The 323,584-nt window shown below is 64.4% G+C and carries 296 protein-coding genes, 1 tRNA gene and 3 pseudogenes (1 of these 300 only partly in view); 157 read left to right on the top strand and 143 right to left on the bottom strand.

The genetic code is table 11. The annotated features are described in order from the left end of the window. Both FJ957_RS13275 and FJ957_RS13280 read left to right on the top strand, forming a co-directional pair. Positions 1-459: the 3' portion of a DUF417 family protein gene (locus FJ957_RS13275; RefSeq protein WP_140831993.1), read on the top strand. Its footprint begins 30 nt before the window's first position; only the last 459 of its 489 coding nucleotides appear in the window; the start codon falls outside the window, past its left edge; it ends in the stop codon at positions 457-459. Positions 460-684: 225 nt separating this feature from the next. Next, complete coding sequence (locus FJ957_RS13280) at positions 685-2,031, top strand: FAD-binding oxidoreductase (protein ID WP_140831995.1); 1,347 nt, start codon at positions 685-687, stop codon at positions 2,029-2,031. A 47-nt stretch (positions 2,032-2,078) separates the two neighbouring features. Here FJ957_RS13280 and FJ957_RS13285 read toward each other — a convergent pair whose 3' ends face one another. The 10 genes from FJ957_RS13285 to FJ957_RS13330 form a co-directional block, all read right to left on the bottom strand. Beyond that, the gene (locus FJ957_RS13285) at positions 2,079-3,536 is read right to left on the bottom strand and encodes a S8 family serine peptidase (protein ID WP_140831997.1); all 1,458 of its coding nucleotides are present in this window, start codon (positions 3,534-3,536) and stop codon (positions 2,079-2,081) included. Next, positions 3,526-4,194 (bottom strand): anti-sigma factor, encoded by a 669-nt coding sequence (locus FJ957_RS13290; protein ID WP_140831999.1) that lies wholly within the window; start codon positions 4,192-4,194, stop codon positions 3,526-3,528. Before FJ957_RS13290 ends, FJ957_RS13285 begins: the two co-directional genes overlap by 11 nt. After that, complete coding sequence (locus FJ957_RS13295; protein ID WP_140702217.1) at positions 4,191-4,757, bottom strand: sigma-70 family RNA polymerase sigma factor; 567 nt, start codon at positions 4,755-4,757, stop codon at positions 4,191-4,193. Before FJ957_RS13295 ends, FJ957_RS13290 begins: the two co-directional genes overlap by 4 nt. A 240-nt stretch (positions 4,758-4,997) precedes the next feature. Further along, positions 4,998-5,837: an alkaline phosphatase family protein gene (locus FJ957_RS13300; RefSeq protein ID WP_140832000.1), complete on the bottom strand. Its 840-nt coding sequence runs from the start codon at positions 5,835-5,837 to the stop codon at positions 4,998-5,000. Positions 5,838-5,917: 80 nt separating this feature from the next. Next, positions 5,918-7,507, bottom strand: coding sequence for an ABC transporter substrate-binding protein (locus FJ957_RS13305; RefSeq protein ID WP_140832002.1), 1,590 nt, complete (start codon positions 7,505-7,507; stop codon positions 5,918-5,920). 115 nt (positions 7,508-7,622) lie between these two features. After that, positions 7,623-9,293 (bottom strand): ABC transporter ATP-binding protein, encoded by a 1,671-nt coding sequence (locus FJ957_RS13310; RefSeq protein WP_140832004.1) that lies wholly within the window; start codon positions 9,291-9,293, stop codon positions 7,623-7,625. After that, positions 9,293-10,114: an ABC transporter permease gene (locus FJ957_RS13315; RefSeq protein ID WP_140832006.1), complete on the bottom strand. Its 822-nt coding sequence runs from the start codon at positions 10,112-10,114 to the stop codon at positions 9,293-9,295. Before FJ957_RS13315 ends, FJ957_RS13310 begins: the two co-directional genes overlap by 1 nt. Positions 10,115-10,187: 73 nt before the next feature. Beyond that, the gene (locus FJ957_RS13320) at positions 10,188-11,147 is read right to left on the bottom strand and encodes an ABC transporter permease (RefSeq protein ID WP_140832007.1); all 960 of its coding nucleotides are present in this window, start codon (positions 11,145-11,147) and stop codon (positions 10,188-10,190) included. A gap of 100 nt (positions 11,148-11,247) precedes the next feature. Beyond that, positions 11,248-12,837, bottom strand: a complete 1,590-nt coding sequence (locus FJ957_RS13325; protein ID WP_140832009.1) for an ABC transporter substrate-binding protein — start codon at positions 12,835-12,837, stop codon at positions 11,248-11,250. A gap of 146 nt (positions 12,838-12,983) precedes the next feature. Then, a complete protein-coding gene (locus tag FJ957_RS13330; protein WP_140832011.1) occupies positions 12,984-14,969 on the bottom strand; it encodes a CocE/NonD family hydrolase in 1,986 nt (661 codons plus the stop codon). Between the two features lie 186 nt (positions 14,970-15,155). Between FJ957_RS13330 and FJ957_RS13335 the strand changes: the two genes are divergently transcribed. Continuing rightward, complete coding sequence (locus tag FJ957_RS13335) at positions 15,156-15,410, top strand: BrnT family toxin (RefSeq protein WP_140784933.1); 255 nt, start codon at positions 15,156-15,158, stop codon at positions 15,408-15,410. Beyond that, the gene (locus FJ957_RS13340) at positions 15,397-15,708 is read left to right on the top strand and encodes a BrnA antitoxin family protein (protein ID WP_140647137.1); all 312 of its coding nucleotides are present in this window, start codon (positions 15,397-15,399) and stop codon (positions 15,706-15,708) included. The genes FJ957_RS13335 and FJ957_RS13340 overlap by 14 nt, the downstream gene beginning before the upstream one ends. 10 nt (positions 15,709-15,718) lie before the next feature. On the opposite strand, the gene FJ957_RS13345 is transcribed toward FJ957_RS13340, so the two are convergent. Genes FJ957_RS13345 through puuE form a run of 4 tightly spaced genes read right to left on the bottom strand, consistent with a single transcriptional unit; the run spans position 15,719 to position 19,132 of the window. Next, complete coding sequence (locus FJ957_RS13345) at positions 15,719-16,312, bottom strand: nucleoside deaminase (RefSeq protein WP_140832012.1); 594 nt, start codon at positions 16,310-16,312, stop codon at positions 15,719-15,721. 10 nt (positions 16,313-16,322) lie between these two features. After that, complete coding sequence (locus tag FJ957_RS13350) at positions 16,323-16,814, bottom strand: ureidoglycolate lyase (RefSeq protein WP_140832014.1); 492 nt, start codon at positions 16,812-16,814, stop codon at positions 16,323-16,325. Further along, on the bottom strand, positions 16,811-17,686 hold the full coding sequence (locus tag FJ957_RS13355) for a bifunctional allantoicase/(S)-ureidoglycine aminohydrolase (RefSeq protein ID WP_140832016.1): 876 nt from the start codon (positions 17,684-17,686) through the stop codon (positions 16,811-16,813). The genes FJ957_RS13350 and FJ957_RS13355 overlap by 4 nt, the downstream gene beginning before the upstream one ends. Before the next feature lie 21 nt (positions 17,687-17,707). Further along, the gene (gene puuE / locus FJ957_RS13360; RefSeq protein WP_140832018.1) at positions 17,708-19,132 is read right to left on the bottom strand and encodes an allantoinase PuuE; all 1,425 of its coding nucleotides are present in this window, start codon (positions 19,130-19,132) and stop codon (positions 17,708-17,710) included. Between the two features lie 168 nt (positions 19,133-19,300). On the opposite strand from puuE, the gene uraH reads away from it, so the two are divergent. The 4 genes from uraH (at position 19,301) to xdhC (ending at position 24,482) form a co-directional block, all read left to right on the top strand. After that, positions 19,301-19,675: a hydroxyisourate hydrolase gene (gene uraH, locus FJ957_RS13365; RefSeq protein WP_140832020.1), complete on the top strand. Its 375-nt coding sequence runs from the start codon at positions 19,301-19,303 to the stop codon at positions 19,673-19,675. A gap of 3 nt (positions 19,676-19,678) precedes the next feature. Next, positions 19,679-21,154 carry a xanthine dehydrogenase small subunit gene (gene xdhA / locus FJ957_RS13370; protein WP_140832022.1) on the top strand — a complete coding sequence of 492 codons (1,476 nt, stop codon included), beginning with the start codon at positions 19,679-19,681 and terminating at the stop codon, positions 21,152-21,154. After that, positions 21,154-23,517, top strand: coding sequence for a xanthine dehydrogenase molybdopterin binding subunit (gene xdhB / locus FJ957_RS13375; protein ID WP_140832024.1), 2,364 nt, complete (start codon positions 21,154-21,156; stop codon positions 23,515-23,517). The genes xdhA and xdhB overlap by 1 nt, the downstream gene beginning before the upstream one ends. Before the next feature lie 62 nt (positions 23,518-23,579). Further along, positions 23,580-24,482: a xanthine dehydrogenase accessory protein XdhC gene (xdhC, locus tag FJ957_RS13380; RefSeq protein ID WP_140832026.1), complete on the top strand. Its 903-nt coding sequence runs from the start codon at positions 23,580-23,582 to the stop codon at positions 24,480-24,482. 30 nt (positions 24,483-24,512) lie between these two features. Here the strand turns inward: xdhC and dps are convergent, their stop codons facing one another. Then, positions 24,513-25,001: a DNA starvation/stationary phase protection protein Dps gene (gene dps / locus FJ957_RS13385; RefSeq protein WP_140832028.1), complete on the bottom strand. Its 489-nt coding sequence runs from the start codon at positions 24,999-25,001 to the stop codon at positions 24,513-24,515. 223 nt (positions 25,002-25,224) lie between these two features. On the opposite strand from dps, the gene FJ957_RS13390 reads away from it, so the two are divergent. Next, positions 25,225-26,055, top strand: a complete 831-nt coding sequence (locus FJ957_RS13390; protein ID WP_140832030.1) for a PhzF family phenazine biosynthesis protein — start codon at positions 25,225-25,227, stop codon at positions 26,053-26,055. 6 nt (positions 26,056-26,061) lie between these two features. On the opposite strand, the gene FJ957_RS13395 is transcribed toward FJ957_RS13390, so the two are convergent. The 3 genes from FJ957_RS13395 to FJ957_RS13405 form a co-directional block, all read right to left on the bottom strand. Beyond that, entirely contained in the window at positions 26,062-27,312 is a 1,251-nt protein-coding gene (locus tag FJ957_RS13395; RefSeq protein WP_140832032.1) for an LLM class flavin-dependent oxidoreductase, read from the bottom strand. Beyond that, entirely contained in the window at positions 27,309-28,271 is a 963-nt protein-coding gene (locus FJ957_RS13400) for an LLM class flavin-dependent oxidoreductase (RefSeq protein ID WP_140832034.1), read from the bottom strand. Before FJ957_RS13400 ends, FJ957_RS13395 begins: the two co-directional genes overlap by 4 nt. A gap of 257 nt (positions 28,272-28,528) precedes the next feature. Then, positions 28,529-29,449, bottom strand: a complete 921-nt coding sequence (locus tag FJ957_RS13405; protein WP_140832036.1) for a LysR family transcriptional regulator — start codon at positions 29,447-29,449, stop codon at positions 28,529-28,531. 155 nt (positions 29,450-29,604) lie between these two features. Between FJ957_RS13405 and FJ957_RS13410 the strand changes: the two genes are divergently transcribed. The 4 genes from FJ957_RS13410 to FJ957_RS13425 all read left to right on the top strand — a co-directional run bounded on the left by FJ957_RS13410 (position 29,605) and on the right by FJ957_RS13425 (position 33,982). After that, positions 29,605-30,831 carry a urate hydroxylase PuuD gene (locus tag FJ957_RS13410; protein WP_140832038.1) on the top strand — a complete coding sequence of 409 codons (1,227 nt, stop codon included), beginning with the start codon at positions 29,605-29,607 and terminating at the stop codon, positions 30,829-30,831. A gap of 2 nt (positions 30,832-30,833) precedes the next feature. Further along, positions 30,834-32,147: a guanine deaminase gene (gene guaD / locus FJ957_RS13415; protein ID WP_140832040.1), complete on the top strand. Its 1,314-nt coding sequence runs from the start codon at positions 30,834-30,836 to the stop codon at positions 32,145-32,147. Positions 32,148-32,222: 75 nt separating this feature from the next. Further along, positions 32,223-32,726, top strand: coding sequence for a heme-degrading domain-containing protein (locus tag FJ957_RS13420; RefSeq protein ID WP_140832042.1), 504 nt, complete (start codon positions 32,223-32,225; stop codon positions 32,724-32,726). Then, positions 32,723-33,982, top strand: a complete 1,260-nt coding sequence (locus FJ957_RS13425; protein ID WP_140832044.1) for a glycerate kinase — start codon at positions 32,723-32,725, stop codon at positions 33,980-33,982. Before FJ957_RS13420 ends, FJ957_RS13425 begins: the two co-directional genes overlap by 4 nt. 356 nt (positions 33,983-34,338) lie before the next feature. On the opposite strand, the gene FJ957_RS13430 is transcribed toward FJ957_RS13425, so the two are convergent. From FJ957_RS13430 to FJ957_RS13450, 5 genes are all read right to left on the bottom strand, one after another. Beyond that, positions 34,339-35,112: a UdgX family uracil-DNA binding protein gene (locus tag FJ957_RS13430; protein WP_181180564.1), complete on the bottom strand. Its 774-nt coding sequence runs from the start codon at positions 35,110-35,112 to the stop codon at positions 34,339-34,341. 48 nt (positions 35,113-35,160) lie between these two features. After that, positions 35,161-36,567 carry a glutamine synthetase family protein gene (locus tag FJ957_RS13435; protein ID WP_140832048.1) on the bottom strand — a complete coding sequence of 469 codons (1,407 nt, stop codon included), beginning with the start codon at positions 36,565-36,567 and terminating at the stop codon, positions 35,161-35,163. Between the two features lie 11 nt (positions 36,568-36,578). Beyond that, positions 36,579-37,961 (bottom strand): aspartate aminotransferase family protein, encoded by a 1,383-nt coding sequence (locus FJ957_RS13440; protein ID WP_140832050.1) that lies wholly within the window; start codon positions 37,959-37,961, stop codon positions 36,579-36,581. Positions 37,962-38,124: 163 nt separating this feature from the next. Further along, the gene (locus FJ957_RS13445) at positions 38,125-39,099 is read right to left on the bottom strand and encodes a WD40 repeat domain-containing protein (protein WP_140832052.1); all 975 of its coding nucleotides are present in this window, start codon (positions 39,097-39,099) and stop codon (positions 38,125-38,127) included. A 224-nt stretch (positions 39,100-39,323) separates the two neighbouring features. Continuing rightward, positions 39,324-40,352, bottom strand: coding sequence for a GTP-binding protein (locus FJ957_RS13450; RefSeq protein WP_140832054.1), 1,029 nt, complete (start codon positions 40,350-40,352; stop codon positions 39,324-39,326). Between the two features lie 387 nt (positions 40,353-40,739). Here FJ957_RS13450 and FJ957_RS13455 point away from each other — a divergent pair, with 387 nt between their 5' ends. After that, positions 40,740-41,210: a MarR family transcriptional regulator gene (locus FJ957_RS13455; RefSeq protein ID WP_140832056.1), complete on the top strand. Its 471-nt coding sequence runs from the start codon at positions 40,740-40,742 to the stop codon at positions 41,208-41,210. 205 nt (positions 41,211-41,415) lie between these two features. On the opposite strand, the gene FJ957_RS13460 is transcribed toward FJ957_RS13455, so the two are convergent. Next, complete coding sequence (locus tag FJ957_RS13460) at positions 41,416-42,273, bottom strand: AraC family transcriptional regulator (RefSeq protein WP_140832058.1); 858 nt, start codon at positions 42,271-42,273, stop codon at positions 41,416-41,418. Positions 42,274-42,318: 45 nt separating this feature from the next. Here FJ957_RS13460 and FJ957_RS13465 point away from each other — a divergent pair, with 45 nt between their 5' ends. The 5 genes from FJ957_RS13465 to FJ957_RS13485 all read left to right on the top strand — a co-directional run bounded on the left by FJ957_RS13465 (position 42,319) and on the right by FJ957_RS13485 (position 46,432). Continuing rightward, entirely contained in the window at positions 42,319-42,726 is a 408-nt protein-coding gene (locus FJ957_RS13465; protein WP_140832060.1) for a DUF2000 family protein, read from the top strand. Between the two features lie 177 nt (positions 42,727-42,903). Continuing rightward, positions 42,904-43,788: a DMT family transporter gene (locus FJ957_RS13470; RefSeq protein WP_140832471.1), complete on the top strand. Its 885-nt coding sequence runs from the start codon at positions 42,904-42,906 to the stop codon at positions 43,786-43,788. A gap of 81 nt (positions 43,789-43,869) precedes the next feature. Continuing rightward, positions 43,870-44,892 (top strand): LacI family DNA-binding transcriptional regulator, encoded by a 1,023-nt coding sequence (locus FJ957_RS13475; RefSeq protein ID WP_140832062.1) that lies wholly within the window; start codon positions 43,870-43,872, stop codon positions 44,890-44,892. Then, positions 44,889-45,872 (top strand): 2-hydroxyacid dehydrogenase, encoded by a 984-nt coding sequence (locus tag FJ957_RS13480; RefSeq protein WP_140832064.1) that lies wholly within the window; start codon positions 44,889-44,891, stop codon positions 45,870-45,872. Before FJ957_RS13475 ends, FJ957_RS13480 begins: the two co-directional genes overlap by 4 nt. 173 nt (positions 45,873-46,045) lie before the next feature. After that, positions 46,046-46,432, top strand: a complete 387-nt coding sequence (locus FJ957_RS13485; RefSeq protein WP_140832066.1) for a hypothetical protein — start codon at positions 46,046-46,048, stop codon at positions 46,430-46,432. A gap of 18 nt (positions 46,433-46,450) precedes the next feature. Here the strand turns inward: FJ957_RS13485 and FJ957_RS13490 are convergent, their stop codons facing one another. Continuing rightward, positions 46,451-47,224: a gamma-glutamyl-gamma-aminobutyrate hydrolase family protein gene (locus FJ957_RS13490; RefSeq protein WP_140832068.1), complete on the bottom strand. Its 774-nt coding sequence runs from the start codon at positions 47,222-47,224 to the stop codon at positions 46,451-46,453. Positions 47,225-47,489: 265 nt separating this feature from the next. On the opposite strand from FJ957_RS13490, the gene FJ957_RS13495 reads away from it, so the two are divergent. Next, positions 47,490-48,599 (top strand): TRAP transporter substrate-binding protein, encoded by a 1,110-nt coding sequence (locus tag FJ957_RS13495; protein ID WP_140832070.1) that lies wholly within the window; start codon positions 47,490-47,492, stop codon positions 48,597-48,599. 134 nt (positions 48,600-48,733) lie between these two features. Here FJ957_RS13495 and FJ957_RS13500 read toward each other — a convergent pair whose 3' ends face one another. From FJ957_RS13500 to FJ957_RS13515, 4 genes are all read right to left on the bottom strand, one after another. Beyond that, on the bottom strand, positions 48,734-49,762 hold the full coding sequence (locus tag FJ957_RS13500; RefSeq protein ID WP_140832072.1) for a zinc-dependent alcohol dehydrogenase family protein: 1,029 nt from the start codon (positions 49,760-49,762) through the stop codon (positions 48,734-48,736). Between the two features lie 10 nt (positions 49,763-49,772). Continuing rightward, positions 49,773-51,557 carry a TRAP transporter large permease subunit gene (locus FJ957_RS13505; protein WP_140832473.1) on the bottom strand — a complete coding sequence of 595 codons (1,785 nt, stop codon included), beginning with the start codon at positions 51,555-51,557 and terminating at the stop codon, positions 49,773-49,775. After that, positions 51,557-52,162, bottom strand: coding sequence for a TRAP transporter small permease subunit (locus FJ957_RS13510; RefSeq protein WP_140832074.1), 606 nt, complete (start codon positions 52,160-52,162; stop codon positions 51,557-51,559). The genes FJ957_RS13505 and FJ957_RS13510 overlap by 1 nt, the downstream gene beginning before the upstream one ends. Positions 52,163-52,327: 165 nt before the next feature. After that, the gene (locus tag FJ957_RS13515) at positions 52,328-53,233 is read right to left on the bottom strand and encodes a branched-chain amino acid ABC transporter permease (RefSeq protein ID WP_140832076.1); all 906 of its coding nucleotides are present in this window, start codon (positions 53,231-53,233) and stop codon (positions 52,328-52,330) included. Positions 53,234-53,327: 94 nt separating this feature from the next. Between FJ957_RS13515 and FJ957_RS13520 the strand changes: the two genes are divergently transcribed. The 10 genes and pseudogenes from FJ957_RS13520 to FJ957_RS13565 all read left to right on the top strand — a co-directional run bounded on the left by FJ957_RS13520 (position 53,328) and on the right by FJ957_RS13565 (position 65,587). Beyond that, positions 53,328-53,936, top strand: coding sequence for a CGNR zinc finger domain-containing protein (locus FJ957_RS13520; RefSeq protein WP_140832078.1), 609 nt, complete (start codon positions 53,328-53,330; stop codon positions 53,934-53,936). Then, complete coding sequence (locus tag FJ957_RS13525; RefSeq protein ID WP_140832080.1) at positions 53,929-54,459, top strand: hypothetical protein; 531 nt, start codon at positions 53,929-53,931, stop codon at positions 54,457-54,459. Before FJ957_RS13520 ends, FJ957_RS13525 begins: the two co-directional genes overlap by 8 nt. A gap of 196 nt (positions 54,460-54,655) precedes the next feature. Then, positions 54,656-58,141, top strand: a pseudogene (locus tag FJ957_RS13530) (indolepyruvate ferredoxin oxidoreductase family protein); the annotation flags it as partial. Between the two features lie 149 nt (positions 58,142-58,290). Then, entirely contained in the window at positions 58,291-60,606 is a 2,316-nt protein-coding gene (locus tag FJ957_RS13535) for an EAL domain-containing protein (RefSeq protein ID WP_140832084.1), read from the top strand. A gap of 314 nt (positions 60,607-60,920) precedes the next feature. Next, a complete protein-coding gene (locus tag FJ957_RS13540) occupies positions 60,921-61,802 on the top strand; it encodes a hypothetical protein (RefSeq protein ID WP_246685842.1) in 882 nt (293 codons plus the stop codon). A gap of 94 nt (positions 61,803-61,896) precedes the next feature. Continuing rightward, complete coding sequence (locus tag FJ957_RS13545) at positions 61,897-62,046, top strand: DUF3096 domain-containing protein (protein WP_127866594.1); 150 nt, start codon at positions 61,897-61,899, stop codon at positions 62,044-62,046. A gap of 150 nt (positions 62,047-62,196) precedes the next feature. Further along, entirely contained in the window at positions 62,197-62,421 is a 225-nt protein-coding gene (locus FJ957_RS13550) for an aa3-type cytochrome c oxidase subunit IV (protein ID WP_140545869.1), read from the top strand. 85 nt (positions 62,422-62,506) lie between these two features. Beyond that, complete coding sequence (locus FJ957_RS13555) at positions 62,507-63,760, top strand: Re/Si-specific NAD(P)(+) transhydrogenase subunit alpha (RefSeq protein WP_140832086.1); 1,254 nt, start codon at positions 62,507-62,509, stop codon at positions 63,758-63,760. Next, complete coding sequence (locus tag FJ957_RS13560) at positions 63,760-64,179, top strand: NAD(P) transhydrogenase subunit alpha (RefSeq protein ID WP_140644722.1); 420 nt, start codon at positions 63,760-63,762, stop codon at positions 64,177-64,179. Before FJ957_RS13555 ends, FJ957_RS13560 begins: the two co-directional genes overlap by 1 nt. Before the next feature lies 1 nt (position 64,180). Continuing rightward, positions 64,181-65,587 (top strand): NAD(P)(+) transhydrogenase (Re/Si-specific) subunit beta, encoded by a 1,407-nt coding sequence (locus tag FJ957_RS13565; protein ID WP_140832088.1) that lies wholly within the window; start codon positions 64,181-64,183, stop codon positions 65,585-65,587. Between the two features lie 89 nt (positions 65,588-65,676). Here the strand turns inward: FJ957_RS13565 and FJ957_RS13570 are convergent, their stop codons facing one another. Together FJ957_RS13570 and gyrB are read right to left on the bottom strand one after the other, a co-directional pair. Further along, positions 65,677-66,576, bottom strand: a complete 900-nt coding sequence (locus FJ957_RS13570) for a hypothetical protein (protein ID WP_140832090.1) — start codon at positions 66,574-66,576, stop codon at positions 65,677-65,679. Positions 66,577-66,814: 238 nt separating this feature from the next. Then, on the bottom strand, positions 66,815-69,286 hold the full coding sequence (gyrB, locus tag FJ957_RS13580; RefSeq protein WP_140832094.1) for a DNA topoisomerase (ATP-hydrolyzing) subunit B: 2,472 nt from the start codon (positions 69,284-69,286) through the stop codon (positions 66,815-66,817). A gap of 507 nt (positions 69,287-69,793) precedes the next feature. On the opposite strand from gyrB, the gene FJ957_RS13585 reads away from it, so the two are divergent. Then, positions 69,794-71,164 carry a cytochrome P450 gene (locus tag FJ957_RS13585; RefSeq protein ID WP_140832096.1) on the top strand — a complete coding sequence of 457 codons (1,371 nt, stop codon included), beginning with the start codon at positions 69,794-69,796 and terminating at the stop codon, positions 71,162-71,164. Positions 71,165-71,171: 7 nt separating this feature from the next. On the opposite strand, the gene FJ957_RS13590 is transcribed toward FJ957_RS13585, so the two are convergent. The 7 genes from FJ957_RS13590 to FJ957_RS13620 form a co-directional block, all read right to left on the bottom strand. Further along, positions 71,172-72,155: a complex I NDUFA9 subunit family protein gene (locus FJ957_RS13590; protein WP_140832098.1), complete on the bottom strand. Its 984-nt coding sequence runs from the start codon at positions 72,153-72,155 to the stop codon at positions 71,172-71,174. 160 nt (positions 72,156-72,315) lie between these two features. Beyond that, entirely contained in the window at positions 72,316-72,768 is a 453-nt protein-coding gene (locus FJ957_RS13595; RefSeq protein WP_140832101.1) for a DoxX family protein, read from the bottom strand. A gap of 383 nt (positions 72,769-73,151) precedes the next feature. Beyond that, positions 73,152-74,153, bottom strand: a complete 1,002-nt coding sequence (locus FJ957_RS13600) for an Ldh family oxidoreductase (protein WP_181180565.1) — start codon at positions 74,151-74,153, stop codon at positions 73,152-73,154. Between the two features lie 96 nt (positions 74,154-74,249). Next, positions 74,250-75,059 carry an ABC transporter permease gene (locus FJ957_RS13605; RefSeq protein ID WP_140832103.1) on the bottom strand — a complete coding sequence of 270 codons (810 nt, stop codon included), beginning with the start codon at positions 75,057-75,059 and terminating at the stop codon, positions 74,250-74,252. Further along, positions 75,059-75,769: an ABC transporter permease subunit gene (locus FJ957_RS13610; protein WP_181180572.1), complete on the bottom strand. Its 711-nt coding sequence runs from the start codon at positions 75,767-75,769 to the stop codon at positions 75,059-75,061. The genes FJ957_RS13605 and FJ957_RS13610 overlap by 1 nt, the downstream gene beginning before the upstream one ends. 148 nt (positions 75,770-75,917) lie before the next feature. Next, a complete protein-coding gene (locus FJ957_RS13615) occupies positions 75,918-76,715 on the bottom strand; it encodes a transporter substrate-binding domain-containing protein (RefSeq protein ID WP_140832107.1) in 798 nt (265 codons plus the stop codon). Positions 76,716-76,772: 57 nt separating this feature from the next. Continuing rightward, positions 76,773-77,588 (bottom strand): ABC transporter ATP-binding protein, encoded by an 816-nt coding sequence (locus tag FJ957_RS13620; RefSeq protein ID WP_140832109.1) that lies wholly within the window; start codon positions 77,586-77,588, stop codon positions 76,773-76,775. A 210-nt stretch (positions 77,589-77,798) separates the two neighbouring features. Between FJ957_RS13620 and FJ957_RS13625 the strand changes: the two genes are divergently transcribed. The 4 genes from FJ957_RS13625 (at position 77,799) to FJ957_RS13640 (ending at position 81,870) form a co-directional block, all read left to right on the top strand. Next, positions 77,799-78,671, top strand: a complete 873-nt coding sequence (locus FJ957_RS13625) for a dimethylarginine dimethylaminohydrolase family protein (RefSeq protein ID WP_140832111.1) — start codon at positions 77,799-77,801, stop codon at positions 78,669-78,671. Further along, complete coding sequence (locus FJ957_RS13630; RefSeq protein ID WP_140832113.1) at positions 78,641-79,312, top strand: TetR family transcriptional regulator C-terminal domain-containing protein; 672 nt, start codon at positions 78,641-78,643, stop codon at positions 79,310-79,312. The genes FJ957_RS13625 and FJ957_RS13630 overlap by 31 nt, the downstream gene beginning before the upstream one ends. Positions 79,313-79,386: 74 nt before the next feature. After that, positions 79,387-80,967, top strand: a complete 1,581-nt coding sequence (locus tag FJ957_RS13635; RefSeq protein ID WP_140832115.1) for a 5-guanidino-2-oxopentanoate decarboxylase — start codon at positions 79,387-79,389, stop codon at positions 80,965-80,967. A gap of 195 nt (positions 80,968-81,162) precedes the next feature. Further along, entirely contained in the window at positions 81,163-81,870 is a 708-nt protein-coding gene (locus FJ957_RS13640; RefSeq protein WP_140832117.1) for an SDR family NAD(P)-dependent oxidoreductase, read from the top strand. Positions 81,871-81,947: 77 nt separating this feature from the next. On the opposite strand, the gene rpsA is transcribed toward FJ957_RS13640, so the two are convergent. The 3 genes from rpsA to aroA all read right to left on the bottom strand — a co-directional run bounded on the left by rpsA (position 81,948) and on the right by aroA (position 85,935). Next, a complete protein-coding gene (gene rpsA / locus FJ957_RS13645) occupies positions 81,948-83,645 on the bottom strand; it encodes a 30S ribosomal protein S1 (RefSeq protein ID WP_140644738.1) in 1,698 nt (565 codons plus the stop codon). Positions 83,646-83,839: 194 nt separating this feature from the next. Beyond that, positions 83,840-84,490: a (d)CMP kinase gene (cmk, locus tag FJ957_RS13650; RefSeq protein ID WP_140832119.1), complete on the bottom strand. Its 651-nt coding sequence runs from the start codon at positions 84,488-84,490 to the stop codon at positions 83,840-83,842. An 86-nt stretch (positions 84,491-84,576) separates the two neighbouring features. Next, positions 84,577-85,935: a 3-phosphoshikimate 1-carboxyvinyltransferase gene (gene aroA, locus FJ957_RS13655; RefSeq protein WP_140832121.1), complete on the bottom strand. Its 1,359-nt coding sequence runs from the start codon at positions 85,933-85,935 to the stop codon at positions 84,577-84,579. Between the two features lie 196 nt (positions 85,936-86,131). Here aroA and FJ957_RS13660 point away from each other — a divergent pair, with 196 nt between their 5' ends. Together FJ957_RS13660 and FJ957_RS13665 are read left to right on the top strand one after the other, a co-directional pair. Then, positions 86,132-86,527, top strand: a complete 396-nt coding sequence (locus FJ957_RS13660) for a TIGR02300 family protein (protein WP_140650589.1) — start codon at positions 86,132-86,134, stop codon at positions 86,525-86,527. A gap of 161 nt (positions 86,528-86,688) precedes the next feature. Further along, a tRNA-Ala gene (locus FJ957_RS13665) sits at positions 86,689-86,764 on the top strand. A gap of 604 nt (positions 86,765-87,368) precedes the next feature. On the opposite strand, the gene FJ957_RS13675 is transcribed toward FJ957_RS13665, so the two are convergent. Together FJ957_RS13675 and FJ957_RS13680 are read right to left on the bottom strand one after the other, a co-directional pair. Then, on the bottom strand, positions 87,369-87,869 hold the full coding sequence (locus FJ957_RS13675) for a DUF6496 domain-containing protein (RefSeq protein ID WP_140832123.1): 501 nt from the start codon (positions 87,867-87,869) through the stop codon (positions 87,369-87,371). Between the two features lie 72 nt (positions 87,870-87,941). Beyond that, positions 87,942-88,400, bottom strand: a complete 459-nt coding sequence (locus FJ957_RS13680; protein ID WP_140832125.1) for a YbhB/YbcL family Raf kinase inhibitor-like protein — start codon at positions 88,398-88,400, stop codon at positions 87,942-87,944. A 497-nt stretch (positions 88,401-88,897) separates the two neighbouring features. Here FJ957_RS13680 and FJ957_RS13685 point away from each other — a divergent pair, with 497 nt between their 5' ends. Then, positions 88,898-89,254 (top strand): hypothetical protein, encoded by a 357-nt coding sequence (locus FJ957_RS13685; RefSeq protein ID WP_246674208.1) that lies wholly within the window; start codon positions 88,898-88,900, stop codon positions 89,252-89,254. A gap of 19 nt (positions 89,255-89,273) precedes the next feature. Here the strand turns inward: FJ957_RS13685 and FJ957_RS13690 are convergent, their stop codons facing one another. Then, complete coding sequence (locus FJ957_RS13690) at positions 89,274-90,380, bottom strand: lactonase family protein (RefSeq protein WP_140832127.1); 1,107 nt, start codon at positions 90,378-90,380, stop codon at positions 89,274-89,276. Positions 90,381-90,582: 202 nt separating this feature from the next. On the opposite strand from FJ957_RS13690, the gene FJ957_RS13695 reads away from it, so the two are divergent. From FJ957_RS13695 to FJ957_RS13740, 10 genes are all read left to right on the top strand, one after another. Continuing rightward, positions 90,583-91,134, top strand: a complete 552-nt coding sequence (locus FJ957_RS13695) for a MaoC family dehydratase (protein WP_140832129.1) — start codon at positions 90,583-90,585, stop codon at positions 91,132-91,134. A 3-nt stretch (positions 91,135-91,137) separates the two neighbouring features. Further along, positions 91,138-92,298: a CaiB/BaiF CoA-transferase family protein gene (locus tag FJ957_RS13700; protein ID WP_140832131.1), complete on the top strand. Its 1,161-nt coding sequence runs from the start codon at positions 91,138-91,140 to the stop codon at positions 92,296-92,298. A gap of 14 nt (positions 92,299-92,312) precedes the next feature. After that, positions 92,313-93,434 (top strand): extracellular solute-binding protein, encoded by a 1,122-nt coding sequence (locus FJ957_RS13705; protein WP_140832481.1) that lies wholly within the window; start codon positions 92,313-92,315, stop codon positions 93,432-93,434. A gap of 26 nt (positions 93,435-93,460) precedes the next feature. Then, positions 93,461-94,645: a substrate-binding domain-containing protein gene (locus tag FJ957_RS13710; protein WP_140832133.1), complete on the top strand. Its 1,185-nt coding sequence runs from the start codon at positions 93,461-93,463 to the stop codon at positions 94,643-94,645. A 156-nt stretch (positions 94,646-94,801) separates the two neighbouring features. Next, complete coding sequence (locus FJ957_RS13715) at positions 94,802-95,539, top strand: ATP-binding cassette domain-containing protein (protein WP_140832135.1); 738 nt, start codon at positions 94,802-94,804, stop codon at positions 95,537-95,539. After that, entirely contained in the window at positions 95,532-96,269 is a 738-nt protein-coding gene (locus FJ957_RS13720; protein ID WP_140832137.1) for an ATP-binding cassette domain-containing protein, read from the top strand. Before FJ957_RS13715 ends, FJ957_RS13720 begins: the two co-directional genes overlap by 8 nt. Beyond that, positions 96,266-97,207: an ABC transporter permease gene (locus tag FJ957_RS13725; protein WP_140832139.1), complete on the top strand. Its 942-nt coding sequence runs from the start codon at positions 96,266-96,268 to the stop codon at positions 97,205-97,207. The genes FJ957_RS13720 and FJ957_RS13725 overlap by 4 nt, the downstream gene beginning before the upstream one ends. A 5-nt stretch (positions 97,208-97,212) precedes the next feature. After that, positions 97,213-98,178 carry an ABC transporter permease gene (locus tag FJ957_RS13730; protein ID WP_140832141.1) on the top strand — a complete coding sequence of 322 codons (966 nt, stop codon included), beginning with the start codon at positions 97,213-97,215 and terminating at the stop codon, positions 98,176-98,178. A 183-nt stretch (positions 98,179-98,361) separates the two neighbouring features. After that, positions 98,362-98,604, top strand: coding sequence for a type II toxin-antitoxin system Phd/YefM family antitoxin (locus FJ957_RS13735; protein WP_140650566.1), 243 nt, complete (start codon positions 98,362-98,364; stop codon positions 98,602-98,604). Further along, positions 98,604-99,038, top strand: coding sequence for a type II toxin-antitoxin system VapC family toxin (locus FJ957_RS13740; protein WP_140650564.1), 435 nt, complete (start codon positions 98,604-98,606; stop codon positions 99,036-99,038). The genes FJ957_RS13735 and FJ957_RS13740 overlap by 1 nt, the downstream gene beginning before the upstream one ends. A gap of 25 nt (positions 99,039-99,063) precedes the next feature. Here FJ957_RS13740 and FJ957_RS13745 read toward each other — a convergent pair whose 3' ends face one another. Together FJ957_RS13745 and FJ957_RS13750 are read right to left on the bottom strand one after the other, a co-directional pair. Continuing rightward, positions 99,064-99,903, bottom strand: coding sequence for an amidohydrolase (locus FJ957_RS13745; RefSeq protein ID WP_140832143.1), 840 nt, complete (start codon positions 99,901-99,903; stop codon positions 99,064-99,066). A gap of 168 nt (positions 99,904-100,071) precedes the next feature. Beyond that, a complete protein-coding gene (locus FJ957_RS13750; protein WP_140650558.1) occupies positions 100,072-100,860 on the bottom strand; it encodes an IclR family transcriptional regulator in 789 nt (262 codons plus the stop codon). Between the two features lie 165 nt (positions 100,861-101,025). Here FJ957_RS13750 and FJ957_RS13755 point away from each other — a divergent pair, with 165 nt between their 5' ends. From FJ957_RS13755 to FJ957_RS13850, 20 genes are all read left to right on the top strand, one after another. Then, complete coding sequence (locus FJ957_RS13755) at positions 101,026-102,342, top strand: sugar ABC transporter substrate-binding protein (protein ID WP_140832145.1); 1,317 nt, start codon at positions 101,026-101,028, stop codon at positions 102,340-102,342. Between the two features lie 118 nt (positions 102,343-102,460). Then, positions 102,461-103,357, top strand: coding sequence for a sugar ABC transporter permease (locus FJ957_RS13760; RefSeq protein WP_140782471.1), 897 nt, complete (start codon positions 102,461-102,463; stop codon positions 103,355-103,357). Positions 103,358-103,359: 2 nt separating this feature from the next. Then, on the top strand, positions 103,360-104,226 hold the full coding sequence (locus FJ957_RS13765) for a carbohydrate ABC transporter permease (protein ID WP_140832147.1): 867 nt from the start codon (positions 103,360-103,362) through the stop codon (positions 104,224-104,226). Between the two features lie 4 nt (positions 104,227-104,230). After that, complete coding sequence (ugpC, locus tag FJ957_RS13770; RefSeq protein ID WP_140832149.1) at positions 104,231-105,328, top strand: sn-glycerol-3-phosphate ABC transporter ATP-binding protein UgpC; 1,098 nt, start codon at positions 104,231-104,233, stop codon at positions 105,326-105,328. 1 nt (position 105,329) lies between these two features. Beyond that, positions 105,330-106,442, top strand: a complete 1,113-nt coding sequence (locus FJ957_RS13775) for a mandelate racemase/muconate lactonizing enzyme family protein (RefSeq protein WP_140832151.1) — start codon at positions 105,330-105,332, stop codon at positions 106,440-106,442. 10 nt (positions 106,443-106,452) lie between these two features. Beyond that, on the top strand, positions 106,453-106,782 hold the full coding sequence (locus FJ957_RS13780) for an L-rhamnose mutarotase (RefSeq protein ID WP_140832152.1): 330 nt from the start codon (positions 106,453-106,455) through the stop codon (positions 106,780-106,782). After that, the gene (locus FJ957_RS13785; protein WP_140832154.1) at positions 106,775-107,848 is read left to right on the top strand and encodes a Gfo/Idh/MocA family oxidoreductase; all 1,074 of its coding nucleotides are present in this window, start codon (positions 106,775-106,777) and stop codon (positions 107,846-107,848) included. Before FJ957_RS13780 ends, FJ957_RS13785 begins: the two co-directional genes overlap by 8 nt. 9 nt (positions 107,849-107,857) lie before the next feature. Then, entirely contained in the window at positions 107,858-108,304 is a 447-nt protein-coding gene (locus FJ957_RS13790) for a MaoC/PaaZ C-terminal domain-containing protein (protein WP_140782475.1), read from the top strand. A gap of 18 nt (positions 108,305-108,322) precedes the next feature. Then, positions 108,323-109,054: an SDR family oxidoreductase gene (locus FJ957_RS13795; protein WP_140832156.1), complete on the top strand. Its 732-nt coding sequence runs from the start codon at positions 108,323-108,325 to the stop codon at positions 109,052-109,054. A gap of 54 nt (positions 109,055-109,108) precedes the next feature. Further along, positions 109,109-110,386, top strand: a complete 1,278-nt coding sequence (locus FJ957_RS13800; RefSeq protein WP_140832158.1) for an L-fuconate dehydratase — start codon at positions 109,109-109,111, stop codon at positions 110,384-110,386. A 346-nt stretch (positions 110,387-110,732) separates the two neighbouring features. Further along, positions 110,733-111,392: a DUF2161 family putative PD-(D/E)XK-type phosphodiesterase gene (locus FJ957_RS13805; protein WP_140832159.1), complete on the top strand. Its 660-nt coding sequence runs from the start codon at positions 110,733-110,735 to the stop codon at positions 111,390-111,392. Positions 111,393-111,552: 160 nt separating this feature from the next. Continuing rightward, positions 111,553-112,329 carry a FadR/GntR family transcriptional regulator gene (locus FJ957_RS13810; RefSeq protein ID WP_140832161.1) on the top strand — a complete coding sequence of 259 codons (777 nt, stop codon included), beginning with the start codon at positions 111,553-111,555 and terminating at the stop codon, positions 112,327-112,329. Then, the gene (locus FJ957_RS13815; RefSeq protein WP_140832163.1) at positions 112,326-113,528 is read left to right on the top strand and encodes a PLP-dependent transferase; all 1,203 of its coding nucleotides are present in this window, start codon (positions 112,326-112,328) and stop codon (positions 113,526-113,528) included. The genes FJ957_RS13810 and FJ957_RS13815 overlap by 4 nt, the downstream gene beginning before the upstream one ends. Before the next feature lie 28 nt (positions 113,529-113,556). Continuing rightward, complete coding sequence (locus tag FJ957_RS13820; protein ID WP_140832165.1) at positions 113,557-114,834, top strand: sugar ABC transporter substrate-binding protein; 1,278 nt, start codon at positions 113,557-113,559, stop codon at positions 114,832-114,834. Between the two features lie 170 nt (positions 114,835-115,004). Then, a complete protein-coding gene (locus tag FJ957_RS13825; RefSeq protein ID WP_140832166.1) occupies positions 115,005-115,928 on the top strand; it encodes a sugar ABC transporter permease in 924 nt (307 codons plus the stop codon). Further along, on the top strand, positions 115,928-116,776 hold the full coding sequence (locus FJ957_RS13830; protein ID WP_140832168.1) for a carbohydrate ABC transporter permease: 849 nt from the start codon (positions 115,928-115,930) through the stop codon (positions 116,774-116,776). Before FJ957_RS13825 ends, FJ957_RS13830 begins: the two co-directional genes overlap by 1 nt. Before the next feature lie 3 nt (positions 116,777-116,779). Then, positions 116,780-117,847 (top strand): sn-glycerol-3-phosphate ABC transporter ATP-binding protein UgpC, encoded by a 1,068-nt coding sequence (ugpC, locus tag FJ957_RS13835; RefSeq protein WP_140832170.1) that lies wholly within the window; start codon positions 116,780-116,782, stop codon positions 117,845-117,847. A gap of 203 nt (positions 117,848-118,050) precedes the next feature. Beyond that, positions 118,051-118,536, top strand: coding sequence for a hypothetical protein (locus tag FJ957_RS13840; protein ID WP_140832171.1), 486 nt, complete (start codon positions 118,051-118,053; stop codon positions 118,534-118,536). Between the two features lie 119 nt (positions 118,537-118,655). Further along, positions 118,656-120,095 carry an aldehyde dehydrogenase family protein gene (locus FJ957_RS13845; protein ID WP_140832173.1) on the top strand — a complete coding sequence of 480 codons (1,440 nt, stop codon included), beginning with the start codon at positions 118,656-118,658 and terminating at the stop codon, positions 120,093-120,095. Positions 120,096-120,109: 14 nt separating this feature from the next. Next, positions 120,110-120,691, top strand: coding sequence for a DUF1349 domain-containing protein (locus tag FJ957_RS13850; protein WP_140832175.1), 582 nt, complete (start codon positions 120,110-120,112; stop codon positions 120,689-120,691). A gap of 7 nt (positions 120,692-120,698) precedes the next feature. On the opposite strand, the gene FJ957_RS13855 is transcribed toward FJ957_RS13850, so the two are convergent. After that, complete coding sequence (locus FJ957_RS13855) at positions 120,699-121,478, bottom strand: helix-turn-helix transcriptional regulator (RefSeq protein ID WP_140832176.1); 780 nt, start codon at positions 121,476-121,478, stop codon at positions 120,699-120,701. Between the two features lie 110 nt (positions 121,479-121,588). On the opposite strand from FJ957_RS13855, the gene FJ957_RS13860 reads away from it, so the two are divergent. The 8 genes from FJ957_RS13860 to FJ957_RS13895 all read left to right on the top strand — a co-directional run bounded on the left by FJ957_RS13860 (position 121,589) and on the right by FJ957_RS13895 (position 132,402). Next, positions 121,589-123,730 carry a hydantoinase/oxoprolinase family protein gene (locus FJ957_RS13860; protein WP_140832178.1) on the top strand — a complete coding sequence of 714 codons (2,142 nt, stop codon included), beginning with the start codon at positions 121,589-121,591 and terminating at the stop codon, positions 123,728-123,730. A gap of 14 nt (positions 123,731-123,744) precedes the next feature. After that, on the top strand, positions 123,745-125,940 hold the full coding sequence (locus FJ957_RS13865; protein ID WP_140832179.1) for a hydantoinase B/oxoprolinase family protein: 2,196 nt from the start codon (positions 123,745-123,747) through the stop codon (positions 125,938-125,940). A gap of 5 nt (positions 125,941-125,945) precedes the next feature. Further along, a complete protein-coding gene (locus FJ957_RS13870) occupies positions 125,946-126,464 on the top strand; it encodes an acetone carboxylase subunit gamma (protein ID WP_140832181.1) in 519 nt (172 codons plus the stop codon). A gap of 52 nt (positions 126,465-126,516) precedes the next feature. Continuing rightward, the gene (locus tag FJ957_RS13875) at positions 126,517-127,287 is read left to right on the top strand and encodes a glucose 1-dehydrogenase (protein WP_140832182.1); all 771 of its coding nucleotides are present in this window, start codon (positions 126,517-126,519) and stop codon (positions 127,285-127,287) included. Positions 127,288-127,305: 18 nt separating this feature from the next. After that, entirely contained in the window at positions 127,306-128,133 is an 828-nt protein-coding gene (locus FJ957_RS13880) for an SDR family oxidoreductase (RefSeq protein ID WP_140832184.1), read from the top strand. 82 nt (positions 128,134-128,215) lie between these two features. After that, positions 128,216-129,154: an ABC transporter substrate-binding protein gene (locus FJ957_RS13885; protein ID WP_140832186.1), complete on the top strand. Its 939-nt coding sequence runs from the start codon at positions 128,216-128,218 to the stop codon at positions 129,152-129,154. A gap of 93 nt (positions 129,155-129,247) precedes the next feature. Next, positions 129,248-130,309: a betaine/proline/choline family ABC transporter ATP-binding protein gene (locus tag FJ957_RS13890; protein WP_140832188.1), complete on the top strand. Its 1,062-nt coding sequence runs from the start codon at positions 129,248-129,250 to the stop codon at positions 130,307-130,309. Then, positions 130,306-132,402, top strand: coding sequence for an ABC transporter permease subunit (locus FJ957_RS13895; RefSeq protein ID WP_140832189.1), 2,097 nt, complete (start codon positions 130,306-130,308; stop codon positions 132,400-132,402). Before FJ957_RS13890 ends, FJ957_RS13895 begins: the two co-directional genes overlap by 4 nt. Here FJ957_RS13895 and FJ957_RS13900 read toward each other — a convergent pair whose 3' ends face one another. The 4 genes from FJ957_RS13900 to FJ957_RS13915 all read right to left on the bottom strand — a co-directional run bounded on the left by FJ957_RS13900 (position 132,403) and on the right by FJ957_RS13915 (position 136,968). Beyond that, a complete protein-coding gene (locus FJ957_RS13900) occupies positions 132,403-133,686 on the bottom strand; it encodes an O-antigen ligase (RefSeq protein ID WP_140832191.1) in 1,284 nt (427 codons plus the stop codon). Between the two features lie 24 nt (positions 133,687-133,710). Then, a complete protein-coding gene (locus FJ957_RS13905; RefSeq protein WP_140832193.1) occupies positions 133,711-134,802 on the bottom strand; it encodes an acyltransferase in 1,092 nt (363 codons plus the stop codon). 120 nt (positions 134,803-134,922) lie between these two features. After that, a complete protein-coding gene (locus tag FJ957_RS13910) occupies positions 134,923-136,161 on the bottom strand; it encodes a polysaccharide biosynthesis/export family protein (protein WP_140832195.1) in 1,239 nt (412 codons plus the stop codon). A gap of 129 nt (positions 136,162-136,290) precedes the next feature. Continuing rightward, the gene (locus FJ957_RS13915) at positions 136,291-136,968 is read right to left on the bottom strand and encodes a sugar transferase (protein ID WP_140644800.1); all 678 of its coding nucleotides are present in this window, start codon (positions 136,966-136,968) and stop codon (positions 136,291-136,293) included. 607 nt (positions 136,969-137,575) lie between these two features. Between FJ957_RS13915 and FJ957_RS13920 the strand changes: the two genes are divergently transcribed. Next, on the top strand, positions 137,576-137,848 hold the full coding sequence (locus FJ957_RS13920; RefSeq protein ID WP_140832196.1) for an exopolysaccharide production repressor exox: 273 nt from the start codon (positions 137,576-137,578) through the stop codon (positions 137,846-137,848). On the opposite strand, the gene FJ957_RS13925 is transcribed toward FJ957_RS13920, so the two are convergent. From FJ957_RS13925 to FJ957_RS13950, 6 genes are all read right to left on the bottom strand, one after another. Beyond that, positions 137,822-139,717 carry an ABC transporter ATP-binding protein gene (locus FJ957_RS13925; RefSeq protein WP_140832198.1) on the bottom strand — a complete coding sequence of 632 codons (1,896 nt, stop codon included), beginning with the start codon at positions 139,715-139,717 and terminating at the stop codon, positions 137,822-137,824. The genes FJ957_RS13920 and FJ957_RS13925 overlap by 27 nt on opposite strands. A gap of 8 nt (positions 139,718-139,725) precedes the next feature. Beyond that, positions 139,726-140,706: a serine kinase gene (locus FJ957_RS13930; RefSeq protein ID WP_140832200.1), complete on the bottom strand. Its 981-nt coding sequence runs from the start codon at positions 140,704-140,706 to the stop codon at positions 139,726-139,728. Further along, entirely contained in the window at positions 140,703-142,613 is a 1,911-nt protein-coding gene (locus FJ957_RS13935; RefSeq protein WP_140832201.1) for a lasso peptide isopeptide bond-forming cyclase, read from the bottom strand. Before FJ957_RS13935 ends, FJ957_RS13930 begins: the two co-directional genes overlap by 4 nt. A gap of 3 nt (positions 142,614-142,616) precedes the next feature. Then, positions 142,617-143,033 carry a lasso peptide biosynthesis B2 protein gene (locus tag FJ957_RS13940; RefSeq protein ID WP_246685843.1) on the bottom strand — a complete coding sequence of 139 codons (417 nt, stop codon included), beginning with the start codon at positions 143,031-143,033 and terminating at the stop codon, positions 142,617-142,619. Further along, entirely contained in the window at positions 143,017-143,316 is a 300-nt protein-coding gene (locus tag FJ957_RS13945) for a PqqD family protein (RefSeq protein ID WP_140832203.1), read from the bottom strand. The genes FJ957_RS13940 and FJ957_RS13945 overlap by 17 nt, the downstream gene beginning before the upstream one ends. A 155-nt stretch (positions 143,317-143,471) precedes the next feature. Then, positions 143,472-143,624, bottom strand: a complete 153-nt coding sequence (locus tag FJ957_RS13950) for a lasso RiPP family leader peptide-containing protein (RefSeq protein ID WP_095769314.1) — start codon at positions 143,622-143,624, stop codon at positions 143,472-143,474. A 500-nt stretch (positions 143,625-144,124) separates the two neighbouring features. Here FJ957_RS13950 and FJ957_RS13955 point away from each other — a divergent pair, with 500 nt between their 5' ends. From FJ957_RS13955 to FJ957_RS13995, 9 genes are all read left to right on the top strand, one after another. After that, positions 144,125-145,399: a nucleotidyltransferase family protein gene (locus FJ957_RS13955; RefSeq protein WP_140832205.1), complete on the top strand. Its 1,275-nt coding sequence runs from the start codon at positions 144,125-144,127 to the stop codon at positions 145,397-145,399. 4 nt (positions 145,400-145,403) lie between these two features. Next, positions 145,404-146,444 carry a glycosyltransferase family 2 protein gene (locus tag FJ957_RS13960; RefSeq protein ID WP_246685844.1) on the top strand — a complete coding sequence of 347 codons (1,041 nt, stop codon included), beginning with the start codon at positions 145,404-145,406 and terminating at the stop codon, positions 146,442-146,444. Between the two features lie 124 nt (positions 146,445-146,568). Then, positions 146,569-146,946, top strand: a complete 378-nt coding sequence (locus FJ957_RS13965) for a hypothetical protein (RefSeq protein WP_140832208.1) — start codon at positions 146,569-146,571, stop codon at positions 146,944-146,946. Positions 146,947-147,076: 130 nt separating this feature from the next. Then, complete coding sequence (locus FJ957_RS13970) at positions 147,077-147,961, top strand: glycoside hydrolase family 16 protein (protein WP_140832211.1); 885 nt, start codon at positions 147,077-147,079, stop codon at positions 147,959-147,961. Positions 147,962-148,094: 133 nt separating this feature from the next. Continuing rightward, a complete protein-coding gene (locus FJ957_RS13975) occupies positions 148,095-149,426 on the top strand; it encodes a UDP-glucose/GDP-mannose dehydrogenase family protein (protein WP_140832212.1) in 1,332 nt (443 codons plus the stop codon). Between the two features lie 90 nt (positions 149,427-149,516). Then, complete coding sequence (locus FJ957_RS13980; protein WP_140832214.1) at positions 149,517-150,965, top strand: GMC family oxidoreductase; 1,449 nt, start codon at positions 149,517-149,519, stop codon at positions 150,963-150,965. An 11-nt stretch (positions 150,966-150,976) separates the two neighbouring features. Continuing rightward, positions 150,977-151,420 carry a hypothetical protein gene (locus tag FJ957_RS13985; RefSeq protein ID WP_140832215.1) on the top strand — a complete coding sequence of 148 codons (444 nt, stop codon included), beginning with the start codon at positions 150,977-150,979 and terminating at the stop codon, positions 151,418-151,420. A 34-nt stretch (positions 151,421-151,454) separates the two neighbouring features. Continuing rightward, a complete protein-coding gene (locus FJ957_RS13990; protein WP_181180566.1) occupies positions 151,455-152,675 on the top strand; it encodes a glycosyltransferase family A protein in 1,221 nt (406 codons plus the stop codon). A gap of 44 nt (positions 152,676-152,719) precedes the next feature. Then, positions 152,720-153,799 carry a glycosyltransferase gene (locus tag FJ957_RS13995; RefSeq protein WP_140832218.1) on the top strand — a complete coding sequence of 360 codons (1,080 nt, stop codon included), beginning with the start codon at positions 152,720-152,722 and terminating at the stop codon, positions 153,797-153,799. 4 nt (positions 153,800-153,803) lie between these two features. On the opposite strand, the gene FJ957_RS14000 is transcribed toward FJ957_RS13995, so the two are convergent. Beyond that, positions 153,804-154,826 (bottom strand): phosphoribosyltransferase, encoded by a 1,023-nt coding sequence (locus FJ957_RS14000; protein WP_140832220.1) that lies wholly within the window; start codon positions 154,824-154,826, stop codon positions 153,804-153,806. A 46-nt stretch (positions 154,827-154,872) separates the two neighbouring features. Beyond that, on the bottom strand, positions 154,873-156,369 hold the full coding sequence (locus FJ957_RS14005; RefSeq protein WP_140832222.1) for a lipopolysaccharide biosynthesis protein: 1,497 nt from the start codon (positions 156,367-156,369) through the stop codon (positions 154,873-154,875). Between the two features lie 195 nt (positions 156,370-156,564). On the opposite strand from FJ957_RS14005, the gene FJ957_RS14010 reads away from it, so the two are divergent. The 6 genes and pseudogenes from FJ957_RS14010 (at position 156,565) to FJ957_RS14035 (ending at position 164,141) form a co-directional block, all read left to right on the top strand. Next, on the top strand, positions 156,565-157,740 hold the full coding sequence (locus FJ957_RS14010; RefSeq protein WP_140832223.1) for a glycosyltransferase family 4 protein: 1,176 nt from the start codon (positions 156,565-156,567) through the stop codon (positions 157,738-157,740). A 23-nt stretch (positions 157,741-157,763) separates the two neighbouring features. Further along, positions 157,764-158,753 carry a glycosyltransferase family 2 protein gene (locus tag FJ957_RS14015; RefSeq protein WP_140832225.1) on the top strand — a complete coding sequence of 330 codons (990 nt, stop codon included), beginning with the start codon at positions 157,764-157,766 and terminating at the stop codon, positions 158,751-158,753. Continuing rightward, a complete protein-coding gene (locus FJ957_RS14020; protein ID WP_140832227.1) occupies positions 158,753-159,691 on the top strand; it encodes a glycosyltransferase in 939 nt (312 codons plus the stop codon). The genes FJ957_RS14015 and FJ957_RS14020 overlap by 1 nt, the downstream gene beginning before the upstream one ends. Then, positions 159,681-160,653, top strand: a pseudogene (locus tag FJ957_RS14025) (glycosyltransferase family 2 protein). The gene FJ957_RS14020 and the pseudogene FJ957_RS14025 overlap by 11 nt, the downstream one beginning before the upstream one ends. A 42-nt stretch (positions 160,654-160,695) precedes the next feature. Continuing rightward, complete coding sequence (galU, locus tag FJ957_RS14030; protein ID WP_140680792.1) at positions 160,696-161,592, top strand: UTP--glucose-1-phosphate uridylyltransferase GalU; 897 nt, start codon at positions 160,696-160,698, stop codon at positions 161,590-161,592. 167 nt (positions 161,593-161,759) lie between these two features. Beyond that, positions 161,760-164,141 carry a polysaccharide biosynthesis tyrosine autokinase gene (locus FJ957_RS14035; protein WP_140832228.1) on the top strand — a complete coding sequence of 794 codons (2,382 nt, stop codon included), beginning with the start codon at positions 161,760-161,762 and terminating at the stop codon, positions 164,139-164,141. Between the two features lie 10 nt (positions 164,142-164,151). On the opposite strand, the gene FJ957_RS14040 is transcribed toward FJ957_RS14035, so the two are convergent. The 3 genes from FJ957_RS14040 to FJ957_RS14050 form a co-directional block, all read right to left on the bottom strand. Then, positions 164,152-164,865 (bottom strand): metallophosphoesterase, encoded by a 714-nt coding sequence (locus tag FJ957_RS14040; protein WP_246685845.1) that lies wholly within the window; start codon positions 164,863-164,865, stop codon positions 164,152-164,154. A gap of 150 nt (positions 164,866-165,015) precedes the next feature. Continuing rightward, complete coding sequence (locus FJ957_RS14045; protein WP_140832232.1) at positions 165,016-166,095, bottom strand: acyltransferase; 1,080 nt, start codon at positions 166,093-166,095, stop codon at positions 165,016-165,018. 122 nt (positions 166,096-166,217) lie between these two features. Further along, a complete protein-coding gene (locus FJ957_RS14050) occupies positions 166,218-168,125 on the bottom strand; it encodes a propionyl-CoA synthetase (protein ID WP_140832233.1) in 1,908 nt (635 codons plus the stop codon). Between the two features lie 65 nt (positions 168,126-168,190). Between FJ957_RS14050 and FJ957_RS14055 the strand changes: the two genes are divergently transcribed. The 4 genes from FJ957_RS14055 to FJ957_RS14070 all read left to right on the top strand — a co-directional run bounded on the left by FJ957_RS14055 (position 168,191) and on the right by FJ957_RS14070 (position 170,682). Further along, positions 168,191-168,595, top strand: a complete 405-nt coding sequence (locus FJ957_RS14055) for a DUF2259 domain-containing protein (RefSeq protein ID WP_140832235.1) — start codon at positions 168,191-168,193, stop codon at positions 168,593-168,595. A 391-nt stretch (positions 168,596-168,986) separates the two neighbouring features. Further along, positions 168,987-169,274: a PqqD family protein gene (locus tag FJ957_RS14060; RefSeq protein WP_140644822.1), complete on the top strand. Its 288-nt coding sequence runs from the start codon at positions 168,987-168,989 to the stop codon at positions 169,272-169,274. After that, positions 169,274-169,705: a lasso peptide biosynthesis B2 protein gene (locus FJ957_RS14065; protein WP_140832237.1), complete on the top strand. Its 432-nt coding sequence runs from the start codon at positions 169,274-169,276 to the stop codon at positions 169,703-169,705. Before FJ957_RS14060 ends, FJ957_RS14065 begins: the two co-directional genes overlap by 1 nt. Next, positions 169,702-170,682 carry a serine kinase gene (locus tag FJ957_RS14070; protein WP_140832238.1) on the top strand — a complete coding sequence of 327 codons (981 nt, stop codon included), beginning with the start codon at positions 169,702-169,704 and terminating at the stop codon, positions 170,680-170,682. The genes FJ957_RS14065 and FJ957_RS14070 overlap by 4 nt, the downstream gene beginning before the upstream one ends. On the opposite strand, the gene FJ957_RS14075 is transcribed toward FJ957_RS14070, so the two are convergent. The 14 genes from FJ957_RS14075 to FJ957_RS14140 form a co-directional block, all read right to left on the bottom strand. Beyond that, entirely contained in the window at positions 170,679-171,728 is a 1,050-nt protein-coding gene (locus FJ957_RS14075) for a nucleotidyltransferase family protein (protein WP_140832240.1), read from the bottom strand. The genes FJ957_RS14070 and FJ957_RS14075 overlap by 4 nt on opposite strands. 267 nt (positions 171,729-171,995) lie before the next feature. Beyond that, positions 171,996-172,982 (bottom strand): dihydroxyacetone kinase subunit DhaK, encoded by a 987-nt coding sequence (gene dhaK / locus FJ957_RS14080; RefSeq protein WP_140832242.1) that lies wholly within the window; start codon positions 172,980-172,982, stop codon positions 171,996-171,998. Positions 172,983-173,061: 79 nt separating this feature from the next. Next, positions 173,062-173,493, bottom strand: a complete 432-nt coding sequence (locus FJ957_RS14085; protein WP_140832243.1) for a hypothetical protein — start codon at positions 173,491-173,493, stop codon at positions 173,062-173,064. A gap of 7 nt (positions 173,494-173,500) precedes the next feature. Next, positions 173,501-175,075, bottom strand: a complete 1,575-nt coding sequence (gene ptsP / locus FJ957_RS14090; RefSeq protein WP_140832245.1) for a phosphoenolpyruvate--protein phosphotransferase — start codon at positions 175,073-175,075, stop codon at positions 173,501-173,503. Between the two features lie 41 nt (positions 175,076-175,116). Then, positions 175,117-175,419, bottom strand: coding sequence for an HPr family phosphocarrier protein (locus FJ957_RS14095; protein WP_140832246.1), 303 nt, complete (start codon positions 175,417-175,419; stop codon positions 175,117-175,119). Positions 175,420-175,438: 19 nt separating this feature from the next. Further along, the gene (gene dhaM, locus FJ957_RS14100; RefSeq protein WP_140832247.1) at positions 175,439-175,828 is read right to left on the bottom strand and encodes a dihydroxyacetone kinase phosphoryl donor subunit DhaM; all 390 of its coding nucleotides are present in this window, start codon (positions 175,826-175,828) and stop codon (positions 175,439-175,441) included. Further along, positions 175,828-176,427, bottom strand: a complete 600-nt coding sequence (gene dhaL, locus FJ957_RS14105; RefSeq protein WP_140832250.1) for a dihydroxyacetone kinase subunit DhaL — start codon at positions 176,425-176,427, stop codon at positions 175,828-175,830. The genes dhaM and dhaL overlap by 1 nt, the downstream gene beginning before the upstream one ends. A gap of 10 nt (positions 176,428-176,437) precedes the next feature. Further along, entirely contained in the window at positions 176,438-178,078 is a 1,641-nt protein-coding gene (locus FJ957_RS14110; RefSeq protein WP_140832252.1) for a dihydroxyacetone kinase subunit DhaK, read from the bottom strand. A gap of 60 nt (positions 178,079-178,138) precedes the next feature. Next, on the bottom strand, positions 178,139-179,152 hold the full coding sequence (locus tag FJ957_RS14115; protein WP_140832254.1) for an ABC transporter ATP-binding protein: 1,014 nt from the start codon (positions 179,150-179,152) through the stop codon (positions 178,139-178,141). Next, entirely contained in the window at positions 179,145-180,251 is a 1,107-nt protein-coding gene (locus FJ957_RS14120) for an ABC transporter ATP-binding protein (RefSeq protein WP_140832256.1), read from the bottom strand. The genes FJ957_RS14115 and FJ957_RS14120 overlap by 8 nt, the downstream gene beginning before the upstream one ends. Positions 180,252-180,253: 2 nt before the next feature. Then, positions 180,254-180,457: a hypothetical protein gene (locus FJ957_RS14125; protein ID WP_140832257.1), complete on the bottom strand. Its 204-nt coding sequence runs from the start codon at positions 180,455-180,457 to the stop codon at positions 180,254-180,256. Between the two features lie 190 nt (positions 180,458-180,647). After that, positions 180,648-181,598, bottom strand: a complete 951-nt coding sequence (locus FJ957_RS14130; RefSeq protein ID WP_140832259.1) for a carbohydrate ABC transporter permease — start codon at positions 181,596-181,598, stop codon at positions 180,648-180,650. Further along, positions 181,595-182,542: a sugar ABC transporter permease gene (locus FJ957_RS14135; RefSeq protein WP_140832487.1), complete on the bottom strand. Its 948-nt coding sequence runs from the start codon at positions 182,540-182,542 to the stop codon at positions 181,595-181,597. Before FJ957_RS14135 ends, FJ957_RS14130 begins: the two co-directional genes overlap by 4 nt. 108 nt (positions 182,543-182,650) lie before the next feature. After that, positions 182,651-183,982 carry an ABC transporter substrate-binding protein gene (locus FJ957_RS14140; protein ID WP_140832260.1) on the bottom strand — a complete coding sequence of 444 codons (1,332 nt, stop codon included), beginning with the start codon at positions 183,980-183,982 and terminating at the stop codon, positions 182,651-182,653. Positions 183,983-184,206: 224 nt separating this feature from the next. Here FJ957_RS14140 and FJ957_RS14145 point away from each other — a divergent pair, with 224 nt between their 5' ends. The 3 genes from FJ957_RS14145 (at position 184,207) to FJ957_RS14155 (ending at position 186,179) form a co-directional block, all read left to right on the top strand. Further along, a complete protein-coding gene (locus FJ957_RS14145; protein WP_140832262.1) occupies positions 184,207-184,839 on the top strand; it encodes a RidA family protein in 633 nt (210 codons plus the stop codon). A gap of 10 nt (positions 184,840-184,849) precedes the next feature. Beyond that, positions 184,850-185,260 carry a hypothetical protein gene (locus tag FJ957_RS14150; protein ID WP_140832264.1) on the top strand — a complete coding sequence of 137 codons (411 nt, stop codon included), beginning with the start codon at positions 184,850-184,852 and terminating at the stop codon, positions 185,258-185,260. A 106-nt stretch (positions 185,261-185,366) separates the two neighbouring features. Then, positions 185,367-186,179, top strand: a complete 813-nt coding sequence (locus FJ957_RS14155; RefSeq protein WP_140832265.1) for an IclR family transcriptional regulator — start codon at positions 185,367-185,369, stop codon at positions 186,177-186,179. Between the two features lie 16 nt (positions 186,180-186,195). Here the strand turns inward: FJ957_RS14155 and FJ957_RS14160 are convergent, their stop codons facing one another. Then, the gene (locus tag FJ957_RS14160) at positions 186,196-186,876 is read right to left on the bottom strand and encodes a PIG-L deacetylase family protein (RefSeq protein ID WP_140832267.1); all 681 of its coding nucleotides are present in this window, start codon (positions 186,874-186,876) and stop codon (positions 186,196-186,198) included. Positions 186,877-186,897: 21 nt separating this feature from the next. Between FJ957_RS14160 and FJ957_RS14165 the strand changes: the two genes are divergently transcribed. The 5 genes from FJ957_RS14165 (at position 186,898) to nhaA (ending at position 194,368) form a co-directional block, all read left to right on the top strand. Then, positions 186,898-187,788, top strand: coding sequence for a DMT family transporter (locus FJ957_RS14165; protein WP_140832268.1), 891 nt, complete (start codon positions 186,898-186,900; stop codon positions 187,786-187,788). A 56-nt stretch (positions 187,789-187,844) separates the two neighbouring features. Next, positions 187,845-190,307 carry an ATP-dependent helicase HrpB gene (hrpB, locus tag FJ957_RS14170; RefSeq protein ID WP_140832270.1) on the top strand — a complete coding sequence of 821 codons (2,463 nt, stop codon included), beginning with the start codon at positions 187,845-187,847 and terminating at the stop codon, positions 190,305-190,307. A gap of 380 nt (positions 190,308-190,687) precedes the next feature. Next, the gene (locus FJ957_RS14175) at positions 190,688-192,013 is read left to right on the top strand and encodes an ActS/PrrB/RegB family redox-sensitive histidine kinase (protein WP_140832272.1); all 1,326 of its coding nucleotides are present in this window, start codon (positions 190,688-190,690) and stop codon (positions 192,011-192,013) included. Between the two features lie 293 nt (positions 192,014-192,306). Next, positions 192,307-192,870: an ActR/PrrA/RegA family redox response regulator transcription factor gene (locus FJ957_RS14180; RefSeq protein WP_140832274.1), complete on the top strand. Its 564-nt coding sequence runs from the start codon at positions 192,307-192,309 to the stop codon at positions 192,868-192,870. 307 nt (positions 192,871-193,177) lie between these two features. Then, positions 193,178-194,368 (top strand): Na+/H+ antiporter NhaA, encoded by a 1,191-nt coding sequence (gene nhaA / locus FJ957_RS14185; RefSeq protein WP_140832275.1) that lies wholly within the window; start codon positions 193,178-193,180, stop codon positions 194,366-194,368. A 332-nt stretch (positions 194,369-194,700) separates the two neighbouring features. On the opposite strand, the gene FJ957_RS14190 is transcribed toward nhaA, so the two are convergent. Next, positions 194,701-195,201 carry an MmcB family DNA repair protein gene (locus FJ957_RS14190; RefSeq protein ID WP_181177496.1) on the bottom strand — a complete coding sequence of 167 codons (501 nt, stop codon included), beginning with the start codon at positions 195,199-195,201 and terminating at the stop codon, positions 194,701-194,703. A gap of 115 nt (positions 195,202-195,316) precedes the next feature. Between FJ957_RS14190 and FJ957_RS14195 the strand changes: the two are divergent. The 4 genes and pseudogenes from FJ957_RS14195 (at position 195,317) to FJ957_RS14210 (ending at position 197,810) form a co-directional block, all read left to right on the top strand. Next, positions 195,317-196,257 (top strand): annotated as a pseudogene (locus tag FJ957_RS14195) (IS1595 family transposase). A gap of 8 nt (positions 196,258-196,265) precedes the next feature. Next, entirely contained in the window at positions 196,266-197,120 is an 855-nt protein-coding gene (locus tag FJ957_RS14200; protein ID WP_140832279.1) for a hypothetical protein, read from the top strand. Then, the gene (locus FJ957_RS14205; RefSeq protein ID WP_140832280.1) at positions 197,113-197,622 is read left to right on the top strand and encodes a PIN domain-containing protein; all 510 of its coding nucleotides are present in this window, start codon (positions 197,113-197,115) and stop codon (positions 197,620-197,622) included. The genes FJ957_RS14200 and FJ957_RS14205 overlap by 8 nt, the downstream gene beginning before the upstream one ends. After that, positions 197,619-197,810, top strand: a complete 192-nt coding sequence (locus FJ957_RS14210; protein ID WP_140832282.1) for a hypothetical protein — start codon at positions 197,619-197,621, stop codon at positions 197,808-197,810. Before FJ957_RS14205 ends, FJ957_RS14210 begins: the two co-directional genes overlap by 4 nt. 124 nt (positions 197,811-197,934) lie before the next feature. Here the strand turns inward: FJ957_RS14210 and FJ957_RS14215 are convergent, their stop codons facing one another. Both FJ957_RS14215 and FJ957_RS14220 read right to left on the bottom strand, forming a co-directional pair. Then, a complete protein-coding gene (locus FJ957_RS14215; RefSeq protein ID WP_140832284.1) occupies positions 197,935-198,213 on the bottom strand; it encodes a SinR in 279 nt (92 codons plus the stop codon). A gap of 88 nt (positions 198,214-198,301) precedes the next feature. Continuing rightward, positions 198,302-198,523, bottom strand: coding sequence for a hypothetical protein (locus FJ957_RS14220; RefSeq protein WP_140832285.1), 222 nt, complete (start codon positions 198,521-198,523; stop codon positions 198,302-198,304). A 144-nt stretch (positions 198,524-198,667) separates the two neighbouring features. Here FJ957_RS14220 and FJ957_RS14225 point away from each other — a divergent pair, with 144 nt between their 5' ends. Next, positions 198,668-199,138, top strand: coding sequence for a nucleoside deaminase (locus tag FJ957_RS14225; RefSeq protein ID WP_140832287.1), 471 nt, complete (start codon positions 198,668-198,670; stop codon positions 199,136-199,138). A gap of 15 nt (positions 199,139-199,153) precedes the next feature. Here the strand turns inward: FJ957_RS14225 and cueR are convergent, their stop codons facing one another. Further along, positions 199,154-199,543, bottom strand: coding sequence for a Cu(I)-responsive transcriptional regulator (cueR, locus tag FJ957_RS14230; RefSeq protein ID WP_140647351.1), 390 nt, complete (start codon positions 199,541-199,543; stop codon positions 199,154-199,156). A gap of 226 nt (positions 199,544-199,769) precedes the next feature. Here cueR and FJ957_RS14235 point away from each other — a divergent pair, with 226 nt between their 5' ends. After that, a complete protein-coding gene (locus FJ957_RS14235) occupies positions 199,770-200,387 on the top strand; it encodes a L,D-transpeptidase (RefSeq protein WP_140682918.1) in 618 nt (205 codons plus the stop codon). Between the two features lie 158 nt (positions 200,388-200,545). Here the strand turns inward: FJ957_RS14235 and FJ957_RS14240 are convergent, their stop codons facing one another. From FJ957_RS14240 to FJ957_RS14265, 5 genes are all read right to left on the bottom strand, one after another. Next, positions 200,546-201,115: a NifU family protein gene (locus FJ957_RS14240; RefSeq protein ID WP_140647349.1), complete on the bottom strand. Its 570-nt coding sequence runs from the start codon at positions 201,113-201,115 to the stop codon at positions 200,546-200,548. A gap of 183 nt (positions 201,116-201,298) precedes the next feature. Then, the gene (locus tag FJ957_RS14245) at positions 201,299-201,790 is read right to left on the bottom strand and encodes a universal stress protein (protein ID WP_140647347.1); all 492 of its coding nucleotides are present in this window, start codon (positions 201,788-201,790) and stop codon (positions 201,299-201,301) included. Positions 201,791-201,892: 102 nt separating this feature from the next. Further along, positions 201,893-202,960, bottom strand: coding sequence for a tryptophan--tRNA ligase (gene trpS, locus FJ957_RS14250; protein ID WP_140832289.1), 1,068 nt, complete (start codon positions 202,958-202,960; stop codon positions 201,893-201,895). 344 nt (positions 202,961-203,304) lie between these two features. Continuing rightward, complete coding sequence (gene murJ, locus FJ957_RS14260; RefSeq protein WP_140832290.1) at positions 203,305-204,897, bottom strand: murein biosynthesis integral membrane protein MurJ; 1,593 nt, start codon at positions 204,895-204,897, stop codon at positions 203,305-203,307. A gap of 39 nt (positions 204,898-204,936) precedes the next feature. Beyond that, complete coding sequence (locus FJ957_RS14265; protein ID WP_140832292.1) at positions 204,937-207,738, bottom strand: [protein-PII] uridylyltransferase; 2,802 nt, start codon at positions 207,736-207,738, stop codon at positions 204,937-204,939. Positions 207,739-207,923: 185 nt separating this feature from the next. Between FJ957_RS14265 and FJ957_RS14270 the strand changes: the two genes are divergently transcribed. From FJ957_RS14270 to FJ957_RS14280, 3 genes are all read left to right on the top strand, one after another. After that, positions 207,924-210,428 (top strand): heavy metal translocating P-type ATPase, encoded by a 2,505-nt coding sequence (locus FJ957_RS14270; RefSeq protein WP_140832294.1) that lies wholly within the window; start codon positions 207,924-207,926, stop codon positions 210,426-210,428. A gap of 41 nt (positions 210,429-210,469) precedes the next feature. Beyond that, complete coding sequence (locus tag FJ957_RS14275) at positions 210,470-210,859, top strand: DUF305 domain-containing protein (RefSeq protein WP_140832296.1); 390 nt, start codon at positions 210,470-210,472, stop codon at positions 210,857-210,859. A 104-nt stretch (positions 210,860-210,963) separates the two neighbouring features. Beyond that, entirely contained in the window at positions 210,964-211,824 is an 861-nt protein-coding gene (locus tag FJ957_RS14280) for an aldo/keto reductase (RefSeq protein WP_140832297.1), read from the top strand. Between the two features lie 432 nt (positions 211,825-212,256). Here FJ957_RS14280 and FJ957_RS14290 read toward each other — a convergent pair whose 3' ends face one another. From FJ957_RS14290 to mutS, 3 genes are all read right to left on the bottom strand, one after another. Further along, positions 212,257-212,826 carry a TetR/AcrR family transcriptional regulator gene (locus tag FJ957_RS14290; RefSeq protein WP_140832299.1) on the bottom strand — a complete coding sequence of 190 codons (570 nt, stop codon included), beginning with the start codon at positions 212,824-212,826 and terminating at the stop codon, positions 212,257-212,259. A gap of 122 nt (positions 212,827-212,948) precedes the next feature. Further along, complete coding sequence (locus tag FJ957_RS14295) at positions 212,949-213,413, bottom strand: nuclear transport factor 2 family protein (protein WP_140832300.1); 465 nt, start codon at positions 213,411-213,413, stop codon at positions 212,949-212,951. 90 nt (positions 213,414-213,503) lie between these two features. Then, positions 213,504-216,245: a DNA mismatch repair protein MutS gene (gene mutS, locus FJ957_RS14300; RefSeq protein WP_140832302.1), complete on the bottom strand. Its 2,742-nt coding sequence runs from the start codon at positions 216,243-216,245 to the stop codon at positions 213,504-213,506. A 149-nt stretch (positions 216,246-216,394) separates the two neighbouring features. On the opposite strand from mutS, the gene FJ957_RS14305 reads away from it, so the two are divergent. The 3 genes from FJ957_RS14305 to FJ957_RS14310 all read left to right on the top strand — a co-directional run bounded on the left by FJ957_RS14305 (position 216,395) and on the right by FJ957_RS14310 (position 219,956). After that, on the top strand, positions 216,395-217,306 hold the full coding sequence (locus FJ957_RS14305; protein WP_246685846.1) for a glycosyltransferase family 1 protein: 912 nt from the start codon (positions 216,395-216,397) through the stop codon (positions 217,304-217,306). Then, positions 217,240-217,575, top strand: coding sequence for a hypothetical protein (locus FJ957_RS32230; protein ID WP_246685847.1), 336 nt, complete (start codon positions 217,240-217,242; stop codon positions 217,573-217,575). The genes FJ957_RS14305 and FJ957_RS32230 overlap by 67 nt, the downstream gene beginning before the upstream one ends. 101 nt (positions 217,576-217,676) lie before the next feature. Further along, entirely contained in the window at positions 217,677-219,956 is a 2,280-nt protein-coding gene (locus FJ957_RS14310) for an NADP-dependent malic enzyme (protein WP_140832304.1), read from the top strand. Positions 219,957-220,040: 84 nt separating this feature from the next. Here the strand turns inward: FJ957_RS14310 and FJ957_RS14315 are convergent, their stop codons facing one another. From FJ957_RS14315 to FJ957_RS14325, 3 genes are all read right to left on the bottom strand, one after another. Further along, positions 220,041-221,144 carry a porin gene (locus FJ957_RS14315; RefSeq protein WP_140832305.1) on the bottom strand — a complete coding sequence of 368 codons (1,104 nt, stop codon included), beginning with the start codon at positions 221,142-221,144 and terminating at the stop codon, positions 220,041-220,043. A 378-nt stretch (positions 221,145-221,522) separates the two neighbouring features. Next, positions 221,523-222,233 carry an antitoxin Xre/MbcA/ParS toxin-binding domain-containing protein gene (locus FJ957_RS14320; RefSeq protein WP_140832307.1) on the bottom strand — a complete coding sequence of 237 codons (711 nt, stop codon included), beginning with the start codon at positions 222,231-222,233 and terminating at the stop codon, positions 221,523-221,525. Positions 222,234-222,661: 428 nt separating this feature from the next. Then, positions 222,662-223,654 (bottom strand): adenosine kinase, encoded by a 993-nt coding sequence (locus FJ957_RS14325; RefSeq protein ID WP_140832309.1) that lies wholly within the window; start codon positions 223,652-223,654, stop codon positions 222,662-222,664. A gap of 264 nt (positions 223,655-223,918) precedes the next feature. On the opposite strand from FJ957_RS14325, the gene FJ957_RS14330 reads away from it, so the two are divergent. Both FJ957_RS14330 and FJ957_RS14335 read left to right on the top strand, forming a co-directional pair. Continuing rightward, a complete protein-coding gene (locus tag FJ957_RS14330; protein ID WP_140832311.1) occupies positions 223,919-224,821 on the top strand; it encodes an EamA family transporter in 903 nt (300 codons plus the stop codon). A 155-nt stretch (positions 224,822-224,976) separates the two neighbouring features. Beyond that, the gene (locus tag FJ957_RS14335) at positions 224,977-225,672 is read left to right on the top strand and encodes a sulfate transporter family protein (RefSeq protein ID WP_140832313.1); all 696 of its coding nucleotides are present in this window, start codon (positions 224,977-224,979) and stop codon (positions 225,670-225,672) included. Here FJ957_RS14335 and FJ957_RS14340 read toward each other — a convergent pair. The 6 genes from FJ957_RS14340 to FJ957_RS14355 all read right to left on the bottom strand — a co-directional run bounded on the left by FJ957_RS14340 (position 225,669) and on the right by FJ957_RS14355 (position 228,752). After that, positions 225,669-226,478: an oxaloacetate decarboxylase gene (locus FJ957_RS14340; RefSeq protein ID WP_140832315.1), complete on the bottom strand. Its 810-nt coding sequence runs from the start codon at positions 226,476-226,478 to the stop codon at positions 225,669-225,671. The genes FJ957_RS14335 and FJ957_RS14340 overlap by 4 nt on opposite strands. A gap of 73 nt (positions 226,479-226,551) precedes the next feature. Further along, complete coding sequence (locus tag FJ957_RS32440) at positions 226,552-226,677, bottom strand: hypothetical protein (RefSeq protein WP_281407676.1); 126 nt, start codon at positions 226,675-226,677, stop codon at positions 226,552-226,554. Between the two features lie 145 nt (positions 226,678-226,822). After that, positions 226,823-226,984, bottom strand: coding sequence for a hypothetical protein (locus tag FJ957_RS31825; RefSeq protein ID WP_181180568.1), 162 nt, complete (start codon positions 226,982-226,984; stop codon positions 226,823-226,825). Between the two features lie 60 nt (positions 226,985-227,044). Continuing rightward, a complete protein-coding gene (locus FJ957_RS14345) occupies positions 227,045-227,704 on the bottom strand; it encodes an HAD family phosphatase (RefSeq protein ID WP_140832317.1) in 660 nt (219 codons plus the stop codon). Further along, positions 227,705-228,190 carry a dUTP diphosphatase gene (gene dut, locus FJ957_RS14350; protein WP_140832318.1) on the bottom strand — a complete coding sequence of 162 codons (486 nt, stop codon included), beginning with the start codon at positions 228,188-228,190 and terminating at the stop codon, positions 227,705-227,707. A gap of 91 nt (positions 228,191-228,281) precedes the next feature. Next, positions 228,282-228,752 (bottom strand): Lrp/AsnC family transcriptional regulator, encoded by a 471-nt coding sequence (locus FJ957_RS14355; protein ID WP_140832320.1) that lies wholly within the window; start codon positions 228,750-228,752, stop codon positions 228,282-228,284. 115 nt (positions 228,753-228,867) lie between these two features. On the opposite strand from FJ957_RS14355, the gene FJ957_RS14360 reads away from it, so the two are divergent. From FJ957_RS14360 to FJ957_RS14375, 4 genes are all read left to right on the top strand, one after another. Then, positions 228,868-229,122: a DUF6356 family protein gene (locus FJ957_RS14360; protein ID WP_135886919.1), complete on the top strand. Its 255-nt coding sequence runs from the start codon at positions 228,868-228,870 to the stop codon at positions 229,120-229,122. Positions 229,123-229,138: 16 nt separating this feature from the next. Continuing rightward, complete coding sequence (locus FJ957_RS14365; protein ID WP_140832322.1) at positions 229,139-229,939, top strand: class II glutamine amidotransferase; 801 nt, start codon at positions 229,139-229,141, stop codon at positions 229,937-229,939. Positions 229,940-230,092: 153 nt separating this feature from the next. After that, positions 230,093-230,893, top strand: coding sequence for a class II glutamine amidotransferase (locus FJ957_RS14370; RefSeq protein WP_140832324.1), 801 nt, complete (start codon positions 230,093-230,095; stop codon positions 230,891-230,893). A 127-nt stretch (positions 230,894-231,020) separates the two neighbouring features. Continuing rightward, the gene (locus tag FJ957_RS14375; RefSeq protein WP_140832325.1) at positions 231,021-232,394 is read left to right on the top strand and encodes an amidase; all 1,374 of its coding nucleotides are present in this window, start codon (positions 231,021-231,023) and stop codon (positions 232,392-232,394) included. On the opposite strand, the gene FJ957_RS14380 is transcribed toward FJ957_RS14375, so the two are convergent. Together FJ957_RS14380 and FJ957_RS14385 are read right to left on the bottom strand one after the other, a co-directional pair. Next, the gene (locus FJ957_RS14380) at positions 232,388-233,461 is read right to left on the bottom strand and encodes an FAD-binding oxidoreductase (RefSeq protein WP_140832327.1); all 1,074 of its coding nucleotides are present in this window, start codon (positions 233,459-233,461) and stop codon (positions 232,388-232,390) included. The two genes, FJ957_RS14375 and FJ957_RS14380, sit on opposite strands and share 7 nt — an antisense overlap. 66 nt (positions 233,462-233,527) lie before the next feature. Continuing rightward, positions 233,528-235,342: a winged helix-turn-helix domain-containing protein gene (locus tag FJ957_RS14385; RefSeq protein WP_140832329.1), complete on the bottom strand. Its 1,815-nt coding sequence runs from the start codon at positions 235,340-235,342 to the stop codon at positions 233,528-233,530. A 201-nt stretch (positions 235,343-235,543) separates the two neighbouring features. Here FJ957_RS14385 and FJ957_RS14390 point away from each other — a divergent pair, with 201 nt between their 5' ends. The 4 genes from FJ957_RS14390 (at position 235,544) to FJ957_RS14405 (ending at position 238,388) form a co-directional block, all read left to right on the top strand. Continuing rightward, positions 235,544-235,825: a DUF4242 domain-containing protein gene (locus FJ957_RS14390; protein ID WP_140832330.1), complete on the top strand. Its 282-nt coding sequence runs from the start codon at positions 235,544-235,546 to the stop codon at positions 235,823-235,825. A 15-nt stretch (positions 235,826-235,840) separates the two neighbouring features. Continuing rightward, complete coding sequence (locus FJ957_RS14395) at positions 235,841-236,356, top strand: hypothetical protein (protein WP_140832332.1); 516 nt, start codon at positions 235,841-235,843, stop codon at positions 236,354-236,356. A 76-nt stretch (positions 236,357-236,432) separates the two neighbouring features. Beyond that, positions 236,433-236,678, top strand: coding sequence for a DUF1127 domain-containing protein (locus FJ957_RS14400; RefSeq protein WP_181180569.1), 246 nt, complete (start codon positions 236,433-236,435; stop codon positions 236,676-236,678). Positions 236,679-236,795: 117 nt separating this feature from the next. Further along, positions 236,796-238,388: a peptide chain release factor 3 gene (locus tag FJ957_RS14405; RefSeq protein WP_140832336.1), complete on the top strand. Its 1,593-nt coding sequence runs from the start codon at positions 236,796-236,798 to the stop codon at positions 238,386-238,388. An 86-nt stretch (positions 238,389-238,474) separates the two neighbouring features. On the opposite strand, the gene FJ957_RS14410 is transcribed toward FJ957_RS14405, so the two are convergent. Then, positions 238,475-238,945, bottom strand: coding sequence for a VOC family protein (locus FJ957_RS14410; RefSeq protein ID WP_140832337.1), 471 nt, complete (start codon positions 238,943-238,945; stop codon positions 238,475-238,477). 246 nt (positions 238,946-239,191) lie between these two features. On the opposite strand from FJ957_RS14410, the gene ilvD reads away from it, so the two are divergent. Beyond that, positions 239,192-241,036 carry a dihydroxy-acid dehydratase gene (gene ilvD / locus FJ957_RS14415; RefSeq protein WP_140832339.1) on the top strand — a complete coding sequence of 615 codons (1,845 nt, stop codon included), beginning with the start codon at positions 239,192-239,194 and terminating at the stop codon, positions 241,034-241,036. Positions 241,037-241,082: 46 nt separating this feature from the next. On the opposite strand, the gene FJ957_RS14420 is transcribed toward ilvD, so the two are convergent. Further along, positions 241,083-242,837 (bottom strand): ABC transporter ATP-binding protein, encoded by a 1,755-nt coding sequence (locus FJ957_RS14420; protein ID WP_140832341.1) that lies wholly within the window; start codon positions 242,835-242,837, stop codon positions 241,083-241,085. A 174-nt stretch (positions 242,838-243,011) separates the two neighbouring features. Here FJ957_RS14420 and FJ957_RS14425 point away from each other — a divergent pair, with 174 nt between their 5' ends. Next, positions 243,012-244,292 carry an amidohydrolase family protein gene (locus FJ957_RS14425; protein WP_140832343.1) on the top strand — a complete coding sequence of 427 codons (1,281 nt, stop codon included), beginning with the start codon at positions 243,012-243,014 and terminating at the stop codon, positions 244,290-244,292. 77 nt (positions 244,293-244,369) lie between these two features. Next, positions 244,370-245,293 carry a DMT family transporter gene (locus FJ957_RS14430; RefSeq protein WP_140832345.1) on the top strand — a complete coding sequence of 308 codons (924 nt, stop codon included), beginning with the start codon at positions 244,370-244,372 and terminating at the stop codon, positions 245,291-245,293. On the opposite strand, the gene FJ957_RS14435 is transcribed toward FJ957_RS14430, so the two are convergent. Then, positions 245,290-246,192, bottom strand: a complete 903-nt coding sequence (locus FJ957_RS14435) for a phosphotransferase family protein (protein ID WP_140832346.1) — start codon at positions 246,190-246,192, stop codon at positions 245,290-245,292. The two genes, FJ957_RS14430 and FJ957_RS14435, sit on opposite strands and share 4 nt — an antisense overlap. 96 nt (positions 246,193-246,288) lie before the next feature. Between FJ957_RS14435 and FJ957_RS14440 the strand changes: the two genes are divergently transcribed. Then, positions 246,289-246,921 (top strand): class I SAM-dependent methyltransferase, encoded by a 633-nt coding sequence (locus FJ957_RS14440; RefSeq protein ID WP_140832348.1) that lies wholly within the window; start codon positions 246,289-246,291, stop codon positions 246,919-246,921. A gap of 15 nt (positions 246,922-246,936) precedes the next feature. On the opposite strand, the gene FJ957_RS14445 is transcribed toward FJ957_RS14440, so the two are convergent. Together FJ957_RS14445 and FJ957_RS14450 are read right to left on the bottom strand one after the other, a co-directional pair. After that, a complete protein-coding gene (locus tag FJ957_RS14445; RefSeq protein WP_140832350.1) occupies positions 246,937-249,390 on the bottom strand; it encodes an FAD-dependent oxidoreductase in 2,454 nt (817 codons plus the stop codon). Further along, a complete protein-coding gene (locus FJ957_RS14450; protein WP_140832352.1) occupies positions 249,387-250,271 on the bottom strand; it encodes a phosphotransferase family protein in 885 nt (294 codons plus the stop codon). The genes FJ957_RS14445 and FJ957_RS14450 overlap by 4 nt, the downstream gene beginning before the upstream one ends. 379 nt (positions 250,272-250,650) lie before the next feature. On the opposite strand from FJ957_RS14450, the gene FJ957_RS14455 reads away from it, so the two are divergent. Beyond that, complete coding sequence (locus FJ957_RS14455) at positions 250,651-251,415, top strand: DeoR/GlpR family DNA-binding transcription regulator (RefSeq protein WP_140832354.1); 765 nt, start codon at positions 250,651-250,653, stop codon at positions 251,413-251,415. Positions 251,416-251,511: 96 nt separating this feature from the next. Here the strand turns inward: FJ957_RS14455 and FJ957_RS14460 are convergent, their stop codons facing one another. Both FJ957_RS14460 and FJ957_RS14465 read right to left on the bottom strand, forming a co-directional pair. Beyond that, positions 251,512-252,864: a HAMP domain-containing sensor histidine kinase gene (locus FJ957_RS14460; RefSeq protein ID WP_140832355.1), complete on the bottom strand. Its 1,353-nt coding sequence runs from the start codon at positions 252,862-252,864 to the stop codon at positions 251,512-251,514. Next, positions 252,861-253,535: a response regulator transcription factor gene (locus FJ957_RS14465; protein ID WP_140832357.1), complete on the bottom strand. Its 675-nt coding sequence runs from the start codon at positions 253,533-253,535 to the stop codon at positions 252,861-252,863. Before FJ957_RS14465 ends, FJ957_RS14460 begins: the two co-directional genes overlap by 4 nt. Before the next feature lie 214 nt (positions 253,536-253,749). Between FJ957_RS14465 and FJ957_RS14470 the strand changes: the two genes are divergently transcribed. The 9 genes from FJ957_RS14470 to FJ957_RS14515 all read left to right on the top strand — a co-directional run bounded on the left by FJ957_RS14470 (position 253,750) and on the right by FJ957_RS14515 (position 262,512). Further along, complete coding sequence (locus FJ957_RS14470; protein ID WP_140832359.1) at positions 253,750-254,349, top strand: methyltransferase domain-containing protein; 600 nt, start codon at positions 253,750-253,752, stop codon at positions 254,347-254,349. Beyond that, a complete protein-coding gene (locus FJ957_RS14475; protein ID WP_140832361.1) occupies positions 254,346-254,969 on the top strand; it encodes a DedA family protein in 624 nt (207 codons plus the stop codon). The genes FJ957_RS14470 and FJ957_RS14475 overlap by 4 nt, the downstream gene beginning before the upstream one ends. A 54-nt stretch (positions 254,970-255,023) precedes the next feature. Next, entirely contained in the window at positions 255,024-255,935 is a 912-nt protein-coding gene (locus tag FJ957_RS14480; RefSeq protein WP_140832363.1) for a LysR substrate-binding domain-containing protein, read from the top strand. A gap of 129 nt (positions 255,936-256,064) precedes the next feature. Then, the gene (locus FJ957_RS14485; RefSeq protein ID WP_140832365.1) at positions 256,065-257,219 is read left to right on the top strand and encodes an ABC transporter substrate-binding protein; all 1,155 of its coding nucleotides are present in this window, start codon (positions 256,065-256,067) and stop codon (positions 257,217-257,219) included. A gap of 159 nt (positions 257,220-257,378) precedes the next feature. Continuing rightward, positions 257,379-258,377, top strand: coding sequence for an ABC transporter ATP-binding protein (locus tag FJ957_RS14490; protein ID WP_140832366.1), 999 nt, complete (start codon positions 257,379-257,381; stop codon positions 258,375-258,377). A gap of 313 nt (positions 258,378-258,690) precedes the next feature. Continuing rightward, positions 258,691-259,596 (top strand): ABC transporter permease, encoded by a 906-nt coding sequence (locus tag FJ957_RS14500; RefSeq protein ID WP_181177412.1) that lies wholly within the window; start codon positions 258,691-258,693, stop codon positions 259,594-259,596. Next, positions 259,586-260,401, top strand: a complete 816-nt coding sequence (locus FJ957_RS14505; RefSeq protein ID WP_140832370.1) for an ABC transporter permease — start codon at positions 259,586-259,588, stop codon at positions 260,399-260,401. Before FJ957_RS14500 ends, FJ957_RS14505 begins: the two co-directional genes overlap by 11 nt. Before the next feature lie 102 nt (positions 260,402-260,503). Further along, on the top strand, positions 260,504-261,931 hold the full coding sequence (locus FJ957_RS14510; protein WP_140832371.1) for a gamma-aminobutyraldehyde dehydrogenase: 1,428 nt from the start codon (positions 260,504-260,506) through the stop codon (positions 261,929-261,931). Positions 261,932-262,026: 95 nt separating this feature from the next. Continuing rightward, the gene (locus FJ957_RS14515) at positions 262,027-262,512 is read left to right on the top strand and encodes an ester cyclase (RefSeq protein WP_140832373.1); all 486 of its coding nucleotides are present in this window, start codon (positions 262,027-262,029) and stop codon (positions 262,510-262,512) included. Positions 262,513-262,608: 96 nt separating this feature from the next. On the opposite strand, the gene FJ957_RS14520 is transcribed toward FJ957_RS14515, so the two are convergent. The 12 genes from FJ957_RS14520 to FJ957_RS14575 all read right to left on the bottom strand — a co-directional run bounded on the left by FJ957_RS14520 (position 262,609) and on the right by FJ957_RS14575 (position 275,020). After that, on the bottom strand, positions 262,609-264,015 hold the full coding sequence (locus tag FJ957_RS14520) for an FAD-binding oxidoreductase (protein ID WP_140832375.1): 1,407 nt from the start codon (positions 264,013-264,015) through the stop codon (positions 262,609-262,611). A 301-nt stretch (positions 264,016-264,316) separates the two neighbouring features. Next, complete coding sequence (locus FJ957_RS14525; protein ID WP_140832377.1) at positions 264,317-264,631, bottom strand: hypothetical protein; 315 nt, start codon at positions 264,629-264,631, stop codon at positions 264,317-264,319. A gap of 41 nt (positions 264,632-264,672) precedes the next feature. After that, complete coding sequence (locus FJ957_RS14530) at positions 264,673-265,035, bottom strand: nuclear transport factor 2 family protein (RefSeq protein WP_140832379.1); 363 nt, start codon at positions 265,033-265,035, stop codon at positions 264,673-264,675. A gap of 86 nt (positions 265,036-265,121) precedes the next feature. Further along, positions 265,122-265,595: a carboxymuconolactone decarboxylase family protein gene (locus FJ957_RS14535; RefSeq protein ID WP_140832381.1), complete on the bottom strand. Its 474-nt coding sequence runs from the start codon at positions 265,593-265,595 to the stop codon at positions 265,122-265,124. A 108-nt stretch (positions 265,596-265,703) separates the two neighbouring features. Next, positions 265,704-267,257: an alpha/beta fold hydrolase gene (locus FJ957_RS14540; RefSeq protein WP_140832383.1), complete on the bottom strand. Its 1,554-nt coding sequence runs from the start codon at positions 267,255-267,257 to the stop codon at positions 265,704-265,706. A gap of 112 nt (positions 267,258-267,369) precedes the next feature. Further along, a complete protein-coding gene (locus FJ957_RS14545; protein ID WP_140832385.1) occupies positions 267,370-267,681 on the bottom strand; it encodes a formate dehydrogenase subunit delta in 312 nt (103 codons plus the stop codon). Continuing rightward, positions 267,671-268,501: a formate dehydrogenase accessory sulfurtransferase FdhD gene (gene fdhD, locus FJ957_RS14550; RefSeq protein ID WP_140832387.1), complete on the bottom strand. Its 831-nt coding sequence runs from the start codon at positions 268,499-268,501 to the stop codon at positions 267,671-267,673. The genes FJ957_RS14545 and fdhD overlap by 11 nt, the downstream gene beginning before the upstream one ends. 2 nt (positions 268,502-268,503) lie before the next feature. Then, on the bottom strand, positions 268,504-271,416 hold the full coding sequence (gene fdhF, locus FJ957_RS14555; RefSeq protein WP_140832389.1) for a formate dehydrogenase subunit alpha: 2,913 nt from the start codon (positions 271,414-271,416) through the stop codon (positions 268,504-268,506). A 13-nt stretch (positions 271,417-271,429) separates the two neighbouring features. Further along, entirely contained in the window at positions 271,430-272,986 is a 1,557-nt protein-coding gene (locus tag FJ957_RS14560) for an NADH-quinone oxidoreductase subunit NuoF (RefSeq protein WP_140832391.1), read from the bottom strand. Further along, a complete protein-coding gene (locus tag FJ957_RS14565) occupies positions 272,983-273,462 on the bottom strand; it encodes a formate dehydrogenase subunit gamma (protein ID WP_140832393.1) in 480 nt (159 codons plus the stop codon). The genes FJ957_RS14560 and FJ957_RS14565 overlap by 4 nt, the downstream gene beginning before the upstream one ends. A gap of 193 nt (positions 273,463-273,655) precedes the next feature. Further along, positions 273,656-274,555: a LysR family transcriptional regulator gene (locus FJ957_RS14570; protein ID WP_140832395.1), complete on the bottom strand. Its 900-nt coding sequence runs from the start codon at positions 274,553-274,555 to the stop codon at positions 273,656-273,658. Positions 274,556-274,645: 90 nt separating this feature from the next. Beyond that, complete coding sequence (locus FJ957_RS14575) at positions 274,646-275,020, bottom strand: VOC family protein (RefSeq protein ID WP_140832397.1); 375 nt, start codon at positions 275,018-275,020, stop codon at positions 274,646-274,648. A 208-nt stretch (positions 275,021-275,228) separates the two neighbouring features. Between FJ957_RS14575 and FJ957_RS14580 the strand changes: the two genes are divergently transcribed. Then, positions 275,229-276,404 carry an Mrp/NBP35 family ATP-binding protein gene (locus FJ957_RS14580; RefSeq protein WP_140832399.1) on the top strand — a complete coding sequence of 392 codons (1,176 nt, stop codon included), beginning with the start codon at positions 275,229-275,231 and terminating at the stop codon, positions 276,402-276,404. Positions 276,405-276,425: 21 nt separating this feature from the next. Here FJ957_RS14580 and FJ957_RS14585 read toward each other — a convergent pair whose 3' ends face one another. Further along, the gene (locus FJ957_RS14585; RefSeq protein ID WP_140832400.1) at positions 276,426-276,875 is read right to left on the bottom strand and encodes a carbon monoxide dehydrogenase subunit G; all 450 of its coding nucleotides are present in this window, start codon (positions 276,873-276,875) and stop codon (positions 276,426-276,428) included. 150 nt (positions 276,876-277,025) lie between these two features. Between FJ957_RS14585 and FJ957_RS14590 the strand changes: the two genes are divergently transcribed. Continuing rightward, positions 277,026-278,831 (top strand): IlvD/Edd family dehydratase, encoded by a 1,806-nt coding sequence (locus tag FJ957_RS14590; protein ID WP_140832402.1) that lies wholly within the window; start codon positions 277,026-277,028, stop codon positions 278,829-278,831. Positions 278,832-278,959: 128 nt separating this feature from the next. Beyond that, positions 278,960-279,358, top strand: a complete 399-nt coding sequence (locus FJ957_RS14595; RefSeq protein WP_140832403.1) for a hypothetical protein — start codon at positions 278,960-278,962, stop codon at positions 279,356-279,358. Between the two features lie 62 nt (positions 279,359-279,420). Here the strand turns inward: FJ957_RS14595 and FJ957_RS14600 are convergent, their stop codons facing one another. Further along, positions 279,421-281,010 (bottom strand): trimethylamine methyltransferase family protein, encoded by a 1,590-nt coding sequence (locus FJ957_RS14600; RefSeq protein WP_140832405.1) that lies wholly within the window; start codon positions 281,008-281,010, stop codon positions 279,421-279,423. A 220-nt stretch (positions 281,011-281,230) separates the two neighbouring features. Then, positions 281,231-282,724, bottom strand: coding sequence for a PLP-dependent aminotransferase family protein (locus tag FJ957_RS14605; RefSeq protein WP_140647084.1), 1,494 nt, complete (start codon positions 282,722-282,724; stop codon positions 281,231-281,233). Between the two features lie 411 nt (positions 282,725-283,135). Between FJ957_RS14605 and pgi the strand changes: the two genes are divergently transcribed. Both pgi and FJ957_RS14615 read left to right on the top strand, forming a co-directional pair. Then, positions 283,136-284,779, top strand: a complete 1,644-nt coding sequence (gene pgi, locus FJ957_RS14610) for a glucose-6-phosphate isomerase (protein ID WP_140832407.1) — start codon at positions 283,136-283,138, stop codon at positions 284,777-284,779. Positions 284,780-284,785: 6 nt separating this feature from the next. Then, on the top strand, positions 284,786-285,511 hold the full coding sequence (locus FJ957_RS14615) for an HAD family hydrolase (protein ID WP_140832408.1): 726 nt from the start codon (positions 284,786-284,788) through the stop codon (positions 285,509-285,511). A gap of 99 nt (positions 285,512-285,610) precedes the next feature. Here the strand turns inward: FJ957_RS14615 and FJ957_RS14620 are convergent, their stop codons facing one another. Both FJ957_RS14620 and FJ957_RS14625 read right to left on the bottom strand, forming a co-directional pair. Then, on the bottom strand, positions 285,611-286,246 hold the full coding sequence (locus FJ957_RS14620; RefSeq protein WP_140832489.1) for a 50S ribosomal protein L11 methyltransferase: 636 nt from the start codon (positions 286,244-286,246) through the stop codon (positions 285,611-285,613). A 71-nt stretch (positions 286,247-286,317) separates the two neighbouring features. Continuing rightward, positions 286,318-288,192 carry a long-chain fatty acid--CoA ligase gene (locus FJ957_RS14625; RefSeq protein ID WP_181180570.1) on the bottom strand — a complete coding sequence of 625 codons (1,875 nt, stop codon included), beginning with the start codon at positions 288,190-288,192 and terminating at the stop codon, positions 286,318-286,320. 461 nt (positions 288,193-288,653) lie between these two features. On the opposite strand from FJ957_RS14625, the gene FJ957_RS14630 reads away from it, so the two are divergent. From FJ957_RS14630 to FJ957_RS14650, 5 genes are read left to right on the top strand one after another with little or no spacing between them, the layout of a single operon-like run. Then, positions 288,654-290,252 (top strand): ABC transporter substrate-binding protein, encoded by a 1,599-nt coding sequence (locus FJ957_RS14630; RefSeq protein WP_140832410.1) that lies wholly within the window; start codon positions 288,654-288,656, stop codon positions 290,250-290,252. 50 nt (positions 290,253-290,302) lie between these two features. After that, positions 290,303-291,310 carry an ABC transporter permease subunit gene (locus FJ957_RS14635; RefSeq protein ID WP_140832412.1) on the top strand — a complete coding sequence of 336 codons (1,008 nt, stop codon included), beginning with the start codon at positions 290,303-290,305 and terminating at the stop codon, positions 291,308-291,310. Next, positions 291,311-292,219 carry an ABC transporter permease subunit gene (locus FJ957_RS14640; protein WP_140832414.1) on the top strand — a complete coding sequence of 303 codons (909 nt, stop codon included), beginning with the start codon at positions 291,311-291,313 and terminating at the stop codon, positions 292,217-292,219. Next, positions 292,219-293,070: an ABC transporter ATP-binding protein gene (locus tag FJ957_RS14645; protein ID WP_140832415.1), complete on the top strand. Its 852-nt coding sequence runs from the start codon at positions 292,219-292,221 to the stop codon at positions 293,068-293,070. Before FJ957_RS14640 ends, FJ957_RS14645 begins: the two co-directional genes overlap by 1 nt. Continuing rightward, positions 293,067-293,894: a dipeptide ABC transporter ATP-binding protein gene (locus FJ957_RS14650; RefSeq protein ID WP_140832416.1), complete on the top strand. Its 828-nt coding sequence runs from the start codon at positions 293,067-293,069 to the stop codon at positions 293,892-293,894. Before FJ957_RS14645 ends, FJ957_RS14650 begins: the two co-directional genes overlap by 4 nt. Positions 293,895-294,275: 381 nt before the next feature. Here FJ957_RS14650 and FJ957_RS14655 read toward each other — a convergent pair whose 3' ends face one another. From FJ957_RS14655 to FJ957_RS14680, 6 genes are all read right to left on the bottom strand, one after another. Continuing rightward, complete coding sequence (locus tag FJ957_RS14655) at positions 294,276-295,337, bottom strand: aromatic ring-hydroxylating dioxygenase subunit alpha (RefSeq protein WP_140832418.1); 1,062 nt, start codon at positions 295,335-295,337, stop codon at positions 294,276-294,278. Positions 295,338-295,727: 390 nt separating this feature from the next. Then, complete coding sequence (locus FJ957_RS14660; protein ID WP_140832420.1) at positions 295,728-297,017, bottom strand: cysteine desulfurase-like protein; 1,290 nt, start codon at positions 297,015-297,017, stop codon at positions 295,728-295,730. A 41-nt stretch (positions 297,018-297,058) separates the two neighbouring features. Continuing rightward, the gene (locus FJ957_RS14665; RefSeq protein ID WP_140832422.1) at positions 297,059-297,733 is read right to left on the bottom strand and encodes an amino acid ABC transporter permease; all 675 of its coding nucleotides are present in this window, start codon (positions 297,731-297,733) and stop codon (positions 297,059-297,061) included. Between the two features lie 186 nt (positions 297,734-297,919). After that, on the bottom strand, positions 297,920-298,717 hold the full coding sequence (locus FJ957_RS14670) for an ABC transporter substrate-binding protein (protein WP_140832424.1): 798 nt from the start codon (positions 298,715-298,717) through the stop codon (positions 297,920-297,922). An 88-nt stretch (positions 298,718-298,805) separates the two neighbouring features. Next, positions 298,806-299,996 (bottom strand): pyridoxal phosphate-dependent aminotransferase, encoded by a 1,191-nt coding sequence (locus FJ957_RS14675; RefSeq protein ID WP_246685851.1) that lies wholly within the window; start codon positions 299,994-299,996, stop codon positions 298,806-298,808. Between the two features lie 221 nt (positions 299,997-300,217). After that, positions 300,218-300,979 (bottom strand): HpcH/HpaI aldolase/citrate lyase family protein, encoded by a 762-nt coding sequence (locus FJ957_RS14680; RefSeq protein ID WP_140832428.1) that lies wholly within the window; start codon positions 300,977-300,979, stop codon positions 300,218-300,220. Positions 300,980-301,101: 122 nt separating this feature from the next. Here FJ957_RS14680 and FJ957_RS14685 point away from each other — a divergent pair, with 122 nt between their 5' ends. Beyond that, the gene (locus FJ957_RS14685; RefSeq protein WP_140832430.1) at positions 301,102-302,190 is read left to right on the top strand and encodes an LLM class flavin-dependent oxidoreductase; all 1,089 of its coding nucleotides are present in this window, start codon (positions 301,102-301,104) and stop codon (positions 302,188-302,190) included. On the opposite strand, the gene FJ957_RS14690 is transcribed toward FJ957_RS14685, so the two are convergent. From FJ957_RS14690 to FJ957_RS14755, 13 genes are all read right to left on the bottom strand, one after another. Then, positions 302,191-302,586, bottom strand: coding sequence for a RidA family protein (locus FJ957_RS14690; protein WP_140832432.1), 396 nt, complete (start codon positions 302,584-302,586; stop codon positions 302,191-302,193). Positions 302,587-302,630: 44 nt separating this feature from the next. Continuing rightward, a complete protein-coding gene (locus FJ957_RS14695) occupies positions 302,631-303,779 on the bottom strand; it encodes an acyl-CoA dehydrogenase family protein (RefSeq protein WP_140832434.1) in 1,149 nt (382 codons plus the stop codon). A 237-nt stretch (positions 303,780-304,016) separates the two neighbouring features. Beyond that, the gene (locus FJ957_RS14705; RefSeq protein WP_140832435.1) at positions 304,017-304,829 is read right to left on the bottom strand and encodes an enoyl-CoA hydratase family protein; all 813 of its coding nucleotides are present in this window, start codon (positions 304,827-304,829) and stop codon (positions 304,017-304,019) included. Next, complete coding sequence (locus FJ957_RS14710; RefSeq protein WP_140658297.1) at positions 304,826-305,290, bottom strand: MarR family transcriptional regulator; 465 nt, start codon at positions 305,288-305,290, stop codon at positions 304,826-304,828. The genes FJ957_RS14705 and FJ957_RS14710 overlap by 4 nt, the downstream gene beginning before the upstream one ends. Next, the gene (locus FJ957_RS14715; RefSeq protein WP_140832437.1) at positions 305,284-306,057 is read right to left on the bottom strand and encodes an SDR family NAD(P)-dependent oxidoreductase; all 774 of its coding nucleotides are present in this window, start codon (positions 306,055-306,057) and stop codon (positions 305,284-305,286) included. Before FJ957_RS14715 ends, FJ957_RS14710 begins: the two co-directional genes overlap by 7 nt. After that, positions 306,054-308,348 carry a bifunctional salicylyl-CoA 5-hydroxylase/oxidoreductase gene (locus FJ957_RS14720; RefSeq protein ID WP_140832439.1) on the bottom strand — a complete coding sequence of 765 codons (2,295 nt, stop codon included), beginning with the start codon at positions 308,346-308,348 and terminating at the stop codon, positions 306,054-306,056. Before FJ957_RS14720 ends, FJ957_RS14715 begins: the two co-directional genes overlap by 4 nt. Before the next feature lie 194 nt (positions 308,349-308,542). Then, a complete protein-coding gene (locus tag FJ957_RS14725; RefSeq protein ID WP_140832441.1) occupies positions 308,543-309,142 on the bottom strand; it encodes a VOC family protein in 600 nt (199 codons plus the stop codon). A 75-nt stretch (positions 309,143-309,217) separates the two neighbouring features. Next, positions 309,218-310,048 carry an ATP-binding cassette domain-containing protein gene (locus FJ957_RS14730; RefSeq protein WP_140832443.1) on the bottom strand — a complete coding sequence of 277 codons (831 nt, stop codon included), beginning with the start codon at positions 310,046-310,048 and terminating at the stop codon, positions 309,218-309,220. After that, positions 310,041-310,919, bottom strand: coding sequence for an ABC transporter ATP-binding protein (locus FJ957_RS14735; protein WP_140832445.1), 879 nt, complete (start codon positions 310,917-310,919; stop codon positions 310,041-310,043). The genes FJ957_RS14730 and FJ957_RS14735 overlap by 8 nt, the downstream gene beginning before the upstream one ends. Next, a complete protein-coding gene (locus tag FJ957_RS14740; RefSeq protein ID WP_140832447.1) occupies positions 310,916-311,764 on the bottom strand; it encodes an ABC transporter permease in 849 nt (282 codons plus the stop codon). The genes FJ957_RS14735 and FJ957_RS14740 overlap by 4 nt, the downstream gene beginning before the upstream one ends. Beyond that, positions 311,757-312,764: an ABC transporter permease gene (locus tag FJ957_RS14745; protein ID WP_140832449.1), complete on the bottom strand. Its 1,008-nt coding sequence runs from the start codon at positions 312,762-312,764 to the stop codon at positions 311,757-311,759. The genes FJ957_RS14740 and FJ957_RS14745 overlap by 8 nt, the downstream gene beginning before the upstream one ends. Before the next feature lie 70 nt (positions 312,765-312,834). Beyond that, positions 312,835-314,364 carry an ABC transporter substrate-binding protein gene (locus FJ957_RS14750; protein WP_140832451.1) on the bottom strand — a complete coding sequence of 510 codons (1,530 nt, stop codon included), beginning with the start codon at positions 314,362-314,364 and terminating at the stop codon, positions 312,835-312,837. Positions 314,365-314,510: 146 nt separating this feature from the next. Beyond that, positions 314,511-316,085 carry an NAD(P)/FAD-dependent oxidoreductase gene (locus tag FJ957_RS14755; RefSeq protein ID WP_140832453.1) on the bottom strand — a complete coding sequence of 525 codons (1,575 nt, stop codon included), beginning with the start codon at positions 316,083-316,085 and terminating at the stop codon, positions 314,511-314,513. A gap of 121 nt (positions 316,086-316,206) precedes the next feature. Between FJ957_RS14755 and FJ957_RS14760 the strand changes: the two genes are divergently transcribed. The 6 genes from FJ957_RS14760 (at position 316,207) to FJ957_RS14785 (ending at position 323,205) form a co-directional block, all read left to right on the top strand. Continuing rightward, positions 316,207-316,998, top strand: a complete 792-nt coding sequence (locus FJ957_RS14760; RefSeq protein ID WP_140832455.1) for a cyclase family protein — start codon at positions 316,207-316,209, stop codon at positions 316,996-316,998. Positions 316,999-317,014: 16 nt separating this feature from the next. Then, positions 317,015-318,586 (top strand): NAD(P)/FAD-dependent oxidoreductase, encoded by a 1,572-nt coding sequence (locus FJ957_RS14765; RefSeq protein WP_140832457.1) that lies wholly within the window; start codon positions 317,015-317,017, stop codon positions 318,584-318,586. Continuing rightward, on the top strand, positions 318,586-319,068 hold the full coding sequence (locus tag FJ957_RS14770; RefSeq protein WP_140832459.1) for a MarR family transcriptional regulator: 483 nt from the start codon (positions 318,586-318,588) through the stop codon (positions 319,066-319,068). The genes FJ957_RS14765 and FJ957_RS14770 overlap by 1 nt, the downstream gene beginning before the upstream one ends. Positions 319,069-319,119: 51 nt before the next feature. After that, positions 319,120-321,273 (top strand): indolepyruvate ferredoxin oxidoreductase subunit alpha, encoded by a 2,154-nt coding sequence (locus FJ957_RS14775; RefSeq protein ID WP_140832461.1) that lies wholly within the window; start codon positions 319,120-319,122, stop codon positions 321,271-321,273. After that, positions 321,266-322,864 (top strand): indolepyruvate oxidoreductase subunit beta family protein, encoded by a 1,599-nt coding sequence (locus FJ957_RS14780; protein WP_140832463.1) that lies wholly within the window; start codon positions 321,266-321,268, stop codon positions 322,862-322,864. The genes FJ957_RS14775 and FJ957_RS14780 overlap by 8 nt, the downstream gene beginning before the upstream one ends. Positions 322,865-322,938: 74 nt before the next feature. Then, the gene (locus FJ957_RS14785) at positions 322,939-323,205 is read left to right on the top strand and encodes a hypothetical protein (protein ID WP_140832465.1); all 267 of its coding nucleotides are present in this window, start codon (positions 322,939-322,941) and stop codon (positions 323,203-323,205) included. Positions 323,206-323,584 lie beyond the last annotated feature (379 nt).

Genomic DNA, 323,584 nt, shown 5'->3' on the forward strand with positions numbered 1-323,584 from the left:
GGCTTCGGCTCTTATTGGCCGCTCGCCATCCTCAGATGGGTAATGGTGCTGATTTTCGTGTCGTTCGGCATCCAGAAGTTCACACCGCAGTCAGCACAAGGGATCGCTCTATTTATCTCAAACAGTCCGTTCGTTTCCTGGCTCCAGATTTTTGGAATCAGAGGCGAGGCCTATCTTCTGGGCTGCATCGAGTTGGCGACGGCTGCTCTTTTGGCCTTGGGGGCTTTTGTGCCCATCCTATCTGCGCTGGGCTCTTTGATCGGGGTCGGTACGTTTCTTATTACCTGGTCATTTTTCTTTACGACCCCTGGTGTTGTCGTATGGAGCATCTCCACCGATCCCATTGCCTGGAATCTAGCTGGAGAGTTTCTCTATAAAGACATAGTGCTTCTCTGCGTTTGCCTGGTTTTATTTCTTAATTCTCTTCCGACGGCTTTGGTTCGCCTTCGAGAAAAATAACGATGGATGGCGTACTCGTTGGAGGCTAGCTCGCGTCTAGAGTTGAGCATTCTGCGACATTTGCCGGACAAGCCACTTGGGCGCCGGTTAGGTCACGATCCAACGGCTTCCTCGACCGGCTGCCTTTGCCGTCGTGGGACAACGGTCCGCATTCGGCTGCTCCTGCTCTTGGACGGTGACAACCGATAAGCCAGAGCCGTCAACCAGTCCTGCAGAGTGCGCCATTTGCCCACATTCCCGTTCACCGAAGCGGATCCGATCCAATACCCCGGGCCGCCGCCGAAGATCTCGCAGGTGGTGATCGTCGGTGGCGGCATTATCGGCGTGACGACGGCCCTATTCCTCGCCTCCCGAAACATTCCGGTGACGCTGCTGGAAAAGGGCCGCGTAGCCGCCGAGCAGTCCTCGAGAAATTGGGGCTGGATCAGAAAGCAGGGACGGGACGCGGATGAACTGCCGATCGTCATCGAAGCTATCCGCCTGTGGCGGCAGCTGGCTGAGGAAAGCGGCGAGGACATCGGGCTGAAGCAGACCGGCGTGACCTATCTGGCGAACGCCGACAAGGACATGGCCGGCTTCGAAGCGTTCATGAAGATCGCCGCGATCCATGAGCTCGACACGCGCCTCCTGGATGCGGACGAAACCGCGAAGCTCATCACCGGCATGTCGCGCAGGTTCAAGGGCGCTATGACGACGCTCTCCGATATGCGTGCGGAGCCTTGGCTGGCCGTGCCGGCGCTGGCCCGGCTTGCGGTGCGCAAAGGCGCCAGGATCGTCGAGAACTGCGCGGCGCGAGGTCTCGACATCGCGGCCGGCAGGATCAAGGGCGTATGGAGCGAGGCGGGATTTATCGAGACCTCCACCGTGCTGGTAGCGGGCGGCGCCTGGTCGTCCCTGTTCCTGGCGAGACATGGCGTATCCATTCCCCAGCTCAGCGTTCGGGTGACCGTGGCCGCAACGGAGCCCTTGCCCGAAATCTATGCAGGCGCGGCCGCCGACGATCACATCGCCTTCAGGCGCAGGCAGGATGGCGGATACACGCTCGCCGCGGGCGGTAGCCACTTGCTTTACCTGGGGCCCGACGCATTCCGGCACTTCACCCAATATATTCCCGCCCTCAGGGACAACCCGTTCGGAACGCGCTATTTCCCCTTCGCTCCGTCGGGCTACCCCGATGGCTGGTCGACGCCGCGCAATTGGGCGCCGGATTCAGAGAGTCCTTTCGAGAGAATGCGGGTGCTCAACCCAGCCGCTGAGCCGGCAAAGCTTCGTTCGATCGAGCGCAATTTCAAGCAGCTTTTCCCCCGGTTCGAGACGGTTCGCCTGAAGGCCGGCTGGGGCGGCATGATCGACGCCTTGCCCGACGTCGTCCCCGTGGTGGACCAGGTGCGCGCAATCGGCGGTCTTTTCGTCGCGACGGGAATGTGCGGCCATGGCTTCGGCATCGGACCTGGCATAGGCCGCGTCGTCTCCGACATGATCCAGGGAAACGAAACCGGGCACGATCTCAGCCGCTTCCGGCTGTCGCGTTTCTATGATGGAAGCCCTGTCCGGCTGGGGCCGGCGCTTTGAATCGGTCGCGCGCAGTCGGCAAACAGTCCGTCGACTGCCCGGATTCGCTACTTCGCCGCCTCAGCCGCTTTCGTATCGATCAGCCCATACCCGAAGTCATTGTCCCGCCCCTTGGGCCCGAGATCCTTGGCCGTTGCCGCCAGCGCCTTCTCGATCTCGTCGGCCGAGCGGTCGGGCGCGGCGTGGATCAGATTGGCGATGGCGCCGGACACGATCGCCGCGGCGAAGGACGTGCCGGTCACCACGTCGGAGCCGGCGCCGCTCGGCGCCACCATCTCGACGCCAGGTGCCGAGATGAACACATAGGCACCGCGATTGGCCTGCGGCATCAGCCCGTCCTTGGCGTCGGTGGCGGTGACGGCGATGACGCCGTCGAAGGCGGCCGGATAGCCATAGGGCGCCTTCGGCCCGTTGTTGCCGGCGGCCGCCACCAGCACGATGCCCGCCGCGCGCGCGTTGCGGCAGGCGGTGCCGAGCAGGTCGTTCTTCGGCCCGACGAAGCTCATATTGATGATGCGTGCGTCCTGTTCGGCGGCCCAGTCCAGCGCCGACAGGATGACATCCATGGTCGACTTGCCGCCTTCGAAGGCGCGCGCGTGATAGATTTTCGCGCCCGGCGCCATGCCTTCCAGCGGGCCGACGCCGGCGATAAGCCCGTCGACCGAGGTGCCGTGGTCGCGCTTTTCGATCGGCACGTTGGGCATGGCGTCGAACTGCGCGGCGATGACGCCGGCCAGCGCCGGATTGGTGTCGTCGATGCCGGTGTCGATGACAGCGACGCGCACATTCTCTCCGCTCGCCTGTTTTGAATCGAGCGCGATGCGGTCGAAGGCGTAATTCACGACGCCGGCCGCCTGCTGCAGCGTGTAGATGTGGTTCGGTTCGCGGCGCTGCGTGCGCCCGTCCGCGGCAAGCTGGGCCAGCACCACGCCGACGGGCCGCCCGTCGGTGATGCCGAAGCGCACCAGTGTGGTGCCGAGCAGCCGCGACTGGCGCTGCGAGCGCACCTGCAGGCCAAAGGAATTGGCAATCTGCTGCACCACGCCGGCATCGCCGTCCACGGTCACCAGCACCTCGTCGGGCACGAATTCGCCGGCAATCGCGCGCGGCGGCTCGGCGAGGTTGAGACCGTGCGGCACAGTGACGGGTCCGCTCGGCGTCGGCGCTGGCGGCGGCGTGTTACCGGAATCGTTCGACGATGATGTTCCATTGGACGGTGCGGGCGTTTGTGGGGCCGCGCCGGCGGGTGTGTTCGGGAACAAGTCGACGATCAGCGCCGGCAGGAACACCGCGCTGCCTGTGGCGCCGCCAGCTCCCCGTTTCTCGCTATTATTCGCGGGGCCGCCGTTCTTGTCGCAGCCGGCGCCCGCCGCTGTCGTGCGGTTCAGGCAGTCGACCTGGGTCTGCGAAAGATTGGGATCGTTGGTCTGAGCAAACGCAGGCGCGGCGGCAAAGGCCGCCGCCGCGAGGAGTGCCGCATGCAGCATGACCGCCTTAGCCGCCATCGACCGGTCTCCTTCCCTGGATCACAGTATCGGCGAAAGGCTGGACCGCAATAAGGCCGACGAGCTTGTCGTAATCGGCCGCACTGCTCGCCGGAATGGTCAGGTGAAAGACGCCGTCGGCGGTCGGGCCGCCGGCGATCTTCAACCCGTTCTGGCCGAGGAAGGCGGCGATATCGGCCATCTTCGCGTCGGGCTTGAACTTGACCAGCGCGAAAGGCAGCTTGGCGAGATCGTCCTGAGCGCCGGCCACTTCGAAGTCGTTGCCCTTGCCGCCCGGCTGCTCGAACGACTGCACGATGACCAGCGCAAGCAGCGCCGCGGCCGCGGCCCAGGCGATGCCGGCAGGCATTGCCGTCACCCGGCCGAAAACCTTGGCGAGCCACGATTGGCCGGCCGGCGCGCGCGCCGGGCCGGCCTCGGCGTCGAGCGCCTTGGCGAACCGGCTGAGCGCGTCGGCGGGCGGCCGGATCGCCTCGTTGGCGGCGGCGGCACCGGAGAACTCGGCCTCCGCTTCGCCAAGCGCATTCATCGCCGCCGGATCGGTGGCCAGCCATTCCTCCACGGCCTCCAGCTCGGCGCCTTCCAGCGAGCCGTTCAGGTAGAACGGCAGCAGCGTTTCCATCTCGTCGCGGCGCGACATCTTTTCTGCGGCGCTCATGGCCAACCCCTGTCGTAACCGGCGGCCTTGAGGGCTTCGCCGAGTTTCTTGCGGGCGTAGAACATCCTGGTCTTGACGGTGGCGACCGGGATGTCGAGCACCTCGCCGATCTCGGTCACCGACTGGCCATGGTAATAGGCAAGGTCGATCACCGTGCGGTGTTCTTCCGGCAAGGCATCGATGAAGCGGCGCAAGGCGGCGGCTTTGTCTTCCTTCATGGTCACGACTTCCGGCGTGTCGGCGCCGTCGGGAACTTGCGCCGCGTCGTCGTCGTCGATCCAGTCTTCCTTCTTCTTGCGCAGCATGGACAGCCCCTTGAAGCGGGCGATGCCGAGCAGCCACGTGGAAACTTCAGAGCGCCCCTCGAAGCCGGGCGCCTGTTTCCACAGCTCCAGAAAGACCTCGTTCGCGATATCGTCGGCCATCATTTCCGATCCCGTCTGGCGCGCCACGAAGCGGTAGATCCGCGCGTGGTGACGCATGAACAGGAGCCGGACGGCGGCCCGGTCGCCCTTCGCGACCCGGTCCACAAGCGCGCGATCGGTTTCGGTCGCCGCATTCATGGCCGGTCGAGCCGCCTGGCTCCTCGTGGCTCTGTCGCTGATCGGTCCAAAAAGGTTCATCCTCCGCCAAGGAATTTTCGGAGGCTAACCGAAGAGAGGGGAGGTTGCCAGAGGGGCGCTTCTCCTACTCCTTCCCGGCAATAGGCCGAGACGCCTACGCTTCGCTCCCGCTCCGCCCGTGGATGACGAAGTTGCTTGGCCTTTGCCAATCTCCAACGTTGCAACGGGAGAAAGGGGGAACTAAACCAAGAACACCTTCGCCTTCATCGTCTCGGGTATTGCCACGCCGAGCCGGCTCAGCACCGTCGGCGCGAGCTGCAGCTGGTCGAGAAGCGTGTCGGCTTGCGGCCCCTTGGCCGGGCCGAAATAATAGAGCGCGAAATCCTGCATCTCGTCGTCATGGCCGCCGTGATGGCCGCGGTCCGTCTGGCCGTGGTCGGCCGTCACGATCACTTCATAGCCGGCTGCGCGCCATTGCGGCAGGAAGGCTGCCAGCATCGCGTCCATCGCGTAGCAGGCATGGTCCATCTCGTGACAGTCATGGCCGAAGCGATGGCCCATCGAGTCCAGCGTGCAGGTGTGGAGGATGCCGTAATCGATGCCGCGGCGCTTCGCCAGCATGGTCAGCGTCGCGAACAGGTCGACGTCGCTCGGCGTCATCTGGTTCTTGAGATTGTAGCCGGTCATGGTGTGGAAGCGGCCATGCGTGATCGGCCCGCTTGGCTCGTCGAACTCCATGTCCTCGACCAGGTCGAACGGGTACGAGCGGAAGAATTCCGACCAGTAGGAATGGGTCACGGCGCCGGTCTTGCCGCCGGCCTTGCTGACTTCCGAGAAGATATCCGGCTGCGTGACGCGAAAGCGGTTCTCGTTGGAAAGGATACCGTGCACCTGCGGCGTGACACCGGTGTGGATCGAGGCGTAGCAGCAGGCCGAGGTCGACGGCAGCACTGAGCGCATCTTCCACACTTGCGCCTCGCCGGACTGCGCCCAGCCCTCGAGGTTGCCCATCAGCCGGCGCCAGTTCCGGTAGGGCACGCCGTCGAGGATGATGAGCAGCAGTTTGGATTTGAGCGCCACGAACGTTCCTGTGATTGTTCTTCGAAACGAAAGCGCCGCGTGTCGCGCGGACACGCGGCGCTCTTTTGGCTAGCCCGATATCAGGCGTTCAGCCAGCACTCGCAGAGCGCGTAGCCGTCCATCATCTCGCCATTCGGGTTCTTCACCCAGCCGCTGACCTTCTTGGTGTTGGCGGCGTCGACGAACTGGTTGAAGAACGGCACGATCAGGCCGCCTTCGTCGCGCATCAGCGTTGCCATGTCGCGGTAGATCGCCTTGCGCTTGGCCTGGTCCAACTCGGCACGCGCCGTGTAGAGCATCTTGTCGAATTCGGGCCGCTTGAAGCGCGTGTCGTTCCAGTCGGCCGTCGACAGATAGCCGGTGGAATACATCTGGCCCTGCGTCGGTCGGCCGCCCCAGTAGGAGAGCGAGAAGGGCTGCTTGTTCCACACTTCCGACCAGTAGCCGTCGCCGGGCTCGCGCTTGATCTCGATCTTGATGCCGGCCTTGGCGCAGCTCTGCTGGTAGAGCTGGGCGGCGTCGACCGCCCCGGGGAAGGCGACATCGGAAGTGCGCAGCAGGACCGAGCCGCTATGGCCCGACTTCTTGTAGGCCGCGGCCGCCTTTTCGGGATCGAACTTGCGCTGCTCGATGTCGGAGGAAAACAGCGGATAGGCCTCGTTGATCGGGAAGTCATTGCCGACCGAGCCATAGCCGCGCAGGATCTTGTCCAGCATCTCCTCGCGGTCCATCGCCAGCTTCAACGCCATCCTGAGGTCATTGTTGTCGAAGGGCGCGGTGTCGCAGAACATGTTGAACGGATAATAGCCGCGCCCGGCGACGTTCTCGATGGTGACGCCCGGCATGCGCTTCACCAGGTCGACCACCTTGGGTTCGACGCGGTTGATGAGGTGCACCTGACCGCCCTGCAGCGCGGCAAGCCGGGCCGTCGGGTCGTTGATGACGACGATCTCGATCTGGTCGGCATGGCCGGCCTTGTCGCCGCGCCAGTAATTGGCGAAGCGCTCGCCGCCATGCTTCACGCCGGGCTGGTTGACGGCGACCTTGTACGGGCCGGCGCTGATGCCGGCATTCGGGTTGTCCTTGCCGCCATTCGGCTGGATGACCAGATGGTAGTCGGCCATCAGATAGGGGAAGTCGGCATCGGCGTCGCCGAGCGTGACCACCACCTCTTTGCCGTCGGCCTTGATGGTCTTGATGTTCTTCAGAACGCCGAGCGCGCCGGATTTCGACTTCTCGTCGGCGTGGCGCTCGAGCGTCGCGACAACGTCTTCCGCCGTTACCGTCTTGCCGTTGTGGAATTCGATGCCGTCGCGGATCTTCATGGTCCAGGTCTTGGCGTCGGCCGAGGCGCCGATCTCCTCGGCGATCAGGTTCTCGACGCCGCCTTCCGGGGTCAGGCGGACGAGGAATTCGCCCCACTGCTTGCAGAAGTTGTAGGTCACCTGGCTGAGGTTCAGCGCCGGGTCGAGGCTGTTGGTCGATTCACCGCCCTGCAGGCCGGCCCTGATGATGCCGCCCTTCACCGGGCTCGCGGCGAAAGCCTTGCCGGCAAGCGTCGTGGCCAGCGCCGCCGAGACGCCGAGTGCCGCCGCGCGGCCGAGGAAATCGCGCCGCGATATCCTGCCCTTGCCGGCGAGTGCGGCGAGATGGTCGAGTTCCGTCTGCATGTCCTGCCCCCTTTTTGAGATTGGTTTGCTGCGGGCTCTACCCGCCCGCGGCCGATCTTTCCCGCTGCGCATTGCAGCCGCATGACAGCTTCTGGTTCGGGCTGACTTTCGTGGGCTAATTTCCGGCGCTTTCCATGCGCCGCCCTTTGATCGCCTTCTCCAGCCAACCGATCTCCATCTCCGGCACGGAGGACAAGAGCAGGTCGGTATAGGCGTCGAAGGGCGGCGTCAGCACCTTGCTCTTGGAGCCGTAACGCACCACCTCGCCGCGATACATCACCGCGATCGAATCGGCTATCGACTTCACCGTCGCAAGGTCATGGGTGATGAACAGATAGGCGACGTTTTCGATCTGCTGCAGATTGAGAAGCAGCTTGAGAATGCCGTGGGCAACCAGCGGATCGAGCGCCGAGGTCACCTCGTCGCAGATGATCAGCTTCGGTTTGGCGGCGAGCGAGCGCGCGATGCAGACGCGCTGCTTCTGGCCGCCGGACAGCTCGGCCGGATAGCGGTCGACGAAACCCTTGCCCATCTCGATCTCGTCGAGCAGCTCGGCGACGCGCTTGTCGCGCTCGCGGCCTTTCATGCCGAAATAGAACTCCAGCGGCCGGCCGATGATGGTGCCAACCGTCTGGCGCGGGTTCATCGCCACGTCGGCCATCTGGTAGATCATCTGCAGCTGGCGCAGATCCTCCTTCGGCCGATCGGCCAGCCTGTTGGCGAGCGGCCTGCCGTCGAAGGTGACGGTGCCTTCCTCGGGCGGCAACAGCCCGGTGATGGCGCGCGCCAGCGTCGACTTACCGGAGCCGCTCTCGCCGACAACGGCCAGCGTCTGCCCGGGATAGATGTCGACCGAGACGTTCTTCAGGACTTTCACATGGCCGCCGCCATAGGCGGCGGTCACATTCTTCACCGACAGGAAAGGTGTTGCGCCTGGCTGCTGTTCCTTGTGCTCGATCTCATGCACCGAGACCAGCGCGTTGGTGTATTCCTGGCGCGGCTCCTTGATGATCTGCCGTGTGCCGCCCCATTCAACCAGCCGGCCGTGGCGCAGCACCATGATCTCGTCCGAGACCTGGGCGACGACGGCAAGGTCATGCGTGATGTAGAGGGCCGCGACATGCGTGTCGCGAATGGCGTCCTTGATCGCCGCCAGCACGTCGATCTGCGTCGTCACATCGAGCGCCGTGGTCGGCTCGTCGAAGACGATGAGGTCGGGCTCCGAGCACAGCGCCATCGCCGTCATCACGCGCTGCAGCTGGCCGCCGGAGACCTGGTGCGGGTAGCGTTCGCCGATCGTTTCGGGATTGGGCAGGCTGAGCTTCTTGAACAGCGCTACGGCCCGCTTTTCGGCCTCGGCGCGGGTCGCGGTGCCGTGCAGCATGGCGGCCTCGACCACCTGGTCGATCAGCTTGTGCGCTGGATTGAAGGCCGCGGCAGCCGATTGCGCGACATAGCACACCTCGCGTCCGCGCAGCGCCCGCACGCCCCTTGGGCCTGCTTTCAGGATGTCGCGGCCGTTGAGGATCACCTCGCCGCCGGTGATGCGCACGCCGCCGCGGCCATAGGCCATGGACGACAGGCCGATGGTCGATTTGCCGGCGCCGGATTCGCCGATCAGGCCGAGAACCTTGCCCTTCTCAAGCGTCAGCGAAACGTCATGGACGAGCGTGATGGTCTTCGGCGCTTCGCCCGGCGGGTAGACCATCGCCTCGATGCGCAGGTTGCGGATGTCGAGGAGCTTACCCGAGCTTGCCTCCCCGGACTTTGCTTGGTTGCCAGCCATCAGCCGCGTCCTCCCTTCAGGCTCGTCGTGCGGTTGAGCACCCAGTCGGCGACGAGGTTGACCGAGATCGCCAGCACCGCGATTGCCGCGGCGGGGATCAGCGCCGCCGGAATGCCGAAGACGATGCCGTCCTTGTTTTCCTTGACCATGCCGCCCCAGTCCGAATCCGGCGGCTGCACGCCAAGGCCGAGGAAGGACAGCGCCGACAGGAACAGCACGGCGAAGATGAAGCGCACGCCGAGCTCCGCCACCAGCGGCGACAGCGCATTGGGCAGGATCTCGCGGAAGATGATCCAGGCCTTGCCTTCGCCGCGCAGTTTGGCCGCCTCGACGAAATCCATGACGTTGATGTCGACGGCCACCGCGCGCGACAGCCGGTAGACGCGGGTCGAATCGAGGATGCCCATGACGAGGATCAGGGTCAGCGCGTTGGTCGGCAGCACGGACAGCACGACGAGGCCGAAGATCAGCGTCGGGATCGACATCAAAAGGTCGACGAAGCGCGACATCAGCGTGTCGAACCAGCCGCCGAACACCGCGGCAGAGAAGCCGAGGATCGAGCCCAGCGAGAAGGACAACGCCGTCGCCGCCACCGCGATCTCCATGGTGATGCGCGCGCCGTAGATCATGCGTGAGATGAGGTCGCGGCCGAGATTGTCGGTGCCCAGCCAATGCGCGGCCGACATCGGTTCCCACACGTCGCCGACGATCTCGCCATTGCCATGCGGTGCGATCCACGGCGCGAAGATGGCGCAGAACGCGAAGAAGCCGGTCAGGATGAGTCCCACCCAGGCGGTAATCGGGATTTGTCGCAACGCCATTCGCCTCAGTTCCCCCTCTCGTCCCGCATCCGGCCCGTCATTTCGCAGGCCCCCGTCATTTCGGATGCCCCCGTCATTTCGGATGCCTAAGCCGCGGATTGGCCACGATGGCGGCGATATCGGCGACGATGTTGAGCGTGATGTAGACCGCGGCGAAGATCAGGCCGACCGCCTGCACCACCGGCACGTCGCGCTTGGCGACATGGTCGACCAGATACTGTCCCATGCCCGGATAGACGAAGATCACCTCCACCACCACGACGCCGACGATAAGATAGGCGAGGTTGAGCATGACGACGTTGACGACCGGCGCTATCGCGTTCGGGAAAGCATGCTTGCGGATGATGTCGAAGGCCTTCAGCCCCTTCAATTCTGCAGTCTCGATATAGGCCGACTGCATGACGTTGAGGATCGCCGCGCGCGTCATGCGCATCATATGGGCGAGCACCACCAGCGTCAGCGCGGTCGCGGGCAGCACGACGGCCTGCAACCTTTCGAGGAAGGGAGTTGAATCATCCACCGTCGAGATGCTGGGGAAGATCTGCCATTTCACGGCGAAGAAATAGATCAGCACATAGCCGATGAAGAATTCCGGGAACGAGGTCGAGGCCAGCGCCAGCCCGGAGATCAGCTTGTCGACGAAGCCGTTGCGGTAGCGCACCGCGATCAGACCGAGGACGATCGCCAGCGGCACGGCGACGATCGCGGCGCAAGCGGCCAGGAACAGTGTGTTCTTCAGCCGGGTGCCGATCGAGGTCGCGATGTCCAGTCCGCTCGACTGCGCCGTGCCGAAGTCGCCATGCAGGATGCCCCAGAGCCAGTGCACGTAGCGCAGCCACGCCGGATCGTTCAGCCCGAGCTGTTCGCGCAGGTTCGCCAGCGCCTCCGGCGTCGCCGATTGGCCGAGGATCGCCTGGGCGACGTCGCCCGGCAGAATCTGCGTGCCGGCGAAGATAAGCACCGAAACGGCCAAAAGAAGAACCAGGCCCAGCAAGACGCGCTGAGCGACCAATCTCAGGATCGGAGACGACATTGGCTACCTGCAACGGTGAAGAAGGGACGACGCCCGCCTTTCGGGCGGGTCATGAAAACAGGGAAGGGCCGGCCTGCGCCAGCCCTTCCCTGATCCTTCATCAGGCCTGTAGCCAGCACCCGATCAGGGCATGGCCGTTGCTGAGTTCCTGCGCCGGGTTGTCGACCCAGCCTTCGACGCCCTTGCCGGTCGCGTCGACGAACTGGTTGAAGAACGGCACGATCAGGCCGCCTTCGTCGCGCATGATCTCGCCCATGTCGCGGTAGATCTTCTTGCGCTTGGCTTCGTCGAGCTCGCCGCGCGCCGAAAGCACCATCTTGTCGAAGTCCGGGCGCTTCCAGCGGGTGTCGTTCCAGTCGGCGGTCGACAGATAGGCGGTCGAATACATCTGGTCCTGGGTCGGACGTCCGCCCCAGTAGGAGAGCGAGAAGGGCTGCTTGTTCCAGACTTCGGTCCAGTAACCGTCGCCCGGCTCGCGCTTGATCTCGATCTTGATGCCGGCCTTGGCCGCGCTCTGCTGGTAAAGCTGGGCCGCATCGACCGCGCCCGGGAAAGCGACGTCGGAGGTGCGCAGCAGGATCGAGCCGCTATGGCCCGACTTCTTGTAAGCCGCGGCCGCCTTTTCGGGGTCGAACTTACGCTGCTCGAAATCGCCTGCGAACAGCGGGTAGGCCTTGTTGACCGGCATGTCGTTGCCAACCTCGCCGTAGCCGCGCAGGATTTTGGTCAGCATCTCCTCGCGGTCCATGGCGAGCTTCAGCGCCATCCTGAGATCGTTGTTGTCGAAGGGCGCGGTGTCGCAGAACATGTTGAAGGGATAGAACCCGCGGCCCGAAGCGGCGCGGATGGTGACACCGGGCAGCCGCTTGACCAGATCGACGATCTTCGGCTCGACGCGGTTGATCATGTTGACCTGGCCGCCCTGGAGCGCCGCCATGCGCGCCGTCGGGTCGTTGACGACAACGATCTCGACCTGGTCGGCATGGCCGTATTTGTCGGGCTGCCAGTAGTGGTCGAAGCGCTCGGCGGTGTGCTTCACGCCGGGCTGATTGCCGGTGATCTTGTAAGGGCCGGTGCCGATGCCGGCGTCCGGCTTGTCCATGCCGCCATTCGGCTGGATGATGATGTGATAATCCGCCATCAAATAGGGCATGTCGGCATTCGGGTCTTTCAGCGTGACCACGACATTGCCGCCATCGGCCTTGATGGTGTCGATGCTCTTCAGCACGCCCAGCGCGCCCGACTTGGACTTCTCGTCGCTGTGCCGCTTCAGCGTCGCCACGACGTCGTCCGGCGTCACTTCCTTGCCGTTGTGGAACTGGACGCCCTTGCGGATCTTCATCGTCCAGGTCTTGGCGTCCTTCGAGCTGCCGATCTCCTCGGCGATGAGGTATTCGACACCGCCGCCCGGCGCGAGCTCGACCAGCGTTTCGCCCCAGCATTTGCCGAAGGCGAACGGAACCTGGCTAAGGAAGGTCGCCGGATCGAGACTGTTGGTGGATTCACCGCCCTGCAGGCCGGCCTTCAACGTGCCGCCTTTGACCGGGCCGGCCGCACGAACGGCCTTGGAGAGCAGCGAGTTTGCAACGGTGGCGGCGACGCCGAGCGCCGCGGCGCGGCCGAGAAAATCGCGACGGCTAAGTTTTCCGGCCGCGACTCGCCGGCTGAGATAGTCGAGTTCGTTGGACATTACGGTTCCTCACTCTGGATATCCGACCTTAGGTCGTTTCTTGCTATTGGAGGAGATAATGACCGTAAGGGAAAGCGGCAGGCAAGACCGAATGCGACATGCCGTGGCGTAAATCGCACGTCGCATTTGGCCCAATCTGCCCTGGCTCAAACCAAGGCGCGGGGAATCGCCTGCTCGAAGTCGCGCTCGAAGACCAGTTTTTCACCCTCATAGGCTTCGATTCTGGCGCTGACGATGAAGTTGACGGCGTCCGATCGCATCTCGGCAAAAGTTTCGGTCCGCACCGACCATTCATTGCGCGACAATGTCTGCGTCCAATGCGTGGCTCCGGTGGCCGACAGCGGGTCGTGGGGATGGATCGTCCATGTCTCGCGCACGATGCTGCCATTGGCCAGCCCATGGTCGAGGTCGCGCACCTCGCCGAAATCGTCGGTTATGGAAAGCGTGACAAGACCGGTCTTCTCGTCGCGGTCGACATGGCGTTCGGAATTCGCCGGCCGGATCGTCTCGGTCGCCCAGGGTGTCGCGCCTTCCGGCTCTGGAAACGAAACCTCATTGCCTTTCGCCAGCGGGCGCAACGGCAGCTTCAGCGTCGCCGTCGCGAGATCAAGCTGCACCGGCTCCGGCGAGGGCCAGATCATCGGCCAGTAGGCGGTCGAAACGGCGACGCGCAATTTGTGGCCGGCCGGCACCCGGTAGGCGCATTGGTCGAGCACGACGCGCGCCGAAACCGTCTCGCCGGGAATTAGCGCTTGCGGAAATTCATGCGAGTTTCGGTGCGTGAGATTGAGCACGCCGTAGGAGATCAGCTCCGAGGCCCCATCGGGATGCACGTCGCAGAGGCGAACCGCGATGTTGGCCTGGGGTCGATCGGAAGCAACCCGGACCTCGAGCTCCGGCGCCCCGACGATGTCGATCGCCTCGCCGAGCTCAGGCTGGTCGAAACAAACCGAAAGCGCGTCGTCGGGACGCTGGTCGCCCGGCAATTCCGGTCCGAAGGTGAAGGGAAAATACTCGCCGCCGGCAAGCCCGCAGGTCTGCGGCGACGCGACGATCGAAGGTCTTGCTCCCGCGGAAATGAGCTCGATCGCGCCAACCTTGATGTTTGATGACGGCCATTCCTGTTCCGCCACCCAGCGGCCCGGCCGCTCGGGATGCCAGCGCGCCGGCCGCACACTGTCCATGACATAGGCGCGATAGTCCGGATCGGCCTCGACGCCGGTTGCAGCACCCTTCAGCCAGCGGTCCCACCAGCGCAGCGCCTCCTGCAGGAAGCCGATGGCCGGATTGGGCCCGGCGTAATGCGGGTATTTGTGGATCCAGGGGCCGACGATGCCTTTGACCGGCGATTGGATGCCGCAGACGAGATTGGAGATGGTGTTGCGGTAGCCGTCATGCCAGCCGCCGATCGACAGCACGGCCGCTTTCACCGCCGAAAAATCCTCGCAGATCGAGCCGCGCTTCCAATAAGCGTCGCGATGCTGGTGGCTGAGCCAGAGCGGCAGGAGAAAAGACTGGTTCTCCAGCCGGCTGAGCCACAGGTCGCGCCAGCGATTGCCGCCGGCGATCGCCGGGTCCGGCGGCCGCGACGAATAGGACAGCATCGTCGAGGCCCAGCCGAAATTTTCCAAGAGCAGGCAGCCGCCCTTGTAATGGATGTCGTCGGCATAGCGGTCGACGGTCGAGCACAGGCTGATCACCGCCTTCAGCGCCGGCGGCTGTTTCGCCGCCACCTGCAGGCAGTTGAAGCCGCCCCAGGAAATGCCCATCATGCCGACATTGCCGTTGCACCAGGGCTGCGCCGCCGCCCAGGCGATGACGTCGCAGGCATCCTGCAATTCCTGCTCGGAATATTCGTCGTCCATCAGCCCTTCGGAATCGCCATTGCCGCGCATGTCGACGCGGATCGAGGCGTAGCCGTGGCCGGCGAAATAGGGATGGGTGAGCTGGTCGCGAAAAATGGTGCCGTCGCGCTTGCGGTAGGGCAGGTGCTCGAGGATCGCCGGCACCGGATTGTCCGTCGCGTCCTCAGGTATCCAGACGCGCGCCGACAGCCGGCAGCCGTCCGGCATGACGATGCCCATATCGGGAAATTCGACGACTTTTCGGGGGAATTCGGTGACGGTTTTCATGGGGCGCATAACGCCCCGCTGTGCTGCGACTTTCAATCGCCATTCGCGACTGGAGCAGCGAAATATGCGACCTGGGTCGTTAGCGAACGCACCCTCCGATCATCCAGCTCATTCTTGTATCTCTCGATTAATTTGTGTATTACGTTTATTCACGTGGCCTGACGCAGACACACTGGATGATCTCGCCTGAAAATCGTTTGGGATGAGCCAAAACGGGTGACGAACCTCGCAAACCGGGGTCTCGACTTCTCCGATCTCGATATCGAGTTTTTTGCCACGTCAATCGTCCTCCCGGCCAAGGCCGGTCGGCTGAAGGCGATTGGAGAATTTGGAGAGATCATTCTCGCCGTGATCTTCAAGCCGCTTGGTTCCGAAGCGATCTCGGTGATCTCGATGCGTCATGCCAGCCGAAAGGAAAGGTCCGTGTATGAGCAACACTAAGTCACACATTCGGCGGCTTACCGATGCCGAGGAAGCCGAAATTCAAAGACAGATTGCTGCTGATCCCGAGGACGGGGAGGCGACCGACGAACAGCTGACACAAGCCAAGCCTTTCGCGGAAGTGCTCCCGGAGCTTTTCGAGAGCATAAGGCGTTCCCGTGGCCGACCGACCCTGGAGAAACCAAAGCAAGTCGTCTCCATCCGCCTGGACCAGGATGTCGTCAGAAAATTCAAGGCGACCGGCAAGGGCTGGCAGGCAAGGATAAATGAAGTGCTGAAAAACGCGAAGGTAAGGTAGGCTATACGCGTCAGTTCAGCGGAATGTCGTTCTCGGCCTTGCTGGCCTGATAGGCGCCTGACAGCTCGTCATAAGTCGTCGAAATCCTGCCGATGCGCGCTTCCAGACGGTTGCGCTCGGCCTCCGGCAACGCCCGCACCAGCCGGCGGATGGAAAAACTTTTCCAATAGGCGTTCTCGGCATTGTAGCCGCCGGGGTCGAGGGTGAAGACCTCTTTCAGGATCTTGAGGTCGTGCGGGATTGCAAAACTGTCGCGTGAATCCTCATGGCTGAACAGGTAGTAGAAATTATCGAAGCCGGTCCAGGTGATCGCCGACAGGCAGAGCGAGCAGGGCTCGTGGGTGGCTATGAACAGCGCGTCCTTGGTGTCGACGCGCTCGGCCTTTGGCATTTCGTAGAAGCGCTTCAGGCAATGCACCTCGCCATGCCAGAGCGGGTTTTCGATCTCGTTATTGGTCTCGGCCAGCACCAGCGAGCGGTCGTCTTTCCGCAGGATCGCGGCGCCGAACAGCTTGTTGCCATGGGCGACGCCTTCGGCGGTCTTGGGCACGATGTCGTGCTCGATCACGTCGAGCAGGCGGTCGATCAGCGAAACGTCGGTCATGGGAAAGCTTTCAGGGGAGGTGGATCTCGTAAGGGTGCGAGAAATGGAATTCTTCGAGATTGGAGCCCTCGCCGCCGCGGTCGACGATGAGGAAATCCTGTTCCTCGCCGATCGGGGTGAGCACGCCGTGCCACAGGTTGCGGCGGTAATTGATGCCCTGTCCGGGGCCGGCGAGAAAGGCATGCGGCTCACCCGGCCCATCCTTGGTGTCGGGGCAGACGACGACCAGGAACGGGCGTGGCGACAGCGGGATGAAGGCTTGGCTGCCGAGCGGATGGCGCTCGACCATGGTCAGTTTCAGCGGCATCTCATAGGGCGTGCCACGCACCATCGAGATCAGCACGCGCGCGTCCGGCCCGGCGGCCTCCGCCGTGGCGAGGTCGTGATAGCGCATCGCCTTGCCGGCATTGATCGGGTAGCGGTTGTCGCCGCCCATGTCGATGACGTCGCCGAAGGGCGCGAAGTTTCCGCGGGTCAGCGGTCGGGCGACGATGCGGCTCACCGCCCTTTGCCCCCAAGATAGCCGCCCCCAAGATAGCCGCCAAGCCTGGCGTGACGGTTGACGTCCTTGTACAGCAGATAACGGAAATTACCGGGGCCGCCGGCATAGCAGGCCTGCGGGCAAAAGGCGCGCAGCCACATGAAGTCGCCGGCTTCGACCTCGACCCAGTCCTGGTTGAGGCGGTAGACCGCCTTGCCTTCGAGCACATAGAGCCCATGCTCCATGACATGCGTCTCGGCGAAGGGGATGACCGCGCCCGGCTTCAGCGTCACGATGGTGACGTGCATGTCGTGGCGCATGTCGGCCGGGTCGACGAAGCGGGTCGTTGCCCAGCGCCCCTCCGTGCCCGGCATCGGGCTCGGCGCCACCTCCTGGTCGCTGGAGAAGAAGGCTTCCGGCGCGTCGAGGCCGTCGACGGCCTCATAGGCCTTGCGGATCCAGTGGAAGCGGGCAGCAGTGCCGCTTTCGTTGCGCACCGTCCAGCCAGTGGATGGCGGCAGGAAGGCGAAACCGCCGGGGGCAAGCACGTGTCCTTTGCCGGCAAGCGATACGGTGAGTTCGCCCTCCACGACGAACAGCACGCCCTCGGCGGCGGCATCGAGTTCCGGCCGCTCGCTGCCGCCGCCGGGCAGAACCTCGACGATGTATTGCGAAAAGGTCTCGGCGAAGCCCGACAGTGGTCTTGCGATGATCCAGGCTCTCGTCTTGTCCCAGAACGGCAGCGGACTGGTGACGATGTCTTGCATTACGCCCCTGGGGATGACCGCATAGGCCTCGGTGAAGACGGCGCGGCCGGTCAAAAGCTCGTTCTGGCCGGGATGGCCGCCATGCGGGGCGTAATAGGTTCGCTCGGCAGTCTTGATCATATCCATGGGGTCCTGGCCCTCAAAACATTACAATGGAAGCATGTCTTTCAGCCGAAGCAGGGCGATGCGTTCGACCTGTCTGCAGGCGGTTTCGAACTCGGTGCCGCGGCTGTTGCCGATCCGCGCCTCGAACTCCGCCAGGATTTCGTCCTTGGTCTTGCCCTTGACCGCGATGATGAAGGGGAAGCCGAAGGTGGTGACGTAGGCGGCGTTGAGTTTCGAGAACAGCTCGCGCTCCTTGTCGGTCAGCGCATCGAGCCCGGCTGAGGCCTGCTCCTTGGCCGATTCCGTTGTCAGGCGCTTGGCCTTGGCCAGCTTGCCGGCGAGGTCCGGGTGGGCGTTCAGCACGGAAAGCCGTTCGGCTTCGCTCGCCGCGCGGAAGACGCGGCAGAGCGCGTTGTGCAGGCCGCCGGCGCTGTCATGCGCAGGGCCGAGCTCCAATTCGTAGGCGCGTTCGGCGATCCAGGGCGAATGTTCGAACACGCCGCCGAAGGCATGTACGAATTCCTCGAATCCCATCCGCGACGGACGCAGCGCCGGCGCCTCGTAGGGGTGCGTTTCGCGCCAGTGCTTGGCGATGTCGATGCGCCGCGTCAGCCATACCTTGTCGTGCGACTTCACATAGTCGACGAAGCGCTTCAATGCCGCCAGCCGCCCGGGACGGCCGACCAGCCGGCAGTGCAGGCCGATATTCATCATGCGCGGCCGGCCCGCCTTGCCCTCGGCATAGAGCGTGTCGAAACTGTCCTTCAGATAGGCGAAGAACTGGTCGCCCGAATTGAAGCCCTGCGGCGTCGCAAAACGCATGTCGTTGGCGTCGAGCGTGTAGGGGATGATGAGCTGCGGTTTCTCCAGCCCGTCGCGGTCGAACCAATAGGGCAGTTCGTCGTCATAGGTGTCGGAGACATAGTCGAAGCCGCCTTCCTCGGCGACGAGCCGCACCGTGTTGACCGAGGTCCGGCCGGTGTACCAGCCGGTCGGGCGCGCGCCGGTGACCTCGTAATGCAGCTTGATCGCCTCTTCGAGATCGCGCCGCTCGTCCTCGGCCGCATGGTCGCGATAGTCGATCCATTTCAGCCCGTGCGAAGCGATCTCCCAACCAGCCTCCTGCATGGCGACCACTTGGTCGGGCGAGCGCGCCAATGCCGTGGCGACGCCATAGCAGGTCACCGGCACCTGCGCTTCGGTGAACAGCCGATAGAGCCGCCAGAAGCCGGCCCGCGCGCCATACTCGTAGATCGATTCCATGTTCCAGTGGCGCTGGCCAACCCAGGGAGCTGCCCCAACGATCTCCGAGAGGAAGGCCTCCGAGGCCTTGTCGCCGTGAAGCACGCAGTTCTCGCCGCCTTCTTCATAGTTGACGACGAACTGCACCGCGACATGCGCACCGCCGGGCCATTTCGGGTCCGGCGGATTGGCCCCATAACCGCGCATGTCCCGGTCGTAACGCATTGCCACTCCTGCCCGATGGTCGAGATGAAGATATCGAAAGGAGTGTGCATGCATTCCCCCGAAAATTTTTGAAAGTGCTTTTTGCCGCACTCCGCTCGACCGGGGCTTATGCATCGCCTTTAATTGGCGCACAATTGACCTGAAACTGTACGGGATGGGAGGCGGCCAGTGGCAGAAACATCGAAAGCCGATGGCGGGCGCCTGACGACCCATGTGCTGGACACCGCGACCGGCCGGCCGGCAAAGGGCCTGTCGATCGGGCTTTTCCGCATCGAGGGCCAGAGCCGCAAGCATCTCAAGACCGTTGCCACCAATGACGACGGCCGCTGCGATGCGCCGCTGCTGGCCGGTGCCGATTTCCGCACCGGCGAGTATGAACTGGTCTTCGCCGCGGGTGATTATCTGCGCGGCCAGGGCACCAACCTGCCTGAGCCCGCTTTCCTGGACATCGTGCCGATCCGCTTCGGCATGGCAGAGAAGCGGCATTATCACGTCCCGCTCTTGATTTCGCCCTATGGCTACTCGACCTATCGGGGGAGCTGAGACATGGCTGAGACCCGCAATCAAATACGCTTCATCCTGAACGGCAGCGACGTGGCTCTGAAGGACGTCGCGCCCGATGCGACGCTGCTCGACTGGCTGCGACTCAACCGCTCGCTGCGCGGCACCAAGGAAGGCTGCGCCGAGGGCGACTGCGGCGCCTGCACGGTGTTGGTCGGCAAGCTCTCCGCCGAAGGTCTCGTCTACGAAAGCGTGAATGCCTGCATCCGCTTCATGGGCTCGCTCGATGGCACGCATGTCGTGACTGTGGAACACCTGCGCGGCGACGGTGAGAAACTGCATCCGGTGCAGCAGGCGATGGTCGATTTCCACGGCTCGCAATGCGGCTTCTGCACGCCGGGCTTCATCATGTCGCTCTATGGGCTCTGGATGAAGGCCCCCGATCCGTCCAACGCCGCGATCGAAAAGGCGCTGCAGGGCAATCTCTGCCGCTGCACCGGCTACGAGGCCATCATGCGCGCCGCGCACGCCATTTCGAGCTACGGCAAGGCGGCTAAGGATCCGCTGGCGGTCGAGCGCGAGGACATCACCGCGCGCCTGAAGGTGTTGCGAGACGGCGCCAGGGTCGAGATCGGGTCGGGCAAGGCGCGATTGATCGTGCCCGCCAGCGTCGACGATTTCGCCACTTTGCTCGAGAAGGAGCAGGGCGCCACCATCGTCGCCGGTTCGACCGATGTCGGCCTGTGGGTCACCAAGCACATGCGCGACATCTCGCCGGCGATCTTCATCGGCGGCCTCGAAGGCTTGCGTACGACGTCGGAGAAAGATGGCGTCATCACCATCGGTGCCGGCGTCACCTACACCGAAGCCTTCGAGATGCTGTCGAAGCGCATCCCGGCACTGGGACCGCTGGTCGACCGCATCGGCGGCGAACAGGTGCGCAACATGGGCACGATCGGCGGCAACATCGCCAACGGCTCGCCGATCGGCGACACGCCGCCGCCCTTGATCGCGCTCGGCGCGCAGCTGACGCTCCGCAAGGGCAAGGCCCGCCGCACGATACCGCTCGAAACCTTCTTCATCGCCTATGGCAAGCAGGACCGTCAGCCCGGCGAATTCGTCGAAGCAGTCCAAGTGCCCGTGCCGGCAAAGGGCACGAAGTTTGCCGTCTACAAGATCACCAAGCGCCGCGACGAGGATATCACCGCAACGCTCGGGGCTTTCTACCTGACCTTGGCCAAGGATGGCACGGTGGCCGACATCCGTATCGCCTATGGCGGCATGGCGGCGACACCGAAGCGCGCCGGCGCGGTCGAGCAGGCGCTGATCGGCAAGGCCTGGGATGAAGCGACGGTGGAGGCCGCGATGGCTGAGTACGCCAAGGATTTCACGCCGCTGACCGACATGCGGGCGACCGCCGAGTACCGGGCGCTGGCAGCGAAGAACCTTTTGCTACGGTTTTATATCGAGACGACCGGAACGAAGACGCCGTTCCAGGTGTCACGCGACGAGGCGGCCTGATGAACAAGCACGCCACTCCCAATTTGAAGGCGGAAAAGATCGTCGGCGGCGTTGCCACCGACCAGCGGCACGATTCCGCGCACAAGCATGTCAGCGGCACCGCCGTCTATATCGACGACATGCCGGAGCCTGCCGGCACGCTGCATGTCGGCCTCGGCCTCTCCAAGGTCGCGCACGGCACGTTGAAGAGCGTCGACCTGTCGGCCGTGCGGGCCGCGCCCGGCGTTGTCGATGTGCTGACCTATGCCGACGTGCCCGGCGAGAACGATGTCTCGCCGAGCAACATGCATGACGATCCGGTGCTCGCCGAAGCCAACGTGCAGTTTTACGGACAGCCGATCTTCGCAGTGGTTGCAGAGACGCGCGAGGAAGCGCGCCGCGCCGCGCGTCTCGCAAAAATCGAGTATGACGAGCTTCCGGCCGTCATCGACATCTGGAACCTCGATCCGGTCAAGGACAGGCAGGTCACCACGCCGCTCATTCTGAAGCGCGGCGATGCCGCCGCGGCGATCGCGGCGGCTCCCCGCCGCATCAAGAACCGCATGTGGCTCGGCGGCCAGGATCATTTCTATCTCGAGGGCCAGGTCTCGCTGGCGATCCCTGGCGAGGACGACGAGGTGATCGTCTATTGCTCGACGCAGGGCCCGAGTGAGACGCAGCATCTGGTCGCTCATGCGCTCGGCGTGCCGAGCCATGCTGTCACGGTCGAAGTGCGCCGCATGGGCGGCGGCTTCGGCGGCAAGGAAACCCAGGCCAACCAATGCGCGGCGATCGCAGCCATTGCCGCCAAGAAGCTCAAACGCGCGGTGAAAATCCGGCTCGACCGCGACGAGGACATGACCGCCACAGGCAAGCGGCACGACTTCGCCATCGATTACGAGGTCGGCTTCGACGACGAAGGCAACATCCTCGGCGTCGACTTCACCTACGCGTTGCGCTGCGGCTTTTCCGCCGACCTGTCCGGCCCGGTCGGCGACCGCGCCCTGTTCCACTGCGACAACGCCTATTTCTACCCGGCGGTGCACGCAAAATCGGCGCCGCTCTACACCAACACCGTCTCCAACACCGCCTTCCGCGGCTTCGGCGGCCCCCAGGGCATGGTCGGCGCCGAGCGCGTCATCGACGAGGTGGCCTTCGCCGTCGGCAAGGACCCGCTCGAAATCCGCAAGCTGAACTTTTACGATCCTATGGAGGCGATCGGCGAGCGCAGCATCACGCCCTACCACCAGAAGGTCGAGGACTGCATCATCCAGCGCATCGTGGCCGAACTGGAGGAAAGCGCGAACTATGCGCGGCGCCGCCGCGAGATCAGCGCCTTCAACAACAACAGCCGGTTCGTCAAACGCGGGCTGGCGATGACGCCGGTGAAATTCGGCATCTCATTCACCAAGACGGAGGCCAACCAGGCCGGCGCGCTGGTGCATGTCTATGCCGACGGTTCGGTCCACATGAACCATGGCGGCACCGAGATGGGCCAGGGCCTGCATCTCAAGGTGGCGCAGGTCGTGGCGGAAGAATTCCAGATCGATCTCGACCGGGTCAAGATCACCGCGACCACCACCGCCAAGGTGCCGAACACCTCGCCGACGGCCGCGTCTTCCGGCGCCGACCTCAACGGCATGGCGGCGCAGGACGCCGCCCGGCAGATCCGCAAGCGGCTGACCGACTTCGCCGCCGACAAATACCAGGTGCCCCACGACCAGGTCGTGTTCCTGCCCAACCGGGTGCGCGTCGGCAATCAGGAAGTGGCCTTCAACGATCTGGTCAAGCAGGCCTATATCAACCGCATCCAGCTCTCGGCAGCCGGTTTCTACAAGACGCCGAAGATCCATTGGGACCGCAGCAAGGGCCGCGGCCATGCCTTCTACTACTACGCCTACGGCGCGGCCTGCTCGGAGGTCTCGGTCGACACGCTCACCGGCGAGTATGTCGTCGAGCGCACCGATATCCTGCACGACGCCGGCCGCTCGCTAAACCGGGCGATCGACATCGGTCAGATCGAAGGCGGCTTCATCCAGGGCATGGGCTGGCTGACGACGGAGGAATTGTGGTGGGACGATAGCGGCCGGCTGCGCACGCACGCGCCGTCGACCTACAAGATCCCGCTCGCTTCCGACCGTCCAAAGATATTCAACGTCAAGCTGACCGACTGGTCGTCGGCCTGTGAGCCGACCATCCATCGCTCCAAGGCGGTCGGCGAGCCGCCGCTGCCGCACGGCATGTCGGTGCTGCATGCGCTGTCGGACGCGGTCGCTAGCGTCGCCGACCACAAGATCTGTCCCCGTCTCGACGCGCCGGCGACGCCGGAGCGGGTGCTGACGGCGATCGAGCGATTGAAGCGGGAAGCCGAAAAGTCGGCCTGAATCCGGCTAAAGGTGCAATTCGGGACGTAAAACGTTATATTTCCGTGATGGAAATGCGGACGATGAACTCGAACGTGCAAAGCCTGAAGACGTTTTTCGGCCAAGCTGGCCGGGTCGCTCTTGTCGAAGTGGCGGCCACCAAAGGCTCGACACCGCGCGAGGCCGGCACCTTTATGCTTGTCTCTTCATCATCGATCTTCGGTACGATCGGGGGCGGCCAGCTCGAATATGTGGCGATCGACAAGGCGCGGCAGATGCTGCGCTCCTCGCCTCGCGACAACGGGGAGGGTGAACAGGCCCGCATAGAGGTCGATGAGGTCTGCGCCACGCTCGACGTGCCGCTCGGACCGGAAATCGGCCAATGTTGCGGCGGGCGTGTCGAAGTGTCGATCCGCCTCGTCGATGGTTCGGTGGAGCAGCAACTGATCGCCAACGCAGAAGCCGAGGAAGCGCATCTTCCGCATGTCTATCTCTTCGGCGGCGGCCATGTCGGCCAGGCGCTGGCCGCGTCGCTGGCGCTGCTGCCGATCCACGTCGTCGTCGTCGAAACCCGCGCCGACGCGCTGGGAGGCATGCCGGAAACGGTGGAGACCCGGCTGACGCCTATGCCCGAAGCAGTAGTGCGCGAGGCGCCGGCTGGGTCGGCCTTCGCCATCCTGACGCATGACCATGCCTTGGATTTCCTGATCGTCGCCGAAGCATTGAAGCGCGACGATACCGCCTATGTCGGCATGATTGGCTCGAAGACAAAGAAGGCCACCTTCCGGAGCTGGTTCCTGAAGTCGGCCGAGGGCAGCGAGGCCGAATTCAATCGCCTCATCTCGCCGATCGGCGGCAATGCGGTGAAGGACAAGCGGCCGCCGGTGATCGCCGCGCTTGCCGCCGCCGAGATCATGACCGCGCTGGTGTCGCGTGCCTCGGATACGCCAAGCGCAGCCAGTGCTGAAAAGGCGATGGCCGGCTGATCCGGCCGGCCAAGCAAGAACAGTTCCCGGTTATTCCTTTTCCTGCGTGTGCGCCTCGAGGAACCACAGCAATTTGTCGAGCGAGCGAGAATAGGCGGTGAAGATATCGGCGGTGTCGGCATCGCCGGCGTCGTCCGCCTCGTCGATCGCTTCGCGGGCCAGCTTGGCCGCCGCCGCATAGCGGTCGATCAACGCCGCCAGATGATCCTTGGTCTTGTGGATGTCGGTCGGATAGGGTTTTAGCCTGGTCGTCTTCGACACTTCCTGCGAGGTGCCATGCGCGGTGCCGCCGAGCTGCACGGCGCGCTCGGCGATAATGTCGACATGGCCGTCGATCTCCTCGCGGAATTCATCGAGCATCTCATGGATGGCGATGAATTGCGGGCCTTTGACGTTCCAGTGCGCTTGCTTGGTGATCAGGGCCAGGTCGATGGCGTCGGCAAGCCTGGCGTTGAGCAGATCGATCGATTCCTTCTTGGCATCGGATTTGAGGTCGTTCTTGGTGACGATGGCGTCCATGGTTGGCTCCTGTCGCGCTGCGTCGATGGCTGGGAACTGAAGGACGGCCCGAACGACCGCCAATCGTCAAAACGGCGATGGGTCGAATTTCGTTCCGCATTGGATTGAAGCGCTGGCTCCGATCGCAGATGTGACTGGCGCTCACCGCTGCTCGCCGCTTTCTTCATTTCCCAAGACGGCCCGAAACGTGTTTGTTGCGCCCAAGCACAACGAGGCCAGGAACATGGATGTATTGAAGATCGCAGCATTTTCAGATGGCAACACCGGCGGTAATCCGGCCGGCGTGGTGATTGGCGAAGCCTTGCCCGATGCGGCCGATATGCAGCGCGTCGCGGCCGAAGTCGGCTTTTCGGAAACCGCCTTTGCCGCGCCCGAAGGCGATCAATGGCGCGTGCGCTACTTTTCGCCGGAGTCGGAAGTACCGTTCTGCGGCCACGCCACCATCGCGCTTGGCGCGGCGCTGGTCGGAAAGTTCGGTGACGGCATTTTCAGGCTGACCCTCAACCAGGCCGACATCACCGTCGAAGGTTTTCGCGATGGCGACAACTTTGCCGCCGCCCTGCGGTCGCCGCCGACGCGCAGCCGGCCGGCTTCGTCGGAACTGGCCGGCGAGGCGCTCGCCTTGTTCGGCTATGAGCCGGGCGATCTCGATCCCGCCATTCCGCCGGCGCTCATCCATGGCGGCGCCGATCATCTGGTGCTGGCGCTGAAGTCGCGCGAGGCGCTGGCCGACATGGTCTATGATCTGAAGCAAGGCCAGTCCTTCATGCGGCGCGAAGGCCTGGTCACAATCCTGCTCGCTTATGCTGAGACGCCGCGCCTCTTCCACACGCGCAATCCATTCGCTTCCGGCGGCGTCTATGAGGATCCGGCGACAGGCGCCGCGACCGCGGCCTTTGCCGGCTATCTGCGCGACCTCGGCTGGCCGCATGGCGGCTCGATCGACATCGTCCAGGGCGAGGATATGGGCATGCGCTCGCGCCTCCATGCCGATATTCCGCCGACCGCCGGCAGCTCGATCAGGGTGTCCGGAGCAGCCCGGCTGATGGACTGAGCAAACTTAGATCGGCCGCTTGAGGCCGAGATGTTCGCGCAGCGTGCGGCCTTCATAGTCCCTGCGGAACAGCCCGCGCCGCTGCAGCTCCGGCACGACCAGCGTCGCGAAGGCGTCGAGCTCGCCCGGGAACCAGGACGGCATCACGTTGAAACCGTCGGCGGCGCCGCCTTCGAAGCGGGCCTGCAACTCGTCGGCGATCTGCTCCGCCGTGCCGACGATCCGCCAATGGCCGCGCGCGCCGGCAAAATAGCGCGCGAGCTGGCGGATCGACAGGCCATCGCGACGCGCCTGCTCGATGACCAGCGCCTGCCGGCTCTTCATGCCTTCGCTTTCCGGCAGTTCGGGCAGCGGCCCATCGATCGGGTAGCGGCCGAGGTCGGAGATGCTGAGATAGCTGGAGAGCAGCGCCACGCCGACATCGTCGGGGATCAATTCCTGCAGCGCGTCGTATTTGGCCTGCGCCTCGGCTTTCGTGGCGGCCACGACCGGCGCCACGCCGGGCATGATCTTCACGTCGTCCGGCTGTCGTCCATAGGCGGCGAGCCGCCCCTTGAGGTCGTCGTAAAAGGCCTTGGCTTCCTCGAGAGTCTGCGCCGCCGAGAACACGACATCGGCGGTGCGCGCGGCAAGATCCTTGCCGTCGTCGGAGGCGCCTGCCTGCACCATCACCGGCGCGCCTTGCGGCGAGGGCGGGATGTCGAGTGGATCGCGCACCGAAAAGCTCTCGCCGTCATGGCCGGCGGCGCGCCGGTTCCACAAGCCGGTGATCACCGTGGCGAATTCCCGCGCCCGCGCATAGCGGTCGGCATGCGGCCGCAAACCCGTCGCGCCGAAATTCGCGGCCTCGATCGGACTGGCGGAGGTGACGAGGTTCCAACCGGCCCGACCGCCGCTCAGATTGTCGAGTGAGGCAAAAGTCCGCGCCAGGCCGTAGGGCTCGTTGTAGCTGGTCGATGCCGTGGACACGAGGCCGATGCGCTCGGTCTGCGCGGCCAGTGCCGAAAGCAGGCTGATCGGCTCGAAGCCGATCGAGCGCGAGGTCTGGCTGGCGATGTTGATATTGGCCTCGCGCAGGCCGGCGGCGTCCTCGCAGAACACCATGTCGAACTTCGCCGCTTCGGCCGTGCGCGCCAGCTCTATGTAGTGGTCGATGTCGATGCCGGCTCTCACATGCGCGTCCGGATGACGCCAGGCGGCGATGTGATGGCCGGTCGCCCACAAAAACAGGCCGAGCTTCATCTGACGCGCGCTCATGGCTTGCTGTCCTCACTCAACCCAAGGCGATCGCGCAGCGTCTTGCCCGGCTGTGCCTTGGCAAATCCGTGTCGCTTGAGTTCCGGCAGCAATCGCTCGACAAAAGCCTCCACGGCGGCAGCCCGAGGCTGCACAGTCAGAACGATGCCGTCGCAGCCGGATGAGAGGCATAGGTCCTCCAGACTACGGCCATCGCGTTCCGACCCCGCATCGGCCGTCGCCAGCACCTTGATCGCCACCGGGTCGCGCCCTGCTTCGTGCGCCCTGTGTATGATCTCATCGCGGGTCGCTCTCGCGCCCGACGATTCAAGCTTGTCCAGCAGCACGACATCGGCGCGGCGGCTGGCGAAATCGAGCTCGGTCCCTGCCAAGCCGGACATCACCAGCACTGGCACGTCTTGCGGCGAACGGGCGACATTGAGCGGCCCGCGCACCGAGAAGAATTCACCGGTGAAGTTCGCCGAGTGCATCTTGTCCGGATCGTGGAAGCGGCCTGATGCCTTGCCGAACAACAAGGCGTCATGTTCCCAGCCGATCCACAAGAGCCGCACAATGTTGATGAACTCCCTGGCGCGGCGGCGAAAATCATCGTCGGAGAAACCTTCCGGCCGGCTGAAATTTGCAGCTTCGCGCGGGTTCTGCGCCGTCGTGGCGTTCCAGCCGACGCGGCCATGGCTGATGATGTCGAGCGAGGCAAACCGGCGCGCCAGATTGTAGGGCTGATGTGCCAGCGTCGAGGCGCTGGCGACAAGTCCGATCTTGTCGGTCACCGTCGCCAAAGCGGCCAGCAGCGTGGTCGCTTCGAACGGGCTGCTCGATGGCGTATCGGCGGAGTCGGAAATGATGACCATGTCCACGCCCGCCGCTTCCGCCTTGCGCACGAAGCTGCTGATCTGGTCGAAGCTCAGGACGTCTTGTCCGTCGGCGGCGGCGATGTTGAGCGAAATGGCGAGATGCATGTGCGGTCCTTCGGTCGCCTTGAAAATCGGCAGCCGTTTTGGCTACCAACCTAGGCTCGCTTTCGCGCAAGGCAACGGGAGCAAATGGGCCACCGGACTGTCACTTGCCAGCCAGCCTTCCCGTGCGTCGAGATGGAGGTCTTTACGGCCCGAAGACGACTAGCCTGAACGCCCATCAAGTCGTCATTCTATGGCGGAGCAAGTGGATGACGACGTCACGGACGCTTCGGCCAATCGCGACACAACGCTACCAGCCCTTACTTTCCGGCCAAGAGGTCCTTGATCAGCCGCTGGCAGCGCTCGGCCATGAAGTCGAGCAGCAGCCGCACCTTCGGATCCTGCAGCTTCTTGTGCGGATAGACGGCGGCGAATTGCACCGGCGTCGGCGGCGCCTGAGGCAGGATCACCTTCAGCCGCCGGTCGCGGATGAACGGCTCGACCTCGAAACGCGGCTTGTTGATGATGCCGCGGCCCGACAAGGCCCAGCCGGTCAGAACGTCGCCGTCGTCGGTGTCGTAGGGGCCGTGCACCTCGAATTTCTGCGGTCCGCTCGGCGTTTGCAGCGTCCAGACATATTCGCGCGCGCCGGCATAACGCAACATCAGGCAGTCGTGCTTCCTGCCGATCAGTTCCTGCGCCTCGGCCGGCTCGCCGCGGGCTTCCAGATATTTCGGGGCGGCCACCAGCACGCGCTCGCATTCCATGATGCCGCGCATCCTGAGGCTCGAATCCTCGATGATGCCGAGCCGGAAGGCGACGTCGATGCCTTCCTTCATGATATCGACATTGTGGTCGGAAAGCCTGAGCCGCACCTCGATATCGGGATATTTGTCGTGGAAATCCGGAATGCCGGAAGCGATCAGCCGCCGGCCGAGGCCGAGCGGCGCCGTGACCCTGATGGTGCCGCGCGGCTGGCCGGAAAGTGCCGCGACCGCGGCTTCCGCCTCGGTGATCGCGTCCAGCACCTGCTTGGCGCCGGTGTAGAACACCGTGCCGTGCTCGGTCGGCATCAACTGCCTTGTGGTGCGGTTGAACAGCCTGACCCCGAGATGCTTTTCCAGTTCCTTGATGCGGTTGGAGGCGACCGCCGGCGAAATGCGCATGTCGCGCCCCGCCGCCGACAGATTGCCGAGTTCGACGACGCGGACGAAGACGGCAATGTTGTCGAGATAGGCCATGCGGCGGCTTCCGTGGCTCTAAAAAGGCTGGGAGAAGCAAGCCTAGTATTTTTTATTTTTTTTTGAAAGTCATCGCGCACCTCGCCTCTTTTCGTTTGCGCTCCAGCCCGTAAAGTCCCTCTCATCGGCAAGGACGAGTTCCCAGGGGCCACTCGATGACGGATTTCGCGATTTTCTGGGACTGGCTGAGTTTTGCGGTCCGCTGGCTGCATGTCATTACCGGCATCGCCTGGATCGGCTCGTCCTTCTATTTCGTCGCGCTCGATCTTGGCCTGCGCCAGCGGCCGGGCATGCCTGCCGGCGCCTTCGGCGAGGAATGGCAAGTGCATGGCGGCGGCTTCTATCACATCCAGAAATACCTGGTCGCGCCGGCCGAGATGCCGGAGCACCTCACCTGGTTCAAATGGGAATCCTACGCCACCTGGCTGTCGGGCTTCGCCATGCTCTGCGTGGTCTACTATGCCGGCGCCGATCTCTTCCTGATCGACCCCAATGTGCTCAACATCTCGGTGCCGGTCGGCATTCTTCTGTCGCTGGCCACCATCAGCGTCGGCTGGATCGTCTACGACCTGCTCTGCCGCTCGCCGTTGGGTAAAAGCGATACCGGGCTGATGCTGGTGCTCTATTGCGTGCTGGTCTTCATCGCCTGGGGGCTGACACACCTCTTCACCGGCCGCGCCGCCTTCCTGCATCTCGGCGCCATCACCGCCACGATCATGTCGGCCAATGTCTTCATGGTCATCATCCCCAACCAGAAGATCGTCGTCGCCGACCTGATCGCCGGCCGCAAGCCCGACCCGAAATACGGCAAGATCGCCAAGCAGCGCTCGCTGCACAACAACTACCTGACCTTGCCGGTCCTGTTCCTGATGCTGTCGAACCACTATCCGCTGGCTTTCGGCACCCAGTTCAACTGGGTCATCGCCTCGCTGGTCTTCATCATCGGCGTGCTGATCCGGCACTATTTCAACACGATGCATGCGCGAAAGGGCAACCCGACCTGGACCTGGCTGGGCGCCGCCGTGCTGTTCATGATCATCATCTGGCTGTCGACCGTGCCGAAAGTGCTGACCGGCGAGCCGAAGGCTTCCGCCGCGTCGGCGGCCGCCCAGGTCTACATCGCTTCGGCCCACTTCCCTGCGGTGCGCGACACGGTGCTTGGCCGCTGCTCCATGTGCCACACACAAGAGCCGGTCTATGAAGGCATCTACCATGCGCCGAAGGGCGTGCTGCTCGACACCGACGAGCGCATCGCCGAGCATGCGCGCGAGATCTATATCCAGGCCGGCCGGGCGCATGCCATGCCGCCCGCCAACGTCAGCCACATAACCGACCAGGAACGGGCCCTTCTGGTCGCCTGGTTCGAAGGCGCCGGAAAGTGAGCATGACATCGAAACTTCTGCGCGGCCGCACGCTGTCTTTCCGGCGCTGGCCCGAAGCGATAGACGACCATTCCGCCTGGCTCTACGAGGAGGATGGCGGTCTGCTGATCGACAATGGCAGGATCGTCGCCGCCGGCTCCTATGCGGAGGTCCTGAAGAAGGCGGGCGCCGGTGCCGAGACGATCGACCATCGTCCGCATCTGATCCTGCCGGGCTTCCTCGACGCCCATGTGCATGTGCCGCAGATGCAGATCATCGCGTCTTACGGCGCCGAGCTGCTCGACTGGCTGAACAAATACACCTTTCCGGAAGAATCGAAATTCCAGAACGCGCAGCATGGACGCCGCATCGCACGGCTGTTCCTCGACGAGATGTTGCGGCATGGCACGACGACGGTCGCTGCCTATTGCTCGGTCCACAAATCTTCCGCCGAAGCCTTCTTCGCCGAGTCGCATGAACGCAACATGCTCAACATCGCCGGCAAGGTGATGATGGACCGCAACGCGCCGGACGGCGTGCTCGACACGCCCCAGACCGGCTATGACGATACCAAGGCGCTCATCGCCGAATGGCACGGCAAGGGCCGCCAGCTCTGTGCCATCACGCCGCGCTTCGCCATCACGTCAACGCCCGAGCAGCTGGAGATGGCCGGCGCGCTGTGCCGCGAATATCCCCATCTCCACATGCAGACGCATCTGTCGGAAAACCACGCCGAGATCGCCTTCACCCAGGAGCTCTATCCCTGGTCGCGCGACTACACTGACGTCTATGAACATTATGGCCTGCTCGGTAAGAAGAGCCTGTTCGGCCACTGCATCCACCTGTCGGAACGCGAGGCGGATGCGCTGTCGCGATCGGGCTCGGTCGCGGTGTTCTGCCCGACCTCCAATCTTTTCCTCGGTTCCGGCCTGTTCGACTATCAGCGTTATCGCCGGCGCGAGGCACCGCTCAGGATCGCGGCCGCCACCGATGTCGGCGGCGGCACCAACTATTCGATGCTGCGCACCATGGACGAGGGCTACAAGGTCATCGCGCTGAACGGTGAGAAGCTCAACCCTTTCCAGTCCTTCTGGCAGCTGACGCGCGGCAATGCCGAGGCGTTGTCGGTGGCCGACAAGGTCGGCACGCTGGACGAAGGCACCGATGCCGATATCGTCGTGCTCGACGCCCGCGCCACGCCGGGCATGCGGCTCAGGATGGAGACGGTGGAAACGCTGGCGGAAGAACTCTTCCTGCTGCAGACGCTGGGCGACGACCGCGCCGTGCGCGAGGTCTATGTGGCGGGGCGGCCGGCGAAGAGCGCCATTGCGGCGTGAGCTTCGATGCGCTCTTGGCTTGACCCGGCGTCAGTCATCGGCCAAAGCCTGCCTCGACGCTGACAGGGGAACGCCATGGCCACCGCCGACGACATCGCTCTGATCAAGAAACAGGAAGCCACGCTGGTCTTCCTGGCCTTCGACGAGGCCGTCGCTTTCAAGATCGGCTCTGCCATCAGGGACCGGGCGCTGAAGGAAAACCTGCCTGTTATCGTCGACATCAGGACCTTCGACCGGCCGCTCTTCTACGCCGCGATGCCGGGCTCGAATGCTTCCAATCCCGACTGGGCGCGGCGCAAGATCAACGTCGTGAAGCGCTATCTGAGAAGCACCTATCGCCTGGTGCTGGAGCAGCAGAGACCGGACCGCACTTTCAAGGTCGGTGAGGGTCTGGACATCGCCGACTACGTGCTGGCCGGCGGCGGCTTCCCGGTCACCGTCAAGGGCGCCGGCGTTATCGGGGTCATCGCCGTCTCGGGCCTGCCCGAGCGCGAGGACCATGGCGTAGTCGTCGACGCGCTTTGCGCCCATCTTGGCATCGATGCGAGCGGGCTCGCGCTGCCGCCGGAAGAAAAATGACCGACCCGAAAAGCTTCCTGACCTCGATCTTCAACGCCGCCGTCGCCGCCGCCGACCCGGAAAAGACGATCCGCAGTCATTTGCCGGCGAAGCCGAAGGGCCGCACCATCGTCATCGGCGCGGGTAAAGGCTCGGCGCAGATGGCGGCAGCCTTCGAGAAGATTTGGGACGGCCCCATCGACGGCCTTGTCGTCACCCGCTACGGTTACGGTGCCAGATGCGAGCGTATCGAAATCATCGAGGCGGCGCATCCGGTGCCGGATGCCGCCGGCCTGGAAGCCTCGCGCCGGCTGCTTGAGAAGGTACAGGGCTTAACCGCTGACGATCTGGTGGTAGCGCTGATCTCCGGCGGCGGCTCGGCCCTGCTGCCGTCGCCCGCTGCCGGATTGACGCTCGCCGACGAGATCGCCGTCAACGAGGCGCTGCTTGCCTCCGGCGCGCCGATCGCGGCGATGAACACCATCCGCAAACATGTCTCGACCGTCAAGGGCGGACGCCTGGCCGCGGCCGCTCATCCGGCCAGGGTGGTGTCGCTGGTCGTCTCCGACATCCCCGGCGACAACCCCGCGCTGGTTGCCTCGGGACCGACCATTCCCGATACAGGCAGCCGCGAGGATGCGCTGGCGTCGATCGCCGCCTATGGCATGAAGCTGCCGGCTTCGGTGATGGCGCATATCCAGTCGCCAGCGGCGGCCGCACCGCGTCCCGACGATCCGCGCTTCGCCGGCAACGAGGTGCACCTGACCGCCTCGGCCGGCGTGTCGCTGGAAGCGGCGGCCGCCGAAGCGAAGCGGCAAGGCATCGAGGCCGTCATCCTCTCGGATTCGATCGAAGGCGAGGCGCGTGAGGTCGGCGGCGTGCATGCCGCGATCGCGCGCGAGGTGGCGACCCGCAATCGCCTCTTCGCCAAGCCGGTGCTGATCCTGTCAGGTGGCGAGACGACGGTGACGCTGCGCGCCAAGGGCAAAGGCGGCCGCAACTCCGAATTCCTGCTCGCCTTTGCCATCGGCATCGATGGCGTGAACGGCATACATGCGTTGGCCGCCGACACCGACGGCATCGACGGCTCCGAGAACAATGCCGGCGCCTTCGCCGACGGCTCGACGGTCTCGCGCATGCGTGCGGCCGGCGCCGACGCCAAGGCGATGCTCGCCGGCAACAACGCCTGGACGGCTTTCAATGCGGTCGGGGATTTGTTTGTCCCGGGTCCGACTGGGACGAACGTGAATGATCTGAGGGCGATACTCGTCCGTTAGAGCGTTTCACCGTTTCACGGAAACGGCGAACCGCTCTATCCCTTTGTTTTGACGCAATTCCGAACGGAAAACCGCTCACACTTTTCCTGGAATTGCTCTAGACGACGACCGCCGTGTCATCTTTGCGAGCGCAGGCGCTGCCCCTCATCCGCCCTTTGGGCACCTTCTCCCCGTGAACGGGGAGAAGGCGATAGCCGCGCCACGCTGGCGATTGTCGAAGCGCTGCGCGACAGCTCTTTCTCCCCGTCACTATACGGGGAGAAATGCCCGGCAGGGCAATGAGAGGCAGCGCGGACGATCGCCGCTTAATCGGCATTACATGAGTGATCGAAAGAGAAGCGGCTAGCAATACCCCGTCAAGCAGCCATCAGCCCTTTCACCTTCCGCATATCCTGCAAGAACCGCTCCTTCTCGGCCTCCTTGTCCTCCCGGTCGCGGATGCGCAGGATGAAGGACGGGTGGATGGTCACGAACACGCGCAAGCCATCCTCGCGCTCGATCACATCGCCGCGCATCTTGGTGATCGGCACCGCCTTGCCGAGCAGCGACTGCGCCGCCGTTGCGCCGAGCGCCACCACGAGGTTCGGCTCGATCAGATCGAGCTCCTTGTCCAGCCACCAGCGGCAGGCCTGGATCTCGCCGGCATTGGGTTTCGAGTGGATGCGCCTTTTGCCGCGCGGCTCGAATTTGAAGTGCTTCACCGCATTGGTCACATAGACCTTGCGGCGGTCGATCTCGGCATCGTCCAGGATGCTGTCGAACACCTTGCCCGCCGGCCCGACGAAAGGCTTGCCGGCCAGATCCTCCTGGTCGCCGGGCTGTTCGCCGACAAAGATCACGTTGGCATTCTCCGGTCCCTCGCCGAACACGGTCTGCGTCGCATCGCGCCAGAGCGGGCAGCGATGGCAGCCTTTCGCCTCTTCGCGCAACTCCGGAATGTCTTCGGCTTCAGGCGCAACCACATCGGCCGGCTCGGGCGTCGGCCAACGCTTGACCTTCACCTTGACATGGTGCGGTGCTGGGGTGGTTGGCATCCGGGCGATCATCTCTGACGCGGCTCTGTCTGCTCCTGCTATCAAATCTGGAATGAGCGAGGCCACGGGAAGGTTCCGCCAATATTTCTTCGGCATCTCCTGCCGTCGCCAAAGCGCGATCGCCGCGCCTGTCAGGCCCTGTGCTCACACCTCGTGCAGATAGAGATGATAATCCAGCTCGCTGACGGTGCGGGCGACACGCAGATATTCCGCCTGCTTGATCGCCACGAAGGTGCGATGCAGGTCGGCGCCGAGCGCTGATTTCAGGAAATCGGAGCCCCTGGCCGCCTCGATCGCGGCGCGCCAGTCGGCCGGCATGGTCGACTTCTCCGGGGCCTGCTCGTAGCCATTCCCGGTCGTCTCGGGGCCGGGGTCCAGACCCTCATCCAGGCCTTTGACGATGCCGGCCAGCACCGTTGCGGCGATCAGGTAGGGATTGGCGTCGACGCCCGACGGCCGGTGCTCGATGCGGCGGTTCTTGGCGTCGCCCGCCGGCACGCGCAGCGCCACCGAGCGGTTGTTGACGCCCCATGTCGGCGCCACCGGCGCGTAGGATTGAGCGACGAAGCGCCGCCATGAATTGGCGTGCGGCGCGAACACCAGCATCGATTCCGCCATGGTGTGGATCAGGCCGCCAAGCGCATTGAGCAGTGTTGGCGACCACTTTTCACCGGCGGCCTCGGTAAACACGTTCCGGCCCGCATCGTCCTGCAGCGAGACATGGAAATGCATGCCCGAGCCGGCATAGGCCTCGATCGGCTTGGCCATGAAGCAGGCGGTGACGCCGTGCCGGCGCGCCTGCGCTCTGACCAGCCGCTTCAGCATGACGAGGTCGTCGGCTGCCCGCATGACGTCCTTGCGGTAGTTGAGCGTCAGCTCGTACTGGCCGGGCGCGTATTCGGAAATGACGGTTTCGGCCGGGATGCCTTGCGCCTTGGCAGCCGCATAGATGTCGGAAAACAGCGGCTCCATGCCATGCAGATGGTCGACCGAATAGACCTCGGTCTTGGCCGAGCGGCGGCCGTCGAGCACCGCGCGCGCGGCTTGCACCTTGCCGTCCGCGTCACGTTCGTTGGCAAGGAGAAAAAATTCGAGTTCGAAGGCGCCGGCCGGATGCAGGCCGCGTGCCGCCAGCAGTTCCACCTGCCTTGCCAGCACCAGCCGCGGGTCTGAGGTCATCGGCGCGCCGTCGAGGTGGTGCATCGACATCAGCACCTGGCCGCGCGGCGGGTTGGTGCCGAAGAGCGGCGCCAACGTGCCTGGGATCGGCCATGCGCGCAGGTCGCCGTCGCCGGTGTCCCAGACCAACCCGGTTTCGTGCACGTCCTCGCCGGTGATGTCGAGGCCGAGGATCGAGATCGGAAGGTGCCGGCCGTTCTCGAAAATGCCCATCAGCTCGTGCCGGCGCACGATCTTGCCGCGGCCGATGCCGTTGGCGTCGGTAAGCACGATGTCGAACGCCTCGATCTCCGGATGCGCGTCGAGAAAGGCCTTCGCCTCGGCAGGCGTCGAGCCGGAGGGCGAAGTTGTTACGGCGTTCGGATTGTCCATCGCCGCTTTTCTCACGCCGTAAGCCTTGCCGCAACCGCGGCGAAGGCGGCGATCAGCCGGCTCACTTGCGCTGAAGTCGTTGCCGGCGAGATAAGCATCATGTTGTGGAACGGCGCGATCAGCACGCCGCGATTGACCAGCGCCACATGGATTGCGGCCTCCAGCTCAGGCGCATGCGCCTTTTCCGCCTCGCCGCCATTGTGCAGCGGCCCGGGCGCGCAGATGAACTCGACGCGGGCGCCGACACGCGCGACATGCCAGGGCAGCTTGTTGCGCGCGATGACGGATGTCAGCCCGGCGTCGAGGCGGCGCGCCAGCCGGTCCATATGGGCGTAGGCCTCCTCGGTCATCACCTCTTCCAGCGTCGCCCGCATCGCCGCGAATTGCAGCGGGTTGGCAGACAGCGTCGTGCCCATGCCGGAATAGCCGGGCTCCTTCACCCGGTTGTAGGCGCCGTAGCGCGTGGCGACCTCCTCGCTCATGCCCCAGATGCTCGCCGGCACGCCGCCCGCTACCGGCTTGCCAAGCACGAACAGGTCCGGCTCCAGCCCGTGCTTGCGCGTATAGCCGCCGGGGCCGGTCGAAATCGTGTGCGTCTCGTCGATCAGAAGCAGCGTGCCGGCTTCGCGGGTCAAACGTCGCAGCGCGTCGTGAAAGCCGGGTTCCGGCAGCACCATGCAGGAATTGGTCAGCACCGGCTCGGCGATGACGCAGGCGACGTCGCGGTCAGCCAGCGCTGCATCCAATGCGGCAACATCGTTGAATTCGACAACCTTGGTTGCTCGCGTCAGGTCGCGGAATTCGCCGGCCAATCCAGGCCTATTCACCGGCTTGCCGTCGATCAGCCGCACCATCGTCTCGTCGACCGAGCCGTGATAGCAGCCGTTGAAGACCAGGATCTTCTCGCGCCTGGTCACGGCACGGGCGACGCGCAGCGCGAAGCGGTTGGCGTCGGTGGCGGTCGTGGCGATCTGCCAGTAGGGCAGGCCGAAGCGCTGCTGCAGCAGCGCGCCGATCGCTAGTGCATCCTCGCTGGGCAGCATATAGGTCAGCCCGCGCCCGGACTGCCGGCGGATGGCGCGGGCGACCGCCGGCGGCGAATGGCCGAGCATCGAACCGGTGTCGCCAAGGCAGAAATCGTCGAGCTTGTTGCCGTCGATGTCGGTAATGGTGGCGCCTTTCGCGCCGTCGACCAGAATCGGGAACGGCGTCGGCCAGTCGGTCATCCAGTGCATCGGCACGCCGCCGAGGAAACCGACGATGCCGTTGCCCAGCTTCGCCTCGGATTTCGGCCGTGCCTTACGGAAGGCGGCTGCCTCCGTCTCGCGCAATTCGGCGATGCGGGCGACGTCGATGCCGCCGATGGACCTGGTTGAACTATCCGGTGCCTGCATGAAAACCCCTGTGTTCGCGCGGCACTCTGCCAACCGGTTTGCAAAACCGCAATTGGCCGCGTCGGGGCGGACGTTGGATCAGGCGGTAGGCAGTAGGCAGTAGGCAGTAGGCAGTAGGGCTCTTTTTCTATTCCCTACTGCCTATTCCCTAATCCCTACTGCCTCACCCCGTAATATCGATCACGCCGCAATCGCCGGCCGCGCTGCCGAACACGATGCGTCGCTCTTCCTTGTCCCACATCATGGAGGTGACGGCGCCCTTGCCGGGGCGACGCAGCAGCACCTCCTTGGCGTCGGCGAAGCGCGCCGCGATCACCATGCCGTCTTCGTAGCCGATCGCCACGACATCCTGGCTCGGATGGCAGGCGACGCATGTCACCATGGTGTTGCCGCGCGTGCCGAGCTCCAGCGGCGCCTTGCCCATCGGCCCGTCTTTGCTGGCGAAGGGCCAGACGATCGCTGCCGGCGCGCCCGAGCTCGCCAGCCATTTGCCCTTCACGCTCCAGGACAGGCTTTTCACCTTGCCCGGATAGCCGCTCATGCGCATGTGCTTGCCGTCGGCAAGCTTCCAGCCATGCAGCGCGTTTTCCTGCATGGTGGTGACGAGGAAGGCGCCGTCCGGCGAAAAGGTGATGCCGGTATGGGCGCCGGCCCATTCGAGCTCCACCGGCTTGCCCTCGGCGGCCGGGAAATGCAGCGTCGCGCCATTGTAGCGGGCGACGGCGAAACGCATGCCCTTGGGCGAGAAGGCGAGCCCCTCCACCGAGCGCGGATGGGTAAATTCCTTGATCTTGCCGTCGGCGAAACGCACGAAGGCGGTCTTGCCCGAGGCATAGGCGATCGCGCCCTGTGGCCCGGCGCTGACGCTGGTGACCCATTTCCTGCCCGCATTGGCGAGTTCATTCACCTCCCCACCGGCCTTCACGGCAAACACCCTGCCGTCCTCGCCGCCGGTGATCAGCCGGTCGTTGGCCGCGTCGTGGAAGGTGGCAAGCAGGCCGTCATTGGCCTGCACCGTCTTTTGTCCATTGTCCAACCGATGGATCGCGCCGTCGGCCAAAGCGAAATGCGGCACGTCGTTGAGGAACACCGCCGCAACGCAATGGCCTTCGAGATCAAGCGGGGCGACTGTGGGCATGCAAGCGGTCCGTTCGAGATTAGCCAGCGCGGCTGGGTGTGGCTCAACCTTCCCCCCTTGTGGGAGAAGGTGGATTGGCGCGTAGCACCAAGACGGATGAGGGGTGGGTGACGGATCGCCGTCGCTGCCAAGCACCCCCTCATCCGACCTCGCTTCGCGAGGCCACCTTCTCCCACAAGGAGAGAAGGACGAAGGGGCAGCGCTAGCGCCTGAAAGTCAGGAAATCAAGCCGCTTGGCAGGCTTCAAAACTCTTGCGCAACCGCTCGGCGTCGAGATCGCGGCCGATGAAGACCAGCCTGCTTTCGTGTTTCTCGCCGTCCTTCCAGGCGCGCTGGTGATCGCCCTCGAGGATCATGTGCACGCCCTGCAGCACATAGCGGTCCTCGTCGCCCTTCAGCGCGATGATGCCCTTCAGCCGCAGGATGTTAGGCCCTTCCATCTGGGTCACTTTCTCGATCCAGGGGAAGAATTTCTTCGGGTCCATCTCGCCGCCGCGCAGCGACACCGACTTCACCGTCACGTCGTGGATGTCGGAAGCATGGTGGTGATGGTGATGATCGTGGCCGTCATGATGATGGTGGTCGTGGTCGTGGTCGTCCGCGTCGAGGAAGTGCGGATCGTTCTCCAGCGCGCGCGACAGGTCGAAGGCGCCGCGGTCGAGCACTTCGCTAAGCGCCACGCCGGAGCGCTGGGTGCGATGGATCCTGGCCGCCGGGTTGATGGCGCGGATCGTCGCTTCGACCTTTTCCAGCTCGTCAGGCGTGACAAGGTCGGTCTTGTTCAGCACCACCACGTCGGCGAAGGCGATCTGGTCCTCGGCCTCCTTGGAATCCTTCAAGCGCAGCGGCAGGTGCTTGGCGTCGACCAGCGCCACAACCGCGTCGAGCTTGGTCTTGGTGCGCACGTCGTCGTCCATGAAGAACGTCTGCGCCACCGGCACCGGATCGGCGAGACCCGTGGTCTCGACGACGATGGCGTCGAAGCGGCCAGGGCGTTTCATCAGGCCCTCGACGACACGGATCAGATCGCCGCGCACCGTGCAGCACACGCAGCCATTGTTCATCTCGTAGATTTCCTCGTCGGATTCGACGATCAGGTCGTTGTCGATGCCGATCTCGCCGAACTCGTTGACGATGACGGCGTAGCGCTTGCCGTGGTTCTCCGACAGGATGCGGTTGAGCAGCGTCGTCTTGCCCGCGCCGAGATAGCCGGTGAGAACGGTTACGGGGATTTGCGTCTGTGCATCGCTCATGGCTTGCCTCGAAATCTTGGCCTCGAAAATCTTGGGTTGTCGGCCTCATATAGGATGGGTGCCGCGCTTTTGCACGCGCCAAACCGATGGGCCAGGCGGCCGCTTCAGCCGGGATGGCGCCGAGGATCGATCGGCGGCGGCCCATGCGGGCCAAACGGCGGCGCCGCGTGAGCGTCCAATGGCTCTGGCCGGCTTCCGCCGTGAATCTCGCCGTCGCAAAAGTCGTTTGTCATCTAACTGAAATAAACATCTGGCATCACCTGCGCGGGCACCGCAATGCTTGCCGGCAAAGCGTTCTGCAAAGCCGGACTCTTTAAATCGTCATTTGCCAGCCGCCGGACAGCCTCTATGCTTGCCCGCGCCGGTTCGGCTGAAGAGGGAACGACCATGGCCAAGGCGGACAAGACAGCGACAATGAGCCGGCTGCATTCGGCGGCAAGGCTCGCGCGAACGGCGCTCGCCGCGCGGCTTCTGGCGCACGGCTTCTATGCCGGCCAGGACCAGATCATGCTGGCGTTGGACCGCGAGGACGGCCAGACCCCAGGCAATCTCGCCGGCCGGCTAGGCGTGCGTCCGCCGACCATCACCAAGACCATCAACCGGCTGCAGGCCCAGGGTTTCCTTGAAAAGCGAGCTTCCAACTCCGATGCCCGCCAGGCCCACATCTTCCTCACCGAGTCCGGCCGCGAGACCATCCGCGCCATCGAGAAGTCGGTCAAGAAGACCGAGAAGCAGGCGCTGAAGGGCCTCGACAAGAAGGACCAGAAAGCGCTGTTCAAGCTGCTCGCCCGTATCGAGGCGAACCTGTCGAACGAAGACCTGGTGCTCATGGACGACGACGCGGAGATGGATGATTAAGCGCGACGCGGAAGCGTCGTCGCTCAACCGCGCGGCGGTCCCATTAACGAGCGACGCGATAGCGTCGTCTCGAGCGATCCACGCGCGATGCGCAGCATCGTCGCTCCACACACCGGCTTAGCGGAAAGAGAGACGACGCTGCGCGTCGCGCTTGAGCGCCATCACCGGACGTCTCGCGGTTAAGCGACGATGCTGCGCATCGCGCTTACGCGCTTACCAGCGCCGCCCAGCGCCCCGGCGTCAATCCAAAAGCCTTCTTGAAATGCCGGTTGAAATGGCTCTGGTCGCTGAAACCGGCGGCGGCGGCGATCTCCGCCAGCGACTCTCCCTCGGCAATCATGCGTCGCGCCCTTTGCAGTCTCCGCATCAGCAGGAAGCGATGCGGGCTGGTCGAATAGGTGGCGCGAAAACGGCGCGAGAGCGCGTAACGGTCGAGGCCGGTAACGGCTTCCAGCTCATCGGAGCGCACCGGCCGCTCGGCATTCTCCTCCAGATAGTCGCGGGCAAGCGCGGCGGCGCGCCATGCGGTCTTGCCTGTCGACTTTGCCGGCTGCCCGGCGTGGCGTTTCAGCTGTTGCGCCAGCCGCGCAACGAAATCCGCCACGAACAGGTCGCCGAGTGCTTCGTCCAGCGGCGCCAGCGCCGAGAGCAGCGTGTCGCGCAACGCCGGATCGTCGACCACGGCGTCACGGACGAAAGGCAGCGGCTCGCCATCGAGGCAATCAAGCAGGAGGGACGGTTCCAGATACAGGATTCGGTAGCGCAGGCCGTCTTCCGTTCCGGCGCCGCCATCGTGCAATTCATCCGGATGCAGCACGATCGCCTGGCCCGGCAGGCTGTGCCGCAGCGCGCCGCGATAGTGGAAGCGCTGCACGCCCTGCAACGTCACGCCAATGGCATAGGTGTCGTGGCGATGCAGCTCGAAGGCATTGCCGTGGAAGCGCGCCTCGATGCGTTCGAGGCCCGAGCCGCCCGGCGCCGAAACGATGCGATCGCCGTTGGCCGCATCCGCGCACGAACGTTCAAGACCTTCCTTCGCTTCTGCGCCTAGAGCCTGCGCCATCGCCCTTTCCCGCCCGTCATGGGCCGTCCCGGAGTCTCAATCTTGGTGTTCGATACGAAAATTGCAATTGTCCTGAGAGAGGATCTGCCCGTGTGGCAGAAGCTCAACGTCACCGCGTTCCTGACCAGCGGCATCGTCGCGCAATTCCCCGAGATCATAGGCGAGCCCTATCGCGACCACGCCGGCAACCTCTACAACCCGATGTCGATCCAGCCGGTCATCGTCCTGTCGGCCGATGCGGCGACGCTGGGCACGATCCATCGCAGGGCATTGGAGCGCGGCGTGACGACGTCGGCCTATGTCGAGGAAATGTTTTCGACCGGCCATGATGCCGCCAACCGCGCCGTCTTCGCCGAATTCGCGCCGGACGATGCCAGGATCGTTGGTATCGCCTTGCGCGGGGACAAAAAGCTCGTCGACAAGATCACAAAGGGCGCCCGAATGCATGGCTGAACGCCGGGGCGTTGTTGCAGCGGCCGCTTTTGGTCCGGCCACGTCGGACAATTGGCTTGCCGGCAAGCTTTGATTGCCGCAAAGGTTGGGCTTCCGCCTTTGTTTCCTTTCGGCCCGAATTTGTCCGTTTCCCGCACCCAAGACGACAGCGCAACGCCGCCTGCGGCGATGCTTCTGATGCTTTGCGTCTATGTCTGCTTCACCTTTCTCGACACCTCCAGCAAATATCTGGTGCTGGCCGGCGTCTCGGCGTTGATCGTCGCCTGGGCCCGCTTCACCGTTCATGTGCTGTTGGTCGGCCTTTTCTTGCGCGGCTGGCGCGAGCCGGCACGTTTTCGCGCTAACAACCTGCCGGCGCATATTTTGCGCGGATGCATGCTTTTCGGCTCGACCATGTTCAACATCCTGGCGCTCAAGACGCTGCAGCTGGCCGAGACAACGTCGATCTATTTCTTCGGCCCGATGGTCATCACCGCGCTTGCCGGGCCGCTGCTCGGCGAATGGGCCGGCTGGCGGCGCTGGCTGGCGATCCTCACCGGCCTTGTCGGTGTTCTGGTCATCACCCGGCCCGGCGTCGGCGTGTTCGGCATCGGCCATCTCTTCGCGCTCTGCTCGATGCTGTCGAACAGTTTCTACGTCATCATGACGCGGCGCATGTCGGCGACGGAAACGTCGGAAAGCCTGATCCTGTTCTCGGCGCTGGCGCCGTCGGTGTTGCTGGCCCCGATGCTTGCCTTCTCGCCTGCGCTGCCGCACGGCGGCTTTCAATGGTTCGTCGTCCTGATGCTGGGCGTCTTCGGGGCGGGCGGGCACTATTTGCTGGTCCGGGCCTATCGTCTGGCGACCACGACGCAGCTCGCGCCTTATCCCTATTCGCAGATGGTGTGGATGATCATTTCCGGCTGGCTGATCTTCCACCAGTTCCCCGATCGCTGGACGTTGCTGGGTGCTGCCATCATCGTTGCCAGCGGCCTCTACATCATCCACCGCGAGCATCGGCTTCGCGTCCGCAACTCCGCCTCGCTCGACACCGAAGCCGAGGCGCTGGCGAAAAAACTTTGATTTGCGCCGAATCCGGTGGCATAAGGCCGTTTTAAAAAATTTAAAGACTTTGAATCCAAGGACCCTGGGGAGCGAAGGGCACTGGCACAGAAGATCAAGCTTTCGACGATCGCGGATGCGCTCGGCGTCTCCACGGCAACGGTGTCGCTGGCGCTGCGCGACAGCCCGCTGGTGGCCGGCGCCACGCGCGAGCGCATCAAGGAGCACGCCCGCGCCATCGGCTATATCTACAACCGCCGCGCCGCCTCGCTGCGCACCTCGCGCTCCGGCATCGTCGGCGTCGTCGTGCACGACATCATGAATCCGTTCTTCGCCGAGATCCTGCGCTCGATCGAAAGCGAGCTCGACCGCAGCCGGCAGACCTTCATCCTGTCCAACCACTACGACCAGTTGGAAAAGCAGCGCACCTTCATCGACACGTTGCTGCAGCTCGGCGCCGACGGCGTCATCATGTCGCCGGCCATCGGCACGCCGGCCGAGGACATCATCATGGCCGAGGAAAACGGCCTGCCGGCCGTGCTGATCGCGCGCACCGTCGCCGGCGCCGGCGTGCCGGTGTTCCGCGGCGACGATGCCTATGGCACCGCGCTCGCCACCAATCATCTGATCTCGCTCGGCCACAAGCGCATCGCCATGGTCGGCGGCACCGACCAGACCTCGACCGGCCGCGACCGCTACCAGGGCTATCTCAACGCGATGGAAGCGGCCGGCCTGGAAGTGAAGCCGTCCTGGCGCATTCCCGGGCCGCGCACCAAGCAGGCGGGTTTCGAGGCCGCGGGACAGTTTCTGGCGCTGAAGGACAGGCCCACCGCCGCCTGCTGCTGGAACGATCTGGTCGCGATCGGGCTGATGAACGGCATCGCGCGCGCCGGCCTCGTGCCGGGCGTCGATATTTCCGTGACCGGCTATGACGATCTTGAGGAGGCGGCGATCGCGACGCCGGCCCTGACCACGGTCTGGAACGGCCAGCGCGAGGTCGGCCGCCGCGCCGCGAGCGCCTTGCTCGACAAATTGAACGGGCAGGCGGTGCGGCCCTCGCAGGAGCTGATCAAGCCTGAACTGCACGTGCGGCAGTCGACCGGCAAGCCGGTGGAGCGTGCATGACCAAGGCCGAGGGAAAATTGCCGGTGGCCATCCTGGTGCCGGGCGATTTCAACGACCATGCCGTCGGCCGCATCGACAAGGCGTTCAAGCTTGTGCGGATTGAACGCGCCGACCCTGGGCTGGTGACGGACGAGATGCGCGCCACGGTGCGTGGCATCGCCTCCTATGCAGGCATCGACGCGGCGATGATCGACGCGCTGCCCGATCTCGAGATCATCGCCAGCTTCGGCGTCGGCTATGATTCGGTAGACGCCAATCATGCGGCCAAGCGCGGCATCATGGTCACCAACACGCCCGACGTCTTGACCGAGGAGGTCGCCGACACCGCCATTGGCCTTTTGATCAACACCGTGCGCGAGCTCTACGCCGCGGAGAAATGGCTGCGCGACGGCGACTGGGTGGAGAAGGGCAATTATCGTCTGAGCCGGCTTACCTTGCGCGGCCGCAGCATTGGCATTTTCGGCATGGGCCGCATCGGCCGTGCCGTCGCCCGTCGCCTTGAAGCCTTCGGCCTGCCGATCGCTTACCACAACCGCCGCAAGGTCGAAGGCCTGCCTTACGAATATCATGCCACGCTCAAAGGCCTCGCCGAAGCCGTCGACACGCTGGTCTGCATTGCCCCGGGCGGTGCCGCCACGGAGAAAGCGATCAATGCCGCGATCCTGTCGGCGCTGGGTTCGGACGGCGTCTTGGTCAACATCGGCCGCGGCTCGACGGTGGATGAGGCGGCGCTGGCCGCCGCCCTCAAGAGCGGCAGCATCGCGGCCGCCGGGCTCGACGTCTTTGCCGATGAGCCGAACGTGCCGCAGGCTCTGCTCGACGCTCCCAACACCTCGCTTCTGCCGCATGTCGGCTCGGCGTCGGACCACACCCGCCGCGCCATGGCCGATCTGTGCGTCGACAACCTCGTGTCGTGGTTTACCGAGCGCCGGCCGCTGACGCCGGTGCCTGAGACGCTCAACGTCGAGGCGCACGCCTGAAGCGTTTCGCCGTTTCACGAAACTGCGAACGGCCTATCTCTTTGTTTTTGGTGCAATTCCGGACGGAAGCCCGGCCTGGAATTGCTCCAATCCGCACACGTCACCACATCTATTAACGCCCACTTAACCCTTTGGAATAATTCTGCATACTTGGTTATGTGCGGAGAGACAGGGTGAAGCTGTTCGTTGGCTTGGTGGCGTCGGTCGCGTTGTTCGAGGGCGTTCAGTTCCTGCATGGCGGCAACGGCCAAAGCGTGGCCACGGAAGTCGCCTCGACAAACACTTACCGGTTGACCGCCAATGGCGATGAGGCGGCCTGCGCCATCCACCGCGGCGCCGAAGTCTCGGACGGCCTGTCGTTGCTTTCCGTCGCCCCGAACTGCCGCAAGCTGATGCCTGGCATCGAGCACGCGAAATTCTGGCGCGAACAGACGGACGGCTCGGTCGCCTTCAGCGAGAACGGCGTCGACCCGATCGTCACCTTCGGCGTTGCCGATGGCGACGGCTACGAATCCTACGCGCCGGCCGCGCCGCTTCTGGCGCTGAACACGGGCGAATAATCGCGGAACTGTCCGAGCTTACTCTGCCGCGGCGCGAGCACCTGTTTTCGCGGCCGCATGCAGGCGTACCGCATCGCCGAATGCGCGAAAAATCTTGGCGGAATTGCTGTCCGACTTCACCCAGTATTCGGGGTGCCATTGCACGCCGACCGCGAAGGCGCGGGCATCCTTGACGGAAACCGCTTCGATCGTGCCGTCGCCAGCCAAAGCCTCCACCTGGAGCCTGGAGCCCAGCAGGTCGATCGCCTGGCGATGCAGGGAATTCACCTTGATTTCACCGGCGCCGAACACGTCGGCAAGGCAGCTTCCGGGCTTGATCGAAATCGTCTGGTGGATGCCGAAGCGCTCGTCCTGGTTGTCGCTCACCGGCGCGCGGTGGTCGAGCGAGCCCTCGCGCTCCTGGATTTCGGTGCCCAGCGTGCCGCCGAGCGCAACGTTCAGTTCCTGGATGCCGCGGCAGATGGCTAAAAGCGGCACGCCGCGCTCGATCGCCTTGCGGATCAGCGGCAGCGTCGTGGCGTCGCGCGCCGGATCGTAAGGGCCGTTGGCCTCGCTCGGGTCCCCGCCATAGAGCGAAGGATGCACATTGGACTTCGAACCGGTCACCATGACGCCGTCGACCGACGACAGCAATTCGTCGAGGTCGAGCCGATCGCCGAAGGACGGCACCAGCAAGGGGAACACGCCGGCGCCCGCGACTGCGGCTTCCAGATATTGCTGGGGGGCTGCGTGCCAGGTGTAATTGTCGAACTGGCGGACGTCGGTCGAGACGGCGACGAGCGGCTGCTGCATTTTGGGTTTGGTTTCCATCAGACCAAGGATTTGTCCTGCCTATAAAATAAGCGATCCGTCGCGGCTTTTCCATGGCAAGTTTGGCCGCCTCAGATAGGCCAGCGAAGAGAACGTTAGACTATAGTTGCAGGCGGTTGCGGAATGGCGGCAACCGCGGCCCGCGGCGCTGGACTCGACTTCTTGCCCGTGTATGTTTCTCCCCAACCGATCAGGGCACCGAGGATGCCCTCGCATCGGTCAGCTGATCCGCAAGGGAGGAAACTTAATGGATCGTCGTTCATTCATTCGCAAGGCCGGCGTGTCCGGCGTGGGCGCCGCCGCAGCGGCCGCGGCACTTGCCACGCCGGCCATTGCCCAGTCCAACCCGAAAGTGACCTGGCGGCTTGCGTCGTCCTTCCCGAAGTCGCTCGACACGATCTATGGCGGCGCCGAAGTCTTCTCCAAGATGCTGTCTGAAGCCACCGACGGCAATTTCCAGATCCAGGTCTTCGCTTCGGGCGAATTGGTGCCCGGCCTGCAGGCGGCCGACGCCGCCGCCGCCGGCACCGTCGAAGCGGCGCATACGGTCGCCTATTATTACTGGGGCAAGGATCCCACCTGGGCGCTGGGTGCCGCCGTGCCCTTCTCGCTCAACGCGCGCGGCATGAATGCATGGCACTATCATGGCGGCGGCATCGACCTGTTCAACGAATTCCTCGGAGCGCAAGGGTTGTTCGGCCTGCCGGGCGGCAACACCGGCGTCCAGATGGGCGGCTGGTTCCGCAAGGAAATCAACAGCGTCGCCGATCTGTCGGGTCTCAAGATGCGCATCGGCGGCTTTGCCGGCAAGGTCGTCGAGAAGCTTGGCGTGGTGCCGCAGCAGATCGCCGGCGGCGACATCTATCCGGCGCTGGAAAAGGGCACCATCGATGCCGCCGAATGGGTCGGCCCCTATGACGACGAGAAGCTCGGCTTCTACAAGGTCGCGCCCTACTACTACTATCCAGGTTGGTGGGAAGGCGGCCCGACCGTCCACCTGCTGTTCAACAAGGCAAAATATGAAGAGCTCTCGCCGACCTACAAATCGCTGGTGCGCACCGCGGCGCAGGCCGCGGATGCAAACATGCTGCAGAAATACGACTATGTGAATCCGCCGGCGGTGCGGCGGCTGGTGGCCGGCGGCGCGAAGCTAAGGCCGTTCAGCCAGGAGATCATGGCGGCCTGCTTCGAGAAGGCCAACGAGGTCTATGCCGAGATGGAATCCAACAACGCGCCCTTCAAGAAGATCTGGGAATCGATCAAGGCGTTCCGCAAGGAGCACTATCTCTGGGCCCAGGTCGCAGAATACAATTACGACACCTTCATGATGGTGCAGCAGCGCAACGGCAAGCTGTAGGCCGCGACCAGTCCCTTCTCCCCGTCACTATGCGGGGAGAAGGTCCCGGCAGGGGGACGAGGGGCGGCGCCGGCTTCGGCAATTTGGAAATTCCCCCTGGATAGAGGCGCTGGGGGCACAAACGATGGAAGGTCTTAACCTCGACCCGGCACCACCAGCACCTTGACCTCGCCCGGCGCCGGCGGATTGGCGATTACGTCCGGCGCCTCTTCCAGGCTGACCTGCCTCGAGATCAGCCGGTCGATCTCGATCGCACCGGAGGCGATCAGCTGAGCCGCCCGTCCATGCGTGAACGGGTTGAGGAAGGAACCCAGCACCTTCAGTTCGCGAAACAAGAGATCGAACGGCTCGACTTCCACCTTCATGCCTTGCGGCACGACGCCGACGATGACGACCGTGCCGCCGGCCCTTGCCATCCGCATCGACTGCTCGACCGTGTCGCGCACGCCGGCGCATTCCAGCACCACGTCGACGCCGCCGGGCGCCAGGCCGGTCGGCCCGGCGATGGCCGCGATTGGGTCGCTGGCACTTGGATCGACAGTCGCGGTCGCGCCGAGCTCTTCGGCGAGCGTACGGCGCGAGGCCTGTCTGGTCGACAGGATGATGGTCGCCGCGCCCGCCAGCTTGGCCAGCTGAACGACGAGCAGGCCGATGACGCCGCCGCCGAGCACCGCCACCGACGAACCCGGCCGGATCGCGGCAAGGTCGATGCCGTGCAGGCAGCAGGCCAGCGGCTCGCAGAAGGCGCCATGCGTCGGCTTGAGATTTGCCGGCAGCCGGAAGGCCTGCTTCTGCGGCATCACCACATAGTCGGCAAAGCCGCCGTCGCGGTGGATGCCGATGGCGCTCAGATTGCCGCAGAGATTGACGCGGCCGGCATGGCAATGGGCGCAGCGTCCGCAGGCTATGTTCGGATCGCCGGTGACCCGGTCGCCGACGGCAATGTCTGACACCGCCTCGCCGACAGCTTCGACGATGCCGGAGAACTCATGGCCGAGCGTCACCGGCGGCGTGCAGGGAAATTCGCCATGGAAGAGGTGCCGGTCGGTGCCACAGACGCCGCAGGCTTCGATGCGCACGAGAACGTCTTCCGGCCCGGGAACGGGTTTGGGAACCTCTCGCAACCCTATGCTGCCCACTGCCTCCAACCGTATGGCTCTCATGGCGATAACCTCAATTGAATTTGGGCGGCTGCGAGAGATCGGGCGCGGGGGCCGGCTTGGCCGGCGCGTCGCCGAAGCTCGGCGGTTGCGACAGGTCGGGCGTCCCGGGTGCCGCCGGCGCGCCGCCATTGGCCGGAGCCGCGCCATTGTCCGCCGGCGGCGTGCCGAGCGGCGACAGCGAAGGCATGTCCGGCAGCTTGAGGTCGATGGTGCTTGGCTCCACGGCATTTCCCTTGTAGCGCATGACCATTTGCGGGAAGGCGATGGTGAGCCCGATCATGATCACCTGGATCAGGACGAATGGCGCCGCGCCCCAATAGATCTGCCCCGTTGTGACCGGCGCGATCTGTTTGCCGGTGATCCGGTCGAGGTAAGGCACGCGGGCCGCCACCGAACGCAGATAGAACAGCGCGAAGCCGAAGGGCGGATGCATGAAGCTCGTCTGCATGTTGACGCCAAGCAGCACGCCGAACCAGATCAGGTCGATGCCGAGCTTGTCCGCAGCCGGCGCCAAGAGCGGCACGATGATGAAGGCGAGCTCGAAGAAATCGAGGAAGAAAGCGAGCACGAAGACCAGGATGTTGACGCCGATCAGGAAGCCGGTCTCGCCGCCCGGCAGCGAGATCAGCAGATGCTCGACCCAGATATGGCCGTTGACGCCGTAGAAGGTGAGCGAGAACACGCGCGCGCCGATCAGGATGAACAGCACGAAGGCGGAAAGCCGGGTCGTCGAGGCCAGCGCCTGGTTGACGACGTCCATCGTCAGACGGCCTTTCATCGCCGCCATGATGAGCGCGCCGACGGCGCCCATGGCGCCGCCTTCGGTCGGCGTGGCGATGCCGAGGAAGATCGTGCCCAGCACCAGGAAGATCAGCGCCAGCGGCGGGATCAGCACGATCACCACCTGCTGCGCCAGCTTGGACATGAGGTTGAGTCCCAGCCGCTGGTCCGCGATGGCGACGACATAGATGACGACGACGCCGATGGCAAAGCCGAGGATATCGGCATTGTCGCCGTGGTTCGGCGCGAGGTACCGGTAGGCTGCGTAAGAAATCGCGCCCGTCACCGCAAGTGCGGCCAGCAGAGATATCACGCCGTGACCGAGGGTACGGGCTTCGAGCGGCAGCGCAGGCATCGAGTTCGGCCGGACGATCGACATGATCAGGATGTAGAGCATGTAGAGACCGGTCAGCACGAGGCCGGGGATCAGCGCGCCGGCATACATGTCGCCGACCGAGCGTCCCAACTGGTCGGCAAGCACGATCAGCACCAGCGACGGCGGGATGATCTGCGCCAGCGTGCCGGAGGCAGCGATGACGCCGGAAGCCACGCGGCGGTCATAGCCGTAGCGCAGCATGATCGGCAGCGAGATCAGCCCCATGGCGATGACGGAAGCGGCGACCACGCCGGTCGTGGCGGCGAGCAGCGCGCCGACGAAGACCACCGCATAGGCAAGCCCGCCGCGGATCGGCCCGAACAGCTGGCCGATCGTGTCGAGCAGATCCTCGGCCATGCCGGACCGCTCGAGCACGATGCCCATGAAGGTGAAGAAGGGTATCGCCAGCAGCGTGTCGTTGGACATCACCCTGGTGCCGTAGAAATTGTCCGGCAGCGCATGCAGCAGCGGCCAGGCAAGATTGATCGACCCGCCTGAATAGGGCGAGACCAGCACGCCGATGAAGAAGAACAGCAGGCCGTTGGCGGCGAGCGAGAAGGCGACGGGGTAGCCGATCAAAAGGAAGATGACCAGCGAGGCGAACATGATCGGCGCCATGTTCTGCGCGATGAATTCGATCACGGGCGGACCTCGCCCGCGATCGCCTTGGCCTCTTCGGCCAGCGCTTCCGCCTCGAGCTTGGCCTGGTCGTGCGCCGACACGAAAGGATTGGGATCCTCCATGTCGCCGCGTATGATGGCGACCTTCTTGATGATCTCGGAAACCCCTTGCAGAGCAAGCAGGAAGAAGCCGACCAGAAGGATGGCCTTGGCCGGCCACACGATGAGGCCGCCGGCATTGGTCGACATCTCGCCGCTGCGGAAGGACAGCGACACATAGGGCACGAAATAGATCACCATCAGCACCACGAAGGGCATCAGGAAGAACAGGTGGCCGAGCAGGTCGATCCAGTGCTGCACGCGCCGCGAGAGCATGCCGTAGACGATGTCGATGCGGATATGATCGTTCTGCTTCAGCGTGTAGGCGGCGGCCAGCATGAAGGCGGCGCCGAACAGGTACCACTGCAACTCCAGCCACGCGTTGGAGGACGTGTCGAACACCTTGCGGATGACGGCATTGCCGGCGCTCACCAGGATCGCGAGCAGGATCAGCCAGGAGACCCAGCGGCCGATGAACTCGTTGATGCGGTCGACCGTCCTGGATAGAGCGAGCAGCCCTGCCATGCATATCCTCCCTGGCCATGCGGCGCGCCCGATTCCCCCTCCGGTGTCGCGTCGCTTGGCCCAACGGTATGCAGTGCGTGGTCCGGCAGGTCAACAGGACGAAGCGGGCACGACGGCGGCAACCCCGCGGGCTCACCGAACGTCATGCAACCAAAGTCTGATGGTTCAGGCGATCTTGGCCTGGTCGCGCCCGGCGCCGATCAGCACCAGCATGGCGACGAGGAAGAGATAGATCCAGGCGTCGCGCCATTCGAGCGGAAAATAGCCGGCCCAAAGCGATTCCGCCATGCCGAAAGCCGCGGCGCCAAGCGCCGCCTTGAGCGGCGACAGATAGCCCCCGACCGCCGTCACGAACAGGATTTTGAGGCCGTAAATCAGCCCGGTGCCGAAGGAGACATTGCCGTAATAGAGGCCGGCAAGCACGCCCGCCAGGGCGGCGCAAAAGCCCCCGAACAGCACGGCAAGGCGGAACACAGCGTGCACATCGACGCCGCACATCGCCGCCGCTTTCGGATCGTCGGAGACGGCGCGCCAGGCGCGGCCGAAGCGCGAATGCGAAAACAGCCAGGCCGCCAGCGCCACGACCGCGATCACGCCCGCGCAATCGAGCAGCTGGATGACGGTGAGCGTGACCTTGAAGCCGTCGCCCTCAGCGAAGATCACGGGGTTGGCGAGCATCGGCGGCAGCCAGAGATCGTGCGTGTCGGCGGCGATGCGGCTCGCCTCCGACAGGAAGAGCAGGATGCCGAGCGTCGTCACCACGATGGCGTTGGGCGAGCGGTCGGCGAGCCTCTCGAAAACGCTGCGCGACAACACATGGCTGATCAGCGCCGCATAAAGAACAGCCGCGACCACGCCGAGCGCCACCGCGGCGGCCAGCGTCAGCCACAGCGCCTGGTAGCCGAAAGCGGCCGTCAGGATCATCGTCTGGCCGCAAAAGGCGAACAGCGCGCCATAGGCGAGGTTCGTCCGATGCAGGATGCCGTTGGTCAGCACATAGCCAAAGGCGAGCAGGGCATAGAGCGCGCCCGAATGCAGCCCGTTCAGCACCTGCTGGAAGAAATAGAGCATGCGGCATCCCACGGGTCGCATGACGCGACCTGCATGGACCGTTGCATTCGGAATCTAACTTGTCAAATGCGTTTTATCGGTTAGATTTCCGCCCATGACAGTCTCCTGGACCCCGCATCGTTTCACCGGTGGCATCCTTGCGCTCGATACGGCGAACACCGTCGTATTGCGCAATGATCCGGAAAAAACCTTCGACCGTTTCGACGAACCGGCCGAGATCGCCCGTTTCGCCGAAGCGGCGAGCGGCTTTCGCGCCGCCGAGCTCGGCTGCCGCCGGCTGCGGGCGCCGGAGCCGGGCGAGATAAAGCCAATCGTCATCTCGATCCGCGAAGCGACCGATCGCCTGTTTCGCCACGCCGTGTCGAACGGCGCGCTCGCGACCAGCCACCTGCCGGATTTCCTCACGGCCTGCGCCGGCGGCCTGTCCGGCAGCGAGACCGAGATCGGAACGCCTGGCCAGCCTTTCGGCGATCCGCAAACACCGATCGCCTTCGAGGCGGCTTTGGCCGTTTCGGCCCTGTCGCTGCTGCGCGACGAAACGGTGGCGAGGCTGAGGATCTGTCCCAATTGCAGCTGGCTGTTCGTCGACCGCAGCCGCAACGCCAGCCGCCTCTGGTGCGACATGGCCGTTTGCGGCAACCGCCAGAAGGCAAACCGCTATTACCGCCGCCGTACAGCGGCCAGGGAGGTCAGCAATGTTTAGGGAATTGTCGCGTTCGGCTCTGGTCGGCGCCGCCCTGGCCGCGGCATTCGCGCTCGGCGCCTGCCGCGACACCGGCAACGACCAGCTCTTTGCCATCTCCGGCAAGCTGTTCGAGTTCAATTACCGGCTGGCCATCGCCACCTATGTCATCACGCTGAAGCCGCTTCGCCCGATGGTCGACGGCCAGGTCGCGGTGGTGAGCTTCCAGAACCCGGCAGGCGGCGACCCGCTCATCGTCAACCAGAAGATCTGGCCGAAGCTGCCCCACATCACGCTCACCAGTCCGCCGCTTTCCTGCGTGGTCAAGGACAAGCCCTACAGCGTCTCGATCCGCATCGAGGATGCGAGCGGCACGTTGCTGCAGGCCATCGACACCACCATGACCTCGTCGGAGGACCAGACCATGCTGCCGGACCGGCCGCTGGTGATCGGGCCGAACTACGAGCTGAATTCCGATCTGGCCGGCCATCCGGACGGCAGGCTGCCGGGCGAACCGAAGCCGGATTGTTCGAAAGCGACCTGAAACGCCGGCGCCCGCGCGAAATTTTTGTTCCTCAGGAAGCGGTTAGCATGATCTTGTATGCGCCGCCGGCCACTCGCCAGACCGTTTGTTGCGTGTTATTTGGCCTCAGCGATTTTGTTTGACCTCTCCCGCAAGGGAAGAAAGACTGCGGCGTCCCACTCCGACGTTGGCTGCCTGATTTGAGGCGCCTCCGCAGAGGAAATGCTTGATGACGCTGCACGACGTCGCGCTCGACGACAAGTTCGACCTTGGCAAGGAGCGCGTCTTTTTGTCCGGCGCGCAGGCGGTCGTGCGCATGCTTCTGATGCAGCGCGAGCGTGACCGCCGCGCCGGCCTCAACACGGCAGGCTTCGTCTCCGGCTATCGCGGCTCGCCGCTTGGCGGCCTCGACATGCAGCTGTGGCGGGCCAAGAAGCAGCTCGCGCAGGCCGACATCGTCTTCCAGCCCGGCCTCAACGAGGAGCTCGCCGCCACCGCCTGCTGGGGCTCGCAGCAGACCGAATTGCTGGGCGAGGGCACGCATGACGGCGTCTTTTCGGTCTGGTACGGCAAGGGGCCGGGCGTCGACCGTTCCGGCGACGTCTTCCGCCACGCCAATCTAGCCGGCTCGTCGAAGCATGGCGGCGTCCTCGCCTTGATGGGCGACGACCATATGGCCGAATCCTCGACCAACGCGCATGCCACCGAATTCCTGTTCGTCGACACCATGGTGCCGATCCTCAATCCGGCCGGCGTCCAGGAGATCGTCGACTATGGCCTCTACGGCTTTGCCATGTCGCGCTTCGCCGGCACCTGGGCGGCGATCAAATGCGTCAAGGACAACATCGAATCGACGGCCTCGGTCGACGCCTCGATCGAGCGTCTGGGCATCGTCATTCCCGAATTCGACATGCCGCCGGCCGGGCTGAACATCCGCCACGAGATCGACATGCTCGGCCAGGAAGAGCGGCTGCATGAATACAAGCGCGCCGCCGCTTCCGCCTTCATCCAGGCCAATGGTCTCAACCGCATCGTCTATTCCGGCGGCCGCAATCCCAAGCTCGGCGTCATCACCATCGGCAAGAGCTATCTCGATGTCCGCCAGGCGCTGGAGGATATCGGCATCGACGAACAGGCCGCCAACCGCATCGGCATCCGCCTGTTCAAGGTCGGCTGCCCGTGGCCGCTCGACCTGCAGCATATCGCCGAGTTCGCCCGCGGCCTCGACACCATCGTCGTCGTCGAGGAAAAGCGCTCGCTGATCGAGGTGCAGCTGCGCGAGAACCTCTACGGCACCGCCACGCAGCCGGTGATCGTCGGCAAGAAGGACGAGCGCGGCGACTGGCTGTTTCCGGCCAAGGGCGCGCTCGACCCGAACGAGATCGCCATCGCGCTCGGCGAGCGGATCCTGCGCACCATCGGCCCGTCGGAAGAAATCGCCGCGCGGCTGGCGAGGCTGCGCCAATTCCAGGCGATGCTCGCCGACACCGTCGATATCGGTTCGCGCACGCCCTTCTTCTGCTCGGGCTGCCCGCACAATTCCTCGACCAAGGTGCCGGACGGCTCGATCGCCGCCGCCGGCATCGGCTGCCATTTCATGGCGCTGTGGATGGACAGGAACACCGTCGGCTTCACCGCCATGGGCGGCGAGGGCGCGCAATGGGTCGGCCAGGCGCCATTCTCGAAGCGCGGCCACATCTTCCAGAATCTCGGCGACGGCACCTACAATCATTCCGGCGTGCTGGCGATCCGCTTCGCGCTGTCCTCCGGCGCCAACATCACCTACAAGATCCTCTACAACGACGCGGTGGCGATGACCGGCGGCCAGCCGCATGAGGGCGGCCTGACCGTCGATATGATCGCGAGACAAGTGCGCGCGGAGGGCGTCGACCGCATCGCCGTCGTCACCGACGAGCCGGACAAATATGCCGGCAAGGTCGATTTCCCGGCCGGCATCAGCATCCATCACCGTGACGACCTCGATCTCGTCCAGCGCGAATTGCGCGACGTGCAGGGCGTTTCGGTGCTCATCTACGACCAGACCTGCGCCGCCGAAAAGCGCCGGCGCCGCAAGCGCGGCACCTTCCCCGATCCCGACAAGCGCGTCTTCATCAACGAGCTGGTCTGCGAAGGCTGCGGCGATTGCGGCGTGCAGTCGAACTGCGTCTCCATCCAGCCGGTCGAAACCGAATTGGGCCGCAAGCGCCGGATTGACCAGTCGAGCTGCAACAAGGATTTTTCCTGCCTCAACGGTTTCTGCCCGTCCTTCGTCACCGTGCATGGCGGCAAGATCAGGAAGGCCGAAGGCATTGCCGGCAGGGCCGATCCGCTCGACGGCGTGCCCGCGCCGGCCGAGTTCCGCATGGGCAACCAGGGCTGGGCGGCGATCATCGACGGGGTGGGCGGCACCGGCGTCGTCACCGTCGGCGCGGTGCTCGGCATGGCCGCGCATCTGGAAGGCAAGGGCTGCGGCATGATCGACATGGCCGGCCTCGCCCAGAAGGGCGGCTCGGTCTTCACCCACGTCCGCATCGCCCCGACGCCCGAGGACATCCACGCCATTCGCGTTTCAGCCGGCAAGGCCGATCTCGTGCTCGGCTGCGACCTCGTCGTCTCCGGCGCCAAGAAGGTGCTGGGCGCGGTGCGCGAGGGCCACACGATCTTCCTCGCCAACACCGCCGAGATCATGCCTGGCGAATTCACCCGTTCCGCCGATTTCTCGCTGCCGGTCGAGCGGCTGAAGAAGGCGATCCGGGCGGCTGCCGGCGACGACAAGGCCCACTTCTTCGACGCCACCCGCACGGCGACGGCCTTGTTCGGCAATTCGCTCGGCGCCAACATGTTCATGCTCGGCTTCGCCTTCCAGCATGGCGGCCTGCCGCTTTCGGCCGAAGCCGTTGAAAAGGCGATAGAATTGAACGGTGAGGCGGTGGCGATGAACATCGCCGCCTTCCGCTGGGGCCGTCGTGCCGCGCATCAGCCCGATTTCGTGCGTGGCTTGGTCGCCCAAACCGGCAAGCCGGCGTCAAAACCCGCTGAGACGCTGGACGATGTGATCGCCCGCCGCGTCGCTTTCCTTACCGCCTATCAGAACGCCGCCTATGCCAGGCGTTACGCCGACCGCGTGGCGACGTTGCACGCCGCCGAAGCCAAGGCCGTGCCCGGCTCGTCCGTGGTGACCGAGGCCGTCGCCAGGAACCTCTTCAAGCTGATGGCGATCAAGGACGAATATGAGGTGGCGCGGCTCTACACCGACGGCACTTTCGCCACCGACCTCGCCAAGCAGTTCCAGAGCTACGAGAAGCTCGAGTTCCATCTCGCGCCGCCGATCCTCGGGCGGCGCGGCAGTGACGGCAAGCCCCGGAAATCGAGCTTCGGCCCGTGGATGATGAAGGGTTTCCGGCTGCTGGCGGCGATGAAGGGCCTGCGTGGAACCGCCTTCGACCTTTTCGGCTACACGGCCGAGCGGCGCATCGAGCGGCAGTCATTGAGGCAGTACGAGGCCGATCTTGACCTGATCGCCGGGGCGCTGGCACCGGGCAGGGTTGAAGCAGCGACGGCTCTGGCCTCCGTGCCGGCGCTCATCCGCGGCTACGGCCACGTCCGGCAGGCCAGCGCCGACAAGGCGGCGGGCGAGCGCTCGCGCTTGATCGAGCGCTTGAATCAAGCCCCCGCGGAGCCTGCGCTTCGGGCAGCGGAATGATCGCGCCGGCGCGTTGACGCCGCGCCAACCCCCCTGAATTTCCCAGTCTGTCCCGTGTGTCGCAACCCCGTGCAACCGTGGCCCAGCGCCGTTCTAAGCCTTTCTTAAGGCAGGTGTGGCATGACAAGGCGTAGTGTTGGGCCAACGGCATGGGTAGAACAAAGACCGAGAACATCCCGGCGGATGTTTATATCCAGTTTGTGCGGTCGTTGTTCGACAACGCGCACATGCTGGTGATCGGTGGCGTTTGCTACTGGATCCTCGGATTCATGATCTATTGGCGGACGCACAATCCGCTGTTTGTGGCCTTTTCTTTCGGTCTGCTCTCCATCAGCCTTTTCCGTTACTTCGGCATTCGCACCTTCCTGAAGACAGGTGGCACCATAGCCAATGTCGAAGAGGCCAGGCGGTGGGAGCGCATCTATATCCTCAAGGGCAGCCTGCAGGGCCTGGGCCTGGGTTCGCTGTGCTTCATTTCGATCTACGTCTACCCCGACCCCTTCGCCGAGCTGGCCGCGACGTCGCTGACGATCGCGACCCTGGTCACGGTTGTCGGCCGCAACTACGGCTCCCCGCAGATGGTACGGATTTTCTCCGTGACCTTCATCGGTCCGGCCGCGCTCGGACTTCTGCTGCGCATGGATTTCCCATCGGTCCTGCTCGGCCTGATGATCATCCCGCTGACCTTCATCACCATCAACAGTGCCGACCATGTCCGCAACGTGCTCTTCTCCGCCGTCATCGGGCACAAGCAGGCCAGGAACCTGACACGCCGGTTCGATCGCGCGCTCAACACCATGTCGCACGGCCTGGTCATGCTGGGGCCGGACGGGCGCGTCGCGGTGGCCAATGCCGAAGCCGCACGCCTGATGTCGCTGAAATCGGGCGATGCCTTGCTCGGGCGCTCGATCCACGGTCTTTTGATGCGCGGCGTCGCCGGCGGCATGCTGGCGCCGAAAGACTGCCGCTACATCGAGGCGCAGCTGACACGCGCCTTGCGCGAAGGCCGCGACCGCAAGGTGCTCGTTTCGCTGGCCAATGGCCAGCACTACGAGTTCTCCGCCCGCGAAGGCAGCCAGGAACTGGGCGTCATCACCTTCGAGGATGTGACGGCTCGCGTCGAGGCGGAGGAAAAGATCCGCTTCATGGCGCGCTACGACAATTTGACCGGGCTGCCGAACCGCGCCTATTTCCACGAACTCGTCGGCGAGGCGATGGCCTCTGGCGACCAGGACCGGCTGTGCGGCCTCGCGGTGCTCGATCTCGACGACTTCAAGAGCGTCAACGACACGCTCGGCCATCCGGTCGGCGACGGGCTGATCTATGCCGTGGCCGAGCGCCTCGCGGCGATTGCCGGACCGGGCATCACCGTCAGCCGTTTCGGCGGCGACGAGTTCATGATCTTCTTCGACCGTGTCGAGGACGAGAGCCATCTCAGCACCCTGCTTGACCAGATTTTCGCGGACCTGCAGGGCGAGGTGGACGTTGCCGGCCACGGGTTGCGCATCCAGACCAGCGGTGGCGCGGTGCTTTCCAGGGTCAAGGACACCGATGCGGACGCCATGATCGTCAAGGCGGACCTTGCCCTCTACAAGGCCAAGGAACTCGGCAAGAACAGTTGGCGGCTGTTCGAGGCGGCCATGGACGCCGCCTTCCGCAATCGCCAGTTGATGAAGGCCGACCTGCGCAATGCCGTGCAGGCCAGGGAATTGCGCGTCGTCTACCAGCCGATCGTGGCTGTCAGCACCATGCGCATCGCCAGTTGCGAGGCGCTCTGCCGCTGGGACCATGCCGATCTCGGCCCGATCTCGCCCAGCGTCTTCATCCCGCTCGCCGAGGAGATGGGCATCGTCTCCGACATCAGCACTTTCGTGCTGGAGGCCGCGTGCGCCGAATGCGCCAAATGGCCGGCCCAGACCAGCGTGTCGGTCAACCTGTCGGCCAAGGATTTCCGAAGTCGCGACATCGTCCAGAAGGTCAGGGACGCCTTGGCCAAGTCGGGGCTGGCGGCGCATCGGCTCGAAATCGAGGTCACCGAAACCGCGCTGCTCGACGACAAGTCGCTGACGCGCGAGTCGATCGAGGAACTGAAGGCGCTCGGCGTGCGCATCGCGCTTGACGACTTCGGCACCGGCTACTCCAGCCTGAGCTATCTCCACAAGCTGCCGCTCGACAAGATCAAGATCGACCGCTCGTTCCTGGTCGATGTAAACCAGAACCGGCAATCGCTCGATCTGCTGAAAGGCATCGTCAGCCTGTCCCGGACGTTGGGTCTTTCGGTCACCATCGAAGGGGTTGAGACCTTCGAGCAGCTGAAGACGCTGGTTCATTTGGTCAAGCCGGACTTCGTGCAGGGCTTTCTCTTCGGCGCCGCGCTCAGCGCGTCGGGCATCGAGACGATGTCGAGCGTCACATGGCCGTTTGCCGCGGACCTTCACATCGCCGGCAAAAGAACAGCCAGCTAAGAAGCAAATCCAGGAAAAGTGCGAAGCGGTTTTCCGTCCGGAATTGCGTCAAACAAGAGCAAATCCAGGAAAAGTGCGAAGCGGTTTCCGTCCGGAATTGCGCTGAAATAGAGAGCAATTTCAGAAAAAACGGAACCCGGGTTTCCGTCTGGAGCGGATATGCGTTTCATGAAACGATAGCCGTTCCGGCGTAGTATAATTCTGTGATTCACTCACGCTTTCAAGCTCTGGATCCGGATTGATCTTGATGACCGCCGTCAGGCCGGCTCAGATCGCCGCTGGCTGCGGTATTTGTTTTTTCGCGGGCAAGATCGATGAAACGATCGCAGCTATTAAGGTTAACAGACGGTAAATCAGCAATCTCAAATTTTCAGCTTGTGTCTCATTTCAACTCGAATAGCTTGTTCACAGGCGGAATTCGAGGACGGACAATAATGGAAGCTGCGGCTAAGGGTACGTCGGCTGGCGCCAGCTCAAAGGCTGATTCCCTGCTCAACCGAACGATGATGCAGCTCCTGGAGCATGTCGAATATCGCCTCATCACCGGGGGCGAGGATCTGGAAGCGATCTACCGGCTTCGATATCAGTCCTACCTCAAATCAGGCATGTGCGGTCCGATCGCCAGCGGGATGTTCGAGGATCGCTGGGATAATCTTCCCAACTCCTACCGCTTCGGCGTCTATTGTTACGGCGAATTGGTCAGCACATTGCGCTTTCACTATATTTCCAGTGAACAGCCATACTCACCTTCGGTGGACGCCTATCCGGAAGTGTTGCTCCCGCGGCTCGCCCGGGGGGAAACCTTCATCGACGGCACCCGCTTCGCAACCGATCCCGATGCCGCGCCGGCGCCCGGCGTTCTGCCTTTCCTGACGCTCAGGATCGCCATGGTGGCCTCCAATTATTTTGGCCAGGACTCGGTGCTGACCCCGGTCAAGGTCGAGCATTCTCACTTTTATGCCCGGTTCTTCAATGCCGTGCAGAAGAGCGAAGCCAAGCAGTTCCCGGGCGTTCTTGCTCCGATCGCCCTGTTCGAGATCCCTGCCGGCGAGAATATGCGCCGCACGCTCGAGCGGTTCCCGTTCTACAATTCGACGCCGATGGAGCAGCGGCTGATGTTCGGCAATCCGGCCATCAACCGCCTGACGCCCCTCTCCATCCTGCCGACGGCGAAATACTACCGCGCCGCTGCCTGAACGCAGGCCATGAACCTTTCGCCGGCTGCGCCGTTATCAAGCTCGCAGCCCGCTCTGCCAAGCGATCGCGCCTGTCACACGAAAGGATCCCCGCATGACCATCCACTCCCTCGCGCTGACGCCGCTGATCTCGCTGATCGCCGGCGTACTGATCCTGGTGATGCCTCGGCTCCTCAACTACATCGTCGCGCTTTACCTGATCGTTGTCGGTCTGCTCGGCCTTTTTCCCCACCTCGCCAGCTGAAATCCCGCGTCGGCCGCGTGGACACAGCCGCGGCATTCAATTTCAACTTTCGTTTGAGGCTGTTGTCGCCGGCTGTGCGGCAATAGCGCCATTGCTCTTGGTTCGGCTTTTCGCTATGTGCCTCAAAGGCATTTTCGAAGGGGTACTTCCATGGCTGATCACACGCCGACCGGTCCTGTCGAGCTGGGCGCGCAAATGGACTATGCCGAGCACGACCGTACCTACAAGGGCTTCCTCGGTCTTGCCAAATACGGCTCGCTGTTCTGTGCCGCCATCCTTATCGCAATGGCCTTCGGCTTCTTCGTCGGCGGCTTCTTCTCGGCGACCATCCTGTTCATCCTGATCATGGCCGTCGGCACTCTCATTCTGCGGTAGACTTCCCAAGCCCATTGCCCTCGACGTCGCCGGACGTCCGGCCGACGCCTTGCGCAATCAAGGTTCCAGCCGAAAGGATCATCCGGTGGGACAAATAGTATTCATCCCTCGTGAGATTGACCCGAACGAGCCGCGCGTCGCGGCCTCGCCGGAGACGGTCAAGCGCCTGGCGGGTCTCGGCTTCGACGTGATCGTCGAGAAGGGCGCCGGCCTCGGCTCCCGAATCCCCGACCAGGATTTCACTGCTGCCGGCGGCGCGATCGGAACGGCGGCCGACGCCAAAAAGGCCGATGTCGTGCTGAAAGTGCGCCGGCCGACGGATGCGGAGCTCAAGGGCTACAAGTCGGGCGTCGCCGTGATCGCCATCATGGATCCCTACGGCAACGATGCCGCGGTGGCCGCGATGGCCAAGGCCGGCATCACCGCCTTTTCCATGGAGTTCATGCCGCGCATCACCCGTGCGCAATCGATGGACGTGCTGTCCTCGCAGGCCAACCTCGCCGGCTACCAGGCGGTGATCGATGCCGCCGCCGAATATGACCGCGCGCTGCCGATGATGATGACGGCGGCCGGCACCGTGCCGGCGGCAAAAACCTTCATCATGGGCGTCGGCGTCGCCGGCCTGCAGGCGATCGCCACCGCGCGCCGCCTCGGCTCTGTCGTCACCGCCACCGACGTGCGCCCGGCGGTGAAGGAGCAGGTGCAGTCGCTCGGCGCGAAATTCCTCGCGGTCGAGGACGAGGAGTTCAAGGCGGCCGAGACGGCCGGCGGCTACGCCAAGGAAATGTCGAAGGAATACCAGGCGAAGCAGGCGACGCTCACCGCCGAGCATATCGCCAAGCAGGACATCGTCATCACCACCGCGCTGATCCCCGGCCGTCCGGCGCCGAAGCTGGTTTCGGCCGCCATGGTTGCCTCGATGAAGCCTGGCTCGGTGATCGTCGATCTAGCGGTAGAGCGCGGCGGCAATGTCGAGGGCGCGGTGCCTGGCAAGGTCGTGATGACCGAGAATGGCGTCAAGATCGTCGGCCACCTCAACGTGCCGGGCCGTGTCGCGGCCTCGGCCTCGCTGCTCTATGCCAAGAACCTCTACGCCTTCCTCGAGACCATGGTCGACAAGACGACCAAGCAGCTTGCCATCAAGCGCGACGACGAGCTGGTCAAGGCGACCATGCTGACCGACGGCGGCAAGGTGGTGCATCCTGCCTTCGCCAAGGCGGCGGAAGAGCCGCGCACCGAGCCGGCGGCCATTCCGGCGACGACCATGGTTGCCGATGCCGCCGCCGCCAAGCCGGCGGCAAAGAAGAAGTCCGCAGCCAAGCCTAAGGGGACCGCGTGATGGACGCCTTGCAGAAAGCCCTCGACCAACTCGATCAGGCGACTGCCGCCGTTCGCCTTGCGGTGCAGGATCTTGCCAACGCGCCCGCAGGCGAGGCTGCCGGTAACGCGGCGCACGCGCTGTCCGGTGGCGCCGTCGATCCCTTCGTCTTCCAACTCGCCATCTTCGTGCTGGCGATCTTCGTCGGCTATTATGTCGTCTGGTCGGTGACGCCGGCCCTGCACACGCCGCTGATGGCCGTCACCAACGCTATTTCATCGGTCATTGTCGTCGGCGCGCTGCTCGCCGTCGGCATCTCGGCCTCCGGGCTCGCCGCCGGCTTCGGTTTCGTCGCCCTTGTGCTGGTCTCGGTCAACATCTTCGGCGGCTTCCTGGTCACCCAGCGCATGCTCGCCATGTACAAGAAGAAGGAAAAGTGACGTGACCGTCAATCTGGCTTCCTTCCTCTATCTCGTCTCCGGCATCCTGTTCATCCTGGCGCTGCGCGGGCTGTCGCATCCCACCACCAGCCGGCGAGGCAATCTCTTCGGCATGATCGGTATGGCGATCGCTATCGCCACCACGCTGGCATTGGCTTTGCCTTTGGCTCCCTCGGTCGGCCGTTTCGGCTGGATCGTGCTCGGGCTGGCCATCGGTGGCGGCATCGGCGCGGTCACCGCGCGCCGCATCGCCATGACCTCGATGCCGCAGCTGGTCGCCGCCTTCCACTCGCTCGTCGGCTTCGCCGCCGTGATGGTGGCGGCTGCCGCCATGTACGCGCCGGAGAGCTTCGGCATCGGCACGGCGGGCGACATCCATGCGCAGGCGCTGGTCGAAATGAGCCTGGGCGTAGCCATCGGCGCCATCACCTTCACCGGCTCGGTCATCGCCTTCCTCAAGCTCGACGGCCGCATGTCCGGCAAGCCGATCATGATCGGCGGCCGACATCTCATCAACATCGCGCTCGGCATCGCGTTGGTGGTGCTGATCGTGCTGTTGGTCACCACGGAATCGAAGCTCGTCTTCTGGCTGATCGTCGCCGCCTCGCTGGTGCTCGGCGTGCTCTTGATCATCCCGATCGGCGGCGCCGACATGCCGGTCGTGGTGTCGATGCTGAATTCCTACTCGGGCTGGGCGGCTGCCGCGCTTGGTTTCACCCTCGGCAATCTGGCGCTGATCATCACCGGCGCGCTGGTCGGCTCGTCCGGCGCGATCCTGTCCTACATCATGTGCAAGGGCATGAACCGCTCCTTCATCTCGGTCATCCTCGGCGGCTTCGGCGGCGAGACGGCCGCGGTTGCCGACGACGGCATCGAGCGCACCGTCAAGCAGGGCTCGGCCGATGACGCCGCCTATCTGATGATGAACGCGCAGAAGGTCATCATCGTGCCCGGCTACGGCATGGCGGTCGCCCAGGCGCAGCACGCGCTGCGCGAGATGGCCGACAAGCTCAAGGCCGCCGGCGTCGAGGTGAAATACGCCATCCATCCGGTGGCCGGCCGTATGCCCGGCCACATGAACGTGCTCTTGGCCGAGGCCAACGTGCCTTACGACGAAGTGTTCGAACTGGAGGACATCAACTCCGAGTTCGCGCAGGCCGACGTCGCCTATGTCATCGGCGCCAACGACGTCACCAACCCGTCCGCGCGCGACGACAAGTCCTCGCCGATCTACGGCATGCCGATCCTCGACGTCGACAAGGCCCGCACCTGCCTGTTCGTCAAGCGCTCGCTCGGCTCCGGCTATGCCGGCATCGACAACACGCTGTTCTACAAGGACGGCACCATGATGCTGCTCGGCGACGCCAAGAAGATGACCGAGGAAATCGTCAAGGCCATGGATCACTGAAGCCGCGACCTTCTGCAGGAAGGTGTCGGCCCACGCATCGGAATTGGAAAAGCCCGGCCTGAGCCGGGCTTTTTTAGTATAGGCCCCCTTTAACGGGTAGCCAGATAGGCGGTCTCTTCATCGTCCCGCTGCCTGCCGCCGAGAGCGGCCGCGGCACCGGCGATGAAGGCGCCGATGACGAGCGACAGGGCGCCGAGCAGGGCGAAGGTAGCGCTCGCCTTCCGGGCCTTGTCGGCGGCCTGCTGCGCTTTTGCCTTGGCGTCTTGCGCCTTCGCCAGCAACGTATCGACGCGTGTCTTGGCATCCGCCTCCGACAGGCCGGTGCGCGCCGCGACCAGTTGCGACAGATAGGCTTTGTCGTCGGCGGAGATCTCGCCCGCGGCGGCACTGGCAATCAGGATGCGCGAGGCCTGCGCGGTGGCCGCGGCGTCGTTTTCCGGATTAGCCGCCGCCAATTTTCCGGCATCCGCCGGTCTAAGCAGCGAATCCACCAAATAGGATGTCGCATTGTCCGTCGTCGCCTGGCTGCCTGCCGTGGCGCCCATTGCGGCGCCGGACACCACTGTCGAAGCGGCCTGCACGCCGGAGCCCAGCATCGTCAACGCTGAGCCGAGCACGCCAACAACGAGAAGCGTCGCCAGCGCCCAGGCCAGAAAGCCATGTGCGGTGTCGCGGAAGAACACCTCGTCGGTATGGACGTCGACCCATTTGGTGCGCAGCCGTCCCGCAAGATAGCCGCCAACGCCCGATGACAGCCATTGGACGACGACTAGCCATACCGCTGTCGAGACCGCGAAGGTGGTGATGGAAGCACCTGAGCCCGCCCAAGGCGAAACCATGCTGAGGCCTAGGCCGGAGCCGAGCAGCATCAGGATGAGACTCAACGTCGACGCGGCGAAGGCGCCGGCGATGATCGGACCCCAACTGATCGCCGAGGCGGAGGATTCGGTTGAGACGGTGTTGCCGACAGCCGAAAGAGTGGACTGCATATCAGCCCCCTATCGCGCGAACAGCATGATGAGGATGATGATCGGGATTGGAATTCCTAGCAACCAAAGCAAGATACCGCGTCCCATGAAAGCCTCCTGAGAAATCGTGATCGACGTTGTCACAATGTCCAGGCAGGCCTTCTGTTCCGGCGCTTTTGAAATGTCGCTCAGGTCACAACAACAATGCCGGCGCACCTAGCGCGCCGGCATTGGAAAACAAGCGCAGTTTTGTGGTAGTCTAAATATCCAGATTAGCCACCGACAGCGCATTATCCTGGATGAATTCGCGCCGCGGCTCCACCTCGTCGCCCATCAGCCGCGAGAACAGCGAATCGGCGTCGGTCGCGTCGTTGACCTTGACCTGCAGCAGCGAGCGCACATTCGGATCCAGCGTGGTTTCCCACAGCTGCTCGGCATTCATCTCGCCAAGACCCTTGTAGCGCTGCATGGTAAGCCCCTTGCGGCCGGTGGCGAACACCGCGTTGAGCAGCGCCAGTGGTCCCGAAAGCAGCTCGGAACTCTCCTTGCGGCGCAGGGTCGGCTGCTCGCCATAGACTTCCGCCAGGCGCGAGGCATAGCGGTCGAGCTGGCGCGCATCGGCCGAAGCGATCAGTCCGGCATCGAGCTGCGCCACGTCCTTCACGCCGCGCACGGTGCGCTCGAACACATAGCCGCCGGAGCCGTCATTGGAAGCCGATAGCCGCCCGGTCCAGCCGCGCTCGGTCTCCTCGGCGATCATATCGAGCCGCTCGGCGACGCGCTCGGCCATCGCATTGGCGCGGCCGAGATCGGCAAGCACATCGGCGTTGAGCGCGCCGGCGATCGCCGCCTGCTCGACGACGCTGCGGTTGTAGCGCGTGTGCAGCCCGTTGATCAGCTGGCGCACGGCAATTGCGTCGTCGATGGCGCTGCGCAGATCCTGGCCCGTCCGCACCTCGCCGGAGGCGAGCGTCAGCGAAGCCTCGTCCAGCCCGGACTCGATCAGGTATTCCTCATAGGCGTTTTCGTCCTTGAGGTATTGCGAGCTCTTGCCCCGGGTCACTTTGTAGAGCGGCGGCTGGGCGATGTAGAGATGGCCGCGCTCGATCAGCTCCGGCATCTGCCGGAAGAAGAAGGTGAGCAGAAGCGTGCGGATGTGGGCGCCGTCGACGTCGGCGTCGGTCATCAGGATGATCTTGTGGTAGCGCAGCTTGTCGGCGTTGAACTCGTCCTTGCCGATCGAGGTGCCGAGCGCGGTGATCAGCGTGCCGATCATGTCGGAGGAGAGCATGCGGTCGAAGCGCGCGCGCTCGACATTCAGGATCTTGCCGCGCAGCGGCAGGATCGCCTGGTTCTGGCGCGAGCGCCCGCCCTTGGCCGAGCCGCCGGCCGAGTCACCCTCGACGATGAAGATTTCGGACTTGGCCGGGTCGCGCTCCTGGCAGTCGGCAAGCTTGCCGGGCAGCGAGGTGACGCCGAGCGAGCTCTTGCGGGTGATGTCGCGCGCCTTGCGCGCGGCCTCGCGCGCCGCGGCCGCCTGGATCACTTTCTCGACCACGACCTTGCCTTCGGCGGGATGTTCTTCCAGCCAGGTGCCGAGCGCCTCGTTGACCAGGCTTTCCACCACCGGGCGCACCTCGGACGAGACCAGCTTGTCCTTGGTCTGCGAGGAGAATTTCGGGTCCGGCACCTTGACCGACAGGACCGCGGTCAGGCCTTCCCGGCAATCGTCGCCGGTCAGCGAGACCTTTTCCTTCTTGGTCTGACCGGACGATTCGCCGTAGCCGGTGATCTGCCTGGTCAGCGCCGCGCGGAAGCCCGCCAGATGGGTGCCGCCGTCGCGCTGCGGGATGTTGTTGGTGAAGGCCAGCACATTCTCGTGGTAGCTGTCGTTCCACCACATCGCGACTTCGACGGTGACGCCGTCGCGCTCGGCGCGGATGCCGATCGGCGTCTCGATCAGCGGCTTCTTCACCCGGTCGAGATATTTGACGAACTCCTCCAGCCCGCCGTCGTAATGTAGCTCATGGCGTACGATGTCGGCATGGCGGGCGTCGGTCAGCACGATGCGCACGCCGGAATTGAGGAAAGCGAGCTCGCGCAGTCGATGCTCCAGCGTGCTGTAGTCGAACTCGACCATGGTGAAGGTCTCGGCCGACGGGAAGAACGTGATTTCGCTGCCGCTGCGGCCCTCATAGGTGCCAGGGCGCTTGTCCTGCACGTAGCTTCCGGTCACCTTCAGCGGTGCGTCGGCATTGCCGTGCGTGAAGCTCATCTCGAAGATCTCGCCGTTGCGGCGGACCTTGATCTTCAGCCATGCCGAAAGCGCATTGACCACCGAGACGCCGACGCCGTGCAGGCCGCCCGAGACCTTGTAGGAGTTCTGGTCGAATTTGCCGCCGGCATGCAGCTGCGTCATGATCACTTCGGCCGCCGAAACGCCCTCCGAGGGGTGGATATCGGTCGGAATGCCGCGGCCATTGTCGATCACGGTGACGGAACCGTCGGGGTTGAGCGTCACCGAAACGAGGTCGGCGTGGCCGGCCAGCGCCTCGTCGATGGCGTTGTCCACCACCTCATAGACCATGTGATGCAGGCCCGAGCCGTCATCGGTGTCGCCGATATACATGCCCGGCCGCTTGCGCACGGCATCCAACCCCTTCAAAACCTTGATGGAATCGGCGCCGTACTCGGCTTCCGCGCCGTTGGCGCTTTCGGTCTGGTCGCTCATGAAAACCTGTCTGATTGATGCCGCTGATACAGCGCGGAAAAATGGCCCCGAATCGCGCCGTTTTGATGTCCTAGATATAGGCGCAAACGGCTGCTTTTCCAAGGTTTGCGGCCATTTTGCCGGCTTGGCGAGCGACCCTGTCACGTCCACGCGAGATGCTGGCGGGCGCATTGGGGCGTCCGACAGTGAAAGCCGTGCCGAAGCACGGCCTCGCAAGTGTCTTCGCGGGGAGCGCAGGCGCCGATGGTGCGGCTCGTCGAGCATCGGCAGCTTGAACGCCGCGATGTCGGTCAGCACCGGCTCGGACTTGCCGTGCTCGCGGGCGAAGCCCTCCAGCCATCCGCCGAAGATCGGATCGGCGCGTCCCGGCCGAGTGCGGACGTCGGTCACAGTCCGGCGAGGCGCCGGGCCGCTCGGTCACAGTCCGGCGAGGCGCCGGGCCGCTCGGTCACATGGACGTCCGCTTCGTCGGACACTACATTCGGCGCTGTCAGCGGAGCACGCTTCATGGACACCAAGCCCGCCCCCTTCTTGCCGCCGGCGCCGACGCCGCGCACAAAGCCGCCTTCGACGCTGGAGATGATGCGCATCATCTACCGCAACCCGCTCGAATTATGGGGCGAGCACACCTACAACGAGCCCTGGATTTCGGTGACCGGCGTCGGCGGGCCGCTGGTGGTCGCCAACGATCCGGGCCTCATCCGCCACGTGCTGATCGACAACGCCAAAAACTACAAGATGGCGACCGTGCGCCAGCTGGTGTTGCGGCCGATCCTGCGCGACGGGCTGTTGACCGCCGAAGGCGAGGTCTGGAAGCGCTCGCGCAAGGCGATGGCGCCGGTGTTCACGCCGCGCCACATCTTCGGCTTCGCCGAGCCGATGCTGAGACGCACGCTGGAGTTCGTCACCCGCTACGAGGCCGGTGGTGAGAGCGATGTCGCCCATGACATGACGCTGCTCACCTATGACATTCTGGCCGAGACGCTGTTTTCCGGCGAGATCGCCGGCGAGCCGGGCAGCTTCGCCAGGGAGATCGACCGCCTGTTCGAGACCATGGGCCGCGTCGATCCGCTCGACCTGTTGCGCGCGCCGGAATGGCTGCCGCGTTTCACCCGCATCCGCGGCCGCAAGACCATGGCCTATTTCCGCAACATCGTCGCCGGCACGGTGAGGATGCGCGAAGAGCGGATGAAGCGCGATCCCGACGGGGTGCCGCAGGATTTCCTTACGCTTCTGCTGCGCGCCGAGGGGCCGGACGGACTGACTCGCGCCGAAGTCGAGGACAACATCATCACCTTCATAGGCGCCGGCCACGAGACGACGGCGCGGGCGCTGGGCTGGACGATCTATTGCCTCGCCGGGGCACCCTGGGAACGCGACAAGGTCGAGCGGGAGATCGACGCCGTGCTGGCGCGCGAGCCCGATCCGACCAAGTGGCTGGATGCCATGCCGCTTACCCGCGCCGCTTTCGAGGAGGCGCTCAGGCTCTATCCGCCGGCGCCCTCGATCAACCGCGAACCGATCGAGCCGGAGACCTGGAACGGTCTTTACATCCCGAAATACGCCGCCGTGCTGGTGATGCCCTGGGTCGTGCATCGCCACCGCAAGCTCTGGGACAGGCCGAACGCTTTCCTGCCGGCGCGGTTCCATCCGGAAAACCGCGACAAGATCGACCGCTTCCAGTACCTGCCCTTCGGCGCCGGCCCGCGTGTCTGCATCGGCGCCAGCTTCGCCATGCAGGAGGCGATCATCGCGCTGGCGATCCTGCTGTCGCGCTTCCGGTTCGATGTGACTCCCGAGACCCGGCCATGGCCGGTGCAGAAGCTCACCACGCAGCCGCAGGGCGGCCTGCCGATGCAGGTCTCCCGCCGCGCCTGAGCTTTTGTCAGCGGTCGGCGATAGGCCGGCGCTGCTGGAACTGGCCGGCCGCGCGGAAGCGCCAGAGATAGCTGGGCAGGATCGTGGCGATCGCCTGCGGCTGGATGCCGAGGCCGGTCAGCGTCCTGGCGGCCTTGGCGGCTTCGTCCGAAACGACGTTGTGCTCGCGCAACTGCATGACCTGGTCCTTGGTCAGGAGCGGGTTGGGCAGCAGCTGCAGGATCGAGGCCTGGATGTTCGACAGCCAGAACGGCACCGGCACCAGGAGGCGGCGGCGCTCGACGACCATCAGCAGCTCTTCCATGCATTCCTTGAAGGTCAGCACCTGCGGCCCGCCGAGCTCGTAGATCTGGCCGCCCTCGATCTTGCCGTCGACCGAACGCGCCACCGCTTCGGCGACGTCGCCGACATAGACCGGCTGGAATTTGGTTTGCCCGCCGCCGATCAGCGGCAGCACCGGCGAATAACGCGCCATGTTGGCGAAGCGGTTGAAGAAACCGTCTTCCGGCCCGAAATTGATCGACGGCCTGAGGATGACGGCATCGCTGATCGTGTCGAACACGGCTTTCTCGCCGAGCGCCTTGGTGCGGGCATAGTCGGACGGGGAATTCAGATCCGCGCCGAGCGCCGAGATGTGGGTGAGGCCGGCGCCGACCGAGCGTGCGGCCTCGGCGACGGCGCGCGCCCCGAAATCGTGCACGGCGCCGAATTTCTGGCGGCCGGTCTCATGCAGGACGGCGACGAGGTTGACGACATGGTCGGCGCCCTGCACGGCGCGGTCGACCGACCAGCGCACGCGCACATTGGCCTGCACCGGCTGGATCTGGCCGACATTGCCGAGCGGCTGCACATGGCCGGCAAGGTCGGGCCGCCGGCAGGCGACCCGGATGCGGTAGCCGCGCTTGGCCAGCGCCCGCACGACATGGCGACCGACGAAACCCGAACCGCCGAAGACGACGACGAGCTTGGGGGTCTGCAGGATTTCGGTCATGACTGGCTCCGCGCGCAAATGCTTGGCTGAAGCCGTTTCTTAATCCGTTTCTCGCCAAAGGCAAAGAGCGACCGGAGGTCGCCATTGCCCTGTTTTTTGAGCAATTCCAGGAAACGTGCCGAGCGGTTCCTTTCTGGAATTGCGTCCAGGCGAAAGCGGCTCAGAAAGTCTTGCCGATATGCGCGTCGACCGACTGGCGATTGCCGCCGCGGATTGCGAAGAAGGCGAGGATCGCGGCCCAAAGCAGAGATTTTTCCGCGCCCGAGAAACCCTGGCCCATGGTCACCCAGTGGAACCATACGGTGACCACAAGCACGATCAGCCCGGCGAAAGCGGCAGGGCGGGTGAAAAGGCCGAGGGCGATCAGGATGCCGCCGAAGAATTCGGTGCAGGCGAGCAGCGGCGACCAGAAGACGCCCGGATAGAAGCCGAGCCCCTCGACCATTCCCGTGGCGCCGAACGGATTGACGATCTTTTGCGAACCATGGATGGCCAGGAAGCCGCCGGCGGCGGCGCGCAGCAAGGTTTCGCCAGTGTCATGCAATGCCGAATAGAGGCGACCAAGCGCCGGGATGATCAGCTTTGCGCGGGAGGCGTCGGTGGTCTCGGACATCGTAACTCCTGTTTTGTGACGATACCCGCAAACGCCCGACGGCCCCGGGCAAGTCAAGTTAACAAAAGTTCACCATTTGACTCATCTTTTGTGGCGATTGCTCGGAAACGCAGAAAACCCCGCCGAGGCGGGGTTTTCCGGGCAGTGTCCACGCCGAAACAGGGCCCACCGAGGCGGCCTGACCTGAGACGGTATCAAGGTGGCGTGAAGCAAGCACGCCCGCCCCGCCCTGAACGCCCGGCGCGGCGCCGCCAACCGCGAGCCAGACGAAGCCAACCGGGCGGCTCGCGGCGTGGGGTGCCGGAGATTGGTCGTTGCAGGGGGAGAAAAGGTTCAGCCGGGCGTCGAAAGAAACCGTGCCCTCGTTGTGTGGCGCGGTTTGCTCAGGCCGAGTAACGCTCGGCGAATTCTGAAATGCGCTGCACCACCGCCCTCGACGTGGTGATGCCGCGCGCCTTTGCCTTCTCGGCGGCTTCGGCGCGGGAGCGGCCGGGGATATGCACGCCATAGCGCCGCCGCAGCCGGTCGAGCTGGTCCTTCATGCGTTGCTCGAAATCCGGATCGAGCAGCTTGGGTTCGATGGCCAGAACGAACAGGCCGGTGCCGGGACTGTCCGGCCCGCCGGTGAACCAGGGCGCGTCGAGCGACCAGTTGGCGCCGGAAATGCCGGCGGCCAGCACCTCGACCATCAAGGCGATGTTGGCGCCGCGCTGGCCGCCGAAGGCAAGCATCGCGCCTTTCATGGCGGCCGCCGGATCGGTGGTCGGGTTGCCGCTGGCATCCAGCGCCCAGCCTTCGGGGATCTTCTTGCCGTCCTCGGCCGCCTTGCGGATGTTGACGAAGGCGGTCGCGCTCGACGACTGGTCGATGACCAGCGGCGGCCCGTCGGCGGCGGGCGACGCGAAGGACATCGGATTGGTGCAATAGACCGGCTTGACCGAGCCCGAGCCGGCAAGCACCGCCGGCCCGTTGGTCGCGGCGAAGGAAACCAGCCCCTGTTCCGCCAGCCGCCCGGTGAAATAGCCGAGCGCCCCGCATGTATAGGCGTTCTTCTGCGAGAAGATCGAGACGCCGAACAGTTTTGCTGCCTTGACCAGGTCGTCGATCGTGCGGTCGAAGCCGGTATGGGCAAGCCCGCCGCGCGCATCCGAAAGATAGACGGCGAGCGCCGGCCGGGTGATCGCCGGATCGGCGTTGCCGTCGATGCGGCCGGCTTCGAGCGCTTCCAGATAATCGATGAAATGCGACAGCCCCACCGTCGACAGGCCTTCGGCCTCCGCGGCGATGATCGAGGCGGTCAATGACTGCGCCGCTTCTTCGTTGGCGCCGGCGCCGAGCGCCGCCATCCGGCATAGGCCCGTTGCCTGGTCGAGAGTGAGTTGCATCAGGGCTGCTCCTGAGTGAGTAGGAAAGTAGGGAGTAGCCAGTAGGGGAAAACCAGCAAGCAGCCCACTGCTCACCAGCCACTATTCACTACTCACTTAACCGATTTTGACCGGAATCCGAGCCTCGATCCGACTGAAGACGAAGACCAGGATGCCGGTGATCGTCATATAGATCAGCGCCAAGAGCAGCAAAGGCTCATAGGTCAGGTAGGTGTCCTGGCGCACCTTGGAGGAGACGGCGAAGATATCGATGACGCTGATCGTCGCCACCAGCGGGGTCGACTTCAGCTGCAGCACGGTCTCGCCGGTCAGCGTCGGCAGCGCCCGGTAGAAGGCCTGCGGCAACCAGATGCGCCGGAAGATTTTCCAGCGGCTCATGCCGAACGCGCGGGCGGCCTCCAACTGTCCGCGCGGCACGCCGGCGAAGGCGCCGCGCATCACTTCGCCCTCATAGCCGGCGAAGGACAAAGTCAGCGCCACCACGCCATACGGCCAGGCCTGCCTGAGATATGGCCACAGCCACGATTCGCGGATCCACGGATATTGCGGAAAGATCGAACCGAGGCCGTAGTAGAGCAGCCAGAGCTGCAGGAGCAGCGGCGTTCCCCGGATGATGGTGCAGAAGACCTTCGCCGGTACCGAGAACCAGATCGGTCCGCCTGCCTGGGCGAGCCCGAGCGGCACGGCCAGCGCAAAGCCGAGCGCGCAAGTGACGGCGAGGATCCAAAGCGCCCGCCATATGCCCATCAGGCCCATTGCCCAATATTGCGGCAGCCAGTCCCAGCGCATGAAGAAAGCAGCGCAGAGCACCAGCGCCAGCGCGATCAGGATCAGCACGATGCGGTGGGGTCTAAGCCAGATCGAGGCGCGCGCCGCCATGTTGATCGCGGAGGCTTCGGCAGACATCAGCGTGCCTCCCTGACGGAAGGCATGCCGCGCCGCGACCAGGCCTCGACGCGGCCGATGATCAGGTTGGAGAACAGCGAGAGCGCGAGATAGAGCGCGCCGGCAGCAAGGTAGAAAAGAAGGTAGGCCTTGGTCACGCCGGCCGCCTGGCGCGTTGCAAGGGTGAGTTCGAAGAAACCGACGACGGCAAGCAGCGCGGTGTCCTTGGTGGCGATGAGCCACAGATTCGCCAGGCCGGGGATGGCGAAGGGCAGCATCGCCGGCAGCGTGATGCGTCGCAGCATCAGGCCCGGCGACATGCCGTAGGCGCGGGCGGCCTCGATCTGGCCTTGCGGGATGGCGAGGATGGCGCCACGGATGACTTCGGTCGAATAGGCGCCCTGGACGAACCCCAGCACGAAGATGCCGGCCGCGAGCCCGCTGATGTCGACACGGCTGTAGCCCATCGCCGTCAGCACCTGGTTGATGAGGTCGGTGCCGGCGTAATAGAGCAGCAGGATCAGCACCAGTTCCGGCACGGCGCGCACGATGGTCGTGTAGACCGCGAGCAGGTCGCGCGTCACCGGACCGCCATAGAGCTTGCCGAAGGCGCCGGCGGTGCCGATCATGAGGCCGAGGCAGGTGGCGCCGATGGCGATCTCGACCGAATGCAGCAGACCGACCAGCAGCGTGCCGCCCCAGCCTGGCGCCACGGGCGACAGGAGTTCCATGATGCCGGCCGCGGAGGCCGGAAGAAAGGTGTCGATCAGCTTCGTCCCCGGATTGCTGGCAAGCCACCGACGGCAAGGTCGGCGGCACGCATGCGTGGCAAGGTCGGGCATGGCGCGGACGCCATGCCCTCACTCATTTCGAGAGGGCTCAGTTCGACTGCGTGGCGCCGCCATAGATGTCGAAGTCGAAATACTTCTTCGAGATCTCGTCATATTTACCGTTGGCGCGGATCGCCTTGATGCCGGCGTTGAATTTCTCCTTGAGCGCGGTGTCTTCCTTGCGGATGCCGGCGCCGACGCCTGGTCCAAGCACTTCGTCGTCCGGGGTCACCATGCCCTTGAGGTCGCAGCAGCCCTTGCCCTGGTCCGACTTCAGGAACTCGCCGAGCGCGATCGAGTCGGCTTGCACCGCGTCGATACGGCCGGCGGCCAGATCCTGGTTGGCTTCATCTTGCGTCTGGTATTCCTTGATCTCCTGCGCGCCGGTGAAATGCTTCTTGGCGTAGACGGCGTGCACGGTCGAGACCTGGACGCCGATCACCTTGCCCTTGAGATCGTCAGGCGTGGCGCCGAATTTCTGGTCCTTCGGTCCGATGATCGCGGTCGGGGTGTTGTAGTACTTGTCCGAGAAGTCGATCGTCTTCTTGCGCTCGTCGGTGATCGACATGGAAGAGACGATGGCGTCGATCTTCTTGGTGGTCAGCGCCGGGATGATGCCATCCCAGGCAACCGGCGTGATGACGCAGTCGAGTTTCTCTTCGGCGCAGACGGCGTCGACGAAGTCGATCTCCCAGCCCACCCATTTGCCCGAGGCGTCGGGCGAGGTGAAGGGTGGGTAGGGTTCGGCGGCGACGCCGATCTTGACCTGCTCGGCCTTGGCCACGCCACCCATCGCCGCGACGCCGAGAAGCAGCGCGGCGGCGAATGTCTTGAGAACAGTCTTCATTTCAGGACTCCCAGTTTGTTGTTGTTCCCGGTTTTTCGCTCCGCTTGATGCCCGCACCTAGCCGACATTGCGGAGGAATTGCTTGAGCCTTTCGGATTTGGGCGCGCCGAACAATTGTTCCGGCGGACCTTCCTCCTCGACCAGCCCGTTGTAGAGATAGACGACATGCGTCGCGACCTCGCGGGCGAACTTCATTTCATGCGTCACCAGCACCATGGTGCGCCCCTCGCGCGCCAGGTCGCCGATGACTTTCAGCACCTCGCCGACCAGCTCGGGATCGAGCGCGGACGTCGGTTCGTCGAACAGCATGACGCGCGGATTGATCGCCAGCGCGCGGGCGATCGCGGCCCGCTGCTGCTGGCCGCCGGAGAGGAAGGCCGGATAGACGTCGCGCTTCTCCGCCAGCCCGACGCGGGCGAGCAGCTTCTCGGCCTGGGCGATCGCTTCGTCGCGCTTGACGCCGAGCACATGCACCGGAACCTCGATGACGTTCTCGATCAGCGTCATGTGGCTCCACAGGTTGAAATTCTGGAAGACCATGCCGAGCCTCGAGCGGATACGCTCGATCTGCCTGCGGTCAGCCGGAACGGTGTGGCCGTGGCTGTCGGCCTTGAGCTTGATCTCTTCGCCATTGACCCGGATGATGCCGCTGGTCGGGTTCTCCAGGCAGTTGATGCAGCGCAACAGCGTCGACTTGCCGGAGCCGGAGCCGCCGATGATGGCGACCACCTCGCCGTCGCGCGCCGACAGCGAAACGCCCTTCAGCACGTGCAGCTGGCCGAATTTCTTATGCAGGTTTTCGACATGGATGGCTTCGGCGGCGCTGTTCTGCGCCTTACCGGACCGGACTGCGGCAGCGTCCGCCACGCTCACCGGGCGACCTCTCTATGGTCGAAGGCAGGTCGTCGAACGTCCATCCGGCTAATCAACATACGCTGTCCTGCCCACTCCAGACTTCAGCATGGACCCGACAGCGCGAGCCCGTCAATCCCGCTCATTACGGCACTTGCGGCCTTGTTGCGCAAGTGTATAAATAGCCTTTCATGAAATTTTCACGATTTTTTTCATCTTAAAAGGACATCGATGAGCGCTTTCGGATCACAGTCCATGGCGGCGCCGCTGCGGCGCGTGCTGATGCGGTCGGCGGCCAACGCCATGCGCGACGCCGACAGGGCAGCCTGGCACTATGGCCCGGGATTCAACCCGGCGAAGGCCGCTTCGCAGCATGCGCTCCTTGCCGAACTGGTGGCGGCTTCCGGCGCCGAAATCGAATGGATCGAGGACAAGGCCGACGGCCTTTCGGATTCGGTGTTCACCCATGACCCGTCGCTGATGACCGACCGCGGCGCGCTGATCCTGTCCATGGGCAAGCCCTTGCGCGCCCGGGAGCCCTCGCTGCATGAGGAAACCTACAAGAGACTGGGCATTCCGGTCCTCGGCCGGGTCGAGGCGCCTGGCCAGGTCGAAGGCGGTGACTGCGTATGGGTGGATGCCCGCACGCTGGCGATCGGGCGCGGTGTGCGCTCCAACCAGGAAGGCATCCAGCAGGTTTCCAACCTGCTGTCGCCGCTGGGCGTTTCCGTCTACGGCTTCGATCTGCCGCTATGGCAGGGCGAAGAGGCGTGCCTGCATCTGATGTCGGTGATCAGCCCGCTGGCCGACGACCTTGCCCTGGTCTATTCACCGCTTCTGCCGGCCCCGTTCTATCAGATGCTGAAGGCGCGGGGCATCCGGCTGGTCGAAGGCGACGCCGAAGAATTCGCCGCTTCCAACGGCCTCAGCCTGAACGTGCTGCCGACCAGCCCGCACAAGGTCATTGCCGTTGCCGGTTTTCCCAAGACCAAAGCCGCGATGGAAGCCGCCGGCTGCGTGGTTGAGGTTTTTGAGGCGGACGCGCTCTGCATCGCCTGCGAAGGCGGGCCGACATGCCTGACGCGGCCGATCCTGCGCCAATGAGTGCGCGCCGCAAGTTCCGCCGCGAGGGCGAGGAGCGGCGGCGGCAGGACCTGATCGATGCCACCCTGGGCAGCGTGGCGGAACATGGCTTGCAGGGTGCCACTGTTCGCACCATCGCCTTGCGTGCCGGCGTTACCGCCGGGCTGATCCGGCACTACTTCCCCGGCAAGGAAGATTTGCTGCAGGAGGCCTATGCAGCATTGATGGGCCGCATGACGGAGCAGGCGAAAGCGGCATTGGTCATGGAAGATGCCTCGCCGCGCCAACGCCTTGCGGCTTTCGTCACCGCCAACCTCAACGCGCCGATCATCGACCAGCGGGTTTTCTCGCTCTGGGCAACCTTCATCGGCCGCGCCGGCGCGGATCCGTCGCTCGCCCGCGCCCATCGCGAAGGCTATCTCGGCTTTCGCAACGAGGTGGAAGCGGTCGTGGCCGACGTGCTCGCCGCCGAACGGCGCAAGCCGGACGCAAGCGAGCTGCGCCACCATGCCATAGCGATCAACGCGATCATCGACGGGCTCTGGATCGAAGGCTGCCTGGCCGGCGAGATGTTCTCGCCCGGCGAGCTGGCGGCGATCGGCATCAAGGCCGTCGAGGCCGAACTCGGCCTCGCGGCGCTGGAGCAATTCCAGGAAAAATGAGAAGCGGTTGGTTCGGCCACTTCGCCGTAACTTTCCGTCCGCAATTGCGTGAGAAACAAAAGGAAGGAAATGCGATGACCACCATCGGCGAAGCGCTCATCACCCTGCTCGAAGCGCATGGCGTCGACACCGTCTTCGGCATTCCAGGCGTCCATACGGTCGAGCTCTATCGCGGCCTGGCGCGCTCGAAGATCCGCCACGTCACGCCGCGCCACGAGCAGGGGGCAGGCTTCATGGCCGATGGTTATGCGCGCGCCGGCGGCCGGCCGGGCGTCGCCTTCGTCATCACCGGACCGGGGCTGACCAACACCATCACCGCCATGGGCCAGGCGCGCGCCGATTCTGTGCCGATGCTGGTGATCTCCGGCGTCAACGCAACCGATACGCTGGGCAAGGGCTTGGGCTTCCTGCATGAACTGCCGGACCAGCGCGGCATGATGGAAAAGGTCGCGCTGTTTTCCGAGCGTGTCACCGAAGCCGGGCAGTTGCCGGGCGCTCTCGCCCGCGCCTTCGCGCTGTTTTCGTCGGCGCGGCCGGGGCCGGTTCATATCGAGATTCCCACCGATGTGATGGTCAAGCCCGCCGACGGCATAGCGGCGGCGCTGAGCAACGCGGCGCCGCCGGTGCCGGACGCCGCGGCGGTCGCTGAAGCGGCGAAGCTAATCGAGGCCGCCAGCCGACCGCTGATCCTCTCGGGCGGCGGCGCCAGGAAGGCCGACGCGGCGCTGCGGCGCCTGGCCGAGACGCTTGGCGCTCCGGTCGTCGAGACCGCCAATGCGCGCGGCCTGCTGCATGGCCATCCGCTGTGCGTGCCGGCGAGCCCCAGCCTCAAGGCCGTGCGCGCGCTGATGGCGGATGCCGACCTGGTGATCGCCGCCGGTACCGAATTCGGCCCGACCGACTATGACGGCTATGGCGACGGCGGCTTCGTGCTGCCGAAGAACCTGATCCGTATCGATATCGGCGCCGACCAGATCGCGCGCCGGCCGGTGACGGTTGGCATCCAGGCCGATTGCGCCGACGGGATCGAGGCTCTGCTCGCGGCGATCGGGCTCGGCCATGCTGCGGCAAGCGATGGCGAGGCTCGTGCGGCCGCCGCGCGGAAGGCAGCGCTAGCCGAATTGAAGCCCGACTATCTGGCGCAAGTTCATGCCGTGGAAACGATCCGCGACGCGCTGCCGGGCGCCATCATCGTCGGCGACTCGACCCAGCCGATCTATGCCGCCAATCTCTATTATGACCACGACCGCCCCGGCGGCTGGTTCAACGCAGCGACGGGCTTCGGCGCGCTGGGTTACGGTCCACCGGCCGCGATCGGCGCGGCGCTTGCGGTGCCCGAGGCGCCGGTGGTGTGCCTCACCGGCGATGGCGGCTTCCAGTTCACCTTGCCGGAGATCGGCGCCGCGCTCGACGCCGAAGCGCCCGTGATCTTCGTCGTCTGGAACAACCGCGGCTATCGCGAGATCGAGACCTCGATGCTCGATGTCGGCGTGGAGCCGGTCGGCGTGTCGCCGGCGCCGCCGGATTTCTGCAAGCTCGCCGAGGCCTACGGCATCGAGGCCGAGCGGCTGGCCGGGGCCAGTGGTCTTGCCGAGGCGCTAAGCCGCGCGCGGGCGGCAGGCAAGCCGCGCGTCATCGAAATCACCGTCGACTGAAGACTGGCGCGTCTGCCGGTAGGCCCGTTCCGGCGCCGGCAGATTGATGTCGCCTGCCAAGTTCCGACGCATGCAAAGACGCTGCGCCTGCCATGTCGATATTTCAATTGAGTGACGACGCGAAAGGCGCGACGTTCGAGCCTGGGGCGGCATAACCCAAGATATAATCAAAAAAATGACAGGAGCGGTCGAAGGATGACGGAAACGCTTGATGGCAGGCATGTCGTGGTGACGGGCGGTACTGGGGCGCTCGGCGGCGCGGTTGTCGGCAGATTGCTGGAGCAAGGCGCGATCTGCCACGTGCCCAATGCCCACGCGGCGGCCCCGCCGCATTTTCCTTACGCAGCCCACGCCAGCGTGCATCTGGCGCATAATGTCGACCTGTCGGATTCGGCCAAGGTCGAAGCGTTCTACCACCAGGTGCCCGAGCTCTGGGCCTCGATCCACCTTGCCGGCGGCTTCACCATGGCACCGGTGGAAAAGATCGAGTCCGCCTCCTTCGCCGAGATGATGGAGACCAACGCCCGCACGGCTTTCCTATGCAGCCGCGCCGCTGTGCGCTCGATGCTGGAGTCCAATACGGCCGGCCGCATCGTCAATGTCACCGCGCGCGCCGGTCTCGACCCGAGGCGCGGCTCCGGCATGGTCGCCTATGCCGCGAGCAAGGCGGCGGTCGCGGCGATGACGGTGGCCATGGCCGAGGAGTTGAAGGGCAAGGGCATCCTCGTTAACGCCGTGGCTCCCTCGACGCTCGATACGCCCGCCAACCGCGCCGACATGCCCGACGCCGATTTCGCCAAATGGGTCAGTCTCGAAGCCGCCGCGGAAGCGATCGCCTATCTCGCCTCGCCCGCCAACCAGGCCATGAGCGGCACGCTGGTCCCTCTCTACGGCCGGGCCTGAACTCGATTATCCCGACAAAAGAAAAACCCGCCGGATCGCTCCGGCGGGTTTTTTGCTGTTCGTCAGTTAGGCTTGGCTTAGTTGCCCTGCTTCTTCAGCGCCGCGCCCAGGATATCGCCCAGCGAGGCGCCGGAGTCGGTCGAGCCGTACTGGGCGACCGCTTCCTTTTCCTCGGCGATTTCCAGCGCCTTGATCGAGACCTGCAGCTTGCGGGTCTTCTTGTCGAAGGCGATGACGCGGGCATCGACCTTCTGGCCGACGGTGAAGCGCTCGGGGCGCTGCTCGTCGCGGTCGCGCGAAAGGTCCGAACGCTTGATGAAGGTCTCGATGCCGCTGTCGACCAGCCGCACGTCCAGACCGCCATCCTTCACGCCGATGACCTCGCAGGTGACGACGGCGTTCTTGCGCAGTTCGCCGCTGTTGGCCGCTTCGCCGACAGTGTCACGGGCCAGCTGCTTGATGCCGAGCGAGATGCGCTCCTTCTCGATGTCGACGTCGAGCACCTGCGCCTTGACCACGTCGCCGCGATTGTACTCTTCGATGACCTGCTCGCCCGGACGGGTCCAGTCGAGGTCGGAAAGGTGCACCATGCCGTCCACGTCGCCTTCCAGGCCGATGAACAGGCCGAACTCGGTCTTGTTCTTGACCTCGCCCTCGACCTGGCTGCCGACCGGATGGCTCGAAGCGAAAGCCTGCCACGGGTTTTCCAGCGTCTGCTTGAGGCCGAGCGAGATGCGGCGCTTGGCCGGATCGACCTCGAGCACCACCACGTCGACTTCCTGCGTCGTCGACAGGATCTTGCCGGGGTGCACGTTCTTTTTCGTCCACGACATTTCCGAAACGTGGATGAGGCCCTCGATGCCCGGCTCCAGCTCGACGAACGCGCCGTAGTCGGTGATGTTGGTGACGGTGCCCTTGATCTTCTTGCCGATCGGGAACTTGGTGCCGATATCCGACCACGGATCCGACTCGAGCTGCTTCATGCCGAGCGAGATGCGGTGGGTTTCCTGGTTGATGCGGATGATCTGCACCTTGACCGTCTGGCCGATGTTGAGGATCTCGGTCGGATGGTTGACGCGGCGCCATGCCATGTCGGTGACATGCAGCAGGCCGTCGATACCGCCGAGGTCGACGAACGCACCGTAGTCGGTGATGTTCTTGACCACGCCTTCGACCACCTGGCCTTCCTCGAGGTTCTGCACGATTTCCGAACGCTGTTCGGCGCGGCTCTCCTCGAGCACGGTGCGGCGCGACACCACGATGTTGCCGCGGCGGCGATCCATCTTGAGGATCTCGAAGGGCTGCGGATTGTGCATCAGCGGAGTGACGTCGCGGATCGGGCGGATATCGACCTGGCTGCGCGGCAGGAACGCCACGGCGCCGTCGAGGTCGACGGTGAAGCCGCCCTTGACCTGGTTGAAGATGACGCCTTCGACGCGCTCACCCTTGGTGAACTTCTCTTCGAGACGCACCCAGCTCTCCTCGCGGCGAGCCTTCTCGCGCGACAGCATGGCCTCGCCAAGCGCGTTCTCGATGCGCTCGACATAGACTTCGACGGTGTCGCCGACCTTGAGGGAGGATTCCTTGCCCTTGGCGCCGAATTCCTTCAGCGGCACGCGGCCTTCGACCTTGAGGCCGACATCGATGATGGCCATGTCCTTTTCGATGGCGGTGATCGTGCCCCGGACAACCTGGCCCTCGCCGGAATGGCCGGCGGTGAATGATTCTTCGAGCATGCTCGCGAAATCGTCGCGAGACGGATTAGCAGCTGACATTGTTTCTCCTGGAATGCTCCGCGCGCTGGCGGAGCGGGCGCCGTGGGTTAGCGTTGCGTGAGCCTGCCGGCGTTCCGGGCTGAAGAGCCCTTGGCCGCTGTTCAGGCGGCAAGTCCGGCGCATGAAGAATGCTGGCAGGCTGGTTCGTGCCCGATATGGGTATTTTCGCCGCCAACGGCAATCGAAAAACCTGATCAGGCCTTGTTTCTCTTGGCAAGGACGTCGTCAACGATCGCCATCGCCGCCAGAAACGCGGCTTCTATAGCCATTTCGCTGGTATCAAGCAAGTGCGCGTCTCGCGCCGGCTTCAGCGGCGAGTCGGCGCGGCCCATGTCGCGTTCGTCGCGGCGCTCGATATCGGCAAGGATGGTGGCGAAATCGGCGCTGCCGCCCATGCTCTCGATCTCCGCCAGCCGGCGACTGGCGCGCACCGCCGCACTTGCCGTGACGTAGAGCTTGATATCGGCGTCCGGGCACACGACGGTGCCGATGTCGCGGCCGTCGAGCACCGCGCCCGGCGGCGCCTTTGCGAAGGCCCGCTGCTTCTCCACCAGGATGCGCCGTACTGTGGGAATGACAGCGACTTTGGAGGCGGCTTCGCCCACCGCATGCGCGGACAGCACGGCGCGGTCGAGGTTCGACAGGTTGACCTGCCGGGCCGCGGTTTCGGCCGCCGAGACATTATCGAGCGGCAGGCCGAGTTCCAGCAGCTTGTGGGCCACCGCGCGATAGGTGAGGCCGGTATCGAGCAGGTTCAGCCGGTAGTGGTCGGCGAGGCGACGGGCAAGCGTGCCCTTGCCGGCGCCCGCGGGGCCGTCGATGGCGATGGTGAAGGTGTGGGTCATTGGCTGCTCGCCATGAAGAGAGGGCGCAAGGAACAAGGCGAGCGCTGTCCCGCCAGCATTTCTGTTTGGCCCCAACCCATCGACAATCACTCGATCTCCGCGCCCAGCCCCTTCATCAATCCCATGAACTCCGGAAAGCTCGTCGCGATCATGTTCGCGTCATCGATCGTCACCGGCTTCTCGGTCGCCAGCCCCATCACAAGAAAACTCATGGCGATGCGGTGGTCGAGATACGTCTTCACCGCCGTATCCTGGCCGTTCGGATGCGCGCCGAGCCCCTTGCCGCCCGGCTTGCCGCGCACGGCGAGCGAAGCCTCGTCCTCGGTGCAGTCGACGCCGTTGAGCTTCAGCCCATTGGCCACAGCCGACAGCCGGTCGGATTCCTTGACCCGCAATTCCTCCAGCCCCTGCATCAGCGTCTCGCCCTCGGCGAAGCTCGCGGCCACGGCCAGCACCGGATATTCGTCTATCATCGACGGCGCGCGCTCGGGCGGCACGGTGACGCCTTTCAGTTCGGAATAGCGCACGCGGAGGTCCGCCACGTCCTCGCCGCCGGCATTGCGCGGGTTGAGGATCTCGATCTTGCCACCCATCTCCTGCAGGGTCAGAAGCAGACCGGTGCGGGTCGGGTTCATCAGCACGTTCTCGATAACGATGTCGGAGCCCGGCACGATGAGCGCCGCGACGAGCGGAAAGCCGGCCGAGGACGGGTCGCCCGGCACGGCGATCGTCTGTCCCGTGAGCTTGCCCTGGCCTTCGATGAAGATGTGGCGCACGCCGCGCTCGTCGGTCTCGACGGTCAGATTGGCGCCGAAGCCCTTCAGCATCTTTTCAGTATGGTCGCGCGTCATCACCGGCTCGATCACCGTGGTGATGCCGGGCGTGTTCAAGCCGGCAAGCAGCACCGCCGACTTCACCTGCGCGGACGCCATCGGCACGCGGTAGGTGATGGGCGCGGCGTGTTTCGAGCCGCGCAGCGTGATCGGCATGCGGTCGCCGGGCGCTGCCTTCAGCACCTGCACGCCCATCTGGCGCAGCGGGTCGAGCACGCGGCCCATCGGCCGGCCGGAAAGCGAGGCGTCGCCGATGAAGGTGGTCTCCATGTCATAGGTGCCGACCAGCCCCATGGTGAGGCGCGAACCGGTGCCGGCATTGCCGAAATCGAGCGGGCCTTCCGGCTGCAGCAGCGCGCCGTTGCCGGTGCCGCGGATCACCCATTCGGCTCCCTTCTTTTCGACATGCGCGCCCATTGCCTTCATGGCGGCGCCCGTGCGCATCACGTCCTCGCCTTCGAGCAGGCCGGTGATGCGGGTTTCGCCGGAGGCGAGGCCGCCGAACATGAAGGAGCGGTGCGAAATGGATTTGTCGCCCGGCACGCGCGCGATGCCGGCAAGGGGAGGGGATTTGCGGGCCGTGGCTGGCTTAGCGGCGGCGGAGTGAGACATCCTTGTCTTCCAAATGAAATGCCGGCTGGCCGGCTCGGTTCGTCATGGTGCGGCGGTCTCGTATCACGGTGCGTTGCAATGGTCATCCCCTTGTGCGAGGCCTTCGAATACGAGCATTTTACAATGCCGGCTTTTGGCTTTGACAGCGCTCAAAACTGCCGTTATGGGGACCACTCTTTTATTGACGAGGCCTACTGTGGCAAAAGCTGAACTTGGCACCAAGCGTGTCGACCCCGAAACGGGTCGGAAATTCTACGATCTCAACAAGGACCCGATCGTCTCGCCCTATACCGGCAAGAGCTATCCACGCTCCTATTTCGACGAAGGCAAGATTTCTGCCGTCGAGGAAGATGAGGAAGTCGCCGAGAAGGAAGTGGACGCCGACGAAGAGGAAGGCGCCGAAGTCGTCTCGCTCGAGGAGGCCGATGACGAGGCCAAGGGCGGCGGCGACGATCTTCCCGATCTTGGCGATGATGAAGAAGATGTCGATCTCGGGGACGATGAGGACGACACCTTCCTTGCCGACGAAGAGGAAGAGGACGATGACGTCGCCGATATGATCGGCGTCGGCGACGACGATGACGAAGTCTGATTTCGTTTGCCGGCCATTTTGGCCTGTGACGAAAAAGCGGCTTTTCAAGGCTTGATCTTGACCGAAGGCGGCGCTAGAAGCCGCCAGCACTAAACGACGGCGCGGTTCCCAATCGCGCCGGATCTCTTCGCCGGAAACGGCGCCGGCTGACTGCCGGGAGTGGGGCCATAGCTCAGTTGGGAGAGCGCTTGAATGGCATTCAAGAGGTCGTCGGTTCGATTCCGATTGGCTCCACCAGTCACTCTTTAGGATGTTGATTTCCCTAAAGAACCTTTGATTTCAAAGGCATGCGCAGGCAATGTGGTCCACATAGGTGGTCCACAACGCAGGAAATTCCGTGCCCCGGCGAGCATCACATCTCCAGCTTCGCGGCAACGTTTACTGGCTTCGGTTGCGCGTCCCAGACGCCTTGCGGCCCTACGTCGGTAAGGTAGAAATAAAGAAATCGCTTAAAACCTCCGACTATCGATAGCGGTCCTACAGTCGGGCCTTGATAGCCAGTTCCACGCGATGCATGGACGGCTGTAGAAGCGCGAAATCCTTCGGAGGAGGAGTTTTCAAAATATGGTTGCGAAGGATGGATTGAAGCATGGCTCTTCTCCCTGACGGGCAAGAGCACGTACCTCTTACTGTCGACTGCATCCGAAATATCTGGCAGCCGATGTCAAAGCCATTTGCCTCGAATGATCGGATGGCAAACTCCCCGGCATATTGGGCCGCTGCGTCTTGTGGCCGGCTCAACTGCGGCTGGAGTTTCACGGAAACGGCGAACCGTTCTCAGGTCTGTCGCATCTTCCCGACGGAAGGTTACGGCGAAGCATCCAACTTGGCCGCTCACGCTCTAACCGCGCTGGGTGCGGGTTCTGGCTGCTTTGCGCGCTGCCGCCGATCGTCCGGCGGCGCCTTTGGTCCGCGCGGCTTTCCTTGCCGCCGCCGACCGCTCTTCGGCTGTGCGGCCGGATGCAGCGCTCTTGGCCTGCTTCGACAGCGCCTTGTGGGAGGCGGTGGTCTTCGGCTCGCCCTCAAGCACCTTCGACACCGCCTTCGAGACCTTCGGCTGGCGCTTCGGCTTCCGTTCGCCCTGGCCTGCCTCGTAAGCATATTTGGCGCTCTTGCGCGTGCTCTCCTTCACATCGCCTTTTTTGGGGGGCGGCAGGTCGACGCCCGCGCGGCGCGCCTCCGAAAGGCCGATGGCGATCGCCTGTTTGGTGGAGCGGGCGCCGTGCTTGCCTTTGCGGACTTTGTCGATTTCCGCGTGAACGAATTCACCGGCCTGCGTGCTTGCCGACTTGCCTTCGCGTTTGTCCTCGCGCGCCTTTTCGATGGTTTTCTTGTCCGGCATTGTTTTTCTCCTCGTTCTCCTCGTTCGAACGGATGCATGATCGAATGCCGACAGCATGCGTCAGATCGCGCATCAGCGACTTTCATATGTGCCGACGAGGTCGGCAGTGGCGATCATATGCGGCTCCGCCTGGGCCAGAAGATTCGCGATTCCCGTTTCTCCGCCGGGTTCCAGCGCCTCGACGTCGAGTGCTGAAAGGCGGAAGTGATAATGGTGAACGCCGTGCCCTTTTGGCGGCTGGGGACCGTCATAATGGGAATTGCCGAAGTCGTTCACGGCTTGGCGGAAAGTTTCCGGTCCGGCGGTGCCTTCCGGCAAGCGGTCTCGCCCGGCGGCAATGTCATAGACCGCCCAATGGCGAAACATGCCGCGCGGCGCATCGGGATCCTCGACGACGAGCAGGAAGCTTCTGGTCCCGGCCGGCGCGTTCTTCCACCGCAGGGGAGGCGACAAATTGCCTCCGTTGCGGACATAGGGTTCGGGAATGGTCTGCCCGTTTTCAAAGGCTGGACTCTCAAGCGTGAAAGCCATGGCTGGAACTCCGTGCATTTATCGCGTTCTTCCCGAAGGAATTCACGAACGATCTTCGCTCGGATCGATGGAGCGCGCTCGCAACCGGTTTCTTTTGGAACGCGGGGCACTGGCGGGAGTTCCAGCATCACGCCCGCGACGGAGCGTCGACGGATGCTTGCAAAGGTATCGTCCCTGGGAAAGCCGCTCCAACGGAAAGCGAACGCGGGTGGTACCGGCGAACAAGCGCCCGAGGAAATCCCTATGCCGGTGGCCGCAACTAGGCTAAGGGGCTTCCTGTCAGAGGGATGCTTATGAGAATTCCGGCTTTGGGTGGGAATCTGGCGCAGGGACGTGTTCGATCCGGGCTGCTCGCGCGACAAAACGGTCTCTTGCCGATGCTTTGCATTCTGGCATCCACGCTTGCCGCCTGCCAGTCGGCTCCCGACGAACCGCCTCCATCCGAGCCAATCCCGGCCGCCGCTGCTGCTTCCGCTGCGACCTCGCCGAATTCGGCCGTGCTGGATCAGGCGGCTGCGATCGTTCCCCCGGGCAAGGGCGTTCCGGCCAGATACGCCGCATTCTCCGGCATATGGGCGGGGCAGCTCAACGGCATGTATGACGGCAAGCTGGCGGTCCTGACCGTGTCCTCGGGCGGGCAGGTGACGGTCAGCTACGCGTGGGGCGACCTGGCCGATAACAAGCCGGGCGTTGCCGACGGCTCCGGCAGGATCGTCGGAAACACCTTGAAGCTCGGGCGCCTGCCGAACGGCGCGGACATCACCGCAACGATGCCGTCGCCAGGAACACTCAACGTTACCTACGCGCTTGCCGGCCAGACCTATATCGGCTCGTTCGCCCGGGTCGGCCAGTGAGCAAAGTCAGTCACTGAAGTCAAAGCGGGTCCCGCGTGATCCGCACGCACATCGGCGTTCCGATTTCGATGGCGTGGCCGGTGTCGGTCAGCCGGCCGCTCGTCTCGTCGCGGGCGAAGATCGAGATGCGGTCGGCGTTCTGGTTGGCTGAAAACAGATGCCTGCCCGATGGCGTGAGCGCGAGGTTGCGCGGTGTCGCGCCGCCGCAAGGCGCGAAGTCGACCAGCTCCAATTTCCCAGACTGCTGATCGACGGCGAAGATGGCGACGCTGTCATGGCCTCTGTTGGAGCCGTAGAGGAAGCGGCCGTCGGGCGAGATCTGGATGTCGGCGCAGTGATTATGCGCGCGAGCCTGTTCTGGAACCGCCGGCTTGGTGTCGATCGGCTCGAGCTGGCCTGACGATTGGTCGAGCGCCAAGGAGACGACCGTCGAGTCCAGCTCGTTCATGACGAAAACGAAGCGGCCGTTCTGATGCAGCGCGACGTGACGCGGTCCGGCGCCTGGCGCGAGCGCCGAGGAAGCGAGCTTCACCAGCGCGCCGTTGGGCCCTATCCGGTAGGAGACCAGCTGGTCGATGCCGAGATCGGCGACGATGGCAACGCCGCCCTGGATGGTTTCGGTGACGCTGTGGGCGTGCGATCGCTCCTGCCGGTCAGCGTTGGGGCCGGTGCCGGAATGCGCCACGCTCGCCAGCGGCGCGGTCAGGCCGCCGTCGGCCGCGAAGCCGAACACAGCGACCGCCTTGTCGGGGCCGCCGCTTCCCAGCCCGTAATTCGCGACCAGCAGCTTGCCGCCGTCGCGGGTGATCGTGTTGTGCGCGGTGATGCTGCCGAGCGACGGCTGCTTGTTGATATAGGCGAGTGAATTGGTGGCGCGCTCGAAGCGATAGGCCGTGACCGTTCCCTCGCGCCAGGCGAAGACTTCCGAATTGGCATAGATGCGCGTCCCGTCCGGCGTCACCGACAGGAAGGTCGGGTTGTCGACCTCGTCGGTCTCGGCAAGCTTTTGCACGGCAAGCGTCGCCTCGTCGAAAGCGTAGACGCCGAGGCCGACGCCGCGCGCCCCCTGGAAATAGGGAGCCTCGCGGTTGAGGCTGCCGACAAAGACAAGACACGCGCTTTGCATCGATCTTCCTCCCATCGCCGGCGCTGCTGCGCTCGTGCCGGCTTTCCAAAAATTTCGCCGATCGTCGCTTGCAAGGCAATCCCATATGTGAAAATATTATTCACAAAAGAATTGACGGGAGGAAAAGCGACATGCGTCTCGCCATCCGGCCTCGTGCCCGGAACCGCCTTGCAGACCGCGCCGCAAGCTTCCGGAGAGGATCATGAGCGCATTTGCGCTGACCGTCGGCGTCGCCTCGACGCATCCGGCCGACATGCCTGAGGCGCATGCCGGCATCCCCGTCTGGAATTCGGAAAACTGGTTCTACGAGGACTGGCAGGCCGGCCACAAAATCCGCTCGCTCCGCCGCACCATCGCCGAGGGCGAAAGCCATATGTTCAATGCGCTGGTGCTGGACATCCATCCTTACGTGCAGGACCAGATGTTCGCCGAGAAGGAAGGCATTTTCGGCCGGCGGCTGGTGGCGGGCGCCTTCGTCTTTTCGGCCGGGCTCGGCCTGGTCGCCACCAATTGCATCAACGCCTTTTCCTATGGCTATGACAAGCTCAGATTCATCAAGCCGGTCTTCATCGGCGACACCATCTATTCGATCCGAACCAACCTCGACAAAAAGCCGCGCTACCAGGACATGGGCCTGATCCGCGCCAGCTATGAAGTCTTCAAGGGTGAAGGAGAGCTGGTGCTCTACTGCGAGCATCTGCAGACGGTGAAATACAAGAACCCGACCGATTTCGTCGGCAAGACAGAGAAGTGAACCGTGGCCGCTGAAAACGAACTTCCGCTGACCGGCCTCGTCGTCGTCGACATGAGCCAGTTCCTGTCGGGACCCTATTGCTCGCTGCGCCTGCTCGATCTCGGCGCACGCGTCATCAAGATCGAGCGGCCCGATGGCGGCGACCTGTCGCGCCGGCTCTATCTCAGCGACACCGAGATCGGTGGCGATTCCACCATTTTCCACGCCATCAACCGCGGCAAGGAGAGCCTGGCCGTCGACCTCAAGAACGAGGCCGATCTTGCGATGTTGCGCGCGCTGATCGCCAGGGCCGACGTGCTCATCCAGAATTTCCGGCCGGGTGTCATCGAGCGGCTCGGCCTCGACTATGGGCATGTGAGAACGATCAACCCCCGGCTCGTCTACGCCTCGATCAGCGGCTATGGCGAGGACGGTCCCTGGGTCAAGCGCCCGGGGCAGGATCTGCTCGCCCAGGCCCGTTCCGGCGTGATGTGGCTGAACGGCGACGAGGAGCAGGGGCCCGTGCCGTTCGGCCTGGCGATCGCCGACATGCTGGCGGGCGCTGCCTGCGCGCAAGGCATCCTCGCCAAGCTGGTGCGGCGCGGCATCACCGGTGAGGGTGGCCATGTCGAGACCAGCCTCCTTGAGGCGCTGATCGATTTCCAGTTCGAGGTGCTGACCACGCATCTCAACGACGGCCGCCGTCTGCCGAAGCGCTCGTCCTTCCGCAGCGCACACGCCTATCTGTCGGCGCCCTACGGCGTCTATCCGGCCAAGGACGGCTACCTGGCGATTGCGATGACGCCGATCCCGAAGATTGCCGACCTGCTCAAACTGCCCGAGCTCGACCCGTTCCGCGACAAGCCCGCGACCTGGTTCACGGCCCGCGACGAGATCAAGGCGATCGTCGCCAGGCGCATCGGGCAAAAGACCATCGACGAATGGCTGGCCATCCTCGAGCCCGCCGATGTCTGGTGCGCCAAGGTGCTGACCTGGCCGGAACTGATGGAAAGCGACGGCTTCAAGACGCTCGACATGCTGCAGACCGTGACCCGCGAGGACAATGTCTCGATCCTAACCACCCGCACGCCGCTGCGCGTCGACGGCGCTCGCGCCAAGGTGGATCGAGCCGCCCCGCGTATCGGCGAGCACAGCGAGAAAATCCGCTCGGAGTTCGGCCTGTGATCCGGTTGAAAGGCATGACCTGGAGCCATCCGCGCGGCTACGACCCGATGGTGGCGTGCTCGGCGCTGTGGAAGGAAAAGACCGGCGTCTCGATCGAATGGGAAAAGCGCTCGCTGCAGGATTTCGAGTCTTTTCCCGTGAAAGAACTCGCCCGCGCCTACGACTTGATCGTCATCGACCACCCGCATGTCGGCCAGATCACCGCCGAGAAATGTCTGGCGCCGCTCGATGTGCCGGGACGCGAAGCGGAACGCAAGGCACTCGCCGCCGGAAGCGTCGGCCAATCCTATCCGAGTTACACCTGGCAGGGCCGGCAATGGGCATTTCCGATCGATGCCGCGACCCAGGTTCAGGCCTGGCGGCCGGATCTGATCGAAGCCGCGCCGGCGATCTGGACCGAAGTGCTGGCGCTTGCCGAGCAGGGCCGCGTTCTCTTGCCGCTCCGGCCGCCGCATTCGCTGATGTGCTTCTACACATTGGCCGCCGATCTTGGCCGGCCGTGCATCGTCGACGGTTCGGTCGACCTTATCGATGGCGAGGCCGGCGAAACCGCCTTCGAGATGCTGCGCGAGATCGCGGCGCTCGTCGATCCCGCATGCCTGACCATGGATCCGATCGCGGTGTTTGAAAGGATGGCGGAAGCCAATTCCCGCATCGCCTGCGCGCCACTGATCTACGGTTATGTTCCCTATGCGGTGGCGGGTTTCCGGCCGCGCCGTCTTGCCTTCGCCGACATGCCGGTCGCCGGCGGCAACGGCCCGGTCGGCTCGGCGCTTGGCGGAACCGGTATTGCCGTCTCGGCCTTTTCCGCCGCGCGCGAGGCGGCGATCGACTTCGCCTACTGGATCGCCAGCGGCGACGTGCAGCGCGGGCCTTACACAGCCGCCGGCGGCCAGCCCGGCCATGCCGCGGCCTGGGAGGACGATGCCGTCAACGCCGCGACCGGCGACTTCTATCGCGACACGCGTGCGACGCTCGAAGGCGCCTGGGTCCGCCCGCGCCACGACGGCTATATGGCGTTCCAACAGCAGGCTTCGGACCGCATAAATGAGGGCCTTGCCGGCAGGCAGGACGACGTCGTCGCCGACATCAATCGCCTGTTCAGGGAGAGTTTCGCGCCGGCCGCCGCCGGCTAGTTTCTGGTGCACCAAGGGAGGAAAAGATGACCAGCCTGATACGCGGCCTGCTCGCCGCAACCGCCATAGTCTCGATCCCGTTCGCCGCCCATGCCGCCGACGTGAAGTCGGTGATCGACGGCCTGCCTGCCGATCTCAAGGCGCAGTATGACGGCGCGCCGCAGAAAGTGCTGCCCTCGGCCTGGGATAATTTCACGCCGCCTGCCAAGCCGTGGAAGTGGTGCCATTCGGAGAGCTACCAGGGCAATCCGTGGCGCGTGTCCGTTACCAAGGAGCTGAAGCGGCTGGTCGAGGGCCTGATCGCCGACGGCACGGTGTCGAGCTTCGAAATGTCGGATTCGAACAACGACCCGAGCCAGCAGATCAACCAGATCCGCGCCTTCATCGACAAGAAATGTTCGATCATCACCTCGATCCCGGGCTCGGCGACGGCGCTCGACGATGCCGTGGATGCCGCCGCCAAGGCTGGCATCCCCTTCATCACCGCGGCGGGCTCGATCACCAGCCCCAACGCCATCAATGTCGATTCCAACTATGCCCGCTGGGGCTATGACATGATGACGGCGATCGGCAAGGCAAAGCCCGATGCCAGCGTGCTGGTGGTGGAGGGCATCGCCGGCCATCCGATCGTGGTCCAGGAAAAGCAGGGCGCCGACAAGGCGCTGGCCGAGAACAAGGGCCTCAAGGTCGCGCGCACCGTCAACGGCAATTGGACGGCCAACGTCACCAAGACGGTGGTGCTGCAAGCGATCGCCACCAATCCCGCGCCGATCGATGCGGTGTGGACGACCGGCAGCGAAAGCCGCGTCGTCGCCGAAGCCTTCGCCGAAGCCGGCCGTCCCGCGCCGCTGATCACCGGCTCGATCACCGGCGACGCGCTCGGCTACTGGAAGGCCAATCCCGACAAGTACCGCTTCGAGGGCCATGCCGTGCTGCCGGGCTGGACCGCGCAGACGCTGTTTCGCGTCGGAGAGCGCATGCTCGACGGCCAGAAGCCGAAGCTCAACACGCTGCTGATCCCGATTCCGCCGGTGCATGCGGCCGAGCTCGACAAATGGTACAAGGACTGCATGACGCCGGATGCCGTTTCGGTCTTCCCGGTGCCGCCGACCGACCCGATGCCCGAGGACGTGCTCGACGCCTATTTCGCCAATCCCGCGCCGACCAAGGGTTGGGATTATTCCAAGGTGCCGGACGCCTGCGCCAAGTGATGTTTTGCGAAGCCGGCTCTCGCTAGAGCAATTCCAGGAAAAGTGTGAAACGGTTTTCCGTCCGGAATTGCGTCAAAACGAAGTGATAGAGCGGTTCGCCGTTCTGTGAAACGGTGAAACGCTCTAGGGGCCGGCTTCTCTATCTTGGAAAGACACATGCTCGAAGTCCAAGGCGTCTCGAAACGCTATGGCGAAACCGTCGCGCTGGCCGAGGCGTCGATCGCCTTCCGTCCCGGCACGATCCATACGATCCTCGGCGAGAATGGCTCGGGCAAGAGCACGCTCGTGAAACTGTTGTCCGGCATCGTGCAGCCGGGTAGGGGTGCGATCCTGCTAGACGGCAAGGCGTTTTCCGGCACGCAGCCCGCGGCCTTCCAGGCCGCTGGCCTTGCTACCGTCTTCCAGGAAGTGCTGGTCGCGCCCGATCGTTCGGTGACCGACAACATCCTGCTCGGCCTGGACGGCCTTTGGCGACGAGGCGTGCCGCGTGGCGACCGCCGCGCCCGGGCGCAGGCCGCGCTCGGCCGCTTCGCCGTGACGCCGATCGATCTCGACCGGCCATGCGGCGAGCTGCCGCTTGCCGCGCGACAGCTTGTCGTGCTTGCCCGCGCCGTCATCCGCAACCCGCGTGTCCTGATCCTCGACGAGGTGACGGCGGCGCTCGACTTCGCCGACCGCGAGTCGGTCTTCGCGCTTATGCGCGCGATGGCCGGGGCGGGCACGCTGATCCTGTTCATCACGCACCGGATGGACGAGGTGATGGCTTTGTCCGACCGCATATCCATCCTGCGCGCCGGCCGCGTGGTCAAGACCGAGGAGCGCGGTGTTTCGACGCCGGCCGAGCTTCTGGCGGCGATGGCGCCGCAAACGGCCGCGGAGCTGGCGCATGGCTGACGCAAAAGCCCTCCGTGTGCGGGAGCTCGTCATCGCTCCCGGTGTCGATCCGATCAGTCTGACGATCGCGCCAGGCGAGATCGTCGGTCTTGCCGGGCTCGACGGCCACGGCCAGGAACGCTTCCTGCGCGCGCTGGCCGGGCTCGAGCGGCCAGTCGCCGGCGAGATCGCGGTCGACGGCAAGGCGGGGTCGATCACCAGCTTCCGCAAGGCCGTCGCCGGCGGCATCGCCTATCTGCCGCGCGACCGCCGCTCGACCGGCATTTTCCCGATGCAGTCGGTGCTCGACAATTTCGCCATCTCCACCGTGTCGAACGATCGCCGCTTCGGCTTCTTGAGCTTCGCGGCACGCCGTCGTCGCTATGAGACCTACAGGCAGAAGCTCAGCATCGTCGCGCCGCGTCCGGATGCGGCCATAACGACGCTTTCCGGCGGCAACCAGCAGAAGGTGCTGCTCGCCCGCGCCTTGGCGCTGGAGCCGAACGTCCTTCTGCTCAACGATCCGACGCGCGGCGTCGACGTGGCGACCCGTCATGTGCTTTATGACGTCTTCCGTGGCCTCGCCGCCGAGGGCATGGCCCTGGTGATCCTGTCCAGCGAGATCGAGGAGATATTGCTTCTCTGCCACCGCGTGCTGGTGTTCCGCGAGCAGCGCGTGTCGGCCGAATTCTCGGGCGCGGAGATGACCGCCGATACGGTGATCGCAGCCATGTTCGGACGCGCCGCATGAGCCCGATCCTTCGCAAGCTCCGTGGCGTCGGCTTTGCCGCGGTGATGCTCGTCGTCCTGCTCCTGCTCAACGTCGGGCTCAATCCGGCGCGCTTTCAGCCGTCGTCCTGGGGCACGCTGCTCGGGCTGGCCGCACCGCTGATCGGCGCGGCCGTCGCCTCCGCCCCGGTCGTCCTGGCGGGACGCGGCGGCATCGATATCTCCGTCGGTCCGCTCATGGGCTTCGTCAATGCTTTGGTCATCCAGGTGCTGTTCCTCAATCTCGGCGTCTCGTCGCCGTGGATCATCGTTCCGGCCGCGTTGCTGGTTGGCGCGGCGGTCGGCGCAGCGAACGGTGTGCTTGCCACGATCCTGCGCATCCAGCCGATCGTGGCGACGCTCGGCACTTATCTCATCCTCACCGGCGTCACGCTCACCATCCTGCCGGCGCCGATCGGTCCGGCGCCGGACTGGCTGAAGGCGATGGCCGGGCCGCTCTCGATTCTGCCGCTGGCGCTGATCGGCCTGTGCTGGCTCCTGGTGCGCCGCACGCCCTATTACGACCTGCTGATGGCCGTCGGCAGCGACGACCGCGCCGCCTATACCGCCGGCGTGCCGGTGACCAAGGTGCGGCTCATCGCCTATGTCCTGACCGGGATCTTCGCCGCCGCGGCTGGGCTAATGCTCACCGCGCTGATCGGCTCGGCCGACCCCAATATCGGCCCGACCTACACACTGATTGCGATTGCCGCCGTGGCGCTCGGCGGCGTCAGCCTCGCCGGCGGGCGCGGCGGGCTTGGCGGCGCCGCGATCGGCGCCATCGACATCTTCCTGCTGCAGAGCCTGCTCACAACCTTCAACGTTTCAACCTATGTGCTGCAGATCGCCTATGGCCTGATCCTCGTTATCGCCGTGGTGCTGACGGCGGTGCAGGAACGGCTGTCGAGGCGGAAAGGCTGACCGGGATGATAAGCAACTGGTTCCAGTCCACCAACGCCCGCATCGCCGGCGCCTTCCTGATGGCGCTGCTGCTGCAGGTCGTCGGCACGCTGCTCATCCCCGGCTATTCGGCGCCCTTCGCCATCCGCGCGCTGCTGGTCATCGCCTCGCTGCTGGCGGTGGCTTCGATCGGCCAGACGCTGGTCGTCATTCTTGGCGGCATCGATCTTTCCATCCCCTTCGTCATCGGCTTCGCCAATGTCGTGGCGGCGCAGCTTTATGGTCAGGGCTGGAACTTCGCCCTGGTCTGCGTTGTCGTCGGTGTCCTTGCCGTCGCCATCGGCGCGCTGAACGGGCTGATCTCGCGCGGGCTCAACATCCATCCGCTGATCGTCACGCTCGGCATCGGCATGGTCGTCCAGGGCGCCGTGCTGTTGTGGACCGGCGGTTTTCCATCCGGCTCGGCGCCGCAGGCCGTGTCCAGCTTCGTCTCGATCGGCGGCTCGGTCGGTCCCTTGCCCGTGCCCTTGCTGGTGCCCTGCCTCGTGGTACTGACGGCGCTGATCGTGCTGGTGCTTGCCCGAACGCCCTATGGCCGCCGGCTCTACGCGGTCGGCAGCAACCCGGAGGCGGCGCCCCTGGCGCTGATCGATCCGTTGCGCATGTGGGTCGTCACCTATGCGGCCAGCGCCTTCTTCGCGGCTGTCGCCGGCGTGTTGCTGCTCGGCTTCACAGGCTCGGCCTATGGCGATGTCGGCCAGCCCTATCTCTTCCAGACGATCGCCGCCGTCGTGGTCGGCGGCGCGGCGCTTGTCGGCGGCCGCGGCAGCTATCTCGGCACCATCGCCGGCGTCCTGGTGCTGACCGAAATCAACACGCTGCTGATCGGTCTCGGCTTCCGGCCGTCGACGGTGCAAGCCGCGCTCGGCCTGGTCATCCTGCTTCTGGTCTCGCTCTACGGCCGCGAGCGCCACGTTCGCACGACGGTTTAGATCGAGCGGCAAGCTGTTTGATTCCTGGTCGCCCTCGTAAAATGTCGCACTTGGGCGACTTAGCGTACGACACCTTGGGGTTACAAAGGCTGGTCCAGCCGTCAGTTGATCGCAGAGAAGCATCGTTCTGGAATTGTCCAGCTCGATGCGCTATATGACTATCTACATGGTCAGGAGTGTGACATGAATGCGATCAATCTCGCCGATGCCAAGGCCCACCTCAGCGAACTGGTCGACCGGGTCGAGGCGGGCGATTCGATCGACATCACTCGTCGCGGCAAGCCGGTCGCACGACTCACTGCCGTAGTCGGGCCGCGCAAACCGATCGATATCGCGCTGCTTCGCTCGCTGACGGCAGCGATGTCGGCCCAGTCCCAGGGCGCCGCCGATCTCGTCCGGTCGATGCGGGATGGCGATCGCTACTGATGCTCTATCTCGACACGTCGCTGATCGTGGCGGCTCTCTCGAACGAAACGATGACGCCGCGTGTGCAGGCTTGGCTGACGGAACAGGAGCCAGCGCAGCTTCTCATTAGCGACTGGACCGTCACCGAGATGTCGTCCGCCATGGCGATCAAGCTACGCACAGGACAAATCAGCCTGGAACAGCGCGCCGCCGCGCTTGCCGTGTTTAATAGACTTGTCGCGGAGAGCTTTACCGTCCTGGGCGTGACGGGCGGGCAGTTCCGGGCGGCAGCGAGGTTTGCCGATCGGCACGATCTTGGACTTCGAGCAGGGGACGCGCTGCATCTCGCCATCGCATCGGAGCATGGCGCCACGATATATACGCTTGATCAGCGGCTCGCCGACGCCGGGCCAGAACTCGGTGTGCCGGCGCAAATGCTCGCTGACAGCGATTAGTTTGCAGGCGAGCTCCTTTTTTAGCCTATCCAAGCCGCCACAACTGGCGCGCATTGCCCGAAAGCAGGCGTGCTCGCTCCGCCTCGCTCGTGCCGGCAAGCATTGCATGGGTGGCGGCAATCCAGGTCGTCAGCCCGCCGCCCAGCGTGCAGACCGGCCAGTCGCTGCCCCAGATCACGCGGTCCCAGCCGAACGAGCTTATCGTGTGCTCGACATAGGGCCTCAGCGTCTCGACCGTCCACGTCGCCGGGTCGGCATAGGCGACGACGCCGGAGATCTTGGCCGTGACGTTCGGCCGTTTGGCGATCGCTTCCATATGCTCGCGCCACGGATGTTCCGCATTGCCCTTGATGTCGGGCACGCCGCAATGGTCGAGGACGAACTGGACGTCGGGCGCGAGGTCGGCAAGCGCCATCGCCTTCGGGATCTGGTGCGGGAGCACCACAAGATCGAAGGTCAGTCCGGTGCCGGCCAGCCGCTTGATGTTCCGGCGAAACAGCGCGCCTTCGGAGAGATCGTCGGGCACGACATGCAGCACGCGGCGGAAACCCTTGACGAAGGGCTCGGCCTTGACCGTTTCCAGATAGGCCTCGAAACCGGTCTCCTCTGGCCGGCAGGAGGCGATCGCGCCCTTGAGTAAGCTGCTTGGCCGGCCGGCGATCGACTTCACATAAGCTGTCTCGGCAACGATATCGGCGGGGTCGACATCGACCTCCATGTGCAGGACGCCTTCGATGCCTGAGCGTCGCGCGTCGGCGGCATATTCCTCATAAGAGAAATCGCGGTTCAGCGCCGGCACGCCGGCCAGCCACGGATAGCGGAGCGCGCTCTGGTCGATGAGATGCAGATGCGTGTCGATGATCATGGCGACGTATCCTCCGTGGCCCGGAGAATGATCCCGAAAAATTGCAGACTTTTCGGAAAGATCATGCTCCAAAAAAACAAGGCGTTAGAGTGGGATGACCGGCTGCTTTTGAGTTCATCCCACTCTAAGATACTATCCCGCCGAAAAATCCATTATTCAAATAAGAAATTACTGCGACTGCGGCACATCGGATCCGGCGAGCTGCGAGAGCCTGGCGGCGGCGCCTTGCAGATGCCGAATCGTCAGCGTGATGTCCGGCGCCGTCGGCGCGTTAACCAGGGTGATGTAGGGGATGGTCAGTGCCGCGATGGCTCTGCCGTCGGGGCCTAGCACCGGCGTCGAAAGATTGTAGACGCCGGCGGTCTGCAGCGACGCCATCATCTCGTAACCCCGGTCGCGCACCTGGTCGAGACGGGCGAAGAACTCCGGCGTCAGGTTGAGCTGTTCGGTGCTCTGCAGATGCTCGGCGATCATCATCTTGCGCTCCTCGGGTGAGCGGAAGGCAAGCAGCACATGGCCGGAACCGGTGTCGAACAGGCTGATATGCGAGCCGACGCGGATCGAGATGCCCCAGTAACGCGGCGCTTCCTGCTGCGCGATGACCACGGCGGCGCCGCGGTCGAACACCACCAATTGGTTGGCCTGCCATGAGGTTTCGGCCAGTTCCCGCATGATCGGCGTCGCGTAGGACACCAGCCTGCGCACAGGCGCGTGCAACTGCGCCAGCCCGAACAGCTTGAGCGTCAGCGAATAGCGGTCGCCGTCGATCTTGGTGACATAGCCGCGCCGCACCAGCCGGTCGAGCATCCGGTAGAACTCGTTCGGGCTGCGGTCCAACCGCTTGGCGATCTCCGCCTGCGTCAACCCGCCATCCACGCTGGACAGCAATTCGAGAATATCCAGCCCTTTGTCCAGCGCCGGCGCCCGGTAGCGGTCCCCGTCTTCTTCCTCTGCCACCCGCCCCTCCAGTGAATTTCAATCTGCATATATGCATGAACTTCATTCGGCTGGAAGCATAATCGCCTTGACCCGGGAATGAAAATGCTATTTGCATATGAATGAAGCTTGAGCGATCGGTCACGCACTCGGCGGGCCGTCGCCGCGAGCCCATGGGAGGAGAACATGACGAGACTGGTTCTAGGCATTTCCGCCGGCCTGGCTGGCCTGCTGCTGAGCGGCACGGCGTTTTCGGCCGATCTGCCCGGCAAATTTCTGGGCGTGACGATCGACGTGAAGCTGATCGGCGGCCAGCAATATGAAAAGCTCTACGAGCGCATCCCCGAATGGGAGAAGGCGACCGGCGCCAAGGTCAACATCCTGACCAAGAAGAACGGCTTCGACATCGACAAGGAATTGAAGTCCGACATCGCCTCGGGCAGCACCAACTGGTGCGTCGGCTGGAACCATTCGTCCTTCGCGCCGCAGTATACGGGCCTTTACACCGACCTCAGCAAGCTCTTGCCGAAGGAAGAGATCGACGCTTTCGTGCCGTCGACGATCAAGGCCGCGACCATCGACGGCAAGCTGGAGATGCTGCCGCGCGCGCAGTTCGACGTCTCGGCGCTCTACTACCAGAAGAGCCTCTACGAGAACGCCGACAACAAGACCAAGTTCAAGGCCAAATACGGCTATGACCTTGCGCCGCCGGACACCTGGAAGGAAGTCACCGACCAGGCCGAGTTCTTCGCCAACCCGCCCAATTTCTACGGCACGCAGTTCGCCGGCAAGGAAGAGGCGATCAACGGCCGCTTCTACGAGATGGTGGTCGCCGAGGGCGGCGAATATCTCGACAAGGACGGCAAGCCCGCCTTCAATTCCGAGGCTGGCATCCGGGCGCTCGACTGGTTCGTCAACCTTTACAAGGCCAAGGCCGTGCCGGCCGGCACCACCAACTATCTCTGGGACGATCTCGGCCAGGGCTTTGCCTCGGGCACCGTGGCGATCAACCTCGACTGGCCGGGCTGGGCCGGTTTCTTCAACGATCCGAAGTCCTCGAAGGTCGCCGGCAATGTCGGCGTGAAAGTCGCGCCCAAGGGGTCTTCCGGCAAGCGCACCGGCTGGTCCGGTTTCCACGGCTTCTCGGTGACCGAGAACTGCGCCAACAAGGAAGCCGCCGCCTCCCTGGTCTGGTGGCTGACCAACGAGGACAGCCAGAAGCTGGAAGCCGCCGCCGGCCCGCTGCCGACCCGCACCGCGGTTTGGGACTGGGACTTGAAGCAGGCTGAAAACGATCCTTACAAGAAGGAGGTTCTCTCCGCCTTCCAGGAGGAAGCCAAGCACGCCTTCGCCGTGCCGCAGACGCCGGAATGGATCGAGATCTCGAACGCCGTCTACCCCGAGTTGCAGGCGGCGATCCTCGGCGACAAGACGTCCAAGCAGGCCCTGGACGAGGCGGCCGCCAAGGCGACGCAGATCCTCCAGGACGCCGGCAAGCTCTAGGCATCGCGCTCGCAAATCGCCTCTCCGGCAAACCGGGGAGGCTGCAGCCTTTGCGGCTGCTCAAATTTCCCCCAGCTTCGGCCGGGGTTGGCTCAGTCGTTTCTTTCACAGGGTCCCGATGAAGGGCTTCAAGCCATCCGCGCCGTTCCTGCTGCTGCTCCCGGCCATCGTCGTGCTGGCGGCGGTCGTGGTGCTGCCATTGATCCTGTCGCTCTATTCCAGCTTCACGCCGTTCCGCCTGACACGGCCCGAGACGTTCTTCGTCTTCGTCGGCCTTCGCAACTATCTCTCGATCCTGTCCAATGCCGATTTCTGGTGGGCCTTCGGCCGCACCGTGCTCCTGCTCACTATCGCGCTGAACCTTGAAATGCTGCTCGGCCTCGGGCTGGCGATGCTGGTGGAGAAGGCGACGCGCGGCCAGCGCATCCTGCGCACGCTGATGATGTTCCCCATGATGTTCTCGCCGATCCTGGTCGGCTTCCAGTTCAAATTCATGTTCAACGACAATATCGGCCTGGTGAACAACGCGCTGCAGTCGCTGGGCATCACGCAGGACGCCATCCCGTGGCTGATCGAAGGCCATCTCGCCTTCATCGCCATCTCGATCGCTGAGATCTGGTCGTCGACCTCGATCTTCGCCATCCTGATCCTGGCCGGCCTGCTGGCCATGCCCAAGGAGCCGATCGAGGCGGCGCGCGTCGACGGCTGCACGCCCTGGCAGACCTTCCGCTATGTCACCTGGCCCTTCGTCATGCCCTTCGCCTATATCGCCATGACGATCCGCTCGCTCGACGTCGCGCGCGCCTATGACATCGTCAAGATCATGACCGACGGCGGCCCGGCCGGCCGCACCGAGCTCTTGTGGACGCTGGTCGGGCGCACCGCCTACAGCGACGCCCGCATGGGTCTCGCCAACGCCATGGCCTATTTCTCGATCCTGCTGTCGATCGCCTTCACCGTCTATTTCTACAACAAGCTCGCCGCGGCGCGCGCGCAGATCGGCGCGGAGTGGTGACGATGGACGAGAACGCCTCCGCCCGCCTCACGCGCCGCGCGCTGACCGTCGCGCACCGTGTCGGCCTGTTCATCGCCATGCTGCTTATCTGCCTGCCGGGCATCTGGATCGTTCTGTCGTCGCTCAGGCCCACGGTCGAGATCATGGCCAAGCCGCCGGTCTGGATCCCGCAGGAACTCTCCTTCGATGCCTATGTCGCGATGTTCAGCGGCATCGGCAAGGGCGGCATCCCGGTGCTCGACTATTTCCGCAATTCGCTGATCATCTCGGTCACCTCGACGGTGATCGCGGTGGCCATCGGCATGGCCGGCGGCTACGCCTTCGCGCGTTACCGGTTCCGCGGCAAGTCGGGCATGTTCCTCGGCCTGATGCTGACGCGCACCGTGCCCGGCATCGCGCTCTCGCTGCCCTTGTTCTTCCTCTATGTGCGGCTGGGCATCATCGACACCCACATCGGCATGATCCTCGCTTATGTCGCGCTCAACGTGCCGTTCACGATCTGGCTGATCGACGGCTTCTTCCGACAGGTGCCGAAGGACCTTGCCGAAGCAGCCCAGATCGACGGCTGCACGCGCTGGCAAGCCTTCTGGCAGGTCGAATTCCCGTTGGCGCGTCCGGGCATCGCCTCGGCCGCGATCTTCGCCTTCCTCACCTGCTGGAACGAGTTCGCTCTGGCTTCGCAGCTTACCCGCTCCGTCAACTCCAAGACGCTGCCCGTCGGGCTGCTCGACTACACGGCCGAGTTCACCATCGACTGGCGCGGCATGTGCGCGCTGGCCGTGGTGATGATCATCCCGGCGCTGACCCTCACCTACATCGTCCAGAAACATCTTGTCGGCGGTCTCACCTCCGGCGCGGTGAAAGGTTGACTTCATGGCAACGGTTTCGCTGAAAAAGCTCACCAAGCGCTACGGCAACATGGAGATCGTGCACGGCATCGATCTGGACATCGCCGACCGCGAATTCATCGCGCTGGTCGGTCCGTCCGGCTGTGGCAAGTCGACGACCTTGCGCATGATCGCTGGTCTCGAAGATATCAGCGGCGGCACGATCGACATCGGCGGCCGCGTGGTCAACGACCTGGCGCCGCGCTCGCGCAACATCTCCATGGTGTTCCAGTCCTACGCGCTCTACCCGCATATGACGGTGCGCGAGAACCTCGGCTTCTCCTTGAAGATCGCGGGTGCGGCCAAGGACGACATGGACCGGCGCGTTGCCGAAGCCTCCGCCATCCTCGGCCTCGACGAACTGCTCGAGCGCCGCCCCTCGCAGCTCTCCGGCGGCCAGCGCCAGCGCGTCGCCATGGGCCGTGCCATCGTGCGCGATCCCGATGTCTTCCTGTTCGACGAGCCGCTCTCCAACCTCGATGCCAAGCTGCGCACGCAGATGCGCACCGAGATCAAGAAGCTGCACGCCAAGGTCAAGTCGACGGTGATCTACGTTACCCACGACCAGGTCGAGGCGATGACGCTCGCGGACCGCATCGTCATCATGCGCTCTGGTTACATCGAGCAGGTCGGCACGCCGGATGAGGTGTTCAGCCGACCCGCGACCCACTTCGTCGCCGGGTTCATCGGATCGCCGCCGATGAACCTGCACGAGGCGACGGTGAGCGATGGCAAGCTTGTGTTCAGCGGCGGCGACAGCCTGCCGCTGCCCGGCCAGTTCAAGTCGAAGACGGCGGCCGGCGACAGGGTCGTGTTCGGTATTCGTCCAGACGACTTCTATCCGACCGGTCACGGCCTGAGCTCCGGCGGCGAAACAGAAGTCCACCGCGTCGAGCTGCCGGTCAGCATCACCGAACCGCTCGGCAACGAAACGCTGGTCTTCGCCGAGTTCAACGGCGCCGACTGGGTGTCGCGCATGCTCAATCCGAAACCGTTGAAAACGGGCGACCGGATCGGCATGAGCTTCGATCTGAGCCGCGCGCATCTGTTCTCCGCCGAAACCGGCAAGTCGCTGAGGAACTGACATGGCAAAAATCGAGAAAATCGAACTGCGCATGGTCGACCTCGTGCCGAAGGTGAAGCGCACGGACGCGATCCAGAGTTTCGTCAGCCAGGAGACGCCGATCGTCACCATCACCGATTCCGATGGCGCGTCGGGCACCGGCTACAGTTATACGATCGGCACCGGCGGCTCCTCGGTGATGCGGCTTCTCGCCGATCATCTCGCGCCGCGCCTGATCGGCCGTGACGCCGACCAGATCGAGGCGATCTGGCACGATCTCGAATTCGCCACCCACGCCACCACCATCGGCGCCATCACCGCGATCGCGCTGGCCGCGATCGACACGGCGCTTTGGGATCTGCGGGCGAGAAAACAGAACCTGCCGCTCTGGAAGCTTGCCGGCGGCGCCAAGGACCGCTGCCCGCTCTACACCACCGAGGGGGGCTGGCTGCATATCGAGAAGGCCGCACTTGTCGACGACGCGCTTGCCGCAAAGGCCAGGGGCTTCACCGGCTCGAAGGTCAAGATCGGCAAGCCGCACGGCTCCGAGGACGTCGCGCGGCTCTCGGCCGTGCGCAAGGCGGTCGGCGACGGCTACGAGATCATGACCGACTGCAACCAGGGCTTTTCCGTCGACGAAGCGATCCGCCGCGCCGAGCGGCTGCGCGAGCTCGACCTCGCCTGGATCGAGGAGCCGCTGCCGGCCGACGACATAGACGGCCATGTGCGGCTGTCGAATTCGACGCCGACGCCGATCGCCGTCGGCGAATCGCTCTATTCCATCAGGCACTTTCGCGAGTACATGCAGAAAGGCGGCTGCAACATCGTCCAGGTCGATGTCGGCCGCATCGGCGGCATCACCCCCTGGCTGAAAGTGGCCCATGCGGCCGAGGCTTTCGATATGCCGGTCTGCCCGCATTTCCTGATGGAGTTGCATGTCAGTCTGGTCTGCGCCATCCAGAACGGCAAATATGTCGAGTATATTCCGCAGCTCGATGAGTTGACGGGCGCTAAGATGCGCATCGAGGACGGTCATGCGCTGGCGCCCAGCGAACCCGGCATCGGCATCGACTGGGACTGGGACGCGGTGAAGGCAAGGAGCATCGCCGAATTCACCACGGCGATCGTGAAATAGGGAGGCGGATATGCAGCGCATGGGAATGGTGCTGGGCTTGAAGCCCGAGAAGGTCGAGGAATATGTCCGCCTGCACGCTGCTGTGTGGCCTGACGTTCTCGCCATGATCTCGGCCTGCAACATCAAGAACTATTCGATCTATCTGAAGCGGCCAGAGAACCTTTTGTTCTCCTATTTCGAATATCACGGCACCGATTACGCCACCGATATGGCCAAGATGGCTGCCGATCCCAAGACCCAGGAATGGTGGTCGGTCTGCATGCCTTGCCAGGAGCCGCTGCCGACCCGCAAGGAAGGCGAGTGGTGGGCGTCGATGGACGAGGTCTTCCATCATGACTGATGCCTTCGATCCGGCATCGCTGGCGCAGTCCTGGCCGAAACCGTCGAAGCCGCGTCCGATCGTCACCTTCGGCGCCGGCTCGATCGTCGGCGACGCGCATTTTCCCGCCTACCGCAAGGGCGGCTTCCCGATTTCCGGCCTCTACGATCCGGACCAGGCCAAGGCGCGGAAGCTCGCCGACAAGTGGGGCGTCACGGCGTTCCACTCGGTCGAGGAAGCAGCGGCCGTCAGGGACGCGATCTTCGACCTCGCCACCCCGCCGGGCCGGCATGCAGAGGTGCTGAAGGCCCTGCCGGACGGCGCAGTGGCGCTGATCCAGAAGCCTATGGGCAACTACCTCGGCGAGACGACCGAGATCCTCGAAATCTGCCGCGCCAAGCACCTGAAGGCCGCCGTGAACTTCCAGCTTCGCTTCGCGCCGATGATGCTGGCGCTGAAGGATGCCATCGCCAAGGGCTGGCTGGGCGAGGTCGTTGATTTCGACGCGCTTCTGGCGCTCGACACACCCTGGCAGCTATGGGAATTCCTGCTCAAGGCGCCGCGTGTCGAGATCGCCATGCATTCGATCCATTATCTCGACCTGATCCGCCAGCTTCTCGGCAATCCTTTGGGTGTGCATGCCAAGACGCTTGGCCATCCCAATCACAAGGTCGCACAGACCCGCACCAGCGCCATCCTTGACTATGGCGACACCGTGCGTTGCGGACTCTCCATCAATCATGACCACAAATTCGGCCGCCGCTACCAGGCCTGCGAGTTCCGCATCTGCGGCACCGAAGGCGCGGCTTACGTCAAGCTCGGCCTCAATCTCGACTATCCGCGCGGCGAGCCCGATATTCTGGAAATCCATCCCAGGGGCGGGTCGGATTGGGTCAGCGTGCCGCTCGCCGGCGAATGGTTCCCCGATGCCTTCGTCGGCCGCATGGCCAATGTCCAGCGTTTTGCTTCCGGCGAGGACGCCGAGCTTGTCAGCTCCGTCGAGGACGCCTGGCACACCATGGCGCTGGTCGAAGCCGCCTATAAATCGAGTGCCGCGCCGGCGACGCCGCTGGCCGCAAAGCCGTAGAAGCGCGTCATGGAACAGACCACTTATTTCGAGGACTATGAGATCGGCTCGTCGCGCCTCACCAGTGGCCGCACCATCACCGAGACCGATTTCGTCGTCCATGCCGGCCACACCGGCGACTTCTTTCCGCATCACATGGACGCCGAGTTCATGAAGACGACGCCTTTCGGCCAGCGCATCGCGCATGGCACGCTGGTCTTCTCGGTCGGTGTCGGCCTGACGGCGAGCGTCATCAATCCCGCCGCCTTCTCCTATGGCTATGACCGGCTGCGCTTCATCAAGCCGGTTTTCATCGGCGACACCATCCGCACGCGCACCACCATCGCCGCCAAGGAGGACGACACGAAACGGCCAAACGCCGGACGTGTCATCGAGCGTGTCGAGGTTTTGAACCAGCGCGACGAGGTCGTGCTGGCGGCGGATCACATCTACATCGTCGAGCGACGGCCCGGCTGAAGACGGAGACAAAAGAACATGGCTGATATCACAGGCAAGGTCGTGGTCGTCACGGCGGCCGCGCAGGGCATTGGACGGGCAAGCGTTCTGGCTTTCGCAAAGGCCGGCGCCATCGTCCACGCCACCGACATCAACGAGGCGGCCCTGGCCGAACTTAGCAAGACGCCCGGCATTGCGACGCGAAAACTCGATGTGTTGAACGACGATGCGGTTAAAACCGCCTTTGCCGAAATCGGCCGCGTCGACGTGCTGTTCAACTGCGCCGGCTTCGTCCATGCCGGCTCGATACTGGAGATGAAGGACGAGGACCTCGACTTCGCCTTCAATCTCAACGTGCGCGCCATGATCCGCACCATCCGCGCCGTGCTGCCTGGCATGCTGGAACGCGGCGACGGCTCGATCATCAACATGGCGTCGGTGGCGGGCGCGCCGAAAGGCGTGCCGAACCGCTTTGCTTATGGCGTGACCAAGGCGGCCGTGGTCGGCCTGACCAAGTCGATCGCCGCCGACTATGTCGCCAAGGGCATACGTTGCAACGCCATCTGTCCTGGCACCGTCGAGAGCCCCTCGCTTCAAGGCCGCATGCAGGCGCAGGGCGACTACGAGGCGGCGCGCGCGGCCTTCATCGTCCGCCAGCCGATGGGCAGGATCGGCACGCCCGACGAGATCGCCGACCTCGCTGTCTATCTGGCCGGCGCCTCCTACACGACAGGACAGGCCTATAATATCGACGGCGGCTGGTCGATCTGAGGCCGTTTCGGTAGCCATGTTGAGCGCGGGCGGCAATTCAGTCACGAGGCGGCAATGACGAAAATCACGGACCTCAGAACCTTCGACCTGCGCTTCCCGACATCGCAAAGCCTCGACGGCTCCGACGCGATGAATCCGGATCCGGATTACTCGGCCGCCTATGTCATCCTCGACACCGATGTCCCGTCGCTGAAGGGCCACGGGCTCACCTTCACCATCGGCCGCGGCAATGAGATCTGCTGCGCGGCGATCGAAGCGCTGCGCCACCGCGTCGTCGGGCTCGATCTCGACTGGGTGAAAGAGGACCCCGGCCGTTTCTGGCACCATGTGACCGGCGACAGCCAACTGCGCTGGATCGGCCCGGACAAGGGCGCCATGCATCTCGCCGTCGGCGCGGTGGTCAATGCGGTCTGGGACCTGTGGGCGAAGGAGGCCGGCAAGCCGGTCTGGCGCCTGGTCGCCGAGATGAGCCCCGAGGAGATCGTGCGCATCGTCGATTTCCGCTACCTCACTGACGCGATCACGCCGGCAGAGGCGCTGGCGATCCTGAAGAAGGCCGAGGCCGGCAAGGCCGGGCGCATCGCCGCGCTCGAGCGCGAGGGATATGCCTGCTACACCACCTCGGCCGGCTGGCTCGGCTATCCTGACGACAAGCTCAGGCGTCTTTGCCAGGAAGCAGTGGACGATGGGTTCAATCACATCAAGCTGAAGGTCGGCCGCGACCGCGCCGACGACATCCGCCGTCTCAGGATCGCCCGCGAGGTGATCGGCCCGGACCGCTATCTGATGATAGACGCCAACCAGGTCTGGGAGGTCGACCAGGCGATCGACTGGCTGAAGGACCTGGCCTTCGCCAAGCCCTTCTTCATCGAGGAGCCGACCAGCCCCGACGACGTCGCCGGCCACGCACAGATCCGCAAGGCTGTGGCGCCGATCAAGGTCGCGACCGGCGAGATGTGCCAGAACCGCATCATGTTCAAGCAGTTCATCGCCGGCGGTGCGATCGACGTCGTGCAGATCGATTCCTGCCGCATGGGCGGGCTGAACGAAGTGCTGGCGGTGCTGCTGATCGCCGCCAAGTTCGGTCTGCCGGTCTGGCCGCATGCCGGCGGCGTCGGCCTTTGCGAATATGTCCAGCATCTGTCGATGATCGACTATGTCGCCGTGTCAGGCAGCAAGGACGGACGCGTCATCGAATATGTCGACCATCTGCACGAGCATTTCCTCGAACCCTGCGTGATCCGCGATGCCGCTTATATGCCGCCCCGGGTGCCCGGTTTCTCGATCGAGATGAAGGCTCGGTCGATCGAGGATTACCTGCATCGCGCCTGAAGCATCGGCGCTGCCTTCTCGCGTTGGACGCGGTATCGTCTGCTTCTCGGGCTACGAGGTCGCTCAGGGGGCGTCCACGACCTGACAGCGTGGCTGGTCCCATGCATCGGGCAAAGACGATCAGTTGAAGACGGCCTCGTAGGTGTAGCCCGTCTGGTCGCTCGAGACAGGCACGATGAAGATGTCATGCGAGCATCACGCGGCCAGATCCCGGCTTCCGAGCTGCCTAATCGTTTAGGTTCGAGCGCAAGATAGTCCGGTCATCGGTCAATGCGGTCTTCGGGCGTCACGACGAGCACGCTCGCGGCACGCGACCGGACCGCCGCGAATCGGCTATGCCTGTCGCATGCAGGAAACGTCCCTCTACGAGCCGGTGAAGCGGTTTCTCGAGAGCATGGATTTCGCCGTCAAGGGCGAGATCGGCGGCTGCGACGTGGTCGGCGTCCGCGCGGGCGAGCCGCCGGTTGTCGTCATTTGCGAATTGAAGCTGCAGTTCAACCTCGAGCTCGTCCTGCAAGCCGTCGACCGCGCGGCGGCCTGTGACGAGGTCTGGCTGGCTGCTTTGATGTCGGCGCGCGGCAAGGGCCGCGAGCATGACCGCCGCTTCCGCGCGCTCTGCCGCCGTCTCGGCTTCGGTCTGTTGGGCGTCGGCAGGAAGGGCGAGGTCGAGCTGCTGCTCAGTCCCGCCGCCTTGCCGCCGCGCCGCGATCCCACGCGGCGCTCGCGCCTGGTCGAGGAACATCACCGCCGCAAGGGCGATCCGTCCGTCGGCGGCAGCACGCGCAGGAAGCCGATCATGACCGCTTACCGTCAGGAGGCGCTTGCCTGCGCCGCCGCCATGGCCGACGGCCCGAAACGGCCGCGCGACCTCAAAACCCTTTCGCCGCGCGCCGCGACCATCCTTCAGCATAATTACTACGGCTGGTTCGCCAGGGCAGAGCGCGGCGTCTACGCGCTGACCGAAACCGGCCTCGCCGCGATCCAGCCTGTTGCGGCAGCCCTGTAACTTATCGTTTGGCGGAGATTTGCCGGCTTACCATTAAGCGCGGTTCTCGCGGTGCCTGGCCCGGGTTGCGTCGGCGACACTCCTTCGCCCGCGCTTTCCCTCGTCGATCCCGCGGCCTCGGAAGCATTCCCAACTGCCCGGTTGACTCACCGCTTCGATCATGCAGAAATTGGTTGGACCATTGAACCACTTAGGCTCAGCCGGCGTGACCGATTTCCTGCCTCCCATCCAGACCATGGCCCGCGACGACGCGGTTCTGAAGGCGTTGGTGGGCTTCGTGCGGCAGGAGGCTCTTGGCCCCGGTGAAAAACTCCCGACGGAGCGCATCCTGGCCGAACGCCTCAAGGTCAGCCGCAACACGGTGCGCGAGGCGCTGACGCGCTGGGAAGGCCTCGGTCTCGTCGAACGGCGGCAAGGCTCGGGCACTTATCTCAAGGCCGCCGTCTCGCCCGACATGCTGCACATGCCGCTGACATTGGCCGGCGGCAATGATTTCGCCGGCCTGATGCGCACGCTGGAGATTCGCCGCGCGCTGGAGGCCGAGGCGGCGGCGCTTTGCGCCATTCGCGCCGGCAAGGCCGAGATCGCCGAGATCGAGCGCAAGCTCGACATCATGGAAGAAGCTTTCCGTACCCGCGCCGGCATGTCCTCGGAAGAGGATTGGGAATTCCACCAGGCTGTCTACCGCGCCTCGGGCAATCCGCTCTTCGAGCAGATCATCAGTGCCATGCACGAGCTGTTCCACCGCTTCTGGGAGCATCCGCTCGGCGTGCGCGACTTCGGCCATGCCAGCTTCCCCTATCACCGCACCATCTTCGAGCGCATCGCCGCGCATGATCCCGAGGGCGCCCGCGCCGAGGCGCTGAAGCTCATCGCCACCGTCGAGGACGATCTGAAACGCGGTGCCGCCAACCTCAAGCTTTCGGACCGCAGATGAACGAGCAGCCCAACACCTTCGATCCGGCCTCGATGGCCAGCGACTATCTCGGCGAGGCGGCGACGCTGCTGGCGCATGACGAGCCGTTCCCCGGCGGCGCGGTGGTGCCGCCCATCTACCAGACGTCGCTGTTCACCTTCGCCAGTTACGCCGACATGGCCGACACCTTCGCCGGCAGGAGAAAGCAGCCGATCTATTCGCGCGGCGACAATCCGACGGTGATGGAGTTCGAGGCGCGTGTCGCCGCCTTGGAAGGCGCCGAGGCCGCGCGCGGCTTTTCCAGCGGCATGGCGGCCATCAGCGCCACGCTGCTCGCCTTTGTCGGCGCCGGCGAGCGCATCGTTGCCGTGCGCAACTGCTATGGCGACGCGTACCGGCTGTTCGAGCGCCTGTTCCCGCGCTTGCAAATCAAGGTCGACTATGTCGACGGCGCCGATCCCGACGCGGTTGCCGCGGCACTTCCCGGCGCCAAGCTGCTCTACCTCGAAAGCCCGACCTCGATGCTGTTCGAGCTGCAGGACCTGGAGCATCTGACGCGGCTGGCCAAGGAGCAGGGCATCGTCACCACCATCGACAATTCCTGGGCGACGCCTGTCTTCCAGAAGCCGATCTCGCATGGCGTCGACCTGGTGCTGCATTCGGCCTCGAAATATCTGAGCGGCCACAGCGACACCGTCGCCGGCGTGGTGGCCGGCTCCGCCGCGCATATCAAGCATATCAACGAGCAGACCTATTCCCAGCTCGGCGGCAAGCTGTCGCCCTTCGAAGGCTGGCTCTTGCTGCGCGGGCTGCGCACGCTGCCGCTGCGCTTGCCGCATCACATGAAGAGCGGACTTACGATTGCCGAGCGGCTGAAGGCGCATGGCAAGGTCGAGCGCGTCAACCATCCTGCCTATTCGAACCACCCCGGCAAGAAGACGCTTGCCGGCTATGCCGGGCTGTTCTCCTTCGAGGTCACCGAGGACGTCGACATCCCGGCTTTCGTCGATGCGCTGAAGTTCTTCCGCATCGGCGTCAGCTGGGGCGGCCACGAAAGCCTGGTCGTGCCGGCCAAGGCCTCGCTCGAGCAGACACCGGGCATCAATTCGATGGCGCGCTTCGGCGTCAGCCCCCGAACCATCCGCTTCAATGTCGGATTGGAAAGCGTCGAGGATCTCTGGGCCGACATCGCCCAGGCCTTCGACAAAGCAAAAAAATAACCGAGCGTTCAAAATGGGAGTCCTGAACATGAAAAGACCGACCTTCATGCTTGCCGCCGTCGCCGGCCTGGCGATCTCCGCCAGCGGCGCGCTGGCCGACACCACCATCAAGCTGGTCGAAGTCATCACCAGCCCGCCGCGCACCGAATTCCTGAAGAAGCAGATCGCCGAATTCGAGACCGCCAATCCGGGCATCAAGGTCGAGGTCGTCTCGCTGCCCTGGGGCCAGGCCTTCGAGAAGTTCCTCACCATGGTGCAGGCCGGCGATACGCCCGACGTCGTTGAGATGCCGGAACGCTGGATGGGCCTCTATGCCAACAATGCCCAGCTCGAGGATCTCGGCCCTTACATGGCCAAGTGGGACGACGCCAAGACGCTCGGCGACCGCGCCAAGCAGTTCGGCTCGACCGTCAACAACACGCAGTTCATGATCCCCTACGGCTACTATGTGAACGCGCTGTTCTGGAACAAGAAGCTGTTCAAGGAAGCTGGTCTCGACGGCCCGCCGGCGACGCTCGATGAGTTCGTCGCCGATTCCAAGAAGATCTCGGACATCCCCGGCAAATATGGCTATTGCCTGCGCGGTGGTCCCGGCGCCTTCAACGGCATGCACATGTTCATGAACATCGCCGACGGCAAGGGCGGCTATTTCACCGACGATGGTGTCTCGACCATCAACGACGAAGGCTCGGTCAAGGGTCTGCAGATGCTGGCCGACATGTACAAGAATGGCCTGGCGCCGAAAGATTCCGTGAGCTGGGGCTTCAACGAAACGGTGACCGGCTTCTATTCCGGCACCTGCGCCATGCTCAACCAGGACCCGGACGCGCTGCTCGGCATCGCTGACAAGATGAGCGCCGACGACTTCGCCGTGGCTCCGCTCCCCGTCGGCCCGAGCGGCAAATCCTATCCGACGCTGGGCTATGCCGGCTGGGCGATGTTCGCCAACTCCCAGCACAAGGACGAAGCCTGGAAGCTGATGGCGACGCTTTTGTCGCCGAAGGACAATCTGGAATGGGCCAAGGAAGTCGGCGTCGTGCCGATCCACAACGGCGCCGACCAGGATCCCCACTTCAAGACCGAGCAGTTCAAGGGCTGGTTCACCGAACTCAGCGACAGCTCCAAATATGAAATGGTGACGCCGCCGACGCATCTGGAGAACCTCGGCAACTTCGTCGACCAGGTGGCGATCAAGAATTTTCAGGAAGTGCTGCTCGGCCAGAAGCCGGCCAAGGACGTGGCCGATGAATGGGCCAAGTTCCTGACCAAGGAACAGCAGGACTGGCTGGCGAAAAACAAGAAGTAGGCTTCTTCCTTCTCCCCGTTTACGGGGAGAAGGTGGCCCGAAGGGCCGGATGAGGGGCAGCGCCGAGTTCTGCAAGGCTGGCTCCGCCCCTCATCTGCCTACCGGCATCTTCTCCCCGTGAACGGGGCGAAGGACGCTTGTCGCCGACGCCCCATCACTGTTGAGCCGCCATGACCTACGCCGTCTCCGAAATCCGATCCGCCGCCCCGCCGCGCAGGAAGCGGCTGAGCAAGGCCGCGATCGAGCCCTGGCTTTATCTTTCGCCTTCTATCGTTCTGCTGGTCCTGGTGCTGCTGGTGCCTCTGATCATTGGCATCTCCTACTCATTCCGCAAGTTCTCGGCCTTCAAGTCGCAATATGTCGGCCTTGCCCAATACCAGGCGATGCTCTCCGACCAGGTGCTCGGCCAGGCGTTGATCAACACGCTGTGGTGGACGGTCGCCAGCCTGTTCTTCCAGTTCTTTCTTGGCCTCGGCCTGGCGCTGCTGCTCGACAAGCCCTTCTACGGCCGCAAGGTCGTGCAGGCCGTTGTCTTCCTGCCCTGGGCCGTGCCGTCTTTCCTCTCCGGCCTCACCTGGGCCTGGCTGTTCAACCCGATCATCGGGCCGCTGCCGCACTGGCTTTTCGCGCTTGGCCTCAAGGCCGAGCCGACCAATGTGCTGTCGGATCCGGCCACCGCCATGTGGGGCCCGATCGTCGCCAACATCTGGTTCGGCATCCCGTTCTTCGCCATAACGCTGCTTGCCGCGCTGAAGTCGATCCCCTCCGAATTGCATGAGGCTGCAGCCATCGACGGCGCCTCGCCATGGCAGCGCTTCACCAAGGTGACGCTGCCCTTCCTGGCGCCGACCATCGTCATCACGGTCATGCTGCGCACCATCTGGATCGCCACCTTCGCCGATCTGATCTTCGTCATGACCGAGGGCGGACCGGCCGGCTCGACCAGCACCGTGCCGGTCTACATCTATGTCAGTGCCTTCAAGTCGCTCGACAAGGGCTATGCATCGGCGGTAGCGGTGCTGCTTCTGGTGCTGCTCATTGTCTACGCCATCGGGCTGATCGCTATCCGCCGCACTCTGGTGAGGCACGTCTGATGATCGCCGGTCGCTCCACTTCCTCGCGCATTTTCGGCGGCATCGGGCTCTACGCCGCGGTTGCGGCTTACGTGATCTTCGCGCTGTTCCCGATCTTCTGGACGCTGAAGATCTCGGTGACGCCGGAGCGCCTGCTCTATTCGGAAGGCATCACCTTCTGGCCGTCGCAGACGACCTTCCAGAACTTCGTCACCGTGCTCGAAGCCTCCGACTTTCCACGCTATTTCCTCAACAGCGTCATCGTCTCGGTGTCGACGGCCGCCTTCGTCACCGTCATCGCCACGCTCGCCGGCTACGCCATGTCGCGCTTCACCTTCCGCGGCAAGGCGACGCTGGCCATCCTGCTGTTGCTGACCCAGACCTTCCCGCTGGTCATGGTCATTCCGCCGATCTACCGGATCATGGGCGATCTCGGCCTGACCAACAGCCTGATCGGACTGATCATCATCTACACGGCCTTCAACACCGCCTTCGCGACGTTCCTCATGCAGTCCTTCTTCGACGGCATCCCGAGGGATCTTGAGGAGGCGGCGATGATCGACGGCTGCACCCGTGCTCAGGCGATGCGCCGGGTGATCGTGCCGCTGACCTTGCCGGGAATGGGCGCCACGCTGGGTTTCGTCTTCACGGCCGCCTGGAGCGAGCTTCTGTTCGCGCTGATGCTGATCTCCAGCGACGAGCAGAAGACCTTCGCCGTCGGCCTGCTCACCTTCATCGGCAAATTCGCCGTCGACTGGGGGCAGATGATGGCGGCCTCGATCCTGGCGCTGATTCCGGTCTGCGTCTTCTTCGCCTTCCTGCAACGCTATCTCGTCACCGGCCTCACCGCCGGCGCTGTCAAAGGATAAAAGATGGCTTCCGTCACGCTGCAAAACGTCGAGAAGGATTACGGCGCGCTGCGCATCCTGCATGGCGTCGACCTCGAGATCGCCGATGGCGAGTTCGTCGTGCTGGTCGGCCCGTCCGGCTGCGGCAAGTCCACGCTCTTGCGCATGATCGCCGGCCTCGAAGAGGTCACCGGCGGTGAGATCCATATCGGCGAGCGGCTGGTCAACGACGTCGCGCCGAAAGATCGCGACATCGCCATGGTGTTCCAGTCCTACGCGCTTTACCCGCATATGGACGTCTCCTCCAACATGGGCTTCAGCCTGCTGCTGAAGAAGGCCGAAAAGACGACGATCGACGGCAGGGTGGGTGCTGCCGCCAAGCGGCTGGGTCTCGACCCCTACCTCGGCCGCCTGCCGCGCCAGCTCTCCGGCGGCCAGCGTCAGCGCGTCGCCATGGGCCGCGCCATCGTGCGCGATCCGAAAGTTTTTCTGTTCGATGAGCCGCTGTCCAACCTCGACGCCAAGCTGCGCGTCCACATGCGCGCCGAGATCAAGGCGCTGCACCAGCAGCTCAAGACCACGTCGGTCTACGTCACCCACGACCAGGTCGAGGCCATGACCATGGCCGACCGCATCGTCGTCATGCATGACGGCTATGTTCAGCAGGTAGGCCGTCCGCTCGAGCTTTACGACCGGCCGGCCAACACTTTCGTCGCCGGCTTCATCGGCTCCCCCGGCATGAATTTCTTGCCGGCGAAGGTCGCCAGGGGCGGCAAGGTCGATGCCGTGCTCGCCGACGGCCAGAAGCTCGGATTGCCGGACGGTCTGCCGCTGCAGGACGGCGATCCGCTGACCATCGGTCTGCGTCCCGAGCACATCAGGCTGGCCGATGACGGAGCGCTCAAGGCCGAGGTCGAGGTGGTCGAACCGCTCGGCCTGTCGACGCAGTTCTATGTCCGGCTGGCCAACCAGCAGATCTGCGTCTTCGTCATGGGACGCAGCGACGTCAGGCCGGGCGACACCATCCGCCTCGCTGCGGATCCGGCGGCGCTGCATGTGTTCGATCCAAAGAGCGGCGTTCGGATCGGCTAGCTGGCCAACAGCGACGCGTCATTGGATGGCTTCGCCAGCAACTCACCGGCAGCAGATGTGGGTGTTCAACTCGGGCACGGTCGTTGCGCCGGTGATGGCGACAATTTTGATCGCTCAAGGATCGGCGCCTTGGAGAATATCGACAGGTGAATTGCGGATTTTGATTGCTAGACTCCCGCTGATTCGTCTCGACAGGAAAAGGCATGAGCAAGGCCCTCGGCACATTCGCACTGATCACGGTTTTGAGCGCTTTGCTGATGGCGCTGTCATTGGCCGTTGCGAGACACGGCTACCCCTATGGCGCCTATGGCGTGAAGCGTCTCGACGGCATCGCCGACGCCGGCTCGTTCCTGGCGATCGCCGCCGTCTACTTCTTCGGCGCCATGCTGATGATGATCCTGCCGATCCGCGCCGCCGGCGTCGTGCTGACCCATGCGGCCGACGCGATCTTCTGGGCGACGATCGTGCTCTTCGCGACGATCGTCGGCTCGCTGGTTGCCAGATGGGCCTTCGGCCAGCACGAGGTGCTTTGGGCGCTGTTCAACTGGCGCTTCCTGTTCGTGGCAGTGATCGTGGCGGCGCATCTCACCATGAACGAGCTTCGCCGCAACCTCCTGCTCAGAAGCCTGTTCTTCGTCGCCTTCGGCGCGGTCACGCTCGCATGCCTGTTCTGGTCGTTCTCGACCTGACGCGAGCCGGCTCTAGGTTTAAGATCGGCGGTAGACCTCCTTCCGGACAATGACTATATCATTTGTCTGACAATTGATCCGACCGGTGGCTGCTGCGACCAAAACCCAAGGAAAACAATATGACCGTGCTGCGTAAGAACCTGATCGACGGCGAGTGGCTGGGCGAGGCCGGCTCGCGCAACATCAACCCCTCGAACACCAACGATGTCCTTGGCGAGTATGCTTCAGCCGGGCCTGAGCAAGCCACGCAGGCCATCGCGGCCGCCAAGGCGGCCTTTCCCGCCTGGTCGCGCTCAGGCCCGCTGGCCCGCCATGCGGTGCTGAAGAAAACCTCCGACGAGATCATGGCGCGCAAGGACGAGATCGGCCGCTCGCTCGCCCGCGAGGAAGGCAAGACGCTGGCCGAGGGTGTCGGCGAGACGATCCGGGCGGCGCAGCTCTTCGACTTCTTCGCCGGCGAGACGCTGCGCCTGTCGGGCGAGATGGTGCCGAGCGTCAGGCCCGGTGTCGGCGTCGAGATGACCCGCGAAGGCGTCGGCGTCGTCGGCATCATCACGCCGTGGAATTTCCCCATCGCCATCCCCGCCTGGAAAATCGCGCCGGCGCTCGCCTACGGCAACACAATCGTCTTCAAACCGGCCGAACTCGTTCCCGAAAGCGCCTGGACCATCGTCGACATCCTGCATCGTGCCGGCCTGCCCAAGGGCGTGCTCAACCTCGTCATGGGCAAGGGCTCGGTGGTCGGCCAGACGATGCTCGACAGCCCCGACGTCAACGCCATCTCTTTCACAGGCTCGGTCGGCACGGGAAAGCGCGTCGCAGCGGCAAGCGTCGAGCACATGCGCAAGTTCCAGCTCGAAATGGGCGGCAAGAATCCGCTCGTCGTGCTCGACGACGCGGATCTTGGCACGGCCGTCGATTGCGCGGTCAATGGCGCCTATTTCTCGACCGGGCAACGCTGCACGGCCTCGTCGCGTCTGATCGTCACCGAGGCCATCCACGATCGCTTCGTCGACGCCATGAAGGAGCGCCTGGACAAGCTCGTTATCGGCGACGCGCTCGACGCGCAGACTCAGATCGGTCCCGTCGTCGACGCAACCCAGCTGAAGCAGGATGAAGACTACATCGCCATCGGTGTGAGGGAAGGCGCAACGCTTGCCTTCGGTGGCGAGCGGCTCGATCGCAAGACACCGGGTTTCTATCTGCAGCCGACGCTGTTTACCGGTTCGACCAATGCAATGCGCATCTCGCGCGAGGAGATTTTCGGCCCGGTCGCCAACGTCATCCGCGTCAAGGATTATGACGAGGCGCTGGCCGTCGCCAACGACACGCCGTTCGGCCTCACCTCCGGCATCTGCACCACCAGCCTGAAGCACGCGACCCATTTCAAGCGCAACTCCGAAGCCGGCATGGTGATGGTCAACCTGCCGACGGCGGGCGTCGACTTCCACGTGCCGTTCGGCGGCCGCAAGGGTTCGAGCTACGGCCCGCGCGAGCAGGGCCGCTATGCCATGGAGTTCTACACCACGGTGAAGACCGCCTATACATTCGCCGGCTAATCGAAGAGGGATCGATGACGTCAGCCCTGGACGACATGACATGGCTCAACCCGCCGCCGCACCATACGGTCGGCGGCGGCACGCTCACCGTTCGGACGGGCAAGGAGACCGACTTCTGGCGCGAGACCTTTTATGGCTTCTGGCGCGACAACGGCCATTTCCTCTCCCGCCCGGTCGAGGGAGACTTCAGCGCAGAGGTCACCGTCAAGGGCGATTACAAGGTGCTCTACGATCAGGCGGGGCTGATGCTGCGCCTGAGCGAAACGCACTGGATCAAGGCCGGCATCGAATACACCGACGGGCTGGCCTACTTCTCCGTCGTCGTCACCAACGACACCTCCGACTGGTCGCTGGTCGCCATCGCCGCCAGCAAGGACGGCGTCAGGATCCGCCTGACCCGTCACGCCGAGGCAATCCGCATCCAGTATCTGGATGCTTCGGATGGCCACTGGAAGCCGGTGCGGCTGGCCTATTTCCCGATCTCGAAAACGGTCGATGTCGGCATGATGTGCTGCTCGCCGCAGCGCGAGGGCTTTGAGGTCACCTTTTCGGACTTTACCATCGGGGCGCCCATCTCGCGGGAATTGCACGACTGACGCGGCGCTACCCGTTCATCCGGTGCTGGAAGAATTGCAGGAACAATTCGCGCTCCGTGGTGATGTCCAGCTTCTCATAGATGCGGCGGCGATGGTTCTTCACCGTGCCGACGGTGATGCCGAGCCGCTCGGCGATGTTGGCGGTCGGATGGCCGGCGAGGATCAGCTGCACCAGCTCGCGCTCGCGCAGCGATAGCTCCGGCCACAGGTTTTCCGGAATGCTCGGCTTCTGCTGCGGCGAGGCGCCGGGACCGCTCGGCGCCGAGGTGCGTGAAAAGTCTGAGCCGCGCGCCTTGATGTCCAGCGCATGCAGCGCCTCGAACACCGGCAGCCGCTCGGTCAGCAGCGCGATCTCGCTGTCCTTGAACGATACGGTCGAGCGGTCGAGGAATATGCCCAGGCACCAGTCGCCGCCGTCGGTGAGCAGGATGCCGACCTCGTCGCAGATTTCCGACTGCGCCAGGAAACCGGCAATGTATTGGCCGCGCTTGGCCTCCTCGTCGGCCAGTCCCTTGAGCGGCATGATGCCGAGCCGGCGCTCGCGCCGCCAGGAGGCATAGAAGGGATCGAAGACGTAGTAATTGTCGAGATAGCGCCGCACCATCTCGTCCGAGAAGCGCCGGTGCTTGACGAATTCCGGCGTCCTGGTGGCTGAATAGCGCGTTACCGTCACCAGGTCGTGCGCGATGTCGGCGCCGATCAGGTCGATCAGGCAGTCGACATGCCGGTCGGTGCCGGTGGCGGCGATCGCCTTTGCCAGCGGCGCCCAGATATTGCCCATGCGCATGCCCTTTTCTCGGCGAACCGCGCCGCGCGGTCATTGTGTCTTTAGGCATATGGCGCGATCCGGCTCCGGGAATCTAGCCTGTGGTCACTCTCGGCAAGGGAAAGCGACCCGTGGACCAGATCACCACCAATCCAATCGTCATCGGCATCGATGCCGGCGGCACCATGACCGACACGATCCTTGTGGATCAGGACGGCCACTTCAAGATCGGCAAGTCGGCGACGACGCCGAAGAACGAGGCTGAAGGCTTCCTCGCTTCGGCCGAGGATGCGGCGGACGCCTGGGGCATCTCGCTGCAGGATCTGTTCTCCGGCGTCAACGTGGTGCTCTATTCCGGCACCGGAATGCTCAACACGCTGTTATCGCGCACCGGCCGCAGGCTCGGGCTGATCACCACCAAGGGCCTTGAGGACATGATCCTGATGGGCCGCGGCCTCCAGGCCTGGGCGGATTATTCCTATGCCGACCGCCTGCACGCGGTCACCCACCACCATCCCGATCCGCTGGTGCCGCGCCGCCGCACGCACGGCGTGACGGAGCGCATCGACCAGTTCGGCGACGTCATCCTGCCACTCTACGAGCACGAGGTGCATGCCGCCGCCAAGAAGCTCATCGCCGACAAGGTCGAGGCGATCTGCATCATGACCGTCTTCTCGCACGTTAACCCGGCGCATGAGAAGCGCATCGCTGAAATCTGCCGCGAGGAGATCGCTGCCGCCGGCGCCGACATCCTCGTCTACACCAGCCACGAGGTGCGCCCGGTGATCCGCGAGCAGTCGCGGCTGAACTCGGTGCTTATCGAGGCCTACGCCACATCGCGCGGCCGCAGGCAGCTCAAGGGCATCGAGGACGTCTCGAAGAAATACGGCTTCAAATACGGCGTGCAGACGCTGCTGTCCTTCGGCGGCCTGACCTCGATCAACCATCCGCGCCTGCACGAAACGATGATCTCCGGGCCAATCGGCGGCATCCTGGGCGCCGCCTATGTCGGCAAGCTGATCGGCAACGACTCGCTGATCTGCTCGGACATGGGCGGCACGTCCTTCGACATGGGCGTCATCACGCGCGGCCAGACACGCATCGAGAACGAACCGCTGATGGACCGCTTCAAGCTCAACGTGCCGACGTTGCATCTCGATACGATCGGCGCCGGCGCCGGCATGATCCTCAAGGTCGATCCGCTGACCAGGAAGGTCTCGCTCGGGCCGGAAAGCGCCGGATCCGATCCCGGGCCGATCTGCTTTGCCAAGGGCGGCACCGAGCCGACCATCGCCGACTGCGACGCCATCCTCGGCCGCCTGAACCCGCATTACTTCCTCGGCGGCAAGGTCGTGCTGCAGGTGGAGAAGGCAAGGAAAGCCTTCGAGGAGAAATGCGCCCGCGTGCTCGGCGTCGGCGTCGAGGAGGCGGCCGAAGGCATGATCGACATGCTGGAGGCCGACGCGAACAACGCGCTGCGCCGCGTCATTTCCGGCCAGGGCATCCATCCTTCGGAATTCACGCTTTTGTCCTACGGCGGCTCGGGGCCGCTGCATCTCGCCGGCTGCTCCAGGGGCATCGGCTTCAAGGACATCATCACGTTCCAGTTCGCCGCCGCCTTCTCGGCCTTCGGCTGCACCACAGCCGACTTCATGCGTCGCCACTCGGTCTCGACGCAGATCGACATCGGCGCGCGGGCCAGCGATGACGAGCTGGTCGCCTTCGGCAAGAAGGTCACCACCGTCTGGGACGACTTGACCAAGGCCGCGGTCGACGAAATGGTGGCCGACGGCCACGCACTCCCCAAGATCAAGACCGCGCCGTTCCTGATGATGCGTTACACCGGCCAGTTGGAAGACGTCGAGGTGATGGCGCCGCTCTCGGCGATTCACTCCGCCGACGACATGCGCAGGATCATCGCCGAGTTCGAGGCGGTCTATGCCAAGGTCAACCATCGCGTCTCGCGCTATGGCGAGGCCGGCTTCTCAATCACCGAGCTCGGGTTGATCGCCACCGCCGACAAGGTGAAGCCGACTTTGGTCAAGCGCCCGCTCGGCAAATCCGATACGGCTTCCGCCCACAAGGGTGTGCGCGAGGCCTATATCGGCGGCCGCTGGCACAAGGCCAATCTCTACGAGATGGACCTGCTGCAGCCCGGCCACGAGGTTACCGGCCCGGCCATCATCGAACACCCGGCGACGACGCTCGTCGTTCACCCGCAGGACCGCGTCCATGTCGATGAATGGACGCTGCTGCACTACACCCACGCTTGAGAAGGGCGAACGCCATGCTGGACAAACCCGCCTCCGCGCTCCGCATTCGCGAACGGCTGCTCGAATCCGAACGGCTGATGGAAGACACCGGCTGCTATGACGGCATTACCGAGCTTCAGCTGCGCAATCAGGACCCGCTGAAATTCGAGACGCTGCACACCAAGCTGCGCGCCTACTGCGTCTCGGCACGCGAAATGGCGCGCCGCATCTCCGCCTCGCCCGGCGTGCGCGAGGTCGGCGAGATGGTCGTCGCCATCTACACGCCGGAAGGCGACGCGATCGCGCTCTCCAACGGCATCATGGTGCATGTGCACACGATGAGCCGCTTCATCAAATGGATGATCCGCAACGGCTACGAGGAAAATCCGCAGATCCGCGACGGCGATATCTTCGCCAACAACGACGCCTTCATCGGCACCGTGCAGGTGCCGGACGTGATGGACGTCGTGCCGATCTTCCATTCCGGCAAGCTGGTCGGCTGGGCCGGCGCCGTCTGCCACGAGCTCGAAGCCGGCGGCATCACGCCCGGCGGCGACGTGGCGCTCGCCCAGGAGCGCTTTACCGAAGGCCTGTTCGTCTGCGCCGAAAAGGTCGGCCAGAACGATGAACTGCGGCGCGACTACGTCATCCGCTGCGAGCGCAATCTCAGAATGCCGATCTACTGGGTGCTGGACGAGAAGGCCAAGGTCGCTTCCTGCATCGACATGCGCGAAAGCGTCAAGGCGCTGATCGACGAGATCGGCCTCGACTTCTGGATGCAGGTGTCGAAGGAGTTCATCGAGGAAGGCCGCCGCGCCCAACTCGCCCGCACGCGCCAGCTCACGGTGCCCGGCATTTACCGCGGCCACACCTTTTACGGCCACGTCACCAAGGGCAAGCCCGGCTACCAGCCGCTCGGCGATCCCGACTGGCTCTACAACATCCCGATCGAGATGGAGATCACCAGCGACGGCAAGATCAAGATGGACTTCGAGGGCACGCAGCCCTGGGGCTATCATTCGATGAACTGCACGCCGGCCGGCATGGATGGCGGCATGTTCGTGACGCTGACGCAGCACATGAACTTCGAGGGCCTGGTCAATGACGGCGCCTGGATGGCCACCGAGCTGAAGCTGCCGCACGGCACCTGGACCAACCCGGACAACGAGATGGTGGCGACCGCCACCTCCTGGGCGCTGCTGCTGCCCGCCTATGGCGTCTTCCAGCGGCTCTTGTCGCGCTCCTTCATCGCGCGCGGCTTCATCGAGGAAGCCTTTGTCGGCCAGGTCAACAGCCCGATGATCGAGATGGGCGGCACCAGCCAGTACGGCACGCCCTTCGGCATGGCGCATTTCGAATGCGCCGCCGCCGGCTCGGGCGCCTTGGCCATCAAGGACGGGCTGGACACAGCCTATGTCGGCTGGAATCCGGAATCCGACATGGGCAACATCGAGATCTGGGAACAGAACATGCCGATGCTCTATATCGGCAGGTCGATCGTTCCCAATTCCGGCGGCGCCGGCAAATATCGCGGCGGCTGTTCCTTCCTGTCGACCTGGCTGGTTTCCAAGACCGATCATCTCAGGCTGGTGACCTCCGAGCATTCCTCGCGCGTCTTCGACAATGGCGGCCTGTGCGGCGGCTATCCGGCGCCGACCTGCCAGAAGCATCGCGCCGTGCGGGACTCGAACATCTTCGAGCTGGCCAAAAATGGCGCGCCGCTGGCGCACCACACCGGCACCAATCCCTACCGCTCGGAGCTGGAAGTCCGGCTGGAAGGCGAGCATGTGACGCTGGAAGGGCCCTACATCACTGCGCCGCACAAGACCGGTGACGTCTTCACCCACTCCTATAATGGCGGCGGCGGTTACGGCGACGTGCTGGAGCGCGATCCCGTCAAGACCGCCTGGGACGTCGAGAACGGCTTCCTCACCAGGGAAGCGGCCGAAGGCATCTTCGGCATCGTGCTCGACGAGGACGAGGAGGGTTTCCCGGTCGCCAATCTGGAAGCCACCAAGCGCCATCGCGCCGAAATGCGGGCCAAGCGCCTGGCGCACGCCAGGCCGGTTTCGGAATGGATGGCCAAGGAGCGCGAGCGGGTGAAGGCGGCCGGTTTCGCGCCCGAGGTGAAGAAGATGTATGCCAGCGCCATCAAGCTCTCGCCGCGCTTCACCAAGGACTTTTCGACCTTCTGGGATGTCGATGCCAAATCGACCTTCGGCCTGGAGTAAGGACCATGACCTCGTACAGCAAGGAAGTCATCGCTGATCTGGTTGCCGGCACGCTGCCCTGGCCGCAGACGCGCCGCATCATGAGCGCCTACAAGGATGACGACCGTTTCTTCAAATATGTTGCGGTGTTGCAGGACCGCGTCGGCTGGAAGGACCCGATCCTGCTCCCGGTCGGCGACCACCTCTTCATCTGCCAGAGCGGCGACGAGCGGGTGACGAAATGCGAATGCGGCCACTCCTTCGGCGACTACCGCAGGAACTGGAAGCTCAAGGCCGCGATCATCGTGCGCGACACAGAGGAATCGCTGCGCGAGATCTACCCCAACAGCGACCTGCCGGATCCGGATTGGATGGAAATCCGCGAATTCATCTGCCCTGAATGCGGCACGCTGCATGAGGTGGAAGCGGCTGCGCCCGGCTATCCGATCGTTCACGATTTCGAGCCGGACCTCGAAGGGTTCTATCGCGATTGGCTGGGCAAGCCGCTGGAGTCGTCAACGAGAGCAATTCCAGGAGAAGTGTGAAGCGGTTTTCCGTCCGGAATTGCGTCAACAGAGTGGGAGGCTGATGCCGCAGATGGGTCGCGTCACAGGCAAGGTGGCGCTCGTAACCGGGGCCGGTCTCGGCCTCGGGCGGGCGTCTTCGCTCCTTCTGGCGTCGGAAGGCGCGAAGTTGGTCGTCAGCGACATCGACGAGAGGCTCGCGGGCGATACGGCGTCGGAGATCGTCAAGGCTGGCGGCGAGGCGCTGGCGTTGCGCCATGACGTGTCGAAGCCCGAAGACTGGCAAGCTGTCATGGCGGCGATCGAGCAGCGCTTCGGCCAGCTCGACGTGCTGGTCAACAATGCCGGCATCGCCATTGCCCGGAACATCGAGGACACGACGTTAGCCGAATGGCGGCGCACCATGGCGATCAACCTGGACGGCGTCTTCCTCGGCTGCCAGGCAGGCATCAAGCTGATGAAGAAATCCGGCGGCGGATCGATCATCAACCTCTCTTCCATCGACGGCATCATCGGTGAGGCGGATCTTGCCGCCTACTGCGCCTCCAAGGGCGGCGTGCGCACCCTGACCAAGGCGGTCGCCGTGCATTGCGCCGAGCAGCGCTACGGTATCCGCTGCAATTCCATCCACCCGGGCTATATCTGGACGCCGCAGACTGAGAACTATCTGCGCGATCTCGGAAAACTCGAGCAGGAGAAGGCCAAGGCGCTGTCCCGCCACCCCATTGGCTTCCTCGGCGAACCGAACGACATCGCCTTCATGGTCCTCTATCTCGCCTCGGGCGAATCCAAATTCGTCACCGGCTCCGAAATGGTGGTCGACGGAGGCTACCTTGCAGTGTGAACGCGGAGACCGCTTGCGATGACCAACCTCACCGGCCGCGGCGCCATCGTCACCGGCGGCTTTTCGGGCATGGGTCTTGCCATCGCCACGGCGCTCGCCAAAGCAGGCGCCAATGTCGCCGTCGGCTCCTATGTGGCGCTTCCGGAGGTGGGCAGCGCGGACGCCGCCTATTATCCCGGCGCCGATGAGATCGAGCGCGTGAAGTCGGCGCTGGCCGCCCACGGCACCAAGGTGCATGCCGCCCACCTCGACGTGCGCGACAGCGCGCTCACCAACCTCTTCTTCGCCGAAGCCCAGGCGGCGGTCGGTCAGGCAGACATCCTGGTCAACGCCGCCGGCACCACGGCCGAGCAGCCGGTCTGCGGCCATTCCGACGCGCTTTGGGACAAGATCGTCGACACCAATCTCACCGGTGCCTTCCGCGCGACGCGCGCCGTGCTGCCCGGCATGATCGAGCGCGGCTGGGGCCGCATCGTCAACATCGGCTCGACGGCGGCTTCCGTCGGCTGGAAGGACAATCCCGCCTATTGCGCCTCCAAGGCCGGCTTGCTCGGCCTGACGCGATGCGTGGCGCTCGAAGGGGCGCCGCATGGCGTCACCTGCGTCATGATCAGCCCGACCTGGGTCGAGACCGAGTTGATGCGCCGCAACGTGGCGCAGGTCGTCGAGCGCGAAGGCAAGGGCCGCAGCGCCGAGGAATTGATGGACGAATTCAGGAAAGGCAACCCCCAGGGGCGCATGATGCAGCCGGAGGAGATCGCGGCGCTCGCCGTGTTCCTCTGCTCAGACCTGGCCAAGGGGATCACCATGGAAAATATCCAGATCACCGGCGGCGCCCTATGGTAGCGTCGGTGGGGGTGATGGATCCCGGTCTCGTGGGAGGAGGCCGGCATAAATAGAAGGACCATCAACAGACAGGGGAACTGACATGACGATAAGAAATGTCTTGCAAAGAGCCGGAATTGGCCTCGCGCTGATGCTTGCTGGAACGAACGCGGGGCAAAGCGCCGAACTCGGCGCCAAGGACGAGCCGATCAAGCTCGCCATGTTGGAATGGACGGGCGCGCATGTCTCCACCCACATCGCCGGCCAGCTTCTAGAGAAGCTCGGCTATCACGTCGAATACGTCACCGCCGGCAATTTCCCGCAATTCTCGGGCCTCGCCGACGGCTCGCTCAGCGCCTCGGTCGAGATCTGGCTCAACAATGTCGGCGACATCTATCCGAAGGTGCTGGCGGCCAAGCAGATCGAGGACATCGGCAAGCTCGACCTGAAGACGCAGGAAGGCTGGATCTACCCGAAATTCATGGAGAAGGTCTGTCCCGGCCTGCCGGACTGGAATGCGCTGAACAAGCCCGAATGCGTGCAGGCGCTCGCGACGCCCGAGACGGCGCCCAATGGCCGCTTCCTCGACTACCCGTCCGACTGGGGCTCGCGCGCGGCGACCATCCTTGCCGACAACAGCATGCCTTACACCGCCGTGCCGTCGGGCTCCGAAGGCGCGCTGGTCGCCGAGCTGGAAGCCGCCGAAGCGGCCAAGACGCCGCTGATCATGATGTTTTGGGGTCCGCATTACGCGCTGGCCGAGAGCGATGTGGGCTGGGTGACGATGCCGCCCTGCAAGGACCAGACCAACGAGCACTGCATCACGCCGCCCGACGTCGACAAGATCGTCTGGTCGGGCTTCGGCGCCAAATGGCCCGCGGCCTACGCCTTCCTGAAGGCCTTCAAGATGGATGCGACCGAGCAGCAGAAATTGATGCTGGCCGTCGACAAGCAGGGCAAGGACCTCGACGCCGTCGTCAAGGAATGGATCGACAAGAACGAGGCGGTGTGGAAACCTTGGCTGGATGGCGCCAAGGGATAATTCGCCGATATGCCTGACAAGGGCTGAGGGCAACAACGACCCGGCTTCCGCACTGCGTGGAGCCGGGCGAACAATCGGCATGGGTTGATGGGAATGGACACTGCCGCGCGTCCGGTAAAGCTTGCCTGTCGAAATGTCTGGAAGGTCTATGGCCGGCGCCCGGGCTACTATTTCGACTCGCGCGGCTATGTCATTGATCCCGACGCGCTGGCCGAGCGGCTGCGTGCGGAGGCGCATCTGCCGGCCGTGGTCGATGCCAGCTTCGAGGTCGCGACCGGCGAGATCTTCGTCATCATGGGCCTGTCCGGCTCCGGCAAGTCGACCCTGGTGCGCTGCCTGTCGCGCCTGGTCGAGCCGAGCGCCGGCGAGATCCTGCTCGACGGCAGGAACCTGCTCGCCGCCAGCGGCAAGGAGCTCATCGAGTTGCGCCGCCACGCCATGGGCATGGTGTTCCAGAATTTCGGCCTGCTGCCGCATCTGAGCGTGTTGGGCAATGTCGCCTTCCCGCTGAAGATCCAGGGCAAGTCGGCGAAGGAACGGGAGACGCGCACCCGCGAGATGATCGCGCTGGTCGGGCTCGAAGGCCGCGAGGCATCCTTCCCGCATCAGCTCTCCGGCGGCCAGCAGCAACGCGTCGGCATCGCCCGCTCGCTCGCCGTGGGCCCCGAGCTCTGGTTCCTCGACGAGCCGTTCTCGGCGCTCGATCCGCTGATCCGCAAGCAGATGCAGGACGAGTTTCTGCGCCTGCAGCGCATGCTGAAGAAGACCATCATCTTCATCACCCACGACATCGCCGAGGCCTTCCGCCTGGCCGACCGGCTGGCGATCATGCGGGCAGGCAAGATCGTGCAGATCGGCCGACCGGCCGACATCGTGCTCAATCCGGCCGACGATTATGTCGCGCAGTTCACCGAGGACATGCCGCTGCTGCGCGTCATCACGGCCGGCGACATCGCCACATCAGCCAATGGCGCCGCGCTGCCCGAACGGAGCATCGCCGCCGACACCAGCCTCGAGGCGCTTATCCCGCAGCTCGCCTCCGGCGTGGCGGCCTTCGCGGTGCCCGGCGCCGGCGGCGGCCCGCCGGCGGTGCTCAGCGCCGGCGCGGTGCTTGCCGTGCTGGAGCGCGAGCAGGCAAGACGCACGCGCTCATGACGGCGCCGGCCGCGATCGCACCACCCCCGCAAAGGATCGCCATCGCGCCGGCCCTTGTCCCTTGGTGCGGCCTGGCCGTGCTGACGGTGCTCTGCCTGCTTCTCAAAACCGAGCTTCCCTGGCTGGTCAGTTTCCCCAAGGAATGGACGCTGCCGCTGGCCGCTTATATCAATGCCGTGACCGACATTGTCGTCGCCGTCATCCAGCCCGGGTTCCGGGCGCTCTCCGCCTTGCTCGACGCGCCGATGCGCGGCGCGCGGCTGGCACTCGCCTGGTTGCCCTGGCCAGCGGTGATGCTGGCTGTCGTCGCCCTTGCTCTGAAGTCGAGCGGCGAGCGGCTGGCGATCTTCGCGCTCGCCACGCTCGCCTATATCCTGCTTGCCGGCTACTGGCCGCAGAGCATGAACACGCTGGCGCTGGTGCTGCTGGCGGTACCGATCTCGACGGTGCTCGGCTTCCTGCTTGGCGTTCTCGGCTACGCTCGCCCGCGCTGGCGTCCGGCCCTGCTTGGCGCGCTCGACCTGATGCAGACGGTGCCGGCTTTCGCCTATCTCATCCCGCTCTTGCTTCTGTTCGGCTTCGGCCCGGTGGTGGGCCTGATCGCCTCGGCGATCTACGCGACGCCGCCGATGGTCCGCAATACCATGCTCGGCCTCGATCGCGTGCCGGCGGCGATCAGCGAGGCCGGCCTGATGAGCGGCTGCACGCGCCGCCAGCAATTCTGGCAGGTCGAGGTGCCGACGGCGCTGCCGCAGCTTCTCGTCGGCTTCAACCAGACGACGATGGCGGCGCTGTCGATGGTCATCGTCGCCGCCATCATCGGCGGCTTCGAGGATATCGGCTGGGAAGTCCTGTCCTCCATGCGCAAGGCCGAGTTCGGCCAAAGCATCCTCTCCGGCCTGGTGATCGCGCTGCTCGCCATCCTCATCGACCGCCTCACCATCGGCTTCGCCAAGGCGCCGGAGACCGGGCCGACGCGGGCCATGCGCTGGATGACGCCGCGCCGGCTGGCTCTGTTGCTGGCGGTCGCGCTGGCTCTGGCCGTGGTCACCCGGCTCGCCGAGCCCGATGCGACGCTTCTGCCGGAAACCGGGCTGCGCATGCAGATGGGCGCCGTCAACCAGTGGCTGCTGGGACTCGTGCGCGACTATGCCTGGTTCTTCAACGACGTGCGCAATGCCGTGCTCTATTGCCTGCTCTTGCCGATGCGCGTCGGCATTTCGGGCGCGGCGACGCCTGCACTGTGGGGCTTCACCCTGCCACCCCCGGTGCTGGCCGTCTATGTGGTTTTGGTGGCGGCCTTGGCTGGATTGGCCCTGCACCGTTTCGGCTGGCGGGCAGCGGTCGCCGTGGTCGCCGCCGGCCTTGTTCTCTACACCGGCTTTCTCGATCTGCCCTGGCCCGCCTTCATCCTTGCCGTCGCCTTGCTTGCCGGTCAGGTGGCGGGCTATCGCCTCGGGTTTTTCGCGCTGGCCGGCTTCGGGCTGATCCTGGTCAACGGCCTGTGGCCGCAGTTGGTGCAGTCGCTTTATCTCTGCACGCTGGCGGTCCTGCTTTGCCTTTTGGTCGGTGGCGCCCTCGGCACATGGGCGGCGCACAGCGACCGCGTCTCGCGCATCCTGAAGCCGATCTGCGACGCGCTGCAGACCATGCCGCAATTCGTCTTCCTCATCCCGGCGCTGATGTTCTTCAAGGTCGGCGAGTTCACGGCGCTGATCGCCATCATGCTCTACGCCATCGTGCCGCCGATCCGCTATGTCGAGCATGGATTGCGGCATGTTCGCGCCGATGTCGTCGAGGCGGTCGAGCAGATGGGCGCGACGCCGATGCAGACCTTGCTGCAGGCCAAGCTGCCGCTCGCTCTGCCGGTCGTCATGCTCGGCCTCAACCAGACCATCATGGCGGCGCTCTCGATGTTGGCCATCGCTGCCCTCGTCGGCACGCGCGATCTTGGCCAGGCGGTCTATGTCGCGCTCGGCAAGGCCGATGCCGGCATGGGCCTCATCGCCGGCCTGTCGATCGCTTTCCTGGCGATCTTGGCCGACCGGCTCATCCAGGCCGCGGTCGCACGCTCCGCAGCTGCGTCACGCTGATCAGACCGGGGCCGGCATACGGCCGCTGGCAGGCCTTTCGTCCTCGGCGGGAACGGCCGCCCTGCGGCGTCGAAAAGCCGGCAATGGGCTCAGCGTGAACAGGCCGTAATAGACGACGAACGACGCCATGAAGTAGGGGCCGAGCATCTCGACCTCGAAGAAGGAGCGGATCAGCATCAGCCCGATCGCGCCGGCAAGCACCACCGAATCGGCGCTCCAGTCGCCGAACACCACCTTCGAGACATGGCCGTAGAAAGAACGCAGGATAACCAGCGCCAGCAAGGTGACACCGACGAAGCCGATCTCGACCAGCGTCTCGACATAGGTGTTGTGGAAGTGGAAGCCGGAGCGGGTCGAGATGTAGAACTCCGCCCACAGCCGTTCCGGATCGGCAAATCCCTGCACCCAGTAGGCGGCGTAGCCATAGCCGAGCAGCGGATGCTGCTGCGCCGCTTCCCAGCCTTGCTCCCACAGATAGGTGCGGCCGGTGAGCGTCGAATCCTTGCCGAAGATGCCGAGTACGACATCCAGCAGGCCGAGGTTGAGCGCCGCGACCACCCCTGTCACCAGCGCGCCGGCGCCGACGATGAACAGCACGCGGCGATAGCGCAGCGAGAGTACCTTGGTCATGGTGAGCAGCATGACGATGCCGATCACCGCCGGCAGCGAGGCCACCGACGTTGCCGAATGGGCGATGGCCAGCATGTAGACCGACAACAGCATGATCGGCGCGGTCCAGACGAAGCCCAGCCAGTTGCGCCGGTAGAAGGCCAGGAACGCAAGGCAGAAGAAGATGCCGAGCGACGAGAAGAAGCCGATCTGGTTCTTCGAGCCGAAGGCGCCGACGAAATTGACCGTGCCGTCGATCGTGTCGAGCGCGTAAGCGCCGACTTTCAGGGAATAAAGCAGAACGAAGAAGATGCCGATCAGCGAGCCCACAACCAGCGTGCGCACGTTGATTGTGCGCGCCGCGACATAGGCGCAGACGATGTGCGAGGAATATTGCACCGCCGCGCGCGCGCTGATGCCCGCCGCCTGGGACCAGAAAACCGAGAAGCAGACATAGGCCGCAAGCAGTATGGGCAGCCAGGCGCCAGAGAGTTTCCAGGTGAAACGCCGGTAATCGACGAAGAGCAACGGCAGCCAGACGGCGTAGTAGGCAAGGATCAGGATCTGGCCGAAATTGGGTGAATAGGCGAAGGCAAGCATGGAAACCGCGACGGCGAAGGTGCCGTAAGTCTCGTTGCGGTCGGGATCGATCAGAATGGATTTTGGAATCTTCATATCGGATTTTGTCCGTTGAGCTTCTTAAGCCACGGCCCGGGCGCGCTGCATCTGCCTCTGCAGGAAGCGCCGCACCGGCTCGTCATAGATCCGCGTGGCGATGTCGGCGATGACGACGACCGAGGCCGCCATCACGATGCCGAACCAGGGATGATGCGCGAACGGATCGATCGAGAAGGCCTTGCCGGCCCCGGCGATGATCATCAGCATCGGCGTGTGGATGATGTAGATCGGGTAGGAAATCCGCCCGAGCCAGCCATAGAAGCCCGACAGAAGCGGCGCGGTCGGCGCCACCGCGCCGGTCATCACCATGAGCGGAAAGACGATTACGATGGCGGCGAGGTCGTAGACGACGCGCGCGCCTCCGGCCGGAGCGATGACGAAGACGGCAAGCGTGAGCAGGATCGCGCCTTCGACCCACAAGCCGCGCCGCAGGAAGCCGAGGCTGCCCTGCCAGCGCGCCATCGATCGGCAGAGCAGCACGCCCAGGAAGAACGAGAAGGTTACGCGCGGCAGGCCGCTGAGGATGGTCTTGCCGGTCATGCCGAAATCGAGCGTGCCGGCGAAGATCGAGGCGACGACGAGCAGCACGAGGCTGGCGCCGACGATCCCCGTCAGCACCCGCCGCGACAGGAGCGCGAAGACCGCGACATAGGCGATGTTGACGATGAGTTCGAAGAACAGCGACCACGAAGCGGGATTGAGCGGAAAGATCGTGTGATAGGCGTCGCTGACCAGCGGGATGAAGAGCATGCCGGTCGTCAGCTGCATACCGATCTCTGACAGCGGCATGTATTCGGCCGGCATCAGGCTGTTCTTGACCAGCAGGTAGAAGAAGCCGAGCAGCGTGCCGGCGAGATAGAGCGGATAGAGCCGGATCAGGCGGATCGCCACGAAGGAGCCGAAGCCCATGCCGTTCTCGATCTTGCGGTCATAGGCATGCGCGATGACGAATCCGCTAAGCAGGAAGAACAGATCGACCGCGAGGTAGCTCGACGGCAGCACTTTGCCGTCGGCCAGGAACGGCGAGAAGTGGTAGAGCATGACGCTGACCGCCGCCACGCCGCGGATGGCGTCGAGATTCAGATAGACGTGACGCTGGGCTGCGGGCTGCATGTTATGCCTTCAAGCGGTCCAAAACAGATCGCCCGCCCGCGCCGCAACGCGAACGAGCCTGGCTTGTCCCTCCCGCCTCCGGTTCGCGGCTCGCTTCGGGCAAGCCTCGGTCCGGCGGCGCTACTGGCTGGCCGTCGGCGCCAGCTTCACCTTGATCACGTCGCCCGGCAGGACAGGCGTGTCTTCCTTGGCCTCGACCTCGCTCGTCTTGCCGTCGGCGACCCGCACCAGCGAATAAAGCAGGGTCGGTTCCTGGTCGCTGGTGAGGGAGGCCGCCGTCGCGGGATCCGACGCCTGCGCGATCAGACCCTTCTGCATGCCGGCCTTCAACGTCGCCTCGTTCAGGTCGGCCTCGGCCTGCTGACGGTTTGCGGTGAGGGTGGAATTCAGCGAGTTCCTGGCGTCAATGGCGTCCTGCTCGGCCTTGCTGATCGACTGCTTGGCGGTGAGGATGGCCGTCTCATAGTCCAGGATCTTGCCCTGCAGGTCGGTGACCGACTGCTGCGAGGAAAGCAGGCGCGCATTGGCAACCAGGCCTTTCTGCGCCAGCGGACCGATGCTTTCGGCCTGCTTCTCGGCCAGATCGACCTGCTTCTGCTGGTTGGCGATCTTCTTTTGCAGCGATTCGATTTCCGACTGCAGAACACCCTTCAAATCGTCGAGCGCATCGAGCTTCAGCTTCAGCGATTTCTGGTCGGAGACCAGGATCGCCGTTTCGTCGGCGACGATGGTGGCCAGTTTCGGATCACTCCCCTCGATTTCCTTGGGCACCTCGAAAGTCGTCTTGCCTGCGAGGTCGGCATCGATCCTGGCTCGTTTGACGAGCAGGCGGATGCGCTGGTCGTCATAGATATCGAAGCTGCCCTTGGCGGTGACCAGATCCTTGCCGAGCTGCGGGCCGTAATCGGCATTGCGCCTTATGCCGCCGGCGATGCTGACTGCCTTGAGCACCGTCAGATCGGGCACGAAGGGAAACTGGCCGGGGTTCTGGACTTCGCCGGAAATGTAGAACGGCCGGAACTGCGCCATCTCGACCGAGGCTTCCGGCTTGTCGGGCAGCGCCAGCTTGCGCTGCAACGCCAGCCCGATCGCTGAAGCGACCTCCGCCGTCGTCTTGCCCGCGGCCTGCATGTCGCCGACGAACGGCACCGAGAGCGTCCCGCCCGGGCCGACCGAATATTCGCCATTGAGGGCCGACCAGTCGCGGAACGTGCCGTCGACCGTCTGCCATTCGGCGACGCGGATGTTGAGCTTGTCCTGTGGGCCAAGCTGATAATCGCCGGCGGCGGCCAACTGCGGCATGGCGAGCGACACCGCAACAAGCAACGCGCCCGCGAAGCGGGCGGTTGTCCTTGGCATGAGACTGCAGGCGTAAGACAGTCCGAAGGGGTTTTTTGTCAAATACGTTTCCGATTCGCTTTGGCCCCATCCGCCCGATGAGATCACTGCCGGATGCCTACCCCGAATCTGGGGGAGCAGGCCCGTCGGTCAATAGCTGCCGCGTGACATCCACACGGCAGGAACGGTCTTGAAGATGATGCGGATGTCCTCGGACAAAGACCAGTTCTCGACATAGTGGCGATCGAAGGCGACCCGCGTGTCGTAGGATACGTCGTTACGGCCGCTGACCTGCCACAGCCCGGTCAGCCCCGGACGCGACTTCAAATAATAGACCGCGGCGCTGCCGTAGATCTCCAATTCGTCGCGCACGACTGGGCGCGGGCCGACAAGGCTCATGTCGCCCTGCAGGATGTTGAGGATCTGCGGCAGTTCATCGAGGCTGAGCTTGCGAAGCACCTGCCCGACGCGGGTGACGCGCGGATCGTTCTTCAGTTTGCGTGTCGCGATCCATTCGGCGTTGGCATCGGGATTGGCCGCCAGATAGGCGGCGAGCACGCGCTCGCCATCCGGCACCATGGTGCGGAATTTGAGGCAGGAAAAGATCCTGCCGCCACGGCCGATGCGCTTGTGGCCATAGAAGATCGGACCATTGTCCGAAAGCTTGACCAGCAACGCGACCATTAGGAAAAGCGGGCTGAGCAGGATCAGCCCGGCCAAGGAACCGACGATATCGAAACTGCGTTTGAGCAGACCGCCGATGGGGGGTGGAAAATCTACGCCGACCTGCGCAAAACCCGCATTAGCCGACTTGGCGACGTCCCTCATGCAGAAGCTCCATACGTTGAACGGATGGTTTACGGCAAGATATCAAAAAAATGCTGCAGCGCAACACACAATTTCCCATCGAACTGAAATGTTCACGTCATGAATTGACTAAATAATAAACCTGCCGTGCCCAAATTTTCACCTTTGTGGCACGTTTATGACAAGGTGAGAGAAAACCATGAAAATGTAGTCCGCCTTTTGGGCCATTTTTGGACAGTGCATTCTTTGCTGCAGAAGAAACGCGGTTGCGCAACGTCGGAAGCACTCGCCATGGTAAGTTATTCAGGTAAAATACTAATCAAAGTGGCGAGTTTTACTAAAGCGGCAGACGGCTATTTGAATAGCTGCCGGAGCCAGAGTGTGCGGCGCAGCATGGCAGAGTCGATCTCGTAAAATCGTTGGAAACCATATCTGCACGGCCTTGCTCCAGCCGACCCGCCTTAATAGAGTCGCAAATTGTTCCTGTCATAGTCTGCATGGGCAAGGAAGGCCGGAAGCAACCGGCCGGATAGGGCAGCCAGAAAAAGCTCTTTGGCGCAACGGGGAGTTACGCGGGTGGGTAAGTCGCAGCATCTGCATGCTCGTCTCGGTTGAGGGGCCGGCGAACATGTCTCTGCCGAAATTCATCGTCGGGATGATCTTCGCGCTGGCGATCGTCATCGGCTGGTCTTATTTCGATGGCGCATCGCCGGGCACCATCCTCCTTCGCGCCGTCGTCTGTGCCGTCATCATCCAGGTCGGCTATTTCCTCCTGGTCTTTGCCATGATCGGCGGAACCGCGCCGACATCGGACGACAAGGCCCGCGCGGCCGACCGCGGCACGATCCTGAACAAGGTCGCCGACGGTGAAAAGCTAAGCGCCAGACGCAGCCTCCACTGAACGTTCGACCGGCGCCGGGATCAGTCCCGTCTCGACCGATGACGCGCCTTCGCGCTCGGCCTGCTCGCCGGACAGCATCCTGGCTAGGCGGCTACCAGCCTTTGCCTTCAGCCGCCGATATTGTCCGACCTCGACGATGCGTCCGTTCTCGATGGCCACCACCCAGTCGGCGAAGGCAATCATCGACGGCCGGTGCGCGATGGTCAAAATCGTCATTTGGCCGCGCAGCGCCTCGATCGATTGGGCGATCAGCGACTGATTCTGCCAGTCGAGCGCGCTCGTCGCCTCGTCGAGGATGAGCAGCGAGGGCTTGCGCAGCAGCGCCCGCGCCAATGCGATGCGCTGCCGCTCGCCGCCGGAAAGCCGGACGCCGCGGTCGCCCACCACCGTCTCCAGCCGCAATGCCAAGCGCTCCACGAAATCGGCCGCATGGGCGTTGCGCAAGGCCACCCATAGTTCTTCGTCGCTGGCCGCGGGCGCGGCAAGGCGCAGATTGGCGGCGATCGTGTCATGCAGCAGGAACACGTCCTGCGGCACATAGGCGACCCGATCGCGCCAGGCTCTGCGATTTTGCGCCGTGATCTCCACGCCGTCGGCCAGGACGCGTCCCGCGGTCGGTTCGAGCAGGCCAAGCAGCATGTCGGCGATCGTGCTCTTGCCGGAACCGGAAGGGCCGATCAGCGCCGTCACCTTGCCGGCCGGCAGGCCGAAGGTGATGTCGCTGACCACCGGCTTGCCGTCGCCCTCGCCATAGGCGAACGCCACATCGCGGATATTGAGGCCGGTCTCGAGCGACAGTTTTGCCCCTTGTTCGGCCATGCTTTCTTCCGGCTCGCGCTCGGCATCGAAGCGGGCCTGGAGGCTTTTCATCGAAGCGTAGGCCGGCAGGTTGATCAGCACCTGCTGGGTCTGGAGCTGCATGTCCATGAAGCGCGGCGCGACCCGCATGAAGACCAGGAGCAGCACGACGATCTCGGCCAGCGACAGGTGGAAACGGACCAGCGCGACATAGATGAAGAGGCTGAGCCCAATCACGCTCGTAACCTGGAACAGGGCGGTGCCGAGCGAACTGTTGCGGACGAAAGCGATGTTGTCGGTCTTCATCTTGTCCAGCGTCGCGCCCAGCTCGGCGAAGTAGCTTGCCTCGACATTCAGGCTCTTGGCGACCTTGATGCCGCCGAGGAACTCGGAGACCGTGCGGTACTGATCCTGGCGACTGCCGGTCAGCGTGCGGCCATAGGCGCTGGCGCGCGCCCTGAACGGCTGCAGCGCAACCAGCAGCACCAGGCCGATGAAAATGGCGAAGGACGTCATCACCGGCGAGATGAACAGCGAGACCACGAGATAGCCGGTGAGAAGCAGCGTCGCCTGGGTCAGCATCAGCAGCGAGAAGGCCGCCACCTGCACCCGGTCGACATCGCCGTTCAACGCATGGTCCAGATCGGAGCCGCGGATGCGGGTGAAAACGCCCCAGCGCGCTTTGCCGACGCTCTCGAACAGGTTCATGCGCACGCGGTTGACGAAATCGTAGAGCAGCCGCGCCATGTAGACCGACTTGAAGCGGTTGAACGTCGCTTGCAGCGCCACCAGCGCGACGAACAGGCAGAGCACGGTCGCGAGCGACAGCGTTCCGCCGGGCGCCAGCCGATGCAAGGCCTCCGGCACCCGCACCGCGTAATCCTGGTCGGCCTTGCCGATCAGGCGCAGCAGCGGCACGAGCAGCAGGATCGAGATGCCTTCGGTGAGGCTGCCCAGGATCAGGAAGGCAAGCGCCGTCGCCGTGCGCCGTCCACCGATATGCGCCATCATGGCGCCGAAACCGGCGATGTCCCGGAAAAGCGACAGGCGAAACTTCGAGGACCGGCCCATGCCTTGGCTTACCTTGTCCCGGACGTCAGGTCGGCTTCGATCGCGGCGACCGCTTCATCGATCCGGGCGAGTCCGGCCGGCACTTCGAGGCGGCTGACGCCGACCCGTCCGGCGACCTGCGCGCATTGGCTAAGATGCGTGGCGGCAAGATCGCCGGGCAGCGCCTGCCGGCCGAACCGCGTGACATAGGAGAATTTGATGATCGCCGGCAACGCGGCGGCGCCGATCAATGGCGAGATCGCCGCCCGCCGGCCGCGCTCGAGCACATAGATGCGCGATACCGGCACAGCCTCGGCGGCAAATCCGTCATGCAGTCGATGCTGCGCCTTGTCGATCTGCGGATGCACCTGCGGACGCACCTCCGCCTGCTCGAGGCGAATGGCGCCGGCCGCGTCCGCCGCGAGCTTGAGCTGCGGAAATCCGGGCAGGATCATCGGCCGGTCAGGATCGGACAAATCCAGCGCCACGACGTCGTCGGTGAGCAGGCGGTGGCCGGCGCGGATCATCGCGCCCGCCGTCGTCGACTTGCCGGCGCCCTTGTCGCCCATGAAGATCACGCTCCTGCCGCCGACGGCAATGGCGCTGGCATGCAGGACGAGCAGCCCGCGCCGATGCAGGGCAAGCGCCATCACCGGCCCGAGCAGCGGAAAGGCGAGCAGCGGGTCGTCGATCCCCGGCGCCGAATCGACGTCGATCCGGCTGGCGTCGCTGATCATGAAAGTGCCGACCGCCTGCCAGGAAAGATATTGGCGCGTCGCCTCGAACCGGAACGCCGTGGCGCCCTGCGATGCGCCGTCGGGAAAGTCGACCGGCCTGATAGCGATCTCGAGGTCGGGTGTCGCCGGCGCCGTCGGTTCCAGTTCCGGCAGGGCCACTTCGGAGCTGACGATCAACCCGTAGGCCTTGTAGAAATGGCGGACGCGTCTCCCCGGCGCCGCCGTCTCGGTGGCTGGCTCGGGCCGCGCAAGGCAAGCGATCGGAAGATTCATGCGGGGCTTCCTTGGACTTGCCGCAGCCACAGCGACAGCGAAACCGAGCGCCAGACATGCTGGACGTCTGGCAGCGTCACCTGCTCGGGCTGGCGCAGCATGCGCTCATAGACCGCGTTCACTTCAGGCAGGTTGACATAGGGCGCGATCCGCTCGCTGTCCGATATCAGCAGGCTGTCCAGAAGCTTGCGGTGGTTGCCGAGCATGCCCTTGACCAGGTTGGCGGTGAAATCGATCTTGTCGCGCCGCCATTGCACCGCTGGCGGCAGAACGCCTTGCATCGCCCGTCGCAGCACATGGCGGCCAAAACCGTCCTTGAGCTTTTCCTCGCCGGGCAGCGCCAGGCAGAACTCGACGAGCGGCTTGTCCCAGAACGGATAGCGCGGCTCGACGCCGAAATTGGCGGCGGCCTTGTCGAGCACTTCGAAGGCGTGCGGCACCAGCCCGGTGGACAGAAGCCAGCGATGCGTCAGCGCTTCGCTGGCGCTGACGGAGGCGGGCATGTAGCCGCTGCGATGAAAGCGCTCGGCAAGGTCGGTGCGCCTGGCAAGGTCCGAATTGACCAGGCCCGCCCAGGCGCGCGGTGCCGATGCCGGCCTCCGCCGCACCTTGCCGACAAGGCGTCGGGCCATCGATCGCATCCGGGCGATCCGCCAGGCCGGTCCGTAGATGGTCAGGAACTTGAAATAGAGGGACAGCATGCCCTCGCCATAGGTGTTCGCAGCGCTGTGCAGTTCGCGCCACAACTCGAACCACCGGCCGGCATTGGCGAGTTCGTGAAGATGTCCATGGCCCTGCGAGACGACCTCGTCGCCGCCATGCCCGTCGAGAAGCACTTTGACACCCTTTGCACCCGCGGTCCGGTAAAGGTCGCGCGTCAAGGACAGGCCGGGGGCCAGGAACGTGCCCTCCTGCTCCTCCAGGATGCGCTCGAACTCGGCGAAGGGCGCGTAATTGCTCACCGCAATCAATGTGGCGTCGAGCGGATTGTCGTCGAGAACCGCATCGATGAACGGCTTCTCGTCCATCGACGAGCCCTTGTCGAAAACCAGCGAGAATGTCTTGAGCTTCGGGCCGCGCTTCGCCGCCGCCCTGAGACCCGCGAGACAGGCGATGGAGGAGGAGTCGAGCCCGCCGCTCAGCATGGCGCCGACGGCCGGCGTGCCGCGCATCCGGTTCTCCACCGATTGCGCGAAGAGATGCCTGAATTCCTCGGCCGCGTCCGAGCGCGGCGGCCGTTGCGACGGCTCGATCTGCCAGTAGCGCCGCAGCACCACCTGGCGGCCTGCGACCGTCATGCCGTGCCGTGCCGGCAGGCGGAAGATCTCGGCGTAGGGCGTGGCCTGCGGATCGTCCGGCAGGCCGGCGAGGAAGCCGGAAATCTGGTGCTCGCTGAGGCGCCTGCCGATGCCGTCCAGCGCAAGGATCGGCCCGATCTCCGAGGCGAACGCGAAGCGCCTGCCGGTCGAGTGATAGTAGAAAGGTTTGACGCCGAAATGGTCGCGCGCGCAAAACAGCGCCTGGCGCTCGCCGTCCCATATGGCGAAGGCGAAATCGCCCTGCAGATAGGTCGGGCAGGCCTCGCCCCATTTGAGGTAGGCGCGCATGATGAGCGTTGCGTCGGCGATCGACCGGTCGCGCATGCCGAGCCGCGCCAGAAGCTCGTCGCGATTGTCCAGCCGGCAGTCGGCGGTGACGGCGAGCTTGCCGCCGGCCATTGTCAACGGGCCGGGACCATCCTCGCCGGTCGTGTCGAGCCAGGCGTGGCCGAGCGCCACGCTGCCCTCCGTCCACCACGAGTTGCCGTCGCGAGCGCGGTGGCGCATGCGCGAAAGCATCTGCTGGATATCGCCGGCCGCGGCGGGCCGGCCATTGTCGCTGAGCACGATTCCGGCGACGCCGCTCATCGTTCACGACCCATGGTCGACCAGATGGGCAAATCCTTTGATCGAGCCGCCAAGCACGATGTGGTTGCCGCTCATCAGCCAGGCATGCGCCTTGAGCTCGCTGCCCGTTCCTTTCTCGATGCCGATGCTGATCCTCGAGGCGCTGCCCTGGCGGGCGAGCAGATACTGTCCAGCCAGCGCCTGGGTGAGGCAGCTGGCGCCCGGCACGAGCCGCGCCGCGGCGGCGACGCCCCATGCGACACGCCGCAGGTCGGCGATGCTGGCGTCGCGTCCGGCGTCCAGCCGCGTCATCAGGCTGCGGACACGGTTGTAGGAAGACAGCGTCAACGCGAACCGTACCGCGCTCACCACCGTCAGGCAGCGCGCCAGAAACAGCATTTCCTGGCCGCTCAGCGAGCGGAGTCTAGACCAGTTCCTCACTGTGGAGCCTCGCAAGCCCTGCTTCGCTCAGCCCCTTGAGCAAGCCCTCGACATCGGCCTTGCAGCGTTCGGCGTCGACATTGTAGCGCGCAAGCACTGCGCTGCGGATATCGAGGACCGATCGCGGCTCCTGGATCTGCTCCCAGATGAAGGCGCCGACGCCGTTCAGGCTGTAATAGACATTGGATTTCAGGTGGAGCAGCGCCAGTCCGGCGCCGAATTCGCAAGCCACCGCTTCGTTGGTCGCGACGACGCGGTCATGGTCCGAAGGGTTCCAGTTCATCCTAAAACCTCGTTGCTGGCCCGCCGCTCCGTCAGACGTTGCCGTGGATCGGTTGCCGACGATCCCCGCCAGGAAGCCGGGGGACAAAGCCCCCCGGCTCACCTGTTGGAGAACACCCGGAGCCCCAACTTTAGACTCCCGGATGCCCGTAAGCTTTACGAGAAAGTCAGCTCGCCGACCGGCGTGTGCGCGGGAAAGCTCGCGTCGAGCGCCGTCGTGCCAGCACCGCCCTGCGTGATCGTTTCAATCGAACCATGAACCGTCAGGCTGGGGGTTTCGTACTCATGCTTTTCAACATTCTGTTCCATTTTACTCTCCAATTAAGGACTGGAAGCGGCTGCAGGATGCCGCCAGCATATCGCTATGCTGCAATGCGATTGCTGCACGGCACCATCCATGAGTCAAGACTGATTTACCAGGCATTAATCAATTCTTGGTTGCGCTCGCCTTCGCTGGTGATCAAGGTGTAGGCGCCGTCATCCTAAACCTCAGCGGTCCTCGAATTCAACCGCAGGTCCTTGCTGTTTAAATAAGCGTCTGATTTAATTATGATAATTTGCTAGGCGAGAAATTCATTTCGCAAATGCGAAGAATTTGCTGCAAGAAATCGCCACGTTCCGGCTCGCATCGGCATGTCCCGGGTTGTCTTCAAAAGTGATTGAGCGTGCAGCGGTTTTAAACGCTGCGGTTGCAGTCGCGAGCCGGCCTCTGCCCGGTTTTGAGCGATCTCGTCAATTTTCCCGATGCTTTTCTTCGCAGGTGCGGTATAAACCGCGAGGGCGGCATTTTGCGGAGAACGACATCGGGCATGGCGATGCAGGATGGCTCCTATGAAAGGCTGCGCGCCGCCGGCTGCGCTAACGAAGTCGCCTATGTGCAGGCCTGCCTGAGGCTGTTTTTCGCGCCAGGCGTCGACATCCCGGGCGGCCGGGCCGACATGCCCGCGCCGACAATCTCGTCGGCCCCGGCAAGCTCAGCGATCCCCACGATCTCGGCAGCCCCAACGATCTCGGCAGCCCCAACAATCTCGGCAGCCAATGTCGCCGACATCGCCAGGCTGAACAAGGTCGCCGTCTTCCTGCTCAAGGCGCTCGCGCGTACGCCCGCGAATGCCGCGCCAGCGGAGTTGCCTGCCTGGCTCGACACATACCGCCGGCGCACCATGTCGATGAATGCCGCCTGCATCGGCGATTCGATGGCCATCGATCGCGTGCTGCGCGAGAGCCAGGTCGATTTCGTCTTCCTCAAGGGGCCGCTCCAGCAGCATCTGCTCTATGGCGACCACTTCATGAAGCCATCGGGCGACGTTGACATACTGGTTTCGCCGACCGGTTTCGCCAAGGCCCGCGATGCGTTGCGCACGATCGGCTATGAGGTTGCCGGCAAGTCGCGCTCGGTCTGGTGGGTGCGCTTCCTCGGCGAGCAGCATATGGTTCGCGAAGACGGCACGAGGGCCTCGACCGTAGACCTCCACCACCGGCTCCAGCAGCCGGGGTCGCCCAGCCCCCGCGACATCGACGGCTTCCTGCGCCGCAAGCGCGAAGTCGCGGTGGCCGGCGCCGCCATGCCGATCATCTCGGCGGCCGACACCTTGCTTTTGTCCGCGATCAGCGTCGCCAAGGCCTTTTTCAACCGCGAACCCTGCGCCGGCTATGTCTGCGACGTCAGGGCCAGCGCCAGCCGTCTGAGCGAAGCCGAGCAGCGAATGGTTCTCGACCACGCCGCCGAGCAGGGCCTGGCGGACACGCTGCTCTTGGGGTTGCGTGCCGCCGACGTGCTGCTCGGCGCCGCCGGCACGCTGCTTTCGGATCGCGCCGCCCGCATTCTGGCGCGCATCGACAACGCCGATCTCTTCCACATGGTGGTCGCGCCCTGGCTGGCATCGCTGCGCTGGCCGCAGCGACGCCATGTGCTGTGGGAGCTCTGCGGCCGCGAGCCGGTCCGTTACCTGGCTGAAGCCGGCTGGGCTGCCTCCGCCGACCTCAGCCGGCGCATCTTCGAGCGCCCGGCCACGATTGAGCCGGCGCGGAGCGAAATGATCAAAATCGTGGGCGGGGCGGCCACGCATGCAAGCGAAAGGTGAGCCCATGTCCGTGACGACGCCTGTGACGAGCCCGATGGCGACCTTGGGGGTCTGCGTCATCATCGCCGCCCGCAATGCGGCGCGCACGATCCCCGCCGCCATCGCTTCGGCGCTGCGCGAGGCGGAAGTCGCCGAAGTCGTCGTGGTCGACGACGCTTCCACTGACGACACCCGCGACGTGGCTTTGGCCGCCGACGACGGCAGCGGCCGGCTTGCCGTCGTCCGCCTCGACGTCAATCGCGGTCCTTCCGCCGCGCGCAACGCCGCTATCCAGGCTTCCAAATCGCCTTTCATCAGCATTCTCGACGCCGACGATTTCTTCCTCGAAGGCCGCTTCCGCCGCCTTTTCGCCAGCGCCGACTGGGATTTCGCGGCCGACAACATCATGCTGATCCGCGACGATGCCGCGACAGACTTTGCCAAGGTCGCCGCGCCGCCTTTCGCGGCCGATCCGGAATTTCTCGATTTCGAGCGCTTCATCGACGGCAACATCTCGCGCCGCCGCGTCCTGCGCGGCGAGCTCGGTTTCCTGAAGCCGGTAATCAGCCGGGCTTTTCTCGAACGGCATGGACTGGCTTACGATGAAAGCTTGCGTCTTGGCGAAGACTACGAGCTCTATGCGCGCGCTGTCGCCCGCGGGGCGCGCTTCAAGATCATCAAGTCCTGCGGCTATGGCGCGATCGTCCGCGCCGATTCGCTGAGCGGTCGTCATCGAACGCAGGATCTGAAGCGTCTTGCCGATGCCGACCTGGCGCTGCTGGCGCTCGACAACCTTCCTGAGCGCTCGAAGGCCGCGTTGCGGCGCCACGAGCGCCATGTCCGCGACAAATACCGGTTGCGCAATTTCCTCGACGTCAAAGCCGAGCGTGGGCTGGTGTCGGCTGCGGCCTATGCCTTCGCCAGCCAGTCGAATCTGATCCCGATCGTGCGCGGCGTCGCCACCGACAAACTCGACGCGCTGTTCCGCCGCACCGGGATTGCTGCAAAGCAACAAATACCGCCGAGGCGCTTCCTGATGGCGGCGACGAGCGCCGCAAGCGAATGATCTCGCATCACGCGGCAAGCCGTCGTCCCTCAAAAAATCCGCATTCGCAAAACTATGATGTTGCCTAGTCGCCGCGGTAGTGGCAGTCTATGCTGCAATGCAGCAATTTCGAAAGGCCGGCAGGATGGCTTCGATTTTTGGCTTCAGATCCCGGGATCCGGCTCGCGACCGGCAGACCGATCTCCAGCGTCTCGACCGGCTGGCGAAGCTGTTCGACCAGATCGCTGCCGAGATCGAGGCGGAGAAGACCGGGCTGGAGAATCGCTACAGGTCCACGGCCGCCAACGCGGCCTTTCTGGTCGAGGCGATGGAGAATGGTTCGGCGTCGACCAGCAAGGGCTCGGATGTCAGCGCGATGACGAATTCGATCCTGAACTGCGAGCGGCGCATTGCGGAGCTCGTTCGCCAGAAAGGCCTGGTGAAGGAACTGCGTCATTCGCTCGACGCGATCGTCGAGGATGGTGCCGATCGGTCTGCACCTCAGTCCGCGGCAAGAGGCTGACGGCGCCCTCGGGTGTCGTCATCGGCACGAGACATTAGAGGAGTTCAAGAGGGCGGAGGATCGGAAGCGGCTCGCTCGCGCGGACCAAGGAAGACTTTGGGTTGGGCGGACAACACAAGGTGAGTTTGTTATGAACGCAGATCCCAGCAACACCTCCTTCATGGCGGTGTGCGATAAGTCGCATACGCCCGGGAATGGACTAAACAGCCTGTGGCTCGGCGTGGTCGGCGCCCTGTTCGCCATCGCGGCGACCGTTGCGGCGAGCCTGCATCCGGCGCACGCGCAAGGGACGCAACAGGAGCTGCAAAGCGCGCCGTCCTTCGTCGACAATTTCTCGAATTTCGACCGGTCCCGCTGGTTCGTCTCGGACGGATGGACCAATGGCGCCCATCAGAATTGCACCTGGTCGAAGGATCTCGTGCGGCTTTCCGATGGCGTGCTGTCGCTGGGCTTCGAAAAGCGCAAGCTGAAGGATCGCGATTTCGCTTGCGCCGAGATCCAGACCAAGCAGCGCTACGGCTACGGTGTCTACGAGGCGCGCATGAAGACCGGCACCGGCTCAGGCCTCAACGCCGCCTTCTTCTCCTATATCGGCCCGCAGGACAAGCAGCCCTGGGACGAGATCGACTTCGAGGTCCTCACCAAGGATCCGTCGAAGGTGCAGGTCAACAGCTACATCCAGGGCAAGCCGAAGAACGGCAAGCTGGTCGACGTCGAAGGCGGCGCCGACAAGGGCTTCAACGACTACGGCTTCGTCTGGGAGAAGGACCGGCTGCGCTGGTATGTCAACGGCAAGCTCGTCCATGAAGTGACCAATCCCGACGAGTTGCCGACGCATTCGCAGAAAATCTTCTTCAGCCTCTGGGGCAGCGACAAGCTGACCAACTGGATGGGCGCCTTCGTCGATCCCGGCAGCAAGGTGACCATGGAGGTCAAGCGCGTCGCTTTCACCGCTTTGGGCCAGCCATGCCAGTTTCCGGAATCGCTGGCATGCAGCATAAGTAATTCCAACTAGGCATGATCCCGAAAAGTGGGAACTGGTTTTCGGATTAAGATCATGCCGAACCAACTAGGCCGTTGGGCCTGAGGGACATCTGAACCGGCCGGACCACCTTTTGTGGCCCGGCCTTTGACAGGAATAGAACCAAATGAATTTGACAGTGTTTGGGATTGGCTATGTCGGTCTCGTCCAGGCCGCTGTGCTTGCCGAGGTCGGTCACGAGGTGGTGTGCGTCGACATCGACGAGAAGAAGGTGGAGCGGCTCAACCAGGGCCTGATCCCGATTTTCGAACCGGGCCTGGAGGCCCTCGTCAAGGAAAACCACGCGGCCGGCCGCATCCGCTTCACCACGGACGCGGCAGCGGCGGTCAGGCATGGCCAGATCCAGATGATCGCGGTCGGCACGCCGCCGGGCGAGGATGGCTCGGCCGATCTGAAATATGTGCTCGCCGTCGCCGAGACCATCGGTCGTGAGATGGACAGCGCCAAGATCGTCGTCGGCAAGTCGACCGTGCCGGTCGGCACCTGCGAAAAGGTGAAGGCCAGGATCGCCGAGACGCTGAAGAAGCGCGGCCGCGAGGATCTCAACTTCGACGTCGCCTCGAACCCCGAATTCCTCAAGGAAGGCTCGGCGGTCGCCGACTGCATGAAGCCGGACCGCATCATCGTCGGCACCTCCAGCGAAGACACCGAGATGGTGATGCGCGAGCTCTACGCGCCGTTCAACCGCAACCACGAGAAGATGATCGTGATGGACGTGCGCAGCGCCGAATTCACCAAATACGCCGCCAACTGCATGCTGGCGACCAAGATCAGCTTCATGAACGAGATGGCCAATCTCGCCGAGCAGCTGGGCGCCGACATCGAGGAGGTGCGCAAGGGCATCGGCTCGGATCCGCGCATCGGCTACCACTTCATCTATCCCGGCCTCGGCTATGGCGGCTCCTGCTTCCCGAAGGACGTGCGCGCGCTGATCAAGACCGCCGAGGGCGTCAAGTTCGACGCCAAGCTGCTGCGCGCCGTCGAGGAGCGCAACAATGCGCAAAAGTCGGTCCTGTTCGACAAGGTCAACCACTATTTCAAGGGCGCGCTCAGGGGCAAGACATTCGCCGTCTGGGGGCTGGCCTTCAAGCCCAACACCGACGACATGCGCGAGGCGCCGTCGCGCACGCTGATGGAAGCGCTGTGGGCGGCCGGCGCCAAGGTCCAGGCCTACGATCCCGAGGCGATGCAGGAGTGCCAGGCAATCTACGGCCTGCGCGACGACCTGCTCTTGTGCGGCACCAAGGAAGCCGCGCTGCGCGGCGCCGACGCGTTGTTGATCTGCACCGAATGGAAGAGCTTCCGCGCGCCGTCATTCGACGCGCTCAAGGATGCACTGACGACGCCGGTCATCTTCGACGGCCGCAATCTCTATGATCCCAAGGTGATCGCGCGCTATGGCATCGAATATTTCTCGATCGGCAGGATGGCGGCGTGACGATGGTCGCAAGCCTCGAGAAAAACTGCAGCCGGAAACGACAGCGGGGCCGACAATGACCATGCGCGCAAAGCAGGAGGGTTCGATCTGATGGTGCTCGACGTTCGGCCCGAACAAATCGCCAGCGAGCATTTCGATCTCGTCGTCATCGGATCCGGCTTCGGTTCGTCCTTCTTCCTGCACGAATTCCTGAAGCGGCGCAAAGCCCGTGTCCTGGTGCTGGAATGGGGCCGCCACAACACGCATGAGTGGCAGCTCAGCCGGAACGCCAACACCGACATAGACGATGAAACCACCTACGATACCGACAATCCCGACAAGCCGTGGAACTACACGATCGGTCTTGGCGGCGGCACCAATTGCTGGTTCGCGCAGACGCCGCGTTTCCATCCCAACGACTTCAAGCTGAAGAGCACCTACGGCGTCGGTAACGACTGGCCGATCAGCTATGACGACCTCGAACCGTTCTATGGCGATGCCGAGGAGGTCATGTCGATCTCCGGCGATCCCGACATGGCGCGGATGTTGCCGCGCTCGCGGCCGTTCCCGCAGCCGCCGCATCGCATGTCGACGCCCGACCGCATGATGAAGGCGGCGCAGCCGGATCAGCACTTCGTCATGCCGACCGCCCGGGCGCGCGTGGCGACCTCGCAGCGCGCCTCGTGCTGCGCCAATCTCAGATGCTGGCTGTGTCCGGCGGACGCCAAGTTCACCGTCAACAACGGACTGATGCATGTGTTCCAGCATCCGGACGTCTCGGTCTGTCTCGGCGCCGAGGTGCGCCGGTTCGATCATGCCGGCGGTGCTGTCCGCTCCGTCACCTTCGTTCAGAAGGGCAAGGAATATTCGGTCGGCGGCGATCTCTTCGTCCTCGGCGCCAATGCCATACAGAGCCCCGCGATCATGCTGCGCTCCGGTCTTGGCGGCGAATTCGTCGGCTTGGGCCTGCACGAATCCTATGGCTGGAATTACGAAGCCTATCTCGGCGGCGTCGACAATTTCGACGGCTCGACCATCACCACCGGCCTGAATTTCGGCCTCTATGACGGGCCGCACCGGGCCGAGCATGCGGCGGCGCTCGTCTATTTCGAGAACCGCTGGCAGCACGGCATGCGCGCCGAGAAGGGAAGGCTGCGGCAGGTGCTGCCGCTTGTCATCGTCACCGAGAACCTGCTCGACCCGGAAAACCGCGTCGTGCTCGACAAGGACGAGAACGCCTTCGTGACCTTCAAGGGCGCGTCGGACTACGCCACCAAGGGCATGGCGAAAGCGCTGGAAAGGTTGCCGGAACTGCTCAAGCCGCTGCCGGTCGAACAGATTTTCGATCGCGGCATAAGGCCGACCGAATCGCATGTGCAGGGCACGTTGCGCATGGGCACGGGGCCGGCCGATTCCGTGGTCGACCGCGACATGATCCACCACCAGCTCAGGAACCTCGTGGTCGTCGGCACCAGCACCTATCCGAGCTGTTCCTGCGCCAATCCAAGCCTGACCGCGGCTGCCCTCTCCTTGCGGGCGGCGGGTAAGCTAGCGACATGAGGGAGGGGTCGATGAAGATCACGCGCCGCACCGCGCTGGCCATCGTCGCCGGCGGCATTGCCTCAACCGGCATCGCGGCCGCTGCAATGTCGTCCTTATCGGACGAGGATCTGGTTCGCGTCACGCTCGAAAGATATTTCGGGCCGCTCAACATGCGCATCGAGCACCTGCAGCAATTCGTGCTCGAATTCCAGAACCGCAACCCCTGGGTATTCCCGAGCGCCAAGGTGGCCGATGTGGTGACGCTGGCGGAAACGGTGAAACTCGGCAAGGCGCGCGAGCTGCTGCCCCAAGACAAGCGGCGCGACCTCCGCCATTTCGACCGCTGGGTCATCGCCGAGTTCCATATGCTGACCGATTATGCCTGGCGCAGCTCGCCCGACGATCCGATCCGCTTCACCGGCTGGCATCCATGCACCAATCCCTTCGCCAATCTCGATCTGCAGAATGCGTAAGGCAGGTGGAACAGAAGACAGTATGAGGTCACCAATGGCTGCATCGCGGAAACCGACGGTCACCGTCATCGTTCCCACCTTCAACCGGCAGAAGTTCCTGCCCGAAGCCATCGACAGCCTGCTCCAGCAGACCGTGGCCCCGGATCAGATTCTGATCGTGGACGACGGCTCGACCGACAATACCAGCGCGGTGGCTGCCTCTTTCCCCGCCCCGGTGGAGTATTACCGCAAGGAGAATGGCGGCAAGTCCACGGCGCTGAATTTCGCCCTGAAGCACTGCACGGGAGATTTCGTCTGGATATTCGACGACGACGACGTCGCGCACCCGACGGCGCTCGAGCGGTTCCTCGCTGCCTTCGAGCAGGAGCCGGCGGCCGATTTCGCTTTCGGCGAATATGCGCGTTTCCAGCAGTCGGCTCAGATCCAAGAGCAGAATTACGAGATCGTCGCGTTCGGCCACGTCAGCCAGGACAATTTCTTTCCGTCCCACCTCGAATATTGCCACGTCCACCAGCCGGGCCTGCTGGTGCGCCGCAAATGTTACGACGAGGTTGGAGGCTTCAATGAAACCCTTGTCCGGTCGCAGGACTACGAGATGATGCTGAGGCTTGCGCGCCGGTTCAAGGGCGTCAGGGTCGACGGCCTCATGTTCTTCCAGCGCCAGCACGACATGGTCCGCGGCAGCACCAAGGTGGTGATTTCCTATACCGACCGGATCAAGGCCTGGGGCTCGTACGACCGGGTCATCATGGAAGAAGTCTACAAGTCGGTCGATCTGCATGAGTATCTCGACCGCTCGGAGCAGGCCTTGCCGAAGACGGCCGATCTCGAGATGCAGGCATTGCTGCAGCGTTCGAGCATCATGGCCAGGAAGGGTCTATGGCACCACGCGGCCGAAGACATCCGCCGCTACGCCCAGCTTGCCGAGCGAGCCGGAAAGACGTCGCTCAGCGACAAGGAACGCGCCATCGTGCGGCGCACCTTCGAAGCCTATGACACGGGGCTGGCGTCCGCCCCCGCCGACGAATTCGTCTCGGCGGTGAAGGCATGGAAGTCGGGAGCGCTGAAGGCCGACATCGTCAGGGAATACATGCATTCGTTTCCCCACTACCTGGCGCAGGACTTGAAGGCGGGAAAGGTGATCCCGGCATCGAAGTTGTTGCGGGAGTACTCGACGCTGTCGCTTTCCGCCTCGGTCAGCCGCCTGTGTCAGGCAATGACTTCGAAGCTTCCATTGGCGCGCAGCGCAGGCTGATCGGCGCGCATGCTCATCCGCCGGGCCGGATTAGGAGTCGAATGATGAAAGTGCTTTTTGCGAGCGGCAACGGATACATTCCCGAGTTCACCGGCGGCGTGCAATCCAACACCCACCATCTGGTCGAACAACTGATCGAGCACGGCCACCAGGCATCGGTCCTCGCCTCGCTGTTCGGCGACGGCATGTTCGGCCTCAAGGCGCGCGCCAAGATGAAGCTGTTGCGGCAGCCCGCGGTTGTCGACAATTTCCCCGGCTATCCGGTGATGCGCGCCTGGTACCCCTGGGAGGCGGCCGGCTTCGCCGTCGAGAAAACCAGACCCGATGTCGCCGTCGTGCAGTGCCACAAGTCGGTCCTGCTCGGAAAGGCGCTTCTGGCCGAAGGCGTGCCGCTGGTCGTCTATCTGCACAATGTCGAATTCCACGAGCTCGCCGGCGATCCGCGCGAGCTCGGTTCGGCTATATACATCGCCAATTCGGAGTTCACGGCGCGCACCTACAACGAAAAATTCGGCATCGAGTCCATCGTTCTTCCGCCGACCATCAACGACGCGCTCTATTGCACGCACACGACCGGCGAATTCGTCACCATGATCAACCCCTATGAGGAAAAGGGTTTCGATCTGGCGGTCAAGATTGCGGCCGCCTGTCCGGAGATTCCCTTCCTGTTCGTGGAAAGCTGGAAGCTGGACGACGACCACCGCGCCCGCATCGAGAAGACCATCGCGCCGCTCTCGAACGTTACGCTCGAAAACCGCACCAACGACATGAAGACGGTCTATGGCCGCACCAGGATCCTGCTTGCCCCGAGCAAATGGGAGGAAGCCTGGGGCCGCGTCGCATCCGAGGCGCATTGCAGCGGCATCCCGGTCGTCGGATCGAAGCGTGGCGGCCTGCCCGAAGCCATCGGGCCCGGCGGCGTGTTGCTCGACTACGATGCTCCGGTCGCCGACTGGGCCGCGGCGGTCCGGCGCCTGTGGAACGACCGCCCGGAATACGAACGGCTTTCGGCCGCGGCTATCGCCTTCTCCAAACGCCCGGAGCTCGACCCCGCGCGGCAATTGGTCGTGTTTCTCGATCTTCTCGAAAGGGCGGCCCGGCAGGGCGTCCGCCGCGCCGCCTAATTTCTTATGCCGGGCGCTTCACCCGGTTCTTCAGCGCCTGGTAGCCGCGCTCGCCGAGCAGCGCGCGCGCCGTCGCCTTCACGGCCTGCTTTCGCCCGTCGAGTGAATTGATTTGTCTCAGCCGCGCCGGCAGGTTGCGCGCCGCCTGCTGCAGCGCCGGCAGCGACATCGGATCGGGCAAGCTCACCATGTTGGTTTCGACGCACAGCACCGGCTTGCCGGAGAGCTTCGCGATCCTCTGCGCCTGCTCGTGCTCGCTCTCGATGAACAGGATGGCGTCCGACTTGCGGTAGAATTCGGCCTTGAAGCTGCCATGCGCGCCGAGCCGCTGCCGCTCGGCCTTGTTGGGCAGGTCGAGCATGATGAGATGATCGTATTTGATGTCGCGGCTGGCGAGCCATGCCTCGGTCAGCTTGCGGTATTTCTCCAGCCGGCTCGTCACCAGCCAGCCGATCTTGCGGGTCGGCCCGAGCAGCGGCCGCGCCTCGGCCAGGAATTTCTCATAGGCCGGGCCGTCGTCGTTTTCGTCCTCGGTCGGATCGAGGCAAAGCACGCCGTCAATGTCGACGCAGCACTGCTCGAGGAAGACATGGTGCATGAAATTCCACTGGAACATCCTGGGATGCGGCACGGCCTCGAAGACCATGTCGGTCTCCTCGTGTCGCAGCGACAGCCCGAACACGGCCGCGAAGATGAAATCGCCCTCGATGCCGCTGGCAGCGACTTTTTCGCGTGCATCGCGCATCGCGGTGCCGCCGATGATGCTGTCGTCGATCACCAGGATCTTGCGCATCTCGGAAGCCTGCCGGTCTAGGCCCGCCCAGCGTTTCGTGATCCCGGACGTATAGATCCTGCCGGCCAGGAAACTGTCGAGATCGGTCATTGGGATGTTCGCGATCAGGCTGACCATGGTGCCGGCGAGGATGCCGCTCCTCGGCACGCCGACGACCAGGTCGATGTCGCGCGGCAGCCGGTGCAGGTTGCGCACGATCGCGTCGTTCATGTCTGAAATCGATCGGTAATTCATGCGGTTATCCCTGTCCTGAAGTCAGCGTTTCGCGAGCAGGCCGGGCTCATTTGGCCCCGCTCGGGGCTGCGAGGACCCCTCGTGCCGGGATCAGCCGCAAGGCCTCGCGAAGCGCTTCGCGGCCGGCGCTGAAGGCAAGTGCGATAAGAATGGTGGTGAGATAGGAGAGCGCCGCGCCGGCGGCCAGCGCAACGACGGGCGGCGCCTGCAGCATCGGTTTGGCGAGCCAGACCAGGCCGAACGCCAGATGCGCGCCAAGCACGAAAGGCAATGCCGCATGAAGCACATGGCTGGCCTTCAGCGGTCCGCGCCTGCCGACATAGAGCCATAGGAAGGGCGTGCGCATATATTCGCTGATCGCGTAGGCGACTGCGACGCCGAGCGCGCCGTAAGGCAGGCCGATGACGAAGGCCAGCACCGAGGTCACGGCGGTGACGATGCCCCAGCGCATGAAGTCGCCTGAGCGGCCCTGGCTTACGAACAGCCATCCCGCGGGGTTGTTGAGCGGCTGCAGCAATCCGGCAAAGCCCAGCGCCAGGAAGATCGGCGCGCTTCCCCGCCATTGCTCGCCGAGCACGAAGGGGATGAGCGTGTCCGACATGGCGGTGGCGAAGGCGACACCCGGAAGCGCGACCAGAAGGATAAGCGGCATGACGCGCAGATAGGCACTGCGGTAGCGGTCCGGCTCGTCCTTCAGCCGCGACAGTGCCGGCACCATCACCTTCGACAGCGGGTTGGTGATCTGGCTGAGCGGGAAGAGCAAGAGCTTGTAGGCGCGGTCGTAGAGGCCGAGCTGCGCCTCGCCCCAGTATTTGCCGATCAGCACATTGTCGAGGTTGCGGGCAAAGAAATTGGCGAAGTTGAAGCCGGTGATGCCGGCGCCGAAATTGATCAGCGCGCCGATGCCTTCGACCTTGCGCGGCAGGCCGGGGCGCCAGCGCGAGGAGTACCAGTAGCACAGCGTCGGCAGCACGGCGCTTGCCAGCGTGCCGGCGAAAAGCGCCCAATAGGAGCGATCGATGAAGGTCCAGGCGATCGAGACGCCGACACCGACGATGGCGCTGGCGATGTCGATGATGGCCAGCCGCGTGAACTCCATTCGGCGCGTCAGCAGCGCCACATGCTGGGCTCCCAGGCCATAGGCTATGATCTGCAGGCCGAAGGCGGCGACGAGGCCTGTCACGCGCGGCTCGCCATAGAAGGCGGCGACCAGCGGCGCCGAAGCCGCAAGCACGCAGGCAAGCAGCGTGCTCACCGCCACGTTGATCCAGAACAGGTAGTTGACTTCTTCGTGGCGGATGCCGGTCTTCTGGATCGTCGCCTGGGTCAGGCCGAAATCCTGGAACAGCGCGATGAAGGCAAGCACCGGCGCGCACATCGCCACGACGCCGAAATCCTGCGGCGACAACAAGCGCGACAGCACGATGACAGAGATGATCTGCGTCGCTACCCGCACGCCTTGCGCCATCGCGGTGACGACCGCGCCGCGTCCGACCGATTTGCGCAGAGAGCCCTCAGGCGGATCGAATGCGCTGGTTTCCAAATTCAGGATCCCTGATCTTGCATCGGTCCGACATCGTCGCGACCGGCGCCCGCCGCCATGCATAAGCTACCGCAATACGTTTTTGCAGTGCAACAAAAAATATGCGGGCATTTGCTACGCCGCACCAAAATTGTTGCGATGCAGCAAAAGCTGTACTAGCATCCCGATGGGTGGGCCCAACAGCGGTCGAGTTACATGCTGCATGTCTTGTACCTTGTGCATGACGTATCCGACCCGGCGGTGCGCCGGAGGGTTCAGATGCTCAAGGCAGGCGGCGCCAGGGTCACCCTGGCGGGCTTCCGCCGCACCACCAGCCCGGTCGCCGAGATCGAGGGTATCGAGCCGGTCGACCTTGGCGCGACGCGCGACGGCCGATTCGCGCAGCGCATCGGCGCGGTCGCCAAGGCAGCCGTGTCGATCGGCGCGAAATTGGGCGCCGTGTCCAGGCCCGATCTCATCATCGCGCGCAACCTCGAAATGTTGGCGCTGGCCCGCCGCGCCAATGGCGCGCTCGGAGCGAGCGTGCCGATCGTCTATGAATGCCTCGATATCCACCGTCTGGTGCTGCGCGACGATTTCGTCGGCAGGACGCTGCGTGGCGCCGAACGTCATCTCGCCCGCGACGTGAAGCTTCTGGTGACGAGCTCGCCGGCCTTCATCGCCAATTATTTCGAGCCGTTCGGGCAGATCGTCGCACCTGTCGAACTGATCGAGAACAAATATTTCGAGGCGGCATCCGTTGTCGCCGCGCATTCTTTCGAGGACGACAGCCCGGCGACGCCGCCTTGGCGCATCGGCTGGTTCGGCGCGCTGCGCTGCCGCCGCTCGCTGGAGCTGCTGGCCGATTTCACCCGCCGCCAGGTCGGGCGTTTCGAGGTCGTGCTGAGAGGCCGCCCGGCGCTGTCCGAATTCCCGGACTTTCAAGGTTTCGTCGAGGCCGAGCCCTGGCTTTCGTTCGAGGGGCCTTACCGCAATCCGGAGGACATGGCCGCAATCTACGGGCAGGTGCATTTCTCTTGGGCGATCGATTTCTTCGAAGCCGGCCAGAATTCCGAATGGCTGCTTCCCAACCGCCTCTACGAGGGCTGCCGCTTCGGCGCCGTGCCGATCTCGATGGCGGACACCGAAACCGGCAGGTTTCTGAAGCAGCGGGATATCGGCGTGCTTTTGCCCGAAGCGACGCCCGAAGGCATCGAGGCGATGCTGAGCCGGATGGATCAGGACCGGTACCGCGGCCTGAAGTCGCGGGTCTTGGCGCGCAATCCCAGGACCTGGAGCTACGACCGCAGCGACTGCGCGGCTTTCGTCGACAAGCTGCGCGGCCTCGCCGCGATGCCTTCAAATTTTGCGGCGACGGAGGCGGCGGCGTGATGGCAGGAGACGCACAAGAACCGATGACACAGGCCGCCACATCGATCCTGATCGTCATTCCCTGCCTCAACGAGGCGGATCATATCGGCGGCCTGCTCGACCAGTTGCGGCCCGCTGCGGCGCGGCTCGGCGGCCGCATCGTCGTCGTCGACGGCGGCAGCACCGACGGCACGCAAGCCATCGTCGAAAAGATCCTGGCGAAGGATGCCCGGGTCGTCCTGCTCGCCAATCCGAAGCGCCTCCAGAGCGCCGCCATCAATCTCGCGGTGGCGACCCTCGGCGAAGGCGCCGACTACCTCATCCGCATCGACGCGCATGGCGGTTATCCGGACGATTACTGCGAGCGGCTGGTCGAGGAAGCGCTTGCCACCGGCGCCGATTCGGTCGTCGTTTCGATGCTGACCGCCGGTACCGGCGCCGTGCAGAAGGCGGTCGCGGCGGCGCAGAACTCCAAGCTCGGCACCGGCGGCTCGAAGCACCGGCACATGTCCGAGGGCGAATGGGTCGACCACGGCCACCACGCGCTGATGCGCATCGCCGCTTTCAGGCATGTCGGCGGCTACGACGAGAGCTTCAGCCACAACGAGGACGCCGAGCTCGACTACCGCCTGCGCCAGGCCGGCTACCGCATCTGGATGAGCGGCCGGACGCAGATGGTCTACTATCCGCGCTCGACGCTGAAGAGCCTTTATTTCCAGTATCTCGGCTATGGCCGCGGCCGCGCCAGGAACGTCCTGAAGCATCGCATGGTGCCGAAGGTTCGTCAGATGATCCCGCTGCTGGTTGCGCCCGTGGTGCTGCTCGCGCTGCTTTCCTTCGTCCACTGGATCGCGGCGGTGCCTTTCCTTTTGTGGATGGCCGTGTGCCTCGGTTACGGGCTGATGACGGCGCTGCGCCAGCGCAACGCCAGCATCGCACTGGCCGGGGTCTCGGCGATGGTCATGCATTTCGGCTGGTCCGTCGGCTTCTGGCAGCAGCTTCTGGCGTCGCGCTCGCAGCGCAAGGTGGCGTGATGGCCAGCCACTCGATCGACATCTGCATCTGCACCTTCCGCCGGCCGGAGCTGGCCGACACGCTGCGCTCCGTGGCCGCTCTGGAGAAGCCGGAGGGCGCGGTGATCGGCGTCGTCATTGCCGACAATGACGACGAGCCCAGCGCGCATAAGCTGGTGAAGGCACTGGCCGAGGAACTGAAATTGCCAGTCCGCTACCGCCACGCGCCGGCGCGCAACATCTCGATCGCCCGCAACGCCTGCCTCGACGCCAGCGTGTCGGACTTCGTTGCCTTTATCGACGACGACGAGACGGCGTCGCCCGGCTGGCTGGCCGAATTGATGGCGGCGGCCGACGCCACGGGCGCCGCTGCGGTGCTCGGACCGGTGCGGGCGCATTATCGCCAGGATGCGCCGGACTGGATGCAAAAGGGCGACTTCCATTCCACCTTGCCGGTCTGGGTGCGCGGCGAGATCCGCACCGGCTACACCTGCAACGTCCTGCTCAAAATGACCGATGCGAGCCTGCGTGGCCGGCGCTTCAGCCTGGCGCGCGGCCAGACCGGCGGCGAGGATACCGAGTTCTTCGATGCCATGGTAAAGGCCGGCGGCCGCATCGCCTTTGCACCGGAGGCTTTCGTCGACGAGGTCGTGCCGCGCGCCAGGGCCGCGTTCGACTGGCTGCGCCGCCGCCGCTTCCGCTTCGGCCAGACGCATGGCCACCTGATCGGGCGCGGCACCGGCGGCGTGCGCCGTGCCGGCCAGGTGGGACTGGCTTCGGCCAAGGCCGTCTATTGCTTCGGCATGGCCATTTTGACCGCGATCAGCCCGGTTCGACGGAACCGCAGCGTGCTGCGCGGCATTATGCACGTTGGCGTCATCAGCGGTTTGGTCGGCGTCCGCGAAATCCGCCAGTACGGCCTCACTTCGCCAGAACAAGGGAACAAGCGTGCAGCCTGACGTCAGCTTCGTCATCGCCGCCTACAATGCGGAGGCCACTCTCGACCGCGCCATCGCCGGCGCGATCGGGCAACTTGGCGTGACCGTCGAGGTCATCGTCGTCGACGACCAGTCGCGCGACGGCACGCTGGATGTGGCGCGCGCTTATCCGCAAGATATCGTCAAGGTGGTGACGCTGCCCGCCAATCGTGGTCCTGGCGGCGCCCGCAATGCCGGCCTCGACCTGGCGCGCGGCCGCTGGGTGGCGGTGCTCGATTCCGATGACGCGGTCCTTCCCGACCGCTTGGCCACGATGATCTCGCGCGCCGAAGCGGCGGATGCGCAAATTGCGGTCGACAATGTGCAGGTCGTGCGCGAGGACGGCACGCCCGACGACGTCATGTTCCCGGCCGGCTATCTCGAAGGCCTGCGCGAAATCTCGCTGGCCGACTACATCGCCGGCAATCTGGTCTTCGAATCGCGTTTCAATCTCGGCTATCTGAAGCCGATCTTCCAGCGCCGCTTCCTCGACGACAACAGTCTGCGTTACGACGAGAAGCTGCGCATCGGCGAAGACTACATCCTGCTGGCGAGCGCGCTGGCCAGCGGCGGCCGCTGCGTGGTTGAGCCGACCGTCGGCTATGTCTACCACATCCGCACCGGCTCGATCTCGCGCGTGCTCGAATTGCATCACGTCGAGGCGATGACGCGCGCCGACGCCGCCTTCGCGGCTGCATATCCCATGGACAGCAGCGCAAAGGCGGCCTTCGTCAAGCGTGGCCGCAGCCTGCGTAAGGCGTCGTCGTTCCTGTCCCTGGTTCGGCACATCAAGGCGCGTTCGCCGCTCAAGGCGATCGGTACGGTGCTCAGGGATCCGGCCGCGATCGGGCATATGGGTATGCCTATCGCCGTCCGGCTCAGAAGGGTTGCGGCGCAGGTTCGCCGTCGGGGCGGGGAGACGAAGCACGCCGGCATTTTCATAGCCAGCGATAAGTAGGAATCTTTTCTGTCAGAAGGAATATCAGATGCAGAAAGTCAGGAAGGCAGTCATCCCGGTGGCGGGGCTCGGAACACGGTTCCTGCCGGCGACCAAGTCGATGCCGAAGGAGATGCTGCCCGTCGTCGACAAGCCCGTCGTGCAATATGCCGTCGACGAGGCGTTCGAGGCCGGCATAGAGCACATCGTCTTCGTCACCGGCCGCAACAAGGCGGTCATCGAGGACTATTTCGACCTGCACCCTGAACTGATCGGCACGCTGGAGCAGACCGGCAAGAAGGCGCAGCTCCAGTCGCTGGAGAGCCTGCTGCCGGAGGCCGGCGCCACCTCCTTCATCCGCCAGCAATCGCCGCAAGGTCTCGGCCACGCCGTCTGGTGCGCGCGCGACGTGATCGGCAACGAGCCCTTCGCGCTGCTGCTCCCGGACATGGTGTCTTTCGGCGCGCGCGGTTGCCTTGCCGAGACGGTCGATCTTTATCAGCGGACCGGCGGGAATGTGATCGCCGTCGAACGCTGCGACCCGGCCGAAACCAGCAAATACGGCATTGTCGGCCGCGGCGACGAGATCGGCTCCGGCTTCAAGGTCACGGCGATGGTTGAGAAGCCCGCGCCCGCCAACGCGCCGTCGAATTTCTACATCAACGGCCGCTATGTTCTGCAGCCGGAGATCTTCGCGCTGCTCGGCAACCAGCAGCGCGGCGCCGGCAACGAAATCCAGCTCACCGACGCCATGGTGCGCCTGGCTCAGAGCCAGCCTTTCTACGCCCAGCCTTTCGATGGCCGCATGTTCGACTGCGGCTCCAAGGAGGGCTTCATCGAAGCCACCATCGCCTTCGCCCTGGCGCGCGACGACATGAAGGGCCCGGTGTTCGAGATGCTGCAGCAGTTCGTCCGGTCGCATGAGCGCCGGGAAGTAGCCGCATAATGCCCATCTTTCGGGTGCATATGCGAACCCGCGATGGCGCGACAGCCACTCAAGCGCCCGGGCCCTCCGGCCCGGCGCATCCTGGCAACGACGTTGCGCGGTCTTTTCTGGTCACGACGCCGATCTACCAAGGCCGATAGCGCCTGCAACCTGGAATTGGACCGAATATGAACTATGCCAGCTTCCCTCTCGACAAGAGGATGCCGTTGCCCAGTACCGATCCGGAAAAGGGTGAAGATTTTATCGACGTCGAGCGTCTGCTTGGCATGGCCGCCCGACAGGCCAAGGTGGTGGCGGTCTGCGCCGTCATCGGCCTGTTCCTGGGCGTGATCTATCTGCAGACCACGCCCAAGCAATATATGTCCGTGGCGAGCGTCCTGATCGACGAGGGCCTGAACAAGGTCGTCGACGACATCTCGGCGGCGTCGCAAACCATGCAGACCGACGCCTCGCTGCTCAGCCAGATCGAGATCCTGACGTCCGCGCGCCTTGCATCGGTGGTGGTCGACAAGCTGAAGCTCGACCAGAACCCGGCCTTCATGAACCCCCCGCAATCGGCCTTGGCCAAGGGCATCGGCTTCTTGCGCGGCGTGGTCGGCTATTTCCGCAGCAGCTCGGCCGACCAAATCCCCGGCATGGAGAATGTCGACGAGGCGACGCGCCAGGCCATGATCAAGACGGCGACGCACGACTACGCCGTGCTGAAGCTGCAAAGCGAGGTGCTGGCGCAGCGCAACGGCCGCAGCTACGTCATTTCCATCGGCTACCAGGCGCCCGATCCTGCCTTGGCCACGGCCATCACCAAGGCCTATGCCGATGCCTATCTGGCCGATCAGCTCAATGCCAGCTTCGACGCCACCGAACGCGCCGCCTTGTGGCTGCAGGGCAGGCTTACCGAGCTGCGGGAGAGCTCGCAGCAGGCAGCGATGGCCGTCGAGAAATTCAGGGCCGAACATGGGTTGTCCGCCAACAGCGACGGCCAGTTGCTAAGCGACAAGCAGCTCGCCGACCTCAACGCCCAGCTCATCGTCGCCCAGGCCGATACCGCCAGGGCCAGCGCCCGCTATCACCAATACAAGGCGATCGTCGACAGCGGTTCTGAAGCCGCCTTCAACGATTCGGCCATTGGCGCCGACCAGCCGAGCAGCTCGGTCATCATCGCGCTCAAGACCCGCTATCTGGCCATTGCCAAGCGCCTGCAGGACGTCGAGACGAATTTCGGCAAGGATCACCCCCAGGCGGTCGCGCTGGCCAAGGAAAAGGCCGATGTCTCGGCACAGATATTCGGCCAGCTGAAGCAGCTCACCGAAAGCTACCGCAACGATTTCGAGGTGGCGCAGGCGCGCGAGACGGCTTTGCGCGACAAGATTTCCACCGCCGCCGGCAAGAGCTCGATCGACAACCAGTCGCAGGTGAAGCTGAAGGAGCTCGACCAGCAGGCGCAGGCGCTGACCACGCTCTACCAGACCTTCCTCAGCCGCTATGAGGAAGCCTCGCAGCAGCAGTCCTTCCCGGTCGGCAAGGTCCGCATCATTTCCGACGCGTCGATGCCGCTCGCGGCTTCCAGCCCGCGCACCTTGCGCGTGCTGGCGCTGTCGCTGGTGCTCGGCCTGATGCTTGGCGCCGGCTTCGGCGGCCTCAACGAGTTCAACGAGCGTTTCTTCAGGACGGGCGAGGACATTCGCGACCGCGTCGGCCTGAAATTCCTCGGTTATCTGCCGACGATCGGCGGCGGCAAGGCCAAGGATAGCAAAGCCGACGATCTGCCGGCCGACGGCAAGGTGGCCAGTCTCTCCGCGGCTGAGAGGCGGGCGCGCATGCGCGTCAGCATCGACGCCCCGGCCTCGATGTTCGCCGAGACGCTGCGCAACGCCAAGATCGCCTTCGACGTGGTGATGGAAGACCGCGGCAGCCGGGTGATCGGCGTCATTTCGGTGCTGCCCGGCGAAGGCAAGTCGACCGTCGCCGCAAACCTTGCCGGCCTGCTCGCCGCCAACGGCGCCAAGACCCTGCTCATCGACGGCGACTTGCGCAATCCTGGCTTGAGCCGCAGCCTCGGCATGGAGGCCGAGCAGGGCCTGATGGAAGCGGTGGTCAACGGCCAGACCTGGCAGTCGGTCGGCAAGGTCGACCGCCAGACCAAGCTCGCGATCATTCCCGCCGTGCTGCGCGGCCAGTTCTCGCACACCAGCGAGCTTCTTGGCTCGGCCGGCATGCGGCGCTTCATCGACAACGCCAAGGAGACGTTCGAATACATCATCGTCGACCTGCCGCCGCTCGGCCCCGTCGTCGACGCCAAGGCTTTCGCGCCGCTGGTCGACGGCTTCGTGCTGGTCACCGAATGGGGCCGCACGCCGCGCAACATGGTGCGCTCGATGCTGGAATCCGAGCCCTATATGGCCAACAAGGTGATCGGCGCGGTGCTCAACAAGGTCGATTTGAAGAAGCTGGCCAAATACGGCTCGCTCGGTGGCTCGGAAAGGTTCTTCGACCGCTATTCGACCTATTATCTGGACAAGTCGGAATCGCGCGCCAAACAGGCTGCCTGACGCGCCGTCTTCAATCTCTTGAAGACAGCAGCCGGCCGTATTTGCCGACGATCCTGAGCGCGGTCAGCCGCCCGGTTTGGAAGGCGCCGGTGTCGATGTCGAGCCGGCGACCGTCGAGCGTCGGAATCTCCACGACCGTGTGTCCGTGCACCACCCAGCGGTCGAGGCGGTGCGCCGCCTCGAAGAACTCCTCGCGGATGTTGAGGAGGTCGCCCTCGTCTTGCGCCTCGAGCGCGATGCCGGGCCGGATACCGGCATGCACGAAGACGAATTCGTCGGAGCAGACCATTATGGGCAGCGTGCGCAGGAAATCGACATGGCCGGCGGGAATGGCCTCGCGTATATGCGCGTCCGTCCGTTCGCTGGAACCGTAGAGACTTGCCAGGCGGTCCGGGTCGACACCGTAGGAGAACAAGGTCTCGCGCCCGCCATAGCCGAGCCAGGTCTCACGCGAGAGATGACCGTCCAGATAGAGGAGCAGCGCGACTTCATGATTTCCCACGAGGCAGATGCGCTGGAAGCCCTTCGGCGGCGGCGCCATCAGATGGTCGATCACGCGCCGCGAATGTGGCCCGCGGTCGATATAGTCGCCCAGCATGATGACGATCTTCCGGCCGCGGAAGCGCTGCGCATCGATCTGGATCTTTTGCTCCAGCGCGCGCAACTCGTCGAGGCAGCCATGCACGTCGCCGATCGCGTAGACGACCGTGTCGCGCATGTCCATGACGAGGCGCTCGCGTGGCGCGGGTCGAGGGCGTCTCGATCGCTGGAAAAGATTCACGGATTGAGGCTCGGCTATCTGCACTGATCTGCGCCTCGATATCATGCCGAATGCAAACAATTCCACACCGGCGCGCGATCGGCAGTCGCGTCGTCAGGCGGCCTTCAACCGATAGCGGAACAGCGTGTAGTCCAAGAGCAGCCGGATCCGCGGCTCGGCCTCGGCCGCGATCAGCCAGCTCACCACGATCATGGCAGCGGCGACAACGGGAATAGCGGCCAGATAGGGCACGCCGGCGCGCATCAGGGCGCCGAGCATCGCCGCGCCGACGACATCGTGGATGAGATAGAGCGGATAGGTCATCAGTCCGATCCGCCGCCAACCGCGCCAGGACAGGTCGAGGCGCAGCGACCACGCCATCAGCGCCACCGCCGCGAGGAAGACGACGATCGGCGCCGTATAAGGCATCGCGGCTTCCACCTTGACGCTGTGCACGTCGACCGAGCTCGCGATCTGCAATGTGCCCCCGAACAGGAACAGGGCCGCGAAGGCAAGCCGCTGCAGGGTTATCGCCTTGAAGCGCATCAGCCACAGAAGCACGCCGACGGCGAAGAACGCGCCGTGATGCACCAGGGTCAGCTGCAGCCAGCGCGTCTCGGCGAGATCGGTCCAGCCGAAGGCGAAATAGGCGCACCAGAACAATGTGCTGGCGAGGCCGATGACGATGGCCACTATCTCCATCAGGTCGAATCGGCCGAGCCGCAGCAGGACCCAGACGATGGCATAGAACGCAATCTCGATGCCGAGCGTCCAGTAGACGCTGTCCACCCAGGGTTCGAAGGGCACGAACAGCCCGGTGCGGACGAGGCGGATCACGGCGTCCGTCGGCCAGGAGAGGCCGACAGCGAGCAGGACGATGGCGGAGATCGGCGCGCAGATCCAGACCGCCGGCATCAGCCGCCGGATGCGCGCCTCGAAGAATTTCAGCGGCGTGGAATTCTCGGCGCTGAAGGCGATGACGAAGCCGCTGATGACGAAGAACACCTGCACGCCGACCCAGCCGGAACCGGCGAAGGCCATTTCGGGATGCGGCGGGATGCCGCCGGTGGCGCGCGCCGAAACGCCGTCGGGGAAGGCCCAGACCCAGAAGCCATAGTGATAGAACATCACCATGACGGCAGCCAGGAAACGCAGGATGTCGACACCGCCGAATGTCGTCTTGTGCTGAGCCATGCCGTGCCTTCGGTATGGCCCCCCACGCAAACTTTAAAGTCTATTGCTGCGCTGCACAACAAGCGATTGCGGTGCGGGACAAATTCGTGAATTCTTCCTTAACGCGGCCGTCTGCTTTGCAACTACACCCCGATGCCGCGGCCCTTCAGCGCCACCGTGATCTCGTCGAGAATGGCGGGATCGTCGATGGTCGCCGGCATTGTCCATTCCTCCTTGTCGGCGATCTTCTGCATCGTGCCGCGCAGGATCTTGCCGGAGCGGGTCTTGGGCAGCCGCTTGATCGTCACCACTGTCTTGAAGGCGGCAACCGGGCCGATCCGCTCGCGCACCAGCCCCACCACCTCGCTTTCGATCGCGCCGGCATCGCGCGACACGCCGGCATTGAGCACGACGAAGCCGAGCGGCACCTGGCCCTTCATGGCATCGGCGATGCCGATGACCGCGCATTCGGCGACATCGGGATGGGCCGCCAGCACCTCTTCCATGGCGCCCGTCGAGAGCCGGTGGCCGGCGACGTTGATGATGTCGTCGGTGCGGGCCATGACATAGAGATAGCCGTCCTCGTCCATCATGCCGGCGTCGGCCGTCTTGTAGTAGCCGGGGAACTCTTCGAGATAGGCCTGCCGGAAGCGGGCGTCGGCGTTCCAAAGCGTCGGCAGGCAGCCGGCGGGCAATGGCAGCTTGACCACGACATTGCCGAGCGTGCCGCGCGGCACTTCGTGGCCGGCATCGTCGAGGATGCGGATGTCGTAGCCCGGCATCGGCACGCCGGGCGAGCCGTATTTCACCGGCAACAGCCCGAGCCCCGCCGGGTTGATCGTCATCGGCGAGCCGGTCTCGGTCTGCCACCAATGGTCGATCACCGGACGGTCGAGCTTCTGCTCGGCCCATTTGATGGTTTCGGGGTCGGCACGCTCGCCGGCAAGAAACAGCGTGCGGAACTTCGACAAATCGTATTTCGGCACGAACTCGCCCTTGGGATCCTGCCCTTTGATGGCGCGGAAGGCGGTCGGCGCGGTGAACAGCGCCACCACGCCATGCTCAGCGATCACCCGCCAATAGGTGCCGGCGTCCGGCGTGCCGATCGGCTTGCCCTCGAACAGCACGCTGGCGCAGCCATGCAGAAGCGGCCCGTAGACGATATAGGAATGACCGACCACCCAGCCGACGTCGGAGGCAGCCCAGAACACTTCGCCGGGCTTCACGCCGAACTCGTTGTCCATGGTCCATTTCAGCGCGACCATGTGGCCGCCATTGTCGCGCACGATGCCTTTCGGCTGGCCGGTCGTGCCGGAGGTGTAGATGATGTAGAGCGGGTCGGTGGCCAGCACCGGCACGCAGTCGACATTGGCGCCCGCCGCCCGCTCGCGGGCAACCGCATCCGCATAGTCGAAGTCGTAATTGTCCTTCATCTCGCAGCGCAACTGCTCGCGCTGCAGGATGAGGCAGGCGTCGGGCTTGTGCTTCGACATCTCGATCGCCTTGTCGAGCAGCGGCTTGTAGGCGACCACGCGTCCCGGCTCGAGGCCGCAGGACGCGGTGATGATCAGCTTCGGCTTGGCGTCGTCGATACGGGTGGCGAGCTCATGCGAGGCGAAGCCGCCGAACACCACCGAATGCACGGCGCCCAGCCTCGCGCAGGCGAGCATGGCGATCGCAGCTTCCGCCACCATCGGCATGTAGATGATGACGCGATCGCCCTTGCCGATGCCGCGATGCCTTAGCACCGAGGCCAGCGCGACGACCTCGCGTTTCAATTCGGCATAGGTGAATTTCCGGATCGTGCCGGTGATGGCGCTGTCATGGATCAGCGCCAGCCGGTCGGCGCGTCCGCCGGCGACATGGCGGTCGATGGCGTTATGGCAGGTGTTGCAGGTGGCGCCGATGAACCAGCGGCCATTGACGCCTTCCGCCGGATCGAAGACCTTTTCGGCCGGTGTGTACCAGTCGATCGCCTTCGCCGCTTCGGCCCAGAATCCTATGGGGTCGCTTTTCCAGCCCTCATAGACTTCGCGGTAGCGTGAGGCCATGTGGTCTTCCTCCCAGGGAATAGCTTTCATCAACCGGCAAATAGCCTAAGCCGGTTCCGCCGGCCATGTCTTCCTGCATTTTGGTCCACTCCGCTCTCGCCTTGCCGGCCAATATGCGGCACCGTCGGGTTTCGGCCGAAGGAGAGGAAGATCAAGCGTTTTGCCTGCCGTGGCGCTCGGCCTGTGCGTCGTGTTTGCCGGCGCGGCGACACACGCGGGCGATGCGGCCGCGCGGCGCATCATCGGCTTCTCGCCGGACGGGTCAGGACGGCAGGCCGATCAAGGTGCTGCACGAGGACAAGGCCGTACCTGGTTCGCGCAACTGCCCGACATCCTACAGCCTGTCGGAGGTCTATGAGTTCGCGCCCAAGGGCAAGCCGGTGGCGATTGCCGTGCTGGTCCAGCGCTTCAGCCCGGGTTTCGAAGGCCGCGGCCGCCACCTCATGGCGGTGACGGGCCAACCGCCCTGATCGCCTCGACCTGGTCGCTCAGACAAGGGCCAAACGATTCTTCCGCTCTCTCGCGAGAGCGCCGTTTATGCCTGGTCCGCGATGTCAGCCGGCTTAGAGCGGTAGCGCCGCCAGCATCAGCCCGACGCCGCCGGCGATCAGGATGGCCGCCGCAAGCGCCTTCCGATGGCGCTCGAACGCCGTCGGAGCCCGTTCCCAATTGTAACGCATATATCACTCCCCAAAGCCCGGCGGACTCATAACTTACCCAAGGGCAGGAAGGCAAGACCTCGCTAATATTCGCCCCGCGACGGGCAAAAGCCTGCCAAGCTATCGTCCGCTTCGCCACCCCACGGCGATGGACAGCCTTGCTGTGCCGCGCTAATTGCTCTTCAGCGAAGGGAGCGGGCGCATGGCGGAAATCGGCTCTGAAACGGTGCTGCGCATGGCGGACGATGCGTCCGTGCAGCATGTCGGCGATGGCGCCGTCGTGCTCTTGGCGCGCAGCGGCCAGCTTTACACCTGCAACGACACGACCGAGGCTTTCCTCGACAAGGTGAACGGTGCGCGCAACCTCGACCAGATCGTCGACCTGCTGTCGGACGAGTTCGAGGTCGACAAGGCAACGCTCGACCAGGACATGGCCGAATTGGCCGCCGAGTTGGTGGCCGAAGGCATCCTCGCCGACCCGGGCGCGTGATGGCTGACGGACCTGCTCTGCGCGTCCTGTTCCGCGTCCATTTGTGGCTCAGCGCCCGGCTGATGCCGGCGCTGGTCGGGCAGCGCGATTTCGAAGGCGTGTTGAGACTGGCGCCGCTGCAGTCGCCGGCACCCTATCGTGACCTGCCCTGGACCTACATCGTCCATCGCGTCAAGCGAACGGTGCGGCGCCCCTGGTTGATGCGCGACCGCAGGTGCCTTCGGGAAGGCCTGCTCGGCTTTCGTTTCCTGCGCATGGCCGGCCTCGACCCGGAACTGCGTTTCGGCGTCGATGCCAGTTCGATGCGCGAGCCTCGCCTGTCGGCGCATTGCTGGGTCTGCCTCGACGGCAAGCCGGTGGTCAGCGACAGCCAGCCCGGCATGGTGGAAATCTACCGTCATCCGGCCAGGATGAAGGCGCCAGTCGCTTGAGCGACCAGACTTTCCGCTACGACCTCAACGGTCAAATCCTGGGCATCACTGCCCCGCGTGCCGATCTGTGGCCGAGCTTCGACCTGATGCTCGGCGCCCTGCATGTGGACGAACCTGTCCAGCCCGGCTTTCGCGTCGACATCGTCGAAACGCTTGAGTTGCGGGAGAACCCCGAAGGAAAGCTGGCTTTCGACGGCGAAGTGCCGCTGGACGGCCATTGCCGCATGATCGACGCCGGAAGCGTCTTCCATCTCGTCTTCCCGGGCCAGCAGACCGTGTCGATCCACGACGGCGAGGGCCAGGCCGAAATCCGTCTTCATCCCGACAGCAAGATCAAGTGGACCCTGCTGATGATGGTGCTGGACGCGGCGCTCGACGCGGACGGCCAGCATATGCTGCACACCGCGGGCCTCACCTTGCCTGGAAAGGACGGCCTGGTTCTCATCCATGCGCCAAGCGGCACAGGCAAGTCGACCATATCGCTCGCGCTTGCGTCGCGGGACTTCGGCCTCTGCTCGGACGACGTAATGATCCTCAACGCAGGCGGGCAGGGGATTGCGGCCTGGGGCATGCCGCGCAGGGTGAAGGTCCACCGCAACACGGCGGCGATGCTGCCCTTCGTGGCGCCTTGCCTGGGCGAAAACTGGGACGCCGAAGGCGAGCAATCCGTTTCGCTGGACCGCCTCGGCGAAATCATCCGCGTCGAGGATGTGCGCGCCAGACCCGTCGCCGCGCTCCTGCATCTTGCGCGTTCGGCAGACACCGAGACCCGGCTGCTGCCGATGGCCAGGGCCGATGCCATGGTGGCTTTGGCCACGGACAATGTAAGGACCGGCATGACCGGCCTGATGTCGCTGCAGAAAAGGCGCATGGCGATGATCGCCGCCCTGGTGAAGGCGGTGCCGACCTTCACGCTGGAAGTCGGCTCAAGCCCGGCGGACGCGGCGGCGCTGATCCGCGCCAAGGTAGATATCTAGCCGGAAGTAGCTTCCCGCGCTTGCGCGGGATACGGTCGCGGTCGTGCCAGCCTCTGCACCCAGCGGAAGGCGTCGCGGCTGAGCCGCGAGCGCAGCTTTTCGCGGGAATTGACCCGAAGCAGCATGTTGCCGGTGATGAGCCACTTCGCCAGCCGTATCGAGAGGTCCGGCTTGATGCGGTTGGCAAGCTCGATCGCGCGCGGCGCGCCGAACAGGCGTCCGGTGACGTTGAGGACCGTGGCCAGCTCAAGCTCGATGCCGGTCATGCGGGCGGCGTCGAGCAGCCGCGCTTCCTCTTGAGGCGATTTCAGCGCCCGCACGCCCTGCAGCACGTCGACGCAGAGCTGCAGCCGGTGGAATTTGTGGCCGCCGGCGGCATGGACGATGGCGATGGTGAGCAGCGCGGCTGGCGTGTCGGTTTCGCCATTGTCGATCGCCTGCAACTCCCGAAACCCGAGTGACAGGCGCCGGCGCATACCGGTGTCGTGCACCAGATCGCCGTGCAACTCGATCAGCAGCCTGGAGTTCTCTTTCTCCAGCCATTTGAACTCCTGCAATTCATGCGACTCGGCCTCGTCGCTGCCGAGCTCGAAGCCGCATTCGCCGATGGTCTTGTTGGCTTCCTCGATGCTGGCGAGGTCGACGAGAATGTCGATGTCGGTGAAGGGACGGTCCGCAACGTGGCGATAAAGCTTGCGTGCGAACACCGGTCCCTTGACGATCCGGGCTGGCACGCCTTTCGCCGCCAATGCCTTCATGATGCGGTCGCCGTGATACTGCAACAGCATCGATTGGCCAGTCGCCATCGTCGCATCGTCGCGCAACTCCGACAATTTCCGCTGCAAGGCTGTGTCCTGCGGCAGTTGAGCGTCGCCGGTTTCCCTCAGTTTGCGCAGCATGATCGGCAGCACGCCGTGGAACTCCGCATTGGCGAGCAGCGCCAGCAAGGTCGCGGCCGCAAGATCGCTGCCAATGGCAGCCGGTGCCTCGGGGTCGGCGAAGGTCAGCAGCCGTTTTTCATCGGCAGGCGCAAGAGATGGCAGCATCAGCCCGGACGGCGTTCGAACGACAGGAACAACCCATGCTTACAGAAAAGCTCGCTGGAAACCAGTGCGCGGCGGCAGAGCGGGCCTGTGAGTTTGACTTTCCGCGCGGATCGTCCATTCTCTGGGTTCGATCCGGAAGGTTTTGGACATGACGAAAAAGAAATATGAGGCGCCGTTGCTGCGCAAGGCTGGAAAACTGTCCAGCGTGGTGGCCGTGGCGTCAAAGACGTTTTGAGGCGTTCGCGGCTTCGGTTTGGCTGAAGCCGGCTACATCCCCCAGCGCAGCGCCGCCGTGTGTACCGGCGCGTCCCACAGCGCCGTCGTCTCCTCGTCCAGCATGGTCAGCGTGATCGAGCATCCGGCCATGTCGAGCGAGGTCACGTAGGACCCGACGAGCGAGCGGACTACAACCACGCCCTGCTTCTCGAACATCCTGCGGGCGCAGTTGTACATCAGATAGAGCTCCATCGACGGCGTGCCGCCAAAGCCGTTGACGAACAGCAGCGCCGGCCCCTTGGCGCGATCGCCGAGGTCGCTGGCAATCGCGGCACAGACCTCTTCGGCGATGGCATCGGCGCTCTTCAACGCGTCGCGCCGCCGGCCTGGTTCACCGTGGATGCCGACGCCGAATTCCATCTCGCCGTCGCCGATCTCGAAGGTCGGCTTGCCGGCAGCGGGCACCGTGCCGCTGGTCAGCGCCACGCCCATCGAGCGCGTCGCGGCGTTGACGCGGTCGCCCAGCGCCTTGAGCGCGGGCAGCGGCATGCCTTGCTCGGCCGCCGCGCCGACGATCTTTTCCACCACCAGCGTGCCGGCCACCCCGCGCCGCCCGGTCGTGTAGGACGAGTTCTCGACCGCGACGTCGTCATTGGTCACCACCTGCAGCACGCCGTCCGCCATCTCGGCGGCCATGTCGAAATTCATCACGTCGCCTTCGTAGTTCTTGACGATGAACAGGCAGCCGGCGCCGGTGTCGACGGCCTCGACGGCCGCGAGCATCTGGTCGGGCGTCGGTGAGGTGAAGACCTGGCCGGGACAGGCGGCGTCGAGCATGCCATGGCCGACAAAGCCGCCATGCAGCGGCTCATGGCCGGAGCCGCCGCCCGAGATCAACGCCACCTTGCCTGGCTTCAATTCCCTGCGGCGGACGAACTTGTGCTCCTCGCCAAGCACGAGGATGTCGGCATGGGCCGCCGCAAAGCCATCGAGGCTCTCGGTCAGGACGGTGTCCACCGAATTGATGAATTTCTTCATGGCAGTCCTCCCGACGGTCTTTAGTTTACGCAACTCCGAACGGAAAACCGCTACACACTTTTCCTGGAATTGCTTTTGCTCAGCCGCTGCCCTTGCCGGCGATGCTGGTTATTTTCTGGATGAATTCGTTGATCGCCCGGTCGAGCGCGGCGTTTTGCCTGTCGTCGCCGAAATCCGGCACGATGAGCGAGACATGGCGTGTCTTGCGCGGACCGGAGGCCGCGGGCACCTTGCCGGGATGCGCCTGGTGATAGGCGGCCATGAACTGGTCGCGCTCGGCCTGGCTGAAATGACAGACGGAAAAGATGGACGGCAGATGCTTTGACGGGATCGGGATCGAATAGGCCGGGCTGGAAATCTGCGTGACGAAGCTTCGGTGCTTGCCGAGCGCATCGGCCAGGCGCTGGCGCATGCCGGAGGGGCGCTGGTCGATGACCTGCGACAGGATCGTCTTGTAGGCGCGGATCGCCTCTTCCGAGCCTGCATCCGGTATCTTCTCGGTCCGGGGCATGCCGCGCCTACACCGGCACGTCCGCGATGGCCGCCTTGGCCATGGCGAGTTGCGCGGGGGCGACCGACAGGTCGCGCAGGCCCGCTTCGAGCAGCGCCGGGATGGCTGCCGGATCGCCACCCGCGTCGCCGCAGAGGCTGACCGGAATGCTCTTCTCCTGCCCGAAGGCCGCGATCGAAGCAATCAGTCGCAGCACCGCCGGGTGACGGACGGTGTTGAGATGCGCCACGGCTGCGTTGTCCCGCGCGGCCGCCATCACATATTGCGTCAGGTCGTTGGAGCCGATCGAGAAGAAGGCGACATCGGCGAAGGCGTCCGGCACCAGTGCGACGGACGGCACCTCGACCATGATGCCGAGCGGCGGAAGCCTGTGCGCCACGCCCTGCGCGGCAAGCCCGGCCTGTTCCCCGGCGAACAGCGCTGCGGCTTGGCTGTACTCGTCGGGCGTGGCGATCATCGGGAACATCACCTTCAGATTGCCGTGGATGGCAGCGCGCAGCAATGCCCGGATCTGCACGCGGAAGATATCGCGCCGCGCCAGCGAAAGCCTTATGCCGCGCAGGCCGAGAAACGGGTTGGTCTCCTTGACGGTGAAACCCGGCACCGGCTTGTCGCCGCCGGCGTCCACGGTGCGGATGGTCACCGGCTTGTCGCCGGCCCATTCCAGCACCTTGCGGTAGGCATGATATTGCGTCTCTTCGTCCGGCAATGTGTTTCCGAACAGGAATTCGGTCCGCATCAGGCCGACGCCGTCGCAGGTCGAAATATCGATCCCGTCGACGTCGGACGGGTAGGCGATGTTGACCTGGACGCGCACGGTGGTGCCGGCCTTGGTCACCGCCGGCTCCGTCAGGAATGTCCGTGCCGCCCCCTGCCGGTTGGAGAACGAGGAGGCGGATTGCCGGAAGACTTCGATCTCGGCCGGCGACGGCGAGAAAACGATCCCGCCGCGCTCGGCATCGAGCAGCGCCGCGCCGGTGAGCGGTCCGGCCGGGATGTCGAGACCGATGACCATCGGCACGCCGCGCGAGCGCGCCAGCATAGCGACATGGCTGGCGGTGCTGCCACGCCTGAGCGCAATGCCGCCGCCTTTGCTCCAATCGGTTTCGAGAAAACGCGTCGGCGCGATGTCCTCGCCGTAGAGGATCGCGCCCGGGGGCGTCGCGGCCTCGCTGTCCTCGCTCAGCGCGCGCAGCACCTGATCGCGAATGTCGCGCAGGTCCGCCGCGCGGGCGCGGAAATAGTCCTGGTCCGACGCTTCGTAGCCGGCGACCTCGTCGTCCAGCGCAGCGTGCCAGGCGGCGTCCGCCGCCTGCCCGGAACCGATCGCCGCGAAGGCCGGACCGCTCAGGGCGTCGTCCTCCAGCATGGCGATGTGGAATTCGAGGATGCCGGCGGCGTCGCCATCGGCGGTTTCGATCAGCGCCGCCAGTCGGCCGACGGCCCTGCCGATCGCCCCTTCCAGCGCAGCCTTCTCTTCCGCCGTGCCCGCCTTGGCTTCGTAGCCGGCCGGAGGCTGGTCGAGATCGAACAGCGGGCCTTCGGCGTAACCGGGGGAGGCGGGGATGCCGTCAATCCGCATGGCTCGCGTTCCTTGCGAGCACATCGACATGCAGATACGTCTCAAGCGGACCTGGCATGACCCGCGTCCTCGTCGAAGTCACGCTGCACCAGATCGACCAGCGCTTTCACCGCCTGGGCCGCGCCGTCACCCTTGGCGCGGATGTGCAGCATGGTCCCTTTCGGCGCCTTGGCCGCCATCACCTTGACGATGCTCTTGGCGTCGAACCAGGGGCCGTTGGCGGCCACCGCCACCTCCACTTCGGCCGCGAACGACTTGGCGAGCTTGGTGAACTTCACCGAAGGGCGCGCGTGCAGCCCCACCGCGTGGGTGATCAGAACCGTTGCTTCGGCGGATGCGGACATTCAGTCGGTTCCCGTTCGTTCACGCCGGCGACAGTTCATGCGCCGTCGCCACCACTTCCTTGAGCGAGGCGCCGCCGGAGGATTCGGTTGCCGCCATCACCGCGCCTTCGACGATCGGCGCGTTGCAGACGATTATTCTGTGCGAGCGCGGCTCGCCGATCATCTCGACCGCCATCTCCGAGTTGGTCTCGGCGCCGCCGAGATCGACCAGTATGGCGACGCCCGCTTCCGACCAGGCTTTGTCGATCGCATCCATGATCGCCTCGACGCTGGTGCCGAGCCCGCCATGGCCGTTTCCGCCGCACCATGCAAGCGGCACTTCGTCGCCCACCATCTGGCGCACCATGTCGGCCGTGCCCTCGGCGACCAGGGGCGAATGCGACACGATGACGATCCCGACATTGCTCATCAATGATCCTCTATCGCTTTCGCGACTGCGCGCACCAGCAGCGCGGTCGAGCGCGCTCCGGCGTCCATATGCCCGATCGAGCGCTCTCCCAGGAAGGAAGCGCGTCCGCGCAGGGCCTTCATCGGCACGGTGGCCTTCGCCGCCTTGTCGGCCGCATCGACGATTTCGGTGGCGGTCTTGCCTTGCGTCAGCGCCTCATACACCGGCTGCAGCACATCGAGCATGGTTTTTTGCCCCGGCTGCGATTTGCCGCGCGCCGCGACCGCCTCGATCGCCTTGCCCAGCGCCGCGGCCAGCCCGTTTCGATCGGGTGCTGCCGGCATGTCCTTGCCGAGCGCCATGAACAACGTGCCGAACAGCGGCCCGGAGGCGCCGCCGACGGTCATCACCAGCTTGGTGCCGACCGCCTTCAGGGCCTCGGGCAGCGGCTTGGCCGAAAAGGTGTCCGCCTCGGCGCGCACGGCCTCGAAGCCGCGCTTCATGTTCAGCCCGTGGTCGCCGTCGCCGATCGCCTGGTCGAGCGCGGTCAGTTCCTCGGCATGCGCCGCGATCGTATCGGCGGCCGCCGCGATCAATCTGGAGAAATCGGCTGGGGCCATTTTCCGTCCTTCATGCCGGGGCAAACAGCGCCGCCACGGCAGCGAAGACTTCGGCGGCCGCGAAGGCGCCGGGATCCGCCGTGTCGAGCTGCCTGCCGATATAGGCGGAACGGCCGGCCTTCGCCTTCCGCATGGCGGCGGTTGCCTCGGCGCCTTGCCGCGCTGCTTTTGCCGCCGCTTCCGGTCCGGTCGCGTCGAGGGCTTTCAGTGCCGGCTCCAGCGCATCGACCATCGTGCGGTCGCCGACCTTGGCGCCGCCGTAGAAGGTCATCCGGTCGAGCCCGGCGAGCAAGGCCTTGCTGACCGACGCGCCGCTGCCGAGCGACTGCGACGCGGCGGTGAAGAAGATCGACAACAGCACGCCGCTGGAACCGCCCATCGACGTGCCCAGCGTATCGCCGATCGCGGCGGCGGTAGCGGCGCGATCGGCGAGCGGCAGCGTCTCGATGCGCTCGAGGATGCTGCGCGCGCCGGTCGCCACGGTCGAGCCGGTGTCGCCATCGCCTGCCTTGGCGTCGAGCGCGTTGAGCGGCTCTTCCAGCGAGATCAGCCTTTGGCAAACGGCTCTGATCAGCCGCTCGGCGGCCGCATCGCTGCTGGAGGCCTTGGTGGTTGCGCCGATAGCAGGTCTTGCCATCGCCACGACGACCGGAGCGCGAACCGGCTTGGCCGGCAGCCAGGCATGCGGGCCGACGGGCGCCAGCAGCGCCGCCTCGCGATCGGCGTCCAGCTTGATCAGCGACAGCGAGAAGCCGTTCATGTTGAGCGCCGTCATCAGATGGCCGGGGCCGATCGTCAGCGCCACGGCCTTGGCGAGCGGCGAGGCGAGCACCGCATTGGCGATCAAGGACATTTCGAGCGGCGGCACCGAGCCGAGATTGTTGATCAAGAGCGCATAGCGGCTGCCGGTGTCGAGCCGCGCGGCGAGGCGCTCCGCCATGATGGCGACGAATGCGCCGGCGCTCTGCAGCGCGATGCGCTCGACGCCCGGCTCGCCATGGATGCCGAGGCCGAGCTCGCCGTCTTCGGCGCCGAAGCGCTCTTCATGCGCCTGTCCGGGGATCGAGCAGGAGGAGAGCGAGATGCCGAGCGAAAAAATTTCCTTCGCCGCCGCGCGTGCCGCGGCCGTGACCGACTCCAGGTCACGGCCGCTCTCTGAGAGGTGCCCCGCGATCTTGTGCACGAACAGCGTGCCGGCAATCCCGCGCGGCTGCGTGATGTCGGGCAGCGCGATATCGTCGCCGACGATCACCATCTCGACCGCAAGGCCCTCGGCGCGCGCCTTCTCCGCGGCCAGTCCGAAGTTGAGCCGGTCGCCGGTGTAGTTCTTGACGACCAGCAGGCAGCCGGCCGGGCCGGCCGTGGCGCGGATCGCCGCCAGCACCGCCTCGACGCTCGGCGAAGCGAAGATCTCGCCGGAGACGGCCGCCGTCAGCATGCCGGCGCCCACGAAGCCGGCATGCGAGGGTTCATGCCCGGCGCCACCGCCGGAAACGATCGCCACCTTCGTCCTGTCCCAGTCGGCGCGCAGCACGACCTTGATCTCGGGATAGCCGTCGAGGCGGGCGAGCGCGCCCGATCCCGCCGTGGCGAGGAAGCCGTCGAGCGCTTCGGTGACAATCGTGTCCTTGCGGTTGAAAAAGTGCTTCATGGATTTCGTCCAGTCCGTATCTGCGGTCGTCAATCGGTGTGCGAATAAGGCGCGAGACGGCTACATCAGTCTTTGCCCGTCCGAGCCGAAATAGAGCGGCGCCATGTAGCGGATCGTCACCTTGTCCCCTTTTGCGAGCGGCGTGTCGGGATCGGTCAGCGTCACCAGCTTCTTCGCTCCCACGGTGACATGCAGGTGGTTCTGGTCGCCGAGATGCTCGACCCAGTCGACCACGCCGTCGGCATGGCCGTTCATCGCCTTCTCGATCGCGAGATGCTCGGTGCGGGCGCCGATCGTCGCCGTTCCGGTCGGCGCACCGCCGTCGGGCAGCAGTCCGGCCGGCAGGAGGTTGATCGCCGGCTGGCCGAGGCGCGCCGCGACATGAAGGTTCGCCGGCTCCGAATAGATCGCGCGCGGCGTGCCGATCTGCACCAGCACGCCGTCGGCAAGGATGCCGATGCGGTCGGCCATGGTCATCGCCTCGATCTGGTCGTGCGTGACATAGAGCATGGTGGCGCCGAGCTCGGACTGGATCCGCTTCAACTCGAGCCTGAGATCGGCACGCAGCTTGGCGTCGAGCGAGGACAGCGGCTCGTCCATCAGGTAGATCGCCGGCTTGCGCACCAGGGCGCGGCCGATGGCGACGCGTTGCATCTCGCCGCCCGACAGTTTCGTCGAGCGGTTGTCGAGCTTGTGGTCGATGCGCACCATGCGCGCCACTTCCTCGACGCGGCGCCGAACCGCCTCCTCCGGAAACCGCCGCGCCGGAGAGCGCAGCGGGAAGGCGAGGTTGTCGAACACCGAAAGATGCGGATAGAGCGAATATTGCTGGAAGACGAAAGCGGTGTCGCGCTCGGCCGGCGACAGCACGGTGGCGTCATGGCCGCCGATGTGGACCGTGCCGCTGTCCGGCCGCTCCAGCCCGGCGACCAGCCTCAGCGTCGTCGTCTTGCCGGCGCCGGTCGGACCGAGCAGCACGACGAACTCGCCGTCCTTGATCGCGAGGTCGAGATCGTTGATCGCGACGGTGTCGCCAAAACTCTTGGTCACGCCCTGAATATGGACATCAGCCATGCCGCGCCTCCGCTGCCTGATCATGCATGGCGGTTCTGACCGCCCGCCCGGAGCCCTTTTCGAACAGCGACAGCCGGGCGCCGCTCAAGGCCAGCCCGACCTGTTCGCCGGGGTTGAGGTGGATGCCGGCCGGCACCCGCGCCTTGATGATGCCGTCGGCCGTCTCGACCGCGACGATCTGCGTGGTGCCGAGATATTCGGTGCCGTAGATCGCGCCGCGCAGCTTCGAGGCGTCGTCGAAGCGGATGTGCTCGGGCCGGATGCCGAGCGCCATGTCGGCGGGCGCGATGTCCTCGCGCACTTCCGGCACCGCCACCTTGGCGCCCTGCACGACGATCTCCTTCGCGCCCCTGGCAAGCCCGCCGCCGAACTTCAGGAAATTCATCGGCGGCGAGCCGATGAAATCGGCGACGAACATCGTTGCCGGCCGGTCGTAGATTTCGCGCGGCGTGCCGAACTGCTCGATGACGCCGTGGTTCATCACCGCTATCTTGTCGGCCATCGACATGGCTTCCATCTGGTCGTGCGTGACATAGACGGTTGTGGCGTGGATGCGGTTGTGCAGCTCGCGCAGCTCATGCACCATCAGGTCGCGGAACTCGGTGTCGAGCGTGCCCAGCGGCTCATCCATCAGGAAGCATTTCGGCCGCCGCACGATGGCGCGGCCGAGCGCGACGCGCTGGCGGTCGCCGCCGGCCAGCCCGGAGACCGATTTGTCCAGCAGATGGTCGATACGCAGCAGCTTGGCGGTCTCCTCGACGCGACTGCGGATCTCGGCCGACGGCATGCCCTGCGCCAGCAACGGAAAGCCGATATTCCGGCGCACGTTCATATGCGGGTAGAGCGCGAAGAGCTGGAAGACGAAGGCGATGTCGCGCTCGCGCGCCCGGCGCATGGTGACGTCCTCGCCGCCGAGCAGGATCTTGCCGCCGGTAGGCAGCTCGAGGCCGGCGATCATGCGCAGCGTCGTCGTCTTGCCGCAGCCGGACGGGCCGAGCATAACGAAGAACTCGCCGTCCTCGACGACGAAATTGGAATCCTGCACGGCGACGAATGCGCCGAAGGCTTTCCTCAGGTTCTGAACACGGATCTCGGCCATCGTTATTCCGGGAATTTCGAGACGATGATGAACATGACCGTGCCGGCAAGCATGGTGACGAAGGAATAGGTGTAGAGCGACAGCGCGAAGGGCTGGAACAGCATCAGGAAGCCGATCGCGATGACCGCGGTCGCGATGCTTTCCATCATGCCGCGCCTTGCCCAGCGGGGCCAGGAGGAGCGCTTGGAGAGGACGGGGCGCGTCATGCATAACTCCCGTCCTTCTCCCCGTTCACGGGGAGAAGGTGGCCCGAAGGGTCGGATGAGGGGCGGCGCCAACGCCTCTGATTAAGGCAGATGTCGGCGCTGCCCCTCATCTGCCTGCCGGCATCTTCTCCCCGTGAACGGGGAGAAGGGGCGCCGCCCCAGCGCTGGTTCCACATTTGCCGACTATTCATCATTTGCGCACCGCGCCGAAGGTGATGCCGCGCAAGAGCTGCTTGCGGAGCAGGATGGTGAAGACGAGGATCGGCACCAGGAAGATGGTCGTGCCCGCCGCCACCGCCGGCCAGTCCTGGCCGCCCTCGCCGATGATGGTCGGGATGAAGGGCGGCGCCGTCTGCGCCGTGCCGGAGGTCAAGAGCGCTGCGAACGCATATTCGTTCCAGGCAAAGATCAGGCAGAAAATGGCGGTCGCGGCGATGCCGGTGGTCGCCTGCGGCAGCACGGTGCGCCAGAAGGCCTGCAGCCTGGTGTAGCCGTCGATCATCGCGGCCTCTTCATACTCGCGCGGGATCTCGTCGATGAAGCCCTTGAGCAGCCACACAGCCAAAGAGACGTTGACCGCGGTGTAGAGCAGGATCATGCCGAGCGCTGTGTCGGAGAGGCCGAGCTCGCGATACATTAGGTAGATCGGGATCGCCACGGCGATCGGCGGCATGAAGCGCGTCGACAGGATGAAGAACAGAAGGTCGTCGGCCAGAGGCACCTTGAAGCGTGAGAAGCCATAGGCCGAGAGCGTGCCCAAGAACACCGCGCACAAGGTCGAGCCGAAGGCGATGATCAGCGAGTTGACGAAGCGCGGCAGGAAGTTCGACGGTCCGGCGATCACCATGTTGCGCTTGCGCACGGTCTCGTCGCAGAAGCCGGTCGCCGGTCCGAGCGAGTTGATGTATTCCGGCGTCTGCCGGGTGCGGGTGGTGAACAGGTTGCAATAGCCCTCGATGCTCGGCTGGAAGACGATCTTCGGCGGGTAGGCGATCGAATCCGGCGGGGTCTTGAAGCTGGTGGCGAAGATCCACAACAGCGGCACGATCGAGATCAGCGCATAGGCTATGATGATCGTGCCGGCGATCAGCTTCGCGTTCGACGAGGGTGCTACGACGGAATGGGCGGTGGTCAGGCTCATCTCTGCTTCACCTTGTTGAGCGCCTTGACGTAGATGTTGGCGAGGCCGAACACCGCGACGAACAGGATGATGGCGAAGGCCGAGGAATAGCCGGTGCGCCAGCTCTCGAAGGCCTGCCGCTTCAGCGTGATCGAGGCGACCTCGGTGGTCGAGCCGGGTCCGCCGCCGGTCAGCAGGTTGACCATGTCGAACATCTTGAAATTCTCGATGCCGCGGAACAGGACCGCGAGCATGATGAAGGGCAGCGCCATCGGCAGGGTGATCGACCAGAACTGGCGCCAGTTGGAGGCGCGGTCGACCTCGGCCGCTTCATAGATGTATTCGGGGATCGAGCGCAGTCCGGCGAGGCAGATCAGCATGACGTAAGGCGTCCACATCCAGGTGTCGACGATGATGATCGCCCATGGCGCCAATTCGACATTGGACAGCATCTGGACATTCGTCGGCGGAATACCGGTGACGAAGGAGACGACATAGGAAAACAGCCCGATCTGGGGCTCGTAGAGGAAGCGCCAGAAATTGCCGACCACCGCCGGCGACAGCATCATCGGCACCAGGATGATGGTGGTCCAGAAGGCGTGGCCGCGGAACTTGCGGTCGATCAGCCAGGCCAGCGTGAAGCCGATGACGGTCTGCAAGAGGATCGTCCAGAACACGAAATGCGCCGTCGTCTGCATGGCGATCCAGATGTCCTTGTCGCCAAGGATGCGCTGGTAGTTTGCGAGCCCGAGGTTCTTCACCACCTCGTTGGGGCGGTTGGCGCGATAATTGGTGAAGGAGAGATAGATCGCCCAGAACAGCGGGAAGATGTTGATGGCCAACAGCAAAAGGATCGTCGGCGAGATGAACAGCCAGGCGAGGCCCTTGTCGCTGATGCCCCGGATCTTCTTGGCCAACGGCTCCGGTGTCGCCCGGGCAACGTTGTCCGCAGTCCGATTGAGCATGGTAAGTCCTGCTTCGGTCACGGGTAAGTCTCGGCTATGGAATTTATCTGAACTGCGTCCCGTGCCAAGGGCGGCACGGGACGCGTCGATGTTGCTCGGGAGGAGCGGTTACATCTTGCCGTCGTCCTGGAACACCTGCGTCCAGTCCTTGACGAGGCCGTCGAGAGCGTCCTTGGCCGAGCCCTGGCCGGCCACGACATAGTCATGGAAGCGCTTCTGCGAGGCCTGCAGCAACGGTGCGTAGCTGGGTTCCGCCCAGAAATCCTTCACGATGGCCATCGAGTCGAGGAAGGCCTGCGCATAGGGCTGGCTGGACGGGAATTTCGGGTCCTTGACCACCGAGTTCAGGCAGGAATAGCCGCCGAGCGACCACCACTTGGCCTGCACGTCCTTGTTGGCGAACCACTTGATGTATTTCAGCGCCGATTCCTGCTTGTCGGAATAGGAAACCACCGAAATACCCTGGCCGCCGAGTTGCGCGAACTGGTCGCCGTCGGGACCCTTCGGATTGACGAAATAGCCGATCTTGTCGCCGCCGACATTCTCGTCCTTCTGCAGGCCGGGCCAGGTGAAGGCGAAGTTCATATGCATCGCCACCTGGCCGGATTTGAAGGCGTCGACGCCTTCGCCCATGTAGCTGTTGGAAGCGCCGGGCGGCGTGCAGCAATCATAGAGCGCCTTGTAGAATTCCAGCCCCTTCACCGATTTTTCGGAGTTGACGTAGCCTTCCATCTCATAGGGCTTTTTCGGGTTCTCATACTGGAAGCCATAGCTGTAGAGCACGTCCATGGCGCCCATGGTGATGCCTTCCGAGCCGCGCTCGGTGTAGATGGAGGCGCCATAGACGGTCTTGCCGTCGATCTGCCGCTTCTGGAAGAATTCGGCGATCTGCTTCAGCTGGTCGAAAGTGGTCGGCGGGGCGAGGTCCCAGCCATATTTCTCTTTGAATTCCTTCTGCAGCTCGGGCTTGGCGAACCAGTCCTTGCGATAGGTCCAGCCGACGACGTCGCCCATGGCCGGCAGCGCCCAGTAGTTCGGCGTGTTCTTCGGCCATTCGGAATAGCCGACCACGGTCGCCGGCACGAAGTCGTCCATGCTGATCTTCTCCTTGTCGAAGAAGTCGTTCAGCTTGACGTAATGGCCGTTCTCGGCGGCGCCGCCGATCCACTGGCTGTCGCCGATGATCAGGTCGCAGAGTTTGCCGTGCGAGTTGAGCTCGTTGAGGAAGCGGTCGGCGTAATTGGTCCACGGCACGAACTCGAACTTCATGCCGATGCCGGTTTCCTTGGTGAAGTCCTTGGACAGTTCCACGAGCGCATTTGCCGGATCCCAGGCCGCCCAGCACAGCGTCAGGTCTTCCGCATGCGCGACGTTCGAGACGGCTGTCGACGCAAAGATCGCCGAGGCCAGTCCCAACGCCAGTTTCAAGGTCGATTTCATGCCTTACCTCCCATTTGCGAAACGCGTCCGGATGACGGTTTCAAGAGCCCCTCAACCCTCGCTCCTCCGAGGGCCCAAACATGGCGCGCGATGCGCTGCCGGTGTTTAGTAATTTGTTTAGTGATGCCATTTTTACTAAACAACGCAAGCGAATTCGTTGCTGCGCCGCAGCATGACTTTCTGTGTCGGCCTACACGTGAAACTCGCGGGCGTCAGCGAGATGCATGAGTTGCAGTTTGTTGCATATATGTCAACAGATATTGCATTATTTAGACGAACGGTCTACGGTGTCCGCAGGTGAACGGTTTGCGCAGGCGACCCTGTTGGACCGTCTTGCAACAGCACAGGGAGGACTTCATTTGTCAGGCACTTCATTCGTATCGGGATCCGACCCGGCCACTGCGGAAGAGCGGCTGCGGCGGGAAGGCATCGTCCTGCCGCCGCCTCCGGCGCCGCTTGGATCTTACGAGCCTTGGGTGATCACCGGCTCGTTGCTGATGACGTCGGGACAATTCTCCTGGCTGGACGGAAAGCTGGCCTTCGTCGGCCGCGTCGGCGGCGAAGTTTCGTCCGCCGATGCCTATCTGGCGTGCCGCATCGCCGCGATGAATGCCATCGCGCAGCTGAAGGCCGCCGTCGGGTCGCTGGATCGTATCAGCCGTATCGTCAGGATCGAGGGGACCATGCAGGTCGCGCCGGGCTTCCAGGATCATCCGGCCGCCCTCAACGGCGCGTCGGACCTGATCAACACGGTGTTCGGCAGCAAAGGACGCCACAGCCGGATGATCTACACCAATCCGGAAATGCCGCTCAACGCGCCGGTTCTCATTGTGCTGTTCGCCGAAGTTGAAAATTGATGGGGACAAGATGACCGCTACGGAACAATTCATCGTCGAAGACGGTCCTTACGCCCTTTGGTCGCCTGCTCGGATCGAGGATATGCAGGCCAACATCTGGAGCGGCAAGGTCGGAACAGTGCTGGTTTCCGAAACAGAGACGTTTCGCGTCTGGCACATCAGCATCGCTCCGGGGGAGCGCCTGCCGTTTCACCGTCATGTCCTGGATTATTTCTGGACTGTTCTCTCCAACGGCAGGGCGCGCAGCCACTATGAGGGCGGCGCCGTACGTGAGACGACCTACTGCGCCGGCGACACCAGGCATTTCAGCTTCGCGCCAGGCGAGCACATGGTGCACGACCTGGAAAATGTCGGTGACGAGACTCTCGTTTTCGTGACCGTGGAGATGAAGGCGGGAAAGAACGCGCCGCTGGCCTTGTGAGCGGCGCCACGCATAGTCATGCCAGATTGACTGGCATGGCGGTTGCCGCTTACTGACCGCAAAGATGCTCGACCGCCAGGAGCCCTGCAGCATGCCGGATAGTTGAATGCCCACCCGCGAACAAGCAGAGGGCGATCTGGCCCGAGAGGCCAAATCCGCGACTGGAACGCTTTCGACGCTGGCGCGCGGGCTGGCCATCCTCGAATTTGTCGTCCGGGCCGGGCGTCTCGTACGGTTGCGCGACGTGGCCGAGCGGTTCGGATTGGACCGCAGCGCCGCGCTGCGCTTCCTGCGAACGCTCGAAGCGGAAGGCTACATATCGAGACACGAGGCGATGAAGGCCTACTCGATCGGCCCGAAACTGCTGGCCTTGCCGAGACTGCCGGCAGCCGTCGAGAAGATGATCGAATTCTCGCGTCCATGCCTGATCGATCTGGCGCGTGCCAGCGGGCAGATGACTCATCTGGGAACATTGAACGGAACGCACGCCATTCTCGTCGAGGTCGTGGCCTCGAACGCGCCGGTCGCGGTCAAGCAGGCCGTTGGCGACCTGGAGCCGCTTTATTCAAGCGCCGTCGGCAAGGCCATCTACGCCTTCCTGCCGGAAGCCGAACGGATAGCCATTGGTGCCCAGATCAACTTTGTCGCCCACACCGCACGCACGATCACCGGGCTCGCGGCGCTCGAGCGCGAGGCGCAAGACATCCGTCGCACAGGGGTTTCCTTCGATCGTGGCGAGGGCAACGACCAGGTGTCCTGCATCGGCTGTCCCGTGCTTGACGCAAACGGCTATCCGCGGGCTTCCATCGGAATATCGTTTGTGAGTGCCCATCTCGCGCAACCGGTCGACCAGCGCCGCGAAGACATCGCGAAGGTCGCGGCCGCGGCCCGCAAAATCGAATCGCTGCTGTTTGCCTGATATCAGGCACCTCGACCTATTCGGCGTTAGCCGTCACCGGCCGGATCGGCGGCGCCGGCGGTAAGAGCGCGCGTATGTCGGCAAAGGGGAAAGTCGGCTCGAAGCGGAAGGCCTCGGCCAGCGCGCCGGCGGCGCCGTTGCATTGTCCGGCGCGAAATTCGTTCTGGAGGCGTGCCCTGTGTACGTAGTGCTCCGGACCTTGCGACTGGTGCGCGCGGATCGCTTTCGCCTTGATGTCCCAATGATGCGAAATCTCGACATAATGCGTCGGCGAAAAACCGGTGCCGCCGAGCGTGTCGGCATGCAGCACCGGGACGGCGAAGGATGCGGCTATGCGCACACCGTCGGACAGGGCGCGATGGTCGCCATGGTAGTCGTAGGGCGCATGGGTGATCGCGAGGTCGGGCTTCACCTCGCCGATCAGCGCCTTGAGCACCGAAATCAATGCCGCATCGGCGACGAGCGCGCCGTCGGGAAAGTCGAGGAAACGCGGCTCGACGCCGAGCAGGCCCGCCGCCTTGGCCGCTTCCTCGCGCCGCAAGCGGGCAAGCGCCTTCGGGTCGCCCTTGCCGCCCTTGGCCCCATCGGTGGCTATCGCAAAAGCCAGTTCTGCGCCTTGCGCCGCATAGGCGGCCAGCGTACCGAACATGAATATCTCGATGTCGTCGGGATGTGCCCCCAGCGCCAATATCTTCACGTCGTCTCTCCCGGAAATGGTATGCCGAACGGAATCCTGCTCGCCCTGATCGCCTATGCAAGCTATTCGTTCAGCGACGGGGTCATCAAGAGCCTGGGCGGGCAGTTCACCGTCTTCGAGATCGGCTTCTTCTCGACCTTGTTTGCCGGCTGCTTTCTGTTCTTCACCAAGCCCAGGGACGAACGCTGGCGCAACTTCTGGCGCACCAAAAGGCCGTGGGCGGTGCAGGCGCGCGCCTTGGCGGGCATCGCGTCCGGTGTGCTCAGCGTTTATTCCTTCACCACCATTCCGCTGGCGGAAGTCTACGCGCTGATCTTCCTGGCGCCGCTGCTGGTCACCATCCTGTCGACGGTCATCCTGAAGGAAAAGGTCGGTCCCTGGCGGTGGCTGGCCGTCGTCGCCGGCTTCGTCGGCGTCATGCTGGTGGTGCGGCCGGGCTTTCGCGAATTGCATCTCGGCCATCTCGCCGCCTTCGCCAACGCCTTCCTCGCCGCCACCAGCGTCATCCTGATGCGCTCGCTCGCCCAACAGGAAAAGCGCACGACCATTCTCGGCGCGCTGGTCGGCTATGGCCTTGTCTTCAACGGCGTCGGCGCGGCCGCGACGTCGTTCTCGCTCCCCAATCTCGGGCAATTGGTCTGGCTGATGCTGGCCGGTGTTTTCACCGCCGGCGGACAACTGCTGCAATTGCTTGCGGTCAAATACGCGCCCGCGAACCGCATCGCGCCGACCCATTACTCGCAGATCGTCTGGGCGGTCATCCTCGGCGCGCTGTTCTTCCAGGAATATCCCGACTGGCTGTCATTGGTCGGCCTGGCGGTGGTCGGCGCTTCCGGCCTTCTGACGATGGTGCGCGAGGAGGTGAGGCTCGGCACCGTGCGCTGGAACCCGTTCTCGCGCACCAGGCTTTGACCGCGCACCGGTCTGGCAAGTTGCATGGCGACCGCGACCGCTGATATGCGGGCCAGATGACGACGAAACCCCTACCGGAGCTTCCGGTCACTGCCGTGCTGCTGGCGCTCGGCGAAGCGCTCTCGCAGCGCAGCAGCGCCGTGCTGGTGGCGCCGCCCGGCGCCGGCAAGACGACGCTGGTGCCGCTGGCGCTGCTCGACGCGTCCTGGCTGGGGCAGGGCCGGATCGTGCTGCTCGAGCCGCGCCGGCTGGCCGCTCGCGCGGCCGCCCGCCGCATGGCTGAGCTGCTCGGCGAGGAACCCGGCGGCACGGTCGGCTATGCCATGCGCATGGAGAACCGCACGTCGGCGCGGACAAAAATCCTGGTCGTCACCGAAGGCGTGCTCTCGCGCATGATTCTCGACGACCCGGAACTGCCCGGCGTTTCGGCGGTGATCTTCGACGAATTCCATGAGCGCTCGCTCGACGGCGATTTCGGCCTGGCGCTGGCGCTCGACGTGCAGGGCGCGCTGAGGCCGGATCTGCGTCTGCTGGTCATGTCGGCGACGCTCGACGGCGCCCGCGTGTCGAGGCTTCTGGCGCAGGCACCGGTGATCGAAAGCGAGGGCCGCGCTTATCCGGTCGAGATCCGCTACGACGAACGGCCGGCAGGCGTGGCGGTCGAGGACGCTATGGCCAAGGCCGTGCGCGCGGCCCTGGCCGGCGAGCAGGGCAGCGTGCTCGCCTTCCTGCCCGGACAGCGCGAGATCGAGCGCACCGCCGAGCGGCTTCAGGGCAATGTCGCCGCCGACACCGACATCGTTCCGCTCTACGGCCAGCTCGACAACCGGGCGCAGGATCAGGCAATCAAGCCTGCGCCGCCGAGTCGCCGCAAGGTGGTGCTGGCGACCTCGATCGCCGAGACCTCGATCACCATCGACGGCGTGCGCGTCGTCATCGATTCCGGCCTGTCGCGGCTGCCGCGCTACGAGCCGGCAAGCGGCCTGACCAGGCTCGAGACGGTGCGCGTCAGCAAGGCCTCGGCCGATCAGCGCGCCGGCCGCGCCGGCCGCACTCAAGCCGGCATGGCGGTGCGCCTGTGGCGCGCCGAGCAGACCGCGTCGCTTCCCGCCTTCACGCCTCCGGAAATCCTCGAGGCCGATCTGTCCGGACTGTTGCTTGACTGCGCCGCCTTCGGTGTCGCCGATCCGTCGAGCCTTTCCTTCCTCGATCCGCCGCCGGCCCCGGCGCTCAGCGAGGCGAGGGTGCTGCTGAAGGCGCTTCATGCCATCGACGATGCCGGCCGGCTGACGAAGGCGGGTGCTGCCATGCGCAAGCTGGCATTGCCGGTGCGGTTGGCGCATATGGTGGCCGAAGCGGTGAGAGGCGGTCATGCGCAGGAAGCGGCGACACTTGCCGTATTGCTGACCGAGCGCGGATTGGGCGGCGACAGCGCCGATCTCGAACGCCGCCTGATCCGCTTTCGCGGCGAGAAATCGCCGCGCGCCAACGCCGCCAGGCAGCTCGCCGAGCGTTTGGCCAGACAGGCGGGCGGCGGGCAGGCCGGCGAGGCGGTCTCCGCCGGCTCGCTCCTCATCCATGCCTGGCCGGATCGGGTGGCGAGGGCCCGCGGCGAGCGCGGCCGCTTCGTGCTCGCCAACGGCTCGGGCGCCATGGTCGAAGCAGCCGATCCGCTCGCCAATGAGACTTGGCTGGTGGTCACCGACCTGCAGGGCAAGGCGCAGAACGCCCGCATCACCGCCGCCGCGCCGGTCGGCGAAGCCGATATCCGCGCCGCTCTTGCCGATCGCATCGAGACGAAGCGCGAGACGACCTTCGACCGCGAGCGCCGCGCCGTGCGGGTGCGCGAGACCGCGCGGCTCGGCGCCATCACCTTGTCCGAGCGTATGCTGCCGGCGCCGTCGGGCGCCGATGCCGATCAGGCTATCCTCGACGCTTTACGGGAGCACGGGCTGTCGCTGCTCGATTGGGGCAAGGATGCCGAGACGTTGCGGCAGCGGCTCGGCTGGCTGCATCGCGGCCTCGGCGCGCCCTGGCCCGACGTTTCGGATGAAGCGCTGGCCGAGGGGCTCGACGATTGGCTCCTGCCCTTTCTCTCCGGCGACGCCTCTTTCGCGGCCATCAAGCCGGCGACTTTGTCTTCGGCACTCATGGCCTTGGTCCCGCACGACCTGCAGCGCAAGGTCGACGCGCTGGCGCCGACCCACTTCGACGCGCCGTCGGGTAGTCACGTGCCGATCCGCTACGACGGCGAATGGCCGGTGCTTGCGGTCCGCGTGCAGGAGCTCTTCGGCCTCGACCGTCATCCGGCGATCGCCAACGGCACCGTGCCGCTGACGCTGGAGCTTCTTTCGCCGGCGCATCGCCCCATCCAGACGACGCGCGACCTCCCCGGCTTCTGGCGCGGCTCCTGGGCGGATGTGCGCGCCGACATGCGCGGCCGGTATCCCAAGCATGTCTGGCCGGAAAACCCGCTGCTGGCCGCCGCCACCAGCCGTGCCAAGCCCCGCGGAACGTAGGCTTGCCCAGAAGTTTTGGCGAGCCTCGCGTTAACGGACGGCATATATTGGCGATTGGCGCAAACACCCATCGCTTCGTCATCCACGGGCGGAGCAAGGAGCGAAGCGACGCGCGCAGACCCGAGGATCCATTCCGCGACGTCGACGCGTTGCCACGGCTCAGAATTCCCTCCGCTGCTCTCTACGATCGAGGTAACGGAATGGATCCTCGGATCTGCGCTCCGCTTCGCGTCGCTCCGCTCGTGGATGACGAAGTCGCGAAGGCCCCGGCCAACCACCAAGCGCTCATGATGGTGAACCGAAACACCGGCTGCCAATCGCTCAAGTCGCCTTTACAGCGCTACTAGCGCTTACCCTCCCGCGGTTATAATCGTAAGTCGATGATCAACATCCTGCGAGCGCCCGATTCCCAGCAAAGCCAGCGGTTGCGGCTCAACACGCTGATCCGCCTGCGCTGGCTGGCCATCGTCGGCCAGAGCCTGACCGTGCTGGTCGTCGCCTATGGCCTGAAATTCCCGCTGCCGGTCTCGATGTGCTTCGCGCTGATTGCATGCTCGGCCTGGATGAATCTGTGGCTGACCTTCCGCTATCCGGCGGCGCACCGCCTGACCCCGCTTTCGGCCTTCGCGATTCTCACCTTCGACGGCATCCAGCTCACCGGCCTGCTCTACATGACCGGCGGCCTGACCAACCCGTTTTGCGTGCTGCTTTCGGTCCCGGTCGTCATCTCGGCCGCTTCGCTGCCGCTGCGCATGACCGCGGTGCTGGGCGCGCTGGTCATGGTAGCCGCCACGCTGCTGGTGTTCTTCCACCTGCCGCTGCCCTGGTATGAGAACGCGCCGCTGCCGATGCCGTTCATCTATGTCGCCGGCATGTGGATGGCGGTGTTCGCCTCGATCGCCTTCACCGCCATCTATGCCTTCCGTGTCGCGGCGGAGGCGCGCCTGCTCGCCAACGCGCTGGCCGCCACCGAACTGGTGCTGCAGCGCGAGCAGCATCTGTCGGCGCTGGACGGGCTGGCGGCTGCGGCCGCGCATGAGCTCGGCACGCCCTTGGCGACCATCACTGTCGTCGCCAAGGAGATGGAAAAGGCGCTCGGCAAGGACCCGAAATACGGCGAGGACGTGAAGCTCCTGCGCTCGCAAAGCGAGCGTTGCCGCGAGATCCTGAAGCGGCTGACCAGCCTTTCCTCGGAAGGCGAAGCGCATATGTCGCGCATGCCGCTCACCTCGCTGGTTGAGGAGGTGACGGCGCCGCATCGCGATTTCGGCATCTCGATCCGGCTGCGGCCCGGCGAGCGTATCGGCCCCGAGCCCGTTGGCCAGCGCAGCCCCGGCGTCATCTACGGGCTCGGCAACCTGGTCGAGAATGCCGTCGATTTCGCCCGCAAGTCGGTCACCGTCAGCTGGAGCTGGGACAATGACGAGGTCATCTTCTCGATCACCGATGACGGGCCGGGCTTTCCGGCCGAGATCATCGACCGCATCGGCGAGCCCTATATGTCGACGCGCCAGGGCACCGAGGCCGGCGGCGGCCTGGGGCTAGGGTTGTTCATCGCCAAGACCTTGCTGGAACGATCGGGCGCCACCATCGATTTCCGCAATTCGAGCGGGCTTGGCGAAGGCGCGGTGGTGCAGATCGCATGGCCGCGCGGCGTCTTCCTCAACCAGGACCATGCGTCGGCCACCACGTTCGACAACGCCTGAAGCAATTCCAGGAAAAGTGCGCAGCGGTTGGGCTCGGCGACTTCGCCGTAGTTTTCCGTCCGGAATTGCGAAACGGTGAAAAAGCCCGGCATTTACCAATTGGCAGCTCTGTTGCCGGCTGTAAAAATTGGACATTGCCGTTGTGGGACTGTATCTGCGTAAAAGTGAGGCATATCGTCCAGAACTGTGCAGCTTTTTTGGGAAACGACGTGCCCGGAAACAAGGACTTAAGGCGCATTCGCTAGAATTCGTTTCGGGGGCGAGGTGGTTCAAGTCAGTGGGATGCCGATAAGATGAGCGGAGACGAAACGACTGGCGCAATGGTCGAGGGCGAGGACACCTCGCTGCTCATCGTCGAGGACGACAAGCCGTTCCTCACCCGGCTCGCCCGGGCCATGGAGACCCGGGGCTTCGTGGTCGAGACGGCGGAGAGCGTGGAGGAGGCGGTCGCCAAGGCGCGCGCCCATCCGCCGGCCTATGCGGTGGTCGATATGCGGCTCGGCGATGGCAATGGCCTCGATGTCGTTGCCGCCATTCGCGAGAGGCGCGACGACGCCCGCGCCATCATCTTGACCGGCTACGGCAACATCGCCACCGCGGTGACCGCGGTGAAGCTCGGCGCTATCGACTACCTCTCCAAGCCCGCCGATGCCGACGACGTCTTCGCCGCGCTTACCCGGACCTCAGGCGAGCGCGCGGCACCGCCGGAAAACCCGATGTCGGCCGACCGCGTGCGCTGGGAGCACATCCAGCGCGTCTACGAAATGTGCGACCGCAACGTGTCCGAGACGGCGCGCCGGCTGAACATGCATCGGCGCACCTTGCAGCGGATCCTCGCGAAGCGGGCGCCGCGCTAGGCAAGCGTCGTCATGCACGGGCGAAGCGGACGCGGAGTCGCGAGGATTCATGCCGTGACCTTGGCCGGAGGATGCAGCGGAGCAGAATTCTGCGCCGTGGGCACCGCTCCGATGTAACGGAACGGATCCTCGGGTCTGCGCTGCGTCGCTTCGCTCCTTGCTTCGCCCGTGGATGATGAAGAGACGGACGTTTCGGCCAATTTTCGAAGCATCGGCTGCGGTGTCGCCCGTAAGCCTTGCATCGCCACTGACGTTGCGCATCATTGGACCACAGATTCCCGGCAACAGGCTAGGTTAGCGAGGCACCATGCAAGACGAACGGACGAAATCGATCCTGCGTGAATTCCTCGACGGCGAGGCCGCTGGCGGCATCATCCTGATGGTGTCTGCAGCCCTTGCGCTGATCGTCGCCAACTCGCCTTTGGCCGGCACTTACTTCGCTGTCCTGCACGCCTATCTCGGGCCGCTCAGCGTCTCGCACTGGATCAATGACGGGCTGATGGCGGTGTTCTTCCTGCTGGTCGGACTGGAGATCAAGCGCGAGATGCTGGATGGTCAGCTCTCGACCTGGCCGCGCCGCGTGCTGCCGGGCGTCGCCGCCGCCGGCGGCATGCTGGTGCCGGCGCTGGTCTATGTCTTGATCAACCGCGACAATCAGGCGGCACTCTCCGGCTGGGCGATCCCCACCGCCACCGACATCGCCTTCGCGCTTGGCGTGCTGTCGCTGCTCGGCAGCCGCGTGCCGGTCTCGCTGAAAGTCTTCCTCACTGCTCTCGCCATCCTCGACGACCTCGGCGCCGTCATCATCATCGCGCTGTTCTACACCAGCGGCCTGTCGCTCGCCTACCTCGCGGCCGCCTTCGTCGTCATCGCCTTGCTGGTCGTGCTCAACCGCATGCGCGCCATGAAGCTCTGGCCGTATCTGGTGCTCGGCGCGCTGCTGTGGGTGCTGGTGCTGAAGTCGGGCGTGCACGCCACTCTTGCCGGCGTTGCGCTGGCGCTCACCATCCCGCTGGAGCGTGCTCCGGGCATCAGCCACGATCTCGAACATTCGCCGCTGCACCGGCTGGAACACGGCCTGCACAAGCTCGTCCCCTTCCTCGTCATCCCGATCTTCGGCTTCGCCAATGCCGGCGTCTCGCTCGGCGGCCTGAGCTTTGCAGCCCTTGTCGAGCCGCTGACGCTGGGCGTCGCCGCCGGCCTGGTTCTCGGCAAGCTGGTCGGCGTCTTCGGCTCCTCGGCCCTTGCCATCCGCTTCGGCCTCGCCGACCTGCCGGTCAATGCCGGCTGGCTGCACATGCTGGGCATTTCGCTGCTTTGCGGCATCGGCTTCACCATGAGCCTGTTCATCGGCCTGCTTGCCTTCGCCAGCGACCCTGCCCTGCAGGACGCGGTGAAGGTCGGCATCCTTGCGGGCTCGCTGATTGCCGCGCTGCTGGGCGCCGCCGTGCTGCTCATGGCGCCCGCGGCGAGTGGGGTGGACGAGGACGTGGACTAATGCATGTCGCGCGAAGGTGACCTCGGTTTTGCGACAACGACATGCATCAAGCAACGACCTAAAGCGCGTCGCCTGAATCCGCTTCAGCGCGACGCGCTTTAGGTCAGGCCGCGACGCGATTTCCTCGCCCTTGCGCAAGCGGGGAAAGGTGGCCCGACGCAGCCGGGACGGAGCAGGGCGCCCGTCGCGACGCCAGAGCCGGTGGAAGATCGGCAGCGGGAAGCCTTCGGGAGATCGAGATAACCTCCGAGCGCCGCCAACCCCTCTCCGTTCCGGCTGCGCCGGGCCACCTCTGCCTGCTCCCGCCACCCCCGTGCGGCGGGGAACAGGCGCTACTCGCTCTCGCCATCCAGCGCCGGCACCGCGACGCCGGCGAGCTCGGCCGCCAGCAGCCGCGCGGCGCCCGCGCGGGCGATCCGCAGCATCAGCGCCTTGCGCGTCGCGGCCGCCATGCGGTGCTCGGGCGCCTCGCGCAGGATCTCCGCGCCATAGCCGTCGGAGAGGATGAAGCCGCACTCCTCGGGAAAGATGTCCTGGGGAACGCCTGGATGGGTGGCGAAGAAGAAGCGGTCGGAATGCAGACGGTAGTCAGGCCATTTGCGGTCGACCCGGAAATCCTCGATCGAGGATTTGATCTCGATGATCCAGATGTCGCCCTGCCTGGTCAGCGCGACGAGATCGGCGCGGCGGCCTGTCGCCAGGGAAAGCTCCGGCAGCACATGCGCGCCCATTTCGGTCAGCAGCCGCTGCACGCCGCGCCGCACCAGCATGGCGCGCTCCGACTGGCGGCCGTCGATCAAAGGGTTGAGGGGAATCGGGGAAACGATGGGCATGGATGGCACCATGCCAGATTTTGTTCACGGTTTGAACCCGTTTCTATGGGGCGATTACGTACTTTACAAACACGGAAAAGCTTGATACCTTGAATCCACAGTAGGAATCCGGGTTGTGAGCGTCCTTTCCGAACCGCACTTCCACAACGAAGAAGCTGCTTTTGAGCGGCTGGAGGCGATTGTGTGGCCGGAAGGTCCAGTCTGCCCGAAGTGCGGCAACTGCGATCAGAAGCGCATTAGCCGCGTCACTGGCGCGACCGCCCGCACCGGCCTTCGCCGCTGCTTAGAGTGCAAGAAGCAATTCACCGTGAAAGTGGGAACGGTTTTCGAGTCCAGCCATGTGCCGCTGCACAAGTGGTGGCAGGCCGCGCATCTTCTTGCCTCCAGCAAGAAGGGTATCAGCGCTCACCAACTGCACCGAACCTTGCAGGTCCAGTACAAGACCGCATGGTTCATGTTCCATCGCTTGCGTGAGGCTATGCGTGATGGCGTCCTTTCCCCGATGGGTGGCGAGGGTAAGCACGTCGAAGTTGACGAAACGTATATCGGTCGCCTGAAAGGCGCTCCGGTTAAGCGCGGCGGCGGTGCTCACAAAAACTCCGTCGTTACGCTTGTCGAGCGCGGCGGCATTGCCCGTTCCTTCCATGTCGATACCGCTCGCATGGGCAACGTCATGCCGATCGGGCGCGCCAACATCGCTCGCGAAAGCGCGTTGATGACCGACGAGTCCGGCATCTATCGCCGCGCCAGCCAGGATTTTTCTTCTCACGATTTCGTCACGCATTCCAAGGACGAGTATGTGCGCTACGAAGGCGAAAAGACCGTCCACACCAATACGGTCGAAGGCTATTACAGCATCTTTAAGCGCGGCATGAAGGGCATTTACCAGCATTGCGGTGAGCAGCATCTTCACCGCTATCTTGCTGAGTTCGATTTCCGCTATAGTAATCGCATCCGCTTGGCGTCGATGACAACAATAGGACGGTGAAGGCAATGGCTGGCATCGTTGGAAAGCGCCTGAAGTATCGGGACTCATCGGGCGTCGGGGCGGAATAGGCGAGAAAATGGACCGTATCGTCATAACGGTGCATCCGACTGTCTCCGACGTAAAGTTGCTGAGCGTCACCGACGCCATGCAACAGGTTCTCGACCACATGAAGCTATTCGAAGCCGCTCAGCAGTCGTTGGGCGACCCACACTCGCGCTTTGAGTGGAGGCTGGAGAAGGCCAGCACCAATAGCCCGTTTACTGTTGTTGCCGTAGCGCAAGCGTCCAATCCATCGGTCAATGTTTCCGCCTTGGCTAAGCGCGTTAAAACCGAAGTCGCTGGCGGTCTTCGGAGCCTCATGACGCGCGGCACCCCTCCGCAATGGATGACGCTAGAGAGCTTCGCCGTTGCCAAATGCATCTTTGCCAGAAATCTAAACGGCATCGGTGAGACGGATATTGATTTTGAAGATGGCGACGTGATCGAAATCACGCCTGATCGGGCGAAGGCGGGGATCAATACACTCAACGCCTTCAACGCCATGGATTTCGAGCAAGATCTAACGCCGCGACAGTCGTTCGGTGAGATTGAAGGCGTGATGCTCGCGGCTGGTCGCTATCGAAACAAAGAGGCGATCCAGATCAAAAACGAAATGTATGGCTTCATCTGGTGCACCCTTTCCAGCGACCTTATCGAACGATTTGGCGACGAGCATTCAATGAGCGATATCTGGAAGGGCAAGACCCTTGGCGTACAGGGCCGGCTCAACTACATCGCAGGCGGGAAATTGCAATCCATTGAAGCTTTCAATGTGCGGGAAATTGAGTTCGCCCCCCTTGTCAATTTGGAGGCGATACTTGACCCTGATTTTACTGCTGGGATGGACCCACAAGAATATTTAGAGCGATTGCACGAAGGGCGGCTTGGCTAAGAGGGTGTATTGGGACTCGTGCGCGTTTCTCGGCCTCATTAACCAGGAGCCGGGTAAGCTGAACGATTGTGCCGCAGTCTGGAAAGAGGCCGAGGCTGGCGGCGTGCTGATCTATACGTCCTTCTTCACGTTTGCCGAAGTCTTCAAGGCCAAATGCGAAGACGGAGGAAAGCCGCTTTCGGAGGATGGCGACAGGAAAATCGAGCAGCTTCTTCGGCAGAAATGGATTCGTGCGGTCGTTGTGGACGAGAAGATTGGCGTCGCATGTCGCCGTCTCATGAGACATCACACCGAATGCAAAAAGCCATCGGACGGCATCCATTTGGCGACGGCCTTAGCGTTGAACGTCGATGAGATGCACACATATGACGGGGCAGACTTGCTTAAGCTTGACGGCAAGGTGAATCGCGCGGACGGAAAGCCTCTGAAAATATGTGTGCCAAAGCCTACGCCAAAGCCGTCCAAGCCACAGCATGAGATAAGCTGGGATGACCCCAAATGAATGCGCACAAGACAACGAAGCCAAACGACCCAGCGCAGTCGCGTGCCTTCATTGAGAAGGCGCGAGAGATCGAAGCGGATGAAAAGAAATCCGACGCCGATGCCTTAATGGGCAAACTGGCGCACATGCCGCCAGACCCAAAACCAAAACCAAAGCCGAAAGGCAAGACAAAGAAGGCCGCTAAGTGAGCGGCCTTTTTCAATGGAGACGACGATGAAATGTTACGTTTGTCGCTAGTTCAATGGGTGGCGGCCATGTTCGGCGTTCCTATAAAAATACGAGAATCCTATTGGCTCAGTGAAGGGCCTACGACTAGTAACGCTGGATGTTCCGGCTCAACCAATCGACCCCCGCCTGTTTAGCATTCCAAGAGCCCCATTCCGAGCCGGGCTTAAGCTCTATAACCGCGACTGAATCGTCGCCGTCCATCTTGCCTCTGAGCTCGTCCCTGAGGGTCGCGGCATTTATGCCCGAAGTCAGAACCCAAAGAGATTCTAACAATCGGACAGCGCCCCACGCGCCAAGCTGATCCCATACGGGCTCATAGTTGCGCTGATTATGCAGATCGTAACTGATGATGTAGTGGGCCATAGCGAACCCCTTTCTTAGCAAAAAGGTGCGCCGAGTCGGTCCTGTTTGTAAAGTACATAATCGCCTTTCTATGGGCTTCGCTGCACCCTTATTGCGAATCCCTCGCCCGGAATTCATCCGCCAGAAGCCTGGCCAGATGGTCGCGGCTCAGGCTCAATGCTTCTTTCAGGAACCACAGGAAGTTGCGCGGGCCGTCGGTCGGCAAGCCGGTTTCCTCGGCCTGGGTGATAACCGCGCGCTGGCGCTCGATCCGCTGTTCAATCTCGCGGATATGCTGCTCGACCCGTTCGATGTCTTCCTGCATGCCCATGGCCCAGCAATCTCATTGTGCGGTTGTCAAAATAGCACCAAACCGGAAATGGTCGGAGTTCAAAGCCAAGTGGGCGGCTCAAGAAAAGATCAGTTCTTGCTAATCAAATCCCCTGGCAGCAATCTCACCTTGGAGGAATTCGCCATGACCCGCGATCAGATGCTCGCCCACCTTAGGTCGGCCGATGCCGTCGCCCGCGACGCGGCGGTGCACGGGCATCATCCGTTCGGCTGCGTGCTGGTCGGGCCGGACGACCGCGTTTTGATGCGGCAGGGCAATCTCGACACGGTGCGCCATGCCGAGACAGAGCTCGCCCGCCGCGCCGCGGCGGCCTATAAGCCGGAGTTCCTGTGGCAATGCACGCTGGTCTCGACTTTCGAACCGTGCGCGATGTGCGCCGGCACGATGTACTGGGCGAATATCGGGCGCCTGGTCTATGGGGTCGAGGAAACCAGCCTCCTGGGGCTCACCGGGGATCACGCGGAGAATCCGACGATGAACCTCGCCTCGCGCACCGTCCTCGCTTCCGGCCAGAAGAGGATCGAGGTGTTGGGCCCCTTTCCCGAAATCGCGGACGAGCTGCTCGCCCCGCACCGCGATTTCTGGAAGCGGTGACGGAACTCCGCCCCCTCAGGCCGCTCCCGCCATGTCATCCAGGATCGGGCAGTCCGGCCGCTCATCGCCGTGGCAGGCGTGGATCAGCTTCTGCAGCGTCCCGCGCATCGACTGCAATTCGCGCAGCTTCTCCTCGATCGCCCTGACATGGGCGGCGGCGATTTCGCGCACGTCATGGCTGGCGCGGCCGCGGTCCTGATAGAGCGCCATGAGCTGCCTGCAATCGTCGATTGAGAAACCGAGATTGCGCGCACGGCGCAGGAAGGCGAGCCGGTGGATATCGTCGCCGGAGTAATCGCGATAGCCGTTCTCGGCCCGCGCCGGACGGATCAGGCCGATCTCCTCATAGTAGCGGATGGTCTTGGCCGGCAGGCCGGAACGCTCGGCGGCATCACCGACATTCATGGCGCTCTCCTCGAATTGAGGCGGCTCTCCGAGCTGCCTCATTGATTTTGCTTCACAATCCAGTGAGGCCTGTTGCGGAAATGCCGCAGTTCAGCACTTACCGGCAGGGAAGGTCTTGCATATAGGCAGTGCGCGCTTGGCAAGCAAAAGAAATGCCAGCATGAATGATGGCAAGAAAGCGGCCGACTCGTGCCGCTGCTATTGAGACAGGGCGTCGGACCTATTCATGCGCTTGAAGTCATTTGCAATCCTCGCCGCCCTTGCGCTGTCGACCGCGATCAGCGGGTGCAGCACCATCGGTGGGCAAATGTTCACCAACAACTATGGCGCGATGAGCGATGCCGGCTATCAGCTGCCGCGCATCCCGATCGAGAAGGTCCCCGCCAGGTACCACCGCCAGGAAGTGCGGTACGACTCGCCGGAGAAGCCGGGCACCATCATCGTCGATACGCAGAACAAGTTCCTCTATTTCATCGAGGGCGACGGCATGGCGATGCGCTACGGCATCGGCGTCGGCCGCGAGGGTTTTGAATGGCACGGCACCGCCCATATCGCGCTGAAGCGCGAATGGCCGACCTGGACGCCGCCCTCGCAGATGATCAAGCGCCAGCCCGAGCTCGCCAAATTCGCCGGCGGCATGGAGCCGGGCCTGAAGAACCCGCTCGGCGCGCGCGCCATGTATCTCTTCAACAAGGGCGGCGACATGGGCTACCGCCTGCATGGCAGCCCGGAATGGTTCTCGATCGGCAAGGCGATGTCGTCGGGCTGCATCCGGCTGATGAACCAGGACATTATCGACCTCTACGACCGCACGTCGGTCGGCGCCAAGGTCATCGTGATGTGATCACGAAGGCCGAGGCCAAAAGCTTTCGCAAGCGGACCGTCTAGGCAACAACAAGACGTCCAAGAACAGAAAACCGGGCTGTTGGGGCCCGGTTTTTTGTTTTTGTGTCTTGGATCGGAATTCGCCTCGCCGCACTACGCGGCCGGCGAAGTGGATTCTCAGGCGACCTGCTCGACCTGCTGGACTTCCGGAACGAAGTGGCGAAGCAGGTTCTGGATGCCGTGCTTCAGCGTCGCCGTCGACGACGGGCAGCCGGCGCAGGCGCCCTTCATGTGCAGGAACACGGTGCCGTTCTCGAAGCCGCGGAAGGTGATGTCGCCGCCGTCCTGGGCAACGGCCGGGCGCACGCGCGTGTCGAGCAGTTCCTTGATGGTCAGCACCAACTCTTCGTCGGCCTTGTCGTAGAACTCGCCGGTCTCGCCGGCTTGGCTCGCCGGAGCGGTCGTGGCCATGACCGGCGCACCGGACATGAAATGCTCCATGATGGCGCCGAGGATCGCCGGCTTCAGATGCTGCCAGTCCGGACCGTCCTTGGTCACGGTGATGAAATCATAGCCGAAGAAGACGCCGGTGACGCCCGGGATCTCGAACAGACGGCCGGCCAGCGGCGAGGCCTCCGCCGCGGCTTCGGCGTTGCGGAAATCGGCTGTGCCTTCGCCCACCACTTCCTTGCCCGGCAGGAATTTCAGCGTCGCCGGGTTCGGCGTCGATTCGGTCTGGATGAACATGGGTATCTCCAGGCCCTTCCAGGGCCGATAGTTTGGAATAATTCTAAATAGGCTCTATCGGCTGGACATTCAAGCGAAACGCGTCGCCCGAACAGCTGGCTGGCGGAATGCTTTTTCGGGCCCGTCACGGCTTTTGAAGTGGTGGTAGTGATCAGGTCGGCGGAGGCCGGGGATTGAGGTGGCTTAAGCTAAGCTGTCGATCTCCTCGTCGGACAGATTCTGCGGCACCACCGTGACTGGAATGGGGAAGGCCGCCCCCCGGCCGGCAACCGCGCTGACCAGTGGTCCAGGGCCTTCCTTGCCGGCGCCAGCTGCCAGCACCAGTATGGCGATGTCCTGGTCTTCCTCGATCAGCTTGTGGATTTCTTCCGTGGGCTTGCCCTCGCGCACGACCAACTCCGGTTCGATGCCGAGCTTCTGGCGCACCTTGTTCGCATAGCCGTCGAGCGCCGCGCGCGCCGTCGCATTCGCTTCCTCGCGCATGATCTTCTCGACCCCCAGCCAATGCTGAAAATCGTCCGGCACGATGACATAGAGCAGCACCAGCACGCCGCTGGTGCTTTGCGCCCGCTTCGAGGCATAGGCGACTGCGCGCTCGCATTCCGGCGTGTCGTCGATGATCGTCAGGAATTTCCTGCGATGGCCGGCTTCGCGGCTGAGGCGTTTGGAGACCATGTCTATCTGCTCGGTATGGTTTCGGCCGCAATCTGCCACCGCGGCCGACCGGCGGCAAGCCGTCGGTCGGCGCGGCAATGGTCGTATGGGACCAATCGTCGGTCAGTCCTGCAACAGGCCGATAATGTCGCGCACCGTCTTCATCGTGCCCTCGGCGATCGCCCGCGCCCGGTCGCCGCCGTCCTTGAGCACGGCGTCGACATAGGCGCGGTCGCCCTCGATGCGGCGCATCTCGGAAGCGATCGGCGCCAGCTTCTCCACGGCAAGATCGGCCAGAGCCGGCTTGAACACGGAGAATTGCTGACCGCCATATTCCCTCAGCACGTCTTCCTTCGAGATCTCGGCGAGACCGGCATAGATGCCGACAAGGTTCTCGGCCTCAGGCCGGCTTTCCAGCCCGTCGATCTCGCTCGGCAACGCTTCCGGGTCGGTCTTGGCCTTGCGGATCTTCTTCGAGATGGTGTCGGCGTCGTCGGTCAAATTGATGCGCGAGAGATCCGACGGATCCGACTTCGACATCTTCTTCGAGCCGTCGCGCAGGCTCATGATGCGCGCCGCCGGACCACCGATCACCGGCTCGGTGATCGGGAAGTAACCGTTCACCGTCTCTTCGCCTATCCTCATCTCGACGCCGATGCCGAGTGCCGCGATCTTCTCGGAAAAGTCGTTGTTGAATTTCTGCGCGATGTCGCGGGTGAGCTCCAGATGCTGCTTCTGGTCCTCGCCCACCGGCACATGGGTGGCGCGGTAGAGCAGGATGTCGGCCGCCATCAGGCTCGGATAGGCGAGCAGGCCGAGCGAGGCGTTCTCGCGGTCCTTCCCGGCCTTGTCCTTGAACTGCGTCATCCGGTACATCCAGCCGATGCGCGCCACGCAGTTGAAGATCCAGGCAAGCTCGGCGTGCTGCATGACCCGCGACTGGTTGAAGACAATGTGCTTCTTCGGGTCGATGCCGGAGGCCAGGAACGCCGCGGTGATCGACCGCGTCTGGTCGCCCAGGTCCTGATGCACCAGCTGCGCCGTCAGCGAATGCAGGTCGACGACGCAGTAGATGCAGTCGGACTGTTCCTGGAGGGCGACGAATTTCTTGATGGCGCCGAGATAGTTGCCGAGATGCAGGTTGCCGGTCGGCTGGACGCCCGAAAAGACGAGTGGCTTGAAGGCGGACATGAATTCCTCATGGCTTGTGGAGGGCCGTATAGCGTGATTCCAAAAAGTTGCAGACGTTTTGGAGCCAATCACACGGCTGGAAACCGCGCGCGGCGATAGTCTTGCGACGGCGCGCTTATGGACGAAGCCGGCCGCGCGATCAAGAGGCGCGGACCGAGCTGGTATGGCTCATCGGGTACGTTGACATTGCCGTGCATAAGCTACATCCATCGAGGCCGCTTCGCGGTTTCGCAACAATGCTGTCCGCCTAAACATGGCGGACTGCTTCCACTACGCTTGCGCGCGATACTACGCCGTTCCGATGCTTTCCACGGCCAATGGATTCCGGCTCATGGATCTGGAGACTATTCCCTGACGGGTGGTGGCGCCTTGGGTGAACGACGTCTCACATTGCGCCGGATCATGCCGAAATCGGCGCCGCCGGTGCCGAAGGCGGCGATGAAGTAGAGCGCGGCGCCCCCGGCGACCAGGCCAAGCACCGTCGTCGCCTTCACCACGAGCGGCGAGCCGGGCCCAATCTGTGTGGCAAAGTGGCGCTCCGCGAAGTAAAGCGCCACGGCCATGATTACGGCGGAGAGCACCAGCCGGGGAATGCGTCTCAAGAGCGGCACGTCGCGGCCCCAATGGCCGCGCCTGATCAGCATGCCGAGCAGCATCAGCGCGTTGACCCAGCCGGCAACGGCCGAGGCCACCGCGATGCCAGGCGCGCCCATCGACGGGAACAGGGTCAATGCCGTGGCGACATTCACGCCGACCGAGATGGCGGCAAAAATCATCGGGGTCCGGGTGTCCTCGCGTGCGAAATAGCCGGGCGTGAACGCCTTGATCAAAACGAAGGCGGGCAGGCCGAGGCCGAAGATCGCCAGGATCGAGGCGACGATCGGCGTCGAGTGGTTGGCGGCGAAGGCGCCGCGCTCATAGACCAGCCGCACGATCGGTTCCGACATCACCCAGAGCGCGGCTGCCGCCGGCAAGGTCATGAACAAGGTGAACTCGACCGAGCGGTTCTGCAGATTGGCGGCCTCGATCAGATTGCCCGATTTCAGCGCCCGCGACAGTTCCGGCAACAGCACGATGGCGACGGCCACGCCGACGACGCCGAGCGGGAGCTGGTAGATGCGATCGGCATAGGCGAGCGAGGACACCGCGCTGTCCTGCGCCGACGCGATCGCCGTGCCGATCAGCTGGTTGATCTGGGTAATGCCGCCGGTGATCGCCGCCGGCAGCGCCAGGATCAGCAACCTCTTGACGTTGGGCGTCATCTTCGGCCGGCGAAAGCCGATCGAGATGCCGGCATTGCGCACCGCCGCCCAGACGATGGCGAGCTGCACCAGCCCGGCCGCAAGCACGCCCCAGGAGAGGCCGAAGCCGACAGCGCGGGCATCCAGCCCGTGATACCAGGCATAGGCGAGCACGCCGATCAGGATGATGTTGAGGAACACCGGCGCCACCGCCGCGGCGAAATAGCGGCGCAGCGAATTCAGCATGCCGGCCATCATGGCGCCGAGCGACATGCAGATCAGGTAGGGGAACATGATCGTCGCCAGCGTGACGGTCAGCTCGAACTTGCCCGGCGTGGCGGCGAAACCCGGCGCCACCAGGTAGCGCACGATCAGCGGCATCGCCAGTTCCATCACGATGGTCAGCGCCAGCAGCGCCGAAAACAGCACGCCGAACACTTCCTCCGAAAAGCGCTTGGCGCCTTCGGTGCCGTGCGTCTCGATCTCCTTGGCGAACAGCGGCACGAAGGCAGCATTGAAGGCGCCCTCGGCGAACAGCCGGCGGAAGGTGTTGGGGAACTGGAAGGCGGCGTTGAAGGCATCGGCGGTCGGCCCGGTGCCGAGCGCGGCCGCCATCAGCATCTCGCGGCCGAAGCCGAGCGCGCGGCTCATCAGCGTGCCGGAGGCGACGGTGGCGAATTTCTTGACGAGGCTCATGCTTGGAACGACTGCCGGAAAGATTGCGTCAAATGGATGTCACTCGGCCGCCGCCCTGGTCTTGCCGGTGCGCTCATGAGCGTTGCCCTCGAGCGTGTCGACGAGCCGCTTGTGGATGGTGGCGGTGCGGCTTGGGCTGTCGATCTTCTGGCCGGTGAGGTCGGTGACGTAGAAGGTATCGATGACCTTTTCGCCGAAAGTGGTGATGTGGGCTGAAGCGATGTCGAGCGACAGATCCGAGAGCGCGCCGGTGATTTCGGAAAGCAGGCCCGGCCGGTCCAGCCCCTCGACCTCGATCACCGAAAAGCGGTTCGACAGCGTGTTGCGGATTTCGGCGCGCGGCGGAATCCTGAAAGCCTTGGCGCCGCGCTTTGGCTTGGTGCGCTTCTCGATCATCTCGGGTAGCCAGCTCTTGCCGGACAGCACGTCCTCGATCAGGCGGCCGACGCGCTCGGCGCGGCGGCGCTCGTCCTCGTCGAGGTCGAACTCCCGCGAGATCAGGATCGAGTCCAGCGCCCGTCCGTCCGAGGTGGTGAAGATCTGGGCGTCGACGATGTTGCCGCCGGCCGCGGCACATGCCCCGGCGATGATCGAAAGCAGGCGCGGATGGTCCGGCACCAGCACGGTGATCTCGGTCACCGCTTCGAACTCATGCGTCTTGACCATGGTGGCGAGCTTCTTGCCTGCCGCATCCGCCTCGCGGACGAACTCGGCGTGCCGAAGCTGGTCGGGCAGATCGACGGTGAGCAGATAGTTCTCGTAGTGCAGGGCGACGTAGCGTTTGCGCTCCTTCGCCGGCCATGCCGCCAGCGCCTCGGCCAGTTGCTCGCGCGCCGCCGTCGTGCGCTCGGCGCGCGACACCTCGGAAAAGCCGCCGGTCAAAAGCAGCTCCGTCTCGAAATAGAGTGTGCGCAGCAGCTGGCCTTTCCAGCCGTTCCACACGCCCGGCCCGACGCCCCTGATGTCGCAGACGGTGAGGATCAAAAGCAGCTTCAGCCGCTCGACCGACTGCACGATGGAGGCGAAATCCTCGATCGTCTTGCGGTCGTTGAGATCGCGCGTCTGCGCCGTCATCGACATCACGAGATGGTTCTCGACCAGCCAGGCGACGGTCTCGGTGTCGGCCGCCGACAATCCCATATGCGGACAGATGCGCCGCGCGATCCTGGCCCCGGCTTCCGAATGGTCCTCCGGCCGGCCCTTGGCGATGTCGTGCAAAAGCACGGCGACATAGAGCGCCTCGCGGCTCTTCTTCAGTCCCGGCATCAGCGTATGCGACAGCGGATGCACCTTCGCGCCGTCGCCGCGCTCGATCTCGGCCAGCACGCCGATGCAGCGGATCAGATGCTCGTCCACCGTATAGTGGTGGTACATCGAGAACTGCATCATGGCGACGATCTTGCCGAAGTCCGGGATCAGCTTGCCGAGCAGCCCGGCCTCGTTCATGCGCCTGAGATTGAGCTCGGCATTGCGGTCCGACGTCAGTATGTCGAGGAACAGCCGGTTGGCTTCCTCGTCGCGCCGGAGCGACTTGTTGACGAGCCCGAGCGAGCGGGTGAGCAGCTTCAGCGCGTCGGGGTGGAACTCCAGCCCGTGCTTGTCGGCGAACCAGAACAGCCTGAGCAGGTTGACCGGATCGCGCTCGAACACGCTGTCGTCGGCGATGTTGATGCGGTGGTTGTCGACGATGAAGTCGGAGGTGCCGGCAAGCTTGCGCTTGCGCCGCGAGAAGGTGAGGAAGATGCGATTGAAGCCCGGCACGTGCTTGGCCTGCTCTTCCTCGAGCGCCGCGCAGAAGATGCGGGTCAAGTCACCGACATCCTTGGCGACGAGGAAGTAGTGCTTCATGAAGCGCTCGACCGCCGACAGGCCGGGATGCGTCGTATAGCCCAGGCGCTCGGCGATCTCGCGCTGGATGTCGAAATGCAGCCGCTCCTCCGCCTTGCCGGTGAGGAAATGCATGTGGCAGCGCACCGCCCACAGGAAATCCTCGGCCTTCTGGAATTCGCGATATTCGGCCTCGGTGAAGACGCCCTTCTCGACCAGCTCCTCGCCGGTGCGCACGCGATAGAAATATTTTCCGATCCAGAACAGCGTCTGCAGGTCGCGCAGGCCGCCCTTGCCGTCCTTGACGTTGGGCTCGACCAGATAGCGGCTTTCGCCGGCCTTGGCGTGGCGCTCGTCGCGCTCGGCAAGCTTGGCCTGCACATATTCCGGTCCGGTGGTGCGCACCACTTCGTGGTCGAAGCGGGTGAGCAGTTCTTCATAAAGCTTCTGTTCGCCCCACAGGAAACGCGCCTCGAGGATCGAGGTGCGGATGGTGATGTCGCTGCGCGACAGCCTGAGGCACTCGTCGATATTGCGGGTGGCGTGGCCGACCTTCAGCCCCATGTCCCACAGCATGTAGAGCATGTATTCGACGATCTGCTCGCCCCATGGGGTCTGCTTGTAGGGCAGCAGGAAAAGCAGGTCTATGTCGGAGCCCGGCGCCAGCGTGCCGCGGCCGTAGCCGCCGACGGCGACGACCGCCATGCGCTCGGCCGCGGACCGGTTCTTGACCCGGTAGACATGGGTGGCGGCGAAATCATAGAGCGCCCGGATCAGTTCATCCATCAGATGCGAGAGCCGCTCGGCGCAGGCATTGCCGCCGCCATCCTGCTTGAGCATGGCTTCGGCGATCTTTCGCCCTTCCGCCATCCTGGCCTTGAGCAGCTGGAGGACGGCCGTGCGAACAGCCGGTCCTGAACCGTCGCCGGCGCTTGCCGCCGTCAACGCGGTCAAGTCGCGGCGCAGCGCGTCGCCGTCGATGATTTCGTCGAGTTTCAGGGAGATCTTTGCCATTCGGCGGGGTCTATAGCCTGTTTTCGCGGCGCTGTGTATGGGGCGGGCGGCGCGTTTCCAGCGATGAGCGATGGCCAGGATACGCAGCTGCAAGACCAAAGCCGCAAAAATCCAAACCGGCCCTTGACCTTCCAGTTACTGGAAGCACTACCTCCGCCTCAAGTTCGAGATTCAGAGGCCTGGCCATGACCCATTCCGACCATCACCACCATCATGCGCATGGCGGCGGCTGCTGCTCCGCGAAGGATGCCGCGCCCGACGCCGAAGCGGTGATTCGCGATCCTGTCTGCGGCATGACGGTCGATCCGGCGGCCGGCAAGCCGACGGCCGAGCATGGCGGCCGGACGTTTCATTTCTGCAGCGAGCGCTGCCGCACGAAATTCCAAGCCGAGCCGGAAGCATATCTTTCCGCGACCGACCCCGTCTGCGGCATGAATGTCGACCGCGCGAGCGCGAAGCACTTCGTTCGCCACGAAGGGCAGGGCTTCTATTTCTGCTCCGCCGGCTGCAAGGGCAAGTTCGAAGCCGAGCCGGCAAAATACCTCGCTGGCCGGCCCGAGCCTCAACCTATGCCGAAGGGCACGCAGTACACCTGCCCGATGCATCCCGAGATCATTCGCGACAAGCCCGGCTCCTGCCCGATCTGCGGCATGGCGCTGGAGCCGATGGGCGTGCCGTCCGGCGACGAGGGCCCGAATCCCGAGCTCGTCGATTTCACGCGCCGGTTCTGGGTCAGCGCGGCGCTCTCCGTGCCGCTCCTGATCATCGCCATGGCGCCGATGCTGGGCTTCAACTTCGAAAACCTCGTCGACGGCCGCGCCAAGACATGGTTCGAGCTGGCGCTGGCGAGCCCGGTGGTGCTGTGGGCGGCGTTTCCGTTCTTCCATCGCGGTTGGGAATCGATCCTGAACCGCAGCCCCAATATGTGGACGCTGATTTCGCTGGGCGTCGGCGCCGCGTATCTGTTCAGCCTTGTCGCGACGCTGTTCCCGGACGTCTTCCCGCATCAGTTCCGCGGCCATGACGGCGCCGTGCCGGTCTATTTCGAGGCCGCCGCCGTCATCGTCGCGCTGGTCTTTCTCGGCCAGGTGCTGGAACTCAGGGCCCGCGAGCGCACCGGCTCGGCCATCCGCGCGCTGCTCGATCTTGCGCCGAAGACGGCGCGGCTGATCGGCGCCGACGGTGCCGAGAAGGACGTGCCGCTCGACAGCGTCAAGACCGGAGACAAGCTGCGCATCCGCCCCGGCGACGCCGTGCCGGTCGACGGCACGGTGCTGGAGGGACGCTCGGCGATCGATGAATCGATGATCACGGGCGAACCGCTACCGGTCGAAAAGACCGAAGGCGACACGCTCACCGGCGGCACGCTGAACAAGAACGGTTCGCTGGTCATGCGCGCCGAGAAAGTCGGCGCCGAGACCACGCTGTCGCGCATTGTCGAGCTGGTTGCCAAGGCGCAGCGCTCGCGCGCGCCGATCCAGGGTCTCGCCGACCGCGTGTCCTTCTATTTCGTTCCGGCCGTCGTGCTGGTGGCGGTCCTGGCCTTCATCGCCTGGTCGATCCTCGGCCCCGAACCGAGCTTGATCTTCGCCATCGTCTCGGCGGTGTCGGTGCTGATCATCGCCTGTCCCTGCGCGCTCGGCCTCGCCACACCGATGTCGATCATGACCGCGACCGGGCGCGGCGCGCATGCCGGCGTGCTGATCAAGGAAGCGGCGGCGTTGGAGCGTTTTGCCTCGGTCGATACGCTGATCGTCGATAAGACCGGCACGCTGACCGAGGGCAAGCCGCGGCTTACCGATGTCGTTGCGGCCGACGGCATCGATGAGAACGAGCTGCTGGGCCTCGCCGCCGCGCTCGAAAAGGGCTCCGAGCATCCGCTGGCCGAGGCGATCGTCGAGGGCGCCGCCGCGCGCGGTCTGAAGCTGGCCGACGCGGTCGATTTCGAAGCCATCACCGGCAAGGGCGTTTCGGGCACGGTTTCGGGCAGGAAGGTCGCGCTCGGCAATGGGGCGATGATGGCGGATCTCGGCGTCGAAACGTCGGCGGCCAATGCCGAAGAGATGCAGGCCGAGGGCAAGACGGCGATGTTCGTCGCCGTCGACGGTAGGTTCGCCGGCATCGTCGCTGTCGCCGATCCCGTAAAGGCAACGACAGTCGAGGCGATAAAGGCGCTGCATGACAAGGGTCTCAGGATCATCATGGCCACTGGCGACAACGAGCGCACGGCAAAAGCGATCGCCGGCAGGCTCGGCATCGACGAGGTCCGCGCCGGGCTGCTGCCGGAGGAGAAGGGCGCGCTAGTCGAGGAATTGCGTGCCAAGGGTGCCGCTATCGCCATGGCTGGCGACGGCGTCAACGACGCGCCGGCGCTGGCCAGCGCCGATGTCGGTATCGCCATGGGCACCGGCGCCGATGTCGCGGTCGAAAGCGCCGGCATCACGCTGGTCAAGGGCGACCTCAATGGTATCGTCAGAGCCCGCACGCTGGCTCAGGCGACGATCGGCAACATCCGCCAGAACCTGTTTTTCGCCTTCCTCTACAACGTGCTTGGCGTGCCGATCGCGGCCGGCGTCCTTTATCCGCTCACCGGCACGCTGCTGTCGCCGATGCTCGCGGCGGCGGCGATGAGCCTGTCGTCGGTGTCGGTCATCGCCAATGCCTTGCGGTTGAGAACATTGAAACTCTGAGCAATGCCCCCAGATACGCTATCCAACAGAAGGAGACCTGAATGACCTTGGCCAAGAAAATCGTGCTGCTGCTGATGGCCGCCGGAATGCTGCTTGCCGTCTTCCTCGAAAGCGTGCCGGCTTCGTCTGAAGAGATGAAGCATGACATGTCCAAGATGGCGATGGGTGCCCAGAGCCCGGCCACCATCGGCTACGAGGCGGCGATGAAGAAGATGCACAAGGACATGATGATCAAATACACCGGCAATGCCGATGTCGATTTCGTCCGCGGCATGATCCCGCATCATCAAGGCGCCATCGACATGGCCAAGGTGGTGATCGCCAACGGCAAGGACCCGGAAATCCGCAAGCTCGCCGAAAGCGTCGTCACGGCGCAGGAGGCCGAGATCAAGCAGATGCAGGACTGGCTCGCCAAGCATCCGGCGAAGTAGCCGCTGCGGAAATCCGGGGGACCAGAAATCCGGGCGGCCACGAGCCTTCGGTCTGGATTTCCGGCCACGGCTGTGCTGCGATCCGCCTTCACGCGGAGAAAGCCATGCCCCCGTCAATCAACCGCTCGTCGATCAGAACCCTGAAGCTGCCATCCGGCGAAGCCGTTCCGGTGCTGGGCCAAGGCACCTGGAAGATGGGCGAGGATCGACGGCGCCGCGCAGATGAGGTGGCGGCGCTGAAGCTGGGGCTCGACCTCGGCATCACGCTCGTCGACACGGCGGAGATGTATGCCAGCGGCGGCGCCGAGGAAGTGGTGGCGGAGGCCATCGCCGGGCGCCGCGACGCGACCTTCCTGGTCTCCAAGGTGCTGCCCTCCAATGCCTCGCGCGCCGGCGTGAAGCGCGCCTGCGAGAACAGCCTGAAGCGGCTCGCCACCGACCGCATCGATCTCTATCTGTTGCATTGGCCGGGCAGCGTGCCGCTGTCCGAAACCGTCGAGGCCTTCGAGGCTTTGAAGGCGGCCGGCAAGATCCGGCATTGGGGCGTCTCCAACTTCGACACCGACGAGATGGAGGAACTGGTCGGCTTGGACCATGGCGGCGACGTCCAGACCAACCAGGTTCTCTACAACCTGTCGCGGCGCGGCCCCGAATTCGATCTTGCCCCCTGGTGCGCGGAGCGCGGCATACCGCTGATGGCCTATTCGCCGGTCGAGCAGGGCGCGCTGGCTCACAATACCCGGCTGGAAGTCGTCGCTGCCCGCCACAACGCCACCGCCGCGCAGATCGCGCTTGCCTGGGTGATGATGCAGGACGGCGTCATCGCCATCCCGAAGGCCGGCCGCCAGGAGCACGTGTGCCAGAACGCCGCCGCGCTGAGCGTCGAACTGACGCCGCAGGATTTCGCCGATCTCGACCGCGCCTTCCCGCCGCCGACGCGTAAGCGTGGGCTGGAAATGATCTAGCCGCCACTTCGGATGCGCGGTTGAAAGAGAGCAAGCGTTGGAACGAATTTCAGCCGGACCTCATCACACGACCTATAAAATCGGCGACTTGACCGTTACCTCGTTGCGCGACGGTTATGTCGACATGCCGGTCCGGCGACTGCGCCAGCCGGGAGACAAGCCTTTCGGCGACGATCTCCCGCGTCACCAGCAGCGGCGAAACAGTGTTGGCCTGGGGCGACCTCGTGCATGTGCCGTCGCTTCAGTTCGATCGGCCAGAGGTCGCATGGGAATTCGACGCCGACCAGGAACAGGCGCGGGCAACCCGGCTGCGCATTTTTGCTCTTGCCGCCGACAGCGCCTGGTGCGTGGCGGGAGCGCATCTCGATTCACCGGGCGTCGGCCGGGTTGCCAATCCGGAACAGCCTTCCGCTTCGAACCTTTGTAGGAACACTAGGTCTTGGCCGGTACCCCGAGCCGCGTCCGCAGTCGCCGCAATGCCCTTGAAAATACGTCGAGATCATTGGCGGCGCGGGCCAGTGTGAGTGCGCCCTGAATGGCGGCGACGGCTTCCTCGGCCAACTCGCTGGCCTCGCCCGGCCGGTGCCCCGATCGCGCCAGCGCACCAGCAAGATGCACGACCCAGCTGCCGAAATAGCTTCTGATCTGGCCAGCGAAGAGATCGCGCGAGTCATCCAGCGCGAAGGCGCCGATCAGGCAAACGCGCCGTCCCGAGCGGAAATAGCTGTCCGTTTCTGCGAGCATCCGTTCGACCCCGGCCAACGGGTCGGCGCTGTCGCGCAACGGCGCGAAGACGTTGTCCTCGAACCAGCCGTCGATATGGGCAATGACAGCCCTCGCCATCGCCTCCTTGCCGCCGGGGAAGAAGTGGTAGAGGCTTCCTTTGCCGAGCCCCGTCGCCTCGCCGATCGCGGACAAGCTGGCGCCTTCATAACCATGCTCGCGAAAAACTTCCGCAACGACCCCCAGCAGCCGATCGCGGTCTGGCGCGATGCGCCGCATCCATTCGCCCCCTAGAGCCGGATGATTTCAGGTCGATTCGACCTGAAATCATCCGGCTCCACATCAAAGAGATAGAGCATGATGTCGCCCGAAAACCGCTTCACGCTTTTCGGCATCATGCTCTAGAGCCCGAGTTCCGAAAGGCCGGGATGGTCGTCCGGCCGGCGGCCGAGCGGCCAATGATACTTCCGCTCGCTTTCGGCGATCGGCAGATCGTTGATGCTCGCCACACGCCGGCGCATCAGCCCTGCCTCGTCGAATTCCCAATTCTCGTTGCCGTAGGAGCGGAACCAGTGCCCGCTGTCGTCGCGCCATTCATAGGCGAAGCGCACCGCGATGCGGTTCTCGTTCCAGGTCCACACCTCCTTGATGAGGCGATAGTCCAGCTCTCGCGCCCATTTGCGCTTGAGGAAGCCGACGATTTCGCCGCGGCCCGAGACGAATTCGGCCCGGTTCCGCCAGATGCTGTCCTCGGTATAGGCGAGCGAAACCCGCTTAGGATCGCGGCTGTTCCAGGCATCTTCGGCGAGGCGCGCCTTTTGCGCCGCTGTCTCGGCCGTGAAGGGCGGCAATGGCGGACGGCTCATGAGATCTCCTGTCGGTTTCGATCGTCGATAACCGACATTGTACCGATCGGTACAATGAGTCAATAACCAGACTGACAGGCAGGACAGATGCTATCGCTTTGTCGCCAGCCCCTTCAGCCGGTAAAGCGCCTCCAGCGCCTCGCGCGGCGTCATCTCGTCGGGATTGATCGCGCCCAGCGCGTCGTCGAGCGCATGGCTCTTCACCGGCTTCGGCGCTTCGCGCTTCACCGCCACAGAAAACAGCGGCAAATCGTCGACGAGCCGATTTGTCTTGCCCGAGACTTCGCCCTCTTCGAGTTGGTGCAGCACTTCCTTGGCGCGGGCGACGACCGCTTCCGGCAGGCCGGCGAGCCGCGCCACCTGGACGCCGTAGGAACGGTCGGCCGCCCCCTTGCCGACCTCGTGCAGGAAGACGACATCGCCTTCCCATTCCTTGACCCGCATGGTGACGTTGTGAAGCCGGGGCAATTTGCCGGCCAGCGCGGTCATCTCGTGAAAATGCGTGGCGAAGATCGCCCGGCAGCGGTTCTTCTCATGCAGATATTCCACCGCCGCCCAGGCGATCGACAGTCCGTCGAAAGTCGCGGTGCCGCGGCCGATCTCGTCGAGGATAACCAGTGCCCGCTCGCCCGCCTGGTTGAGGATCGCCGCCGTCTCGACCATCTCGACCATGAAGGTCGAACGTCCCCGCGCCAGATCGTCCGACGCGCCGACGCGCGAGAACAGCCGGTCGACCACACCGATATGGGCGCTTTGCGCCGGCACGAAGGAGCCGGTCTGGGCGAGGATGGCGATCAGCGCATTTTGCCTGAGGAACGTCGATTTGCCGCCCATATTGGGGCCGGTAAGCAGCCAGATCGCCCCGGCCTTGGCGCCGCCGTCGGGCGACAGGTCGCAATCGTTGGCGACGAACGGCCCGTCGCCCGAGCGCCTCAGCGCCTGTTCGACCACCGGGTGGCGCCCGCCGGCAATGTCGAAGGCGAGGCTCGAATCCACCAGCGGCCGGCACCAGCCCTCGCTTTCGGAAAGCAATGCCAGCGCCGATGAAACATCCAGAGCCGCAAGCGCGTCGGCACCGGCACGGATCCGTTCGGCCTCACCCACCACTTCCGCTGTCAGCCGGTCGAAGGCGGCGAGCTCGATGCTCAGCGCCTTGTCGGCGGCATTGGCGATCTTCGATTCCAGCTCCGCCAGTTCGGTTGTGGTGAAGCGCATGGCGTTGGCCATGGTCTGGCGATGGATGAAACGCGCCTTGGCGGCGTCGCTGCCGGTCATGATCGCGTGATGGTTGGCGGTGATCTCGATGTAGTACCCGAGCACATTGTTGTGTCGGATCTTCAGCGAGCGGATACCGGTCTCCTCGATCAGCGAGCGCTCCAGCCCGGCGATCACTTTTCGCGATTCGTCGCGCAATGCCCGCATCTCGTCGAGCTCGGCATTGTAGCCCGACCGCACGAAGCCGCCGTCGCGCTTGATCAGCGGCAGCTCTTCGTCGAGCGCTTCGCTGAGATGACGAGCGAGTGCCTCGGGCAAGGCATGGATCGAGGCAAGCGCGGCGGCGAGCTCGGCGGGCAGGGCGGCCGCCGCGAACAATTCAGCGATCGCGCCGGCCGCCTCGAAGCCGGCGCGCAGCGCGCCGAGATCGCGCGGCCCGCCGCGGTTGAGCGCCAGGCGGGAGAGCGCTCGCGGCATGTCGGCGACGCTTTTCAGGCTGGTCCGCAAACCCTGGCAAAGCCGCGTCTCGGAGCGGAAGAAGGAGACCGAATCCAGTCGCGCCGCGATCGTCGCCGGATCGGTCAGCGGCGCCATCAGCCGGTCGGCTAGCAACCGCGCGCCGCCGCCGGTCACGGTCCGGTCGATCGCCTTGAACAGCGAGCCGTCGCGGCTGCCCGACAACGTGCGCAGCAATTCCAGGTTGGCGCGCGTCGCCGGATCGATGAACAGCGTCGAGCCCTGCTCCTCGCGCTCGGGTCGCGACAGCGGCGGCCGTTCGGCCTTCTGCGTTTTTTCGACATAGGCTATGGCGCCCGAGATCGCCGACAGCTCGGCGCGCGAGAACGTGCCGAAACTGTCCGGGGTCGCGACCTCGAAGAAGCGTGCGATGCGGCTTGTGGCCGAAGCCGAATCGAACAGCGAAGGCGGTTGCGGGCTGGCGACCCGTCCCAGCACGTCGAACACCGGCCTGAGTTCCGGATCATGGAACACCGGCTCGGCGACGATCAGCTCGCGCGGATCGACGCGGAAGATGTCGGCAAGCAACCGCTCGGCGCTCGTCTCGGCAACGCGGAAGGCGCCGGTCGAAATGTCGATCCAGGCCAGCGCAAAGCCGGCTTGGCTGGTCGCCGCGCCGCCGCCCTTGACGCGGCCGAGCGCCATCAGGAAGCTCGATTCCGAAGGCGCCAGCAGCTTGTCCTCGGTGATGGTGCCGGGCGTGACCAGCCGCACCACGTCGCGGCGCACCACCGATTTGGAGCCGCGTTTCCTGGCTTCGGCCGGGTCCTCGATCTGCTCGCAGACGGCAACGCGAAAACCCTGCGCGATCAGCTTCTGCAGATAGTCGTCCGCCGCATGCACCGGCACGCCGCACATCGGGATGTCGTGGCCCTGGTGCTTGCCGCGCTTGGTCAAAACGATGCCCAGGGCCTGGCTCGCCTTCTCCGCGTCGTCGAAGAACAGCTCGTAGAAATCGCCCATGCGGTAGAACAGCAGCGAATCCGGGTTCGCCGCCTTGATCTCGATGAATTGCTCCATCATCGGCGTGACGCCGCTCGTGGCGGGCGCAGGCGTCGTCGTCTCCTGGGCGTCGGTATCTGCGGGCATGTGCATGTTCATGCGGCAACGCTAGCAGAAGTGGCAGCCCGGTTTAATGCCGGCGACGCGAAAAGCAGGGGAAGACTGGCGGCGCCTGCTGTGACGCGCCTGGTTGCGCCGGGCCGGCCTGGCACTCTATGGTTCCCTTGGGAAAAGGGCGGCGGGGACTCGTGGATCAGGACAAGCAGGAGACTTTCGACGAGATGGTCGGCCCGGTCGGCTCGGCCGCCGAGCGCCTATGGCTGCTGGCGACGCGGCGCGCCCATCGAACCGCGAACAAGCTCAGGGTTTCGGCGCGCAAGCGCTTTCCCTATATTCTGCCGGCGCGCGGTCCCTTGTCCGATCTCGACGGCGGCATCGAGATGTCGGCGCACATATTCAGCCGCGATCCGCTGGTGCTCTATATCCCGGTCGGCGGACCTCGTCCGCTGCATCCGCTGGCAGCCGTCGGCCGGCGCCTTGCCGCGCGTCGCGCCACCTTCCTGCTGATGCCGATGTGGACGATGGAAAGACCTGCCGTCGTCGCCCAGATGGGCCGTGACCTTGCCTGGTATGCGGCGCGCTTTCCTCTTCATGAGGTGATCTTCCTCTGCAACAACGAGGAAGAGCGTCGTCTCATCGTCGCGGTCGGCGGCAAAGCCATGTTCTCCAATCACAATCTGATGATTTCGGAAGATGTCTTCCGGCCGTTGCCGGACGTGGCGGTCGAGTTCGATGCCGTCTACAATGGCCGCATCTCGCCGATGAAACGCCACTATCTTGCCTTCGAGATCGATCGGCTTGTCCACGTCACCTATTCGATCGGCGAATTGACGCCGCCCGCCGCCCGCGCCTTCATTCGCCGCCTCCAGGCGCAATCGCCGCGCCATCGCATCGCCAACCCGATCGTGGGCGGTCTGCCCGGCCGGCTGACCTCCGCCGAGGTCAACAGGGTCTACAACCAGGCCGCCGTCGGGCTGTGCCTGTCGGCCGTGGAAGGGGCGATGTATTCCAGCATGGAATATCTGATGCCGGGTTGCCGATTGTCAGCACGCCGAGCCTCGGCGGGCGCGACGTCTATTTCGATCCGGACTATTGCCTGATCGTCGAGCCGGAGCCGACGGCCGTTCGCCGCGCCGTCGAGCGGCTTCGGGATCGCGCCATACCGCGCGAGGAAATCCGCGGCAGGACGCTGGAAAAGGTTCTCGCCCAGCGGCAGGAACTCACCGCGTTCCTGTCGGCGCTTCTGCGGCGCAAGGGCAGCAGCGCTCCCCCGCTGGAGAGGTGGCCGTTCTCAGGCACCGAGGGCTTGATGCGCTGGGCCACCGTGCGGGAAATTGCCGCGCTCGTCGGCGAACCGGACCGCGCCTGACCGCTTGGCCGTTTACAGCGCTGCCGTGTAGCCTTAATCCCAAGACACATAAACACGCACCTGCCTCAAGGGTGCGCGAAGGCGAGGAAATCGAAAGCATCATGGCCAGGAAAACCGAAAGCAGCGGCCCCTCCGTCAGTCCCGAGGAGGCGCTGGAATTCCACGCCATGGGACGGCCCGGCAAGCTGGAGATCGTCGCCACCAAGCCGATGGCCACCCAACGCGATCTGAGCCTCGCCTATTCGCCTGGCGTCGCCGTTCCCGTGCGCGCCATCGCCGAGGATCCGAGCCGCGCCTTCGATTATACGACGCGCGGCAACATGGTCGCCGTCATCTCGAACGGCACCGCCATTCTCGGTCTCGGCAATCTCGGCGCGCTGGCCTCGAAGCCGGTCATGGAAGGCAAGGCGGTGCTGTTCAAGCGTTTCGCCGATGTCGATTCCATCGACCTTGAAGTGGCGACCGAGGACGCCGACGAGTTCATCAACTGCGTGCGCTTCCTCGGACCATCCTTCGGCGGCATCAATCTCGAGGACATCAAGGCGCCGGAATGCTTCATCATCGAGCAGCGGCTGCGCGAGCTGATGGACATCCCCGTCTTCCATGACGACCAGCACGGCACGGCCATCATCTCGGCCGCCGGGCTGATCAACGCGCTGGAGATCACCGGCCGCGACATGAAGACCACGAAGATGGTCTGCAATGGCGCGGGCGCCGCCGGCATCGCCTGCATCGAACTGATGAAGGCCATGGGCTTTCCGCCCGAAAACGTCATCCTGTGCGACACCAAGGGCGTGGTCTACCAGGGCCGCACCGAAGGCATGAACCAGTGGAAGTCGGCGCATGCGGTCAAGACCGATCAGCGCAGCCTCGCCGAAGCGCTGGACGGCGCCGACGTCTTCCTTGGTCTGTCCGCCAAGGGCATGCTGACGCCCGCCATGGTGCAATCCATGGCGAAAAATCCGATCATCTTCGCCATGGCCAATCCCGATCCGGAGATCACGCCAGAGGAAGTGGCCGAGATCCGCACCGACGCCATCATGGCCACGGGCCGGTCGGACTACCCCAACCAGGTCAACAATGTGCTGGGCTTTCCCTATATCTTCCGGGGAGCGCTCGATGTGCGCGCCACAACCATCAATGACGAGATGAAGATCGCCGCCGCCAGGGCACTTGCCGAGCTGGCGCGTCAGGACGTGCCGGACGACGTCGCTGCCGCCTATCAGGGCAACCGGCCGAAATTCGGCCCCAACTACATCATTCCGGTGCCGTTCGATCCGCGCCTGATCTCGGCGATCCCGCTGGCGGTGGCGAAGGCTGCGATGGAGTCCGGCGTCGCCCGCAAGCCCATCCTCGATCTCGACCGCTACGCACAGGAACTGTCCGCCCGCCGCGACCCGATTGCATCCACCTTGCAGCGCATTTACGATCGCGTGCGCCGCCAGCCCAAGCGCATCGTCTTCGCCGAGGGCGAGGAGGAGCAGGTGATGCGCGCCGCCGTCTCCTATGTGAACCAGAGGCTCGGCACGGCGATCCTGCTCGGCCGCGACGATGTCATCAAGGACAATGCCCGCAATGCCGGCATCGACCTGAACAAGCCGGGCCTGGAGATCATCAATGCCAGGCTGTCGCGCCGCAACGGCATCTACACCGACTATCTCTACGAGCGCATGCAGCGGAAGGGTTTCCTGTTCCGCGACTGCCAGCGGCTGATCAACAACGACCGCAATCATTTCGCCGCCTGCATGGTGGCGCTGGGCGATGCCGAGGGCATCGTCACCGGCGTCACCCGCAACTATTCGACGGCGCTCGACGACGTGCGCCGCATCATCGACGCCAAGCCCGGCCACCGCGTCATCGGCGTGTCGATCGTGCTGGCGCGAGGCAGGACGGTGCTGGTCGCCGACACCGCCGTGCACGACATGCCGAACGCCGAACAGATCGCCGACATCGCCGAGGAGGCGGCCGGCTTCGCCCGCCGCATGGGCTACGAGCCGAGGCTCGCCATGCTTGCCTATTCCACCTTCGGCCATCCGCAGGGCGAACGTTCCGAGCGCGTGCAGGAGGCGGTGCGCATCCTCGACAAGCGCCGCGTCGATTTCGAATATGATGGCGAGATGGCAGCGGACGTGGCGCTGAACCCGCGCGCCATGGCGCAATATCCGTTCATCCGGCTGACCGGCCCGGCCAATGTGCTGATCATGCCGGCATTCCACTCGGCCTCGATCTCGACCAAGATGCTGCAGGAACTCGGCGGCTCGACCGTCATCGGCCCGCTGCTGGTCGGCCTAAACAAGCCGGTGCAGATCGTCTCGCTCAACGCCAAGGACTCGGACATCGTGAACATGGCGGCGATCGCCGCCTACACGGCGGGGAACTGACGAGACCGTTTCTTTGCTTGAGTCAAAACAAAAAAGGCCCGCGGCGATGCCGCGGGCCTTTCCTTTTGTGATCTTTGCGTTCGATCAGAAGGTCCGCTGGAAGCGAACGATGCCGCCCCAGCTGTTCTTCTTGTCGGCCTTGGTGAAGTTGTAATCGTCGGCCTGACCGAACTTGCCGTCGTGGTAGTAGTCAAGTTCGGTAGTGACCGTGAAGCCGGGAACGAGCGTGTAGGCCACGTTCGCCGCGACGGCGAAGTTCTTGGCGTCGTCGGCCGAGACCTGGAGGTTGAAGGCGGTCTTCGGGTTGAACTTGTAGGTGCCGCCGCCCCAGACGGCCCAGTTGCCGCCCCACGGCTTGTAGAAGCCGCGACCGCTGCCGTGGTCGACGAAGTTGTCGTCGGTGCCGTAGCCGCCCATGACGAACAGCGACAGTTCCTTGGTGACGTTGACGTCGAGGCGAACCTTGCCGGCCACTTCCTCGTAGTTGCTGTCATAGGCGACGACGCCGGTGATCGCGCCCCAATCGCCCTTGTACTTCAGGCCGCCGACGACATGCGGGACATAGCTGTCGATCAAGCCGAGGATCTTGCCGGTGTCCGCACCTTCTTCGAGCGAGACCACGCCCGAGAAGCCGCTGCCGGCGTCGAAATAGTAGCTGACGACGTTGGTGACCTTGATGCCGTATGGGATGATCGTGTCCTGCACCACGTTGCCGGCATAGCCGATGAACTGGTCGTAAGGCGTTTCATCCACACCGACGCGCAGGCCGCCGAGCTGGACCCAGCCGAATTCCAGGTTCACCGCCGACGCCCCGTTCTTGAAGTTGAAGCGGGTCTCGGTATAGGTCTTCAACGTGCCGAGCTCGGTCTCCTGGCCGGTCCAGGTCCTCAGCGCGAAACGGGCGTTCTTGTTCCAGCTGTTCTGCGAGTCGCCGTCCATGACGTCGGTCGTCTTGCGGCCGTCGAGGGTGCCGGGATCGCCGAAGCCGGCGTCATAGCGGATGTAGCCGCCGACGCGCAGGCAGGTCTCGGTGCCGGGGATGTAGAAGTAGCCGGCGCCATAGACGTCGCAGATCTTGACGTATTCGGCCGGTTCCGGCTCGGCGACAGTCACCGCGTCGGCGGCACGCGCGCCCGAAACTGCGATCAGCGCCGCAGCGGAGCCGAGAAGAAGGCTCTTGATGTTCATTTTCTTGAATCTCCAGTCAAAGGTTCAAGACAGGCCTGACATGCCGTTCGGCTTTTGCCACCCCCGTCCCCATCGTTGAAAAAGTCGCGCACCGGCGCCGCTTCTTCACCTTGGACATGGCTTAATCGTTGGCCTCACACAACAGTGATTGTGTCGGAATGGCGGCCTTTCTGACGCTTATGGAAGTCTTGTTGCCCAAATATCACGTCACATAAATGCAAAGATGGGACATTCTGAACAATAAGTACAATCGAAACGTCCGATAACCCCGGAAATGTGCCAAATGTGCCGTTTATTACAGTTTCATGACGGATGATTTGCCGACTAAATTTCTAAAAAATGCGGATGAACGTGAAAATCGACTCGTGGTACCCGGAGTCAGGACAGGGCTCGAGCGGCGCGGACCACGTCCTCGACCATGTCATCCCTCAACATCCCGATGGGAACGCGGCCATCCAACTCCGGCGACGGCCGACTTAGCCAAAACCAGGCAAGCCTCGGATTGGCGATCGCCGAAAGCACCTCGCTGATCCCCGGGACCGGCCTGCCGTCGATGAACTGGGCCAAGGGGAAGACATGCTTGCGGCCGCCCTTGCGCAAGGCAACGACCTCACCGCGTCTTTGCCAGCGATGCAGCGTGGAGCGCGGGATGCGGAGCTTCTCTTCCAGATAGGTCGAGCCGGCGACCTCGCCGGCCCAATCTTCGATCAGCATCGATTGCAAGTCCATGGCTCGCTCGGCAATCGGCTGGACCGCCGTCCTCGCTGTGTCCGATCCCGACGCCGAGCGCTCGAAAGCGCGATCGGATATGGCCGCGCCGTCGCTCGCGACCTCATTCGTCATCACACGAAAAAAGTCGGACGCAAGGTCGGTCCACTTGCCCTTGAAGGAGCCGACGGCAAGGCGCTGTGCCGGCGGCAGGAAGGGCAGGGCGGCAGCCACATGGCCGGCGATCTTGCTTGCCGAAGCCAAGGCCTCGGCGTCCAGCATGACGCCATGCTGGATCAGCGCCTGTTGCACGGCTTCGGCCATAAGGCCTGCCAATGCCTCTTGTGAAATCCCGTCGGACGGGTTCTGGAATCTGCTCATCAATCTGTCTTGCGGCCCGCGCTCCTCCCCAGGCGCTGGCGGTTGCTGAAAACTCTATCGCGGAAAATAAATGCGACGGCAACGGGCCTCGCGGCCCGGTAGCTTGCTGGTTTGCATCTTTACACCCCTGGTTTGGCGTGCCGAAATGTCAGTCGCGGAACGCCTCATTTTGCATCTTAAAAGTCCAACGTGACAGGTCCGCGACAGCCGGCCCTGTTTGGAGGTTGCCGGCGATGACGCAACGGCACCTCTTCCCGCGCAATTGCGGGACCGAAAGCCGTCACTGCTTTGTCAGGGTGTTCACGAGCAGATCATCGTTTCGCGGAAAGCGATGATCTGCTCTATCTCCTTGTTTCGGAACGATTTTCGACGGAAGGCTACGGCGAGCGCAGCAAGCCCGTACGGAGGCCGGTTTTCGTGAAATCGCCTTAGAGAAGCCCGACTTGTTCGGCCTCGCGGCGGAGGTTCTGCCGAGGCCGCGGACCGATCTGCTGGATAACCAGTCCGGCGGCCAACGAGCCGAGGTCGCCGCAATCCTTGAGGCTGCGTCCGGTCGTGTAGCCGTAAAGGAAGCCGGCGGCATAGAGATCGCCGGCGCCGGTCGTGTCGACCAGTTCCTTGATCTTCGTCGCCTGGATGATGACGGTCTCGTCGCCGCGCACGATCACCGAGCCTTTCTCGGAACGGGTGACGGCGGCGATCTTGCAATCCCTGCGGATGGCGGCGAGCGCCTCCTCGAAGGAGGCGGTCTGGTAGAGCGACTTGATCTCGTGGCTGTTGGCAAAGACGATGTCGACGGTGCCCGAACGCATCAGCTCGAGGAACTCGTCACGGTAGCGGTCGACGCAGAAGGAATCCGACAGCGTCATCGACACTTCGCGGCCCGCCGCATGCGCGAGCCTGGCGGTCTGCCGGATCGCTTCCTTGGCGCGCGGTGGGTCCCACAGATAGCCCTCGAAATAGGTCACCTTGGCGCCGGCGGCCTTGTCGGCCTCGACATCCTCGGGGCCGAGCTCGACGCAGGCGCCGAGATAGGTGTTCATCGACCGCTCGCCGTCGGGCGTGACGAAGATCATCGAGCGCGCAGTCGGCGGTTCGCCCGCGAGCGGCCTGGTGTCGAAGGCAACGCCCTGGGCGTGGATGTCATGGGTGTAGATGTCGCCCAGCGCGTCGTTCGACACCTTGCCGAAGAAGGCTGCCCGTCCGCCGAGGCTGGCGACCCCGGCCGCCGTGTTGCCGGCACTGCCGCCGGAAGCCTCTATCGCCGGTCCCATGCGGCTGTAAAGCAATTCGGCGCGCCTGGCGTCGATGAGGTTCATCGCGCCCTTGATGATGCCGTTGATCTCGAGAAAGGCTTCGTCGCACTGCGCGATGATGTCGACAATGGCATTGCCGATGCAAAGCACGTCATATTCCGGCATCAAAATCTCCGCCAAGGACTGCCCGGCTATCTGGCATGCCGGCCGGGCGCGGGTCTAGCGACTTGGCGCTGCTTTGCCTACCCCGAAAATCGCCACGTCTTCCGTGGCGCCGACCTCGGCGCCGATTGTTCGCCGGCTGCGGCAGCGTTCGCGCCGAACTGGCTCATATCAGCGGCGGCGCTGGCGACTATGGTTCCGCCGCGATCGAAACGTCTTGCGACCTGGTGAGCTACAAGCGGATCGTTCCCGTAACGGAAGGCAGAAATGTCCGAAAAGACCGAAATGTCCACCGACCTGGCGCTGCTTGGCGTCCTGGCGGTGCTGTGGGGCGCTTCCTACACCTTCATCAAGATCGGCGTCGAGACGATCCCGCCCGTGACCTTCATCGCCGCCCGGACGCTGATCGCCGGGGCTATTCTCTTCACCGTCATCCGCTGGCGCGGCCTTGCCATGCCCGCCGACGCGGCGACATGGCGCCGCTTCGCCTTCCAGGCCTGCCTCAACAGCGTCGTGCCGTTCACGCTGATCGCCGCCGCCGAGCGTTCGGTCGATGCCGGTCTCGCCACCATCCTCAACTCGACGTCGCCGATCTTCACCTTCCTGCTGACGGCATTGGTCACGCGCCACGAGCCCGTCACGGCGCGCAAGCTGGTCGGTGTCGGCGCCGGCATCGTCGGCATCTGCCTCATCATCGGCACGCAGGCGCTTGGCGGACTTGGCCATCAATTGTGGGCGCAGCTTGCGATCGTCATCGCGACGATCTCCTATGCCGGGGCGGCGATTTTCGGCCGCGGCTTCAAGGGCCTCGACCCGATGATACCCGCCGCGGGTTCGATGCTTTGCGGCGCCGTGATGCTCGTGCCGCTCAGCCTGATCGTCGACCGGCCCTGGACGCTCGCGCCGTCGACCGTGTCGATCCTGGCCCTGCTTGGACTGTCGGTCTTTTCGACGGCGATGGCCTTCGTCATCTATTTCCGGCTGATCCACACGCTGGGCTCGGTCGGCACCACGTCCCAGGCCTATCTGCGCGTGCCGATCGGCGTCGGCATCGGCGCCGTCGTCCTCGGCGAAAGCCTCGGGCCGGCGGCCTGGGTCGGCATGGCCTTCGTCGTCGCCGGCGTCGCTGCAATGACGATTCCGGCCAGGCAGGCTAGGCTCGCGCGATAATGCATGTCGCCCAAAGGCGTGAAGCGGTTTTGGGCCAAGCGACATGCTTCGAGACAAAAACGCAAAGCGCGTCGACGCGACGCGCTTTGGTTGCGCCATGGATCGAGCCGGCCTATCTGCGAAGCGTCGTTTCTCGATGAGGGCCTGGACCTGCCGTGATCCTAGACGCCGCCCGCGCCGCCGCCAGCCGGCTGTTCTCGCCTGAATTCCGCTCCGTCTTCCTGAAGACGCTGGGGCTGACGCTGCTCGCCCTGGTGGCGCTCTGGCTCGGCCTCGAGAGCGTGCTCGAATGGCTGGCCTGGCCCTGGCTGCAAGCGCTGCTCCCGGGCATGCCGTCCTGGGCCGGATGGCTGGGCGGCATCATCGCCGGCATCGTTCTGGCTGTGGGCTTGGCCTTGCTCATCGCGCCGGTCACGGCGATCGTCGCCGGCCTCTTTCTCGACGATGTCGCCGAAGTGGTCGAGCGTACCGACTATCCCAACGATCCGCCCGGCAGGCCCGTGCCGGCGCTGCATTCGCTCGTGCTGGCGATCAAATTCTTCGGCGTGGTGGTCCTCGGCAACATCGTCGCGCTGCTCTTGCTTCTGGTGCCGGGCATCAACATTGCCGCCTTCTTCATCGTCAACGGCTATCTGCTCGGCCGGGAATTCTTCGAGTTCGCCGCCATGCGTTTTCGCCCCGAACCCGAGGCCAAGGCGCTGCGCCGCGAATATGCCGGCACTGTGTTCCTCGCCGGACTGGTCATCGCCCTGTTCCTGGCGGTGCCGCTGCTCAACCTTCTGACGCCGCTTTTTGCGGCCGCCATGATGGTGCATCTGCACAAGGCGGTTTCGGCGCGGGAGCCGGTCTAGTCCTGCTCCTTGCCCTCCCGGAACAGCGCCTGCAGCTTGCCGAACGGCATCGCCGCCCGGGTGAAGCCGAAGGTGCCGTCCTGCTGGATCTCGCGGGCCGCCGTCTCCAGCATGCCATAGGCGAAATTGGTCAGCCACGGTCCGAGCGAGATGCGCTTGGCGCCGGCCATGGCAAGGTCGGCGATGGTGAAGCCTGGCCGGGCCATCACATTGACCGGCCGGCTCACCGACGAGCAGATCGTGCGCACCATCTCGACGTCGCTAATGCCCGGCGCGTAGAGCACGTCGGCGCCGGCTTTCTCGAAAGCCTGCAGCCGCTTGATGGTGTCGTCGAGATCGCTCTTGCCCCACAGGAAATTCTCGGCCCGCGCGGTGAAGACGAAATCGTGTTTGAGCGCGCGGGCCGCCTCGACGGCCGCCGCGACACGTTCGGTCGCCAGCGCGAAATCGTAGATCGGGTTGGCGGCGTCGCCGGTGTGGTCCTCGATCGAGCAGCCGGCGAGGCCCGCGGCTTCGGCCGCGAAGATGGTTTCGGCCGCCTGCTCCGGGCTGTCGCCCTTGCCGCGCTCCAGATCGGCCGAAACCGGCAGGTCTGTCGCCGCAGTCACCTCGCGGCAATGGTGGATCATGGCATCGAACGTCACGGCGCCGTCCGGCAGGCCGCGCGAGAAGGCAAAGCCGGCGCTGGTCGTCGCCAGCGCCTTGAAACCGAACGAAGCGAGAAGCTTGGTCGTGCCGATATCCCAGGGGTTGGGTATGACGAAGGTGGAGGCATGCAGATCGCGAAAAATCTTGCCCTTGTCCATGGCGGGTCCTCGATTGGGGTCGTACGGGGAATTTATCGCGGTCGCTCGAACCGGGCAAATGAATGCGTCTGGCTCAGAAGCGCTCCGCGTTTTCTGCTGACAATTCTCGAAGGCGCCTGAATCCTTGACGCAGCGCGACGCCTTGACTGATGGTCTCGGGCGGCGAGCCGCCCTCGCCGCCGCCGACGATGTCGCACATTTCGATCGGCGCGCCGCCGTCCTAGAGCAATTCCAGGAAAAGTGTGAGCGGTTTTCCGTCCGGAATTGCGTAAAATCAGAGAGTTAGAGCGATTTGCCGTTTCCGTGAAACGGCGAAGCGCTCAAGAAGCCGTTTGCGCCTGCCTTCAGCCGGGGACGACCATCTTTACGAGATCGAAATGAGTGATGTCCTGACGACCACCTGGAATGACGCTGTTCGACTCGGGAAAGCTGACGGCCTGGGCTTGAGCAGCCGCCCGCAAAGAGGGCAGCAGCAGGCAGGCGAGCATGAGACGGGAAAAAAACATCGAACGCACCCCCCGGCAGCCGTACGCTGGCATGGAGTCCTGAAGCGCAGCCGGGTGCGATCAGCGTATAGGCACGAGTCCGGACAGCTCCCGCATGTCGTCGAACAATATGCCGCCGACCGCCGCCAGGCCGTCGCGATCGGAGAATGGATCAGCGTGGTAGGAGAACACCCGCATGCCGGCGGCGATACCGGCCTGGGTACCGGCGACGCTGTCCTCGATGACGATGCTGTCGGCCGGCGCGACGCCCATCGTTGCGGCCGCGTGCAGGAAGAGGTCCGGGAACGGCTTGCCGCGCCCGACCATGGTCGAGGAGAACATGGCGTGCTCGAACAGCGGCAAAAGCCCGGTCTGCCCAAGCGTGATGTGCATCTTGGAGACCCGCGCCGAGGAGGCGACGCAATAGGCGATGCCGGCTTTGCGCACCGTCTCGATGAAGTCGCGCACATAGGGGATCGCCTCGACGCCATGCGAGAAAAGGTCCGGCAGGCCGGCATTCCAGCGATCGACGAAGTCGGAGCCGAGCCTGACCTCGGTCGTTTCTTCGATCTCCTTCTGCACCGAGGCCATGCTGCGGCCGGAGAAGTTCTTGCGGCAATATTCGAATGTCGTCGTAAAACCGGCGGCGGTCAGCCATTCGGCAAGGCGCCTGTTGGCAAGGTTCTCGGTGTCGACCAAGACGCCGTCGCAGTCGAAAATAACGAGTTTAGGGATTGCCATTCAAGCGGTGCCGGTCGACCCGAAACCGCCAGCGCCCCGCGTCGTGCCGCCGGCCAGCGCGCGCTCCTCGACTGCAACCTGGGTCACGGCGGCGAAGACGATCTGGGCGATGCGCAGGCCACGCGTCACTGAAAAATCCTCGTCGCCGAGATTGACCAGCAGCACCTTCACCTCGCCGCGATAGTCGCTGTCGACGGTGCCGGGCGAATTGAGGACGGTGAGCCCATGCTTGAAGGCAAGGCCGGAGCGTGGCCGCACCTGGCCTTCCATGCCTTCGGGGATTTCCAGGACAAGTCCGGTCGGCACCAGGGCTCGCTTTCCAGGCAGGATGAGCAACGGCCGATCTTCCGGCACCGCCGCGCGCAAATCCATGCCGGCGGCGCCCGCGCTCTCATAGGCCGGCAGAGGCAAGCCTTCGCCATGCGGAAGCCTGACGAAACCGACGGTGGGGCCGATGACGGAGGAAGAATGGACAGCCGTGCGCATGAGCACACTCCTATCGGCGCGAAAGCCGATTCGGTCAACTCTGACGTAGGGCCTATCAACGGCTTTCTTTCGCGTCCGGTTCCAGGGCCCGTCAGCGTAGTTCCACCGGCACCACGGTCGTCTCCTTGATCTCCTCCATGACGAAGGAGGCCGAGACGTCCGACAGCGCCACCTTGGCGATCAGCCGCTGGTAGAGACGGTCATAGGCTTTGACGTCGGCGACACGGGCGCGCACCACATAGTCGAGATCGCCCGACATGCGGTAGACGCCGGTGATCTCCGGAAAGCCGGTCACCGCCCCGCGGAATTTCTGCAGCCAGTCCGGGTCATGGTTGGAGGTACGGATCAGGATGAACACGGACAGGCCGAGGCCCAGCTTGTCGGCATCGACCAGCGCGACGCGACCGGTGATGACGCCATCTTCCTCCAGGCGCTTGACGCGCCGCCAGCAGGCATTGCGCGACAGCGCCACCCGCTCCGACAGCTGATCGACCGACAGCGTGCCGTCGCGTTGCAGCTCGGCCAGCAATCTTCGATCGATCTCATCAATTTCCACCGGCATGTTGGGATGAATGTCTCATGAAACCAGCAAAAGCAAGGACAAATTGGGACCGATGAACCAAACCCATGTGGCACGATACTCAGCATCGGGGCTCATCCCGGCAGGAGGGATCACCATGACGACCAGGCTTACGGCGCTCTTCACCTCTCACCCGGAGAAGGTCGGCGAGACCTATTTCGGCCACATGGCCTTCGCCGCCTGGTTCTGTTCGCGGCTGTCGATGGCGGCGGGCGCCGCGCTCGTTCACGCTTTCTTGCCATTTCTGTTCGAAACTACGGCGAGCCGAATCGTTCGCGAGCTCTATGAGCGCACGCACAACAGAGGCTCGCATGCGGTCAAGGAGCCGGCGGCTCTGATGGATCGCGCCTGATAGATGGTGGAAAGCGATGTGCCGGTGGGCGGCCTATCTTGGTGAAGCGGTCTTCCTCGAAGACATCATCACCGCGCCCTGCCACTCGCTGATTGCCCAGAGCCACTGCGCCCAGGAAGCCAAGTCGCCGACCAATGGCGACGGCTTCGGACTCGCCTGGTATGGCGACCGGCCCGAGCCCGGCCTTTATCGCGACATCCTGCCGGCCTGGTCCGACCCCAATCTGAAGAGCCTGTGCCGGCAGATAAAATCCGGCCTGTTTCTGGCCCATGTCCGCGCCTCGACCGGCGGCGCCACCAGCCGCATGAACTGCCACCCCTTCATCTCCGGCCGCTGGTCGTTCATGCATAACGGCCAGATCGGCGGCTTCGAAAAGATCCGCCGCGCGCTGGAGAATTCGCTTTCCGACGCGGTCTTCGACCAGCGCGAGGGCACCACCGATTCCGAGCTCTTTTTCCTGCTGATGATCGATGAAGGATTGTCCGGCGATCCGCAGGGCGCGGTCTCGCGGGCGACCAGCCGCGTGCTCGAGACGTCGCGCCGGGCCGGCATCGAGCCCTCCCTGAAACTGACGGCGGCCTTTTCCGATGGCCAGGCGCTATACGCGGTTCGCTATGCCACCGACGACCATGCGCCGACGCTCTATACCGGCGCCTTCGCCAAGCGCGACGGCCATTGCATCGTCTCGGAGCCCTTCGACCGTGACGGTGGCGAGTGGCAGGCGATACCCCCGGCGAGCTTCGTCACCATGACGAGGGACGGTACCGGGATCCGTCCGTTTGCGCCGGCGGCGAATAAGCTGGCGCTGGTCGGCTGACGCAAATCCCAGGCTGCCGCGTTCAGGCAGAGATCAGCAAAACGTAAGCACGGCGTAAGGACGCCGAAGCTCCCTCCTGTCATCTATGGCGCCCGACGAGCCGCGAATTCATTCGCGCGCTCAAAAACGCATCGATAAGAGGATCACAGGACAATGTGCCGGTGGGCAGCCTATCTCGGCGACGCGATCTTCCTGGAAGACGTCATCGCCGCACCCTCCCATTCCCTGATCGCTCAGAGCCGCCAGGCGCGGGAGGCGAAATCGCCGACCAATGCCGACGGCTTTGGCGTGGCCTGGTATGGCGATCGGCCGGAACCCGGCCTCTACCGCGATGTCCTGCCGGCCTGGTCCGATGCCAATCTCAGCAGTCTCGGACGCCAGATAAAATCCGGCCTGTTCCTGGCCCACGTGCGCGCCTCGACGGGCGGCGGCACCAGCCGCGCGAACTGCCACCCCTTCGTTTCGGGCCGCTGGTCGTTCATGCATAACGGCCAGATCGGCGGCTTCGAGAAGGTCCGTCGCGTGCTCGAGAATTCGCTCTCCGATACGTTGTTCGACCAAATCGAAGGCAGCACGGATTCCGAATTGTTCTTTCAGCTCATGATCGGCGAAGGCCTGGCGCAGGATCCACAAGGTGCGGTGTCGCGCGTCACCAGCCGGGTGCTCGATGCTGCGCGCCGTGCCGGCATCGAACCGTCGCTGAAGTTGACGGCTGCCTTCAGCGACGGTCGGGCGCTTCACGCCATTCGCTACGCCACTGACGAGCATGCTCCGACGCTCTATACCGGCGCCTTCGCCAAGGGGGTGGGTCGCTGCATCGTCTCCGAGCCGTTCGATCGCGACGACCGGACCTGGCACGAAATCCCGCAGTCGAGCTTCGTGACGATGACCCGCGACAGCACCAGCATCAAGCCTTTCGCGCCGGCGGCCGTCCGGTTGGCTCTCGCAGGGTGAGGGAAATCGGCACTTGGCGCAAATTCGATCAAGCGCCCGCGAGCTTCGGATGCTGAATTCGGCTTGAAGCCGCGCCCTCATCCGCCATGTTCAAGGCGAGGGCGCGGCAAGCAGCGGGAGTGTGCACATGGATATCGGGTTTTCCTCGACTGCCGAGCTCGCGGCAGCCATTGCCCAGCGAAAAATTTCGGCGATCGAGGCGCTCGATGCGCAGCTTGCACAGATCGACCGGCACAACGGGCTGGTCAACGCTGTCGTCATCCTCGATCGGGAACAGGCGCAGGCACGTGCCCTGCTGGCCGATGCGGCAATGGCGCGCGGCGACACGCTCGGTCCGCTGCACGGGGTGCCATTCACGCTGAAGGATGCGCACGAGACGGCGGGCATCAGGACCACCGTCGGTTTTCCGCCGTTCGCCGACTACATGGCTAGGCAGGACAGCCCTGTGGTTGAAAGGCTGAAAGCAGCCGGCGCCATACTGGTCGGCAAGACCAACGTCGCCACTATGCTGGGCGACTGGCAGTCCGACAACCCGCTGTTCGGGCGCACTTCCAATCCGTGGTATCCGTCGCGCACGGCGGGCGGCTCAAGCGGTGGTGCGGCCGCGGCAGTCGCGACAGGCATGACTCCGTTCGAAGTCGGCACCGATATGCAGGATTCCATACGCTTGCCCGCTGCTTTCTGCGGCGTCTATGGCCTGAAGCCAACTGAGCATCGCGTGTCGCTGGCCGGCGCCTTTCCCGCTCCGGGCGGTATGCCGCGCAGCGTGCGGCTGATGTCATGTGTTGGCCCGCTTGCTCGCAACATCGAGGATCTGGCGCTGATCTATCGCATCATTGCCGGACCGGACCGCGCGGACACCGACCTGGCGCCCGTGTCGGTTGAGCCGATGCCGAAACTCGAACTCAAGTCGTTGCGCATCGCCGTGGCCGAATCTTTCCCGGGCTTCCCGGTTGCCACCGAAATCCGTGCCGCCGTAGAAAGCCTGGCCGCGCAGCTCGCCTCGGCTGGCGCGGCTGTGGAGAACGCGAAATTGCCGAAGCTCGACCTGCACGACGATTTGTCCGAAGGCGGTGCATTGATCGGCATGATGTTGGAAGCCGCGCAGCCGGAACCGCCGGAGCAGCCGACGCCTGTGTCGCGCTGGTTCGCCGCGCTTGCGCGCCGCGACCGGTCGATCCTTGCCTGGGAGCGATTCTTTGACAGCTGCGATGCCTTGCTCTGCCCGGTCGCCATGACCGCGGCCTTCCCGCACTGCAAGCCGGGCAGCCCGCTCAAGGTCGACGGCAAGGAAGAGAGCTACTGGATGCTGCCGGCCTATGGAGCGGTGTTCAATTATTCCAGCCATCCGGCGCTCGCGTTCCCTTATGGGCAGGACCGCGACGGCTTGCCGATCGGCCTTCAATTGGTCGGCAGGAAATGGTCGGAAGCGCGGCTGCTCGGCATTGCAGCCGCGATTGCGTCGTTCGCCGGAGGGTTTCGCCGGCCTCTTGGCTACTGATCGAAACGCGACAGCGCGTAGGATTCAAGCAACGGATCGCGCTTGTCGTTGAGGATTTCGCCGGCCGCAAACAGGCCTATCGCCGGCGCCAGCGTGATGCCGGAATGGGCGACGGCGACGTAGAGGCCGCCGACGCCTTCCGCACGGCTGACGATCGGGAAACCGTCGACCGGCGTCGGACGGTAACCGATCGTGTGGAAGTCGAATTCCAGTCTGTTGGCGTCGCGCAGCATCGCTTTCGTCGCGGCGAACAGCGCGTGCGCGGCGGCCTCCGGTTTCTCGCCCGGATCGCCACCGCCGAAATCCGAGCCGGCGATGATGCGGCCCTCGGCGGTCTGGCGCATATGCAGTCTGTCAGCCAGCACCAGCCCGTCGAGCAGCTTTGGGTGCGGTCGCGAATGCACGATCAGGCCGGGCGGGGTCTCGATCGGCAGCTTGATGCCTGCCGTCGCGGCGATCGCCGGAGCGCCGGCGCCCGCCGCAATCACCACCTCGTCGGCGGCGATGATCTCGTCCGAAGCGACGACGCCTGTGACCTTGCCGTTGACCAGCGCCAGCCTGTCGACGGTTCCCGTGACGATCCGCGCGCCGCGCCGTTCGGCATCGGTCAGCAGCGCCTTCGTGGTCGCCACAGGCTCGGCCACGCCTTCCTGCGCGACATAAAGTGCAAACTCGGGAAGCTCCGCCAAATTGGGCTCGATGCGCGCCGCCTGTTCGCGCCCGACGCGCTCGATGCCGTAGCCCCAGGACGAATGCTCGGCCGCATAGGCTTCGAGCCTGTCTGCGGGCAGATCCCAGCACAGGCCGCCGCACCAGGCGACCGGCAGGCCCGGCAGATCATTCGCCAGCTGTTTCCATTCGGCCATGGCGCGGATACGCAGCCGGAAATAGGTTTGCGGATTGCCCCAGCTGGCATTGATCCAGGCAAAGGAATTCGGCGTGGCGACACCGCCGGCGCCGCTTCCGGAAACCACCGTCACCCGTGCGCCGGCCTGCGTCAGATGCCAGGCGATCGAGGCACCGATGATGCCGGCGCCGATGACGATGACTTGCTTTGCGCTGCTCATGTCGGACCCTTTGAGGAGAGTTCCCCGTCATGCCACCATGCCGGCTTGACCTCAAGTGGGAGGCGGCTAGGCGCCGCCCACCGCTACCGCCTGCGCGCCGGCAATCAGGTCCTTCACCTCTTCGCAGCGCCGCATGAGCCGGGAAGAGTCGACTTTCTTCGCGACCGCCAGCGCGGTGCCGAGCTCCAACTCAGCGCCGGAACAATCGCCGATCTTGATGAGCATCGCCGCGAGCGACAGCCTGGCGTCGGCAACATTGATCGGCGAGCCGATCTCGTTCCAGCGTGAGCATGCGATCTGCAGCTCCCGGGCAGCCTCGGCGAGGCGCTCTTCCTGCATGAAAAGCTCCGCCTTGGCTTCCGCGGTCAGTGCCTGGATGGAGGCCATCGGCCACCGCTGTGGCTGGGTCTCCAATTCGGCGATCACCTCCTTCGCCCGCTCGCGCCGATTGGTCCGCGCCGCCACCTTGGCGAGCGTGGCAAGCACCATGCCTCGCCGCTGCAAGGTCGGCCAGCCATTGCCCACCAGGGAACGTTCGAGAGCGCTGAAAGCGGCCTCCGCCTGTCCTTGCTCGAGTTGCAGCAGCGCAAGTCCGGGCTGCGGATCCCAGCCCGCCGCATGCGATGCACGGTAGGCCGTTTCGGCTTCCGTGAATTCTCCGGCCGCCAGGTGAATGTCGCCCAGCACGCGCATGGCGTCGCCGGTCGCCCAAGGAGCGTCGAGTGCGAGCTGGTCGAGTGCCGCGCGCACAAGCGCTTCCGCCTCCTTCAGCGTGCCATGAACGCCGAGCACTTCGGCGCGATGCAGCCGGCACGAGCCCGAAAGGTCTTCCAGCCCGTGTCCCCTGCACCAGTCTTCGTAGCCAAGCGTCCATTGGTTGGCGCGCGACCAGTCGCCGAAATTCCGGCAGGCCCAGAGAATGTTGCAGTAGAGGATCCCGCCGACGACCGGGTCGACATCGCTGGACAGGCCGAGCGCGGCGGCAAGGTCCTGATCCTCCTGCCCGGCTTTGGTTTCCCCGAGACACAGTTTGAAGAAGCCGCGATAGATAAGGCCGAGCGACTCCACCACCGGATCGTCGAGATGCCTGCCGACCGCGAAGGCCTGTTCAGCCAGCGCAAGCGCCTTTTCCGGCTCGGCTTCCGCGCCCATGATGCGCGCGCCCATCCAGCACCAGAGACCGTGCTCCCTGCTGTCGGAAGCGGCATCGATCAACTGCGCGGCGCGCTTGTGCCAGCCCTTGGCGACAGCAAGCTCGCCTCTCTCGAGATGGATCCTGGCGAGGGTGATTGCAGGGGAAGCCGCGCGCAGTCGCTCGCCGGCCACGCCGTAAGCCGTCACCGCGCGCGCCAGAACCGGAATGGCTTCGGCCGGCCGGCCCATGCATTCCAGCGCCAGCGCCCATTCCTCGAGATCGGCCGTCAGCACCTCGTCGGCGGCATCCGCTTGCGTGAAAGAGGCCGCGGCGTCATGCCATTTCCTCGCTGCAACGGCAGCCCGCGCCGACAGAATTGGCAGGCCGGGGATCGAGGGCCTGCCGCCCGCATCGGCCGGCGCCGGCCTGGTTTCCGAGGCGGCCGGTTGATCGAGGCAAATCCGGTAGCCGAAGCGGGGCAGGTTGCGCAGCGCCGTCTCCATGCCGCCCTGGCGAAGAATGCCGCGGGCAAGGCTCGCGACGCGTTGCAGCGAAGCCTCGGTCACCGTCACGTCGGGCCACAGTGTCTCAAGCAATTCGTCCTTGCTCAAGGCGCGCTCCTGATGGCGCAGCAGGACGGCGAGGAAATCGAAGACCAGGGGCTGCGCCTCGATCTCGCTTCCGGCGAGGCGAAGGGCGCGCGAGTCCTCATTGAGTTCGAAGTCGCCAAAGCAATAAATTCCCATCGGCGGCAATCCCTGTAACGGCAATAGGCAAAGGATCAGAATAAGATAAGGGCGGCATAAGGACTGTTGGCCGCTTCTTTCGCAATTCTCCGTCTGCCTGGCGGGCCAAGCTGCAGTTTAGCTCAGCGGCCCCCGGGATGTCACGGGCACCGACTTGGTCGGGCGCTCGGTAGCATTTGAACCCAGATCAAGGAGATTGACATGCACAAATACATCATCGAACGCGAGATTCCCGAGGTCGGCACCTTCGAGCGCGAGCAGCTTCGCGACGCGTCCAAGGCCTCGAACGCCGTTCTGGCCGAGCTCGGCCCGGACATCCAGTGGGTCGAATCCTTCGTGGCGGACGACAAGACCTTTTGCGTCTATCTCGCCAAGGACGAGGCGATCATCCAGCGTCATGCCAAGATGAGCGGCTTCCCGGCGACGAAGATCACACGGGTCAAGCGCCTATTCGATCCGACGACGGCTTACGCCGCCGCCTGATGGGGAGGATCGACCGTGAAGCGCTTTGCGGAAATTGTCCTTGCCGCCGGCGCCTCCGCGCTGTTCTGTGGCACCGCGCTCGCCCATGACATGCCCGATCCGGTGCTCAACCGGTCCCGCGAAATGGCGGCCAAGTATCTCGACATCGAGGTCGCCAAGGCGGACGGCTACCGGCAGCTGTTCGAATGCACGACGCATGACGAGCACGGAACGATGGGCGTCCACTTCATCCATCCCGGGCGGGCCGGCGACGGCAGGCTCGTGCTCGGCGAGCCGGACGTGCTGACCTACGAGCCGGAATCCGATGGCTCCATGCAACTCGTCGGCATGGAATACATCGTCTTCGAAAAGGACTGGAAGGGCAAAGGCGTACCCGAATTCCTCGGCCGCACCCTGCAGCGCAAGACGACGGTGGGCGTCCACCCGGTGGACCCCTACTACGAACTCCACGTCTGGCACTGGCGGCACAACCCGGCCGGCATGTTCGCCGACTGGAATCTGTATGTGAGCTGCGAGCACGACCGGTCCTGACCTTTTGTCGGCAAAGGCCTTTGGGAGGGCCACCGGTGGCCCTCCCTTCACCGTTTTATCGAAAGGAGATATGATCATGACTATCCTTGTGCAGGAGCGTGCGGCCAGTCGGTCCGTGCTCCGGCGCGCCTTTGCCGTGGCCATCGATATCTGCCATGCCGGCGGAAGTTTCCTTGCGCGCATCATCCGCATCCGCAGGGATCGCGCCCTGCTGGACGAGCTGCCGGACTACCTGCTGCGCGACATCGGCATCGACCGCTCGGAAATCTCGTTGGTCACCTGGTTCGGCAGCAAGGCCGGTAGCGACGGTCCGTGGATTTGAAGGCCAACATCTTTTTCCCGTGGCGCTTCCCGGGTCGCGACCAGCACTCTGCCCAAAACCGTCGACAGGCCGGGAAAGCGCTGCTAGAAGCCCGCGCCACAGACAGGATTCCACGACTTGGCAGAAGACATCGAACAGGCCGTATCGCGCCGCCGCACCTTCGCGATCATTGCCCACCCTGACGCGGGCAAGACGACGCTCACCGAAAAGCTGCTGCTGTTCGGCGGCGCCATCCAGCTTGCCGGCGAGGTCAAGGCCAAGAAGGACCGCATCCAGACGCGGTCCGACTGGATGAAGATCGAGCGCGAGCGCGGCATCTCCGTCGTCACCTCGGTGATGACCTTCGAATATGAAGGCAATGTCTTCAACCTGCTCGACACGCCCGGCCACGAGGATTTTGCCGACGACACCTACCGCACGCTGTCGGCGGTGGACTCCGCCGTCATGGTCATCGACGCCGCCAAGGGCATCGAGCCGCGCACGCTGAAGCTGTTCGAGGTCTGCCGGCTGCGCGACATTCCGATCATCACCTTCGTCAACAAGATGGACCGCGAAAGCCGCGATCCGTTCGAGATCCTCGACGAGATCGAGCAGAAGCTGGCGCTCGATACGGCGCCCATCACCTGGCCGATCGGCCGTGGCAGGACGTTTTCCGGCACCTATCACCTGGCGCTCAATGCCGTGCGCAAGGGTGATGAGGAAAAGGAGCGCACGCCCGTCAACGGCCCGGATTCCAACCGCGTCGCCGGGCTGCTGCCGGACAATGAGCGCGAAGCCTTCATCGAGGAGCTGGAGCTGGCCCGCGGGGCCTGCCGGCCTCTCGATATCGACGCCTTCCGCGAAGGTCATCTGACGCCGGTCTATTTCGGCTCGGCGCTGCGCAATTACGGCGTCCGCGATCTGATCGAGGCGCTGGGCGCCTACGGCCCGCCGCCCCGCGCGCAGGAGGCCGATACCCGCACGGTCGAGGCGACGGAGGAGAAGATGACCTCCTTCGTCTTCAAGATCCAGGCCAACATGGACCCCAACCACCGCGACCGCATCGCCTTCGTGCGCGTCTGTTCGGGCACGCTGGAGCGCGGCATGAAGGCCAAGCTCGTGCGCACCGGCAAGCCGATGTCGCTCTCGGCGCCGCAATTCTTCTTCGCCCGCACCCGCGTCACCGCCGACGAAGCTTACGCCGGCGACGTCGTCGGCATTCCCAACCACGGCACGTTGCGCATCGGCGACACGCTGACCGAAGGCGAGGAGATACTGTTCCGCGGCGTGCCCAATTTCGCGCCGGAAATCCTGCGCCGCGTGCGCCTCGGCGATGCCATGAAGGCGAAGAAGCTGAAGGAAGCGCTGCACCAGATGGCCGAGGAGGGCGTCGTCCAGCTGTTCTCGCCCGAGGACGGCTCGCCGGCCATCGTCGGTGTGGTCGGCGCGCTGCAGCTCGACGTCTTGAAGGAGCGGCTCAACATCGAATACACGCTTCCCGTGGATTTCGAGATGTCGCGCTTTTCCGTCTGCCGCTGGATTTCGGCCGACGACAAGGCGGAAGTGCAGCGCTTCATCGAGGCGCATCGCGGCGACATCGCCCGTGATCTCGACAACGATCCGGTGTTTCTGGCCCAGCACGCCTTCTCACTGAATTACGAGGCCGAGCGCTGGAAGGCGATCCGCTTCGCCACCGTCAAGGACTACCAGGTCCGCGACAAGGCGGCGTGATTCTAGTGAGTAGTGAAGTAGTGGATTGGTAATTGAAAAGATCTGGCATCGCTACTCACTACTCACTACTCACTACTCACTAATTCTCATCCCCTCGCGGCCGCTTCGATCTTGTCGATCTCGATCTTGCCCATCTGCATCATCGCCGACATCACCCGGCCTGCCTTGGCCCGGTCGGGGTCCATAAGCAGGCGGGGCAACTGCTCCGGCACGACCTGCCAGGAAACGCCGAACTTGTCCTTCAGCCAGCTGCAGCGTCCTGGTTCGCCGCCGCCTTCGGTGAGCCTGGTCCAGAAATGATCCACCTCGTCCTGCGTCTTGCAGTCGATCGACAGCGAGATCGCTTCGGTGAACTTGTATTGCGGGCCGCCGTTCAGCGCCTGGAATTGCACGCCGTCGAGCTCGAACGAGGCCACCAGCACCTGGCCTTCCTGGGGATGGCCCTTAGGCCAGCGTGTCACGCTCAGCACCTTCGAATTCTTAAAGATGGAGATGTAGTGGTTCATGGCCTCCTCGGCCTGGTTGTCGAACCACAGGAAAGTGGTGATCTTCTGCATGTCGTGCTCCTCGTACTGTTTCGGTGTGGCTACCAAGATGGACGGGCGCGGCGGAGGTGCCATCGCCCTCGCCGCTACCCAAGGACGGTCGAACCGGTCGCGGTCCGACAGCGCATGCATTTTTCTTGAGAAAATCTGGCGCATCGCAAAAAAATGGCCAGACCAGGCTCCGGCGTATATAACGCCTGCGGTTTAAATCCCGGCTCCCGCGTGCCTGTGGCGCGACGCCGACTGTGAGGAAAGTTCATGCCTGCCTATCGTTCCCGCACCACCACCCATGGCCGCAACATGGCCGGCGCCCGCGGCCTGTGGCGGGCAACCGGCATGAAGGACAGTGATTTCGGCAAGCCGATCATCGCGGTGGTCAATTCTTTCACCCAATTCGTGCCGGGCCACGTGCATCTGAAGGACCTCGGCCAGCTTGTCGCGCGCGAGATCGAGAAGGCCGGCGGCGTCGCCAAGGAGTTCAACACCATCGCCGTCGATGACGGCATCGCCATGGGTCACGACGGCATGCTCTATTCGCTGCCGTCGCGCGAGCTGATCGCCGACTCGGTCGAATACATGGTCAACGCGCATTGCGCCGACGCCATGGTCTGCATCTCCAACTGCGACAAGATCACGCCCGGCATGCTGATGGCTTCGCTGCGCCTCAACATCCCGACCGTCTTCGTCTCGGGCGGACCGATGGAGGCCGGCAAGGTGGTGCTGGCCGGCAAGGCGCAGGCGCTCGACCTGGTCGACGCCATGGTCGCCGCCGCCGACGACAAGATCTCCGACGAGGACGTCAAGGTCATCGAACGCTCGGCCTGTCCGACCTGCGGCTCCTGCTCGGGCATGTTCACCGCCAATTCGATGAACTGCCTTACGGAAGCGCTGGGCCTCTCGCTGCCCGGCAACGGTTCGACCTTGGCCACCCATGCCGACCGTAAGCGCCTGTTCGTCGAGGCCGGCCATCTCGTCGTCGATCTCGCCCAGCGCTACTACGAGCAGGACGACGAAACGGCACTTCCGCGCAGCATCGCCTCCAAGGGCGCCTTCGAGAACGCCATGGCGCTCGATATCGCCATGGGCGGTTCGACCAACACGGTTCTGCACATCCTCGCCGCCGCTCATGAGGGCGAGGTCGATTTCACCATGGAAGACATCGATCGGCTGTCGCGCAAAGTGCCTGTGCTTTGCAAGGTCGCGCCGGCCAAGTCTGACGTCCACATGGAGGACGTCCACCGCGCCGGCGGCATCATGGCCATTCTCGGCCAGCTCGACCAGGCCGGTCTGATCAATCGCGACCTGCCGACTGTGCATACGGCGACCCTTGGCGAGGCCCTCGATCATTGGGATATTTCGCGCACCTCTGCCGAAAATGTCCGCAACTTCTTCCTGGCCGCTCCCGGCGGCGTGCCGACCCAGGTCGCCTTCAGCCAGGACCGCCGCTGGGACGAGCTCGACACCGACCGGGAGAAGGGCGTCATCCGCTCGGCCAAGACGCCGTTCTCGAAAGACGGTGGCCTTGCCGTGCTGAAGGGCAATCTGGCGCTCGACGGCTGCATCGTGAAGACCGCCGGCGTCGACGAATCGATCCTGAAGTTCACCGGCCCGGCCCGCGTCTTCGAAAGCCAGGACGCCTCGGTCAAGGCGATCCTCGGCAACGAGATCAAGGCCGGTGACATCGTCGTCATCCGCTATGAGGGACCGCGCGGCGGCCCCGGCATGCAGGAGATGCTCTACCCGACCAGCTACCTGAAGTCGAAGGGCCTCGGCAAAGCCTGCGCCCTGATCACCGACGGCCGCTTCTCCGGTGGCACGTCCGGCCTGTCGATCGGCCACGTTTCGCCGGAAGCCGCTGAAGGCGGCGCGATCGGGCTGGTCCAGGAAGGCGACACGATCGAGATCGACATCCCCAACCGCACGATCCGGCTCGCCATCAGTGATGCCGAGCTCGAAGCGCGCCGTAAGGCGATGGCGGCGAAGGGCGCTGACGCCTGGAAGCCGGCAGAGAAGCGCAAGCGCAAGGTGACGACCGCGCTGCGCGCCTACGCCGCCTTCGCCACCAGCGCCGACAAGGGCGCTGTGCGGAAAGTGCCGGAGTGATGAACGCCTCTCCTTCTCCCGCAAGGGGAGAAGGACAGCCGCCGCGCTACGGCATCAGCTGATATTCATAAAGCTTCTGGTAGAGCCCGCCCTGCTTGAGCAGGGTCTTGTGCGGGCCGCTTTCCACCACTTTGCCCTTTTCCAGCACCACGATCGTGTCGGCCTGGTGCACGGTCGACAGCCGGTGCGCGATCACGATCGTCGTGCGCCCGACGGTAAGCTGCTGCAGCGCGTCGCGGAACAGCGCTTCCGATTCGGCGTCGAGCGCGCTGGTCGCCTCGTCGAGCAGCAGGATCTCGGCATTGCGCAGCATGGCGCGCGCGATCGAGATGCGCTGGCGCTGGCCGCCGGACAAGAGCGAGCCGTTCTCGCCGACCTCCGTGTCGTAGCCCTTGGTCATGGCGCTGATGAATTCGTGCGCGTTGGCGGCCTTGGCGGCGGCGATCACCTCTTCGTCGGTCGCGTTCTCGCGGCCGAGGCGGATATTGTGCATGACGGTGCCGGCGAACAGGAACGTGTCCTGGCTGACATAGGCGATCTTCTGCCTGAGCGAATCGAGCGTCGCGAACGAGATGTCCTGGCCGTCGAACATCACCTTGCCGGTCTGCGGGTCGTACATGCGCATGATCAGGTTCAGGATCGTCGACTTGCCGCTACCCGACGGCCCGACCAGCGCCGTCATCTTGCCGGCTTGAAGCGTCAGGTTGAAGCCGTCGAACACCGGCGGGCTTTCCGGGTAGGCGAAGCTGACATCGTCGAACCGGATTTCGCCCGGGCCGGGTTGCAGCGGAGTGGCGCCGGGTTTCTCGGCCAGCGTCAGCGGCCGGTCGGCGAGCTGGAACATCATGCGCACGCCGACGATGCCGGTCTCAAGCGAGATGCGAACGCGGGCCAGGCGCTTTGCCGGCTCATAGGCCAAGAGTAGCGACGCGATGAAGGCCATGATGTTGCCCGGCATCTGCCCGCCCTGCAGCACCAGGAAGCCGCTGACAAAGACCGCCCCGGCGATCGCCAGGCCGGCAAGCGTTTCCATCACCGGACTGGTGGCGGCCTCCAACGTCGCGATGTTGTTGGCGCGGTTCTCGACATCGGAGACGGCCTTGTACATGCGTTTGCGCATCGCGCCTTCGAGGTTGAAGGATTTGACGACGCGCACGCCGATCGCCGTCTCCTGCATCACATGCACGATCTGGCCAAGCGACATGAATTCCATGGACGCGATCTTGCGCACGCGTTTCAGGATGCGGTTGACGCCATAGATCGCCACTGGCCCGACGGCAAAGCAGATCAGCGACAGCCACGGCTGTTGCCAAACCATGACCGCGACCAGCACGATCAATGTCACCAGGTCGCGCACATAGGAGGTGACGACGAGGTCTAGCACGCTGCGCGCGGCCTGAGCGTTGTTGGTCATGCGGGCGATCAGGTCGGCCGACGAGGTCGAATGGTAGAATTCGATGCCTTGCGCCAGGATGCGATCGTAGATTTTGCGCTGCCGGTCGGCGATGATGGCGTTGCCGACACGGCTCATGCAATAGGCCTGCACGAACGTTGCGAAGCCCTTGAGCAGGAAGATCCCCGCGACGCTCGCCGCTATCATGTTGACACGGTCGAGCCTCTTGAAGACGACGAATTCGTTGGTGATCTCGCGCAGGATCCAGGCGCTGGCGCCAGTCATGGCGGCCACCACCAGCATCGAGACTATGGCTGCGCCATAGCCGAATCTATGCTCGTGGAAGGATTCCCTCACCAGCCTTGCGATGAGGCGCTGGTTTTCCGTGGAACGGAAGAAGCGAAACAACGGCCGATCCTGAGTCTGGCTGCGAGAATTTCGGATTCGCCACGAGGGCGAGAGGCGGCTTATAGAGCGAGTTGCGGCGCGATGGAACCTTTCGGCTGCCGGGGAAAGAAAAGGCTGCGCCAGGCTGTCTTTTCGGCCACGATGATTGCCGATACTTGAAAAGGGTGACGACAGATGGATTTCGACCTCATCGTGCGCGGCGGCACGCTGCCGGACGGCAGGATTGCCGATATCGGCATTGCCGGCGAAACCATCCGGGCGGTCGAGCAGAAACTGCCGGGCTCCGCGCCGACCGAGATCGACGCCCGCGGCAATCTGGTCTCGCCGCCCTTCGTCGATCCGCATTTCCATATGGATGCAACGCTGTCCTACGGCATTCCGCGCATCAACGCTTCCGGAACGCTGCTCGAAGGCATTGCGCTGTGGGGCGAGCTGAAGCCGCTTCTGACGCATGAAGCGGTGCGCGAGCGCGCGCTAGCCTATTGCGACTGGGCGGTGTCGATGGGCCTGCTCGCCATCCGCAGCCATGTCGACGTCTGCGATGACCGGTTGCTCGCGGTGGAAGCGCTGCTCGATGTCAAGAAAACCGTCGCGCCCTATATCGACCTGCAATTGGTCGCGTTTCCGCAGGACGGCCTCTATCGCTCCCCGACGGCGCTGAAGAACACCATCCGCGCGCTCGACAACGGCGTCGATATCGTCGGCGGCATCCCGCATTTCGAGCGCACCATGGCCGACGGCATGCGCTCGGTCATGGAGCTTTGCGAGATCGCGGCCAAACGCGGCCTGATGGTCGACATGCATTGCGACGAGACCGACGATCCGCTGTCGCGCCATATCGAGCAACTGGCCTATGAAACGCAGCGCCTCGGGTTGCAGGGCAGGGTGGCCGGCTCGCACCTCACCTCCATGCATTCGATGGACAATTACTACGTCTCGAAGCTTTTGCCGCTCATCGCCGAGGCCGGCGTGTCGGCAATCCCCAATCCGCTGATCAACATCATGTTGCAGGGACGCCACGACACTTTTCCGAAGCGGCGCGGCCTGACCCGGGTCAAGGAGATGCAGGCGCTCGGCATCCGCGTCGGCTGGGGCCAGGATTGCGTGCTCGACCCCTGGTATTCGCTAGGCACGGCCGACATGCTCGACGTCGCCTTCATGGGCCTGCATGTCGCGCAGATGTCGAGCCCGGCCGACATGGCGCGCTGCTTCGACATGGTGACCAACGTCAACGCCGCCATCATGGGACTGGACCATCTGGGCCTCGCGGTCGGCAAGCGGGCGAGCCTCGTCGTGCTCGATGCCGGCAATGCGATCGAAGCCGTTCGCCTGCGCCCCGAGCGCCTCTGCGTCATTGCCAGGGGCAAGGTTGTGGCCGAGCGGACCAGGCAGGAAACGCGGCTGTCGATCGCCGGCCGGCCGGCGCAAGTGAACAGGCGGCACAAGGCCGGCTAGCCGATTTCCGCCGCTGGTCTTACCGATTTCCCCGAATTTCCCTCGTCAAACCAGCTGCTTGCGGTTAGGGAGCCGGCATGGCCCTGTCCCTTGCGCGCAATTTCACGATCAGGAACATGTTGCTCGCCGGCATCCTCTTGATGCTGGCCGGCGACTTCATGTTCGCGCTGAACGACGCGATGGGCAAATGGCTGGTCGCGAGCTTCTCCGTCGGACAGGTGGTGCTCATCCGCTCGATCGGCGCCTTCATCGTGCTGGGTCCGATGATCGCCAACCAGGGCACGGCCAGGCTGTTTCACATGGACCGGCCGGTTTTGCAGTTCCTGCGTGTCGTGGCCACCACAACCGATACCGGACTGTTCTATGCCGCGGTCGTCTACCTGCCGCTGGCCGACGTGATGAGCTTCTACATGGCCGGGCCGATCTACGTCGCGGCGCTGTCGCATCTGTTGCTCGGCGAAAAGGTCGGCTGGCGCCGCTGGCTGGCGATCCTGGTCGGCTTCTGCGGCGTGCTGATCATCCTGAAGCCGTCCTCGGCGGCCTTTTCGCTGTCTTCGGCCTTCGCGCTCGTGGGCAGCATCGCCTTCGGCTTCGCCATCATCCTTGGCCGTCTCCTGCGCGGCACCAGCGACACGAGTTTGGTTACCTGGCAGACCATCGGCACGCTGATTGTCGGCGGCCTGCTCACCATCGGCGCCTGGCGCACGCCGTCGGCGCTCGATTTCGGGGCCATGCTTTTGCTCGGCGTCGTCTCTTGCGCCGCGCATCTGATGATCACAAGGGCGCTGAAGCTGGCGCCGGCCTCGACGCTGGCGCCGCTGCACTACACGCTGCTCCTGTGGGCGGTGGTCTTCGGCCTCGTGTTCTTCGGCGATGTCCCGGGGCCGCGTATATTGATCGGTGCGGTCATCGTCGTGCTCGCCGGCATGTTCATATTCCATCGCCAGAAGGTGGTGGAGACCGAGGTACCGCCCGAGAACGTGCCGAAGGGCGTGAACTAACCCGCGCGTATCGCGGCCAGATGCCTGGAGAATTCCGTAGTCTCCATCAGCGCCTTGCAGCGGGCGAAGCGGCCGTCGGCATAGGCGCGGAAATCGTCGGACGGATTGCCGTTGGCGAGTTGGATCAGGCCCCAAAGCGTCCATAAGAGGTCGCACATCGCCTTGTAGATGACGATACGTCCGCGCTCCGCCGGCCTCGCCTCGCCACCGAAATAGGCGCGCGCCAGCTCTTCATCCTGTGCGACGCCGAACTTCCCCTCGACCGAGAGGTCGCCGAGGTCCCACAGCGGATCGTTCATGCCGGAATATTCCCAGTCGACGATCCACATCCGATCGCCCGTATCGAGGAAATTCTCGCACAGCGGGTCGCAATGGCAAGCGGCGAGCGGGATTGCGTGCGCAGCAAGGGCCGCGCGCACAGCTTCCGCCTCGCGCACCACGTCGTGATAGCCGGCGGGCAGCGCCACGTCCTTGGTCGACAAAACCTTGAGATAGTCGTCGATCATCGCGAACAATTCGAAGCGGAAGGGAAAGACCGCGCCGGAAGAGTGAAGCTTGTGGAAGGCCTGGCCGGCCCGCGCCGGGCTGCCCGGCCGCGCCTTGAATTTTTCGGGCGACATCGTCTCGGCGCCAGCAATGAAACGCGTCGCCATCAGGCCGGACGCCGGATCGGCATAGAGCACTTCGGGAGTGACGCCGGCCCTGGCCGCCTCGCGCGCCGCCACCGCCTCGTTGGCGCGGTTGATATATTCTTGCGTGCCCTTGCCGGGAATGCGCAGACACGCTTCGCCGGCCCTGTAGACCATGTTGGTCAGACCGCCCAAACGCTGCAGCGGCCCGTCATAGCCCGCCAGCGCCGGAATGGCGGCCAACGCGGCGCGCGCCTCGTCCATCGTCATCCCCTTTACCATCACACGATGTTTTATAGCGGAACGGTTCCACAGTTTTTGCCGCTTGGCTACCATTGCGGATACGAATCGGCGGCGGGAGCAGAAATGGCGGACGGCAAGCACAGCGGTTCGCTAAGCGCGGCCTACGCCGCGAAGCGGCCTGAGGAAGTGGCGGCGATCTATGACAGCTGGTCCGAGACCTATGACGCCGACATGTCGGCCGCCGGCTACCGCCACCCGACGATATGCCTGGCGCTGCTTGCCCGGCACCTGCCGCGCGGCGCAGAACCCTTGCTCGATGCCGGCGCCGGCACCGGCCTGATCGGCGAATGGCTGGCCATCACCGGCTATCCGAGGGTCGAGGCGCTCGACATCTCGCAAGGCATGCTGGACAAGGCAGGCGCCAAGGGCGTCTACACGGCGCTGCATCGCCTGGCGATGGGCGACGCTTTGCCCTTCGCCGGCGGCGCCTATGCTGGCATTGTTTCGGCGGGCGTCTTCACTTCGGGCCATGTCGGGCTCGAGGGACTGGGCGAGCTGATCCGCATCTGCCGTCCAGGCGGCGTCATCGTGCTGACCGTCAAGAACACGCTTTGGCAGGCCGGCTTCGCCGAGCGCATCGCCGGGCTCGAGGCTCAAGGCAGGTTGAAGCGCGTCGAGGAAACGGCGCCCTATGCCTCGATGCCGGGCGAAACCGATACCGTGCCGAGCAGGGGGCTTGTGCTGCGCGTCAGCTGACCCGGGCTCGGCGGATCAGGCCTTTGTCCTTGCCCCGGCCGGGTCGTACAGCGCCTCGAGATGGATCTTTGCCGGCGTGCGTTCCATCGCCACCACCAACTCGTAGTCGCCAGAGGCAAGGAACTCGTCGCCGACGCCGTCGGCATTGCGCACGTAGCCGTAGCCGATGTTCTTGCCCACCGTGTAGCCGTAGCCGCCGCTGGTGAGGTAGCCCACCGGTTCGCCATTGCGCAGGATCGTCTCGCGCCCGACCAGCACGATCTCGGGATCGTCCACGGTGAAGCCGGCAAAACGTTTCGTCGGCGCTTTGCCGGCTGCTTTCTCCAGCGCCCTGCGTCCGACGAAGTCGGTGTTCTTGCGAAACTTCACCGCCCAGCCAAGCCCCGCCTCCAGCGGCGTGTCGTTCGGCGTGATGTCGGAGCCCCAGGCGCGATAGCCTTTCTCCAGCCTGAGCGACTCCAGCGCGCGGTAGCCGACCGGGCGAATGCCATGCGCCTTGCCCGCCGCCATCAGCGCGTCGAAAACCTCGCCGGTGGCGGCGATCGGCGCATGCAGCTCCCAGCCGAGCTCGCCGACATAAGTGACGCGCAGCGCCTTCACGCTATGGCCGGCTATTGCGATCTCGCGCGCATGGCCGAAGGGGAAGGCGGCGTTCGAGACATCGGCCTCCGTCACCGCCGACAGCACGTCGCGGGCGCGCGGCCCCATCAGCGACAGCGTGCCGAAATCTTCCGTGACGTCCTTCAACCTGGCGTCGAGGCCCGAGCCGATATGGTCGCTTGTCCAGGACAGATCATGCGTGCGGAAGCCGGTGCCGGTGACGATGTAGAACCGCTCCTCGCCGAGCCGCGACACGGTGAGATCGGCCTCGATGCCGCCGCGCGTGTTGAGGAGCTGCGTGTAGGTCAGCCGTCCGACCGGCTTGTTGACGTCGTTGGCGCAGATCCAGTCGAGCGCCTTCAGCGCGTCCGCGCCGGTCAGCTCGTATTTGGCGAAGGAGGACTGGTCGAAGATGCCGACCTTCTCGCGCACATGACGGTGTTCGTCGCCGACCGGGCCGAACCAGTTCTGGCGGCCCATCGAATAGACGTCCTCGGCGGCCGCGCCGTCCGGTGCGAACCAGTTCGGCCGCTCCCAGCCGAGCTTGGAGCCGAACACGGCGCGGTGCGTCTTCAGCCGCTCATAGAGCGGCGAGACGATGCGCGGCCGTCCTGTCAGATACTCCTCGTGCGGGAAGCCGATCGTGTAGTGCTTGCCATAGGCTTCCAGCGTGCGGTCGCGGACCCAGTCGCGGTGGCGGTGCAGGCCGGAGAAGCGTCTGATGTCGACCACCCAGAGGTCGAGCGGCGCCTCGCCGTCGACCACCCATTGCGCCAGCACCCAGCCGGCGCCGCCGCCCGACGCGATGCCGAAGGCGTTGAAGCCGGCGCCGACGAACATGTTGGCGCATTCGGGCGCGACGCCCAGGATGAAATTGCCATCCGGCGTGAAACTCTCCGACCCGTTGATCATCTGCTTGACGCCGGCGGTTTGCAGGACCGGAACACGCGCGATCGCCTGGGTCATATGCTGTTCGAAGTGATCGTAGTCGTCGTCGAACAGGCGGAATTCCCAGTCGTTGGGGACGTCACCCCCGCGAAGTCCAGTTGCCCAGGCCTGCGGGTTGGGCTCATAGCCGCCCATCGCCAGCCCGCCGACTTCTTCCTTGAAATAGGTGCGGCGGTCGGGGTCGCGGATCGTCGGCGCGTCGTTGGCCAGCCCCTCGATCTTCTCGGTGATGATGTACTGGTGCTTGACCGGCTGCAGCGGCACGTTGATGCCGGCCATCGCGCCGACCTGCCTTGCCCACTGCCCGGCGCAGTTCACCACCTTGCCGCAGGCGATGTCGCCTTTTGAAGTCTTCACCGCCGTGATGCGGCCGTCCTTCATCGCAAAGCCGGTGACGCGCACGTCCTCGAACAGTTTCGCGCCATGCATGCGCGCGCCCTTGGCAAGCGACTGGGCGATGTCGGAGGGGCTTGCCTGCCCATCGGTCGGCAGCCACGAGGCGCCGACCAGATCGCCGGTCTCCATCAGCGGCCACATGCGCTTCACTTCCGCAGGCGACAGAAGCTGCATGTCCATGCCGAAGCTTTTTGCCGTGGTCGCCAGCCGCTTGAATTCGGTCCAGCGGTCGGCGTTCGTCGCCAGCCGCAAACAGCCGGTCATCTTCCAGCCGGTCGCCAGGCCCGTCTCGGCCTCCAGTCCTTTGTAGAGATCGACGGAATATTTGAGCACGCGCGTGATCGAGGCCGAGGAGCGCAACTGCCCGACCAGCCCGGCGGCGTGCCAGGTCGAGCCCGAGGTCAGCTTGCCCTGCTCGAGAAGCACCACATCGGCCTTGTGGTCGCGCGCCAGATGATAGGCGGTGGAGCAGCCGATGATGCCGCCGCCGATGACGACGATTTCGGCATGGCTGGGCAAAGTCATGACTTGGTCCCGTATTTCGTCCGGTAATTCTCCAGCGCCGCGTCGAGCCGGACGAGGTTCTCCTCGGTATAGGCGACGTAGTCGATGCCGGGCGCGTCGAGATAAAGCTCGGAGACCATGCTCCACATCGCCTCGCGCAGCAGCGAGGCGCATTGCATGGCGGCATGCGAACGGCGGATTTCGCCGTCCGGCTCCTTCATGAAATAGGCGGTCAGGAAGGCGAAGGATTCGTCGTTGCTCATGCCGGCATTGGACGCGACGCCGGCGAGGTCGAACATCGCCGTGTTGAAGCCGGCATACTCGAAGTCGATCAACCACAGCCGCTTGCCGTCGTCGAGAATATTGGCCGGCAAAAGATCGTTGTGGCCGAAGACGATCGGCAAAAGCTTTTGCGCCCGCTCGAGCTCGTCGGCGAGCGAAAGATAGTGCGGCAACTGATCCTTCTTTCGGCTGCCGCCTTCGTTCAGCGTGCGCGCATAGTCGCGGATGACGTGGAACACCCAGAACATGAAGCCGGCGCCGGAGACGTGGTTCGGCATCTCGCGATGGAAGCCGCGCAGCAGAGCCGCCACGCTGCCGATATTGGCGCGCACATCCTCTCCGAGGAAAGTCTTGGCGCCAAGAAATTCCGTCACCAGTATGCCGGGCTCGGCATAATGCACGGCAGGCGCGAAGCCCGCCGCATGCGCTGCCCGCGCCGTCATCACCTCGCGCGAGCGAAAGACATGGTGGAACGGGAAGTCCTGGCCGAAGCGCACGACATGTCGCCCGGCCGCATCCGTGACGACAAAATTGGCGTTGCTGAGGCCGCCCGGCAGCGGCTCGATCTCGATGCCGCCGTTCCAGCACGGCAGGGCGCGGATGCGGTCTTCGACGTTCACGGCATCGTTCCGGCCTCAGCCGGCTCCGCCCAAAACAAGGATGGCAAAAAGTGAAAAAGCCTCGTCGGTGCGAGACGCCAGGATCGGTATCCCGCACCGCACCGACGAGCCCCTTGGCCAGGTATGATATCCCGGCATCCGCCCCCGCGGATTCGATAAAAGCTCGCGCCTGGCTGATTCCAGGCGATCTGGTCACTAGGCTCTGCCATCACCCTCCCGCGGCAGTTCCGAGCCTGTCACAGGGTCAATGTCACGCCGGGGTGGCAGAGCTGTCAATCAAAAGCTGTGACTTTTTTTGGGTGTTTTGCCCGAAAATATAAGCGACTCCTTTCAAAGCGTTGCCAAAACCTTAAATTCAGTCAAAATCCCGGACATTCACATGATCCATTCGAAACGGCATGGCGAAATCCTGCGGCTCCTCAACGACGAGGGCACGATCACCATAGCCAGCCTTGCCGAACGTCTGGGCGTCTCGCTGGAAACGGTGCGGCGCGACGTCAAGCCGCTGGCCGACGACGGGTCGGTGCTGAAGATGCATGGCGCCGTGGGCCTTGCCTCGATGGTAGGCGAGGCGCCGTTCGAGCGCCGCATGCGCGAGAATGCCGAAGCCAAGCGCCTGATCGCCAGGATGGTCGCGGCCACGATCCGCGATGGCGAGGCGATCATGCTCGACACCGGCACGACCACATCCTTCCTCGCGCGAGAGTTGCTCGGCCATCGCCGGCTGACGGTGGTCACCAATTCCTCCGACATCGCCCGCACGCTGGCGACGGTGAACGGCAACAAGGTCTATATGGCGGGCGGCGAGCTGCGCAGCGATTCAGGCGCGGCCTTCGGCATCTCGGCGATCGAGTTCGTCAGCCGCTTTTCGGTCGATCACGCGGTGATTTCGATCGGCGCGGTCGACGCCGCCACCGGCCTCACCGACTACGAGCTGGAAGAGGCGGAATTCGCCCGCATGGTCCTGTCGCGCGGCCAGCGCTCGCTGGTCGTCACCGACCATACCAAGTTCGGCCGCCAGGGCCTGGTCAGGGTCTGTGGCTTCGACGGCTTTTCCGAGCTCGCCACCGACCAGCCGCCGCCGCCGGACATCGCCGCCGCGCTGAGCCAGGCCGGCGCGCGCTTGGCCATCGCGACGCCTTGACCCCGACCGGGGACAGGAAAGCTAGCCGAACACCAGCGACTACTACGCCGCCATCCCTGCCATGGTGCTGGATCGCCGCGATGACCGACCCGAACATTAGGCCGGAAAGATCATGCGGAAGCAGGCGCCGCCCTGCCTGCCGTCGAGCACCTCGACCTTGCCGCCATGCAACTGCATCAGGTCGCGGACAAGGTTGAGGCCGAGGCCGGCGCCATGATCCCGCGGATGCAGGCGGTAGAAAGGCTCGAATATCCGCTCGCGTTCGGATGCCGGCACGCCTTGGCCTTCGTCCAGCACCTCGATGACCGCGGGCAGGCATACGCTGATGGTGATGCGACCGGCCTTGCCGCCATGGTCGATCGCGTTCTGGACGAGATTGGTCACGGCACGCTCGATCGCCGTGCGGTCGCCGCGCACGATAAGCTTTTCCTTGGCCGGCTCGAACGCCATCTCGTAGCCGACGGCGAAGGCCAGCGGCGCCAGGTCGACCACGACGTTTCGGGCAAGGAGGACCAGATCGACCGGCCCGAAATGCTCGGCCTGCCGATCGAGCCGCTGCAGGTCGAGCAATTGGTCAGCCAGCGTGGACAGCCGCGCGGCGTCCTGCAGGAGCCTGGCGCGCTCGGGCGTCGCCGGCAGCGCGGCGAGCCGTGTGTTGAGGATGGCGACCGGCGTTCTGAGCTCATGCGCGGCGTCGGTCAGGAACCGCTTGTGCCGCGCGTAACCGGCATCGAGGCGCGACAGGGCGGCGTTGACCGCATCGACCAGCGGCGTGACTTCCTTCGGCACGCCGTCCAGCGGCAGTTGCACGCCGCGCTTGTCGATCTCGATCTGCTCCGCCGCGCGCGCCGCGTTGCCGAGGCCGGAAAGCGCGCCGCGCACCACCCACGGCGTCGCGAACAGCGTCGCCAGCGCCATCAGCCCGGCCAGCGGCAAAATCCCTTGCAGGAAGAGGTCCGGCGCCTGCCCGAGAACGCGCAGCAGCGAAAGCTCGCCCTTCGTGCCGGTCATGATCTGGACGTTGCCGGCGGCCGTGTCGGTCCAGCGGATCTTGCCGCCCGGCGGCGCGGCTTCGCCGATGGCGAGGTCGATGCGGGCATCGCTGATGTTGTCCAGCAATCCGACGAAAGGTTGGTAGGCAACCGGCACGGTGCCTTCTTGAAGCCGGTGCCCGTCCTTGTCGCGGATGATAAACCAGAGGTCCGGGACATCCGACCGGAGCTTGGTCAGACCGGAATTTTCCTTCAGCACCAGCGCCCCTTTGGCGTCGCGCGCCACCGCATCCGCCAGCACGTCCATCGTGCCGTCCTCGTAATCGTGCGGAATGAGGCCGGTGGCGAGCATTGCGCCGATGATGCCGGTGATGATGAGCGTCAGCATCACGCATTGCAGGATGGCGATGCGCAGCACCAGGCTCCATTTCAGCGAGCGCGGCCGGCGAAGGTTCATGTGATCTCGCGCAGCAGGTAGCCGACGCCGCGTACGCCGTTGATGACGACCCCGCTATCGGCTTCGCTGAGCTTGCGGCGCAGCCGCGAGACATGGGTATCGAGCGCGTTGGACTGGATCTCGTCGTCCAGCCCGAACACGGCCTCCATCAGGGCCTCGCGCTGCACCATGCGCCCCGTTCGCCGCATCAGCGCTTCCAGCACCAGCAGTTCGCGGCGCGGCAAGGTGAGCGGCTCGCCGCGGATCGAGGGCTCGCGGTGGCCGACATCGAGCAAAAGATGGCCGGCGCGGATCGTCTGCGTCTCGATCACCGCCGGGCGCCTCAGCAATGCCCTCAGCCGGGCCAGCAGTTCCTCGAAGGCGAAAGGCTTGGCCAGATAGTCGTCGGCGCCCATGTCGAGCCCGTCGACCTTGTCGGCGGTGTCGCCCCGGGCCGTCAGCATCAGCACCGGCGTCGTGTTCCTGGCGGCGCGAAGCTTCGGCACCAGCGCCAGCCCGTCGCCGTCCGGCAACTGCCGGTCGAGCAGGATCGCGTCATAGCCGTCGACGGCGACGAATCCTTCCGCTTCCAGCAGCGAGCCGGCATGGTCGACCACCATGTCGTGCCGCCTCAGCGCCGCCCGCAGCGCCGAAACCATTTCCGGCTCGTCCTCGACCATCAGGATACGCATTGAAGACCTCTTGCAGTCCCATCTCTTAATAATCCTGCCTGGCCGACTATCGCGCCAAGATTGCATAGACATGGCGCCAGTTCTTGCCGCCGGCGGCGAACTTTTTCTTTCGCGATGCCATGCCGTTCGCAATGTCCATGCAATCCGCGACCTCCAAACAGCGCCTCGTCCATGCCGGGCAACTCGAATCGCCCGCGCAAGCAATGAGGTCAACATGCCTGCAAATGACGCCTTGTCCTTCCTGAAGGCCTGGACGCTGGCGCCCTTCCGGATGGGCTCGGTCACGCCCTCCAGTCCGAGCCTGGCGGCGCTGATGACGCGCGAGATCGGCCCCGACACCGGTCCGGTGCTGGAGCTCGGGCCGGGCACGGGGCCTTTCACCCGCGCCCTGCTGCAGCGCGGCGTGCGCGAAAACGACCTTACGCTGGTCGAGTCCGATCCGGATTTTGCCGCGCTGCTCGCGCGTCGCTTCCCGTCGGCGCGCATTGTCGAGACGGACGCGGTCGGCCTGCGCCATCTGCCGCTGTTCGATGGCCCTGTCGTCGGCGCGGTGGTCAGCGGACTGCCGTTTCGGCTGATATCGCAGCGCAAATCATCTGCGATCCTGGAGGGCGTCTTCGCCAGCCTTCGGCCGGGCGCGGCCCTCTATCAGTTCACCTTTGGCCGCCACTGCCCTTTCGACCAGGCCGTCCTCGACAGGCTCGACCTCGAGGCGGTCCGCATTGGCGGCACCTTGCGTAATTTCCCGCCGGCGACGGTCTATCGCGTCTCCAGGATCAAGGGTCTCGACACATATGACTGGCGTTTCGCATGAGCGATCTCCTGTCCGCGGCACTGGGGCTTGGCCTGTTCGGCGCCGCCTGCCTCGCCTTCACCGAAAAGATCCTGCCGGTGCCGCCGTCGCATGTGCTGTTGCTCCTTCTCGGCATGACCAGGGCTCCTGATCTGGCGGCGCTCGGCAGCCTACTGGTGGTGACGACCCTGGCTTCGACGGCCGGCTGCCTGTTTTGGTATGCTCTGGGTGTCCGGCTCGGGCCGGTGCGAGCCGGCGCCCTTGTCGGGCGTTTCGGTCGCTACATCTTCCTGCGACGCGAAACTTATCTGCGGTTCTCCGCCGCCTACCGCCGCAACCACATAAGGGCCTCGCTGCTGGCGCAGTTCGTGCCGACGGTGCGCAATTATCTGCCGATCGCCGCCGGCGCGCTGCGTCTGCCGGCTTTGCCTTTCGTTTTGGCCACCATGCTTGGCGCTATGCTGTGGAACGCCGGCTTTCTTGTTGCCGGCTATGCGATGCGCGACAGCGTCCACGATCTGCCTACGGTGGCATTCCGCATCATGGCCGTCGTGCTCGCGCTGGAAGTCGCGTTTTTCATCGGACTGCGCTCCCACTGGCGCCGCGTCAGACCCGCAAAAGGCTGGAATTCACCGGCGTAGAACAAAGGGTTATGCCGGCTTCCCTTCCCGCGCCCGCCGGTGTTTAGTCCGGCCATGGCCTTCACCATCCGCCAATTGCAGTTCTTCGTCGCCGTCGCCGAGCAGGGCACTGTCTCTGGGGCCGCGCAGAACCTGTCGATTTCCCAATCCTCGGTCACCGAGGCTATCAAGGAATTGGAGAGCGACCTCGGCGTCGAGCTCTTCGAGCGTCATCCGCGCGGCTTGAACATCACCCATAAGGGCCACCAGTTCCTGCGCCACGCGACCAAGATCCTGGCCGATGTCTCGGATGCGCGCCGTTCCTTCTCCAGCGAACAGGCCGCTGTGGGCGGCCGCCTGCAGCTCGGCGTCACCTCGCTGGTCGCGGGCTATGTGCTGTCCGATCTGCTCGCCCGCTACCGCCGCGCCTATCCCGGCGTGGAGGTTTCGGCCATCGAGGACAATGGCGACTATCTCGAGCACCTTCTGGTCGGCGGCAAGCTCGACATCGCCGTCATGGTGACGTCCAACCTGCGCGACCGCACCGCGCTGCAGTCGGAAATCCTGGAAGTTTCGGCCTATCGGCTGTGGGTTCCGCTCAGCCACAGGCTCGCCAGCGCCGACATCATCTCGATCGGCGACATCGCGTCCGAGCCGCTGATCATGCTCACCGTCGACGAGATCGAGGAGAACACCGGCAAGCTGCTGTCGGCGATCGGCGCCAGGCCGCATGTCGCCTTCCGCACGCGCTCGGTCGAAGCCGTGCGCAGCCTGGTCGCCACCGGCGCCGGCGTGGCGCTGCTGCCCGACCTCGTCTACCGGCCCTGGTCGCTGGAAGGCGACCGCATCGAATCGCGCGACGTATCCGGCTCGCTGCCGGTGGTCCAGGTCGGCACCGTCTGGCGCCGTGGCTCCGGCCTGCCGCAGGCCGCGCGCGACTTCATCGGCCTCGCGCAGTCGCAGCGGATGGTGCGCCAACGACTGTGATATCTATCGGTAAAACCGATATCGGCTTTCTGATAAATGAATTTGCGAAACCGGATTTTTCACAGCACTTTCGCTCAGGGAACAAAGCCGCGCCCTGAGAGCGCTGCCCCTAGCAATGGGAGATCGACGATGAATGCATTCCTGAAGTCGTGCACGGCGCTGACTGTCGCGCTGACTTTTTCCGCTCAGGCCATGGCCCAGGTCAAGGAACTCGGCAAGGGCGAAGGCGAGGTCAACATCGTTGCCTGGCCGGGCTATATCGAGCGTGGCGAGACCGACAAGGGCTATGACTGGGTGACGGCTTTCGAGAAGGAAAGCGGCTGCAAGGTCAACGTCAAGACCGCCAACACCTCGGACGAGATGGTCTCGCTGATGAACGAAGGCGGCTTCGACCTCGTCACCGCTTCGGGCGATGCCTCGCTGCGCCTCGTCGCCGGCAAGCGTGTCCAGCCGATCAACACCGATCTGATCCCGAGCTGGAAGACTGTCGACGACCGGCTGAAGGATGCGCCGTGGTTCACCGTCGACAAGGTGCATTACGGCGTTCCCTATCAGTGGGGCCCGAACGTCCTGATGTACAACACCGAGGTCTTCAAGGAAGCGCCCAAGAGCTGGAACGTCGTCTTCGAGGAAATGAAGCTGCCCGACGGCAAGTCGAACAAGGGCCGCGTCCAGGCCTATGATGGCCCGATCCACATCGCCGACGCCGCCAACTATCTGATGTTCCACAAGCCGGAACTCGGCATCAAGGATCCCTACGAGCTGAACGAGGACCAGTACAAGGCGGCGCTCGATCTGTTGCGCACACAACGCACGCTGGTCGGCCGCTACTGGCACGATGCCGCGATCCAGGTCGACGACTTCCAGAACGAGGGCGTGGTCGCCTCCGGCTCATGGCCTTATCAGGTCAACACGCTGGTCGCCGCCAAGAAGCCGGTCGCCTCGACCGTGCCGGAAGAGGGCGTCACCGGTTGGGCCGACACCACCATGATGGAAGCCGACGCCGCCCATCCGAACTGCGCCTATATGTGGCTCGAGCATTCCTTGTCGCCGAAGGTCCAGGGCGACGTCTCGGCCTGGTTCGGCTCGCTGCCGGTCGTACCCGCCGCCTGCAAGGGCAACGAACTGCTCGGCGAGGAAGGCTGCAAGACCAACGGCTACGAGAATTTCGACAAGATCAAGTTCTGGAAGACGCCGGTGTCGAAATGCGCCAGCCAGACCGACCAGTGCGTGCCTTACTACCGCTGGGTGTCGGATTATATCGGCGTCATCGGCGGCCGGTGATCTCCTAGTCCTCCCCTCCGGGGAGAGGATCGAGATGCAGTGTGGGGGTGGGGGTGATCCCCACCCGAGGCTGAACCGCGACCTCTCGCGGTGAGGTGGTTCGCCGCGCGAATTTCCCAGACCCGGCTATCGACAGCCCGGCTATAGACAGACAGGCCCATGATCTCTGCCGTTTCCTTCAAGCAAGTCTCGCGCCATTTTGGCAACGTGCGCGCCGTCGACGCCGTCGATCTCGACATCGTACCGGGCGAGTTCTTCGCCATGCTGGGGCCGTCAGGGTCCGGCAAGACGACCTGCCTGCGTCTGATCGCCGGCTTCGAGCAGCCGACGGCGGGTTCGATCTCCATCTTCGGCGCGCGCGCCGAAGGCGTTCCGCCCTATCGCCGCAACGTCAACACCGTCTTCCAGGACTATGCGCTGTTCCCGCATCTCAACGTCCTCGACAACGTCGCCTATGGTCTGATGGTCAAGGGCGTCGGCAAGGCCGAGCGATTGAAGGCGGCGGAGGAAGCGCTGTCGCTGGTGCGTTTGCCGGGCTATGGCGCGCGCCGCCCCGGCCAGCTATCCGGCGGCCAGCGCCAGCGTGTCGCGCTTGCCCGCGCGCTGGTCAACCAGCCCAAGGTGCTGCTGCTCGACGAGCCGCTCGGCGCGCTCGACCTCAAGCTGCGCGAGAACATGCAAGAGGAATTGAAATCGCTGCAGAAGGTGCTCGGCATCACCTTCGTCTTCGTCACCCACGACCAGGGCGAGGCGCTTTCCATGGCCGACCGCGTCGCCGTCTTCAACGATGGCAGGATCATGCAGGTCGGCACCCCGGAAGATATCTACCAGCGCCCGAACACACGCTTCGTCGCCGATTTCGTCGGCTCGTCCAACGTGCTGCCGCCGGATTTCGTCCAGCGCTATTCCGGCCAGCATCGCTGGGGGAGTCTGCGCCCGGAGTCCATCCGCATCTCCAGCGCGGCCAGCGGCGACGGCGTCGCCGCGCGCCTGGTCGGGACCAACTACCTCGGCGCCACGACAAGGCTGGCGCTGGACGCCGACGGGTTGAGGCTGCACGCGGTCGTGCCGGCGGGCACGGCGCTGCCGGCGGAAGGCGAGGCGGTGATGCTCACCTTCAACCGCGACAGCCTGCATCTGATGGACGAGCCGGCATGACCGTGCTCGGGATAGTGGCCAGTCAGGCAGGCGAGGCGCTCTACGGCGCCCCCCTCTGGCCTGCGGGCCATCTCCCCCACAAGGGGGGAGATTGGCTGTTTCGGCGCCCCACGCATCCTTCCGACGTTGGTGACTGGCGAAATCGCAGGCGACGGCTGATCTCCCCCCTTGTGGGGGAGATGTCCGGCAGGACAGAGGGGGGCGCGAAGGATCTCGGCTTCCCCCACAATGCCCTTCAACACGCGGTGTCCCCATGACCGTCGCCGCTGTTCAATCCAACCCCACCCCCGCCATCCTGCCCGGCAGCGGCGGCATGCGCGGTGCGCTGTCGGATCTCTTCTGGCGCCGACCCCAACTCTTGCTTCTCCTGATGCTCCTGCCACCCGTGCTATGGCTCGGCATTGTCTATATCGGCTCGCTGTTCGCGCTGCTCTTGCAGAGCTTCTTCTCGATCGACGAGTTTTCCGGCCTCATCAACCGCGAATTCACGCTGAAGACCTATGGCGACCTGTTCCAGGCCGCCAATCTCGACATCATCCTGCGCACGGTGACGATGGCGGCGCTCGTCACGCTCGCCTCGGCCGTTGTCGCCTTCCCCATCGCCTATTACGCGGCGCGCTATGCGCGCGGCCGCTGGAAGGCGCTGTTCTATCTCGGCGTCATGCTGCCGCTGTGGTCGAGTTATCTGGTGAAGATCTACGCCTGGAAGCTGATCCTGGCCAAGGAAGGCATCCTCACCTGGCTGCTCGCCAAGCTGAACCTGCTCTGGCTGCTCGATGCCTGGCTGTCGCTGCCGATCGTCGGCGGCAACTCGCTGTCGGTCTCCTTCACCGGCACCTTCATCGTCTTCGTCTATGTCTGGCTGCCCTTCATGATCCTGCCGGTACAAGCCGCGCTCGAGCGCGTGCCCGGCAATCTCGTCGAGGCCTCGTCCGACCTCGGCGCCTCGCCGGGACAGACCTTCCGCAACGTGCTGTTCCCGCTGGCGCTGCCCGGCATCGTCGCCGGCTCGATCTTCACCTTCTCGCTGACCTTGGGCGATTACATCATCCCGCAGATCATCGGCACCTCGCGGCTGTTCATCGGCCAGGCCGTCTATTCGCAGCAGGGCACCGCCGGCAACATTCCGTTGGCCGCCGCCTTCACCGTGGTGCCCATCGTCATCATGGGCTTCTATCTCTGGGGCGCCAAGCGCATGGGGGCTTTCGATGCGCTCTGACCGTGGCCAATCCGCTCCGCTCGGCCTGAAGATCGCCGCCGCCTGCGGCCTGCTCTTCCTGCATCTGCCGATCCTCCTGATCTTCGTCTATGCCTTCACGACGGAAGAGAAGAGCTTCGTCTGGCCGCCGCCGGGGCTCACCACGCAATGGTTCGCCGTCACCTGGAACCGGCCGGACGTATGGGACGCGCTGTCGCTCTCTGTCCGCGTCGCCGCCATCTCGACGGCGATCGCGCTGGTGCTCGGCACGCTCTGCGCCGCCGCTGTCTCGCGGACGCGCTTCTTCGGCCGCGAGACCATCTCGCTGCTGGTCATCCTGCCGATCGCGCTGCCCGGCATCATCACCGGCATTGCGCTGCGCTCGGCCTTTGCGCTGGCCGACATCCCGTTCTCATTCTGGACGATCGTTCTCGGCCACGCCACCTTCTGCGTGGTTGTCGTCTACAACAACGCCGTCGCCCGTTTCCGCCGCACCTCGGGCTCGATGATCGAGGCTTCGACGGACCTCGGCGCCGACGGTTTTCAGACGTTCCGGCATGTCGTGCTGCCCAACATCGCAACCGCATTGCTTGCCGGCGGCATGCTCGCCTTTGCGCTCTCCTTCGACGAGGTCATCGTCACCACCTTCACCGCCGGCCAGCAGCAGACCGTGCCGATCTGGATGCTGGAGGAACTGATCCGCCCGCGCCAGCGCCCGGTCACCAATGTCGTGGCCATGGTCGTCGTGCTGGTGACGCTGCTGCCGATCCTCTTTGCCTATTACCTGACCCGCGACGGCGACCAGATCGCCGGTTCGGGCAAATGAACAGCGAATAGGGAGTAGCGAATAGCGAATAGGGAAGAGTCGACTGCCAACCCTATTCGCTATTCGCTATTCGCTACTCGCTCCTGATCAAGGAGCACCAAGATGGACACCCAGATGCTGATCGGCTCGAAATTCGAGAAGGGCACCGAGACCGAGGAGCCGATCCTCAACCCGAAGACCGGCGCGACGATCCTCAACCTGCCCGAAGCGAGCCCGGCGCAGATCGAGGCCGCCGTCGCTGCGGCCGAACGAGCGTTCGTCAGTTGGTCGCGCACCACGCCGGCGCAGCGCTCGGGCTATCTGCTCAAGATCGCCGACCGCATCGAGGCCGAGGCGAAAGACTTCGCGGCGCTCGAAGCGCTGAATTGCGGCAAGCCGATCAACGCCGTGCTCAACGACGAGATTCCGGCGATCGTCGACTGCTACCGCTTCTTTGCCGGCGCGGTGCGTTCGATGCCCGGCCAGGTTGCCGGCGAATATATTCCGGGCCACACCTCGATGGTTCGGCGTGACCCGGTCGGCATCGTCGCTTCCATCGCGCCCTGGAACTATCCGCTGATGATGATGGCCTGGAAGCTGGCGCCCGCGATCGGCGGTGGCAACACGGTCGTCTTCAAGCCGTCGGAACAGACGCCGCTGACCGCGCTGAAGCTGGCCAGGATCCTCGCCGAGGTGCTGCCCGAGGGCGTCGTCAATGTCGTGCTCGGCCGCGGCGACAGCGTCGGCAACACGCTGATCAACCACCCCAAGGTGAACATGATCTCGATCACCGGTGACGTCGCCACCGGCAAGAAGGTGCTGCAGGCGGCCGCCAAGTCGGTCAAGCGCACGCATCTGGAGCTCGGCGGCAAGGCGCCGGTCATCGTCTTTGACGACGCCGATCTCGGCGCGGTGGTCAACGGCCTGCGCGCCTTCGGCTATTACAATGCCGGCCAGGACTGCACCGCCGCCTGCCGCATCTATGCCGGCAAGAAAATCTACGACAAGCTCGTCGCCGACCTCTCTTCCGCCGTCTCGACCATCAAATACAACCAGCCGGACGACACCGAGAACGAGATCGGGCCGCTGATCTCGCGCCGCCAGCGCGACCGCGTGTCGAGCTTCGTCGAGCGCGCTTCGGAACTGAAGCACATCGAGATCACCACCGGCGGCAAGCCGGGCGAAGGCTCCGGCTTCTATTACCAGCCGACGGTTGTCGCCGGCGCGCTGCAGGAAGACGAGATCGTGCGCCGCGAAGTGTTCGGCCCGGTCGTCTCGGTCACTCGCTTCGCGGATGTCGACGAGGCGGTGAACTGGGCGAACGACAGTGACTATGGCCTCGCCTCGTCGGTGTGGACGAAGGACGTCTCACGCGCCATGGCGACCGCCGCCCGCCTGCAATATGGCTGCACCTGGATCAACACGCACTTCATGCTGACCAACGAGATGCCGCATGGCGGGTTGAAGCAGTCCGGCTACGGCAAGGACATGTCGCTCTACGCGCTGGAGGACTACACGGCCGTCCGCCACGTGATGGTGGCCCACGGCTAGGCTCTTTTACCTTCCCCTTGTGGGAGAGGTCCGACCTCCTCCTACACAGGAAGAAGGAGACGGAGACAGGCATTCAACCGAGAGGGAGGAAGACAATGCAACGCCGCCAGTTTCTTGCATCAGCAGCCATCGCCGCCACGTTTTTTGCCGTGGCTCCATCCTTCGCCGCCGATACCGCGCAATCGGTGGTCGAGGCCTATGTCGCGGCCTGGAATGCGCATGACTCGGCCAAGGCCGCCGGCTACTTCGCCGATGACGTCACCTATTACGACGCGTCCGTCGGCAAGCCCGTCACGGGCAAGGAGGCCGCCAAGACCGGCGTCATCGACAATTTCCTGAAGGCTGTTCCCGATGCGGTCTGGACGATGAAGGGCAAGCCGCTCGTCGATGGCGCCCGTGTCTCCTTCGAATGGGAGTTCTCCGGCACCAACACCGGCGCCTGGGGCGACGGCACCGCGGCGATCGGCAAGAAATTCTCCTTCACCGGCGCCTCGATGTTTTCCATCAAGGACGGAAAGATCGCGACCCAGAGCGACTATTACGACGCACTCGGCTTCTACAAACAGCTTGGCCTGATGTAGGGTGACGCCGCGCCAGCTTCTCCCGCGTGGAGAAGCTGGCTTCGGAGGCGATCCGACCTCGGCGACGGTCCCTTTGTCGGCAGAGGCAGCGTAAAACTAAGCAGCCGTCCTGCCGATCTCCGATGTCGCGGGCTTGATGTTCTGGTTGACCCGGAAGACGTTGAAGGGGTCATAGGTGCGCTTCACCTGGCTCAGCCGCTCGTAATTTGCGCCATAGCTCGCCTGCACGCGCGCTTCTCCTTCGTCGTCCATCATGAAATTCACGTAACCGCCTTCGCCGTTATGGGGGTGGATGCTCGTCCAGTAGGTCTTGGCCCACCTGGTGAGGTCGGCGGCCTTGCCTGGATCGGGATCGATGGCGGCGATGACCATCGACCAGGTTGCGTCGCGCGCGTTCCATGCGGTTTCGTTCTTGCCGACGCGGCGAACGGCGCCGTCGATCGGGTAAAGATGCATGAGCGACAATTCGCTCGGCGCCGCGGCGGCCTGGGCGATATGGGTGGCGATGGCTTCGTCGGGAAGCGACTTCACGAAATCGCCCTTCCAATACCATTGCAGGCCTTTCGGAAGCAGTGGATCGAACAGCGCCTGCAACGCCGGATACGGCATTACACCCATCCAGTTGAAGATCGGCGGCGGCAAGGTGTCCAGCAGCGGCGCCATGGCCTTGCGCCCGTCCTCCTCGGTGCCGTTGTAGCAAGAGATGATGGCGCAGGCGCGCTTGCCCCAATATTCGCGCGGGAAGGGATCGGTCGAGGGAACGGACTTCAGGCCGACAAAGGCGCCAAGATCTTCCGGCGCCTCCGGCAGGTAGTCGCGATAGGTCCGCATGACGGCCAACGCATCCTTGGCCTCCCAGAATACCGGGCCGCCGAAGATCATGTTCACCGGATGGGCCTGGAACAGGAAGCTGGTTACCACGCCGAAATTGCCGCCGCCGCCCCGCAGCGCCCAGAACAGGTCGGGATTCTCAGCTTTGCTCGCCGTTACCAGGCTGCCATCGGCCAGCACCAGATCGGCCTCGATCAGATTATCGATCGTGAGGCCATATTTGCGCGTGAGATAGCCCGTCCCTCCACCAAGGGTAAGGCCGGCAACGCCCGTGGTCGAGACGATGCCAAACGGAACGGCGAGCGCGAACGGATGGGTGGCGTGGTCCACGTCACCCGAAGTGCAACCGGGCGCGACCCTTACAGTTCGAGTCTTCGCGTCGACATGGACCCCTTTCATCATCGACAGGTCGATGACGAGGCCATTGTCGCAAATCCCCAATCCGGCACCGTTGTGTCCTCCGCCGCGTATGGCGATCGGCAGGTCATTGTCGCGCGCGTACTTCACGGCGGTGATCACGTCGGCGACATCGGCGCAGCGTGCGATCAGCAGCGGGCGCTTTTCGATCATGCCGTTATAGACCTTGCGGGCCTCGTCATAGCCGGCATCGTCACGCAGGATCACCTCCCCGCGCAGGCTTTCACGCAGTTTTGCATGGGTTTCGTCGGTCATCGATTTGCTCCCTTGATTGCGCCCACAGCCATGCGGCGTCGGCGCGACGCATTTGTTGCTTCGTTATGCCGTCTCGACGGGCGGGTGCGTTGGATGGTGCAAGAAGTGCACATTGCACCAATCCGGTGCGCGCCGCTTCGCCCGAAAGGACCAGCGGGGCATGGCTCAGGAGAGCCATAAACATGGCAGCCGGGACTAGCCGTGCCCAGATGCTCGGTTCCTGGTCTTGTCAATCTGATGATGACGAGCGGCCGCCCGCGTCGCAGCCCGGCCGCCTCTCAGCCCCGGCTCTTCGGTGCAGCTACTCCACGATCCGGAAGATCGTCCATTTGCTGGTGCCCGACACCACATAGGGCTCCAGCTCCTTGCCCCATTTGGCATGCGCGTCGATCTTGGCGATCTTGGCGAAGAATTCCTCCAACTGAGCCAGGCTTTCGACTTGGTGGTGCGCCTCGATCGTCGCTTCGCGCGCGCCCACGGAACCGGTCATGAGCTGGAACTTCAGGTCGGCGAGCCCGATCTGCGAGCCGATCTCGCGCTCCCATTTGCGCATCAGCTCGAGCGCGGTCTGCTTGTGACCGAACTTGGCGTCGATCTGCCATCTGGCACTGAACATTTTGGTTCTCCTCCCTGATTTGCGGTTGAGCGCGCTGCTAACTATTCGTCCCAGGCCTGCACGACGGTCTGCCGCGCGATGCGGCCGTTCTTCAGCTCCAGCATCGTCGCGCAGAACACTCTCGTGCCGTCCGGATAGGAGCAAGCCTGGGTGAAGGCGAGGCTGTCGCCCTCGGCGATCGTGGTGTCGACCTTGTGGGTCATCGCCCGGCTGCAGATGTCGTCCCAGAAGGTGCTGATCGCCGCCCGGCCGCGGATCTCGCGCGGCTTGCTCGGCGGATTGTTGCGGTCGATCACCCGCACCAGCGCGTCGTCATTGTAGAAGCTCGACAAGAGCTTGCCGTCACGGCCCTCGATCGCCTTCTTGATCGCCGCGCCGTCCACTGTCTGTGTCTTGGTCAGCATGTCATTCTCCATGTGCCGTCTCTCGATCGGGCTGTTTGTTGACGAGGAAAGCGCTGCCCGGCGTTCGTCGCCGGGCAGGGATTTCGTCACTGCGACTTGGCCTTGACGGCCGCGAACACGTCGTCCGTCTGTTTCTTGAAGGTCGCCAGGTCGACCTGGCTGCCGTTGAGCATCGTCGACCAATGCCGCACGATCGCCGCCATGGCCACCGCCTCCTTGATCTCCTCCTCGCTCGCGCCGTTGAGCCTGGCGGCCTCGGTGTGGAAATAGATGCAGTACTGGCAGGGAATCTGCGCAGCGACCGCAAGCCCCATCAGCTCTTTGGTTTTGCCGTCGAGCGCGGTGTTGGGGTTGAGCTGCACACCCTTGATCTCGGCCCAGGCGCCGGCGACCGCGACATCGGGCAAGGTCTTGAACATGTCGGGCACCGAGCCGAGCGTGGCCTGGATGTCCTTGTAGGCGGCGGCGGCCGAAGCGTCTTCGGCATGCGCTGGAATGATGGCCAGCAATGCGCCCGCGGCAAATGCCAGCAATCCGATCTTGCGATTGAGTTTCAGCATTTCATCCTCCATTTCGCAGGGCCGTCGCGGCGATATCGCCTGGCCTGCATGGGAGAAGTGATACCGTTTAAGCCGCCTCCGCCGCTTCCCCCGAAAGCGCCATGGCTCTCATGGCCCGTCCGGGCCAGCATGCCTCGCCGAAAAAGCCGCCGCCGCCGCCCGCGACGGCAGGTCGAGCTTGAGCAATATGTTGGCGACGTGCCGCTTGACGGTATGCTCGCTGAGGCTGAGCTCGGCGGCGATCGCCGCGTTGCTCTTGCCGTCGGCGATCAGGTTCACCACCTCGCTCTCGCGCGCCGTCAGCGCGGCCGGCTCGGCGGGCCTTGCCTTGGGCCGGCAGGCCGGCTCCAGGTGCTGCTCCGACGTCGCCAGAACTGCCGGCATGGGCTCGTCCACCTCATCGAGGCTGACGCGGCCGGCATCGACGAAATGCAGGCCGGAACCTATTGCGAGATCGGCGACCAGCCGCGAGGCGAGGATGTCGCCGCGCCCGGCATGCGCGGCTAGCTGCATCGTCACCCGCGCCGTCAGCCCGACCGGCTGGCCGCGCATTTCGATCTCGCCGACATGCACGCCTTGCGCGCTGGCCACGCCTATCTGCTGTGCCGCCTCGCGCAGCGCCGCGGCGCAGCGTACGGCGCGCGCCGGCCCATCGAAGCGCGACATCATCAATTCGCCACGCGTGCCGGCCGTGCGGCCGCCATGCCGGCCGACCAGAAGCCGCCAGGTTTCCTGGAAGCGCTGGCTGCGCTCGCTCCACATCCGGTCGCCGAGCTTGGCCGTGTCGTAGATGCGCGTTACCAGCAGCGCCGCCAGCACGCGCTCGGTGTCGGCCACCGCGGGCTCGCCGGTCAGGCATTCCTCGATCAGGTCGGCGACGCGATCGACATCGCCGGTCCAGATCGGATGATCGCGCCCGGCTATCTCGACCAGCCGGGCATGCGGGATCTTCTTTGCGAGAAAACGGCTGGCGTCGGGATCGACACGAGCATCGTTGCGGCGGTGGATGAGCAGCGTCGGCGCGCTGATCATCGCCAGGATGCCGCGCACGTCGATGCCGGCGTTCATGCGGGCAAGCGCCGCCGCGGCCGTCGGACTGGCCGACAGCCGCTCGAACCGGGCCCACCACTGGGCGAAATGTGCGTCGTCCACGCGGCCAGGCGCGAAATTGGGCAAGGTGGCGCCGGTGCCCCACGATGTCTCCGCCGTCTCGATGAAAGCTTCCAGCCGTTCCGGCGACATCACCCATTTGTGGAAATGCGCATAGGCGCCATAGAGGACGAGCGCGCGCGTCCGCTCCGGATAGGTGGCGGCGAACAGCATCGCCATCGGCGCGCCCTCCGAGGCGCCGAGGATCGCCGCCCGGCCGCTGCCGGCGGCATCCATCACCGCGCGCACATCGTCCATGCGCGTTTCGAGACTGGGCAGATTGTGGTTGTCGACACGGTCGGAAAGCCCGGTGCCGCGCTTGTCGAACAGGATCAGCCGCGAGAAGGCGGAGAGCCGTTTCAACAGGCGGCTGTAGCCTTCGTCTTCCCAATGCAGGTCGAGATTGGAGATGAAGCCCGGCACGAAGACCAAATCGAACGCGCCCTGGCCGACCACCTGATAGGCGATCCGCACCTCTCCGCTGCGCGCGTATCTGGTCTCGATCGGCCTCACGAGTTCTTCCGCCCGGCCTGACGATTTCCGATCGTCAAACATAGCAGAGCCGACCAGGTAGCGGCAGCTTAAACTTTAGCAAAAAGAAATATAAGGCTGCCGGTCGCTGCGACTATTTCTGCGAAGCGGCGATGTCGGCCGGGAAAGCCTTGAGTCCAAGCTTCGTGTCGGCCTCCGCCGGGCTGATCGGCCGCTTGATCTTGGCCGAGGCGGCGATCACAAGATCGTCGAAATTCTCCGTGCGGGCGTCCAGCATCTCGAAGAATTGGCGCCGCATCCGAGGCTCCCAGAACTTGTTGATGTGCTCAGCAACGCCGGCAATGCCTTCCTCGCGCGGCTTCGAATGGAAGAAGGTAGCGATCTGGTTGGCCATGCGCACCAGCTTTTCCTTGGTACTGGCGATGTGGTCTTCGTCATGCGACATGCTTGGCAACTCCGGAAGCCACTCGTTCAGGGTGGGTGAAGATATCGAAATCGTCGCCGCGAACCAGCGCCACCAGCGTCATGCCGGCGGCCTCGGCCGTGCGGATGGCAAGCGCGGTCGGCGCCGAAACCGCCATGATGATCGAAGCGCCGATGGCGGCCGTCTTCTGCACCATCTCCACCGACACGCGCGAGGTCACCACGACGGCGCCGCTCGTGCCGTCGATGCCGGCCTTGGCCAGCGCACCGGCGAGCTTGTCCAGCGCGTTGTGACGGCCGACATCCTCGCGCGCCATCACGATACCCTTGCCGGGAACATAGAAGCCTGCGGCATGCACCGCGCCGGTCTCCGTGTGCAGCGGCTGCTGCTTCGACAGCAGGCGGACCGAACGGGCGACGTCCTCGGCGTCGAGCGTAAGCTTCGACGAACCGACCGCGTCGACCGAGCGCATCGCCTCCTCGATGGATTCGATGCCGCACAAGCCGCAGCCGACCGGCCCGGCCAGCCTGCGCCGCCGCGCCTGGAAGCGCGTGTTGGCCTGGTCCTTCAGCCGGATCTGGATATCGATGCCGGCGCCGAGATCCTCGACCTCGATCGCCTCGATTTCCTTTTGGTCGGCGATGATGCCTTCGGTCAGCGAGAAGCCGAGCGCGAAATCCTCGAAATCGGCAGGGCTTGCCATCATCACCGCATGCGTGGTGCCGGCAAAGGAGAACGCCACCGGCGTCTCCTCCGGCACCATGCGGTTCGCGGCCGAGGTGCCGCCGGCGCGATGCGCGAGCCGGGAGATTTGCGTCGTCGCTTTGCGGCGCGCGGCCAAGATTACTCCGCTGCCTGCAGCGGGGCGATGCGCCGGCTCTGCTTGGCCTGCTGGTTATAGTCCTTCTGCCAGTCGGTCGGGCCGTTGGACGGCGCCACCTGCACGGCGGTGACCTTGTATTCCGGGCAATTGGTCGCCCAGTCCGAGAAGTCGGTGGTGATCACGTTGGCCTGCGTGTCGGGGTGGTGGAAGGTCGTGTAGACGACGCCGGGCGAGACGCGGTCGGTGATCAGCGCGCGCAGCGTGGTTTCGCCCGCACGGCTCGCCAGTCGCACCCAGTCGCCTTCGCGCACGCCGCGGACCTCGGCGTCGTGCGGATGGATCTCCAGCCGGTCCTCGGCGTGCCACATCGAATTCTCGGTCCGCCGGGTCTGCGCGCCGACATTGTATTGCGACAGGATACGGCCGGTGGTGAGCAGCAGCGGATAGCGTGGACCTGTGCGCTCGTCGGTCGCCACATATTCGGTGCGGATGAACTTGCCCTTGCCGCGCACGAAGCCGTCGACATGCATGATCGGCGTGCCGAGCGGCGCCTTCTCGTTGCAGGGCCACTGCACCGAGCCGACGCGGTCGAGCAGATCGAAGGAGACGCCGGCAAAGCTCGGCGTCGTCTTGGCGATCTCGTCCATGATCTGCGACGGATGCGTGTAGTTCCAGTCGAGCCCGATGGCGCGGGCGAGCTCCTGCGTCGCTTCCCAGTCGGCATAGCGCGCCTTCGGCTCGATGACTTTGCGCACCATGTTGATGCGGCGCTCGGCATTGGTGAAGGTGCCGTCCTTCTCGAGGAAGGTCGAGCCCGGCAGGAAGACATGTGCGTAGTTCGCCGTCTCGTTGAGGAAGAGGTCGTGCACGACCACGCATTCCATCGCGGCGAGGCCGCCGGCGACATGCTTGGTGTCCGGATCGGACTGCAGGATGTCCTCGCCCTGGATGTAGATACCCTTGAACGAACCGTCGACGGCGGCGTCCAGCATGTTGGGGATGCGCAGGCCGGGCTCGTCGTCCAGCTTCACGCCCCACAGGCTCTCATAGATGTCGCGCACCGCCTCGCCGGAGATATGGCGGTAGCCCGGCAGCTCATGCGGGAACGAGCCCATGTCGCAGGAACCCTGAACGTTGTTCTGGCCGCGCAGCGGGTTCACGCCGACGCCTTGCCGGCCGATATTGCCCGTGGCCATGGCGAGGTTGGCGATGGCGATCACCGTGGTGGAGCCCTGGCTGTGCTCCGTCACGCCGAGGCCGTAATAGATCGCGCCATTGCCGCCCTTGGCATACATGCGCGCGGCACCGCGGATCAGGTCGGGATCGACCCCGGAGAGCGCGCCGACGGTTTCGGGGCTGTTTTCCGGCAGGGCGACGAAGGAAGCCCAGTCCTGGAACTCGGCCCAGTCGCAGCGTTCGCGGATGAAGGCCTCGTCGAACAGGCCTTCGGTGACGATGACATGCGCCAGCGCCGTCAGCACCGCCACGTTGGTGCCGGGCTTCAAGGGCAGGTGGTAGTCGGCCTCGATATGCGCCGACTTGACCATTTCGGTGCGGCGCGGATCGAGCACGATCAGCTTGGCGCCCTCGCGCAGCCGCTTCTTCAACCGCGAGGCGAAGACGGGATGGGCGGAAGCCGGATTGGCGCCGATGATGACGGCGACGTCGGTGAATTCGACCGAATCGAAATCCTGCGTGCCGGCCGAGGTGCCGTATGTCTGGCCGAGCCCGTAGCCGGTCGGCGAATGGCAGACGCGGGCGCAGGTGTCGACATTGTTGTTGCGGAAGCCTTGCCGCACCAGCTTCTGGACGAGATAGGTCTCCTCGTTGGTGCAGCGCGAGGAGGTGATGCCGCCGATCGCCGTGCGTCCGTACTGGTATTGGATGCGGCGGAATTCTTTCGCCGTATGGGCGATAGCCTCCTCCCACGTCACTTCGCGCCATGGATCGGAGATCTTCTCGCGGATCATCGGCGATAGGATGCGATCCTTGTGCGTGGCGTAGCCATAGGCGAACCGGCCCTTGACGCAGGAATGACCGTGATTGGCCTTGCCGTCCTTGTAGGGCATCATGCGGATGACCTCGTCATCCTTCACCTCGGCCTTGAACGAGCAGCCGACGCCGCAATAGGCGCAGGTGGTGACCGCCGAGCGCTCCGGCATGCCCTTTTCGAGCACGGTCTTCTCGCGCAGCGCGTCCGTCGGGCAGGCCTGCACGCAGGCGCCGCAAGAGACGCATTCGGAAGCGATGAAGTCCTCGTGCATGCCGGCGACCATGCGCGACTCGAAGCCGCGGCCCTCGATGGTCAGCGCGAAGGTGCCTTGCACCTCCTCGCAGGCGCGCACGCAGCGCGAGCAGACGATGCACTGCGCCGGATCATAGGTGAAATAAGGATTGGATTCATCGCGCGCGATATAGTCCACCGCCAGCGAGCCATGGCCGGGCGCCACGCCGTTCTCTTCCTTGACGTGGTTGCGGCCCTCGACGCCGTAACGGTTCTCGGAGAGCCCAACAGATTTCGCCACCGCGTCGAATTCGCTGGCGCCGGTTCCGGCCTTCTCGTTCCAGCCGGTCGGATGGTCGGAGACATAGAGTTCCATGACGCCGCGGCGAATGACGTCGAGTCGGTCCGACTGCGTGCGCACCACCATGCCTTCGCCTACCGGCGTTGTGCAGGAGGCCGGCGTGCCGCCGCGCCCTTCGATCTCGACCAGGCAGACGCGGCAGGAGCCGAACGAGTCCAGCATGTCGGTGGCGCAGAGCTTCGGGATCTCGACCCCGCCCTCCATCGCCGCGCGCATGATCGACGTGCCTTCCGGCACGGTGATGCTTTGCCCGTCGACGGTCAGCGTGATCTGCTTCGTCGCTTTCGACTCCGGCGTTCCGTAGTCGATCTCTTCGATGAGTGTCGGGAAGTCGGCCTTGATGTTCATCTTCTGCCAGCTCCTATTCAGCCGCCACGCGCGCAGGCGCGGGTTTGAAATCCTCGGGGAAATGCGTGATCGAGCTCATCACCGGGTAGGGCGTGAAGCCGCCCAGCGCGCAGAGCGATCCGAACTTCATCGTGTTGCAGAGGTCGGTGACCAGAGCGAGGTTCTTCTCCGCCTCGATGCCGGCGGCGACCTTGTCGAGAACCTCCACGCCGCGCGTCGAGCCGATGCGGCAGGGCGTGCACTTGCCGCAGCTTTCGATGGCGCAGAATTCCATGGCGAAGCGCGCCTGCTTCAGCATGTCGGCGCTGTCGTCGAACACGGTGATGCCGGCATGGCCGATCAGCCCGTCGCGCTTGGCGAATTCCTCGTAGTCGAAGGGTGTGTCGAACAAAGCGCGCGGGAAATAGGCGCCGAGCGGACCGCCGACCTGCACCGCCTTGACCGGGCGCCCCGAAGCCGTGCCGCCGCCGATGTCGTCGACGATCTCGCCCAGCGTCAGGCCGAACGCCGTCTCGAACAGGCCGCCATTCTTGACGTTGCCGGCGATCTGGATCGGGATCGTGCCGCGCGAGCGGCCCATGCCGAAATCCTTGTAGTAGGCGGCGCCCCTGTCCATGATTACAGGCACAGAGGCCAGGCTGATCACATTGTTGATCACCGTCGGCTTGCCGAACAGGCCCTGGATCGCCGGCAGCGGCGGCTTGGCGCGCACCACGCCGCGCTTGCCTTCGAGGCTGTTCAAGAGCGAGGTTTCCTCGCCGCAGACATAGGCGCCGGCGCCGACGCGGATCTCCATGTCGAAGGCGTTGGGCGAACCCAGCACATTGACGCCCAGCACGCCGGCCTTGCGGGCGATCGCCACGGCCTTGTTCATCGTCGCCACCGCATGCGGATATTCCGAGCGGATATAGACGAAACCCTTGGTCGCGCCGGTCGCGATGCCGGCGATCGCCATGCCTTCGATCAGCACGAAGGGATCGCCTTCCATGATCATGCGGTCGGCGAAAGTGGCGCTGTCGCCTTCGTCGGCGTTGCAGACGATGTATTTCTGCGCGCCCGCCGTATCCAGCACGGTCTTCCACTTGATGCCGGTCGGGAAGCCCGCGCCGCCACGGCCGCGCAGGCCGGACTCGGTAACCTGCTTGACGACGTCGGCCGGCGCCATGGCGGCCGCGTTCTGCAGCCCGCGCAAGCCGCCCAGCGACTTGTAGGCGTCGAGCGACAGCGGGTCGTTGATGCCGCAGCGTGCGAAGGTCAGCCGCGTCTGCTTGGCGAAGAAGGGGATCTTGTCGGGCGAGCCCAGCCAGCGCTTGTGGTGGCCGCCCTTGAGGAAGCCGCTGTCGAACAGGCTCTTGACGTCGGACGGCTTGACCGGCCCGTAGGCGACGCGGCCCTCGGCTGTGGCCACCTCGACCATCGGCTCCAGGAAATAGGCGCCCCGCGAGCCGTTGCGCACGATCTTGGCCTCGATGCCGCGCTCCTTGAGTTCCTTCTCGATCGCTTTGGCGACCTTTTCGGCGCCGAGCGCCAGCGCGCCGGAATCTGCCGGGACATAGATGCGCGGGATCATGAACGTACCTCCGCGACGATCTCTTCGATCTTCTCGTCATCGAGCCGGCCGATGACTTCGCCGTCGAGCATCGCCGACGGCGAGCAGGCGCAAAGCCCGAGACAGTAGACCGGCTCCAGTGTAACCGATCCGTCGAGCGTGGTCTCGTGGAAATCAATGCCGAGCAAGTGCTTGACCTTGGCCGCGACGGCGTCCGAGCCCATCGACTGGCAGGCTTCGGCCTGGCAGAGCTTCAGCACATGCCGTCCGGCCGGTTTGGCGCGGAAATCGTGATAGAAGCTGACCACGCCGTGCACCTCGGCCCGCGAGAGGTTCAGCCCGTCGGCGATCATCGGCAGCGCATCCTTCGGAACATGCCCGAACTCTTCCTGGATGCTGTGCAGGATCGGCAGCAACGGGCCTTCGAGGCCCTTCATCTCGTCAATGATCGCCGCCGTGCGCGACGCTATCTCGGTACTTGCGGCCTGCATGGTCACGCAGCGCCCTCCCTGGTCGTGGCGGCCAATGTATGTCACCCCAGGATATAGAGCGGTTTCGGGGTAACGACATGCATAGGGCGCAATATCGCTAAGTCCTTACGAAATCAGAGGAAACCTCCGAAATCAATAAAGCGCTTCCGTCGCTTGATAGAAATTTTCTATCGAAATCGGGCAGCTCGCATTGTCTAGCCTAGCGGTGACGGCGGAAATCGTCCGCCAGCGCCATCGCCTCGTCCAGCAGCGCCTGCACCAGCGGCGTGTGCGGCTCGCGCGGCGCCGCCACCAGCCCGACCGTGTGGCTGGCATCCGGCTCGACGATGGGGATCGCCCGGATGGGCTCGGAAAAGCCGAATGTTTCCGCAAGGTTGAGCGGCATGATCGATGACCATTTGCCTGTACGGATATGCGAGAAGAGCACGATCATCGAATTCGATTCCAGCGTCGGCCGCACCTGTACGCCGGCTTCCGCCAGATGCTGGTCGATGATGCGCCGGTTCTGCATGTCCGGCGTCAAAAGGCAGAGCGGCAGATGGCTGATCTCGGCCCACGACACTTTGTCGCGGTCGGAATAGGGGTTCCCGACCGCCGTGATCAACTGGTAGCGCTCGTCATAGAGCGGCACGCTGGTGACGCGCCCCAGCGGCTCGTTGTCGAGATAGGTGATGCCGGCATCGACATCGAAATTGCCGAGCAGCGACAGCACTTCGATGGATGTGCGCGACAGCACCGAAAAGGTGACGCCCGGATGCTTTTCGCGGAATGGCGTCGTCAGCCACGCCACCATGGCCAGCGCCGTCGGGATCGCCGCGATCCGGATGCGCCCGGACAGACCGTGGCGCGCCGCCCGCATCTCCTCGCGCATCGTCCTTGTGTCGCCGACGATGCGGCGCGCCCAGCCCAGCACCTGCTTGCCCTCCGGAGTCAGGCCCTGGAAGCGAGAGCCGCGCAGCACCAGCATGACGCCGAGTTGCCCTTCGAGCTGCTTGATGCCGGCCGACAGCGTCGGCTGCGTGACGCCACACACCTCCGCGGCCCGGCCGAAATGCTCCTCCTTGGCCAATGCGATGAAGAATTCCAGTTTGTCGATCATCGACGCAAACTATCGAGCGCCGAAAGCCCGCGCCAGATAGGCTGTTGCGATCGGGCACAATCTTGACGTCGACCGACAATCCCGGCGCTTTTATCCAACCAGGTTGAGGATATTGCCGTCGGGGTCCTTGAACCAGGCGACCTTCATGCCGTCGCCGACATGGATGTCGCCTTCAAGCGTCAGGCCCGGCATCTCATAGTGCTCGAAGCTGACGCCTTTCGATTTCAGCGACTTGACGATCGGCTCGATCTGGTCGCCGACCGTCCATGTCACCGCTGTCGCCTTGTTGGTGCCGGCGAACTGCGAATGATAGACGTTGATGAGCGTGTCGCCGCTTTTGTAGACGATCAGTTCGCCGCCCATGTCGTCCACTTGGCTGAGGCCTAGCGTTCCTTCATAGAAAGCCTTGGCCCTTTCCAGGTCCTTCACTGCGAGATTGGCTGCCGCATTGCTGTTTTGGAGCATGACGGTCTCCTTCACAGATTATCGTGATGGCAATTTGAGATAGCGCGGATAGGTCGTTTGACCATGGCCGAGGTCCGGACCTCGACCCCGGTTGGCAAATCCGACACCATCCGTCGCTTTCCGGGGCACGCCGGGCGAGCCATTGCGCCACGGCTTGGTTCTGCCGGGAAACTACACTATCTGGAACGCCAAAGCCCGAGGAAAGATCATGACCGTTACCAAGGAATCCGTCGTCGAGCGCCTGAAGACGGTGAACGGGCCGGACTTCACCGGCAACATCGTCGATCTCGGCATGGTCTCGGAGATCTTCATCGCCGATTCCAAGGTCTTCTTCTCGATTACCGTTCCCGCCGCCCGCGCCCAGGAGCTCGAGCCGCTGCGCGCCGCCGCCGAACGCGCGGTGACGGCCGTCCCCGGCGTCGCCAGCGCCGTCGTCGCGCTGACGGCGGAGAAGAAGGGCGGCGGCATGGAAGCGCCGGTTCCGGCACGCCCGGCCGCCCCTCGGCCAGCCACCCCGCCGCCTGCGCCGCAGCGACCCGCGCCGCACGCGCCCGCATCCCAGAGCCACGGCAAGCGCGGCGTGCCCGGCATCGACGCCATCATCGCGGTCGCCTCCGGCAAGGGTGGCGTCGGCAAATCGACCACCGCGGTCAACCTGGCGCTCGGCCTTGCCGCCAACGGGCTGAAGGTGGGCGTGCTCGATGCCGACATCTACGGCCCGTCGATGCCCAGGCTGCTCAATATCCACGGCCGGCCGCAGACCGTCGACGGCAAGGTGCTGAAGCCTATGCAGAATTACGGCCTCAAGGTGATGTCGATGGGCTTCCTCGTCGATGAGGAGACGCCGATGATCTGGCGCGGCCCGATGGTGATGTCGGCGCTGACGCAAATGCTGCGCGAGGTCGAGTGGGGCCCGCTCGACGTGCTGGTGGTCGACATGCCGCCCGGCACCGGCGACGCCCAGCTCACCATGGCCCAGCAGGTGCCGCTTGCCGGTGCCGTCATCGTCTCGACGCCGCAGGATCTGGCGCTGATCGACGCCCGCAAGGGCCTCAACATGTTCAAGAAGGTCGATGTGCCGCTGCTCGGCATCGTCGAGAACATGAGCTATTTCCTGGCCCCGGATACCGGCAAGCGCTACGACATTTTCGGCCATGGCGGGGCGCGCCGCGAGGCCGAGCGCCTCGGCGTTACCTTCCTCGGCGAGGTGCCGCTGGAAATGGGCATTCGCGAAAGCTCGGACGCCGGCACCCCGGTCGTCGCCTCCAAGCCGGACGGCGCAGAGGCGAAGATCTATCGCGATATCGCTAGCAAGGTCTGGGAACGTGTTCAGGAAGAGCGCGGCGCTGCCGAAGCCGCCGTGCCGAGCATCGTGTTCGAATAACCCCTTCTCTTGAGGGGAGGATCAGGCGCCGACCTTCTCGCCGAACGTCGAGAAGAACTGCCCTGCCAATTTCTTCGATGTCGACTCGATCAGCCGGCTGCCGAGCTGCGCGATCTTGCCCCCGACCTCGGCCTTGGCTGCGTATCTGAGCACTGTCGAGTCCGCCCCGTCGGCAGTCAGCGTGACGTCGGCGCCGCCCTTGGCGAAGCCGGCAATGCCGCCCTTGCCTTCGCCCTGGATGGTATAGGAATGCGGTGGCTTGAGGTTCTTCAGCGTGACTTCGCCGTTGAAGGTCGCCTTGATCGGGCCGATCTTCAGCACCACGGTCGCCGCCATCTCGGTGTTCGAGGTCTTTTCCAGGCTCTGGCAGCCGGGAATCGCCTCCTTCAGGATTTCCGGGTCGTTGAGGGCTTCCCACACTTTCCCGATGGGTGCGGCGATCCGCTCCTCGCCTTCGATCACCAAAGCCATCAAGACCTCCCGGATTGCTGATGCTGGTTGGTCGTAGCGCGCGGCCCGAAACAAGTCTATCGCACCAAAGTCCGGGTCCCGGCAGCGCCTGCCTCTTGCCTGCATGGACGCATTGTCCTATCGATTTGTCATACAAATACGGAGACCACCATGGCAGGCGCCCCCACCAGGAAGAAGAAATTTCGCTCGCAGGAGTGGTTCGACAATCCCGACAATCCGGGCATGACGGCGCTCTATCTCGAGCGTTACCTCAATTACGGCCTGACGCGCGCCGAGCTGATGTCGGGCAAGCCGCTCATCGGCATCGCGCAGACCGGTTCCGATCTTTCGCCCTGCAATCGGCATCACCTCGAGCTTGCCAAGCGCGTGCGCGAAGGCATCGTCTCGATGGGCGGCATCCCGTTCGAATTCCCGTGCCATCCGATCCAGGAGACCGGCAAGCGCCCCACCGCCGCGCTCGACCGTAACCTCGCCTATCTCAGCCTCGTCGAGGTGCTTTACGGCTATCCGCTTGATGGCGTCGTGCTCACCATCGGCTGCGACAAGACCACGCCTGCGCTTCTTATGGCTGCAGCGACAGTCAACATTCCGGCAATCGCGCTGTCGGTCGGCCCGATGCTCAACGGCTGGCACAAAGGCAAGCGCACCGGCTCCGGCACCATCGTCTGGGAATCGCGCCAGCGCCTGTCGGCCGGCGAGATCGACTATGACGAGTTCATGGACATCGTCGCCTCCTCGGCGCCCTCGACCGGCTATTGCAACACCATGGGCACCGCCACCACCATGAATTCGCTGGCCGAGGCGCTCGGCATGCAACTGCCGGGCTCCGCTGCCATTCCCGCGCCCTATCGCGAGCGCGGCCAGATCGCCTACGAGACCGGCAAGCGCATCGTCGACATGGTGCATGAGGACCTGAAGCCGTCCGACATCATGACGCGCGAGGCCTTCGAGAACGCCATTGTCGTCAACTCGGCCATCGGCGGCTCCACCAACGCGCCGATCCACCTCAACGCGATTGCCCGCCATCTCGGCGTGCCGCTCGACAATGACGACTGGCAGAAGATCGGCCTCGACATCCCGCTGCTGGTCAACCTGCAGCCGACGGGCGAGTATCTCGGCGAGGATTATCACCATGCCGGCGGCGTGCCGGCGGTCGTCGCCGAACTGATGAAGGGCGGCCTGCTGCCGCATCCCGGTGCGATAACCGCCAATGGCAAGAGCGTGGGCGACAATTGCAAGGAGGCCGTCAACGAGAACCACGATGTCATCCGCAGCGCCGACAAGCCGCTCAAGGCCAATGCCGGCTTCATCAATCTCAAGGGCAATCTGTTCGATTCCGCCATCATGAAGACCAGCGGCATCTCGCCGGAATTCCGCCAGCGCTACCTCTCCAACCCGAACGACCCGGAGGCTTTCGAGGGCAACGCCATGGTCTTCGACGGGCCGGAAGATTACCACGCCCGCATCGACGATCCGGCCCAGGGCATCGACGAGCACACCATCCTGTTCATGCGCGGCGCCGGTCCGGTCGGCTATCCGGGCGGCGCCGAGGTGGTCAACATGCAGCCGCCGGCCTACCTCATCAAGAAGGGCATCCATGCCCTTGCCTGCATCGGCGACGGCCGCCAGTCCGGCACGTCAGGCTCGCCGTCGATCCTCAACGCCTCACCGGAAGCCGCCATAGGCGGCGGCCTTGCGCTGCTCAAGACCGGCGACCGCGTCCGCATCGATCTGAAGAAGGGCACGGCCAATATCCTCGTCAGCGACGAGGAGATCGCCAAGCGGCGCACCGCGCTGCAGGCCGATGGCGGCTATCACTATCCCAAGCACCAGACGCCGTGGCAGGAGATCCAGCGCGGCATGGTCGACCAGTTCTCGGCCGGAATGGTGCTGAAGCCGGCGGTGAAGTACCAGGACGTCGCCCATACCAGCGGCGTGCCGCGCGACAATCACTAATCGCGCAGGAAGCGAAATAAAGGACGGCTTGCCAACCAGCAGGCCGTCCTTTTTCGTGCCCTTGTTTCGGCCGCGCTCAGCGCACAGATAAGGTCGATCTCGGCGGGCCGCGAAGGGCAGAGAAGACCATGGCGAAACGGCGTTCTTCCCTCGGCTTCCTCGGCATGTTCGGCCGCTCCGGCGATTTGCGCCAGCTCGACGACGCCTTGCGCGCGGCCGACTTGCATCCGGCCTTGGTGCCGGAAGGCGTCAAGCTCACCATCGTCAATCTGATGAACGACCGCTGGCCGGACGAGCCGCCGCCGGGCGCCTATCAATCCGTGGCGCAGCTCTGCGGCTATTGCGTCGCCGGGCCGCAGGTGTTCGGGCAGGCCAACGGCCGCGAGCCGACATTGGAGGTTGAGCGCCGCATCGAAGCGGCGCTTGAGGCCGGCGACAGTCTCGACGCGCAGATCGTGCTGATGACGCTGCACGCCAAGCTGATCAACGCCGAGGTGGTCGAGCGCTATGGGCTGAGCGCGGAATGATCCGACGAACAGGATGCGTTGAGATTTCGGTCAGGCCGGCCTGACCGGAATATCAAGGCGTCCTAGCCGCCCATCTTGTTGCGCGGCAGCTTGATCATCTCGCCGAAGCGCGCGCGCAATTTGTCGTCGAGCAGGCGCGAGACGTGGCGCGGGAAACGCTCGGCAAGCACGCGCTTCTTCTCCGCGATCGCCCGCGACAGGATGTCGGGCCGGCCCTTTTCGTTCCATTCCTTGGGCGAGAAACGGTCGCCGACGGCGGGATAGAAATACTCGGTCTGCATCAGCTTCAGCGTCTGATCGTTGCCGAGATAGTGTCCGGGACCCTTCATGCAGACGTCAGCGATGGTGTCGATCGACAGCGCGTCGTCGGTCACTTCGATGCCGCGCACGCAGCGCAGGCAATGTCCGAGCATGTCGTTGTCGATGATCAGGCTTTCGAGGCAGAAGCCAAGCAGCGAGGCATGCATGCCGGCTGACTCATAGACGAGATTGAGGCCGGCAAGACCGGCCATCACGTCGGTGATGCCCTTTTCATAGCCAGACTGGATGTCGGGCAGTTTCGAATCCGTCATGCCGGCGGCCGAACCACCCGGCAGGTCGTAATACTGCGCCATCTGGGCGCAGGCCGCGGTCAGCACCGCTTGCTCGGCCGAGCCGCCGGACATGGCGCCGGTCCTGAGGTCGGAAACGAACGGCCAGGTGCCGAAGATCGCCGGATGTCCAGGCTTGATGGCATTGACATAGACCAGGCCCATCAGCACTTCCGCCACCGCCTGCACGACGGCGCCGGCAATCGCCGCCGGCGCGGTGGCGCCGGCCTGGCCGGCCGACAGAAGCAGGATCGGAATGCCGCCTTCGACGCAGGCCTCCAGCACGCCGCAGGCGTCCTCGGCGAACTTCATCGGCGGCACGACGAAGCAGTTCGAGTTCGACACGAACGGCCGCGCCCGGAAATTCTCCTCGCCGCCGGCGATCGCATAGAGCATTTCCAGCGCCGGCTTGACGTTCTCACGCACGGTGAACGAGGTGCCGACGTGCTTCGACGTCCCCATCACGCAGGCATAGAGCGTGTTGAAATCCATATCGAGCGGGTCGGGAATGTCGCGCGGCACCATCGTACGCTGGAAGAAATGGATGTTGTCCAGTCCGTCGACGAGACGGGCGGCGTCGTAAAGATCCTGCAGCAGCGATTCGCGGTATTCGCGCTTCTCGACGTCGACCAGATGCACCGCCGCGCCCGCCGTGCCGTAATGCACGCGTTTGCCCTGGATCAGCATGTCGTGCTTCGGATCCTGGCCGTAGAGTGTGAAGTTGCGCGCGGCCTTCTTGATCGTGTCCAGCACTAGCGCGCGCGGCAGCCGGATGCGGCCGTCGTCGCCATAGGTGCCGCCGACCCGGGTCAGCGCTTCGATGCAAGACGGGATGGCGTTGGCGAAGCCGACCGTCTCCAGGAGCGTCAGCACCGCTTCGTGGATGCGTTCCCGGTCGTTCTGGCTCAATGGCCCGTAGCTGCCACCTTCAAGTCCCGCCCGCACCGGCCGGATGTCGTCGGCTAAAGGCGCCGCGCGCATCGCGCGGCGCGCTTCGCGCCCACCGGAACGCCGCGAACGCTGGTCCGACGACGCTTCCTGCTTCTCAAGAGCCATTGACATGGAAGCACTCCACCTTCTGTCTTTATCTGCGAGGCGGGCGCGGCGGTTGGTCCACCATCGGCCTGCATCGTCCCCTTCTGGCTCCGACTATGCCGCCGGCATTGGTACAGACTATGGGCCAAGCAATCCCGTCGAATATGCCAGAATTCTAAAGCGATAAGGGTATGCTCAAACAAAAAGAGCCGGTGCGGCGCCGGCTCTTTTTGTGGAAGTCTGGCGGTCAGGCGGCTGCGGGCCTGCGACCGGCGGCGGTGGCGAGTTCGCGGATGCCCGGCTCGATATGCTGCAGCGAGATCGAGGAGATGCCCAAGCGCATGAAACGAGAAGGCTTTTCGCTGCGGTCGAAGAACCGGTCGCCGGGTTCGATGATGACGCTGCGCGAAGCGGCGGCTTCGGCCAGGCCACGCGAATCGGTACCGCGCGGCCCTTCCAGCCAGAGCGATGTGCCGCCGGCCGAGTCGGTCGAACGCCATTCTGGCAGGAAAGCGGAAATCGCATGGACCAGACGCTTGCGCCGTTCGTCGAAGGCGGTGGAAAGCCTGCGCACCAGCGCCTCGTGATGGCCGAGCGACAGGAACAGCGCAACAGCGCGCTGGTTGTTCGCCGGCGGGTGCCTGAGCATGAAGCGGCGCAGCGCGCGAAGCTCGGCGATCAGCCCGGCCGAGGCCACGATGTAGCCAAGCCTGAGACCCGGAGCCAGCGTCTTCGACATCGAGCCGACATAGATGACGCGGCCCGAGCGATCGAGGCTCTTCAGCGCCTGCTGCGGCGCCTCGTCGAGCAACTGGCTGTCATAGCCGTCCTCGATGATGATCTGGTTGTTGCGGTTGGCGCGCGCCAGAAGATCCTGCCGCCGCTCCGCCGACAATGGCACCATGGTCGGGCAGTGGTGGCTGGGCGTGACGAAGACGAAGCCGGAATCGCTGGGGATCGACGAGGTCACGATGCCCGACTGGTCGACCGGGACCGGCTGGATATCGGCGCCGGCCAGCCGGAAGATCGAGCGGGCATCGGGGTAGCCGGGGTCTTCCATCGCCACTTTCGAGCCCTTGGTCATCAAGAGCGTGGCCAACATATAGAGCGCGTTCTGCGCGCCCAGCGTCACGATGATCTCGTCCGGATTGGCGAAGATGCCGCGCCGCGGCAGAAGCCTGGCCTGGATCTGCTCGATCAGCAGCGGATCGTCGCGGTCCACCATGTCGGATGCCCAGTTGCGGATCTCGAGCACCGCCAGCGCCATGCGGTTGCACTCGCGCCATTCGGCGGTCGGAAACAGCGCCGGATCGAACTGGCCGTAGACGAACGGATAGGAGGACTTGATCCAGTTGTCGTGCTTGGCCGGCGGCGGCATGTCGCTGGCTGCGATCTGCCGGCGCGCCTTCCAGTCGATCTCGTTCTGCTGGTCCGGCGCCTTCTGGTGCGGTTTGGCGGGAGTGGCCAGCACGTCCGGATTGACGAAATGGCCGCGCCGTTCGCGCGCCACCAGGAAGCCCTGGTCGACCAGTTGCTGGAAAGCCAGCACCACCGTGCCGCGGGCAACCCCAAGTTTTTCCGCGAGAATTCGGCAGGACGGCAGCGGCATCGAGGCGGCGATCTGTCGGTCGAGAATGGCCGCGACGATCGCCTGGCGGATCTGTGCCTGAAGGGTTTGGCCGGATTCAGCCGAAATCCGGAACAGGCCGGACCATATGGCCGTGTCATTGCGCTGTGGCATGGGAAATCTTCCTCGGATGGCCAGCTGTTTTCACTTGGCTGGACCAGTGGAGTGTATGGGTGGCATAAGGGGTTGCGCCAATCAATTTTTCTGATCGCTGGGATTTATGCCAGTGATCTATCAAGCGCGACGCGGAGCGTCGTCGCCACGCGTTAAAGCGCGACGCGCAGCGTCGTCGCGGCACCACCCCAGGCGCGATGCGCAGCATCGTCGCCTCGCGATGCGCAGCATCGTCGCGGCGAAATTCCCGCCTCCTCACCGTCCAATATCACCTGTCATCAAAGCGTGACGAGGTGCGTCATCGCCACCGCTTGAATGAAATGGAAATCGGCTCGATAGAATGACGCGCCGACACGCGCCGGAAACATCCGGCCTGTTAAAATGGTCTAAAAACCCGCCAGGAGCCCGCCAGTGGACCAGTCATCCTTTGACAAGCAACTTGCAGCCTTGCGTGAGCAACGCGCGGCAGCCAAGGGCACCATGCGCGAGGCCTTCGCCGCCGATCCCAAGCGCTTCGAGACATTCTCCGCCACCGATGACGATCTTCTGCTCGATTGGTCGAAATGCGCGGTCGACGCGAATACCATGACGACGCTGGAGAAGCTCGCCGATGCCGCCGATCTCGCGGGACGCCGCGCCGCGATGTTCGAAGGCAAGAAGATCAACATCACCGAGAATCGCGCCGTGCTGCACACCGCGCTGCGCAACCTGACCGGCAAGAGCGTGATCGTCGACGGCCAGGACACCAAGGCCGACGTGATTGCCGTGCTCGATGCCATGGGCGCCTTCGCCGACGCCATCCGCTCGGGCAAGGCCGCCGGCGCCACCGGCAAGAAGATCACCGACATCGTCAACATCGGCATCGGCGGCTCGGACCTTGGCCCGGCGATGGTGACATTGGCACTAGCGCCCTACCATGACGGGCCGCGCGCGCATTACGTCTCCAATGTCGACGGCGCCCATATCCATGACACGCTGAAGGGTCTGTCGGCGGAAACGACTTTGTTCATCGTCGCCTCCAAGACCTTCACCACGGTCGAGACGATGACGAATGCGCAAACGGCGCGCGATTGGGTGCAGAAGGCGCTTGGCAAGGAAGCGGTCGGCAAGCATTTCGCCGCCGTCTCGACCGCGCTCGACCTCGTGGCGAAGTTCGGCATCGAGCAGGACCGCGTCTTCGGCTTCTGGGACTGGGTCGGCGGCCGTTACTCGGTCTGGAGCGCCATCGGCCTGCCGGTGATGATTTCCGTCGGCCCGCGCAATTTCCGCGCTTTCCTCGACGGCGCGCATGAGATGGACGAGCATTTCCGCACCGCGCCGATGCAAAAGAACCTGCCGGTGCTTTTGGGGCTCATCGGCTGGTGGCATCGCGTCGTCTGCAAATATCCGGCCCGTGCCGTCATTCCTTACGACCAGCGCCTGTCGCGCCTGCCGGCCTACCTGCAGCAGCTCGACATGGAATCGAACGGCAAGAGCGTCACGCTGGACGGCACCGCGGTCGCCACGCCGACCGGTCCGCTTGTCTGGGGCGAGCCCGGCACCAACGGCCAGCATGCCTTCTTCCAACTCCTGCATCAGGGCACCGACTTCATCCCGGTCGAGTTCCTCGCCGCCGCCGTCGGTCACGAGCCTGAACTGAAGCACCAGCACGACCTGCTGCTCGCCAACTGCCTGGCGCAGTCGGAAGCCTTCATGAAAGGGCGAACGCTGGAAGAGGCGCGCGCGCAGATGCTGTCCAAGGGCATGAAGCCGGCCGACGTCGATCGCATTGCGCCGCACCGCGTCTTCTCGGGCAATCGCCCCTCGCTGACCATTCTCTATAGAAAGCTCGATCCGCGCACGCTGGGCCGGGTGATCGCGCTTTACGAGCACCGCGTCTTCGTCGAGGGCACGCTCTTCAACATCAATTCCTTCGACCAATGGGGCGTCGAACTCGGCAAGGAACTGGCGACCGGCCTGCTGCCTGTCGTGGAGGGCAGGGAGACTGCCGCAAAACGCGACGCCTCGACCGCCGGACTGGTGGGACATATCCACCAATTGCGTGGCGCGGAGTAAACGGGATTGGCGGACATCAAGGGAATATTGTTCGACAAGGACGGCACGCTTGTCGACTTCAACACAACCTGGCTCGGCGTCGCCGACTTCATGGCGATGGATGCCGCCGAGGGCGACCGCTGGAAAGCGGATAGGTTGCTTGCCGCTGCCGGCTTCGACTTCGTCACGAAGCGCTTCAAGCCCGATTCGATCTTCGCTTCCGGTTCGAACATGGACGTCGTCGAGCTCTGGTTCCCGCGTCTGTCCGAGGAGGACCAGATGCACGCCGTTTCCCGCTTCAACGAGATCACTTCGGTGCAGGGGTCGGCCATGGCGGTCGCGCTGCCGGGCGTCATCGACTCGCTGCGGACATTGCACAAACGATCCTATCGGATGGGCGTTGCCACCAACGATTCGACCAGGGGCGCCGAAAGGACGCTCGCTACGCTGGGCATCGCGCAGCTCTTCGATGCCGCCTTCGGCTATGACGCCGTTGCCAATTCCAAGCCGGCGCCCGACACCGTCGTCGCTTTCTGCGATCTGACCGGGTTGAAACCCGGCGAGATCGCCATGGTCGGCGACAACCGCCATGATCTGGAAATGGCGCGCGCCGGCGGGTGCGGTCTGGCGGTGGGCGTGCTCTCCGGCACCGGCACGCGCGACTCGCTGGCGCCCATGGCCGACGTCGTTCTGGATTCGGTCGCCGACCTGCCGGATTTCCTCGCCGCGCGGGTGAACGTGCCGGCGGACTAAAGCAATTTCAGGAAGAAGTGCGTAGCGGTTTTCCGTCCGGAATTGCGTAAAAACAGAGAGTTGGAGCGGTTTCGCGATTCGGTCTAACGCTGAATCGTTCTAACCGGTTTCCGCCACAAGCGCGAAGACGGCGCTGGGCCTGGGCTCGCTGCTGCCGTTTCCACCGACATCCGGCACCTGATATTCGTCGAGCAGGCAAAGCCGTGGCCTGGGCAGCCAGGCGCGGCCGGGGTCGCCGACCAGCACGTCGATGCCGGCGGCGAAGCAGCGGTCGAGGAACGGCATCATCCGCTGCCCTACATCCCGCGCGTAGAAGACGTCGCCGGCGAGCACGAGATCGACCGCCGGCGGCGGACCGGCTGTGACGTCCTCAGCGCGTATCTGGATGGCGACACCATTGGCTTCCGCGTTGAGGCGGAGCGCCGCGACGCCATTGCGGTCGATCTCCGCCGCGATCACCGCGCGGGCTCCGGCTTTTGCCGCCGCGATGCCGACCAGCCCCGAGCCGGCGCCGAGGTCGAGCACGCGTTTGCCGGCCACGATCGACGGACGGTCGAGGATATAGCGTGCCAGCACGGTGCCGCCGGCCCAGGCATAGGCCCAGTAGGGCGGCTGTGGCTCCGGCCAGCTTTCGTCGCTGTCGTCGTCCGGTTCGAGCAGCCGCCGCAGTCCGCTGCCGGCATGCGCGAGGTAGAGCCTGATCTCCGGCAGCGACGGCACCGGCGCCAGCCGCATGTTCGCCCTGATGAATTCCGCCGGATCGCGCCCCTTTGTCCGCTGTCGCCTTTGGCTGGCCGTGGGATCGCTCAAGCCTGGTCCCGTAACGCCCGCCGCAGGATCTTGCCGACCGGCGTCTTCGGCAGCTCGGTGCGGAATTCGATGAATTTCGGCCGCTTGTAGCCGGTCAGGTTCTCGCGGCAATAAGCCAACAGCGCCTCGACGGTGAGCGCCGGGTCCTTCTTCACCACGAACAATTTTGGCACTTCGCCGGAATGCTCGTCCGGCACGCCGATCGCCGCCACTTCAAGCACGCCGGGGTGATGCGCCACCACCTCTTCCAGTTCGTTGGGATAGACGTTGAAGCCGGAGACCAGGATCATGTCCTTCTTGCGGTCGACGATCTTGGTGTAGCCGCGCTCGTCCATGAAGCCCATGTCGCCGGATTTGAAGAAGCCGTCCTTGGTCATCACCTTGGCGGTCTCGTCGGGCCTGTTCCAGTAGCCGGCCATCACCTGTGGGCCGCGGATGCAGATCTCGCCCACTTCGCCGAGCGGCACGTTGTTGCCGTCGTCGTCGCGGATGGCGATTTCGGTCGAAGGCAGCGGCAGGCCGATCGTGCCGGTGAAGTCGCTGGAGCTGAACTTGTTGGCGGTCGCCACCGGCGAGGTTTCGGACAGACCGTAGCCTTCGCTCACCGGGCATCCCGTCAGCGCCTTCCAGCGCTCGGCGACGCCCTTCTGCACCGCCATGCCGCCGCCCAGCGTCAGGATCAGCGGCTTGAAGTCGAGCTTGCGGAACTCCTCATTGTTGAGCAGCGCGTTGAACAGCGTGTTGAGGCCCGGGAAGATATGCATCGGGTATTTCGCCAGTTCCTTGACGAAGCCCGGAATGTCGCGCGGGTTCGGGATCAGCACGTTCTGCGCGCCCTGCTGCATGCCCATCAGCGCGTTCACCGTCAGCGCGAAGATGTGATAGAGCGGCAGCGCGCAGATGAAGTTGAGATGCGCCGGCTTCGGCTTCACCGTATAGGCGTCCTCCACCCAAAGCGAATTCTGCGCGACGTTCGAAAGCACGTTGCGATGCAGCAGCACAGCGCCCTTCGAGACGCCGGTGGTGCCGCCCGTATATTGCAGGAAGGCGATGTCGTCGCCGGAGACCGTGGGCGGCTTGAAAGCGATGGTCGCGCCGGTCTTGAGCACGGCGTTGAACTTGACATGGCCGGGCAGCGACCATGCCGGAACCATTTTCTTCACCCGCCGCACGACGATGTTGACGATGGCGCCCTTGAGACCGCCCAGCATGTCGCCCATCGCCGCGACGATGACATGCTTGACCGACGTCCTGGCGATCACCGCCTGCAGCGTGCCGGCGAAGTTTTCGAGAATGACGATCGCCTGCGCGCCGGAATCCTTCAACTGGTGTTCCAGTTCGCGCGGCGTGTAGAGCGGATTGACGTTCACCACCGTGTAGCCGGCGCGCAGTATGGCCATCATCGCCACCGGATATTGCAGCACGTTGGGCATCATCAGCGCGACGCGCGCGCCCTTCTCCAGGCCTCTTGCCTGCAGATAGGCGCCGAACGCGGCCGACAGCCGCTCGAGCTCGGCATAGGTGATCGACTTGCCCATGCACACGAAGGCCGGCTGTCCGCTGAATTGCTTGCAGGCGCCGACCAGGAAGTCGCCGATGGACTTGTAGGGCAGGGCGCCGATCTCGGCCGGCATGTTCTTCGGATAGCTTTTCAGCCACGGTTTTGCCGGCAGGCCGGCGGTGAGCTCGGTGATCGCTTTCGGCAGGCCCTTCGCGGCAGGTTTCGCGACGGTCGGCTTCACGGCCGCCGCTTTTGCCGTTGCCGGCTTGTCCGCTTTCGCGGCTGCCGCCTTGGCTTTTGGCGTTGCGGGTTTGGCGGTCGCCTTGGCCTTTGCTTTCGCCGCGGCTGTCGTCTTGGCTGCTTTTGCCACCTGTCTCTCCCTGTCGCCTTCGATCTGGGCGCCCGCTTCCAGGGAAGCGTCCTCCACGCCGGTCGTGGATTTTCCAGGAAATCCCGCCCATGGTCTATGTATTGCCTCTATCGGCAGCCGTGCAAGCCTTGCCCCAGCGGCAGGACGGGGAAAGATTTGCCGTCGAAATCTGATGCCCCGGCGACCTCCCGCATCGTGTCTGCGCGGCCGGCTGACCCCAGGCGGTCGGGCCCCGTAGGCTCATTTCCAAAGGCGGCCGATCAATAAAAAAATGCCGCCGTTAATAATGTCGTGAGGAGAAAAGACTACTCATTTTTGCTGCCTATAGAGCAAAAACTAGATTCTTTTCCTGCTTCCCATGGGGTACGCAAACGAGGTGTTCCAAAGGCGAAGAAACGGTGCTTATATGCGCCCTTCGCGAGCCTGATAGAGGGGCTTGAGAGAACATCAGGGAGTGCTCAATGAAAAAGACAATGACTTTTGCAGCCGCGTTGCTGGCTGCAAGCGTCCTCAGCGGCATGGCCAGTGCTAAGACGCTTGTTTATTGCTCGGAAGCGTCGCCGGCCAATTTCGATCCGGGTACGACGACCGGCGGTAACGACTTCGACGCGTCTTCGCGCACCGTTTATTCGCGACTGGTCGAATTCAAGCACGGTGGCACCGAGATCGAGCCTGGTCTGGCCGACAAATGGGAAATTTCCGACGATGGCCTGGTCTACACCTTCCATCTGCATCCGGGTGTGAAGTTCCAGACCACCGACTATTTCAAGCCGACGCGCGACCTCAACGCCGATGACGTCGTCTTCTCCTTCGATCGCCAGTTCAACAAGGAGAATCCGTGGAACGGCGACAAGTATCTGCCGAACCTCACCTGGGACTATTACACCGGCATGGACATGCCGAAATACGTCGCCAAGTGGGAGAAGGTCGATGACCTCACCGTCAAGCTGACGCTGACCGAGCCGAACGCGCCGATGCTGGCCAATCTCGGCATGGATTTCGCCTCGATCGTGTCGAAGGAATATGCCGACCAACTCCAGAAGGACGGCAAGATGGCCGACTTCTCGACCAAGCCGATCGGCACCGGTCCGTTCCAGTTCGTCGACTACCAGCTGGATTCGGTCATCCGCTATGCGGCCAATCCCGACTATTTCAAGGGCAAGGAAAAGATCGACGATCTCGTCTTCGCCATCACGCCTGACGCGACCGCCCGCATCCAGAAGGTGCTGGCTGGCGAATGCGACATCGCGCCCTATCCGAACCCGGCCGACATCGCCACCATCAAGGCCAACAAGGACGTGACCCTGATGGATCAGGCCGGCCTGAACATCGGCTATATGAGCTACAACACCACGATCCCGCCGCTCGACAAACCGGAAGTGCGTCATGCGCTCAACCAGGCGATCGACCGGGAAGCCCTGATCAAGTCGCTGTTCCAGGACGCCGGCGCCACCCCGGCCGAGAACCTCATTCCGCCGACCATGTGGTCGTGGGACAAGGACGTGAAGACCGACACCTACAATCCGGATGAGGCCAAGAAGGTGCTTGAGGCTGCCGGGCTGAAGGAAATCCAGCTCTGGGCTGCCGACCGCGTTCGTCCCTACAACCCGAACTTCCAGCGCGCGGCCGAGCTGATCCAGGCGGACTGGGCCAAGGTCGGCGTCAAGGCGGACATCGTCAACTATGAGTGGACGAAGTATCGCGAGGAAGGCAAGAAGAAGGACCGTCCGGGCGCCTTCCAGATCGGCTGGACCGGCGACAATGGCGATCCGGACAACTTCTTCGCCACTCTCTTCGCCTGCTCCGCCATCGGCGTGTCGAACTACTCCAGTTGGTGCGACAAGGACTTCGAGGACCTGATCCAGAAGGCCAAGAGGACCAGCGACCAGGCCGAGCGCACCAAGCTCTATGAGCAGGCGCAGGTGATCTTCGCCAAGGAAGCCCCGGCTTTCCTGCTGGCCCACAGCCAGGTCTATTCGGTCGTTCGCAACAACGTCACCGGCTACAAGATGGACCCGCTCGGCATTCACCGCTTCGACGGCGTTGACAAAGCCGAATAAGATTGCGAACGGGGCGGCGTAAACTTTAGCGCCGCCCCATTCCATTCAAGATGCTCCGATATCTTCTCAACAAAATCGCCCTCCTGATCCCGACCCTTGTCGGCATCACCATCTGCGCCTTCGCGTTTGTCCGGCTGCTGCCCGGCGACCCGATCCTCGCCATGGCCGGCGAGCACGGCGTCGCGCCCGCCCGCTATGAAGAGCTCAAGCAGCAGTTCGGCTACAATCTGCCGATCTGGGAGCAGTACGCGCGCTATGTCGGTGAGGTCGCCACCGGCGATTTCGGCGTCTCCATTTCGTCCAAGCGTCCGGTGCTCGAGGAGTTCAAGACACTCTTCCCGGCAACGCTGGAGCTGTCCTTCTTCGCCATGATCTTCGCCATGATCATCGGCATCCCGGCCGGCATCTTTGCCGCCGTCAAACGCGGCTCCTGGTTCGACCAGTCGCTGATGGGCACGGCGCTTGTCGGCTATTCCATGCCGATCTTCTGGTGGGGCCTACTGCTCATCATCTTCTTTTCCGGTTATCTCGGCTGGACGCCGGTCTCGGGCCGCATCGGCCTGCAGTTCTTCTTCAAGCCGATCACCGGCTTCATGACTCTCGACACCTTGCTCTACGGCAAATGGGACGCCTTCCGCTCGGCGCTTAGCCATCTCGTCCTGCCGGCGATCGTGCTCGGCACCATTCCGCTGGCGGTGATCGCGCGCCAGACGCGATCGGCCATGCTGGAAGTGCTGGGCGAAGACTATGTCCGCACCGCGCGCGCCAAGGGCCTTTCGGCGGGCCGCGTCATCGGCGTGCATGCGCTGCGCAACGCGCTCATCCCGGTCGTCACCACCATCGGCCTGCAGGTCGGCACGCTGCTCGCCGGCGCCATCCTCACCGAAACCATCTTTGCCTGGCCGGGCATCGGCAAGTGGATGGTCGATTCCATCTTCAAGCGCGACTATGTCGTCGTGCAGTCGGGTCTGCTGTTGATCGCGCTCATCGTCATGGCGGTGAACCTCATCGTCGATGTGCTTTACGCCGTCATCAACCCACGCATCAGGGCGGCATAAATGAGCCAGACCGAAATCGCCCCGATGGCCGCCGGCAATCCGGATCGTCTCACCGGCCTCAAGACCTTCTGGCACTATTTCTCGGTGAACCGCGGCGCCGTCATCGGCCTGTTCGTCTTTATCCTGTTGGTGCTGGCTGCCCTCTTCGCGCCGCTGCTCGCGCCCTATGCGCCCGACGTGCAGGACAAGACCGCGTTCCTGCGGCCTCCGGCCTGGCAGGATGGTGGCTCGACGCAGTATCTGCTCGGCACCGACCCGGTCGGCCGCGACATCCTCTCGCGCCTGCTTTACGGCGCCCGCTTCTCGCTGCTGATCGGCGCGGTGGTGGTCACGCTGGCGCTCACCGGCGGCATCACGCTCGGCCTGCTTGCTGGCTATTTCCGCGGCTGGGTCGACGTCGCGATCATGCGCGTCATGGACCTGATCCTGGCCTTCCCGTCGCTGCTGCTCGCGCTGGTGTTGGTCACCATCCTCGGCCCCGGCCTGTTCAACGCCATGCTGGCGATCGCGCTCGTCTTGCAGCCGCATTTCGCCCGCCTGGTGCGCGCCGCCGTGATGGCCGAGAAGAGCCGCGAATATGTCGTGGCGGCGAAGGTCGCCGGCGCTGGCCATATCAGGCTGATGCTTGCCACCATCCTGCCCAACTGCCTGGCGCCGCTGATCGTCCAGGGCACGCTGTCCTTCTCCAACGCCATCCTGGAAGCCGCAGCGCTCGGCTTCCTCGGCCTCGGCGCGCAGCCGCCGACGCCGGAGTGGGGAACCATGCTTGCCTCGGCGCGCGAGTTCATCCTGCGCGCCTGGTGGGTGGTGACCTTCCCCGGTCTCGCCATCCTCATTACCGTGCTTGCCATCAACCTGGTCGGCGACGGCCTGCGCGATGCGCTCGATCCCAAGCTCAGGAGGTCGTGATGGCGCTGCTCGACATCCAGAACCTCGTCGTCGAATTCCTGACCGCGTCGGGCCCGTTCCGCGCCGTCGACGGCGTCTCGCTCCATGTCGACGAGCGCGAGGTGCTCGCCATCGTCGGCGAATCCGGCTCCGGCAAGTCGGTGTCGATGCTGGCCGTCATGGGCCTGTTGCCTTGGACCGCCACCGTCACCGCCGACCGTATGACCTTCAACGGCCGCGATATGTTGAAAATGAGCCCTGCCGATCGCCGCAAGATCATCGGCAAGGATATTGCCATGATCTTCCAGGAGCCGATCGCCAGCCTCAATCCCTGCTTCACCGTCGGCTTCCAGATCGAGGAAGTGCTGCGCTTCCACATGGGCATGGACAAGGCCCAGCGCCGGGCGCGCGCCATCGAGCTTTTCAAGCAGGTCGGCATTCCTGAACCGGAGGATCGGCTGAATTCCTTCCCGCACCAGATGTCGGGCGGCCAGTGCCAGCGCGTCATGATCGCCATGGCGATCGCCTGCAACCCGAAGCTCCTGATCGCCGACGAGCCGACCACCGCGCTCGACGTCACCATCCAGAAGCAGATCCTCGACCTGCTGGTCTCGCTGCAGGCCAAATACGGCATGGGCCTGATCATGATCACCCACAATATGGGCGTCGTGGCTGAGACCGCCGACCGCGTCATCGTCCAGTACAAGGGCCGCAAGATGGAAGAGGCCGACGTGCTGTCGCTCTTTGAATCGCCTAAGAGCAACTACACGCGCGCGCTGCTCTCGGCGCTGCCGGAGAACGCCGTCGGCGACCGGCTGCCGACCGTCTCCGACATGCTGTTCGAGCCGGCGCCCCAAGGAGCCGGTACATGACCAAGGTCGTCGAAGGCAAGGACATCAAGCGCGACTACCATGTCGGCGGCGGCCTGTTCCGCGGCGCGCGCACCGTCCATGCGGTCAAGGGCGTGTCCTTTAGCGTCGAGAAGGGCAAGACGCTTGCCATCGTCGGCGAGAGCGGCTGCGGCAAGTCCACGCTTGCCCGCATCATCACGCTGATCGATCCGGCCACCTCCGGAGAACTCTTCATCGACGGCAACAAGGTCGACATCGCCAGGGATGGCTTGTCGAAGGAAATGCGCCGCAAGGTGCAGATCGTCTTTCAGAATCCTTATGGTTCGCTCAACCCGCGCCAGAAGATCGGCGAGGTGCTCGGCGAGCCGCTCTTGATCAACACCGACAAGCCGGCCGAGGAACGGCGCGACCTGGCGATGAAGATGCTGAAGAAGGTCGGCCTCGGACCGGAGCATTACAACCGCTACCCGCACATGTTCTCCGGCGGCCAGCGCCAGCGCATCGCCATTGCCCGCGCGCTGATGCTGAATCCGAGCCTGCTGGTGCTGGACGAGCCGGTCTCGGCGCTCGACCTCTCCGTGCAGGCGCAGGTGCTCAACCTGCTTGCGGACCTGCAGGACGAGTTCAAGCTGACCTACGTCTTCATCAGCCACGATTTATCGGTGGTGCGCTACATCGCCGACGACGTGATGGTGATGTATTTCGGCGAAGCCGTCGAATACGGTCCGCGCGACGAGGTCTTCTCCGACCCCAAGCACGCCTACACCAGGACGCTGTTCGCCGCCACGCCGCGCGCCGACATCGCGAGCATCAAGGCGAGGCTGGCGAAGAAGAAGGCGGCTTAAAGTCAAAACTCAACTGCTCTGAACGACCGAGCGTTACTCGACGACGACTTGCATCTGCCAAGGCGCGGGCGGCTGCTTTGCGCCTTATGCCGGACGCTCAGGCAACCGAAACAAATTCTCGAAAGCTGCCATGCCGCTCCCGGCCCCGATCTAGACATTGAGGGTCCGGCCGGTAAGAGCGCCCGCTGTACTTGGTCGTCAAAGCCGCGTTCGCCGATCTCCTGAAGCACATGCTGAATGCTCTCCGGATTGAGCGGGCTCCGATTGCCGCGACGCTCATAACCCGTCTTTCCGTGCCCGCCCTATACCCTCGAATGGCCGGGGCTCTCGTACCGGCGGCAAGCCGGCGCACTATCCGGCGGACAAGGACGCCAGGGGCGGTCACAGCCCCAGTGCCGCAGCGACCCGTTCTTGGAAATACTGCACTCCCCGCTCATGCCGCCCCGAAAGCGGGCCGGAGCTATAGGCCCCCGCGGCATAGTTGCGATGCGTATCGGCGCAGATGGAGTAGTCCTCGCGTACCACGGCCAGGGTGCCTTGCACAGATTTCGCCCTGCTCTCGGATGCTTCTGCAGAGGTGTCGGCAAAGAAGAAATGGTAGTGCTGGTCTGTGTGATGCGGTGAGGTCGGGTTGATCCGGCTAACGTTCATGCCGCCATCGAAAAGCGACAGCGTCCAGTTCGGCCACATCCAAAGCCATTTGCCGCGATAGAACAGACCGTCTTTCGGCGGTGCGGTCATCCGGACATAACCGGGATGGGCGGTGGTCTGGAAAGCTTCGAAGTCGATGGCAGCGAAGAACGAGGGATGTGTGCCAGGAATGTGGTAGCCTTCGACGAAATTGTCGGTGTAGATCTTCCAGTTCGCCGCAAAGCTGACGGTGGCCTGATCGGTGGCGGCATAGGTCTCCAACGGCTCGTCCGCCAGTTCGGCGGGCAGAGAGCCAAGTTGCTCCAGAAGACTTTCCTTCGGGTCGAGTGCCGCGAAGAGCAGCCCGCGCCACTCGGACAATTGCACCGTCTCCAGCGGCCAGTCCTCGGCGATGATCGCGGGATCCTTGCCATACCACGGGGCCTGCACCAGCCGTCCGGTGTCGGCGAAGGACCATTTGTGATAGGGACAAACGATCAGCCCACATTTGCCCGCGCCATCTGCCAGAAGTTTCGCCCCCCGGTGGCGGCAGACGTTCTTAAATCCGCGCAAGGTCCCGTCTCGGCCCCGGATGGCGAAGATCGGCGTGCCGGCGATGTCGATGGCAAGGTATTGACCGGACGCCGCGACCGAGGCGACAGGCCCCATGAACTGCCAGGTGTGCGCGAAAATGTTGCCTCGTTCCTGCTGCCAGATATCATCGCGGACATAAAGGGAAGGGTCCAGGTTCAGGTATTGCACGGGCGGCGTGTCGACTGGCACGTGGTCGGGCCGCAAGTTGTCTGGCGTCATAGGCTAACCTCGAGTTGCTGCCATCCTGTCGTAAGCGGGGCGACATCGCAAGGGAATGGGATCTGCTGCGCACTTCCCCAGCGGTTTGTTTAATTCGCCGACCTAATTGTCGACCGCGATCATCACGTCGGATGCCTAAACCGCAGCACAGGTTGCAGGCCGACTTCGAGCCCAGTTCGTCTTACCCCTAGTAAACGGCGGGTATCAGAATGATGCGCTTGCGAACTACGGGATGGCGTCGACGGCTGGCCAGGCAGACTTTTCCAGGTCAGACAGATCCGAAGCGGCAGCTTCCGTGTAGCGAGGACCAGAATCGGACTGTCTAGTTCCGGCCCCATTCCCGCCGCTCCGAAACGCATATCTGAAGGACCGTTCTGGCCCGTTCAACCCTCACGACAGCTTGGCGACGATCGCCCGCAGCGCCTCACCGAATTTGTGGATTTCCTCGACGGTGTTGTAATGCACCAGCGAGGCGCGGATGGCGCCGCTGTTCATCGACAGGTTGAGGCGCTTCATCAGCCGCGGCGCGTACATATGGCCGTCGCGGATGCCGATCTGCATCTCGGCCATTTCCTCGACGATCCGCTGCGGTGATAATTTGCCGATGTTGAAGCAGAAGGTCGGCACCCGTTCGTTGAGGCGGGTTTCGTCGGCAACCCCGTAGATGGTGGCATTGCAGCTTTTCAGCACGGCCATCATCTCGCGTGCCAGCATCAACTCATAGTCGCGGATGGCTCCCATGCCGGCGATGATGTTTTCGCGCCGCGAGCGATTGTTGGACGGCGCAAGATTGCGGCCGATCAGCTCCAGATACTGCACGGCCGCATCCATGCCCGAGACATTCTCGTAGATGAAGGTGCCGGCCTCGACCTTGTAGGGCGGCTCGTCGGGGATGAAATCCTCGCGGAACGTCGGCAGCCGCTTCAGCGTTTCGAAGCGGCCCCACAGGAAGCCCATATGCGGCGAGAAATTCTTGTAGCCGGAGCAGACCAGATAGTCGCAGTCCCAGGCCTGCACGTCCATCAGTCCGTGCGGCCCGTAATGCACGCAATCCAGAAACACTTCGGCGCCTGCCGCGTGCGCGATCCTGGCCACCGAGGCGACATCGACGATCGAGCCGATCGAGTGCGCCGTCACCGTGCAGGCGACGAGGCGCGTGCGCTCCGACACCAGCGGCTTGAGGTCGTCGACATGCAGATTGCCGTCCTCGCGCATGCGCCACCATTTGAACTTGGCGCCGGCGGATTCCAGCGCCAGCCATGTGGCGATGTTGGCGTCATGGTCCATGTCGGTGATGACGATCTCGTCGCGTCCCCCAACCGCGTCATTGGAAAGCATCTGGCCGATGCCGAGGCTGACAAGGCGGATGAACGATGTGGCGTTCATGCCGAAGCAGATTTCGGACGGGCTGTAGGCATTGATCAGCAGCGCCACGCTTGTCCGCGCCTCGGCGACCGACTGGTCGACGGTGACGCTGCGGCGATAGCGGCCGCCGCGCTGCACATTGTGCGACACCAGATGGTTGGTCACCGCGTCGAGCACGTTTTGCGGGATCTGCGCGCCGGCGGCATTGTCCATGAAGATGAAGTCGCCGGCACGCTGCAAGGCGGGAAACATGGCGCGGATCTTTTCGACCGGAAACGCGGCGACGTTTGTGTTGTCGGTCTGATGCTTGTTCACGGGGTGTGCTCCTGCGGGGGACTTGGGATCTGTTGGTGAGTTCAGCGCGTCTTCTCCGTCTGGAAACGGCGCTCGAGCAGGCTGACCAGGCGAACCATCGGCCAGAGGAAGATCAGATAGACGAGCGCCGCGCCGATCAGCGGCGAGGGGTTGGCGTAGAGCGACTGCGCATTGGTCGCTTCCTTCAAGAGTTCCGGCAACGCCACGGTCGAGGCAAGCGAGGTGTCCTTGAACATCGAGACGCAATTGCTGGTCATCGGCGGGATGACCACGCGGATCGCTTGCGGCAGCACCACCTTGCGCAGAGTGAGCAGGAACGGCAGGCCGAGCGCCTGCGCCGCCTCGAACTGGCCCTTCGGAATGCTCTCGATGCCGGAGCGGAACACTTCGGCCGAATAGGCGGACATGATGATGGCGAATGCCGTCACGGCGGAAGCCCAGGACGACAGGCGTATGCCGAGGAAGGGCAGCGCGTAGTAGATCAGGATCAGCACGACCAGCACCGGCAAGGCGCGGAAGATGTCGGTGTAGCCGATGGCGAGCCAGCGCAGCGGTTTCGGCGCGTAGAGCCGCACCAGGCTGATCGCCAGCCCCACGACGATGCCGATGACGATGCTCATAATTCCGAGCAGCAGCGTGTTGAGGAAGCCGCGCAGCAGCGCCGGGAGGCTGGACGCAATGACCTCGGGATTGAAGAAGGTGTCGATCAGCGACATGGGGTGTTCCCGAACCGTGTCAGAGCAATTCCAGGAAAAGTGTGAAACGGTTTTCCGTCCGGAATCGCGTAAAAACGAGGCTAGAGGCCCGAAACATCAGATCAGGTCTGCCCTGGGGTTCCGGGAGAAAGGAAACGAGCCGTGCGGGCCTCGAAAGCCGACACGGCTCGTTTTTCGTCAGTCCGCTCAGGCCTTGGGCAGCGGCATTTCCTTGACCGTCGAGGAATCGGCCGGCGCATCGGTGCCGAACCACTTCTTGTGGATGGCGGCCAGCGTGCCGTCCTTCTTCATCGCCGCCAGCGCGTCGTTCAGCTTGCCGAGCAACGGATGGTTCTTGGTCATCATCAGGCCGTACTGTTCGCCGGTCTTGATGCGCTGCTTGACGACGAGGTCCTTCATCTTCTGGAAGGAGTACTGCATGCCGGGGACGTCGCTGACGGCGGCGTCGACGCGGCCGGCGCTGAGGTCGAGCAGAAGGTTCTGCTGCGTGTCGTAGCCTTTCACGTCGCTGAAGCCGTCGGCTGCCTGGTGGTCCTTGACCCAGGTCTCGCCGGTCGAGCCGGACAGCACGCCGACGACCTTGCCCTTGAGGTCTGCCTCGGCGTTGATCGCGCTGTCGGTCTTTGTGGCGATGCCCATGTCGGAATCATAATAGGGCTGCGTGAAGGACTGCGACTTCAGCCGCTCGGCCGTGATGGTGATCGAGGAGATGGCGACGTCGATGCGCTTGGAGGTGGTGGCGGCGAACAGCGCCTGGAAGCCGAGATCGGCGATGTCGGTGGTCATGCCGATGCGCTTGGCCGCTTCGTTGACGATGTCGACCTCGAAACCCTCGAAAGTGCCGCTCTCGTTCTTGTATTCGAAGGGCGGATTGGTCGGATAGGCGCCGACATTGAGCACATCGGCGGCATAAGCGGTGGCGGGGCCGGCGGCGATGCCGATGGCGGCGGCCAGAACAAGCAGGTTGCGACGCGTAAAGCTCATTTGGTTACCCTCTGGGTCTTCCCTCTGGTTGTTGATCGGGCGGGCTGACCCCGCACGGTTTCTTGCCGTCCCGCCTCCCAGCGGGGCGTCAATTCATGGCGGCGACCATGCGGGTGAGCGCGGTCGCTATCTGGTCGCGGTCGCGGCAGACGCACATTCTGAGGAATGCCGTTGCCGAGCTTCCGAAGAGATGGCCGGGCGCCAGCCCGACGCGGGCCGTCTCCAGGATCCTGGCGCAGGCTTGCCGGGCGTCGCTTTCACCCTCAAGCGCAAAGAAGGCATACATGCCGCCGCGCGGTTTGGTCGGCAGGATGATGCCTGGGATTTGCGCCAGCCTGTCACAGGCAAGGTCGAGGCCAGTCCTGATCCGCTGTCTGATTTCCTCGACCAGCGGCTCGCCCTGCCGGATCGCCGCCACGGCGCCGGCCTGGATCGGGGCCGCGGTGCCGCTGTTGATATATTGGGTCATCGCGCCGAGCTGGTCGGCAACGCCTGAAGGATGGGTCAGCCAGCCGATGCGCCAGCCGGTCATCGCCCAGGCTTTCGAGAAGCTGTTGACCGACAGCACCCGGTCGCCGTCCTCGGCGATCTGCAGGATCGAGGGCGCGACGTCGCCGTCGAAATAGAGCCGGCCATAGACCTCGTCGGAGATGATCCAGATACCGGTGCGCCGGCTGAAGTCGAGCAGCGCCTGCATCTCTTCGCGCGTCGCCGTCCAGCCGGTCGGGTTGGACGGCGTCGACAGGAAGATGGCGCGGGTGCGCGCGTCGCAGGTAGCGAACAGCCGGTCGAGGTCGAGCCGCCAGTCATCCTTGAAGTCGAGCGGGAACGGCCGCGGCTCGCCGCCGATCAGGTGGATGGCGTTGTGAATGTTCGGCCATTGCGGCGCGACATAGACGACGTTGGTGCCTGTATCGACCAGCAGCTCGAGTGCAAGGTACAGCGCCTGCATGCCGCCCGGCGTTACCGTGGTCCGCGCGATCGGGATCGAGCGGCCATGGATGCGCGTCTGGTACTCCGACAGCGCCTCGTTCAGCGGGCCGTCCCCGCGCATGTTGGGAACGTAGAAGGTCAGGCCGTCGTCGAAAGCGGCCTTCGCCGCGTCGCGGATGAAGGCGGGCGTCACCATGTCGCCCTCGCCGTACCAGAGTGCGATGACATCGCCGAGCTCTCGCGCGCGAACCGCCAGGTTTGCGATGTTTTCCGTGTGAAGGTCGCGAATTTGCGCCCGCACGCCATCGAAAGCATAGCGCGCGCTGGACGACGACTGGGGCAACACAAACGACAAGGACTGAAACCCTTCCACCAACGATGGACCGACCGGAAAAGCCCCTCCGCCACGGCAGTCGCATCAGCTTCGGATGCTATCCAAAGCACGGCGCATTTCAAGGCAAAAGTTTTAAGCTTAAAAAGTTGGCTGGCCTGTCGCTTCGCCGATACGCCTTTGGACCGCGATCGTCATCGGGCGTGTTGAGGTAGGCCGGCATCACCTGAATAGCCTTAGCCCAGTTCGGCGCGCGCGGCGGTACAGTTGGCCGCGGCGCCGGCGCCAAGAAACATCGTGTCGCTGGCCAGCACGAAGAAACTCGCGCCGACGGCTGTCCATCGGCCGACATTCTGCGGGCTGGCGCAGAATATGCCGGCGGTCCTGCCATGCGCCACCGCCGCGCCGATGATTGTCCTGATCGCCTGGGAGAGCTTGTCCGCGCCCGCCGGTCCGACGGCATCGATCGACACCGAGAGGTCGCCTGGGCCGACGAAGACAATATCGATGCCGTCGACGGCTGCGATCGCCTCGATATTGGCCAGCCCCTCGGCGGTCTCGACCTGAATGGCAACGACAATGCGGTCATTGGCGGCGGCAAGATATTCGGGAATGCGGTAGCCATAGCCGGCGGCCCGGCCGGGTCCGACGCCGCGCTCGCCGAGCGGCGGATAGCGCGAGGCCCTCGCCGCCATCTCTGCCTGCGCGGCGGTCGAGACGCGAGGCACGAGCACGCCTTGCGCGCCGCTGTCCAGCGCCGCCTGGATCGCTTCCGGCGCATGGCCAGGAACGCGCACCATGGTCGGCACGCGGTGCACGTCGGCCGCGCGCACCATGGTCTCGATCGTCTCGCGCGAAATCTGCGCGTGCTCCCAGTCGATGCAGAGGAAATCGAGGCCGGATGACGCCATCACTTCGATGGCGACCGGATGGGGGATGGCGGCGAAGGACCCGATGAGGTTCGCCTTGCCGATGCATTTCTGGCGGAATTCGCTCATGCCTATCCCCTTTTGGTGCTGCCCAATGCATATCCGCAAACGACGGTGAGGCGAAGCTGTTTCAGGCTTGAAATATTTTTGCCCGGCCCTAGCGTGTGGGTCTTCCGCCACAAGGTCCGGACATGATCAAAGCGCATCCCCTGCACGGCCCGAACAGACTGAAGCTCGGCGTCTTTTCCACCAACGCCGATGGCGGGCTGGCCATCACCGATGTGCCGGAACGCTGGACGGCAAGCTGGCACGATAATCTGACGGCGGCGCAGATCGCCGATCGCGCGGGCCTCGAATTCATGCTGCCGATCGCCCGCTGGCGCGGCTTCGGCGGCCGCAACAAGGTGCGCGAATTCTCCTTCGAGACCTTCACCTGGGCGGCGGCGCTTGCCGCCGCTACCGAACAGATCGGCTTGTTCATGACCGTGCATGTGCCGCTGGTGCATCCGCTCTATGCCGCCAAGGCGCTGGCGACGGTCGACCATATCAGCCAGGGCAGGGCGGGGCTCAACATCGTCTGCGGCTGGAACCCGAAGGACGGCATGTTCGGTACGCCGCTGGTCGAGAAGGGTTACGACCAGGCAGCCGAGTGGATCGAGATACTCGAACGGCTTTATGCTTCAAGCGAGCCGCTCGACTATGAGGGCGTTTACTATCGGCTGAAGGAGGCGGTGAGCCGGCCGGCCAGCCTGCAGGCGCCGCGCCCGGTGACGGTGAACGCCGCTTTCGGTGGACCGGGCCGGGATTTCGCCGCCGCCAGATGCGACTATCTTTTCACGACCTTCTCGGAGATGAGCGATGCCGGCAAGCATGTCGCCGATATCGGCGAGCGCGCCGCCAAGGCGGGCCGCGACGTCGGCGTCTACACCGTGGCGCATGTGGTCTGCCGCCCGACCATGGAGGAGGCGCAAGCCTATTACATGCGCTACGCCGTCACGATGGCCGATCACGAAGCGGTCGATGCCCATATGGCCGGCAAGAAGGAATTCTCGCAGTCGCATGATCCGCATGCCTATGACCGCTACCGCCAGCGTTTCGCCGGCGGCGCCGGCACCTATCCGCTGATCGGCACCCCGGAAACGATCGCCGCCGACATGGCGGCGATCGCCGCGCATGGCTACCAGGGCATCGCGCTGTCCTTCGTCAACTACACCCAGGAACTGCCCTATTTCTGCGACCACGTGCTGCCGCTGCTCAGGCAGGCGGGCCTTCGCCAGTAGCTACTCGGGTATCACCGCGGTCGCTTGAATCTCGATCTTGGCCCGGTCCTCGACCAGTGCCACCACCTGCATGGCGGCCATCGCCGGGAAATGCCGGCCGATCACGTTGCGGTAGGCTTCGCCGATGCCTTTGAGGTTGCCGACATACTCGGCCTTGTCGGTGAAGTACCAGGTCATCGAGGTGATGTGCCGCGGCTCGCCGCCGGCTTCGGCCAACACGGCGACGACATTGGCGAGCGTCTGGCGCACCTGGCCGACGAAGTCGTCGGTCTCGAATTTGCATTCGGCGTTCCAGCCAACCTGGCCGCCGACGAACACCATTCGTCCCTGTGCGGCAACGCCATTGGCGTAGCCGATCGGCTTGGCCCAGCCTTCGGGCTGCAGGATCGTATGCATGTCTGGCCTCCCCCTATTTCAAATTTGGTTCGCAAGGCATCGCGTCACGCCCCGCCTATCACCTGTCTGGCGATCACCACCTTCTGCACGTCCGAAGCGCCCTCATAGATGCGCAGCGCCCGGATCTCGCGATAGAGGCTCTCGACGATGTGGCCCTTGCGCACGCCGTCGCCGCCATGCAGCTGCACCGCCTTGTCGATCACGTCTTGCGCCTTGTCGGTGGCGAACAGCTTGGCCATCGCCGCTTCGCGCGTCACCCGCGCGGCGCCCATGTCCTTGGTCCAGGCGGCGCGGTAAACGAGGAGCGCAGCGGCATCCACATCCAGCGCCATGTCGGCGAGGTGACCCTGCACCATCTGCAGCTCCGCCATCGGCGCGCCGAACAGCTTGCGTTCGCTCGCCCGCTTGACGCTCTCGTCCAGCGCGCGTCGTGCGAAGCCGAGTGCCGCCGCGCCCACCGTCGAGCGGAACACGTCGAGCACCGACATGGCGATGCGAAAACCATCGCCGGGCTTGCCGATCAGGGCGGAAGCCGGGACGCGGGCATTATCAAAGGCGAGCCGCGCCAGCGGGTGTGGCGCGATGACCTCGAGCCGCTCGGCGACGCTGAGCCCCTTCGCGTCGCTAGGCACGACGAAAGCGGAAATCCCTTTCGCGCCGGGCGCCTCGCCGGTGCGGGCGAACACGACATAGAGGTCTGCGATGCCGCCATTGGAGATCCAGGTCTTTTCGCCGGAAAGCAGATAGTCGCCGCCGTCACGGATAGCGGTCATCTCCATGTTGGCGACGTCCGATCCCGAGCGCGGCTCCGACAGCGCGAAAGCCGAGATCGCCCGACCGGCCCGCGTCTTTTCCAGCCAGCGCTGCTGCTCCGGCGTCCCGAACAGCGAGATCGCGCCAGTGCCCAGCCCCTGCATGGCGAAGGCGAAATCGGCGAGCCCATCGTGGCGCGCCAGCGTCTCGCGTGTGATGCAGAGCGTGCGCACGTCGAGCGGTCCGGGGTTGGTGGGGTCCAGCGCCGTCGGCTTCAGCCAACCGTCGCGGCCGAGTTTAGCGACGAGTTCGCGGCAGGCGGCGTCGACATCGTGATGGTCGACGGGGAGGTTTTTGCCGCACCAGGCGTCGAGCTGTTCGGCGAGTTGGCGGTGGCGGTCTTCGAAGAAGGGCCAGGAGAGGAAGGAGCGGTCAGGCATGCTTGCCTCCGCTATTCTCAAAAGTTTCCGCTCTACGGCGCCCCTCTCTGTCCTGCCGGACATCTCCCCCTCTAGGGGGGAGATTAGCAGCTCTGGCGCCCCGCTCGATCCTGCGATCTTGGCGATTGGCGAAAGTCGGCAAGACAGCTGATCTCCCCCCTTGTGGGGGAGATGTCCGGCAGGACAGAGGGGGGCGCTGTCCCGCCAGCATGTCCTTCTTAAACGGACACAACATCCTCAATTCCCCTCGAAAACCGGCTTTTCCTTCGCCACGAACGCGTTGTAGGCCCGTTCGAAATCACCGGTCTGCATGCAGATCGCCTGCGCCTGCGCTTCCGCCTCGATCGCCTGGTCGAGGCCCATCGACCATTCCTGGTTGAGCTGCGTCTTGGTGATGCCATGCGCGAAGGTCGGCCCGGCGACGATGCGCGCCGCCAAATCGAGCGCGTCGGCTTCGAGCGCCGCCGCATCGACCAGCCGGTTGTAGAACCCCCAGCGCTCACCCTCAGCGGCGCTCATGGTGCGGCCGGTATAGAGCAGCTCGGCGGCCCGGCCCTGGCCGATGATGCGCGGCAGGATCGCGCAGGCGCCCATGTCGCAGCCGGCGAGGCCGACGCGGGTGAACAGGAAGGCGGTCTTTGCCTCCGGCGTGGCGATGCGGATGTCGGAGCTCATGGCGATGATCGCGCCGGCGCCGACCGCGACGCCGTCGACGGCCGCAATGATCGGCTTGCCGCAGTTGAGCATAGCCTTGACGAAGTCGCCGGTCATGCGCGTGAAGGCGAGCAGCGCCTTCATGTCCATCTTCACCAGTGGCCCGATGATGTCATGGACATCGCCGCCCGAACAGAAATTGCCGCCATTGGGCAGGAACACCACGGCGTCGACGTCGTCGGCATAGACGAGGTCGCGGAAAACGTCGCGCAACTCGGCATAGCTGTCGAAGGTGAGCGGATTCTTGCGCTCCGGACGGTCGAGCCGAACCTTCGCGACCTTACCTTCGACCTCCCAGAGGAAATGCTTCGGCTTGAGTTTGGCCATGGCGCTCATTCGCGTCCCTCCCAATTGCTGCGGAACGATTTCAGCATGCCGGCCAGCCGCCGTGCCTCGTCCTCGCTGACATTGCCGAGCAGCTCGCCGACCCAGCTCTCATGCGCGGCGGCGATCGCGGCGAAAGATTTCGTGCCTTCCTCGGTCAGCCGCACCATGGAGGTGCGCCGGTCGCCATTGCGCCGCGCGCGCGTCACCAGCCCTTCGGAAACCAGCCGGTCGACAATGCCGGTGACATTGCCGTTCGACACCAGCAGAAAGCGCGACAGGTCGCTCATCAGCATGCCTTCCGGCACGCGGTAGAGCGCCGCCATCACGTCGAAGCGCGGCAGCGTCGTGTCGAACTCCTTCTTCAGCCGCTCCCGCAGTTCGGCCTCGATGGTGCGCGAGGCGCGCAGCAGGCGTATCCACAGCCGCAGCCTGTCCTTGCCCGGTCCGGCGGACGTCGGTCCCGCTACCATGTTTCACCTCCCGAGACCGAGATTGCCTGCCCGGTGATCGACCGCGCGGCGCAGCTGCACAGCCAAAGCACCGCCGTCGCGACTTCCTCCGGCTGGATGAAACGCCCTTGCGGGTTCGTCGCCGCGAGGTTCGCGCGCGCTTCATCGGTGGAACGTCCCGTCTTCTCGACGATGCGCTGGACGGATTCCTCAAGCATGTCGGTTTCGACGAAGCCCGGGCAGACGGCGTTGACGGTGACGCCGGATTTGGCTGTTTCGGCGGCCAAAGCCCGCATCAACCCGACCACGCCGTGCTTGGCGGCGACGTAAGGCGCGACATAGGCATAGCCTTTGAGGCCCGCGGTCGAGGCGACGAAAACAATCCTGCCATGTTTGCGCCCCAGCATTCCCGCGAGCGCCGGCTTCACGGTCAGGAAGGCGCCGGTGAGGTTGACGTCCAGCGTGCGCTGCCAGTCGCCCAGCGAAGTCTTGTGCGCCGGCGCACTAACCGCCATGCCTGCATTGGCGACGACGATGTCGAATGGTCCGCGCGCGGCTTCCGCCTTCTCGTGGAAGGCTGCCATGTCGGCCTCCTTCGTGACATCGGCGGCGGCAGCAAAGATGCGGTCGCTTTCCTTTGCGACCTCGGCAAGGGCAGCTTCGCGCCGTCCGCAGATGGTGACGGCCAGACCTTCTGCCGCCAGTGCCAGCGCGATGGCCTTGCCGACGCCGGAACCGCCGCCGGTGACCAGCGCGTGCTTGCCGGCGATTTCGCGCGCGGCGCTCATACTTTGAGCCCTGCTGCCGCTTCGCGCTCGGCCAGCCGGTAGATCTGGTCGCGTCCGGGCAGATAGGGATCGGGCCATTTGACGCCGCGATCGCCTAGCGTCACCGCCGCGTGCAGCGTCCAGTAGGGGTCGGCAAGATGCGGCCTGGCCAGCGCCACAAGGTCGGCGCGCCCGGCCATCAGGATCGAATTGGCATGGTCCGGCTCATAGATGTTGCCGACCGCCATCGTCGCCATTCCGACCTCGTTGCGGATGCGGTCGGAAAACGGCGTCTGGAACATGCGGCCATAGACCGGCTTGGCGGCGATCGAGGTCTGCCCGGCCGATACGTCGCAAAGGTCGACGCCGGCCTCGTGCAGCATCTTCGCGATCTCGACCGCGTCCGAAGGCGTGACGCCTTCGATGCCGACCCAGTCATTGGCCGAAATGCGCATCGAGATCGGCTTTTCGGCCGGCCACACCGCGCGCAGCGCATGGAAGATCTCCAGCGGATAGCGCATGCGGTTTTCCAGCGAGCCGCCATAGTCGTCGGTGCGGCGGTTGGTCAGCGGCGTGATGAAGGCCGACAGCAGGTAGCCGTGCGCGGCATGGATCTCCAGCATGTCGAAGCCGCAGCGTTCGGCCATCTGGGCCGAAGCGACGAACTGGTCGCGGACCAGATCCATGTCGGCGCGGTCCATCGCCTTAGGCACCTGGTTCTTCGGCGACCATGGCACGGGTGACGGCGCCATCACCGGCCAGTTGCCGGTAGCAAGCGGCACGTCCGTTCCCTCCCAGCCGACACGGGTCGAGCCCTTGGCGCCGGAATGGCCGATCTGGGCGCAGATCTTTGCTTCGGTCTCGGCATGGACGAAATCGACCAGCCGCTTCCAGGCGACCTCATGCTCCGGTCTGTAGAAACCCGGGCATCCAGGCGTGATGCGCCCTTCCGGGCTGACGCAGGTCATCTCGATGTAAAGCAGGCCGGCGCCACCTTTGGCGCGCTCGGCATAGTGCGAAAAATGCCAGTCGGTCGGGCAGCCGTCGATCGCCTTGTACTGCGCCATCGGCGAAACGACGATGCGGTTGGCTAAAGTCATGTCGCGCAGCTTGAACGGCGCGAACATCGGCGCGCGGCGCAGGCTGTTGCCGCCGGCGCCGGCCTTGCGCTGGAACCATTCCTCGGCGCCCGCCAGCCATTCGGCATCGCGCAGGCGAAGGTTCTCGTGGCTGATGCGCTGCGAGCGGGTGAGCAGCGAATAGTTGAACTGAACTGGATCGAGGCCGAGATATCGTTCGACTTCCTCGAACCATTCCAGCGAATTGCGCGCCGCCGATTGCAGCTTCAACACCTCGGTGCGCCGCGCATCTTCATACTTGCGGAAGGCCGCTTCGAGGTCCGGCTCGGACTCGACATAATCGGCGAGCGCCACCGCGCTCTCCAGCGCGAGCTTGGTGCCGGAGCCGATGGAGAAATGCGCCGAGGCCGCGGCATCCCCCATAAGCGCCAGGTTTTTGTAAGACCAGCGCTCGCACAACACGCGCGGGAAATTGATCCAGGCCGAACCTCTGATGTGGTTGGCGTTGGTCATCAGCGGATGGCCGCCGAGATGCTTTTCGAAGATGCGCTCGCAGACCGCGATCGATTCCTGCTGCGTCATCTGGCCGAAGCCGAAGGCGGCCCAGGTCTCTTCGCTGCACTCGACGATGAAGGTCGCAGTCTCGCTGTCGAACTGGTAGGCATGCGCCCACACCCAACCATGCTCCGTCTTCTCGAAGATGAAGGTGAAGGCGTCGTCGAATTTCTGCTTGGTACCCAGCCACACGAATTTGCATTTGCGGGTGTCGATGTCCGGCTTGAAGACATCGGCGAAGGCCGCGCGCGACTTCGAGTTCAGCCCGTCGGCGGCGACCACCAGCTCATGCGTTTCCATGAAGGGTTTCGGGTCGGAAATATCGGTCTCGAACATCATCTTGATGCCGAGCTCACGGGCGCGCCGCTGCAGCAGAACCAAGAGCCGCTTGCGGCCGATGCCGCAGAAGCCATGGCCCGAGGACACCGTGCGCACGCCGTCATGGATGACGGCGATGTCGTCCCAATAGGCGAAATGCTTCTTGATCCAGACGGCGCTGACCGGGTCGTTCCTGGTCAGGTTCTCCAGCGTCTCCGCCGACAGCACCACGCCCCATCCGAACGTGTCGTCGGCGCGGTTGCGCTCATAAACCGTCACCTCATGCGCGGCGTCGCGCAGCTTGAGCGAGATGGCAAAGTAGAGGCCGGCTGGCCCGCCGCCGAGAACCGCAACCTTCATGTCTTGCGATCTCCTCCAGAGCAATTCCAGGAAAATTGCGTAGCGGTTTCCGTCCGGAATTGCGTGAGCGCTATAAGGTATCCGGAACCGCCCGCATGGCAGGCGGTTCCGGAAGTCAGTATCGCGCCCGGCGACAATTATTTCAAGCTTAAAGTTTTACAATTGAACGATGGTCGGACGCTTGAAGGATTGGGTTACTTGGAGGGGTCCTTCGGGCTCCACAGCACGGTCTCCGCGCCCTTCTCATAAGCCATGCCTTGCGGATAGCTGATCGCCTCCAGCTGCAGCCCCCACGGCGCCTGGAAATAGAGGATGGTCTGGCCCGCGGCCGGCCCTTCCTTCACCGGCAGCGGTCCCATCCGGGTTTTAACGCCCTTGCCCTCGAAATAGGTCTTCGCGGCGGCGACGTCGTCGACATAGAAGGCGATGTGGAAGCCGCCGATGTCGCTGTTCTTCGGCGTCAGGTCCTTCTGGTCGGGCGCGGTGTATTTGAACAGCTCGATGTTCGAGCCATAGCCGCAGCGCACCAGGGTGATCTCCTCGATCACCGCCTTCGGATCGACGCCGAGCAGGTCCTGCATGAAGGTACCCTTGTCGTCGGCGAACGGCCCGAAGGACATCGCCTTCTTGCAGCCGACGACATTGGTGAAGAAGTCGACGGCCTGCTTCATATCGGGCACGGTAATGCCGGTATGGTCGTGCCCGCGCATGCCGGGAATCGCATCCGCCGATGCGGCTTCCATTGAGCCGAACAGGATTGCGGCAAGCATCGCGCCGCGAGTTATGTAGTTCATGTCACCCTCCGTTGGCGGGCTCACTTGTCCTTGCGCACATCCGAGGCCCGCTGGTCGGCGTGCGGATAGCTCAGTTCATTCGGGCGCCTTCGCCGCTGGCTGCAGCCAGTCCGGATCGATCTCAGGCAGCGGAATGGCGGCGAGAAGGTCGCGCGTGTAGGTTTCCTTCGGGCTGGCGAACAGCGCGTCGGTGGCGCTGGCCTCGACGATCCTGCCTTCGCGCATGACGATGACCTGCTGGCAGAGCCGCCGGACCACCGAAAGGTCGTGGCTGATGAAGGCGACCGTCAGCCCCATCTCGTCAGCCAGTCTTTCCAGCAGCGTCAGGATCTGCGCCTGCGTCGAGACGTCGAGGCCGGAGACGATCTCGTCGGCCAGCACGAATTTCGGCGACAGCGCCAGAGCCCGCGCGATGCCGACGCGCTGCCGCTGGCCGCCCGAAAGCTCGTGGCGGTAACGGCTGGTAAAACTCTGCGGCAGGCCGACGCGCTGCAGGGCTTCCGCCACGCGCTCTTTCAGCCGGTCGCCAAGCCCGTTCTGCCTCAGGGGCGCCGCGATGATGCTGAAGATCGTATGCCGCGGGTTGAGCGACGACATCGGGTCCTGGAAGATCATCTGCAGGTCGCGGCGAAGTGGCCTCAGCTCGGCCTCCGAAAGACGGCTGATGTCGTGCCCCTCGAAGCCGATCGAGCCGGCGCTCGGCTCGATCAGCCTGACCAGCGCGCGTCCGAGCGTCGACTTGCCCGAGCCGGACTCGCCGACGATGCCGGTGACCGATCCCTTGGGCAGGTCGAAGTCCAGCCCTTTCAGGATTTCGGCCAGCGGCGCGCGGCCGATCAGCGGCTTGCGCGTCATGTCGGGCAGCGCCACCTTCAGCCCGCGCACGGAAAACAGCGGCTCAGCCATGGCCGGGCCTCCAGCCCTTGTCGGCGGCGGCGATCTCGGCCGCCAGCCCGGCAAGCACGCCCTCGTCCACCGGCTTCAGCGAGGCATACGGATCGGTGTAGCGCGGCGTCGCCGCGATCAGCGCGCGCGTGTACGGATGCTGCGGGGCAGCCAAGAGCTGCGCGGTATCGGCCTCCTCGACCACCTTGCCGGCATAGAGCACCGAGACTTTCTGGCTGATCTTGGCGACGACGCCGAGGTCATGGGTGACGAACAGGATCGCCGTGCCGTGATCGCGCTGCAGTTGCGCGATCAGCCGCAGGATCTGCTTCTGCACGGTGACGTCGAGCGCCGTCGTTGGCTCGTCGGCAACGATCAGCCTCGGCTCCGCCGCGAAGGCCGCCGCGATCAGTACGCGCTGGCGCATGCCGCCCGACAATTCGTGCGGGTAGCTTTTCAGCACGCGCTCGGGATCGCGGATCTGCACCTCGTCGAGCAACTGACGGATGCGCTGGTCGGCTCTCTCCGCGCTCCAGCCGAGGATGCGCACCAGCCGGTCGGTCATCTGCGGGCCGATGCGCCGCGAGGGGTTGAGCGCGGTCAGCGGATCCTGCGGGATCAGCGCCGTGCGCGCGCCGATCAGGTTCCGCCGCGCCTTGGCATCGAGCCGGCCGAGATCCTCGCCCTCGATCAGCATATCGCCCTCGACGACGCGCACGCTTTTCGGCAGGACGCCCAGCACGGCCTTGCCGATCATCGTCTTGCCGGCGCCGCTCTCGCCGACCAGCGCGCGCACTTCGCCCGGCTGGACAGCAAGCGACACCGAGCGCAGCACGCGCTGGCCGTTGGGGAGCACGGCGCTCAAGCGGCGGATTTCGAGGCACGCACTCATTGCAGCACCGGATCGAAGCGCGCCTTCAGCGCCTCGCCGAACTGGCTGAAGGAAAGCACGGTGAGGATCAGCGTGATCAGCGGGAACACCAGCACCCACCAGGCCTGATGGATCGACAGCCGGCCCTCGGCTATGATGCCGCCCCAGGTCGGATCGTCGGTCGAGATCGACAGATTGACGAAGGAGAGGATCGCCTCGACGATCACCGCGATGCCCATTTCGAGCGACAACAGCGCCACCACCGACGGCAGCACGTTGGGCAGCACTTCGCGCAGCATGATGCCGATGCGGCCATAACCGGCGATGCGCGCGCTCTCGACGTAGTCCATGCGCGCCTGGCTCATCGCCTCGGCGCGGATGACCCGGCAGAAGCGTGTCCAGTCGATGATCGCGATGGCGAGGATGACGGAACTGAGCCCCGTGCCCAGCACCGCGACCAGAAGGATCGCGAACAGCACCGGCGGGAACGCCATCCACACGTCGACGATGCGCGAGATGATGCGGTCGGCCCAGCCGCCGAAATAGCCCGCGATCAGCCCCAGCGCCGAACCGAGGAGACAGGCTGACGTCGCGGCGGCGAAGGCAACGATGAAGGCGATGCGGCCGCCGAAAATCAGCCGCGACAAGAGATCACGTCCCAGGCTGTCGGTGCCGAGCCAATAGCCGGGCTCGGCGCCGTCGAGCCAGAAGGGCGGCAGGCGTTCCAGCATCAAGTCCTGCGCCAGCGGGTCCTGCGGCGCGATCAGCGGCGCGAATATCGCCGCCAGCAGCGCGATGAGCAGCCAGCCGCCGGCCAGCCACAGCCTTGGGCTCAAGCCGCGCCGGGCGATGCGGGCCTCATCCATGGCGCAGCCTGGGATTGAGCAGCGCATACATCATGTCGACCGCAAGGTTGATCAGCACGAAGAGCAGTGCGAAGACCAGCACGATGCCCTGGATCAGCGGCAAATCGCGGTTGATGACGGCATCGATCGCCATGTTGCCGAGGCCTTCATAGGAAAACAGCCGCTCGACGATGACCGTGCCGCCGATGAGGAAGGTGAACTGCACGCCGACCAGCGTCAGCGTCGGCAGCGCCGCGTTCTTCAGTGCCTCGCGCAGGATGACCTGCGTTTCGGAAAAACCCTTGACCCGCGCCAGCACGACATAGTCGAGGTCGAGCACTTCTTTCAGCGACTGTTTCAGGAGCTGCGCGATGATCGCCGCCAGCGGCAGCGCCAAGGCCACGGCCGGCATCAGCATATGCTTGAGCAGGTCCCAGGTGAGGTCGAAGCGGAGCCGAAGGATGCTCTCGACCAGGTAGAACTGGGTGACGAAGGGCAAATCGAGTTGCGGCGAAACCCGCCCTGAAATGTCGAACACCGGCACCAGCACGCCGAACAACAGGATCAGCACAAGGCCCCACAGGAAATCGGGGATGGAAAGCGTCGCGCCACTGGCGATGTCGATGCCGGCTTCGACCGCCGTGCCGCGCGAGCGCGCGCCGAGGATCGCGGCCGTGGCGCCGATCGCGATCGCCATCAGCAGCGCCACGGTCGCAAGCTCCAGCGTCGCCGGCAGCCGGTTGAAGACCAGCCCGAGCACGTCCTGGCGCAGCGAGATCGAGGTGCCGAAATCGCCATGCAGCACGCCGCCGAGCCAGATGAAGAATTGCTGCACGATCGACTTGTCGAGCCCGTAGAGCGCGCGCAGCCGCGCAATGTCGTCATTGCTGGCGCCGGGCGGCAGCATCATGGCGATCGGGTCGCCTGGCGCCACGCGGATGACGACGAAGACGACGATGGCGACGCCGAACAGCGTCACCAGCATCGTCAGCAGACGAACGAGGAATCTCTGCAGCAGCATGCGCCCATACGCCTGGATGAAAATGCGCGCCGTCTTGCGGACGGCGCGCGTGGCAATCCAAGACCGACGATCAGGCGGCCGGGGTCATCAACGCCGGCAGCAGCGCGCCGGACACATGCTGCACGACATTGACCTTCTTCGAGTGCACGATCGGCTGCGCATATTGCATCAGCGGCAGCACATAGGCCTGTTCGGCGATGTATTTGTCGACGGCCTTCCAGCCGGCAATGCGCTTGGCCTCGTCCTTCTCGCCCCACAGCGGGTTGATCATGTCGATCAGGTCCTGGCTGTCCCACACCGAATGCGGGCTCGGGCCGTACATGGCGAAGCCGGTCGAGGTGGTCGGGTCGCCGATGGAATTGCCCCAGTTGTAGAAGGCGGCTGGCGCCAGCTTGTCGGCGGCGCGCAGCTCATAGTGCTTGGCGATCTCGTAGACCTCGATATTGGCCTCGATGCCGACCTTGCGCCACATGCCGACGATCGCCTGGATCATCTCGTAGTCCTTGGGCTTGAAGCCCTTGGTCGTCTGGATGGTGAACTTCACCGGCTTCTCCGGCGAATAGCCGGAAGCGGCGAGCAGCTCCTTGGCCTTGTCCGGATTGTGCTCGACCTTGATCGACGGATCGAAGGCCGTGTATTCCGGCGTCTCCAGCGTCGCGATCGGCTGACCGTAGCCACGCAGCAGCCGCTTGACCAAGAGCTCCTTGTCCACCGCCATCACGGCCGCCTGGCGGACATTCTTGTCCAGCATCGCCTCGATGTCGTTGAAGAAGATCATGCCGATGTCGGAAACGTTCTTGATCGAGCCGGCCAGCCCGTCCTTGGCGATCAGCCGGTCATATTCCTCATAGGGGATTTCGAGCGTCACCTGCGAGGATCCGGATTCGATCTCGGCGACACGGCTCGCCGCATCGGTGACGAACTTGATCGTCACGTTCTCGAAGGCGGGCTTCGTGCCCCAATAGTGCGGGTTGGCCTTCAGCCGCAGGAAGGCGTTGCGCTCGAACTTGTCGACCATATACGGGCCGGTGCCGATCGGCGCCTTCTCGAAGCCTTCGGCGCCGACCTTCTCGTAATAGGCCTTCGGCAGGATGTAGCCGGTCAGGAACGACATCCACTTGAAATAGACCGGGTCGAACTGCACGACGTCGCCAGTGATCTTGTTGCCGTCGATCTTGAAGTTGTTGACGTTCTTCCAGACGAACTGGATCGGGTTGCCGGTCTTCTCGTCGCCGGCCCGTGTCAGCGACCACACCACGTCTTCGGGTGTGAAGGGCGAGCCGTCATGCCATTTCACGCCCTCACGCACCGTCATCATCACCTTGGTGCGATCCTCGTTCCAGCCCCATTCGGTGAGCAGGCCGGGCGTGAAGGAGAGGTCCGGCTTTTGGCCGATGATCTGGTCGAACACCGACTGGTATAGCCCCTGGATGGTCGGGTTCACCGCCGAGGGTCCGGTCGTCGGATCCCAGGAAGGCAGGTTGACATTGTAGGCGATGGTGAGCTCGTCCGCCGCCTTTGCCGCCCTCGGCAGGCCGAGCGTGGCGGCGCCAATCGCTGCCGCGCTATATCCGAGCAAGTCGCGTCTGTTGATTGTCATGGTCGTTCCCCTTGTTGGTTGTCTTTGTTCGCGCGGCGTTTTCATTCGGTGGTGGGCAACCGCGCCTTGTCCATCCCGGAATTCTGGCCCTTTGTTGGAGCATGATCTTTCTCCGAAAGCCGGTTCCCACTTTTCAGGATCATGCCCTAGTTCCCTCCCAGCTGTTGGGCGAGCATGAAGCCGGGGCCCGCGCCCGTACCGGCGCCGGGCCATGTCGCGGCGCCGGTGAGGTAAAGGTTCGAGACCGGCGTGCTCCAGCGCGCGAAGCCGCGCGCCGGACGGAAGAGGAAATTCTGCGCCAGATGATGGCTGCCGCAGATCTGGTCGCCGCCGACAAGGTTCGGGTTCTCGCGTTCCAGGTCGAGCGGCGAGAACACCGCGCGGCCGAGGATTTTCTTGCGCAATCCCGGCGCATAGTTCTCGATGATGTCCAGCACGCGCTCGGCATAGGCGTCCTTGACCGCGTCCCAGTGAGCGGGGGCGATCTTGCCCGCCGCATCGCCGAGGATCTCCGCCGGCAGCATGCGCACCTGCACCCACAGCACGTGCTTGCCTTCCGGTGCCCGCGACGGATCGACCGCCGTCGGCTGGCCGACGACCAACACCGGCTGGTCGGGCAGCAGGCCGGCGATCGCCTGCTGGTAGACGCGCGACATGGCGTCGAGCGACGGCGCCAGATGCACATAGGCGAACTGGCGAAGCTCGGCGCCGGCGCTCCAATCTGGCAGGTCGTCCAGTGCAAGGTGGATCATCATCGTGCCCGGCGCATGGCGGAATGTCTTCATCGCTGCGTCGAAACCGGCGTCGCCGGAGCCATTGGGCAGCAGCTTGCCTGGCAGCGCTTTCGGCGCGACACCGGCAATGACGGCCTTGGTCGCGGCATGGATTTCGCCGGATGCCAGCCGCACGCCGGTCGCCTTGCCGCCGGAAACCGTTATCTCGGCGACGTCCGCGCCGGTCGTGATCTGGCCGCCGGCCGCCGTCACCATGCCGGCCAGCGCGCGGATGATGGTGTCGGCGCCGCCCTTGCCGAGCACCATGCCGAAACTCTGGTTGGCCATCGATTCCAGATAGGGGAACACGGCGCCGCCGGCGATGTCGGGCGCGAAGTCGAGATGCATGCCCCAAGCCGCGAGGGTCGTGCGCACATGCGGCGTCTCGAAATTTTCCTCGAGCCAGGCGCGAGGCGATGACAGCAGCAATCGAGCCGTATCGAGAGCGCCGGCGATGCCCTTCTTGCGCCACAGGTTCCAGCCCGTGCCGGCCAGCGCCTTTGCGCTCATCGGCGAGCCCAGCAGGCGGAACAAATGTTCGGCTTCCCCTGGAAAGGCGCCGACCAGGCGGCGCCATGCGGCTGCATCCGCCGACGAGAAGGCGGCCAGCCGCGACACCGTCTTCTCGAGGTCGTTGCTGACGCCGAACCATGTCCCGTCCGGGAAGGCGCTGGCGAAACAGTCGCCCACCGGCGTGAATTCCAGCCCGTGGCCTTTCAATTCATTTGCATATTTCCGGTGAAAGGCGGAGCCGGCGAAGAGGCTTAGGTTCATCGCGCCGAAATCGTGCCGGAAGCCGGGAAGCGTGTATTCGGCGGTCCGCACCGCGCCGCCGATCGCCTCGCTGCGCTCGAAAACCGCTATTTTCCAGCCCTTGAGCGCCAAATGCGCGGCGCATGCCAGACTGTTGTGGCCCGCCCCGACAAAGATGGCGTCGAACTCGCTCACGCCCCGCCCCAAAAATGCTTTATGCTTAAAGATAATTGCAGATGCATATGTTTTCGTCTAGTAGGTATATTAAGGGCCGCAACGAGCCTTGAAGATCACCGACAAGAGGGAACGAAAGACCATGGACACGCAGAAACTCCTCGGCGAGGTCGCCAGCCAGCTGCTCTCGGGCGCCATCAAGGTGGTCGACCTGACGGCGCCGCTCGGGCCGGATACGCCGCTGATCAAGCTGCCGCCGGAACTCGCCGTCGACACGCCGAAGGTCGAGATCCACGCGATCTCCAAATATGACAAGAACGGCCCCTGGTGGGCGTGGAATTGGCTGAAGCTCGGCGAGCATTCGGGCACGCATTTCGACGCGCCGCAGCACTGGATCACCGGCAAGGACTATCCGGACGGCGCCACCGACACCATTCCGGCGCAGAATTTTATCGGCCCGGTCAACGTCATCGACTGCTCCAAGGAGTCGGCGGCCGACCACGACTTCCTGCTCACCGTCGACCATATCAAGGCCTGGGAAGCCGAGCATGGCGCTATCAATCCCGGCGAGTGGGTGGTGATGCGCACCGACTGGTACAAGCGCAACGGCTCGGAAGCCGAGTTTCTCAACGCCAACGAGACCGGCCCGCACACGCCCGGCCCGACGGCGGAAGCCATCCAGTTCCTGATAGCCAAGGACATCAAGGGCTGGGGTTCGGAGACGATCGGCACCGACGCCGGCAAGGCCGGCGGCATGGAGCCGCCATTCCCGGCGCACACGCTGATGCACAAGGCCAACCGCTATGGGCTGGCCAGCCTCTGCAACCTCGACCAGTTGCCGCCGAAGGGCGCGATCCTGATCGCCGCTCCGCTCAAGATCGAGCGCGGCACCGGCAGCCCGATCCGAGCGCTGGCGCTGGTGCCGCGGGGTTAAAGCCAAGGCAACGACGATGGGCGACGTCGATCACATCATCGTCGGCAGCGGCATCAACGCCCTGGTCTGCGCGGCGATGCTTGGCGCCAAGGGCGCCAAGGTGCTCGTGCTCGAGCGCAACGACCGCGTCGGCGGCTGCATGCGCACGGAGGAGATCACCGCGCCCGGCTTCGTCCATGACGTGATGGCCACGACCTTCGTGCTGTTCATCACCTCGCCGGCCTTTGCCGCGCTCGGCAAGGACCTGGCGCGGCACGGGCTGGAATTCTGCCACACGGCGACCCCCACCGGCGTGCTTCGGCCCGACGGCGGCCATGCCGTGCTCACCACCGATCGTGCCGCAAACATCGCGGCGCTAAACAAGATCGCGTCGGGCGACGGCGATCGTCATGGCGGCGATGTCGGCGATATCGAACGCAATGCCGGGCTGCTGTTCGGCCTGCTCGGCGGCGCGCTCTGGTCCTATCCGACGACCAAGCTCATCGCCGGCGAGGCCTGGCGGCGCGGCCCGCGCGACCTTGCCGCTTTCATGGGCGGGGCGCTGGTGCCCGCGCGCGGTTGGTTGGAAACGACTTACACATCCGATGTCGTCCGCGCGCTCTGGGCGCCCTGGGTGCTGCATGCCGGGCTCGGCCCGGAAGACGCCTTCTCCGGCCAGATCGCCAAGGTCATCGCCTTCGCGCTGGAGGCCGCAGGCGCGCCGATCGTCAAGGGCGGCGCAAAGAACCTGCTCACCGCCTTCGAGGCGCTGATCAGGGAACGCGGCGGCGAAATCCGCGTCAACGCCGACGTCACCTCGGTCGTCCGGACAGGCGGCCGCGCCAGCGGCGTCCGGCTCGCCTCCGGCGAAACCCTGAGCGCCGCGAAGAGCGTCATCTGCTCGGTCACGCCGACTCAGCTCTATGGCCGTCTGCTCGGAGGGGATGCCCCAAAGCGCGACGTCGAAGCGACGCGCGTTTATCGCTACGGCAAGGGCAACTTCCAGATCCACTACGCGTTGGACAAGCCGCCGGCGTGGCGCGGCGAGGGTCTCGACAAGGTGGCTCTGCTGCATCTGACGCCGGGGCTCGACGGCGTGTCGAAAGCCTGCAACGAAGCAGTGCGCGGCCTGCTGCCGGAGGTACCGACCATCTGTGTCGGCCAGCCGCATGCGCTCGATCCATCGCGCTGCCCCGAGGGCAAGGCGATCCTTTGGCTGCAACTGCCCGAGGCGCCGCGCCACATCAAAGGCGATGCCGCCGGCAAGCTCGAGGCGCCGGCCGACGGCCGTTGGAGCGAGGCGTTGCGCGAGGCCTATGCCGACCGCGTCGAGGCGATCCTCGCCAACCACATCGACGGTTTTCGCGCGAGCGTGATCGCGCGCCGCGCCTATTCGCCGGCCGATCTCGAAGCGATGAACGTCAACCTGGTCGGCGGCGATCCCTATGGCGGCTCGTCCACCATCGACCAGTCCTTCCTGTGGCGGCCGTTCAAGGCCAGCCGCAACCACGAGACCGGCATCAAGGGCCTCTACCATATCGGCGCCTCGACCCATCCGGGCGCCGGCCTCGGCGGCGGCTCCGGCTTCCTTTTGGCGGGGAGGCTCTGATGGAACAGAAACTCGCCGAAAAACGCCAGCGCATCTCCACCCTCGGCCAGATCGGCCTGCAGCAGTTCGCGCCCTATCTGATGAACCGCATCATGGGCCGCTACAACGCCACGCTGCGCGACGACTTCCGCAAGCAGGGCCTGACCATTCCACAGGTGCGGACGCTCGCCGTGCTCTCGGTCACCGACGGCGTCACCGTCAACGACCTCTCGGTCTACACGGTGATCGAGCAGTCGACCTTGAGCCGCACGCTCGACGCGCTGGAAGGCCAGGGCCTGGTGCGGCGCGAGCAGGGCGTCACCGACAGCCGCTTCCGCCATGTGTTCCTGACCGATGACGGACGCACGCTGTTCACGCGTGCCTGGCCGGCCATGCACGACGCCTTCGAGGCGATGTTCGACGGTGTCGACGACGCCGAGTATGCCGCGCTGATCGCGACACTGCAGAAAATGCTGAACAACATTCGCAAGCACGAGATCTAGATATACGCGCCGCCCCTGGCGATGGGCGAGCGGCAACGGAAGGAGGCAGAGATGGCCGAACGGTCTTTTGCCAAGGAAGTCGAAAAGCTCAGGCTTGGCGCCGGCGAGGAATTCGCGGGCGAGGGCATCCTCGCCATCACCAAGGCGCTGCTGCAATGCGGCGTCGGCTATGTCGGCGGCTACCAGGGCGCACCGATCAGTCATCTGATGGACGTGCTGGCCGACGCGCAGGATATCCTGGGCGAGCTCGGCGTGCATTTCGAGGCGAGCGCTTCGGAAGCGACCGCCACCGCGATGCTCGCCGCTTCCGTGCATTACCCGATCCGCGGCGCCGCAACCTTCAAGTCGACAGTCGGCACCAATGTCGCTTCGGATGCGCTCGCCAACCTGGCGTCCGGCGGCGTCACCGGCGGCGCGCTGATCATCGTCGGCGAGGACTATGGCGAAGGCTCCTCGATCATGCAGGAGCGCAGCCACGCTTTCGCCATGAAGAGCCAGGTCTGGCTGCTCGACCCGCGTCCGAACCTGCCCTCGATCGTCAAGGCGGTCGAGGACGGCTTCGAGCTGTCGGAAATCTCCAACACGCCGGTTATGCTGCAGGTGCGCATCCGCTGCTGCCACGTCCACGGCCACTTCACCGCCAAGGACAACAAGCGTCCGCCAATGTCGGTCGCCGATGCGCTTGCCGCGCCGCGCCGCGACACCGGCCGTATCGTGCTGCCGCCCGCCTCCTTCCTGCATGAGAAGGAGAAGGTCGCCAAGCGTTGGCCGGCGGCGGTCGATTTCATCAAGAGCCGCAAGATCAACGAGATGTTCGGGCCGGACCATGGCTCGGTCGGCATCGTCATGCAGGGCGGCATGTACAATTCCGTCATCCGCGCGCTGCAGCGGCTGGGCCTCGCCGACACCTATGGCGACACCGACGTGCCGCTCTATGTGCTGAACGCCGTCTACCCGCTGGTCGACGACGAGTTCCTGTCCTTCTGCGAAGGCAAGCAGGCAGTGCTGGTCGTCGAGGAAGGCCAGCCCAATTACATCGAGCAGGCCTTTGCCGCGATGCTGCACAAGGCCGGCCGCGGCACCAAGCTGGTCGGCAAGGAGCATCTGCCGATGGCCGGCGAATATACCGGGCAGGTCATGCTCGACGGCATCGGCTCCTTCCTGCGGGCGCACGCCCCGCATCTGCTGCCGGGCGAGGTGCGCGCGCCGAACAAGCTGGGCGAGGGCGTCGATACGGCCGATTTGATCAACGTCGTGCCGGGTCGCCCGCCGGGCTTCTGCATAGGCTGCCCGGAGCGTCCGATCTTCGCCGCGACGAAGCTGGTCGAGCAGGAACTCGGCAAGCACCACATCGCCTCCGACATCGGCTGCCATCTGTTCTCCATCATGCCGCCTTTCGAGCTCGGCGCCACCACCATGGGCTATGGACTTGGGCCGGCTTCTGCTTCGGCCTTCAATTCGCCGGACGCAAAACGCCGCTCGATCTCCTTCGTCGGCGACGGCGGCTTCTGGCACAACGGCCTGACCTCCTCGATCGGCAATGCCGTCTTCAACAAGAACGACGGCGTCATCGTCATCGTCGACAACTTTTACTCGGCCGCCACCGGTGGCCAGGACATCCTGTCCTCGCGCGCCTCGAACCGCACCAAGTCGACCAAGCATCCGATCGACGAAGCGGTGAAGGGCATGGGCGTCAAATGGCTGCGCCACATCGACCGCACCTATGATGTCGGCAAGATGCAAGCCGCGCTGCGCGAGGCGCTGACCACCGAGGAGAAGGGGCCGAAAGTCATCGTCGCCTCGTCGGAATGCATGCTCAACCGTCAGCGCCGCGAGAAGCCGCTGGTCGACAAGGCGATCAAGGGCGGCGAGCGCGTGGTGAAGCCGAAATTCGGCGTCGACGAGGACATCTGCACCGGCGACCATGCCTGCATGCGGCTCTCCGGCTGCCCGTCGCTGTCGGTGAAGTCGCTCGACGATCCGCTGCGCGACGATCCGGTCGCCTCGATCGACCAGAACTGTGTCGGCTGCGGCAATTGCGGTGAGGTGGCGGATGCGGCCGTGCTTTGCCCCTCCTTCTATCGCGCCGACGTCGTTCACAATCCGGGCCGCTGGGACCGTTTCCTGGAAAGCGCGCGCCGCGCCGTGATCGGCCTGTTGCAGCGGCGCCGCGAGAGCCGCCGTTTGACGTTCGCCGATGCTTGACCACAACGCAGCGCTGCGCCCGAAGACGGGCGCTTCTGACGACGAGCGGGTGATAAAACTCGCCGTGCTCGCGGTCGGCGGCCAGGGCGGCGGCGTGCTTGCCGACTGGATCACCGACGTCGCCGAGCGCAACGGCTATGTCGCGCAATCGACCTCCGTCGCCGGCGTCGCCCAGCGCACCGGCGCGACGATCTATTACATCGAGATGGCCCGCGACACCGGCCGGCTGCCGGTCTTTGCCCTGTCGCCCTCGCAGGGTGACGTCGATATCCTCATCGCCGCCGAGTTGATGGAGGCTGGCCGCGCCATCATCCGCGGCTTCGTCACGCCCGAGCGCACGACGCTGATCACCTCCTCGCACCGCATCGCCGCCGTCTCGGAAAAGATCGAGCCGGGCGATGGCCGCGCTTCGTCGGAGAAGGTCCATGCGACGGCGCAGGCGGCAGCCAAGCGCTTCATCGCCTTCGACATGGAAAAGATCGCCGCCGACAACGGCACCATGATCTCGGCCAGCCTGCTCGGCGCGCTGGCCGGTTCCGATGCGTTGCCCTTCACCCGGGAAAGCTACGAACAGGCGATCGGCGCCGGCGGCCGTGGCGTCGGGCCAAGCCTCGCCGCCTTCGCCGCCGCTTGCGACCGCGCGCGAGGCATCGCTGCTGCTCCGGCGGGCGACGAGGCAGAGGCGAGACCTGCCATTGCTCAACCCAGGCCAACGGCGAGCGTCAGTGGGCCCGAAACCTTGCTGAAGGGCTGGCAGGCCCTTGCCGGCCGCGTCGCGGCACTGCCGGTGCCGGTGCGCGACATGGCCGAACGCGGGCTGAAGAAGGTCGTCGACTATCAGGACATCGCCTATGGCGGCGAATATCTCGACCGGTTGGACAAGGCCGTCGCGCTAGACGATGCGGAGCGCGATTATGCTCTGTCGATCGCCGCGGCGAAACACCTCGCCAACGCCATGTGCTACGACGACATGATCCGCGTCGCCGATCTGAAGACGCGCTCGACCCGCGACCGGCGCGTGCGCAAGGAAGTCGGCGTCAAGGAAGGTTCGGTCCTGCAGGTCACCGAATATTTCCATCCGCGCATCGAGGAGTTCTGCGGCACGCTGCCGGCGGGGCTGGGCAGCTACATCGAAAACCGGCCGAAGCTCGCCGATTTCCTCGACCGCCGCATCAACCGCGGCCGCCACATCCGCACCGACAGTTTTACCGGCTTCGCCATGCTCTGGTTCATCGGCGGCCTGCGCCGCTGGCGCCGCGGCCTGCTGCGCCACAGGGTCGAGGTCGAGCATCTGGAGCGCTGGTACCGCCTGGCGCTCGGCTATGTGCCCCAGGACTACGCTTTGGCCACCGAAATCCTCAACTGCCGCCGGCTGATCAAGGGCTACAGCGACACCCATGCGCGTGCCCAGTCGAAATTCGACCGCGTGCTCTCGGCGCTTCCCATGCTGAAAGGCCGCAACGATGCCGCCGACTGGATCCGCCGCCTGCGCGAGGCGGCGCTGAAGGACGAGAAGGGCGACATGCTGGACGGCGCGCTGAAGACCGTGGCGACGCTCGACGAGACCTCTGCCCCGATAACGAAGATGTGATCCGCCTGCCTGCGACGGGTTTCGGCCACGTCCTCCGTTTCACGGAGGTAGGGATCAATCTCGGAGACAAACTCATGTTGGCTAAGTATTTTCTGCCCGTTGCGCTGGCGGCCGGCACCTTGCTGCTGTCCGGAGCCGGCTCGCAGGCCATGCCGATGGTCAAACCAAGCGCTGCGTCGTTGCCGATCGAGACCGTAGGCTGGCGCTGCAGTCCCGGCTGGCACGTGAACCGTTGGGGCAATTGCGTGCCCAACGGCCGCCGGTTCATCCGGCCGGTGCGCCATTGGCATTCCGGTTTCTGGGCGAACCACCGCTGGCACCCCGGCTATTGGAGCTGGTGATCCGTCGAGAGGATCGGCGCCCGCGCTGGAGACTGCGCGGGCGTTTTTGCTGAGGTTCCCCTGCAGTTAATTCGGTGGGCCTTCCGCCAGCGATCGTGATTGACCGAAGCCCCTCAGCTTCGTCATCCACGGGCGGAGCGGGAGCGAAGCTGACGCGGAGACCCGAGGATCCATTCCGTGCCCTTGGCCGAGGGATGCAGCGGAGCAGAATTCGGCACCGCGGCGACGCCTCAACGTCGCGGAATGGCAACTGTGTTCACGCGAATGCGGTTTTATCGCGCATGATGGCGTTGAGGACGACCAGGAGCTTCCTTGCGACGGCGATGATGGCGAGCTTCTTGGAGCCGGAGCGGGCAGCAAGTGCGCTGTAGAAGGCCTT

Origin of the sequence: Mesorhizobium sp. B2-4-6 (assembly GCF_006442775.1) — a bacterium.
Lineage (GTDB): Bacteria > Pseudomonadota > Alphaproteobacteria > Rhizobiales > Rhizobiaceae > Mesorhizobium.

What these genes read in the sequence shown, in the direction of transcription:
- FJ957_RS13285 (WP_140831997.1), bottom strand. Translation starts at nt 3,536, where the DNA reads ATGGCGGCTAAGGCGGTCATGCTGCATGCGGCACTCCTCGCGGCGGCG.
- FJ957_RS13290 (WP_140831999.1), bottom strand. Translation starts at nt 4,194, where the DNA reads ATGAGCGCCGCAGAAAAGATGTCGCGCCGCGACGAGATGGAAACGCTG.
- FJ957_RS13295 (WP_140702217.1), bottom strand. Translation starts at nt 4,757, where the DNA reads ATGAATGCGGCGACCGAAACCGATCGCGCGCTTGTGGACCGGGTCGCG.
- FJ957_RS13305 (WP_140832002.1), bottom strand. Translation starts at nt 7,507, where the DNA reads ATGCAGACGGAACTCGACCATCTCGCCGCACTCGCCGGCAAGGGCAGG.
- FJ957_RS13310 (WP_140832004.1), bottom strand. Translation starts at nt 9,293, where the DNA reads ATGGCTGGCAACCAAGCAAAGTCCGGGGAGGCAAGCTCGGGTAAGCTC.
- FJ957_RS13315 (WP_140832006.1), bottom strand. Translation starts at nt 10,114, where the DNA reads ATGGCGTTGCGACAAATCCCGATTACCGCCTGGGTGGGACTCATCCTG.
- FJ957_RS13320 (WP_140832007.1), bottom strand. Translation starts at nt 11,147, where the DNA reads ATGTCGTCTCCGATCCTGAGATTGGTCGCTCAGCGCGTCTTGCTGGGC.
- FJ957_RS13325 (WP_140832009.1), bottom strand. Translation starts at nt 12,837, where the DNA reads ATGTCCAACGAACTCGACTATCTCAGCCGGCGAGTCGCGGCCGGAAAA.
- FJ957_RS13330 (WP_140832011.1), bottom strand. Translation starts at nt 14,969, where the DNA reads ATGAAAACCGTCACCGAATTCCCCCGAAAAGTCGTCGAATTTCCCGAT.
- FJ957_RS13340 (WP_140647137.1), top strand. Translation starts at nt 15,397, where the DNA reads ATGAGCAACACTAAGTCACACATTCGGCGGCTTACCGATGCCGAGGAA.
- FJ957_RS13345 (WP_140832012.1), bottom strand. Translation starts at nt 16,312, where the DNA reads ATGACCGACGTTTCGCTGATCGACCGCCTGCTCGACGTGATCGAGCAC.
- FJ957_RS13355 (WP_140832016.1), bottom strand. Translation starts at nt 17,686, where the DNA reads ATGGATATGATCAAGACTGCCGAGCGAACCTATTACGCCCCGCATGGC.
- puuE (WP_140832018.1), bottom strand. Translation starts at nt 19,132, where the DNA reads ATGCGTTACGACCGGGACATGCGCGGTTATGGGGCCAATCCGCCGGAC.
- xdhA (WP_140832022.1), top strand. Translation starts at nt 19,679, where the DNA reads ATGGCTGAGACCCGCAATCAAATACGCTTCATCCTGAACGGCAGCGAC.
- xdhB (WP_140832024.1), top strand. Translation starts at nt 21,154, where the DNA reads ATGAACAAGCACGCCACTCCCAATTTGAAGGCGGAAAAGATCGTCGGC.
- xdhC (WP_140832026.1), top strand. Translation starts at nt 23,580, where the DNA reads ATGAACTCGAACGTGCAAAGCCTGAAGACGTTTTTCGGCCAAGCTGGC.
- dps (WP_140832028.1), bottom strand. Translation starts at nt 25,001, where the DNA reads ATGGACGCCATCGTCACCAAGAACGACCTCAAATCCGATGCCAAGAAG.
- FJ957_RS13390 (WP_140832030.1), top strand. Translation starts at nt 25,225, where the DNA reads ATGGATGTATTGAAGATCGCAGCATTTTCAGATGGCAACACCGGCGGT.
- FJ957_RS13395 (WP_140832032.1), bottom strand. Translation starts at nt 27,312, where the DNA reads ATGAGCGCGCGTCAGATGAAGCTCGGCCTGTTTTTGTGGGCGACCGGC.
- FJ957_RS13400 (WP_140832034.1), bottom strand. Translation starts at nt 28,271, where the DNA reads ATGCATCTCGCCATTTCGCTCAACATCGCCGCCGCCGACGGACAAGAC.
- FJ957_RS13405 (WP_140832036.1), bottom strand. Translation starts at nt 29,449, where the DNA reads ATGGCCTATCTCGACAACATTGCCGTCTTCGTCCGCGTCGTCGAACTC.
- FJ957_RS13410 (WP_140832038.1), top strand. Translation starts at nt 29,605, where the DNA reads ATGACGGATTTCGCGATTTTCTGGGACTGGCTGAGTTTTGCGGTCCGC.
- guaD (WP_140832040.1), top strand. Translation starts at nt 30,834, where the DNA reads ATGACATCGAAACTTCTGCGCGGCCGCACGCTGTCTTTCCGGCGCTGG.
- FJ957_RS13420 (WP_140832042.1), top strand. Translation starts at nt 32,223, where the DNA reads ATGGCCACCGCCGACGACATCGCTCTGATCAAGAAACAGGAAGCCACG.
- FJ957_RS13425 (WP_140832044.1), top strand. Translation starts at nt 32,723, where the DNA reads ATGACCGACCCGAAAAGCTTCCTGACCTCGATCTTCAACGCCGCCGTC.
- FJ957_RS13430 (WP_181180564.1), bottom strand. Translation starts at nt 35,112, where the DNA reads ATGCCGAAGAAATATTGGCGGAACCTTCCCGTGGCCTCGCTCATTCCA.
- FJ957_RS13435 (WP_140832048.1), bottom strand. Translation starts at nt 36,567, where the DNA reads ATGGACAATCCGAACGCCGTAACAACTTCGCCCTCCGGCTCGACGCCT.
- FJ957_RS13440 (WP_140832050.1), bottom strand. Translation starts at nt 37,961, where the DNA reads ATGCAGGCACCGGATAGTTCAACCAGGTCCATCGGCGGCATCGACGTC.
- FJ957_RS13445 (WP_140832052.1), bottom strand. Translation starts at nt 39,099, where the DNA reads ATGCCCACAGTCGCCCCGCTTGATCTCGAAGGCCATTGCGTTGCGGCG.
- FJ957_RS13450 (WP_140832054.1), bottom strand. Translation starts at nt 40,352, where the DNA reads ATGAGCGATGCACAGACGCAAATCCCCGTAACCGTTCTCACCGGCTAT.
- FJ957_RS13455 (WP_140832056.1), top strand. Translation starts at nt 40,740, where the DNA reads ATGGCCAAGGCGGACAAGACAGCGACAATGAGCCGGCTGCATTCGGCG.
- FJ957_RS13460 (WP_140832058.1), bottom strand. Translation starts at nt 42,273, where the DNA reads ATGGCGCAGGCTCTAGGCGCAGAAGCGAAGGAAGGTCTTGAACGTTCG.
- FJ957_RS13470 (WP_140832471.1), top strand. Translation starts at nt 42,904, where the DNA reads ATGCTTTGCGTCTATGTCTGCTTCACCTTTCTCGACACCTCCAGCAAA.
- FJ957_RS13480 (WP_140832064.1), top strand. Translation starts at nt 44,889, where the DNA reads ATGACCAAGGCCGAGGGAAAATTGCCGGTGGCCATCCTGGTGCCGGGC.
- FJ957_RS13490 (WP_140832068.1), bottom strand. Translation starts at nt 47,224, where the DNA reads ATGCAGCAGCCGCTCGTCGCCGTCTCGACCGACGTCCGCCAGTTCGAC.
- FJ957_RS13495 (WP_140832070.1), top strand. Translation starts at nt 47,490, where the DNA reads ATGGATCGTCGTTCATTCATTCGCAAGGCCGGCGTGTCCGGCGTGGGC.
- FJ957_RS13500 (WP_140832072.1), bottom strand. Translation starts at nt 49,762, where the DNA reads ATGAGAGCCATACGGTTGGAGGCAGTGGGCAGCATAGGGTTGCGAGAG.
- FJ957_RS13510 (WP_140832074.1), bottom strand. Translation starts at nt 52,162, where the DNA reads ATGGCAGGGCTGCTCGCTCTATCCAGGACGGTCGACCGCATCAACGAG.
- FJ957_RS13515 (WP_140832076.1), bottom strand. Translation starts at nt 53,233, where the DNA reads ATGCTCTATTTCTTCCAGCAGGTGCTGAACGGGCTGCATTCGGGCGCG.
- FJ957_RS13520 (WP_140832078.1), top strand. Translation starts at nt 53,328, where the DNA reads ATGACAGTCTCCTGGACCCCGCATCGTTTCACCGGTGGCATCCTTGCG.
- FJ957_RS13525 (WP_140832080.1), top strand. Translation starts at nt 53,929, where the DNA reads ATGTTTAGGGAATTGTCGCGTTCGGCTCTGGTCGGCGCCGCCCTGGCC.
- FJ957_RS13535 (WP_140832084.1), top strand. Translation starts at nt 58,291, where the DNA reads ATGGGTAGAACAAAGACCGAGAACATCCCGGCGGATGTTTATATCCAG.
- FJ957_RS13540 (WP_246685842.1), top strand. Translation starts at nt 60,921, where the DNA reads ATGAAACGATCGCAGCTATTAAGGTTAACAGACGGTAAATCAGCAATC.
- FJ957_RS13545 (WP_127866594.1), top strand. Translation starts at nt 61,897, where the DNA reads ATGACCATCCACTCCCTCGCGCTGACGCCGCTGATCTCGCTGATCGCC.
- FJ957_RS13550 (WP_140545869.1), top strand. Translation starts at nt 62,197, where the DNA reads ATGGCTGATCACACGCCGACCGGTCCTGTCGAGCTGGGCGCGCAAATG.
- FJ957_RS13560 (WP_140644722.1), top strand. Translation starts at nt 63,760, where the DNA reads ATGGACGCCTTGCAGAAAGCCCTCGACCAACTCGATCAGGCGACTGCC.
- FJ957_RS13570 (WP_140832090.1), bottom strand. Translation starts at nt 66,576, where the DNA reads ATGCAGTCCACTCTTTCGGCTGTCGGCAACACCGTCTCAACCGAATCC.
- gyrB (WP_140832094.1), bottom strand. Translation starts at nt 69,286, where the DNA reads ATGAGCGACCAGACCGAAAGCGCCAACGGCGCGGAAGCCGAGTACGGC.
- FJ957_RS13585 (WP_140832096.1), top strand. Translation starts at nt 69,794, where the DNA reads ATGGACACCAAGCCCGCCCCCTTCTTGCCGCCGGCGCCGACGCCGCGC.
- FJ957_RS13590 (WP_140832098.1), bottom strand. Translation starts at nt 72,155, where the DNA reads ATGACCGAAATCCTGCAGACCCCCAAGCTCGTCGTCGTCTTCGGCGGT.
- FJ957_RS13595 (WP_140832101.1), bottom strand. Translation starts at nt 72,768, where the DNA reads ATGTCCGAGACCACCGACGCCTCCCGCGCAAAGCTGATCATCCCGGCG.
- FJ957_RS13600 (WP_181180565.1), bottom strand. Translation starts at nt 74,153, where the DNA reads ATGCAACTCACTCTCGACCAGGCAACGGGCCTATGCCGGATGGCGGCG.
- FJ957_RS13605 (WP_140832103.1), bottom strand. Translation starts at nt 75,059, where the DNA reads ATGTCTGCCGAAGCCTCCGCGATCAACATGGCGGCGCGCGCCTCGATC.
- FJ957_RS13610 (WP_181180572.1), bottom strand. Translation starts at nt 75,769, where the DNA reads ATGGAACTCCTGTCGCCCGTGGCGCCAGGCTGGGGCGGCACGCTGCTG.
- FJ957_RS13615 (WP_140832107.1), bottom strand. Translation starts at nt 76,715, where the DNA reads ATGAAGACTGTTCTCAAGACATTCGCCGCCGCGCTGCTTCTCGGCGTC.
- FJ957_RS13625 (WP_140832111.1), top strand. Translation starts at nt 77,799, where the DNA reads ATGAGCGCTTTCGGATCACAGTCCATGGCGGCGCCGCTGCGGCGCGTG.
- FJ957_RS13630 (WP_140832113.1), top strand. Translation starts at nt 78,641, where the DNA reads ATGCCTGACGCGGCCGATCCTGCGCCAATGAGTGCGCGCCGCAAGTTC.
- FJ957_RS13635 (WP_140832115.1), top strand. Translation starts at nt 79,387, where the DNA reads ATGACCACCATCGGCGAAGCGCTCATCACCCTGCTCGAAGCGCATGGC.
- FJ957_RS13640 (WP_140832117.1), top strand. Translation starts at nt 81,163, where the DNA reads ATGACGGAAACGCTTGATGGCAGGCATGTCGTGGTGACGGGCGGTACT.
- rpsA (WP_140644738.1), bottom strand. Translation starts at nt 83,645, where the DNA reads ATGTCAGCTGCTAATCCGTCTCGCGACGATTTCGCGAGCATGCTCGAA.
- cmk (WP_140832119.1), bottom strand. Translation starts at nt 84,490, where the DNA reads ATGACCCACACCTTCACCATCGCCATCGACGGCCCCGCGGGCGCCGGC.
- aroA (WP_140832121.1), bottom strand. Translation starts at nt 85,935, where the DNA reads ATGTCTCACTCCGCCGCCGCTAAGCCAGCCACGGCCCGCAAATCCCCT.
- FJ957_RS13675 (WP_140832123.1), bottom strand. Translation starts at nt 87,869, where the DNA reads ATGCCGGACAAGAAAACCATCGAAAAGGCGCGCGAGGACAAACGCGAA.
- FJ957_RS13680 (WP_140832125.1), bottom strand. Translation starts at nt 88,400, where the DNA reads ATGGCTTTCACGCTTGAGAGTCCAGCCTTTGAAAACGGGCAGACCATT.
- FJ957_RS13690 (WP_140832127.1), bottom strand. Translation starts at nt 90,380, where the DNA reads ATGCAAAGCGCGTGTCTTGTCTTTGTCGGCAGCCTCAACCGCGAGGCT.
- FJ957_RS13695 (WP_140832129.1), top strand. Translation starts at nt 90,583, where the DNA reads ATGAGCGCATTTGCGCTGACCGTCGGCGTCGCCTCGACGCATCCGGCC.
- FJ957_RS13705 (WP_140832481.1), top strand. Translation starts at nt 92,313, where the DNA reads ATGACCTGGAGCCATCCGCGCGGCTACGACCCGATGGTGGCGTGCTCG.
- FJ957_RS13710 (WP_140832133.1), top strand. Translation starts at nt 93,461, where the DNA reads ATGACCAGCCTGATACGCGGCCTGCTCGCCGCAACCGCCATAGTCTCG.
- FJ957_RS13715 (WP_140832135.1), top strand. Translation starts at nt 94,802, where the DNA reads ATGCTCGAAGTCCAAGGCGTCTCGAAACGCTATGGCGAAACCGTCGCG.
- FJ957_RS13720 (WP_140832137.1), top strand. Translation starts at nt 95,532, where the DNA reads ATGGCTGACGCAAAAGCCCTCCGTGTGCGGGAGCTCGTCATCGCTCCC.
- FJ957_RS13725 (WP_140832139.1), top strand. Translation starts at nt 96,266, where the DNA reads ATGAGCCCGATCCTTCGCAAGCTCCGTGGCGTCGGCTTTGCCGCGGTG.
- FJ957_RS13730 (WP_140832141.1), top strand. Translation starts at nt 97,213, where the DNA reads ATGATAAGCAACTGGTTCCAGTCCACCAACGCCCGCATCGCCGGCGCC.
- FJ957_RS13735 (WP_140650566.1), top strand. Translation starts at nt 98,362, where the DNA reads ATGAATGCGATCAATCTCGCCGATGCCAAGGCCCACCTCAGCGAACTG.
- FJ957_RS13740 (WP_140650564.1), top strand. Translation starts at nt 98,604, where the DNA reads ATGCTCTATCTCGACACGTCGCTGATCGTGGCGGCTCTCTCGAACGAA.
- FJ957_RS13745 (WP_140832143.1), bottom strand. Translation starts at nt 99,903, where the DNA reads ATGATCATCGACACGCATCTGCATCTCATCGACCAGAGCGCGCTCCGC.
- FJ957_RS13755 (WP_140832145.1), top strand. Translation starts at nt 101,026, where the DNA reads ATGACGAGACTGGTTCTAGGCATTTCCGCCGGCCTGGCTGGCCTGCTG.
- FJ957_RS13760 (WP_140782471.1), top strand. Translation starts at nt 102,461, where the DNA reads ATGAAGGGCTTCAAGCCATCCGCGCCGTTCCTGCTGCTGCTCCCGGCC.
- FJ957_RS13765 (WP_140832147.1), top strand. Translation starts at nt 103,360, where the DNA reads ATGGACGAGAACGCCTCCGCCCGCCTCACGCGCCGCGCGCTGACCGTC.
- ugpC (WP_140832149.1), top strand. Translation starts at nt 104,231, where the DNA reads ATGGCAACGGTTTCGCTGAAAAAGCTCACCAAGCGCTACGGCAACATG.
- FJ957_RS13775 (WP_140832151.1), top strand. Translation starts at nt 105,330, where the DNA reads ATGGCAAAAATCGAGAAAATCGAACTGCGCATGGTCGACCTCGTGCCG.
- FJ957_RS13780 (WP_140832152.1), top strand. Translation starts at nt 106,453, where the DNA reads ATGCAGCGCATGGGAATGGTGCTGGGCTTGAAGCCCGAGAAGGTCGAG.
- FJ957_RS13785 (WP_140832154.1), top strand. Translation starts at nt 106,775, where the DNA reads ATGACTGATGCCTTCGATCCGGCATCGCTGGCGCAGTCCTGGCCGAAA.
- FJ957_RS13790 (WP_140782475.1), top strand. Translation starts at nt 107,858, where the DNA reads ATGGAACAGACCACTTATTTCGAGGACTATGAGATCGGCTCGTCGCGC.
- FJ957_RS13795 (WP_140832156.1), top strand. Translation starts at nt 108,323, where the DNA reads ATGGCTGATATCACAGGCAAGGTCGTGGTCGTCACGGCGGCCGCGCAG.
- FJ957_RS13800 (WP_140832158.1), top strand. Translation starts at nt 109,109, where the DNA reads ATGACGAAAATCACGGACCTCAGAACCTTCGACCTGCGCTTCCCGACA.
- FJ957_RS13805 (WP_140832159.1), top strand. Translation starts at nt 110,733, where the DNA reads ATGCAGGAAACGTCCCTCTACGAGCCGGTGAAGCGGTTTCTCGAGAGC.
- FJ957_RS13810 (WP_140832161.1), top strand. Translation starts at nt 111,553, where the DNA reads ATGCAGAAATTGGTTGGACCATTGAACCACTTAGGCTCAGCCGGCGTG.
- FJ957_RS13815 (WP_140832163.1), top strand. Translation starts at nt 112,326, where the DNA reads ATGAACGAGCAGCCCAACACCTTCGATCCGGCCTCGATGGCCAGCGAC.
- FJ957_RS13820 (WP_140832165.1), top strand. Translation starts at nt 113,557, where the DNA reads ATGAAAAGACCGACCTTCATGCTTGCCGCCGTCGCCGGCCTGGCGATC.
- FJ957_RS13825 (WP_140832166.1), top strand. Translation starts at nt 115,005, where the DNA reads ATGACCTACGCCGTCTCCGAAATCCGATCCGCCGCCCCGCCGCGCAGG.
- FJ957_RS13830 (WP_140832168.1), top strand. Translation starts at nt 115,928, where the DNA reads ATGATCGCCGGTCGCTCCACTTCCTCGCGCATTTTCGGCGGCATCGGG.
- ugpC (WP_140832170.1), top strand. Translation starts at nt 116,780, where the DNA reads ATGGCTTCCGTCACGCTGCAAAACGTCGAGAAGGATTACGGCGCGCTG.
- FJ957_RS13840 (WP_140832171.1), top strand. Translation starts at nt 118,051, where the DNA reads ATGAGCAAGGCCCTCGGCACATTCGCACTGATCACGGTTTTGAGCGCT.
- FJ957_RS13845 (WP_140832173.1), top strand. Translation starts at nt 118,656, where the DNA reads ATGACCGTGCTGCGTAAGAACCTGATCGACGGCGAGTGGCTGGGCGAG.
- FJ957_RS13850 (WP_140832175.1), top strand. Translation starts at nt 120,110, where the DNA reads ATGACGTCAGCCCTGGACGACATGACATGGCTCAACCCGCCGCCGCAC.
- FJ957_RS13855 (WP_140832176.1), bottom strand. Translation starts at nt 121,478, where the DNA reads ATGCGCATGGGCAATATCTGGGCGCCGCTGGCAAAGGCGATCGCCGCC.
- FJ957_RS13865 (WP_140832179.1), top strand. Translation starts at nt 123,745, where the DNA reads ATGCTGGACAAACCCGCCTCCGCGCTCCGCATTCGCGAACGGCTGCTC.
- FJ957_RS13870 (WP_140832181.1), top strand. Translation starts at nt 125,946, where the DNA reads ATGACCTCGTACAGCAAGGAAGTCATCGCTGATCTGGTTGCCGGCACG.
- FJ957_RS13875 (WP_140832182.1), top strand. Translation starts at nt 126,517, where the DNA reads ATGGGTCGCGTCACAGGCAAGGTGGCGCTCGTAACCGGGGCCGGTCTC.
- FJ957_RS13880 (WP_140832184.1), top strand. Translation starts at nt 127,306, where the DNA reads ATGACCAACCTCACCGGCCGCGGCGCCATCGTCACCGGCGGCTTTTCG.
- FJ957_RS13885 (WP_140832186.1), top strand. Translation starts at nt 128,216, where the DNA reads ATGACGATAAGAAATGTCTTGCAAAGAGCCGGAATTGGCCTCGCGCTG.
- FJ957_RS13890 (WP_140832188.1), top strand. Translation starts at nt 129,248, where the DNA reads ATGGACACTGCCGCGCGTCCGGTAAAGCTTGCCTGTCGAAATGTCTGG.
- FJ957_RS13895 (WP_140832189.1), top strand. Translation starts at nt 130,306, where the DNA reads ATGACGGCGCCGGCCGCGATCGCACCACCCCCGCAAAGGATCGCCATC.
- FJ957_RS13900 (WP_140832191.1), bottom strand. Translation starts at nt 133,686, where the DNA reads ATGAAGATTCCAAAATCCATTCTGATCGATCCCGACCGCAACGAGACT.
- FJ957_RS13905 (WP_140832193.1), bottom strand. Translation starts at nt 134,802, where the DNA reads ATGCAGCCCGCAGCCCAGCGTCACGTCTATCTGAATCTCGACGCCATC.
- FJ957_RS13910 (WP_140832195.1), bottom strand. Translation starts at nt 136,161, where the DNA reads ATGCCAAGGACAACCGCCCGCTTCGCGGGCGCGTTGCTTGTTGCGGTG.
- FJ957_RS13915 (WP_140644800.1), bottom strand. Translation starts at nt 136,968, where the DNA reads ATGAGGGACGTCGCCAAGTCGGCTAATGCGGGTTTTGCGCAGGTCGGC.
- FJ957_RS13920 (WP_140832196.1), top strand. Translation starts at nt 137,576, where the DNA reads ATGTCTCTGCCGAAATTCATCGTCGGGATGATCTTCGCGCTGGCGATC.
- FJ957_RS13925 (WP_140832198.1), bottom strand. Translation starts at nt 139,717, where the DNA reads ATGGGCCGGTCCTCGAAGTTTCGCCTGTCGCTTTTCCGGGACATCGCC.
- FJ957_RS13930 (WP_140832200.1), bottom strand. Translation starts at nt 140,706, where the DNA reads ATGAATCTTCCGATCGCTTGCCTTGCGCGGCCCGAGCCAGCCACCGAG.
- FJ957_RS13935 (WP_140832201.1), bottom strand. Translation starts at nt 142,613, where the DNA reads ATGAGCGGCGTCGCCGGAATCGTGCTCAGCGACAATGGCCGGCCCGCC.
- FJ957_RS13945 (WP_140832203.1), bottom strand. Translation starts at nt 143,316, where the DNA reads ATGAACTGGAACCCTTCGGACCATGACCGCGTCGTCGCGACCAACGAA.
- FJ957_RS13950 (WP_095769314.1), bottom strand. Translation starts at nt 143,624, where the DNA reads ATGGAACAGAATGTTGAAAAGCATGAGTACGAAACCCCCAGCCTGACG.
- FJ957_RS13955 (WP_140832205.1), top strand. Translation starts at nt 144,125, where the DNA reads ATGGCGATGCAGGATGGCTCCTATGAAAGGCTGCGCGCCGCCGGCTGC.
- FJ957_RS13960 (WP_246685844.1), top strand. Translation starts at nt 145,404, where the DNA reads ATGTCCGTGACGACGCCTGTGACGAGCCCGATGGCGACCTTGGGGGTC.
- FJ957_RS13965 (WP_140832208.1), top strand. Translation starts at nt 146,569, where the DNA reads ATGGCTTCGATTTTTGGCTTCAGATCCCGGGATCCGGCTCGCGACCGG.
- FJ957_RS13970 (WP_140832211.1), top strand. Translation starts at nt 147,077, where the DNA reads ATGAACGCAGATCCCAGCAACACCTCCTTCATGGCGGTGTGCGATAAG.
- FJ957_RS13975 (WP_140832212.1), top strand. Translation starts at nt 148,095, where the DNA reads ATGAATTTGACAGTGTTTGGGATTGGCTATGTCGGTCTCGTCCAGGCC.
- FJ957_RS13980 (WP_140832214.1), top strand. Translation starts at nt 149,517, where the DNA reads ATGGTGCTCGACGTTCGGCCCGAACAAATCGCCAGCGAGCATTTCGAT.
- FJ957_RS13985 (WP_140832215.1), top strand. Translation starts at nt 150,977, where the DNA reads ATGAAGATCACGCGCCGCACCGCGCTGGCCATCGTCGCCGGCGGCATT.
- FJ957_RS13990 (WP_181180566.1), top strand. Translation starts at nt 151,455, where the DNA reads ATGGCTGCATCGCGGAAACCGACGGTCACCGTCATCGTTCCCACCTTC.
- FJ957_RS13995 (WP_140832218.1), top strand. Translation starts at nt 152,720, where the DNA reads ATGAAAGTGCTTTTTGCGAGCGGCAACGGATACATTCCCGAGTTCACC.
- FJ957_RS14000 (WP_140832220.1), bottom strand. Translation starts at nt 154,826, where the DNA reads ATGAATTACCGATCGATTTCAGACATGAACGACGCGATCGTGCGCAAC.
- FJ957_RS14010 (WP_140832223.1), top strand. Translation starts at nt 156,565, where the DNA reads ATGCTGCATGTCTTGTACCTTGTGCATGACGTATCCGACCCGGCGGTG.
- FJ957_RS14015 (WP_140832225.1), top strand. Translation starts at nt 157,764, where the DNA reads ATGACACAGGCCGCCACATCGATCCTGATCGTCATTCCCTGCCTCAAC.
- FJ957_RS14020 (WP_140832227.1), top strand. Translation starts at nt 158,753, where the DNA reads ATGGCCAGCCACTCGATCGACATCTGCATCTGCACCTTCCGCCGGCCG.
- galU (WP_140680792.1), top strand. Translation starts at nt 160,696, where the DNA reads ATGCAGAAAGTCAGGAAGGCAGTCATCCCGGTGGCGGGGCTCGGAACA.
- FJ957_RS14035 (WP_140832228.1), top strand. Translation starts at nt 161,760, where the DNA reads ATGAACTATGCCAGCTTCCCTCTCGACAAGAGGATGCCGTTGCCCAGT.
- FJ957_RS14040 (WP_246685845.1), bottom strand. Translation starts at nt 164,865, where the DNA reads ATGGACATGCGCGACACGGTCGTCTACGCGATCGGCGACGTGCATGGC.
- FJ957_RS14045 (WP_140832232.1), bottom strand. Translation starts at nt 166,095, where the DNA reads ATGGCTCAGCACAAGACGACATTCGGCGGTGTCGACATCCTGCGTTTC.
- FJ957_RS14050 (WP_140832233.1), bottom strand. Translation starts at nt 168,125, where the DNA reads ATGGCCTCACGCTACCGCGAAGTCTATGAGGGCTGGAAAAGCGACCCC.
- FJ957_RS14055 (WP_140832235.1), top strand. Translation starts at nt 168,191, where the DNA reads ATGTCTTCCTGCATTTTGGTCCACTCCGCTCTCGCCTTGCCGGCCAAT.
- FJ957_RS14060 (WP_140644822.1), top strand. Translation starts at nt 168,987, where the DNA reads ATGGCGGAAATCGGCTCTGAAACGGTGCTGCGCATGGCGGACGATGCG.
- FJ957_RS14065 (WP_140832237.1), top strand. Translation starts at nt 169,274, where the DNA reads ATGGCTGACGGACCTGCTCTGCGCGTCCTGTTCCGCGTCCATTTGTGG.
- FJ957_RS14075 (WP_140832240.1), bottom strand. Translation starts at nt 171,728, where the DNA reads ATGCTGCCATCTCTTGCGCCTGCCGATGAAAAACGGCTGCTGACCTTC.
- dhaK (WP_140832242.1), bottom strand. Translation starts at nt 172,982, where the DNA reads ATGAAGAAATTCATCAATTCGGTGGACACCGTCCTGACCGAGAGCCTC.
- FJ957_RS14085 (WP_140832243.1), bottom strand. Translation starts at nt 173,493, where the DNA reads ATGCCCCGGACCGAGAAGATACCGGATGCAGGCTCGGAAGAGGCGATC.
- ptsP (WP_140832245.1), bottom strand. Translation starts at nt 175,075, where the DNA reads ATGCGGATTGACGGCATCCCCGCCTCCCCCGGTTACGCCGAAGGCCCG.
- FJ957_RS14095 (WP_140832246.1), bottom strand. Translation starts at nt 175,419, where the DNA reads ATGTCCGCATCCGCCGAAGCAACGGTTCTGATCACCCACGCGGTGGGG.
- dhaM (WP_140832247.1), bottom strand. Translation starts at nt 175,828, where the DNA reads ATGAGCAATGTCGGGATCGTCATCGTGTCGCATTCGCCCCTGGTCGCC.
- dhaL (WP_140832250.1), bottom strand. Translation starts at nt 176,427, where the DNA reads ATGGCCCCAGCCGATTTCTCCAGATTGATCGCGGCGGCCGCCGATACG.
- FJ957_RS14110 (WP_140832252.1), bottom strand. Translation starts at nt 178,078, where the DNA reads ATGAAGCACTTTTTCAACCGCAAGGACACGATTGTCACCGAAGCGCTC.
- FJ957_RS14115 (WP_140832254.1), bottom strand. Translation starts at nt 179,152, where the DNA reads ATGGCTGATGTCCATATTCAGGGCGTGACCAAGAGTTTTGGCGACACC.
- FJ957_RS14120 (WP_140832256.1), bottom strand. Translation starts at nt 180,251, where the DNA reads ATGGCCGAGATCCGTGTTCAGAACCTGAGGAAAGCCTTCGGCGCATTC.
- FJ957_RS14125 (WP_140832257.1), bottom strand. Translation starts at nt 180,457, where the DNA reads ATGACGCGCCCCGTCCTCTCCAAGCGCTCCTCCTGGCCCCGCTGGGCA.
- FJ957_RS14130 (WP_140832259.1), bottom strand. Translation starts at nt 181,598, where the DNA reads ATGAGCCTGACCACCGCCCATTCCGTCGTAGCACCCTCGTCGAACGCG.
- FJ957_RS14135 (WP_140832487.1), bottom strand. Translation starts at nt 182,542, where the DNA reads ATGCTCAATCGGACTGCGGACAACGTTGCCCGGGCGACACCGGAGCCG.
- FJ957_RS14140 (WP_140832260.1), bottom strand. Translation starts at nt 183,982, where the DNA reads ATGAAATCGACCTTGAAACTGGCGTTGGGACTGGCCTCGGCGATCTTT.
- FJ957_RS14145 (WP_140832262.1), top strand. Translation starts at nt 184,207, where the DNA reads ATGAGTTGCAGTTTGTTGCATATATGTCAACAGATATTGCATTATTTA.
- FJ957_RS14150 (WP_140832264.1), top strand. Translation starts at nt 184,850, where the DNA reads ATGACCGCTACGGAACAATTCATCGTCGAAGACGGTCCTTACGCCCTT.
- FJ957_RS14155 (WP_140832265.1), top strand. Translation starts at nt 185,367, where the DNA reads ATGCCCACCCGCGAACAAGCAGAGGGCGATCTGGCCCGAGAGGCCAAA.
- FJ957_RS14165 (WP_140832268.1), top strand. Translation starts at nt 186,898, where the DNA reads ATGCCGAACGGAATCCTGCTCGCCCTGATCGCCTATGCAAGCTATTCG.
- hrpB (WP_140832270.1), top strand. Translation starts at nt 187,845, where the DNA reads ATGACGACGAAACCCCTACCGGAGCTTCCGGTCACTGCCGTGCTGCTG.
- FJ957_RS14175 (WP_140832272.1), top strand. Translation starts at nt 190,688, where the DNA reads ATGATCAACATCCTGCGAGCGCCCGATTCCCAGCAAAGCCAGCGGTTG.
- FJ957_RS14180 (WP_140832274.1), top strand. Translation starts at nt 192,307, where the DNA reads ATGAGCGGAGACGAAACGACTGGCGCAATGGTCGAGGGCGAGGACACC.
- nhaA (WP_140832275.1), top strand. Translation starts at nt 193,178, where the DNA reads ATGCAAGACGAACGGACGAAATCGATCCTGCGTGAATTCCTCGACGGC.
- FJ957_RS14190 (WP_181177496.1), bottom strand. Translation starts at nt 195,201, where the DNA reads ATGCCCATCGTTTCCCCGATTCCCCTCAACCCTTTGATCGACGGCCGC.
- FJ957_RS14200 (WP_140832279.1), top strand. Translation starts at nt 196,266, where the DNA reads ATGGACCGTATCGTCATAACGGTGCATCCGACTGTCTCCGACGTAAAG.
- FJ957_RS14210 (WP_140832282.1), top strand. Translation starts at nt 197,619, where the DNA reads ATGAATGCGCACAAGACAACGAAGCCAAACGACCCAGCGCAGTCGCGT.
- FJ957_RS14215 (WP_140832284.1), bottom strand. Translation starts at nt 198,213, where the DNA reads ATGGCCCACTACATCATCAGTTACGATCTGCATAATCAGCGCAACTAT.
- FJ957_RS14220 (WP_140832285.1), bottom strand. Translation starts at nt 198,523, where the DNA reads ATGGGCATGCAGGAAGACATCGAACGGGTCGAGCAGCATATCCGCGAG.
- FJ957_RS14225 (WP_140832287.1), top strand. Translation starts at nt 198,668, where the DNA reads ATGACCCGCGATCAGATGCTCGCCCACCTTAGGTCGGCCGATGCCGTC.
- cueR (WP_140647351.1), bottom strand. Translation starts at nt 199,543, where the DNA reads ATGAATGTCGGTGATGCCGCCGAGCGTTCCGGCCTGCCGGCCAAGACC.
- FJ957_RS14235 (WP_140682918.1), top strand. Translation starts at nt 199,770, where the DNA reads ATGCGCTTGAAGTCATTTGCAATCCTCGCCGCCCTTGCGCTGTCGACC.
- FJ957_RS14240 (WP_140647349.1), bottom strand. Translation starts at nt 201,115, where the DNA reads ATGTTCATCCAGACCGAATCGACGCCGAACCCGGCGACGCTGAAATTC.
- FJ957_RS14245 (WP_140647347.1), bottom strand. Translation starts at nt 201,790, where the DNA reads ATGGTCTCCAAACGCCTCAGCCGCGAAGCCGGCCATCGCAGGAAATTC.
- trpS (WP_140832289.1), bottom strand. Translation starts at nt 202,960, where the DNA reads ATGTCCGCCTTCAAGCCACTCGTCTTTTCGGGCGTCCAGCCGACCGGC.
- murJ (WP_140832290.1), bottom strand. Translation starts at nt 204,897, where the DNA reads ATGAGCCTCGTCAAGAAATTCGCCACCGTCGCCTCCGGCACGCTGATG.
- FJ957_RS14265 (WP_140832292.1), bottom strand. Translation starts at nt 207,738, where the DNA reads ATGGCAAAGATCTCCCTGAAACTCGACGAAATCATCGACGGCGACGCG.
- FJ957_RS14270 (WP_140832294.1), top strand. Translation starts at nt 207,924, where the DNA reads ATGACCCATTCCGACCATCACCACCATCATGCGCATGGCGGCGGCTGC.
- FJ957_RS14275 (WP_140832296.1), top strand. Translation starts at nt 210,470, where the DNA reads ATGACCTTGGCCAAGAAAATCGTGCTGCTGCTGATGGCCGCCGGAATG.
- FJ957_RS14280 (WP_140832297.1), top strand. Translation starts at nt 210,964, where the DNA reads ATGCCCCCGTCAATCAACCGCTCGTCGATCAGAACCCTGAAGCTGCCA.
- FJ957_RS14290 (WP_140832299.1), bottom strand. Translation starts at nt 212,826, where the DNA reads ATGCGGCGCATCGCGCCAGACCGCGATCGGCTGCTGGGGGTCGTTGCG.
- FJ957_RS14295 (WP_140832300.1), bottom strand. Translation starts at nt 213,413, where the DNA reads ATGAGCCGTCCGCCATTGCCGCCCTTCACGGCCGAGACAGCGGCGCAA.
- mutS (WP_140832302.1), bottom strand. Translation starts at nt 216,245, where the DNA reads ATGAACATGCACATGCCCGCAGATACCGACGCCCAGGAGACGACGACG.
- FJ957_RS14310 (WP_140832304.1), top strand. Translation starts at nt 217,677, where the DNA reads ATGGCCAGGAAAACCGAAAGCAGCGGCCCCTCCGTCAGTCCCGAGGAG.
- FJ957_RS14315 (WP_140832305.1), bottom strand. Translation starts at nt 221,144, where the DNA reads ATGAACATCAAGAGCCTTCTTCTCGGCTCCGCTGCGGCGCTGATCGCA.
- FJ957_RS14320 (WP_140832307.1), bottom strand. Translation starts at nt 222,233, where the DNA reads ATGAGCAGATTCCAGAACCCGTCCGACGGGATTTCACAAGAGGCATTG.
- FJ957_RS14325 (WP_140832309.1), bottom strand. Translation starts at nt 223,654, where the DNA reads ATGCCGGAATATGACGTGCTTTGCATCGGCAATGCCATTGTCGACATC.
- FJ957_RS14330 (WP_140832311.1), top strand. Translation starts at nt 223,919, where the DNA reads ATGTCCGAAAAGACCGAAATGTCCACCGACCTGGCGCTGCTTGGCGTC.
- FJ957_RS14340 (WP_140832315.1), bottom strand. Translation starts at nt 226,478, where the DNA reads ATGGACAAGGGCAAGATTTTTCGCGATCTGCATGCCTCCACCTTCGTC.
- FJ957_RS32440 (WP_281407676.1), bottom strand. Translation starts at nt 226,677, where the DNA reads ATGTGCGACATCGTCGGCGGCGGCGAGGGCGGCTCGCCGCCCGAGACC.
- FJ957_RS31825 (WP_181180568.1), bottom strand. Translation starts at nt 226,984, where the DNA reads ATGTTTTTTTCCCGTCTCATGCTCGCCTGCCTGCTGCTGCCCTCTTTG.
- FJ957_RS14345 (WP_140832317.1), bottom strand. Translation starts at nt 227,704, where the DNA reads ATGGCAATCCCTAAACTCGTTATTTTCGACTGCGACGGCGTCTTGGTC.
- dut (WP_140832318.1), bottom strand. Translation starts at nt 228,190, where the DNA reads ATGCGCACGGCTGTCCATTCTTCCTCCGTCATCGGCCCCACCGTCGGT.
- FJ957_RS14355 (WP_140832320.1), bottom strand. Translation starts at nt 228,752, where the DNA reads ATGCCGGTGGAAATTGATGAGATCGATCGAAGATTGCTGGCCGAGCTG.
- FJ957_RS14360 (WP_135886919.1), top strand. Translation starts at nt 228,868, where the DNA reads ATGACGACCAGGCTTACGGCGCTCTTCACCTCTCACCCGGAGAAGGTC.
- FJ957_RS14365 (WP_140832322.1), top strand. Translation starts at nt 229,139, where the DNA reads ATGTGCCGGTGGGCGGCCTATCTTGGTGAAGCGGTCTTCCTCGAAGAC.
- FJ957_RS14370 (WP_140832324.1), top strand. Translation starts at nt 230,093, where the DNA reads ATGTGCCGGTGGGCAGCCTATCTCGGCGACGCGATCTTCCTGGAAGAC.
- FJ957_RS14375 (WP_140832325.1), top strand. Translation starts at nt 231,021, where the DNA reads ATGGATATCGGGTTTTCCTCGACTGCCGAGCTCGCGGCAGCCATTGCC.
- FJ957_RS14380 (WP_140832327.1), bottom strand. Translation starts at nt 233,461, where the DNA reads ATGAGCAGCGCAAAGCAAGTCATCGTCATCGGCGCCGGCATCATCGGT.
- FJ957_RS14385 (WP_140832329.1), bottom strand. Translation starts at nt 235,342, where the DNA reads ATGGGAATTTATTGCTTTGGCGACTTCGAACTCAATGAGGACTCGCGC.
- FJ957_RS14390 (WP_140832330.1), top strand. Translation starts at nt 235,544, where the DNA reads ATGCACAAATACATCATCGAACGCGAGATTCCCGAGGTCGGCACCTTC.
- FJ957_RS14400 (WP_181180569.1), top strand. Translation starts at nt 236,433, where the DNA reads ATGACTATCCTTGTGCAGGAGCGTGCGGCCAGTCGGTCCGTGCTCCGG.
- FJ957_RS14410 (WP_140832337.1), bottom strand. Translation starts at nt 238,945, where the DNA reads ATGCAGAAGATCACCACTTTCCTGTGGTTCGACAACCAGGCCGAGGAG.
- ilvD (WP_140832339.1), top strand. Translation starts at nt 239,192, where the DNA reads ATGCCTGCCTATCGTTCCCGCACCACCACCCATGGCCGCAACATGGCC.
- FJ957_RS14425 (WP_140832343.1), top strand. Translation starts at nt 243,012, where the DNA reads ATGGATTTCGACCTCATCGTGCGCGGCGGCACGCTGCCGGACGGCAGG.
- FJ957_RS14430 (WP_140832345.1), top strand. Translation starts at nt 244,370, where the DNA reads ATGGCCCTGTCCCTTGCGCGCAATTTCACGATCAGGAACATGTTGCTC.
- FJ957_RS14435 (WP_140832346.1), bottom strand. Translation starts at nt 246,192, where the DNA reads ATGACGATGGACGAGGCGCGCGCCGCGTTGGCCGCCATTCCGGCGCTG.
- FJ957_RS14440 (WP_140832348.1), top strand. Translation starts at nt 246,289, where the DNA reads ATGGCGGACGGCAAGCACAGCGGTTCGCTAAGCGCGGCCTACGCCGCG.
- FJ957_RS14445 (WP_140832350.1), bottom strand. Translation starts at nt 249,390, where the DNA reads ATGACTTTGCCCAGCCATGCCGAAATCGTCGTCATCGGCGGCGGCATC.
- FJ957_RS14455 (WP_140832354.1), top strand. Translation starts at nt 250,651, where the DNA reads ATGATCCATTCGAAACGGCATGGCGAAATCCTGCGGCTCCTCAACGAC.
- FJ957_RS14460 (WP_140832355.1), bottom strand. Translation starts at nt 252,864, where the DNA reads ATGAACCTTCGCCGGCCGCGCTCGCTGAAATGGAGCCTGGTGCTGCGC.
- FJ957_RS14465 (WP_140832357.1), bottom strand. Translation starts at nt 253,535, where the DNA reads ATGCGTATCCTGATGGTCGAGGACGAGCCGGAAATGGTTTCGGCGCTG.
- FJ957_RS14470 (WP_140832359.1), top strand. Translation starts at nt 253,750, where the DNA reads ATGCCTGCAAATGACGCCTTGTCCTTCCTGAAGGCCTGGACGCTGGCG.
- FJ957_RS14475 (WP_140832361.1), top strand. Translation starts at nt 254,346, where the DNA reads ATGAGCGATCTCCTGTCCGCGGCACTGGGGCTTGGCCTGTTCGGCGCC.
- FJ957_RS14480 (WP_140832363.1), top strand. Translation starts at nt 255,024, where the DNA reads ATGGCCTTCACCATCCGCCAATTGCAGTTCTTCGTCGCCGTCGCCGAG.
- FJ957_RS14485 (WP_140832365.1), top strand. Translation starts at nt 256,065, where the DNA reads ATGAATGCATTCCTGAAGTCGTGCACGGCGCTGACTGTCGCGCTGACT.
- FJ957_RS14490 (WP_140832366.1), top strand. Translation starts at nt 257,379, where the DNA reads ATGATCTCTGCCGTTTCCTTCAAGCAAGTCTCGCGCCATTTTGGCAAC.
- FJ957_RS14500 (WP_181177412.1), top strand. Translation starts at nt 258,691, where the DNA reads ATGCGCGGTGCGCTGTCGGATCTCTTCTGGCGCCGACCCCAACTCTTG.
- FJ957_RS14505 (WP_140832370.1), top strand. Translation starts at nt 259,586, where the DNA reads ATGCGCTCTGACCGTGGCCAATCCGCTCCGCTCGGCCTGAAGATCGCC.
- FJ957_RS14510 (WP_140832371.1), top strand. Translation starts at nt 260,504, where the DNA reads ATGGACACCCAGATGCTGATCGGCTCGAAATTCGAGAAGGGCACCGAG.
- FJ957_RS14515 (WP_140832373.1), top strand. Translation starts at nt 262,027, where the DNA reads ATGCAACGCCGCCAGTTTCTTGCATCAGCAGCCATCGCCGCCACGTTT.
- FJ957_RS14520 (WP_140832375.1), bottom strand. Translation starts at nt 264,015, where the DNA reads ATGACCGACGAAACCCATGCAAAACTGCGTGAAAGCCTGCGCGGGGAG.
- FJ957_RS14525 (WP_140832377.1), bottom strand. Translation starts at nt 264,631, where the DNA reads ATGTTCAGTGCCAGATGGCAGATCGACGCCAAGTTCGGTCACAAGCAG.
- FJ957_RS14530 (WP_140832379.1), bottom strand. Translation starts at nt 265,035, where the DNA reads ATGCTGACCAAGACACAGACAGTGGACGGCGCGGCGATCAAGAAGGCG.
- FJ957_RS14535 (WP_140832381.1), bottom strand. Translation starts at nt 265,595, where the DNA reads ATGCTGAAACTCAATCGCAAGATCGGATTGCTGGCATTTGCCGCGGGC.
- FJ957_RS14545 (WP_140832385.1), bottom strand. Translation starts at nt 267,681, where the DNA reads ATGTCGCATGACGAAGACCACATCGCCAGTACCAAGGAAAAGCTGGTG.
- fdhF (WP_140832389.1), bottom strand. Translation starts at nt 271,416, where the DNA reads ATGAACATCAAGGCCGACTTCCCGACACTCATCGAAGAGATCGACTAC.
- FJ957_RS14560 (WP_140832391.1), bottom strand. Translation starts at nt 272,986, where the DNA reads ATGATCCCGCGCATCTATGTCCCGGCAGATTCCGGCGCGCTGGCGCTC.
- FJ957_RS14570 (WP_140832395.1), bottom strand. Translation starts at nt 274,555, where the DNA reads ATGATCGACAAACTGGAATTCTTCATCGCATTGGCCAAGGAGGAGCAT.
- FJ957_RS14575 (WP_140832397.1), bottom strand. Translation starts at nt 275,020, where the DNA reads ATGCTCCAAAACAGCAATGCGGCAGCCAATCTCGCAGTGAAGGACCTG.
- FJ957_RS14580 (WP_140832399.1), top strand. Translation starts at nt 275,229, where the DNA reads ATGACCGTTACCAAGGAATCCGTCGTCGAGCGCCTGAAGACGGTGAAC.
- FJ957_RS14585 (WP_140832400.1), bottom strand. Translation starts at nt 276,875, where the DNA reads ATGGCTTTGGTGATCGAAGGCGAGGAGCGGATCGCCGCACCCATCGGG.
- FJ957_RS14590 (WP_140832402.1), top strand. Translation starts at nt 277,026, where the DNA reads ATGGCAGGCGCCCCCACCAGGAAGAAGAAATTTCGCTCGCAGGAGTGG.
- FJ957_RS14595 (WP_140832403.1), top strand. Translation starts at nt 278,960, where the DNA reads ATGGCGAAACGGCGTTCTTCCCTCGGCTTCCTCGGCATGTTCGGCCGC.
- FJ957_RS14600 (WP_140832405.1), bottom strand. Translation starts at nt 281,010, where the DNA reads ATGTCAATGGCTCTTGAGAAGCAGGAAGCGTCGTCGGACCAGCGTTCG.
- FJ957_RS14605 (WP_140647084.1), bottom strand. Translation starts at nt 282,724, where the DNA reads ATGCCACAGCGCAATGACACGGCCATATGGTCCGGCCTGTTCCGGATT.
- FJ957_RS14620 (WP_140832489.1), bottom strand. Translation starts at nt 286,246, where the DNA reads ATGCGGCTGGCGCCGGTGCCGTCGCTGCCGGAGATCAGGCTCTACCTC.
- FJ957_RS14630 (WP_140832410.1), top strand. Translation starts at nt 288,654, where the DNA reads ATGAAAAAGACAATGACTTTTGCAGCCGCGTTGCTGGCTGCAAGCGTC.
- FJ957_RS14635 (WP_140832412.1), top strand. Translation starts at nt 290,303, where the DNA reads ATGCTCCGATATCTTCTCAACAAAATCGCCCTCCTGATCCCGACCCTT.
- FJ957_RS14640 (WP_140832414.1), top strand. Translation starts at nt 291,311, where the DNA reads ATGAGCCAGACCGAAATCGCCCCGATGGCCGCCGGCAATCCGGATCGT.
- FJ957_RS14645 (WP_140832415.1), top strand. Translation starts at nt 292,219, where the DNA reads ATGGCGCTGCTCGACATCCAGAACCTCGTCGTCGAATTCCTGACCGCG.
- FJ957_RS14650 (WP_140832416.1), top strand. Translation starts at nt 293,067, where the DNA reads ATGACCAAGGTCGTCGAAGGCAAGGACATCAAGCGCGACTACCATGTC.
- FJ957_RS14655 (WP_140832418.1), bottom strand. Translation starts at nt 295,337, where the DNA reads ATGACGCCAGACAACTTGCGGCCCGACCACGTGCCAGTCGACACGCCG.
- FJ957_RS14665 (WP_140832422.1), bottom strand. Translation starts at nt 297,733, where the DNA reads ATGTCGCTGATCGACACCTTCTTCAATCCCGAGGTCATTGCGTCCAGC.
- FJ957_RS14670 (WP_140832424.1), bottom strand. Translation starts at nt 298,717, where the DNA reads ATGAGCTTTACGCGTCGCAACCTGCTTGTTCTGGCCGCCGCCATCGGC.
- FJ957_RS14680 (WP_140832428.1), bottom strand. Translation starts at nt 300,979, where the DNA reads ATGAGCGAATTCCGCCAGAAATGCATCGGCAAGGCGAACCTCATCGGG.
- FJ957_RS14685 (WP_140832430.1), top strand. Translation starts at nt 301,102, where the DNA reads ATGATCAAAGCGCATCCCCTGCACGGCCCGAACAGACTGAAGCTCGGC.
- FJ957_RS14690 (WP_140832432.1), bottom strand. Translation starts at nt 302,586, where the DNA reads ATGCATACGATCCTGCAGCCCGAAGGCTGGGCCAAGCCGATCGGCTAC.
- FJ957_RS14695 (WP_140832434.1), bottom strand. Translation starts at nt 303,779, where the DNA reads ATGCCTGACCGCTCCTTCCTCTCCTGGCCCTTCTTCGAAGACCGCCAC.
- FJ957_RS14705 (WP_140832435.1), bottom strand. Translation starts at nt 304,829, where the DNA reads ATGAGCGCCATGGCCAAACTCAAGCCGAAGCATTTCCTCTGGGAGGTC.
- FJ957_RS14710 (WP_140658297.1), bottom strand. Translation starts at nt 305,290, where the DNA reads ATGGTAGCGGGACCGACGTCCGCCGGACCGGGCAAGGACAGGCTGCGG.
- FJ957_RS14715 (WP_140832437.1), bottom strand. Translation starts at nt 306,057, where the DNA reads ATGAGCGCCGCGCGCGAAATCGCCGGCAAGCACGCGCTGGTCACCGGC.
- FJ957_RS14720 (WP_140832439.1), bottom strand. Translation starts at nt 308,348, where the DNA reads ATGAAGGTTGCGGTTCTCGGCGGCGGGCCAGCCGGCCTCTACTTTGCC.
- FJ957_RS14725 (WP_140832441.1), bottom strand. Translation starts at nt 309,142, where the DNA reads ATGAACTACATAACTCGCGGCGCGATGCTTGCCGCAATCCTGTTCGGC.
- FJ957_RS14730 (WP_140832443.1), bottom strand. Translation starts at nt 310,048, where the DNA reads ATGGCTGAGCCGCTGTTTTCCGTGCGCGGGCTGAAGGTGGCGCTGCCC.
- FJ957_RS14735 (WP_140832445.1), bottom strand. Translation starts at nt 310,919, where the DNA reads ATGAGTGCGTGCCTCGAAATCCGCCGCTTGAGCGCCGTGCTCCCCAAC.
- FJ957_RS14740 (WP_140832447.1), bottom strand. Translation starts at nt 311,764, where the DNA reads ATGGATGAGGCCCGCATCGCCCGGCGCGGCTTGAGCCCAAGGCTGTGG.
- FJ957_RS14745 (WP_140832449.1), bottom strand. Translation starts at nt 312,764, where the DNA reads ATGCTGCTGCAGAGATTCCTCGTTCGTCTGCTGACGATGCTGGTGACG.
- FJ957_RS14750 (WP_140832451.1), bottom strand. Translation starts at nt 314,364, where the DNA reads ATGACAATCAACAGACGCGACTTGCTCGGATATAGCGCGGCAGCGATT.
- FJ957_RS14760 (WP_140832455.1), top strand. Translation starts at nt 316,207, where the DNA reads ATGGACACGCAGAAACTCCTCGGCGAGGTCGCCAGCCAGCTGCTCTCG.
- FJ957_RS14765 (WP_140832457.1), top strand. Translation starts at nt 317,015, where the DNA reads ATGGGCGACGTCGATCACATCATCGTCGGCAGCGGCATCAACGCCCTG.
- FJ957_RS14770 (WP_140832459.1), top strand. Translation starts at nt 318,586, where the DNA reads ATGGAACAGAAACTCGCCGAAAAACGCCAGCGCATCTCCACCCTCGGC.
- FJ957_RS14775 (WP_140832461.1), top strand. Translation starts at nt 319,120, where the DNA reads ATGGCCGAACGGTCTTTTGCCAAGGAAGTCGAAAAGCTCAGGCTTGGC.
- FJ957_RS14780 (WP_140832463.1), top strand. Translation starts at nt 321,266, where the DNA reads ATGCTTGACCACAACGCAGCGCTGCGCCCGAAGACGGGCGCTTCTGAC.
- FJ957_RS14785 (WP_140832465.1), top strand. Translation starts at nt 322,939, where the DNA reads ATGTTGGCTAAGTATTTTCTGCCCGTTGCGCTGGCGGCCGGCACCTTG.